The sequence below is a fragment of the Streptomyces sp. NPDC012769 genome, from assembly GCF_042901205.1.
Classification (GTDB): Bacteria; Actinomycetota; Actinomycetes; order Streptomycetales; family Streptomycetaceae; genus Streptomyces.
Map to the genome: position 1 here is coordinate 699928 of NZ_JBIBCP010000001.1, position 458758 is coordinate 1158685.

The 458758-nt window shown below is 73.3% G+C and carries 373 protein-coding genes, 2 tRNA genes, 5 pseudogenes and 1 riboswitch (2 of these 381 running past the window's edge); of the genes and pseudogenes, 171 read left to right on the top strand and 209 right to left on the bottom strand.

Translation table 11 applies throughout. The annotated features are described in order from the left end of the window. The 6 genes from ACFY7C_RS03275 to ACFY7C_RS03300 form a co-directional block, all read left to right on the top strand. Window positions 1-652, top strand: the 3' portion of a protein-coding gene (locus ACFY7C_RS03275) for an acyl-CoA dehydrogenase family protein (protein WP_389642932.1). It extends 506 nt beyond the left edge of the window; the window shows 652 of its 1158 coding nt (coding positions 507-1158); the start codon falls outside the window, past its left edge; its stop codon occupies window positions 650-652. Window positions 653-831: 179 nt separating this feature from the next. Continuing rightward, window positions 832-2796, top strand: a complete 1965-nt coding sequence (locus tag ACFY7C_RS03280; protein WP_389642935.1) for a thiamine pyrophosphate-dependent enzyme — start codon at window positions 832-834, stop codon at window positions 2794-2796. Then, window positions 2793-4007 (top strand): Glu/Leu/Phe/Val dehydrogenase dimerization domain-containing protein, encoded by a 1215-nt coding sequence (locus ACFY7C_RS03285; protein ID WP_389642938.1) that lies wholly within the window; start codon window positions 2793-2795, stop codon window positions 4005-4007. The genes ACFY7C_RS03280 and ACFY7C_RS03285 overlap by 4 nt, the downstream gene beginning before the upstream one ends. A 131-nt stretch (window positions 4008-4138) precedes the next feature. After that, the gene (locus tag ACFY7C_RS03290; protein ID WP_389645931.1) at window positions 4139-6598 is read left to right on the top strand and encodes an acetate--CoA ligase family protein; all 2460 of its coding nucleotides are present in this window, start codon (window positions 4139-4141) and stop codon (window positions 6596-6598) included. Further along, window positions 6595-7476, top strand: a complete 882-nt coding sequence (locus tag ACFY7C_RS03295; protein WP_389642941.1) for an SDR family oxidoreductase — start codon at window positions 6595-6597, stop codon at window positions 7474-7476. Before ACFY7C_RS03290 ends, ACFY7C_RS03295 begins: the two co-directional genes overlap by 4 nt. A gap of 151 nt (window positions 7477-7627) precedes the next feature. Further along, window positions 7628-8350: a hypothetical protein gene (locus ACFY7C_RS03300; RefSeq protein WP_389642944.1), complete on the top strand. Its 723-nt coding sequence runs from the start codon at window positions 7628-7630 to the stop codon at window positions 8348-8350. A gap of 88 nt (window positions 8351-8438) precedes the next feature. On the opposite strand, the gene ACFY7C_RS03305 is transcribed toward ACFY7C_RS03300, so the two are convergent. Further along, a complete protein-coding gene (locus ACFY7C_RS03305) occupies window positions 8439-10046 on the bottom strand; it encodes an APC family permease (RefSeq protein ID WP_389642947.1) in 1608 nt (535 codons plus the stop codon). Window positions 10047-10215: 169 nt separating this feature from the next. Between ACFY7C_RS03305 and ACFY7C_RS03310 the strand changes: the two genes are divergently transcribed. From ACFY7C_RS03310 to ACFY7C_RS03330, 5 genes are all read left to right on the top strand, one after another. After that, entirely contained in the window at window positions 10216-10836 is a 621-nt protein-coding gene (locus ACFY7C_RS03310; protein ID WP_389642949.1) for a TetR/AcrR family transcriptional regulator, read from the top strand. A 153-nt stretch (window positions 10837-10989) separates the two neighbouring features. Then, on the top strand, window positions 10990-12399 hold the full coding sequence (locus ACFY7C_RS03315) for a flavin monoamine oxidase family protein (protein ID WP_389642952.1): 1410 nt from the start codon (window positions 10990-10992) through the stop codon (window positions 12397-12399). Further along, window positions 12396-13388: a TetR family transcriptional regulator C-terminal domain-containing protein gene (locus tag ACFY7C_RS03320; protein ID WP_389642955.1), complete on the top strand. Its 993-nt coding sequence runs from the start codon at window positions 12396-12398 to the stop codon at window positions 13386-13388. The genes ACFY7C_RS03315 and ACFY7C_RS03320 overlap by 4 nt, the downstream gene beginning before the upstream one ends. A gap of 124 nt (window positions 13389-13512) precedes the next feature. Beyond that, the gene (locus tag ACFY7C_RS03325; protein ID WP_389642958.1) at window positions 13513-15498 is read left to right on the top strand and encodes an FAD-dependent oxidoreductase; all 1986 of its coding nucleotides are present in this window, start codon (window positions 13513-13515) and stop codon (window positions 15496-15498) included. Between the two features lie 70 nt (window positions 15499-15568). After that, window positions 15569-16180 carry a hypothetical protein gene (locus ACFY7C_RS03330; protein ID WP_389642961.1) on the top strand — a complete coding sequence of 204 codons (612 nt, stop codon included), beginning with the start codon at window positions 15569-15571 and terminating at the stop codon, window positions 16178-16180. Window positions 16181-16490: 310 nt separating this feature from the next. On the opposite strand, the gene ACFY7C_RS03335 is transcribed toward ACFY7C_RS03330, so the two are convergent. After that, on the bottom strand, window positions 16491-16754 hold the full coding sequence (locus tag ACFY7C_RS03335; protein ID WP_389642964.1) for a hypothetical protein: 264 nt from the start codon (window positions 16752-16754) through the stop codon (window positions 16491-16493). Window positions 16755-16874: 120 nt separating this feature from the next. On the opposite strand from ACFY7C_RS03335, the gene ACFY7C_RS03340 reads away from it, so the two are divergent. From ACFY7C_RS03340 to ACFY7C_RS03350, 3 genes are read left to right on the top strand one after another with little or no spacing between them, the layout of a single operon-like run. Continuing rightward, the gene (locus ACFY7C_RS03340; RefSeq protein ID WP_389642966.1) at window positions 16875-18155 is read left to right on the top strand and encodes a hypothetical protein; all 1281 of its coding nucleotides are present in this window, start codon (window positions 16875-16877) and stop codon (window positions 18153-18155) included. A 31-nt stretch (window positions 18156-18186) separates the two neighbouring features. Continuing rightward, window positions 18187-18819 (top strand): carbonic anhydrase, encoded by a 633-nt coding sequence (locus ACFY7C_RS03345; protein ID WP_389642969.1) that lies wholly within the window; start codon window positions 18187-18189, stop codon window positions 18817-18819. Continuing rightward, on the top strand, window positions 18816-19460 hold the full coding sequence (locus tag ACFY7C_RS03350; RefSeq protein WP_389642972.1) for an L-threonylcarbamoyladenylate synthase: 645 nt from the start codon (window positions 18816-18818) through the stop codon (window positions 19458-19460). Before ACFY7C_RS03345 ends, ACFY7C_RS03350 begins: the two co-directional genes overlap by 4 nt. A 73-nt stretch (window positions 19461-19533) precedes the next feature. On the opposite strand, the gene ACFY7C_RS03355 is transcribed toward ACFY7C_RS03350, so the two are convergent. Continuing rightward, window positions 19534-20046, bottom strand: a complete 513-nt coding sequence (locus tag ACFY7C_RS03355; protein ID WP_389642975.1) for a phosphatase PAP2 family protein — start codon at window positions 20044-20046, stop codon at window positions 19534-19536. 233 nt (window positions 20047-20279) lie between these two features. Between ACFY7C_RS03355 and ACFY7C_RS03360 the strand changes: the two genes are divergently transcribed. The 3 genes from ACFY7C_RS03360 (at window position 20280) to ACFY7C_RS03370 (ending at window position 24939) form a co-directional block, all read left to right on the top strand. After that, window positions 20280-20702: an excalibur calcium-binding protein gene (locus ACFY7C_RS03360; protein WP_389642977.1), complete on the top strand. Its 423-nt coding sequence runs from the start codon at window positions 20280-20282 to the stop codon at window positions 20700-20702. Between the two features lie 402 nt (window positions 20703-21104). Next, on the top strand, window positions 21105-22019 hold the full coding sequence (locus ACFY7C_RS03365; RefSeq protein WP_389642980.1) for a CPBP family intramembrane glutamic endopeptidase: 915 nt from the start codon (window positions 21105-21107) through the stop codon (window positions 22017-22019). Between the two features lie 343 nt (window positions 22020-22362). Beyond that, window positions 22363-24939, top strand: a complete 2577-nt coding sequence (locus tag ACFY7C_RS03370) for an FG-GAP-like repeat-containing protein (RefSeq protein ID WP_389642983.1) — start codon at window positions 22363-22365, stop codon at window positions 24937-24939. Between the two features lie 53 nt (window positions 24940-24992). On the opposite strand, the gene ACFY7C_RS03375 is transcribed toward ACFY7C_RS03370, so the two are convergent. Next, on the bottom strand, window positions 24993-26411 hold the full coding sequence (locus tag ACFY7C_RS03375) for an erythromycin esterase family protein (RefSeq protein WP_389642986.1): 1419 nt from the start codon (window positions 26409-26411) through the stop codon (window positions 24993-24995). A gap of 425 nt (window positions 26412-26836) precedes the next feature. Here ACFY7C_RS03375 and ACFY7C_RS03380 point away from each other — a divergent pair, with 425 nt between their 5' ends. Next, entirely contained in the window at window positions 26837-27853 is a 1017-nt protein-coding gene (locus tag ACFY7C_RS03380; protein ID WP_389642989.1) for a LacI family DNA-binding transcriptional regulator, read from the top strand. A 28-nt stretch (window positions 27854-27881) separates the two neighbouring features. Here the strand turns inward: ACFY7C_RS03380 and ACFY7C_RS03385 are convergent, their stop codons facing one another. From ACFY7C_RS03385 to ACFY7C_RS03395, 3 genes are all read right to left on the bottom strand, one after another. Beyond that, window positions 27882-28733 carry a carbohydrate ABC transporter permease gene (locus ACFY7C_RS03385; RefSeq protein ID WP_389642992.1) on the bottom strand — a complete coding sequence of 284 codons (852 nt, stop codon included), beginning with the start codon at window positions 28731-28733 and terminating at the stop codon, window positions 27882-27884. Next, complete coding sequence (locus ACFY7C_RS03390) at window positions 28730-29743, bottom strand: carbohydrate ABC transporter permease (RefSeq protein WP_389642995.1); 1014 nt, start codon at window positions 29741-29743, stop codon at window positions 28730-28732. Before ACFY7C_RS03390 ends, ACFY7C_RS03385 begins: the two co-directional genes overlap by 4 nt. Window positions 29744-29821: 78 nt before the next feature. Then, on the bottom strand, window positions 29822-31141 hold the full coding sequence (locus tag ACFY7C_RS03395) for an ABC transporter substrate-binding protein (RefSeq protein ID WP_389642998.1): 1320 nt from the start codon (window positions 31139-31141) through the stop codon (window positions 29822-29824). A 276-nt stretch (window positions 31142-31417) separates the two neighbouring features. Between ACFY7C_RS03395 and ACFY7C_RS03400 the strand changes: the two genes are divergently transcribed. Together ACFY7C_RS03400 and ACFY7C_RS03405 are read left to right on the top strand one after the other, a co-directional pair. Continuing rightward, complete coding sequence (locus ACFY7C_RS03400) at window positions 31418-33835, top strand: glycoside hydrolase family 2 protein (RefSeq protein WP_389643001.1); 2418 nt, start codon at window positions 31418-31420, stop codon at window positions 33833-33835. Further along, window positions 33832-34872 carry a LacI family DNA-binding transcriptional regulator gene (locus ACFY7C_RS03405; protein ID WP_389643004.1) on the top strand — a complete coding sequence of 347 codons (1041 nt, stop codon included), beginning with the start codon at window positions 33832-33834 and terminating at the stop codon, window positions 34870-34872. Before ACFY7C_RS03400 ends, ACFY7C_RS03405 begins: the two co-directional genes overlap by 4 nt. A 193-nt stretch (window positions 34873-35065) precedes the next feature. Here ACFY7C_RS03405 and ACFY7C_RS03410 read toward each other — a convergent pair whose 3' ends face one another. The 4 genes from ACFY7C_RS03410 to ACFY7C_RS03425 form a co-directional block, all read right to left on the bottom strand. Further along, window positions 35066-36046, bottom strand: coding sequence for an acetylxylan esterase (locus ACFY7C_RS03410; RefSeq protein ID WP_389643006.1), 981 nt, complete (start codon window positions 36044-36046; stop codon window positions 35066-35068). Window positions 36047-36159: 113 nt separating this feature from the next. Continuing rightward, window positions 36160-37785, bottom strand: coding sequence for a cellulase family glycosylhydrolase (locus ACFY7C_RS03415; protein ID WP_389643009.1), 1626 nt, complete (start codon window positions 37783-37785; stop codon window positions 36160-36162). Window positions 37786-38090: 305 nt separating this feature from the next. After that, entirely contained in the window at window positions 38091-39329 is a 1239-nt protein-coding gene (gene manA / locus ACFY7C_RS03420) for a mannose-6-phosphate isomerase, class I (RefSeq protein WP_389643011.1), read from the bottom strand. 20 nt (window positions 39330-39349) lie between these two features. Continuing rightward, entirely contained in the window at window positions 39350-40330 is a 981-nt protein-coding gene (locus ACFY7C_RS03425) for an ROK family protein (protein WP_389643014.1), read from the bottom strand. Window positions 40331-40551: 221 nt separating this feature from the next. Here ACFY7C_RS03425 and ACFY7C_RS03430 point away from each other — a divergent pair, with 221 nt between their 5' ends. Beyond that, window positions 40552-41937: a GH1 family beta-glucosidase gene (locus ACFY7C_RS03430; RefSeq protein ID WP_389643017.1), complete on the top strand. Its 1386-nt coding sequence runs from the start codon at window positions 40552-40554 to the stop codon at window positions 41935-41937. Between the two features lie 117 nt (window positions 41938-42054). Here the strand turns inward: ACFY7C_RS03430 and ACFY7C_RS03435 are convergent, their stop codons facing one another. Then, entirely contained in the window at window positions 42055-43020 is a 966-nt protein-coding gene (locus ACFY7C_RS03435) for a pirin family protein (RefSeq protein WP_389643020.1), read from the bottom strand. A gap of 130 nt (window positions 43021-43150) precedes the next feature. On the opposite strand from ACFY7C_RS03435, the gene ACFY7C_RS03440 reads away from it, so the two are divergent. The 3 genes from ACFY7C_RS03440 (at window position 43151) to ACFY7C_RS03450 (ending at window position 44792) form a co-directional block, all read left to right on the top strand. Further along, window positions 43151-43498, top strand: a complete 348-nt coding sequence (locus ACFY7C_RS03440) for a tetratricopeptide repeat protein (RefSeq protein WP_389643023.1) — start codon at window positions 43151-43153, stop codon at window positions 43496-43498. 55 nt (window positions 43499-43553) lie between these two features. After that, window positions 43554-44072, top strand: a complete 519-nt coding sequence (locus ACFY7C_RS03445) for a hypothetical protein (protein WP_389645933.1) — start codon at window positions 43554-43556, stop codon at window positions 44070-44072. Window positions 44073-44156: 84 nt separating this feature from the next. Beyond that, on the top strand, window positions 44157-44792 hold the full coding sequence (locus ACFY7C_RS03450; RefSeq protein ID WP_389643026.1) for a DUF305 domain-containing protein: 636 nt from the start codon (window positions 44157-44159) through the stop codon (window positions 44790-44792). Between the two features lie 148 nt (window positions 44793-44940). Here ACFY7C_RS03450 and ACFY7C_RS03455 read toward each other — a convergent pair whose 3' ends face one another. From ACFY7C_RS03455 to ACFY7C_RS03470, 4 genes are all read right to left on the bottom strand, one after another. Further along, a complete protein-coding gene (locus ACFY7C_RS03455) occupies window positions 44941-45345 on the bottom strand; it encodes a VOC family protein (RefSeq protein WP_389643029.1) in 405 nt (134 codons plus the stop codon). Continuing rightward, window positions 45342-45896 (bottom strand): cupin domain-containing protein, encoded by a 555-nt coding sequence (locus ACFY7C_RS03460; RefSeq protein WP_389643031.1) that lies wholly within the window; start codon window positions 45894-45896, stop codon window positions 45342-45344. The genes ACFY7C_RS03455 and ACFY7C_RS03460 overlap by 4 nt, the downstream gene beginning before the upstream one ends. Window positions 45897-46000: 104 nt before the next feature. Further along, the gene (locus ACFY7C_RS03465) at window positions 46001-47650 is read right to left on the bottom strand and encodes an amidohydrolase (RefSeq protein WP_389643033.1); all 1650 of its coding nucleotides are present in this window, start codon (window positions 47648-47650) and stop codon (window positions 46001-46003) included. Between the two features lie 156 nt (window positions 47651-47806). Beyond that, window positions 47807-49222, bottom strand: coding sequence for a purine-cytosine permease family protein (locus tag ACFY7C_RS03470; RefSeq protein WP_389643036.1), 1416 nt, complete (start codon window positions 49220-49222; stop codon window positions 47807-47809). Window positions 49223-49432: 210 nt separating this feature from the next. On the opposite strand from ACFY7C_RS03470, the gene ACFY7C_RS03475 reads away from it, so the two are divergent. Continuing rightward, window positions 49433-49990, top strand: a complete 558-nt coding sequence (locus ACFY7C_RS03475; RefSeq protein ID WP_389643039.1) for a TetR/AcrR family transcriptional regulator — start codon at window positions 49433-49435, stop codon at window positions 49988-49990. Between the two features lies 1 nt (window position 49991). Here the strand turns inward: ACFY7C_RS03475 and ACFY7C_RS03480 are convergent, their stop codons facing one another. Further along, on the bottom strand, window positions 49992-50933 hold the full coding sequence (locus tag ACFY7C_RS03480; RefSeq protein ID WP_389643042.1) for a hypothetical protein: 942 nt from the start codon (window positions 50931-50933) through the stop codon (window positions 49992-49994). Continuing rightward, window positions 50930-52417: a dihydrolipoyl dehydrogenase family protein gene (locus ACFY7C_RS03485; RefSeq protein ID WP_389643045.1), complete on the bottom strand. Its 1488-nt coding sequence runs from the start codon at window positions 52415-52417 to the stop codon at window positions 50930-50932. The genes ACFY7C_RS03480 and ACFY7C_RS03485 overlap by 4 nt, the downstream gene beginning before the upstream one ends. A gap of 134 nt (window positions 52418-52551) precedes the next feature. On the opposite strand from ACFY7C_RS03485, the gene trxA reads away from it, so the two are divergent. Further along, window positions 52552-52932 (top strand): thioredoxin, encoded by a 381-nt coding sequence (gene trxA / locus ACFY7C_RS03490; protein ID WP_389643048.1) that lies wholly within the window; start codon window positions 52552-52554, stop codon window positions 52930-52932. A 62-nt stretch (window positions 52933-52994) separates the two neighbouring features. On the opposite strand, the gene ACFY7C_RS03495 is transcribed toward trxA, so the two are convergent. The 3 genes from ACFY7C_RS03495 to ACFY7C_RS03505 all read right to left on the bottom strand — a co-directional run bounded on the left by ACFY7C_RS03495 (window position 52995) and on the right by ACFY7C_RS03505 (window position 55746). After that, the gene (locus ACFY7C_RS03495; protein WP_389643051.1) at window positions 52995-54182 is read right to left on the bottom strand and encodes a thiolase family protein; all 1188 of its coding nucleotides are present in this window, start codon (window positions 54180-54182) and stop codon (window positions 52995-52997) included. Window positions 54183-54319: 137 nt separating this feature from the next. Further along, window positions 54320-54601, bottom strand: a complete 282-nt coding sequence (locus tag ACFY7C_RS03500) for a hypothetical protein (RefSeq protein ID WP_389643054.1) — start codon at window positions 54599-54601, stop codon at window positions 54320-54322. Between the two features lie 122 nt (window positions 54602-54723). Continuing rightward, window positions 54724-55746, bottom strand: coding sequence for a LacI family DNA-binding transcriptional regulator (locus tag ACFY7C_RS03505; RefSeq protein WP_389643057.1), 1023 nt, complete (start codon window positions 55744-55746; stop codon window positions 54724-54726). Between the two features lie 193 nt (window positions 55747-55939). Here ACFY7C_RS03505 and ACFY7C_RS03510 point away from each other — a divergent pair, with 193 nt between their 5' ends. The 3 genes from ACFY7C_RS03510 to ACFY7C_RS03520 all read left to right on the top strand — a co-directional run bounded on the left by ACFY7C_RS03510 (window position 55940) and on the right by ACFY7C_RS03520 (window position 59117). Next, entirely contained in the window at window positions 55940-57250 is a 1311-nt protein-coding gene (locus ACFY7C_RS03510) for an MFS transporter (RefSeq protein ID WP_389643060.1), read from the top strand. A gap of 126 nt (window positions 57251-57376) precedes the next feature. Next, window positions 57377-57595 carry a hypothetical protein gene (locus ACFY7C_RS03515; protein ID WP_389643063.1) on the top strand — a complete coding sequence of 73 codons (219 nt, stop codon included), beginning with the start codon at window positions 57377-57379 and terminating at the stop codon, window positions 57593-57595. Between the two features lie 82 nt (window positions 57596-57677). Further along, window positions 57678-59117, top strand: coding sequence for a flotillin family protein (locus ACFY7C_RS03520; RefSeq protein ID WP_389643065.1), 1440 nt, complete (start codon window positions 57678-57680; stop codon window positions 59115-59117). Window positions 59118-59198: 81 nt separating this feature from the next. Here ACFY7C_RS03520 and ACFY7C_RS03525 read toward each other — a convergent pair whose 3' ends face one another. The 3 genes from ACFY7C_RS03525 to ACFY7C_RS03535 all read right to left on the bottom strand — a co-directional run bounded on the left by ACFY7C_RS03525 (window position 59199) and on the right by ACFY7C_RS03535 (window position 60762). Then, on the bottom strand, window positions 59199-59585 hold the full coding sequence (locus tag ACFY7C_RS03525) for a hypothetical protein (RefSeq protein WP_389643068.1): 387 nt from the start codon (window positions 59583-59585) through the stop codon (window positions 59199-59201). A 70-nt stretch (window positions 59586-59655) separates the two neighbouring features. After that, window positions 59656-59841, bottom strand: coding sequence for a hypothetical protein (locus tag ACFY7C_RS03530; RefSeq protein ID WP_389643070.1), 186 nt, complete (start codon window positions 59839-59841; stop codon window positions 59656-59658). Window positions 59842-59940: 99 nt separating this feature from the next. Beyond that, window positions 59941-60762, bottom strand: coding sequence for a TIGR02452 family protein (locus ACFY7C_RS03535; protein WP_389643072.1), 822 nt, complete (start codon window positions 60760-60762; stop codon window positions 59941-59943). 129 nt (window positions 60763-60891) lie between these two features. Between ACFY7C_RS03535 and egtA the strand changes: the two genes are divergently transcribed. The 4 genes from egtA to egtD are packed head-to-tail and all read left to right on the top strand — an operon-like array spanning window position 60892 to window position 65199. Then, complete coding sequence (gene egtA / locus ACFY7C_RS03540) at window positions 60892-62160, top strand: ergothioneine biosynthesis glutamate--cysteine ligase EgtA (protein ID WP_389643076.1); 1269 nt, start codon at window positions 60892-60894, stop codon at window positions 62158-62160. After that, entirely contained in the window at window positions 62157-63485 is a 1329-nt protein-coding gene (gene egtB / locus ACFY7C_RS03545) for an ergothioneine biosynthesis protein EgtB (RefSeq protein WP_389643079.1), read from the top strand. Before egtA ends, egtB begins: the two co-directional genes overlap by 4 nt. Next, window positions 63485-64237, top strand: a complete 753-nt coding sequence (gene egtC / locus ACFY7C_RS03550; RefSeq protein ID WP_389643082.1) for an ergothioneine biosynthesis protein EgtC — start codon at window positions 63485-63487, stop codon at window positions 64235-64237. The genes egtB and egtC overlap by 1 nt, the downstream gene beginning before the upstream one ends. Then, on the top strand, window positions 64234-65199 hold the full coding sequence (gene egtD / locus ACFY7C_RS03555) for an L-histidine N(alpha)-methyltransferase (protein ID WP_389643085.1): 966 nt from the start codon (window positions 64234-64236) through the stop codon (window positions 65197-65199). The genes egtC and egtD overlap by 4 nt, the downstream gene beginning before the upstream one ends. Here egtD and ACFY7C_RS03560 read toward each other — a convergent pair. The 3 genes from ACFY7C_RS03560 to ACFY7C_RS03570 all read right to left on the bottom strand — a co-directional run bounded on the left by ACFY7C_RS03560 (window position 65094) and on the right by ACFY7C_RS03570 (window position 68215). Beyond that, a complete protein-coding gene (locus ACFY7C_RS03560; RefSeq protein WP_389643088.1) occupies window positions 65094-65981 on the bottom strand; it encodes a lysophospholipid acyltransferase family protein in 888 nt (295 codons plus the stop codon). The genes egtD and ACFY7C_RS03560 overlap by 106 nt on opposite strands. Window positions 65982-65988: 7 nt before the next feature. After that, a complete protein-coding gene (locus ACFY7C_RS03565; protein ID WP_389643091.1) occupies window positions 65989-66816 on the bottom strand; it encodes a GNAT family N-acetyltransferase in 828 nt (275 codons plus the stop codon). 151 nt (window positions 66817-66967) lie between these two features. Next, on the bottom strand, window positions 66968-68215 hold the full coding sequence (locus ACFY7C_RS03570) for an extracellular solute-binding protein (RefSeq protein WP_389643094.1): 1248 nt from the start codon (window positions 68213-68215) through the stop codon (window positions 66968-66970). A gap of 218 nt (window positions 68216-68433) precedes the next feature. Between ACFY7C_RS03570 and ACFY7C_RS03575 the strand changes: the two genes are divergently transcribed. Further along, the gene (locus tag ACFY7C_RS03575; RefSeq protein WP_345484109.1) at window positions 68434-68649 is read left to right on the top strand and encodes a dodecin; all 216 of its coding nucleotides are present in this window, start codon (window positions 68434-68436) and stop codon (window positions 68647-68649) included. 129 nt (window positions 68650-68778) lie between these two features. Here ACFY7C_RS03575 and ACFY7C_RS03580 read toward each other — a convergent pair whose 3' ends face one another. Further along, a complete protein-coding gene (locus ACFY7C_RS03580) occupies window positions 68779-69267 on the bottom strand; it encodes a hypothetical protein (RefSeq protein WP_389643098.1) in 489 nt (162 codons plus the stop codon). A 73-nt stretch (window positions 69268-69340) separates the two neighbouring features. On the opposite strand from ACFY7C_RS03580, the gene ACFY7C_RS03585 reads away from it, so the two are divergent. Together ACFY7C_RS03585 and ACFY7C_RS03590 are read left to right on the top strand one after the other, a co-directional pair. Further along, complete coding sequence (locus tag ACFY7C_RS03585) at window positions 69341-70372, top strand: LLM class flavin-dependent oxidoreductase (protein WP_389645936.1); 1032 nt, start codon at window positions 69341-69343, stop codon at window positions 70370-70372. 88 nt (window positions 70373-70460) lie between these two features. Then, window positions 70461-72842, top strand: coding sequence for an ATP-binding cassette domain-containing protein (locus tag ACFY7C_RS03590; RefSeq protein ID WP_389643101.1), 2382 nt, complete (start codon window positions 70461-70463; stop codon window positions 72840-72842). 132 nt (window positions 72843-72974) lie between these two features. On the opposite strand, the gene ACFY7C_RS03595 is transcribed toward ACFY7C_RS03590, so the two are convergent. Next, window positions 72975-73547, bottom strand: coding sequence for a YceI family protein (locus ACFY7C_RS03595; RefSeq protein WP_389643104.1), 573 nt, complete (start codon window positions 73545-73547; stop codon window positions 72975-72977). 100 nt (window positions 73548-73647) lie between these two features. On the opposite strand from ACFY7C_RS03595, the gene ACFY7C_RS03600 reads away from it, so the two are divergent. Then, entirely contained in the window at window positions 73648-74502 is an 855-nt protein-coding gene (locus ACFY7C_RS03600) for a helix-turn-helix domain-containing protein (RefSeq protein WP_389643107.1), read from the top strand. A 16-nt stretch (window positions 74503-74518) separates the two neighbouring features. On the opposite strand, the gene ACFY7C_RS03605 is transcribed toward ACFY7C_RS03600, so the two are convergent. The 3 genes from ACFY7C_RS03605 to ACFY7C_RS03615 are packed head-to-tail and all read right to left on the bottom strand — an operon-like array spanning window position 74519 to window position 77936. Then, entirely contained in the window at window positions 74519-75268 is a 750-nt protein-coding gene (locus tag ACFY7C_RS03605) for a succinate dehydrogenase/fumarate reductase iron-sulfur subunit (protein ID WP_389643111.1), read from the bottom strand. After that, window positions 75265-77208: a fumarate reductase/succinate dehydrogenase flavoprotein subunit gene (locus tag ACFY7C_RS03610; RefSeq protein ID WP_389643114.1), complete on the bottom strand. Its 1944-nt coding sequence runs from the start codon at window positions 77206-77208 to the stop codon at window positions 75265-75267. Before ACFY7C_RS03610 ends, ACFY7C_RS03605 begins: the two co-directional genes overlap by 4 nt. Window positions 77209-77210: 2 nt before the next feature. Beyond that, a complete protein-coding gene (locus tag ACFY7C_RS03615) occupies window positions 77211-77936 on the bottom strand; it encodes a succinate dehydrogenase (protein ID WP_389643117.1) in 726 nt (241 codons plus the stop codon). A gap of 95 nt (window positions 77937-78031) precedes the next feature. Here ACFY7C_RS03615 and ACFY7C_RS03620 point away from each other — a divergent pair, with 95 nt between their 5' ends. Continuing rightward, the gene (locus ACFY7C_RS03620) at window positions 78032-78952 is read left to right on the top strand and encodes a LysR family transcriptional regulator (RefSeq protein WP_389643120.1); all 921 of its coding nucleotides are present in this window, start codon (window positions 78032-78034) and stop codon (window positions 78950-78952) included. Between the two features lie 18 nt (window positions 78953-78970). Here ACFY7C_RS03620 and ACFY7C_RS03625 read toward each other — a convergent pair whose 3' ends face one another. Beyond that, window positions 78971-81157, bottom strand: coding sequence for a putative bifunctional diguanylate cyclase/phosphodiesterase (locus ACFY7C_RS03625; protein WP_389643123.1), 2187 nt, complete (start codon window positions 81155-81157; stop codon window positions 78971-78973). Beyond that, on the bottom strand, window positions 81154-81966 hold the full coding sequence (locus tag ACFY7C_RS03630) for an SAM-dependent methyltransferase (RefSeq protein WP_389643126.1): 813 nt from the start codon (window positions 81964-81966) through the stop codon (window positions 81154-81156). The genes ACFY7C_RS03625 and ACFY7C_RS03630 overlap by 4 nt, the downstream gene beginning before the upstream one ends. 495 nt (window positions 81967-82461) lie before the next feature. Between ACFY7C_RS03630 and ACFY7C_RS03635 the strand changes: the two genes are divergently transcribed. From ACFY7C_RS03635 to ACFY7C_RS03645, 3 genes are all read left to right on the top strand, one after another. Next, a complete protein-coding gene (locus ACFY7C_RS03635; protein WP_389643129.1) occupies window positions 82462-83055 on the top strand; it encodes a hypothetical protein in 594 nt (197 codons plus the stop codon). Window positions 83056-83076: 21 nt separating this feature from the next. Further along, complete coding sequence (locus tag ACFY7C_RS03640; RefSeq protein ID WP_389643132.1) at window positions 83077-83841, top strand: hypothetical protein; 765 nt, start codon at window positions 83077-83079, stop codon at window positions 83839-83841. A gap of 169 nt (window positions 83842-84010) precedes the next feature. Further along, on the top strand, window positions 84011-84580 hold the full coding sequence (locus ACFY7C_RS03645; protein ID WP_389643135.1) for a hypothetical protein: 570 nt from the start codon (window positions 84011-84013) through the stop codon (window positions 84578-84580). A 131-nt stretch (window positions 84581-84711) separates the two neighbouring features. Here the strand turns inward: ACFY7C_RS03645 and ACFY7C_RS03650 are convergent, their stop codons facing one another. Further along, window positions 84712-85242 (bottom strand): hypothetical protein, encoded by a 531-nt coding sequence (locus tag ACFY7C_RS03650; protein ID WP_389643138.1) that lies wholly within the window; start codon window positions 85240-85242, stop codon window positions 84712-84714. 345 nt (window positions 85243-85587) lie between these two features. Here ACFY7C_RS03650 and ACFY7C_RS03655 point away from each other — a divergent pair, with 345 nt between their 5' ends. After that, complete coding sequence (locus ACFY7C_RS03655) at window positions 85588-86247, top strand: class F sortase (protein WP_389643140.1); 660 nt, start codon at window positions 85588-85590, stop codon at window positions 86245-86247. A 58-nt stretch (window positions 86248-86305) separates the two neighbouring features. Here ACFY7C_RS03655 and ACFY7C_RS03660 read toward each other — a convergent pair whose 3' ends face one another. Next, window positions 86306-87190: a polysaccharide deacetylase family protein gene (locus ACFY7C_RS03660; protein ID WP_389643143.1), complete on the bottom strand. Its 885-nt coding sequence runs from the start codon at window positions 87188-87190 to the stop codon at window positions 86306-86308. An 87-nt stretch (window positions 87191-87277) separates the two neighbouring features. Next, a complete protein-coding gene (locus ACFY7C_RS03665) occupies window positions 87278-88468 on the bottom strand; it encodes a CapA family protein (protein WP_389643146.1) in 1191 nt (396 codons plus the stop codon). A 241-nt stretch (window positions 88469-88709) separates the two neighbouring features. Here ACFY7C_RS03665 and ACFY7C_RS03670 point away from each other — a divergent pair, with 241 nt between their 5' ends. From ACFY7C_RS03670 to ACFY7C_RS03680, 3 genes are all read left to right on the top strand, one after another. Beyond that, window positions 88710-89294: a sigma-70 family RNA polymerase sigma factor gene (locus ACFY7C_RS03670; RefSeq protein ID WP_389643149.1), complete on the top strand. Its 585-nt coding sequence runs from the start codon at window positions 88710-88712 to the stop codon at window positions 89292-89294. 5 nt (window positions 89295-89299) lie between these two features. Continuing rightward, complete coding sequence (locus tag ACFY7C_RS03675) at window positions 89300-89713, top strand: PaaI family thioesterase (protein WP_389643152.1); 414 nt, start codon at window positions 89300-89302, stop codon at window positions 89711-89713. 208 nt (window positions 89714-89921) lie between these two features. Beyond that, window positions 89922-90362, top strand: coding sequence for a hypothetical protein (locus ACFY7C_RS03680; protein WP_389643154.1), 441 nt, complete (start codon window positions 89922-89924; stop codon window positions 90360-90362). Between the two features lie 62 nt (window positions 90363-90424). On the opposite strand, the gene ACFY7C_RS03685 is transcribed toward ACFY7C_RS03680, so the two are convergent. From ACFY7C_RS03685 to ACFY7C_RS03715, 7 genes are all read right to left on the bottom strand, one after another. Beyond that, entirely contained in the window at window positions 90425-91642 is a 1218-nt protein-coding gene (locus ACFY7C_RS03685) for a sensor histidine kinase (protein ID WP_389643157.1), read from the bottom strand. Next, entirely contained in the window at window positions 91639-93384 is a 1746-nt protein-coding gene (locus ACFY7C_RS03690; protein ID WP_389643159.1) for a cation acetate symporter, read from the bottom strand. Before ACFY7C_RS03690 ends, ACFY7C_RS03685 begins: the two co-directional genes overlap by 4 nt. Before the next feature lie 25 nt (window positions 93385-93409). After that, window positions 93410-93784 (bottom strand): hypothetical protein, encoded by a 375-nt coding sequence (locus ACFY7C_RS03695; protein ID WP_389643162.1) that lies wholly within the window; start codon window positions 93782-93784, stop codon window positions 93410-93412. A 77-nt stretch (window positions 93785-93861) separates the two neighbouring features. Next, window positions 93862-94626: a LytR/AlgR family response regulator transcription factor gene (locus ACFY7C_RS03700; protein WP_389643165.1), complete on the bottom strand. Its 765-nt coding sequence runs from the start codon at window positions 94624-94626 to the stop codon at window positions 93862-93864. Window positions 94627-94650: 24 nt separating this feature from the next. Then, a complete protein-coding gene (locus ACFY7C_RS03705; RefSeq protein ID WP_389643169.1) occupies window positions 94651-95511 on the bottom strand; it encodes an Fpg/Nei family DNA glycosylase in 861 nt (286 codons plus the stop codon). 466 nt (window positions 95512-95977) lie between these two features. Continuing rightward, complete coding sequence (locus ACFY7C_RS03710; RefSeq protein ID WP_389645939.1) at window positions 95978-97966, bottom strand: SpoIIE family protein phosphatase; 1989 nt, start codon at window positions 97964-97966, stop codon at window positions 95978-95980. Window positions 97967-98158: 192 nt separating this feature from the next. Continuing rightward, entirely contained in the window at window positions 98159-99316 is a 1158-nt protein-coding gene (locus tag ACFY7C_RS03715) for a DUF6777 domain-containing protein (RefSeq protein WP_389643171.1), read from the bottom strand. A gap of 204 nt (window positions 99317-99520) precedes the next feature. Here ACFY7C_RS03715 and ACFY7C_RS03720 point away from each other — a divergent pair, with 204 nt between their 5' ends. The 4 genes from ACFY7C_RS03720 to ACFY7C_RS03735 all read left to right on the top strand — a co-directional run bounded on the left by ACFY7C_RS03720 (window position 99521) and on the right by ACFY7C_RS03735 (window position 102694). After that, window positions 99521-100420 carry a YndJ family protein gene (locus ACFY7C_RS03720; protein WP_389643173.1) on the top strand — a complete coding sequence of 300 codons (900 nt, stop codon included), beginning with the start codon at window positions 99521-99523 and terminating at the stop codon, window positions 100418-100420. Beyond that, window positions 100417-100989, top strand: a complete 573-nt coding sequence (locus ACFY7C_RS03725) for a DUF1990 family protein (protein WP_389643175.1) — start codon at window positions 100417-100419, stop codon at window positions 100987-100989. The genes ACFY7C_RS03720 and ACFY7C_RS03725 overlap by 4 nt, the downstream gene beginning before the upstream one ends. Before the next feature lie 106 nt (window positions 100990-101095). Next, the gene (locus ACFY7C_RS03730) at window positions 101096-101260 is read left to right on the top strand and encodes a hypothetical protein (protein ID WP_352079320.1); all 165 of its coding nucleotides are present in this window, start codon (window positions 101096-101098) and stop codon (window positions 101258-101260) included. 24 nt (window positions 101261-101284) lie between these two features. Further along, window positions 101285-102694, top strand: a complete 1410-nt coding sequence (locus ACFY7C_RS03735) for a lipase maturation factor family protein (RefSeq protein ID WP_389643178.1) — start codon at window positions 101285-101287, stop codon at window positions 102692-102694. Between the two features lie 104 nt (window positions 102695-102798). On the opposite strand, the gene ACFY7C_RS03740 is transcribed toward ACFY7C_RS03735, so the two are convergent. The 3 genes from ACFY7C_RS03740 to ACFY7C_RS03750 form a co-directional block, all read right to left on the bottom strand. Beyond that, the gene (locus tag ACFY7C_RS03740) at window positions 102799-102969 is read right to left on the bottom strand and encodes a hypothetical protein (RefSeq protein WP_356693713.1); all 171 of its coding nucleotides are present in this window, start codon (window positions 102967-102969) and stop codon (window positions 102799-102801) included. 286 nt (window positions 102970-103255) lie between these two features. Then, window positions 103256-104740, bottom strand: coding sequence for an SDR family NAD(P)-dependent oxidoreductase (locus ACFY7C_RS03745; protein WP_389643180.1), 1485 nt, complete (start codon window positions 104738-104740; stop codon window positions 103256-103258). 54 nt (window positions 104741-104794) lie between these two features. After that, entirely contained in the window at window positions 104795-105508 is a 714-nt protein-coding gene (locus ACFY7C_RS03750) for an IucA/IucC family C-terminal-domain containing protein (protein ID WP_389643183.1), read from the bottom strand. Between the two features lie 294 nt (window positions 105509-105802). Here ACFY7C_RS03750 and ACFY7C_RS03755 point away from each other — a divergent pair, with 294 nt between their 5' ends. Continuing rightward, window positions 105803-106873 carry a DMT family transporter gene (locus ACFY7C_RS03755; protein WP_389643186.1) on the top strand — a complete coding sequence of 357 codons (1071 nt, stop codon included), beginning with the start codon at window positions 105803-105805 and terminating at the stop codon, window positions 106871-106873. Here the strand turns inward: ACFY7C_RS03755 and ACFY7C_RS03760 are convergent. From ACFY7C_RS03760 to ACFY7C_RS03775, 4 genes are all read right to left on the bottom strand, one after another. Next, window positions 106754-108133 carry a peptidoglycan DD-metalloendopeptidase family protein gene (locus ACFY7C_RS03760; protein ID WP_389643188.1) on the bottom strand — a complete coding sequence of 460 codons (1380 nt, stop codon included), beginning with the start codon at window positions 108131-108133 and terminating at the stop codon, window positions 106754-106756. The genes ACFY7C_RS03755 and ACFY7C_RS03760 overlap by 120 nt on opposite strands. 123 nt (window positions 108134-108256) lie before the next feature. Continuing rightward, the gene (locus tag ACFY7C_RS03765) at window positions 108257-108388 is read right to left on the bottom strand and encodes a hypothetical protein (protein WP_389643191.1); all 132 of its coding nucleotides are present in this window, start codon (window positions 108386-108388) and stop codon (window positions 108257-108259) included. 142 nt (window positions 108389-108530) lie between these two features. After that, window positions 108531-108956: an aspartate 1-decarboxylase gene (gene panD / locus ACFY7C_RS03770; protein WP_389643195.1), complete on the bottom strand. Its 426-nt coding sequence runs from the start codon at window positions 108954-108956 to the stop codon at window positions 108531-108533. 348 nt (window positions 108957-109304) lie between these two features. Beyond that, window positions 109305-110540, bottom strand: a complete 1236-nt coding sequence (locus ACFY7C_RS03775; protein WP_389643198.1) for a PucR family transcriptional regulator — start codon at window positions 110538-110540, stop codon at window positions 109305-109307. A gap of 326 nt (window positions 110541-110866) precedes the next feature. On the opposite strand from ACFY7C_RS03775, the gene ACFY7C_RS03780 reads away from it, so the two are divergent. After that, window positions 110867-111475 (top strand): helix-turn-helix domain-containing protein, encoded by a 609-nt coding sequence (locus ACFY7C_RS03780; RefSeq protein ID WP_389643200.1) that lies wholly within the window; start codon window positions 110867-110869, stop codon window positions 111473-111475. A gap of 133 nt (window positions 111476-111608) precedes the next feature. Here the strand turns inward: ACFY7C_RS03780 and ACFY7C_RS03785 are convergent, their stop codons facing one another. From ACFY7C_RS03785 to ACFY7C_RS03795, 3 genes are all read right to left on the bottom strand, one after another. Beyond that, on the bottom strand, window positions 111609-112973 hold the full coding sequence (locus ACFY7C_RS03785; RefSeq protein WP_389643202.1) for an NAD(P)/FAD-dependent oxidoreductase: 1365 nt from the start codon (window positions 112971-112973) through the stop codon (window positions 111609-111611). Between the two features lie 50 nt (window positions 112974-113023). Next, window positions 113024-114082: a dihydrodipicolinate reductase gene (locus ACFY7C_RS03790; RefSeq protein WP_389643205.1), complete on the bottom strand. Its 1059-nt coding sequence runs from the start codon at window positions 114080-114082 to the stop codon at window positions 113024-113026. A 201-nt stretch (window positions 114083-114283) separates the two neighbouring features. Then, on the bottom strand, window positions 114284-115732 hold the full coding sequence (locus ACFY7C_RS03795; RefSeq protein WP_389643208.1) for an APC family permease: 1449 nt from the start codon (window positions 115730-115732) through the stop codon (window positions 114284-114286). 612 nt (window positions 115733-116344) lie between these two features. On the opposite strand from ACFY7C_RS03795, the gene ACFY7C_RS03800 reads away from it, so the two are divergent. The 17 genes from ACFY7C_RS03800 (at window position 116345) to ACFY7C_RS03880 (ending at window position 137476) form a co-directional block, all read left to right on the top strand. Further along, on the top strand, window positions 116345-117880 hold the full coding sequence (locus ACFY7C_RS03800) for a flavin-containing monooxygenase (RefSeq protein ID WP_389643211.1): 1536 nt from the start codon (window positions 116345-116347) through the stop codon (window positions 117878-117880). After that, on the top strand, window positions 117873-118808 hold the full coding sequence (locus ACFY7C_RS03805) for an alpha/beta fold hydrolase (protein WP_389643214.1): 936 nt from the start codon (window positions 117873-117875) through the stop codon (window positions 118806-118808). Before ACFY7C_RS03800 ends, ACFY7C_RS03805 begins: the two co-directional genes overlap by 8 nt. After that, the gene (locus tag ACFY7C_RS03810) at window positions 118792-120186 is read left to right on the top strand and encodes a flavin monoamine oxidase family protein (RefSeq protein ID WP_389643217.1); all 1395 of its coding nucleotides are present in this window, start codon (window positions 118792-118794) and stop codon (window positions 120184-120186) included. The genes ACFY7C_RS03805 and ACFY7C_RS03810 overlap by 17 nt, the downstream gene beginning before the upstream one ends. Then, window positions 120183-120887: a transporter gene (locus tag ACFY7C_RS03815; RefSeq protein ID WP_389643220.1), complete on the top strand. Its 705-nt coding sequence runs from the start codon at window positions 120183-120185 to the stop codon at window positions 120885-120887. The genes ACFY7C_RS03810 and ACFY7C_RS03815 overlap by 4 nt, the downstream gene beginning before the upstream one ends. Before the next feature lie 26 nt (window positions 120888-120913). Continuing rightward, window positions 120914-122272, top strand: a complete 1359-nt coding sequence (locus ACFY7C_RS03820) for an NAD-dependent succinate-semialdehyde dehydrogenase (protein ID WP_389643223.1) — start codon at window positions 120914-120916, stop codon at window positions 122270-122272. Between the two features lie 29 nt (window positions 122273-122301). After that, complete coding sequence (locus ACFY7C_RS03825; RefSeq protein ID WP_338491736.1) at window positions 122302-123417, top strand: Zn-dependent alcohol dehydrogenase; 1116 nt, start codon at window positions 122302-122304, stop codon at window positions 123415-123417. A gap of 17 nt (window positions 123418-123434) precedes the next feature. Beyond that, entirely contained in the window at window positions 123435-124691 is a 1257-nt protein-coding gene (locus tag ACFY7C_RS03830) for an aspartate aminotransferase family protein (RefSeq protein ID WP_389643226.1), read from the top strand. Window positions 124692-124792: 101 nt separating this feature from the next. After that, window positions 124793-126349: a long-chain fatty acid--CoA ligase gene (locus tag ACFY7C_RS03835; RefSeq protein WP_389643229.1), complete on the top strand. Its 1557-nt coding sequence runs from the start codon at window positions 124793-124795 to the stop codon at window positions 126347-126349. Between the two features lie 41 nt (window positions 126350-126390). Then, window positions 126391-128070 carry a class I adenylate-forming enzyme family protein gene (locus ACFY7C_RS03840; RefSeq protein WP_389643232.1) on the top strand — a complete coding sequence of 560 codons (1680 nt, stop codon included), beginning with the start codon at window positions 126391-126393 and terminating at the stop codon, window positions 128068-128070. Between the two features lie 3 nt (window positions 128071-128073). Then, a complete protein-coding gene (locus ACFY7C_RS03845) occupies window positions 128074-128856 on the top strand; it encodes an SDR family oxidoreductase (RefSeq protein WP_389643235.1) in 783 nt (260 codons plus the stop codon). Window positions 128857-128884: 28 nt separating this feature from the next. Then, a complete protein-coding gene (locus ACFY7C_RS03850) occupies window positions 128885-130123 on the top strand; it encodes an acyl-CoA dehydrogenase family protein (RefSeq protein WP_389643238.1) in 1239 nt (412 codons plus the stop codon). Then, window positions 130123-131223, top strand: coding sequence for a phosphotransferase family protein (locus ACFY7C_RS03855; RefSeq protein WP_389643240.1), 1101 nt, complete (start codon window positions 130123-130125; stop codon window positions 131221-131223). Before ACFY7C_RS03850 ends, ACFY7C_RS03855 begins: the two co-directional genes overlap by 1 nt. Window positions 131224-131497: 274 nt before the next feature. Beyond that, a complete protein-coding gene (locus tag ACFY7C_RS03860) occupies window positions 131498-131773 on the top strand; it encodes a hypothetical protein (RefSeq protein WP_389643243.1) in 276 nt (91 codons plus the stop codon). Next, a complete protein-coding gene (locus ACFY7C_RS03865; protein WP_389643246.1) occupies window positions 131770-133422 on the top strand; it encodes a transporter in 1653 nt (550 codons plus the stop codon). Before ACFY7C_RS03860 ends, ACFY7C_RS03865 begins: the two co-directional genes overlap by 4 nt. A gap of 252 nt (window positions 133423-133674) precedes the next feature. Further along, window positions 133675-134541: a phytanoyl-CoA dioxygenase family protein gene (locus tag ACFY7C_RS03870; protein ID WP_389643249.1), complete on the top strand. Its 867-nt coding sequence runs from the start codon at window positions 133675-133677 to the stop codon at window positions 134539-134541. A 48-nt stretch (window positions 134542-134589) separates the two neighbouring features. Further along, window positions 134590-136779, top strand: coding sequence for a SpoIIE family protein phosphatase (locus ACFY7C_RS03875; protein WP_389643251.1), 2190 nt, complete (start codon window positions 134590-134592; stop codon window positions 136777-136779). Between the two features lie 52 nt (window positions 136780-136831). After that, on the top strand, window positions 136832-137476 hold the full coding sequence (locus ACFY7C_RS03880) for a TetR/AcrR family transcriptional regulator (protein ID WP_389643253.1): 645 nt from the start codon (window positions 136832-136834) through the stop codon (window positions 137474-137476). Window positions 137477-137712: 236 nt separating this feature from the next. Here the strand turns inward: ACFY7C_RS03880 and ACFY7C_RS03885 are convergent, their stop codons facing one another. Continuing rightward, on the bottom strand, window positions 137713-140928 hold the full coding sequence (locus ACFY7C_RS03885) for a bifunctional cytochrome P450/NADPH--P450 reductase (RefSeq protein WP_389643256.1): 3216 nt from the start codon (window positions 140926-140928) through the stop codon (window positions 137713-137715). A gap of 252 nt (window positions 140929-141180) precedes the next feature. On the opposite strand from ACFY7C_RS03885, the gene ACFY7C_RS03890 reads away from it, so the two are divergent. From ACFY7C_RS03890 to ACFY7C_RS03950, 13 genes are all read left to right on the top strand, one after another. Continuing rightward, entirely contained in the window at window positions 141181-142242 is a 1062-nt protein-coding gene (locus tag ACFY7C_RS03890) for a zinc-binding dehydrogenase (RefSeq protein WP_389643258.1), read from the top strand. A 448-nt stretch (window positions 142243-142690) separates the two neighbouring features. Then, window positions 142691-143956 (top strand): cytochrome P450, encoded by a 1266-nt coding sequence (locus tag ACFY7C_RS03895; RefSeq protein ID WP_389643261.1) that lies wholly within the window; start codon window positions 142691-142693, stop codon window positions 143954-143956. Between the two features lie 599 nt (window positions 143957-144555). Continuing rightward, window positions 144556-145458 (top strand): PP2C family protein-serine/threonine phosphatase, encoded by a 903-nt coding sequence (locus tag ACFY7C_RS03900; RefSeq protein WP_389643264.1) that lies wholly within the window; start codon window positions 144556-144558, stop codon window positions 145456-145458. 111 nt (window positions 145459-145569) lie between these two features. Continuing rightward, window positions 145570-146535: an MASE1 domain-containing protein gene (locus ACFY7C_RS03905; RefSeq protein WP_389643267.1), complete on the top strand. Its 966-nt coding sequence runs from the start codon at window positions 145570-145572 to the stop codon at window positions 146533-146535. A 128-nt stretch (window positions 146536-146663) separates the two neighbouring features. After that, window positions 146664-146756 (top strand): putative leader peptide, encoded by a 93-nt coding sequence (locus ACFY7C_RS03910; protein ID WP_389643270.1) that lies wholly within the window; start codon window positions 146664-146666, stop codon window positions 146754-146756. Between the two features lie 207 nt (window positions 146757-146963). Then, entirely contained in the window at window positions 146964-148013 is a 1050-nt protein-coding gene (locus ACFY7C_RS03915) for an ABC transporter substrate-binding protein (RefSeq protein ID WP_389643273.1), read from the top strand. A 5-nt stretch (window positions 148014-148018) separates the two neighbouring features. After that, window positions 148019-148843: an ABC transporter ATP-binding protein gene (locus ACFY7C_RS03920; RefSeq protein WP_389643276.1), complete on the top strand. Its 825-nt coding sequence runs from the start codon at window positions 148019-148021 to the stop codon at window positions 148841-148843. 14 nt (window positions 148844-148857) lie between these two features. Further along, window positions 148858-149790 (top strand): ABC transporter permease, encoded by a 933-nt coding sequence (locus ACFY7C_RS03925; RefSeq protein ID WP_389643279.1) that lies wholly within the window; start codon window positions 148858-148860, stop codon window positions 149788-149790. A gap of 96 nt (window positions 149791-149886) precedes the next feature. Next, window positions 149887-151224: an LLM class flavin-dependent oxidoreductase gene (locus tag ACFY7C_RS03930; RefSeq protein ID WP_389643282.1), complete on the top strand. Its 1338-nt coding sequence runs from the start codon at window positions 149887-149889 to the stop codon at window positions 151222-151224. Beyond that, entirely contained in the window at window positions 151221-152843 is a 1623-nt protein-coding gene (locus ACFY7C_RS03935) for an FAD-binding protein (protein ID WP_389643285.1), read from the top strand. The genes ACFY7C_RS03930 and ACFY7C_RS03935 overlap by 4 nt, the downstream gene beginning before the upstream one ends. Then, entirely contained in the window at window positions 152840-153208 is a 369-nt protein-coding gene (locus tag ACFY7C_RS03940) for a 4Fe-4S dicluster domain-containing protein (RefSeq protein ID WP_389643288.1), read from the top strand. The genes ACFY7C_RS03935 and ACFY7C_RS03940 overlap by 4 nt, the downstream gene beginning before the upstream one ends. A gap of 138 nt (window positions 153209-153346) precedes the next feature. Continuing rightward, window positions 153347-153805, top strand: coding sequence for an RrF2 family transcriptional regulator (locus ACFY7C_RS03945; protein WP_389643291.1), 459 nt, complete (start codon window positions 153347-153349; stop codon window positions 153803-153805). A gap of 440 nt (window positions 153806-154245) precedes the next feature. Further along, window positions 154246-155352, top strand: coding sequence for an ABC transporter substrate-binding protein (locus tag ACFY7C_RS03950; RefSeq protein WP_389643294.1), 1107 nt, complete (start codon window positions 154246-154248; stop codon window positions 155350-155352). Between the two features lie 136 nt (window positions 155353-155488). On the opposite strand, the gene ACFY7C_RS03955 is transcribed toward ACFY7C_RS03950, so the two are convergent. The 12 genes and pseudogenes from ACFY7C_RS03955 to ACFY7C_RS04010 all read right to left on the bottom strand — a co-directional run bounded on the left by ACFY7C_RS03955 (window position 155489) and on the right by ACFY7C_RS04010 (window position 167585). Next, complete coding sequence (locus ACFY7C_RS03955) at window positions 155489-156460, bottom strand: TauD/TfdA dioxygenase family protein (protein WP_389643296.1); 972 nt, start codon at window positions 156458-156460, stop codon at window positions 155489-155491. A 95-nt stretch (window positions 156461-156555) separates the two neighbouring features. Then, entirely contained in the window at window positions 156556-157704 is a 1149-nt protein-coding gene (locus tag ACFY7C_RS03960) for an LLM class flavin-dependent oxidoreductase (RefSeq protein ID WP_389643299.1), read from the bottom strand. Between the two features lie 52 nt (window positions 157705-157756). Then, window positions 157757-157888 (bottom strand): annotated as a pseudogene (locus tag ACFY7C_RS03965) (FMN reductase (NADPH)); the annotation flags it as partial. 63 nt (window positions 157889-157951) lie between these two features. After that, entirely contained in the window at window positions 157952-158935 is a 984-nt protein-coding gene (locus tag ACFY7C_RS03970) for an ABC transporter substrate-binding protein (protein WP_389643302.1), read from the bottom strand. A 47-nt stretch (window positions 158936-158982) separates the two neighbouring features. After that, a complete protein-coding gene (locus ACFY7C_RS03975) occupies window positions 158983-159750 on the bottom strand; it encodes an amino acid ABC transporter ATP-binding protein (RefSeq protein ID WP_389643305.1) in 768 nt (255 codons plus the stop codon). Next, complete coding sequence (locus ACFY7C_RS03980) at window positions 159747-160694, bottom strand: amino acid ABC transporter permease (RefSeq protein ID WP_389643308.1); 948 nt, start codon at window positions 160692-160694, stop codon at window positions 159747-159749. The genes ACFY7C_RS03975 and ACFY7C_RS03980 overlap by 4 nt, the downstream gene beginning before the upstream one ends. Window positions 160695-160697: 3 nt before the next feature. Then, complete coding sequence (locus ACFY7C_RS03985; protein ID WP_389643311.1) at window positions 160698-161300, bottom strand: GNAT family N-acetyltransferase; 603 nt, start codon at window positions 161298-161300, stop codon at window positions 160698-160700. Next, window positions 161297-162439 carry an LLM class flavin-dependent oxidoreductase gene (locus ACFY7C_RS03990; RefSeq protein WP_389643314.1) on the bottom strand — a complete coding sequence of 381 codons (1143 nt, stop codon included), beginning with the start codon at window positions 162437-162439 and terminating at the stop codon, window positions 161297-161299. The genes ACFY7C_RS03985 and ACFY7C_RS03990 overlap by 4 nt, the downstream gene beginning before the upstream one ends. 824 nt (window positions 162440-163263) lie before the next feature. Continuing rightward, on the bottom strand, window positions 163264-163506 hold the full coding sequence (locus tag ACFY7C_RS03995; protein ID WP_389643317.1) for a DUF5302 domain-containing protein: 243 nt from the start codon (window positions 163504-163506) through the stop codon (window positions 163264-163266). A gap of 92 nt (window positions 163507-163598) precedes the next feature. Next, on the bottom strand, window positions 163599-165002 hold the full coding sequence (locus ACFY7C_RS04000; RefSeq protein ID WP_389643320.1) for a DEAD/DEAH box helicase: 1404 nt from the start codon (window positions 165000-165002) through the stop codon (window positions 163599-163601). A 148-nt stretch (window positions 165003-165150) separates the two neighbouring features. Beyond that, window positions 165151-166701: a long-chain fatty acid--CoA ligase gene (locus ACFY7C_RS04005; RefSeq protein ID WP_389643323.1), complete on the bottom strand. Its 1551-nt coding sequence runs from the start codon at window positions 166699-166701 to the stop codon at window positions 165151-165153. A gap of 110 nt (window positions 166702-166811) precedes the next feature. Continuing rightward, window positions 166812-167585 carry a phosphodiesterase gene (locus ACFY7C_RS04010; RefSeq protein ID WP_389643326.1) on the bottom strand — a complete coding sequence of 258 codons (774 nt, stop codon included), beginning with the start codon at window positions 167583-167585 and terminating at the stop codon, window positions 166812-166814. Window positions 167586-167730: 145 nt separating this feature from the next. On the opposite strand from ACFY7C_RS04010, the gene ACFY7C_RS04015 reads away from it, so the two are divergent. Continuing rightward, entirely contained in the window at window positions 167731-168180 is a 450-nt protein-coding gene (locus ACFY7C_RS04015; RefSeq protein WP_389643328.1) for a DUF6098 family protein, read from the top strand. Window positions 168181-168286: 106 nt separating this feature from the next. Here the strand turns inward: ACFY7C_RS04015 and ACFY7C_RS04020 are convergent, their stop codons facing one another. The 8 genes from ACFY7C_RS04020 to ACFY7C_RS04055 all read right to left on the bottom strand — a co-directional run bounded on the left by ACFY7C_RS04020 (window position 168287) and on the right by ACFY7C_RS04055 (window position 177058). After that, window positions 168287-169306: a glycosyltransferase family 2 protein gene (locus tag ACFY7C_RS04020; RefSeq protein ID WP_389643331.1), complete on the bottom strand. Its 1020-nt coding sequence runs from the start codon at window positions 169304-169306 to the stop codon at window positions 168287-168289. Then, a complete protein-coding gene (locus tag ACFY7C_RS04025; RefSeq protein ID WP_389643333.1) occupies window positions 169306-170109 on the bottom strand; it encodes a polysaccharide deacetylase family protein in 804 nt (267 codons plus the stop codon). The genes ACFY7C_RS04020 and ACFY7C_RS04025 overlap by 1 nt, the downstream gene beginning before the upstream one ends. Then, complete coding sequence (locus ACFY7C_RS04030; protein WP_389643336.1) at window positions 170097-171188, bottom strand: glycoside hydrolase family 113; 1092 nt, start codon at window positions 171186-171188, stop codon at window positions 170097-170099. Before ACFY7C_RS04030 ends, ACFY7C_RS04025 begins: the two co-directional genes overlap by 13 nt. 15 nt (window positions 171189-171203) lie before the next feature. Beyond that, window positions 171204-172715: an O-antigen ligase family protein gene (locus ACFY7C_RS04035; RefSeq protein WP_389643339.1), complete on the bottom strand. Its 1512-nt coding sequence runs from the start codon at window positions 172713-172715 to the stop codon at window positions 171204-171206. Beyond that, entirely contained in the window at window positions 172712-174142 is a 1431-nt protein-coding gene (locus tag ACFY7C_RS04040) for an oligosaccharide flippase family protein (RefSeq protein WP_389643342.1), read from the bottom strand. Before ACFY7C_RS04040 ends, ACFY7C_RS04035 begins: the two co-directional genes overlap by 4 nt. 23 nt (window positions 174143-174165) lie before the next feature. Continuing rightward, window positions 174166-174942: a WecB/TagA/CpsF family glycosyltransferase gene (locus ACFY7C_RS04045; RefSeq protein ID WP_389643345.1), complete on the bottom strand. Its 777-nt coding sequence runs from the start codon at window positions 174940-174942 to the stop codon at window positions 174166-174168. A 176-nt stretch (window positions 174943-175118) separates the two neighbouring features. Next, window positions 175119-175982: a hypothetical protein gene (locus tag ACFY7C_RS04050; RefSeq protein ID WP_389643347.1), complete on the bottom strand. Its 864-nt coding sequence runs from the start codon at window positions 175980-175982 to the stop codon at window positions 175119-175121. Next, entirely contained in the window at window positions 175979-177058 is a 1080-nt protein-coding gene (locus ACFY7C_RS04055) for a glycosyltransferase (RefSeq protein ID WP_389643350.1), read from the bottom strand. Before ACFY7C_RS04055 ends, ACFY7C_RS04050 begins: the two co-directional genes overlap by 4 nt. 175 nt (window positions 177059-177233) lie before the next feature. Here ACFY7C_RS04055 and ACFY7C_RS04060 point away from each other — a divergent pair, with 175 nt between their 5' ends. From ACFY7C_RS04060 to ACFY7C_RS04070, 3 genes are all read left to right on the top strand, one after another. Next, the gene (locus tag ACFY7C_RS04060; protein ID WP_389643352.1) at window positions 177234-179849 is read left to right on the top strand and encodes an ATP-binding protein; all 2616 of its coding nucleotides are present in this window, start codon (window positions 177234-177236) and stop codon (window positions 179847-179849) included. Window positions 179850-180099: 250 nt separating this feature from the next. Continuing rightward, window positions 180100-181239 (top strand): non-hydrolyzing UDP-N-acetylglucosamine 2-epimerase, encoded by a 1140-nt coding sequence (gene wecB / locus ACFY7C_RS04065; protein WP_389643354.1) that lies wholly within the window; start codon window positions 180100-180102, stop codon window positions 181237-181239. A 20-nt stretch (window positions 181240-181259) separates the two neighbouring features. Next, window positions 181260-182465, top strand: a complete 1206-nt coding sequence (locus ACFY7C_RS04070; protein ID WP_389643357.1) for a hypothetical protein — start codon at window positions 181260-181262, stop codon at window positions 182463-182465. Window positions 182466-182493: 28 nt separating this feature from the next. Here ACFY7C_RS04070 and ACFY7C_RS04075 read toward each other — a convergent pair whose 3' ends face one another. From ACFY7C_RS04075 to ACFY7C_RS04085, 3 genes are all read right to left on the bottom strand, one after another. Next, a complete protein-coding gene (locus ACFY7C_RS04075) occupies window positions 182494-183186 on the bottom strand; it encodes a sugar transferase (RefSeq protein ID WP_389643360.1) in 693 nt (230 codons plus the stop codon). 127 nt (window positions 183187-183313) lie between these two features. After that, complete coding sequence (locus ACFY7C_RS04080) at window positions 183314-194467, bottom strand: amino acid adenylation domain-containing protein (protein WP_389643363.1); 11154 nt, start codon at window positions 194465-194467, stop codon at window positions 183314-183316. 116 nt (window positions 194468-194583) lie between these two features. Further along, complete coding sequence (locus ACFY7C_RS04085) at window positions 194584-196020, bottom strand: MFS transporter (protein ID WP_389643366.1); 1437 nt, start codon at window positions 196018-196020, stop codon at window positions 194584-194586. 295 nt (window positions 196021-196315) lie between these two features. On the opposite strand from ACFY7C_RS04085, the gene ACFY7C_RS04090 reads away from it, so the two are divergent. Next, window positions 196316-197632, top strand: a complete 1317-nt coding sequence (locus ACFY7C_RS04090) for an amino acid permease (RefSeq protein ID WP_389643369.1) — start codon at window positions 196316-196318, stop codon at window positions 197630-197632. A 123-nt stretch (window positions 197633-197755) separates the two neighbouring features. Here ACFY7C_RS04090 and ACFY7C_RS04095 read toward each other — a convergent pair whose 3' ends face one another. From ACFY7C_RS04095 to ACFY7C_RS04115, 5 genes are all read right to left on the bottom strand, one after another. Further along, window positions 197756-202636: a NaeI family type II restriction endonuclease gene (locus ACFY7C_RS04095; RefSeq protein WP_389643372.1), complete on the bottom strand. Its 4881-nt coding sequence runs from the start codon at window positions 202634-202636 to the stop codon at window positions 197756-197758. Next, on the bottom strand, window positions 202629-203573 hold the full coding sequence (locus ACFY7C_RS04100) for an AAA family ATPase (RefSeq protein ID WP_389643375.1): 945 nt from the start codon (window positions 203571-203573) through the stop codon (window positions 202629-202631). The genes ACFY7C_RS04095 and ACFY7C_RS04100 overlap by 8 nt, the downstream gene beginning before the upstream one ends. Continuing rightward, window positions 203570-205786, bottom strand: a complete 2217-nt coding sequence (locus tag ACFY7C_RS04105; RefSeq protein ID WP_389643378.1) for a hypothetical protein — start codon at window positions 205784-205786, stop codon at window positions 203570-203572. The genes ACFY7C_RS04100 and ACFY7C_RS04105 overlap by 4 nt, the downstream gene beginning before the upstream one ends. Then, window positions 205783-206742, bottom strand: coding sequence for an alpha/beta hydrolase (locus tag ACFY7C_RS04110; protein WP_389643381.1), 960 nt, complete (start codon window positions 206740-206742; stop codon window positions 205783-205785). The genes ACFY7C_RS04105 and ACFY7C_RS04110 overlap by 4 nt, the downstream gene beginning before the upstream one ends. 541 nt (window positions 206743-207283) lie before the next feature. Continuing rightward, the gene (locus ACFY7C_RS04115) at window positions 207284-207808 is read right to left on the bottom strand and encodes a hypothetical protein (RefSeq protein ID WP_389643384.1); all 525 of its coding nucleotides are present in this window, start codon (window positions 207806-207808) and stop codon (window positions 207284-207286) included. Between the two features lie 143 nt (window positions 207809-207951). Here ACFY7C_RS04115 and ACFY7C_RS04120 point away from each other — a divergent pair, with 143 nt between their 5' ends. Continuing rightward, window positions 207952-209097: a winged helix DNA-binding domain-containing protein gene (locus ACFY7C_RS04120; protein WP_389643386.1), complete on the top strand. Its 1146-nt coding sequence runs from the start codon at window positions 207952-207954 to the stop codon at window positions 209095-209097. A 358-nt stretch (window positions 209098-209455) separates the two neighbouring features. Here the strand turns inward: ACFY7C_RS04120 and ACFY7C_RS04125 are convergent, their stop codons facing one another. After that, window positions 209456-210658, bottom strand: a complete 1203-nt coding sequence (locus tag ACFY7C_RS04125; RefSeq protein WP_389643389.1) for a cytochrome P450 — start codon at window positions 210656-210658, stop codon at window positions 209456-209458. A gap of 271 nt (window positions 210659-210929) precedes the next feature. On the opposite strand from ACFY7C_RS04125, the gene ACFY7C_RS04130 reads away from it, so the two are divergent. Together ACFY7C_RS04130 and ACFY7C_RS04135 are read left to right on the top strand one after the other, a co-directional pair. Further along, window positions 210930-212141 carry a cytochrome P450 gene (locus ACFY7C_RS04130; RefSeq protein WP_389643392.1) on the top strand — a complete coding sequence of 404 codons (1212 nt, stop codon included), beginning with the start codon at window positions 210930-210932 and terminating at the stop codon, window positions 212139-212141. Then, window positions 212138-212920, top strand: a complete 783-nt coding sequence (locus ACFY7C_RS04135; RefSeq protein ID WP_389643395.1) for a class I SAM-dependent methyltransferase — start codon at window positions 212138-212140, stop codon at window positions 212918-212920. The genes ACFY7C_RS04130 and ACFY7C_RS04135 overlap by 4 nt, the downstream gene beginning before the upstream one ends. 53 nt (window positions 212921-212973) lie before the next feature. Here ACFY7C_RS04135 and ACFY7C_RS04140 read toward each other — a convergent pair whose 3' ends face one another. From ACFY7C_RS04140 to ACFY7C_RS04155, 4 genes and pseudogenes are all read right to left on the bottom strand, one after another. Next, entirely contained in the window at window positions 212974-214389 is a 1416-nt protein-coding gene (locus ACFY7C_RS04140) for a protein kinase (protein ID WP_389643398.1), read from the bottom strand. A 39-nt stretch (window positions 214390-214428) separates the two neighbouring features. After that, window positions 214429-215340 carry a glucose-6-phosphate dehydrogenase assembly protein OpcA gene (gene opcA, locus ACFY7C_RS04145; RefSeq protein WP_389643401.1) on the bottom strand — a complete coding sequence of 304 codons (912 nt, stop codon included), beginning with the start codon at window positions 215338-215340 and terminating at the stop codon, window positions 214429-214431. 118 nt (window positions 215341-215458) lie between these two features. Further along, entirely contained in the window at window positions 215459-216388 is a 930-nt protein-coding gene (locus tag ACFY7C_RS04150) for an NADP-dependent oxidoreductase (protein WP_389643404.1), read from the bottom strand. Between the two features lie 136 nt (window positions 216389-216524). Next, window positions 216525-217046 (bottom strand): annotated as a pseudogene (locus ACFY7C_RS04155) (DoxX family protein); the annotation flags it as partial. Window positions 217047-217250: 204 nt separating this feature from the next. Between ACFY7C_RS04155 and ACFY7C_RS04160 the strand changes: the two are divergent. From ACFY7C_RS04160 to ACFY7C_RS04170, 3 genes are all read left to right on the top strand, one after another. After that, window positions 217251-217892, top strand: a complete 642-nt coding sequence (locus ACFY7C_RS04160; protein ID WP_389643407.1) for an HdeD family acid-resistance protein — start codon at window positions 217251-217253, stop codon at window positions 217890-217892. Between the two features lie 211 nt (window positions 217893-218103). Further along, the gene (locus ACFY7C_RS04165; RefSeq protein ID WP_389643410.1) at window positions 218104-218526 is read left to right on the top strand and encodes a DUF350 domain-containing protein; all 423 of its coding nucleotides are present in this window, start codon (window positions 218104-218106) and stop codon (window positions 218524-218526) included. 168 nt (window positions 218527-218694) lie between these two features. Continuing rightward, window positions 218695-219555, top strand: a complete 861-nt coding sequence (locus tag ACFY7C_RS04170) for a class I SAM-dependent methyltransferase (RefSeq protein ID WP_389643413.1) — start codon at window positions 218695-218697, stop codon at window positions 219553-219555. A gap of 21 nt (window positions 219556-219576) precedes the next feature. On the opposite strand, the gene ACFY7C_RS04175 is transcribed toward ACFY7C_RS04170, so the two are convergent. The 6 genes from ACFY7C_RS04175 to ACFY7C_RS04200 all read right to left on the bottom strand — a co-directional run bounded on the left by ACFY7C_RS04175 (window position 219577) and on the right by ACFY7C_RS04200 (window position 226185). Then, complete coding sequence (locus tag ACFY7C_RS04175; protein ID WP_389643416.1) at window positions 219577-220047, bottom strand: hypothetical protein; 471 nt, start codon at window positions 220045-220047, stop codon at window positions 219577-219579. Then, the gene (locus ACFY7C_RS04180; RefSeq protein WP_389643419.1) at window positions 220044-221480 is read right to left on the bottom strand and encodes a WGR domain-containing protein; all 1437 of its coding nucleotides are present in this window, start codon (window positions 221478-221480) and stop codon (window positions 220044-220046) included. The genes ACFY7C_RS04175 and ACFY7C_RS04180 overlap by 4 nt, the downstream gene beginning before the upstream one ends. Before the next feature lie 77 nt (window positions 221481-221557). Next, complete coding sequence (locus ACFY7C_RS04185; RefSeq protein WP_389643422.1) at window positions 221558-222436, bottom strand: alpha/beta fold hydrolase; 879 nt, start codon at window positions 222434-222436, stop codon at window positions 221558-221560. 149 nt (window positions 222437-222585) lie between these two features. Beyond that, on the bottom strand, window positions 222586-223128 hold the full coding sequence (locus tag ACFY7C_RS04190; protein WP_389643425.1) for a hypothetical protein: 543 nt from the start codon (window positions 223126-223128) through the stop codon (window positions 222586-222588). Window positions 223129-223226: 98 nt separating this feature from the next. Further along, a complete protein-coding gene (locus ACFY7C_RS04195) occupies window positions 223227-224549 on the bottom strand; it encodes a hypothetical protein (protein WP_389643428.1) in 1323 nt (440 codons plus the stop codon). A 403-nt stretch (window positions 224550-224952) separates the two neighbouring features. Further along, window positions 224953-226185 (bottom strand): ROK family protein, encoded by a 1233-nt coding sequence (locus ACFY7C_RS04200; RefSeq protein WP_389643431.1) that lies wholly within the window; start codon window positions 226183-226185, stop codon window positions 224953-224955. Between the two features lie 89 nt (window positions 226186-226274). Here ACFY7C_RS04200 and ACFY7C_RS04205 point away from each other — a divergent pair, with 89 nt between their 5' ends. Continuing rightward, on the top strand, window positions 226275-226847 hold the full coding sequence (locus tag ACFY7C_RS04205) for a winged helix-turn-helix transcriptional regulator (RefSeq protein WP_389643434.1): 573 nt from the start codon (window positions 226275-226277) through the stop codon (window positions 226845-226847). Continuing rightward, the gene (locus ACFY7C_RS04210; protein ID WP_389643437.1) at window positions 226844-227782 is read left to right on the top strand and encodes a ketopantoate reductase family protein; all 939 of its coding nucleotides are present in this window, start codon (window positions 226844-226846) and stop codon (window positions 227780-227782) included. Before ACFY7C_RS04205 ends, ACFY7C_RS04210 begins: the two co-directional genes overlap by 4 nt. A gap of 37 nt (window positions 227783-227819) precedes the next feature. Here ACFY7C_RS04210 and ACFY7C_RS04215 read toward each other — a convergent pair whose 3' ends face one another. From ACFY7C_RS04215 to ACFY7C_RS04235, 5 genes are all read right to left on the bottom strand, one after another. Beyond that, on the bottom strand, window positions 227820-230870 hold the full coding sequence (locus tag ACFY7C_RS04215; protein ID WP_389643440.1) for an alpha-mannosidase: 3051 nt from the start codon (window positions 230868-230870) through the stop codon (window positions 227820-227822). A 37-nt stretch (window positions 230871-230907) separates the two neighbouring features. Then, window positions 230908-232188 (bottom strand): glycosyl hydrolase, encoded by a 1281-nt coding sequence (locus ACFY7C_RS04220; protein ID WP_389643443.1) that lies wholly within the window; start codon window positions 232186-232188, stop codon window positions 230908-230910. A gap of 46 nt (window positions 232189-232234) precedes the next feature. Continuing rightward, window positions 232235-233083, bottom strand: a complete 849-nt coding sequence (locus tag ACFY7C_RS04225; protein WP_389643446.1) for a carbohydrate ABC transporter permease — start codon at window positions 233081-233083, stop codon at window positions 232235-232237. Window positions 233084-233087: 4 nt separating this feature from the next. Continuing rightward, window positions 233088-233960 carry a carbohydrate ABC transporter permease gene (locus ACFY7C_RS04230; protein ID WP_389643449.1) on the bottom strand — a complete coding sequence of 291 codons (873 nt, stop codon included), beginning with the start codon at window positions 233958-233960 and terminating at the stop codon, window positions 233088-233090. Between the two features lie 61 nt (window positions 233961-234021). Further along, window positions 234022-235308, bottom strand: a complete 1287-nt coding sequence (locus ACFY7C_RS04235; RefSeq protein ID WP_389645942.1) for an ABC transporter substrate-binding protein — start codon at window positions 235306-235308, stop codon at window positions 234022-234024. Between the two features lie 153 nt (window positions 235309-235461). Here ACFY7C_RS04235 and ACFY7C_RS04240 point away from each other — a divergent pair, with 153 nt between their 5' ends. Next, window positions 235462-236508, top strand: coding sequence for a LacI family DNA-binding transcriptional regulator (locus ACFY7C_RS04240; protein WP_389643452.1), 1047 nt, complete (start codon window positions 235462-235464; stop codon window positions 236506-236508). A gap of 99 nt (window positions 236509-236607) precedes the next feature. After that, the gene (locus tag ACFY7C_RS04245) at window positions 236608-239067 is read left to right on the top strand and encodes a discoidin domain-containing protein (protein WP_389643455.1); all 2460 of its coding nucleotides are present in this window, start codon (window positions 236608-236610) and stop codon (window positions 239065-239067) included. A 50-nt stretch (window positions 239068-239117) separates the two neighbouring features. Here the strand turns inward: ACFY7C_RS04245 and ACFY7C_RS04250 are convergent, their stop codons facing one another. Next, entirely contained in the window at window positions 239118-239744 is a 627-nt protein-coding gene (locus tag ACFY7C_RS04250) for a LysE family translocator (protein ID WP_389643458.1), read from the bottom strand. 99 nt (window positions 239745-239843) lie between these two features. Here ACFY7C_RS04250 and ACFY7C_RS04255 point away from each other — a divergent pair, with 99 nt between their 5' ends. Beyond that, the gene (locus tag ACFY7C_RS04255) at window positions 239844-241205 is read left to right on the top strand and encodes a hypothetical protein (protein ID WP_389643461.1); all 1362 of its coding nucleotides are present in this window, start codon (window positions 239844-239846) and stop codon (window positions 241203-241205) included. 21 nt (window positions 241206-241226) lie between these two features. Here ACFY7C_RS04255 and ACFY7C_RS04260 read toward each other — a convergent pair whose 3' ends face one another. From ACFY7C_RS04260 to ACFY7C_RS04275, 4 genes are all read right to left on the bottom strand, one after another. Then, window positions 241227-242462 (bottom strand): HEAT repeat domain-containing protein, encoded by a 1236-nt coding sequence (locus ACFY7C_RS04260; RefSeq protein ID WP_389643464.1) that lies wholly within the window; start codon window positions 242460-242462, stop codon window positions 241227-241229. 90 nt (window positions 242463-242552) lie between these two features. Next, entirely contained in the window at window positions 242553-244391 is a 1839-nt protein-coding gene (locus tag ACFY7C_RS04265; RefSeq protein ID WP_389643467.1) for an ABC transporter ATP-binding protein, read from the bottom strand. A gap of 168 nt (window positions 244392-244559) precedes the next feature. Continuing rightward, a complete protein-coding gene (locus tag ACFY7C_RS04270) occupies window positions 244560-244958 on the bottom strand; it encodes a hypothetical protein (protein WP_389643470.1) in 399 nt (132 codons plus the stop codon). Between the two features lie 178 nt (window positions 244959-245136). Then, window positions 245137-246516 carry an NAD(P)-binding domain-containing protein gene (locus ACFY7C_RS04275; RefSeq protein WP_389643473.1) on the bottom strand — a complete coding sequence of 460 codons (1380 nt, stop codon included), beginning with the start codon at window positions 246514-246516 and terminating at the stop codon, window positions 245137-245139. Between the two features lie 140 nt (window positions 246517-246656). Between ACFY7C_RS04275 and ACFY7C_RS04280 the strand changes: the two genes are divergently transcribed. After that, window positions 246657-247022, top strand: coding sequence for an ArsR/SmtB family transcription factor (locus tag ACFY7C_RS04280; protein ID WP_389643476.1), 366 nt, complete (start codon window positions 246657-246659; stop codon window positions 247020-247022). A 3-nt stretch (window positions 247023-247025) separates the two neighbouring features. Here the strand turns inward: ACFY7C_RS04280 and ACFY7C_RS04285 are convergent, their stop codons facing one another. Both ACFY7C_RS04285 and ACFY7C_RS04290 read right to left on the bottom strand, forming a co-directional pair. After that, the gene (locus ACFY7C_RS04285; protein ID WP_389645945.1) at window positions 247026-247772 is read right to left on the bottom strand and encodes an aquaporin; all 747 of its coding nucleotides are present in this window, start codon (window positions 247770-247772) and stop codon (window positions 247026-247028) included. Continuing rightward, window positions 247763-248071, bottom strand: coding sequence for an ArsR/SmtB family transcription factor (locus ACFY7C_RS04290; protein WP_389643479.1), 309 nt, complete (start codon window positions 248069-248071; stop codon window positions 247763-247765). Before ACFY7C_RS04290 ends, ACFY7C_RS04285 begins: the two co-directional genes overlap by 10 nt. 86 nt (window positions 248072-248157) lie before the next feature. On the opposite strand from ACFY7C_RS04290, the gene ACFY7C_RS04295 reads away from it, so the two are divergent. Further along, window positions 248158-248574 carry an arsenate reductase ArsC gene (locus ACFY7C_RS04295; RefSeq protein ID WP_389643482.1) on the top strand — a complete coding sequence of 139 codons (417 nt, stop codon included), beginning with the start codon at window positions 248158-248160 and terminating at the stop codon, window positions 248572-248574. A gap of 15 nt (window positions 248575-248589) precedes the next feature. Here the strand turns inward: ACFY7C_RS04295 and corA are convergent, their stop codons facing one another. Further along, window positions 248590-249678, bottom strand: a complete 1089-nt coding sequence (gene corA / locus ACFY7C_RS04300) for a magnesium/cobalt transporter CorA (RefSeq protein ID WP_389645948.1) — start codon at window positions 249676-249678, stop codon at window positions 248590-248592. Window positions 249679-249775: 97 nt separating this feature from the next. Beyond that, window positions 249776-249937 (bottom strand): DUF5670 family protein, encoded by a 162-nt coding sequence (locus tag ACFY7C_RS04305; protein ID WP_345484196.1) that lies wholly within the window; start codon window positions 249935-249937, stop codon window positions 249776-249778. A gap of 151 nt (window positions 249938-250088) precedes the next feature. Between ACFY7C_RS04305 and ACFY7C_RS04310 the strand changes: the two genes are divergently transcribed. Beyond that, entirely contained in the window at window positions 250089-251171 is a 1083-nt protein-coding gene (locus ACFY7C_RS04310; protein ID WP_389643485.1) for a lactonase family protein, read from the top strand. Between the two features lie 44 nt (window positions 251172-251215). Here the strand turns inward: ACFY7C_RS04310 and ACFY7C_RS04315 are convergent, their stop codons facing one another. Continuing rightward, complete coding sequence (locus ACFY7C_RS04315) at window positions 251216-251860, bottom strand: DUF6328 family protein (protein ID WP_389643488.1); 645 nt, start codon at window positions 251858-251860, stop codon at window positions 251216-251218. Between the two features lie 154 nt (window positions 251861-252014). On the opposite strand from ACFY7C_RS04315, the gene ACFY7C_RS04320 reads away from it, so the two are divergent. After that, window positions 252015-252467 carry an SRPBCC family protein gene (locus ACFY7C_RS04320; protein ID WP_389643491.1) on the top strand — a complete coding sequence of 151 codons (453 nt, stop codon included), beginning with the start codon at window positions 252015-252017 and terminating at the stop codon, window positions 252465-252467. A 175-nt stretch (window positions 252468-252642) separates the two neighbouring features. Here ACFY7C_RS04320 and ACFY7C_RS04325 read toward each other — a convergent pair whose 3' ends face one another. Further along, window positions 252643-253518 carry a DUF1206 domain-containing protein gene (locus ACFY7C_RS04325; protein WP_389643494.1) on the bottom strand — a complete coding sequence of 292 codons (876 nt, stop codon included), beginning with the start codon at window positions 253516-253518 and terminating at the stop codon, window positions 252643-252645. 93 nt (window positions 253519-253611) lie between these two features. After that, on the bottom strand, window positions 253612-254889 hold the full coding sequence (locus tag ACFY7C_RS04330) for a geranylgeranyl reductase family protein (protein ID WP_389643497.1): 1278 nt from the start codon (window positions 254887-254889) through the stop codon (window positions 253612-253614). Window positions 254890-255259: 370 nt separating this feature from the next. Between ACFY7C_RS04330 and ACFY7C_RS04335 the strand changes: the two genes are divergently transcribed. From ACFY7C_RS04335 to ACFY7C_RS04350, 4 genes are all read left to right on the top strand, one after another. Further along, a complete protein-coding gene (locus ACFY7C_RS04335) occupies window positions 255260-255679 on the top strand; it encodes a phage holin family protein (protein WP_389643500.1) in 420 nt (139 codons plus the stop codon). Further along, window positions 255676-256068 (top strand): DUF3618 domain-containing protein, encoded by a 393-nt coding sequence (locus tag ACFY7C_RS04340; RefSeq protein ID WP_389643503.1) that lies wholly within the window; start codon window positions 255676-255678, stop codon window positions 256066-256068. Before ACFY7C_RS04335 ends, ACFY7C_RS04340 begins: the two co-directional genes overlap by 4 nt. Window positions 256069-256078: 10 nt before the next feature. Continuing rightward, entirely contained in the window at window positions 256079-256345 is a 267-nt protein-coding gene (locus ACFY7C_RS04345) for a DUF4235 domain-containing protein (protein WP_389643506.1), read from the top strand. 101 nt (window positions 256346-256446) lie between these two features. Further along, window positions 256447-257271 carry an SDR family oxidoreductase gene (locus tag ACFY7C_RS04350; RefSeq protein ID WP_389643509.1) on the top strand — a complete coding sequence of 275 codons (825 nt, stop codon included), beginning with the start codon at window positions 256447-256449 and terminating at the stop codon, window positions 257269-257271. A gap of 358 nt (window positions 257272-257629) precedes the next feature. Here ACFY7C_RS04350 and ACFY7C_RS04355 read toward each other — a convergent pair whose 3' ends face one another. Beyond that, the gene (locus tag ACFY7C_RS04355) at window positions 257630-258067 is read right to left on the bottom strand and encodes a MarR family transcriptional regulator (protein ID WP_389643512.1); all 438 of its coding nucleotides are present in this window, start codon (window positions 258065-258067) and stop codon (window positions 257630-257632) included. 197 nt (window positions 258068-258264) lie between these two features. On the opposite strand from ACFY7C_RS04355, the gene ACFY7C_RS04360 reads away from it, so the two are divergent. The 7 genes from ACFY7C_RS04360 to ACFY7C_RS04390 all read left to right on the top strand — a co-directional run bounded on the left by ACFY7C_RS04360 (window position 258265) and on the right by ACFY7C_RS04390 (window position 265435). After that, window positions 258265-259437, top strand: coding sequence for a PP2C family protein-serine/threonine phosphatase (locus tag ACFY7C_RS04360; protein ID WP_389643515.1), 1173 nt, complete (start codon window positions 258265-258267; stop codon window positions 259435-259437). A 133-nt stretch (window positions 259438-259570) separates the two neighbouring features. Next, complete coding sequence (locus tag ACFY7C_RS04365) at window positions 259571-260497, top strand: STAS domain-containing protein (protein WP_389643518.1); 927 nt, start codon at window positions 259571-259573, stop codon at window positions 260495-260497. Further along, window positions 260494-260913 carry an STAS domain-containing protein gene (locus ACFY7C_RS04370; protein ID WP_389643521.1) on the top strand — a complete coding sequence of 140 codons (420 nt, stop codon included), beginning with the start codon at window positions 260494-260496 and terminating at the stop codon, window positions 260911-260913. Before ACFY7C_RS04365 ends, ACFY7C_RS04370 begins: the two co-directional genes overlap by 4 nt. Further along, complete coding sequence (locus tag ACFY7C_RS04375; RefSeq protein WP_389643524.1) at window positions 260913-261353, top strand: anti-sigma regulatory factor; 441 nt, start codon at window positions 260913-260915, stop codon at window positions 261351-261353. The genes ACFY7C_RS04370 and ACFY7C_RS04375 overlap by 1 nt, the downstream gene beginning before the upstream one ends. After that, window positions 261350-262420: a SpoIIE family protein phosphatase gene (locus ACFY7C_RS04380; RefSeq protein WP_389643527.1), complete on the top strand. Its 1071-nt coding sequence runs from the start codon at window positions 261350-261352 to the stop codon at window positions 262418-262420. The genes ACFY7C_RS04375 and ACFY7C_RS04380 overlap by 4 nt, the downstream gene beginning before the upstream one ends. Next, a complete protein-coding gene (locus tag ACFY7C_RS04385; RefSeq protein WP_389643530.1) occupies window positions 262417-264270 on the top strand; it encodes a PP2C family protein-serine/threonine phosphatase in 1854 nt (617 codons plus the stop codon). The genes ACFY7C_RS04380 and ACFY7C_RS04385 overlap by 4 nt, the downstream gene beginning before the upstream one ends. Continuing rightward, window positions 264248-265435, top strand: coding sequence for a PP2C family protein-serine/threonine phosphatase (locus tag ACFY7C_RS04390; protein WP_389643533.1), 1188 nt, complete (start codon window positions 264248-264250; stop codon window positions 265433-265435). Before ACFY7C_RS04385 ends, ACFY7C_RS04390 begins: the two co-directional genes overlap by 23 nt. 98 nt (window positions 265436-265533) lie before the next feature. Here the strand turns inward: ACFY7C_RS04390 and ACFY7C_RS04395 are convergent, their stop codons facing one another. Together ACFY7C_RS04395 and ACFY7C_RS04400 are read right to left on the bottom strand one after the other, a co-directional pair. Then, window positions 265534-266046, bottom strand: coding sequence for a MarR family winged helix-turn-helix transcriptional regulator (locus ACFY7C_RS04395; protein ID WP_389643536.1), 513 nt, complete (start codon window positions 266044-266046; stop codon window positions 265534-265536). Window positions 266047-266275: 229 nt separating this feature from the next. Continuing rightward, window positions 266276-266632: an ArsR/SmtB family transcription factor gene (locus ACFY7C_RS04400; protein WP_389643539.1), complete on the bottom strand. Its 357-nt coding sequence runs from the start codon at window positions 266630-266632 to the stop codon at window positions 266276-266278. A 141-nt stretch (window positions 266633-266773) separates the two neighbouring features. Here ACFY7C_RS04400 and ACFY7C_RS04405 point away from each other — a divergent pair, with 141 nt between their 5' ends. From ACFY7C_RS04405 to ACFY7C_RS04420, 4 genes are all read left to right on the top strand, one after another. Then, entirely contained in the window at window positions 266774-268276 is a 1503-nt protein-coding gene (locus ACFY7C_RS04405; protein WP_389643542.1) for an MFS transporter, read from the top strand. Between the two features lie 149 nt (window positions 268277-268425). Further along, entirely contained in the window at window positions 268426-269475 is a 1050-nt protein-coding gene (locus tag ACFY7C_RS04410) for a permease (RefSeq protein ID WP_389643545.1), read from the top strand. Beyond that, entirely contained in the window at window positions 269472-270290 is an 819-nt protein-coding gene (locus ACFY7C_RS04415; RefSeq protein WP_389643548.1) for a TIGR03943 family putative permease subunit, read from the top strand. The genes ACFY7C_RS04410 and ACFY7C_RS04415 overlap by 4 nt, the downstream gene beginning before the upstream one ends. 159 nt (window positions 270291-270449) lie before the next feature. Next, a complete protein-coding gene (locus tag ACFY7C_RS04420) occupies window positions 270450-270857 on the top strand; it encodes an FKBP-type peptidyl-prolyl cis-trans isomerase (protein ID WP_389643551.1) in 408 nt (135 codons plus the stop codon). On the opposite strand, the gene ACFY7C_RS04425 is transcribed toward ACFY7C_RS04420, so the two are convergent. From ACFY7C_RS04425 to ACFY7C_RS04445, 5 genes and pseudogenes are all read right to left on the bottom strand, one after another. After that, window positions 270821-271705, bottom strand: coding sequence for a DUF72 domain-containing protein (locus ACFY7C_RS04425; RefSeq protein WP_389643554.1), 885 nt, complete (start codon window positions 271703-271705; stop codon window positions 270821-270823). The two genes, ACFY7C_RS04420 and ACFY7C_RS04425, sit on opposite strands and share 37 nt — an antisense overlap. A gap of 78 nt (window positions 271706-271783) precedes the next feature. Further along, window positions 271784-272620 (bottom strand): YihY/virulence factor BrkB family protein, encoded by an 837-nt coding sequence (locus ACFY7C_RS04430; protein WP_389643557.1) that lies wholly within the window; start codon window positions 272618-272620, stop codon window positions 271784-271786. A gap of 190 nt (window positions 272621-272810) precedes the next feature. Then, a complete protein-coding gene (locus tag ACFY7C_RS04435; RefSeq protein WP_389643560.1) occupies window positions 272811-274253 on the bottom strand; it encodes a serine/threonine-protein kinase in 1443 nt (480 codons plus the stop codon). A 381-nt stretch (window positions 274254-274634) separates the two neighbouring features. Next, on the bottom strand, window positions 274635-275933 hold the full coding sequence (nhaA, locus tag ACFY7C_RS04440; RefSeq protein ID WP_389643563.1) for a Na+/H+ antiporter NhaA: 1299 nt from the start codon (window positions 275931-275933) through the stop codon (window positions 274635-274637). A gap of 191 nt (window positions 275934-276124) precedes the next feature. Beyond that, window positions 276125-276351, bottom strand: a pseudogene (locus ACFY7C_RS04445) (D-alanine glycine permease); the annotation flags it as partial. 270 nt (window positions 276352-276621) lie between these two features. Between ACFY7C_RS04445 and ACFY7C_RS04450 the strand changes: the two are divergent. Continuing rightward, on the top strand, window positions 276622-277863 hold the full coding sequence (locus tag ACFY7C_RS04450) for an NAD(P)/FAD-dependent oxidoreductase (RefSeq protein WP_389643566.1): 1242 nt from the start codon (window positions 276622-276624) through the stop codon (window positions 277861-277863). 264 nt (window positions 277864-278127) lie between these two features. Further along, window positions 278128-279189 (top strand): PucR family transcriptional regulator, encoded by a 1062-nt coding sequence (locus ACFY7C_RS04455; protein ID WP_389643569.1) that lies wholly within the window; start codon window positions 278128-278130, stop codon window positions 279187-279189. Between the two features lie 15 nt (window positions 279190-279204). Here ACFY7C_RS04455 and ACFY7C_RS04460 read toward each other — a convergent pair whose 3' ends face one another. Both ACFY7C_RS04460 and ACFY7C_RS04465 read right to left on the bottom strand, forming a co-directional pair. After that, the gene (locus tag ACFY7C_RS04460) at window positions 279205-280314 is read right to left on the bottom strand and encodes an SPFH domain-containing protein (RefSeq protein WP_389645951.1); all 1110 of its coding nucleotides are present in this window, start codon (window positions 280312-280314) and stop codon (window positions 279205-279207) included. Window positions 280315-280343: 29 nt separating this feature from the next. After that, window positions 280344-280781, bottom strand: coding sequence for an NfeD family protein (locus ACFY7C_RS04465; protein ID WP_389643572.1), 438 nt, complete (start codon window positions 280779-280781; stop codon window positions 280344-280346). Window positions 280782-281062: 281 nt separating this feature from the next. On the opposite strand from ACFY7C_RS04465, the gene ACFY7C_RS04470 reads away from it, so the two are divergent. From ACFY7C_RS04470 to ACFY7C_RS04485, 4 genes are all read left to right on the top strand, one after another. Further along, window positions 281063-281572 carry a hypothetical protein gene (locus ACFY7C_RS04470; protein ID WP_389643575.1) on the top strand — a complete coding sequence of 170 codons (510 nt, stop codon included), beginning with the start codon at window positions 281063-281065 and terminating at the stop codon, window positions 281570-281572. A 54-nt stretch (window positions 281573-281626) separates the two neighbouring features. After that, window positions 281627-283051, top strand: coding sequence for a flotillin family protein (locus ACFY7C_RS04475; protein ID WP_389645954.1), 1425 nt, complete (start codon window positions 281627-281629; stop codon window positions 283049-283051). An 81-nt stretch (window positions 283052-283132) separates the two neighbouring features. After that, window positions 283133-283600: a hypothetical protein gene (locus ACFY7C_RS04480; RefSeq protein WP_389643578.1), complete on the top strand. Its 468-nt coding sequence runs from the start codon at window positions 283133-283135 to the stop codon at window positions 283598-283600. A 65-nt stretch (window positions 283601-283665) separates the two neighbouring features. Then, window positions 283666-285561, top strand: coding sequence for an NAD-binding protein (locus ACFY7C_RS04485; RefSeq protein WP_389643581.1), 1896 nt, complete (start codon window positions 283666-283668; stop codon window positions 285559-285561). A gap of 88 nt (window positions 285562-285649) precedes the next feature. Here ACFY7C_RS04485 and ACFY7C_RS04490 read toward each other — a convergent pair whose 3' ends face one another. The 4 genes from ACFY7C_RS04490 to ACFY7C_RS04505 all read right to left on the bottom strand — a co-directional run bounded on the left by ACFY7C_RS04490 (window position 285650) and on the right by ACFY7C_RS04505 (window position 290225). Beyond that, window positions 285650-286201 (bottom strand): hypothetical protein, encoded by a 552-nt coding sequence (locus ACFY7C_RS04490; RefSeq protein ID WP_389643584.1) that lies wholly within the window; start codon window positions 286199-286201, stop codon window positions 285650-285652. A 25-nt stretch (window positions 286202-286226) separates the two neighbouring features. Beyond that, window positions 286227-288995: a DNRLRE domain-containing protein gene (locus ACFY7C_RS04495; RefSeq protein WP_389643587.1), complete on the bottom strand. Its 2769-nt coding sequence runs from the start codon at window positions 288993-288995 to the stop codon at window positions 286227-286229. 272 nt (window positions 288996-289267) lie between these two features. After that, window positions 289268-289840: a DM13 domain-containing protein gene (locus ACFY7C_RS04500; protein WP_389643590.1), complete on the bottom strand. Its 573-nt coding sequence runs from the start codon at window positions 289838-289840 to the stop codon at window positions 289268-289270. 311 nt (window positions 289841-290151) lie between these two features. After that, a tRNA-Pro gene (locus ACFY7C_RS04505) sits at window positions 290152-290225 on the bottom strand. 117 nt (window positions 290226-290342) lie between these two features. On the opposite strand from ACFY7C_RS04505, the gene ACFY7C_RS04510 reads away from it, so the two are divergent. After that, entirely contained in the window at window positions 290343-290840 is a 498-nt protein-coding gene (locus ACFY7C_RS04510) for a DUF309 domain-containing protein (protein WP_389643593.1), read from the top strand. Here the strand turns inward: ACFY7C_RS04510 and ACFY7C_RS04515 are convergent. The 3 genes and pseudogenes from ACFY7C_RS04515 to ACFY7C_RS04525 all read right to left on the bottom strand — a co-directional run. Beyond that, a complete protein-coding gene (locus tag ACFY7C_RS04515; protein ID WP_389645956.1) occupies window positions 290830-292080 on the bottom strand; it encodes a cytochrome P450 in 1251 nt (416 codons plus the stop codon). The two genes, ACFY7C_RS04510 and ACFY7C_RS04515, sit on opposite strands and share 11 nt — an antisense overlap. Before the next feature lie 229 nt (window positions 292081-292309). Further along, a complete protein-coding gene (locus ACFY7C_RS04520) occupies window positions 292310-292687 on the bottom strand; it encodes a DUF488 domain-containing protein (RefSeq protein ID WP_389643596.1) in 378 nt (125 codons plus the stop codon). 218 nt (window positions 292688-292905) lie between these two features. Next, window positions 292906-293502: pseudogene (locus tag ACFY7C_RS04525) on the bottom strand (TetR/AcrR family transcriptional regulator C-terminal ligand-binding domain-containing protein); the annotation flags it as partial. Window positions 293503-293667: 165 nt separating this feature from the next. On the opposite strand from ACFY7C_RS04525, the gene ACFY7C_RS04530 reads away from it, so the two are divergent. After that, complete coding sequence (locus tag ACFY7C_RS04530) at window positions 293668-294486, top strand: phosphatase PAP2 family protein (protein ID WP_389643599.1); 819 nt, start codon at window positions 293668-293670, stop codon at window positions 294484-294486. Continuing rightward, window positions 294483-295532: a DMT family transporter gene (locus ACFY7C_RS04535; protein WP_389643602.1), complete on the top strand. Its 1050-nt coding sequence runs from the start codon at window positions 294483-294485 to the stop codon at window positions 295530-295532. Before ACFY7C_RS04530 ends, ACFY7C_RS04535 begins: the two co-directional genes overlap by 4 nt. 22 nt (window positions 295533-295554) lie before the next feature. Here ACFY7C_RS04535 and ACFY7C_RS04540 read toward each other — a convergent pair whose 3' ends face one another. After that, on the bottom strand, window positions 295555-296172 hold the full coding sequence (locus ACFY7C_RS04540) for a DUF4188 domain-containing protein (RefSeq protein ID WP_389643605.1): 618 nt from the start codon (window positions 296170-296172) through the stop codon (window positions 295555-295557). Window positions 296173-296309: 137 nt separating this feature from the next. Between ACFY7C_RS04540 and ACFY7C_RS04545 the strand changes: the two genes are divergently transcribed. The 6 genes from ACFY7C_RS04545 (at window position 296310) to ACFY7C_RS04570 (ending at window position 305868) form a co-directional block, all read left to right on the top strand. Beyond that, window positions 296310-296990, top strand: a complete 681-nt coding sequence (locus ACFY7C_RS04545) for a MerR family transcriptional regulator (RefSeq protein ID WP_389643608.1) — start codon at window positions 296310-296312, stop codon at window positions 296988-296990. 51 nt (window positions 296991-297041) lie between these two features. Beyond that, window positions 297042-298046 (top strand): SPFH domain-containing protein, encoded by a 1005-nt coding sequence (locus ACFY7C_RS04550; protein WP_389643611.1) that lies wholly within the window; start codon window positions 297042-297044, stop codon window positions 298044-298046. After that, the gene (locus ACFY7C_RS04555; RefSeq protein WP_389643614.1) at window positions 298043-298942 is read left to right on the top strand and encodes a hypothetical protein; all 900 of its coding nucleotides are present in this window, start codon (window positions 298043-298045) and stop codon (window positions 298940-298942) included. The genes ACFY7C_RS04550 and ACFY7C_RS04555 overlap by 4 nt, the downstream gene beginning before the upstream one ends. A 146-nt stretch (window positions 298943-299088) precedes the next feature. Further along, entirely contained in the window at window positions 299089-299937 is an 849-nt protein-coding gene (locus ACFY7C_RS04560) for a GNAT family N-acetyltransferase (protein ID WP_389643617.1), read from the top strand. Between the two features lie 489 nt (window positions 299938-300426). Beyond that, window positions 300427-302124: a S8 family serine peptidase gene (locus ACFY7C_RS04565; protein WP_389645959.1), complete on the top strand. Its 1698-nt coding sequence runs from the start codon at window positions 300427-300429 to the stop codon at window positions 302122-302124. 228 nt (window positions 302125-302352) lie between these two features. Further along, on the top strand, window positions 302353-305868 hold the full coding sequence (locus ACFY7C_RS04570; protein ID WP_389643620.1) for a LuxR C-terminal-related transcriptional regulator: 3516 nt from the start codon (window positions 302353-302355) through the stop codon (window positions 305866-305868). Between the two features lie 100 nt (window positions 305869-305968). Here ACFY7C_RS04570 and ACFY7C_RS04575 read toward each other — a convergent pair whose 3' ends face one another. Further along, window positions 305969-306778 carry a caspase family protein gene (locus tag ACFY7C_RS04575; protein WP_389643623.1) on the bottom strand — a complete coding sequence of 270 codons (810 nt, stop codon included), beginning with the start codon at window positions 306776-306778 and terminating at the stop codon, window positions 305969-305971. 113 nt (window positions 306779-306891) lie between these two features. Between ACFY7C_RS04575 and ACFY7C_RS04580 the strand changes: the two genes are divergently transcribed. The 3 genes from ACFY7C_RS04580 (at window position 306892) to ACFY7C_RS04590 (ending at window position 314542) form a co-directional block, all read left to right on the top strand. Continuing rightward, on the top strand, window positions 306892-307752 hold the full coding sequence (locus ACFY7C_RS04580) for a DNA/RNA non-specific endonuclease (protein ID WP_389643626.1): 861 nt from the start codon (window positions 306892-306894) through the stop codon (window positions 307750-307752). A gap of 130 nt (window positions 307753-307882) precedes the next feature. Further along, window positions 307883-313420, top strand: a complete 5538-nt coding sequence (locus ACFY7C_RS04585) for a trypsin-like peptidase domain-containing protein (protein ID WP_389643629.1) — start codon at window positions 307883-307885, stop codon at window positions 313418-313420. An 18-nt stretch (window positions 313421-313438) separates the two neighbouring features. Further along, window positions 313439-314542 (top strand): trypsin-like serine peptidase, encoded by a 1104-nt coding sequence (locus ACFY7C_RS04590; RefSeq protein ID WP_389643632.1) that lies wholly within the window; start codon window positions 313439-313441, stop codon window positions 314540-314542. Between the two features lie 10 nt (window positions 314543-314552). Here the strand turns inward: ACFY7C_RS04590 and ACFY7C_RS04595 are convergent, their stop codons facing one another. Further along, complete coding sequence (locus ACFY7C_RS04595) at window positions 314553-315308, bottom strand: HAD family hydrolase (RefSeq protein ID WP_389645962.1); 756 nt, start codon at window positions 315306-315308, stop codon at window positions 314553-314555. A 117-nt stretch (window positions 315309-315425) separates the two neighbouring features. Between ACFY7C_RS04595 and ACFY7C_RS04600 the strand changes: the two genes are divergently transcribed. Further along, entirely contained in the window at window positions 315426-315983 is a 558-nt protein-coding gene (locus tag ACFY7C_RS04600) for a carboxymuconolactone decarboxylase family protein (protein WP_389643635.1), read from the top strand. Between the two features lie 114 nt (window positions 315984-316097). On the opposite strand, the gene ACFY7C_RS04605 is transcribed toward ACFY7C_RS04600, so the two are convergent. Further along, on the bottom strand, window positions 316098-317372 hold the full coding sequence (locus ACFY7C_RS04605; protein ID WP_389643638.1) for a GH25 family lysozyme: 1275 nt from the start codon (window positions 317370-317372) through the stop codon (window positions 316098-316100). Window positions 317373-317549: 177 nt separating this feature from the next. On the opposite strand from ACFY7C_RS04605, the gene ACFY7C_RS04610 reads away from it, so the two are divergent. From ACFY7C_RS04610 to ACFY7C_RS04635, 6 genes are all read left to right on the top strand, one after another. Continuing rightward, on the top strand, window positions 317550-318479 hold the full coding sequence (locus tag ACFY7C_RS04610) for a DUF2690 domain-containing protein (RefSeq protein WP_389643641.1): 930 nt from the start codon (window positions 317550-317552) through the stop codon (window positions 318477-318479). A gap of 254 nt (window positions 318480-318733) precedes the next feature. Beyond that, window positions 318734-319771 (top strand): peptidoglycan-binding protein, encoded by a 1038-nt coding sequence (locus ACFY7C_RS04615; RefSeq protein WP_389643644.1) that lies wholly within the window; start codon window positions 318734-318736, stop codon window positions 319769-319771. Window positions 319772-319914: 143 nt separating this feature from the next. After that, a complete protein-coding gene (locus ACFY7C_RS04620) occupies window positions 319915-320376 on the top strand; it encodes a GreA/GreB family elongation factor (RefSeq protein ID WP_389643647.1) in 462 nt (153 codons plus the stop codon). A gap of 100 nt (window positions 320377-320476) precedes the next feature. Continuing rightward, the gene (locus tag ACFY7C_RS04625; RefSeq protein ID WP_389643649.1) at window positions 320477-321091 is read left to right on the top strand and encodes a DNA polymerase ligase N-terminal domain-containing protein; all 615 of its coding nucleotides are present in this window, start codon (window positions 320477-320479) and stop codon (window positions 321089-321091) included. Beyond that, on the top strand, window positions 321088-322011 hold the full coding sequence (ligD, locus tag ACFY7C_RS04630; protein WP_389643651.1) for a non-homologous end-joining DNA ligase: 924 nt from the start codon (window positions 321088-321090) through the stop codon (window positions 322009-322011). Before ACFY7C_RS04625 ends, ligD begins: the two co-directional genes overlap by 4 nt. Window positions 322012-322018: 7 nt before the next feature. Next, window positions 322019-322390, top strand: coding sequence for a hypothetical protein (locus tag ACFY7C_RS04635; protein ID WP_389643653.1), 372 nt, complete (start codon window positions 322019-322021; stop codon window positions 322388-322390). 98 nt (window positions 322391-322488) lie between these two features. Here ACFY7C_RS04635 and ACFY7C_RS04640 read toward each other — a convergent pair whose 3' ends face one another. The 9 genes from ACFY7C_RS04640 to ACFY7C_RS04680 all read right to left on the bottom strand — a co-directional run bounded on the left by ACFY7C_RS04640 (window position 322489) and on the right by ACFY7C_RS04680 (window position 333899). Next, window positions 322489-323373: a geranyl diphosphate 2-C-methyltransferase gene (locus ACFY7C_RS04640; protein ID WP_389643655.1), complete on the bottom strand. Its 885-nt coding sequence runs from the start codon at window positions 323371-323373 to the stop codon at window positions 322489-322491. Window positions 323374-323390: 17 nt separating this feature from the next. Beyond that, window positions 323391-324656 (bottom strand): family 2 encapsulin nanocompartment cargo protein terpene cyclase, encoded by a 1266-nt coding sequence (locus tag ACFY7C_RS04645; RefSeq protein WP_389643657.1) that lies wholly within the window; start codon window positions 324654-324656, stop codon window positions 323391-323393. Window positions 324657-324752: 96 nt separating this feature from the next. Beyond that, window positions 324753-326162, bottom strand: a complete 1410-nt coding sequence (locus ACFY7C_RS04650; protein ID WP_389643660.1) for a family 2B encapsulin nanocompartment shell protein — start codon at window positions 326160-326162, stop codon at window positions 324753-324755. Between the two features lie 385 nt (window positions 326163-326547). Further along, window positions 326548-328041: an MFS transporter gene (locus ACFY7C_RS04655; protein WP_389643663.1), complete on the bottom strand. Its 1494-nt coding sequence runs from the start codon at window positions 328039-328041 to the stop codon at window positions 326548-326550. Then, entirely contained in the window at window positions 328038-329261 is a 1224-nt protein-coding gene (locus ACFY7C_RS04660) for an aromatic acid exporter family protein (RefSeq protein WP_389643666.1), read from the bottom strand. Before ACFY7C_RS04660 ends, ACFY7C_RS04655 begins: the two co-directional genes overlap by 4 nt. A 227-nt stretch (window positions 329262-329488) precedes the next feature. Next, window positions 329489-330268, bottom strand: a complete 780-nt coding sequence (locus ACFY7C_RS04665) for a hypothetical protein (RefSeq protein ID WP_389643669.1) — start codon at window positions 330266-330268, stop codon at window positions 329489-329491. Next, entirely contained in the window at window positions 330268-330672 is a 405-nt protein-coding gene (locus ACFY7C_RS04670; RefSeq protein WP_389643671.1) for a hypothetical protein, read from the bottom strand. Before ACFY7C_RS04670 ends, ACFY7C_RS04665 begins: the two co-directional genes overlap by 1 nt. A 42-nt stretch (window positions 330673-330714) precedes the next feature. Further along, the gene (locus ACFY7C_RS04675; protein WP_389645965.1) at window positions 330715-332619 is read right to left on the bottom strand and encodes a CHAT domain-containing protein; all 1905 of its coding nucleotides are present in this window, start codon (window positions 332617-332619) and stop codon (window positions 330715-330717) included. After that, complete coding sequence (locus ACFY7C_RS04680) at window positions 332595-333899, bottom strand: hypothetical protein (protein WP_389643674.1); 1305 nt, start codon at window positions 333897-333899, stop codon at window positions 332595-332597. The genes ACFY7C_RS04675 and ACFY7C_RS04680 overlap by 25 nt, the downstream gene beginning before the upstream one ends. Window positions 333900-334103: 204 nt before the next feature. Here ACFY7C_RS04680 and ACFY7C_RS04685 point away from each other — a divergent pair, with 204 nt between their 5' ends. Continuing rightward, window positions 334104-334292 (top strand): hypothetical protein, encoded by a 189-nt coding sequence (locus ACFY7C_RS04685; protein ID WP_389643677.1) that lies wholly within the window; start codon window positions 334104-334106, stop codon window positions 334290-334292. A 96-nt stretch (window positions 334293-334388) separates the two neighbouring features. After that, window positions 334389-335105: a DUF2470 domain-containing protein gene (locus ACFY7C_RS04690; RefSeq protein ID WP_389643680.1), complete on the top strand. Its 717-nt coding sequence runs from the start codon at window positions 334389-334391 to the stop codon at window positions 335103-335105. Window positions 335106-335111: 6 nt separating this feature from the next. On the opposite strand, the gene ACFY7C_RS04695 is transcribed toward ACFY7C_RS04690, so the two are convergent. After that, entirely contained in the window at window positions 335112-336152 is a 1041-nt protein-coding gene (locus ACFY7C_RS04695; protein WP_389643682.1) for a hypothetical protein, read from the bottom strand. A gap of 284 nt (window positions 336153-336436) precedes the next feature. Here ACFY7C_RS04695 and ACFY7C_RS04700 point away from each other — a divergent pair, with 284 nt between their 5' ends. Continuing rightward, window positions 336437-339760, top strand: a complete 3324-nt coding sequence (locus ACFY7C_RS04700) for a BTAD domain-containing putative transcriptional regulator (RefSeq protein ID WP_389643685.1) — start codon at window positions 336437-336439, stop codon at window positions 339758-339760. 70 nt (window positions 339761-339830) lie between these two features. Here the strand turns inward: ACFY7C_RS04700 and ACFY7C_RS04705 are convergent, their stop codons facing one another. The 18 genes from ACFY7C_RS04705 to ACFY7C_RS04790 form a co-directional block, all read right to left on the bottom strand. Then, window positions 339831-340055, bottom strand: a complete 225-nt coding sequence (locus tag ACFY7C_RS04705) for a hypothetical protein (protein WP_389643687.1) — start codon at window positions 340053-340055, stop codon at window positions 339831-339833. Window positions 340056-340300: 245 nt separating this feature from the next. Continuing rightward, complete coding sequence (gene ddaH / locus ACFY7C_RS04710; protein WP_389643690.1) at window positions 340301-341113, bottom strand: dimethylargininase; 813 nt, start codon at window positions 341111-341113, stop codon at window positions 340301-340303. An 80-nt stretch (window positions 341114-341193) separates the two neighbouring features. Next, window positions 341194-342504 (bottom strand): MFS transporter, encoded by a 1311-nt coding sequence (locus ACFY7C_RS04715; protein WP_389643693.1) that lies wholly within the window; start codon window positions 342502-342504, stop codon window positions 341194-341196. A gap of 6 nt (window positions 342505-342510) precedes the next feature. After that, the gene (locus ACFY7C_RS04720; protein WP_389643696.1) at window positions 342511-356121 is read right to left on the bottom strand and encodes an amino acid adenylation domain-containing protein; all 13611 of its coding nucleotides are present in this window, start codon (window positions 356119-356121) and stop codon (window positions 342511-342513) included. A gap of 46 nt (window positions 356122-356167) precedes the next feature. Then, window positions 356168-357166, bottom strand: a complete 999-nt coding sequence (locus ACFY7C_RS04725) for a TauD/TfdA family dioxygenase (RefSeq protein ID WP_389643699.1) — start codon at window positions 357164-357166, stop codon at window positions 356168-356170. An 8-nt stretch (window positions 357167-357174) separates the two neighbouring features. Then, entirely contained in the window at window positions 357175-357387 is a 213-nt protein-coding gene (locus ACFY7C_RS04730) for an MbtH family protein (protein ID WP_128984835.1), read from the bottom strand. A gap of 119 nt (window positions 357388-357506) precedes the next feature. Further along, a complete protein-coding gene (locus ACFY7C_RS04735) occupies window positions 357507-358700 on the bottom strand; it encodes a cytochrome P450 (protein ID WP_389643703.1) in 1194 nt (397 codons plus the stop codon). Continuing rightward, window positions 358694-359596, bottom strand: coding sequence for a thioesterase II family protein (locus ACFY7C_RS04740; protein WP_389643706.1), 903 nt, complete (start codon window positions 359594-359596; stop codon window positions 358694-358696). The genes ACFY7C_RS04735 and ACFY7C_RS04740 overlap by 7 nt, the downstream gene beginning before the upstream one ends. Beyond that, window positions 359593-359721, bottom strand: coding sequence for a hypothetical protein (locus ACFY7C_RS04745; protein WP_389643709.1), 129 nt, complete (start codon window positions 359719-359721; stop codon window positions 359593-359595). The genes ACFY7C_RS04740 and ACFY7C_RS04745 overlap by 4 nt, the downstream gene beginning before the upstream one ends. After that, window positions 359718-361562 carry a non-ribosomal peptide synthetase gene (locus ACFY7C_RS04750; RefSeq protein ID WP_389643712.1) on the bottom strand — a complete coding sequence of 615 codons (1845 nt, stop codon included), beginning with the start codon at window positions 361560-361562 and terminating at the stop codon, window positions 359718-359720. The genes ACFY7C_RS04745 and ACFY7C_RS04750 overlap by 4 nt, the downstream gene beginning before the upstream one ends. A gap of 555 nt (window positions 361563-362117) precedes the next feature. Beyond that, a complete protein-coding gene (locus ACFY7C_RS04755; protein WP_389643715.1) occupies window positions 362118-366770 on the bottom strand; it encodes an amino acid adenylation domain-containing protein in 4653 nt (1550 codons plus the stop codon). Window positions 366771-366823: 53 nt separating this feature from the next. After that, on the bottom strand, window positions 366824-371650 hold the full coding sequence (locus ACFY7C_RS04760) for an amino acid adenylation domain-containing protein (RefSeq protein WP_389643718.1): 4827 nt from the start codon (window positions 371648-371650) through the stop codon (window positions 366824-366826). Window positions 371651-371893: 243 nt separating this feature from the next. Beyond that, window positions 371894-373222 carry a glutamate synthase-related protein gene (locus tag ACFY7C_RS04765; protein WP_389643721.1) on the bottom strand — a complete coding sequence of 443 codons (1329 nt, stop codon included), beginning with the start codon at window positions 373220-373222 and terminating at the stop codon, window positions 371894-371896. Further along, the gene (locus tag ACFY7C_RS04770; protein WP_389643723.1) at window positions 373219-374220 is read right to left on the bottom strand and encodes an asparagine synthetase A; all 1002 of its coding nucleotides are present in this window, start codon (window positions 374218-374220) and stop codon (window positions 373219-373221) included. The genes ACFY7C_RS04765 and ACFY7C_RS04770 overlap by 4 nt, the downstream gene beginning before the upstream one ends. Beyond that, entirely contained in the window at window positions 374217-375812 is a 1596-nt protein-coding gene (locus ACFY7C_RS04775; protein WP_389643725.1) for a methylaspartate mutase, read from the bottom strand. The genes ACFY7C_RS04770 and ACFY7C_RS04775 overlap by 4 nt, the downstream gene beginning before the upstream one ends. After that, complete coding sequence (locus ACFY7C_RS04780; RefSeq protein WP_389643728.1) at window positions 375809-376318, bottom strand: cobalamin B12-binding domain-containing protein; 510 nt, start codon at window positions 376316-376318, stop codon at window positions 375809-375811. The genes ACFY7C_RS04775 and ACFY7C_RS04780 overlap by 4 nt, the downstream gene beginning before the upstream one ends. A 259-nt stretch (window positions 376319-376577) precedes the next feature. Next, a complete protein-coding gene (locus tag ACFY7C_RS04785) occupies window positions 376578-377834 on the bottom strand; it encodes a helix-turn-helix domain-containing protein (protein ID WP_389643730.1) in 1257 nt (418 codons plus the stop codon). Between the two features lie 173 nt (window positions 377835-378007). After that, a complete protein-coding gene (locus tag ACFY7C_RS04790; protein WP_389643732.1) occupies window positions 378008-378142 on the bottom strand; it encodes a hypothetical protein in 135 nt (44 codons plus the stop codon). Between the two features lie 228 nt (window positions 378143-378370). Here ACFY7C_RS04790 and ACFY7C_RS04795 point away from each other — a divergent pair, with 228 nt between their 5' ends. After that, on the top strand, window positions 378371-379834 hold the full coding sequence (locus ACFY7C_RS04795; RefSeq protein ID WP_389643735.1) for a SulP family inorganic anion transporter: 1464 nt from the start codon (window positions 378371-378373) through the stop codon (window positions 379832-379834). A 320-nt stretch (window positions 379835-380154) separates the two neighbouring features. Here ACFY7C_RS04795 and ACFY7C_RS04800 read toward each other — a convergent pair whose 3' ends face one another. Then, window positions 380155-380838, bottom strand: a complete 684-nt coding sequence (locus ACFY7C_RS04800) for a DUF305 domain-containing protein (protein WP_389643738.1) — start codon at window positions 380836-380838, stop codon at window positions 380155-380157. 443 nt (window positions 380839-381281) lie between these two features. Further along, a complete protein-coding gene (locus ACFY7C_RS04805; protein WP_389643741.1) occupies window positions 381282-382028 on the bottom strand; it encodes an RNA-binding protein in 747 nt (248 codons plus the stop codon). A gap of 237 nt (window positions 382029-382265) precedes the next feature. On the opposite strand from ACFY7C_RS04805, the gene ACFY7C_RS04810 reads away from it, so the two are divergent. The 4 genes from ACFY7C_RS04810 (at window position 382266) to ACFY7C_RS04825 (ending at window position 385956) form a co-directional block, all read left to right on the top strand. Continuing rightward, window positions 382266-383195, top strand: a complete 930-nt coding sequence (locus ACFY7C_RS04810) for a hypothetical protein (protein WP_389643744.1) — start codon at window positions 382266-382268, stop codon at window positions 383193-383195. 230 nt (window positions 383196-383425) lie between these two features. After that, the gene (locus ACFY7C_RS04815; protein ID WP_389643747.1) at window positions 383426-383989 is read left to right on the top strand and encodes a hypothetical protein; all 564 of its coding nucleotides are present in this window, start codon (window positions 383426-383428) and stop codon (window positions 383987-383989) included. A 267-nt stretch (window positions 383990-384256) separates the two neighbouring features. Then, window positions 384257-384349, top strand: a complete 93-nt coding sequence (locus ACFY7C_RS04820) for a putative leader peptide (RefSeq protein ID WP_362661460.1) — start codon at window positions 384257-384259, stop codon at window positions 384347-384349. A 206-nt stretch (window positions 384350-384555) separates the two neighbouring features. Further along, complete coding sequence (locus tag ACFY7C_RS04825; protein ID WP_389643750.1) at window positions 384556-385956, top strand: sulfatase; 1401 nt, start codon at window positions 384556-384558, stop codon at window positions 385954-385956. Window positions 385957-386029: 73 nt separating this feature from the next. Here the strand turns inward: ACFY7C_RS04825 and ACFY7C_RS04830 are convergent. Further along, window positions 386030-386103: transfer RNA gene (locus tag ACFY7C_RS04830), tRNA-Pro, on the bottom strand. 125 nt (window positions 386104-386228) lie between these two features. Here ACFY7C_RS04830 and ACFY7C_RS04835 point away from each other — a divergent pair. After that, on the top strand, window positions 386229-386939 hold the full coding sequence (locus tag ACFY7C_RS04835) for a transketolase (RefSeq protein WP_389643753.1): 711 nt from the start codon (window positions 386229-386231) through the stop codon (window positions 386937-386939). A gap of 88 nt (window positions 386940-387027) precedes the next feature. Further along, window positions 387028-387921 (top strand): transketolase family protein, encoded by an 894-nt coding sequence (locus ACFY7C_RS04840; RefSeq protein ID WP_389643756.1) that lies wholly within the window; start codon window positions 387028-387030, stop codon window positions 387919-387921. A 48-nt stretch (window positions 387922-387969) separates the two neighbouring features. Here the strand turns inward: ACFY7C_RS04840 and ACFY7C_RS04845 are convergent, their stop codons facing one another. Beyond that, on the bottom strand, window positions 387970-388338 hold the full coding sequence (locus tag ACFY7C_RS04845; RefSeq protein ID WP_389643758.1) for an MmcQ/YjbR family DNA-binding protein: 369 nt from the start codon (window positions 388336-388338) through the stop codon (window positions 387970-387972). Window positions 388339-388888: 550 nt separating this feature from the next. On the opposite strand from ACFY7C_RS04845, the gene ACFY7C_RS04850 reads away from it, so the two are divergent. Continuing rightward, window positions 388889-390088: an acyl-CoA dehydrogenase family protein gene (locus ACFY7C_RS04850; RefSeq protein WP_389643761.1), complete on the top strand. Its 1200-nt coding sequence runs from the start codon at window positions 388889-388891 to the stop codon at window positions 390086-390088. Window positions 390089-390227: 139 nt separating this feature from the next. Here ACFY7C_RS04850 and ACFY7C_RS04855 read toward each other — a convergent pair whose 3' ends face one another. The 6 genes from ACFY7C_RS04855 to ACFY7C_RS04880 form a co-directional block, all read right to left on the bottom strand. Then, a complete protein-coding gene (locus tag ACFY7C_RS04855; RefSeq protein WP_389643764.1) occupies window positions 390228-390797 on the bottom strand; it encodes a GAF domain-containing protein in 570 nt (189 codons plus the stop codon). Beyond that, a complete protein-coding gene (locus tag ACFY7C_RS04860; RefSeq protein WP_389643767.1) occupies window positions 390794-391429 on the bottom strand; it encodes an ATP/GTP-binding protein in 636 nt (211 codons plus the stop codon). Before ACFY7C_RS04860 ends, ACFY7C_RS04855 begins: the two co-directional genes overlap by 4 nt. Then, on the bottom strand, window positions 391407-391778 hold the full coding sequence (locus ACFY7C_RS04865; protein WP_389643770.1) for a DUF742 domain-containing protein: 372 nt from the start codon (window positions 391776-391778) through the stop codon (window positions 391407-391409). Before ACFY7C_RS04865 ends, ACFY7C_RS04860 begins: the two co-directional genes overlap by 23 nt. Window positions 391779-391780: 2 nt before the next feature. Continuing rightward, window positions 391781-392215, bottom strand: a complete 435-nt coding sequence (locus ACFY7C_RS04870; protein WP_345484375.1) for a roadblock/LC7 domain-containing protein — start codon at window positions 392213-392215, stop codon at window positions 391781-391783. A gap of 7 nt (window positions 392216-392222) precedes the next feature. Continuing rightward, window positions 392223-394163, bottom strand: a complete 1941-nt coding sequence (locus ACFY7C_RS04875) for a sensor histidine kinase (RefSeq protein ID WP_389643773.1) — start codon at window positions 394161-394163, stop codon at window positions 392223-392225. Between the two features lie 478 nt (window positions 394164-394641). Further along, complete coding sequence (locus ACFY7C_RS04880) at window positions 394642-395841, bottom strand: MBL fold metallo-hydrolase (RefSeq protein ID WP_389643776.1); 1200 nt, start codon at window positions 395839-395841, stop codon at window positions 394642-394644. Between the two features lie 163 nt (window positions 395842-396004). Here ACFY7C_RS04880 and ACFY7C_RS04885 point away from each other — a divergent pair, with 163 nt between their 5' ends. Further along, window positions 396005-396649 carry a TetR/AcrR family transcriptional regulator gene (locus ACFY7C_RS04885; protein WP_389643779.1) on the top strand — a complete coding sequence of 215 codons (645 nt, stop codon included), beginning with the start codon at window positions 396005-396007 and terminating at the stop codon, window positions 396647-396649. Between the two features lie 328 nt (window positions 396650-396977). Here ACFY7C_RS04885 and ACFY7C_RS04890 read toward each other — a convergent pair whose 3' ends face one another. Next, window positions 396978-397853, bottom strand: a complete 876-nt coding sequence (locus tag ACFY7C_RS04890; RefSeq protein ID WP_389643781.1) for an SIMPL domain-containing protein — start codon at window positions 397851-397853, stop codon at window positions 396978-396980. A 221-nt stretch (window positions 397854-398074) separates the two neighbouring features. Here ACFY7C_RS04890 and ACFY7C_RS04895 point away from each other — a divergent pair, with 221 nt between their 5' ends. The 5 genes from ACFY7C_RS04895 to ACFY7C_RS04915 all read left to right on the top strand — a co-directional run bounded on the left by ACFY7C_RS04895 (window position 398075) and on the right by ACFY7C_RS04915 (window position 403423). Further along, complete coding sequence (locus ACFY7C_RS04895) at window positions 398075-399034, top strand: STM4015 family protein (RefSeq protein WP_389643784.1); 960 nt, start codon at window positions 398075-398077, stop codon at window positions 399032-399034. Beyond that, entirely contained in the window at window positions 399031-400224 is a 1194-nt protein-coding gene (locus tag ACFY7C_RS04900) for an STM4014 family protein (protein WP_389643787.1), read from the top strand. The genes ACFY7C_RS04895 and ACFY7C_RS04900 overlap by 4 nt, the downstream gene beginning before the upstream one ends. Window positions 400225-400322: 98 nt before the next feature. After that, entirely contained in the window at window positions 400323-401150 is an 828-nt protein-coding gene (locus ACFY7C_RS04905; protein WP_389645968.1) for an STM4013/SEN3800 family hydrolase, read from the top strand. Beyond that, the gene (locus ACFY7C_RS04910; RefSeq protein ID WP_389643790.1) at window positions 401147-402538 is read left to right on the top strand and encodes an STM4012 family radical SAM protein; all 1392 of its coding nucleotides are present in this window, start codon (window positions 401147-401149) and stop codon (window positions 402536-402538) included. The genes ACFY7C_RS04905 and ACFY7C_RS04910 overlap by 4 nt, the downstream gene beginning before the upstream one ends. Window positions 402539-402547: 9 nt before the next feature. Continuing rightward, the gene (locus ACFY7C_RS04915) at window positions 402548-403423 is read left to right on the top strand and encodes an STM4011 family radical SAM protein (protein ID WP_389643793.1); all 876 of its coding nucleotides are present in this window, start codon (window positions 402548-402550) and stop codon (window positions 403421-403423) included. Here the strand turns inward: ACFY7C_RS04915 and ACFY7C_RS04920 are convergent. Both ACFY7C_RS04920 and ACFY7C_RS04925 read right to left on the bottom strand, forming a co-directional pair. Then, window positions 403420-404214, bottom strand: a complete 795-nt coding sequence (locus ACFY7C_RS04920) for an SGNH/GDSL hydrolase family protein (RefSeq protein ID WP_389643796.1) — start codon at window positions 404212-404214, stop codon at window positions 403420-403422. The genes ACFY7C_RS04915 and ACFY7C_RS04920 overlap by 4 nt on opposite strands. Before the next feature lie 161 nt (window positions 404215-404375). Continuing rightward, window positions 404376-405356: a peptidoglycan DD-metalloendopeptidase family protein gene (locus ACFY7C_RS04925; RefSeq protein WP_389643799.1), complete on the bottom strand. Its 981-nt coding sequence runs from the start codon at window positions 405354-405356 to the stop codon at window positions 404376-404378. Between the two features lie 4 nt (window positions 405357-405360). Next, window positions 405361-405519, bottom strand: a riboswitch (cyclic di-AMP (ydaO/yuaA leader). 368 nt (window positions 405520-405887) lie between these two features. Here ACFY7C_RS04925 and ACFY7C_RS04930 point away from each other — a divergent pair. Continuing rightward, window positions 405888-406685 carry a tyrosine-protein phosphatase gene (locus ACFY7C_RS04930; RefSeq protein ID WP_389643802.1) on the top strand — a complete coding sequence of 266 codons (798 nt, stop codon included), beginning with the start codon at window positions 405888-405890 and terminating at the stop codon, window positions 406683-406685. Between the two features lie 27 nt (window positions 406686-406712). On the opposite strand, the gene ACFY7C_RS04935 is transcribed toward ACFY7C_RS04930, so the two are convergent. The 18 genes from ACFY7C_RS04935 to ACFY7C_RS05020 form a co-directional block, all read right to left on the bottom strand. Then, a complete protein-coding gene (locus ACFY7C_RS04935) occupies window positions 406713-406868 on the bottom strand; it encodes a DUF6126 family protein (protein ID WP_389643805.1) in 156 nt (51 codons plus the stop codon). Between the two features lie 19 nt (window positions 406869-406887). Next, a complete protein-coding gene (locus ACFY7C_RS04940) occupies window positions 406888-407526 on the bottom strand; it encodes a helix-turn-helix domain-containing protein (RefSeq protein ID WP_389643808.1) in 639 nt (212 codons plus the stop codon). Window positions 407527-407621: 95 nt separating this feature from the next. Then, a complete protein-coding gene (locus ACFY7C_RS04945; protein ID WP_389643811.1) occupies window positions 407622-409007 on the bottom strand; it encodes an aspartate aminotransferase family protein in 1386 nt (461 codons plus the stop codon). A 13-nt stretch (window positions 409008-409020) separates the two neighbouring features. After that, window positions 409021-410043, bottom strand: a complete 1023-nt coding sequence (gene hpnH, locus ACFY7C_RS04950; protein WP_389643814.1) for an adenosyl-hopene transferase HpnH — start codon at window positions 410041-410043, stop codon at window positions 409021-409023. Between the two features lie 7 nt (window positions 410044-410050). Next, entirely contained in the window at window positions 410051-410737 is a 687-nt protein-coding gene (locus ACFY7C_RS04955; RefSeq protein WP_389643817.1) for a 1-hydroxy-2-methyl-2-butenyl 4-diphosphate reductase, read from the bottom strand. Beyond that, window positions 410737-412797 (bottom strand): squalene--hopene cyclase, encoded by a 2061-nt coding sequence (gene shc / locus ACFY7C_RS04960; protein WP_389643820.1) that lies wholly within the window; start codon window positions 412795-412797, stop codon window positions 410737-410739. Before shc ends, ACFY7C_RS04955 begins: the two co-directional genes overlap by 1 nt. Window positions 412798-412915: 118 nt before the next feature. After that, window positions 412916-414016, bottom strand: a complete 1101-nt coding sequence (locus ACFY7C_RS04965; protein WP_389643823.1) for a polyprenyl synthetase family protein — start codon at window positions 414014-414016, stop codon at window positions 412916-412918. Further along, window positions 414013-415494 carry a hydroxysqualene dehydroxylase HpnE gene (gene hpnE, locus ACFY7C_RS04970; RefSeq protein ID WP_389643827.1) on the bottom strand — a complete coding sequence of 494 codons (1482 nt, stop codon included), beginning with the start codon at window positions 415492-415494 and terminating at the stop codon, window positions 414013-414015. Before hpnE ends, ACFY7C_RS04965 begins: the two co-directional genes overlap by 4 nt. A gap of 562 nt (window positions 415495-416056) precedes the next feature. Next, window positions 416057-417007 (bottom strand): presqualene diphosphate synthase HpnD, encoded by a 951-nt coding sequence (gene hpnD / locus ACFY7C_RS04975; RefSeq protein WP_389643835.1) that lies wholly within the window; start codon window positions 417005-417007, stop codon window positions 416057-416059. Continuing rightward, on the bottom strand, window positions 417004-417924 hold the full coding sequence (gene hpnC, locus ACFY7C_RS04980) for a squalene synthase HpnC (protein ID WP_389643838.1): 921 nt from the start codon (window positions 417922-417924) through the stop codon (window positions 417004-417006). The genes hpnD and hpnC overlap by 4 nt, the downstream gene beginning before the upstream one ends. A gap of 337 nt (window positions 417925-418261) precedes the next feature. Next, a complete protein-coding gene (locus ACFY7C_RS04985; protein WP_389643841.1) occupies window positions 418262-418930 on the bottom strand; it encodes a TetR/AcrR family transcriptional regulator in 669 nt (222 codons plus the stop codon). 140 nt (window positions 418931-419070) lie between these two features. Then, window positions 419071-419859, bottom strand: coding sequence for an ABC transporter ATP-binding protein (locus tag ACFY7C_RS04990; protein ID WP_389643844.1), 789 nt, complete (start codon window positions 419857-419859; stop codon window positions 419071-419073). Continuing rightward, a complete protein-coding gene (locus ACFY7C_RS04995; RefSeq protein ID WP_389643847.1) occupies window positions 419852-420781 on the bottom strand; it encodes an ABC transporter permease in 930 nt (309 codons plus the stop codon). Before ACFY7C_RS04995 ends, ACFY7C_RS04990 begins: the two co-directional genes overlap by 8 nt. A 50-nt stretch (window positions 420782-420831) precedes the next feature. Continuing rightward, complete coding sequence (locus tag ACFY7C_RS05000; protein ID WP_389643850.1) at window positions 420832-421716, bottom strand: glycosyltransferase family 2 protein; 885 nt, start codon at window positions 421714-421716, stop codon at window positions 420832-420834. 11 nt (window positions 421717-421727) lie between these two features. Continuing rightward, window positions 421728-422507 carry a CDP-alcohol phosphatidyltransferase family protein gene (locus ACFY7C_RS05005; protein ID WP_389643853.1) on the bottom strand — a complete coding sequence of 260 codons (780 nt, stop codon included), beginning with the start codon at window positions 422505-422507 and terminating at the stop codon, window positions 421728-421730. Beyond that, window positions 422485-423546 (bottom strand): iron-containing alcohol dehydrogenase family protein, encoded by a 1062-nt coding sequence (locus ACFY7C_RS05010; protein WP_389643856.1) that lies wholly within the window; start codon window positions 423544-423546, stop codon window positions 422485-422487. Before ACFY7C_RS05010 ends, ACFY7C_RS05005 begins: the two co-directional genes overlap by 23 nt. Then, the gene (locus ACFY7C_RS05015) at window positions 423534-424283 is read right to left on the bottom strand and encodes a sugar phosphate nucleotidyltransferase (RefSeq protein WP_389643859.1); all 750 of its coding nucleotides are present in this window, start codon (window positions 424281-424283) and stop codon (window positions 423534-423536) included. Before ACFY7C_RS05015 ends, ACFY7C_RS05010 begins: the two co-directional genes overlap by 13 nt. Further along, window positions 424280-426136 (bottom strand): DUF5941 domain-containing protein, encoded by a 1857-nt coding sequence (locus ACFY7C_RS05020; RefSeq protein WP_389645970.1) that lies wholly within the window; start codon window positions 426134-426136, stop codon window positions 424280-424282. The genes ACFY7C_RS05015 and ACFY7C_RS05020 overlap by 4 nt, the downstream gene beginning before the upstream one ends. Before the next feature lie 416 nt (window positions 426137-426552). Between ACFY7C_RS05020 and ACFY7C_RS05025 the strand changes: the two genes are divergently transcribed. The 3 genes from ACFY7C_RS05025 to idi all read left to right on the top strand — a co-directional run bounded on the left by ACFY7C_RS05025 (window position 426553) and on the right by idi (window position 429710). Then, window positions 426553-427494, top strand: a complete 942-nt coding sequence (locus ACFY7C_RS05025; RefSeq protein WP_389643862.1) for a cation diffusion facilitator family transporter — start codon at window positions 426553-426555, stop codon at window positions 427492-427494. Between the two features lie 201 nt (window positions 427495-427695). Beyond that, on the top strand, window positions 427696-428961 hold the full coding sequence (locus ACFY7C_RS05030; RefSeq protein WP_389643865.1) for a GNAT family N-acetyltransferase: 1266 nt from the start codon (window positions 427696-427698) through the stop codon (window positions 428959-428961). A gap of 140 nt (window positions 428962-429101) precedes the next feature. Continuing rightward, entirely contained in the window at window positions 429102-429710 is a 609-nt protein-coding gene (gene idi / locus ACFY7C_RS05035; protein WP_389643868.1) for an isopentenyl-diphosphate Delta-isomerase, read from the top strand. Between the two features lie 88 nt (window positions 429711-429798). Here the strand turns inward: idi and ACFY7C_RS05040 are convergent. Continuing rightward, window positions 429799-430245, bottom strand: a pseudogene (locus ACFY7C_RS05040) (ATP-binding protein); the annotation flags it as partial. Window positions 430246-430387: 142 nt separating this feature from the next. Further along, window positions 430388-431059, bottom strand: a complete 672-nt coding sequence (locus ACFY7C_RS05045; RefSeq protein ID WP_389643870.1) for an HdeD family acid-resistance protein — start codon at window positions 431057-431059, stop codon at window positions 430388-430390. A gap of 65 nt (window positions 431060-431124) precedes the next feature. On the opposite strand from ACFY7C_RS05045, the gene ACFY7C_RS05050 reads away from it, so the two are divergent. Further along, on the top strand, window positions 431125-431868 hold the full coding sequence (locus ACFY7C_RS05050; protein WP_389643873.1) for an enoyl-CoA hydratase/isomerase family protein: 744 nt from the start codon (window positions 431125-431127) through the stop codon (window positions 431866-431868). Window positions 431869-431877: 9 nt separating this feature from the next. On the opposite strand, the gene ACFY7C_RS05055 is transcribed toward ACFY7C_RS05050, so the two are convergent. Together ACFY7C_RS05055 and ACFY7C_RS05060 are read right to left on the bottom strand one after the other, a co-directional pair. Further along, window positions 431878-432522 (bottom strand): DJ-1/PfpI family protein, encoded by a 645-nt coding sequence (locus tag ACFY7C_RS05055; protein WP_389643875.1) that lies wholly within the window; start codon window positions 432520-432522, stop codon window positions 431878-431880. Between the two features lie 70 nt (window positions 432523-432592). Further along, a complete protein-coding gene (locus ACFY7C_RS05060; RefSeq protein WP_389643878.1) occupies window positions 432593-433573 on the bottom strand; it encodes a GlxA family transcriptional regulator in 981 nt (326 codons plus the stop codon). A gap of 135 nt (window positions 433574-433708) precedes the next feature. Between ACFY7C_RS05060 and ACFY7C_RS05065 the strand changes: the two genes are divergently transcribed. Next, window positions 433709-434572, top strand: a complete 864-nt coding sequence (locus ACFY7C_RS05065; RefSeq protein WP_389643881.1) for a hypothetical protein — start codon at window positions 433709-433711, stop codon at window positions 434570-434572. A 94-nt stretch (window positions 434573-434666) separates the two neighbouring features. After that, window positions 434667-437054 (top strand): Tex family protein, encoded by a 2388-nt coding sequence (locus ACFY7C_RS05070; protein WP_389643884.1) that lies wholly within the window; start codon window positions 434667-434669, stop codon window positions 437052-437054. Window positions 437055-437899: 845 nt separating this feature from the next. Here ACFY7C_RS05070 and ACFY7C_RS05075 read toward each other — a convergent pair. The 4 genes from ACFY7C_RS05075 to ACFY7C_RS05090 all read right to left on the bottom strand — a co-directional run bounded on the left by ACFY7C_RS05075 (window position 437900) and on the right by ACFY7C_RS05090 (window position 441337). Further along, window positions 437900-438427 carry an ester cyclase gene (locus ACFY7C_RS05075; protein ID WP_389643887.1) on the bottom strand — a complete coding sequence of 176 codons (528 nt, stop codon included), beginning with the start codon at window positions 438425-438427 and terminating at the stop codon, window positions 437900-437902. Between the two features lie 107 nt (window positions 438428-438534). Then, the gene (locus tag ACFY7C_RS05080) at window positions 438535-438939 is read right to left on the bottom strand and encodes a hypothetical protein (protein ID WP_389643890.1); all 405 of its coding nucleotides are present in this window, start codon (window positions 438937-438939) and stop codon (window positions 438535-438537) included. Further along, entirely contained in the window at window positions 438936-439700 is a 765-nt protein-coding gene (locus tag ACFY7C_RS05085; RefSeq protein WP_389643892.1) for a 2-phosphosulfolactate phosphatase, read from the bottom strand. The genes ACFY7C_RS05080 and ACFY7C_RS05085 overlap by 4 nt, the downstream gene beginning before the upstream one ends. Beyond that, the gene (locus tag ACFY7C_RS05090) at window positions 439700-441337 is read right to left on the bottom strand and encodes an ABC-F family ATP-binding cassette domain-containing protein (RefSeq protein WP_389643895.1); all 1638 of its coding nucleotides are present in this window, start codon (window positions 441335-441337) and stop codon (window positions 439700-439702) included. Before ACFY7C_RS05090 ends, ACFY7C_RS05085 begins: the two co-directional genes overlap by 1 nt. Window positions 441338-441397: 60 nt before the next feature. Between ACFY7C_RS05090 and ACFY7C_RS05095 the strand changes: the two genes are divergently transcribed. Next, window positions 441398-442387 carry an FAD-dependent oxidoreductase gene (locus ACFY7C_RS05095; RefSeq protein WP_389643897.1) on the top strand — a complete coding sequence of 330 codons (990 nt, stop codon included), beginning with the start codon at window positions 441398-441400 and terminating at the stop codon, window positions 442385-442387. Between the two features lie 345 nt (window positions 442388-442732). On the opposite strand, the gene ACFY7C_RS05100 is transcribed toward ACFY7C_RS05095, so the two are convergent. The 3 genes from ACFY7C_RS05100 to ACFY7C_RS05110 form a co-directional block, all read right to left on the bottom strand. Further along, window positions 442733-443041: a hypothetical protein gene (locus tag ACFY7C_RS05100; protein WP_389643899.1), complete on the bottom strand. Its 309-nt coding sequence runs from the start codon at window positions 443039-443041 to the stop codon at window positions 442733-442735. 117 nt (window positions 443042-443158) lie between these two features. Continuing rightward, entirely contained in the window at window positions 443159-444460 is a 1302-nt protein-coding gene (locus ACFY7C_RS05105; RefSeq protein ID WP_389643901.1) for a M14 family metallocarboxypeptidase, read from the bottom strand. After that, entirely contained in the window at window positions 444457-446520 is a 2064-nt protein-coding gene (locus tag ACFY7C_RS05110; RefSeq protein WP_389643904.1) for a Xaa-Pro dipeptidyl-peptidase, read from the bottom strand. The genes ACFY7C_RS05105 and ACFY7C_RS05110 overlap by 4 nt, the downstream gene beginning before the upstream one ends. A 200-nt stretch (window positions 446521-446720) precedes the next feature. On the opposite strand from ACFY7C_RS05110, the gene ACFY7C_RS05115 reads away from it, so the two are divergent. Beyond that, window positions 446721-448295, top strand: coding sequence for a M1 family metallopeptidase (locus tag ACFY7C_RS05115; RefSeq protein WP_389643907.1), 1575 nt, complete (start codon window positions 446721-446723; stop codon window positions 448293-448295). Between the two features lie 178 nt (window positions 448296-448473). Here ACFY7C_RS05115 and ACFY7C_RS05120 read toward each other — a convergent pair whose 3' ends face one another. Then, window positions 448474-449037 (bottom strand): GNAT family N-acetyltransferase, encoded by a 564-nt coding sequence (locus ACFY7C_RS05120; RefSeq protein ID WP_389643909.1) that lies wholly within the window; start codon window positions 449035-449037, stop codon window positions 448474-448476. A 47-nt stretch (window positions 449038-449084) separates the two neighbouring features. Between ACFY7C_RS05120 and ACFY7C_RS05125 the strand changes: the two genes are divergently transcribed. Both ACFY7C_RS05125 and ACFY7C_RS05130 read left to right on the top strand, forming a co-directional pair. After that, a complete protein-coding gene (locus ACFY7C_RS05125; RefSeq protein WP_389643912.1) occupies window positions 449085-449708 on the top strand; it encodes a TetR/AcrR family transcriptional regulator in 624 nt (207 codons plus the stop codon). A gap of 88 nt (window positions 449709-449796) precedes the next feature. Then, on the top strand, window positions 449797-451167 hold the full coding sequence (locus tag ACFY7C_RS05130) for a GH1 family beta-glucosidase (protein WP_389643915.1): 1371 nt from the start codon (window positions 449797-449799) through the stop codon (window positions 451165-451167). Here ACFY7C_RS05130 and ACFY7C_RS05135 read toward each other — a convergent pair. Both ACFY7C_RS05135 and ACFY7C_RS05140 read right to left on the bottom strand, forming a co-directional pair. After that, a complete protein-coding gene (locus tag ACFY7C_RS05135) occupies window positions 451136-452137 on the bottom strand; it encodes an oxygenase MpaB family protein (protein WP_389643918.1) in 1002 nt (333 codons plus the stop codon). The two genes, ACFY7C_RS05130 and ACFY7C_RS05135, sit on opposite strands and share 32 nt — an antisense overlap. A 141-nt stretch (window positions 452138-452278) precedes the next feature. Then, window positions 452279-452767 carry a hypothetical protein gene (locus ACFY7C_RS05140; protein ID WP_389643921.1) on the bottom strand — a complete coding sequence of 163 codons (489 nt, stop codon included), beginning with the start codon at window positions 452765-452767 and terminating at the stop codon, window positions 452279-452281. Between the two features lie 183 nt (window positions 452768-452950). On the opposite strand from ACFY7C_RS05140, the gene sph reads away from it, so the two are divergent. Next, window positions 452951-453958: a sphingomyelin phosphodiesterase gene (gene sph, locus ACFY7C_RS05145; RefSeq protein WP_389643924.1), complete on the top strand. Its 1008-nt coding sequence runs from the start codon at window positions 452951-452953 to the stop codon at window positions 453956-453958. A 52-nt stretch (window positions 453959-454010) separates the two neighbouring features. Here sph and ACFY7C_RS05150 read toward each other — a convergent pair whose 3' ends face one another. Together ACFY7C_RS05150 and ACFY7C_RS05155 are read right to left on the bottom strand one after the other, a co-directional pair. Further along, window positions 454011-454490, bottom strand: coding sequence for a hypothetical protein (locus ACFY7C_RS05150; RefSeq protein WP_389643927.1), 480 nt, complete (start codon window positions 454488-454490; stop codon window positions 454011-454013). A gap of 116 nt (window positions 454491-454606) precedes the next feature. Continuing rightward, window positions 454607-455089 carry a macro domain-containing protein gene (locus tag ACFY7C_RS05155; protein ID WP_389643930.1) on the bottom strand — a complete coding sequence of 161 codons (483 nt, stop codon included), beginning with the start codon at window positions 455087-455089 and terminating at the stop codon, window positions 454607-454609. 77 nt (window positions 455090-455166) lie between these two features. On the opposite strand from ACFY7C_RS05155, the gene ACFY7C_RS05160 reads away from it, so the two are divergent. Continuing rightward, window positions 455167-455946, top strand: a complete 780-nt coding sequence (locus ACFY7C_RS05160) for a MerR family transcriptional regulator (protein ID WP_389643933.1) — start codon at window positions 455167-455169, stop codon at window positions 455944-455946. Here the strand turns inward: ACFY7C_RS05160 and ACFY7C_RS05165 are convergent. Together ACFY7C_RS05165 and ACFY7C_RS05170 are read right to left on the bottom strand one after the other, a co-directional pair. Further along, window positions 455930-458107 (bottom strand): 3-hydroxyacyl-CoA dehydrogenase NAD-binding domain-containing protein, encoded by a 2178-nt coding sequence (locus ACFY7C_RS05165; RefSeq protein ID WP_389643936.1) that lies wholly within the window; start codon window positions 458105-458107, stop codon window positions 455930-455932. The genes ACFY7C_RS05160 and ACFY7C_RS05165 overlap by 17 nt on opposite strands. A 36-nt stretch (window positions 458108-458143) precedes the next feature. Next, window positions 458144-458758, bottom strand: the 3' portion of a protein-coding gene (locus ACFY7C_RS05170) for an acetyl-CoA C-acetyltransferase (RefSeq protein ID WP_389643939.1). Its footprint extends 600 nt past the window's final position; the window shows 615 of its 1215 coding nt (coding positions 601-1215); its start codon lies beyond the right edge, outside the window; it ends in the stop codon at window positions 458144-458146.

The window sequence follows — 458758 nt, forward strand, 5'->3', positions numbered from 1 at the left end:
TGAGGCCGAGCAGTACGTCGTCTTCGCCAAGACCGACCCCGCGCAGCGCTCCCGTGGCGTGACCGCGTTCCTGCTCCGCAAGGACACGCCCGGGGTGACCTTCGGCGGACCCATGCGGAAGATGGGGCAGCGGGCGATCGTCTGCCGCGAGATGTTCTTCTCCGACGCCTTCGTCCCCGAGGAGAACCGCCTCGGGGACGAGGGCCAGGGCTTCCGGGGCCTGATGCGCACCTTCGACGTCTCGCGCACCGTGCTGGGCGCGGCGGCGACCGGCGTGGCGCGGGCCGCGTACGAGTACGCCCGCGACTACGCGCGCACCCGGCAGCAGTTCGGCAAGCCGATCGTCGAGCACCAGGCCGTCGCCTTCCGGCTCGCCGACATGCGCACCCGCGTCGAGCAGGCCCGTCTGATGACCTGGCGCGCGGCGAAGCGCCTGGACGCGGGCCTCACCGCCACGACCGAGGCCGCCATGGCCAAGCTGACGGCGTCGGAGACGGCCGCGTACTGCACCTGGGCGGCGGTACAGACCCTCGGCGGCTGGGGCTACTCCCGCGAGTTCCCCGTGGAGCAGTGGATGCGGGACGCCAAGCTGGAGGAGATCGAGGAGGGCACCTCGGACATCATGCGGCTCGTGATCGCTCGGGGACTGTGATGGGCGACCGGACGGTGCCGGCGGGGTGGGACGGACCGGCGGAGGCGGACGGGCCGACGGGGTGGGACGGGCCGACGGGCAAGGGGGTCGGGCCGACGGGCAAGGGGGTCGGGCCGACGGGCAAGGGGGTCGGGCCGACGGGCGAGGGGGTCGGGCCCGGCGCGGGTGGACGGCCTGACGTGGAGGATCCGGGCGCGTTCGGCACCGACAGGGCGGCGCGCTCGCTCAGCGGTGGCGAGGCGGTCGTACGGGCGCTCGCCGCGCACGGGGTCACCGACGCGTTCGGGATCCCCGGGACCCACAACCTGGAGATCTACCGCCATCTGCGTCGGTACGGGATCCGCCATGTGACGGCCCGCCACGAGCAGGGCGCCGGCTACGCCGCCGACGCGTACGCCCGGGTGTCGGGGCGGCCCGGTGTGGCGATCACCACGACCGGGCCCGCGCTGCTGAACATCGCGGCGGCGGTGGGCCAGGCGTACTCCGACAGCGTGCCGCTGCTCGTCGTCTCGCCCGGCATGCCGCTCCGCCACCCCCGGCAGTCCACCGGCCTCCTGCACGAGATGCGCAGCCAGACCGAGGCCCTGCGCGGGGTCGCCGCCTTCAGCCATCGGGTGGCGTCCGTCGACGAGATCGGCGCGGCGGTGGCGCGGGCCTTCACCCTCTTCCGTACCGAACGGCCCCGGCCGGCGCACATCGAGGTGCCGCTGGACCTCCTGGAGGCCGTGGAACCGCTCGGCGCGCCCCGGCTCGCGCCGCCCGCGGGGCCCCCGGCGCCGAATCCTGCCGCGCTCGCGGCGGCGGTCACCGCCCTGCGCTGGGCCCGCCGCCCCGCGCTCGTCCTCGGCGGCGGCTCACGGGCGGCCGCCGCGGAGTGCCGAGCGCTCGCCGTCGCCCTGGGCGCCCCGGTGGTCACCACGGCCAACGGCAAGGGGGTCGTCGACGAGCGGCACCCGCTGTCGCTCGGCGTGTCGCTGCACAGTCCGGCCGTGCGGAGGTGGCTGGCGGACCGCGATGTCGTCCTGGCCGTCGGCACGGAGCTGGCCGAGTCCGACGTCTGGGGCCCGCTGCCGACCCTGACCGGCACGCTGATACGGGTGGACGTCGACCCGGCGCAGATGTACGCGGGGCTCCCGGCGGACGTACCACTGGTCGGCGACGCGGCGGCGGTGCTGGGCGCACTGCTCGCGGCGCCACTCGCCACGCACCGGGGCGGGGCCCGGGCCCCCGGGGTCGCCACGACGGAAGCCGAAGCAGCAGTGGCGGGCTCAGCGGGGGTCGGAGCAAGGGGGACCGACGCAGCGGGGGCCGACGCGGCCGGGGACCTCGCAGCACAGGCCCTCGCAGCACGGGCCCTCGCAGCACGGGCCGACGCAGCAAGGTCCGGCGCGACGGACACCGTCGCAGCGAGCGCCGTAGCAACATCCGGCGCGGAGGCCGACGCGACGAGGACCGACGCGACAAGGTCCGGCGCGACCGACAGCGTCGTAGCGGACGCCGTCGCAGCGCGGACCGTCGTCCCGCCCGCGGCCGAAGGCCAGGTCGGCGCCGAGCGCGGAGACCTCGTCGCCTCCCTCCGCGCCGCCCGCGACGACGAGACCCGGGCCCGCGACGCGCGCTGGCTGCCGTATCTGCGGGCGATGCACCGCGTCCTCGCCGAGGACGCCGTCATCACCTCCGACAGCGCCCAGTGCTGCTACTACGGCGCGCTGCCGCACCTGCCCATGGGGCCCGAGGGCCGCTATCTGCACCCCACCGGTTTCGGCACCCTCGGCTACGCCCTGCCGGCCGCGATCGGCGCGAAGACCGCCTGCCCCGAACGGCAGGTCGTCGCCCTGAGCGGCGACGGCGGACTGCAGTTCTCCGTGCAGGAACTCGCCACGGCCGCCCAGCTCGACGTCCCGATCCCCGTCGTGGTCTTCGACAACGGCGGATACGGCGAGATCCGCGAGGAGATGGCGGCCCGCGGGGACGCGCCCACGGCCGTCGACCTGCCGGCGGTCGACCTGCCCGCGCTGGCCCGCGCGTACGGCGGACGGGGCACGACCGTCCGCACACCCGAAGCGCTCGCCGCCGCCCTGGCCGAAGCGCTCACCACCCCCGGACCCACCATCGTCACCGTCCCCGAGGAGTCCCCCCGATGACGAACCCCGAGCACGCCCGGCCCTTCTCCCCCGCGTCCCCTCCCCTGGTCTCGGTCACCTGGACGGACCACGTCACCGGCCGCCAGGGGCACCTGGTGATCGACCGGCTCGTGCGCGGCGTGTCCAGCGGCGGACTGCGGATGCGGGCCGGCTGCACCCTCGACGAGGTCGCGGGCCTGGCCCGCGGCATGACGATGAAGGAGGCCCTCCACTACAACCCCGAGGGCCGGTACATCCCGCTCGGCGGCGCCAAGGGCGGCATCGACTGCGACCCGCGCGACCCCGAGGCGTACGGCGTGCTCGTCCGCTATCTGCGCGCGATGCGCCCGTACGTGGAACGCTTCTGGACCACCGGCGAGGACCTCGGTCTCACCCAGGACCTGGTCGACCGGGCGGCCGCGGAAGCCGGTCTGGTCTCCTCCATCCAGGCGGTCTACCCGCTGCTCGACGACGAGGCCGCGGCCCGCCGCCGGCTCGCGGACGCGTTCGCCGTCGAGGTGGACGGCATCGGGCTCGACGAACTCGCGGGCGGCTGCGGTGTCGCCGAGTCCGTCCTGACGGCCCTCGACCGGGCCGGCGTCCCGCACGCGGGGACGCGGGTGGCGGTGCAGGGCTTCGGGACGATGGGCGGGGCGACGGCCCGTTTCCTGGCCCGCGCCGGGCTCGTCGTGGTGGCGGTCGCCGACGTCAAGGGCACGATCGCCCGTCCGGAGGGCCTGGACGTCGAGGCGCTGCTGGCCGCACGCGACGCGTACGGGACGGTGGACCGTACGGCCCTGCGGGCGGAGGACCTCGAACTGCCGGGTGCCGCCTGGCTGGCGGTGGACGCGGAGGTGCTGGTACCGGCGGCCGTCTCGTACGCGATCGACACGGGCAACCAGGGCGGCATCTCGGCCCGTTGGATCGTCGAGGCGGCCAACATGCCGGTCCTGCCGGAGGCGGAGGAGCTGCTGACCGCGCGAGGCATCACCGTGCTGCCGGACGTCGTGGTCAACTCCGCCACCAACGCCTGGTGGTGGTGGACCCTGTTCGGGGACATCGGCGCCGACGCGGACGAGGCCTTCGCCCACATCCGGCGCGCCATGCGGACCCTGGTCGGGCAGGTCCTGGACCGGGCGGAACGGGACGGGACCACTCCGCGGGTCGCGGCGCACGGTGTCGTCGCCGACCGGCTGCCGGTGATCGCCGAGCGCTTCGGCTGGTACGCGTGAGCGCCGACCCGTCCGCCGCGGCCGGCAGCCCCGCCGCACGCGCCACGCCCCCCGCGACACCCACGCCTGAGGCGGCCGAACCGCCTGACATGCCCCAGGCGCTCGACACCCCCGTGGCCCTCGACACACCCATGGCCCTCGACACACCCATGGCCCTCGACGCGCTCTTCGACCCTCGTTCCGTCGCCGTCGTCGGGGCCTCCGCGAATCCCGCCAAGTGGGGCTACTGGCTGGCCGCCGGGGCGCTCGCCGGGCGGTCCCGGCGCATCGTGCACCTGGTCAACCAGCGGGGCGGCAGCCTCGACGGCGTACCCTTCCTGCCGGGCCTCGGCGCCCTGCCCACGGCCCCGGAGCACGTCGTGGTGGCGGTGCCGCCGCGGCAGGTGCGGTCCGTGGTCGTCGAGGGGCTCGCGGCGGGCGCCCGCTGCTTCAGCGTGATCACCTCGGGCGGGTCCGACCCGGCGGAGGAGCACGAGCTGGCCGCGCTCGTGACGGCACACGGCGGGCGGCTGCTCGGCCCCAACTGCATGGGCGTCGTCGACACCACCACCGAACTCCGTCTCAGTTGGGGCGAATTCCCGGCCGGGTCCGTCGGCCTGGTGTCGCAGAGCGGCAACCTCGCACTGGAGATCGGCCGACTGCTCGCCCGGGCCGGGCAGGGCTTCTCCCGGTTCGTGTCGCTCGGCAACCAGCGCGACATCGACGCGGCCGACGCGCTCGCCTCACTCGTCGCCCATGAGGCGACCCGGGTCGTCGCCGCGTACGTCGAGGACTTCCGCGACGGGCGCCGCCTGGCCGGCACCCTGGCCGCGGCACGCGCGGCGGGCAAGCCCGTCCTCCTCCTCACCCTCGGTCGCAGCGCCGCCTCCGGCCGCGCGGCGGCCTCCCACACCGGCGCGCTCGTCAGCGCCCGGTCGGTGGTCGCGGCGGTGTGCCGTGACACGGGGGCGCTGCTGCTGGACTCGGCGGGCGAACTCGTCGACGCGGCCGTGCTGTTGACGGCCGCGCGGGGGTCTCGGCCGGGCGGCGCCCGGGTCTGGGCGGTCCCGGTCGCCGAGGGCGACGCCCCGGGGGCCGGCCCGAGCCCCGCCCCGTCGGAGACCGGGCACCGGCCGACCGACGCGGAAGCGGGATCGCCGCGCGTGCCGGAGCCGCGGCCACGGTCCAGCGGCCCGGGAGACCCACGGCAGCCCGCCGACGGACACGCCTCCGCCGTGACACGGTCGGACCACGCAGTGGACGCCGGACCGCGGCCGCAGTCGCACGCGCACCCTCACCGGCACCCGCAGCCACAGCCACAGCCACAGCCACAGCCACAGCGGAACGGTCCCGATGCCGCGCCCGCCCCTCCCCCGCTCCCCGCTCGCCTCCGCGTCGCCGTCGTGGGCGACAGCGGTGGTCAAGGGGCCCTGGCGGCGGACGCGCTCGTCGTGCGGGGGCTTGACGTACCCCTCCTGAGCGAGGCAACGCGGGCCGCCGTCGAGGGGTATCTACCGGGCGGCGGCGGGTGCGGGAACCCCGTCGATCTGGCGGGTGCCGGGGAGGCGGATCTGCGCACCTACGCCCGGGTCACGCGGGCGCTGCTCGACGGCGGGGACACCGATGTCACCCTGCTCACGGGGTACTTCGGCGACTACGCCACCGCGAGCCCCGCCCAGGCGAACCAGGAGTGCGCGGTCGCACGGGAACTGGCCGAGGCGGCGCGGGACTCCGGGCGGCTGCTCGTCGTGCACACCATGGCGCGGGACACCCCGGCGCTCGCGGTCCTGCGCGAGTACGGCGTTCCCGTCTACGAGCGCATCGAACAGGCCGCGACGGCGCTGGCGCACACGGCCCGGATCGGACGCGCGAGGCCGCAGGCCCCGGCGTCCCTTCCCTCCGACACGGGAAGGGGCACGGGCACGGGCAGGGGCAGGACCACGGGCGGGGGCACCGGCACCGGCACCGGCATCTCGACCGTCCCCGACGGAGGGTACGAAAGCGTCCGCGCGCTCCTCGCCTCGTACGGACTCGCCTTTCCCGCCGCCGAGTTCGTCGGCGACGCCGAGGAGGCGGCCGGGGCCGCGCGCCGGAGCACCGGCTATCCGCTGGTCCTCAAGGCGATGGGCCTGGCCCACAAGACGGAGGCGGGCGGCGTCGCCCTGGGCATCGCCGACGAGGCCGCTCTTCGGGCCGCGTTCGCCCGGATGCGGGCCGCGACCGGCGCGTCCCGCTTCGCGGTCGAGGCGATGGCCGCGCATCCGCACGCGGTCGAGCTGATCGTCGGCGTCCGCCGTGACCCGGCGTTCGGCCCCGTCGCCATGGTCGGCCTCGGCGGGGTCACCGCCGAGCTGCTCGCCGACACCGCGCTCGCCCTGGCCCCGCTCACCCCGCGCCGCGCCCGCGAGCTGCTGCTCTCCCTGCGCCACGCGCCGCTGCTCACCGGCTGGCGGGGCGCGCCCGCGGTCGATCTGGACGCCGCCGCGGACGCGCTGTGCGCGGTGGCGCGGGCGGCGGTCGCCCATCCCGAGCTCGCCGAGCTCGAAGTCAATCCCCTGCTGGTCCACCCGGGCGGCGCGGTCGCCCTCGACGCCCATGGAGTGACGGCATGACCCGTTTCGACAGCGGTCGCGACAGCGGTTCCGACGGCGGTTTCGACGGCGGTTTCGACGGCCGTACGTACATCGTGACCGGCGGCGGCAGCGGCATCGGCCGGGCGATCGCGCTCGCCCTGACCCGGGCGGGCGCGCGGGTCGCCGTCGCGGGCCGCACCCGGGAGCGGCTCGACGAGACCGTCGCGCTGGCCGCCGCGGCGGGCCGGGGCGCGACGGGCGGCGGGAAGGCGCTCGAGGGCGAGGCGTTCGCCGTGCCGACGGACGTGCGGGACCCGGCGGCCGTGGACGCGCTGGTGGCGGCGACGGTCGAACGGTTCGGTCGTCTCGACGGCCTGGTGAACAACGCGGCAGGCAATTTCGTCGTCCCGGGCATCGACCTCTCGCCGGGCGGCTGGCGGGCGGTCGTCGACATCGTCCTCAACGGCTCCTACTACTGCACCCGCGCGGTCGCCCGCCGGCTGCGCGAGCAGGGCACGGGCGGCTCCATCCTCTCCGTGATCGCCACCTACGCCTGGCACGGTCACCCCGGCACCGTCCACTCGGCCGCTGCGAAGGCCGGCGTCCTGGCCATGACCCGGACGCTCGCGGTGGAGCTCGCGCCGCTGGGGATCCGCCTGAACTGCGTCGCCCCCGGCCCGACCGAGACGGCCGGGGCCGGCGCCGCCCTGTGGGCCACCCCCGAGGCCCGTGCCGAGGTCCTGGCCACGGTCCCGGCCGGCCGGTTCGCCACCCCGGCGGAGATCGCCGCCGCGTCGCTGTTCCTGCTGGGCGACGGCGCCTCGTACCTGACGGGCGAGTGCCTCACGGTGGACGGTGGCCAGTGGCTGGGCAAGCAGGTGTACGGGCGCGCGGCCGGCCAGGGGGTGCCGGCCTGACGGAGGGTCCCGGTCGGCGGGCCCGCGCGGTCCGGTTCACGGGACACCCTCTGGTCGTCCCCGCCCGGCTTCGGGCACGATGAGCCCCGTCGAGATCCCCCGGCCGCCATCCGGCCGGGGGCTCTTGTTCCGCGAACCGGGGGGAGTCGCCATGAGCAGGTTCAGGAGCGGTCGGCCGGCCGTCGTGTCGGACGCCCAACGGAGGGTGCGCCGCAGCCCGTTGCTCTTCACGGCACCGATCGTGCTGCTCGTCCTGCTGACGGCGGTTCTGGGCTGGGAGATCGTCCGGGCCAACATGACGGAGGCGGCACGGGCCGACTGGCCGTGGCGGCTCCAGCTGCTCGACATGGAGCCGCTCGGCAGCCTGCTCGCCGTCGCGGCCGGCGCGGTCCTCGCCCGGGCCCAGTACGCCCGTACGGTGCGGCCGGCACTCGGCTGGCGTGCCGACTGGAAGGCCGGACACCTCCGGGGCGGTGTGCCCGAGTGGCAGGTCGGGCTGCTCAACGGCGGCTCGCACACCGCGGTGGTCGAGGAGTACGCGTGCCGGGTCGTGCTGCGGGACGGGACGCCGTCCGGACCTCAGGGTGCCGCCGCGCCCTGGACGGACGTCCAGGGCGCGGCGGAGGTACTGACGCGGGCCGGGCTGACCGTCGGCGAGGACTTCCAGCTGGTCTCCATGGGCAACTTCCCGCTGGTGGGCGCCGGAAGCGGCGAGACCACGCTGCTCGGGGCCTTCTCCCAGCGATGCGTCGACGAGGTCGAGGCCCTGTACCTCAGGGTCCGGGTCGTCGACGTCGTCGGAGACAGCCACGAACGGATCCTCGACGCGCTCAAGGGCGCCCGGTCGACGGCGTATCGGCGTCCGGCACTCTGACGGTGTACGAGCCCGAGGGGGCGGCCCGGCCGGGCCGCCCCCTCCCTCCGTACGCGGTCCACGTCACCTTCCGTACGGCGGGTCCGTGTCAGCGCTTCGTACGGCGGGTCTTGGCTCCCATCGTGTAGAAGACGAGCCCGATGACCGCGATGAGCAGCAGCGGAACGACCTGGCTCAGGGTGTACGCGGTGCGCTGGCCGGCGAAGGCCGCGGGGAGCGAGTCGGCGGCCGAGCCTTCGGTGCCGAACCAGCCGACGCCGAAGCCCGGCCAGATGAGGACGACCACGGTGAAGGCGACGAGGCCGGTCGCGAGCACGGTGACCGTCCAGGCGCCGAGGCGTCCCCCGGGGACGGCGTAGGGGCGGGGCGTGTCGGGGTACCTGCGGCGCAGCACCAGCAGGCTGGGGAAGGTGATGACGTACGAGACGAAGGTGGTGCAGATCGTCAGTCCGAGGCCCGCGGCGAAGTACTTCTCGCCGTCCCCCTCGGTGAGGTTGAGCGCGACGACGAGCAGGACGGAGGCGAGCACCGCGGACAACAGGTTCACCCGCACCGGGGTCCCGTGCTTCTCGGAGATGGTGCCGAGCCAGGCCGGTCCCGCGCCGTCGGCGCAGGCAACGGCCTGGGCGCGGTGCGCGCCCATCGCCCACGTCACTCCGGAGGTGAGCAGACCGACGATGAGTCCGGCGGCGGCGATGCCGCCGAAGACCGCGCCCGCGCCGGTGAGGGTGACCGTGCCGTCGGCGGCGATGGAGCCCCCGTACACGGTGAACACGGCCTTGCAGGCGTCGATGAAGCCGCCGAGGCTGCCGATCCGGTCGCCGGGCAGAACGAAGAGGATGCCGAGGATGGGGCCGCCGTAGAGCAGCAGCGAGGCGAGACCGGAGCGGAGGATGGAGAGCGGGATGTCGCGGCGCGGGTTGCGCATCTCCTCGGCGGCGGAGCTGGGCAGTTCGAAGCCGACGTAGTTGAAGATCAGTACGGGGACGAGGGCGACGAAGCCGGCGTACGTCGGGGTGAACTCGTGCGCGGGCAGGGTGTGCACACCGTTCTCGACGGCGTAGAGGACGACCGAGACGAGGAAGAAGCCGAGGAGGACGATCCGGGCCACGGCGCCGGCGATCGGCACCCACTTGCCGATCCGGACGGACTGGACGACGGCGAGCGCGCCGCCCCAGATGAAGACGAGCCCGGCGGCGTACTTCCACAGGCCGGGCAGCGGGGTGAAGAACTCCTCCCAGGTGGTGAGGGCGATGATGCAGAGGCTGCCGCCCACCCACACCGGGTTGGAGATCCAGTAGAGGATCTGGTTGAGGCCCGCGGTGAGCCGGCCGAAGGCGAGCCGGGTCCACACGTACGGGCCGCCCTGGACGGGGAAGGCCGAGCCGAGTTCGGCGACCAGGAGTCCGTACGGAAGGAAGAACAGCACCGCGAGGATGGCCATCCAGGTCAGTCCCTGCGGGCCCTGTGCCGCGACCGAACCGATCGTGTCCAGTCCGACGAGGGTGCAGATGAGGAACAGCAGGACATCGAAGCGGCGCAGCTCCTTGCGGAGCCTGCCGCGCTGTTCGCCCCAGCCCTCGGAGAGGTCGGGAGTGGCGGGAGCTCCGGGAGTGCCGGAAGGGGCGGGAGTGGCGTGGCTGTCGGGGCTGTCGGGGGCTGCGGGGGTGTTGGCGCTGACGGGGATGTGGCTCACGGGCGGACTCCTACGGCGGCACGGGGGAATCACGGGGAAGCACGGGGTGGGGGTCGACGTGGGAGGGGGAGGGGGCAGGAGTGGGGGGCTTTTGACTGAACAGCCAGTCAGTAGCCTGCACTGTGAGCCCGGCCACACCGCACTGTCAAGAGCTGTGTAGGGTGAAGGCGTGGCCAGAGTCCGGTTGAGCGTGGAGGAACGACGCGCGGAGATCCTGCGCGTCGCCGTCGAGCAGATCGAGGCCCGCGGCATCGGCAACGTGCGCATCGCGGACGTCGCTTCGGCGCTCGGGGTCAGCGGCTCACTGGTGCTCTATCACTTCTCCACCAAGGAACTCCTCGTCGCCGAGGCCTTCGCCCACGCCGCCGCGGGCGACCTCGCCCAGCTGCGGGAGATCCTCAACCAGCCCCGCGCCAGCGCCGTTCGGCGACTGCGGTCCGCGGTGCGCTGGTACGCGCCGACCGGGCACGCCAAGGGCTGGCGGCTGTGGATCGAGGGCTGGGCCGCCGCACTGCGAGAACCCGCGCTGCGGAAGGTGACCCACGACCTCGACCAGCAGTGGAAGGCGGCGATCGCCGAGGTCGTCGCGGAGGGCGTGGTGGCCGGCGAGTTCGCCTGCGAGCACCCCGCCGAGGCGGCGTTCCGCCTCACGGCGCTGCTCGACGGCCTGGCCGTCCAGAGCACTTCGTACCAGGGCCCGATCGAGCGGGCGACGATGCTGCAGTGGGTCGACGACGCGCTGGTACGTGAACTGGGCATCGCGCCCGCCGACTTGGAGAGCGCCGACTGACCCAGGGCCGGCTTGACGAGCGGCGACTGAGGAGCGGCGGCTGAGGAGCACCGCCTGGCGGGGCCCCACCCCGCACCACCGGAACTCTCCCCCGCACATCCGCCTGTCGCAACCATTGACGCGTCCGTCAGTGTTGCCCCATCCTCTCGGGCCATGGAGAGACAGAGCACCTCGCGTCTGATCGAATCCGAGATCGTCGTCGTGGGCGGCGGCTACGCCGGCCTCGCCGCGGCCCTCCGACTCCACGACAACGCCGCCGACTTCCTCCTCGTCGAGGCCGCCGACCGGGTCGGCGGGCGGGTGCTGACCGAGACCCGTCCGGACGGCGTGCCCCTCGACCACGGCGGCCAGTGGGTCGGCCCCACCCAGACCCGTCTCCTGGAACTCGCCGCCCGCTTCGCCTGCCCCACCTTCCCGACCTGGGAGAAGGGCAGCCACATCGAGGTCCGGCACGACGGCACCCGGATCCCCTACACCGGTGCCGCGCCCGCACACGGGCCCGGCATCGCCGCGTACGTCCGGATCACCGAGCTCCTCGACCTGCTCGCCCGTACCGTGGACACCGCGCGGCCCTGGCGCACGCCCCGCTTCGCGGAGTGGGACGCCCGGACGGCGGGGGATTTCTTCCGCTCCGAGACAAACGAAACCGAGGCCCTGCGCCGGCTCGACCTCGCCGTCCAGGGGCTCTGGTGCGCCGAGGCCGACGAGATCTCCCTCTTCCACGTCCTCTTCTACGTCGCGGCGGCCGGCGGCTTCGAGCAGCTGATGGAGACCCACGGCTGCGCGCAGGACAGCCGGTTCACGGCGGGCGCGGCCGCTCCCGCGCGCGCCGTCGCGTCGCTGCTCGGGGACCGGCTGCGCCTCGGCGAGCGGGTGGGCTCGATCGCGTACGGCCCCGAGGGCGTGCGCGTCCGCACGGGGACGTCCGAGATCCTGGCCCGCCGCGCGATCGTGGCCCTGCCGCCGCACGCCGTGGCCGCCCTGGACTTCACGCCGGCGCTCCCGCCGGGCCGCACCGGCTGGCTGGCCCACGCCCGGATGGGCCGCGTCGCCAAGGTCCACGCCGTCTACGAGACCCCCTTCTGGCGGGTGGCGGGCCTGTCGGGCGTGGCGACGCTGTACGACGACGGCCCGGTCGGCGTCGTGTTCGACAACTCCCCGGACGCCGCCGACCCGTACGGCGTCCTCGTCGGCTTCGTGTACGGCGACCGGCTCGACCGCTTCGCCGCCCAGGAGGACACCGCCCGCCGGGCCGCCGTCCTCGACAGCCTCGCCTCCGTCGTCGGCCCCCGAGCCCGACGGCCGCGCGACTACACCGAGAAGATCTGGACCCGCGATCCGTTCGCCCGCGGCGGCTACGAGGCCTACCTGACGCCCGGCGGCTGGAGCGCCGCCGGGGAGCACGGCTGGCGGGCACCGACCGGCCCCGTGCACTGGGCGGGCACGGAGACCGCCTCCGAGTGGAACGGCTACATCGACGGCGCCGTGTCATCGGGATACCGAGCCGCCGACGAGGTGCTGACGGCGCTGGGCGCCGCGGACGCGGAAGGGGCGGGGCGATGACAGCCGAAGGAACGGGCAGCGTACGGGACGGGGGCGTGCGGGGCGGCGGCGTGCGGGGCGGGGGCGGGGAGGCCGGGCCGACGCAGGACGTCGTACGGGCTGCGGCCGGGGAGGACGTACCCATGGGGGCCGACGACGTACGAGCCGTGGCCGAGCGGGCGCGGCTGGTGGTGCGGGCGGCGGCGGGCAGCCAGCGCGCGTTCGCCGAACGCATCGGCATGGACCCCACCGCACTGTCCAAGTCCCTGCGCGGCAGCCGACGTCTCACGGACCGCGAGCTCGCCGCCGTCGCCCGGGAGGGCCAGGTGTCCGTACGGTATCTGCGGACGGGACAGGGCCGTCCGCCCGCCGGGGAGGACCGCCGGGAGGGAGCCGACGTACGGCGCCGAGCCGACGCGGTGGACCCGGAGGTGCGCAAGGAACAGATCCTGCGGGCCACCGCACGCCTCATCGCCCGGCGCGGCTTCCACCGGGTGAGGGTCGCCGACATCGCGCGGGCCTGCGGTACCAGCACCGGCACGATCCACTACCACTTCCCGACGAAGGAAGACGCGCTGCGCGCCTCCCTGCTGCACTGCGCGGACCGTCTCCACCGGCGTCTCGACGCCGAGTTCCGGGACGCGGACGGCGCGGCCGAGAAGCTGCGCCGGCTGATCGACGTCCAGCTGGTCACCCGCGACGAGGACCGCGACGAGTGGTCGGTATGGGTGCAGTCGTGGAACGAGGCGATCCTCGACCCGGCCCTCCGGGACGGCCAGCGCGCCGTCTACACGCGCTGGCGGCGCACGGTGCTCGACCTGGTCCGTGCCTGCCAGGCCGAGGGCCTCGGGGCCGACGCGGACGCGGAGGCACTGACCAGCCGCTTCACCGCGATGGTCGACGGTCTGGCGATCCAGGTCCTGGCGGGGACCGCGGAGATGTCGGCGCCCCGGATGCGCGAGCTCCTCCTCGACGCGTTCGAACCCCACATCACCCTGCGCCGACGCTGACCGTCCGGCCCCCGGGCCCCGGGCCAGGCACCGGCCCTGGCCCAGGCCCCCGGTCCCGGCGCCCGCCGGCGCCCGCATCCGCACCCGCACCGCACCCGCACATCGCCCGGCGAAAGGTCCTGTGATGACGACGGCGACACCGTTCCCTCGCCTGCTCAGTCCGCTGCGCATCGGCGGCGTGACACTGCCCAACCGGATCGTGTCCTCCGGCCACGACACGGTCCTGGCCGAGGACGGCGCCGTGACCGAGGACCTGATCGCCTATCACGAGGCGCGCGCGGCCGGCGGCGTCGGCCTGATCGTGCTCCAGGTCTCCGGCGTGCACGAGTCCGCGCGCTACACCACGCACGTCCTCATGGCCACCGACGACTCCTGCGTCCCTGGTTACGCCCGGCTCGCACGCGCGGTCCACCGGCACGGTACGAAGGTGTTCGGGCAGCTCTTCCACCCGGGGCGGGAGATCCTCGAGTCCGCCGACGGCACCGCGCCCGTGGCCTGGGCCCCTTCGGCCGTGCCGAGCGAGCGCTTCCACGTGATGCCGCGGGCGATGACCGAGCAGGAGATCCACGAGGTCGTCGACGGCTACGGCAGGGCCGCCCGTCGGCTGCGGGACGCGGGCCTCGACGGTGTGGAGGTGGTGGCCAGCCACGGCTATCTGCCGGCGCAGTTCCTCAGCCCGCACGTCAACGTCCGCACCGACGGCTGGGGCGGCGACCCGGAACGACGGCTGCGCTTTCTGCGCGAGGCCCTGCGCAGCGCCCGGGAGCAGGCCGGGCCCGGTTTCGCCGTGGGCCTGCGCGTCTCGGGGGACGAGCTCAGCCATGACGGTCTGGACACCACGCTCGTCCTGGAGACCGTGGCCCGGCTCGACGGCGAGGGACTGCTCGACTACGTCTCGGTGTGCGCGGGCAGCTCGTCCAGCCTGTCGGGTGCCCAGCACATCGCCCCGCCCATGGCGCGGCCCGCGGGCTACACCGCACCCCTCGCCGCACGGGTACGGGCGGTGGTCGGCGTCCCGGTGATGGTGGCGGGCCGCGTCAACCAGCCGCAGGAAGCGGAGCAGATCATCGCCGGCGGACAGGCCGACGCCTGCGCCATGACCAGGGCCCTGATCTGCGACCCGGAGCTGCCGGCCAAGACCGCCGACGGGCGCGCCGAGGAGATCCGGGCCTGCGTCGGCTGCAACCAGGCCTGCATCGGCCACTTCCAGCTCGGCCACCCCATCTCCTGCATCCAGCACCCGGAGACCGGTCGGGAGCGCCGCTTCGCGCTGCTGCCGCCGGTGACACGGCGTCGGAAGGTCCTGGTCGTCGGCGGGGGTCCGGCCGGCCTGAAGGCCGCGGCGGTCGCGGCCGGGCGCGGTCACGCCGTGGAACTGCACGAGGCCGGCCGGCGCGTCGGCGGTCAGGTGCTGCTGGCGGAACGGCTGCCGGGGCGGGCGGAGTTCGGCGGTGTGATCACCAACCTGGAGGGAGAGGCGCGTCGTGCGGGCGTCCGCGTCCTGACCGGTTCGCGGATCGATGCCGCGGCCCTCGCCGCGGCCTCCCCCGATGCCGTCGTCCTCGCGACGGGCGCGCTGCCCCGGCGGCCTCCCCTGGAGCTGGTGGACGAGCCGGTGGTCCTGGACGCGTGGGCGGTGATCCGCGGCGCCGAGGTGCCGCGCGGCCGGGTCGTGGTGGCGGACTGGCGGGGCGACTGGATCGGCCTGGGCGTCGCGCTGCTGCTCGCGGGCCGGGGGCGGAAGGTGACCCTGTGCGTGACGGGCTTCGCGGCCGGCGAGCACCTGCAGCAGTACGTACGGGCCGGGATGCTGGCCGACGCGGTACGCGCCCGGATCGAGGTGGTCCCCAACGTCCGGCTGTACGGCGCCGATCCGGACACCGTCTACCTCCAGCACACCCTGACCGAGGAAGCCGTGCTCCTGGAGGACGTCGCCGCCGTCGTCCTGGCCCAGGGCCACACCCCGGTCACCGACCTCACGCCCGCCGGCCTCGACCTGCCCGCCCTGGGCCTGTCGGCCGAGCGCGTCCTCACGGTCGGGGACTGCGTCAGCCCCCGTACGGTCGAGGAAGCGGTCCTGGAAGGCCTGACCGCGGCGGCGTCGCTCTAGACGCTCCCGGGTCTCTGAGATCGCGTCGCTACCTTTGTGCGGGAGGTACGGGGAGGTACGGGAGGTGCCCATGGACGGGGAGGACGGGGAGATCGAGGGTGCGGCCGAGGCGTTCGAGCGGGCGGTGCGACGGTTGCGGCGCGAGGTGCGGGCCGTCGCGGCCGCCGTGGCGCCCGGTGTCGAGCCGAGGGTCGAGGAGCGAACCGACGACCGGCGCACCGTGAGCGGCATGACGGGCAGGCGGTTCGGGATGACGCTGTACCTCCCGGGCATCCCGTACGGGCCCGCGGCCGCACTCGCCGACGACGCGTTCCGCGCCGCGGCCTGGCGTACGGAGACGCGGGAGGGTGTCGGTGGGCTGCCGCTCCTCAAGGCCTTGCGGGACGACGGTTTCGAGGCGGGCGTCGGACCGGCAGGCGGCGGCGCACTGCGGGTCTCGGGCTCGACGCCCGTCGTATGGCTCCGCTCCCGCTGGCAGCGCCCGCCGCGCGTGGTCACCGAGGTGACCCTGGCGGCCGGGGACGTGTTGTGTGTGATGTGCGAGGGCTGGGGGTCCTGCCGCGAGTGCGAGGGCCTGGGCTTCGTGGACGGCAGGTCCTGCCCGGAATGCGGTCTGGGCATGGACTGCCCCGACTGTCAGGGCACCGGCCGACAGCCCGCGCCGGGCGCGGGCGGACGCTGACCGGGCGGCGGCCCCCTGAGCCAGTGGACGCAGGGCAGGCGGACACCGCGGAGCCGGGCCCCTGAGCCGGCGGACGCCGAGCACTCGGACACCGCGGAGGCGGATGCCGACCGGGGCCGCTGACCGGGAGCGGGCGGTGCGCGGCAGGGGCCGCTGAGGGGGCCTGCTCTCCGATGCCGCGTGCGCCGGTGCCCCCCCTGCCGGGTGTCGCCGCTCCCTCTGCCGGTGTTCCGGTGGCCGCGCCGCCGCTCCGTCTCTGCCGACGTCGCCGGTCCCTCTCCGCCGGTCCCTCTCCGCCGGTGCCGCCGGTCTATCTCCCGGTGACGCGGATTCTCAGCTCGTAGGGCCTGCCGCTGCTGATGGCCTCCGCCTGGTCGGCGAGGTCGGCCGGGGTGAAGCCGAGGAGTGCCCGCTCCGCCGCCGCGCGCAGCAGCGGCACGATCATCGCCGCCGGGCGCCCCCGGTGGGAGACGGCGAGCTCGGCGAACGCCTGCTGGTACGGGACGTCGTACCCGCTCGCGGCGTCCGCGAGAAGGTGGTCGAGGTGCTGCCGGTCCACGCTGAGCTCACCCATGACGGCTCCCTTGCGCCGGTGGGCCGGGTACGTCCCGGCCCCGTGTCTCCGACGCTACGGGGAGGGTCTGACAGTGCCCGTCCCACCGGCCGCGGAGCCCCGCTCACTAGGCTGCGGTCCATGATCGATCCGGCTTCCCCGCCCCGGCACCCGACCCGGCCGGCCGCCGTGCCGTACCCGTCCCCCGACCCGTCCTCCGGCCCGTCCGCACCCACGCCGCTCACCCTCGACGCCGCGAAGGCCCTTCAGGGCCTGCTCGGCGCCGAGATCGGACCCGGGCTCGGCGAGCGGGAGCTCGACGGGGTCGAGGCCCGGTTCGGCTTCCGGTTCGCGGCCGACCACCGCACGTTCCTCGCCGCCGGGCTGCCGCTCGGCTCGCCGAGCTGGCCGGACTGGCGCGACGGCGACCCGGACGACCTCGCCCGGCGGCTGTCGCAGCCGGTGGAGGGAGTGCTCTTCGACGTGCGGCACAACCGCTTCTGGCACCCTCGCTGGAGTCCGAGGCCGACGGGAACGGCCGAGGCCCTGCGGGTCGCGCGGGCCGAGCTGGCGACCGTCCCGCAGTTGGTCCCCGTCTTCGGCCATCGCTGTCTGCCCGGCACGGCGAGCGAGTGGGGCCACCCCGTGCTGTCCGTCCACCAGACCGACATCATCCTCTACGGGAACGATCTCGCCGACTACGTCCGGCGCGAGTTCACCGGCCGTTCGAGCAGCCTCTTCGGACGGGCGACCGTGGGCTTCTGGTCGTACTTCGTCGGCGGCGGTCCGAGCATCGACGTCACCGCGCCCACGCCGTACCGGCCCTACGCCGTCACCGCGCGGGAGGCGGTCGAGGAGCTGCGGATGCTGGCGCTGGAGCGCCTGATCGGCCGATGGCACCGCCCGGAGCGGTTGATCGAGGCCGGCCTGACGGCCCTGGTGCTCGACGTCGAGTCGGATTCGCTGCCGCTGCTCGCCGGTCTGACCCGTACCGAACACGAGGAGGCCGAGGCACTGTTCGACCGGGTCCTGACGGAGCTGGGCCTGGCCCGGGACCTCCCCACCGCCGACCCCGGTGTCGACACAGAGGCCCGCTGGGAACTGGTCCGCTGGTGGCTCCGGCTGATCGTGAACGGCGCCCTCGCCCCCGTCGCCGGGGGCGACCTGATCGAGTACGAGGGCTGGGGGCCCCTGGGTCGGCCGCCGGCGCTCCGGCCGCTCGTCAACCTCGTCGCCGCGTACCACGACACGACGAACCACGACACGACGAACGACGACACGGAGGCCGTACGGGAGGGGAGGCGCGAGCGCTCGGCCGCGGCGATCGTCGCGGAGGCCGAGGCACTGCTCGCGGGCCCCTGGCCACCGCGCGGCAGTCGGGCCGCGGACGACGGCCGCGGCGGACGGCGGGCCGGGCGGTGAGGCGAGGACCTCCTGGGCATAGGGTGAGCCCATGCCTAGAACTTCTCCTTCCGTCGCCATGGAATCGCTTCTCTCCGGCAACCGGCGTTTCGTGTCGGGCTCACCGGAACACCCGAACCAGGACGCCGCGCGCCGCACGGAGTTGGCTCCGGGACAGGAACCGTTCGCGGTGATCCTGGGCTGCTCCGATTCCCGCCTCGCGGCCGAGATCATCTTCGACCAGGGGCTCGGGGACCTGTTCGTGGTCCGGACCGCCGGTCACGTCATCGGACCGGAGGTGCTCGGCAGCGTCGAGTACGCGACCAGCGTCCTCGGGGCGCGCCTGGTCGTCGTGCTCGGGCACGACTCCTGCGGCGCGGTCGCCGCGGCCCGCGCGGCCGTGGAGGACGGCTTCGCGGCGGGCGGCTTCGTGCGGGACGTGGTGGAGCGGGTGACGCCCAGCATCCTCGCGGCCCGCACGGCCGGTCTCACCGCCGACAGCGACATCATCGACGAGCACATCCGGCACACCGTCGACCTGCTGCTCGACCGTTCCCGGCTGCTGGCCGAGCAGGTCAAGGCCGGCGATATCGCCGTCGTCGGCCTCGGCTACGCCCTCGCCGAGGGCAACGCCCGCGTCGTGACCACCCGCGGTGACGTCCCGGAGGGAGTCCCGGCGTCGTGACGCTCCGCTTCGACTGCTCCGACCCGTCCGCCCGTACGCAGGGTCTGAAGGAGGCGGCCGCGGCCGTGCGGCAGGGCCGGCTCGTGGTCATGCCGACGGACACCGTCTACGGGGTGGGGGCCGACGCCTTCGATCCGGCGGCGGTGGCCGGGCTGCTCGCCGCGAAGGGCCGGGGGCGGCAGAAGCCGTCTCCGGTGCTCGTGAATTCCGCCGAGGCGCTGAGCGACCTGACGGAGGAACTTCCGGAGGCGGCCCGGGCGCTGATCGACGCCTTCTGGCCGGGCGGGCTCACTCTGGTGGTCAGGCACCGGGCCTCGCTGGCCTGGGATCTGGGCGAGACCGGTGGCACGGTCGCGATCCGCATGCCCGACCACCCGCTCACGCTCGACCTCCTCGCCGCGACGGGACCGCTGGCGGTCTCCAGCGCGAACCTGACCGACCACCCCTCGCCGCAGGACTGCGACGCCGCGCAGGCCATGCTGGGCGATTCGGTCGCCGTCTATCTCGACGGGGGCTCCACGGCCGGCCCGGTCTCCTCGTCGATCGTGGACCTCAGCGGCGAGGTGCCGGTCCTCGTCCGCGACGGCGTCCTGTCGGTGGACCGTCTGCGGACGGTCGTACCCGACCTGGTCGTGCGGTGAAGTAGTCCGCCGGGGAGGGCGGCGCGATGCGCCGCCCTCCCTCTCGGAACGCTCAGTGGTCAGTCGTCAGCGGTCAGCGCAGGTATACGTATCGCGCGATGCGCGGCGCCCGGCGGACGAGCCAGGCACAGAACAGCCCGAGGACCACCCCCACGGCCACGTCGCTGGGGTAATGCGCGCCGCTCTGGACGCGCTCGACCGCCACCAGTGCGGCGGGCACGGCGCACGCGGCTCCGGCGGCCGGCCATGTCGGTGTCACCGCGGCCGTGAAGGCCACCGCGGCGGCCGTGTGCCCGGAGGGGAAGGACGAGGTGTCCGGGCGATCGTCCACCTCGTCGTGCGGGAACCACTCCTTCGGCGGCCGGGGCCGCTCGGCCACCTGCTTCCCCAGGCCGTTCGACACCAGCTGCGCCACCACCAGCGCGCCCACCCCCGCCACCGCCGCCTTCCGGCCGCGCCACCCGCCCCACCACGCCATCGCGACCGCGGCACCGCCCCACAGCTTCGAACTCTCGGCGCTCTCCTCGACCACCGAGAGCACCCTGCCGACGCCGGGCGGAACCCGGGCCACCGTCCACCGAGTCACGATCCGGTCGGTCTCACGTACCCACGGCAACAAGCTCATGGCCTGCACGTGTCCCGAATCGCACCGCCTCATGCGGCCAGAAGCCCGAGGTTCTGCCGCATACCGCGCGGGCGACCGGCCGCGGTCATTACTCACCGTGAGGAATTGTCCCCGTTCGGGCTAACGCGGAGTGCTCGGCCCGAGGACAGCTCCTAGCTTGAAGCGACGGTCGTCCAGCGTTGAGGAAGATCTCGATGAACAGCCGTACCTCGATCGCCGGCATAGTTCTGGGCATGGTCTGCGCCGCCTCGCTCTCCGGCATCGCCCACGCCCAGGATCTCGACTGCCGGGACTTCCGCTTCCAGGAAGACGCCCAGGCCGAATTCCACCGGGACCCGAGCGACCCGCACGGGCTGGACGAGGACCAGGGCCCCGACGACGGCATCGCCTGCGAAGCACTGCCCCGACGCTCCGACACCGGAACCGTGCGGCCGACGCCCACGAGCACGGGCGGCACCGTGACGCAGCCCGTGAACCCCATGCCAACCCGCGGCACCCAGGGGGGAATCGGCGGAGCATCCGGCCCCACCGACCTCAGCACAGGAATCGGCCTCACCCTGGCGATCGGCGCGACCACAGCCGGCGGCTACGTCATCGCCCGCCGCCGCCGCGCCTGACCCACCCTCAAATGCGACGGAGGCGGCCACCCCAGCGCGCGGTGGCCGCCTCCGTATGCCCCGCACATCGCCGCCACTTCAACCGGCTGAACTCCGAGCGCGTCAGGGGAACTTATGGGCCCGCAGAGCCCGGAGTCCGAGCAACCCTCCGCTGCCAGGGCGGCAGCGAACCGGCTGAGGGAAGCCCACGCGTCCGTGCGCGGGGTGGCAGACTCCTCGGGTTACCCCTGTGTACGCGTGGCCCGAGAAAGCAGCCGATACATGTCCGACCCGATACCCGGTCCTCCCCACCACGCCCACGATCCGTGGGCGCCTCCGCCGCAGAGTGGGCCGACCTGGCCCGCTCCTCCACACTCCGGGTGGGGACCGCAGGCTCCCGTGCCGGCGCAGCGGCGGGGGCCGGTGGCCGCTCCGCCGGGGGCGGCCTATCACGAGCAGGGGCGCAACGGGCGGCAGCGCACTGCGGCGCGGGTCGGGGAGTTCTTCCTCGTCCTCGCGCTGATGGTCGCGGCGATGGTCGTCACGTTTGCCGGCTCCGCCGTCCTCGGCGCAGTCCTGGGGCTGGAGTCGGCCGCGGCCGACGGTGACGGGTTCTTCGCCGACCCGCTGCTCGACAACGCCGTCATGCTGGTGGCCCTGGCCCTGTGGACCCCGGCCGTGCTGATCGCCGTCCGCGTGTGCGGCGGACGCCCTGCCGGCACCGTCGCGTCCGTCGTCGGACGAATCCGATGGGGTTGGCTGGGGTGGTGCTTCGGGCTGGCCGCGGCCGTGTTCGTCGTGCAGAACCTCGTACTGATGGCCTGGAGCCTGCTCCAGGACGGCTCCGAGGCCGTGCCCGGGACGGTGCCGGGGTGGCCCGAACTCGCCCTCAGCCTGGTCGTGTTGTGGGCGCTCGTGCCGTTCCAGGCGGCCGCCGAGGAGTTCGTCTTCCGCGGCTGGCTGCCCCAGTTGTTCGGTGGGTTCCTCCGCTCCCCCTGGCCCGGGGTGGCCGTGGCCTCGCTGCTGTTCGCCCTCGCGCACGGCTTCGGGCAGTTGTCCGGGTTCCTGCTGCTGTGCTATTCGGCGGCCTGGTGGGGCTGGCTCACCATCCGTACGGGCGGCCTGGAGGCCGTCATCGCCGCCCATACGGTCAACAACCTCATCGCCTTCTCCCTCGCCGCGGTCTTCGGAGAGCTGGCCGACCAGAGCACCGCCGCCGACGCCCCCTGGGAGGCGTTGGCCGCCGAGTTCGTGTTCGCGCCGGTGTTCTGCCTGATCGCCGCGCGGCTCGCCGACCGGCGCGGTGTCACCGCTCGCACACCGAACCTCACGGCTTGACCGCTGGCCAACCTCGGCGTTGAAGACGGCCTGGCCCCGGTTCAGCGCACCCGCCCCGGGCCTTCAGCCGGTTCGCCGGGACCTCCGGGGCGGGGAGGCGGGCGCCGTCGTAGCCCTCCACCTCGCCGAAGCGGTCGGACGTCATCCAGTCCGGCCTCCGCAGTGTCCGATCAACGGCGGAGCTGCTCACCGGTGCGAAGTGCGTAGGCGCGTCCACCCGCTCGGCGATAATCGCGCTCCACGGCCTGGCACGTCGGACACCGGAATCTCGAGCCCTCGGCGTCATCGGCACGTGGCAGCGCAGCCCATGACAGTTCCCCGATACAGCCAGGAAAGACAGCACATGCTCTCTACGACACCCGCGTCCGCTGGAACGAGAACCGCAGCAGCGGCCCTCGTTCTCGCGCTGGTCGCCGCCGGATTCTCGGCGACGCATGCCATGGCCGAGGAGGCCGTTCCCGTCTCGCTCGCCGAGGCCTTCGACAACGCCGGTATCGCACCCGAGGCTTCGCCCGCTCTCGCGAACCTCGACGGAACGGGCGACAGTCTGTCCGCCGAAACGCTGAATGCCGCGGGCTGGAGCCGCGGAGCGCACATCACCGTCAGCGGCACGACCTACACCATGCCCGACGTGGCCCCCGGTCAGATGGACAACATCGTCGCAGCGGGCCAGCGGGTGTCCGTGTCCGGTTCCGGCAACGCCCTCGGCTTCCTGGTCACCGCCACCGGCGGTGCGGCGAGCGGCTCCGGCACCGTGCACTACAGCGACGGCACCACCTCCGCGTACACCCTCGAGAACGTCGGTGACTGGGAGGCCGGCAACACGGTCGCCGCGGCCGTCGTGCTCGGCCGTTCCGCGCGGGGCACGGCGCCGGTGAAACTGTTCGCGGTCACCGTCCCGATCAGCCCGGGCAAGACGGTCTCCTCCGTCACCCTGCCCTCCCTGCCCGCCGGCGGGCCCCGACTGCACGTCTTCTCCGCGGCGGTGCGCGGCACTCCTGCCGCGCCCGGTGGTGCCGCCTGGGTCGGAAGCTGGGCCACATCCTTCAGCTACGGGCGCAGCACCTCCATGGGAACCGACTATCCGGACTGGACGAACCAGACGTTCCGCATGGTGGTCAACCCCCACACCAGTGGATCCACGGTCCGGCTGCGCTTCGCCAACACCTTCTCCCCCGACCCCGTGCAGCTCGGCCACGTCACCGTCGCCGAGCAGGCCGACCAGGCCACCGCCGCGCAGGCGCCCGTCACCGTGACCTTCGGCATGAACCAGCGGACCACGCTGCCGGCAGGCGGAGAGGTCGTCAGCGACCCGATCTCCCTCCCCATCACCGCGGGACGGAACCTGCTGGTCAGCTACCACCTTCCGGGTACGGTGAAGGTGGCTCCCCACCACGCGTACGCCCTGACGACCTCGTACACCACCGCCCGTCTCGCCGGTGACCGTACGGCCGACGTCCAGAAGGACGCCTTCACCAAGCCCGTCTCCTTCTGGGGGCTGGTCAGCGGTGTCGACGTCGCGTCGACCGGCACCGCAGGGACCGTCGTCACCATCGGCGACTCCCAGACCGACGGCGGCCACAGCACCGCGAACACCAATCGACGTTATCCCGACTTCTACGCGTCCTTCCTCGGTGACGTCGCGTCCTCCCCCGGCGTCCTCAACGCCGGCATCAGCTCGAACCGGATAGCCAAGGACTACTCCACCGGTTCGGGCCCGAGCGCGGTCACCCGCCTCGATCGCGACGTCTTCGCCCAGCCCAACGTGCGTGAGGTCGTCCTCTACGAGGGCGTCAACGACATCGTCCACGACAACGCCTCGGCCACCACCGTCACGAACGCCATCCGCACGATCGCGGCCCAGGCCCGTGCCCGCGGGATCCGCATCACGGTGGCCACCGTCCCGGGCTTCTCCGGGTACACCGGCGGCACCGGCTCCTTCCGGCTCCACGAAGCCGTGCGGCAGTCCGTGAACGCGTACATCCGCACCACGAGCGACATCGACGGCTACATCGACTTCGACGTGGCCACCAAGGACCTCGACGATCCCTACGCCCTCCGGCCCGCGGTCGCGAGCGCGGACAAGCTGCACTTCAACGACGCCGGTACGGAACTCCTCGGCCGCACTCTGGCGGACCGGGTACCTCGGGCGTCGCTGCCCATGGGAGAGACCATCGCCGCCGACTTCAACGGCGACTCGGTCACCGACCTGATGGCCCGGCACGACCCCACGGGCACCCTGAAGGTGTGGTTCAACCGCGGCGACGGCACGTACGACAGGGCGAAGGACCTCACCCTCGGCTGGCAGAACTACTCCCAGACCACCGCCGCCGACTTCACCGGCGACGGCAAGGCCGACATCCTGGCCCGCTACGAAGGTCCCGCCAACGAGACCGTCCCCCAGAACACGCTCCGCATGTGGACCAACCGGGGCGACGGCACCTTCAACGCCCCCCGCAACGTGACCGGCGGCTGGAACTTCACCCAGACCGCGACCGCCGACTTCGACGGAGACGACAAGGCCGACCTCATCGCCCGCGATCCCGACGGCTACCTGAAGTTCTGGGGCGGCCGGGGCGACGGCACCTTCAAGGCGTCCGTCGTGCTCACCGCGGGCTGGAACTTCACGCAGACCGCCGCAGCCGACTTCAACGGTGACGGCCAAGCCGACATCCTCGCCCGCGATCCCGCGACGAACAGCCTGAAGATGTGGACGCACAACGCGGCCGGCTACTTCAACAAGCCGGTCCAGGTCACCGGTGGATGGAGCTTCTCCCAGACCGTCGCCGCCCAGGACTCCGACGCCGACGGCAAGGCGGACATCCTTGCACGGGACAACTCCACGGGCACCCTCAAGGTCTGGTCCGGCCATGGCAACGGCACCTTCGAAGCCGCCCGTGACGTGACGAAGGGCTGGTAGGACTCCCGAAGCGGCGTCCTACGCGACGGCGACGGTCACGGTGCCGGTGACGGTCACGGTGACGGGAGTTTGTCGGCTGCCCGAACCCGGTGGAGGTGGATCAGTACGTCATAGGCCCGGCCGATGGCCAGGACGGGCAGCGGGTCGGGGGTGAAGGTCGAGCCCGCGTCGTAGACCGGGCGGGCGCGGTCGAGCCAGGCGCGGGCCGCGGCGGGGGCGGCCCGCAGGTCGAGGTAGAAGTCCCGGTGGCCGACCCGGTCCAGCGTGTGCTCGTTCATCCCGGCGCGCGCGGCCGGGACGGTGACGGGGGTCCAGTCCCCGTCCAGGGAGGTGTCCTTGCTGAGGAAGGACCCGGCGGCGAAGCTGAACCCGATCGCGGCGTAGTCCCGGCCGAGGCGATCGCGCAGCACGGCGCCCTGGGTCCGCGGATACATGTCGGGGTGGGTGGAGAGGTATCCGATGTGGCCGTTGTGGGCCGACAGCAGCATGGTGTGGCCCGTGTGGCGATGCCACCACAGCACGTTGTCGGCCATGGCCTGGTCACGCAGGCGTTCGGCGGCGGCGACCGAGGCCGGATCGGCGAGGTCGACGGTGGCGAAGGCGAACGTCTGCGCGATGTTGAGGGCGTGCCGCATCGTCCACGCGTAGTCGCCGCCGTCACCCTCCTGGTGCTCGGCGACGAGGTCGAGCGCCTCCTGGGCACGCGCGGCGTTGGCCTCGCGTTGGGCGAGCGGCTCGCGCAGGTAGGCGAACATGTCGTCGAAGGGACGCAGTCCGGCGTACAGCTCGGTGAGCCGGGGCAGTGCCTCCGGCCGGATCTCGCGGACGGACGACAGCACGCGCTCGAAGATGTGGTCGCCGAGCTTCGGGGCCCCGAGGTCGTCCCCCATGAAGTGGACCCGGTGGCCGGGACGGCGACGGTTGTGCTCGCGCATCCAGCCGATCAGGCTGACGAACTCCTCGCGCTCCCACGGGGATCCGGCCAGCGTGGCCTCCGCGATCCGCCGCGGGTCGCCGGGTCCGCCCTGGAGGTACTCGTCGATGCGGAGCCCTGCCGACCAGCTCATCTCCAGGGCGAAGGTGGTGAAGCCGCGTTCCTCCACGAGGTAGCGGAAGACGCGTTCCTTCATGGCGAAGAACTCGTGCGAACCGTGCGTGGCCTCGCCCAGCCCCACCACCTTCGCACCCCCGACCATGCAGCTCAGCGCCCGGAGGTCCGCGGTCCGGCCGCCGGGTTCCGTGGTGCGCAACGGGTGTGCGACCCGTTCCAGGTGCCGTACGACGGCTTCTTCCGGGCCTCTTGCCGCGAGGCCGGCCGGGACGGCCGGTGCGGCACCTGGGGTGGGTTCCATCGACGCCCCTCGTACGGCCGGCGCGGGGGAAGCCATCGCGGTGGTCAGCGTCGTGGCTGCGGCCGCTCCCGCGAGTGCGAGGAACCCTCGCCGGCCGGTCGTCTTCCTGTACCCGTGCATGCCGATCTCTCCTTGCGCGCGGCGGCTTCCTGCGCCGATGAAGCGATCTTCGTGCGCCGGGATGCGGACCGCGCTGGGGTGGTCCGCCGACTTCCTCCAGAGGCCACCCCAGGTGCGGAAGGGGGGTTGCCCCCCTGGTCAGCGCACCCGCCCCGGACCTTGAGCTGCGTCGCCGGCCCCTCGGGCGCGTCCAGGCGGTCGCCGTCGTAACCCTTCAAGCCACGAGCGCGCGGCAGACGAAGAATCAGTCGTGGGCCGAGGATCGCTCGTTCACAGCCGGCTTCAGTCGCGTCACCGCTCGGCCGCGATCCATCAGGACCGGCGGTGGTCGGGCGTCCGGGACGGGAACCGTGTCCGGCGGGCCCCGGGACCCCTGCGGGTAGGGTCACTCTGCTGAGAGGTCCTGTGCAGAGTGGGAGTCACGTGTGAAGCGGCCGACGATTGCGGACATCGCGCTCCGCGCCGGAGTGTCCAAGGTGGCCGTCTCCTATGCCCTCAACGACCAGCCGGGGGTGTCCGACGCGACCCGTGCGTCGATCAAGGCGATCGCGAAGGAGCTCGGCTGGCGTCCCAACAGCGCCGCGCGGGCCCTGAGCGGTGCTCGCGCCCAGGCGGTCGGGCTCGTCGTGCGGCGGCCGGCGTCCACCCTCGGCACCGAGCCCTTCTTCATGGAGTTCATCAGCGGCATCGAGAGCGTCCTCTCCGATCGCGCGTACGCCCTGATGCTGCAGATGGTCGACAGCGAGGAGCGCGAGCTGGAGATCTACCGGCGCTGGTGGGGAGAGCGACGGGTGGACGGCGTGTTCCTGGTCGACCTGCGCACCGACGACCCGCGCGTGCCGGCGGTCGAGGCCCTCGGCCTGCCCGCCGTGGTCATCGGGCCGCCGCACACGGCGGGCTCCCTGCCCGCCGTGTGGTCGGACGACGGGGAGAGCGTGCGCGAGGCGGTGCGCTACCTGGTGACGATCGGCCACCGGCGCATCGCGCGGGTGGCCGGCCCCGAGGGCTTCGCGCACACCGCAGTGCGGGACGCCGCCCTCCGCGAGGCCTGCGCGGAGGCGGGTCTGCCCGAGCCCGAGATCGTCCACACCGACTACACCGGCGACGAGGGAGCCCGCGCCGCCCGCCGGTTGCTCATCGCCGCCGAGCGCCCCACGGCGATGATCTTCGACAACGACATCATGGCGGTGGCCGCGCTGTCCGTGGCCCAGGAGATCGGTCTCTCGATCCCCCGCGAGCTGTCCGTCGTGGCCTGGGACGAATCGCCGCTCACCCAGGTCGTCCGTCCCCCGCTGTCCGCCCTCTCCCGGGACATCCCGGCGTACGGGGCCGGCGCGGCACGGACCCTGCTCGCCCTCGTCGCGGACGAGGAGGTCGGGAACGTGGAGGAGGAGTACGCCCGGTTCGTACCACGGGGCAGCACCTCCGCCCCGTCGGCCTGAGCCGTCCTTCGGACGCCGCGAGCACTAACTACTTCGTGGCTCCTTGCGCGAAGCCGTTGTAGATCCACCGCTGGAGCAGAAGGAAGACGACGAGCGTCGGCAGGATGACGAGGATCGCGCCCGCCGAGATGGCCTCCCAGTGCGCACCGAAGGGGCCCTTGAAGCGGAACAGCGAGGTGGAGATGGTCCCGAGGTCCTCCGAGTGCATGTAGAGGAAGGGGATGTAGAAGTCGTTGTAGGTGGTGATCCCCTTGATGATGACGACGGTGGCGATCGCCGGCTTGAGGAGCGGAAGAATGATCTTCCGGTAGATCGTGAACGCGTTGGCGCCGTCCAGGCGGGCGGCCTCGTCCAGCGAGCGGGGGATGGAGCGGATGAACTGCAGGAAGACGTAGACAGAGACGATGTCCGTGCCCATGTAGAGGAGGATCGGGGCCCAGCGGGTGTCCACCAGGCCGAAGCTGTTGACGACCTGGAAGGTCGCGACCTGGGTGGTGACGCCCGGTACGAGGGTGGCGACGAGGAAGAGCGCCATGACGGGCTTCTTCGCCCGAAAGTCGAAGCGGTCGACCGCGTAGGCCGTCATCGAGCCGATGATCACGGTGCCGCCGACCGAGAAGACGAGGATGAAGGCGGTGTTGCCGAAGGCCGCGAGCATGTGGGCGTCGGTGAACGCCGTGGCGTAGTTCCGGAAGTTCAGCCAGTCCCCCGGCAAGGAGAGCGCGCCGCCGCCGGACACCTCCTCGGACGTCTTGAGCGAGGTGAGGAGGACCACGGCGAGGGGCAGCAGGACCACCACCGTCGCGGCGAGCAGGGACAGGTAGGTCAGCGCGGTCCCGACCGGCAAGCGGCGGCGGCGCGTCGTCGGGGCGGGGATCATACGAGGTCCACCTTGTCGTCGGGCACGAGCCGGCGCTGGATCCAGGTGATCAGCAGGATGATCGCGAGCAGCACCACGGCCGCTGCCGAGGCCAGGCCGGTCTTGTTGAACTGGAAGGCGAGCTTGACCGTCTGGATGACGAAGGTCGATGTGCCGGTCGCGCCGCCGGTCATGATGTAGGGGATCTCGAACACGGACAGGGAGCCGGAGACCGCCAGGATGACGCTGAGGCTGAGGACGGGCTTGATGCTCGGGGCGATGATGTGGCGGAACTGCTTCCACTTGCCCGCACCGTCCAGCTGGGCCGCCTCGTAGAGCTCGCCCGGAATGGACTGGATGGCGCCGAGGAAGAGGACGAAGTTCAGCCCTGTGAAGCGCCAGACCGACACGCCGGCCAGGGACACGTTGGCAGAGGTGGGATCGCCCAGCCAGGGGTGGTCGGTGGCCACGCCGAGCCAGGCCAGTACGGAGTCGAGGGTCCCTCCGTCCTGGAAGAAGTAGAGGAAGACGAAGCCGATCGCGACGCCGTTGATGAGGTAGGGGAAGAAGAGGATCCCTTTGAAGAAGTTGCGGAACCTGAGATCGAAGCTCAGGACCGTGGCGAAGTAGAGGGCGACTCCGATCTGGAGGACGGACGCGGCGAGGTAGTAGCCGCTGACGAAGAAGACCCGGAAGAGCTCGGGGCGGGTGAAGATCCGGACGTAGTTGTCCACCCCCGTGAACTCGCGGTCGGGGCTCACTCCGTCCCAGTCGGTGAAGCTGTAGGAGACCATGCTCGCCACGGGCACGTAGGTGAACGTGATCAGCAGCGCCAGCGGCACCGCCAGGAAGAACCACGGGGTGGCGCGCCGGAGCGGGGAGTCGCGCCAGGAGCGTCCCCGGGTGCTCGTGGCGCCCGGGGGTTTCCAAGCCGCGACGGCGGCCGGGCCCGCCGGGCGGTCGTCCCGCGTCGCCTGACGCGGCCTCCGCGCCGGCTCGGTCCGGGAGGGGGCAGGAGGTGTGTCGGTCATGTCGGCCTTTCGTGTCCGCGGCTGCGGGAGGTCGGGGCCCCGGCCGTTGTCGTACGACCGGGGCCCGCTCCGCCGGTGTCAGGAACCGGCGGTCTTCGCCGCCTCGTCCCACCTCTTGTTCAGGTCGGCGAAGAAGTCCTGGAGGCTTCCCTCCTGCGCTCCGCGGGCGGTGTCGATGAGCTTCTGCCGGTAGTCGGGCTTGTTCAGGCCGATTTCGGCCGTGTTGTCGATGTCGTTGACCAGGGCCGTCTGGGCCTCGGAGCGCTCCACGAAGGTGACATCGTTGTCAACAAAGTCCTTGAGGGTCGCCGGCATCGGAGCCGACTTCACCGCCGGCACCGCGCCCTCCCGCTCCGAGTAGCCGGACTTCTCCGTGAACCAGTCGATCCAGGCGCGCGCGGCCGGCTTGTTCTCGGAGTAGGCGCTGACGGCCTGCTGGTAGTCGGAGACCAGGGTGGCGCAGAACTTGCCGTCCTTCTGGGCGGGGAAGGGCATGAAGCCGATGTCCGCCGGCGAGCCGCCGGCCTCCTTCGCCGCACCCTGCATCTGCGTGATCGACCAGGAGCCGAGCATCATCGTGCCGACCTTGCCCTCGGCGAGCATCGCCTTGGAGCTCTCCCAGTTCGTGGTGGTCGGGTCCTTCTCCGCGAGCCCCTGCTTCACGATGTCGTGGACCAGCGTGTCGATGGCGTGGAGCTCTCCCCCGGCCCGCCACGGCGACACCGGGCCGGCCAGCTTGTCGGTCGCCTTCGCGTCGCAGGTCACGGATCCCACGTTGGCGGTCCACTGGACCAGCGGCCAGCCGTCCTTGAAGTTCGTGTAGTAGGGAACCGCCTCGGTCCTGTCGCCGATGGCCTTCAGATCCGCGAGGAACTCCTGCGGGGTCTTCGGCCACGCGGCGATCCCGGCCTTCCTCCACACGGTCTTGTTGTAGACGAAGCCGTTGGCGGTGCCGAACTGGGCGATGCCGTAGACCTTTCCGGCCACCTCGGTCTTGTCGCTGAAGCGGTACTTCCCCGCGAGTTCGGCGGTCGTCCCGAGGGGGGCGAAGAACTTCGGGTAGTCGTTCTTGGCGACCGCCGCGGGGATCATCAGCACGTCACCGTAGGCCTTGGCGTTCATACGGATCTTCACCTCCCCCTCGTAGTCCGTGATCCCCTCGAACTTCACCTTCACCTTGGGGTAGGTCTTGTTGAACTCCGCGGCGTACCGCTTCAGCGTGCCGTTCTGGACGAGGTCGGTCCGCTGGGTGAGGACCTTGATCTCACCGGAGACCCCGTTCGGATCGTCGGGAGCCGCCGCGGTCTCGCCCGACGCGGCACCTCCGCCACCGCATCCCGCCACGGTCAGCATCGCAACGGTGAGAAGCACGCCCGTGAGCGTCTTCGTCTTCCCCATGTGCCCAACTCCTTCAGGGTTACGGCTCAGGTCAAAGTGGGATGTCGGCACTATGACAGGACCATGTGAACCGGTAAAGCTCACGATTCCCGCGCGATGCCCAATCGTTATCGGAAGGCCACACCGATGGGGATTCCCGCCCCAGTTGGCACCTTTCTGCGCACGAAACGTCACTGAACTCAGCTTTACCGGTTCATGGACAGCCGGTTTGCGGGCGGCTAGGTTGTCCGGGTCGTATACGCATCCCGCCGCAGTCAGGCGATTGGAGCCGCACACATGAAGGACGTCACCCAGCTGAGCGAGGGCTGGAGCCTGTGCCACGAGGGCGCACTGCTCCCGGCCCGCGTCCCCGGCTGCGTCCACACCGACCTGCTCGCCGCGCAGGTCATACCCGACCCCTTCATCGGCCGGAACGAAACCGAGATCGCGTGGGTCGGCAGGCAAGGATGGTCCTATGTCACGGAGTTGACCCACGACAGCGCGCACGAGCGCACGGAGCTGGTCTTCGACGGACTGGACACGGCCGCGGAGATCGTCCTGGCCGGCAACACCCTCGGCACGACCCGCAACATGCACCGCGCCCACCGCTTCGACGTCACCGGCCGCACGGGACACCTGGAGGTGCGCTTCGGCTCGGCGTACGAAGAGGCGGACCGGGTCCGCGCACTCACCGGGGAACGGCCCAACGTCTACCCCGAGCCCTTCCAGTACGTCCGCAAGATGGCGTGCAGCTTCGGCTGGGACTGGGGCCCCACCGTCGTGACGGCGGGCATCTGGCGCCCGGCGCGCCTGGAGCACTGGTCGACCGCCCGGCTCGCCGAAGTCCGCCCGCTCGTCACGGTCGACGGCGCGACCGGTCACCTCGAGCTCCGGCTCCGGGCCGAGCGCACGGAACGCGGCACCGGCCGACCGCTGACCGTCCGGGCCACCGTCCGGGGGGAGGAGACGGAGGCCGAGGGCCGGGTCTCCTTCACCGGAGACCAGGCGGTGCTGCGTCTCGAGGTGCCCGCGCCGCGGCTGTGGTGGCCGCGCGGCTACGGCGACCAGCCCCTTTACGAGCTCGAAGTGACCCTGCTCGACGAGGAGGAAGGATCCCTCGATGCCTGGCGGCGCCGGATCGGCTTCCGTACCGTCGAGCTCGACCGGTCCTCCGACGCGCACGGAACCGGCTGCACCTTCGTCGTCAACGGCGTCCGGATCTTCGCACGCGGGGTCAACTGGATCCCGGACGACGTGCTGCCCTCCCGGATGACGCCGGAGCGCTACCGGGCCCGGCTCCGTCAGGCCGCAGAGGCCAACGTGGACCTGGTGCGCGTCTGGGGCGGGGGCATCTACGAGGACGACGCCTTCTACGACGTCTGCGACGAACTCGGGCTCATGGTGTGGCAGGACTTCCTGTTCGCCTGCGCCGCCTACCCCGAGGAACAGCCGCTGCGCGGCGAGGTCGAGACAGAAGCGCGTGACAACGTTGTCCGCCTGATGGCACACCCCAGCCTGGTCCTCTGGAACGGCAACAACGAGAACCTCTGGGGCTTCCGCGACTGGGACTGGGAGGGGCCGCTCGCGGGCGACTCCTGGGGTGAGGGGTACTACCTCGGCGTGCTCCCGCGCGTCGTCGCCGAGCTGGACCCGACGCGCCCGTACACGGCGGGCAGCCCGTGGTCCGGCTCCTGGGACCACCATCCCAACGACCCCCGCCACGGGACCCACCACTCCTGGGAGGTGTGGAACCGCCAGGACTACGCCGAGTACCGCGCGAGCGTCCCCCGCTTCGTCGCCGAGTTCGGCTGGCAGGCGCCCCCCGCCCTCGCGACGCTGCACCGCGCCCTGCCCGGCGAGCGGCTCGCCCCGGACTCGCCCGGCATGCTCCACCACCAGAAGGCCGAGGACGGCAACGGCAAACTGGACCGGGGCATCGCCCGGCACTTCCCGTTCCCCGAGGCCGACTTCGACCGCTGGCACTACCTGGCGCAGGTGGTGCAGGCGCGGGCCGTGGCGGCGGGCATCGAACACTGGAGGGCCCACTGGCCGGTGTGCGCCGGCACGGTGGTGTGGCAGCTCAACGACTGCTGGCCGGTGAGCTCGTGGGCGGCGATCGATGGCGACGGCCGGCTCAAGCCGCTGTACCACGAACTGCGCCGGGTGTACGCGGACCGGCTGCTGACGCTGCTGCCGACCGAGGACGGGCCGGTGCTCGCCGTCGACAACCAGTCGGGTGCTTCCTGGCATGCCCAGGTCGTCCTGCGGCGGTTCGACGTGGCCGGCACCGTCCTGGCGGAGTGCGCAATCGAGGTCGAGGCCGCGCCACGCTCGGTCGTCCGGCCGGCGCTCCCGGCGGAACTGCTGCCCGCCCCCGGCTCCCCCGAGGAGTTCCTCGTCGCCGACGCCGACGGGCTGCGTGCGGTGCACTTCCCGGTGCCCGACCGGGAGTTCGCCTACCCGCCCGCCCGTTACGACGTCCGGCTGGAGGCGGCCCCCGGTGAGGACACGGCCGTCGACGTGGTGGTGACGGCGCGGACGCTGGTGAGGGACCTCCTCCTCCAGGCCGACCGGCTCGGTCCGGCGGCGAGTGCCGACCGGGGCCTGCTCACGCTGCTCCCCGGCGAAGAAGCGAGGATCCGGGTGAGCGGCTTCCGGGACCTCGACGGCGTCGAGCGGGTCCGCGCGGCCCTGTTCAGCGTGGCCCCGGCGTGAGCACCGGCACGTCCCGGGTGACCATCAACGACGTCGCCAAGCGGGCCGGCGTGTCGAAGGGCGCCGTCTCCATGGCGTTCAACGACCGCCCGGGGGTGTCGCGGGCGACCCGGGAGCGGATCTTCGAGGTCGCCCGGGAGCTGGGCTGGACCCCGCACCAGACCGCGCGGAGCCTGTCCGGCCGACGCGCGGGCATCGTAGGTCTGGCGATCTGCCGCCCGGCCCGGCTGCTCGGCCTGGAGCCCTTCTACATGGAGTTCATCTCCGGCATCGAGAGCGTGCTGACGGAGCGTTCGTGTTCCCTGCTGCTCCGTCTGGTGCGGGACCTCGACGAGGAGGTGGCCCTGTACGAGGAGTGGTGGCGGAGCAAGACGATCGGCGGGGCGATCCTGGTCGACTTCCACCGGGAGGATCCCCGGATCCCGCCGCTGCGGGCGCTGGGGCTGCCCGCGGTCGCCGTCGGGCACCCGTCGCTCACCGGCGGGTTCCCCTCGGTGTGGACGGACGACGCCACGGCGGCCGCGGACGCGGTGCGGTACCTGGCGGCGCTCGGCCACCGGCGCATCGCCCGCGTGGGCGGGCCGGCGGGGCTCGGGCACAGCGCCATCCGCGCGCGGGCGTTCGAGACCACGATGGCCGAGCTCGGTCTCGACGGGCGCCGCCAGGTGTCGACCGGATTCGCCGGCGAGGAGGGCGCCCGGGCGACTCGCGGGCTGCTGCTGACGCGGGACCGCCCGACGGCGATCGTGTACGACAACGACATCATGGCCGTCGCGGGGGCCGCCGTGGCGGCCGAGATGGGTCTCGTGGTGCCGGACGACGTGTCGTTGCTGGCCTGGGACGACTCGCAGCTGTGCCGGCTCACGCATCCGCCGCTGTCGGCGATGAGCCATGACGTGCACCGCTTCGGCGAGGAGGTCGCGGGTGCCCTGTTCGAAGTGATCGAAGGCACCCGGAGCGAGGCGCTCCAGGTGTCGACGCCGTCGCTGACCCCCCGGGGTTCCACGGGCCCGCCCCGTACGCGCAAAGGCGCATGACGAGAGGCCGTACCTCCAGCGGGGAGGTACGGCCTCGCGTCCCGACGGCCCTGGGAACGCCCCCCCGGCCGCCGGCTCCGCGGAGTCGGCTCGTTCGCGAGCCGCCCGGGCTCCGGCAGCGGAACCTTCGGTGCGCCGCGCCCCTGGCACTTCCGGGCCGGCGGTTCACCGGAACGCCCAGCACGCGGCCGTCTCAGGAGGCTCGCAGGCGCGGGTGCGCCCGCAGCCAGCGCAGGTGCTCGACGGCGGTGGCGCCCCTGCCTCCGGCGTGGTCACCGAAGGACCATTCCCTGATGTCCTTCTCCCCCGCGTACGCGCCGAAGGCCGCGAGGACGGTGGAGGGCGGGCAGACGGGATCCATCAGACCGGCGCTGAACAGCGCGGGGGCCGTGGCCCGGCGGGCGAAGTGCACGCCGTCGAAGTGCCCGAGGGTGGTGAAGACCCGTTCCGTCGCGTAGGGGTCGTGGTGGCGGAGGTAGTCGACGAGTTCGGTGTACGGGCCCTCGGTGGCCGTCTCGGCGCCGCGCCGGATGTGGCAGAGGAACGGCACGTCGGGCAGGGCGCCCGCGATGCGGTCGCCGGTGAGACCGGCGACGGCCAGTGCGAGGCCGCCTCCCTGGCTGGCGCCCTGGACCACGATCCGCCGCGGGTCGACGTGGGGGATCGTGCGTGCGGCGTCGACCGCCCGGACGCAGTCGGTGACGAGGCGCCGGTAGTAGTGGGCGTGCGGCGACTCGACGCCCCGGGTCATGAACCCGTGCACCCAGTGGGTGCCTCCGTCCGGGTGCGGATCGGGGGTGTCGTGGCCCTGGCCCCGGCTGTCGACGACGAGGTGGGCGTATCCGGCGGACGCGTACAGGAGATGGTCGACGACCCGCCCCCGGCCTCCGCTGTAGCCGATGTACGTGATCACCGTCGGCAGGGGTTCCTCTGCCTCGGAAGGGACGAGGAGCCACGCCGCGACGGGCTGGCCGGCCCAGCCGGCGAACCTCACGTCGTAGGCGTCGAGCGTGGTGAGGGGCGAGTCGGACACCGGCCGGACGACCGGATCGCTCCCGGCCTCCCGAGCCGTCCGCAGGGTCTCGTCCCAGAAGGCGTCGAAGTCCGCCGGCTCCTCCGGGAGGCCGGCGGTCCGGGCGGCCGGGTGGTCCGGCGGAAGGTCGGTGTACGGCACGGGAGGCTCCTCACGGAGGGGACCGGCCGCGCTCTGCCCGTCGGGGCGGCGCGGCCGGTCGTGTCGGGTGGGGTGCGTGCCCCGTCACGGCGGACGGGGCCCGGGGGGGCGGGTCAGCTCTTGCCGCAGGTGGTGCCGTTGAGGGTGAAGGTGGCGGGGACGGCGTTGCCGCCGGTGGACGAGGCGCTCAGGCCGAAGCTCACGCTGCCGCCGGCCGGGATGGTCTCGGTCCAGGACTCGTGCGTGGCGTGCACCTGGTCGCCCTCCTGGGCGACCTTGGCGTTCCAGGCGGAGGTCACGGTCTGGCCGCCCGGGAAGGCGAAGTCGAGCCGCCAGCCCTTGACGGCCTGGGTGCCGGTGTTGCGGATGGTGACGTCGGCGTTGAAGCCGGTGCCCCAGTCCTGCAGCCGGTAGCCGACGGTGCAGCTTCCGGTGGACGGCCCCGCCGCGGTGGTGAGGCCGAGGGTGACGGAGCGCGGGGAGCGGTTGCCGGCGGCGTCGCGGGCGTACACGGCGAAGGTGTAGGTCGTGGAGGGCGTCAGACCGGTGAGCGTGGCGCTCGTGCCCGTCGTGGTGGTGACGGGGGTCTCCGCCGAGCCGTTGACGCGGACGACGTCGTAGCCGGTGACGCCGGTGTCGTCGGTGGCGGCGGCCCAGGTCAGCCGGGCCCCGGTGGCGGTCACCTCGGTCGCGGTGGGAACGCCGGGGGCGGTCGGCGGCCGGGTGTCGCCGCCGGTCCCGCCGTAGACGCTCGCCTCGCGCGAGGTCTGCCGGATGCCGTCGGCGCCGTTGAACAGGCGCTGCCCCCAGGGCGTGAGCCGGCTCGCGTCGAAGTCGGTGGCGAGGTCGAGGTATTCCACTCCCCCGCCGTTGCCGCTCCACGACCAGCCCAGGTAGCCGAGGTTCAGCTGCCGGGCAGTGGCCATGATGGCGTCCTCGTCCGGGTTGCCGTCCGAGTGGTCGTCGCCGAACTCGCCGACCACCAGCGGGAGTTTCCGGCTGACGAAGCTGTTCAGGTACGCCTGGACCTCGGCGGCGGTGTCGTAGACGCCGTACATGTGGAGGGAGAAGACGGTGTTGCGTTCCGGGTCGGCGGCGAATACGGCGGTTGCGTTGTCCCGCATGGTGTTCGACCAGTCCTGGCCCCAGTTGGGGGCGTCCGCCATGAGGGTGTGGTGGAAACCGGCGGCGCGCAGCCGGGTCACGGCGTTCTTGGTGTCCTCGGTCCAGGCGCTGTAGCCGGTGTTGCCGTGCGGCTCGTTGCCGAGGTTGAGGACGACGTACTTCTCCTGGCCCTTGACCGCGCCGGCGACCTCCAGCCAGTAGTCGACCGCCTTGGCGAGGGCCACGGCTCCGCTCTGTTCGCCGTAGCCGGTGGTGTCGTGGGCCTCGAGGACGCAGACCAGCTTGTTGGCCTTGCACTGGGTGACGACGTTCGCGACGTCGGCGGCGCCGTTCTTCGTCCACCGGTCGCCCGTGCTGAGCACGATCCGGGCCGAGTTGGCCCCGAGCGCCTTGAGGTCGGCGAGGGCCTGACCGGTCCTGCCGGGGTACCAGGCGTGGGCGTGGTTGACTCCGCGGAAGACGAAGTCCTGGCCGTTGGCGTCGAGGAGCCGGCCGTCGGTGACGTGAAAGCCGGTGGTGGCGGTGTCGGCCGCGTGGGCCGCGGCGGGCGCGGTGGTCGTCGCGGCGGCGAGGGCGAGCAGCGCTCCTGCCGCAGTGGTCAGTGTCCTGTTCATGTGGTGCTCCCAACTCGGTCGCGCGCATGCCGGGGTGCGGTGCCGTGGCGTGCGGGCTTGCCTGACATGGAGGGTGCGGTGCTGCCGGCCCTGCGGAGCTACGCGTCGAAGACGCGGAGGTGGGCCGGTGGATTACCGCTGCTCGGTGTTCCTGCGACTCTCACCGAGCAGGGGAGGAAGTGCGCCGACCGACGGGGTGATGGCCCCCGCCCGGCGGTGGCGTGGCGGATTCGCGATACGCCCGGCGACCGAGGATGAGGCTAGAGGCGAAGGAGTCCGGAAAACAATAGGCCGAACATAACCGGTTAAGTATTCTTTGCATCCTCGTGGGGAACGGGCGTCACGCCGGACGCGGCCTCGATTCCGACTGTGGCGCGGAAGACGACTCCCCCTCCCGCGAGGGAGACCGCCTCGGCCGCGGGGACGTAGAGGGAACGCCCCGGCCCGATCCGCAAGGTGTCCCCCGTCGCGGCCGAGGTCACCCGTGCCGCTCCCTCCACGCACAGGAGGATCTGCGGCGCCCCCGCGGGAAGCGGGCGCGGCCGCTCCGCGCCGCTGAGCCGGAACCGCGACAGCCGGAAGTCGTCGACGGGGATGGGATAGATCTCTTCGCCCGCCTGTGCCCTGGGCGTGAGGACGCGGCCGGGGAGGGCGGTGAAACGGACCACGCGCAGCAACTCGGCCGCGTCGACGTGTTTGGACGTCAGTCCGCAGCGCAGGACGTTGTCGGAGTTCGCCATGATCTCCACACCAAGGCCGGAGAGGTACGCGTGCGGGACGCCGGCGCCGAGGAACAGGGACTCCCCCGGACGCAGTTCGACGCGGCGGAGCATCAGGGCGGCCAGCAGCCCCGGGTCGCCCGGGTGTGCCCGGGCGACCTCCGCGTAGCAGAGGAAGTCCTTCTGGTGCGGTCCTGCGTGCGCGACGGCTGTCGTGACGGCTTCGGTGACGGCGCCGAGAAGCCCTTCGGGCGGGCTGAGGAAGGCGGTGAAGACCTCCGCGAGGGCGGTCTCCTCCGGCCGGGTCCGCAGTACCTCGACATGGGGACGAAGGGCGGGTACGGCAAGGGCGTCCAGGAGGTCGGCGCACTGCGGGGGGCTTCGGAAACCGCACAGTCCCCGGAAGGAAGTGAGGGCGACGATCGTCTCGGGCTTGTGGTGGGAATCCCGGTAGGTGCGGTGCGGAGCGTCCAGGGGCACTCCGAGGGCGTTCTCCAGCGCGAAGCCCGCTTCGGCCCCGGCGGAATCGGGGTGGACCTGCAAGGAGAGGGGGGCGTCGGCGGCGAGCAGCTTCAGCAGGAACGGAAGCCTGGGCCCGAACCGGCGCAGTGTGGGCGCACCGAGTTCCGTCGCCGGGTCCGAGCCGATCACCCGGTCCAGGGGCAGCGACCCGTGCCCGCGGTCGACGCGGGACGGCGCGGTGGGATGGGCCCCCATCCACAACTCCGCCTGGGGCTCGCCGGTGGGCGGCGTTCCCATGAGGCTCGGAATCGCGGTGCGGGAGCCCCAGGCGTAGGGCTGGACGGTGTTGGAGAGGAGGTCCACGAGCTCTCTTTCCGGATGGGTCAAGGACGAGGTGCACGGCTGCCGGCGGCACCGGCACCCGCGCGGGACGGTCCGGCCGAAGCGGCGGCGACCGCGGCCGCCCCGATCAGTCCGGCGTCGAGCGCGAGCGCCGCCGGCACCACCGGGACGTCGCGGGTGAAATCCAGGACCGCGTAGTCGGCGAGGTGGCGGCGGAGCGGACCGAAGAGCGTCTCGCCGGACTGCGCGACACCACCGCCCACGACCACGAGGTCGAGTTCGACCAGCGCCGTCGTGGCCGCGATGCCCGCGGCCAGGGCACGACCCGCCCGGTCGAAGGCGGCGCGGGCCCTCGGGTCGCCCGCCCGGGCCGCGTTCGCGACCTCGGCGGCCGTCGGGGCGACGCCGGGCGGTGGGGTCCACCCGGCCTCCAGGGCATGGGCGGCGATGGCGGTGCCGCTGGCGAAGCGCTCGACGCAGCCGCGTGCGCCGCAGGGGCAGAGGGGGCCGTCCTGCTCCACGGTGATGTGGCCGATGTGGCCCGCGTTTCCCGAGCGGCCCGCGTGGAGAGCGCCGTTGAGGATCAGCCCACCACCCACGCCGGTGGAGACGACCATGCAGAGCGCGTTGCCCACCCCCCTCGCGGCTCCCGCCCAGTGCTCGGCCGCGGCCATCGCCACGGCGTCGCCCACGAGGACGGGCCGGATTCCGGACGGCAACCGCGGGTGCCCCCGCACACGGTCCACGAGCGGAAAGGAGCGCCAGGCCGGGATGTTGACCGGGCTGACCGTGCCCGCGACGGTGTCGACGGGCCCCGCGCTGCCGATGCCCAGACAGGAGAGTGCTGCCCACTCGGGATGGGCGGACAGTTCCTCCATGACGGCGGACACCTCGGCCATGAGCTCTGACGCGGAGCCTTGGGCTGGGGTGGCCCGCTGGGACCGGACGACCAGCCGGCCCTCGCCGTCGACCAAAGCGCCGGCGATCTTCGTACCCCCGATGTCGAGTGCTCCGTACATCATCGCGTCGAGCCTTCCGTAAGCGCGGACAGGGAAAGGTGCACCACACTCTGGGTGCAGAATGACAACGTTGTCCAGTTAACTGGTTCAGTTAAGTCCCTGTTTAGTAAAACCGAGCCCATTTCACCTACGAGCCCTGGACGAAAACCGCTGAATCACCTCATGCTCGGCTCTGCTTTCCCGCAGCCGATTTCATGTCTCCCGATCGAAGGACGCCCTCTGTCATGACCGACTCCACGGCCTTTCCGTCCGACTTCGAGTTCGGCACGGCCACCTCCGCGTACCAGATCGAGGGCGCGACGGAGGAGGACGGCCGGGGACCGTCGATCTGGGACACCTTCACCCAGCGCGGCGGCGCCGTCCTGGACGGCGGCAGCGGCGACACCGCCTGCGACCACTACCGCCGACACCGGGAAGACGTCGCCCTGCTCGCCGGCCTCGGAGTGGACACGTACCGCTTCTCCGTCGCCTGGCCGCGGATCCAGCCGTCCGGCGAAGGCCCGGTGAACCCGCGAGGGCTCGGCTTCTACGAGCGCCTGGTCGACGACCTGCTGGACGCCGGTGTCACACCGGTCGTGACGCTCTACCACTGGGACCTCCCCCAGCCGCTGGAAGACCTCGGCGGATGGCGCTCGCGCGACACCGCCCAGCGGTTCGCGGAGTACACGGAACTGGTCGTGTCGCGGCTCAAGGACCGTGTCCCCCGCTGGATCACCCTCAACGAGCCGTGGTGCAGCGCCTTCCTGGGCTACGCCGACGGCGAGCACGCCCCCGGAGCGTGCGAGGGTACGCCGGCGCTGGCCGCGGCCCACCATCTGCTGGTCGGCCACGGCCTGGCGATGGAGGCGCTGCGCGCCGTCGGTGTCCAGGAGGCGGGCATCGCGCTCAACCTCGACCACATCTCCCCGGCCACCCATGCGGCCGGGGATTTCGCCGCCGCCCTGCGCGCCGAGACGCAGCGCAATCTGATGTGGACCGACCCCCTGCTCAAGGGGTGTTACGCCGCCGCCGAAGCGGACACCTGGGGCGAGCTGATCGAGCGCCAGGACTTCCGCCGCGAAGGCGACCTCGCCCTCATATCGGCCCCGATGGACTTCCTGGGCATCAACTACTACACGCCGTCCACGGTGCGGGCCGCCCCCTGGCGCGAGCCCGACCCCGCCCGCCGCACCGCGACGGACAACCGCTTCGAGGCCGTCCCCGTCCCCGGCGTCCGTCACACCGCCATGGGCTGGCCCGTCGTCCCCGGTGCCCTCCGGAAGCTCCTCGTCTCGCTCCGCGACCGCTACGGCACGGACCTTCCGCCGGTCCACATCACCGAGAACGGCTCCGCCGAACACGACTCCCCCGCCCCCGACGGCAGCGTGCACGACACCGACCGCGTCGCCTACCTGGACGGCCACCTCCACGCGGTCGCCGAGGCACTGGCGGAGGGCGTGGACGTGCGCGGGTACAGCGTCTGGTCCCTCCTGGACAACTTCGAGTGGGCGTACGGGTACAGCAGGCGCTTCGGGCTGGTCCACGTCGACTTCCCGACCGGGCGACGCACCCCCAAGGCGTCCTACCACTGGTACCGATCGCTGCTCGCCGGGAGGGGGAACAGACCATGAGGTGCCCGATCAGGTCGACTCCGCCCCGCTCCCGATCGCCCCCCCAACCCACCGCACTCGGGTCCACCGCTCCCGGTAACCGATCACACCAAGATCCGGACCATTCCCGGACCGGCGTCAGCGCACGCGGCCCCGGGCCTTCAGCTGCGTCGCCGGGACCTCCGGGGCGGGGAGGCGGGCGCCGTCGTAGCCCTTCACCTCGCCGAAGCGGTCGGACGTCATCCAGTCCTCGCGGGCCTGGCGGATCTCCTCGTCCGTGCGGCCCACGAAGTTCCACCACATGACGATCTCCTCCTCGAAGGGCTCGCCGCCCAGGAGCAGCAGGCCCGCGTCGGAGGCGGCCCGCAGGGGGAGTTCGGTGCGGCCGCAGCCGAGGTAGAGCATGGAGCCGGGGAGCACGGGGACGTCGTCGACGTGGGCCTCGCCGGACATGGCGAGGACCGCGTACTCGAAGTCGGGGTCCAGCGGGAGGCGGGTCTCGGTGCCGGCGGTCAGGGCGAGGTCGGCGCCGGTGAGGGGGGTGTAGGCGGTGCCAGGGGAGACCGCGCCGTCGAGTCCGCCGAGGATGACCGTGGCGGTCAGGCCGGGCGCCGTGACCTGCGGGAGTTCGGCGTGGTGCTGGAAGTGCGGTTCGACGTGGCGGTGGGCGTCGGGGAGTGCCACCCACAGCTGGGCCCCGTGGAGGTAGCGGGCGTGGGAGCGGGGGCTCTCCTCGGAGTGGGAGATGGCCCGGCCGGAGGTCATCAGGCCCAGTTCGCGCGGGCGGACGGTCTGCAGGCTGCCGGTCGAGTCGCGGTGCAGCACCTCGCCCTCGTGCAGCCAGCTGACGGTCTGGAGGCCCATGTGCGGGTGGGGCGGGACCTGCATGCCGGGTTCGTCGGCGATGTCGTCGGGTCCGTAGTGGTCGACGAAGGCCCAGGCCCCGACCATACGGCGGCCGAGGTTGGGGAGCAGACGGCGCACCTCGGTCGATTCGCCGAGCTGGACGTGGCGGGGGCTGAGGAGTTCTCGTACCGGTTCGGCGACGACGAAGCCCCGGCCACCGCAGACCTGGAGCGTGGCCTGGCGATCAAGATTGCTCATGCCGCTCAACCTATTCCTGTCCGGCCGTCGCGCGGGGCGGACCCGCGTCACAATATTGGTGGAATATTCAACGACCCCGTCCGGTTGACGGCTTCGGAACTTCGGACCGACGACCGAGAGAGAGCGAACGGTGAGCGAGGACACGTACTACGAGTTCGGCACGGCGGCCGACCGGTGGAGCCGCGCGCAGCTGTTCTTCGAGGCGAAGGAGTACCTGACGGCCGCCCGCATCCTGCGCGGCCTGGTGGCCGAGCACCCGGACCAGACGGCCCAGCGGCTGCTGCTCGCCCGCGCGTACTACCACTCCGCCCAGCTCGCCCGGGCCGAGGAGGAGCTCCGCACCGTCCTGGAGCGCGACCCCGTCGAGCACTACGCCCGGCTGATGCTCGGCCGCACCCTGGAGCGGCAGGGCCGGCCCGAGGAGGCGGCTCCGCACCTGCGGCTCGCCGCCGCGATGGTCGGCGACACGGTCGCGTAGGACCCACTCGGCGTGGGTACCGGCCGGGGGTATCCGATAGGGTCGGCCCGTGCCCATGGAACGAGAGCGACACGGACGTACACGAGCGGCGGGTGCCTTCGCGCACCTGCTGCTCGTCGTCGTGCTCGCCCTCGGCGTGTTCATGATGCACTCGACGGGGCACCCACAGGGCTCGGGCCCGTCGGGCGAGGACGCCGTCGTCAGTGACGCCTCCGCCCCGAACCATCACGTCGGCGCCTCGGACGGGTCGGCCTCACACCGGTCGGCCGCACACGAGGCGGCCTCGTACGGGGCGGCCGCCGAGGGACCGGCCTCGCACCAGTCCTCCCCGCACCAGTCCTCCCCGCATCGGTCGTCGTCCCACGGCTCCGATGGCACCGGGATGGACATGACCACGCTCTGCGTGGCCGTCCTCGGCGTCTGGCTCATCGCCGCGCTCGTCCGGGCCGCCGCCCTCGGCCGGCGTTCCGCGCGGGTCGACGAGCTCCTCGCGCGGCTGCTGCCCGCCCTCGGCCCGAACGCCCCGCCGCCCAGGCCGCCCGACCTCGCACAGCTGTCCGTCCTGCGGATCTAGGCCGTCCCGCCTCCGCGGGCACCTCGCGCTGCCCGCAGACGCATTCGACCGATTCCAGAACGACAGCACACGAGGTGTACACGCATGCGTGCCATCCACAACCCCGCCGCCCGCGGGTTCGCGCTGGTCGGCGCCGTCGCCGCCGCCGGACTCCTGCTCTCCGCCTGCGGCTCCGACGGCTCCACGAACGGCATGGACCACGGCGGCGCCACGCCCTCCGCGACCGCCAGCTCCAGCTCCAGCTCCAGCTCCAGCTCCAGCACCGGGGCATTCAACGACGCGGACGTGATGTTCGCGCAGATGATGATCCCCCACCACGAGCAGGCCCTGGAGATGGCGAAGCTCGCCGACGGCCGCGCCGAGGACCCGGAGATCAAGAAGCTCGTCGGTGAGATCGAGAGGGCCCAGGACCCCGAGATCCAGAAGATGAAGTCCTGGCTGAAGGCCTGGGGCAAGCCCGAGTCCGCCGGCCACGGCGGCCACGGCATGGCCGGGATGGTGTCCGACACCGACATGGCGGACCTCGCCGCCGCGAAGGGCCAGGAGTTCGACCGCAAGTTCGCCGAGCTGATGATCGCGCACCACGAGGGCGCGGTGGAGATGGCGAAGACGGAGCAGAAGGACGGCAGTGACGCCGCCGCGAAGAAGGCCGCCGACGATGTGGTCCGGACGCAGGCCGCCGAGATCGCGCAGCTGAAGAAGATCCTGAAGCGGCTCTGACCGCCCGCGGCCGGGGGCGGACCCGGCTCCGTCCCTGTTCCGCCCCTGTTCCGCCTCCGCTTCGACCCGCTCCGGCCGATTCGCCGGCCGGAGCGGGTGACGTCGGGCGAACCCCCGGACGGGAGTTCGCCCGGCGGGACGGGCCGGTCTACCCCCAGGAGCGGGAACAGAGGACCAGGCGATAGCCGTCCGGATCGGCGACGGTGACCCCGTACGTGTCCCAGTAGGGGTTGTGCGCGGGGACCCGGGTGCCGCCCGCGGCGAGCAGTCGGTCGACCAGGGCCTCGTCGACCGGTCGCCCGAGGTAGACGACGAACAGGTCGTCGACGGTCGGGGACGGCTCGATCGGCCGCTCGGCGGCCGGGTCCCGGGTCAGTTCGAAGTGCCAGCCGCCACCCGCCGGCCCCACCATGAGCAGCTCGTGCTTGCCGGGGGCGGGGTCCGTGGTGCGCCACAGGACGGCGAGGCCGAGGCCGTCGACGTAGAAGCGTTCGGCCGCGGCGAGGTCCCGCGAGGGCCGGGCCACCCGGATGTGGGTGGTGGCGTCGATCACGCGGAGGCCTCCAGGGCGGCGCGCCAGACCGGGCTGTCGACGTAGTGGTTGTCGTAGCGCTCGGCCGATTCGGCGATCTCCTTGACGTCCGCCTCGCCGCGCATGACGCGGCCGAGCAGCCGCAGATAGTCGAAGCGGCCCATGCCGGGGGTGAAGACGAAGAGGACGTCGGCCTCGCAGCCGGGAGCGGCGGCGAAGGCGTGCGGGGTGTGCGGCGGTACGGCGAGGAAGTCGCCCGCGTTCAGGACGGTGAGCTCCTCGCCGACCAGGACCTGGAGGGAGCCGCTGATGACGAAGAAGAGTTCGGTCGCCTTGGTGTGGAAGTGCGCGGGCGCACCCACGGCACCCTCGGCGAAGGTGGAGCGGTAGCTGGTGAAGCCGTCGGCGGTCTGATGCGAGTCCGCGAGGAGCCTCATGACGCTGCTCGGGTCCGCACAGGTCTCGGCCTCGGTGTGGCGGGTGAGGACGGGCGCGAAGGGGGCGGCGGGGGTGGCGGCGAGGGGCTGCGGGGCGGACCCGCCGGTGGCCTCGGCGCTCGTCTGTTCGGTCATGCGGCCGAGTTTACGATCTTGAAACCCGGGCCCACGACTCCTTTTCACGACCCGTCACGCGCCCCGCCCCACCCCCGCCCCGCCACGGGCCCCGCCCCGCCCCGTCACGCCGTGTGGACGACCTCGCCTCCCACGACCACGGTCTCGGCGACCGTGCCGGGAATGTCGTCGGGGTCCGCGCGCAGGATGTCGCGGGAGAGGACGACGAAGTCGGCGAGCTTGCCGACGGTGAGCGAACCCCGCTCCGCCTCCAGGAAGTTGGCGCGTGCGGAGCCCATGGTGTAGCCCTCGACGGCGGTGGTGACGTCGAGGGTCTCGCCGGGGGTCCAGGCCTCGCCGCCGCCGGGCGGGCGGCGGGTGACGGCGGCGTGGATGCCGATCATGGGGTCCATCTCGGCCACGTTCCAGTCGCTGGACAGGGCGAGCAGGGCGCCGGCGCGGTGCAGGCTGCGCAGCGGCCAGGCCTTGTGCCAGCGCTCGGGACCGATGTTCTCGGCCCAGTCCTGACCGGGGCCCGCGATGTCGGGGGCGGCGTGGCGGGGCTGCATGCAGGCGGTGACGCCGAGTTCGGCGAAGCGCGGGGTGTCGGCGGGGTCGAGGCATTCGACGTGCACGATCTGGTGGCGGGCGTCGCGCGGGCCGTTGGCGGCGCGGGCCGCCTCGACGGCGTCGAGGACGGTGCGGATGCCCCGGTCGCCGGTGGCGTGCACGAAGCACTGGAAGCCGCGCGCGTCGAGGCGGGTGAGGAGCGCGGCGAACTCCTCGGGCGGGTAGAACGTGTCGCCGCGGTGGTGGCCACAGCCCGTGTACGGTTCGAGCAGGGCGGCGGTGCGGGGCTCGACGACGTCGTCGATGTAGAGCTTGAGGGGCCCGACGCGCAGCCGGTCGTCGGCGAACTCCCGGGCCGCCGCGGCGAACGCGTCCAGTTCGGCGTCGGTGGTGCCGCGCGGGTGGAAGAGCGCGGCGACGATCCGGGAGCGGAGCCGGCCCTCGGCGCGGGCGCGCCGGAAGAGGGCGAGGTCGTCGAGGGAGTTCTGGGGTTCGACGACGGTGGTGATGCCGTAGCCGATGGCGGCGTCGAGGCTCTTGGCGAGGCGGCCGTACTGACGGTCGGTCGAGGCCCAGGGGACGCCGAGTTCGCGCAGCGCCCGGTGGCCTTCGCGGGAGAGGCCCTTGACGGCGAAGTCGCGGACGAATCCGGTGGGTTCGCCGGTGGCCGGGTCGGTGACGGCGGTACCGAAGGGCAGGTCGGTGCGGTCCGCGCGGACGTCGAGGCGTCGCAGGGCGGCAGTGTTGAGCCAGGCCGTGTGGACGTCGTAGCTGAGGACGAGGGCGGGGGTGTCGCCGGTGACGGGGTCGAGGTCGGCGGCGGTCGGCATCCGGCCGCCGGGTATGGCGGAGTAGTCGAAGGCCTCGGCCTCGATCCAGGGGGCGTCGGGGTGGGCGTCGCGCCAGGCGCGGACGCGGGCGTGGATCTCGTCGAGGTCGCGGGCGCCGGCGAGTTGGACGCAGGCGTCGTCGGAGCCGAGGCGGACGTGGTTGTGGGCGTCGACGAAACCGGGCAGGACGAGCCGCCCGCCCGCGTCGAGGACGCGGGTGCCGGGCCCGGCCCAGGCGTCGGCGTCGGCGGCGTCGCCGATCCAGACGATCCGGCCGTCGCGGACGGCGAGCGCCTCCGCCTCGGGCCGGGCGGGGTCGACGGTGTGCACGCGGGCGCGGGTGAGGAGGAGCTCGGCGGGGGCGGGGCGGTTCATACGGGTCTTTCTCCAGGTGCGGTACGGGGGTACGGGGCGGGGGCCCGGGTCCCAGAGCCCCGCGGGTGGCGGGGAGGGCAGGCTTCTGGGTCCCGGGCTCGGGGTTCCGGCTCTGGATTCCGGGCTCGTGGTGCCGGTCCCCGGTGGGGCGGGAGGTCAGGCGGGGAAGGGGCGCGCGGTGCGGCGGGCGAGGAGGACGTGGACGGCGGCGGAGACGACGGCGCCGAGGAGGGAGAGGTCGGCACCGCCGAGCGGGGCCACGAGTGGGCCGGTCCACAGGGCGGAGTCGCAGGTGAGCGCGGCGAACACCATGCCCGCGAGCAGGGCGGTGAGGCCGGCGGGGTGCCATCCGCCCCGGTACCAGTAGGCCCCGCGCTCGCCCGCGTGCAGGGCATCGGAGTCGTAGGAGCAGCGCCGCAGCACCATGTCGGCGAGGAAGACGCCGCCCCACGGGGCGAACACGATGATCAGGAGGGAGAGGAAGGAGAGCAGCGAGGTGGTGAAGTCGGTGAGGAAGAGGGCGCCGAGGGAGCCGGCTGCGGTGACGACCGCGCTGATGACGATGGCGCGGGCGCGGCTCCAGGGGATGCCGAGGACCTGGAGGTTCAGGCTGGAGGAGTAGAGGGTGATGATCGAGTTGGTGACCGAACCGCCGAGGACGAGGGCGAGGAAGAGGGGCTGGAACCAGCCGGGCAGCAGCTCCGAGGTGCCCGCGACGGCGTCGGTCATGTCGGTCTGGGTGGCGGCGGCGACGCCCGCGATCCCGAGGGCCACGGAGGAGATCAGGCCGCCGAGCCCGCCGCTCCAGGTGAGCGCCTTGAGTGAGGTGGTGCGGGGCAGATAGCGGGTGTAGTCGGCGGGCATCGGTACGTACGAGAAGGGACCGGCGAGCATGACGACGAAGGCCAGGCTCCAGCCGGAGGCGCCGGGCGCGGCGGCCGGGGCGGCGGTGTCGGCGCCGGGCAGGACGAAGACGAGCAGGGCGGCGAAGCCGAGGGCGAGGGCGTAGGCCAGCCATCGCTCGGCCCACTGGACGGTGGCGTGGCCCCACAGGGCGACGGCGAAGGTCAGGGTGAGGGTGGCGGCGAGCGCGAGGGCGCGCGGAAGCGGGCCGCCGCTCCAGCCGAGCTCGGCGAGAAGGGCTTCGAGGGCGAGCGTGCCGACCACGGTGTTGACGATGGTGTAGCCGATGCTCACGACCCAGTTGAGCAGGCCGGCGGGCCAGTTGCCGCAGACGCCGAAGGCCGCTCGGGAGATGACGAGGGTGGCGGTGCCGGTGCGGACGCCGCTGAGCCCGGCGGCGCTGATGGCGAAGAAGGAGAGTCCGCCGAGCACGACGACGGCGGTGGCCTGCCAGAAGGAGAGGCCGAAGGCGACCGCGAGGGCGCCGTTGATGACGTAGGTGAAGGTCAGGTTGGACCCGAACCACAGCCAGAAGAGGTCCTTGGCCCCGCCGTGCCGCTCCCCGTCGGGGATGGGGTCGATGCCGTGGCCCTCGACCTGGAAGACCTCGTCGCGGCCCGCCGCGCCGGCCGCGCCCGCCTTCGCGGGCGCCGTGTCGTTTCCGAGCACTCCGCACCTCCTTCGTGACTGCTCACATCTTGAATGGCGTTCTAACTCTTTGAATGGCATTCAAGATGAGGGCTGGATCCGGCCACGTCAAGACCCCGGCGGATTGCGGTTAGGGTCGACCCGTACGCGGGAGTCGGCACGGGGACGGGAACGGTGGCAGGGGCGGCACGGACGGGACGGCGGCGGGACGGGAGCATCACGCGGGAGCGGATGCTCGAGGAGGCCATGACCGCCATCGCCGAGGACGGCCTCGGCGCGCTCACCATGTCCGCGCTCGCCGAGCGCCTCGGGACCAGCGGCGGGCACATCCTCTACCACTTCGGCAGCAAGGACCTGCTGCTGCTCGCCGCCCTGCGGTGGAGCGAGGCGGCCCTCGCCGAGGAGCGGCGGCGGCTGCTCGCCCGTCGGGTCACCGCGCCGCGCCGGCTCGAGCTGTTCCTGCGGCTCTACCTGCCGCGCGGGCCGCGCGACCCGCGCTGGACGCTCTGGATCGAACTGTGGGCGCGCATCCCGGCCAACGCGGAACTGCGCGCCGCCCAGGCGGAGCTCGACCGGGGCTGGCAGGAGGACCTGGAGGCACTGCTCGCCAAGGGGGTCGCCCAGGGGCACTTCGCCCCGACCGACGTGACCGCGCGCGCCTCCGAACTCCTCGCGCTGCTCGACGGCTTGAGCACCCGGGTGGTGCTCGGCGAGGAGTCGGGACGGGACACCAGGAGCGCCCTGGACGCCGCCCGGGCGGCGGCGGAGCTGCTGGTCGCGCGGGCCTGAGTCAGCCCTCCGGCGGCGGCTCCCACGGCAGCGGTCCGGCGGGGATGAACGGCCAGGCGGGGGCGTCCGGGTGACGGCTCGTCTGCTCGGCGTACCAGAGGACCTGCTCGGTGTGCAGCGCCGGCCGCGACAGCCTGGCGAGCGCCGGGTGCCGGGCGGCGACGGCCCGGGCCAGGAGCAGCGCCGCCTCGGCGTCCGACCCCGGGTCGCCGGGCCGGTCGTGCGGCACGCCGTACCACTGCGCCACCGATCGCAGGGAGCGGCTGCCGGGGCGGTAGCGGTCGACGTGCCGGTCGAGGACGAGCGGGTCGCAGACGGGTGCCACACCGGCGGGGACGCGGGCCGTGAGCGGGTCGAGGCCGTGGCGGAGGAGTTCGGCGTGCAGGGTCGTCAGGACGTGCGGGGCGAACCAGACGACCAGCAGCTCCCCGGCGGCGAGGTGGTCGGCGACGAGGGTGGCGAGCTCGTCGAGGGCGCGGTGGGGCGGGAGGGGGTGCGGCGGGGGGTTGGATCCAACATCCGAGATAGTGGATCCGATGTCCCGGGGAGGAGGGTTGGATCCGATGTCCGGGATAGTGGATCCACCCGCCCCTTCGGCCTGGGATCCCATATTCGGATACGGGATATCGGATCCCGGATCCACGATCCAGTCGCGCACCGTCCCGTCGCTGCCCCGCAGCGCCGCGGATCGGATTCGATCGACGGCCGGCCGATGACCGGTGGATCCGATGTCCAACGACAACAGGCGCCGCCGGTGCCAGCCGGGGTGGTCACCCGGCGGGGGCGGGCCGGGTTCGGGAGCGTGCTCCGGGTGGTAGACCTCCCAGGCCCGGGCGCCGTGCCGCAGCAGTCCGGTACCCGCCGGGACCGGACCGCCGCAGCGGGCGCAGGAGGCGTCGTACTCGTTGGCACGCTCCCCCCGGGCACGCTCCCCGGGGCTCATGGCGTGCCCGCCCCGTCTCGATAGGCCTCCAGGAGCCGCAACCAGGCCTCGCTCAGGGTCGGATAGGCGGGAACGGCGTGCCAGAGGCGGGCGATCGGGACCTCGCCGGTGACGGCGATGGTGGCCGAGTGGAGGAGTTCGCCGATGCCGGGGCCGACGAAGGTGGCGCCGAGGACGGTCTCGCGGTCGAGGTCGACGATCATGCGGGCATGGCCGCGGTATCCCTGGGCGTACAGACCGGCGCCCGCGACCGCCGTCAGATCGAGGTCGACGGCCCGCACGCGGTGTCCCGCCGCCTCGGCGGCGGCCAGGGTGAGCCCGACGGAGGCCGCCTCGGGGTCGGTGAAGACGACCTGGGGGACGGCGGCGTGGTCGGCGGTGGCGGTGTGCGGGCCCCAGGGGCCGGAGTCGCCGGAGCCGTTCCCCGCGGCCCGGGCGGCGATGGCGGCGCCCGCGATCCGGGCCTGGTACTTGCCCTGATGGGTCAGCAGCGCGCGGCGGTTGACGTCCCCGACGGCGTACAGCCAGTCGTGCCCTTCGACGCGGAGGCTGTCGTCGACGGAGAGCCAGGAGCCCGGTTCCAGGCCGACCGTCTCCAGGCCGATGTCCTCGGTGCGCGGCTGCCGGCCGGTCGCGAAGAGCACCTCGTCGCCCTCGACGTGGTCGCCGCCCTCCAGGACGACGGTGACCGGGCCGGTGCCGCCGTCCCGTACGACCGCGGTGACGGTGGCGCCGGTGCGGATGTCGGCGCCGCGTTCGGTGAGGGCGGCGGCGACGTGTTCGCCGGCGAAGGGCTCCATCCGGGGCAGCAGTCCCTCGCCCCGGACGAGCACGGTCACCCGCGAGCCGAGTGCCTGCCAGGCGGTCGCCATCTCCGCGCCGACCACTCCCCCGCCGACGACGACCAGTCGCTCGGGCACCCGGCCGGAGCTCGTCGCCTCGCGGCTGGTCCAGGGCCGGGCGCCGGGCAGCCCCGGGAGGTCGGGCAGGACGGCGCGGCTGCCGGTGCAGACGGCGACGGCGTGCCGCGCGGCGAGGACGTGACGGTCGCCCTCGGGCCCCTGGACGGTGACGCGGCGGGGGCCGTGGAGCCTGCCGTGGCCGCGGTAGAGGTGGGCGCCGGTGGACTGCACCCACTCCACCTGACCGTCGTCCTTCCAGTCCCCGACCACGGAGTCGCGATGGGCCAGCACCTCCTGGGCGTCCAGCGGCCCGTAGGCGTGCCCGCGCAGTCCGGGGGTCCTGCGCGCCTCGGAACGGACGATGGCGGGGCGCAGCAGTGCCTTGCTGGGCATGCAGGCCCAGTACGAGCATTCACCGCCGACCAGTTCGCCCTCCACCACCGCCACGCTGAGCCCGGCCGCCCGGACCCGGTCCACCACGTTCTCGCCCACCGGTCCCGCGCCCAGGACCACCACGTCGTACTCCTGCGTGGGTTCGTGCTCGTGCCCGCTTGCCTGCTCGTGTTCCGCCGCTCGTGTCATGGCTTCCAGTCTGCGGGGAAGGGGCCGGAACGGCATGGAATAGCGCGGCTCGATACGCCGTTGTGCGGGACGAGTCCCCAGGGGACGGTGAGGGCGGCGCGCCAAGGACGCCAGACCCCGGAAAGGTAGGAAGCATGAGCACCGTTGAGCTCACCAAGGACAACTTCGACCAGATCGTGAGTGAGAACGACTTCGTTCTGATCGACTTCTGGGCTTCCTGGTGCGGTCCCTGCCGTCATTTCGGCCCCGTCTTCGAGGCGGCCTCCGAGCGCCATGAGGACCTGGTCTTCGCCAAGGTCGACACCGAGGCACAGCAGGAGCTCGCGGCGGCCTTCGAGATCCGCTCGATCCCGACCCTGATGATCGTCCGCGACAAGGTCGCGGTGTTCGCGCAGCCCGGCGCTCTGCCGGAGGCGGCCCTGGAGGACCTCATCGGCCAGGCCCGCAAGCTGGACATGGACGAGGTGCGCAAGTCCATCGCCGAGGCGCAGGGCGGCGCCCCCCAGCAGGGCTGACCGCGGGCGAAGGGGCGGCCCGGCAGGCGCCGGCCGCCCCTTCGGCGTACGGGCGGGGCGGGTCAGCGCTCCAGGACCAGGGCGAGGCCCTGTCCCACGCCGATGCAGAGCGCGGCGAGGCCGGTGCCGGAGCCGGCCGCCGCGAGCTGGTGGGCGACCGCGCCGGCGAGACGGGCGCCGGAGGCGCCCAGCGGGTGGCCGATCGCGATGGCGCCGCCACGCGGATTGACGACGGCGGGGTCGAGTTCCGGCCACTCGGCCAGGCAGCCGAGGGCCTGGGCGGCGAAGGCCTCGTTCAGCTCGAAGGTCGTCAGGTCGGAGAAGTCCCGGCCGGCCTTGTCCAGGGCCCGCCGCACGGCCTGGACCGGGCCGAGCCCGAAGAGCTGCGGCTCGATGCCGGTGACGGCGGAGGCGCGGATACGGGCCAGCGGCTCGCGGCCGGTCTCACGCAGTCCCTCCTCGTCGACCAGGAGCAGGGCCGCGGCCCCGTCGTTGAGCGGGGAGGCGTTGCCGGCCGTGACCGTGCCGCCGTCGGCGCGGAAGGAGGGCTTGAGCTTGGCCAGGGCCTGCGGGGAGGTGGTGTCGCGGATGCACTCGTCGCGTACGAGCTCGACGCCCTCGTAGGCGACGACCTCGTCGTCGTACAGCCCCTTGGCCCAGGCCTCGGCGGCCTTGCGGTGGCTCGCGAGGGCGAAGGCGTCCTGCTGCTCGCGGCCGATGGCGTGCTTGTCGGCGACGAGCTCCGCGCCCTCGCCGAGGGAGACGGTCCACTCGGCGGGCATCCGCGGGTTGGTCATGCGCCAGCCGAGCGTCGTCGAGTGCAGCTGCTGGTGTCCGGCCGGGAAGGCGCGCTCGGGCTTCTGCAGCACCCAGGGTGCCCGGGACATCGACTCGACGCCGCCGGCGATGGCGACCGAGGCGTCGCCGAGGGCGATCGCCCGGGCGGCCTGGATGACGGCCTCGAGCCCGGAGCCGCAGAGCCGGTTGACGGTGACACCGGGGACCGAGGTGGGCAGGCCGGCGAGGAGGACGGCCATGCGCGCCACGTCCCGGTTGTCCTCGCCCGCGCCGTTGGCGTCGCCGAAGTACACGTCGTCGACGCGGGCCGGGTCCAGGTCGGGGGTGCGGTCGACGAGGGCCCGCACGACGTGGGCCGCGAGGTCGTCGGGCCGGACGGAGGAGAGCGCGCCGCCGAACTTGCCGATCGGGGTGCGGACGGCGTCGACGATGTAGACGTCGCGGATGCTCATCGGTTCTCTCCCACGGGACCTTCGCGGACGGGCAACGGCGCGGGGAGTCCGAACCCACCCGCGACCCACCTGCTGTTCGCCTGGTGAACTAATCTTCGTCCTCGCGGGCCCGAGTCTCCGCCGGTCCGCGCCTCCTGTCAACGCCCCTTCAGGCCGGTGGCGGGCCCCCTGATCAGCGCCGTCAGGCCGTAGTCGAGCTCCCGCCCGTCCACGAGCAGCGCCTCCACCGTCCGCGTCTCCGGATCGATGTCGGCCATCAGCCCGTGCCCCTCGTAGATCGGGTAACCGGACTCGCCGGTGCGGCCGGTCGCCTCGACGACCGCCGAGCGGACGGCGCTGTCCTCTATGGACGCGCCGCCGCGGTCCTCCACGTGCTCGGGCACCAGGAGGATCTCGAAACGCTTCGGATGTGTGCTCATGAACCGACGCTAAGCCGACCGCGGGAAGCCGGCCTCCCGGCGCCCGCCCGGCCGGTGCGACCAGGCCACCCGGCTGGTGCGGCCGGACCTCCCGGCCCGTCCGGCCGGACCGTGCGACCGGTTCAGCTGGACTCGCGGTGCACGATCCTCGAGGCGAGCAGTTCCTGGCGCTCCGGTGTCGTCTCGGGGTCGCGGACCGCCCGGTCGACCAGTTCGGCGAGCTCCTGGCCGAGCACCATGTCGATGTGCACGGTGCTGAGCCGGGGCCGCAGCAGGCGCCCGAGCACGAGGTCGTCCGAACCGACCACCGCCGTCTCCTCCGGGATCGCGATCCCGGCGTCCTGGAGGGCCCGCATGAGCAGCATGGCGTACTCGTCGTTGTAGCCGAAGACCCCGTCGAGGCCCCGCGCGCGCCAGCCCGCGGCGAGCTCGTTCGCGGGCTCCTCCTCGTACCGCAGCGGCAGGGGTACGACGGTGGCGCCGGCCTTCTCCGCCGCCGCCCGCACGCCCTCCAGGCGCGGCACGGAGAACATCTCCAGGCCGGGCTCCTCGGGCATCACGACCCCGATGGCGCGGCAGCCGCGCTCGACCAGGTGGGTCCCGGCCACGCCGCCGACCCTCGTCTGGTCCATGACCAGCGCGTGGCTGCCGGCGACCTGTTCCGGGCCCACCGTGATGACCGCCCTGGCCCCGGCGCGCTTGAGCAGCCGCACCCCGGACGGGGTCAGTCCCACCTGGCCCAGCGAGACCACCGCGACCGGTCGCAGCTCGGCCCAGGCGCGGGCCGCCGCGTCCGCGTCCAGGCCGACGCTGCCGTACTGCACCACCGTGTAGTCCAGGCGGCGCAGGGCCCACTGGAGCTCGTTGAAGAAGCGGCTGTACAGCGGGCCTATCGGCACGTGGGCGGTGGGCAGCAGGACCATCCGGCTGTGCCCCGCGCGCAGGCTCCGGGCCGCGGCGTGCGGTACGTAGCCGAGCTCCTCGGCGGCCTCGCGCACCCTCCGGCGGGTGGGCTCGCTGATCCGTACGGCCGCGGTGTTGTTGAGGACGTAGCTCACGGTGGCACGGGAGACCCCCGCGAGCCGGGCCACATCGGCGCTGGTGGGGACGGAACGTCCGGCGGACTGCTCGGGTGACTGGCTCATCGATCCGGCATCTTTCCAGAACGATCCGGCACAGGGTCTGGCGGATGGCCGGAATCGAGTGCTACACAAGGTTTACACGCGTCAGTGACACGTGTCACCACCTCTGGCACCACCCCCTCGCCACCCCCCGCTTTCCCTTTCCTCCCCTTCCGCTCCCGCCCCCGCATCGGGCGATCACTCCCAGGAGGGCATCGTGGCCCTTTCCTCCTCCGGCGCGTCCGCGGACGCTTCCGCCGGCGACTCCCCTCGTGCCTCCGCCGGTGCCTCTCCCGGCACCGCGCCGGACCACGGCGACGCCGTGCCCGTCGGACCGCGCCCCCCGCGCGGGCTGCTCTCCCTGCTGCTCGCCGGCAACACGGCGATGTACGCGCTGTACGTCGGTGTCCCCGGCATGCTCCTCGCGCTGCAGATCGAGGACATCTCACCGGCGGACAAGGTGGCCAACTTCGGTCTCGTCTCGGGGGTCTCCGCGATCTTCGCGACCGTCTTCAACCCGGTGGCGGGCGCGCTCTCGGACCGTTCGGGGCGCCGCAACCCGTGGATCCTCGCGGGCGGTCTGCTCGCCCTGCCGGTCATGCTGCTGCTCGGCAGCGTGCACACGATCCTGCTGGTGATGATCGCCTGGTGTCTCGGGCAGGCCGTCATGAACGTCTACCAGGCCGCCCTCACCTCCGTGGTGCCCGACCGGATCCCGCTCGCCTCGCGCGGCAAGGCCTCGGCGGCCGTCGGACTCGGCCTGCCGGTGGGCTCCACCATCGGCGCGCTGGTCGGCGCGGCCTTCTCGGAGGACTACCGCACCGGTTATCTCGTCTTCGGCGCGATCGTCGCCGCCACCGCCGTCCTGTTCACCTCCTGCGCCCGCGAGGAGCGCATGCCGTCCAGGGCCCCGATGCCGGTCAGGGAACAACTGGCGGCGTTCGGCAGCGCCCTCAAGGCCCATGACTTCCGCTGGGCGTTCATCGGCCGCGCGCTGCTCGTCCTCGGCTACTTCGCCGTGGCCGGATTCCAGCTCTACATCCTCAAGGACCACACCGACCTTCCGGCCGGGCTCGGTGCCGAGGAGGCGGTGGCGATCCTGATGCCGCTCAACTCGGTGGCGATGGTGGTCTCCACGGTCCTCGGCGGCTGGCTCTCGGACCGCTACGACCGGCGCAAGCTCTTCGTCGGCGCGTCCGCCGCGCTCGCCGCCGTCGCGCTGCTCATCCCGGCCGTCTCGTCGAGCTGGACGGCGATGCTGGCCTTCTCCGTCGTCAACGGGCTCGGTTTCGGCTGCTACATGGCGGTGGACACGGCGCTGGTGACGATGGTGCTGCCGAAGGCGGAGGACGCGGCCCGTGACATGGGCGTGCTGAACATCGCCAACGCCGGTCCGCAGATCGTGGCGCCATTCGTCGCCTCGCTGATCGTCTCCCTGAGCGGCGGGTACACGGCGCTGTTCCTGGTCGCCGCCGTGCTTTCGGTGCTCGGCGCGATCGCCGTGCGCCCGATCCGTACGGTGCGCTGATCGCCGCCCGACGTCGGGCCTGTGGGGCGCTGATCGCCGCCCGACGTCCGGCCGTTCGGCATCGCCCTCGCGGCGCGGTGGGCTCGTGTCCTCCCGGCGCGGCGGGTCCTGACGTACCGTTCAGTCATGGACGACGCTTCGATGGTGGGACTGCTCGGGCGCGTGACCGGCACGGTCGGGCCCGGCCTCGTCGGTGAGGTGATCGTCCGGATCAGGGGCGGCGCCGAGCACTTCCTCGCCTATCCGTCCTCGCCGAAGGACCGGATCGAGACGGGCACGGTGGTGATGGTCGTGGAACATCTCCCTCCGCGCACCGTGTATGTCACAGCCGCGTACGACGCCTGACGGATCCATTGAGCGGCGGGCGCGCCGGGCGCACACTCCCTTCACCGGAACCGCACGGGTCCGGTGAAGGGGGAACCTGTCCATGGGCCTGGGGATCCTGGCGGGCGTCGTCGTCGGCGCCGTCGCCGTTCTGATCGCTCTGTTCAAACTGATGTGGCGCGTCGCCGAACCCAACGAGGCGCTGATCATCTCGGGTTCGAACCACAAGATGGAGGGCCTCGGCGAGGGCATGGGGTTCCGGATCGTCACCGGACGGGGCACGCTCGTGGTGCCCGGCGTCCAGGCGGTGCGGAAGCTGTCGCTCGACCTCAACGAGACCCAGCTGTCGGTGGAGTGCGTCACGCACCAGGGCATTCCGCTGAAGGTGCGGGGTGTCGTGATCTTCAAGGTGGGTGACGACTTCGTGTCGATCGCCAACGCCGCCCGCCGTTTCCTCGACCAGCAGAAGCTGATGTCGGAGCGGGTGCACATCGTGTTCGCCGGTCATCTGCGCGCCATCGTGGGCGGGTTGACGGTGGAGGACATGATCCGTGACCGGGAGAAGCTGACCGGGCAGGCGCGTTCGGCCTGTGGCACGGAGATGGAGAAGCTGGGGCTGATCGTGGACTCGCTGCAGATCCACGAGATCGAGGACCCCACGGGGTACATCAAGAACCTGGCCGCGCCGCACGCGGCGGCCGTCCAGCGGGACGCCCGCATCGCACAGGCGGAGGCCAACCGGCGGGCGACGGAGGCGGAGCAGCAGGCCGCGGCGCGGATGTCGGAGGCGACCAGGGACAGCGAGATCCTCCAGGCGGGCTATCAGGCCGAGCGGGACCAGGCGTCCGCGAAGGCGCGGCAGGCCGGTCCGCTGGCCGACGCGGCGGCGCGGCAGGAGGTCGTGGTCCAGGAGACCCGGGTCGCCGAACTGGAGGGCCACCGCAAGGAGCAGCAGCTCCAGGCGGAGGTCCGCAAGCCGGCCGACGCGCTCGCGTACGAGCGGCGGACGCTGGCGGAGGCCGAGCGGGACGCCCGTATCTCGGCGGCCGAGGCGGAGGCGAAGGAGACCGAGCTGGCGAGCGCGGCGGCGGCGACGGCCACCCGGGTGACGGGTGAGGCGGAGGCCGCGGCGGCGCACGCCAAGGGTCTGGCGATCGCGGAGGCGACGCGGGCGAAGGGTCTCGCGGAGGCGGAGTCGATCAAGGCGCGGGCGGCGGCGCTGGCGGAGAACCAGGAGGCCGTGGTCGCCCAGCAACTGGCGGAGAAGTGGCCCGAGATCGTCGGGGCGGGTGCGTCGGCGTTCGGCAACGTGGACCAGATGGTGCTGCTCAACGGTGCGGACGGCATGGCGGAGATGTTCGCCAAGGCGTTGACCATGGGCGGTACGGGGCTGGGGCTCGCCCGTCAGTTGCTGGCGAACATGAACCCGCACGGGGCCGCGGCGCCCTCGGGAGCGGCGCCCGTGCCGCCGTCCGTGGCATCGTCCGTGGCGCAGGGCTCCGAGCCGCGGAGGGAGGAGATCACGGTCGGGGACGACGTGTGAGGTGGACGTGGTGGGGCCCGGCGCCGCGACGGCGCCGGGCCCCGCCCGTATGCCCGCGCCCGCCGACGCGCGGTCTCCGGGTCAGCAGTTCTCGTTCTTCTTCACGGCCCCCAGGACGACGGTGCCGTTGATGGGGGCGCCGGGTGCGGGCTGCTGGGTGCAGATCTTCCAGTCGGAGGCGGCCGACGACTGGACGGGGACCATCCGGCCCTGGCCGGAGACGTCCTCGAACCGCATGCTGCCCGACAGCCGGCCGTAGGCGCCCGCGACGCTTCCGCCGATGAGGTCGGGCATGCCGCCGCCCTCCGCCGACTGCTCGGGCGGGGCGGTGGTGGCCGTGGGGACGGTGTCCACCGAGACGACGGCCGTCGGTTCGGCCTGCCGGGACGGCTCGCCGCCCGACGTGCAGGCGGTGAGCCCGGCGAGCAGGGCGACGGCGAGGACGGCGGTGAGACGCGTGGTGCGCATGTGACCCCCAGGGACGAGCGTGAAGGGGGTCCATCATCCAGGCACCGTCCCGACGGCGATCACGCGCCTCTCAGTTGTGCCCGAACCTGCGTTCCTTGCGGTGGGCGGGGACGTCGATGGCCGGACGCGGCGCCTCGGAGGAGGACGGGCGGGGGGTCTCCTTCGCCGAGACCGCCGCCCGGTGCTCGTGGCCTCCGGTGCGGGCGCCCTTGTTGACCCGGGTCTGTTTCTTGCCCACGATCGTGCCTCCCGTCATGGGAAATCTCGTTCCCAGGCTCGCACGGGGGTAAGGGAGCCGCATGTCAGGCGGGTGGGCGGACGAGCGGGCGGACGGACAGGCGGGCGGACGAGCGGGTCAGCGGAACACGTGCCGGAAGGCGCCGAGCGTGCTCTGGTCGCGGGTGCGGTCGAGGATCGCGAAGACGACCTCGTCGAAGTGCCCGGCGAACCGTCCTTCGCCGGTGAGCAGCGCCTTGAAGGCGCCGGCGACCCCGGCGGGGTCGTTCTGGAAGACGCCGCAGCCCCAGGCGCCGAGGACGAGCCTGCGGTAGCCGTTCGCCGCGGCGGTCTCCAGGACCCGCTCGGCGCGGGTCGCCAGGGCCGCGGGGACGCGGTCGGCGAGCTCGGGGGTCTGGCGGCGGATCACCCCGGCGTTGGGCGCGGGCGAGGTGAGGAAGCCGACCGTGAACGGCTCGGCGAGGAGGGCGCCGCGGTCGTCGCGGAAGACCGGCACCCCGGGCGAGTGGATCACCCGGTCGGTGTAGAAGGCGTCTCTTTCCGCCCGGTGGTGGTCGTAGTAGGCGGGGGCCCGCAGCAGGGTGGCGTACAGGGCGGAGGAACGGCAGAGGGCCTCTTCCTGGGCCTGGGCGCCGTTGAGGTAACCGCCGCCGGGGTTGCGGGCGGAGGCGAAGTTGAGCACCGCGACGGGGGCGCCGGCCTCGGCGCGGGTCATGCGGCGGGCGGCGGCGAGGCTGCTCTCCGCGGTGACCTGGAGGACGGTCGTGCGGTCGGTGTCGGGGGTGACGGGGACGGGCTCGGGGCCGTGGAGGCGGGTTCTGGTCAGTGCCGCGGCCAGCCGGTCCGCGAGGGTGACGGTGCGGCCGTCCGGGGCGGTGTAGCGGCCCGCCGCCACGATCTCCTCGGTCTCGCGGGCGAGGGCCCGCAGTCGTGCGCTCATGACCCGAAAGCATGATCGACTCCCGTTCGCGAGGGCAACGGGTTTTCCCGGCCATGCCCGGGGGGCGGTCTTGCACGCCCGTGCCGGGTGCCTTTAGGTGGAATCAACACTTTCCCAGGAGGTGGAACGATGACGGCACCGTCGTCGGGCGGCATACCCCGGGGTGGTCCTCCTCTGACCGAGGAGGAGGCCGAGGACCTGCTGCGCTGTATCTGTTTCAAGACGGGACCACCGCGGACGGTCGGGGTCGAGCTGGAGTGGCTCGTCCACGAGCTGCGTGATCCCCGTCTTCCCGTTCCGCCGCACCGGCTGGCCGCGGCGATCGACACCGTACGGACCCTGCCGCTGGTCGCGGCCCTCACCTTCGAACCAGGTGGGCAGCTGGAGCTCAGCTCGTTGCCCGCCGCCTCCCTCATGGAGTGCCTGGACTCGCTCGCCGCCGATCTACGGGCGGTGCGGGAGGCGCTCGCCCCCCTCGGACTCGGCCTCAGCGGCTACGGGGTCGACCCGTGGCACGCGCCCCGCGCGCGCGTGCTCCACGAGCCGCGGTACGACGCCATGGAGGCCGCCCTCGCCAGGCACGGCCCGGCCGGGCGGGCCATGATGTGCGAGTCGGCCTCCGTGCAGATCTGTCTCGACGCCGGTCTCGACGGGCCGGGACCGCTCGGCTACCGGCGGCGCTGGCGGCTCGCGCACCTGCTGGGCGCGGTCCTCGTGGCGGCCTTCGCCAACTCGGCCGTCCACGGCGGTCGCCGTACGGGCTGGCGCTCCACCCGGCAGGCGCTGTGGACCGACCTCGACCCGAGCCGGACCCTGGCCCCCGCGCCGGACGGCGAGCCGCGCGCCGAATGGGCGGCGCACGTGCTTGACACCCCGGTGCTGTGCGTACGGACCGCGCGCGGGCCGTGGGCGGTGCCGGAGGGGCTGACGTTCCGGGAGTGGTTGCGTACGGGCCGGCCGCGGCCTGCCGACGCTGACGACCTGCGCTATCACCTGACGACCCTCTTCCCGCCGGTGCGGCCGCGCGGGCACCTGGAGCTGCGGATGATCGACGCACAGCCGGGCCTGGACGGCTGGATGGTGCCGGTGGCGGTGACGACCGCCCTGTTCGAGGACCCTCGGGCCGCCGAGGCGGCCCATCGGGCGGTGGAGCCGCTGGAGGCGCTCGCCGGTCGGGGGCCCGCCCCCCGCAACCCGCTGTGGCGGGCCGCGGCCCGGGACGGCCTGGCGGATCCGCTGCTGCACACGGCGGCGCTCGCCGTGTTCGGGGCCGCCCTGGACGCGCTGCCCCGGATCGGGGCCTCGGCCGAGGTGGTGGGGGCCGTGGCCGCGTTCCACGAACGGCATGTGCTGAAGGGCGGCTGTCCCGCCGACGACCTGCAGGAGGTGGCGTCATGAGCGTGCCGGAGACCACGCCCGACGAGGAGGCGCTGCGGTCCCGGGCGGTGGCGGCGCTGACCACGGCACGGGAACGCACCGCACTGCTCACCTCCTGCGTGGACGAGGACGAACTGACCGCGCAGCACTCGCCGTTGATGTCCCCGCTGGTGTGGGACCTCGCGCACATCGGCAACCAGGAGGAGCAGTGGCTGTGGCGGGCGGTGGCCGGCCGTGAGGCGCTGCGGCCCGAGATCGACTCGCTGTACGACGCCTTCGAGCACCCGCGCGCGGCCCGGCCCTCGCTGCCGCTGCTGGCACCGGCCGAGGCGCGGGCGTACGCGGCGGACGTGCGCGACCGCGTTCTCGGCGTCCTCGACGGCACCCGCCTGGAGCGGGGTCCGCTGACGGAGTCCGCCTTCGCGTTCGGGATGATCGCGCAGCACGAACAGCAGCACGACGAGACCATGCTGATCACCCATCAGCTACGGAGGGGGCCCGTCGCACTCACGGCCCCTCCTCCGCCCGTCACGGCTTCGGGCATGCCGAGGAAGAGCGAAGTACTCGTCCCCGGGGGCCCGTTCACGATGGGAACCTCGGACGAGCCCTGGGCGCTCGACAACGAGCGTCCCGCGCACACCCGGATCGTCCCGGCCTTCCTCATCGACACCGCGCCCGTCACCAACGGCGCCTACCTGGCCTTCATCGCCGACGGCGGCTATCACGACGAGCGCTGGTGGCAGCCGGAGGGCTGGGCGCAGATCCGCGAACACGCCATCGAGGCGCCGCTGTTCTGGCGGCGCGAGGGCGGGCAGTGGCTGCGCCGCCGGTTCGGGGTGACCGAGCCGGTGGCCGAGGACGAGCCGGTGCTGCACGTCAGCTGGTACGAGGCCGACGCCTACGCCCGCTGGGCGGGGCGGCGGCTGCCCACCGAGGCCGAATGGGAGAAGGCCGCCCGCCACGACCCGGCGAGCGGCCGGTCGCGGCGCTACCCGTGGGGCGACGCCGACCCCGGGCCCGCGCACGCCAACCTGGGACAGCGGCACCTGGGGCCCGCGCCCGCGGGAAGCTACCCTGAGGGCGCCTCCCCGCTGGGCGTGCACCAGCTGATCGGCGACGTCTGGGAATGGACGGCGAGCGACTTCCTGCCGTACCCGGGGTTCCGTGCCTTCCCGTACAAGGAGTACTCGGAGGTGTTCTTCGGGCCGGCGCACAAGGTGCTGCGGGGCGGATCGTTCGCCGTGGACCCGGTGGCGTGCCGGGGCACCTTCCGCAACTGGGACCTTCCGGTGCGGCGGCAGATCTTCTCCGGCTTCCGCACCGCGCGTGACGCGGAGCCGGCCTGATGTGCCGGCACCTGGCCTACGTCGGCCCGCCGGTGGCCCTCGGGGAGCTGCTGCTGCGGCCCCCGCACTCCCTGGAGCGGCAGGCCTGGCAGCCGCGCACGCAGAGCAGCGGCGTGGTGAACGCCGACGGTTTCGGTGTCGGCTGGTACGCGGAGGGCGATCCGGTGCCCGCCCGCTACCGCAGGACCGGCCCGGTGTGGGGCGACCTCTCGTTCGCGGACCTGGCGCGCGTGGTGCGCTCGGGGGCGCTGCTCGGCGCCGTGCGGGGCGCCACGGTGCCGGGGGCGGACGGGGAGGCCGCGGCGGCGCCGTTCGCGGCCGACCGGTGGCTTTTCAGCCACAACGGGGCCGTCCCCGGGTGGCCGAGGTCGCTCACCGCGCTGGCGGCGACGCTCCCGGCCGCGGAGCTGCTCGCCCTGGAGGCCCGGACCGACTCGGCGTTCCTGTGGGCGCTGGTCCTGCACCGGCTGCGGGCCGGCGACGCGCCCGAGCGGGCGCTCGCCGACACCGTACGGGAGGTCGCCGAGGCCGCTCCGGACGCCCGGCTGAACCTGCTGCTCATGGACGGGGCGACGATCACGGCGACGGCGTGGGGGAACTCGCTCTGGTACCTGACCGGGCCCGGCCGGACGGTCGTGGCCTCCGAACCGTACGACGACGATCCGCGCTGGACGGAGGTGCCGGACCGTACGGTCCTCGCCGCCTCCCGCGCCGATGTCGTCCTCACCCCGCTCAAGGAGCCCTCCCCGTGAGCCCGTTCCAGCTGACCCGCACCCTCCCCGAGGACGCCACGGACGCCGCGCTGCGCGCCGACGTGCTCCACGGGCTGACCCACGATCCGAAGCAGCTGCCGCCGAAGTGGTTCTACGACGCGCGCGGCAGCGAACTCTTCGAGGAGATCACCCGGCTGCCCGAGTACTACCCGACGCGTGCCGAGCGGGAGATCCTGATGTCCCGGTCCGACGAGATCGCGGCGGCGACCGGCGCCCGGACGCTGGTGGAGCTGGGCTCCGGCTCCTCGGAGAAGACCCGCCATCTGATCGACGCGCTGCTGCCGGAGCTGGCCGCCTACGTGCCGGTGGACGTGAGCGAGTCGGCGCTGAAGGGGGCGGGCGAGGCGCTGCTCGCCGAGCGGCCCGGGCTGCGGGTGCACGCCCTGGTCGCCGACTTCACCCATGGGCTCGACCTGCCGGCCACCCCGGGGCCGCGTCTGGTGGCGTTCCTCGGCGGCACCGTCGGCAACCTGCTGCCCGAGGAGCGGCGGGAGTTCCTGCGCGGGGTCCGCGGGATGCTGGCGCCCGGTGACGCGCTGCTGCTCGGGACGGACCTGGTGAAGGACGAGGCGACGCTGGTGGCGGCGTACGACGACGCGGCGGGGGTGACGGCCGCCTTCAACAAGAACGTGCTCGCCGTCATCGCCCGGGAGCTCGGGGCGGACGCCCGCCCCGAGGACTTCGACCACGTGGCGCTGTGGAACCGGGAGCGTGAGTGGATCGAGATGCGGCTGCGGGCGCGGCACGCGCTGTCGGTGAAGATTCCGGAGCTCGATCTGGTGGTGTCGTTCGAGGCGGGTGAGGAACTGCGGACGGAGGTGTCGGCGAAGTTCCGTCAGGAGGGCGTGCGCACGGAGCTCGCGGAGGCGGGATTCTCGCTCACCCGCTGGTGGACGGACAGGGAGGGGAGGTTCGCGCTCTCCCTGGCGACGGTGGACTGAGCGGCGCGGGCGAGGGCGCGGCGGTCCGGATATCGGAGGCTGGATATCGGATCCAGTATCCGGATCTCGGCTTCCAGCCGCCGCGCCGTCGCGATCCGCCACAGTGACGCCCCGAGGGCGTCCTCGCCGACGAAGGCGGCGGGGCCGGCGGGCCGGTAGTCGATCCGTACGGGTTGGATATCGGATCCGGTGTCCAGGGCCGCCTGGAAGGTGGCGGGCCGGAAGGTGCCGCCTGCCCGCCCGCACCAGGTGGAGCCCTCGGGGAAGACGACGACCCGGCCGCCGGCGGCGAGGGCGCGGGCCGCCGCGTCGACCGTGCCGGGCAGGCTCATGAGCCGCTCGCGGTCGACGAAGAGGGTGCCGCCGAGCGCGGCGAGCGCGCCGAGCACGGGCCAGCCGCGCACCTCGCGCTTGGCGAGCATTCGCCCCGGGAGCACGGCGGCGACCAGCGGGACGTCCAGCCAGGAGACGTGGTTCGCGACCACGAGGAGCGGTACGTGCGGGGGTACCGGACGGCCGGTGACCCGGATCCGTACCCCGAAGGCGCGCAGCACGGCCCGGCACCAGCAGCGGACGAGCAGGAGGCGACCGGCGGCGGGCAGCGGGGCGGCGAGCGGGGCGAGCAGCACGCCGAGGAGTACGGCGGCGAGCCCCGCGACCAGCCGGAGGACGCCCCGGACGGTGCCGCCGCGCGGAGCGGCGGGACCGGGGTGGGCGGCGCACCGGCCGGGCGTGCAGGGCGCCGTGGGCAGCCATGGCGAGGGGGCCGCGGGCAGGCTCACCGGGTGCTCACCGGGCCGGGGCGAGCGAGAGGAAGTGCCGCAGGTAGCGGGGGTTGGTGCGGCTCAGCGAGAGCAGCACGTAGAGGTCGGCGACGCCGAAGTCGGGGTCGTGGGCGGGCGCGCCGCAGACCCAGGCGCCGAGCCGCAGGTAGCCGCGCAGGAGCGGGGGCAGTTCGACCCGGCCCTCGGCGGGCGCGGTGGCGGCGTCGGGGGTCCACAGCCGGTGCGGGGTGACCCAGTACTCCTCGGGGGCCAGGTGCTTGGTCCTGACCGTCTCCCAGGTGGCGGCGGCGAGGGTGCCGCCGTCGGCGAGCGGGACGGAGCAGCAGCCGGCGAGCCAGTCGTGGCCGGTGCGGGTCATGTAGCGGGCGAGACCGGCCCAGACGAGGGCGATGACGGCGCCGTTGCGGTGGGCGGGGTGGACGCAGGAGCGGCCGACCTCGACGAGGTCGTGCCGGATCGGGGCAAGCCGGGTGAGGTCGAACTCGCTCTCGGAGTAGAGCCGTCCCGCGACGGCGGCGCGCTCGGGCGGCAGCACCCGGTAGGTGCCGACGACCTCGCCGGTGTCCTCCCGCCGTACGAGGAGGTGGTCGCAGTACGCGTCGAAGGCGTCGCTGTCGAGGCCGGGCTCGGGCCCGTCGATGCGGGCGCCCATCTCGCCGGCGAAGACGAGGTGGCGCAGCCGCTGTGCGGCGCGGACGTCCTCCTGGTCGCGGGCGAGGCCCACGACGTAGCGGGGCTGGGGCTCTTCCCCGGACCGCTGCCGGGGCGCTGCGGGGCTGAGGCTCCGGCCCGCCGGTTCGGCGACGGGCTGGGCGAGGGGTACGGCGGCCATGTCGGGATCCTCCGGCGGTACGGAAAGGCGGCAGGGAGCCGGGCCGTGCGAGCGGTGGCCCGACTCCTCGTTTCTTCCGTGGGTGGCTGGATTCGACGTGACCGGCCGGGGGCCGGTTGGTGTGGAGGCGCTGAATGGTGTGGGGCGCGCCCTATTCGGCGAGGGTGTCCGTGATCCGCTCGGAGGCGTCCCGGGCGGCCTGCCTGGGGTCCTCGCCGGAGAGGACGGCGGTCATGTACGGCTTGATGGGGTTGTCGGCCTCGACGTCGGCCCACTGGGGCGAGTTGGGGGTGGCCCGGCCGCGGGCGGCGCCGAGGGCCATGGTGGCGGTGGCCTCCTGGTGGGCGACGAGGGAGGCGAGGGAGGTCTTGTTGGGAACGTAGTTCATGGCGCGGGCGAGTTCGCCCTGCCACTTCTCGCCGGCGAGGGCCTTGACCACGTCGAGCGCGGCGCCGCGCTCGGGCGCGTTCTCCGGGATGATGAGGTCGGAGCCGCCGGTGAACACGGCGCAGGGCTGCCCGGCCTTCAGGCCGGGGATGGGGAAGAAGCCGAGCTTGTCCTTGAGGCCGGGGTTGGCCTTGGTGATCACGGGGAGTGCGCTGGGCGTGGCGATGATCTGGGCGACGTCGCCCTTGGCGAAGATCTCGGCCTGCGGCGGGTTCTGCTCGTCGGCGTCCTTGCGGCCCTTGCCGAGGGCCTGGAGCTTCTTGTAGAAGTCCATGCCGCGCAGGGCGGCGGGGCTGTCGAGGGCGCCGGCCCACAGGCCGCCCCTGTCGACGGCGAGTTCGCCGCCCTCGTCCCAGATGAATCCGGAGAGGGTGTACCAGTCCTGGCCGGCGAGGTAGATGCCCTGGGTGCCGTCGCGGTTGAGCTTCTCGGTGTCGTCGAGCCACTGGGCACGGGTGGCGGGCGGCTTGACGCCGGCGTCGGCGAAGAGGTCCTTGTTGTAGATGACGATGCGGTTGGCGGCGTACCAGGGGATGCCGTACTGGGCGCCGTCGACGTTGCCGGGCTCGGCGAGGCCGGGGAGCCAGTCCTCGCTGCCGAGGTCGCGGACCGACTCCAGGGTGAGGTCGTAGAGCTTCTCGGTGTCGGCGTACTGGGCGACCTGGGTGTTGCCCACCTCGATGACGTCCGGCCCGCCGGGACCGTTGAGGGCGTCGGTGACCTTCTTCCCGATGCCGGTCCAGTCCTGGATGGTGACGTTGAGCTCGACGCCGTGGTGCTCGGCCTCGAAGGACTCCGTGAACCGCTGGAGGAAGTCGTCGCTCACGCTGTCGCGCATCAGCCAGATGTTGACCGTGCGGGTGGTGTTCCCGTCTCCCGGGAGGAGCCCGCATCCGGAGAGGAGGAGGGCACAGACGACTGCCGGCGGACAGACGAGACGGCGGTTCTTCACGTGAGGTCACCTTCTGCGGGGAGGGTTGCCGACCCGACGTGTGGGGGGACCTGACGGGAGGTTCGCGCGGGTATGTGGCCTGGATTCTGGTCTGGACCAAAGCGGAAGGTCAAGTCCTCGGCCGCATCCTCGCGGGGCGGGCGACGTGTCGCGGTCCTGCCCGGAGTGGGGCACGGTGGAGGGAACCCACCGAGGGCACCGAGAGGAGTCCGGCACCCATGTCGAACCACACCTATCGCGTCACCGAGATCGTCGGCACGTCCACCGAGGGCGTCGACCAGGCCATCCGCAACGGGATCCAGCGGGCCTCGCAGACCCTGCGGGGGCTCGACTGGTTCGAGGTCACGCAGGTGCGCGGGCACCTCGTGGACGGGGCGATCGAGCACTACCAGGTGGGGCTGAAGGTCGGCTTCCGCCTGGAGGACGGCGACTGACCCGGAGATCGGATCCAAACTCCCGGATACTGGATCCGACCTCCAGGATCACGGAGATCGGGTCCCCTGACGGGAGCGTTGGATCCAATATCGGATACGGGATATCGGATATCGGATCCCATCGACCGCTCAGGTCCGCCCCTCCCGCTCCTGGGCGTCCTTCAGCGTCTCCGACGGCACCGCCCAGCGGGCCCGCACCACGGTGAAGCCCGCCGCCTCGGCGGCGTCGCAGACCAGCTCGTCGTCGTCGACGAGCACGCGCACCTCACGGTCGCGCGCGAGCCGGCGCAGCAGCTCCAGTTTGGTCTGCCGGGCCGGGCGGAAGTCCCGGTCCCGCCGCATGTGCACCGGCCCCTCCGGGAGCCCGTGTGCCGCGAGCCAGTCGAGCGTGTCGCGGCGGCAGCGTTCGGGCCGCCCGGTGAGGTAGACGATGTCGCACTCCTCGGCCGTCTCCCGGCACATGCCGACGCCCTCCGGCAGCGGCGGGTCCTCGGGCGCGGCGGCGAAGAACCGGTCCCAGTCCCGTGGGCGCCGTTCCAGGAAGTGCTGCCGGTGGGCGGTGGACGCGAGGGTGTTGTCGAGGTCGAAGACGGCCACGGGCCTGCGGTGTCGGGTCACTCCCCCAGCGTAGGCAGCGCGGGCCGTCCGGGAATCCTCGGCGCCCCGCGGTGTTGAACCCTGCGTGAGCACCATGACCGCGACGACGCCACCCTCCGCGCCCTTCGACGGAATCCGCTTCTCCGTCCTCGACCGCTCCCGCACCAGGGAGGGCGAGGACGGGGCCCAGGCGCTGCGGGACACCGTGCGCCTGGCCCGGGAGGCGGAGGCGCTGGGCTACCACCGGTTCTGGGTGTCGGAGCACCACGGCGTGCCCGGCGTGGCCGGCTCGGCGCCGACCGTGCTCGCCGCGGCCGTGGCGGGCGCGACCACGCGCATCCGGGTCGGCACGGGCGGGGTGATGCTGCCCAACCACCAGCCGATGGTGGTGGCGGAGCAGTTCGGCGTCCTGGAGTCGCTGTTCCCCGGCCGGATCGATATGGGACTCGGCCGCTCGGTCGGCTTCACGGACGGCATCCGCCGGGCCCTCGGGCGGGACAAGGAGGACGCCGACCGGTTCGCCGGGCAACTGGACGAGCTGCTCGGCTGGTTCACCGGCGAGCAGACCGCCCATCCGCAGGTGCACGCCCGTCCCGCCGAGGGACTGCGGGTGCCGCCGTATGTGCTCGCCACCGGCGAGGGCGCGACGATCGCCGCGGCGGCGGGCCTGCCGCTGGTCATCGGGGACCTGCGCGGCCGGGCCAGACTCCTTGAGGCGATCGACGGCTACCGGTCCGCCTTCCGCCCCTCCGCCTGGTCGGCCGAGCCGTACGTCGTCGTGGCCGGCACCGTCGCGGTGGCCGGCACGGAGGAGGAGGCCCGCCGGTTGCTGATGCCGGAGGCCTGGTCGATGGCGTACTCCCGCACCCGGGGGGTCTTCCCTCCGCTGGCCCCGCCGGAGCGCGTGGAAGCCCTGGAGATGACCGAGAAGCAGCGCGGCTTCTACGCGTCGGGGCTGCGGGGGCATGTGTACGGCACCGAGGACCAGGTCGCCGCCGAGCTGGCACGGGTGGTGAAGGAGACCGGCGCCCAGGAGGTCCTGGTGACGACGAGCACGTACGACCGGGCCGCTCTGCTCGACTCGTACCGCGGACTCGCCCGCCTGGCGGGCCTCACCAGAGCCTGAGGGGTCTGAGCGGCCTGAAGGCCTCAGGGGCTGAAGGGCCTCAGGGGCCTGAGGAGCCGGAGCGGCCGGGGGCTCCTAGGATCGAGGGATGCCGGAGCACTCCCCCGACCACGATCCGTACGTCCGCGTCCGCGGCGCCCGCGAGCACAATCTGCGGGGCGTCGACGTCGACATCCCGCGTGACGCGATCACCGTCTTCACCGGGGTGTCCGGCTCCGGCAAGTCCTCGCTCGCCTTCGGGACGATCTACGCGGAGGCGCAGCGGCGCTACTTCGAGTCCGTGGCGCCGTACGCCCGGCGGCTGATCCACCAGGTGGGGGCACCGAAGGTCGGGGAGATCAGCGGCCTGCCGCCGGCGGTGTCGCTCGAACAGCGCAGGGCCGCGCCGAACGCGCGCTCCTCGGTGGGCACGGTGACGACGCTGTCCAACTCGCTACGGATGCTGTTCTCCCGCGCGGGGAACCATCCGCCGGGGGCGGAGCGGCTGGACTCCGACGCCTTCTCCCCCAACACCGCCGCCGGGGCGTGTCCGTCCTGCCACGGCCTGGGCCGGGTGCACGAGACCAGCGAGGAGCTCCTGGTGCCCGATCCGGGTCTTTCCATCCGGGAGGGCGCGATCGCGGCCTGGCCGGGGGCCTGGCAGGGCAAGAACCTGCGGGACGTCCTGGACGCGCTCGGCCACGACGTGGACCGGCCGTGGCGCGAGCTGGACGCCAAGGACCGCGACTGGATCCTGTTCACCGACGAGCAGCCGGTCGTGACGGTGCACCCGGTACGGGAGGCGGGCCGCATCCAACGCCCTTATCAGGGCACATACATGAGCGCTCGACGCTATGTGATGCACACCTTCTCGGACTCGAAGAGCGCGACGCTGCGGGCGAAGGCCGAGCGGTTCCTGACCAGCGCGCCGTGTCCGGTGTGCGGCGGCAGCCGGCTGCGGCCGGAGGCGCTGGCGGTGACCTTCGCGGGCCGGACGATCGCGGAGCTCGCGGCGCTGCCCCTGACCGAGCTGGCGAAGCTGGCGGCCGCGTCCGGCGGCGGTTCGGAGACCGCCCGGGTGCTCACCGGGGACCTGGCGGCGCGGATCGCGACGGTCACGGAGCTGGGTCTGGGCTATCTGAGCCTGGACCGGGCGACCCCGACGCTGTCCAGCGGGGAGCTGCAGCGGCTGCGGCTCGCCACCCAGCTGCGGGCCGGGCTGTTCGGGGTCGTGTACGTGCTGGACGAGCCGTCGGCGGGGCTGCACCCGGCGGACGCGGAGGCGCTGCTCGTGGTTCTGGACCGGCTGAAGGCGGCCGGGAACACGGTGTTCGTGGTCGAGCACCATCTGGACGTGGTGCGGCACGCCGACTGGCTGGTGGACGTCGGCCCCCGGGCCGGGGAGCACGGCGGCCGGGTGCTGTACAGCGGCCCGCCGGCGGGGCTGGCGGAGGTGGCCGGGTCGGCGACCCGTCGTTTCCTCTTCGACCGGGAGCCGGTGCCGGAGCGGGCGGTGCGCGAGCCGTCCGGTCTGCTGCGCACCGGTCCGGTCACCCGGCACAACCTGCGGGGTGTCGACGCCGCGTTCCCGCTGGGGGTGCTGACCGCCGTCACGGGCGTGTCGGGATCGGGGAAGTCGACGCTGGTGAACGCCCTCACCGAGCGGGCCGAGGCGGACGCGACCGAGGCGGAGGCGACCGGCGTCGTGAGCAGGGTGGTGACGGTCGACCAGAAGCCGATCGGACGCACCCCGCGCTCCAACCTGGCCACGTACACGGGCCTGTTCGACGTCGTACGCAAGCTGTTCACGGCGACGGAGGAGGCGCGGGCGCGCGGCTACAAGGCGGGCCGGTTCTCCTTCAACGTGCCGGGCGGCCGCTGCGAGACCTGCCAGGGCGAGGGGTTCGTCTCCGTGGAGCTGCTCTTCCTGCCGAGCACGTACGCGCCCTGCCCGGACTGTCACGGCGCCCGCTACAACCCGGAGACCCTGGAGGTGCGGCTGCGCGGCCGGACGATCGCGGAGGTGCTCGACCTGACCGTGGAGGCGGCCGCGGAGTTCTTCGCGGACACCCCGGCGGCGGCCCGCAGTCTGCGGACGCTGCTCGAGGTAGGCCTCGGCCATCTGCGGCTCGGGCAGCCGGCGACGGAGCTGTCCGGTGGCGAGGCGCAGCGGATCAAGCTGGCCTCCGAGCTCCAGCGGCCGCGCCGCGCGCACACGCTGTACGTGCTGGACGAGCCGACGACGGGGCTGCACCCGGCGGACGTCGAGGTGCTGATGCGGCAGCTGCACGGGCTGGTCGACGCGGGTCACACGGTGGTGGTGGTCGAGCACGACATGGACGTCGTGGCGACCGCGGACTGGGTGGTCGACCTCGGTCCGGGCGGCGGGGACGAGGGCGGCCGGATCGTGGCCGAGGGGTCGCCCTCGGAGGTGTCCCGCGCGGCGGGGAGCCGGACCGCGCCCTATCTGGCGGCCCGGCTCACCCCGTAGGAGACCGGCGGGAAACCCCGTAGGCAACCCGTACGCCCCCCAGACGACCCATGGAACCTCGTGGACGGCCTCGTGGACCGACCCCGTGGACAACCCCCCGGGGACAACCCCGTGGACGACCGTCGGCGCCCGCTACCTCGGCTCGACGAACTGGAGCTCCAGGCCGACCTTGATCACGTCGCCGAGGAAGCCGGGGGCGAAGTCGAGGCCGAAGTCGCTGCGCCGGAACTCCCCGGTGGCGTCGAAGCCCGCGTGCCGGCTGCCGTCCACGGGCACGTCCACGACGCCGCCGAACTCGACGTCGAAGGCGATGGGCCGGGTCACGTCGCCGATGGTGAGGTCGCCCTCCAGGGTCCAGTCCTCGCCCGCACCGGCGATCCGGGTCGAACGGAAGGTCATCGTGGGCCGCTTCGCCACATCGAGGAGATCGGCGGCGCGCACATGGGCGTCACGGTCGGGGTTGCCGGTGTCGATCGAGGCGAGCTGAACGGTCGCGGTGATCGAGGAGTCCTCCGGCGTCTCGCCGACGACGAGCTCGGTCTCGAACTCGTTGAAACGGCCCCGCACCTTGGAGATCCCGAGGTGGCGGATGGTGAAGCCGACGGAGGAGTGCAGCGGGTCGAAGGCCCAGCGGCCCGGGATCAGCGGGAGAGCGGTGGTGGACCCGGCAGTGGTGGTGGCGGTGTCGTGCGTTTCAGCGGTCATGGCTCCACGTTCGCCGCTCGCCGCGGCCCGAGGAAGGCCGGGCGGAGGCTGGTAGTGACAGGGCCACCCTCCGCAGGCCGGCCGCTCATAGGATCGTGGGGTGAGCGAGAACGAACTGGGGGCGTTCCTGCGGGCGCGCCGCGAGGCCCTGACTCCCGCGGAGGCCGGTCTGCCGACCGGGCCGCGCCGACGCACGCCGGGCCTGCGCCGAGCCGAGCTGGCGATGCTCGCGGGCATCAGCGTGGAGTACCTGGCCCGGCTCGAACAGGGCCGTGACCGCAATCCCTCCCCGCAGGTGCTCGGTGCGCTGAGCGACGCGCTGCGGCTGCCGGTGGACGCCCGGGTGCATCTGCGACGGCTGCTCAAGCTCCAGGACCACGGGCACATGTGCGGGATGGCGCCCACCCCGGCCCGCCAGGTGCGGCCCACGGTCCGGGCGCTGCTCGACCGGCTCGGCTCGACCCCGGCAGCGGTGGTGAACATGCTGGGCGAGGTCGTCGCGTACAGCGAGGGCTACGAGCGGCTCGCGGGGCCGCTCGGGATCCTGGACGGCGATCCGCCGAGCCTGCTGCGCTACGTCTTCACCGATCCGCGGGCCCGGGAGGTGTACCCGGACTGGGACGTGGTGGCCGACCAGCTGGTGGCGGCGATGTCGTACGGCATGTCCTCGGGCGATCCGCACACGGCGGAGCTCGCCCGTGAGCTGACCATCACCGCGGGAGCGCCGTTCTCGGACCGGCTGGCCGCGGGCGGTCTGCTGCGGTCCCGCTCGGGCACGGAGCGCGTGGTGCACCCGGAGGTCGGCGAACTGCGGCTCGCGTACGAGGTGCTGGAGCTGTCGGAGACCGACGGTCAGCACGTCCTGGTGCACCTGCCGGCCGACGACGCCGCGGCGGCGGCCCTGGACCGGCTGGTCGGCCGCCGACCGGGCACCCTGCGCGCGGTCGGCGGCTGACCGGATCTCCCACGACCTACGCGCGCCCGGCCTTCCTCCTCGCCCGCAGCCATTCCTTGTTCATGGCCGCGATGGAGGGCAGCGGGATGCCCTTGGGGCAGGCGGTGGCGCATTCTCCCGTGAGGGTGCAGCCGCCGAAGCCCTCGGCGTCCATCTGGGCCACCATGTCCAGGACGCGGGTCTCGCGTTCGGGGGCGCCCTGGGGCAGGACGCCGAGGTGGTTGACCTTGGCCGAGGTGAAGAGCATCGCCGAGCCGTTGGGGCAGGCGGCGACGCAGGCGCCGCAGCCGATGCACTCGGCGTGTTCGAAGGCGAAGTCGGCGTCGGCCTTGGGGACCGGGGTGGCGTGGGCCTCGGGGGCGGAGCCGGTGGGGACGCTGATGTAGCCGCCGGCCTGGATGACGCGGTCGAAGGCGGAGCGGTCGACGACCAGGTCCTTGACGACGGGGAAGGCGGCGGCGCGCCAGGGTTCGATGTCGATGGTGTCGCCGTCGCGGAAGGACCGCATGTGGAGCTGGCAGGTGGTGGTGCGTTCCGGGCCGTGGGCGTCGCCGTTGATGACCAGGCTGCAGGCGCCGCAGATGCCCTCGCGGCAGTCGTGGTCGAAGGCGACGGGGTCCTCGCCGCGCAGGATGAGGTCCTCGTTGAGGGTGTCCAGCATCTCCAGGAAGGACATGTCGGAGGAGATGCCGTCCACCTCGTAGACGGCCATGGCGCCTTCGGCGTCGGCGTTCTTCTGGCGCCAGACGCGCAGGGTGAGCCTCATGCGTAGCTCCGCTGGGTGGGGTGGACGTACTCGAAGGTCAGGTCTTCCTTGTGGAGCACCGGGCTGCCGTCGGAGGCGAACTCCCAGGCGGCGGCGTACGAGAACTCCTCGTCGCGCCGTGCGGCCTCGCCGTCCGGCGTCTGGGACTCCTCGCGGAAGTGGCCGCCGCAGGACTCCTCGCGGTGGAGGGCGTCGAGGCACATGAGCTCGGCGAGCTCCAGGTAGTCGACGATCCGGTTGGCCTTCTCGAGCGACTGGTTGAACTCCTCGCCGGTGCCGGGGACCTTGATGCGCCGCCAGAACTTCTCGCGGATCTCGGGGATGCGGCGCAGTGCCTTGCGCAGGCCGGCCTCGGTGCGGGCCATGCCGCAGAACTCCCACATGAGTTCGCCGAGTTCGCGGTGGAAGGAGTCGGGGGTGCGGTCGCCGTCGACGGCGAGGAGGAGGTGGAGGCGGTCCTCGGTCTCGGCGAGGACCTCGCGGACGGCGGGGTGTTCGTCGGTGACGGCCTCGGCGTGCGGGTGGCGGGCGAGGTAGTCGTTGATGGTGGCGGGCAGGACGAAGTAGCCGTCGGCGAGGCCCTGCATGAGGGCGGAGGCGCCGAGGCGGTTGGCGCCGTGGTCGGAGAAGTTGGCCTCGCCGATGGCGAAGAGGCCGGGGACGGTGGTCTGGAGGTCGTAGTCGACCCAGAGTCCGCCCATCGTGTAGTGCACGGCGGGATAGATCCGCATCGGCACCTCGTACGGGTTCTCGGCGGTGATCCGCTCGTACATGTCGAAGAGGTTGCCGTACTTCTCCTCGACCTTGGCGCGGCCCATGCGGCGGATGGCGTCGGCGAAGTCGAGGTAGACCCCCTGCCCGCCGGGTCCGACTCCCCTGCCCTCGTCGCAGACGTTCTTGGCGGCGCGGGAGGCGATGTCGCGGGGGACGAGGTTGCCGAAGGAGGGGTAGATGCGCTCCAGGTAGTAGTCGCGCTCGTCCTCGGGGATCTCGTGGGGCGGCCGGGTGTCGCCCTTGGCTTTGGGGACCCAGATGCGGCCGTCGTTGCGCAGCGACTCGCTCATCAGGGTGAGCTTGGACTGGTGGTCGCCGGTGCGCGGGATGCAGGTGGGGTGGATCTGGGTGAAGCAGGGGTTGGCGAAGTAGGCGCCGCGCCGGTGGGCCCGCCACACGGCGGTGGCGTTGGAGTTCATGGCGTTGGTGGACAGGTAGAAGACGTTGCCGTAGCCGCCGGTGGCGAGGACGACGGCGTCGGCGTAGTGGGTGGAGATCCGGCCGGTGACGAGGTCGCGGGCGACGATGCCGCGGGCGCGGCCGTCGACGACGATCAGGTCGAGCATCTCGGTGCGGGGGTGCAGCTCGACGTTGCCGGCGGCGATCTGCCGGGACAGGGCCTGGTAGGCGCCGAGGAGGAGCTGCTGGCCGGTCTGGCCGCGGGCGTAGAAGGTGCGGGAGACCTGGACGCCGCCGAAGGAGCGGGTGTCGAGGAGTCCGCCGTACTCGCGGGCGAAGGGGACGCCCTGGGCGACGCACTGGTCGATGATCTCGACGGAGATCTGGGCGAGCCGGTGGACGTTGGACTCGCGTGCGCGGAAGTCGCCGCCCTTGACGGTGTCGTAGAACAGGCGGTGCACGGAGTCGCCGTCGTTGCGGTAGTTCTTGGCGGCGTTGATGCCGCCCTGGGCGGCGATGGAGTGGGCGCGGCGCGGGGAGTCCTGGTAGCAGAACTGGACGACCTGGTAGCCCTGTTCGGCGAGGGTGGCGCCGGCGGAGCCGCCGGCGAGGCCAGTGCCGACGACGATGATCCGGTGGCCTCGGCGGTTGGCGGGGTTGACCAGCTTCGCCTGGAAGCGGCGGGTGTCCCAGCGTTCGGCGATGGGGCCGGCGGGGGCCTTGGTGTCGGCGATGGGAGCGCCGAGGCGATAGTCGGGGTAGCTCATGGTCAGCTCACCACTCCGGTCATGACGGCGACGGGTACGGAGACGAAGCCCGCGGTCAGCACGAGCGCGAGGCCGCCCGCGAGGATCTTCAGGAGGCGTTCGCGGCGGGCGTTGCCGACGCCGAGGGTCTGGGCGGCGCTCCAGAAGCCGTGCCGGACGTGGAGTCCGACGGCGAGCATGGCGACGATGTAGATGACGTTGCCGTACCAGGTGGAGAAGGTGTCGACGACGTTCTGGTACGGCTTGCCCTCCTCGAAGCCGCCGGGGTGGACGGTGCCGGTGGTGAGGTCGAGGACGTGCCAGACGATGAAGAGGGCGAGGATGACACCGCCCCAGCGCATGGTGCGGGTGGCGTAGGAGGAGCCCTTGCGTCGGTGGACGTAACGGGTGGGCCGGGCCTTGATGTCCCGCCTGCTGAGCTGGTACGCGGAGACGGCGTGGGCCACGACGGAGGCGAGCAGCACGATCCGGGCGATCCACAGGCCCCAGTGGTGGTGCAGGACGGGGGCGCCCATGACGCGCAGCCAGTGGCCGTAGGCGTTGAACTCCTCGGGGCCGAAGAAGACCTTGAGGTTGCCGGCCACATGGGCGACGAGGTACGCGAGCATGATCAGGCCGCTCACGGCCATGACCGTCTTCTTGCCGATCGTCGACGCCCAGAAGCCGCGGGTGGGCGCGGGGGTGGGCGGCCGGCCGGTCCGCCGGTCGGTCTTGGTTGCCAGAGCCATGCCAGCGACGGTAGGGCCGAAGGGCCTGAGAGGTCCAAGACATGGTTCGGCTCATCTCGATAGGCGAGGTCTATGAAGCTGGGTAGGCTGGTGCCATGCAGTTCCAGCAGCTCCTCTATTTCGTCGCCGTCGCCGAGACGCGTCACTTCACCCGGGCCGCGGAGCGCGTCCACGTGTCGCAGCCCTCGCTCTCGCAGCAGATCAAGGCGCTGGAGCAGGAGCTGGGCGCGGAGCTGTTCAGCCGGGCCCGGGGGAACATCGCCCTGACCGACGCGGGCGAGGCCCTGCTGCCGCTGGCCCGCCGGATCCTCGCCGACACCGACACCGCCCGGCACGAAGTGCAGGAGCTGGTGCAGCTCCGGCGCGGCCGGGTGCGGCTCGGGGCGACGCCCAGTCTGTGCACGGGGCTGCTGCCGGACGTGCTGCGCACCTTCCACGACCTGCATCCGGGGATCCGGCTGCTCATCGAGGAGGGCGGCTCGCACGACCTCGTACGGGAGCTGGCGCGCGGCGCGCTCGATCTGGCGCTGGTGGTGCTGCCGCTGCCGACGCCGTCACCCGCGCTGACGACGGTGGAGCTGCTCACCGAAGACCTGGTGGTGGTGTCCTCGGCGTCCGCGCCCGCGCCGCGGCGGCCGGTGCGGATCGCGGATCTGCGCGACCAGCCGCTGGTGATGTTCCGGCACGGCTACGACCTGCGGGAGCTGACCGTGGCGGCCTGCCGGGCGGAGGGCTTCGAGCCCTCGTTCACGGTGGAGGGCGGCGAGATGGACGCGGTCCTCGGTTTCGTACGGGCCGGGCTCGGCCTCGCCGTCGTCCCGGCGATGGTGGCCGCCCGGGCGGGCCGCGACCTGCGGGTCACGGCCCTCGCGCGGCCGGGCCTGCGCCGGACCATCGCGCTGGCCCACCGCAGCGACGTGGCGCCCCCGCGGGCGGCGCGTGAGCTGCAGAAGCTGCTCATGGCCTCCCGGCGGGGCACCCGCACCGGCACCGGCACCCCCACCGGCACCGGTTAGTCGCCGGTTGGTCGCCGGTCACACCGCGTCCGCCAGGACCAGGGAGTGGATGCGGTCCGGGGCGCCGGGGCGGGCGTAGTACCAGCCCTGGGCCGTGTCGCAGCCGAGTTCGCGCAGCTGCTGCGCCTGGGCGCCGGTCTCGACGCCCTCGACGGTGACGGCGAGCTCCAGGCTGTGGGCCAGCTGCACGATCCCCTCGACGATCTTGAGGTCGACGGGGTTCGCCGGGTGCTGCTGCATGCCCTGGGTGAAGGAGCGGTCCAGTTTGAGGACGCTCACCGGGAGCCGGCGGAGGTTGGCCAGGTTGGAGTAGCCCGTGCCGAAGTCGTCGAGCGCGATGTCCACGCCCATCTCGGCGAGCTGTCGCAGCGGCTTCAGGAGGTCGTCGTCGGCGCCGATGAGTGCCGACTCGGTCACCTCCAGGCAGAGCGCGCCCGGTTCGAGTCCGGAGCGTTCCAGGACGTCGACCGTCTCGGCGACCAGGCCGGGGTGGTGCAGCTGGGTCGGCGACAGGTTGACGTTGATCCGCAGCGGCCCGTTCGCCTTGCGGCCGCCCGGCGCGCCGTCCTGCCAGAACCGGGCCTGGCGCACCGCCTCCTGGAGGACCCAGCGGCCCAGCGGCACGATCAGGCCGGTGTTCTCGGCAAGCGGGATGAAGCGGTCCGGGCCGAGGACGCCGTGCTGGGGATGGCACCACCGTACGAGCGCCTCGGCGCCGTGCACGCTGCCGTCGTCGAGGTGGACGAGCGGCTGGTACTCGATGAAGAACTCGCCGCGTTCCAGGGCGGCGGGCAGCGCGGTGGTCAGCCCGTGCCGGGTGATGGCCCGTGCGTCGGCCTCGGCGTCGGCGTACTCGAAGCGGTTCCCGCCGGCCGACTTGGCCCGGTACATGGTGATGTCGGCGCTGCGCAGCACCTCGGCCGCGGTCCGCTCGCCCGCCGCTCCCTCGACCACGCCGACGCTGCCGCGCACGGTGAGCTCGCGGCCGTCGATGCTGATCGGGGTGGCGAGGGCGGCGAGCATCCGGTCGGCGAGCTCGGCGACCTTCCGTTCGGTGCCGGTCCCGGTGGTCAGGGCGACGAACTCGTCGCCGCCGAGCCGGGCGACCATCTCGCCGGGAGCGGTGACACAGCTCTGCAGCCGGTCGGCGACCTCCACGAGCAGCCGGTCGCCGGTGGAGTGGCCGAGGCTGTCGTTGATGACCTTGAAGCCGTCGAGGTCGAGGTAGCACAGGCCGAAGCGGCTGCCCTCCCCCGGCGCGAGGGTCTTCTCCAGGCGCTCGAAGAAGAGCGTCCGGTTGGGCAGCCCGGTCAGGGCGTCGTGGGTCGCCTCGTAGCGCAGCCGCAGGTTGAGCAGCCGCCGTTCGGTGGTGTCCTCGAGGAGCGCCAGCTGGTACTGGGGGGCGCCGGCCGCGTCCCGCAGCAGGGAGACGGTGAGGTTGGTCCACAGGACGGTGCCGTCGCTGCGGTAGTACGGCTTCTCGACCCGGTAGTGCTCGCGCTCGCCGCGCACCAGCTCGTCGTAGAGCCGCCAGACGTGCGGGCCGTCCTCGGGGTGGGCCCACTCGGCGATGTTGCGGCTGAGGACGGTCTGCTCCAGGCCGCCGAACATCCGGGTGAGGGTCTCGTTGACCTCCAGGACGTTGCCGTCGAGGTCGGCGATGCCGATGCCGATGGCGGCGCCGTCGAAGACGGCGCGGAATCGGCTCTCGGTGGCGTGCAGGGCGAGTTCGGCGGCGCTGCGGGCGGAGAGTGCCGAGTGGGCGATGGACTCCTGCTCGGCGAGGGTCCGTTCGCGCAGGGCCTGGGCGAAGCCGGCGGCCATGGCGTGCTGGAGCCGGGAGCAGCGGGCCCGCAGCTCCTCGGCGGACGGGGCGGCGTCCTGCTGCCCGGGGTCCCCGGCGCAGTACAGCACCAGGTAGGCGTCGACCACGCCGAGGCTGCGGGCGAGCGCGTCGGGGTCGGTGCAGTGGGCGGCCACCAGGGCCTGGCCGACCCGGTGGGCGGGGGTGGTGTCGAACGGCCGGGCGTGCAGGGCCTCGTACAGTTCCCGGGCCGGCGGCAGCAGGTGCTGTTCGAATTCCTGGCGGGTCATCGAGGTGGCCGTGACCGGGAAGACGGCCCGGCTCCAGATGGTCACGAACCGTCTGAGTCTGTCCTCCGGTCCGTCGGCGACGGAACCGGCCGGCTGGGACGGCAGCTTCACGCCTTGCGCCCCACCCCTGCGAAGCCGGAGAAGGCGAAGGGGTCCTCCTCCTCGTCCGGGTGGTCGGGCCGCCAGTGGGGCATCGGCACGAGTCCGGGCGCGACGAGCTCGGTGCCGTCGAAGAAGCGGGTGATCTCCTCGCGGGAGCGCATCACGAGCGGGTTGCGGATGTCGCGGTAGACGCCCACGGCGCCGCCGGCGCGCTCCTGGGACACCGGGATGCCCTCGTAGGAGGCGTGGGTGAGGACGAGGAGGCTGCCGGGGGCAAGCGCGTCGAGGAGCTCGGCGACCGCCTCGTACGGCTCGTCCTCGTCCTCCAGGAAGTGCAGGACGGCGACGAGCAGCAGGGCCACCGGCCGGTCGAGGTCGAGGAGTTCGCCGACCTCGCGGCTGTGCAGGATGTCGCGCGGCTTGCGCAGGTCGGCGGCGACCACGGCCGAGCGGTCGTCGCCGGCGAGCACGGCCCGGCTGTGGGCGACGGCGACCGGGTCGTGGTCGACGTAGACGACGCGGGCGCTCTCGCTCGCGGCCTGGGCGACCTCGTGGACGTTGCCGAAGGTCGGTATGCCGGAGCCGATGTCGAGGAACTGGGTGACGTCGCTGTCGACGGCGTGGCGTACGGCTCGCCGCATGAAGGCACGGTTCGCCTGCATGATCTTGGGGAGTCCCGGGAGGAACTCCATGGCCTTGCGGGCCGCTTCCCGGTCCACTTCGAAGTTGTGCGAGCCGCCCAGATAGAAGTCGTACATACGGGACACGCTCGGCACCGAGATATCGATGCCCGGCGGAGCCCAGGCGGGACGCTCCATCAAAGTCTCCAACAAGTCGCCACGGGATGCGGCCAGGTGTTCGCCGCCGACGTTCGAGCTGAGGCTACTGATCGCCCGCCGGGAGAGCGAGTAGAAACGGAAATTCGCGATCCGTTCTTGGTCACACGCCATTGGCACGTGCGCCGGGCAGGGAAGAGTTCACGCCTTCGGGTCGTGCAGCTTCACGTGCATCCGGTCGTGCGCGGTTCCGACGGGCCTTTCCGCGCAGTCCGGAGGGTCCGGACGGCGGGCCGCCGGGGTCAAGGGGTGGCGACAACCGGCCATTTCTGCGTGTGAGGAGCGTCGACGGGTTCCTCCCGTCGCGCATTCTTGCCGAACCGGCCGCAACGCGGGGGCGGTTGGCGACGTTGGTTACGCGTGAGACGACAGAACGCACGGAAACGTCAAACGCTCGCACCGCGAGATCCCCTCCATCCGGGGAATGCGGGACTGTTCCGGCCCTCCGGGCCCCTCGATGTGATCAGGCTGCGAGGCGTGTCCCTGTCGCCTCGGTACGGATCGCTCCTGGCCCGGCCCCTCGCGGCCGGCACGCTGGTGTGGCTGCTCGTGGCCCCCGTGCCGGCGGCCGCCGACGCGTGCGCGTACGCCTCGACCGGTCCCGACGGTTCCAGCGTCTCGATCGTGTCGGCGGGGCCGGGGCCCTGCTTCCCGAGCCATCCGCCGCACCCGACGCACCCGCCCCACCCCACGCACCCGCCCCATCCCGACAAGCCGCCGAAACCGACGCCGAAGCCGACCCCGAGGCCGACGCCGAAGCCGCGTCCGCCCGCGCCCGAGCCGCCGCCCACGACGCGGCCCGCTCCCCCGCCGGAGCCGGTGCCCGTACCGCCCCGGCCCGCCGCGCCGCGTCCCGCGCCACCCGTACCCGAGACGCCGCCGCCGGCGCCCCCTTCACCGGCCCCCGCACCCTCCCTGCGCCCCCGGCCACCGGCCCCGGTCGCCCTGCCGCACTACCGGCGCGCGGCCCGGGTGAAGCCCAAAGGCACCGCCAACGTGCTCACCACGACCCTGCTCATCATCGCCCCCGCAGTGCTCGCGACCGCGATCCTGCGCTCCCGTTCCCGCTGATCTCCTCCGGAGAGTGCACACGTGTCCGAATGGCTTGTTCTGACCATCGCGATGGCCGCCGCGTGCGCCGTCGTGCTCACCATCGTCGTCATCAACCACCGGCGGATCCCCGAGGACGACGACCCCAGCGAGACCCCCGACGTCATCGAGTACATGACGATGATGATCGGCGTGGTGTACGCCATCGTCCTCGGCCTCGCCATCGCCGGCGTCTGGGAGGCCCGCAGCGCGGCCCAGGACACCGTGCGCCAGGAGGCGCAGGCGCTGCACGAGATCTCCGCGCGGGCCGAGGTGTATCCCCAGGCCGTACGGGACCGGATCCGGGCCGACGTCGACGCCTATGTGGCGTACGTCGTCCAGGACGAGTTCCCGTACATGGCGGAGCACGGCGAGCTGAACGACCGGGGCACCGAGCTCATGGAGAAGGTCCGCCGCAGCGTGACGGACTACCAGCCGGCCAACGACTTCGAGGGCCAGGCCTACCAGCCGCTCGTGGACCAGGTGGCGGTGGCCGACGACGCCCGTGGGGCGCGCGGGCAGAACGCCGGCGAGACGATGCCGGGGGTGGTGTGGTTCGGCCTCATCATCGGCGCCCTGGTGACGGTGGGCCTGATCTTCACGCTCCAGATCCGGCGCACCGGAAGGGAACTGCTGCTCGCCGGACTGTTCAGCGCGCTCATCGCCTTCCTGCTGTTCCTGATCTGGGACTTCGACGCCCCGTTCGGGCGGGGCATCTCGGCGACCGCCGCGCCGTTCACCGATCTGTTCCCGCAGCTCACGGAGTGATGGGAGGGCCGATTGTGGGCCGTGTGGGGGACCTGGGTGCCCCATTCGCCCGTCTGGGATCGCGGCTGTGGTAGAGCGCTCCTAGCGTTTCGGTCATCGAGGTGCATTCCCTCCCCTTCGCGGATATCCCTTCCGCGGCTGCCCCTCGGGACCCGGAGGACTCACACACATGCGCGCGATACGTGCCGCTTCCACCGCTCTGCTGGGGGCGGCCTCCCTCGCCCTGGCCGCTCCCCTCGCCGTCGCCGTCGACGGCGCCCCGGCGCCGCATCCCCAGGCGGCCCGGGCGAAGGCCCCGGGCGATTTCGTCGTCTCTCCCGCCGTCGTCGCACCGGGGGGCCGGGTCACCCTGAGCGCCCCCGGATGCGCGAGCACGGCGACGGCCTCGGCCGGCATCTTCGACACCGTGACGATCGCCCCGGGCTCCGCCGCCACCGCCACGGTGGACTTCGACGCCAAGCCGGGTGCCGTCTACACGGTCTCCTTCAACTGCACGGGCGGCGTGCAGGGGACCGTCGACCTCACCATCAGGGGTCTGCCGACCCCGACCCCGACCCCCACCCCCACGGCGAGTTCGACGCTGCTCCCGCCCCCGCGCGGGGTGCAGGGCGGCCTCGGCGGCTCGATCGGTTCCCCGGGCGCCTGGACGATCGCGGCCGGCGGCACCATGGTGCTCGCGGCTGCGGGCGGCGCCGTTTTCGTCATCCGCCGCAGGTCGGCCGCCGGCCGGCGGCACTGACGGCGACGACGGTGCCCCGAACCGCACCGCCGCCCGCCACGACAGACCGGCAGCACACGCCCGTCGCCCCCGAATCCTGAGGAGGACTCGGGGGCGACGGGCGTTGCGGGCCGACCGGGAGGTTCGGCCGGTCAGACCCCCGCGCCGGACATGCGGCGCCGGCGGGCGATGAACAGGCCACCGCCCAGCGCCGTGGCGGCGACGAGGCTGCCGCCCACCGCCATCTCGGTGGCGCTCGGGGCGAGCGAGCCGCCCAGACCGCCGGTCGTGCCCTGGCCGGCCAGCACACGGAACCGCTGGTTGACCACCCGGCTGGGGCTCGTGCAGTTGACGGTCAGGACGTGCTCGCCGGGCGTGGCGTGGTTGTGGATGCGGGCGACGGCGCTGGAGACCCCGCCGAAGGGCGCGGAAAGGGTGACCGTCGGGAAGGCGGCGGACGAGACGGTGCCCGCGGCGCAGCCCTTGACGGTGATCGTGAGAGTCGACCCCTGGTGGACCGCGGACGGGATGACGTTGACGTGGATGCCGTCACCTCCCCGCTGCACCGCGGAGGAACCGACGGTGACACTGCTGGGCCCGTGGGTGGCGGTGGCGAGGGGGGCCGCGAGCCCGAGCGCCGCGAACGCGGTCGCCGTCACCGCCAGAGTGCGTGCAGCACGCATGGTTGAACCTCCAGTGGAAGACGCCCCAAAGCGGTGCTCCGGGAGATTCGACGAGTACGCCTTCCATGACGAACCATCACAAGTGCGGACTCCTTGCGCATTTCGGCGCTGGGCCAGCCCGGTGAGGCCCGATGTCGGCCGAACGGGGTGGGAATCTGAGGGAGCTGCAGGTCACACAGCGTCAGGACGATGATCTGACGAATACTCGGATGGCTCATCGCCGATTCACCCGGTCCGCGACCCCGCGCAGCCGTTCCGCGGGCGGCGCCACCCGTTCGCCCCGCTCCGATCGCCGGTTCGCGCCACCGCCCTTACCGTTCCACGTGACGCCAGCAAGGGAGAACCATGAGCCCCAAGGACTTCAGCCTCTTCGAAGCCGCCAGGAGACGCCAACCCTGGGGCGCCCTGGCCCTCGTCATGCTCTCCGGCCTGGCCATAATGCGCAACGGGGTCGGCTTCGAGGCCGGTCCGCCCCAGCCCGCGGCGGCGGCCCGTCCGGTCGCCCGCCCGGTCGGCCCGGCTCCGACCGCCGCCGGCCTGCAGGACCTCCCCTTCGCCCCGGCCTCGCGGATCCGGATCCCGGCGATCCGGGTGGCCGCGCCGATCATGGACGTGGGCCTGGACCACAACGGCTGGATCGCCGCCCCGCCGCCCCAGGACGCCAATCTCGCCGGCTGGTACCAGAACGGCATCGCACCGGGCCAGCGCGGCACCGCGGTCGTGGTGGGCCACGTCGACAACACGGCGGGCCCGGCGGTCTTCTACGGTCTCGGCTCCCTGCAGAAGGGTCAGCACATCGAGGTGGACCGCTACGACGGCCGGGTGGCCGTCTTCGAGATCTACGGGGTCGAGGTCTACGCGAAGGACGACTTCCCGGGCGTACAGGTCTACGGCGACACCGGCCAGCCCGAACTCCGGGTGATCACCTGCGGCGGCGGCTACTCACGCGCCCACGGCTACGACGGCAACGTGGTCGTCTACGCCCGGATGGTCGGCTCCCGCTAGAGCACAGCCGCAAGAAAGGAGGAAGGGCCCCGGCGTCGGGGCCCTTCCCCATCGGTGCTCAGCGGCGCGGGACGGTGATGCTGTAGCCCGCGTCGAGGAGTTCGGGCAGATAGCGCCGGAGGGCGGCGACGGTGTGGGAGCGGTTGCCGCCGGCGTCGTGGTTGAGGACCACCACGCCGGGTCCCGCTCCGTCGAGGACACGGCGGACGATGCTGCTCGCGGGCGGCTCCTGCCAGTCGAGGGTGTCGACGGTCCAGGCCAGCGGCTCCATGCCGAGTTCGGCGCCGATCTCGAACGAGTGCCGGTTCCACGCCCCGTAGGGCGCCCGGTACCACAGCGGCGGGGTGCCGAGGGCCTGTTCGATGACGTCGCTGGTGGAGCCGAGCTCCTGGCGGATGCGGGAGGGCCGCAGCTTGGGGACGAGGGGGTGGGACCAGGAGTGGTTGCCGACCACGTGCCCGTCCTCGGCCATCTGCTTGAGCAGGTCCTGCCGGCCGACCGCCATCTCCCCGCAGACGAAGAACATCGCCCGGCAGCCGTGACGGCGCAGGGTGGCCAGGATGTCCGGGGTGTAGCGGGGGTCGGGGCCGTCGTCGAAGGTGAGCACCATCGAGCGTCCGACGCCGGTCAGATGGAGGAACGGCCGGGTGCGGACCGGGGGGATCGCCTTGCGGAAGGCGGGCGGCGCGTAGCCGGTCATCGGCTGGAGCCGGTACGCGGAGGGCCTCAGCCTGGCGGCCTGTGCCTGGGGTCCCGCCGCCGCGCCGGGTGGGGTCCCGGCGGCTGGACCGGCCGGGGGCGTGGCGCCGGGACCGGCGGCGGGCGTGCCGTCGGGGCCGGTCATGCGGTCGGTGGCGAAGACCCCGACGGCGGTGGTGGCGCCGAGGGCGGCGGCGAGGCGCAGCAGCGACCGTCGCCCTGTCGTCGTCTCATCCTTTTTCATGACCAATGGTGCGAACGGAGGACGGTGCGGCCCGCGCAGCGACACCGGCCGTCCGCCGGAATGCACCTGATGAGCCGATAGGGCGCGCTACTCCCCCATGACGAGACCGTCAGCGGCGGCGCCCCGGCCCTCGACGACCTCGCGGATGGTGTCGCGGATCTCGGTGTAGTGGCTCTCGCCCTGCTTGATGGCGGTGTTGAGGTTCACCACGCGTCCGCGTCCGGTGTCGAAGTACTGGGGGACGAACTCCGCCTTGGCCACCTCCCACCGGCCGCCGGGTGCGGTGGGCGGGGCGAAGGTGAAGCGGGCCAGGGTGCCCTGGTTGCCGCGGCGGTCGTAGGAACCCGCGTAGTTGATCATGTCGCCGGCGATCTGGTCGCCCATGCCGTAGACGACCCAGGTGCCGTTGACCTTCTCGTACGCCTGCGGGACGTGGGCGTGGGTGCCGAGGACGAGGTCGATGTCGGGGCGGCCGCCGGTGTGCGAGGCGGTGAGGGCCCGGCCGAGGGTGAGCTGGCGCTCGTCGGGGGCGGTCTGCCACTCGGTGCCCCAGTGGACGGAGACGACCACCACGTCGGCGCCGGCCTTGCGGGCGGCCCGCGCGTCGGCGACGATCCTCTGCTCGTCGATGAGGTTGACGGCCCACGGCTGCCCCTCGGGCAGCGGATAGCCGTTGGTGCCGTAGGTGTAGGCCAGCTGGGCCACGGTCGCGCCGCCCGCCTTGAGCAGGGTGGGCCGGGCCGCCTCCTCGGCGGTGCGGGCGGAGCCGGCATGCCGGACGCCGGCCTGGTCGAGGGCGTCGAGGGTGCGGCCCAGTCCCGCGGCGCCGTCGTCCAGGGTGTGGTTGGAGGCGGTGGAGCAGGAGTCGTAGCCGGTCTCCTTGAGCGCCCGGGCGATCTCGGGCGGCGACTTGAAGGCGGGGTAACCGGTGTAGGGGCCGCCGGGCTTGCCATAGACGGTCTCCATGTGGCAGATCGCCAGGTCGGCGCCGGAGACGACCGGCCGGACCCCGGAGAGCATGGGCCGGAAGTCGTAGCCCGTGCCGCCGCCGTCGGCGGCGGCCTGGCGGATGATCGAGGCGTGCGGGAGGACGTCTCCGGAGGCGATGAGGGTGAAGGGGGCCGGCGCGGACGCTCCCCCGGGCGCGGCGGGGCGGTGCGGCGCCTTGCTCGGGGCCGCCGGGGCCGGGGCCGTACGGTCCGCGGCGGCGCAGCCGGTGGCCGCGGCGAGCAGGACGGCGGCGAGGGCCGCCGCGCCGGATCTGGTGCGTGGGGTCATCTGCCGAACTCCGCTGATTCATGGGATGAACATCTGTTCCCCCGAATTCACAGCGGACGAAGGCCGCAGTCAAGGGTCAATGCCGCAGACATCCACAAACCCCGCTGAATCGGACGCAAGGATTCCGGCCACCGGCGCCCTGACCGCTCGCCGTACCGTTCACCGCTCGATGCGACCGTTCGTCGCAGAGATCCGCCCGTTCCCTGTCCACCGGCGCCCGAATGCGTTCGTATACGGCGTCATGACAACGGCAGCGACGGCACCGAGGCCGACGGAGACCACCGACGAGCGGACCCTGAAGGCACTCCAGCGCGAGCACGGCAAGGCCCTGCTCGCCTTCCTCCTCGGCCTCACCCACGGCGACCGGCAGCGCGCCGAGGACCTGGCGCAGGAGACCCTGGTCAGGGCCTGGCTGCACCCGGAGGCCTTCGACTCCTCGTACGAGTCGATGCGGCCCTGGCTGTTCACCGTGGCCCGGCGGCTCGCCATCGACGCCCGCCGCGCCCGGCTCTCCCGGCCCACCGAGATCGGCGACGGGATGCTCGCGGTCACCGCCGCCCCGGCCGACACCACCGAGTCACGCGACGCGGCGCTCGACGTCCGGGCCGCGGTCCGGGGCCTCAGCCCGGAGCACCGCGCGGTCCTGGTCCGGCTCTACTTCCACGGCCTGACCGTCAACGAGGCCGCCGCCGACCTCGGCATCCCGGCCGGCACCGTCAAGTCCCGCTCCCACTACGCGCTGCGCCAGCTCGGCCACCGGCTCCCCGGCTACCGGCCACCGCGCCGCACGGCCGTTGCCCGGCACACCGCCGCCACCCCACAATGACCGTCGTGACGCTGACTCTCGCCGCCGCCGAAAAGGTCCTCTCCGACAACTTCGCCCCCTGGGTGCTCGACCTGGGGCTCTCCGTGGACTCCGTCGACGGCCAGGAGGCCGTCCTCAGGCTCCCCTGGTCCGACCGACTCGCACGGGAGGGCGGCGGGCTCTCCGGTCAGGCGCTGATGGCCGCGGCCGACACGGCGACGGTGATCGCGGTGGCCGCCGCCCGCGGCGGCTTCGTCCCGATGACCACGGTCCAGCAGTCGATCAGCTTCCAGCGCGCGGTGGTCGGCGCCGACGTCCTGGTGCGGGCGCGGCTCACCAAGGCGGGGAAGCGGATGGCCTTCGCGGACATCACGATGACGGCCGAGGGCTCGGAGGAGACCGCCGCCCACGCCACGGCGGTGTACGCGCTCCTGGGCTGACCCGGCCACGCGCCACCCGGGCCGGAACCGCCCCGCGCGCCCCTGGGCTTCACCGTCGTCACACGGCTCCCACCTGCATCGATGCACGGGCAGCCCGTGTCCGAATCCACCCGGGCGAGTTGAGCGAATGCGCCCCGCGCACGCCCTTCTCGGAGGAGGCTCGTCACCGGGGTCTCGTCCAGGACACGTCCGGGAGAAGGTGGAAGCGGTGCTGCCCGAAAGCACGAACGGCGCCGGCGGAGGCGGGCTCGCCGTCCCCATGGACTGGCTGTGCGCCGAGTACGTCGCCGACGATGTGATGCGGACGAGCGGGCTCGCCGGGCCCGGTTCGCTGGAGTTCCGGGCCGGGACGCAGACCCTGGCCCTCACGATCCTGCTCTCCGGCGCCGGGACCGGCGCCTGGCTGCGGCGGACCGCCCACGACCACCCCTGGTCCGCCTGGGTGACCACCCGGCTCGACGAGGCGGCGGACGGACCCGATCTCGCCCTGGCCCGGAACACCTGGCTGCGGCTGCGGGCGACCGAGCTGCGGGCCGCGGACCTGGCCGGGCTCACCGGGCTCGGCGGCGTCGACGAGGAGCGGCAGGTGTGGCTGCCCGCCTGGCAGGTCGGTGTGGCCCTGAGCCATCTCGCGCTGCACCTGTGCTGACGGGCCGACGGCGGGCTGACGAGCCGGCGGTGAGCTGACGGGCCGGCGGTGGGCCGCCTCGCTCAGCCGGTCGGGTGCACGCCGGGGCGGTACTTGGGGATCCGTACCGTCACCTTCATGCCCGCGCCGATCCCGGTCTCGATGACGAGGCCGTGCTCCGGCCCGTACACCTGACGCAGCCGTTCGTCGACGTTGGACAGTCCGAGGCCGGAGGACGGGGGCCGTTCGCCGCGCAGGATCGCGCGGAGCGCCTCGGGATCCATGCCCACCCCGTCGTCCTCGATGGTGACGACGGCCTCGGCGCCCGCGTCACGGGCCGCGATCACCACCCGGCAGCCGCCGGCGGAATCCTCCAGGCCGTGCTTGACCGCGTTCTCCACCAGCGGCTGGAGACAGAGGAACGGCAGGGTCACCGGCAGCACCTCGGGGGCGATCCGCAGGGTCACCGTGAGCCGGTCGCCGAACCGGGCCCCGGCCAGCGCGAGATACTGCTCGATGGCCCGCAGTTCGTCGGCGAGCTGGGCGAAGTCACCGTGGCGGCGGAACGAGTAGCGGGTGAAGTCGGCGAACTCCAGGAGCAGTTCGCGGGCCCGCTCGGGGTCGGTGCGGACGAACGAGGCGATCGCGGCGAGCGAGTTGAAGATGAAGTGCGGGGAGATCTGGGCGCGCAGGGCACGGATCTCGGCCTCGACGATCCGGGTGCGGGAGCGGTCCAGCTCCGCGAGCTCCAGCTGGACCGAGACCCAGCGGGCCACCTCCGTCGCCGCCCGCACCAGCACGGCCGACTCCCGTGCCCCGTACGCGACGAGGGCGCCGAGCACCCCGTCCTCGCCGGTCAGCGGGGCGACCACCGCCCAGCGCAGCGGGCACTCGGCGTCGGCGCGGTCTCCGTCGCACCCGGTGTGGGCGGACCGGCTGCGCCCCGAGGCGAGGGTCTCGGCGACGAGCTCCATGACCCGGTCGCGGTGGTGCGCCTCGCCGGGTCCGTCCCAGGCGAGGACCGTGCTCCGGTCGGTGAGGCACAGTGCCTCGGTGCCGAGCAGGGACCGCAGCCGGCCCGCGGCCTTCCGCGCGGTGTCCTCGGTGAGCCCGGCGCGCAGCGGGGGTGCGGCGAGCGAGGCGGTGTGCAGGGTGTGGAAGGTGGCCCTCTCGACAGGGGTGCCGAGGTCGAGGTCGGCGGAGCGGCGGCCCCGGCGGGCGGCGAGGCGGCCGAGGACGAACCCGGCGGCGAGCAGCACCGCCCCGACGGCGCCGGCGGCGGCCAGCTCGATGCCGGTCATCGTTCACCGCCCGTGGGGAGGGCCTTGCCGCTGATCTCCTCGGGCAGGTGCAGCCGGGCCAGGATCGCCGGCGTTCCGGCCGGGATGCTGCGGGGGGTGGCGAGGGACACGAGGATCATGGTGAGGAAGCCGAGCGGCACCGACCAGACGGCCGGCCAGGCCATCAGGGTGTGCGGCCAGCCCTGCGGCGGCAGCCCGGCCCGGGTCGCCATGACGGCGGCCAGTGCCGAGCCGCCGCCCAGCAGGAGTCCGGCGACGGCGCCGGGCGGGGTGAGCCGCCGCCACCAGATGCCGAGGACGAGCAGCGGGCAGAACGAGGACGCGGACACGGCGAAGGCCAGGCCGACGGCGTCGGCGACCGGCACCTTCGACGCGACGATCCCGGCGCTCAGCGGGACGGCGGTGGCGAGCAGGCTCGCGAGCCGGAAGTCGAGCCGGAAGTGCCGGGCGCCCCGGGAGGGCAGCACGTCCTGGGCGAGGACGCCGGCGACGGACATGGTCAGGCCCGAGGCTGTCGACAGGAAGGCCGCGAAGGCGCCGCCCGCGAGGAGCGCCCCCAGCAGGTCGCCGGGGAGACCGCCGAGCATCCGCTCCGGCAGGACGAGCACGGCGGCGTCGGCGGCCCCGGTCAGGGCGAGTTCGGGGGCGTAGATCCGGCCGAGCGCGCCGTAGAGCGGAGGCAGCAGGTAGAACACGCCGACCAGGCCGAGCACCACGAGCGTGGTGCGGCGGGCCGCCCGGCCGTGCGGGCTGGTGTAGAAGCGGACGGCGACGTGCGGCAGGCCCATGGTGCCGAGGAAGGTGGCGAGGATCAGCCCGTAGGTCGCGTACAGCTGGTGGCCGTCGCGGCCGCCGGCGAGCGGCTGGGACCAGCCGAGCGGGTCGGAGCCGGTGGCGGACCTCTCGGGGACGGGCGCGCCGGCGGGGAAGGCGAGTTCGGTGCCGCCCTCGACGCGGTGGGTGCCCGGGGCGAGGGTGACATCGGCGTGCTCGTACGCCCGGCCGTCGACGCGTCCGGTGAGGTTGAGCGTCAGCGGTGCGTCGACCTCGATCCGTACCGTCTCGGCGACCCGGACGGCGGTGTGGTCCCGGAAGGCGGCGGGGGCGTCGAAGCGGGCGCGCGGGGCGCCGTCCCCGTACCAGGCGGCGACGAGGAAGAGGGCCGGGACGAGGAGGGCGGTGAGCTTGAGCCAGTACTGGAAGGCCTGGACGAAGGTGATGCTGCGCATGCCGCCGGCGGCGACGATGCCGGTGACGACGAGGGCGACGAGGAGTCCGCCGACCCAGTCGGGGGCGCCGGTGAGGATCTCCAGGGTGAGCCCGGCGCCCTGGAGCTGGGGCAGCAGGTAGAGCCAGCCGATGCCGACGACGAAGAGGCTGGCGACGCGGCGGGCGGGCGGGGACGCGAGCCGGGCCTCGGCGAAGTCGGAGAGCGTGTACGCGCCGGAGCGGCGCAGCGGGGCGGCGACGAGGAGCAGCAGGACGAGGTAGCCGGCGGTGTAGCCGACCGGGTACCAGAGCATGTCGGGGCCCTGGACGAGGACGAGCCCGGCGATGCCGAGGAAGGACGCGGCGGAGAGGTACTCGCCGCTGATGGCGGCCGCGTTGAGGCGGGGGCCGACGGTGCGGGAGGCCACGTAGAAGTCGGAGGTGGTGCGGGAGATCCGCAGGCCGAGTCCGCCGATGAGGACGGTGGCGAGGACGACGGCGGTGACGGCCGCGACGGCGTGGGTCTGGTTCATCGGGCCGTGCCCCTGGTGCGGCCGGTCACCGTTCGACGAGGCCGGTGAAGTCGCGTTCGTTCCGTTCGGCGCGGCGCACGTACCAGTGGGCGACGGCCCAGACGACCGGGTGCACGCCGACGCCGAGCACGCCCCAGACGACGGCCTCGGGGGCGGGCAGGGCGAGCAGCAGCGGCAGGGAGCCGACGAGCAGGGCGAGGGCGCCGAGGCCGGTGAGGGCGGCCCGCAGCTGGCTGCGCATCAGGGAGCGGACGTAGGTGTGGCCGAGGGTGGTCTGCTCGCTGATCTCGGAGCGGGCGGGCGCGTGATGGGGCCGCGGCCGGGGCAGGGGGCCGCCGCCCAGGGCCGTCGCGTACGTGACGGTCTCGCGCCGCGGTCGGCGCTGGGGGTCCTCGGACATGGGCGTCCGCTCTCTCACGGTCCGGTGGGCCCGTGGAGTGTACGTGGAAGGGGCGCGGGCCCGGTAGGGGCCGCCGGTCACCCGCCGGCGCGGCGGAGCAGCAGGTCGCGCAGCTGGCGGGCGTGGCGCCGGGACACGGCGAGTTCGGCGTGTCCGACCCGGACGGTGGTCGCGCCGCCGTCGAGGCGGAGTTCGTCGATGCGGGCCAGGGCGACGAGGTGGCTGCGGTGGATGCGGACGAAGCCGCGGGCGGCCCAGCGTTCCTCGAGGGTGGAGAGCGGGATGCGGACGAGGTGGCTGCCGTGGTCGGTGTGCAGGCGGGCGTAGTCGCCGTGCGCCTCCACGTACGCGATGTCGTCGACGGACACGAAGCGGGTGACGCCGCCGAGCTCGACCGGGATCTGCTCGGCGGGCGCGGGCGCGGGGTGGACGGTGGCGGCGTGGGCCTGCGCGTGGACCAGGTCGTGGGCGCGGCGCACGGCCTCGGCGAGGCGTTCGCGGCGGACGGGCTTGAGCACGTAGTCGACGGCCTCCAGGTCGAAGGCCTGGACGGCGAAGCCCTCGTGGGCGGTGACGAACACGATCAGCGGCGGCCGGGCGAAGCCTCCGAGCAGGCGGGCCAGGTCGAGGCCGCCGAGTCCGGGCATGTGGATGTCCAGGAAGACGACGTCGACGCCCTCGTCGCCGTCGGGGCCGGCCTCCAGGGCGCGGCCGATCCGGCGCAGCGCCTCGGTGGCGTCCCCGGCGCCCTCGGCGCTGCGCACCCGTGGGTCGGCCCGCAGCAGGTAGAGCAGTTCCCCGAGGGCCGGCGCCTCGTCGTCGACGGCCAGTACGCGCAGCATGCGCGGGAGTCTATGCGCGGGGGTCTATTTCAGCAGCTTGGAAAGACGGCGGTCGGCGAGCGGCTTGCCGCCGGTCTGGCAGGTGGGGCAGTACTGGAGGGAGGAGTCGCTGAAGGAGACCTCGCGGATGGTGTCGCCGCACACCGGGCAGGGTTCGCCGGTGCGGCCGTGGACCCTGAGGCCGCTCTTCTTCTCGGCCTTGAGCCGGCCGGCGGCGAGGCCGTGGGAGCGTTCGACGGCGTCGGTGAGGGTGGTGCGCAGCGCCGTGTAGAGGGCGGCGGTCTCCTCCTCGGTGAGGTTCTGCGTCGGTTTGAACGGGGACATCTTCGCGGCGTGCAGGATCTCGTCGCTGTAGGCGTTGCCGATGCCGGCGATGAGGCTCTGGTCGCGCAGGGCGCCCTTGATCTGGCGCCGTTCGCCGGCGAGCAGGGCGGTGAAGGCGGCGAGGTCGAAGTCCTCGGCGAGCGGGTCGGGACCGAGCCGGGCCACGCCGGGCACCTCGGCGGGGTCCCGGACGAGGTGGACGGCGAGGCGTTTGGTGGTGCCGGCCTCGGTGAGGTCGAAGCCGTCGCCGCCGGTGAGCGCGACCCGCAGCGCCAGCGGGCCCTTGCCGGGCCGCGGCGGCCCGGAGGGCAGCACGTCCTTCCAGTGCAGCCACCCGGCCCGGGCGAGGTGCACCAGCAGACGCAGTCCGCCCGCCTCGATGTCGAGGAACTTCCCGTGCCGGGCGACCCCGTCGACCCGCGTCCCGTCGAGGGCGCTCAGCGGAGGGTCGTACGTCTTGAGCACGCTGATCGCGACGGGCAGCACGTGGGCGATCTCCTTGCCCACGAGGTGCTCGTCCAGAAACGCGCGGAGTGCTTCGACCTCGGGCAGCTCGGGCATGCCAACAGCCTGCCGCACGGACGGGGCGTGCGCGCGGCGGAGGACGGACCGGCGCGCCGGGCCGGCGGGCGCGCCGCGGAGGGTGGGGCAGGGGGGGAGCCGGGCCGGCGGGCGCGCAGCGCCGGAAGCGCGGGTGCGCGGCGGCTGCCGGACGGCGACGCTCCAGGCCGGCCGGGCCGGCCGCTGGGCGGGCAGCCCTCGATGCCCGGCGGGCCACCCGAAGACGACGACCGGACGGCGGCCCCCGGGCCCGGGAGGCCACGGCGAGCGTGGCTGCCCCGACAGCCGGGCAGGACCGGCGCCGGGGCGGCGTTCGAACGGCGCCGGATCCACCGGCTTCCCCCACCGGCGGGTCCAGCCGCCGGGCGGAAGCATGCCGGGCGGCCGTTACGGGCTGGGCAGGTCCAGCGGTTCACCGGCTGGGGTCCGCGCCACCGGCGGGGTCCCGCCCGGCAGGGCTCGGCGTTCAGGATCCCGGGGGCTCCGTCGTGAACTCGCACCAGACGCATTTGCCGCTGCCGCGGGGCTCCACGCCCCATACGTCGGAGATGCGGTCCACGAGCAGCAGGCCGCGGCCCGAGACGCCCGACTCGCCGGCTTCGCGGCGGCGGGGGAGGGCGCTGGAGCGGTCCTCGACCTCGACGCGGAGGCGGCGGTCGGGGCCGCCGAGCATGCGGAGGGTCACGATGGCGCCGCCGTCGGTGTGCATCAGGGCGTTGGTGGTCAGTTCGTCGGCGACCAGCTCGATCTCGTCGGAGCGGCTGCCCGCGCCCCACGCCCGGACGGCGGCCCGGATCATGTGGCGGGCGGAGCGGAGCGCCTCGGGGTCGTTCTGGCCCACGTGCTGCTGGAGGCGGCCGCCGGACTGCGGCGGGTGGGCGCCCTCGCGGCGCAGCAGCAGGACGGCCACGTCGTCCTCGCCGCCGCGTTCGTCGACGACCTCACAGAGGTGGTCGGCGAGCTGGGCGAGGTCCCGCGGGCCGCGTTTGACCAGCGAGGACAGCCACTGGAGGCCCTCGTCGAGGTCGGCGCCCGGCTTCTCGACCAGTCCGTCGGTGTACAGGATGAGCGTGTGCCCGGGGTCGAGCTCGACGGTGGTGACCGGGTAGTCGAGACGGCCGAACTCGGCGGAGAGGCCGAGCGGGAGGCCGCCCTCCACGGGGATCCGGTGCGCGGTGCCGTCGGGGTCCTGGACGAGCGGGTCGACGTGGCCGGCGCGGACGATCTGGACGAGTCCGGTGGCGGGGTCGGCCTCCGCGTAGGTGCAGGTCGCGAAGCGCTCGGTGTCGAGCTCGTGGAGGAAGACGGAGGCGCGGGCCATGACCGTGGCGGGAGTGTGGCCCTCGGCCGCGTAGGCGCGCAGCACGATCCGCAGCTGGCCCATGACGGCGGAGGCGTGGGTGTCGTGGCCCTGGACGTCCCCGATGACGGCGCCGACGCGGCCCCCGGGGAGCGGGATGATGTCGTACCAGTCGCCGCCGATGTCGCGGCCGAGCCGGGCGGAGCGGTAGCGGACCGCTATCTGGGTGCCGGGCACGTCGGGGATGCGGCGGGGCAGCATCGCCTGCTGCAGGCCCTCGGCGAGGTCGTGCTCCTGCTCGTACAGCATGGCGCGCTGGAGGCTCTGGGCGATGGAGCTGCCGAGGGCGACGAGCAGGTTGCGTTCGTCGGCGCTGAAGCCGGTCCGGTCGCTGTAGAGCAGGCCGAGGGCGCCTATGGGGCGCGCCTGGGCGATCAGTGGGAGGTAGACGGCGGAGGTGATGCCGAGTCCGCTGATGTGGGGCCACAGGATCGGGTAGGAGGCGGCGAAGTCCTCCGGGGACTCGATGAAGCGGGGGCGCAGGGTGCGGATGACCTCGCTCATCGGGTACGGCTCGTCCACCCGGGTGAAGCGGGTGCCGGGGACGAACGCGCCGTCGGGGCCTTCGGCGACGAGGTGGATGCGCCCGGCCTCCAGGAGGCCCATGACGAGGCTGGCGGCGCCGAAGTGCTCCAGCCCCTGGGAGTCGTTGAGCAGGTCGATGATGTCCTGGACGGTGCGGGCGTGGGCGAGGGCGGCGGTCATGCCCTCGACGACGCTGGTGCGCTGCCGGCGGCCCTCGTCGAGGCCGAGGCGTGCGGCGGACTCGGTGAGCTCCTCGGAGGCGTCGCGGACGACACCGACGATGCGGACGGGACGGCCCTCCTCGTCGCGCCGTACGAGGCCCTGGGTGTGCGTCCAGCGCTGGACGCCGGCGCGGGTGCGGATGCGGAAGTAGGCGCCGTAGCGTTCGCTGCCGTCCTTGAGCGCCTGGGCTACCAGGGCGTCGAGGCGGCGGCCCTCGTCGGACAGGACGCGCGAGCCGAGGGTCGCGGGGTCGCCGTCGTACTCGCCGGGTGCCATGTCGAAGACGTTCAGGGCGCCCTCGTCCATGATCATCCGGCCGGTGACCAGGTCCCAGTCGAAGCTGCCCATCCGGAATTCCCGGCCGAACTCATGGAGGAAGCAGCAGGCCGGTTCGTCCGTCCCCGCCGCGCAACGGCACCGCTCGGCCGCCTCCCCGCCCCCTCTGCCCGCGTTCATGGGGGCCACGCTAGGCGCAGCCCCGCCGCCACGCACGGCGAAGATCGGCAACAGCTTGGCAACAACGCGTCCACGGCGCCTCCTTCAGCCCTCGAAGGTCTCGGGCTGCTGCGGCGCGGTCTCGTCCGGGAACAGCTCCTCGAAGGAGGGCGGCGGCTCCTGCGGCGGCTGGTCCTGGGGCCCGTCGGGCGGCACGGGCGCGTCGGGGACGTCCGGCATCACCGGTTCGTCGGGGACCGGTGCGGTGCCGCCGTCCTCCGGTGCGTCGGGGAGGGGCAGGCCGGGGGACTCGGGCACCGAGGGCTCCGTGGGGTCGGAGGGGGCCGTCGGGTCCGTGGGCGTGGTGGGGGTGGTCGGCGTGGTGGGGGGCTGTGGGGCGGGGGCGTCCGGCAGCGGCGCGGGCGGGGCGGCGACGAGGTCGCAGGAGGCGGGGGCGCAGGGCGGCAGGACGTCCGGCCGGCGGTCCTGGTCGCCGTCGGTGCCGGTCTTCCGCTCGATCCAGGTGTTGTCGGGGTTGTTCGCGATCACCAGGCGGGTGACGACGGTGGTGGTCGGGGTGATGGCGACGACCCGGTCGGGGCGGTAGCCCCGCCAGGGTTTCCCGGCGTGCGCGGCGCCCTGGGCGGGGGCCGGGGAGCGCAGCGGGTTGCCGCAGGCGCAGCGGACCCGGGGAGTCCCGTACGGGTCGACGAGGACGGCCGTACCGGCCTGGAGGACGGACTGGAAGGCGGTCGGTCCGCCGTCGCGGAAGCCGTGGTTGGTGACCCTGGTGTCGGCGCGCAGCAGGACCGGGGTGAGGCCGCGCAGCCAGCCGGCGATGTTGCTCTCGGGGATGCCGGCGGCCTCGGCGAAGGCGCGGGCCCGGCCCTGGTCGGCGGTGAGGAAGGCGATCTGCTGCTCGACGTCGCAGCTGGCGACGGAGCGGGTGCCGCCGTAGAGGCCGGGAGTGGCGCCGGTGAGCGCGCGGCCGGCGGGTGCCGGGTCGCCGACGCCGGTGGCGGGCGGCGCGCCCGGGTTCGCGGGGGCGCCCTCCCGTGTGGTGGAGGGGGTGAAGGGGGCGGGGCCCTGCGACGCGGCCGGCTGGAGCAGCACCTCGCGGACGGCGGCCGCGGCGGCGGTCTGCTGCGCGCCCGGTTCCCCGGGCTGGCCGGAGGAGCAGCCGGCGAGCAGCAGGGCCGAGGCCAGCGCGGTGATCGCGCCGGCAGCGGACCGCGAGGGCCATCGTCGGAATGCGTCGCGCACCTGGGTCTCCCGCCTGTTTCGCCCCGAGTCGTTCCTTCATGTCTGCCGCAGGGCGGTGGGGCTCGCAATCGGGGCGCGTCCATCCGGTTCGGCCCGTCGTCGCCCGGACAGCGACCCCACCCTTGAACGCGTTCAAGGAAGGCTCTAGGCTCACCCCCGAAAGGGTTGAACGTGTTCAACAGAGGTTCGACAGGGGGGCGTGTCATGTCCGTGCTCGTCGGAACGATCGTCATGCTGGGGATGCTGGTCGTGGTCCCCGCCGGGCTCCGGCTCGTCGACGGCCCCCAGCCGGCCGGCCTGCGGCTCCTCGGCCGCGCCTGGCCGCTGCTCGCCCTCCCCGGCGCGGTCTCCCTCTGGCTCCCCCGCTCCCCGCTCGCCGCCGTCCTGGCCGGGTGCTACGCCCTCGCCACCCTGGCCCTCGCACTGCACGCCCCCGCCCGCCTCGCGCTCACCAGATCCCTGGCTCCGGCGGAGGTGGCGGTGCTCACCGCCCTCGCCACACCGGCCGTCGCGGGCGTCGCCCTGGTCGCCGAACGCGCCGGGCACGAGCTGTTCGGCTTCGCGCTCGACATCCTCGCCCTGACCGTGCCCCACTTCCACTTCGCGGGCTTCGCCGCCGCCCTGGTCGCGGGCCTCGTCTGCCGTACGGCCGAAGGCCCCGCGACCCGGTTCGCGGCGCTCAGCGTCCCGCTCGGCACCCTGCTCGTCCTGCTCGGCTACTTCGTCGACGACTGGGCCGAACTGGCCGGGGCCCTCGTCCTCACCGCCGGCATGTGGGCCGTCGGCCTCACCACCTGGCGCGAACTTCGTCCCGCCGCGCCCGACCCGGTCACCCGCGCCCTGCTCGGGGTCTCGGCGGCCGTCCTGGTCGCCACCATGCTCCTCGCCCTCAGCTGGGCCGTCGGCGAGGCCACCGGGCTTCCGCACCCGAGCCTCGCGTGGATGGCCGCCACCCACGGCCTGGGCAACGCGATCGGCTTCGCGCTCTGCTCGCTGCTCGCCTGGCACCGCCTGCGGGCCCGGCCCCGGCCCCGTACCGCCGTCGCGTCCGCCACTCCCGTCACGACTCCCGACACCGCCCACCGAACGGAGCTCCCGGCATGACCCGTCTCGTCCGCAGCCTCTCGGACACCCTCGGCACCCGCCCGGCCGCCGGGCCGAACTACCCCGAGGTCGGCGCCACCCGCACTGGCCCGCTGCCCGCCGGATACCACCACCTCCACCACACCGTCCGGGTCGGCCACGGCCGGGAGGCCTACGCGGCCGCCGGCGCCGCCGTCACCACCTGGGCGATGCACCGCGCGACCGGCGCCCGGGTGGACAGCACGGCCGGGCGCGCCGAACCGGGCGTCACCCTGGAGGTCTCGATGGGCCTCGGCCGGCTCCGGTTCACCGCCCCCTGCCAGGTGATATGGACGGCGTACACGGACAGCGTCACCGGCTTCGCCTACGGAACCCGGGCCGGCCACCCCGAACGCGGCGAGGAGTCCTTCGTCGTCGACCTGCACGAGGACGGCACGGTCTGGTTCACGGTCACCGCGTTCAGCCGCGCCGCCGCCTGGTACACCCGGCTCGGCGGACCGGTCGTCCGCGCCCTCCAGCACGCCTACGCCCGCCGCCTGGGCCGCTCCCTGGCCGCCCTCGTCGCGGAGCACGGGACGCGGGGCCGATGAGACTCGGGCCACGCGACTCGGGCGAGGGGACTCGGGCCGACGCGGCTCGCGCCGATGAGAGTTACGCTCCTTCTGTACTCCCGCGTACTCCTTGAAGGAGGCGGCCATGAGCCAGTACGACGAGTACACCAGCCCCTCGCAGGCCGAGGGCGAGCGCCTCGACGAGGACATGGACGCGCAGCAGAAGGCGCACATCCATCCCATGGTGACCCGCACGACCCCGTCCCAGGCGGAGGGTGAGCGCACGGCGACGGACGACGAGAAGCGCTGACGCCCCGCGCCGGACGCGGACGCCATGGAGTGGTTCACCGCCCCTGACCACTGGCTGAGCCGGATCGTCTTCCAGCGGGGACTCGCCGGACTGTACCTGGTCGCGTTCGTCTCGGCCGCGCTCCAGTTCCGGGCCCTGATCGGCGAGCGCGGCATGCTGCCGGTGCCGGACTTCGTGCGTGCCGTCCCGGCGCGGCGCGCCCCCAGCCTGTTCCAGTGGCGGTATTCCGACCGGCTCTTCGCGACGGTCGCGTGGAGCGGCGCCGCCCTCGCCCTGGCGCTGGTGGCGGGCGCGGGCGACGCGGTGCCGCTGCCCGTGTCGATGCTGCTGTGGCTGCTGATCTGGGCGATGTACCTGTCGATCGTGAACGTGGGGCAGACCTGGTACTCCTTCGGCTGGGAGTCGCTGCTCCTGGAGACCGGTTTCCTCGCCGTCCTGCTCGGCAACGACGACACCGGCCCGCCCGTCCTCGTCCTGTTCCTGCTGCGCTGGCTGCTGTTCCGGGTGGAGTTCGGCGCCGGGCTCATCAAGATCCGCGGCGACCGCTGCTGGCGGGACCTGACCTGCCTCCACCACCATCACGAGACCCAGCCGATGCCCGGCCCGCTGAGCTGGTTCTTCCACCGTCTGCCCGGCCCGCTGCACAAGGCCGAGTGCGCCGCCAACCACGTCGTCCAGCTCGGCGTGCCCGTGCTGCTCTTCGCCCCGCAGCCGGTGGCCACGGCCGCGGCGGGCCTGATGATCGTGACCCAGCTCTGGCTGGTCGTCTCCGGCAACTTCGCCTGGCTGAACTGGCTGACCATCGTGCTCGCGCTCTCGGCCGTCGACGGCTCGCTCCTCGTGGGCGACCATCCGCAGCCCGAGGCGCCGCTCTGGTACGTGGTCGTGGTGTGCGCCGCCACCGCCCTGATCCTCTTCCGCAGCTGGCAGCCGGCCCGCAACCTGCTCTCCCGGCGGCAGGCGATGAACCGCTCGTACGACCCGCTGCACCTGGTCAACACCTACGGCGCCTTCGGCACGGTCGGCCGGGTGCGGGACGAGATCGTGATCGAGGGCACGGACGACCCGGATCCGCGCCCGGGCACCGAGTGGAAGGAGTACGGCTTCAAGGGCAAGCCGGGCGACCCGCGACGGCTGCCGCGCCAGTTCGCCCCGTACCATCTGCGGCTCGACTGGCTGATGTGGTTCGCGGCGCTCTCCCCCGCCTACGCCCGCGACTGGTTCGGCCCGTTCGTCGAGCGGCTGCTCGCCGGGGACCGCGACACCCTGCGGCTGCTGCGGCACAACCCGTTCCCGGACGCGCCGCCGACCCACGTACGGGCACGGCTCTACCGCTACCGGTTCACCACCTGGCGTGAGCTGCGGGCGACCGGGGCGTGGTGGCACCGCACGCTGCTGAGGGAGTACATGCCACCGGTCCGGCTGCGCGACTGACCGACGACCCGCCCCAGGGGTGTCCTGGCGGGATGCCGTCCCGCACACACCCGTGCCCCCGGCCGAGGAATCGGCCGGGGGCACGGGAGGGGCGGCAGCGAGACTCAGTCGATGCCGGGCAGGATGTGGGGCTCGGCGAGGTCGTCCTCGTAGCCGGCGAGCCGGATCGGGGCCGAACGGGCCCACACTTCGAGGCTGCCGAGTTCTCCGGACCGGCGCGGACGCTCGGTCGGTTCGGCCGGAGGCTGCTCCTGCTTGGTCAGTTCTGGGGTCACCGCGCACTCCTTTGTGTCGCGTACCAATGGGGGACGAAAGGCCGTTCGGTCGCGGTGGCGCCGTTCTGCGGGCGGGACCGCGGCCTTGGTCGGAAGGCCTGTCCCCTGGCCGGCCGTGAGGGTTCGGTGAAACCCCGGTGGCCGACCGTGGACATCAGACTAACCAGATGAGCGCGTCAGCGCTCTATGGGGCGCAAAAGTGTGACGCGATCGGGTGACGTTGGCCCGTTTGCCGAGCTCAGACGCCCGATCATCGATCATTTCGGGCGCCTTGTCAGCGGTCGGATCACCAGTTCCCGGGGGCGTAGTCCTTGAGGAACACGCCGTACAGGTCCTCGCCCTGCTCGCCGCGGACGATCGGGTCGTAGACCCGGGCCGCGCCGTCGACCAGGTCGAGCGGGGCGTGGAAGCCCTCCTCGGCGAGGCGCAGCTTGTCGAAGTGGGGGCGCTCGTCGGTGATCCAGCCCGTGTCGACGGAGGTCATGAGGATGCCGTCGGTCTGGAACATCTCCTGGGCGCTGGTCCGCGTCACCATGTTGATCGCGGCCTTGGCCGCGTTGGTGTTCGGGTGGCCGGCGCCCTTGTAGCCGCGGCCGAAGACGCCCTCCATCGCGGAGACGTTGACGACGTACGCGCGGCGGCTGGCCGCCTTCGCCGCGGCCTCGGCCATCGCCGGCCGCAGCTTGCTGATGAGGATGAACGGCGCCGTGTAGTTGCACAGCTGCGTCTCGAGCAGCTCCACCGGGGAGATCTGCTCGATGGTCTGCACCCAGGTGTTGGTCTCGACGACGTCCGGCACCAGGCCGCCCGCGTCGATGGCGGTGCCGTCGAGGTGCCGGGCGACACTGGCGTTGCCCGCGACCAGGGCCAGGTCGGCGACCGCCTGCGCGTCGAGGCCGCTGACGCCGGCCGGCAGTCCGGCCGGTCCGACGAGCTCGCCGACGGCGCCGGAGTTGAAGGCGCCGATGACGTGGTGGGAGGGCAGCTCGCCGGCGGGCAGCGGGGCGTTCTCGCCCTCGACCAGGGCGGCGTACGCGGTGGGCAGCCGGCGCACGGTCTGCGTCGCGTTGTTCACCAGGATGTCGAGCGGCCCGGCCTCGGCGACCTGGTCGGCGAGGGCCACGGCCTGGGCGGGGTCGCGCAGGTCGATGCCGACGACCTCCAGGCGGTGCATCCAGTCCGCGGAGTCCTCCATCGCCTTGAAACGGCGGATGGCGTCCTTGGGGAAGCGGGTGGTGATGGTGGTGTGCGCGCCGTCGCGGAGCAGCCGCAGCGCGATGTACATGCCGATCTTGGCGCGGCCGCCAGTGAGCAGGGCGCGCTTGCCGCTGAGGTCGGCGCGGGCGTCGCGCCGCATCCGGTTCTCGGCGGCGCACCCCTGGCAGAGCTGGTGGTAGAAGTAGTCGACCTCGACGTACCGCGTCTTGCAGACGTAGCAGGAGCGGGGGCGCTGGAGTATGCCGGCGATCCGGCCCTCCTCGGTGACGGACGAGGGCAGGAGGCCCTCGGTCTCGTCGTCGATGCGCTGGGCGGAGCCGGTCGCCGTGGCTTCGGTGACCGCCTTGTCGTGGGCGGTCTTCGCGGCCCGGCGCTCCTGGCGGCGGCGCTGCTTCACCGTCCGGTAGATGCCGGCGGTGGCGCGGCGGACGGCGATCGCGTCCGGGTGGTCGACCTCCAGCTTGTCGAGCTCGTCGAGCACGCTCAGGCAGACGGCCAGGCGCTCGGGGTCGATGCCCGGCCCGTGATCCTGGGTCTCTTCAGTCACCGTCATGGCCTTCGTCGTTCCTCGATCGCTCGCGCCTGCAGTACTTCTGAAAGCGCAACTTTACGGAGCGGGAGGCCGCCGCTCCAAACCCGTTCGGGGCGGGTGGTCGAACACACAGTCGCCGCACAGCCCTCCGGAGGGGCAGCGGTAGTAGAGACAGCAGCTGGCGCGGCGCAGCGCGGGGCCGCGGACGGTACGGGCCAGGTCGGGGTGGTCGAGGAGTCCCCGGACGAGCACGGTGGCCCGTTCGGCGGCCTCGGGGCGGTCGTGGGCCCGGGCCCAGCGGACGAGTTCGCGCAACGCGCCGGCGAGCGCGGAGCCGGCGTTGCCCCAGAGCAGGCGCGGGGAGATCCGGCCGTCGCGGGCGAAGGCCGCGTGCAGGGGCACGAGGTGGGCCTCCTGGACGGCGGCGCGCAGCTCCGCGACGGTGGCGGGGCGGGTCCCGGTGCCGGACCACCACAGGTCGTCGGGCGAGGTCAGGGCGCCGTCCCAGTGCAGGGTGCCGGGCGTCAGGTCGGGGAAGCGGCCGTGCAGGGCGGCGGGGCCGAGGGCGGTGGACCAGAGCCGGGCGGCCAGTCCGAGCTGGGCGACGGAGGCGCCGACCCGTCGCTCGGGGGCACCGAGGCGGGCGGCGACCCGGTCGACGCGCGCGGTCAGCGGGGCGTCACCACCGGCGTACAGCCGGGCGAGGGGTTGGTGGGCACCGCCGGTTTCGGGGGCCGTGGTGCGCAGGGCGAAGAAGCCGCCGATCGACGCGCTGTCGTCGAGATCCACCCCTGTGCCCCCTCCTTCTCTCATGGCCGGCGCTTCCCGGTCATGACGCGACCCAACCTACCGGCGGGCGTCTCTCGGGCCTTCGGCGTGCCGCTCCGCCGGGGCTTTTCCGTACTCTTCGTCGTCGGCGCCCCACTTCAGCCGTAACACCGGAAAAGCGGCATTCCACCCGTCCTGACCTGCGGGAGTGTACTTCCCAGGGCGTACGGGCCGCCGACGTACTGCGTCCGCGGTACGCGTGATCGCGTTCCCAGGTACGACGACGTGAACGCCCGGAAGAGAGATCGTGGAGGTATGAGCCCCCTCCTGCTGTCCGTCCTGCTCTCGCTGGTCTCCGCGGTCGCCTACGCGGCCGCGGCGATCGTGCAGGAACGGGTCGCGGCCTCGGCCGCCGGTCCGCGCTACGCACCGCTGCGCCGCCCGGCGTGGTGGGGCGCCGTCCTCCTCAACGGGCTCGGCGCGGCCCTGCACGTGGCGGCGCTCGCGTACGGGCCGCTCAGCCTGGTGCAGCCGCTGGGCGCCCTCACGATCGTGTTCGCCCTGCCGATGGCGGCGCTGCTGGTGGGCCGCCGGGCCGGCCGCACGGCCTGGCGGGGCGCGGTCATGACGACCGTCGGTCTGGCCGGACTGCTCAGTCTGACGGGCGGCGACGGGGTGCGGTCCCTGTCCGACGGCGAGCGGCACCTGGTGGCGCTGGCCACCGTCGGCGCGGTGGCGCTGCTGTTCGTGTTCGCCCATCTGGTGCGGCGTGCGGTGCTGCGCAGCGTGGTCCTCGCCGCGGCGGCCGGGGTGTCCTTCGGCATCGCCTCGGTCTTCACGAAGACGGTGGCGGAGGAGTGGACGGCGAGCGCCCCGCTGGCCGAGTGGACCGGTGTGCTGGTCCTGTCGGCGTTCGCGATCACGGGGCTGCTGCTGTCCCAGGCCTCGTACCGCGGCGCGGGTCTCGCCGCGCCGCTGGCCACCGTCACCGTCGTGAACCCGGTGATCGCGGCGGTGGTGGGCCTGACCCTGTTCGGCGAGTCGTTCCGCTACGGGGCGGCCGGCACGGTGGCCGCGCTGATCTGCGGCACGGTGGCGGCGGGCGGCCTGGTGCGGCTCACCGTCGACCGGCTCACGGGCGACGGGCGCATGGGCGACGGGCTCACAGCGGACCCGGCGGCGGCCGACCGGCCGGCTGTCGACCGACCGGCTGCCGACCGGCGGACACCCCCCGGGAGCACGCCGTCGGGTGATGCGCCGTCGGGGTCAGATCGACACGCCACGGGCCCGGAGGTAGGCGATCGGGTCGATGTCGGACCCGTACCCGGCACCCGTGCGCACCTCGAAGTGGAGATGCGGCCCCGAACTGTTGCCGGTCGATCCTGACCGGCCGATCCGCTGCCCGGCGTTGACCCGCTGCCCCTCGCGGACGGCCAGGGCGGAGAGGTGCGCGTACTGGCTGTAGCGCCCGTCCTGATGGCGGATGACGACCTGGTACCCGTAGGCACCGCCCCATCCGGCGGAGACGATCCGTCCGTTGGCCACGGCCCGTACGGAGGTGCCGGTGGGGACGGGGAAGTCGACGCCCGTGTGGTAGCCGCTGGACCAGGAGGAGCCCTGGACGCGGTAGTGGGTGCCGATGTCGGCGTCGGCGACGGGCGAGGCGAAGCGGGGGGCGGGAGGCTTCGGCGCGGGCCTGGTGACGGGCTTGGCAGCCGGCTTGGTGACGGGCTTCGCGGCCGGTCGGGCCGCGGGCTTGGCGGAGGGCTTGGTGACCGGCCTCGGCGCGGGGCGGGGGACCGGCTGCGCGGCCGGGCGGGTGGGCGTCGGCCGGGCGGTCGGGGTGCCGGGCGCCGGCTTCGCCGCCGGGGGCTTCGGGGTCGCCGTGGTGGGCGGCTTCGCCGTCGTCTTCGGCTTGGCGGGCTGCTTCGGCTGGGTCTTCGGCTTCTGCTGCGGCTGTGACTGCGGCTTCGGGGGCGTCGCGACGGGGGCGGCCATCCGCAGGGTGAGGCGCTGGCCGGGGTGGATCAGGTCGGGGTCGTCGCCGACCACCGTGCGGTTCGCCTCGTACAACCGGTTCCAGCCGCCCCGTACGTGCTGCTCGCGGGCGATCTTCGACAGCGAGTCGCCGGGGGTGACCGTGTACATCTCGCGGACGGTCGGCACGGTGGTGGGGCTCGCGGACGCGGTCCGCTGGGCGGGTAACGCGACGTTCGTCAGCGGACGCGTGCGCTCCGTCTGCGGGGCGATGTCCGGGGCTTCGCCACCGCGCTCGAGGCCGGCGCGTGGGGCGCAGCCCGGCCAGGCACCGGGCCCCTGGCCCTTGAGGACGCGCTCGGCGACGGCGATCTGCTGGTCCTTGGAGGCGAGATCGGCGCGCGGCGCGAAGTGCGTGCCGCCGTACCGCTCCCAGGTGCTCTGGCTGAACTGCAGACCGCCGAAGTAGCCGTTGCCGGTGTTGATCTGCCAGTTGGAGGAGGACTCGCAGGACGCGAGCTTCTCCCAGACGTCGAGTGAGGCGGCCTGCGCCGTGCCCGCGCCGACGAGCGGCAGGGCGATGCCGGCGCCGCCGACGGTGAGCGAAGCACGGTTGATCCGGCTCGGCTGGTACCGGCGGTGCTTCCCGCGTGTCCCGCGTACGGCCATGGGCCCCCCTTGAACGCATCGGCAGTCGCCCACGGTAAGGGCGGGCAACCGTGCGTGACAAGGGTTTCGGGCCGATCCCCGGCGTCTTTCGTCACGTCCCCTGGGGCGGCGCCGGGTGCCGTCTCAGAATCCGGCGGGTCCCGGCTGCGGCTGGGGTTCCGGCTCCGGGACGGGCACGGGGTTCGGCGGCGGTACGGGCGGGGGCACCGGCGGCTCGGGCGGCGGCAGCGGATCGGGAACGGGCGGCTGGGACATGGCGCACTCCGGCACTCGGGAACGGTTCGGCACCAGCTTCTCCCGGTCCGTGTGCCCCCGCGCGCGGGACCCATTCGTTCGGGTGGCGCCCCGGGCCACCCGGGGCGCCACCCGTCCCGGCGCCGTGCGGCGCCGGTGCGGCTCAGACCTGTGCGGGGACCGCGTGCGGCGGGCGGACGGTGTCGCTGCCCGGCACCGGGGCGGAGGTGTCGCCGCCGAGCTCCACGATGCGGTTGTCGGCGTCGACGTGGACGACGCGCGGCACCAGGGCGCGCGCCTCGGCGTCCGTCACCTGCGCGTAGCTGATGAGGATCACCAGATCGCCGGGGTGCACCAGATGGGCCGCCGCCCCGTTGATCCCGATGACGCCGGAGCCGCGTTCGCCCTCGATGACGTACGTCTCCAGCCGGGCCCCGTTGTCGATGTCGACGATGTGCACCAGCTCGCCGGGCAGCAGGTCGGCGGCCTCCATCAGTTCGGCGTCGATCGTGACGGAGCCGACGTAGTGGAGGTCGGCCTGGGTGACGGTGGCTCGGTGGATCTTGGACTTGAACATGGTGCGCAGCACTATGGACTCCTCGAAGACGGCTCCCTGCCTGCTTCGTGCAGGTCAAGGGCGGTCTCGACTGTACACCGGCACACGCCGGACGATGCTTGTGAGGAACATCGCTCCGCCCAGGCAATACGGCCCTCACCTGGTCTTTCGCGCCGTCACCGGCGGCTGTTCGGGCAATTCTCCGGGAGCGCGCTGCGGCTCACGCTGATCGAATGCCGACTTGCCTGATGAACCAGAAACCGAGCGAGCGCCTGACCGCGTCCACCTACCGCAGAGCTGTCAAACGTCCAGGGTCGAAACCCACGCAGGGGTACTGACGCTGCGCGGCAGACGCCGACCGCGACCCCGTGCCTCGTGAGTTCAGCTCGGAGCGATCGTCACGAGGTCAGGCGCGATGTCCAGCACCAGGAGCGCCGCCGCCACGTGGGTCGGGTTGTCCTCCACCTTGACGGTGGAGAGCTCGTTGGCGCGTGAGACGCGCCGTTCGACGGTGTTGCGGTGCGCGTAGAGGTCGGCGGCCGCCCGGGTGGTGCTGAAACCGCACTGTACGTAGGTGAGCAGTGCCTGTCGCAGGGCCGTGTCGGCTTCGGCCAACGGCCCGAGGGTGTTGACGACGAACCGACGCGCGCCGGGCCGGTCCTTCGTGAGCGCGTCGATCAGCTCGACGTCGGCGTAGGCGGTGAACCGCCGGTCGGAACCCAGCCGGATCACCAGTGCCTGCGCCGCGAGGGCGTCCTGGTGGCTGGAGCGGAATCCCCCGAGACCGCGTCCCGGCCTTCCCACCGCCGCGCGGACCGCGTCGGTCGCCGCGAGGTCCTTCTCCACGTGGTGAAGGTCCGGGACGGCTTCCCCCGAGAGCCAGATCCACCGCGACGTGGCGCTGGCGCGCGCCACCAGGGCGCTCCGGCCTCCGGCGGAACAGCGCACGGCGGCGATCGCCTCGTCCAGGGCGTCGGCCTCCTGGGGATCGTCGACCCAGAGGACGAGGCCCACGTGCCACCGCGCCATCCGGTAGCGCAGGCGTCCTTCGGCGAGGTCCTCCGCCATCGGCGCCCCACTGGCGATCAGCTGGATCAGTGCGATCCCCTCGGCATCCGTGTTCCCCATCGCCGCGGCGAGGCCGGCTTGCCGCAGGGCCGCGACGGAGTCGAGGGCGTACTGCACCAGCGACTGCGCCGTCACGTCCAGGACCCCCACGAGAAGACCGGGGTCCGCGCAGTCCGCCACGCATTCCTCCAGCCATCGCCGCCAGCCGATCCCCAGGGCCACGCGCCAGGCACCGGCGAAGTCGGGCGCGATGCCCCGGGAGACGAGGTCGTTGATGTACGCCGTGGTCCTCGGACTGACGTAGGGCTCTACCCTCCGCCCCGGTTGCTGGACGTTTGCGGTCAACCACTGGACCACCTCAGAGCGGTTGAGCGCGCGATCCTCCTCGACCAGCGATGCGTCCGCGAGGAGAGCGGGATCGTTCTGGGCGACGAGAGAGGGCCTTGCGAAGGCGTCGATCAGGGCGTCCGTTTCCGTCAGCAGGCGCTGACACAGGGACCTGATCGCATCGGCGACCTCACGCGAGGGCGGGGGCCACAGCTCTTCCATGTTCTCAGTGTCCCTCTGCTCTCGGGGAGCCGAGGCTCCCGACATGCCGCGTCATAGACGGATGAAGGGCCCGTCGACGGCCTGGGCGACGGCGAAGGCGCTGGCCCTCGGCCACTGTTTAGTACCACTAAACGGCGGCAGATTTACCATGCCCTCGCCGGCGCCACAAGGGGTTCGACACCATCGCCCCCTCCCCCTCCGCAGGGGCGCACCGACCGCCCCTGGCGCGCATGCCTTAGCCTCGTGCCACGGAGAGGACTCGTCCGGGTCGGCCCGTCACCTGACAGGCACACGACCCCGGCCTCGGGACGGGCGGTGAGCACACCATGTCCATCGGTGACGGCGGAACAGCAGACGGAGCGGAACGGGGCGCCGCCGCCCTCGAAGCGTCCACGGGCGCGCGGCTGCGGAAGATCAGGCTCGACCGCGGCTTGTCGTTGACGGAGGTCGCGCACCGGGCAGAGGTCACCAAGGGCTTTCTGAGCCAGTTGGAGCGTGGGCTCACCAGCGTGTCCGTCCCGACGTTGCTGCGCGTCTGCGAAGTGCTGCGGATCGGGGTCGGGGAGCTGTTCGCGTACCCCGACGAGCAGGTCGTGGACGGCGGAAGCCCGATCGACATGGGCGGTGAGGGCGTGGCCGAGTACCTGCTCACGCCCGCCGGCACCACGGCGTTCCAGGTCTTCCGCTCCGTGATCGAGCCGGGCGGGGGCACCGGAGGCCCGTATCGGCTCGACACCGCCACGATCTTCGCGATGGGGCTGAGCGGCTCGACCCGTCTGATCGTCGGGGGCGAGACCCGGATGCTGTCGGCAGGGGCGTCCACTTCGTTCTCCGGGCAGACGCTTCACCAGTTCGACAACCCGGGTACGACGGTGAGCGAGGTCCTCTGGGTCCTGTCGCCTCCCCTGCCGCGCGCCGCGCGAGGGTCCGCCTAGATCCTGTCGTCGCATGCCGGGCCCGCGTCAGGAGTGATGCGAGGGCGACGGCTGTTTCGCAGGACCCGGCGGTCTTGTCGCAGCGGGTGGCGCTCTCACCCCGCGCCGTCACGGAGCAGGCGTCGCCCGACCCTCAGCGACCCCCGCGCCTGGCACGACGGAGCGCCCGCCGGGCCCGCGTCCTGCTGCCGTTGAAGAAGTCGTTGAACCGGTCCAGCCCCCAGATGGCCCGGAGGACGAACGGCTGCATCAGCAGCGACATCGACGGCGAGTACGTCGAGGCGTCCGACCAGATGCCGGCGAGGTCCTCCGGCATCTCGCCGTCGACGATGTAGTCGGCGAGTTGATGGGTCACGTACGGCACCTGGCAGAGACCGTGGCCGTTGCAGGCCATCGCGTAGAAGACGTTGTCACCCACCTGCCCGGCGACCGACAGCCAGTCCGGGCTGATGCCGATCCAACCGCCCCAGGCCCGCTCGATGGCCACGTCGGACAGCGACGGGAACCGGTGGGCCAGATCCTTCCCCATGTCCCGCACGACACCGGGGTCCGGGACCCGGTCCGGGAGCGGGTAGGTCTGGCCTCGCTGCGCTTTGCGGACCCCGCAGACGATGGTGTTGCGCTCGGTGAGCCGGTAGTGGGTCATCAACTGGTGCTGGGTGATGATGCCGGACCGGCTGGTCCAGTCCAGCGCGGCGAGCCGCTCCGGCGCGATGGGTTCCGACTCGATCTCGATGACGTACAGCGGTGTCGCGAGGTTCTTGGGCGTGATGTCCCACTCGCCGCCGTAGACGCTGGTCGCGAGCAGCACCTTGTCGGCCCGCACGGTGCCGTGCGGTGTCGTGATCTCGACGATGCCGCCTGTGCGCCGGACATCGCTCACCCGCGTCCGCTCGAAGACCTTGGCCGAGGAGGCGAGCAGCGCGCGACGCACGCCACGGGCGAGCTTGCCCGGGTTCAGCATCCCGCCGATGGATTCCCGCATCCCGCCCACGAAGCCGGCGGGGAGGCCGAGCTCCTCCCTGCTGCCGACGGTCCCGCCCCCACCGAAGGCGCGCAGGATCGCCGCCTGGGTACGCACCCTGAGCATCATGAGGGGTGAGACCGCACCCCACACCAGGCCGTTCGCCACGTAGTCGCAGTCGATGTCGTGCCTCTTGATGAGGTCTTCCACATAGCGGCCCGCGTGCTCCGCCAGTTTGGCCATGACCGGCATCTTCTTCGGGGACTGGAGGCTGAGCATCCGCAGGTCGCCGCCCGGCGCCCCGGCGATCTGACCGCCGTTGCGCGAGGCCGAGCCGTAGCCGCAGAACTCGGCCTCCAGCAGGACCACGTCCTGGTCGCGCTCCGCGAGGCGCAGGGCGGCCGCCATGCCACCCATCCCGCCGCCGATGACGGCGATGTCGCAGGTGAGATCACCGTCCAGCGCGGGCCGCACGTCGTCCGGCGGGTCGATCCAGCCGGTGAAGCTGGTGTACTTCGTGCTGTCGGTCCTCATGCTGTCCCGATCTCCTTCCAGGTGGGGCGTCCGCCCCACTTCGTGCTCTCTCAGTCCTGAGAAGTCGTGGCCCCGAGTGAGGCCCGGTCCGCTCGCCGCTCTCCCTTGGCCGCGACCGAACGGGCGGGCAGGTCCCCCATCGACAGGAGACCGGGACGCGCCTCGACGACCGCGGTGGAGGCGTTGACCGCTGCCGCGACGGTGCTGAGGAAGGAATCGAAGCCCACGGAGGAACGGAGGTCGACGATCTGCTCCTCTCCGACGATCCGGTAGTCGTCGCCCGCGGCCACCTCGTCGGCCGGCTCGAAGAACCCGAACGTGATCTCCAGATCGATCACCACCTCGCCCTTGAGCACGCCCCGGGCGGCGTGAGTGACCGCCGTGATCTGCCCCGGTTCGATACGCAGGTGGTCCCCGACGCGCGGCGAAGTCGTCACGACAGCGGGTTCGACCTCTCCCACGTCCACCGAGTCGAGATCCCATCCGAGCCCTGCCGCGAGCGCCCCGATGGCCTGCTCGAAGCCGTGGTGCCCGACGACCTCGCCCCGGCTGCGAGCCGTCGCGAACTCGCGCATGGTCAGACCGAGGCCGAACTTCGACAGGATCGCGCCGTAGCGTGACATGTTCGTCCGCCGGCGGATCCGCACGCTCTCCACACGCTGGGTCAGTGAGGTCAGGAGAAGGGGAAGGGTGTCCATCAGGACGCCCGGGTTCGCCCCGCTGCCCAGGACGGTCACGCCGTGCGCCTTCGCCGTGTCGTCGAGCCGCCGGGCGAGATCGGGGTGGCTCCGCCATGGATGGGCCAGTTCTTCGCAGATGCTCAGGACGTTGTACGAACGTTCCAGCAGCGGCAGCAGGACGTCGGCCGCCCTGTGCAGATCCGAGACGGTCGCCACGATCGCGAGGTCGGCGGCGGGCAGCTCGGCCGGGTCGCTCACGACGACGACACCGTTCGCGAGGCCGCCGAGGAGCACTCCGAGGTCCTGACCGACCACGCGGGGGTCCCGGTCCGCCGCTCCCACGATCTCCACGTCCGCGCGTCGCAGCAAGGAAGAGGCGATGGCCCGGCCAGTGGCACCGAGCCCCACCACGACAGTCCGATTCTTCAACGTCACTCCCTTGGGCGCCTGGCCCGCCCACGACACGGTGCTCGGCGAAACCGGACTTCGCCGGTGGCGGTTGCCTGGTTCCCCACTGTCACAGGGCACGGCCGTGGTGAGAACGACACCGGGCACCGGCTTCCTCCGGGGGCGGTGCACGGTGCACAGACCGGCCGCGCCCTTGCGCTCATGAGCTGACCGGCACGTCACTCAGAGGCGCTCGTAGACAGCCGGTCGGCGCGCGCGCAGGACGAGGGCCTGCACCGCGCCGGCCACGGCCGAGAGGGCGACGAGTCCGCCGATCACCCAGGCACCCGTGGTGGTGCCGACGAGGAGCGGGAAGTTGGCGACCATCATGCAGACCACGCAGGCCAGGCCGAGGAAGGCGACGGCCGGGGCCACGACCGTCCGCCACACCGACGGCCGCCCGTCGGCGCGCCGGAAGAAGCCGATGACGGCGAGGCTGGTGGCCGCCATCAGCAGGACGATGCCGAGCGTGGCGGCGCCGGAGAACCAGGCGTAGAGGTCCCCGATCGGGTCGAGGCCGAGCGAGGCGACGACGAGCGTGGTGACGAACGCGACCGCCGAGGCGACGGCCGAGGACGCCGACGGCGCGCGGTGCCGGGGGTGGACGACGCCCAGCGACGCCGGAAGCGCGCCGGCCCGCGACAGCGCGAACTGGTAGCGCGTCACGACGTTGTGGAAGGCCAGTACGCAAGCGAACTGGCTTGTGATCAGCAGGAGTTGCATGGCGTCGGCCCAGACGGACCCCACGTAGCTCCGCGTCAGCGTGAGGACCAGACCTTCGGGGTCGGCCTGCGCGGCTCCGACCACGGCGCCGACGCCGGAACCCACCACGATCGCCCACACGGTGAACGAGTAGAAGGCTCCGATCACCAGGATCGCGACGTATGTCGCCCGCGGGACGGTGACGTCGGGGTCCTTCGCCTCGTTGCGGAACACGGCCGTCGCCTCGAAGCCGATGAACCCGAAGAGGGCGAACATGACGCCGAGGCCCAGGGAGCCGGTGCCCACGATCGAGGGCGCCACCGGCTCGGCCGTCAGGCCGTGGGCGCCGCCGTGGCCCACGATGCCGAGGTCCATGACCAGGAGCAGCAGGAATTCCAGAACCAGCACGGCACCGAGCACCTTGGCGCTCAGTTCGATGTCGCGATAGCCGAGGAAGGCGATGACGCCCAGCGAGACGAGCGCCCAGGCCCACCACGGGGAGCCGACGTCGGCGTACCGCTCGATGACGTTGCTCGTCGCGACCCCGACATAGGCGTTCACCCCGACGAGAAGCAGCGTGTAGGAGAAGAGCGCGAGGGTCGCTGCCGAGAGACCGGGGATCCGGCCCAGCCCCGCCTGGACGTAGGCGTAGAAGGCCCCCGCGTCGCGTACCCGTCCGGCCATCAGCGTGAAGCCGACCGCGAAGATCAGCAGCAGCACGGTGGACAGCGCGAAGTACAGCGGCATCCCCGGGCTGCCGCTCACGGCGAAGGCGAGCGGCACCCCGCCGGCCACAAGGCCGAGCGGTGCCGCCGCGGCGACGACCATGAACACGATCTGCGAAACGCCGAGCCCACGGTGGAGCGGGTTGCCCGATCCCGCTTCACCGCCGGCTGCTTCGGCGTGCCCTGTCTTGGAGAGGTCGGTCATCGCGATCACCTTTCGGCTCACGGGCCGGTACCGGCTCGTCATGGATGGGTGAAGGAGTGCGTGGAGCGGTACGCCTGCGCGAACGAACGGGTGCGGCTCCCTCGCGGTGGCTGAGCCGGAGCGGCAGGAGGCGGCTCCGGCCGCCCGAGGAGACGTGGCCCCGTGCGGGTTCCGGGTCGTCGGCCGCTTCCGCCCGGCCACGATCGCGGGAGTGACGGCGGCGGTCCCTCCGCGGCTCGATACGCGTGTGGGCCCCGCTACGCGGCGAGGCCGTGACGACAGCGGGTTCGACCTCTGCACACGACCTCGGCCCCGCTGTTTAGTACCACTAAACAGCGGGTGCAAACCTCCACCACCCCGGTCTTGCTCCCGCAACGGTGCGCCAGCAAGACGCCGCTGGACGGTCATGTCCGACCGCCCTCCCGGAAGGGCCGGGCCCCGGGCTCGACCGGGGCCTCCGCCCGAACGTCGGACACCGTATGGGCGCAGCGGCCCGGTCCGCCTGTGCATCGTGCACCGAGCCCTGGCGAAGGAGGTGCCCGCTGTCGTTCTCGCAGGCGGTCCTGGCTGGCGACAGTGAGGCAACCGCCACAGGAACAGCGAGGAAACGCCATGACAGCTGAGGTGTTGGACGCCGTCGAGGAATTCGACGTGGTGATCATCGGAGCCGGGATCTCCGGGATCGGCGCGGCCACCTATTTCAGCCGGGAGCTGCCCGACAAGTCGCTCGCCGTACTGGAAGCGCGCGACGACATCGGAGGCACGTGGGACCTGTTCCGCTATCCCGGCATCCGCTCGGACTCCGACCTCCACACGTTCGGATACGCGTTCAAGCCCTGGCGCCACGAAGCCGCGATCGCCGACGCTCCCCTCATCAAGGAGTACCTCCACGAGACCGTCGAGGAGAACGGCCTGGAGCGCGTCCTCAGGCTCGGCCACCGGGTCGTCCGCGCGGAGTGGTCCACGGCGGACTCACGGTGGACCCTCACCGTCCAGACGTCGGACTCCGCCACCGGAGCGACCCGGACCAGGACGATCCACGCGGGATGGGTCTTCGCCGCCACCGGCTACTACCGGTACGACGAGGGGTTCTCCCCGGAGTTCCAGGGACGGGACGAGTTCGAGGGCCGGATCGTCCATCCGCAGCACTGGCCCGAGGGACTCGACTACAGCGACAAGAAGGTCGTCGTCATCGGCAGCGGCGCGACCGCGATCACTCTGGTGCCGGCCATGACCACCGGAGCGGGCGCCGCCCGGCACGTGACGATGCTGCAGCGCACCCCCACCTACGTCATGGCGCTCCCCCGCGTCGACAGGGTCGCCCTGGCGCTCACGAAGCTGCTCGGGGAAGAGCGCGGGTACGCCGTGACGCGGTTCAAGAACATCTGGACCGAACACGCCGTCGTGAAGGGCCTGCGGACCTTCCCCAAGGCAGGACGGGCCTTCATCCGGCGCGAGAACGTCAAGCGCCTTCCCAAGGGATTCGACGTCGACAAGCACTTCAACCCGCCGTACGACCCATGGGACCAGCGGGTGTGCGTGGCGCCGAACGGCGACTTCTTCGACGCGATCAAGGAAGGAAGGGCCTCCGTCGTCACCGACGCGGTGGCGAGGTTCAGTAAGCGCGGCATCGTCCTGGCGTCGGGCGAGGAGCTGGAAGCCGACATCATCGTCACCGCGACGGGGCTGAACCTGCGGCTCTTCGACGGCATGCCCATCGTGGTCGACGGGCGCCAGGTCGACATCGCGGACGCGCTCTGTTACCGCGGCATGCTGCTGAGCGGGATGCCCAACTGGGCGATGGCGATCGGCTACACCACCTCGTCCTGGACGCTCAAAGTGAGCCTGATGTGTCGTTACTTCATCGACCTGGTCAGGCACATGGACGCCCGCGGGTACGACACGGTGGTTCCGGTCGCACCGCCGGGAACGAACCGCAGGCCCGTCATGGACCTTCAGGCCGGGTACGCCAGGCGCGGCGAGAGGTTCCTGCCCAAGCAGGGACCCGAGAAGCCCTGGCGGATGGCGATGTCCTACCCCGAGGACGCCAGGGCGCTGCGCGGCCCGGTGGCCGACGAGAACCTCCGGTTCGGCGCCCGCCGGGCGGCCGCGCCGGCGCCCGGCGGGAGGCGAGGCACCCGTGTCTGAGACGAGCGCCGCCGGGAGCGCCGACCAGTACGCGACCCTGCCGTCCGGGATGACGATCTGCTTCCGGGACCACGGCGACAAGGACGACCCCGTGATGCTGCTCATCGCGGGACTGGGCGAAGACCTCACCTTCTGGTCCGACTCGTTCGTCGGCTCCCTCGTCGCCCACGGTTTCCGGGTCGTCGCGATCGACAACCGTGACGTCGGCCAGTCGACGTTCGTCGCCTCTCCCCCTCCCGGGCTCTGGCGTCAGATCGCCGCGCGCCCGCGCGGCGACGCGTACACGCTGGCCGACATGGCCCAGGACGCCGTCGGCGTACTCGACCATCTCGGGATCGCGCGGGTGCACCTGGTCGGGCGGTCGATGGGCGGAATGATCGCGCAGACGATCGCGGCCACGGCGCCGGAGCGGGTCCTGTCGCTGGCCTCCCTCTATTCCACGACCGGGGCGCGCAAGGTCGGTCAGCCGGCCCTGTCGACGATCCGGCTCCTCGCCGCCCCGCCGGCGAGGAACAGAACCGCGGCGGTCCGTGCCCACCTGAGGCTCACCCGGCACGTCGCCGGAGTGGGCCATCCCATCGACGACGCGGCCGAGGCGGCCATCGCGGCGCGCGGCTGGGACCGCAGCGGCGGCGACCCGGCGGCCGGCACGGCGCGCCAGATCCAGGCCATCCAGCGCTCCGGGGACCGGACGGCCCAGCTGAGCCGGATCACCGCCCCGACGCTGGTCATCCACGGCGACCGGGACCAGCTGGTGCACCCGAGCGGCGGCGCCGCGACGGTCAAGGCGATCCGCTCGGCACAGCACGTGGTCATTCCCGGCATGGGCCATCACCTCCCCGAGTCCCTCGTCGGCCCCATCACGACCTACATCGCGCAGCACGCGAACCGCGTGGGTGAAGGAGGCAGCCATGTCCGGATCTCGTGAGCCGCGCTCCGGGAGCACCACGGTCGACGTCGTGGTCGTCGGTGCCGGTTTCGCCGGTCTGAGCGCGGCGGAGCGACTGGTGAGCACGGGGCGGTCCGTCCTGGTCGTGGAAGGCCGCGACCGGGTCGGAGGCCGCTCGCTCTCCGGCGAGGTGGCCGGCGTGAAGGTCGACCTCGGAGCGACCTGGGTGGCCCGGCGCCACACCGCCGTCCGGGACCTCGCGAGCCGGGTGGGGTGTACCACCACCGACCAGTTCGCCCAGGGCCGCAACGTGCTGTGGATGGCGGGCCGGCGCCGCACCTACAGCGGCACCATTCCCAAGGTCTCCCCCGCGGCCCTGGTGGACATGGCGCGCATGCAGGCGGCGGTGAACAAGCTGGTCGCGACCATCGACGTGGACGCGGCGTGGGAGACGCCCGGGGCCGGCCGGCTCGACGCCCTCTCGTTCGGCGAGTGGCTCGACCGGAAGAACGCGCTGCCCGGCACCCGTGCGCTGATGACCGTCATCAGCAAGGTGCAGTGGGGCTGCACCCCGGGAGACGTCTCCCTGCTGCACGCACTGCGCTACATCCGTTCGGCGGGCGGGCTCGACCACATGCTGGACGTCGAGGGCGGCCAGCAGCAGGACCGGATCGTCGAGACCACCCAGGAGATCGCCAAGCGGGTGGCGGAGCGGCTCGGCGACCGCGTGCGCCTGGAGACACCGGTGCGCCGCATCGCGCAGGACGACGACGGCGTCACCGTCCACACCGGCTCCGGCGAGATCCGCGCCCGGTACGCGATCGTCACGGCCTCGCCGGCGCACCGCGCCGCCATCGCCTTCGAGCCCGCTCTGTCCGAGCAGGGCGAAGGGCTCACGCGGACCTGGCGCATGGGCGTGCTGAGCAAGGCGTTCGTGGCGTACGAGAGGCCGTTCTGGCGAACCGAAGGATGTTCCGGCGAGGCGGTGACCGACACCGGAACCGTGTTCATCACCTTCGACGTGTCCCCCGCTCCCGGCGGACCGGGCGTCCTGATGGCCTTCTGCGATCCGCGCGTCTTCGACGGCTTCAGCCCCGGGACCCGACGCGACCGGGTGGTCCGGCAGCTCGCCGATCTCTACGGCCCGCAGGCGCTCGCCCCGATCGACTACGTGGACCACTGCTGGGGAGCGGAGCCCTTCGCCCCGGGCGGCCCCAACCCCGCCGTCGCTCCTTACGCGACCACGAGCTTCGGCAAGGCGCTGGCCGAGCCCCACGGGCGCGTCCACTGGGCGGGCTCCGAAACCGCCGGCGAATGGGCCGGAACCATGAACGGCGCGGTTCTGACGGGCCAGCGCACCGCGGAGAGCGTGCTCACCCTGCTGTCCCGCGATGTCCGAGAGGGGGCCTCCCGATGAGAGAGATGCTGTTCCTGCTGGCCGACCTGTGGATGATCTTCGCCGGTTACTTCTACGGCTGGAAATTCATCCGCCGCTACGGCAACTACCTCCTGGGTCTCGAGTGGATGGTCGTCGCGACGTCGGGCACCAACTTCCTGCTCTGGTCGCTGCTCGGGGCCAAGAGCGACAGCGTCCTGTACGACCTTGCGTACTTCTTCGACGCGTTCTCCCGGTCGGTCGGCATCACCCTCATCCTGGTCCTGGGCCTGATGAAGGTCACCCATCGCTACAAGCCGAGCCGCGGCGTCGACGTCGCCGTGTTCGGGGTCGCGATCGTGGCCGCCCTGTTCCTCCGCCCCTTCCACGGCGCGGATCTCCACACCGACCGTGGGGCGTTCTGGGTCTCCGTGTTCTACGTCGTCGTCAACCTCCTCACGGCCGTGTTCCTCTGCTACTTCGTCAAACGGCTCTGGAGCGCGGGCGCGAGGTGGCCGGCGGTCTGGACCGGACTGGTCACGGCCGCCGGGACCACCATCGCGATCACGTACGACTTCTTCCCCCTGCCGTTCGACGACGCGAACCGCACGATCTTCTACACCGCCGCGCTGGCGACCTGGGGCACCCAGGGATTCGTCTACTTCCGCGCCTACCGCGCGCTGCACGACCGCAACGCGGCTCTGGACCCGTACCCGGCCCGGACGGCCGGGTCCCCCGCATGAACCCGAATCACGACGAAGGAGTCAGCATGGCGAAGCGGCACGTGTACGCGGTGGTGGACCCGGCCACCGGCAAGCTGGTCAAGGAGTACCCCACCGCGACGGACGAGACCGTCGACGCGGCGCTCGACGCGGCGGCGGAGGCCTACGCGCACTGGTCGAGGCAGACCTCCGTGGAACAGCGCGCCCAGCTGTTGCACACCGTCGCCACCCTGCACGACGAGCGCAGCCGGCAGCTCGCCGAGATCATCCACCGGGAGATGGGCAAGCCGGTGGACGAGGCCGTCGGGGAGGTCGAGTTCAGTGCCTCGATCTACCGGTACTACGCCGAGAACGCGGAGAAGTTCCTCACCGACGAACCGATCGACCTCCTGGAGGGAGAGGGCACCGCCTTCGTCCGCCGTCAGCCGGTCGGCGTGCTCCTTGGAATCATGCCCTGGAACTACCCGTACTACCAGGTGGCCCGGTTCGCCGCGCCCAACCTCGCGCTGGGCAACACCATCGTGCTCAAGCACGCGTCGCAGTGTCCGGAGTCGTCCGCGGCTCTCCAGCAGCTGTTCACGGACGCGGGTTTCCCCCGGGGCGCTTACGTCAACGTCCACGCCACCGGGGAGCAGATCGGTCGCGCCATCGCGGACCCCCGCGTGCAGGGCGTCTCCTTCACCGGTTCGGAGCGGGCCGGCGCGGAGGTCGCCGAGAAGGCCGGGCGCAGCCTCAAGAAGGTGGTGCTCGAACTGGGCGGCTCGGACCCGTTCATCGTGCTGTCGACCGACGACCTCGACGCCACGGTCCAGGCGGCGGTCGAGGCGCGGTTCGAGAACGCCGGGCAGGCGTGCAACGCCGGGAAGCGCTTCATCGTCGCCGATGACGTCTACGACGCCTTCCTCGCCACGTTCACCGAGAAGGTGCTCGCGCTGACCGACGGTCTGGCGCCGCTGTCCTCGGTCGCCGCTGCCGAGTACGTCGAGGAGCAGGTCGGGCGAGCCGTCGACGAGGGGGCGACCTTCGTCTCCGCGCGGCAGCGCGAGGGGGCGTTCTTCCCGCCCGGCGTGCTGACGGGCCTCTCCCCGGCGTCGCCGTCGGCCGCCGAGGAGCTCTTCGGTCCCGTCGCGACCGTCTACCGGGTCGGTTCCGAGGACGAGGCCGTCGAGCTGGCGAACGACACCCCGTACGGGCTGGGCTCCTACGTGTTCACGACGGACGCCGAGCAGGCGCTGCGGGTCGCCGACAGGATCGAGGCCGGCATGGTCTTCATCAACGGTGTCGGCCTCGATGGCGCGGAACTGCCCTTCGGCGGCGTCAAGTTGTCCGGTTTCGGCCGCGAGCTGGGACGGGCGGGCATCGACGAGTTCGCCAACAAGAAGCTCATCCGCACCGCTCGGACGTGACCGCCCCCCACCACGGAAGGAAGACTTTCATGACGATCGAGTTCGACGCCGCCGTCTTCAGGACGCCGAACGAACCGCTGACCATCGAGCGAGTGACGATCCCCTCGACGCCTCCGCCCGGCGAGGTGCTCGTGCGGCTCCGGGCGAGCGGGGTGTGCCACAGCGACCTCCACGTCCTCCTGGGCGAATGGGAGGTTCCTACGCCGATGATCCTCGGCCATGAGGGAGCCGGGATCGTCGAGAGCGTCGGCGAGGGCGTCACGACGCTCAAGAAGGGCGACCACGTCGTGCTGTCCTGGACGCCCTCGTGTCGCCGCTGCCGCTACTGCATCAGCGGCAGGCCCGTCCTCTGCGACATGGTCAGCCAGCACTCGGCGAACCACCTGTCGTTCGACGGCCGGTCCCGGATCACGTCCGCCGGCGGGGACGACGTCCTCAGCTTCGCGGGCCTCGGAACGTTCGGCGAGTACGCCCTCGTGCCCGAGTCGGGCGCGATCGCCGTCCGGGACGACGCCCCGTTCCCGCAGGCGGCTCTGGTCGGATGCGCCGTCACGACCGGTGTCGGCGCGGCCGTCAACACCGCCAACGTGCGGCCGAGCGACACCGTACTGGTCCTCGGCTGCGGCGGCGTCGGCCTGAACGCGATCCAGGGTGCCCGACTCGCCGGCGCGCGGAAGATCATCGCCGCCGACATCTCCGACGAGAAGCTGGAGCAGGCACGCGTCTTCGGCGCGACCGACCTGATCAACAACGGCCGCGAGGACTTCGCGGACCGGGTGCGGCAACTCACCGACGGGCGCGGTGTGGAGATCGCCATCGAGGCCATCGGGCTGCCCCGCACCATCGAGGCGGCCTACGAGGTCCTGGCCCGGGGCGGCACGGCGGTGGTCGCCGGGCAGGTGGCGGACGGCCTGAAGGTCTCCATCGACCCCTTCGTCATGTCCGATCAGGAGCTCTCGCTCATCGGTTCGAACTACGGCTCCAGCAAGCCCGCTTCCGACTTCCCGCTGCTGATCGACCACTACATGAACGACCGCATCGATCTCGACTCCCTGGTGACGAGCGTGATCGGTCTGCAGGACGTCAACGAGGCGTTCGACCAGATGAAGCGCGGCATCGGCATCCGCTCGGTGATCACGTACTGAAAGGCAGGGGCGATCTCATGGCCCTGGAATCATCCCGTTCGGCCTTCGAGCGAGCCCGCCGCAGCGTCGGCGGGGGCGTGGGGTCGGGCCTGCGCGCCGCGATGCCACCCCATCCGCTCTTCGTGCGCGAGGCGCGGGGCGCACACGTCTGGGACCTGGACGGCGACCGGTACGTCGACTACGTGATGGCCTGGGGGCCGCTCGTCCTCGGTCACGGTGACCCGCGCGTGCTGTCGGCGGTGTCCGAGGTCGCGACGAAGATGCAGGTCGTCGGCACCGGCCACCCGCTGGAGTACCTCGCGGCGGAAGCGGTCCTCGAGGCCGTGCCGCACGGCGAGCGGCTGCTGTGGAGCAACACGGGCACGGAGGCGGTGCAGGTGGCGCTGCGCCTCGCGCGCGCCGCCACCGGGCGGCGCCGTGTCGTCAAGTTCGCGAAGAGCTACCACGGCTGGCACGACACCGTGTACGCCGGGATGTCCGAGGACGACTGCGACCGCCCCGCCACCCCCGGTGGGGCGGGACAGTCGGCCAGCGTCCTCGACGACCTGGTCGTGGCGCGCTTCAACGACGTGCGGCTGGCCGAGCGCTTGTTGAGCGAGGCCGTCGAGCGCGACATCGCGGCCGTGCTCGTCGACCCGGTGATGAGCAACGCGGGCGTCGAAGCACCCTCACCGCTGTTCCTGTCGACGCTGCGGACCCTCTGCGACCGGCACGGCGTCGTCCTCGTCTTCGACGAGGTGATCGCCGGGTTCCGGATCGCCCGGGGCGGGGCGGCCGAGAAGTACGGCGTCCTTCCCGACCTGTCCGTCTTCGGGAAGGCGATGGCCGGCGGCTTCACCCAGAGCGCCGTCGTAGGCCGGTCCGATCTGATAGATCAGGTGACGTCCGGGGTCGTTCACGCCGGAACCTTCAACGCCAACCCGATCGCACTGGCGGCCGTCGCGGCGACGATGCGCGTCCTGGCCGATCCGTCGGTCTACGAGCAACTCGAAGAGATCTCGTCCGAGTTCGAAGCCCTCGTCGGCGCCGCTCTCGGTTCATCGCCCGACTTCGGAGGCTTCAACCGGGTCGGCTCGCTCCTCCAGTACGTCCCCGCCGGTGGCGCCACGGAGCTTCATGGAACAAGGGGGCTCTGGGCGGTGATCCTCGAGGGGATGCTGCGGCAGGGCTTCCTGTTCATGCCGTCCGGCAAGGTCTTCCTCAGCACGGCGCACACCACCGCCGACGTCGAGGCGACGGCCGAGGCCCTCGACCGGCTCCTGCGGCAGTTGTGACGTCCGCGTCAAGCCGCGTGTAACCCCACCCGCCCCGAGCCAGGCCGCGTGTTCCGATCCTCCGCGGCCTGGCCCGGTCCACCTTTTTCGGAAATGGCACCATGCTGAACCTCTCGGTCCTGCTCGAGGACTCCGCCCGCACGCACCCGAACCGGGACGCGGTCGTCCTCGGCACGACGCGTCTCACCTACGCCCAGATCGACGCCGCCGCCAATCAGGTCGCCAACCTCCTGGTCGACCGCGGCATCTGGCCCGGCGACAAGGTCGCGCTCAGTTGTCCGAACGTGCCCTGGTTCCCGATCGTCTACTACGGGATCCTCAAGGCCGGCGCCGTCGTCGTCCCCCTCAACGTCCTGCTCAAGGGCCGGGAGGTCGCCTACCACCTCGCCGACTCGGAGGCGAAGGCGTACTTCTGCTTCGAGGGCGGCGAGGGCCTGCCGATGGGAGCGGAGGGGTACGCCGGGTTCAGCGAGACCCCTGCCTGCGAGCACTTCTTCCTCATCACCGCCGACCCCTCGGCGGACAGCCCGATCGAGGGCGTCGAGACCATGGGCGCCGCGCTGCGGGGCACCGCGGCGACGTTCGACAGCATCGGGACGTCGGGGGACGACCCGGCCGTGCTGCTCTACACCAGCGGTACGACAGGGCAGGCGAAGGGCGCCGAACTCAGCCACGCCAACCTGGTGCTCAACGCCCTGGCGGTCAACCAGCTGTTGGAGAACCGGCCGGCCCTGGACACCCATCTGGTCGTGCTGCCGCTGTTCCACTCCTTCGGCGCGACCGTCCAGATGAACGCCGGCTTCTCGACGGCGAGCACGCTGGTGCTGCTGCCGCGGTTCGACGCCCGGCAGGCGGTGTCCCTGATGCAGCGGGAGGACATCACCGTCTTCGCAGGCGTCCCCACCATGTGGTGGGGCCTGTTGCAGGCGCTCACCGACGACGTCGACGTCGAGAGGATCGCGAGGAACCTGCGCGTCGGCGTCTCCGGCGGCGCCGCGCTCCCCGCGGAACTCATCAAGCAGGTCAGGGAGCGACTGGGCGTCCAGGTCCTGGAGGGCTACGGCCTCTCCGAGACCTCGCCGGTGGTGACCTTCAGCGATCCGGCGCGGGAGCCCCGCCCCGGGTCGATCGGCGTGCCGATCTGGGGCGTCGAGGTCAAGCTCGTCAACGCGGACTGGTCGGAGGTCGAGGACGACGGCACGGGCAGCGCCATCGGCGAGATCGCGGTCAAGGGCCACAACGTGATGAAGGGCTACCACGGCCGCCCGGAGGCCACCGCCGAAGCCGTCAGGGACGGCTGGTTCCGCACCGGCGACCTGGCCCGCAGGGACAAGGACGGCTTCTACTACATCGTCGACCGGGCGAAGGACCTGATCATCCGCGGTGGCTTCAACGTGTACCCGCGCGAGATCGAGGAGGTCCTGATGACGCACCCGGCGATCAGCCTGGCCGCGGTCGTCGGCGTGCCGCACGAGAGTCACGGCGAGGAGATCAAGGCGTTCGTCATCCTCGAGCGCGGCGCCGAGGCCCACCCCGACGAGCTGGTCGCCTGGGGCAGGGAGCAGATGGCCGCCTACAAGTACCCGCGCATCGTGGAGGTCGTGCGGACCCTGCCGATGACGTCCACCGGAAAGATCCTCAAGCGCGAGCTCACGTGACCGGCGCGCCGAGGCACGGACATGGGTGGGAAGGACGGCAGATGACAGTGGATGAGGGCCGCCGGCGGGACTCGTTTCCCGACGGGTCCGGTACGGGGGCGGACGCATGCCCCGGCTCGCTCGTGGCCGCCTGGAAGGCACGGGTGGCGAAGAACCCGGAGGGCACCGCGCTCCGCTTCTTCGACGGTGCCCTGTCGGCGCGGGAGGTGGACGCGGCGTCGGACGCCCTGGCCGCCGCGTTCGAGGCCCGCGGAACCGGCCGGGGCGACCGCGTCGGGGTGTACCTGCAGAACGTCCCGCAGTACGCGCTGGTGCTGCTGGCCCTGTGGAAGCTGGGGGCCACGGCGCTGGGACTCAACCCGATGTACCGGGGCAGGGAACTCCGCCGGATCGTCGAGGACTCCGGGGCGGTCGGCGTCGTCTGCGCGGACGAGGACGTCCACGAGACGCTCGGCACGCTCGCGGGAAGTTCGGTGCGGTGGCTGATCAGCACGTCGGCGCTGGACTACCAGTCGAGGAACGACCCACGAGTCTTCACGACGACTGGGCGCCACGCCCCGGCTTCGGACGGCGATCTGGTGGCCCTGATCGGCGAGTACCGCGGGCGCCGTCCCGCTCCGGTGGAGCTCACCCACGACGACGTCGCGTTCCTGACGTACACCTCGGGGACGACGGGCCCGCCGAAGGGCGCCATGAACACCCACGGCAACGTGCTGAGCGTGGTGGCGACCTGCGCATCGTGGATGGGCGTGGGCGACGGGGACGTCGTCTTCGCCATGGCCCCGCTGTTCCACATCACCGGCGCCGTGGTCAACGCGACGATCTCCCTGCTCACCGACACCACGCTCGTCCTGGCGGGCCGGTTCCACCCCGAGGTCGCCCTGGAGACCTTCGCCGAGTACGGCGTGACCTACACGATCGGCTCCATCACCGCGTACAACGCGATCTTCCAGCTGCCGCAGGCCGGACCGGAGCACTTCGCGTCGGTGAAGGCCCTGTACTCGGGCGGCGCGCCGATCCCGCCGGCGACCGTCGAGCGGTTCCGGGAGCGGTTCGGCGTCTACCTCCACAACGGCTACGGGATGACCGAGACGACGTCCGCCGTCATCGCCGTGCCGCCGGGTGAGCGGGCGCCGGTGCACCTGCCGAGCGGGACCCTGTCCGTCGGCAAGCCGCTGCCCCATCTCACCGCGCGCGTCGTCGACCTGCACGGCCGTCCGGTGCCCTGTGGTGAGCAGGGTGAGCTGGAGCTGAGCGGGCCGCAGGTGGTGCCCGGGTACTGGGGCAAGCCCGAGGCCACTCGTCGGACGATGCCGGAGGGCCGGCTGCGTACCGGCGACGTCGCGGTGATCGACGAGGAGGGCTGGGTCTACCTGGTGGACCGGCTCAAGGACCAGATCAACGTGTCCGGGTACAAGGTCTGGCCGCGCGAGGTCGAAGACGCCCTGTACGAGCACCCCTCGGTCCTTGAGGCGGCCGTCGTCGGACAGCCGGACGCCTACCGCGGCGAGACCGTCGTCGCCTACGTCTCGCTCAAGGCGGGTCTGAACGCCACGGCCGAAGAGCTGATCGCCTTCTCCCGCGACCGGCTGGCCGCCTACAAGTGCCCCCGCACGATCCATTTCCTCGCCGACCTGCCCAAGACCCAGAGCGGCAAGATCCGGCGGGCCGAGCTCCGCGGCCTCGACGGCCCGGGGCCGGATTCCCCCTCGAAGGACTGATCCATGAGCGAGAACCACACCGTACGAGGCCGCTTCTCGGGCCGCACCGCCGTCGTGACGGGAGCGAGCCGGGGCATCGGTCTCGCCGTCGCCGAGCGGCTCGTCGCCGAAGGGGCGCGCGTGTGCCTGACCGCGCGCAAGGCCGGTCCCCTCGAAGAGGCGGCGGCCTCCCTCCCCCCGGGCAGCGTCGTCACCGTCGCCGGCAGGGCGGACGATCCCGACCACCGCCGCGAGGTCCTGGACACCGTCGCGCGCGAGTTCGGCGGGCTCGACGTCCTCGTGAACAACGCGGGCATCAACCCTGCCTACGGTCCCGTCATCGGCCTGGACCTCGATGTCGCCCGCAAGGTGCTGGAGGTCAACGTCCTGGCCACCCTCGCCTGGGTGCAGGACGCCGTGGCCCACCCGAAGCTCGGTTTCACCGAACGCCGCGGCACCGTCGTGAACCTCTCCTCCGTCACCGGTGACACCCCGTCACCCGGCATCGGCCTCTACGGAGTGAGCAAGGCGGCGGTGTCCCACCTGACCAGGACCCTCGCCGTCGAACTCGGCCCGGAGATCCGCGTCAACGCGGTGGCCCCAGCCGTGGTGAAGACCCGGTTCGCCGAAGCCCTGTACGAGGGCAAGGAGGCCGAGGTCGCCGCCGACTACCCGCTGCGCCGCCTGGGCGAGCCGTCGGACGTCGCCTCCGCCGTGGCCTTCCTGGCCTCGCAGGACGCCTCCTGGGTCACCGGGCGCGTTCTCACCGTCGACGGCGGCCTCGCGGTCGCCGGCGGCACCGCGTAACGACCGCGCCACCCCCGAAAGGACTGCCATGACGTTCACCCCTCTGCCGCCCGAGGTGGCGGAACTCGCGGAGCGCACGCGCCGGTTCATCCGCGAGACCGTCATCGACGCCGAACCCGCCCCCGGCGGACGTCTCGACCGGGCCACCCGTGACCGGCTGCAGGCCGCCGCGAAGGAGGCCGGTGTCTTCGCGCCGCTCGTACCGAAGGAGTACGGCGGGCAGGGACTGCCCATCGAGCACTGGTCGCCGGTCCTCCAGGAGGCCGGGTACTCGCCGATCGGCCCCAGCGTGCTCAACTGCATGGCCCCCGACGAGGGCAACATGCACATGCTCAACCTCATCGCCACCGAGGAGCAGAAGAAGCACTACCTCGCGCCTCTGGCGGCCGGCGACGTCCGGTCGTGCTTCGGCATGACCGAGCCCCATCCCGGAGCGGGATCCGACCCGGCGGCGCTGCGGACCACCGCCGTACGCACCGACGGCGGCTGGATCATCGACGGCCACAAGCGGTTCACCAGCGGCGCCGTCGGTGCCGCGTTCTGCATCGTCATGGCGCGCACTCCGGCCGGCGACGCCTCCCCCGAGGGGGCCACCATGTTCCTCGTCGACCTGACCAACCCCGGGATCCGGGTCGGCGAGGCGATCCACACCGTCGACCGCGCCATCGACGGCGGCCACCCGCACCTGCACATCGAGAACTGCTTCGTCCCCGACGACGCGGTCCTCGGCGAGGTCGGACTCGGCTTCCGGTACGCACAGGTACGGCTCGGCCCCGCGCGGCTCACCCACTGCATGCGCTGGCTGGGACTGGCCCGCCGAGCGCACGACATCGCGCTGGACCGGGCCGCGAAGAGGGAGCTGTTCGGCGGTCCGATCGACTCGCTCGGCCTGGCCCAGCACCTGATCGCCGAGTCCGTGATCGACATCGAGACCTCCGACGCGATCATCACCAAGACCGCGGCCCTGCTGCACAGCGCCCCGAAGGCGGGCTCGGCGATGTCCTCGGTCGCGAAGGTCCACTGCTCGGAGGCGATCTACCGGGTGATCGACCGTGCCGTCCAGATCTGCGGCGGCGACGGCGTCTCCGACGGACTCCCCCTCGCCCAGTACCTGAACGAGGTCCGCCCGTTCCGCATCTACGACGGCTCGAACGAGACCCACCGGTGGGCCATCGCACGCCGCGCCTCGGCCGGTCGGCGGGCCACCGTCCAGGCCGGTGAGCGATACCTGGGCGACGCCGTCGTCGGCCGGGACGGGGGCGCCTGATGCACACCGTCCCCGACGGCGTGGAGGTCGTCGCGAGCCGCGAGCGGGCCCGTCACCTCGACAGCCCTCCCCTCCTGGTCCTCGACGCGGTCACCGGCTTCCTCGACGCACACGGCATCGGCAGAGGGCCGATCGCGTGGCAACGCATCGGCGACGGCCACTCCAACGTCACCTACCTGATCGAACGCGGCGGCGAGTCCGTCGTCCTGCGCCGCGGCCCGCGCCCGCCGCTGCCGAAGTCGACGCACGACATGGTGCGCGAGGCCCGCATCCAGAAGATCCTCCACGGACACGGAGTACCGGTGCCCGAGATCCTCGCCGTCTGCGAGGACGAGGACGTTCTGGGCGTGCCGTTCTACCTCATGGACCGGCTCGACGGCACGGTCATCACCGACACGATCCCGCCCCACCTCTCCCCCGCCGACCAGCGCAGGCAGACCAGCGAGGCGGTCGTCGACACCCTCGTCGCCCTGCACGACATCGACGTGTCCGGAGGGGAACTCGCCTCCCTGGGCCGACCCGAGGGGTATCTGCGGCGCCAGGTCGAACGGTTCCGCGGCCTCTGGGAGGTCAACACCACCCGCAGCCTGCCCGCGGTGGAGCGCATCGCGGACTGGCTCGCCCAGAACCTGCCGACGAGCCGGTCGGCGTCGGTGGTGCACGGCGACTACCGCATGGGCAACCTCATGTTCGCCCCGCGGGCCCCGGCCGAGGTCCTCGCGATCCTCGACTGGGAGATGGCCACGCTCGGCGACCCGCTCGCGGACCTGGGGTACCTCACCGCCACCTGGTCCGAGGCCGGCAGCCCTGCCACCCCGCTCGAACTCACCAAGGTGACCCGTTCACCCGGCTACCTCACCCAGCGCCAACTGACCGAGCGCTACCAGCGCCGCACGGGCCTCGATCTCACCCCGCTCCCCTGGTACCAGACCCTCGCCCTCTGGAAGGCGGCGATCTTCTGCGAGGCCATCCACACCCGGTGGCAGCGGGGCGAGCGTCCCCATGACACGGTCTTCGGACCGTCGCTCGAAACGGGTGTCCCCCGGCTGCTGGAGCGGGCCGGGCAATACGCCGGCCTGACGGCGACCAGCCGCCGCTGACACCCAACGAGCCGCGGTACGAGGCTCTTCATCAGCCTCACCGCGGCAAGGCCGTCCTGCTCTGACGTCGCGTCGCGGCCGCGTTCGCCGGTTCGAGCCGGCGCGACCTGCTCCGGGGCTGCCGCGCCACCGTCGCGCCCCGTCGGTCACAAGCGTGGCTTCCGACCGGTACGGAGCACGGCTGCCCGGTTCCCTCACCCGTCCTCAACGGCTGCGACCGTCCCGCGCCCCTCGCGCCGAGTCCGTCTTCCTTGTTCTTCCCGAGAGAGGTCCCGTGCCCTCCGATTCCTCCCGGCATTCCCCCCGTGACACCAGGGTGCTGGTCACTGTCAACGCGCTGCCGCTCGCCGTCGGTGTCCTGCTCTCCTGCTCCACACCCCTCGGAGAGATCTCCGTGTACGGCCGTCTCACCCTCGCCATCACGTGGGCATTCACCCAGCTGGTCGTCCTCGTCGGCGGGACCTGGTGGTACGAGAACCGGGCCGCGTCCCCCTTCGAACCGGCCTCGGCGACGACTGCCGCCTCCCGTTCGGCCGGGGGCGCGTGGTGACGACGCACCTCCTGAGCGTCGGCTCGCCCGATCTCATCGGCACCGCCGCGAGGGGCGCGGTCATCAGCGCCTTCCTCGTCTTCATCGGCCTCTGCCTGCTGTGGGTCTTCACGCTCGCCACGCAGGACGACGACCCGGAACGCCTCTACGTCGCCGGCCGGTCCCTCCCGCCCGTCTTCAACGGCGTCGCGATGGCGGGAGAACAGATCACGGTCATCATCCTGGTCTCGCTGCCGGGAGCGATCGCCCTCTTCGGCTACGACGGAGTCTCGACCGCCGTCGACAGCGCCCTCGCACTCGGCGTCTTCCTGCTCCTCGCCTCCAGGATTCGCGCGACCCGCCGCTACACCCTGGGCGAGCTGTTCTCCCTGCGCGCCGAGGGGCCGGGAGTACGGATCGCGGGTGCCGTGGTGACACTGTGCATCGCCGTGCCCCTGCTCATGGTGCAACTGCGGGCCGGCGGCATCACCACCGCCCTTCTGATCGGCATGCCGAGCGAGCGGGCCCAGGTGGTGTGCACGGTGCTGATGGGATTCCTGGTCACGTGCTTCGCCGGGGTGGCCGATCTGCGCGGCACCAGTTTCGTGCAGGTCGCCAAAGTGCCCGTGGCCCTGGTGACGCTCGCCGCGGTGACGCTGCTGGCGCTCCGCTTCTTCGACTGGAGTCCCGGATCCCTGCTGTCGGCCGCCATGGACAAGAGCGTGTCACCGGGCGGATACCTCAGCCCCGGACTGTGGAAGCACTCCGCCGGAGGCGGACCGCTCGGCACGCTCAGTGACCACATCGTCGTCATCCTCGGAACCGCGATGATGCCCCACCTGCTCCTGCGCGTCAGCGCCAGCCGGGACGTGCCCGCCGCCCGGCGCTCACTGAGCGTCGCCGTCGGGTTGACCGGCCTCTTCTACCTGCTGCTGATCACGACCGGCTTCGCCGCGGCCGCGGTGGTGGGCAGCGGACGGATCGGAGCGGTCGACGTGAAGGGGCAGGGAGCCCCGATCCTCCTGGCGTCGGAGGTGCTCCCCCACCACTCCACCGGCCGGGTCGTGCTCATCACCCTCGTGGCCTGTGTCGCCTTCCTCGCGGTGCTCACGGCCGTGGCGAGCGTAACCTTCGCCGCCGCCGTCTCCGTGACCCGCGACCTGCTCGGGCGGGAGGGCCGCACCCGGATCGGGATCGGAGAGCCGGCGGTCCTGCGGCTGTCCGTCGTCGTGCTCTGCGTCGTGAGTCTTCTGCTCACCACCGCCGTACACCGCTACCCCATCGAGTTCCTCCTCGCCTTCTCGCTGAGCCTCGCGGCCACGTGCGTGTTCCCCGCGGTCGTCTACTCGTTCCTCTGGACCGGCTTCAACCGCCACGGACTGCTGTGGCTCGTCTACGGAGGGCTGTCCCTGTGCACCCTCCTGACCCTCGCCTCCCCCGCTGTGTCCGGGACGAAATACGCGCTGCTGCCGGAGCAGGACTTCAACCTGTTCCCGCTCCACACCCCCGGCCTGATCTCCGTACCGGCGGCCTTCCTCCTCGGATGGCTCGGCAGCACGCGTCCCTGGGAGCGGACCACACACCGCCGGCACACGGCGTCGGGACCCGCTCCTGCCCGTAGCGCCCCCGCAGCTCGCATCGACTCCGGCAAGGACGCCGCGAGCGGATAGCGCCACCGTGCCCGCGACCGGACGGTGCATCGTGCACCGGGCCCGGGCGAAGCAGGTGCCCGCTGTCGTTCTCGCCAGCTGTACCGGCTGGCGACAGTGAGACGACCACCACAGGAACAACGCGGAAACGCCTGACCACCGGACCCATCTGATCGTCGCGAGGACGCCGCGCGGGAGTCCCCGGACGACGGAACGTCCGCAGCTGATCGAACAGCCGATCAACCGCGCTTCGGATCGAGGAAGAGGACACGCATGACGACACAGAAGAAGACCCAGGCGCTGACGTCCGTGGCGAACGACACGCCGGCGGAGGAGATCCTCGAGATCGTGACGCGTGACGGCGGCGTCATCATCAAGGGCTTCCTGACGCAGGAGCAGATCGTCCGTTTCAACGCCGAGATCGAGCAGCCGCTGCGGGCGCTCGCCCCGGGGTCCCTCCACGAGGACGAAATCGTGGCCGCGTTCCACGGCAGCAACACCAAGCGCCTCACGAACCTGGTGACGCACAGCGCCACGTTCCGCAGCGAGGTCATCGACCATCCCCTGGTCCACGAGATCAGCGACCTGGTCTTCCTCCAGGAGTCGGGCACGTACTGGATGACCACCGCCCAGGTGATCGAGATCGGCCCCGGCAACAAGGCGCAGATGCTCCACCGTGACCTGGAGAACTGGTTCCCGTTCATCGGCATGGGGCCCAGCGGGCCGGAAGTCACCATCAACTTCCTGGTCGCCCTGACCGACTTCACGGAGGAGAACGGCGCCACCCGCGTCATCCCCGGAAGCAACCACTGGAGCGACTTCGAGGACCGCGGGACCCCCGAGCAGACGATCCCCGCCGTCATGAACGCCGGGGACGTCCTTCTCTTCAGCGGCAAGACCGCGCACGGCGGCGGGGCGAACCGGACCGACCACGAGTACCGGCGTGGCCTCGCCTTCGCGTTCAACGCGGGCTTCCTCACCGGTGAGGAGGCGTACCCCTTCCTGGTCGACAGGGAGCTCGCCAAGACGCTCTCGCCGCGCGTCCAGCGCATGCTCGGCTTCCGCTCCCAGTACCCCACGGGCTCTCCCGGCCTGTGGCAGGTCGACTACGCCGACCTGGGCGACCACCTCGGCCTCTGAGAGCCGGGTCGATCAGAGGCCGCCACAGCCGTCCGAGGAGCGCACACCATGGCTTTCCCGTACATTCGCACTATGGGAACCGAGGTCGATGCGTTCCTTGGTCAGCTGGCCCGCCACCTCGGACCCGAGGTGAAGAAGCTGGCCGGCCTGCTGCTCCAGCGCCTGAACGGCGAGTTCCCCGAGCTGTGGGAGAACACGGACATCGAGGTCCTGACCCTGGAGGAGACGGCCCAGCACGTCACCGCCCTGCTGGATCTCCTGGAGGCCCGCCCCGGCGCGAGCGCGCCGGAAGCTCCTCCCGCCGCCTTGGACATCGCCCGCCTCTACGCCCGGCGGGGGATCCCGGTGAGCCGGCTCCTCCGTGCCTACCGCCTCGGCCATCTCAGCCTGCTCGAACAGCTCCAGGCCGAAGCTCCCCGCCTCACCGACGACTGGCACATGATCAACCTCGCCACGGTGAGGCTGGTCGCGATCGGTTTCGACTACGTGGACCGTTCCTCGGAACAGGTCGTCGCCGCCTACCAGGAGGAACGCGACCGTCTGCTGCAGCGTCGGCTCGCCCTCACCGACCGGGCGAGCAAGCGGATCGGGACCACGCTCGACCTCTTCCGCACCGCGGAGGAGCTGACGGAGGTCTGCACCGAGGACTTCGCCGACCTCGTCACCGTCGACCTCTTCGACTCCGCACTCGACGAAACCGGCACCGGTCCGCCGGAGGCCTTGACGCAGCGCCGCGTCGCCCAGCGCTCCGTCATCGACGACTGTCCGGAGTCCCCGCTCCGCGTCGGTGGGACCCACACCTACCCCGACGACTCCGAACCGGTTCGCGCACTGACCACCGGACGCTCCGTCCTGCACCACATCACGGGGACCGAGATGCCCACGTGGGTGGCGCCGTCGGAGTCCCACGGGCGAGTACTGCGCGACCTCGGTCTTCACTCCGTACTCCTCGTGCCTCTGCACGCCCGCGGGGAGATCCTCGGCCTGGTGCAGTTCGTACGCCATCGCACCTCGGCCCCCTTCGACGACGACGATCTCCTGCTGGCGCAGGAGATCGTCTCCAGGGCGGCGGTGTCCATCGACAACGCCCGCCGGTACACCCATGAGCGTTCCACCGCGCTCGCCCTCCAGCGGACCCTGCTGCCGCGGAACACGGTGGAACACGCGGCCGTCGAAACCGCCTCGCGTTACCTGCCCGCCGGATCCCGCGCCGGCGTGGGCGGCGACTGGTACGACGTCATTCCCCTATCCGGGGCCCGCGTCGCGCTGGTCGTCGGCGACGTGGTCGGTCACGGCCTGCACGCCGCCGCCACCATGGACCGACTCCGCACGGCCGTCCGCGCCTTCGCCGACATCGACCTCATGCCCGACGAACTCCTCACCCATCTGGACGACGTGGTCATCCGGATGCAGCGCGAGGAGTCGCCGGACGAGGGCGAGACCAGCGCCACCTGCCTGTACGCGGTCTACGACCCCGTCTCGCGCAGGTGCTCGCTGGCCAGTGCCGGCCATGTCCCGCCGACCGTGGTGACCCCCTCGAAGATCAGCGAGGCCTTGCCGGAGGTACCGATCGGACCGCCTCTCGGCCTGGGTGGACTCCCCTTCGAAACCGCGGAGTTCGAGCTGCCGGAGGACAGCCTGCTGGTCCTGCACACCGACGGGCTGATCGCCGGCCGCACGCGTGACGTGGACCAAGGACTCGCCACACTGCACGACGTCCTCACCTCGGCGCCGGACTCGCTGGAGGAGGTCTGCGACCGACTCCTGGCCGCACTGCTGCCCGGCCGCCCCGCCGACGACGTCGCCCTGCTCGTCGCCCGGACCCATGCCCTCGACCCGGACCACGTCGCCACGATGGACCTCCCGTCCGACCCGGCAGCCGTGTCCGGGGCCCGCCGCTTCGCCTCCGACGTCCTGACGGCCTGGGGGGTGGAGGAACTTTCCTTCACCACGGAGCTGGTCGTCAGCGAACTGGTCACGAACGCGATCCGCTACGGCAAGAGTCCCGTCCAGCTGCGACTGATCCTCCAGTCGACGCTCACCTGCGAGGTCTCCGACGCCAGCAGCACCGCCCCGCATCTGCGCCGCGCCCGGATCTACGACGAAGGCGGCCGCGGCCTGCTCCTCGTGGCCCAGTGCGCGGAGCGCTGGGGGACGCGACACGGTCGCGAGGGAAAGGTCATCTGGGCCGAGCAGGCCCTTCCCGCGGACAGGGCGTCGAGTGCAGAGGTGACGTAACGCCTGATCCGGGCCGACTTGATCGATCGACTAAGTCGATATAGTGGGTCCTATGGCTCATGTTTCCGCGGCGGAGCGCCGCCCTCAGCTGATCAAGGCGGCCATCGACCTCATGACCCGGGAGGGCGTCGCCGCGGGGAGTACCCGCGCCATCGCCGCGGAGCTCGGTGTCGCGCAGGCCACCGTCCACTACACCTTCGGAACGAAGGAGGACCTGTACAGAGCCGTCATGGACCAGATCACCGACGAGCTCGTGACGCAGGTGCGGCGGGCGGCGCCGGAGGACGCGGGCTTCGAGGAGACCTTCAGCGCCCTGGCGGGGGCCCTGTGGGGCACCGTGCGCGAGCCGTCGTCGCACCACCAGCTGCTCAGCGAGCTGACCATGTTCGCCCTGCGCATGCCCGGCCTCAACGAGGCCCGGCAGAGCCACTACCGGCGGGTCATAGAGGTGACCGCGCAGGTGATCGCGGAGACGGCCGAGAGGGCGGGGCAGGAACTGGCCGAGTCTCCGGAGACGGTGGCCCGGTTCTTCCTCTCCGGCTTCGACGGACTCACCATGCAGGTCCTCCAGTGCCTGCCGGACGAGGCCACCGAGCGGACGGGGCTCAGGGCACTCGTGGGCGCGACCGTGGCGCTGGCCAAGGGGGACCTCGACCTGCCTGACGTACCGATGGCCCCTGACGTACCGATGGCCTGACGCGACGCGAAACGGTGGTGGGGGGGCCCCGGCGGGGGGGCCCCCCCCCCGCGGGGGGGGGGGGGGCCCGAGGGCGGGCCCGGGGCCGAGGTGCATGGGTCGGGGCGTGGGGCCCCCAGGGGCGCCCCCCCCGGGCGCCCGCCCCCCCCCCCCCCCGGGCCCCCCCCCCGCCGGCCGGCGGGGGGGGGGGGGGCCCCCCCCCCCCCCCCCCCCCCACCACCGTTTCTGCGTGAGGGTCAGCCGGCCCAGACGTCCTCGACGTAGCGTCCGGACCCGACGAGCGCGGCGAGCCAGGCCACGGCCCGCTCGTCACTCTCACCGGTCCGTTCGCGGTAGATCGCCATGAACGCCTCCCGCACGGCGGGGGCCATGCGACGGCCGTCGCCGCAGACGTAGACGCGCCCACCGGCTTCCAGGACCGACCACACCTCCTCGCTCTCGCGGGCGATGCGCTCCTGGACGAAACGGGCTCCGTTCTCGGGCGCGTGCATGAAGGTGGGACGCATGCTGACGGCTCCGTCCGCCTCGGCCGCCTCGAACTCCTCCCGGTGCAGGAAGTCCACGTCGGGGTGGTCGCAGCCGAAGTAGCAGAGCAGGGTGCCGGTCGAGCCCGTGTGGTGGCGGTCCAGGACGGCTCCGCGGAAGGGCGCGAGGCCGGTGCCCGCGCTGACCAGGATCACCGGCACGGAGGTGTCCTCGGGGAGGCGGAAGGACTCGCTGCACGGCAGGACCCGGGCCTGGATCACGTCGCCCGCGTTCACGGTCTGCAGGAAGTGCGAGGCGATGCCCCGGAAGGTGCCCTCGCCCGCCCTGTGGGGTGCTGCGAGCAGCGACACCATCAGGTCGGCCTCGCCGGGCCGGGCCGCGGCGGACGACGAGATCGAGTAGTGCCGGGGACGCAGTACCGGCAGCAGCTCCAGGAAGCGCTCGAAGGGCAGCTCGCACGCGCGGTAGCGCTCCAGGAGGTCCAGGACACTGAGCCCCGCGCCGGTCACCTGCTCCCGGAAGGTCTCGGGATCGGCGGTGGCGAGCGCGGTGAGCGGCTGCTTCTCGGGCGGGCAGTCGGTGTGCTCGGCGAGCACGGCGACCTGCTCCTGGGTGGCCGCGTCCTGGAGCTCGACGAAGTCGGTGAGCAGGCGGCGCAGGGTCAGCGGCCGGTCCACGGGCAGGGCGCCCCGGCTCCGGCGGCGGGCGCGCAGCCGGACGGTGCGGTCCAGGTCGAGGCCGAAACGATCGGCGACGCGCCGGACGAGGGCCTCGGGATTGCTGGGCAGGACGGCCAGGTGGTCGGCGGTGCGGTAGGTGACGCCCTCGGGCAGCCGCAGTCGCAGGAACCGCTTGGAGCGGCCCAGCTCGTGGTCGGTGTCGACGAGTTCGTACGCTTCGAGGACCTCCATCGGCTGGACGCCGTGGCGCTCGGCGAGACCACCGAGGACCGACTCCGAGGTGTCCTCCAGCTCGTACAGTCCCTCCCCGTCCGCCACGGGTGCGGGGGCGACCGCTTCACCGGCGACCGCCTCGCCGTACTCCTCCAGGAGCGCCTTCCACAGGTCTTCCGTCCACTGGTCGACCGCTCCGCCGAAGTCGCCGGAGGCGTCGGCGCTGCCGCGCTCCAGGAGCGGGACGGCGCCGGCGGCGGTCAGGCGCTCGTCGATCAGGGTGGGGATCCGCTGGTAGGTGGCGGCCCAGTTGCGGTCGCCGACACCGAGGACGGCGTAGCGCAGCCCGGTGAGCGAGCCGGGGGCGAGGTTCTCCAGGGAGGCGACGAACTCGGCGGCGTCGTCGGTCGGGCGGCCGTTGTAGGAGGCGGCGACGATGACGACGGGGCCCTTGGAGCCGGCCAACCTCTCCGTGTACTGGTCGAGGGAGGTGACGGTCGGGGCGAAGCCGTGCTCCTCGCCGTCCGTGCCGAGGTCGCGGGCGATGCCGGCGCAGGTGCCGAGGTTGGAGCCGTGGAGCAGCGTCAGCGCGGTCCCGCTCGCCCGGCGCGTCACGGCCGCGGCCCGGCCCGCGGCGGCGTCCACCGCCGCGGCGACGGGCAGGCGCCGTTCGTCGCTGGTGCGGCGGGCGAGCCTCAGGCTGAACCCGTCGGGCTTGATGGTCAGCGTCGACTTGATCTTCATCTGGTAGTCGGTGTGGTCGATCAGCCGATAGCGGTGCACCAGCAGGCCGAGCAGCAGGGTGGCCTCGTGCAGCGCGAACTGGCGCCCGATGCAGGCCCGCTCGCCGTTGCCGAACGGCTTGAAGGCGTGGACCGAGCGAGCCGCCTCCCGCTCGGGAGTGAAGCGCTCGGGGTCGAACAGCTCGACGTTCTCCCCCCAGGCCGCGTCGCGGTGCAGGGCCGAGGCGATCACCATCAGCGACTCGCCCTTGCGTACGGGGTACTTGCCGCCGATGACGGTGTCCTCGATCGGCTCGACGGCGTACGCGGGCGCCGTCGGCCACAGTCGAAGGCTCTCGTTGAGCACCTGGCGGATGTAGGTGAGCTTGCCGATGTCGCCGTACTGGGGATCCGGGGACTCGGTGTCGCCCCACAGGGCGTCCACCTCGGCCTGGGCCCGCGCGAGGACCTCCGGATGCTTGGTCAGGTAGTACAGGGCGAAGGAGAGCGCGCTGCTGGTGGTCTCGTGGCCGGCGATCAGGAAGGTGATCACCTGGTGCCGGATGTTGACGTCGTCCAGCGGCTCGCCGGTGACGGGGTCCTTCGTGTGCAGCATCAGCCCCATCAGGTCGTCCGTGCTGGTGTCGCCGGAGGCGCGGCGCTCCCTGATCACGTCGTCGACGAGGTCCGTCATCAGATCGATGTCCGCGCGGAACTGCTCGACCTTCTTCCTCTTGAACAGCTCGGAGCCCGGGATGGACTCGCCCTTCTCCTGGGCGAAGACGAGGGCCCGGGCCATCGCCTCGACGAACGGGTGCAGGTCGTCGCGGCGGAAGGACTCGAAGTCGTAGCCGAAGCCGCACAGGCCGATCGTGTCGAAGGTCAGCCGGGTCATCTCGTCGGGGACGTCCACCGACTGCACCCCGGCCAGCCGGTCCCACTTGCCGATCAGCGACCGGGCGACCTGAAGCATGGGGGCGTGGTAGCTGCGCATCGAGCCGAGTGAGAACGCGGGCATCAGGATGTCGTGGGCCTTGCGCCAGTTCGGCTCGTGGTTGTAGGCGGTGAACAGACCGTCGCCGGCCAGGGCCCGCACCTCGACCAGGTCGGCGTGCACGTGCTTGCGGAAGCGGGTCTCGTCCGACAGCTCGGTCACGAGGTCCAGACCGCCGACCATGACGGTGTCCCTCCCGAAAAGCCGCAGCCGGTACACGGGCCCGAACTCCTTGAACTCCTTCAGCAGGTAGGCCAGGAAGTCCGCGCCCGCCGGAACGTTGAACGCGTGGCCTACGAGGGGCAGCGGGGGGCGCTCGGGGATCGCCCGCGCCGCGCCTACGGACACCTGAGTCATGAGCGTGCCTTTCGTTGTACTCCAGCAGTCACCAGCCAACCTACACGCGACTTTGTCGGGTGAACATGTCGAGTGACTGTACTGAACGACACAGTCATGGGGTGGAACTCGGAAGGCCCCGCGAACGTCCGGCGAGAACGGCTTGACAGACGACCTCGTCAGTAGACACGGTTAACCGACATGGTCAGTCGACCATGTCGAGCGCCGGAGCTATGCACGCGCTTCTTCCATCGAGCACATCGAGGTCTCCGCATGAACACCATGCTGGCCGGGCGGCTGCGCCTGGACACCCGTACCTTCGCCGTCGAAGAGGTCCCGATCCCGGTCCCCGGCCCGGGCGAGGTCCTCGTGGAGGTGCGGGCCGCCGGCGTCTGCCTGTCCGACATCCATCTGATCGACGGCAGCCTGAGCCCCTTCTTCCCCACCGACGCCGTCACGAAGGCGGGCGCCGTCACCCTCGGCCACGAGGTCGCCGGAGTCGTCCACACCCTCGGCCCGGACGTGAAGGGCGACTGGACGCCCGGACAGCGCGTGGTCCTCCAGGCCGGCGAGGCCTGCGGCGACTGCCCCGGCTGCCTGCGACGGATGATGTGCCACCGGCCGATCACCCGCGGCCTCGACTACGACGGCGGCTGGGCGCAGTACGCGATCGCCCGCGAGCACACGTTGCTGCCCATCCCGGACGGTCTGCCCTTCGACCAGGCCGCGATCATCCCCGACGCGGTCTCCACCCCGTACGCCGCGATCGTGGGCACCGGCGCGATCCGCCCCGCCCAGTCCGTCGGCATCTGGGGCGCGGGCGGCCTCGGCGCCCACGCCGTCCGGCTGGCCCGGATGGTCGGCGCGGCCCCGATCCTCGCGATCGACCCGCTGCCCTCGGCCCGCGAGCGGGCCCTCCTCTTCGGCGCGGACGTCGCCCTCGACCCGCTCGCGCCCGACTTCGCGGAGGCGGTGCGGGAGGCGACGGCCGGGCGCGGCCTCGACGTCGCCTTCGACTTCGCCGGCGTGGGCGCCGCACGCGCCCAGGCCGCGTCGGTCCTCGGCCCGTTCGGTTCGCTCGTCCTCGCCGGACTCACCCCGGAGCCGGTCGCAATCGCCGACAGCATCGGCTTCTGCTTCAACGTCAACCAGGTCCGCGGACACTACGGCTCCGAGCCGGAGCACGTGGAACAGCTGGTCGGCCTGGCCGCCGCCGGACGGATCGACCTCGGTCCCTCCGTCAGCGCCCACGTCCCGCTGGCGGAAGCCGCGGACGCCGTCGCCCGGCTGGAGAAGAAGATCGGGGACCCGATCCGCCTCGTACTCACTCCCTGAGCGGCGGGGGCGGTGGCGGGTTCGCTCCGCACCCGCGGACGAACCGGTCACCGCCCCACCATCACCCGAGGACCGCCGGCACCCGTCAGGCGCCCCGCCCGCTGTCCAGTGCCGCGACCATGCCGGCCACGATCACCGTGTTGAAGACGAACGCGATGGGCGTCGACTCCTTCGGACGCTCCCTCGGACAGGGGCGGCACGGCGGCAAACAGGCAGGAAGGGGCTCATTGCCGCTTCCCACTCACGTACGACCGCAAGACCGCAGGGTCACGAACATCCATGACAGGGCGGGATCCACCGCGATCATCTCGTCGGCGGTCACTCGCTGGAGACGTCCGGGAAGATCACCCGCAGAGAAGCGGACCATTCCGCCGAGCCTGGCGTCCGCCCGCCGTGACGCCGCGCACACCCTGCGAACGCCGAATCACGTGCGTGTTAGCGTCCGGCCGTGACTCCCCAGGACCTCGACCTGCCCTCGCCTGCCGCGATATCCCGGCTCGACCTGCTCGGAGATGAGTTCGTCCGCGACCCCTACCCCTGGCTGGACGCGTTGCGGGCCGATGCCCCCGTGCGTCAGGACCCCGGCACCGGCCTGTGGCTGGTCAGCCGGTACGACGACATCCGGCGCGTCCTGCTGGACCCGGCGGTGTTCCGCCCTGACAACGCGCAGGACGCCGTCACCCCGCTGCCCATCGGCGTGCTGCGGATACTGGCCCGGGCCGGCTTCAGGCTTCCGCCCGCGCTCGCCAATAACGGAACGGACAGCCACCACGGTCTACGGCGCGTGGTCACCCGGTTCTTCAACGCCCAGCGCGTCGCCGCAGCCGTCCCCGTCATCGAGCGCGTCGCCGACGAGCTCCTCGACGCCGCACAGCGGCGCCTCGACGCGGCCGGCTCCTGCGACCTGTTCGAGAGCTACGCCCAGATCCTGCCCTGCCAGGTACTGATGGAGCTCCTCGGTATCGACGGTGTCGACCCCGCCACCCTGATCCGCTGGAGCGACGCCTCGCTGGAGCTGTTCTGGGGCAGGCCCACACTCGAGCGCCAGCTGGAACTGGCACCCCTCGTGGGCGAGTTCCACCAGTGGCTCACCGTGGCTGTGAGCACCGCCCCGCCGCGGCCCGGCAGCTTCGTCGAGGCACTGAGGCGCCACCACCTGCCGGACGGTCGGCCTGTGGACGTCGGGACGGCGGTCGGTGCATGCTTCTTCGTCTTCATCGCCGGCCAGTCCACCACTGGGCAACTCATCTCCACCACGCTGCACCGGGCCCTGTCCGAGCCGGACCTGTGGTCGCACGTCGCCGACGAGCAGGGCCTGGCCGAGGCATGGGTGGAGGAGGTGCTGCGCCGCGAACCGCCGGTGACCACTTGGCGCCGGATGGCTGCCGAGGCTGTGACGCTCGGCGGCGTGGACGTCCCTGCCGGGGCGCAGCTACTGCTGATGCTCATGGGCAGCGGCTCGGACCCGGAGGTGTTCGACGCCCCGGACCAGATGTGCCCGCACCGCGCCAACGCCCGCCACCATCTGTCCTTCGGCGTGGGCCGACACCGCTGCCCGGGCGCCTCATTGGCCCGGACCGAAGCCGCCGTCGCCCTTCGCGTCGCGGCCCGCCGCCTCCCCTACGCCCGCATCTCCCCGACGGACGAGCGACCGCCGATCCTCGGTCTCCTCTCCTTCCGCGCCCCTCTACGAGTCCGGGTGACCGCCCACTGAGGTGGAACTCGTCTGTCATGGCCCTCTGGTGAGCCCTGGCGCTCGCGCTCGTCCGCCGTGGCCCCCTTGTCGTACGCGTCCCGCAGGATGGTCTTGAGAACCCGGAATATGTTCACCGGGACGCGTCGGGGACGCATGCTGACCGTTTGCTGACCTGAGGGGGGCACATGATGCCCCTGACCTGCGGCGACGCCACATAGTCAGATCTTGGACTTGAGCATGGTGCGCAGCACCATGGACTCCTCGAAGACGGCTCCCTGCCTGCTTCGTGCAGGTCAAGGGCGGCGCCGGACGATGCTTGTGAGGGACATCGCTCCGATCAGGCGATACGGTCCCACCTGGCCTTTCACGCTGCCGCCGACGCCTGTCAAGGCGAGGCGATCCTCCAAAACGTCCGGCACTGGAGCACTGCGCGTGCCGGACCGTCTCCAGCTCCGCCGGTGACAGCGTCGCCGCGATCTGCGCCGATGAGATGCGGACGCCGCCCCCTCCGGGCAGAGTGGGGAAGGACCTGTTCGTACCGAGGTGGTCCCCTGCGGTCCCGCGTGCTGGAGACGGGACGGACTGATGCGAGGATTGTCGTGACGTCGGAGTGATCGATGTTCCGCAGACGGCCGGCCGACAACAGCGAGGACCTTCTGGTCCGGCTCGGGGCGCTGACCGCCAGGGCGCGGGAGTTGGCCGAGACGCAGCGTTCCCGTGTCGAGCTCGCCGTGGCACTGCAGCGCGGCATGCTGCCCTCGGACCTGCCCAGTCTGCCGGGCGCCCGGCTGGCCGTCCGCTATGAGCCCGCCACCCACGGGCTCAACGTCGGCGGTGACTGGTACGACGCCTTCTCCCTGCCCGGCGGGCAGATCGGCATGTCCATCGGTGACGTGCAGGGGCACAACATCGAGGCCGCCGCCTTCATGGGACAGGTCCGCGTGGCACTGCGCGCGCTGGCCTCCGTCACCGGAGACCCGGGAGAGCTGCTCGGTCGCACCAACGACCTGCTGATCTCTCTGGGCGCCGACCTCTTCGCCACCTGCACCTTCCTGCGGCTCGACCCCGCCGCCGGCACCCTGGAGTGCGCCCGGGCCGGTCACCTCCCCCACATCTGGGCCACGACCGACGGCCGCTCCGGCATCGACGACAGCGAGGGCGGGCCTCCTCTCGGTGTGCTCCGCGGCGTCGACTACCCGGCCACGCGCCACCGGCTCACCGTCGACGGTGTCTTCGTCCTCCTGACCGACGGGGTGGTGGAGGGGCCCTCGCTCCACGTCGACGAGGGTCTGGAGCGGGTGACGAGGCTCGCCGGGATCACCGCCGTCGCCGGGCTGGACGTCGAGGCGCTCGCCACCGCCGTCATGAAGCTGGCCGCCACGGTGGGACACGAGGACGACGCGGCCGTCCTGGTCGTCGGCCATGACGGCGGTCCGGCCCGGTCGGCGGCCGAGGAGCGGGCAGAGGGGTCCCGCCTCGGGCCGGGGCGGGCCTCGGACCGGCCCGGGCCCGAGCCGTGAGGCGGCGCCCGACACGCAGGCGTCCTTGCGCGGTCGTGGCGGCCCGGCCGGTGTCTGATGGCTGACGTGGTGGATACTCGGCAGTTCCGGCCCTCAACCTCGGCGGCTCTGATGTCGCTGGCCGTGGCGGTCAGCTACTACGCGGCCGGACGACTCGGCCTGATGGGCCGCCTCGTCGTCGAAGGCGTGGTGGTCACCCCCATCTGGCCGCCCACCGGCGTCGCCGTCGCCGCCCTGCTGCTGCTCGGCGCGCGGGTCTGGCCCGGGATCGCCCTCGGCTCCTTCCTCGTCATCGCCTCCCTCACCGCTCCGGGGCCCACCACAGTGGTCACCGTGGCGAGCAACACCGTCGCGCCGCTCTGTGCCTTCCTGCTGCTGAGACGGGCGGGCTTCCGGCGCGACATGGCGCGGCTGCGGGACGGACTCTCCCTGGTCTTCCTCGGCGGGTTCGGCGCCATGCTGATCAGTGCGACCGCGGGGGTCGGACTGCAGGTGGCGAAGGGCTCCCTGGACGAGAGCCAGTTCTGGCCCGTCTGGCTGGCCTGGTGGGTGGGCGACACGATGGGGGTGCTGCTCGTCGCCCCGCTCCTGCTCGTCCTCGCGGGGCCGGCCGGACGGTTCCGGGTACGGCGCTGGAAGGAGGGGGCCTTTCTGGGGCTGACGACCCTGGTCCTCATGCCCATGGCCGTGCTCAGCCCGATGAGCATGCTCTTCCTCGTCTTCCCCCTGCTGATCTGGGCAGCGCTCCGCTTCCAGCTCGCCGGAAGCATGCTGTGCGCGCTCTTCGCCTCCGTGCTCACCACCTTCGAGGCGACCTCCCGGCGGGGCGCGTTCCTCCACCTGACGGACGTCGAGATCATGGTCAAGCTCCAGGCGTTCAACGGTTCCGCCGCCCTGACCGCGCTGCTTCTCGCTTCCGTCATCACCGAGCAGCGTGCGACCCGCCGGTCGGTGCGCCGCGCCTGCCAGGAACTGGCGGAGGTCCTGGAGCACCTCGCGGCCGGCGAACCCTCACCTGGCCCGCCCGGCACCTCCGAGCGCCGGGCAGTCCCACCCGGCGGGCACCGGGATCCGTGACGCCCGCGGCAGGGGTTCGGCGCTCTTTGTGAACGACTCGCTTCCGGCGTATTGCAGTGCACCCAGCATGTGAGACAGGCCCGTTTCCCGCGTTGACGTGGCTGATCGCCACTGCCAGCCTCGTCGGTGTGAGCCAGCCAGCGAACTTCACCGCGCGGTTGCACGTCGATCTTCGGCGGCACGCCAGCGCCCTCTGTGTGACCTGCTCCTGCGGCTGCTAGGCGATCCCTCGGCGGCCTCACCGGCCGCCTGACTTTCCCCGCTTCGCTCTCTGCGCGAAGGGATCCGCGCGTTCGCGGACCTCGCCGTTTCCACGTGGGCTGCTGCCGGCTCCCGTCCCGTGCGAGCAGGCCCGTACGTCCTCACCGTCATGCGCGGAAACCACCTCACCTCGCCACCCTTACGTCCCCTCTGAACAGGACATCCTCATGAGCACCTCGCCGCTGGCGAACCGACGCCAGTTCCTCGCCCTGATCGGCCTCTCGGCGGTCGCGGTCGGCTGCGGCACCGCCGTGGGCGGCGGCTCTGCCGGCAAGGGCGGTACGAAGACGCTGCGGTATCAGGGCTGGGCCGGCCAGGTGATTCCCGCGGAACTCGCAGCGGACCTGGGCTTTCTGGACGACGTGAAGCTGGAGTGGGTCGGCAACACCATCAGCGGCCCGCAGGACATCCAGTCGGCGGCCACCGGCCAGACCGACTTCGGTGGTGCGTTCAACGGCGCCGTGGTCAAGCTCGCCGCGAGCGGCGCCCCGATCAAGGCCGTCATCAGCTACTACGGCTCCGACCAGCACGCGTACAGCGGCTACTACGTCCTCGCCGACAGTCCGATCCGCTCCGCCCGCGACCTCGTCGGCAAGAAGGTCGGCATGAACACCCTCGGCGCGCACTCCGAGGCCATGCTCGACATCTACCTCCAGCGCGGCGGACTGCCGGCGGCGGACGCGGACAAGGTCGAGCCCCTCGTCGTACCTCCGGTCAACACCGAGCAGTCCCTGCGCCAGAAACAGATCGACGTCGCCGTGCTGGGCGGGGTCCTCCGGGACAAGGCGCTGGCGAAGGGCGGGATCCGGCCGCTCTTCACCGATCACCAGCTTCTCGGGTCCTTCAGCGCGGGGACGTACGTCATGACGGAACGATTCACCCGCCAGAACCCGGACATGGTACGCACGTTCGTCACCGGCGTCGCGCGCGCCCTCGACTGGACGCGCACCACCCCGCGTGAGGAGGTGGTCGCCCGCATGACGGACATCGTGAGGAAGCGGAAGCGGAACGAGGACGTCGACACGCTGCGCTACTGGAAGTCGTACGGCGTGAGCGAGCCCGGCGGACGCATCACGGGCGACGAACTCAAGCTCTGGCTGGACTGGTTGACCGAGCGTGGCGACATCCCGAGCGGCAAGGTCCGGCTCGAATCCCTCTACACCAACGAGTTCAATGCCGCCGTGGCGTCCACCGCCCCGACGCCGAGCGGGAGGTGAATCGCGTGGGTCACACCGCGAAGATCGTGTTCGACGGCGTACGCAAGGAGTTCGCTCTCCCGAAGAGAGCGGGCGGAAGATCCGTGGTCACCGCGCTCGACGGGATCGACCTGTCCGTCGGCGCCGGAGAGTTCCTCGTCGTCGTGGGTCCCAGTGGCTGCGGCAAGTCGACCCTCCTCGACCTGCTCGGCGGCCTGACACGGCCCACTGCCGGTCGGATCCTCCTCGACGGTGCGCCGGTCACCGGCCCGGGTGTCGACCGGAGCATCGTCTTCCAGCAGTACGCGCTGCTCCCGTGGCGCACCGCGCTGGGCAATGTGGAGTTCGGCCTGGAGGCCGTCGGCACCCCTCGGCGCCAACGGGCCGAGCGGGCCAGGGAGTTCCTCGACCTCGTCGGCCTGGGCGGGTTCGAGGGACACCATCCGCACGAGCTGTCCGGCGGAATGCGCCAGCGGGTCGCCATCGCACGCAGTCTGGCCTACGACCCGGACGTGCTGCTGATGGACGAGCCGTTCGCGGCACTGGACGCTCAGACGAGGGAGTCCCTCCAGGACGAGCTGCTGCGCATCTGGCGGCGGACGGGCAAGACGGTCGTCTTCATCACGCACGGCATCGACGAGGCCGTGCGCCTCGGGCAGCGCGTGGCCGTGATGACGTCACGGCCCGGCCGGATCAAGGAGGTCGTGCCGATCGATCTGCCGGAGCCGACGGGCGAGGACGATCCGCGCTCCAGCCCGGAGTTCGCGCGGTTCCGGCACCGGATCTGGTCCCTGCTGCGCGACGAGGTGTCCAGGGCCCAGCAGGAGGAGAGGGAAGGAGTCGCCCCGTGAGTTATGTGAGTTCCGTGAGTTCCGTGACATCCACGAGTACGGTCTCGGAGGCCGATGACGGTCTCCTGGTGAGCGGTCGGGCCGCCGCCCCCGACGCGCACCCGGGAGCCCACCCCCGGGGATCCGTCGCCACGTCGACCGCGCCGCGCCGTCGGCGCCTCGCGTGGTCGGCCCGCGCCTTCGCGTACGGATTCCTCAGGGCCGGCACCAAGTCGGTCGCGGTCCTCGCGCTGCTTCTGCTCTGGGAGCTGGCACCCCGACTGGCGCTGGTCGACCGGACGTTCCTGCCGCCGTTCAGCGAGGTGGCCCAGGCGTGGTGGCAGCTCGCCGCCGACGGTCAGCTCGCCGACAACGCCCGGGCGAGCCTCACCCGTTCCCTCAGCGGCTTCGGGATCGCGGTGGCGCTCGCCGTACCCCTCGGCCTGCTGATCGGCTGGTACCGGCCGGTGGCGGATCTCCTGGGCCCGCTGCTCGAGGTCTTCCGGAACACCGCCGCCCTCGCGCTGCTGCCGGTGTTCGTCCTGCTGCTCGGCATCGGCGAGACGTCCAAGATCTCGATCATCGTGTACGCCTGCACCTGGCCGGTTCTGCTCAGCACGATCAGCGCCGTGCGGTCCGTGGATCCGACGCTCCTGCGCCTGGCCCGCTCCTTGGACCTGCCCCCGGTACGCCTGTTCCAGAAGGTGATCCTGCCGGCGTCCGTGCCCGCCGTGTTCACCGGCGTCCGGCTCGCGGGGGCCGTGTCCATCCTGGTCCTGGTCGCCGCCGAGATGATCGGCGCCAAGGCGGGCCTCGGCTATCTGATCAACGCCTCTCAGTACAACTTCGCCATCCCGCAGATGTACGCCGGGATCATCACGATCTCCGCGGTCGGCGTGGCCTTCAACCAGCTCCTCGTGGCGCTGGAGCGGCGCCTCAGCTCCTGGCGGCCCTCCACCGACCGCTGACCCGCCCGGGCCGTTCCACACCCGCGCGTCACCTCGCCGGCCGTCCCGTCCACCGGCCGCCCTTCACCTACGTAACCTCACCCTCAAGGACTCGCCATGCCCGCCGCGCCTCCCCGCCACCTGCACCTGAACGCGTTCCTCATGAACGCCGGCCACCACGACGCCGCCTGGCGGCACCCGCTGACCAGCCCCGAACGTGTCACCGACCTCACGTACTTCCAGGAACTGGCCCGCACGGCCGAGCGCGGGCTGCTCGACTCGGTGTTCCTCGCCGACGGTCTCGCCCTGTGGGGCAACGCCCGGTACAACGCGCTCGGCGGCTTCGAACCGCTCACCCTCCTGTCGGCGCTGGCCGGCGCGACCGAGCACATCGGGCTCATCGCCACCGTCTCCACCACGTTCCACGAGCCGTTCACCGTGGCCCGCGCGTTCGCGTCCCTCGACCATCTCAGCGGCGGACGGGCCGGCTGGAACATCGTGACGTCCGGGACCGTCGACGAGGCCCGGAACTTCGGCCGGGACGAGCACCTGGAGCACGGCCTGCGCTACGAGCGGGCGCGGGAGTTCGTCGACGTGGCCGTGAAGCTGTGGGACAGCTGGCAGGACGACGCGATCGTGCTCGACCGCGCGGCCGGCGTCTACGCGGACACCGACAAGGTCCTGCCCGTGGACCACGAGGGAACGCACTTCAGGGTGCGCGGCCCGCTGAACGTGCCCCGCTCGCCGCAGGGCCGTCCGCTGCTGGTGCAGGCCGGATCGTCCGAGGACGGCAAGGAGTTCGCGGCCCGGTACGCGGAGGCCGTGTTCACCGCGCAGCAGACCCTGTCCGACGCGCAGGCCTTCGCCAAGGACCTCAGGGCGCGCGTGGTCCGCCACGGGCGGGCGGCGGCGGACGTGAAGATCCTTCCCGGCATCTGCCCCGTCATCGGCTCGACGGAGGCGGAGGCCCGCGCCCTTGAGCAGGAGCTCACCGACCTCCAGGTTCCCGAGTACGGTCTTGCCCAGCTCTCCGGCATGCTCGGCACCGACCTCACCGGCCTGCCGCTGGACGGGCCGCTGCCCGAACTGCCGGACGAGCGGGACATCAACGGCAACAAGAGCCGCTTCACGCTCGTCGCCGAGCTGGCTCGGCGCGACGGGCTCACCCTGCGCCGGCTGATCGCGCGGCTCGGCGGCGGGCGCGGTCACCGTGTGGTGGCCGGTACGCCGGAGCAGATCGCCGCCGAGATCGAGGAGTGGTTCACCGAGGGCGCGGCGGACGGCTTCAACATCATGCCGCCCTATCTGCCGGGCGGACTCGACCACTTCGTCGACCAGGTCGTCCCGATCCTCCAGGCCCGCCGCCTGTTCCGCACCGAGTACACCGGCCGGACGCTGCGTGAGCACTACGGGCTGCCGAGGCCGGCCGCCGTGCCCGTGGGAGCGCCGGCATGACCGGACGCGGAGGCGGTTCTCTCCGCCATGACGTCATCGACCTGACCACCGATGTCCTTGTCGTGGGCGGCGGCCCGGCCGCCACGTGGGCGGCGCTGCGGGCCGCGCAGGCCGGAGCCGAGGTCGTCCTCGCCGACAAGGGGTACTGCGGCACCAGCGGCGCGACCGCGGCCGGCGGCACCGGGGTCTGGTACGTCCCGCCCGAGCCCGCCGCCCGTGAGGCGGCGATGGCCAGCCGGGAGGCGCTGGGAGGGCATCTGGCCGAGCGGCGCTGGAAGGAGCGCGTCCTCGACGAGACGTACGCGGCCATGAACGAACTGGCCGACGAAGGCCGTTATCCCTTCCCCACCGCGCCCGACGGCACGCCGCTGCGCAACGGGCTGCAAGGTCCGGAGTACATGCGTCGCATGCGGATCCGGATCCGGAAGGCCGGGGTGCGCATCCTGGACCACAGCCCGGTGACAGAGCTGCTCACCGACGCCTCCGGCGCCGTCGCCGGTGCCCAGGGGCTGTGCCGCCAGGAGGGCGGCGCGCCGTACCGGGTACGGGCCGGGGCGGTGGTTCTGGCCACGGGCGGTTGCGCCTTCCTCAGCGGGGCGCTCGGCTGCAACGTCAACACCGGGGACGGGGCCCTGCTCGCCGCGGAGACGGGCGCCGAGCTGTCGGGGATGGAGTTCTCCAACGCGTACGGCATCGCCCCCGAGGGCACGTCCGTCACCAAGAACGCCTTCTACGCCTTCGCGACCTTCTACGACGCGGACCGGCGGGTCCTGGAGGGCGCTTCGGTCACGTCCCGTTCGGTGATCGCCCGTGCGCTCCTCGACGGGAGGGTGTACGCACGCCTCGACCGGGCCGACTCCGGCGCGCGGCGCTCCATGCGGCTCGCGCAGCCGAACTTCTTCCTCCCGTTCGACCGGCTCGGCATCGACCCGTTCACCGAACTGTTCGCCGTCACCCTGCTCGCGGAGGGCACGGTGCGCGGCACCGGCGGCATCCGGCTCACGAGCGACGACTGCGCCACGAGCGTGCCCGGCCTGTGGGCGGCCGGGGACGCGGCCACCCGCGAGCCGATCTGCGGCGGCTTCACCGGCGGCGGGAGCCACAACGCGGCCTGGGCTATCTCGTCCGGCATCTGGGCGGGCACGGGCGCCGCCCGGCACGCCCTGTCCCTCGGTGGCCGGGGCGGCACGCGCGAGACACGGCCGGCCGGCGGGGCGGGGCTGCGGCCGACCTCCGCGCGAGGCCCGGCGGAGGGGTTCCGGGACGTCATCTCCGCCGTACAGAGCGAAGTGCTGCCGTACGGGAAGAACTACTTCCGCACCGGTGACGGGCTCACCGGCTCACTGGCGGCGCTCGACACCGTGTGGACCGAGGTCCGGGCCACCCTGTACGGGAGCGGGCGCGACCTGCTCAAGGCCCGCGAGGCGGCGGCGATGACCGCGCACGCGCGCTGGATGTACGCCTCGGCCCTGGCCCGCACCGAGACCCGCGGGATGGCGAAGCGGCTCGACCATCCCGCGCTGGACCCGGCGCAGCGCCACCGCGTGGTGACGGGCGGCGTGGACCGCGTGTGGACCCGTCACGACCCCGTACCCCCGTTCCAGGAGGTGACCCGGTGATCGAACTGGTCTCCGCCGACCGCTGCATCACCTGCGACAAGTGCATCGCCGTCTGTCCGACGGACGTGTTCGACCGGGGCGCCGACGGCGTCCCGGTGATCGCCCGGCAGTCCGACTGCCAGACCTGCTTCCAGTGCGAGGCCAACTGCCCCGCGGATGCCCTGTACGTGGCCCCGCAGGCCCTGCCGGTGCCGGACGACGCCGGGGTCCGCGACGAGCACCGCCTCGTACGTGCCGGACTGCTCGGCAGCTACCGCCGGGACATCGGCTGGGGCCACGGCCGCACGCCCGGCGCCCGCCTCGCGGTCGGCCCGCCCCTCGCCGCCCCGGGCAACGAAGGCGCTGCCCTGCCCATCACCTCCTGAAGCCCCCGTACCTTCCCCACGCGCGAGGCCCTCTCACGCCCGTCGACCTCGATGGTCCGGCGCATCTCGTCGACGTCCTGCAAGTGCGGGGAAGGCGGGGCGCGGCGGCGGCTCAGCCGCGTACGGGATAATGCGCGCATGCGGATCTCAGCCCGAGCGGACTACGCGGTACGCGCAGCCCTCCTCCTCGCCGGCGCCCCGAAGACCACTCCCCTGAAGGCGGAGTTCCTCGCCGAGACGCAGGAGATCCCGCACAAGTTCCTGGAGAGCATCCTGAACGACATGCGGCGTGACGGTCTGGTGGTCAGCCAGCGCGGCGCCAGCGGCGGGTACCGGCTGGCGAGGGCACCGGAGGACATCTCGGTCGCCGACGTGGTGCGCGCGGTCGAGGGACCGCTCGTCTCGGTGCGGGGCGTACGCCCGCCGGACCTGACGTACCAAGGTCCCGCCGAGGCGCTCCTCCCGTTGTGGGTCGCCCTGCGGGCGAACGTTCGCCAGATCCTCGAAGGGGTCTCGCTCGCGGACATCGCCTCGGGCCGGCTGCCCGATTTCATCCACACCCTGGCGGAAGACCCCGCCGCCTGGTCCAACCCCTAGGTCGTCGGTCGGTTCAGCGCGCTGCGGGTCCTGCATCGTGAGGCGGGACCGGCCTGGACATCCCAAGAAGCGAGATGCGGTCGTCCACCATCCGAACGCCCTCTTGGGGCGGCAGCCCGTTTCTGCCACCATCCCTATCAACCGACTGGGAAAGCTAGGGATTGCGAGGGAGTCATGCGAACGGCGCATCACGCCACCCTCATCCCTCTCACGTCGCGGCGCCACATCGACCTCGGTCACACGTCCAGCGCCATCTGTCAGCGCGCCTGAGACCGTCCCACGAAACCGGCACCCGGCCCATGCCCGTGCCCGTGCCTCACGCCCTCAGACGGGCATGGGGCGACACGGGCGTGCGCGACTCCGGCGCCTTCGCCGTTCCCGTCGGCTTCACCCCCCGCTTCCCGTACCTGCCGATCGCCTCATCCTCGAGAGGACACCCCGTGTCTGCCGCAAGACCGCTCTCCACCCTGCGCACCCTCGCCGCCCTGTCCGCCCTCCCTCTGCTTCTCACCGCCTGCGGCTACGGATCCGCGTCCACCGACAACGACAAGAAGGCCGAGGTCGCGGCGGACGGCAAGAAGCTCTCCGCCGACAAGGTGCGCATCGGCTACTTCCCCAACCTCACGCACGCCACCGCCCTGATCGGCGACCAGCAGGGCATCTTCCAGAAGGAGCTCGGCGGCACCGAGCTGAAGGTCTCCACCTTCAACGCCGGCCCGTCCGAGATCGAGGCGCTCAACGCCGACTCGATCGACATCGGCTTCATCGGCCCCTCCCCCGCGATCAACGGCTACACCAAGTCCAAGGGCAAGAACCTGCGCATCATCGGCGGTTCGGCGTCCGGCGGCGTGAAGCTGGTCGTGAACCCCGACAAGATCAAGACCCTGGACGACGTCAAGGGCAAGAAGATCGCCACTCCGCAGCTCGGCAACACCCAGGACGTCGCCTTCCTCAACTGGATCTCCGAGAAGGGCTGGAAGGTCGACGCCCAGAGCGGCAAGGGCGACGTCTCCGTGGTCCGCACGGACAACAAGGTGACCCCGAACGCCTACAAGTCCGGTTCCATCGACGGTGCCTGGGTGCCGGAGCCGACCGCGTCCAAGCTGGTCAGCGAGGGCGCGAAGGTCCTCCTCGACGAGTCCGACCTGTGGCCGGACAAGAAGTTCGTCATCACCAACATCATCGTGTCGCAGAAGTTCCTCGCCGAGCACCCCGACGTCGTCGAGGCGGTCCTGCGCGGCTCGGTGAAGACGAACGCGTGGATCAACGCCAACCCGGACAAGGCGAAGACCGCGGCCAACGCCAAGCTGAAGGAACTCACCGGCAAGCCGCTCGGCGAGGCGGTGATCAACGGCGCCTGGCCGTCCATCACGTTCCTCGACGACCCGCTGGCCGCCACCCTCGACGCGCAGGCACAGCACGCGGTGAAGGCCGGCCTGCTCAAGCAGCCGGAGCTGAAGGGGATCTACGATCTCAGCACCCTCAACAAGGTCCTCAAGGCCGAGGGCAAGCCCGCGATCGACGACGCCGGCCTCGGCGTGAAGTAACCGGCGACGAAGCCGAATTCCTCCGGCGACCTGGCGACCGTACGGACAGGAGCGCGCCGCGCCGGCCCGCTTCCCCGCACGCGACCGCCCGGCGCGGCCCTCGGAACGGGTACGCGCCGGGCGGTCGCGGCATGAATCAGACCTCCGCGAGCGCGCCGTCGGTGGACGCGCCGGAGGCGATGCCGTACGCCGGCTCGGGCACCGTCTCCGGGGACAGCAGAACCGAGGGTCGGCCGTCCACGCCGACCGGGACGTCTCCGTCGACGGTGACCCGGCGCAGGGTCCGCTCGTGGTCGTCGGAGTCGTCCACGCCGTAGTGCTGCGTGGCGCGGTTGTCCCAGACGGCGACGTCGCCCGCGCGCCACTGCCAGCGCACCGTGTTCTCCGGACGCTCCACATGGGACTGGAGCACACCGATCAACGCACGGGAGTCGTGGCCGTTGAAACCGGTGAGCCTCTGCAGGAAGTTGCCGAGGACCAGAGCGCGTTCACCGGTTTCGGGGTGGACGCGCACGACGGGGTGCTCGGTGCGGAACGCGGTCGACGTGAACACCTGGCGGTGCTGTGCCAGCGCCTCGGACGGGGCGTCGGGGCGTACCGCCGCGTAGTCGTAGTCGTTGGTGTGGACGCCGCGCAGGCTGTCCGCCAGCACCCGCAGGGCCTCGGGCAGTTCGGCGTACGCGGTGGCGGTGTTGGCCCACAGGGTGTTGCCCCCGTAGGGCGGCACGACCTCGGCACGCAGGATCGAGAAGGCGGGATAGGCGGGGACGAAGGTGACGTCCGTGTGCCACTGGTTGGCCCTGCCGCCGTGGTCGTTGTCGATGCCGAGCGCGTAGCGGCCGTCCACGGACGGCACGGTCGGATGCGCGACCGGGGTCCCGAGGAGGCGGGCGAACGCCTCGTGGCTCTCCGTGTCCAGGTGGTTCTGGTCACGGAAGAAGACCACCTTGTGGTCGAGGATCGCGCCGCGGATCGCGGCCACCGTCACCTCGTCGAGGTGGCCGCCGAGGCGGACTCCGGAGATGACGGCGCCGATACGGCCGCCGGTCTTCTCGACGGTGATTCCGGCGCTCAGCGGGACGGAGGGAGCGGGGGCGGTGGAGGTCATGGAACGGTCCTGCCTTTCGATCGGGGTCTGAGGAGGGTGAGGAAGAACGCGGGCCGATCGGCGGGGGTGAGCCGTGCTCCGCGCGGGAGCCCAGGTCAGCGGCCCGCCTGCGCGAAGGGCACCCGGACGGCCGCCGCGTCGGGGCGGGTCGGCGGCCGCCACGAGCCCTGGGCTCGCAGCAGGGGCAGCACGCCCTCGCCGAACCAGTACGCCTCCTCCAGGTGCGGGTAGCCGGAGAGCACGAACTCGTCGATGCCGAGCCGGTGGTACTCGGTGATCCGCTCGGCCACCTCGGCGTGACTGCCCACCAGGGCCGTGCCCGCGCCGCCACGTACCAGGCCGATCCCGGCCCACAGGTTGGGGTGGATCTCGAGGCCGTCCCGGCCGCCGCCGTGCAGGGCGAGCATGCGCCGCTGCCCTTCGGACTCGCTGCGCTCAAGGCCGCTCTGAACGGCGCGAACGGTCTCGTCGTCGAAGCCGTCGAGCAGCCGGCGGGCCTCGGCCCACGCCTGCTCGGAGGTGTCGCGGGTGATGACGTGCAAGCGGATGCCGAAGCGGATGCTCCGGCCCTCCTTCTCGCCCAGGGCACGGATCCAGGCGATCTTCTCGGCGACGGCGGCGGGTGGTTCTCCCCAGGTGAGGTAGAGGTCGGCATGGCGGGCGGCGACCCGGCCGGCGGCGGGTGAGGAGCCGCCGAAGTAGACGGCCGGGCGCGGATCGGGTACGCGGGCCAGCCGAGCGTCCTCGACGCGAAGGTGCTCGCCCGTCAGGCTCACGGTACGGCCGTCCCACAAGCCCCGCAGGATGTGCAGGAACTCGTCCGTGCGGGCGTACCGGGCGTCCTTGTCCAGGAAGTCGCCGTAGGCGCGCTGTTCACGGCTCTCGCCGCCGGTGACGACGTTGATGAGCAGCCGTCCGCCGGTCTGCCGCTGGAAGGTGGCGGCCATCTGCGCGGCCAGGGTCGGGGAGACGAAGCCGGGGCGGAAGGCGACGAGGAACTTCAGCCGCTCGGTGTGCCGGCTGACCATCGCGGTCGTCAGCCAGGCGTCCTCGCACCAGGCGCCGGTCGGTGTGAGAACGCCGGTGAAGCCCAGGTCCTCGGCCGCGCGGGCGATCTGGGTGAGGTAGCCGACGGTCGGCGGCCGGTCGCCGCCGGACGCCGTGGCCGGGGTGCCGTGGCCACCGCCGACGACGTGCCGGCTGTCGCCGTTGGTGGGCAGGAACCAGTGGAAGGTGAGGCTCACGGGCGCGACGCTTTCACTCGGGACGGGCTGGGACGGGGCGAGGCCGACGTGCTCAGCCGACGGCGGCCAGCAGGGCCGTACGGCCGCCGAGGGCGGCGGAGAACCGGTCCGTGACCTGGGCGAGCCCCTCGGCCGGGCCCGGCGCGACGGTCAGGGTGCCGTCGTCCCCGACAGTGAGGTCCTTGGGAGTTTCGGACGGGGAGCGGTCTCCTGGGCGGATCGGCGCAGTCGGTCGGTCCGGCGATGCCTACTTGTTGGTCCTGGGCAGGCCGGGCGGGTTGATCCGGGACGAGGTCACGGCCTCGGTGGAGAGGCCCCACCGCTCGAGGACCTTGGCGTACGTGCCGTTCTCGATGACCTGGTTGAGGGCGTCGGCGAGCGGCTCGGCCAGGCCGTTGCCCTTCTTCGTGGTGGCGGCGATGAGGCCCTGGAGGGTGGCGCCGGCCCCCGAGTAGGTGCCGACGACCTCCGTCCTGCCGGTGGTGGCGGCGTGGTAGGCGGCGGTCGGGTGGGGCCCGAGGTAGAGGTCGATGCGGCCGGACTGGAGGGCGAGGTAGGTGTCGCTGTCGTTCTGGTAGTACTTGATGTCCACCGGCTCGCGGCCGGCCTTCTCGTTCTCCTCGCTCCACTCGACGAGGAGCTTCTCCTGGTTGGTGCCGCTGCTCACGGCGACGGTCCTGCCCGCCACGTCCGCCGGTCCGGCGATCTTCAGACCGCTGCCCTTCTTCGCCTCGAAGCCCAGGTTGTCCTCGCGGTAGGTGGCGAAGTCGTACTTCTCCTTGCGTTCCTCGGTGACGGTGATGTTGCTGAAGCCGACGTCGTACCTGCCGCTGTCGAGGCCGACGAAGATGTTCTCCCAGGAGACGGTGTTGATGTGCGGCTCGAGGCCGAGGACGTCGGCGACGAGGTGGGCGATGTCGGTCTCGGCACCGATCACGGTCTTGTTGTCGGTGGCGCGGAAGGTGAGTGGTGCGGCGGAGCCGGACGAGTTGACGATCTCCAGGGTGCCGCGCTTGCGGATCTCCGCCGGCACCCGCGCGGCGATGGAGTCGACCTTGGCGGTGGTCACGCGGTTCTGGTCCGGGCTGAGGTTGATCTTCGTGGTGCCGCCCTTCGCGGCCGCGACCTCGGTCGTACCGCCGTCGGAGGGGTTGGCGCAGGCGGCGAGGGCGAAGGCGGAGGCGAGTCCGAGCACGGCGGCGACGGCGCGGCGGGCGAGGGTGGTGGACACGGTGGTTCTCCTTGCGTTGCGTGTAGGTGGGCGGCCGTGCGGGCTGGTCAGAGGACCTTGGAGAGGAAGGCGCGGGTACGTGCGTGCCGCGGGTCGTCCAGGACGGCCGCGGGCGCGCCCTGTTCCACGACGATTCCGCCGTCCATGAAGACGACCGTGTCGGCGACCTCGCGGGCGAAGCCGATCTCGTGGGTGACGACGATCATGGTGGTGCCGGTGCGGGCCAGGTCCTTGATGACGTCGAGGACCTCTCCGACGAGTTCCGGGTCGAGTGCCGAGGTCGGTTCGTCGAAGAGCAGCACTTTCGGTTCCAGGGCGAGCGCCCGGGCGATGGCCACGCGCTGCTGCTGGCCGCCGGAGAGCTGCCGCGGGTAGGCGTCGGCCTTGTCGGCCAGGCCGACCCGCGCGAGGAGCCGGCGGGCGGTCTCCTCGGCTTCCTTGCGGGGGCGGCGCAGTGCGGAGACGGGGGCCTCGATCAGGTTGTCCAGCACGGTCAGGTGCGGGAAGAGGTTGAAGTTCTGGAAGACGAACCCGATGTGGGTGCGCTGTTTGAGGACGTCCTTCTCCTTCAGCTCGAACAGCCTGTCGCCGTGGCGGCGGTAGCCGACGAGTTCGCCGTCGACGCTGATCCAGCCCCGGTCGACCTTCTCCAGGTGGTTGATGGTGCGCAGCAGGGTGGACTTGCCGGAGCCGGACGGGCCGAGGATCACGGTGACCTCGCCGGCGCGCACCTGGAGGTCGACGCCGCGCAGCACCTCCAGCGGTCCAAAGCTCTTGTGGACGGCGCGGACGTCCACCATCACGTCGGTGCTCATCGGCTCCCTCCCAGGGACAGGCTGTGGATGACACGCCGGGCGCGCTGGAGCGGTGTGGGCGGCGGGGTCCGGTCGGCGCCCCGGGCGTAGCGGCGCTCCACGTAGTACTGGGCGACCGAGAGCAGGGTGGTCAGGACGACGTACCAGGCGGTGGCGACCAGCAGCAGCGGGATCACCCGGCCGTTGCGGCCGTAGACGACCTGCACCTGGTAGAACAGCTCGCCGATGGACATGACGTAGACCACCGAGGTGCCTTTGAGCAGGCCGATGATCTCGTTGCCGGCGGTGGGCAGGATGGCGCGCATGGCCTGCGGCAGCACGATGCGGCGGATCTGCCGCAGCCGGGGGATCCCGAGTGCCGCGGCCGCTTCGAGCTGGCCGTGGTCGACCGCGAGGACGCCGCCGCGGACGATCTCGGCCGCGTAGGCCGCCTGATGCAGCGTCAGGCCGATGATCGCGGCACCGATGGTGCCGATGAGGGCGTTGCTGTCGACGGACCAGAACACCGGCCCGAAGGGGATGCCGATGCCCAACTCCTCGTACAGGGCGCTGAGGTTGAACCAGAACACCAGCTGGACGATCATCGGGATGGAACGGAAGATCCAGACGTATCCCCAGGCGACGGTCCTGAGCACCGGGCTGTGCGACAGCCGCATGAAGGCCAGGACGGTGCCCAGGAGGAATCCCAGGACGGTGGCGTAGGCGGTGAGCTGGAGGGTCACCCAGACGGCCTGGACGATGGTCTCGGACAGGACGTAGTCGCGGAAGACGTGCCATTCCCAGACGGGATTGGTGGCCAGGCCGTGCGCGAACTGCGCGAGCAGCACGATCACGGCGGCGGCCGCGACCCAGCGGGCGTAGTGGCGGGCGGGCACGACCGTGAGGGTGGTGGCCGGGTCTTCGGCGGCTCTCGCGGCCGGTGGGGCGATGGTGTCGCTGCTCATGGGTCACCTGTGCTCGGGCGGGTTGATCGTCGACGCGTCGATCGCGGAGGCGGTGGTTTCCCGCTTCCTCGGGGTCCGGGCGGAGGTGCCGTCCTTGATCAGCTGGTCGACCGGGGTGGGGAGGTGCTTCTCGAACGGGAGCGGTCCGATGGACTCCGGGTCGGCATCGGTGGCGAACAGCGGTGTGTAGCCGGTGGCCAGGTACAGGTTGCGGGCCTCCGGCTGGCGTGGGCCGGTGGTGAGGTAGATCCGCCGGTAGCCGCGTCGGGTCGCCTCCCGCTCCAGCTCGGCCACGACCTGGCGGGCGTGGCCGCGGCGGCGGTGGGCGGAGTGCGTCCAGATCCTCTTCAGCTCGGCCGTCGTCGCGTCGTACCGGCGGAAGGCGCCGCCCGCGACGGCCTGGCCGCGCTCCAGGAGGAGGAGCAGGACGCCCCCGTACGGAGCGGTGAACTCCTCGTCGGGGTAACGGGCGAGTTCGGCGTGGGCGTCCTTGCCGTAGCGGGTGGAGTACTCGTCGCCGAGTTCCCGCAGCAGGGGCTCCACGCGGGGGTCGGATACCGGGACGTGGACGACCGTCAGCTCGGGGAGCGGTCCCGCGGAGCTCACTCGCCCACCGCCGCGAGGGTCCGGGGGCCGCGTGCCGCCCGCTCGGCGTCGCGCTTGGCGACCTCCTCGCGGACGAGGGGGATCACGTACCGCCCGAAGTCGATCGCGTCGTCCAGCAGGTCGTAGCCGCGGGCGGAGAGGATGTCGACGCCGAGGTCGTAGTAGTCCAGGAGCGCCTGGGCGACCGTCTCGGGGGTGCCGACCAGGGCGTTGGAGTTGCCGGCTCCGCCGGTCGCGGCGGCGGTCGGGGTCCACAGGGCGCGGTCGTAGCGCTCGCCCGCCTCGGCGATGGCGATCAACCGCTGCGATCCGACGTTCTGAGGGGACGCGGCCTCCGGGGCGCCGCCGCGGTGGTGCCGGACGAGCCCCGTGCCGCGCCGCTCCCGGATGGCTCCGACCGTGCGACGGGCCTTCTCCCACGCCAGTTCCTCGGTCGGGGCGATGATCGGGCGGAAGGCCACCTGGATACGGGGCACGTCCGTCCGGCCGGCCGCCCGGGCCGCGGCCTTCACGGCCTCGATCTGCTCGGCGGTCTTCGCCAACGGCTCCCCCCACAGGCAGTAGATGTCGGCCTCCGCGCCTCCGGCGGCGTACGCGGCGGGTGAGGATCCGCCGAACGAGACGCCGGGGCGGGGCTGCTGGACGGGGAAGACGTCGCTGACGAAGTCGTGGAAGCGGTAGTGCTCGCCCTCGTGGTCGAAAGGCTCGTGAGTGGTCCAGATCTTCTTGACGAGCTGGATGTACTCGCGGGTGCGGGCGTACCGCTCGTCCTTGGTGAGGGTGTCGCCCTCACGCCCCTGCTCGTGGTCGTTGCCGCCGGTGATGAAGTGAACGGTGAGCCGGCCTTCGCTGATCCGGTCGAGGGTGGCGAAGGTCTTGGCGGCGTAGGTCGGGTAGGAGACGTTGGGCCGGTGGGCGAGCAGGATCTGCAGCCGCTCGGTCCGGCTCGCGACGTACGCGGCGGCCGGAGCGGGGTCCGGGGAACCGGAGCCGTAGGCGAACAGCACCCGGTCCCAGCCGTGGTCCTCGTGCGCCCGGGCGAGCCGGACCGTGTACTCCTTGTCGAAGGCCGCGCCGGAGCGCGGGGTCGTTTCGGATCCATCGTTGGTGGCGGCGATGCCGAGGAACTCCACGGGCATGACAGAGGGGCCTTTCGGAAGCGTTGCCGGACGCGAGCAGGGCGAAGCGGCCTGACGCCAGGCATGAGTGATGTGCCGTCAGAAAGACGGAGACGATGGTGAGGAGCGGGCGTGACGACGTGGGGCGTCGGGATCAGCGGAGCTGCGGCAGCGCGCGTGAGGGAAGAACTCGGCCCGCGACGGGGTCACCGAGGGAGGGAAGGGCCGGTCGTACGGCCCGCTGCCGAGTCAGGCGCGACAGGAGGCGGACCACACCCGACCGAAGTCGATGTGGTCGCGCGAGACCAAGCACTGCTGGGCGTCCATGCGATTACTTGAGCAGTACATCGCGTGTCTCGTCAACCAACGAAGGGACGTAGGAAGGGAGTTCACAGGCCCGTCATATGTGGTTGACAGACCGCGAGCCGTCCACGCATACGATCGAGGAGGGACGGGCTCCGCTGTGCGCGTGGCCCTGTCCGGTCGCGTCGGGGGACGCGGCGAGCGTGACGTCACCGGGCGCGGGGGGTGGTGGGACGGACCTGGTCGCCACCGCGGTCACCGACCCTGCGGACCGCCTGCGCTTCGAGGCCCCCGCCTCCGGGCCGCCCGGCTTCCGGCTGCGCCGGCCTCGTCGACACCGACGAGACCACGGGCACGTTCTCCGCGACGAGCCCCACGGTGCCCGGCGACACGGTCCGCACCACGGCACTGATCGAGGATCCGCCGTTGCGGCATCTGCGCGGCGTGGGCGCGTCCGCGGAGGAGGCGGTCAGGGTGCCCGGGTCAGGTGGCGTCCGGTGGGCCGGGACTCGCGCCGCCTCCTGGACCCGGGGCCGGTCGGATCAGCCGCCGCTCTTGCGGCGGAACGACCGCTGGCTCGCGGCCGGGCCGTGGGCCGCACGCACCTTCGACGCGTTCGGGTTGGCGGCGGCGTCGGCCGCGTCCGCCTGCGCGCCGTGCTTGCGCGCCAGGGCCTCGCGGAACTTGCGCTTCAGGTCGTAGTTGCCGTCGTCGTCCGGCGCCACAGAGGGCGTCTCGGGGTCAGCCGGCTCCGAACCTTCCGACGTTACGGGCTCTGCGGTCATGGTGACCTCCTGGGTTCGGGGGTGGGCGGGCAGGCACAGCTTGTCATGCTTTTCGGCCGGGCCGGGCCGGGGCCGCAACGGCCCAGCGACCCTCAGCCGTTGCGGCGCACGAGGGCGGCCTTGCGGGCCTCGGCCAGCTTGCGGGCCTCGCCGGCCTTCCGCGAGGGCCTGCCGCCGCCGCGGGAGGGGTCCTTGCTGGTGCCGAGACCGCGGAAGGGAGCGTTGCCGTTCTTGGGCCGGGGGACGGCGGGCCCGCCGTCGAGCGGCGTGCCGGAGGGAGCCTTGGCGCCGGTGATCCGGCTCAGCTCCGCCTCGCCCGAGCGCACTTTGGTGACGGTCGGCTCGATGCCGGCGTCGGCCAGCACGCGGCTCGTCTCACGGCGCTGGCCCGACAGCACGAGCGTGACCACTCTGCCGGACTCACCGGCGCGGGCGGTGCGGCCGGCCCGGTGCACATAGTCCTTGGGGTCGGTGGGCGGGTCGACGTTGACCACGAGATCGAGGTCGTCGACGTGCAGACCGCGGGCCGCCACGTTCGTCGCCACCAGGACGGTGATCTCGCCGTTCTTGAACTGCGCCAGGGTCCGGCTGCGCTGCGGCTGGGACTTGCCGCTGTGCAGGGCCCCGGCCCGCACCCCGCTCGCCCGCAGATGCCGGGTGAGCTGGTCGACGCCGTGCTTGGTGTCGAGGAACAGCAGGACGCGGCCGTCGCGGGCGGCGATCTCCGTGGTGACGGCGTAGCGGTCGGGGCCGTGGACGACCAGGACGTGGTGCTCCATCGTCGCGACCGTGGCCGCGGACGGGTCGATCGAGTGGACGACGGGGTCGTGGAGGTAGCGGTGCACCAGCTGGTCGACGTCGCGGTCGAGAGTGGCCGAGAACAGCATCCGCTGCCCGTCGGGGTGCACCCGGTCGAGCACGTCCACGACCTGCGGCAGGAATCCCAGGTCGCACATCTGGTCGGCCTCGTCGAGGACGGTGATCCGCACCCGTCCCAGTCGGCAGGCGTTGCGCTCGATCAGGTCGTGCAGGCGTCCGGGGGTGGCGACCACGACCTCGGCTCCCTCGCGCAGCGCGGCGATCTGCCGGCCGATCGACAGACCGCCGACGACGGCGGCCATCCGCAGTCGCAGTGCCTCGGCGTACGGCGTCAGCGCCTCGGTGACCTGTTGGGCCAGCTCCCGGGTGGGCACGAGGATCAGGGCGAGCGGCTGCTTCGGTTCGGCGCGCCGTCCGGCCGTGCGCGTCAGCAGCGGCAGGCCGAAGGCGAGCGTCTTGCCCGATCCGGTGCGCCCGCAGCCGAGGACGTCCCGCCCCCGCAGGGCGTCGGGCAGTGTGGCGGCCTGGATCGGGAAGGGTTCGCGCACCCCGAGTCCGCTCAGGGTCCGCAGCACCTCCACCGGCAGGCCGGCGAAGGCACCGGTCGCGGCCGCCGCCGGGGTCGTGGCCCCGGAGTCGGTCGTGGACCCGGTCGTGGAGTCGTCGGGGTGCTTCATGAACAGCCTTCCGCAGGGGAACGTACCGAGGAAGGCCCGGCAGGCTCGAACAGTCCGCACACCGGCGGAACCGCACGGGCGGAATCGCCCACCGCGACGACCACGCAAACGCAAGACACTAACACACGGCGGCTTCGCGGAGGGCCGGTCAGCGGCCCAGTTCGCGCTTGAGGATCTTGCCGGTGGCGGTCATCGGGAGGGAGTCGACGAGCTCGACGATGCGCGGGTACTTGTGGCCGGCCATCTGCTCCCGGCCCCAGGCGACCAGCTCGTCGGGGGTGATCTTCGCGTCGGCCTTCGGGATGACGAACGCCTTGACCTCCTCGCCGTGGCTCGGGTGTGGCACGCCGACGACGGCGGCCAGGCTGACCGCGGGGTGCGTCATCAGGACGTCCTCGATCTCCCGGGGGTACACGTTGAAGCCGCCGCGGATGATCATGTCCTTGGAGCGGTCGACGATGTAGTAGAAGCCGTCCTCGTCCTTGCGGGCCAGGTCGCCGGTGCGGAACCAGCCGTCCCTGATCACCTCGGCGGTGGCCTCGGGACGCCCGTAGTAGCCCTTCATCACGTTGTGGCCCTTGACGGCGATCTCGCCGATCTCGCCGGTGCCCGTCACCTCGGACCAGTCGTCGTGGACGAGCTTGACCCGCACGCCCCACAGGGGTACGCCGATGGATCCGGCCCTGGGCTCGCGGTCCGGGTCGCTGAAGGTGACCACCGGGCTGGTCTCGGAGAGGCCGTAACCCTCCAGGATCTGCACGCCCAGCCGGTCCCGGACCTGGCTGATGATCTCGACCGGCAGGCTGGCCCCGCCCGAGACGCCGATGCGCAGGTTCCGGGCGATCCGGTCCACGTCGATGTCCTCGGTGAGCGCCGACAGCAGCCCCCACCACATCGTGGGGACACCGGCGAAGAAGGTGATCTCCTCGGTGTTCATCAGCCGTACGACCTGTTCGGCGTCGAAGCGCGGCACCAGGTGGAGCGTGGCGGCCATCGAGAAGCCGGCGTGCATCTGCACGGTCGCGCCGAAGGTGTGGAACAGCGGCAGGCAGAGCACATGGCTGTCGGTCGCCGGCGCGCTGCCGAAGACCCGGTTGCAGGCCATGACGTTCATCATCGTGTTGGCGTGGGAGAGCTCGGCGCCCTTGGCCCGGCCGGTGGTGCCCGAGGTGTAGAGGATGATCGCGGTGTCGGTGGCCTCGGTGACGACCGGATCGAAGACGGGGCTTTGGCCGGCCAGCGCGGCGCCCAGGGTCTCGGCGCCCTCGACGGGGCTCGGCGCGGCCGGGTCGGCGGTGATCAGGAAGAAGTGCCGGGCCGCCGCGACCTCGTTGAAGGCGGCGAAGCCCTGGGCGCCCATGGGCAGTTCCGGGGTGCCTTCGAAGCAGAAGTACGCCGTCACGTCGGCGTCTTCGAGGTGGTAGGCGATCTCGCGGCTCTTGAGCAGGACGTTGAGCGGCACGACGACCGCGCCGGCCTTGAGGATGCCGTAGTAGACGATCGGGAAGTACGGCAGGTTGGGGCAGCTGAGGGCCACCTTGTCGCCGGGTGCGACACCGCGCTCGACGAGCAGGTTCGCGACCTGGTTCGCGGCGGCGTCGACCTGGGCGTACGTCAGCCGGGTCGGGCCGAGGACGAGCGCGTCACGGTCCGGGTACTTGCGGGCGGAGTCCTCGAGCAGGACCGACAGGTTCAGCATGGTCTTCCTGACATAGTGAACGGAACCTCGATGACGGAACGTCAATATCGGGAAGATAGCGGTTGACGCCGACCGTGCCGCGGCGGGCCCGGCCCCCCGGTCAGGTCCGGTCAGCCGAGCCGTGTGTCGGGCGCCCGTCGTCCCGCCCGGGAGGCGGCGTAGGCGACCTCCCGCAGACGGCTCAGGCGAGCGGTCGGGCGCAGATCCGGCAGCTGGTGCAGGTACGGGTCGTAGGCGTCGTACGCGCCGGATTCCTGGACCTCCGTGGCGTCCGGCGGCCCGGTGAGGAGCGTGCCGAGCGCTCGCCACGGCCGGCCGGGCTCGGCCGCGCAGAGCGTGAAGGCGAGCGGGCCCGCCGTGAGGGCCCGGCGCAGGCTGTCGAGGTCACCGGGCAGGGAGGGGCGCGAGGAGCCCGTCCCCTCGGGCCGCAGGGCCAGAAGCGCCGTCCGTCCGCCGACGCGGTACGAGAGGAGGGCGGAGTACGGCCCGGCGAGCGCGTCGAGGCGCGGCAGGGGTACGTGGCGGGTCCGGGCTCCGTTCCCGCTGGTGGTGAAGAGGAGGTCGAGCCGACGGCCCGCCCCGTCGGCGTCATCGACGCGCAGGGCGATGCCGAGCCCGTCGGGCAGCCTTCCCGGGAGCCCCAGGGCGCGCGACCACCGCATCCGGACCTCGTACGCGGCGGGCCGGTCGAGCCAGGGCACGTCCCACGGTCGTCCGGCGGGACGCATCCGCAGTGTGGCGGCGCAGCCGACGCCCCGGGGATGCAGGGCCGGGGCCGAGCGGCGCGCCGCGACCCGTTCCACCAGACGGCTCACGGTACGGAGGGCGGTCCCGGGCCGGCGGACGGTCCCGGGCCGGCGGCCGGGGACCCGCGTGGTCTCCATGGTGCGACTCCTCGTGTCCGGCGGGCAGGGGTGCGTCCCCGCCGCTACCCCCGTGCCGGTCGCTCACGCCTCCCCCGCGTCCGACCCGGCCTCGTGCGTGCCGCCGACCTGGGGTAGAGACCGGGCGACGGGGTAGCCGCCGTGCATGCACCCGCGGGACACCACCACGATGGCGACCATCGGATCGTTGGAGGAACTGACCGAGCTGATGGCCGCGCGGCGCGGCCTGTACGTGCGCTGGTCGCTGGGGCCGGATGTGGACCTCGCGGGGACGAGGAGCCGTGACGGCCTGACCGGGGTGGAGCTGCCAGGTCTGTCGGCGAATGCCCTGGACGTCGAGGAGTGGTGGGGCGATCGGTCGTTGCGGACCTGGGCGGCCCGTCGCCTGTACGACTACTCGCACCTCCCCCGGGTCAGGGACGGCCGGGTCCGGCCCTGGCTGCTGCGCGGGAGGGAGGCGGGCCGGGGACCGGACAACGAGCCGCTCGTGCGTGACGTACGGCCGCTGGGCTGGGTGGCCGAGGAGGTCATCGCCCAGGCGGAGCGGGAGATCGCACGGCAGACGGGTGCCTGGGGGCCGCTCGACCGCCGGTGAGCGGCGGCGAGCGGTGGAAGAGGCCGCGCGCGACCCCTCGGGCGGCGCGAACGGTGGAAGAGGCCGCGCTCGACCCCGGGCGGCGCGGGGCGTTGTTCGGTGTCGGCTACGCGGCAGAGGGCGTGCTCGCGTCGTCGCGGTGCGAGGGCGCCGGGGCGGCGGACGTCGCCTCCGCCAGGGCGCGGGTGTATTCGAGGTCCCAGACCAGGCTGAAGGCCGCGAGCGCGGGCCGGTCGGCGTGCAGGGCGTGGAGCAGGCATCCGGCGCCGATCGCGCCGGCCACGGCGCACCGGCGGGCCACGGGCGGGTGGCAGAGCCGACGGGCGAGGCGCAGCAGCCAGTGCCGCCGGCGCAGGCCCTCCCGCACCGACGTCAGGCGGTGCGCGTCGGGCACGAGCTGGTCGATGAGCACGTCGAAGCGGGCGCTGAGTCCTGCGATGCGGGTCCACGACCGCAGGGTGCGGTCGCTGTCGTGCCAGACGAGTGCGGCGGGGTCGAAGGCGAAACGGCAGCCCAGCCGGGAGAGCCGGAAGCCGAGTTCGATGTCCTCCTGTCGGGCCAGCCGCTCGTCGAAGCCGCCGACGGCCCGGAAGTCCGCGCGCCGGACCGCGAGGTTGCCGGTGTAGCAGTGGGTCCAGGTGGGCGTGCTGTCGCCGCGGGCCAGGCGGTCGTACTCCCGTCCCAGGCGGTCGGCGTCCCAGTGGGTCCAGGGCGGCAAGCGCCGCCGGGGCGGGGCGAGGATCGGGCCGAGGGACACCACGGCTCCGGCGGCGCGGTCCAGCGCGGCGTGGTGGCGGGCGACCAGCTCGGGCGGGGAGACGCAGTCGTCGTCGATGAACAGGACGTACGGGGCGTCCGACAGGGCCACGCCCTGGTTGCGGCTCGCGCCGGGGCCTCGTGATGCCGCGTTGCGGATGACCCGGATCGGGCGGTCGGGGTGGGTGGGGCCGACGCGGGGGGCCACCGGGTCACGGCCGCCGTCGTCGACCAGGATCACCCCGAAGCGCGGGAAGGTCTGCCGCCGGAGCGCGTCCAGGCAGGCCGCGAGTTTGTGGGCCGGGCGGTCGCGGGTCGCGATGACGACGTCCAGCTCGGTGTCGTGTCCTGGTCCCTGTCCGTCCGTCATCACGTCCGCCTTCCGGGGGGTGTGTAGTGGGAGAACCAGACCGTGCGGTGCGGCTCTCCGGTGGTGAGCAGGTGCGACACGGTGGTGCTGTGCAGTCCGCGCCGCTCCAGTCCGGCGAGGAGGAGTTCCGCCGTCCGGTGCGGCCGGACGGCCCGGGACCCGCCGGACTCACCGGACTCGTCGATGCCCGCGCGCCCGTCGTGCGCGAGGACGATGGTCCCCGCGGCGGCCCGGGCCAGGACGCGGTCGGCGACCTCCCGCTCGTCCTCGCCGCACCAGTCGAGGCTGTCGATGTCCCAGACGACACATTCCAGGCCGGCGCCCCGCACGCCGAGGTAGCTCCGCAGTGTCTGCGCTCCGAACGGGGGCCGGAACAGGGTCACGGGGGCGCCGGCGATCGACGCGAGTTCCGCCGCCGCCGATTCGAGGCGCGCCCGTACCTCCCGGCGTGACAGATGGACCAGGCTCCGGTGGTCGGCTCCGTGGAGGGCGACCTCGTGCCCCTCGGCGACCACGCGGCGCACGAGGTCGGGGTGCCGGCGGGCGTTGTACAGCAGCATGAAGAACGTGGCGTGGCAGGCCCGGTCGGCGAGGACGTCGAGCAGCGGCGGCGTCCGGGTGCGGTCGGGTCCGTCGTCGAACGTCACCGCGACGTACGGGAGGGTCGTGGCCACCCGCCGGACCGATCCGAGCCGTCGGCCGGCGACCGCGTCGACGGCGTGCCGCACCGCTCGGCGGCCCCGCGGTCCCATGGCGCGCCGTAGCGCCTCGGCCATGCCCGGGGCGCCCCTCAGCTCCACCATCGGCGCACCACCTCCTCGGCGGCCTTGCCGCGCGGCGTGTAGTCGAGCGGGTCGTCCTGGCTGCCGTGGGGCGTCACGTCCCAGACCCACCAGAAGACGCCGGCCCACCAGGACTCGTCGCCGAAGCTCCGGAGCAGCGCCTCGTAGCCGGCGGCCTGTTCCGCCTGGTCCGGTGTCGTGCTGATCGTCCAGGAGTACGGGGCGGTGGTGGCTCCTCGCTGGCTGACGTATCCGGCTTCGGTGAACAGGATCCGGCGCCCCCGTTCGGCGGCGAACGCGGCCAGGTCGTCCCGGACGGGTTTCCACGCGCGTTCCAGCGCCCGCACGTCGTGGGTGGGCCGCGTGCCGAGGGGCCAGTAGGCGTCGACGCCGATCAGGTCGACGGCGTCCCAGAAGGCGACGTGGGGGTACTCCTCGTAGTTGGCGGCGTAGACCAACGGCCCCGGATAGCGGTCCCGTACGGCGCGGATGACGGCCAGCCAGGCGTCGCGCTCCCCCGAGACGCCCTGGAGTTCGGTCCCCACGGCGAACTGCTCCGTCCCGGTCCGGGCGGCCAGCTCCGCGTAGTGGGTGATGAAGGCGGTGTAGGAGGCGAACCACCGTGCGCGGTCGCGGGGTCGGATGAGGCCACGGCTCTCGGCGTCGGGCAGATCGATGTGCGGTTTGAGCAGGACCTTCAGGCCGTGCCCGTGGGCGAGGTCGATCACCTTCCTCACCCCGGCGTCGTCGGGTGTCTGCCACACGGCGCCGGCGGGCGCCCGGGTGATCTCGTGGGCGTCGGGGCCGCTCTGGAACCAGGTGGGAGTGATCTGGATCCATTCCGCGCCGACGTCGGCGATCTGGCGGAGCCGGTCCTCGACCACCCGGGTGTCGCCGTAGCCGTCGCGGGTGTACGTGGGCAGGGCGAATCCGTACTGCCGCTGCTGCGCCGGGCCGGGAGCGGGGTCGCCGGAGCCCGCGGACGTCGCCGTGGCGACGAGCACGACGCTCAGGGCGGCGCCTGCCAGGAGGCGTGCGCGGCGCCTCGACGCGCCCCGGGTGGTGGGGCGGTCGCCGTGGGAGGAGGGGGTGGTCGGCACGGGCGCGTCGCCTCCTCACCGGGGCCCCGGCCGGGGCCGTACCGGCGGCGGGGCTGGCTCGGGGCGGGCGTCGCGCGGTGGCGAGGGTGGTCGTGCCCGGACGCCGGCGGGCCCACCGCTCCAGCACACGGCGATCAGCAGGCCCATCACCGCGGTGACGCCGAGGGCGTCGAACGCCGGGAAGGTGATGTTGGTGAGGAGCAGGGCGAGGAGGGCCGCCCGGCTGCCGATCCGGAGGGTGTGCATCCGCCACTCCTCCTCCGGCGGGCCCCGCCGCACGACCGCCGCCACGATCACGAGCACGAGGAACGCGGCCGCCGGTACGCCGATCTTCCACGCCAGCCAGAGGTAGCCGTTGTGGGCGAACGGGGTCGTCATGGTCGCGAAGGTGTCGTCCTTGCCCCAGGTGATGGTGGCGCCGAAGCCCGATCCGGTCAGGGGTCGGCCGCTGATCTCGTCCAGGACGAGCCGCGACTCGATCACCCGGTACTCGTAGGACTTGTCGATCTCCAGTCGATTGACCGAGAGCAGGCGTTCCACGGCCGTACGGACCTCGCCGGGCGCGAGCGCGGCGAGGCCCACGAGCAGCGCCACCGCCCCGATCGGGGCCCACCGGAGCGCGATCCGGCGGGCGTGGACCCCCGACATCACCACCACGACGGTGCAGGCCACCGCCGTGGCCACCCAGAAGGTCCGCTCGTAGGTCAGCCAGAGGCAGACCGCGTTCAGGCACAGGATCACGGCGAGCAGCCGGCGGACCGGGACCGATCGCACCCGGCCGGACACCAGGACGGCCCAGGTCAGGGTGACCGCGAGCGGATACGCGTACAGGCCGCCCTGCAAGGAGCCGCGGCCGGACGAGGTGAGGTCCACGCCGCGGCGGATGCCGACGTCGGCCGCGCTGGTGTAGTCGATGGAGAACCCCCACTGGATCAGCCCCCACATCCCGAGGGCCAGGCCGAGGGCCACCAGCGCGGCCTCGAGCCACCGCCGGGCCGGCGGATCGTGGACGACCGGCCACGCGAGCACGAACGCGCCAAGGCCGAGCAGCACGCGGCGGGTCTCGTGGCCGGCCTCGCTCACGGCGGCTCCGTGGGTGATCCCCCAGGCCATGGCCCCGGCGAGCACCAGGGCGACGGCCGCGGCGGCGAGGAGCGGCCCGTCGAGCGCCAGCCGGCGCGTCAGGAGCAGCCAGGCGACCCGGCACAGTCCGAGCAGGAGCAGGACGTCGACGAGCAGCAGGCCGGGGCGGCCGGATCCGCCGAGGGCGGAGAACCGGTCCTGCACCTCGAAGGGCACCAGCACGGTGACGGCGAGCAGCAGGGACAGGGCGGCCACCGGCGCCCCGAACGCCAGCGGGACCACCACGAGGGCGGCGACGGCCGTCAGCGGGGACACGGGCAGCAGGACCCCGAAGACGAGCGCCGAAAGGACGGCGACGCACGCGACGCGCAGGGCACGTGGGTCCGGTCGGGAGGCGGGCGTCGGGGTCGCCGCCGCGTTCCGCGTGAGCGCTGCCCGGGTCACCGTGACCGCCTCCTGACGAAGGGCCGCAGCAGCAGGAATCCCGATGCCGCGAGTCCGGCGGCGCTCGCGGCGCAGACGGCGACGTCACCGGACGTGCCCGAGGCCCGCAGCGAGACGAGCAGGGCGAGGGTCAGGGCCAGTTGGCAGGCCACCGCGGCCACGACGGGGCGCAGTGCGTGCCAGAGCCTGCCGGGTGTGGTCCCGGCGAGCCGTGCGCCGACGGTGGCGTACACCGCCGCGTACGGCAGGAACACGGCGAGGTGCGCCAGCGCGGCCCCGCGGATCCCGTCGACCGACACGAGGATCCACAGGGCGGACGCGGTGGCGACGCAGCGGGCGACCATGACCTTGGCGCGGAAGTCGATGTGTCCCGTCCCCGAGAGCGCCTCGCCGATGCAGTTGTCGATGGCGTAGCCGATGCCGGCCACCCACAGCACCTGGAACGCGGGCACCATGCCCGCCCATTCGGAGCCGAGGACGGCGGGGAGCAGCACCGGTGCGAGCAGGATGCCGACGGGGAGCAGCGGCAGCAGGAGCGTCGACATCAGGCGCACGGACTGCACGGTCCGCTCCCCGGTGGTCTCCGGGCTGGAGGCGGCGGCGGCGAAGAGCACCTTCCCGACCTGTTCCGAGAACTGCGTGGAGGGCGCCATGGCGATGGTGAAGGCCAGGGCGTAGAGGCCGACGAGACTCGCGTCGCTGGAGAGGCCGACCACCAGGTAGTCGAGGTTCGCGGCCAGCATCGTGGTGACGCCGAAGAGGAAGAACCACCGGTCGCCGGTGCGCAGGCGCTCCCCGGTGCCGGTGGCGTGCGGCACGGCCGGTCCTCGGCGGAGGCCGGGCAGGCAGAGCGCGCTGGTGATCACCGCGAGCAGGCCGAACAGCACCACCTGGCGGGCCACCAGGGACCAGACGCCCGCGCCGGCCAGGACCGCGGCCACGGCCACCGCGGCGGACACGACGTTGGCGACCGCCGTCGCCCCGGCGAGCCGCCGGAACCGCATGGACTTGTGGAGCAGGGCCGTGGGGACGATGGCGATCGCGTGCAGGGGCAGGCAGACCGCGAGGAGCGCGACGGCGGGGGCGTCCCCGCCTCCGGCGAAGGTGTCCACCAGGGGCGCGGCGGACGCCGCCATCGCCCCGCCGAGCGCGGCCGCGACGAGGAAGCAGCGCGAGAAGGCGCGTACGAGATAGGCGCGGGTGAGGTGCGGGTGCACCATGATGCCGCCGTAGGTGCCGCGGTCCACCACCAGGGTCGCGATGTAGACGACGGCCGTTCCCACGGCGACGGTCCCGAAGCTGGCGGGGGGCAGGCGTCGTGCGAGGAAGATGAGCGAGCCGTAGGCGAAGGCCTGGGCGACCAGATGGCTTCCGGTCATCCAGGAGGCGGAGGCGATCAGGCCGCGCCCGGTCAGCTCGCGCCGCATGGGGGCCACCTCGGCGCCGGTGTTCACGGCAGCGCCGGGCCGCGGGGTGGCGCCGCCGGTGACCCGCCGCGGCGCCGGCGGTGGCGCAGGGCGTCCACGGCGAGACGGGCGGTGGTGGGGAGCCCCTGGACCAGGTAGCGGCGCCAGAGCCAGGGCTGGCTCGTCAGCCGCCAGGCCCATTCGAGGCAGAGCCGCCGCACGATGAGCGGGGGCCGGGTGCGGTCGCCGTTGACGAAGTCGAAGCTCGAGCCCACGCCGACGAACCAGGTGCCGGGCAGGACGGGGCGCAGTGCGGTCATCAGCGCCGTCTGGCCCGCGAAGGGCAGACCGATGAACACGATGTCGGGGGCCGAGGCGGTCACCGTGCGCGCGAGGGCGGCCAGCTGTTCGGCCATGGCCTCGGGCCGGACGTAGCACGCGTGGCTCTCGGCGCGCAGGCCCGGGTGCAGCCGCGTGAGGCGGTCGGCGGCCCGCCGTGCCTCGCCGGGGCGGCCGCCCGCGAGCAGGATCGAGCGGCCCCGTACGGCGGCTTCGGCGGCCAGTGCGTGGAGCATGTCCGTGCCCGTGATCTGCCGGGGTACCGGGGTCCTCTGGATGCGCAGGGCGACGACCAGCGGCATTCCGTCGGTGACGACGAGCTCGGTGTGTTCGAACAGGCGCTGGAGCTCGGGCGAGCGCCGGTACTGCCGCAGGATGTCGACGTTCGGTGTCAGCACCGTCCCGCCCCGGCCGTCCGCCAGACCGTGGAACACCCGGCCGACCGCCTCGTCCAGCGTCACGGCGTGGATCGGCAGGCCCATGAGGCGGGTGACGCGTCGGGGCGGAGCGGATCCCGGAGCGGATCCGGCAGCGGGGCGCGGTAGGCGGCTCGACTCCTCGGGGAGCGGCATCGGACGCGCCTGCTCAGGAGGCGACACGGGGCTCGACCGCTCGGGGGGCGATGTCGGACGCGACTCCTCGGGGGGCGGCATGGGACTCAACTCCTCAGGGTCGGCGAGGACATCGGGAGCTCGCTTTCGCCGACCGCTGCCTCGTCGTCCCGCGGGCGGCGCCTGAAGCGCTCTATCCCGTAGGCCGCGACGACGCCGACGAACAGCCCGCCGACGGCCGCCATCCCGATGACCACGACCTCGGACATCTCCTCGACGCGCACCGGCGGGCTGGTCGAGTCGATGCTCAGGGTGGGGTCCACGCCGTTCTCGCGGACGAAGGTGAGGAGTTGCAGCCTGCGGGACTCCTCGCCGGCGTTCGGGTCGACATCGGTGTTCCGGGTCGCGAAGGCGATGCGGCGGTCCAGTTCGGCGGAGATGGTCTGCCACCGCTCCTTCAGGGCGGTCTCGGCGAAGGTCTGCGCAAGCCGGACCGCCTGGGCCGGCTCGGGCGCCCGGGCGGTGATCTCGATCATGTTCGTCTCGCCGACCGGCGTGACGTCGACGGCGCCGCGGACGGACTCGGGGGTCCAGCCGCCGCCGAGGGAGCGGGCGGTCTCGACCGCGACCTGGTGCGAGTCGAGCAGTCGCGCGACCGTCGAGGAGGTGCGGTCGGCGTCGCCCGCGTCGCGGACGAGGCTGGTTCCGAGGAAGGTCTCGTCGGACTGCGAGAGCGGGGTGACGGGCATTTTCGTGGTCGCGCTGTACGAGGGGGTCCGCGGCCCCCAGACCATCACCAGGCTCGCGGCGACGGCGGCGAGCGTGGTGAGCAGCATCAGGGGCCACCAGCGCAGGACATGGCCGGCCGCGACGCCGCCGGCGGCGGTCCCGCCCGCGTGCGGTGCCGTGGGCCGGGTGCCGTTCGCCGAGGTGGCGTCCCCGGGGGTGTGCCGGTGCAGGTTCGTGGTCATGCGGGCCGCCCGTATGCGTGGAGGTGCACGGTGACCGCCTGGTTCTCGTCGAGGGACGGGTCGGGTGCCACGCCGGAGGTCAGCTGTGCGTCGATGGCACGGTTGAGATCGTGCGGATCGCCCGCCCGGAAGGTCTGCGAGGCGAGTTCCCGCAGTCCTCCCACGTTCGCCGCGGCGGTCGGGGTGCCCAGCTGACGGGCGACCGCGAGCACCCCGCTCTGGCTCGCCTTGTCGTAGGGCAGGACGACGAGGTCGGCCGCCTCGATCGCCGCCGTGAACTCCGGGAGTTCGAGGAACTCCACGCGGGCGGCGACATCGACGCCGTAGGTCCTGGCGAGTTCCGCGCAGCGGACCCATCCGCCGCGGTCCTCGCCGACGACGGCCAGCCGCCGGTTCGCGGGCCAGTGCCGGGCGCTCTCGATGAGCACGTCGAGGCGCTTCTCGGGGCGGATGCATCCCGCGAAGAGGACGACGTACGTGTCGGGGCCGGCCCGCCACGCGGCACGCCACGCGAGCCGCTCGTCGGCGGAGGCGCGGGGCACGAGCTGGACGAGCGGGGAGCGGCGTGCTTCGAGACCCCGGCGGTGAAGGACCTCGACGTCCGCCTGGGAGTAGACGATGATCGCGTGGGGGACGCGCAGGGCGAGCCGCAGCAGCGCGCCGTCCACCCGGCCCCGTCGCGAGAACGTGTCGTGCGGCGAGTAGACCACCGTGCGGTCCCTGAGCCGGGCGACGCGCAGCGCCAGCAGGGTCAGCGCACCGGCCGCCGCGATGCCCTCCACGTGCAGGACCGCGCCGGGTGGCACCGCGGAGTGCAGGTGCGGCAGGGTCCGTCCGACGAACCTGGCGGCGATGGCGCCGGAGCGGCGGGCACCGCCGTCGCCGTGACGCGGCCACCACGAGCACGGACACAGTTCGACGCCCTCGACGCGCACCTCCTCGTGCTCGTGCCCGGTGTGGAGCACCACCCGCCGGCCGGACCGGCCGAGGAGCTCGGCGAGGCGGCAGCTGTGCTGGAAGACACCGGCGTAGCCCGAGGGTTCGAACAGGTGGATCTGGTCGGATGCGGGGCGCATGCCAGCAGTCTGTGGTGGCGCCGAGGCGGCTTCATCGGCAACCCGGCCCAATTTTTCACGGTGGGGTGCCCAGAAGGTGCCCAGATACACCGCGCGACGGGGAAGGCGGCCGGACCCGAAGATCCTTAGACTGAGGGGTGGACGGACACACGACGCATCCACGCTGGGGACAGCCGTGACCGATCTCCTCGAACGCGGCGCGGTACTGCAGGATCTCGCGGGCTGCCTGGAACGGGCCGAGCGGGGCGACGGACAGCTGATGCTGCTGCGTGGTGAGGCGGGCATCGGGAAGACCTCGGTCGTACGGCGCTTCGCGGAGGAGACCGGAGGCAGCGGCCGGGCCCGGGTCCTGCTCGGGGCCTGCGACCCGCTCTCCGCGCCCCGCCCGCTGGCCCCCCTGATGGACATCGCCACGCTGCTCGGCCCGCCGGTGACCCAGGCGCTGGAGGCGGGTCTGCGCCGGCGCTCCGACCCGGGCGGGATCTTCACCAACGTGCTCACCGCCCTCGGCGGCCGGTCGGGAGGGCAGCCGACGCTGCTGGTGATCGAGGACATGAACTGGGCCGACCAGGCCACGCTGGACCTGCTGCGCTTCCTGGCCCGGCGGATCGACCGGATCCCGCTGCTGCTCCTGGTGACCTATCGCGACGACGAGATCGGACCCACCCATCCCCTGGCGGTGGTCCTGGGCGACCTGGCCTCGTCCCGTGCGGTGCGCCGCTGCACGCTGGGGCCGCTGAGCCGCAAGGCGGTCGCCGACCTGACGGCGGCGGCCGGGCATCCGGTGGACGCCCACGAGCTGTTCTGCAACACCCACGGGAACCCGTTCTACGTCACGGAGGTCCTGGCGGCCCGCAGCCACGGCGTCCCCACCACGGTGCGGGAAGCGGTCCTCGGCCGGATAGCCCGGCTGCCGGACCGGGCCAGGGAGGCGGCGGAGACGGTGGCCGTCATCGGCCCCCGCGCCACGGAACCGCTGATCAGCGCCGTGTCACCGGCCGCCGCGACCGGTCTCGCGGACTGCCTGGCCGCGGGCGTGCTGTGCACCGACGGCCCGGTGCTGTGCTTCCGCAACGAGCTGGCCCGCCGGGCGGTCTGGGAGTCGCTCCCGGTGTACCGGCGCGCCGGACTGCACCGCCGCGTGCTGGCGGCCCTGCGCTCGGGCCCGGTCGACCCGGGCGATCTCGCGCGGCTCGCCTTCCACGCCGAGCAGGCGGGCGACGAGGCGGCCCTCGCCGAGTACGCCCCGCGCGCCGCCTCCTACGCCGCGGCGCTCGGCTCGCACCGGGAGGCCGCCGAGCTGTACGGACGGGCCGTGCGCAGCCCGGCCGCCGCGCCGCCCGCGCGGCGCGTCGAGCTGCTGGAGGCGCAGGCCCACGAGAGCTATGTGACCGGAGGCCTCCCCGAGGCGATCGACGCCTGGCGGGAAGCGGTCGGGCTGCGCCGCGAGCAGGGCGACCGGCGGCGCGAGGCCGAGGACCTGCGCCGGCTCTCCCACATGCACTGGCTGGCGCTCCGCGCCGGCGACGCCTGGCGGGCGGGCCTGGACGCCGTCCGTGTGCTGGACGGCGACGGCTCGTCCCGGGAGCTCGCCTGGGCCTACGCCAACCTCGCCCAGCTCGCCTGCGTCGGCTACGACCCGGCGACGACGGCCGACTACGCGGGAAGGGCCGCCGAGCTGGGGCGGGACCTGGGGGAACCGGCGCTGCGGGCCCATGCCCGGCTCCACGAGACACTGGTGCGCGTGGTCTGCCACGGTCAGGGCTGGCAGGACTTCGAGGACGCCTGGCACGCGGCCATGGCCGAGGACGGCATGGCGCACGACGCCTGCAGGATCGGCGCGATGGCCTGCTGGACGGCGGCGCTCCACCACGATCTGCCGCGCCTCGACCGGCTGACCGTCCGCACCTGCGCCTACTGCCGCGAACACGAGCTGCCGATGTTCCTCGTGCCGGCCCTCGGCGCGGCCGGCCTCGGCATGCTGCACCGGGGCCGCTGGGCCCAGGCGGCGCGGAAGGCCGGCGAGGTGCTCGACCGCAACCGCCAGCCGCTGCACCGGCTGCTGCCGCTGGTGACCGCCGCCCTGGTCAGCGCCCGCCGCGGCGAGGAGGGCGGGTGGCCGCTGCTCGACGAGGCACTCGCGTACGGCGAGGAGGCCGATCTCTTCCTGGCGGGGCCGGTCTGGGCCGCCCGCGCCGAGGCCGCCTGGCTCGAAGGGGACGACGGCCTCGCCGTGGCGGAGGCCGAGCACGGGCTGAAGGCGGTCACCGGCGACAGCGACCCCTGGCTCGTCGGCGGGATGCTGCGCTGGGCCCGGCTGGCGGGCGGCGAACTCCCCCGGACGCGGGTGGCGGAGCCGTACGCCCTGGAACAGGCCGGCCGGTGGCGCGAGGCGGTGGCGGTGTGGGAGGGGCTCGGCTGCCCGTACGACGCGGCGCTGGCCGGCCTCGGCGGTGATGTGCCCGCCATGCGCCGGGCCCTGGAGACCTTCCGCTCCCTGGGGGCCGGGGCCGCCGCGGACCGCGCCTGGGAACGCCTGCGGGCGGCCGGGGTGCGGCGCACCCCGCACGGCAGGCGCGCCTCGACCTGGGCCAACCCGTACGGCCTGACGAGGCGGGAGCGGGAGGTCCAGCGCCTGCTGTGCGAGGGACTCACCAACCGGGAGATCGCCGCCCGGCTCTACATCACGCCGAAGACGGCCGCGCACCACGTCGCCGCCGTCCTCGCGAAGCTCGGCGTCCACCGGCGGGAGGCGGCCGCCATCCCGCTGGACGACGAGACCTCGCGGTGAGTTCGCGGCGGGGCGGGTACGGCGGAACCCTGACGGGCTGACGGGGACCACCCGAGGTGGCGCCGCGGCCACCCGCGGTTTCTGGGTATCCCCCCGCGGAAAAATCGGCTCCTGTTGCCGATGAACCCGGCCCGGCGCCGCCGGGAGACTGGCACCGCGAGCCCTCGGGCGTGAAAGCACGGAGGCGCGCAGAACGAAGCCGGACACATCCGCGGCACCCCTTGGCGGCGCCGGACGTCGGAGGTGGGACATGGCACGGCGCATCCGCGTGGCCGCGTTCCTCGGCACACGGCCCGAGGTCATCAAGATGTACTCGCCCATCCGGGCGCTGAAGGAGATGGACGCGGCCTTCGAGACGATCGTGTGCTCCAGCGGCCAGCACTCGGAGCTGTTGTCCGACGCGCTCACGACGTTCGGGATGGACGTCGACTACCACCTGGCGGTGATGCGCAGGAACCAGCGCCCCGCCGAGGTGGCGTGGAAGGTGGCCCGGTGGGCGTCCGACATCTGCGAGGAGCGGCACCCGGACGTCGTCCTGGTGCAGGGCGACACCACGACCACGATGGCCGCCGGTGTCGCGGGCTTCCACTCCGCCACGCGCGTGGCCCATGTGGAAGCCGGCCTGCGGACCTACGACAACAGTGCCCCGTGGCCCGAGGAGGGGCACCGGCGGATCCTCGGCGCGATCGCGGACCTGCACTTCGCGCCCAGCGAGCTGGCCGCGGCCAACCTCGTACGCGAAGGGGTGGCGGCGGACCAGGTGTTCCTCACCGGCAACACCGGTATCGACGCGCTCTATTGGGCGCTGTCCCAGCCGCGCCAGACGGCCCCGCCTCCCGAGGGGCAGCGCCGCATCGTGATCACCACGCACCGGCGGGAGAGCATCCCCGACGGGATCAGGTCCGTCTTCGGCGCCGTGCGGCAACTGGCGGACCTCTACCCCGACGTGCGGTTCCAGCTGGTGCGCCACCCCTCTCCGCCGGTCGCGCGGATGCTCAGGGAGACCCTGGACGGGGACCGCCCGCGGAACATCGACGTACTGGCGCCATGCAGCTACATCCCGTTCATGCGCATGCTCGCCGACTCGTATGTGATCGTGACGGATTCGGGCGGTATCCAGGAGGAGGCCCCGGCCCTCGGCAAACCGCTGCTCGTGGTCAACCGCCGCACGGCACGCGAGGAACCCCTGCGGGCCGGGACCTCCCACCTGGTCGGCACCGACCAGAACGACATCGTCGCGGCGGTGGCCGCCCTCCTCGAGGACCCCGCCCACTACGCCCGCATGGCCACGCGCCACGACCCCTACGGGGACGGCCTCGCCGGCGAGCGGATCGTGAAGATCCTCGGTGAGGTGATCGCGCCGTCGACAGGGACGGAGTTCCGGCCATGACGGGGGCGAGGGCAGTGCCGATGACGGGACCGATGTCCGGGACGATCTCGGGCTCGGCCACGATCCCGGGTGCCGGGCCGACCGCCGGGACAGCGGAGGCGGCCGAGGCGGCCCGGCTGATCGAGCGGTGGCTGCTGCGGAGCGGGGCCCAGATCGGGGAGGGCACCGAGCGCGGGGCGGTCGCCGGATGGCTGGACCGGGAGGGACGACCGGAGTTCGTCTACCTGGAGATCACCGGCTACTACCTGACCGCGATGGCCTGGCTGGCCTCGGGCGCGGCGAGCTCCCCGGAGCGCGCCGCGGAAGCGCGCGAGCACGGCCGGCGGGCGGAGGGCTGGATCGCCCGCACCCTGTCGGAGCGGGGGGTCCCGCCCACCCGGCTGTATCTGTCGTCCGGTCGCGACGACTGGCGGAACGCGGGGGTGTTCACCTTCGACCTGGCGATGGCGGCGCGGGGAGTCGCGTCCTTCGGGGCCGGCGACCGGCGGGCCGGGCCGCGCGGCGCCTGGGAGGAGCTGGCCGCCGACCTCTGCGCGCCCGTCGAGAGGATCTGCGTGGGAGCCGCCGTGCTGCGGTCCCATGACACCGTCGCCGGCGCTCCCCTGCCCGACCGCTGGTCGACACGACCGGGCCCGCACCATCTCAAAGCGGCCTCGGCCCTGGGCCGGTTGCCCGACGGCGTGCTCGGGGAACCCCTCGAAGAGGTCTGCCGGCGGACCCGCGCCCACTGGGAGGCGAGGCTGACGGAGGCCTGGCCCTGCCGGGAGCTGCACCCGATCCTGTACGGGATCGAGGGCCTGCTTCTCGCGCCCCCGAGGCCCCCGACGCCGCCGACGCCCCCCGCGTCGGACCGGGCGCTGGAGGTCGTCGAGAGGGTCTACACCCGTCTCATGGGGCTGCAGGCCGTCGACGGAACCCTCACGGAGACCACGGGAGGGGGAATCGTCCGCTCCGACGTTCTCGCCCAGGCGCTGCGCATCGGCCTCCTGCTGCGCTGCCGTGGCCGCCTGACGGGGGATCACTGGGCCGGACGTCTCGACGGGCTGGCGCGGGCGCTGCTCCGTTTCGTACGGCCGGACGGCGGAGTCCTCTTCTCGGGCGACCAGGACGTCGCCAACGTCTGGTGCGCGATGTTCGCCCACCAGGCGCTGCTCCTGCACTCCCGGGTGCGCTCCGGCGCGACGGATCCCCGCCTGGCATCGGCCCTTTCGGAGCTGCTGGTGTGACCTCGGGGCCCCCAGTGGGCGGCGGACCTCAGTAGGCGCCGCGGCGCCCGAGCACGGCCGGTACGGTCCTGGCCAGGAGCTTGAGGTCGGTCAGCAGGCTCCAGTGGGTGATGTAGTCCAGATCCATCCGCACCTGTTCGGCGAACGGGACGTCGGAGCGGCCGCTGACCTGCCAGACGCAGGTGATGCCGGGCTTCACGAGCAACCGCAGGCGCTCGTACGGGCCGTAGTGCTCGCACTCCTCGGGCAGAGGGGGGCGCGGGCCCACGAGACTCATCTCGCCGTGGAGGACGTTGAGCAGCTGGGGCAGCTCGTCGATGCTCCAGCTGCGCAGGACGCGTCCGACCGGGGTGACCCTCGGGTCGTGCCGGATCTTGAAGAGGGGCCCGGAGCTCTCGTTCAGGTGGAGATAGGCCGACCGCCGGCTCTCCGCGTCCAGCGACATGGAACGCAGCTTCCACATCCTGAACGGCTCGCCGTCACGGCCGACTCGCTCCTGGGCGTAGAAGACCGGCCCCCGGGACGAGAGTTTGACGGCGCAGGCGGCCCCCAGCAGGACCGGCGACAGCAGGACGAGTGCCGGCACGGCGACGCCGATGTCGAGGGCACGCTTCGCGAGCAGTTGGCGGCGGCTTGCCGCGAGAAGGCCGCCTTCGAGACGGGGCGGGGAATCGACACCTCCGCTCGACTCGGCCCGGTATCGGCGGGTTTCGGGAGACATGTCTGCAGTGTGCGAGCGTGCCAAGGCGGGTTCATCGGCAACCGGACCCCATTTTGCGCGGCCGCGTGCCCAGATACGCCGCGTGCCGGCGCCCCTGTGGGGAGCGCCGGTCGCCGGGGGCGGGTGCTCATGCCGACCGGCCCTGAGTCGACCGGTCCTGGGACGGGGGCTGTCCGGTCTGTCCGGTCAGCACCGGCAGCGGGGTTTCCGGGCGGGCCGTGGCGGTCGCGAGGACCTGGGCGAACTCCTCCGTCCAGCGGGTGATCGTGGCGGCGTCGAAGAGGTCGGTGGAGTACTCGAAGGTGACCGAGATGCTGCCCGGGCGGGGCACGAGCACCACGTAGAGCTCGTTGCGGGCGGCGCCCCCGACCGGGAGGGAGGTGACGGTGGCGGACACCCCGCCCAGGCGCAGGGTCGGTGCCGGGGTGGTGACGACGGTGAACAGCACCCTGGGGAAGAGTCCGTCCGCCACCTCGGGCGCGACCAGGCGCACGACCTCGTCCAGCGGCAGTGCCTGGTGGTCGAGTGCGCCGAAGAGGGTGCCGCCGAGGCCGGTGACGAGGTCGGCGAAGGTCTCGGCCGCGGAGAGGCGGGCGCGCAGGAGGACGGCGTCTCCGAGGAGGCCGACGACCTCCTCGTGGGCGCGCCGGCCGGCCCGGTTGGCGCTGGAGGCGGCCAGCACCACGTCGGGGGCGGCGCGGTCGCCGTGCCGGGCGGCCCAGGTGGCGAAGGCGGCGGCGAGCACCGTATAGGGCGTGGCGCCCAGTCGGGCCGCGACCTCGGCGACCCGGTCCGGTACGGGTCCTTCGACGACGTGCCGGTGCAGGGCTCCCCTTCCGGAGAGCGTCGCGGGGCGGGGCCGGTCGTACGGCAGCCCCAGGTGCAGGGAGGCGCCGGCGAGTTCGTCGCGCCAGAAGGCCTCCAGCCGGGCGCGGCCGGGGCCGCCCAGCTGTTCCGCCTCCCAGCGGGCGAAGTCGGTGAACCGGGCGGCGGGCGGGGTGAGCGTGGCGGGGGTGAGCGTGGCGGGGGTTCCGCTGCCGTCCGCGTACAGGCGCCCGAGGTCGTTCCACAGGATGCCCATCGACCAGCCGTCGCAGACGGCGTGGTGCAGCACGACCATCAGCACCCACCGGTCCTCGGCCGTCCTGCCGAGCCGGAAGCGGAACAGCGGCGGCCGGTCCATCCGGAAGGGCCGCTCCGCCTCTTCCTGGCACCAGCGGTCGACAGCCGGCGGGTCGAACGACCTCAGGTCGTCGAGGGGCACCTCGACGGGGAGCTCGGTCAGGGTCTCGACGAAGAGCTCGCCGTCCCGTGTCACGCCCCGGCCGCGCAGGGCGTCGTGGCGGCGTACGAGGGCGTCGAGCGCCCGGGTGAGCGCCGCCGGGTCCAGCGCGCCGTGGAGGTCGACGCGGTGGACGACGTTGTAGACGGCGGGGTCGGTGCGCTCGTGGTGGCGGCGCCAGAGCCGGCGCAGGGTGGCCGGCATGGGGACGAGTCCGGCCGCCGGTGCGGAGCCCGCAGGGAGCTCGGGGGCCTCGGAGCCCTCAGGGCACTCAAGGACCTCGGGGTCGAGGCGGCGGGCGACGGCGCGAAGGGTGGGGGCTCGGAAGAAGTCCGCCATGGACAGGGCGATGCCGTGTTCGGTGGTCATCCGGTTGACGAGCCGTACGGCGCTGAGCGAGTGACCGCCGAGTTCGAAGAACGAGCGCGTCACCGGCACGGCACCGACGCCGAGTTCGTCGCACCACAGCTCGTGCAGGGCCTTCTCGGTGCCGGTGGCCGGCCCGTCGTCACCGGCGTGCGGAGCGGGGTCCGCGGCCGGCCGGGGGACGGTGGTGGCGAGGGCGGCGTCCTCGGGGGCGGGCAGCCGGCGGCGGTCCAGCTTCCCGGACGTGCCGATGGGCAGCCGGTCGAGCCACACCCAGCGCCGGGGCACGAGGTGGTCGGGCAGTTCGGCGGCCAGGTCGGCGCGGAGCGCTTCGGCGGCGTCGTGCGGAGCGTCCGGCGTCCGTCGCCCGGTGGGCGTGAGGTAGGCGACGAGTTCCGTGTCGCCGTGCCGGTCCCTGCGGGGCACGACCACCGCGTCACGGACGTCGGGCCGTCGCCTCAACACCTCCTGGACCTCGGCCGGTTCGACCCGGTGCCCACGGATCTTCACCTGGTCGTCGACGCGGCCGAGGAATTCGAGTGTGCCGTCGTTCCTCCAGCGGGCCAGGTCTCCCGTGCGGTAGACCGTCTCGCCGGCCGGGGTGGTGCGGAAGGCCGCGGCCGTCTCCTCGGGGCGCCGGTGGTAGCCGTACGACACGGCCACGCCGCCCACGTGGATCTCGCCGGTCGCGCCCCGGGGCACCTCGACGCCGTTCGGGTCGCGCAGGGTGAGGCGTACGCCGGGCAGCGGCGCGCCGATGGGCGGCCGGGTGCCCCGGGCGGGGTCCACCCGGTGGGTGGTGACGATGACCGACGTCTCCGTCGGCCCGTACTGGTTGTGGAGGACGCAGTCCGGGTGCCGTTCGAGGAAGTCGAGGAACGCGGGGGTGAGGTGCAGGGCCTCCCCCGCCGAGAACAGCTCGCGCAGGGCGGGCAGACGCGGCCCGGTCTCCATCAGATACGTGAGCGGCGTGCAGGGCAGGAACATCCGCTGCACGCCGTGGCGGCGGGCGGTCTCGACGAGGGCCACGGGGTCCTGCCGCAACCCGTCGTCGACGAGCACGAGGGCCGCGCCGGCGGCCAGGGTGGTGAAGATCTCCTGGACGCTGACGTCGAAGGAGGGCGAGGTCCACTGCAGGGTCCGGAGCGCCGCCGGATGCTCCTCCATGTGCCGCAGCACCATGTTGACGGGCCCGCGGTGGGGTACGACCACGCCCTTCGGCCGACCGGTGGAGCCGGAGGTGTAGATGCAGTACGCCGGGTCGTCGGCGTGGACGACGGGGGCGGGGGCAGCGGGGGTCGGGGCCGCGGGGCCGGGCTCCTCGTGGGGAGCGACCCCCTCGGCCTTCTCCTGTTCGGCCTCCTCCCCCGCGACGGCCTCGGCGGACCGGTCGACGGTGAGGACCTGCCAGGGTCCCCGTACCAGGGACGGATGGCGGGCCGTGGTGGCCTCGTCGGTCAGCACCAGTACGGGACGGCCGTCGGCGAGGAGCCCCTCGACGCGCGGTCCGGGCAGGGAGACGTCGACCGGCAGGTAGGCGGCGCCGCTCTTCAGCACCGCGAGCAGCGCCGTGATCAGCTCGGGGCCGCGCGGGAGCACCACCGCGACCCGTTCGCCGCGGCCCGCGCCCCCCGACCGCAGCCGCCGTGCCAGGCGGTCGGCGGCGCGGTCGAGCTCCGCGTAGGTCGTCCGCCCGCCGTCGGCGGCGGACAGCAGCGCGACGGCGTCCGGTGAGCGGCGCGCCTGCGCCTCGAAGAGTCCGTGGAGGGTCTCGGTGACGACCGGCACGGGCTCGTCGGTCCGACCGAGCCGCGCCAGCTCCGCCCGGTCGGCGTCCGTGAGCGCGGTGAGCGCGGAGAGCGGCGCCCCGGGGTCGGCGAGGACCCGTCGCAGCAGCTGCTCCACGTAGTCCACGAAGCGTCGCACGTCGCTCTCGGCGAACAGATCGGTGTCGTACTCGGCCATGAACCGCACGCCGCCGCTGTGATGGGTCAGATAGACGCTGAGGTCGAAGGGCGCGCGGGCGGACGGCATGTCGAGGAGCGTCGCGGCGAGGCCGGGCGGGTCGAAGTCCACCCGGCCCTCGTTCTCGTACTCCACCATCACCTGGAACAGCGGGTTGCGGCCGGGGTCGCGGCGCGGGTTGAGCGCGGACACGAGCTCGTCGAAGGGCACGTCCCGGTGTTCGTACGCGGCGGTGCTGCGCTCCTTCACCCGACGCAGCAGCTCCGCGAAGTCCGGGTCGCCGGACAGCTCCACCCGGAGCGCCACCGTGTCGAGGAACAGGCCGATCTCGTTCTCGGCGCCCTCCGGCCTGGCCGCCACGGCCGTGCCGAGGACCAGGTCGTCGTGGCCGCCGAACCGGCCGAGGACGGCCCCGATCGCGGCGGTCAGCACCATGAACAGCGTGGAGCGCCGGCCGGCCGCGAACGCCTTCAGCTCGGAGGTGAGCCGAGCGTCGAGGGCATGGGTGAGGCTCGCGCCCCGCCCGGACCGCACGGCCGGGCGCACCCGGTCCGAGGGCAGGGTCGCGTCCCGCGCGCCCGCGAGCTCGCGCCGCCAGAAGTCCAGCACCTCCGCCCGGAGTCGCGGGGTGACCACGGCGCCGGGCCGGGCGGACCCCGGCGCCGTCGGCGGGCGGAGCGCCGGGGTGGGGCGCTGCCCGGAGCGGTAGTGGGCGGCGAGCTCGCGCGTGAAGACCACGGTCGAGGAGGAGTCGAAGACGATGTGGTGGGCCAGGAGGAAGAGGAGGTGCCGGTCGTCGGCGAGACGCAGCAGCCGGCACGAGAACAGCGGTCCCGCCGCCAGGACGAAGGTCGTCTCCGCCGCCCCGGCCAGGGCGGCGGACAGCGCCTGCGCCTCGGTGGCACCGGTGTGGTCCTCCACCGGACAGTCGACGTCGACACGGTCGTGGATCCGCCGGACCGGGTCGCCGTCGACGGTGTCGAAGACGGTGCGCAGCGCGGGCTGGCCGGCCACCGTGCGCCGCAGGGCCCACCGCAGCCGCTCCACGTCCAGCGGGCCGTCCAGCCGGATCGCCTTCGGCTCGTGGTACATGCCGGTGCCGGGGTACATCTGCTCCACGAGCCAGATCCGCCGCTCGGGCGGCGACAGTTCGCCACCGTCGACGATCGCGGGAGCCGGGGCCGGGGCCTGGGCCTGGGCCTGGGCCTGGGCCGCGGACAGTGCCGGTGCCGGGGCCGGTGACGGCGCGGGTGCCGGTGCCGGTGCCGGTTCGGTGCGGGCGAGGGGCTGCGTGCGGAGGACGTCGATGGCGGGCAGTCCGGCGAGCACCTTGTCCGCGGGCAGGCCGAAGTCCACGAAGCAGGCGATCTCGTCCACGCCCGCCTCGGTCAGCCGCCGCACGGTCTCCGCGACGGACCCGGGGTCGCCGATGAGCGCACGCGAGGCGCAGTAGCTCTCGTACGCGCGGCCGAGCAGGAAGTCCACGTCCTCCTCGGGGGTGTTGGCCAGGTCGACGTCGAAGCCGAGGCTGTTGGTGACCTGGTCGAAGAGGGCGAGCGACGAGCGGAGGTACGAGACGAAGGGCCGGTACGCCTCCGTCCGCGCCGTCTCGGCGTCCTCCGCGAGGTAGGTGTGCACCAGGACCACGACCCGGCCGGCGGCGGGGTCGTGACCGTGCGCGGCCCGGGCGCGCCGGTAGAGCGCGATGTTCTCGGCCAGTTGCTCGACCGACTGCGCCATGAGGTTGGTGACGACGCCGAGTCCCTCGGCACCGGCCCGGCGGTAGCTGTCGGGGTTGCCCACGACGGCGACATAGAGCGGGGGCCGGTCCTGGACCGGCTTGGGGTGCAGCCTGATCTCGACGGGATCGCCGTCCCCCGCGGTCATGGTGACCGACCGCCCGGACCAGAGCGCACGGACGGTCTCCAGACGCTCGTACATCACCTCACGGTGCGGGCCGAAGTTCTCCGGGGCGAGGGCGAAGTCCCTGGCGTGCCAGCCGCTCGCGAAGCAGAGCCCGGCCCGGCCGCCGGAGAGGTTGTCGACGACCGACCACTCCTCGGCGACCCGGACCGGATGGTGGAGCGGCAGGACGACGGAGCCGGCGTGCAGCCGGACCCGGCTGGTGCGGGTCGCGAGGGCGGCGGCGAGGACCGAGGGGTTGGGGAAGGGCGCGCCGAACGAGTCGAAGTGCCGCTCCGGGAACCAGACCGCGTGGAAGCCGTGCCGGTCGGCGAACTCGGCGGCCTCCAGGATGAGGCCGTAGGCGTCGGCCGTGCCGGTCTCGGGATAGTCGCCGAAGAAGTAGAGACTGAAGTCGCAGGCCGACGCGCCGGCTCGAGGAGCTGGAGCAGGCTGCGGCGCGGGCGCGGGCGACGGTACGGGCCGGGACGCGGGGGCGGGCGCCTGCGCCGGTTTCGACATCGGGGTGGGCGGTGCGGCCGGGGTGTTCGTCCCGGCCAGAACATCGAGTTGTCGTTGCATCAGGCCGGCCATCCGGTCCACCAGATGCTCGGCGAATCGGAGTTGCTGTGCCACGACCTCCCGAAGGTCACCACCGGTCGCCTCCGGCAGGGGCTCCGGCTCGGGCTCCATCACGCGCTCGGGCCCGGGTGCGGGATCGGGCTCGGACTCGGACGCGGACTCAGGCTCGGGCTCGGGCTCCGCGAGGACGGCGTCACCCCGGAGCCGTACGACGAGTTCGGCGAGGGCCCGCGGGGTGTCGGCGTCGGAGAACAGCTCCCGGACGGGCACGCGTACCCCGTGACGGCGCTCCAGCTCGGCGGTCAGGCCCATCAGGGCCAGGGAATCGGCCCCGAGGGCGAAGAACGAGCGGTCGGGTGCCACGTCGGCCGGGTCGACGCCGAGCTTGTCGGCGGCCAGTTCACGTACCGAGTCGGTGATGTCCTCCAGGGCGGGGCCGGCCGTCCGCACCACCGGCTCGGGTGCCGAAGCGGGTGCCGGGGCCTGGGCCGGGGCGGCCGGTGCTGCCGTCGGCAGGGGGAAGCGACGGCGGCGGAGCGGGTGGCCGGGCAGCGGGACGCGCCCTCCCTCGGGGTTCACCCGGGACCAGTCGATCTCCGCGCCGCGCCGGTACTGCTCGCCGAGCGAGTCGAGGAAGCCCCGCCACTGCTCGCCGGCGGCCGCGCCCTGCCCGGGCCGCCAGCGGCTGTCCGGCAGACAGTGCCGCCCCACCCGGGCCAGCACCTCGCCGGTGCCCATCTCCAGGAAGTCCGCGCAGCCGTGGCGCGCCGCCGAGGCGACGGCCAGGTCGAAGCGGACCGGTTCGCGCGCCTGGCGGACCAGGTGGTCGGCGTCGACCGTCCAGCCGGGCGGGCGTACGGCGCCGTCCAGGGTGCTGACCAGCGGAAGGCGCAGCGGGCGGCGCTCCAGGCCGTCGGCCAGGGCCTTCAGCTCGGGGAGCACGGCGTCGAGGTGACGCGAGTGGAAGGCCCGGTCGACGGGGATCTCCCGCCAGGGCGTGCCCTCGGCGTCCAGGAGGCGGACGGCTTCCGCCAGTGCGTCCGGCGTGCCCGAGAGGACGTGGGAGCGGGGCCCGTTGACCGCGGCCAGTTCGGTTCCGGAGGCGTCGGCGACGCGCCGTGCGGTCGTCAGGTCGGCGCGGATCGTCAGCATGCCGCCGGGCGGGCAGTGCCGTTCCATCAGCCGACCGCGCCAGGCCGTGATCCTCAGCCCGTCCTCGACGGACAAGGCGCCGGCCGCGCACAGCGCGGCGTACTCGCCGACGCTGTGCCCGAGGACGAGGCCGGGACGCACGCCGGCCGCTCGCCACAGCTCGGTGAGCGCCATCTGGTGGGCGAACAGGGCGGGTTGGGCCACCGAGGTCGGCCACACCGGTCGGGCCGGGTCGCCGGCCGCGCCCTCGTCGAGCAGCAGCGGCAGCAGCGTGCCGCCGAACTCCTCGGCGTGGACCCGCTCGCACAGCTCCAGGATCCGGCGGGCCTCGGGGTGGGCGGCGTGGATCTCCCGTGCCATGCCCGGGCGGGCGCTTCCCTGGCCGGGGTACGCGAACGCCTGCGGGGCGGGAGGGGCGGGAGGGGTGCCGTCGAGTGCCGCTCGTTCCAGGGCGGCGGCGAGCTCCCCCGCCGTGTGTCCCACGACGGCGGTGCGGTGCGGGTGGTGGGGCCGGCCGAGCGCGAGGGTGGCCGCCACGTCGGGGGCGGACGCTTCGGGGTGGTCGAGGAGATGGCGCCGGAGCGCGCCGGAGAGGGCGGTGAGCGCTTCGGGGTCCCGCGCGGAGACGGGTACGAGCACCGGGTGCGGGGAGGCGGCGGGGGTCCGGCGGGGCGGTGCTTCCTCCAGGACGACATGGGCGTTGGTCCCGCCGATGCCGAGGGCGCTGACACCGGCCCGCAGTGGCGTCCCGGGCGGCGCGGTCCAGGGCCGCAGCCGGGTGCCGAGGACGAAGGGACTGCCGTCGAGCGCGAGTGCGGGGTTGGGGCGGTTCAGGTGGAGCGTCGGCACGAGGGTGCGGTGCCGGAGCATCAGCACCGTCTTGATCAGCCCCGCCATGCCGGCGCAGCTGTCCAGGTGGCCGATGGCCGGCTTCACCGAGCCCAGGGTGCAGAATCCGGTGTGCCCGGTGTCCGCTCCGTAAGCGCGGGACAGGGCCTCGAACTCCACCGGGTCGCCGAGCCGGGTGCCGGTGCCGTGCGCCTCCACGTAGGTGACGGTGTCCGGCGGGACCGCGGCCCTGCGCAGCGCCTGCCGGACGACGTCGACCTGCCCGGCGAGCCCCGGAGCGCTGAAACCGGCCTTGCCGGCACCGTCGTTGTTGACCGCCGACCCGAGGATGACGGCGTGCACGGTGTCGCCGTCGGCGAGCGCGCGGTCGAGCCGCTTGAGGACGACGGCGGCGACGCCGTTGCCGCCCACGGTGCCGTCGGCGTCCGCGTCGAAGGCGCGGCAGCGTCCGGTCGGGGACAGGATGGAGCCGGGGTGGCTGTGGTAGCCGGAGTCCTGGGGGGTGTGGACGGCCGCGGCACCGGCCACGGCCAGGTCGCAGTCGCCGCTGATCAGGGACTGGGCGGCGAGGTGGACGGCGACGAGGGAGGTCGAGCAGGCCGTCTGGACGCCGATGGCCGGGCCGGTGAGGCCGAGTCGGTACGCGACGCGCGTGGCCAGGAAGTCGGGTTGCCGCCCGATGGCCGTCAGCAGACCGGTGGCCGGGTCCAGGTCGGGGGCCGCGCCCGGGCCGGTCACGTTCTGGTGGTCGTACAGGTTCATGCCGCTGCCGGCGAACACGCCGATGCGGGTGCCGGGCGTGGAGGAGCGGTGACCGGCCTGTTCCAGTGCCTCGTGGCAGCATTCGAGGAAGATCCGGTGGGCGGGGTCGGTGAGTCCGGCCTCCTTCGGGTTCATGCCGAAGAACTCCGCGTCGAAGCCCTCGATGTCGTCGAGGACGCCGCCCACGGGCACGTGGGACGGCGCGTCGTCGCTCCGCCGGAAGACGCTCACGGCGTCCCTTCCGTGGCGGAGGTTGTCCCAGAAGGCGTCGACCGAGGACGCTCCGGGGAGACGGGCGGACAGCCCGATGATCGCGATGCGGTGGTCCGCGGCCTCCCCGGGCACCGGCGAGGGCACGGGCGCCGGCACCGGGTCCGGCCCGGCGTGGGTGCGGGGCAGTTCGGCCGCCAGGTGGGCGGCGAGGGCGGCGATCGTCGGGTGTTCGAAGGGGGCGGTGACCGGGACGGCCCGGCCCAGGCGCTCTTCCAGCCGGCCCCGGAGCCGGCCGAGGGCGAGGGAGGTCATGCCCAGCTCGTAGAAGGGCGTGGTCGTGTCCACGCGCCGCCCCGTCAGGGCGGCCACCGCCTCCCGTACCTCTTCCAGCACGGCGCCCGCGTCTGCGTCGGTGCCGGCGCGGAGGGCGGGTTCGGAATCGGCGTCGGACCCGGGGTCGAACGCTCCGGCGAGCAGGCGGTCGCGCAGCTCCGCGCGCCGGATCTTCCCCGCCGGGGTGCGCGGGAAGTCGGCCTCCGGGACGGGGACGGCCCGGGCGACGGTGAGCCGGAGGCCCGCGAAAACGGCTGCCTTGATCCCGGCGGCGATGTCCCGGTCGGTCTCCGGGCCGGTGTCGGGGCTGCCGGAGCCGACGAAGAACACGACGAGCGACTCGCTGCCGGTGGCCGGGTCCGGCACGCCGCAGGCGGCCACCGCGCCCGCGCGGGTGCCGGGGGCGGTCGCCGCGATGTCCTCGACCTCGTGGCAGAGGACGTTGTGCCCGTTGACGATGATCAGGTCCTTGCTCCGGCCGGTGATGGTCACCTGCCCGTCGGCGAGGAAGGCCAGGTCGCCGGTGGCGAGCCAGTCCCGGCCGGCCGGGAAGGCGGCGCGGTCGGCCTCGGCGTCGCGCACGTATCCGGGTGTGACCCGTGCCGCGCACCGCACCTGGAGCGCGCCGACGCGCCGCTCCGGGAGCGGCTCGCCCCGCCCGTCGACGACGCGGACCTCCGTGCGGTGCGCGGGTTCCCCGACGGAGACGAAGGTCAGCAGGTCACGCTCCGGTGTGCCGGCGTCGACGGTCACGAGGGCGCCGCCGAGGCTGTCCTTGCGGACGCGGTGCACGGAGCCGGGGCGGTCGAGCCGCCCGTACGTGATGGCGGTGACCGTCTCCGCCATGCCCCAGGCGGGGACGATGTGTTCCTCGCGGACGCCGTACGGCTCCAGGGCGCCGAGGAACGCGCGCATCACCGGCAGGGGTATCTGCTCGCCCCCGCACAGCAGGGTCCGTATCCCGCTCAGGTCCCAGGCGCGGTCGGGGCTCTCCGCGACCGCCTCGGCGACCATCCGGTACGCGAAGGCTGGGGCCCAGCTGTGGTTCGCCCGGTGCTCGTGGAGGAGGTCCAGCCACCGCAGGGGCGCGGCGAGGATGTGCTCGGTGCGGGCGTGCACATTGGTGCAGCCGGCGAACACCGCGAGCAGGTGGGACAGCAGGAAGGCCCCGCTGTGGTCCAGCGGGAGCCAGTTCATGGTCGTGTCGCCCGGCCGTACGCCGAGGATCCGGCGGGTGCTCGCGGCGAACTCGGCGAGTCCGGCGTGGGTGAGCCGGACCGCCTTCGGAGCGCCGGTGCTGCCGGAGGAGAGCATGAGCAGGGCGACGGCGGAGCCCTCGGGCTCCACGACGCCGTCGTCGCGGTCGTCGCGTTCGGCGCGGTCGTCGCGTTCGGCGGCGAGGCAGTCCTCGGCGACCACGGTCCGCAGGTCCGGGGCGGTCGTGGCCAGCGACGCGGCGCCCGCGCGGTCGGTGAGCACGAGCGGTCCGTCCAGCAACGCGCAGGTGTGGCGCAGGCGTTCCAGGGTGGGTGAACCCGGCTCGGCGCGTTCGGCGACGAGCGCGGGCCGGGCGCCGCCGAGCAGGCAGGCCCAGACGGCGGGGAAGAAGGTGCTCAGCGGCAGGCCGCACAGGACGACGTCCGAGCCGGGGCGCAGCCCCTGTCGGCGCAGCCCGGCGAGCATGCGGCGGGCCTGGGCCAGCAGCTCGGGATAGCGCAGGGTCCGGGCGGTGCCGTCGTCCTCGGCGATGACGACCCCGGCCTCGGGGTGGCGTTCCGCCGCGCGGAAGAGAGCGGCGACGGCGTGCGGCGCGTCGTCGTCGGTGAACTCCAGGTCCGGCCCTCGGTACAGGGCATGGCCGGGCGCTCGCTCCATGGGTCGGCTCTCCTCGTGGGTCAGCGTCGGGTCGGGCGGCGGGTCGTGCTGCGAGTCGCGCGCGGGCGACGGGCCGTGCGAGACAGGTCGTGCCTCGGCTCGAGTCGCGCCTGCGCTCAGGTCGGGCGTCTGGCTCGGTCGTGTGGGCGGCCGGCCGGGCGGTGGGCGGTGCGGGCGGCGATCAGCAGGATCAGCGCTCCGCAGCAGGCCAGGCCGTGGAAGAGGCCCACGACCGCGAGGGGCGACCACACCTCCAGGGCGGCCGCGGCGGCGACCGTGCCGAGGGTGAATCCGCAGGTCTCCGCCGTCGCGGACAAGCCGAAGAGGCGGCTGCGCTCCCGGTCCGGCGCCGCCTGGAGCCGCGAGGTGCAGAGGATCTCCGTGACCCCGTCGGCGACGCCCGCGAGCCCGGCGACCACGGTCAGCAGGAGGGGCGCGGGGCCGGTGAAGGCCAGGACGAAGCACACGGACATGGCGCAGGTCCCGACGGCGAAGGCCAGGGTGCCGCCGTGTCCTTCGGCGACGGCGGCCTGGCGGCGTTTCAGGATCTGGTGGGCGATGAGGGTGCCGGCCGCCCAGGACGCCCAGAACTGGGTCATGAAGAGGGCGGGGTTGCCGGGCGTGCGGAGTTCGGCGACGAGGGGCAGGGCGACGTTGTGCGAGGAGGAGGCCAGGGCGTCGATGCCACGGAGCACGACCATGCCGAGCAGCAGGGCCGGCACCGCGGTCATCACCCGCAGCAGGGTCGCGGGCTCCGGCTCCCCGGCCGTCCCCGCCGCCGCGGCCCGCCTCTCGCCGCTCCCCGTCCGGCCGCCACCGGCTCCGCTTTCCGCCCCGCCGTCGCCTCCCGCCGCCTTGCCCGATGCGGCCGCCTCGGCCGCCTCGTCCCCGGGTTCCCGCGCGCCCTCCCCCGCCCCCGTTTCCCTCGCGTCGCCCGTCTCCTCGGTCCGTAGGCGGAGGCGGAGCATCACCGCGGCCGACACCAGGAAGCTGGCCCCGTTCAGGGCGAAGGCGGCACCGTGGCCGGCGAAGCCGACGACGGGTGCGGCGGAGGCGAAGCCGGCCACGGTGGCGAGGGAACGCGCCGTCACGAGACGGCCGTTGGCCCGCACCCGGGCCTCGGCGCCCACGATCACCGGGATCGCGCTGCGCAGGGCCACGTTGAAGAAGGTGGTGCCGGCGCCGAGGACGCTCACCACGCCGGCGAGCAGCCACAGGGGGACCGAGCGGCCGAGGACGACGAGGGTGGCCATGGCGGCGGCCTGGCACAGGTCCGCCGTGATCATCATGCGTCTGCGGCCGATCCGGGCGGCCAGCGCACCCGCGCCGAGTCCGGCCAGCAGACCGGCGAACAGCCGCAGGGCCATCAGCAGCCCGAGGCCGAGGCCGCTGCCGGTGACCGCGTAGACGAAAAGGCTCAGGGCGATGAGGTTGAGGCAGTTGCCGTAGGAGGAGATCGCGTAGGCCGCCACCACCGCCCGCAGGCGCCCTTCCGAAGAGGGGGCGGGAGCCTTGCTCGGGGGTCGCCCGGTGGCCGTGGCGGCCCGGCGCATCACCTGACGCACCATCACAGGGGCCCGCCGCGGCCGGCCCGGGGACGACGACGCGCGTGAAGCACGCACGGAGGCTACCAAGCGATCACCGGGAGCGGGAGGGCGACCGGAGCGACGGGGACAGGGCGTCTCACCGACCAACCGCCCTATAGGGGGAGGTATTTCGGAGGCGGGCGGGAGGGGCGGCGGGGCGGGGTGCGATGACCGGGGACGTCCCAGTGGCCGGAAGCGGCTTGTTCGTGGGGCGGTTGTCGGCCATGATCCTTCGCTGTTCGTCGGATTTTCGGGGGGAATCATGACAGGGCGGGTTCTGGCTGCCGGTCTGCGGCAGCGGCATCTGGCCATGATCGCGCTGGGTGGCGCCATCGGTGCGGGGCTCTTCGTCGGCTCCGGGGTCGGCATCGCCGCCGCGGGGCCCGGGATACTCGTGTCGTACGCGCTCGCGGGGATCCTCACCTGGCTGGTGATGCGGATGCTCGGCGAGATGTCGGCGGCCCGTCCGGTGACGGGGTCCTTCGCGGAGCACGCGCGGCGGGCGTTCGGTCCGTGGGCGGGGCTGCTCGCCGGCTGGATGTACTGGGCGCTGCTGGTGGTGAGCGTGGCGGCGGAGGCGATCGCGGCGGCGCGGATCATGACCGGCTGGGTGCCGGGGCTGCCCGCGTGGGCGTGGGTGGCGCTGTTCATGGCGGTGTTCACCGCGAGCAATCTCGTCGGGGTGCGGCACTTCGGCGAGCTGGAGTTCTGGTTCGCGGGCCTCAAGATCGCCGCGATCTGCGGGTTCCTGGCGCTCGGCGCGGCCGTCGTCGCCGGGCTGGTGCCGGGTGCCCCCTCGCCCGGAGCGGCGTACCTGACGGGCGAGGGCGGCTTCCTGCCGCACGGCTGGCACGGGGTGGCCGTCGGGGTGGTGGCGGCGGTGTTCGCGTTCGGTGGTCTGGAGACGGTGACCATCGCGGCGGCCGAGTGCGGCGACCCGGTCCGCGCGGTGCGGGCCGGTGTCCGGGCGGTGCTCTGGCGGGTCTCGGTCTTCTACCTGGGCTCCGTCGCGGTGATCGTCACCCTGGTGCCGTGGCACGCCCCGGGCGTGGTCGAGGGCCCGTACGCCGCCGTCATGGAGCGGATCGGAGTGGCGGGCGCGGCCGATCTGATGCGGGCGGTGGTGCTGGTGGCGCTGCTCTCGGCGATGAACGCCAACATCTACGGCTCCTCGCGCATGCTGTACGCGCTCGTCGGGCGGGGGGACGCGCCCCGCGTCCTGGGCAGGCTGCGCCGTACCGGTGTCCCCTACGCGGCCGTCCTGGCGTCGGCCGCCTTCGGGTTCGTCTCGGTGGTGCTCAGTCTGGTGTGGCCGCACCACGTCTTCCCGTTCCTGCTCAACTCCATCGGCGCGGCGATCCTGCTCGTCTGGGCGCTGATCGCCGCCTCGCACCTGCGGCTGCACGGCCCGTCTCCGCGTGCTGTCGCCGCGCTGGCCTCGATCGGCGGGGTCCTCGTCTTCATGCTGGGCGACTCCGCCAGCCGTATCCAGATCCTCACGACGGGGGCGTGGGCGGCGGTGCTGCTGTGCTGGGCCTGGCTGCGGTCCGGCCGCCGGCCGGAACCCGCCGCCGGCTGACCCGGACACAGCGCGCCCGGCTGAGGCACCCACGCCGGACGGCCCGGGTTCCGGGCCGGGCTCGAACCCGTACCGCTCGCACCGCTCCTACCGGTCGTACGGCCTCTGTCCGGCGCCGGGCCGTCAGCGGGTGCGCACGCCCGGGAAGCCGCCCGGCAGCGGCGCGCGTTCGTCCTCCTCACGGGCCACGACCCAGGCGGCGCCGTCCACGGCGACCGACGGCCGGTCGCCGTGCTCGGGCAGTCGCCGGACGAGCGGCACGCACACGTACTCCCCGGGCCGCGGAACGGGCTGCCGCAGCGCCTCAGCCATGGCCCGGCCCCGCGCGTTGCCCGCCAGGAGCAGCAGCCCGTCCTCGCGGAGCTCCGCGCCGGCGAGGCGCACCACCCACTCCTTCTCCCACGCGCTCTCGCGTACCAGGGGGCGCAGCGCGGCGGCGGAGACGGCGCGGAACGGGATCCGGCGGAACAGTTCGGCGACGCGCTGCACGTCGTCGGACCGGGCGAGCACGGCCTCGCGGTCCTCGGCGTCGAGGCGAAGGAGGACGTTCTCGGGCAGCAGCGCGTCCCGGTGCAGCCAGAGCACCGAACCGGGCGTCAGGGGGCCTTCCTTGACCCGCACGAGACCGGCCGACCACCGCCCCCGCCAGTCCTCCGGGAAGACGGCCAGGCACGCGGACCCTTCCGCCTCGGCCTCGAACGGCGTCCTTCCCAGGCGGTCGAGGGAGAGCCGCACCCGGAACGGCACCGCTCCCTGCGGGCGCTCCCACAGCAGGCTGCCCGTACGGCCGGCCGGTGCGGGTCCGAAGGGGAAGACCTCGCACAGCGCCTTCGCGAACTCGGCTTCCAGGAGCGCCCGCTGGTCTGCGCCGAGCTCCTGTACGTCGAACAGCCCGGTGTGCCACGTGCCGAGGGCGACATCGAGGCAGCGTCGCAGGATCCCCCCGAGGGTCCGCCCGTCGGAGTCCAGTTCGTTGAACGCCCTGGCCAGGGCGATGAGTTCGGCGTCATACGCGGAGAGGTCGACGCGCGGGACGAGGATGACGCACACCACCTCGCCCGAGCGGCTGCGCACCTCACGCGGGTCGAAGCGACCGGTGAGGGCCCCGTCGTCGTCCTCGCCCGCCATCGCCTCGTACGCCTCCGGGGAGACACACAGCACGGCGTCGTCCGGGTAGTTGTCCGCCACGCGGACGAAGTCCGCCGAGCGCAGCATCGTCCGGGTGTACTCCACGGCGACGTCGGCGTCCGGGTCGAGCCCCACCGGGCCCCGGTGCACGGCAAGCCGTGGCACGCCCCGCAGACGGGTGGGGTATTGCCACCCCGGCAGCGCCTCGGTCAGGTCGCGCAGGAGCGGACCGATCGGCACGTCGCCGTCGACGAGCAGCAGGAGGCAGTCTCCGAACGACCGGGTCCGGAAGCGGCCGGGTCCGACGAGCGGATTCCTCCTGAGCAGGTCGTCCATCACCCGCGGCCGCCTGTCGCCGGGGGCGCCGACCGCGATGACGGTCGTCGCCTCTCCCCGCGCGGTACGGAGCAGCCGGCCGGCGTCCTCCCTGGCGATCGGGTCTCCGTCGCCGAGCCGGTCGAGGTGGTCCAGGAGGTCGAGCGCCCGCCGCGCCGTGCCCTCGGCCTCGGCGGGGCGGTCGAGTCGCAGCAGGGCGGCGGCGGTGCGGACGAGCGCCCGGGCCTCGCCCGCCCGCAGGCCACGGGCCCGGCAGTGGCCGGCCAACCGGCCGAGCACCGGGAGCACTTCCTCGTGCTCGCCGAGGGCGGTGAGGGCCTCCGCGAGGAGGTGCAGGAGGTCCCCGGTCTCCGGCGCCGTTTCGCCCCAGGGGTACGCCAGGGCCTCCTCGGCCCGGGAGGCGGCCGCCCGTGGCCCCTCCGGCATGACGGCCCACTCGATCCTCGCGAGCAGCAGGGCGGCCAGGCCGTACGTGGCGGGATCGCTCTGGAGTCGGGTGGGACCCACGTCCCGGAGGGCCTCCCAGGCGACGGCGGGCCGCCCGGACACGTACTCCGCCAGCGCCCTGACGAGCGCCGCCCGCACCTCGGCGTGACCTTCGTCCGACGGGTCCGGGGCGGTCGACTCGCCGAAGGTCGTGCCCGCCCCTACGAACCGCTCCGGGTGGAGCTCCGCCGCCCCGGCCTCATGGAGCAGCAGCAGTGTCTCCGCGTCCACACCGTCGAACGCTAGCGCGTTCGGAACCCACACCTCGGGCCTGGGTGCCCGTACGGCCCTGATCCGGAGGCGCTGGGACAGCAGGCCGTCCGGCTGCCGGTCGAGGTACAGGGCCGCCGCGGCCCGCCGGTAGAAGGGGCCGATCCGGGCGCGGGCCACCTCACGCCGCGCCTCGTAGCCCTCGAGCCGGGCCAGCTCGGCCTCGACGACCGCGGGGAAGGCGTACCGCCCGGGGCCCGGGTGCTCCAACAGGCCTTCCGCCACCAGGCTTTCGAGCTCGGCGGCGACCCGGTCGGGCTCCGCCCGCAGCACGGTCGCGGCCTCGTCTCGGGTGAACTCCCCGGCGGCCGCGACCGACAGGCCGACGAGGGTGGTGGCACGCCCTCGGGCCAGGTCGGTGAGCCAGAGCCGTACCGCGCTCGCCGGGCTCTCCGCCCGGCCCGTGTCCCGCCACTCGGCGGCGTACCGGCCGGCCTTGGGCACCACCATGGGGTCGCGCGAGCCGAAGGCGCCGCCGAGGATGCGCAGGGTGAGCGGCCACCAGGCGCCGTGTTCGGCGGGCTCGCCGGTGCCTTCGCCGGAGACGGCGAGCAGAAGCGCGGCGTCCCGGCCGGTGAGCGGGCGCAGTGCCACCCCGATGTGGCCCCGTGGCGTGTCACGGTTCTTCCGGGTGGTGAGGAGGACGGCACAGCCGCCGGGCATGCCGTCGGCGAGCTCCTCGGTGAGCTCGACGGAGAGCGTCTCCTCGCCCACGTCGTCCAGGACGAGCAGGACCCGCCGGCCTGCCAGCGCCTGGATGACGGCGTGGACGGCGACCCGCTCCCGGAGGTCCCCCCGGACGGGGCGGTCCTGCTGCGGGGCCGCCCCGTCCTCCGGCGCCCCGAGGTCGCCGAGCAGCCGCTGCAGCGCGGCCTCCGGCGCCACGGGATGGCGTCCGGAGCTCCGTAGCGGAACGAAGAACACCCCGTCGGGGAAGTGTTCGCGCACCCGATGGGCCACGTGCAGGGCGAGGGCGGTCCGCCCGGCGCCGGGCACGCCCGCCTCGGCGGTGATCCACGCGGCCGGCACCGTCCCCCCGCTCAGCTGCCGGACGAGTGCGTCGGCCTCGGCGGCATGGCCGACGTACGGCTCCGGTGCCGGGGGCAGGGCCGTCCCCGTCGTCGTGTCCCCCTCCCCCGGCGCGGCGTCCGGCTCGTCCTCCGGCCGGGGCTCCGCGAGTCCGAGGAGCTCCAGCGTGCGGCGGGAGGCGCGGGCGAAGGCCTCCTTCTCGGCCGCCAGGTCGCGCGGCCCCTCGCCGTCGTGGGCGACCGAGGGCAGACGGGTGCGGCCGGTGCCGCGGGAGGCGATGTGGTGGTCGAGTGCCTGGTGGAGGGCCCACACCTCGTGGGCGGGGAGGTGTTCGCGCAGGACTTCCTGGGCGTCGGGCGGCAGGACCAGTTCGACGGCTCCGGCCCCCGGCCCGGACCCCGGGTCGTCCCGCTCCACCACCTCGAAGACGCCGCTGGTGACGACCTCGGCCACGTCCGCCACCACCGCCTCCGGCACCAGCTTCTCGCGGACGAGGTTCAGCAGTCGCAGGCTCAGGCGGTCGAAGGGGGCGCAGAGCACGGCGAGCCGGGCCGCGCGGGGCGAGGCGGTGCGCAGGAAGCGGCGGGCGAGTTCGGCCGGCGGGAGGGGGGTGGCGCGCGGCCGGGCGGGGCCGGTGGCGGTGCGGCCGGTGGGCGGGACGAGGACGGCGGTGCAGCCCTCGGGGTCGCCCCGCATCAGGGTGTGCGACCAGCGGCCGAGGGAGTGCGGGGTGAGGGAGAGCACGGGGATCGGCAGCCAGGTGCCGTCGCCCCCGGCCCCTGCCCCGCTTCCTGCCCCGGCTCCCCCGCTGCCCTCTGTCGGCGGGCCCGGCAGCGCCGGTGGTACGACGGGGACGCGGCTGCGGTGGGTGCCCGGGGCGGCCGGGGTGAAGCGGGTGGTGGGCAGGTTGAGGCCGCCGCGGCGCCACAGTTTGGTGGGCAGCGGGTTGAGCACGGCGGTGGGGTGGGCGCCGGCCCAGTCCCTGAGGAGGTGCCAGATCTCGGGGCGGCGCCAGGCGTCGGCCATGCAGTCGGAGACCACGACGACGAGCCGGCGTCCGTCGGCCGAGCGGAGCGGTCCGGGGGCGCGGGGCGCGCCGCTCGGGTCGAAGGTGAGGTCGGTGACCTGGAGGGTGCGGAAGGCGCCGAGGCGGTCGAGGACGGCGGTGAATTCGGCGACGGTCTCGCCCCAGACCCGCATCCCGGGTGAGCGGTCGACGACGAGGACCAGGTCGAACCAGCGCTCGGGCGCGGCCTTCAGCACCGGGATCAGTTCGCCGCTGCGGGCGTAGCCGTCGACGGTGGCGTCGATGTCGAGGGCGCTGCGGCGGCCTTCCGGCCAGCGCCGTTTCCAGGGGCGCAGGGAGCGGGTGAGTTCGAGGGGGCGGGGCAGTCCGGCGGCGTGGGGCGCGGCGACGGCGTGGCCGCGGATCGGGACGGCGCTGCCGGGCAGCCGCTCGTGCAGGGGCCGGGACGCGGGGGCGGTGGTCTCGGGTGTGCCCGGCCGGGACACGGGTGCGGGGGCCGGTGGGGCCTTCGCGGTTTCCTCGGCGGCGTCGGCGGGCGGTCCGGGGAGCGCCCGGGTGGGCCGGTCCGGCTCCGTCGCCGGCGGGTGGGGTACGGGGCCGGGCCCGGCGCCCGTCCCCCGGCCGGCCATGTGGGCGGCCAGCCACAGCGCCTCCGCGAGCGCGGTGCCGTCCAGTTCGGGGGCGGCGGAGCGCAGCGCGGAGAGCAGCCGGGGCAGGGCATCAGGCATGCGAGAGCTCGCGCAGGATGAGGTCCTCGACGGCCTGGCGGCGTGCCTCGTCGGGGGCGTCGGTGCCGGACAGGAGGTGGACGGCGTTGAGGAGCTGGTCGACGGCGAGGCTCTCGCCGGCGCTGAGGCGTTCCAGGAAGGTGGTGACGAGCCGGCCGGCCTCGGGGGTGCCGGCCGTGCCGGCGCCCATGTGGGCCTCGACGATGCGGAGCAGGGTCTCGGGGCTGGGCAGGGGCATGGTGAAGCGGACGCAGCGGCGCAGGAAGGCGGCGGGGAAGTCGCGTTCGCCGTTGCTGGTCATGACGATGAACGGGAACTCGGTGCACTGCACGCGGCCGCGGTGCACCTCGTGGTGCCGGTCGCCCTGCCATTCCCGTACGGCGACGGTGTCCGTGCCGTAGCGGGCGAGTTCGGGGATCTCGAACTCGCCGCGCTCGAGGACGTCGAGGAGGTCGCTGGGCAGGTCGAGGTCGCTCTTGTCGATCTCGTCGACGAGCAGGGCGCGGGGTCGGTCGGCGGGCAGCAGGGCGGTGCCGAGGGGGCCCATGCGCAGGAAGGGGGCGATGTCGTCGCCCCCGGTGGGGCCCTGGAGGCGCTGGGCGTGGATGCGGCCGAGGGCGTCGTAACGGTAGAGGGCGTCGGCGAGGTTGCTGCGGGAGGTGATGTGCCAGCGCAGCACGGTGCCGAGGTCGAGTTCGGCGGCGACCTGTTCGATCACCGTGGACTTGCCGGAGCCGGCGGGTCCGGTGACCAGCAGCGGGCGGCGCAGCGCGAGTGCGGCGTTGACGGCCTCGACGAGGCCGGTCGGGGGCACGAACTGGCGGTGCAGGGAGCGGCGCGGGAACTCCCGCCACGGCGGGGCCGGGGGGAGTGCGACGCGGTCGGCGGGCTCGGCGGGCGGGGTGCCGTGGCCGGCGTAGAAGGGCTGCCAGGTCATGCGGGTTCCTCCCCGTGCGTCGGGAACGGCTCCGGGCGGAACCCTTCCCCGTCGATGTGCTCCTGATCCGTGTGTTCTCGATCGAACCAGGCGCAGAATTCCAGCCACTCGGGTCCGTCCCAGACGGTACGGAGCCGGGCGAGGTGGTGCAGGCCGCCGCCGTCGGGGGCGAGGGGCCGGTCGTCGGGGGCGGAGCAGGCGCTCCACTTCTCCCGGTAGGCGCGGCAGAACCCGACGGGCAGCAGGTGCCAGTGGGTATCCACGGTGCGCCGTACGGGTGGGGGCACGGCTGTGGCGTCGGGACGGGCCGGGTCGTCGTCGGGCCACAGGACGATGGGCGAGGAGGCGAGCAGGGTCTCCATCAGGTCTCCGAGCCGCTCGGGCCGGTGGGCCAGGGCGAGGGCGCGGGTGCGGGGCGTGCCGGCCAGCCGGGCGCGCAGCTCGGGGACGCGGCGGGTGTCGGCCTCGCCGAGCCAGTCGACGCGGCTGCCGTCGGCGCCGGGTCCCTGGTCGATGGCCTTGAGGATGTCGCGGGCCTGGTCGTTGATCCACCACAGGTGGTCGGGTGGCTGGATCCGGTCGCTCCAGCGCAGCACCACGTCGTAGCGGGTGCCGAGACGGATGCCGAAGTCGGTCTCCTCGGGGCGCCAGGTGGCGAGCAGGGGGGCGGGCGCGGCGATCTCCACCCGGCGCAGGGGCGTCTCGAGGGACCGAGCGCGTGCGGAGGCCCAGCGGAGCACTCCGCCGAGGGTGCGTTCGGTGCCGGCGCGGTCCTGGGTGGGGCAGGGGAACTCCTCGCGGTGGCGGACGGTGCCGCCGTCGAGGAGCCAGGCCGCGAGCGATTCGGGCCATTCGTCGCCGACGGCGGCGTGGAGGCTGACGACGAGCCGGAGCCGCCTCTCCTCGGTGCGTTCGGCGAGCCGGTCGAAGGCGTCGTTGAGGTCGATGACGGCGCCGGTCGCCTTCGCCCAGGCGCGCAGGGCGGGGTCCTGCGGGTCGACCGAGGTCTCGCGGGCCAGCAGGGCGATGAACTCGGCGAGCGGTTCGGTGCGGCTGCGGCCGGCGCGCGGGGCGCGCAGCAGGAGGTGTTCGACGGCGTCGCGGAGCAGGTCCGTGCCGGTGGAGTCGGGGAGCGGGGCGGGCGGGGCGGCCTCGACGCCGGCGAGGCCGCGGCGCAGCAGTGGGGTGGTGAGGGCGACGCCGGGCCAGGCGTCGAGCAGGTCGACGGTCCGGGCGGCGTTCCGCAGGGCGTCCAGGACACCTTGGGCCCATTGGCGTTCGGGGGCCGGCAGGGTGTCGACGCGTTCGCGCAGGGCCTCCAGGTCGTGGGGGCGGAGCTCGCCGGAGGCGGCGGCCGCGGTGATCTCGCCGTCAGCGGCACCGCCTGTGCTGTTCACGCCGTCGGCCTCGCCCGCGTCGGCGTGCAGGGGGCGCAGGGCCCGGGCGAGCTCGGCCCGGCCGACCGGGCCGAGCGGGGAGCCGGTGCGGCGGACGGCGTGCCGGGCGTTGCGGGCGAGCCAGAGCGGGCCGGCGGCGAACTGGGCGCCGTCGTAGTCGACGTGCTGGACGGCCTGGCCGAGGGCGCCGCCGTCCTCCCGTACGGCCCGGGCGACGACGGCTCCGGTCAGGGTCTCGCCCGCGTCGGGGATTCCTTCGTGGAGCACCTTGACGAGGGTGGTGCTGAAGCGGAGGGCGTAGGCCTCCTCGTCGGCGGCGGCGCCCATGAGCAGCGAGAGGCGGGTGTCGCCGCGCCGGATGCCGCCGGCGAGGGACTTCAGGTCGGGCAGGGCGTTGCCGGCGTGGCAGGTGTCGACGAGGGCGACGAGTCCGTCGAGGCCCGCGCTGTCGAGGAGCCCGCCGAGCAGCGAGCCGACGTCGACGGCGCTGAGCGGGTCCTCGGCACGGGAGTCGCCGGCCATGAAGTACAGCTGGGTGCCGGCGGCCATGCCGTGGCCGAGGAAGGCGAGGACGAGGACGGCGCCCGCCTCGGCGGCGGTGCGGCCGGCCCGGCGCACGGCGGTCTCGATCCGCTGCTGGGTGAGGCCGGGGCCGTAGAGGAGGGTGGGGCCGTGGGCCGGGTCCTTCTCGCAGGCGCCGGCCCATGGCGTGGTGAGGGTGTCGTGCAGGGAGCGGGCGGCTCGTTCGAGGTCGTCGAGCAGGCCGAGTTCGGGGCACTGGGCCCCGATCACCAGCACGTGCCGCGGTGCGCTCATCGCTCCGCGACGGTGGTGAGCGCTTCGACGAGGGGACCGGCGACGGCGGGCTGGGCCAGGTATTTGGCGGCCGGGTGGACCCAGGGGCCGTCGGAGTCGACGCGGTGGCTGGCGGGCACGACGGCGTCGGCGTTGGGCCGTACGAAGGTCTCCAGGAGCGGGCGGGCGGCCACGAGGTCGTCCCGGTCCCAGAAGTTGAGCCAGCGCCGGACGGAACCGGGCGTGCCGAGGGGGTGCGGGCGGACCCGGGGCTGGACGGCGGTGCGGATGCCGAGCGGTGAGCCGAGGGTGACGAAGAGGGGGACGTCGGCGGCCTGTTCGTGCAGGGTCTCCAGGGCGACGACGGTGCCGAGCGAGTGGGCGACGACGATGTTGGGGCCTTCGGGGTCCAGGCAGTCGGCGACCCGGGCGCGGATCCGCTGGTCGAGGCCGGTGGTGCCGTCGGTCTCGCCGCGATTGAGGTAGCGGGCGACCTGGCCGAGCATGCCGACGGTGGCGCGGGCGCTGAGCCAGCCGCCGACGGAGCGCATGCCGGGCACGGCGAGCAGGCTGGTCACGGCGTTGACCGCGCGCCGGGCGGGCGCGCCGGCGCCCTGGGCGCCGGCGGGCGGTGCGAGCCGGGTGCGGGCGGCGTGCAGGGCGCGGACCTCCGCCGGGTCGAGGGAGGCGTCGGCGAGGCGTTCCTCGACGGCTTCGAGGAGCAGCGCCGCGAGCAGCTCGTCGTCCTGCTCATCGGCGGTGCCGGCGGCCCCGCCCTGGGCTCCGGCGGTACGGAACAGGTCGCCGTAGTAGGCGAAGCGGGCGTCGGCGCCCCAGCCGCCGGTCAGGGCCGAGATCCGGGCGGAGTGCCCCGCGGCGCGGGCGCCCGCGGCGACGGCCCGCAGCCATTCGTCCAGGTCGGCCGCGGGGTCCCGGGGACCGCCGATGCCGTGGACGAAGACCAGGCGAGGCTTCATGGATCCCCCGTTCGACGCGTTGTTCAGCGGCCGATCCTCGCGGGTGCGGCGCCGCTGGAGCAAGCCGCCGGGGCGGCACCGGCGGGTCTCGGCCAACTCCCTGGTCAGCTTGGCGAGATGTACACCTTCCCTCCCGGCCGGGGAGCCGGGGCGCCCGCCCGGATGTGACGCCCCCGCTCCGGTCAGCGCGGGTCGGCCCCCGCACGAGGGCGTCGACGCAGGCGAGGGCGTCATGGGCCGCGCATTCCTTGGCGAGTTCGGCGGCGCGCTCGTGGAGGGAGGAGGTGTCGAGGACGGTGCCCACGGCCGCGCGCAGGGCCTCGTCGGCGGGGTCGGCGGTACGGAGGTTGAGGCCGGTGCCGCTGGGGTGCGGGTGTTGGGGGCGCGCGTGCGCGTGGTGACGCGTGGCGGCAAGCCTACGAGCTGCGGCGGCGTCCGCACGCGGCACGGGACCGCGACGGCGCGTCGAGGCGCCCGCCCCTCGTGGCGACGCCACCTCGTCCCCTTCCGTCCCCGCCCCTCCCGCATCGCCTCCTTACGGTCAGAACCGCCGGTGGCGACGCTTGGTCCTGGCCACCGCCCGCTCCCGGAACAGCCGTTGGTAGTCGGCGTACCGCTCTCCGCCGAGGCCGAAGCCCGCGCAGATCTCGGCCACGTTCTCGGCCTCCTCGGCGTCGCCGGCGAGCCCGATGTGCGCGAGCACCCAGAAACCCCGGTCGGCGGCGGCCCGGCACTCCTCCGCGATCGTCCCGGAGGCGCCGGAGGGGGCGTCGCATCCGGACATGTACCAGAGCGTCTGCAGCAGCACTCCGCGTGCCAGCGGCGACGGTCCTGAGGCGAGCGCGGCCAGGATCACGGCGACGGCCGGCGGCGAGCAGGGGAAGAGGGAACCGTTGCATTCGACATGGTCCTCGAGGGTGTAACCGATCATGTCCCGGGGCGTCCCGGCCTCCAGGATCGTCTCGAACATCAGCGGCAGATGCTCCGCGTCGTCCCCGCAACCGCAGCGCAGCGACGCCCAGTCGTGCCGCGCGAGTTCCGCCCGCACGAGCTCCCCGACCGCCATGCCGTTCCCCTCCCGCGTCCGTCCCCACACGTCCCTGGACGTCCCTGCCCGCGCTGCCCGCCCTGCCCGCGCTGTCGTCCCCGGGCCGCCGGGCTGGTCCACCCTCTCACCGGGCCGGACCGGGTGGCGGCAGAATCGTCCACGTGAAGATCACCGCGCGCGAGCTCAACCGGGCCACTCTCGGCCGCCAACTGCTCCTGGAGCGCCGGCCACTGGCCGTCACCGAGGGCGTCCGACGGATCGTGGCCCTTCAGGCGCAGCACCCCGGCTCTCCGTACGTGGCACTGTGGAACCGCCTCGCCGACTTCGAACCGGACGCGTTGGACGGCGCTTTGCTCCGCCGCGAGGTGGTGAAGGCGACGTTGATGCGGATCACGCTGCACGCGGTGCACGCCGAGGACTGCCCGGCGTTCCGGAAGGCGATGCAGCCGACGCTGTACGCCTCACGGCTCGGGTCCCGGTTCGCGGACGGCGGCCTCACGCCCGCCGACGCGCACGCCCTGCTGCCCGACCTGCTGTCCTTCGCCCAAGTGCCGCGCACCGCTGCGGAGATGAGGGCGTGGCTGGAACGGCGGGTCGGCCCGGACGCCCGAGAGGCGGCCTGGTGGGGGCTGCGCGGATACGCTCCGCTGCACCACCACCCCACGGGCGGACCCTGGTCCTTCGGCGACCGGCCCTCCTACGTGGCGGCCGGGACGGAGCCGGTGCCCGACGGTCGGGAGGACGTGCCCGCCGCGCTGCGGCACCTGCTGCTGCGCTACCTCGCGGGCTTCGGGCCGGCGTCGGTGGCGGACATGGCGCAGTTCGCCATGGTGCGGCGGACGCCGATCCGGCAGGTGCTGCGCGAGCTGGACGACACGCTGGAACGGCTCGAAGGCCCCGACGGCACAGTGCTCTTCGACCTGCCGGGGGCGCTCCGGCCGGCCGCGGAGACGCCGGCTCCGGCGCGGCTGATGGCGATGTGGGACAGCATCCTGCTGGCGTACGCGGACCGGAGTCGGGTGATACCGCCCGAGTACCGCCGGGTCGTGACCCGCGTCAACGGTGACGTGCTGCCGACGCTCCTGGTCGACGGGCGGGTGGCGGGCGTGTGGCGGCCGGTCGACGGCGGCATCGAGGCGACGGCGTTCCACGACCTGCCGGCCCGGGTGTGGGAGGAGCTCGCCGAGGAGTCCCGGTCGCTGCACGCCCTGCTCACGGCCCGCGACCCGGCGCTCTACCGGCGGTACGCCCACTGGTGGGCCAAGCTCCCGTCGGGGCGGACGCGGTTGCTCCCGGGCGCGGGCTGACCGTCTTCCGGAGCGGGCCGCGGGACGGGGCCCGCTCCGACAGGACCGGGCCGCACGGACAGGGCGGGCAGGACGGGCAGGATCGGACTCCCGGCCGTGGGTCCCAGGCTGTGGGTCGCGGGTCGCGGGTCGCGGGTCGCGGGTCGCGGGTCGCGTCGAGATATGTCGCCCGGCGCACGTCGGCCGGCGTGGCCGTGGCCCCCGCGCGGTCGCGCGCGAGGGCCACGGCTCATGGCGTGGCGCTGCCCTCCCTCGGGGCGGGCGGCGCGGTGGTCAGGTTCAGTGCCAGTACTTCATGTCCGTACCTCCTCCTCGGCGAAGGGCGGGCATCACACGCTCGGTGCTCAGTGCCAGTACTTCATGTCCTGACCTCCTCCCCCGTCGCGGGGCGCAGCGTCACCTCGAAGCGGTCGAGTCCGCGCAGGGTGAGGTTGCGCCGGTGGTGTGGTTCCGCGACCGCCCGCGCCGCGGGGTGGTCCGTGGCGAGGGTCCCGAGGACCGATCCGGCGAGCCGGATCGCCATGGACGCGCCCAGGCAGGCGTGGGCCCCGCGGCCGAACCCGAGGTGGGGGTTCGGGGCGCGGTCGAGTCGCAGCTCGGAGGGGCGGGCGAAGCGCAGCGGGTCATGGTTGGCCGCGCCCAGGAGCAGGGTCACCGGTTCGCCCGCCTTGACGGTGACGCCCGCGATGTCGGTGTCGGTGACGCAGACCCGGGCGTCGGCCTGGACCGGGGCGTCGTGGCGGACGAGTTCGTCGACGGCGGTGGCCGGTCCGGCGGCGCGGAAGGCGGCGAGGGCGCCGGGGGTGGTGAGCAGGGCCGCGGCGGCGTTGCCGAGGAGCCGGGAGGCGGACTCGTAGCCTGCGTGGAGGACGGCGCGCAGGCTGTTGCGCAGGACGGCCGGCTCGACGCCGCTCGCGTCGGCGTGGGCGGCGACGTACGCGATGAGGCCGCGCTCGGGCGGGTCCGCGAGCCAGCCGCCGGCGTACGCGGCGAGTTCGGCGCGGGCGGTGACGGCGGGTTCGTGCTTCTCCGGCCAGAGCCCGGCGTCCATGCCGTCGACGACGGTGCGGGACATGGGGACGAAGCGGTCGAGGTCGGGGGCGGGCACGCCGAGGAAGTCGGTGACGAAGCGCAGCGCGATCGGTTCGGCGAGCTCTCCGACGAGGTCGAAGGAGGGCCGGCGGGCCAGGTCGGCGAGGAGCTCCCTGACCTGGTGGCCGAGGCGCTCGTGCAGGGCGTGCCGGTCCTGGGCGCGGAAGCCGTCGAGGAGCAGGTGCCGGACGGCGGTGTGCTCGGGCGGGTCGAGGGTCTGGACGCTCAGCAGCGGCTCCGGGATGTCCTCGCCGGCCCGGCGCCAGTCGGAGGCGAAACGGGCGCTGTCGGTGAGGACGGCGAGGCAGTCGGCGTGCCGGGTGAGGACCCAGGAGCCGAGGGTCTCGTGCCAGAAGGCAGGGGTGTTTTCGCGCAACTCGGCATATGCCGGGTAGGGGTTCCGGAGGACGTCGGGACGGGCGAGTCGCAGGAGCGGATCGGCCTCCGCCGTCTGGTCGAGCAGTGCCACGAAACGTCTCCCCCTGCGCAGTAGGGCCTGGTGAGGCCGTAAATGCTTGCGGTTGAGCAGTGCGGAACAAACGTTTCGCCGGTGGGCGACGCCGTTCCGCGGGCAATCCTCCGTGCCGATGGCCGATGACGCTACCACGCAACTTCCGTGGCTGGTATGACTACCTGCCACAGATCTTTCCCACGCTCACGGGGAGTAGCGGATGCCGGATCAAGGTCAGGATCAAGGTCAGGATCAAGGTCAGGATCAAGGTCGGACGATCGTCCATGACGTGCCCCTGAACGTCGCTCAACAGCCCGATCCGTACCCGCTGTTCGAGCGGATCAGGGCACACGGAGTGGTGCAGCGGGTTCGGCTGAATCCCACCCTTGAAGTCTGGATGGTCACCGGTTACGACGAGGCGGTGTCCGCGCTGACCGATCCCCGGCTGAGCAGCAGCCCCGCCGGGGTCAACGGCCTCGCGGAGGAGATGGCGCACCAGGAGCGGACCAACGTCCTGATGGCCAGCATGCTGGTGGCCGACGGGCCGGACCACACGCGGCTGCGCAACCTGGTCTCCAAGGCCTTCACCGCCCGCCGGATCGAGGCGCTCGCCCCGCGCGTACAGGCGCACACGGACGCCTTCCTCGACGCCTTCGCCGCGCGCGGAACGGCCGATCTGGTGGCCGAGTTCGCCCTGCCGCTGCCGATGGCCGTGCTCGGCGAGCTCATCGGCATCCCGGTCGAGGGCCGGCCGGACTTCGCCCGGCTCGCGGTGGGCCTGATCATGCCGCCGAACACTCCGGAGCGGCTCGCCAAGGGAGCCAGGGCGAGGGCCGAACTCACCGAGTTCTACGAGCCGTTGATCGCCCTGCGGAAGAAGGAGCCGCGCGACGATCTGCTCAGCGCGCTCTGCGCGGCACAGGCGGAGGAGAGGATCAGCGACCGCGAACTGACCGCGATGGCCATCCTGTTGACGCTGGCCGGGCACGAGACCACCGCGAGCCTGATCGCCAACGGCGTGCACGCCCTGCTGCGCCACCCCGACCAGTTCGCCGCGCTGCGCGACGATCCGTCGCTGCTCCCCGGGGCGATCGAGGAGCTGCTGCGCTACGAGGGTCCGGTGAGCCGCGGCGTCGCGCGCTTCACCACCGACACGTACGAGATCGGCGGCGTCACCATCCCGGCCGGAGAGATGATCATCATCGGCCTCGCGGCGGCCAACCGCGACCCGGGCCGCTTCGACCGGCCCGACATCCTCGACGTGGCCCGCCGCGAGATGCCGCAACAGCTGGCTTTCGGCCATGGCGTGCACTTCTGTCTGGGTGCGCCGCTGGCCCGAGCGGAGGCCCGCATCGCGCTCGGCACCCTGCTGCGCCGCTTCCCCGATCTGCGGCTGACCGACCCGGACGAGGACCTGACCCGGCGCGAGGGCATCCTGCGCGGGATGGCGACGCTGCCGGTCAGTTTCACTCCGGTGGCGCCGAGCGGCGCCGCCGCGTGAACGGCGGAGGGCCGGCCGGGGGCCGCACCGCCGCGTTCGACGCCATCGCGCCCACTTACGACGCCTCCCGGGGCGGGACCGCCCGGGCCGCCGTCTTCGCCGGGCAGCTCGCCCCGCTGCTCGACCCGGCCGAGCCGGTGCTCGACATCGGCGTCGGCACCGGCATCGTGGCGGCCGAACTGACCGCGCGCGGCCACCGGGTGTGCGGTGTGGACCTGTCCCCCGGGATGCTGGCCCACGCCCGCGAACGGCTCGGCGACCGCGTCGCGGTCGGCGACGCGGGCCGCCTTCCGGTGCGTACGGCCTCGGTCGCGCAGGCCGTGTCCACCTGGCTGCTGCACGCCGGGCCCGACCCGCGCGCGGTGTTCGGCGAGGTGGCGCGGGTGCTGCGGCCCGGCGGCCGCTATCTGGTGATCCCGGCCCGCGGCATGCGCCCCACCGACGACATCGGCCGGATCGTGGGCGACCTCGAGGACCGCCTCGACCCGACCGGCAGCCGGCAGGACGGGCCCGCCCTCCTCGCCCCGCTCGCTGCCGCCCACGGCCTGACCTACGAGGGCGCGAAGAGCGAACGCCCCACCGTCTTCCGGGTGTCCCCGGCGGACATGGCCCGCTCGATCGAGCACGGCCGCCTCTTCACCGGCGCCTGGCAGGTCCCGGAGGCGGACCTGGGCCTCGTCGCCCTGGCCTGCGAGCGGCTCCGCGCGCTCCCGGACCCCGAGCGGCCCCGGGTCCGGGAGATGGCCGACTTCGTGATGGTGTTCCGCCGCGGGACGTGAGGGGGCGGCGGCGGGCGGTACGGGTACGGCTCGGGGGCGGCTGCCGGTGGGCGCTACCGGCCCATGTCGACCACGAAGTACAGCCGGCCGCCCGCCGCGCGGAACACGGCCTGCCGCAGGGTGGGTCTGTCGTACGAGGACACGTTCGTGACCGGGATGACGCATCCCTGCTCCGTCGTGAGGCACTTGTCCAGGGCGGTCTCGATGGCCCCGCCCGCCGCCACGCCCTGGATCCGTATCATCCAGTCCCTGACCTGATCGAGCTCGGCGGTGCACAGATCGTCACATGCGTCGTCCTTCGCGTACGTCACCCGCTCCGAGTCCTGCGGGGTGCGGGACGCCGATTCCCGGGTGAAGCCCGTGGGGGCGGTCAGTGCATCGGCCGCGGCCCGGTTGGCCTCGTAGTCCTGGCCGGCGCCCGACCGATAGAGGGCGTAGCCGGTCACCGACGCCGCCGTGACCGCCAGCACCGCCAGACCGGACAGCACGGCCCGGCGACGCGGGGTGCTCCGGCGGGGCGCGGCGGCGGGCTCTTGGGCGGACGCCGGTCCGGCGGTCGGCCGCGCGTCCGGGTCGGGGGCGGCCGGGCTCCAGGAGGGGGCCGTGGGCGTCGGCAGGGAGGCGGGCGGCGCGACGGGGAGGGTCGAGGGCGACGAGGCGGCCCGGCTCAGCCGCGTCCGCAGCTGCTCCATGGTCAGGCGCGCGCCCGGGTCCTTGCGCAGCAGTCCGTCGAGCACCGGGCCGAGCAGCCCGGCCCGTACGGCCGGGGCCGGTTCCTCCGTGGCGACCGCGACCAGGACGGCGCTGGGAGCCGTGCCCTCGAACGGAGCACGCCCCTCCACGGCGGCGTAGAGCGTCGCGCCGAGGGACCACAGGTCCGACTCGGCGGTCGCGGGCAGCCCGCGGACCTGCTCGGGAGCCATGTACGCCGGTGTCCCCATGATCATGCCGGTGGCGGTGAGGGTGGCGTCTCCTTCGAGGGCGGCGATCCCGAAGTCCGTGAGGACGACGCGGTCGCCCTCCAGAAGGATGTTGGCGGGCTTGATGTCCCGGTGTGTGATCCCCATCCGGTGCGCGGCGTCGAGCGCGGCGGCCACCTGCCCTCCGATGTCGGCGACCTGCCGCGGCGGAAGCGCGCCGCGCGCGTCGACGAGATCGGCCAGGGAACCGCCGTCCACCAACTCCATGACGATCCACGGCCGTCCGTCAGGGCCGGCTATCCGGTCGTGGACGGTGATGATCCCGGGATGCTTCAGCCGGGCGGCGGCCCTTGCCTCACGATCCAGCCTGGCGATCCAGTTCTCCCGCTCGGCCTGCCCCAGATGCTCCGGCAGCCGCAACTCCTTGACGGCGACGTCCCGCCCCAGCTGCTCGTCGTGCGCCCGCCAGACGGCACCCATTCCGCCCTGCCCGAGGAGGTGGGTCAACCGGTAGCGGCCCGCGAGGAGTTGCCCGTTGTCGTCATTCACGAACGGACTATAGTCGGGGTTTTCGCCTGGCGTCGCGCGCTAGCGGCCGTGACGCAGGGCCGACTCGTAGGCCTCGTCGGGGTCCAGGCGGCGCAGCTCCTCCGCGATGAGTTCGGCGGTGGTGCGCACCTTGAGGGCCATGACGCGGCTCGGCTGGCCCGGGATGGCCAGGTGGGCGACCGGGCCCTCGGGGCGGTCGATGCGGATCTCGCCGTCGGGGGTGCCCATGCGGACGGCGGTGACGACGGGGCCGTCGGTGACGACCCGGTCGACCGGGACGGAGAGGCGCTGCTCGAACCAGCGGGCGAGGAGCTCCGCGCTGGGGTTCTCCGCCTCGCTCTCGACGGCCGCCGAGGTCACGGTCGTACGGGCCTGGTCGAGGGCCGCGGCGAGCAGGGAGCGCCAAGGGGTGAGCCGGGTCCAGGCGAGGTCCGTGTCCCCGGGCGCGTAGGAGGCGGCGCGGGTCGCGAGGGCGGCGAGCGGGTCCTCGACGGCGTAGGCGTCGGTGATGCGGCGCTGGGCGAGGGAGCCCAGCGGGTCACGGGAGGGGACGTCGGGGGCGTCGACCGGCCACCAGACGACGACGGGCGCGTCGGGCAGCAGCAGCGGCAGGACGACGGAGTCGGCACGGCGGGCGACCTCGCCGTGCAGGCGCAGCAGCACGGTCTCGCCGGCGCCCGCGTCGGTGCCGACGCGGACCTCGGCGTCGAGGCGGGGCTCGTTGCGGGCGCGGGGGGAGCGGGCGTGGCGCTTGATGACGACCAGGGTGCGGGAAGGGTGTTCGCGGGAGGCCTCGTTGGCGGCTTTCACGGAGTCGTAGGCGTGCTCCTCGTCGGTGACGATGACGAGGGTGAGGACCATGCCGACGGCGGGGGTGCCGACGGCACGGCGGGCCTGCAGGATCGACTTGTTGATCTTGCTGGAGTTGGTGTCCGTGAGATCGATCTTCATGACCGGCACCGGTTCCTTCCGTCGCGTGCGCGCATGTCGCGGCTCTCCCCCGCTCTCCCCGTAGCACCGGATCGGCTCCGGATCTTCCCCCAGGGTATGCGGGTGCGGTCTGCGACGTTCAGTGCTCGCCGAGGGAGAGGACGAGCTTGCCCCGCGTGTGCCCTTCGCTGTTCAGCCGCCAGGCCTCGGCGGCCTCCCGCAACGGCAGGACCTTCTCGACGAAGACGGTGAGCCGGCCCTCGTCGGCGAGCGCGGCCAGGGTCGCCAGGCCCATGCCGTCGGGCCGTACCCACACGTAGTGGCCGCCGAGGGCGGCGGCCCGGTGGTCGGCGACGGAGACCAACCGCTCCGGGGAGCGCAGCAGTTCCACGGAGACGTCCAGCGACTCGCCGCCGACGAAGTCGAGGGCGACGTCGACGCCGTCGGGGGCGAGCTCCCGGACACGGTCGGCGAGACCGGGTCCGTACGCGACGGGTTCGGCGCCGAGGCCGCGCAGGAAGTCGTGGTTGGCGGGGCTCGCGGTGCCGATCACACGGGCGTCGCGGGCGAGGAGGATCTGGGTGGCGAGCGAGCCCACTCCCCCGGCGGCGGCGTGCACGAGCACGGTGTCGCCCGCGCCGGCGCCGACCCGGTCGGCGGCCTGCAGGGCGGTGAGCCCGGCCAGCGGCAGGCCCGCCGCCTGCGCCCAGCTCAGGGCACGGGGCTTGCGGGCGAGCATGCGCACGGAGGCGGCGACCTGTTCCGCGTAGCCGCCGTGTTCGGCGCTGTCCTTGCGGATGTAGCCGAACACCTCGTCGCCCGGCGCGAACTCGGGCGAGTCGAGCCCGTTGCCGGTCACCACCCCGGCGATGTCCCAGCCGGGGATCATCGGGAAGTGGGCGACCATGATGGCGTCGAGTCCACCGGCGGCGAGCTTCCAGTCGACCGGGTTGACCCCGGCGGCCTCGACCCGCACCAGGACCTCGCCGGGCGCGACCTTGGGTTCGGGCAGCTCCGTGAGGACGAGCCGCTCGGGGCCGCCGTACGCGGGCATGGTCATCGCCTTCACGGCGTCACCCCTCCGTCTCGCGGGCGGTCCCGTGCTCGGGCTCGGGCTCGTCGGACGCGGGGCCGTCGGACGCGGGCGGGGCATGCTCCGCGCTCCGTACGGGTCCCGGCGCGGCGTCCGGTGCGGCATCCGGAGCGGTGTCCTCCTCGGGGGCGGCGATGGACTGGGCCCGGCGGCCCACGACGGCCGCGGCGGCGAGCGCCGTGCCGATGAAGGCGGTGGCGACCACCCAGGGGCGGTCGAGCACGTGGCCGGTGGCGTGGTCGAGGGAGTAACGGCCCGCTCCGGTGACGCCGATGGCGGCCGCGGTGAAGCCGAGGAAGGCCGGGTACTCGTAGCCCCCGCTCATGGCGAAGAAGCCCGAGGGGGCGTGCACGGAGACGGCGCCGGCCATGGCGCCCGCCGCGGCGGCGCCGGCCGCCGGGGTGGCGAGGCCCAGGGCGAGCAGGGCACCGCCGCCGGCCTCGCCGAGCCCCGCGGCGACGGCGCTCTGACGGCCGGGCGAGAAGCCCATCGCCTCCATGGCCTGGGTGGTGCCCTCGATGCCGCCACCGCCGAACCAGCCGAAGAGCTTCTGGGCCCCGTGCGCGGCGAGCACGGCGCCGGTGCCGACCCGTAGGACGAGCAGACCGAGGTCACGGCGGTTGAGAGCGGTCATGAGGGATCTCCCGGTAGGGACGCGGGCGCGGCGGTGGTGCGCGCCCTCCACAGTCGTCCTCCACTCTGCGCCGTGCGGACGCGCGAGCCGATGTGTTGTTCGTCCATATAGGTCACGTTTTGCGCCGTTCGCCCGGTACTGCTTGAGTGAGAGCGCTGGTATCGGCCCGACGACAGCGGGGCCGGAGAGGACGGGAGTACCGCCATGGCACAGACGCATGAACGCCCGCCGCACGCGGGGCCGCAGTCTCCTGATCCGTCTCCCGGTGCGCGGGAGGACCTGCCGCCCGGGCCGCTCGGCATGCTGGCCGGCAGCGCCTGGCAGGCGCTGCTGCTCGCCGGAGTCGCCGCGCTCGTCCTGGGCGTGCTCGTGCTGGTGTGGCCGGGTGCCTCCCTGGTCGCCGCCGGTGTGCTCTTCGGCCTGTACCTGCTGTTCAGCGGTGTGCTGCAACTGGTCGCGGCCTTCGGCACGCACGCCCGGACCTCGCTGCGGGTGATGGCGTTCATCAGCGGCGCCCTGTCGATCCTGCTCGGTCTGTTCTGCTTCCGGGGCGCGATGCAGTCGATCCTGCTGCTCGCGCTGTGGATCGGGATCGGCTGGCTGTTCCGCGGGATCACGCAGACGGTGGCGGCCGCCTCCGGCCCGGAGATGCCGGCCCGCGGCTGGCAGGTCTTCCTGGGGATCGTCAGCGCGCTCGCCGGTGTGGTGCTGATCGTCTCGCCGCTCGAGTCGGCGGCGGTGCTGACCCTGCTGGGCGGGATCTGGCTGCTGGCGGTCGGCGCGGCGGAGATCGTGACGGCGTTCCAGGTGCGCTCGCGCGCCCGGCACATTCCGCCGGGGGTCTGAGCGGGTCGCGTTCGGTCCTGTGAGCGGGTCGAGTTCGGCCCTCGCCGCGCTCGCCGCTCCGGCCGCACCCCGGTCGTCGGCCCGTCGTGCCGCCGGTGGTGCCGCCCGTGGTGCGAGGCCCGCCCGGCCGGAGCCGGCGGGCCTTGCGCTACATTTTGCCGGTCCTTGACCGCGATCATTCACGATCACTTCTCTCCGGAGCCGGCATTCCATGAGCGACATCGTCAACGGCCTGGGCCGGACGGCGGCCTACGGCGCCCTCGGCGTCGTCCTGCTGATCCTCGGCATCGTCCTGGTCGACCTCCTGACGCCGGGCAAGCTCGGCCGCCAGATCTGGGAGGACCGCAACCGCAACGCGGCGGTCCTGCTGAGCTCCGCGCTCCTCGGCATCGGCGGCATCGTCTTCACCTCGATCTGGACGACGTACGAGGACTTCGGCAAGGGCCTGGTGTCCACGGCCGCGTTCGGTCTGCTCGGGCTCGCGATGATGGCGGTGGCGTTCTGGGTGGTGGACCTGGTCACCCCCGGCAAGCTGGGCAAGACGCTGGTCGACCCCGAGCCGCACCCGGCGGTGTGGGTGACGGCCTCCTGCAACCTCGCGGTGGCGGCGGTCATGTCCGCCTCCATCGCCTGAGACCGGCACCCGACGGCGGCCCGCCCCGGCGGAGGGACGAACTCCCGACCGGACCGCAACAGAGCGGACCGCAAGAGACCGGACCGCAAGATCGGAGAAGCGCCGCGTCCGTCGGTCTTCCTAGCGTGGGACGAGTGAACGATCCCGCCCCGCGAAGGAGAGACCTCCATGGACGCGCGTGACAGCCACCGGCCCGACGGCACGGCCCTGCGAACCGCCCTGTGGCGGGCCCTGCACCTGACGGCCGACGCGCCGCCGTACGTCTTCGAGGACGAGCTCGGTCTGCGGCTCGCGGCCCCGGACGGGGACTGGCGGCGCCGCGCGGACATGGACCCGGCGGCCACCCGCCGCATGCGGGCGTCCATCGTGGCCCGCGCCCGCTTCGTCGAGGACCTGGTCGAGGAGCGGGTCCGCGAGGGAGTCGGCCAGTACGTGGTCCTCGGCGCCGGACTGGACAGCTTCGCCCAGCGCCGCCCGGAGCTGCTCGCCGGCGGGCTCCGCGTGTTCGAGGTGGACCGGCCGGGCACCCAGGCGTGGAAGCGGCGGCGGCTGGGCGAGCTGGGTCTCGGTGTCCCCGACGGGCTGCGACTGGTGCCGGTCGACTTCGAGTCGGGCGACTCCTGGTGGGAGCTGCTGGTGGCGGCCGGTCTCGATCCCGACCGGCCGGCCGTGGTCGCCGCCGCGGGCGTGACGATGTATCTGACGCGGGAGGCCACCGCGGCCACCCTGAAGCGGCTCGCCGGCCTCGCTCCCGGCTCCGTCGTCGCCCTGACCTTCATGCTGCCGCTGCCTCTGGTCTCCCCCGACGAGCGCCCCGCGCTGCGCGCGACCCACCTCGCCGCCGAGGCGGCCGGCGCTCCGTTCGTCGGCCTCTCCTCGCCCGAGGACGTGCTGTCGCTGGCCCGGGAGTCCGGCTTCCCCGAGCCGCGGCACGTCTCGTCCGCCGACCTCGCCCGGCGCTACTTCGCCGACCGCCCGGACGGCCTGCGCCCCTCCAGCGCCGAGGAGTTGCTGGTGGCCACCGTCTGAGTCCCGGCCTCGGGGCCGGGCTCAGTCGGGCGGGCCGGCCGGCTCCACCTCCAGGAAGCGGTGCCTGCGGGGGCCTCGGTAGAGCAGGGCGTCCCAGCCCAGGCGGGTGAGGGCGGAGGCGCAGGCGGTGAGGGCGGCTTCCTCCTGGTGGGCGGCGCCGGAGGCGGGCGGGCCCAGCCATTCGACGCGCGCGGTGCCGGGGCGTTCGCCCGGCGTGACGCGGTAGCCGGTGGCGACGCGGGCGCCGGAGGCGTCGACCGCCGAGGGGGGCTGCTTCGCGGCCTCCAGGGCCAGGGCCACCGCCCGTACCGGCTGTCGGCGTTCCCATTCGGCGGGCCGGGCGGCAGGGTCGCCGCCGCCCGGGCGGTTGGTCACGCGGCGGATCTGCAGCAGTCCTTCGAAGGCGGCCCGCACCTCGCGTGAGCGCTGTTCCGCCCCGTCCTCGGGCGGCGGCGGTCCGTCGCCGGTGGCCGCGTCGAAGCCGCCGCTCACAGCAGCCGCCTGATGTCGCCGCGGACCCGGTAGAAGCCACCGGAGGCCGGGTGCAGCGAGTCGACCACGTAGCGCGCGCCGGGCTCCCGGATGGCGCGCGGGAACTGCACGTTCCACTCCGGCTCGTAGCCTTCGGTCACCACGTGGACGCGGGTCCTGCCGCCCTCCTGGACGCACTCGACGACGACCGAGCCGGCCGGGACGGTCCGTACCGCGTCGACGGCGGCGACCGTGGTGGCCGGGGCGTAGGTGGGCAGCGCGGCGGCGAGCTTGATGTCCTGGGCGACCGGGACGGTGCCCTGCTGGGCGGCGGCGATGGCGGCCTCGCTCGCGTCCACGCACAGCAGCGAGCCGTCCGTGGTCACGAGGTAGAGGCGCTCGTCGCGGTACTGCATGGAGAGTGCCGAGCCACCGCCGGTGCCCAGCTTCCACAGGCGGGTGCCGTCCTCGGCGAAGCAGTACACGGACGAGGCGTTGTCGCCGGCGAAGACGAACCGGCCGCCGGGCGAGGTCGCACAGGAGTAGACGGGGCTGTCGCAGCGGTAGACCGCCTCGGTCCGGCCGTCCTTCTTGGAGAGGCGGTGCACCTTGCGACGTGAGGTGCCCGCGTAGACCGAGGCGTCCTCCTGCCAGCCGAAGAGCACCCCGCCCTCGGTGGGGGTGTGCCAGAGCTCGCCTCCGCCGTCGGGTGCGTACGCGGTGACGCCTCGGCTGTCCCCGTAGTGGACGGCGTGGGAGTCCGCCCGGACCATCCAGGCGTGCTCGCCGGGCCCGGAGCGCGCCCACTGGTGCTCGTCCTCGTGGTCGATGACGGTGAGCCGGCCGGAGCGGTCGGCGACGTTCAGCACGCCCTCGTGGATGTCGAGCCAGAAGATGTCGACGTCGGCGGCGATGTCGTACGCGGCGAAGGGGAGCTTGGACGACAGGTCGTAGACCCGGCCGTCGTCGCAGCCCGCGTAGATCCAGAAGTCGTCGGCCACCAGGCACTTGACGCCGTCGGGCAGGCTGAAGCGGGCCTGGACCTCGCCGGTGTGGCCGAGGGTGAAGACCTCGCCCGCCTGGTTGCCGACCCAGCAGCGCTCGTCGTCGACGTGGATGCCGAAGGCGGCGGAGCCGGTGCGGAAGCGCCACAGGACGGGGGCGACCGCACGGGCGGTGGACGGGGCGGAGCTGACCTCGCGGCGGGACACGGCGCGCGGGGCGCGCTGTCCCTGGACCGCCGGCGCGTACCCCTTGCGGACCTTCTCCCCTATCTTCTTCGCCGCCGCGGCCCTGGCCTTCTCGGCCGTCGGGAAGGTCGAGGTCTGCGACTGGCCGGCCGCGCCGATGCGTCCGTAACGGACCGACACCACCGTGCCGTCGACGGTCACTTCGTAGAACTTGTGGGCGCCGCCGCCGTCCTGGGACAGCTCGAGATAGGTCTTCGTCGTCATGTCGAGAACGGTAGGGGGAGCCACTGACAACGCCCCTTCACGCGACACCCGGCCGTGTCTGCCCGACCGACCGGGCGTCAGCCCGTCACGCGCTCGATCCAGGCGGTCAGGTCGGCGACGACCTCGTCCCGGTTGGTCTCGTTGAGCACCTCGTGGCGGGCGCCCTCGTACGTGCGGTACGTGACGTCGGTGAGGCCAGCCTCGCGGTAGCGGGAGACCAGCAGGTCGGAGAGGGCGAGCCGGCCGTTGAGCGGGTCGTGGTCGCCGACCATGACGTAGAGCGGGAGCCCGGCCGGGATGCCCGTGGGGGCGGCCAGCCGCCCGGCCGCGGCGCCCATGTCGGCCATGCCCTGATCGTCGGCGGCGAAGCCGCACAGCGGGTCGGCGAGGTAGCGGTCGACCTGCTCCTCGTCGCGGCTGAGCCAGTCGGCGTCGGTGCGGGCGGGCGCGAAGGCGGCGTTGAAGGCGTCGAAGGCGCCCCCGTTCCCGGTCCCGGCCTGCTGTGCGGCCCGCTCCGCGGCCGCCTCCAGGAGCGCGACGACGAGCCGGTCGACGGCGGTGGTGCCGGACAGGGCGACGCCGTGGACGAGTTCGGCGTGGTCGAGCAGGTACTGCTGGGCGGCGAAGGAGCCCATGCTGTGGCCGAGCAGGATCACGGGGAGGCCGGGGTGACGCTCGCGGGCGATCCGGGTGAGGGCGGCGATGTCGGCGACGAGGAGGTTCCAGCCGTCGGCGCCGAGGTGACCGGGGCCGGCGTGCATGGACAGGCCGTGACCGCGGTGGTCCCCCGCGTAGACGGCGTAGCCGAGCCCGGCGAGGTGCTCGGCGAGCGGCGCGTAACGGCCGGCGTGCTCGCCCATGCCGTGGGCGATCTGCACGATGCCGCGGAGCGGTCCGGCCGGCTGCCACGCGTGGACGTGGATCTCGACGCCGTCCTGCGAGGTGAAGGTGAACACGAGTGACTCCTGGTGCGCGTGCCGGGCCCGCGGTCCCGTCCCGGGGGCGACGCCGCCACCGTAGTGGTGTTCGGCATTGCCGAACACCACCGTCCGGCGGTGATCCCGGTCACGAGCGCCGTCGCGGCGCGCCTCGGCGCGGGACGGCTCTACCGACCGGCGGGGGCGCCGTCGGCGGGTGCCTCGTCGGCGGGTGCGTCGTTGACCGCGAACATGCGGGGCCCGGCGCACGGATGCTCGGCGAACCGGGAGGACGTCCCCCCGCCCAGGCTCACCCTGTCGCCCTCTCTCGCGAACGGCTTTCCGCGTGCGTCGTGGACGACGGCCTTGCCGTCCTGGATCCGGACCGTCCATCCGTGCCCCCAGGTGAGGGCGACGGTTCCTCCGTCGGCGTCGGACGTCACGGCCACGCAGTTCTTGTCCGTGATGACGAGCGTGCCCGCGAGAAGCCCCAGCAGGCCGGCCGTCGGGTCGCCCTTTCCGCGCAGGATCATCCGGGGCGGCGTCTCGGGGTTCCTGGCCGTGCCGGTCGTCCTCTCCTCGGCCGGGGCCGCGTGCGGTGTCCGGTCCGCCGGGGGCGGGTCGCCGAGCGATCCGCAGCCGGTGCCCCCCGCCAGTATCAGGATTCCCGTCGCGGCCGCCACGCCACGGCGCACGGTCCTTCTCGGCCGCATGTCGAGCTGGTCTGTCATCGCATCCCGTCCGTTCGCCAGACGCACGACTGGTGTGCGCTCCGGGGTGGGACGGCCGTGCCGCCGCACGGGTTCCGTACGGCGGCACGGCCGCTGCGTCAGCCGACTTCCAGCGAGACGCCCCAGGTGTTCAGCACGGTGCTGATCGGCACGTAGTTGACCCACCGTGAGCACAGGATGCCCGCGGCGTCGGGGGCGACGGAACCGCACGAGTAGGTCATGGAGCCCGCCGTGGTGTCCGCGCTGATGAGGATTCCCCGGGCCTGGACGCCGCCCGTCACCGTCTTGAAGATCGGGCCGCCGCTGTCGCCCTGGCCGCCCATGATCTGACCGGCCGGGGCCGCGACCTGGATGACGCCGACCCGGACCCCGTTCTCGTCCACGTAGACGTCGGAGTCGTCATAGACGGTGCCGCAGTGCTCGCCCGTGCTGGCGCCCGAAGAGCACACCGGGTCGCCCGGCCAGTTGGAGTACCAGCCCTTCACCAGGGACGTGGAGGTGGAGGAGTGGCCGCCACGGAAGACGCGCGGCGTGGTGGCGGGCGAGTCGGACGGGTCGATCAGCATCGAGTCGATGCTGTCGATCGTCGCGACGGACGCCCCGCCGGGAGCGATGGTCTGCCCGCCCCCGTCCCGCACGGCCAGGTTGCCGGAGCGGTCGCAGTGGCTCGCGCTGAGGAGTTTGCCCGTGGACCCGGCAAGGACGGCGAAACCGGTGGAACACAGGCTGCCGCCGTGGACGGTGCGGATGCCGCCCTTCCACGGCGGGGCGTCGTTGCTCCGGGAGAGCAGGGCGTCGCCGGCGACCCTCGCGACGCCGAGTCTCAGCGCGACGTCGGGGATGCGGGCCGCGTCGCGCAGCTCGGGCACGGGGTCGACGGCGGCCCGGGTGCGGGCGGCGACGCCCACCGTGACGCCGCTGCCGTCGGCGTTCAGCTCGCTCCAGGTGATGCCGAGGCGGGTGGCGGCGGGGTGGTTGAGCAGTCGGGTGCGGGCGGCTTCGGCCTCGGCGCGGGAGTACTTCGCCCCGGTGCGGATCGTGACGGTGACGCCGTAGGGGCGGCTGCCGGCGTACGCGGTGACGTCGGCCGGGGGCGTGCCCTTCCACAGGACGGTGATCGCCCTGCCCGGGTAGTCGGTCTCCTGCCGGGCGAATCCGCGGGCCGCCCCCAACTCGTGGAGTCGTTCCGCGACGACCGGGATGACGTCGTCGGCCGGGGCGGTGGCATCGAGCCCGGCGGGAGGCGGACCGGGTTTCACGGTCCAGGCGGAGCGGTCGAGGGGCGCGTAGGGGGCGGCGGTCTGCCCGGGCGGCGCGGGCGTGGGGCCGTCGGGCCGAGGTGCGGCTGCGCCGGGGGTGATCCCCAGGGCGAGCGTCAGCGCGGCCGCGCCGAGCGTTACGGGTATGAGTCTGCGTTTCACGTGTCCTCCGGGGCAGCACGGGCCGAGGAGAACAGCGCCCCCCGACGTGATCTCCGGCACCCTACGTCGAACATGCGTTCACGTCTGCTCCCTTTCGGGCCAACACGACGACCTCGCGGACCGGGGCGAGGAGGGCCTGGCGGAGGTCGCGGTTCTCCCGTGGATCCGCGGGCGACGAAACTCCTGCAGGTGGGCCAAGGGGCCGAGTCCACAACGGAGTTGACTCGCCGGTCCGGAACGATGCCCGGCGCGCCTCGGCGGGCGGCCGACGGTTTCACGCCAACCTCCGGAACGCGGCGGCCGAGGCACGCCAGGCCCCCGCATGAGTGCGACTCCTGCCGACGGAGGGTCAGCCGCCCGTCCGACGCGGGGTCATCGGCCCGCGCACCCCGGTCGGTGGCACTCAGGCCGGGGAGCTGCCGCCGTACGCCAGCGGGTCGGCCAGGATGTCGCGGAGGACCAGGGCGGCGGCGCCGCGGGCGGCGTCGGCGGTGCCGGTGGCGGCGCGGAGGCGGCCCCTGGTCGGGGTCCAGAGGCCGGAGACGGCCCGCAGGGCCAGCTCCGCCTCGGCGGCCGGGGCGAGCCAGCGCATCAGGCGCGGGTAGATGCCGCCGAGCACCACGGCTTGCGGGTCGAGCAGGTTGACCGCGCCGGAGACGGCGACGCCGAGCATGCGGCCGGCCCGGTCGAGCGCGGCGAGGGTCCGGGCCTCGCCCTCCTCCGCGCGGCGCACGAGGCCGTCGACCCCGCGGACCCCGGCGGCGCGCAGCAACGCGGACTGGCCCGCGTACCGTTCGAGGCAGCCGTTCGATCCGCAGCGGCAGCGCGGGCCGTCGGGGACGACGGTGAGGTGGCCGATCTCGCCGGCGAAGCCGTGGGCTCCGCGGAGGAGTTCGCCGTCGAGGACGAGGGCGCCGCCGACGCCGATCTCGCCGGTGACGTGCAGGAAGGTACGGATGTCGCCGAGCTCGCCGAACCACAGCTCGGCGAGGGCGGCGACATTGGCCTCGTTGTCGGAGGCGACGGGCAGGGCGGGGGCACCGGGCGGCCGGGCCGCGACAAGCGCGCGGGCGAACAGTTCGTCCGCGGGGACCCGGTTCCAGCCGAGGTTGGGGGCCTGGTGGACGGTGCCGCCGGCGACCAGGCCGGGCAGCGCGAGCCGTACGCCGGTGGGGCGCAGGTCTCGCGCGGCGGCCTCCGCGAGGACCTCGGCGGCGAGGCCGGCGGCCCGTCGCAGCACCTCGACGGGGGCGAGGACGCGGTTGTCGAGCGGCACGGTGCGACGGACCCGGTCGGCTCCGGTGAGGTCGGCGACGCAGACGCTCACGTAGTCGACGTTGAGCTCGACGCCGAGGCCGGCGGGCCCGGTGGTGGCCGGTTGGAGGACGGTGCCGGGGCGGCCCGCCTGGCCGCTGAAGGTCTTGCCCGACTCGACGAGCAGCCCGAGCTCCAGGAGCTGTTCGACCAGGGAGGAGACGGCGGCGCGGGTGAGGCCGACGCGGGCGGCGACCGCGGCGCGGGTCGTCTCGCCGCTCTCGTGCACGGTGCGCAGCACCAGGCTCAGGTTGTGCCGGCGCACACCCGCCTTGTCGGCCTTGGGTGCCGACGGCCGCTCGGGTCCCTGGGGGCTGGTCATCGTGCCCAGAGCCTAACCGGAGAGCGGCGGCACGGCCCGTACCCCATCGGATAGTTCGGTGACCGAACTCTTTGCGCTAGGGTCGGTCCATGACACTTCCGCGCGACTACGGCGGGCAGAGCTGCGCGCTGTCCCGCTCGATGGAGATCGTCGGCGAGCGATGGACGCTGCTGATCGTGCGGGACGCCTTCCACGGGGTCCGCCGCTTCGGTGAGTTCGCCGCGCACCTCTCCGTCCCGCGCGCCGTCCTCACCGACCGGCTCGCCACGCTCACCGGGGCCGGGGTCCTGGAGCGCCGGCCCGACACCGGCCGCCGCGAGGTGTACGGACTCACCGCCAAGGGCGTCGCCCTGTGGCCGGCCGTCCGCGCGCTCACCGACTGGGGCGACCGCTTCTACCCGGCGGAGGGCGGTCCGCGCCGCGTCTACCGGCATGCCGCCGACGACGCCCCGGTCCCGGCCGACGGCGTCTGTACGGGCTGCGGAACCGTCGTCCCCGTCGGCGACCTCGTCGTCACTCCGGGCGGCGGGGCCGCCCCCGCCGGTCCGGACGCCGATCCGGTGACGGTGGCCCTGGCCCGGCCGCACCGGCTGCTCACCCCGCTCCTCCCCCATCCCGCCCGTCCCGCCCGTCCCGCCCACAGAGAGGTCGTAGAACGATGAGGATCCTGGTCGTCGGCGCCGGTGCCACCGGTGGCTACTTCGGGGCCATGCTCGCCCGAGCCGGACAGGACGTCACCTTCCTCGTCCGGCCGGCACGGGCCGCGGCGCTGCGCCGGCGCGGCCTGCGGGTCGTGGGCAGGGACGAGGTGTGGCGGCTCGACCCCGTGCTCGTCACCGCGGACGAGCTCGCCGCCGCGCCCTCCCCGTACGATCTGGTGCTGCTCTCGGTGAAGGCCACCGCCCTGGAGGCCGCCATGGAGGACCTGGCCCCGGCCGTCGGGCCGGACACGGCGATCGTGCCGCAGCTCAACGGCCTCGCCCACCTCGACGCGCTCACGGCGCGCTTCGGCGCCGAGCGGGTGCTCGGCGGGGTCTCCAAGGTGGTCACGACCCTCGACGACGACGGCGACATCCTGCGGCTCGCCCCGCTCGCGCAGCTGACGCTGGGCGAGCGGGACGGCACCGTGTCGCCGCGCGTGGAGGCGATACGCAAGGTGCTCGCCGACGCGGGCGTCGACGCGCGCGTGCCGGCCGACGTCCTCACCGCCATGTGGCACAAGTGGGTCTTCATCACCACGATCGGCGCCCTCACCGCCCTCGTGCGGGGGACGGTCGGCGAGGTCAACGCGGCGCCGGGCGGTACGGAGCTGGCGACCGCCCTGCTCGACGAGGCCGCCGCCGTGGCGGCCGCGGCGGGCCACCCCGTACCGGAGGCGGAGCGCCGGGCCACCCTGGACGTGGTGACGGCCGCCGGGTCGCCCATGGTGCCCTCGCTCTACCGGGACCTGGCGGCCGGCCGGCCCACCGAGGTCGAGCACCTCTTCGGCGACCTGACGGCCCGCGCCCGCGCGCTGGGCGTACCGACGCCCCTGATGGACCTGGCGACCCTCCATCTGAGGGTCCACCAGGCCCGGGTCACCGCCCGAGAGCGGTGACCCGCCGGCCGCCGGTCAGCCGCGAATCAGCCGCGCATCAGCCGCGGGTCAGCCGCAGGGTGAGCAGCTGGAACGGGCGCAGGTCGACGGCCACGCCGTCGGCCCGCACCGCGAGCGCGCCCCCACGGGGCCGTTCCAGCAGGTCGCAGCCGCGCACGGCGGCGAGCGGGAAGCCGGCGGCGAGGCGGGGGCGGGCACGGCCGCCGCGCGACTCGTAGAGGCGGACCACGACGTCGCCGCTGCCGTCGTCGGCCAGTTTGACGGCGCTGAGGACGACGGCGTCGTCGTCCACGGTCACCAGGGGCGCCACGTCGGCGCCGCCGGGCACGCGCCGCTCGGGCAGGTTGATCCGGTAGCCCTCGCGGACCGCGTCGCCGATGTCCGCGCCCGGGACGAGGGCGTGCCGGAAGCGGTGGAGGCCCTGGTCGGTGTGCGGGTCGGGGAAGCGGGGGGCGCGCAGCAGGGAGGCCCGGACCGTGGTCGTGGTGCCCTGGTCCCCGGGTCGCACGGTCCGGGTGACGTCGTGCCCGTAGGTCGAGGCGGTGACCAGGGCGACGCCCCAGCCGGGCTCCTCGAAGTGCACGAACCGGTGGTTGCAGGCCTCGAACTTGGCGGCCTCCCAGCTGGTGTTGGTGTGGGTGGGGCGGTGCAGGTGGCCGAACTGGGTCTCGGCGGCGTAGCGGTCGGTGTGCAGGTCGAGCGGGAAGGCGGCCTTGAGGAACTTCTCGGTCTCGTGCCAGTCGACCTCGGTGTCGAGGTCGAGCCGCTTGGCGCCGGCGGTGAGGGTGAGGGTCTGGACGGCCGTGGAGGAGCCGAAGGAGCGGGTGACGCGGACGGCGGCGGTCTGCGGGGTGTCGGCGATGACGGTCAGCTCGTCGTGGTCGGTGAGGTCGGTGACGGTGTTGCGGTAGAAGCGGTCGACGTCCCAGGCGTCCCACATGTTGGGGAAGTCGGGGTGGAGCTGGAGGAGGTTGGCGGCGGCGCCGGGGGCGATCGTCTCGCGTCCGGTGTCGAGGTCGACGACGGAGACGACGAGTCCGCGGGCGTCCACGGTGACCCGGAGCAGCCCGTTGTCGAGGATGTGGCCGCCGCCGTCACCGCGCTCCACGGTGCAGCGGCCGTCGGCGGCGGACGGGGTGCCGGCCCGCCGGGCGCCGCCCGCGGGGACACCCGCGCGGGCGTGCGGGGCGCCGTTGAAGACCACTTCGGAGTCTTCGGAGTCTTCGGAGTCCCCCTGACCCGCGAGGGCGCGCTGGGCCCGGTCGACGATCGCGGTGAGCTCCTCGGCGACGGCGGCGTAGGTGCGCTCGGCCTCGCGGTGCACCCAGGCGATGGACGAGCCGGGCAGGATGTCGTGGAACTGGTGCAGCAGCACCGTCTTCCAGATGCGGTCCAACTCCTCGTACGGGTAGGGCAGTCCGGTTCGTACGGCGGCGGTGGCGGCCCAGAGTTCGGCCTCGCGCAGCAGGTTCTCGCTCGCCCGGTTGCCCTGCTTGGTGCGGGCCTGGCTGGTGAGGGTCGCCCGGTGCAGCTCCAGGTACAGCTCCCCCACCCATACCGGCGGATCGGGGTACTCGGCCTGCGCCTTGGCGAAGAACTCGGCGGGCCGCTCCCAGCGCACCCGGGCGGAGCCCTCCAGGTCGCGCAGCCGGGCCGCCTTGGCGATCATCTCGCGGGTGGTGCCGCCGCCCCCGTCGCCCCAGCCGGTGGGGGCGATGGAGTGCGAGGCACGGCCCTTGTCCTTGAAGTTCCGTACGGCGTGGGCGATCTCCTTGCCCTGCATGGAGCAGTTGTACGTGTCGATCGGCGGGAAGTGGGTGAAGATCCGGGTGCCGTCGACGCCCTCCCACCAGAAGGTGTGGTGCGGGAAGGAGTTGACCTGGCTCCAGGAGATCTTCTGGGTGAGGAGCCACTTCGAGCCGGCCTCCTTGATGATCTGCGGGAGCCCGCCGGCGAAGCCGAAGGTGTCGGGCAGCCACGCCTCCTGGTTCTCGACGCCGAACTCCTCCAGGAAGAACCGCTTGCCGTGCACGAACTGACGGGCCATCGCCTCGGACGAGGGCATGTTGGTGTCGGACTCGACCCACATGCCGCCGGCCGGGACGAAGCGGCCCTCGGCGACCGCCTTCTTCACCCGGGCGTACACCTCGGGCCGGTGCTCCTTGATCCAGGCGTACTGCTGCGCCTGCGACATCGTGTAGACGAAGTCGGGCTCGTCCTCCAGGAGGGCGGTCATGTTGGCGGTGGTGCGCGCCACCTTGCGTACGGTCTCGCGCAGCGGCCAGAGCCAGGCCGAGTCGATGTGGGCGTGGCCGACGGCGCTGATGCGGTGGGCAGAGGGCTCGGCGGGCGAGGAGAGGACGCCGGCCAGTTCGGCGCGGGCCCGGTCGGCGGTGCCGCTCACGTCCTGGAGGTCGATCGCGTCGAGGGCCCGTTCGACGGCGCGCAGGATCTCCCAGCGGCGGGCGCCCTCGACGGGCAGTTCGGCCATGAGCTCGCCGAGGACCTCCAGGTCGGCGACGAGCTCCCAGACGGTCTCGTCGAAGACGGCGAGGTCCATGCGGGCGAGGCGGTACTGCGGCCGGTCGCCGGCGGTGTCCTTGTCGCCGAGCCCGGTGGGCAGGAAGGGGTGGTAGTCGAGGATGACCGGGTTGGACGCGGCTTCGACGTGCAGCAGCACCTCCTCGCCGCCGACGGCGGGGGACGCGATCCGCACCCACTGGTTGCGCGGGTTGAGGCCCTTCACCGGGCTGCCGTCGGGGCGGTAGACCAGGCCCTCGCACTGGAAGCCGGGCATGTTGGCGTCGAAGCCGAGGTCGATTAGCGCCTCGACGGTGCGGCCCGCCCACTCCTCGGGCACGGTGCCGGAGACCGTGAGCCAGCTGGTGCCCCAGGGGGCGCCCCACTCGTCCCCCACCGCGATCGGGGTACGGGGCGCGGCGAGGCCCTCGGCGACGGGCACGGGTTCGTCCGGCGCGGTCCAGATGCCCACCTGGAGGGGCACGGACGCGGGGTACACGGCGGGGCGGATCCGTTCGTCGAGGACCCGCCTGAGCCGGGACTCGACGAGACTGCGGTCGTCATGCATGCGGAACTCTCCGGAGGGCGCGGGGACGGGGAGGAGGTCAGGGACGACGGCCGGCGCCGAGGTCGCCGGGGGTGAGGAGCTCGGTGATGCCGCGGGCGGCGAGATGGGCCGGGTCGGCGGCGCGGTCCGCGAGGACCACGGCCGGGCGGGCCCCGTCCGCGGCGAGCCGCATGAACGCCTCGAAGTAGGGGCCGCCGGGGCCGCACGCGGCGCGCTTGGGCGCGTCCTCGGGGAGGTCGACGACGAGGGCGGTGCTCCGGGGGGCCGGCCGGTCCGCTGCCGCGCGGGCCTCGGCGACGGCGTCGGCGAGTGCCCGGCCGGCCGGCTTGACCTGCCGGTCGTTGGTCAACAGGCCGAGGCTGTACTCGAGTTCGGGGAAGTCGGCGAGAGAGGGGTCGACGTCGTGGGAGCACCACCATGTGATACCCCACAGATCGGGGCAGTCGAGCGCGGCGGCGACGGTCGTCCGGGTGAACGCGGCCGCGCGGTCGGCGGGGACGTGCGGGGCGGGGGCGCCGACCTCCTGGAGCCAGACCGGCCGGCGGGGGTCCTCCGCCCAGGCCTTGGACAGCTCGATCAGATACGCGGCGTGCTGCCCGACGGCGGCGGAGTCGGGGCCGTAGCGCTGCGCGGTCCCGTTGAAGACCCAGGAGTGGACGGCGGTGACGGCGCCCAGGCGGGCGGCGTGGGCGGGGGTGAAGGGGTGGTCGTCCAGATACCAGGCGGCGTCGTAGGCGGCGTGCAGATGGAGCCGGCCGGGGGCGCCCTCCTCGCAGGCGGCGAGCACGCGGCGCAGCCAGGACTCGGCCTGGTCGGGGGTGACGCGGTCGGGGTCGGGATGGGGCTCGCCGGAGAACTGGTCGATCTCGTTGCCGACGGTCATCCCGAGGAAGTTCGGCCGGTCGGCGAGGGCGGCGGCGAGGGCGCGCAGATAGGTGCGCTGGCCGTCGATGACGTCGGGGTCGGTGAAGAGGTTGCGCCGGTGCCAGGTGCGGGTCCAGGCGGGCAGGAAGTCGAAGCTGGAGAGGTGGCCCTGGAGGCCGTCCACGGCGACGTCGAGGCCGCGTTCGCCGGCCGCGTCGACGAGCCGGCCGAGCTGGTCGAGGGCCCGGGGGCGGATCAGGGTGCGGTTGGGCTGGAACAGCGGCCAGAGCGGGAAGACGCGGACGTGGTCGAGTCCGAGGGCCGCGACGGAGTCCAGGTCGGCGCGGACGGCGTCGAGGTCGAAGTCGAGCCAGTGGTGGAACCAGCCCTGGCTGGGCGTGTAGTTGACGCCGAAGCGCGGACCGGGACGGTCCAGGGGGTTCGTCGTGTGCATGCGGTCCCTTCGCGGTGGAGGGGTGCGGCGGACGGTCGTCGTGGGGTCAGCCCTTGATCGCGCCCTCCTCGACCCCTTTGAAGAAGAAGCGCTGGAGCACCGCGAACACGGCCACCACCGGCAGGAAGGCGATCATGGTGCCGGCGGCGATCAGCCGGGGGTTGGCGGAGAAGGTGCCGTCGAGGTACTGAAGTCCGACCGTGAGCGTGTAGCTCGCGGGGTCGTTGAGCACGATCAGCGGCCAGAGGAAGTCGTCCCAGGCCCCGATGAAGGTGAAGATGACGACGACGCTCAGCATGCCGCGGACGGCCGGCAGGCCCACGTGCACCAGCCGCTGCCAGGCGTTGGCCCCGTCCACCAGCGCGGCGGCGTCGAGTTCGGGTGGGACGGCCCGGAAGGCGGTGTACATCAGGAGCACGTTGAGCATGGCGATGGCGCCGGGCAGGGCGACGCCGAGGAGGGTGTCGGTGAGGCCGAGGCTGCGGACCGTGACGTACTGGGAGACGATCGTGACCTCGCCGGGCAGCACCAGCGTGGCGACGAAGAGGCCGAGGACGAGCCGGGCGCCCCGGAAGCGCAGCCGGGCCAGGGCGAAACCGGCGAGGGTGGCGCCGACGACGTTCCCCACGACGGCGATCGCGGCCACGATCAGCGAGTTGGCGGCGTAGGTCCACACCGGGACGGTGTCGGCGACCTGGACGTAGTTGGCGAGGGTGGGGTCCTTCGGCAGGAAGTCGGGGGTGCGGGACCAGACGTCCTCGCCGGGGCCCTTGAGCGAGGTGGACAGCTGCCACAGGAAGGGACCGACGGTGAGGAGCAGGACCAGGACGAGGAGGAGGTAGCGGACCGCCTTCTCGGCGGTGGAGGGGGTACGGCCGCTGCTGCCGGTGCTCATGCCGTCACGCCGCCTTCCGGTTGAGCCGGGCCAGGACGAGCATCGGTCCGACGGTGAGGACGAACAGCAGCACGCTGAGGGCCGAGGCGTAGCCGAGGTGCCCGGTGAAGCCGCGGCTGTACATCTGGATGAGCATGACCACCGACATGTCGCGCCCGCCGGGTCCGCCGGTGCCGTTGGACAGCACGTACAGCTCGGAGAAGATCCGCAGCGCGGAGACGGAGATGAGAACGGAGATCAGGAGCATCGCCGGGCGCACTCCGGGCAGGGTGACGTGCCAGAACCTGCGGACGGCGGAGGCGCCGTCGACGGCGGCGGCCTCGTGCAGCTCGCGGCCGACGTTCCCGAGCGCGGACAGGTAGATGACCATGTAGTAGCCGAGTCCCTTCCACACCGTGAGGGCGATGGCGCTGAACAGCAGCAGCCAGCGGTCGGTGAGGAAGGAGACCGGACGGTCGGTGACGCCGAGCTGGTGCAGCATGCCGTTGAGCAGGCCCCGGTCGTCGAGCACCCAGCCCCAGATGACGCCGACGACGACGGCCGAGGCGACGACCGGGGTGTAGAAGGCGGTGCGGAAGAAGGTGATGCCGGGCAGCTTCCTCTCCACGAGGAGGGCGAGCAGCAGCGGCAGCAGGGTGAGCAGGGGGAGACAGACGAGGAGGTAGAGGACGCTGTTGACGAGGGCGTCGGTCAGCTGGTCGTCGTCGAGGGCCCGCCGGTAGTTGGCGAGGCCGGTGAAGTGTCCTCCGCCGAGCGGTCTGGCGTTGGTGAAGGACAGGATCACGGTGTTGACGGCGGGCCACAGGTTGAAGACGGCCAGCCAGACCAGGGCGGGACCGGCGAGCAGCCAGGGCGTGAACCAGCGCCGGTGTGTCATGGGATGCCTTCCGATGGAGCCGGTCGGTCCGGCGGAGGAGGTCGGTCCTCGGGGGAGCCGGTCAGTCCTTCAGGAGCTGGTTGGCGCGGGTGACCGCGGTGTCCAGGGCCTCCTTGGAGCCGGTCTGGCCGCTGATGGCGAGGGCGATCTGCTGGTTGACCAGCGTCTTGATCGCGTCGTTGGCCTGGACGGGTTCGAGGACGCGGGCCGTGGCCAGCGAGCGGAAGGCGGTGACCTTGGCGTCGCCGGCGTTGCTGCCGTCGCTCCTGCTGAAGAACGGGTCGGCGGCGGAGGCCGTGGTGGACGGGAAGATGCTGGTCTCGCGGGCGAAGGCGGCCTGGTTCGCGGCGTTGGTCACCCAGCGGGCGAGGGCGAGGGCGGCGGCCGGGTTCTTGGTGTTCCTCGGGACGGACAGGCCCTGGACGTACAGCGGCGGGGTGCCCATCGCCGGGGAGGAGACCACCTTGGGGGCGAGGGTCGGGTTGTCCGTGGCGAGGCTGGTGATGTAGTTGGCGCCGGCGGTGGTCCAGGCCGCGGTGCCGGAGCTGAAGAGCTTGGTGTTGCCCGCGTAGGTCTCGGTGAGGACGTCCTTGGGCAGCAGGCCCTCCTTGAAGGCCGCGCGGTAGGTGTCGAGGACGGCGACGGCCTCGGGGGTGTTGAAGGTGAAGGTCTTCCCGTCCCCCGACATGATCGGCACACCGGCGTTGGCCAGGTCCATGAGATTGGGCTTGCGGCTCATCAGATACGTCTGGCCGCCGGACTTCGCCTTGACCGTACGGGCCGCGGCGACGAGCTCGTCGAGCGAGGCCGGGGGCTTCTTCGGGTCGAGGCCGTACCGCGTGAAGAGCTCGCCGTTCCAGTAGTTGACGTCGGTGTTGAGGTACCAGGGGTAGCCGTAGGTGCCCTCGTGGCCGGGGAAGCGGTACGCGTCGAGGCCGCCCTTGACGTAGTCGGCGGCGACCGCCGGGTCGGCCTTGCCGACGTCGAGCAGCAGGTTCTGCTTCACCAGCGGCAGTGCGAAGTCCGGCGGCAGGTTGACGACGTCGGGCAGGGTGCCGCCGGCGGACTGGCTGAGGACCTTGTCCGCGTAGCCCTCGCCCGGCTGGTCGAGCCACTCGACCTCGACGCCCGGGTACTTCTTCTCGAAGCCGGCGATCACGCCCTCCACATAGGCGGTGAACTTCGGCTTGAGGGCCCAGGTCTGGAGCGAGACCTTGCCCTTGACCTCGCCGCCGGTGCCGGCCGGGGCGGGAGAACCGGAGTCCTCGGCGCCGCCGAGACCGCAGCCGGCGAGGGTCACTGCCGCGACGGCGACGGCCGTCCACCGCGCCCACCGGCTCCTTCGCATGTGTCGCACGAGGTTGTCTCCCTTGCTCTGGTGTTGCTCGGGATGTGCGGGACCTTGCTTGACTAAACCGGTCTAGCGATGCGGGACTATGCTCCCGGCTAAACTCCGGTGTCAAGAGAGCGTGCGGAAACGCGCGAGACGAGGGGGCGTCCGATGGCGAGACCCACCATCGCCGACATCGCCAGGGAGGCGGGCGTCTCCAAGGGAGCCGTCTCCTTCGCGCTCAACGGCCGCCCGGGCGTCAGCGAGGCGACCCGGGACCGGATCCTGCGGGTCGCCGAGCGGATGAACTGGCGTCCGCACAGCGCCGCCCGCGCCCTGGGCGGGGCCCGGGCCGGAGCCGTCGGGCTGGTGCTGGCCAGGCCCGCCCGCACGATCGGACTCGAACCGTTCTTCGGCCAGCTGCTCTCCGGGCTCCAGGCCGCGCTCTCCACCCGGGGGACGGCCCTCCAGCTGCTCGTCGTCGAGGACACCGCGGCCGAGATCGAGGTCTACCGGCGGTGGACCTCCGAGCACCGGGTGGACGGCTTCGTGCTGGTCGACCTGCAGGTGCGCGATCCACGCGTCCCCGTCCTGGAGGAACTCGGCACCCCGACCGTCGTCCTCGGCGGTCCCGGCCGGCACGGCCGGCTGCCCGCCGTCTGGGCCGACGACCGCGAGGCGATGACCTCGATCGTCGAATACCTGGCGGCCCTCGGCCACCGTCGGATCGCCCACCTGGCCGGCCTGCCCTCCTTCCAGCACACCCGGCGCCGGATCCGGGCCGTACGGGACGCGGCGCGGCGGCTCGGCCTGGCCGACGCCGTCTCCGTGCCCACCGACTTCAGCGACGCGGAGGGCGCGGCGGCCACCCGGGCCCTCCTCGCCCGGCCGGGGCCGCAGCGGCCGACGGCGATCGTGTACGACAGCGACGTGATGGCGGTGGCGGGCCTCGGGGTCGCGGCGGAGATGGGCGTGCCGGTCCCCGGCGAGCTGTCGGTCGTCTCCTTCGACGACTCCGCCCTCGCCCGGATCGTGCACCCCTCGCTCACCGCGCTCTCGCGGGACACCTTCGCCCTCGGCGAGCAGGTCGCGACCGCGCTGCTCACCCTGGTGGACGACCCTTCCTCGGCCCGGGACGTCAAGAACCCGACCCCGCGTCTGACGGTCCGCGAGAGCACCGCGGCGCCGGCGGGCGACCGGGTGCGTTCCACACCTTGACGCGCTTACTAAAGCCCTTTAGCCTCCGGCTCCGGACCATCGCACATCGCGCCACCGGCACCACCAGCCCCTTCCCCCTCCCGCTGGACCGGAGCTCCGATGAGAAGACCCCTGCATCTCCTGCTGGCCGCCGCCCTCTCCGCCGCGGCGCTCGCCCTCGTCACCCCACCGAGTGCCTCGGCGACGAGCCCCCTGCCCTCCGACAACGTTGTCGGCGCCGTCGCCGCCTCGGGCAACCAGCCGTACGCCTCGTACTGGTACCCGAACACGATCCTGAACTGGGACCCCGCCACCGATCCCGACGCCCGGTTCAACCGCTCCCGCGTGCCGCTGGCGGCCCGGGTGTCCGACCCGGCGCTGAAGGCGAACGCCAACGCCCGCGCCGGCGAGGGCGAGGTCGCCTCGCTGGTGTCCTTCGCGCCGACGTCCAACAACCCCTCCCAGGGTTCCCTCGACCCCCGCTATTACGCCTTCGGACACTGGCAGTACGTCGACAAGCTGGTGTTCTGGGGCGGTTCGGCCGGTGAGGGTCTGATCCTCGCGCCCAACCCCACCGTGATCGACGCCGCCCACCGCAACGGCGTCAAGGTGTACGGCACGGTCTTCTTCCCGCCCACCGCCTACGGCGGCCAGATCCAGTGGGTCCGCGACTTCGTCCAGAAGTCCGGCACCCGCTACCCCGTCGCCGACAAGCTCGCCCAGGTCGCCAGGCACTACGGCTTCGACGGCTGGTTCGTGAACCAGGAGACGGCCGGCGGTGACGCCGCCCTCGCCACCGAGATGCGCAACACCATGCGCTACGCCCGCTCCCTCGGCCCGGTCGAGTTCATGTGGTACGACGCGATGACCGAGTCCGGCTCGGTGACCTGGCAGGACGCGCTCACCACCGCCAACGACTCCTTCCTCCAGGAGGGTGCGCAGCGCACCAGCGACTCGATGTTCCTCGACTTCGGCTGGGACGCCACCGACCTGAACTCCTCCCGGACCCTGGCCCGGAACCTCGGCCGTAGCGAGTACGAACTGTTCGCGGGCATCGACACGGAGGCGAACGGCTACAACACCGGCGTCCCCTGGAGCGCGGTCTTCCCCGCCGGACAGCCGCACACCACCTCACTGGGGATCTACCGCCCCGAGTGGACCCACAACTCCTCGACCGACCGGGCCGACTCCCATGCCCGCGAGGCCCGTTACTGGGACGGCGCCAACGGGGACCCGTCGAACACGACGACGACCTCCGCCTGGAAGGGCCTCGCGCACTACGTCGCCGAGTCCTCCCCCGTCACCGCCAAACCGTTCGTCACCTCCTTCGACGCCGGCCAGGGCGACTTCTACCACTCCGCCGGCGTCCGCGTGTCCTCCGCCGGCTGGAACAACCTGTCCCTCCAGGACGTGCCGCCCACCTACCGCTGGCTGGTGCAGTCCACCGGGACGAAGCTCAAGCCGTCGATCGACTTCACCGACGCCTACGAGGGCGGCTCGGCGCTGCGCCTCACGGGCCCGCTGGACGCCGTCAACACCGTGCGGCTCTACCAGACCCGGCTGCCCGTGTCCGCCGACACCAGGCTGTCCGTGGTGGTGAAGACCCCGTCCGCCGGGCCGACCCGCCTCAAGGCGGCGGTCTCCTTCACCGACGCGCCGACCGTCTTCACCACCCTGGACCTCGGCTCCACCACGACGGCCGGCTGGGAGCGCAGGACCCTCGACCTGTCCGCGTACGCCGGGCGCACGGTGGCCCAGATCGGACTCCAGACCACGGGCACCGCCTCGTCGTACGACATCAAGGTCGGTCAGATCGCCCTGTACGACGGCACGGTGGACGCCCCGGCGGCGCCGACCGCGCCGACCGTCCTCGGCACGACGGACACCGGCGCCGGCGTGAAGTCGCTGCGGATGGCCTGGACGGCCTCCGCCCAGGGGCCGGGCTCCGGCGCGGTGCACCACTACGAGGTGTACCGCCGCAACCCGGACGGCACCCGCACCTTCCTGGGCGCCACTCCCCAGGACAGCTACTTCGTGCCGAAGCTGGAGCGGGTCGGCACCGAGACGTCGACGACGCTCGACGTGGAGGCGGTCTCCACCGAGTTCGGCCGCTCCTCAGCCGCGAGCACCACCGTGACCTGGTCGGCGACGGCCGACGCCAACCTCGCGCTGAACCGGCCGGCGACGGCCTCCGGGCAGTGCAACGCCTCGGAGACGCCGGCCAAGGCGGTCAACGGCGGCGTCTCGGGCGGCAACGCCGACAAGTGGTGCACGACGACCTCCGCCAAGTGGCTGGAGGTGGACCTCGGTGCCGCCCGGACCCTGAACCGTTTCGTGGTGAAGCACGCGGCGGCGGGCGGCGAGAGCGCGAGCTGGAACACGAAGGACTTCCGCCTGGAGGTCCGTGACAGCGCGAGCGCCCCGTGGACCACGGTCGCGACCGTCACCGGCAACACGGCGGCGACGACCACCCATCCGGTCGCGGTGACGGCCCGTCATGTCCGGCTGGTGATCACCGCGCCCACCCAGACCTCGGATCCGGCGGCCCGGATCTACGAGTTCGAGGCCTGGGGGTCGTAAGACCGGGAGACGGCCGCCGCGGGGTGTCGGGCGTCTCGGGGAAGCGGGCGTCAGGCCTGGGCCGTGGCGACCTTCACCCCGAAGCCGATCAGGACGACCCTGGTGATCCGCTCCATGGTCCGGCGTACGGTGGCCCGCGCGAAGAACGCGCGGGCCCTCGCCAGCAGCAGCACATAGCCGCCGAGCCAGACCACCGTGAGCGCCGCGTGGACGAGGACCAGGAGCGACATCCCCGTGTGCGGGGAGAGGCCGTGGGGCGCGAGCGTCGGCAGCAGACCGGTGTAGAAGACGGCGATCTTCGGGTTGAGGACGTTGCTCACGAGGCCGGTGCGCCAGGGATGCCCGGACGGCGGCGGTGTCTCCACCGCCGCCGGCTTCCCGTCGTGGCGGCCCCGACGGGCGGCGAGCAGGGACTGCACCCCGAGGAGGACGAGATAGACGGCGCCGGCCAGTTTGACCACGGTGTACGCGGTGGCGGACGCGGCCAGCACGGCGGCGAGCCCCGCCACGGACAGCACGCCCCAGACGAGCAGCCCGGTGCTGATCCCGGCGACGGTCCGCAGGCCGTCGCGCCACCCGGCGGCGACCGCGCGGCGCGTGACGACCGCCATGTCCGGTCCCGGCACCATGGTGAGCAGGGCCAGCACACCGGCCGCGGCAAGGAATTCGTACACCATGCCGACGAGTCTGCCACCCGCCACCGACAGTTCCCGACCCGGCCGCCCGCGGTGCCGGAGCCTGTTCCGCGGGCGGGCGGTCGTGGTCGACTGGAGTGCATGACACAGCTGAGCCGCACCTATGTGGACGAGTGCCTGAACGGGAACGAGGGACTGCGGGACGCGGTCGCGCGCGCGGAGCTGCCGCCGGCCTTCGACGAGGCCTGGCGCCGCCATCTGCTGCCCCGGCCGTGGTTCGTGCGGGCGGACGAGATGGCGCGGTTCGCACGGGACCTGGAGGAACTGTTCGAGCTCCTCGTCTCGCTGCCGGACCGGCTCTTCGACGGCGACCGGGCGCGGTTCGCGGCGGAGCTCGGTCTCGCGCCCCGGCACGCGGAGCTGCTGCTGCGGGCCGCCGAGGGGCGCCCGGCGAAGCTGGGGCGCGCCGACGCGTATCACGACGGGACCGGTTACCGGCTGCTGGAGTTCAATCTCGGCAGCGAGGTCGGCGGCATGGACATGGCCGTGTGCAACGAGGCGCTGCTCGGGGTCGGGGAGTTCAAGGCCTTCGCCGCCGAACACGGGCTGCATCATGTGGACACGGCGGCGCGGCTCGCGGCGGATCTGCGCGCCCGGGCCCGGCCCGCGCTCGCGGGCGGCGGGGCGGAGCCGGTGGTCGGGCTCGTCGAGGGCAACGGCGCGGTGGCCTCGTACGGGAGGCTGATGCGGGCCTTCCAGGAGGCGATGGCGGCGCAGGACCTGGAGCTGCGGATCGGCGAGGTCGGCGAGCTGCGGGCCCGGCCGGACGGCAAGCTGACCCTGGGCGGCGCCCCGCTCGATCTGGTGCTGCGGAACTTCGGCGCGCGTCAGCTGCTCGACGACGCTGCGGGGCCGGAGGTCGCGGAGCAGCTGTTCCGGGCCCACGAGGCGGGCCGCACGGTGCTGTTCACGTCTCTGGAGAGCGGTCTGTACGCGCACAAGAACGCGCTCGGGCTGCTGTCGGACCCGCGCTGGGCCGGGGCCTTCGACGGAGGGGAGCGTGCCCTGGTGGACCGGGTGCTGCCGTGGAGCCGGACGCTGCGGACCGGCGCCCCCGCGGCGCTGTTCGACGAGTGCCGGGAGCGGCGGGAGCGGCTGATCCTCAAGCCCGGTGCGGGGTACGGCGGTCTGGACACCTATGTCGGCTGGGAGTGCACGGACGCCGAGTGGAGCGAGGCGCTGACGGTCGCCGCCGGCCGCGGCTATCTGGCGCAGGAGCGGGTGGTGCCCCGTCCGGAGCCGGTCCAGGATCCAGCGGAGGGCACGGCCGACGGCTCGGCCGGGGGCACGGCGGAGGACTGGATCGCGGCGGTGGGCGTCTTCCTCGCCTCCGGTGGTTACGCCGGGGCGCACGCCCGCGCGAACCGGGCCGACGGCGGCGCGATCGTCGGCATGAGCAGCAACCCCGGCACCCGCATGGCCTGCGTGTTCTCCCACCCCTGAGGGCGCGGTACCGGGCCTGCCTCAGCCCCGCCCGTCGCGGCGCATCTCGTAGCGCCAGACCTCGTCGCGGTCGTACTCGTGCGGCGTGCCGGGCGGGGCCGGCGGGAGGCGCCGGTCGCCTTCGACGCAGCGTTCGTCGTCGTGGCGGGCGAGGCCGTACACGGCGGCGACGCGGACCCGGCGTTCCGGGTCGTCCAGGAGCGCGGCCATGGCGTCGGCGAGGTCGGGGGCACGGTCCTTGCCGGAGGCGACCGTGTAGCAGGCGCGGTACCGCACGTCCGCGTCCGGGTCGGTCATCAGGGCGAGCAGCGTGTCGCGGACGGCCGGGGCGAAGGCCGGGGCGTGGCTGTCGAGGCCGCCGGCCACCGCGTGCCGGACGCGGGGGTCCTGGTGGTCCGCGTGGGGCAGGAGGGCCGTGTCCACCTGCGGGGAGGGGTGCTCGGACAGACCGAGCAGCACCTCGGCGAGCACGGCGGGGTCCTCCTCGGCGGCCGCCCAGTCCGTGAAGAGCCTCAGGGCGGGGGTCTTGAAGGGGTCCTCCTCCCGGTCGTCGAAGAGATAGGTCAGCCGCAGCACCTCGGCGCCGAAGAGCCGGTGCGCCGGGTCGGGGTGCGCGCGCAGGGCTTCCGCGGCCCGCCAGGTGTGCGGGTCGCGGCGGTGCGCGAGGAGCATGGTGGACGCCGACCAGGTGGGGTGCTCCTGGTCGGGGCGGCTCAGCGCGCGTCGCCTCAGCTCCTCGAAGGAGAGGGCGGTGCCGAGCCTCGCGTCCAGGTCCGTGAGGACCGCCCCGTGCCCGTCCCGTACCGTCGCCCCGTCGAGCGCCAGCTCGTCCACGACGTGGAACTCGCCGTCCGGGACGCGGGTGCGGGCCACGGGACCGCGGGCGCCCGTACGGCGCCGCAGTTCCGCCTCGGCGCCCGTCTCGTACCACCGTCGCGCGAGGTCGTGTGCCTCCCGCAGCTCGTCCTCGTCGGGCGTCCACCGCCCCGGCTCGCTCAGCACGGCCTCGGCGAGTGCCGGTGAGCCGGAGTCGACCGCCTTGCGCAGCGGCCGTACGCCGTCCGGTCCGTGCTGTTCGCGGTCGGCGCCGTGCTCGACGAGGAGCCGGGCGGTGGACGGGGCACGGCACTCGATCGCCAGGCACAGGGCCGGGGTTCCGCGTTCGTCGCGCGCGTCGGGGTCGGCGCCCGCCAGGAGCAGACGTTCCACGGCGTCGGTGTCCCCCGCCCGTACCGCCGCTATGAGAAAGGCTTCCACGTACGTCCTGTTCCTCGTCGCCCGTTCTTCCGGTCCAGGGTGCCGTGTCGGTCCCGCCGGGTCCGCACCGGCCTCACGGCCGGTGCGGGTTCAGTGCACCTCGACCCCCTCCGGGGTGGACGGGCTGTCGTCGAGGAAGCCGCCCGACTGGTGCTGCCACAGCTTGGCGTACGGCCCGTCCGCGAGGAGCAGTTCCTGGTGGGTGCCCTGTTCGACGACGTGGCCGCGGTCGAGGACGACCAGTCGGTCCATGCCGGCGACGGTGCTGAGGCGGTGCGCCACGACGAGGGCCGTGCGTCCCTCCATGAGCCGCCACAGGGCGTCCTGGACGAGGATCTCGCTCTCGGAGTCGAGGGCGCTGGTGGCCTCGTCGAGCAGCAGGATCGGCGCGTCGCGGAGGATCGCCCGGGCGAGGGCGACGCGCTGGCGCTGTCCGCCGGAGAGCTTCACGCCGCGCTCGCCGACCATCGTGTCGAAGCCGTCCGGCAGCGTGTCGGCGAACTCGGTGACGTGGGCCGCCTCGGCCGCGCGGCGGATCTCGGCCTCGGTGGCGTCGGGCCGGGCGAAGGCGATGTTCTCCCGCAGGGTGCGGTGGAACATGGCCGGTTCCTGCGGGACGTAGGCGATGAGGCCGCGCAGGTCGGCCTGGGACATCCGGCTGATGTCCTGGCCGCCGATCAGGATGCGGCCGGCGTCGACGTCGGTCATCCGCAGCAGCAGCCGGGTGAGCGTGGTCTTGCCGCCGCCGGACCGGCCGACGAGGCCGATCTTGGTGCCGGCGGGCACCTCCAGGTCGAGGTCCTCGAAGAGCGGCTTCCCGCCGCCGTGGGCGAAGGTCACCCGCTCGAAGCGCACGTCGGCGGCGCGGGGCGAGCGCAGCGGCTCGGGCGACTCGGGGTCGACGACGGTCGGCGGGGTGAGGAGGAGTTCGGTGAACTGGGCGGCCTCCGTCATGGAGCTCTCCAGCCGGCGGTAGATCTGGTTGAACTCGAACATGATCCGGGTCGCGTTGGAGTAGTACGTGAAGGCGACGATGACGGCCTCCACGCCGTGCTGCCCGGCACCGAGGGCGAGGGCGACGACCAGGCCGAGGACGTTGGTCAGCACGGACAGCGGCGCGACCAGGGTGTCGATGCGCAGGTTGCCGTAGTCCCAGGAGCGCAGGGTGAGCCGCCGGGACTCGGCGACGCGGGAGCGGTGCTCGGCGGCCTCGCGCTCCTCCGCGGCGAAGGCCCGGACGGTGTCCATGTTCATCAGGCTGTCGGCGACGTGCCCGGACACCCGGGCGATGGCCTCCTCCCGTTCGCCGACGAGCACTTGGCGGCGGCGGATCAGCGGGGTCACGCACACGGCCGTGAGCACGATCATCACGAGGAGGCCGACCACGAGGAGCGGCTCGTAGGTCCACAGGACCACCGACGCGAAGGCGAGCGGCACGAGTCTGCCCATGACGTTGAAGGTGAGGGCGTCGACGAACTCCTCGAAGCGGGAGGCGAAGCTGAGGACGCGTTTGGTCAGCGATCCGGCGAAGTTGTCGTGGAAGAACGCGGCGTCCTTGGCAAACAGTTCGTCCATGCCGACGACGTAGAGGCGCTCGATGCCGAGGGCGTCGAGACGGTTCAGGCAGTGCAGTCCGACGCGCCACAGCGCCTCGGACAGCAGCAGGACTCCGGCGAAGCCGAGCACGTACGGCAGCATCGCCCCGAGCCCGGTCGCGGCGCCGGTGCCGTCGTCCCCGGCGATGCGTCCGACGAGTTTCGCGACGAGGAGCGGCGCGATGTAGGCGATGCCGATGTTGCCCAGCGCCGGGAGCAGCAGCGCGGGCGCGGTCAGGAGGCGGAGACGGGCCAGTTCCCGTCCGTAATAGCGAAGGGCGAGGGTGACCGGGCCTTTGCCCGGTGAACTTCCGCGTGATTCGGGCGTTCCCATTCCAACCCTGTCTTGTCGGGCCTTCAGGTGAGAATGGGAAGTCTCCCGCACGACCGCTCGCGCGGTCCAAGCGTTTTTCGGCGGCTTTGACCGTGAGGACCTGCGGCCCTGAGGTGTCGGGGAATGCCTCGGGTGCCTGAGGTGTCCGGGGCGCCTGAGGCCCCGGTCCTAGCCCGCGGCCGGGACGCGGAGGCTGAGGCAGGCCCGCAGGGCGCTGTCGACGTGGGCGCCGAGGCCGGGCTCGGGGGCGAGCACGGCGAGGCGGTGCATGGTGAGCGCCGCCTCCCAGGCGGAGGTCTTGGCCAGGGAGTTGCCCCAGGAGGCGGCTTCGAGGCGCGCCCAGAGGTGGGCTCCGAAGCCGAGGTGAATCGTTCCTGCCCGGGACTCCTCCTCGTCCAGGGCGTGGCGCACCGCGGTCAGGAACGTGACGGCGTCCCCCGGACCCAGCGCGTCGATGACGATGCGGAGGTACGGGGCGATCAGGCCGGTCACCTCCGGCCAGTCCGCCTCGTCGCCGAAGCGCTCGCACAGTCGTACGTTGAGCGGGTGTCCCATGTCGTTGGTCATGCATGCACAGATACGTTTCCTCGCGTTCTGTACAAGGCCGCGACACGCGGTACGGCACCCTGCGCCGCCCGTATGGAGGGCCGGGATTGCATCGGGCGGACCCGTCGCGGCGAGGAGGACGGCCTCCCCCGCCGACGCCCCGGGCCGGCCGGTGACAAGCCGGCCGGCCGATGCTCCGTCAGCCGCAGGAGGGCGCGGGGCCGGTGGTGCCGAGCTGGATGAGGGCGGGGGCGGGGGCGCAGCAGCCGCCGCCTTCGCTCTGAGCTGCGTCGGCGTCGGTGTCGGGCTGCTCGAAGAGGCCGGCACCGCCGCAGACCCCGGTCTCGGGCAGGACGAGATCGACGCGCTCGGCGGACTCCCGGTCGCCGGCGATCGCGGCGACCACGGAGCGGACCTGCTCGTACCCGGTGAGGGCGAGGAAGGTCGGGGCGCGTCCGTACGACTTCATGCCCACGAGGTACACGCCCGGCTCGGGGTGGGAGAGCTCGTTCACGCCGTGCGGGTAGACGGTGCCGCAGGAGTGCTGGTTCGGGTCGATCAGCGGGGCGAGGGCTACGGGGGCCTGGAGGCGCTCGTCGAGGCCGAGGCGGAGCTCGGAGAGGAAGGACAGGTCGGGGCGGAAGCCGGTCAGGACGATGAGCTCGTCGACCGGGTCGAGCCGGCGGCCGTCCTCGGCCACGAGGACCAGCCGGTCGCCGCCCCGCTCGATCGCCTGCGTACGGAAGCCGGTGACGGCGTCGGCGTGGCCCTCGTCGACGGCGGCCTTGGCGGCGAGGCCGAGCGCGCCGCGGGCGGGCAGCTGGTCGGCGGTGCCGCCGCCGAAGGTGGCACCGGAGATGCCGCGGCGCAGGATCCAGGTGGCGTGCGTGCCGGCACCGTCCTCGGACTTCGCGAGCGCGGCGAGGGTCGCGAGGGCGGTGAAGGCGGAGGCGCCGGAGCCGATGACGGCGGTGCGCTTCCCGACGTAGCGGGCACGGACGGCGCTGTCGTCGAGGTCGGGGACGCGGTAGGAGATCCGGTCGGCGGCCGCGCGCTCCCCGAGGGCGGGCAGGCCGTCGCCGCCGGCGGGGCTCGGGAGCGACCACGTACCGGAGGCGTCGATCACCGCGCGGGCGAGGACGCGCTCCTCGCGGCCGTCGGCGTGGGTGACATGGACCGTGAAGGGCTGGGTCTCGCGGTCGGCGTCGACGATCCGGTCACGGCCCGCGCGCGAGACGCCGGTGACCGTGGCGCCGAAGCGGATCACGTCACCGAGGACGTCGGCGAGCGGCTGGAGGTAGTCGGCCGCCCAGTCGCCGCCGGTCGGGTACGTCTTCGCGTCGGGCTTCACCCAGCCGGTCGGCGCCAGGAGCTTCTCCGCCGCCGGGTCGGTCACCTCGCCCCAGGTGGAGAAGAGCCGCACGTGCGCCCACTCGCGCACCGCCGCGCCCGCCCGGGTGCCCGCCTCCAGGACCAGCGGCTCCAGGCCCCGGCCGACGAGGTGGGCGGCGGCGGCCAGACCGGCGGGGCCGGCCCCGATGACCACGACGGGGAGCTGCTCGGTGGCGGTGGTGGTCATGACGTTCCCCTAGCTGTATCGATGCCTGTCGATCTCTTCTGTCCACAGCATCGCAGCTGCTTCGACGAACGTCAACATAGACATTCATCAATTCAGGAGCTCCATGGGCGCCCTGATTCGATATGTGTCAACATAGATGCATGTCGAACATCAAGACCCTGCCGCTGCTCGGATCCGACTCCGTCGAGCCCTGCTGCCCGCCGCTCGACGAGCGCCCGCTGACGGCCGAGGAGGCGGAGCGGACCGCCGTCATGTTCAAGGCACTGGGCGATCCGGTCCGACTGCGGCTCTTCTCGGCCATCGCCTCCCACGAGGGCGGAGAGGCGTGCGTCTGCGACATCTCCGACGTCGGCGTCTCCCAGCCGACCGTCTCCCATCACCTGAAGAAGCTGAAGGAGGCCGGACTGCTCTCCTCCGAGCGGCGCGGCACCTGGGTCTACTACCGCGTCGAACCGGCCGTGCTGGCCGCGATGGGCCGCCTCCTCACCAAGGCCGCCGCGGCCTGACCGTCACGCCCGGGGCCGGGCGAAGACGACGGCGACCAGGGCGAGACCGACGACCGCGCCGACCAGCTGCACGCCGACGAAGCCGGGGACGGATGCGGGGGCGATGCCCGCGAAGGTGTCGGTGAAGGCGCGGCCGACCGTCACCGCCGGGTTCGCGAAGGAGGTCGAGGACGTGAACCAGTAGGCGGAGCCGATGTACGAGGCCACGGCGACGGGCGCGAAGCGGAGGCGGTCCGTACGGGCCAGGCCGAAGATCAGCAGGATCAGACCGGCGGTCGCCACCACCTCACCGAGCAGCAGGTTCCCGGCCGAGCGGTCGTGCGTGGACCACTTCACCAGAGGCTCGCCGAACATCGCGTCCGCGAGCACCGCGCCCGCTATCGCCCCCACGGCCTGCGCGGGGACATACGCGGCGAGCTCGCGCCCCGTCACCCCGCCGCCGCCCTCGCGCCGCCCGGTCCACCACTCCGCCAGGCTGACCACCGGATTGAAGTGCGCGCCGGAGACCGGCCCGAGGAGGGCGATCAGGACGCCGAGGCCGAAGACGGTGGCCGTGGAGTTGGCGAGCAGTTGCAGTGCCACGTCGTCGGTGAGCCGGGTGGCCTGGATGCCGGAGCCCACCACGATCGCCACCAGGGCGGCGGTGCCGACGAGCTCGGCGGCGGCGCGGGCGGTGAGCGGCGCCCGGAGCGGGGCGACGGCAGGGATCTCGGGCGCGGCGGGGACGGCGGGGGCGGTGGTCACGGGCAGGCTCTCTTGGTGTCGGCAGAGGCGCGGGCGGTGGCGGCCAGGTCGGCGAACTGTCCGGCCAGGGCTTCGATGACGTCCGGCTTGAGCCGGTAGTAGGTGAACCGCCCACAGGGCTCGGTCTCCACGACGCCGGCCTCGCGCAGCACTCTCAGATGGTTGGAGAGATTGGTCTGCCGGGCGCCGGTCTCCTCCACGAGGTGGGTGGTGCACAGCGTCTCGCGGGCGAGCAGGCTGACGATCCGGAGCCTCAGGGGGTCGGCGAGGACCCGGATCAGATCAGTGTCGACTGACGTCATCATGGACTGATACTTTCACATCGGCGAAGGCTGACACCAGCCCGCGCCGCCCCCTGGTGCCGTACCTGCCCTGCCGTGAGGAAGAACCGATGACCGCCACGACTCCGCCGCTCGCGTCCGTGCTCTTCGTCTGCGTCCACAACGCCGGCCGCTCCCAGATGGCCGCCGGATTCCTGCGACACCTGGCCGGCGACCGCGTCGAGGTCCGTTCCGCCGGTTCGGTCCCGGGCGACCAGGTCAACCCCTCCGCCGTCGAGGCCATGGCCGAGATCGGCATCGACATCGCCGACCAGAGGCCGAAGGTGCTCACCACGGAGGCCGTCCAGGCATCCGACTACGTCATCACCATGGGCTGCGGCGACGCCTGCCCGGTCTTCCCCGGCAAGAAGTACCTCGACTGGGCCCTCGAGGACCCGGCCGGCAAGGGCGTCGAGGCGGTCCGCCCCATCCGCGACCGGATCCGCACGCGCATCGAGGCCCTCATCGCCGAGATCGACGCCCGCTGACCCGCCCGCCGGAGCTCAGAGCCAGCCGTTTCGGCGGAAGCCGCGGTGGATCATGAAACAGGCGGCGACCATGACGCCCATCACCAAGGGGTAGCCGTAGGTCCAGCGCAGCTCGGGCATGTGCTCGAAGTTCATGCCGTAGACGCCGCAGACCATGGTGGGGACGGCGACGATCGCGGCCCATGCGGTGATCTTGCGCATGTCCTCGTTCTGCGCCACGGTCACCTGCGCGAGATGGGCCTGGAGGATCGAGTCCAGCAGGGCGTCGAAGGACGCGACCTGCTCGGTGACCCGGGCCAGGTGGTCGACCACGTCGCGGAAGTAGGCGCGGAACTCGGGGGCGACAATGGGCAGGGGCTCGGCGGCGAGCCGCTGCAACGGCCGGCCCAGTGGCGTCACGGCCCGCTTGAGTTCGAGGAGTTCGCGCTTGAGCTGGTAGATGCGGCCGGCGTCGCCGCGGTCCGCCTGCTCGGAGAAGACGGCGGTCTCGATGGCCTCGATGTCGTCCTGTACGGCGTCGGCCACGGCCAGATAGTCGTCCACGACGTGGTCCGCTATCGCGTGCAGCACGGCCGAAGGCCCCTTGGCAAGCTGCTCGGGCGTTGCCTCCAGGGCCTCGCGGAGCGGGCCGAGCGAGCCGTGGCCGCCGTGCCGGATGGTGATGACGAAGTCCGGCCCGGTGAAGGCCATCAGCTCACCGGTGTCCACCACCTCACTGGTGGCGGTGAGTTCGTCGTGCTCGACGTACCGGACCGTCTTGAAGACGGAGAACAGCACCTCGTCGTACTGCTCCATCTTCGGCCGCTGGTGGGCGTGGACGGCGTCCTCCACCGCCAGCGGGTGCAGTCCGAAGAGTTCGGCGAGGCCCGCGAACTCCTTCTCGTCCGGCTCGTGCAGCCCGATCCACACGAAGCCGTCGCCGCGGTCCCTGCGGCGCACGCGCCGCAGGGACTCCTCGGCCGAGCGGCAGTCGTCCTGCCGCACTCCGTCCACGTACACCACGCAGTTGACGACCGCACTGCCGAGCGGCGAGCGCGCCGGGTGACTGAGGTCCACGGCACGCCGGTACGTCCGGCGGACGGCGCTGCGCAGGCGGTGGATCATCGACACGGGGTCACTCCTTCGGGCGGATCGACGTCAGTCTGCCAGCGCCTCCATCCGTACGACAGACAACCCGGCGCCGACGCCCGTGTGCTGCGTCTCACCAGCGGTACCACCGCGCGCTGCCGCCCCGCGGCCGGGCCACGAACCCGACCAGCCACAGCACCAGCACGATGGCGGCGATCCACCACAGTGCCTTCAGCGCGAAACCCGCGCCGAAGAGTATGAGCGCCAGCAGAAGAACCAGAATCAGGGGAACCATGTGTATCAACCTCCGATGCGCCGCCTTCCCCGAGGTCCCGCTCCTATGCACCTCCGGTCGGCCCAACGGCCGGTGACCCCGCGGTGCGTGCCTCGTTGGGGGACCCATGAGCGGAGCTGAGCGGACAGAGCAGGCAGGGCGGACAGAGCCCGTGGAGCAGGCGGATCGGGCAGCGCGGGCGGGTGACGGCCGGTGGGCGTACATCGGCTCGTTCACGTCGGGCGGCGGTCGGGGCATCACGGTCGCGGCGGTGGACCCGGCCGACGGGGCGCTCACCCCGGTCACGACGGTGAACTCACTCCCCGATCCCTCGTGTCTGGCGCTCGTACGCGACACCGGTGTGCTCTACGCCGTCAGCGACGCCGACCCGGGGCGGGCGGCGGCCTTCCGGACCGGGGACGGGCGGCTGGCCCCGCTGGGGGCGCCCGTCGACGTCGGCGGTGCCGGCCCCGCGTACCTCAGCGTGGCAGGCGGCCGGCTCCTCACCGCCAACTACGGGGCCGGCAGCGTCAGCAGCCTGCCCCTCGGCTCCGACGGCGGGCCGGCGGGTCCGCCGGCCGTCCTTCGGCACGGGGGATCGGGGCCCGACCCGGAGCGGCAGACCGGCCCGCACGCCCACCAGGTGCTGCCCGACCCCGGCGGCCGCTGGCTGCTCTGCGTGGACCTCGGCACCGACTCCGTACGGGTGTGCGCGCTCGACCCGGACTCCGGCGCGCCGCGCCTGCACGAGGAGACGGCGCTGCGCGCCGGTTCCGGTCCGCGGCACCTGGCCTTCCACCCGGACACCGGCCCGGACGGCGGCGTGGTGTACGTCCTGCACGAGCTGATGCCGCAGCTGACGGTGTGCCACTGGGACGCGCGTGCCGGGCGGCTCCGCCCGGTGTCCGAGATCGCCGTCGTCGGCGACGACGTGCCCGAGGGCGTGCGGGCCTACCCGTCCGTCGTGCTGGTCGCGTCGGACGGGCGCTTCGCGTGGGCCGCGGTGCGTGGCACGAACAGGATCGTCACGCTGTCCCTGGAGGACGGCGCCGAGCGGCCACGGGTGACGGGCGAGGTGTCGTGCGGCGGCGAATGGCCGCGCGATCTCGTGGCGGACGACTCGGGGCGCCGGCTGTACGTCGTCAACGAGTGGTCCGGTGACATCACCTGGTTCGCGGTGGATCCGGACGACGGGCGGCTGCGCCCGGCGGGTGCGGTGGAGGTGCCGGCGGCGGCGTGCCTGGTGTTCTCCTGACGCCGAGGGCCGTGCGGGGCGCCGGGTGCTCCCGGGGCGCCCGGTCAGTCCTGGACGCCGCCGTCCCGGTCGTCCCGACCGCCGTCCCCGCCGCGGTCGTCGTCTCTGTCCCCGCCGCGGTCGTCGCCCCCGTCCTCGCCGTTGGTGTGCCGGACGCGGGCCCAGACGGGCAGGGCGAACCAGCAGATCAGGTACCAGGCGAGGACACCGGAGACGAGCCAGGGCACATAGCCGTCGTGGGTGGCCACCCGCAGGATGAGCAGGAGCGCCGAGGTCAGGGTCGCGAGCAGCAGGACGAGACCGACGAAGGTGAGCCGGGCGGCCCAGGCGACCGCCTGCGGCTTGATCCGCCGTCCCGACACGATCCGGTGGAACGCCACGGGCCCTATGAGGGCTCCGGTCGCCAGGGAGCCGAGCACGACCGTGACGATGTAGATCGTCTTGTCCGTCTGTCCCAGCTCCCGGAAGGTCGGGGTGAAGACCACGGTGAGCAGGAAGCCCAGCAGGATCTGCACCCCGGTCTGGGCGACCCGTATCTCCTGGATGAGCTCCTGCCACCGCCGGTCCGCGCGCTCTTCCCGGGTCTCGCGGCGCCCCGGCCGCCCCGACTCCGCCGGCCGCCTCGACTCTTCCGGCCGCCCCGTTCCCGACTCTTCCGGCTCGTGGCCGGCTCTCGCATCCGTTGCCATGCGGGGCGTCTTCCCGCGAAGGCGTTCCTCATCCGCGGCCGGAGAGCCGAGCACTCGGGGCAGGTGTGATCCGCGCGTGACGGGTTACGCGAGGACGGGTGAACCGCCGTTCCCCGTCGGGGGACGGTCCCGTCGAACGGAAGGGGTTTTTCCCATGTCGAAGGTCGAGGAGTCCGTCGAGGTCGACGTGCCGGTCCGCGCCGCGTACGACCAGTGGACCCAGTTCGAGACGTTCCCGCGCTTCATGGACGGGGTGGAGCGGATCGAACAGCGCACGGACACGCTGACGCACTGGGTGACGGAGATCGGCGGTGTGCGGCGGGAGTTCGACGCCGTGGTGACCGAGCAGATCCCGGACGAGCGGGTGGCCTGGACGACGGTCGAGGGCGAGGCCCGGCAGGCGGGCGTGGTCACCTTCCACCGTCTGGGCGACGCGCGCACCAAGGTGATGCTGCAGATGGACTTCGACCCGGAGGGGCTGACCGAGAACGTCGGCGACAAGCTCGGCTTCGTCAAGCGACGGGTGACGGGCGATTTGAAGCGGTTCAAGTCCTTCATCGAGGAGCGGGGCGGCGAGGCGACGGGCGCCTGGCGCGGGGCGGTCTGAGGTCTTCCCGGCGGCTGACGTCCGGCCGAAGCCCATGCAGGGCTGACGACGTCGGGGCAGGGCTGATGTCCTGCCCCGACGGACGCCGGAAGGGGCCTGGGAGACCGGAAGCGGGAGCCGCACGCCGGAAGCGGGGCCCGGGACCCCGGAAGCGGCGCCGGGCCGGGCCCGCGGGTCACATCTTGCGCCACTTGGCCTGGCCCAGGGAGAACAGCCCGAACAGCACGAGTCCCACGGCGACCGCGACCAGGAGCCACGGCCCGGCCGGCGTCTGCGCGAAGGAGCGGAGGGCGTCGTCGACGCCCTTCGCCTGCTGAGGGTCGAACGTGATCGCCGCCTTGAGGCCGAAGAAGCCGACCGCGGCGAAGACCAGTCCGCGCCCGACCCCTCCCGCGACGCCGGTGACGTTCATGAAGCGGCGCTGGAGCCGCGTCATCCCTCCCCATGTCAGACGCTCGCGGAACTTCCGCAGCACGGCCGCGCCCGCGATGCACACTCCGGCGACGATCAGCCCGACGGCGACCGCGCCGACCCACCATTGTCCTCCCGGCAGTGCGAGCAGCCGGCCGGTGATGTCCTCGCTCTGCCGGTCGGTCGAGCCCGCGCCGCTGCCCCGCTCCCCCACCGCGAAGGTCAGCACGAGGAAGGCCACGACCGCGTAGAAGACGCAGCGGGCGGCCGACGCGGCGCGCCGGGTCGCCCGGTCGCCCTTCGGGCCGGCGGCGCCGAAGAGTGCCTCGGTGAGCCGCCACAGGGCCATGCCGGCGAGCCCGAGGCCGAGGGCCCACAGCATGACCGCTCCGAAGGGGGTCGAGGCGACCTCGGCCAGGGCCCCGCCCCGGTCGGCCTGCTCCTTCGTCCCCGACAGTCCGATCCGCACGGCCAGCGCGCCGACCAGCAGATAGAGCACGCCGCGCGCGACGAAACCCATGCGGGCGGCCGCCCGTACGGCGGTCCCGCGGGCGTCCGCTCCGTCGACCGGGACGAACGAGCCCGTCGGACCCGTCGGACCCGTCGAGCCGGTCGGGCCGGTCGAGCCAGTGGATGTCATGTCCGCTCTCCCCTCGTAGGCACCCATCCGGGTGCCCCGTCTCTCCGCGCCGAACCACCCGTGGCGAAGGGAAGAGGACCGGCCTCCTAAGGCTCAGGCCGCGGGGACCGCCCGCTGGAGGGCGGTGATGACGCGGTCCAGCGCGTCCGGGCTTTGCGGGTCCGTGAGGTTGGACCAGAGTTTGAACATGAAGCGCCGCAGAACGGGCCGCTGGAGGCTCCGGGTGGCGACGAGCTTCATCACCCGGGGGTGGTTCAGGGCCTGCACGACGAGCCGCCCGACCGTGAAGTAGCGCCCGTACGCCTCACGGATGGCCTCCGGGTAGCGGAGCAGTACCTCCTCGCGGGCGTGAGCGGTGGGGCGCGCGACGGCGCGGGTGACCGTCTCGGCGGTCAGGCGGCCCGACTCCATCGCGTAGTCGATGCCCTCGCCGCTGAGCGGGTTGATCATTCCCCCGGCGTCACCGGTCAGGATCAGACCGCGGGTGTACTGCGGGCGCCGGGTGAGCCCGGCTGGGAGCGGCGCACCGCGCAGCGGGGTGGTGGCGTGGTCCTCGTCGAAGTGCCAGGCCGAGGGAAGGCGGGCGGTCCATTCCCGGAAGAGCTCGCGGTGGTTCACGTCGGGCGCCCGTCCGATGTGGAACGTGCCGAGGCCCACGTTGAAGGCGCCGTCACCGACGGGGAAGATCCATCCGTAGCCGAACGGCATGTACGTCCTGCCGCGGCTGTCGCGGGTCTCCAGGTCGAGCCATGCCTCCAGGTAGTCCCGGTTGCGGTGCGGCGCCGCGTAGTAGCGGCGCACGGCCACGCCCATGGGCCGGTCCCTGCGCTGGTGGAGGCCGAGGGCCACGGCGAGCCGGCTGGAGGCGCCGTCGGCGGCGACCACCAGCGGGGCCCGGTAGGTGTACGAGGCGTCACCGCGCCGTGCCGTCACGCCGGTGACACGGCCGGTGGCCGCGTCCACGACCGGTTCGGTGACCTGGGTTCCTTCGAGCAGGCGCGCGCCGGCGGCCACGGCCGTGCGGGCGAGCAGATGGTCGAAGTCCGTCCGGGCCCGTACCAGCCCGTAGTCGGGGTACGACGCCACGGCGGGCCAGGGCATCTCCACCGTCGTGCCGGAGCCGTGGGCGCGCAGGCCCCGGGTTCTGACCCAGTCGTCCCCCGAGACGTCGACGCCCATGCCGACGAGTTCCCTCACCGCGCGCGGGGTGAGTCCGTCTCCGCAGATCTTGTCCCGGGGAAGGGTGGCCTTCTCCAGGAGCAGGACGTCGTGGCCCTCCCGCGCCAGGTGGTACGCGGCGCTGCAGCCGGCGGGGCCTGCGCCGACGACGATGACGTCCGCCGAGTCGTGGTGGGGAGACAGGTCGTCCATGGGATGTGTTCCTCTGCTGGGGCCGGAGGGGGTGGGCGGAAGGGCGGCGTCCCATCCGTACCCACGGCCCCGTGGTTTCGATCACCTCTCCCCGAGGTTCTCCCCCGACCGCCGTCGCGCCACCGGTTTCGCGGCGAAACCCTTCCCGTACGTGCCGGGGGCCGTGAGCGGGCCGGTTCGGGGTAGTCGAGGGCTGTGAGGGCGGCCGGGACCTGCTCCTGGCGGCACGGATCGAGAGGCGCGGGAGGTGAGCGCCATGGCGAGCACACGGACGGATGTCACCGCGGTCGCCCGGGATCACGGTGATCACGGTCAAGGTCACGGTCCCGGTCACGGTCGGATCGCCGGCCGGGCCGCGGGCAGGCGGCCGATGAAGGAACCCCTGACTCAACCGGTCAGGGAACCCGCGAGGGAACCGGTGGGCGAGCTGGTCCAGCGGGCGTCGCAGCAGCTGAGCGAGCTGGTGCGCGGGGAAGTCCGGCTGGCGCAGGCCGAGATGAAGGAGAAGAGCAAACGCTACGGCAAGGGCGGCGGCCTCTTCGGCGGCGCCGGGGTCGTGGGGTTCCTGATGCTCCAGGCGCTGGTGGCCACCGCGATCGCCGCCCTGGCGATACCGCTGCCGGTGTGGGCGGCCGCCCTGATCGTCAGTGCCGTGCTCGGTCTGATCGCCGCCGTCATGGCGCTGACCGGCAAGAAGGAGATCGACCGGGCGGCGCCCCTCGCGCCCGAGCAGACCATCGAGAACGTCAAGGCCGACATGGCCCGGATCAAGGAGAGTGCGCACCGATGAACCGTCCTTCGCAGGACAAGCGGACCGACACCGGTCCCGAGGAGCTGCGCGAACAGGTCGAGCGGACCCGTGCCGAGCTCGGGCGGACCGTGGCGGCGCTCGTGGCCCAGGCCGATGTCAAGGCCCGGGTGAAGGAGAAGGCCGCCGAGGTGAAGGAGGAGGCGTCGGTCCGGGCCGACGAGGTCAGGGCCAAGGCCGCCGGTCTGGCACACCGGGCGCAGGAGAAGCTGCCGCCGGTCAGGGACACCGCGAACCACGCCGCCGTGGAGGCCCGGGCCCAGGCCGCCCGGGGCACCAGGGCGGCGCGCGACCACCGGAAGCTGGTGTTCGCGGCGGCCGTCGCCGGTGCCGTCGTGCTGTGGCGGGTCCTCCGCCGCGGGAAGGGGTGAGGTGAGCCGGATGAAGGCAGGAAAGGTCGCCTACAAGCCGGTCGGCCTGGCGCTGGGCGCGGTCAGCGGTCTGGTCGCCGGAACGCTGTTCAAGCAGGCGTGGAAGGTGTTCGACGACAGCGGTGACGCCCCGGACGCCACCGACGAGGACCGGACCTGGAAGGAAGTGCTGATCGCGGCCGCGCTGCAGGGCGCGATCTTCGCCGCGGTGAAGGCAGCCGTCGACCGCGCCGGCGCCACCGCCACCCGCCGGGTGACCGGCACCTGGCCCGGCTGACCTTCGTCGTCCACGACCCCGGGCCGGACCGGTACCAGCCCCGGCCCGGGGGCGGTGGAACGCACCCGTTCGCCCGAGGGGCATCCGCTACCGTCGGGGGCATGACGGTGCTGATCATCGGAGCGAGCGGGTTCCTGGGAACCGAGCTGGTGCGTCAGGGGAGTTGCGCGGGTCGTGTGACGGCCGCGACGTACCGCTCCCGGCCCGGCGAAGCGCCCGGCACCTCGTGGCACCGGCTGGACCTCCGCGATCCTCATCGCCTCGACACGGTCATCGAGACGGTGGCCCCCCGCACGGTGATCAACGCGTCCAGCGGCGGCGCCGACTGGGCGGCCACCGCCGACGGCTCCGTGCGGCTGGCCGAGGCGACGGCGAGGAGGGGCATCCGTCTGGTGCACGTCTCGAGCGACGCCGTCTTCTCCGGGACCCACGTCCGATACGACGAGACGGCGCTTCCCGATCCGGTGACTCCGTACGGGGCCGCGAAGGCGACCGCCGAGACGGCCGTACGTCTCCTCCACCCGGCCGCGGTCGTCGCCCGCACCTCGCTCATCATCGGCGACGGCACGTCAGCCCACGAACGCCTCGTGCACCGACTCGCCTCCGGCGAGCGGGACGGCGCCCTCTTCACGGACGACATCCGCTGCCCCGTCCATGTCACCGACCTCGCCGCCGCCCTCTGGGAACTGGCGGTGTCCGACGCGACCGGCGTCTTCCATCTCGCCGGCCCCGACGCCCTCAGCCGCTACGCCCTCGGCGTCCTCATCGCCCGCCGCGACGGCATCGCCCCCTCCCTCCTCCCCACCGCCCGCCGCGCGGACTCCCACCTGCCGGGCGCCCTCGACGTACGTCTCGACTGCCACACCACGCAACGACGGCTGCGCACCCGACTCCGCGGGGCCAGGGAGTTCCTGGAGACCGTCTGAGTTCAGCGCACCGGAGTGGCGGCCCAGTGGAAATGCCGGGCCCCGCGCCGCCCGCCGGGCCCGGCGTCCCCCCGCCTGGCCCGGCGTCCCGCGTGCCGCCGGCGCGCCTGTTCACCCCTTCGGAGAGACACCCCGCACAACCAGGGAAGATCGCGCGACTTACGGGGTACGTGCCTTCAGGCAAGGGGCGACGCCCAAGAACTGTTGTCGTTTGACAACAATAGCCGGGAGGCAACAAAGTAGCCATGTCGGAAGTGAGCGGGGAAGGACCACGAATGCTCCGGTGGACGGAGACCGCTCGGTGTACTGGCGGCCGGCACCGAAGGGTGACAGCGGCTACCGGTGCCGCGACGGCGGGTCAGGCGGTCCGGCTGCCGGAACCCACGGCGTCGTCGTCGTGTATCTGCGTCGCCGCGGTGACGCAGAACGCCTCCAGGCCCTCCAGCAGCGCGACGCGCTTGACGGCCGGCATGTCCGCCAGCACCTTCCGCAGCTCCTGCTCCCTGCGGGCGCGCAGGTCGGCGAGGAAGACGCGGCCCCGGCCGCTCAGGTGCAGGCGCACCTCGCGCCTGTCTTCCGTGCCCATCACCCGCTCGACGAACCCGGCCGCCTGCAGCCGGTCGCACAGCCGGCTGGTCGACGGCGGGCTGGAGGCGAGGGACTCCGCGAGGGTGCGCAGGTTGATGCCGTCGTGGTGCTCGAGGATGTGCAGCACGCGCAGCTGGGACGCCGAGGTGGGAGCGGTCGACGCCCGGCCCCACACGACCTCCAGCAACTCGACGGCCGTGGTGGTCACACGTGCGACCTCATCGGGCTCGGGGCGGCGGAAGGCAGTCACGGTCACACTCTCACAGGCACTGGGGTGCCTGTCAGCGTACTAGGTGTGCGCGCAGGTTACAGATGGATCGGGCGACCGACGCGGCGCGCCCGGGGGCTGGGGCTCCCGGGCGGGTCACGCGCGTCGTCCGACGGAAGATCGGTGGTATTCCCCTCATGAAGAGATTCATCGCCGCTGAGCGCGCTCTGCGCACAGCGGCTCCCCACGAGTTGCTCGACGCCATCCGAGCCGTACTGATCGAGCAGTACGGCGCGGAGGACGTCGAGCTGTTCATGGCCGATTACGGCCTGACCGTGCTTCAGCCGGTGTCGGTGCTGCCGCACACCCTGGAACCGGTCTCGGTGCACAACAGCCCGGTCGGCCGCGCCTTCGGCTCGCAGGAGCCGTACTGCGAGGAGAGACGCGACGGCCGCGCGTGTCTGTATCTGCCGGTGACCGTCCGCGGTGACCGGCTCGGGGTGCTGGCCGTCACCCTTCCCGAGTGTGCCACCGCACGCCGGTGGCAGCCCGAGCTGGCCGAGATCGCCGAAGTGCTGGGGCACGAGGTGATCGTCGCCGAGCGCGACACCGATCTGTACCTCCAGGCGCGGCGCAAGGACCGGCTCACGCTGGCCGCCGAGATGCAGTGGCAGCTGCTGCCCGGCCGCTCCTGCTCCCGCCCCGAGTACGAGCTCGGAGCCCAGCTGGAGCCGGCCTACGCGATCTTCGGCGACAACTTCGACTGGTCCGCCACCGCCGACCACCTGATGCTCTACGTCACCAACGGCATGGGCGAGGGCATAGAGGCGTCCCTGCTGACCAACCTGGCGATCAACGCGCTGCGCAACGCCCGGCGGGCCGGCATCTCCATCGCCGACCAGGCGGCCCTGGCCGACCAGGCCGTGTACGCCCACTATCAGGGGCGCTGCTATCTGTCGGTCCTCATGTTCGACTTCGATCTGGCGACCGGCCGCGCCAGGGTCGTCGACGCGGGATCCCCTCAACTGCTGCGGCTGCGCGACGGCGTGGTGGAGCGGGTGAACTTCGACGCACAGCTCCCCCTGGGCATGTTCGAGGAGACCGACTACGCGGCCCAGGACTTCCACGTCGAGCCCGGCGACCGGCTCGTCTTCGTCAGCGACGGCGTCCACGCCGTGGCCTCCCCGAAGGGCGAGGCGTACGGGGACGCGGCCCTCGCCCGGGCCATCCAGGCCACCCGCCTGCTGCCCGCCGCCGAGGTGCCGCGCGCCATTCTGCGGGAACTGACGGGCCACCGCGGCGGACCCGTACCGGACGACGACGCCCTGGTCGTGTGCCTGGACTGGCACGGCAGACCGGCCGGTGAATGACCGGCGGGGCGGCCCGATTGTGTCGATCGCGTGTTGTTCGGCCCGTACCGCCCACGCTAACGTTTGTCATGTAGCAATAATTGCCTGCTGGCTCGCCGTCCGGCCGGCCGCAGACGCTCGTAGCAGGGAGACGATGCAGGTGGCGGAGTACGACACGGCCCCCGAGGTGACGGAGAAACTGGCCGGCTTTCTGACCGCGCGCCGCGAGCAGATCGCCCAGAGGTGGGCGGACGCCACCTTGTTCCGTACGGTCTTCACCGTCTCACGGGACGAGGCGGTCGAGGCCTGCAAGGCCGTCGTGGACGCCCTGGCCGACGTGGCGCGCACCGGACGCCTCGAGGACCTCGACGCTCCCGGCTTCGCCACCGTACGGGACCAGCTCGGCCGGATGTCCGCGTCCAGGTCCCAGGCCGGGTACAGCCCGTCGCAGATCGCCGACGAGGTGGCGGGCCTGCGCGCGCCGGCCGCCGCGCTGCTGCGAGCCGACTTCGGGACCCCGGCCGACACCGCGGGCACCGCGGGCGGGACCGGCACGACCGGCGCGACCGACTGTGTGCTCGCGCTGACGGTCCTGATGGGCACCCTGCGCCTGGTGGTCATGCAGACGACGGTCAGCGCCGGTGAGGAACTCATCGCGCGGCAGCGGGAGCAACTGCTCGAGGTGGCCACCCCGGTCATCAAGCTGTGGGAGGGCGTCGTCGCCGTCCCGCTGATCGGCACCCTGGACAGCGCCCGCAGCCAGGTCGTGATGGAGAACCTGCTGGAAGCGATCGTCGACCAGCGGGCCCGGTACGCCATCCTCGACATCACCGGCGTGCCGACCGTCGACTCGCTCGTGGCCCAGCACCTGATGAAGACCGTCGCGGCGGCCCGGCTGATGGGTGCGGAGTGCGTCGTCTCCGGCATCCGTCCGGCGATCGCGCAGACCATCGTCCAACTCGGCATCGACCTCGGGTCGATCCTCACCCGGGCCAGCCTGGCCGACGCCCTGGCGTACGCGCTCACCGAGCAGGGCATCGTGGTCTCCGCCCGCCCGGCCGCCGGAGCGAACGCGCGGTGACCGGCTTCTCCGCCTCCCGCCCCGGGACCGTGCCGGTCCTGGCGCTCGGAGACGTCCTGCTGGTCACCCTGCAGGGAGAGTTGCACGACTCGGTGGCCGCACGGCTCCAGGAGGACATCGCCCAGGCCATCGCGACCAGCCCGGCGCCGGTGCGCGGTGTGGTGATCGACATCTCCGGAGTGGAGATCGTCGACTCGTTCCTCGGCCGGATCCTGGCCGAGATCGGCTCGAGCGCGCGCCTGTTGGCCACCCGGACGGTGCTGGCCGGCATGCGCCCCGCCGTGGCGATCACCCTGGTCGAGCTGGGTCTCACGCTGCCCGGCCTGGTCACGGCACTGGACGTCGACAGGGCGCTGTCCCTGTTGGGACGCGCCCCTGCGGGGGCCCCACCCGCTCAGCAGGAGGAGGGTGCGTGATGCATGCCTCACTCGTCTCGACGACGCTGCCGATCGGCTCGGACGCGGATCTCGCCTGGGTACGTCAGCAGGTGCGGCAGGCCGCTGCCGGTCTCGGCTTCAGCCTGGTCCAGCAGACCAAGGTGGTCACCGCGGCCAGTGAACTGGCCCGGAACACCCTCGTGCACGGCGGCGGGGGGCATGTGCAGATGACGGTGCTCGAGGAGGCGAGCCGTCGCGGGCTGCGGCTGTCCTTCGTGGACACCGGTCCGGGCATCCGGGACATCGAGCTGGCCATGACCGACGGCTACACCTCCGGCGGCGGGCTCGGCCTGGGCCTGAGCGGGGCCAAGCGGCTCGTCCAGGAGTTCGCCCTCGACAGCCGCCCCGGGCACGGCACCACCGTCACCGTCACCGACTGGTCCTCCGCCGTCCCCTCACCCCGCACGGGTGCGCCGTGAGCAGGGTCTGGGACATCCCGGTCCAGGACAGCACCCGGGTCCGGGACGTCCGCGTGGCCGCGGAAGCCGCCTGCGCCACCCTGGGGCTCGACGCGCACGCCACCGCCGTCGCGGCGCTGGTGGCCACCGAGTTGGCGACCAACCTCGTCAAGCACGCCAAGGGCGGCCGCATCGTCATCAATCTGGTGGGTGCCTCCGACACCCGGGTGCGGGACGCCCTCGGCGTACAGATCACCTCGCTCGATCACGGGCCGGGCATCGCCGACGTCGCGGTGGCGCTGCGGGACGGCTACACGAGCGTGTCGTCCTCCCTCGGCGCGGGGCTCGGCACCTGCCTGCGCATATCCAGCGACTTCGATCTGTACAGCCGGCCGGGCCGGGGCACGGTCGCCGTGGCGCGTATCGGCCCGTCCCGGCCGGCGGCCGCCCCGTACCAGCGGCCGGCCTCCGCCACCGGCGTCCGGGCGGGAGGGATCAACGCCTCCCTCGCCCACGCCGAGCATTCCGGCGACGCCTTCGGCTGGGTGCGCTCCGGACCACGGGTCACGCTGATGCTCGCCGACGGCCTCGGCCACGGCGCGAAGGCGGCCGCGGCGTCCACCGCCGCCGTCGAGGAGCTGCGCCGGAAGGCGGATCTGGAGCCGGTGGACCTCCTGCGACAGCTGCATGCCGCCTTGCGGTCCACGCGCGGCGCGGCCGTCGCCGTCGCGCAGTTCGACGAGAGCACACGGCGGCTGTCGTTCGCCGGCGTCGGCAACATCGGGGCCCGGCTGCGCACCGACGACGGGTGGCAGCACCTCATATCCCACCCGGGCATCGTCGGAGCCCACTTCCCCGCCACCGTGCCCGTGCACCGGTCGCCCTGGCGGTCGGACAGTCTTCTCGTCCTGCACAGCGACGGGCTCCCCAGCCGCTGGGAGCCTCCGCGGGACCCCCTGTCCCTCACGCGCGACCCGGCCGTGGTGGCCGCGGTCATCCTGCGGGACGCGGGCAGCGCCGCGAGCCCGCTCCGCGACGACACCAGCGTGGCCGTACTGGCCCCCGACTTCCCGGACGGACGTCCATGACCGAGTCCCTCGGCGTCTGGAGGATCGCGTCGACCGCCGACGCGGCCCAGGCCCGTGCCGCCGTCGACCGCGTCGCCACGGACGGAGCGGCGCCGGCCCTGGAACGAGCCCGCCTGCTCGCCTCGCTGACGGCGCGACTGCGCCGCTGTCTCGGCCGGGGCGCCGCGTGGGAACTCCACCTGGAGTTCCGGCGGACCCCGGCGGAGCACGGCGGCCGGCTCGACGTCTCGCTGCGGCCGGCCGACCCGTCCACACCGGGGCCGACGGCCGAGGCGCCCCTCGGCTGTGACCTGCCCCGCCGGCCCGCGCGGCCGAGCCGATCCGCCGGCCTCCCGCTGCCCGAGGCCCTCCTGCGCGCCGACGAGAACACCGCGACCGTCCTCGGCCTCCTGGACGAACAGCAGAAGCTGGTCGAGATGCACCGGGAGGAGCTGCACCAGACCAACCAGGGCGTGCTGGCGCTGCATGCCGACCTGGAGGCCGCCGCCCTCGCCCAGCGCGAACTGCTCCGGGCCGAGCGGAGCGCGCGCGCCGAGGCCGAGCGGGCGCGGCGCCTGCTGACCTTCCTCGGCGACGCCAGCGCCGCCATCACGTCCTCCCTCAGCCACACGGACATCGTGCGCCGTCTCACCGATCTGCTGATGCCCGACTTCGCGCAGCGGCTCGACGTGTGGCTCTTCGACGAGGAGAACGACGACGAGCACACCGGCACCGTACGGGAGCACACGGCGGCCGCGGTCGTCGCCGCCCGCACGGGCCGCCCCCAGTACGCCTCCGCCCACCCCGGCAACCTGCCGGGCATCGGGGACCTGCCGCCCTCCGCGCTGTCCCCGACGCGCCCCGTCCTGGCGATCCCCCTCCGGGCCCGCCGCCTCGTAGGTGTCCTCACCCTGACCGCCCCCGACTCCGCTCCCGGCTTCGACGCGGACACCTCCGTCATGCTGGTCGAACTCGCCCGCCGGGTGAGCGTCGCGCTGGAGAACGCCCGCCGTTACGAGCAGTACCGCGACACCGCCGAGACCCTCCAGCGCGCCCAGCTCACCGATCTGCCGAAGCCGCCGGGCATGCGGCTGGCGGCGCGCTATCTTCCCGCCAGTCAGGGCATGAACATCGGCGGCGACTGGTACGACGCCTTCCACCAGCCCGACGGCAGTCTGCTCGCCGTCATAGGGGACGTCACCGGCCACGGCCTGCACGCCGCCGTCGTCATGGGCCAGTTGCGTACGGCCTTGCGCGCCTACGCCGTCGAGGACAACAGCCCCGCCGACATCCTCACGAAACTGCACCACATGCTCCGGCATCTGCAGCCCGAGTTGTACGCCACCGCGATCGTCGCCCGTTTCCGCCCCGGCGAGCGACAGGTGGTGTGGGCGTCGGCCGGCCATCCCCCCGCCGTCGTGCGCGGCGCCGACGGCACCGTACGGACCCTGGACGCCAAACCGGGCGTGATGCTGGGCATCCCGATCCCGTGTACGTACACGGATCACGTCGACGACCTGACGCCCGGCTCCTCGCTCGTGCTGTACACCGACGGTCTCGTGGAGCGGCGGAGGCAGGGCATCGACCCGGGTATCGAGCGGCTGGTCCAGGCCCTGGGCACGCTGAGCACGCCCGAACTGGAGCAGGATCCGGACGCCGCCGCCGACGCCCTGCTCAAGCCTCTTCTGCACGACTCCGAACACGACGACGACGTCTGTCTGCTGCTCTGCCACGTCATGACGCCCACGGAGCGGGAACCGGACGGGGAGCCGAACCGGTCGGGCCCCCGTTCCGCACCTGCGGAAACCGGCCCCTCTCGGGGTAGCGTGGAGTCCACGAGGCGAGAGGGTGGATGCCGTGAAAGCCCCTGAACCACTCACGTCCGCGGAGGCGCAGCTGCGCGCGGCCCCGCCGCACGCCCTGGTCGCCACCGCCCGGCGGCTCCTCGCCGAGCGCGTCGGTGCCCTGGAGGTGACGCTCCTCCTCGCGGACTACGGCCTGACCGTCCTGCAGCCGGTTTCCCATCTGCCGTACACCGGCACCCCGGTTCCCGCCCACGACGGGCCCGCGGGCACCGCCTTCATCAACCAGAGCCCGGTCATCGAGGTGCTGCGCGAGCCGGCCGGCCACCGCGTGCACCTCCCGCTCACGGTGCGCGGCGACCGCCTCGGCATCCTGTCCGTACGGCTGCCCGCGGGGGCCGCGGACCCGGAGACCGTGCTCCGGCTCGGGGACTTCGCCACCGCTCTCGGCCACGAGGTCTCCACCGCCGACCGTGACACCGACCTCTACCTCCAGGCCCGCCGCACCCGTCGCCTCACCCTGGCCGCCGAGATGCAGTGGCAGCTGCTGCCCGGTCGCGGCTGCGCCCGCGAGGAGTACGTCATCGGCGCCCATCTGGAGCCGGCCTATGCCATCGGCGGGGACAACTTCGACTGGTCCACGAGCGCCGACCACCTGATCCTCACCGTCACCGACGGCATGGGGCAGGGCATCGACGCGTCCCTGCTCACCGGTCTCACCGTCGGCGCGCTGCGCAACGCCCGGCGGGCCGGCATCAGCCTGACCGACCAGGCGTGCCTCGCCGACCAGGCCGTCTTCGCCCAGTACGGCGGGAAGGTGTACGCCTCCACGCTGCTGCTGGACTTCGACCTCACCGACGGCACGGTGCAGGCGGTCGACGCCGGCTCCCCGCAGCTGTTCCGCCAGCGAGCCGGCCACACGGAACGGATCGAGCTGGAGGCGCAACTGCCGCTCGGCATGTTCGAGGAGACGCTCTACACGCAGCAGACCTTCCGGGTGGAACCCGGCGACCGGCTCATCGTGGTCAGCACCGGGGTGCACGGCACCCGCTCGGCGGCGGGAGACCTCTTCGGCGAACAGGCCCTGCGCCAGGTCCTCAGTGCCACACGGCCCGCGCCCCCGCACGAGACGGCGCGCTCGGTCGTCGCCGGGCTGATCGAGCACTACGGCAGCAGGCAGCTCATGTCCGACGCCGCGGTGGTCTGCCTGGACTGGAGGGGCCGCCGAACCTGACCTGACCGTCGGGCGGACAGGGCTCCGGACTCGGGGTTTTGGACTCGGGGTTTTGGACTCGGGGCTCGACCCAGCGTTCCGGACTCGGGGCTCCGGCCTCAGGGTTCGGGTTTCCGGGCCCCCGGTTCCCCGGGTCCGCGGGCCTGTGCCGCCAGAAAGCCCCGCATGCCGTGGAGCAGTGCCTCCCGCTCCGCCGCCCCCATGGCGGCGAGTACGGCGCTCAGGGCGTCGGACCGGCGGGACGCCACCTCGTCCAGAACCAGCCGTCCCTGTCCCGTGAGGTTCAACCGCACTTCCCGCCGCTTGTGGGGGTGCAGTCCCCGCTCCAGCAGACCGGCCGCCTCCAGCCGGTCGCACAGCCGGCTGGCGGTGGGAAGCCCTATCTCCATGCCTTCGGCGAGAGCGGTCAGATTGAGCCCCGGCTCCGACTCGAGGAGTCGCAGGGCCCGCAGTTGGTGCGGCGACAGCCGCAGATTCGCTCCCTGAGCCGCCACCGTCCAGAGGTCCGCGAGGCTGTCCACGGCATCGGCGATCGCCAGCGCGAGGGACTGGGGATCGACGCCCGTCCCACCTGCCTGGTCGTCGTCCCCGGAGCCGCTGAGCCGAGTCACGAACACATCGCTTTCAGTAATGGCCTGCTCATACCGATACCACCCTTATTCAAGCGCGGTACCCGAACAGATGCCGGGCAAGCACCGCCGGCCGGGCCATCGTAGGACTCAGTGAGGGGGAGGACACCCTGGTCCGCGCGGCGCCGGCCGAAGCGACCGGACAGGCTCCGCCTACCCGGACTTCCGCTGTCGTACCCGCCCGCCCGGCACCGGTATGTATAGGGGCGGTTCAGCTGCCGGAGCCCGAAGGGGCACCGGTCGATCCCGCGGCTTCGTCACTCAGGGCGCCGGCCAGAATGGCGTCGAGCAGCCCTGGATAGCGGGCGTCGAGGTCCTCGCGGCGCAGGGAGAGGAGGTTCTCCCTGCCGGAGGGGTGCTGCCAGATGACGCCGCTGTCCCTCAGCACCCGCCAATGGTGCGTCATGGTCGACTTGGCCGTCACGCCCAGGACATTCAGGACGCTGCCGCAGTTGTGCTCTCCGCCGGCGTCGAGCACGCGGACGACACCGAGCCGTACCGGACTGCCGAGCGCGGACAGGACGCTCTCGATCCGGATCTGATCGCGGTCTGGGTGACGCAGGCTCATTGTTCCACTGTACTGCGACAGTCCGACGGGCGACCCGCACACTCCAATTGTACTAACGTTGCCGAACAATCGAACCGTACGTAAGAATACGAACAGTCGTGACCCACCCCCGCACCCGAACCCACGAAGGGGCGCTTCAACATGTCCACCTCATCCGCGTCGCGCCGAGAGACCTCGGGCGGCGCCACGCGCCAATCGGTCTGGATCCTGGCGCTGCTGGCCCTGGCGCAGCTGGTCTACGCGCTCGACCTCAACATCGTGTTCGTCGCACTCCCCGAGATCGGCTCGGACTTAGGCTTCCCCGGCCAGACCCAGCAGCTGGTGGTCAGCGCGTACGTCGTCTTCGCGGGCGGCTTCCTGCTGTTCGGCGGTCGCGCGGCCGACCTCCTGGGCCGCCGCCGGATGTTCGTCCTCGCCCTCGCGCTGTACGCGGCATCCTCGCTGGCGGGCGGACTGGCCGGAAGCCCCGCCGTCATCATCGTCGCCCGCGCGATCCAGGGAATCGGCGGCGCGCTGCTCCTGCCTTCCACCCTTTCCCTGATCAGCACCCTTTTCGAGGAGGGCCCCAGGCGGAACCGGGCGCTCGCGGTCTGGGGCGGCGCCGGAGCCAGCGGCCTGACCCTCGGCGCTCTGCTCGGCGGTGTCCTCACGGAGAGCTTCGGCTGGCCCGCGGTCTTCTACGTCAACGTCCCCATCGCCGGACTCATCGCCCTGGCCGCCCTGTTCGTCATCCCGCGCGACCCGGCCCGCGGTGAGCGCCGCGCGTTCGACCTCCCGGGATCGCTCAGCGTCACCGCCGGAGCCACCCTCCTGGTCTTCGCCCTCGTCGAGGGCCCCGAACTCGGCTGGGGCAGCCCGCTGGTGATCGGCGCCCTCGTCGTCGCCGTCCTCGTGCTGATGGTCTTCGCGGTCGTCGAGGCGCGCAGCGCCGACCCGTTGATGCCGTTCCGGCTGTTCCGCAACCGCAGCCTCACCGTCGGCATGGCCGTCACCTTCCTCTACATGGCGACCTTCGGCGTCCTGCCGTACTTCCTCACCGTCCTGATGCACAGCGTCCACGGCTACAGTGCCTTGGAGACCGGCCTCGCCTTCCTGATCCCCTCCGTCGCCATCGCCATCGGCACACAGCTCGGCGAACGATTCGCCGGCCGCTTCGGCACCCGTACGACATTGATCACCGGTTTCGCCATCGGCGCGATCGGCACGGCCGGCCTCGCCCTCGGCTTCGACGCGGACGCGGGCTACGGCCTGCTGGCGCCCGGGCTCGTCGTGTCCGGCGTCGGCCAGGGCATCGTCTGGACCGCGATGTGGATCGCGGCCGCCACCGGCACCGCGCCCGAGGAGCAGGGTGTCGCCAACGGCATCGCCTCCACCGCCCTCAACATCGGCAACGCCATCGGTCTCGCGGTGTTCACCGTCCTCGCCGACATCGGCACCGAGGGCAAGACCGGCGCGGCGCTGCGGACCGCCACCGCCGAGGGCGAGTTCCTCGTCGTCCTGCTCACCGCCGCCGGCATGGCCGTCGGCCTGCTCGTGACGCTCGCCCTGCGCCGGAGCGATCCCACCACGATCGCGTCGACGTCGACGTCGGAGGCGACGGCGACGCCGGCATCGGGGAGCGACGACGCCCTGCTGACCCGCTGACCCGCTGACCCGCTGACCCGCTGACCACCGAAGGCTAGATGAACATGATTATCGTCCGCTAGTGTGTGCCCGCTCGTGCCGGGTGATCCCCGGTGCGGGCCACGGGCGTTCCGCCGGATCACGGTGGACCAGGAGCAAGGGGGCGCGGAGTGGTCGAGGGTTCCGGAGGTACGGCGACGGCATCACCGCCACGTCCCCCTGACGGGCGCGGCGGTGGGGCCGACGGCGGGCGGAAGCGCGGGGCGCGGACCGGTGCGGCCGGTTCGGTGCTGGTCGCGGCCGTGCTGGTCGCGGTGCTCGCGGGGCCGTGGGTGGAGGCCGCGTTCGGGCTCGCGGCGTTCGGGGCATGGCGGACGCTGCTCGTGGCCATCGTCGTCCAGGGCGTGCCGTTCCTCCTGCTCGGCACCGTCGTCTCGGCGGCGATCGGCGCCTTCGTCCCCGCCCGGGTCTTCTCCAGGGCCCTGCCCCGCAATCCGGTGCTCGCGGTTCCGGTGGCCGGCGCCGCCGGAGCGGTGCTCCCGGGGTGCGAATGCGCCTCGGTGCCGGTCGCGGGCAGCCTGATGCGCCGCGGTGTGGCACCGGCGGCGGCACTGACCTTCCTGCTCGCCGCGCCGGCCATCAACCCGGTGGTCCTGGTCTCGACGGCGATCGCGTTCCCCGGCAGCCCGGAGATGGTGGCGGCGCGGTTCGGCGCCTCGCTCGTCACCTCGGTCGTCATGGGCTGGCTGTGGATCAGGTGGGGGCGAGAGGAGTGGCTGCGCCTGCCGAAGGGGCACCCGGAACACGGGCCCGGAGCGAGCCGGCTCGCGGCCTTCCGGCGCGGACTGCAGCACGACTTCCTGCACGCGGGCGGCTTCCTCGTGGTCGGCGCCATGGCGGCGGCGACCTTCAACGTCCTCGTGCCGCCGTCCGTCCTCGAGGTGTTCTCGGAATCGCCGTGGCTCGGCGTGCTGGTGGCGGCGGTGCTCGCCGTGCTGCTGTCGGTGTGCTCGGAGGCGGACGCGTTCGTCGCCGCGTCGTTCACCGGCTTCTCCCCCACCGCGCGGCTCGCCTTCATGGTGGTGGGGCCGATGGTCGACATGAAGCTGATCGCTCTGCAGTCGGGGGCCTTCGGACGGGCGTTCGCGGTGCGGTTCAGCGCCGCCACGTTCGTCGTGGCCGTCCTGTGCTGCGTACTCGTCGGAGGCGTACTGCTGTGACCGGACGACCGACCCGCGCGGACGATCCGCGCCGCCCGCTGAGCGAACTCGGCCTGCCTCTCCTGCTGGTGCTGACCGGGGCCGGTCTGCTGCGGGCCACCGTCCGCAGCGACGTGTACCTCCGGTACGTGAAGGAAGGCCTCTGGCCGTTCCTCGTCGCCTCCGGAGCCCTCCTCGTGGTCCTCGGCCTCGCCGGAATCGGCGCCGAGGTGGCACGGCGCCTGCGGCAGCCGGTGCTGCGGCGCGACGCGTCCGGCCGCGTGCACTGGCACCACCCCTCCGAGGACCACACGGGAGCCCACCACGATCATGGTCCCGCGACACGCGTCGCCTGGCTCCTCGCCGTACCGGCCCTCACCCTGCTGTTCGTCGCCCCGCCCGCCCTCGGCTCGTACACCGCCTCACGCGACGGCGCGGCGGCCCGCGTCGACCGCACGGCCTACGAGGAACTGGCCGGCGCCCGGACGACGCCCATGGCGCTGGAGGAGTTCATCGGACGCTCCCTGTACGACTCGATGAGTCTGCGCGGCCGCAAGATCCGGCTGACGGGCTTCGTCACCGCGGGCAGGAGCCCGGACACGTGGTACCTCAACCGTCTCGTGCTCAGCTGCTGCGCGGGGGACGCGCGCTCGCTGAAGGTGGAGATGCACGGGGCGAAGGCCCCCCGCACCGACACCTGGGTCGAGGTCACCGGGGTGTGGCGGGTCGACGACGTCAGCGACGAGAACCCCGTCCCGGCCTTGGACGTCGGCGCCGTGAAGGCCGTCGACCAGCCCCGCAACCCCTACCAGGACGCCCCGCCCACCGACGACTGAACGACCACCGGCTCCGAGGACGGCACCGTCTCCCGCCGGCTGAAGCACAGGGCACCGGGAGCCGGCCTGCCGGACGCCGGCACCGCATAGGCTGCATCGGAGAGTCCGTGCGTCCCGGCCGACCCGTGCGGGGCGCCGGCGGAGAGTGATGAGGCTGTGATGGGTGAGCAGACGAAGCCCGAGGTCGACGTTCCGAAGGGTGCCGCTCCCACCGAGCTGACCGTCCGCGATCTGATCGTCGGGGACGGGGCCGAGGTGAAGCCGGGCATGGTGGTCCGGGTGCACTACGTGGGGGTGACCTTCGCGTCCGGAACGCAGTTCGACGCTTCCTGGGACCGCGGCGAGCCGTTCAAGTTCGCCCTGGGCGGCGGCCGGGTCATCAAGGGCATGGACCGGGGCGTGCGCGGGATGAGGGTCGGCGGTCGACGCGAGATCGTCGTTCCTCCGCGTCTCGGCTACGGCAAGGAGTCGCCCTCACCCCTGATCCCGGCGCACTCGACCCTCGTCTTCGTGGTGGACCTGCTCGACTCCTACTCCCCGACCGCCGGGTGGAGCAGCACGTCCTGAGCCGGGCCGGCCAGATCGCGGAGCGTCTCGGCGGCGCGTACCGCGGCGTCACCGCAGCAGTTGTTGAACAGGACGTGCAACTGCTCGGTCCGGTCCGCCAGACAGCGCAGGCGCGGAAGCCAGGCGGCCAGTTCCTCCCGGGTGTAGGCGTGGCGGAAGCGGTCCTCCTTGCTTCCGGTCCCCCAGGCGGTGCTGCGGCCGTGAAAGCGGACCACCGCGAGGCTCGAGGACGTGACGGGTGTGACGGCGGGCATCGAGGCGGGCAGTCCCTGGACCGTGTCGACGGCCACCGCGGTGACGTCCAGGTCCCTCAACAGGGCGGCGGTGCGCTCCCGCCGGTCCTCGCGCCACCAGTCGGGATGGCGGAACTCCACGGCCATCGGCCACTCGTACGCCCGTTTCCTGGTGGCGTGGAGCACCGCCTCCGCCCGCGCCCCGGGACCGAACCACGGCGGGAACTGGAACAGCACGGCGCCCAGCCGGCCGGACTCGCGCAGGGGCCGCAGGGCCGCGCCGAAACGGTGCCAGACCTCGTCGAGCAGCTCCGGGTCGCCGAGGGCGTGGCCGCGCAGGTCGGCGGGCAGGGCGGTCGTGCGGGTCGGGTGGCCGGTGAGGAGGGAGAACGCCTTGACGTCGAACCGGAAGCCCGGCGGAGTGCGTTCGTTCCAGAGGAGGCTGTTGCGCACGCTGGGGAGAGCGTAGTAGCCGGCGTCGACCTCCACGACGGAGAAGCGTTCGGCGTAGTGCCGCAGCCTCCCCTCCGGGTCACGCCGCCCGGGTGGGTACCACCCGCTGGCCACCAGTGCCTTGTCCGTCCATGAACACGTCCCGATCAGAAACTCACCCATGCCGGCCGTCCCTTCTTCGCGGCCCCTCTACCCGGGAAAGCCCTCGGCACGGCCCCGGGCGCACGAAAGGCCGCCCCCTCACGGCGGTGAGCACGGCCCGCGTCCTGCGTTGCCCCCGTCCCGCACCAGTTCGGCGTTGAACTGGGCGCCCGCGAGCAGCACGACGTGGGAGACCCACAGCCAGACCAGGAAGGCCACCACGCCCGCCAGGGAGCCGTAGAGACGGTCGTACGTCGCGATGTGCGACGCGTAGAAGGCGAAGCCCGCCGACGCCAGCAGCCAGAGCAGCACCGCCAGTGTGCCGCCCGGCAGGGTCTGCCGTACGCGGCGGGTCTCCGGCGGCCCGGACCGGAAGAGGAGCAGGACCAGGGCGACGACCACCGTGAACAACAGCGGCCACTTCAAGCCCGCCCAGACGAGGGCGGCCTGGTGGTCCGTTCCCGTGCCCCGGCCGATGGCCCGGGCGACCCGCTCGGCGGCCGTGAGCGTCAGCACCCCGCTGACCAGCAGTGCGAGCACGGTCAACGCCCTGAGCACGATGGCGGGGAAGGTCCGCCACGCCGGGCGGCAGTCGGAGACTCCGTACATCGCGTGCAGCGCGCGCCGGAAGACGGCCAGATAGCTGGAGGCGGACCACAGCGCGGCGCCGGCGGTGACCAGGAGCAGCAGCCAGCGGACCGACGCGCCCTGCTGAGGATCGGTCAGGGCCTGGGCGAGGACCGGACGCGCCGCCTTCGGCACGAAGCCGGCCAGTTGCACGACGACCTCGTCTTGGGGGGTGTCGGCGCCGAGCAGGGTGATGGAGAAGACCATCACCAGCAGCGCCGGGAAGACGGCCAGCACCGCGTAGTACGTCAGCGCCGCCGCCCAGTCGGTGAGGTCGTCCTCCCAGACGGCGACCGGGGTACGGGCCATGGCCCTGGCGTACGCCCCGGGCTCGCGCCGACCGGGCGGGGTGTCCCCCGGGGGTGCACCGGCCGTCATGACACCACCGCCGCTTTCAGGGCCTGCCGCCACCCGGCCGCCACCGCCCCGGGCCGGTGGCCGGCGCGTGGGCTGTCCGGTGCTCCGTCAGGTGACGTGAATGCCGGGAGCCGCGGTGGTGTCACCGCGCGTGCCTGCCCTTGGCCTGCTTCGAATTGCCCTGCCGCGCCTCGCCCTTGTCGGGGGACGGCTCGGCCGTGGCCCCGCCGCTCGCCCGGCCGCGCTGCCGTTCCGAGACGCCGGGAGCCGACGGCGTACCGCTGCCTGCCGCCGCGCCCTCGGAGCCGGTGGGCCGCCGGTCCCCGGTGTACGAGGGGGAACGCGGCGCGGACGCGGACACGGCGGCGGCTCCGGCCGGCGGAGCGGGCGAGGCGGTCGGGGAGGCGGGCTCGGTCGCGGCGGGGCGAGACGGAACGGACTCGGCGTTCTCCGCCTCGGCGGACGGCCCGCCGACCGAACCGGCCAGTCCGACGCCGAGGGCGGTCAGTGCCGCACCGGCGGTCACCAGGAGCCGACCGGCCCGCCTGACGCCGGGCCGGTCGGAAGAGGGGCGTGCGGGCACCGGGCCGCCGGGGGCGGATGCGCCGGCCCCGACGCCGGCACCCTCGACCGCCGCGCCCGCCCCGTGCGACCTCAGCGTGTCCGGATTCCGCTCGCCGTCGCCGTCCTCGCCGCTCATGGGCTGCGCCGCGAGCACGGAGGATCCCGCGGGCGCGTCGGCCGTTCCCGCGAGCTCCTCCGATGCCAGGGCGGCCAGGGCGCGCCCACACGTCCGGGCGTCCGGCCGGCGGCTCTCGTCCGCGTCGGTCATGGCTTCCAGCAGTTCCACGACCGCCGCCGGTATGTCCGGAGGAATGGCCGGGGAACGGTGCAGGCGGGCGATCGCAGCCTCCAGCGGCGCCCCGTCGTACTCCAGTTCACCCTTGATCGACTCGATGAGCACCAGACCCAGGCTGTAGATGTCCGCTGCCGGCCCGGCGCCCCGGCCCAGCACCTGCTCCGGGGCCATGTACGCGGCGGTGCCCACCAGGGCTCCCGTCACGGTCTGGGCCGTGGTGCCGAGCAGCCGGGAGATGCCGAAGTCCGTCAGGCGGGGGGCGCCCGCCTCGTCCAGCAGGATGTTGGCGGGCTTGACGTCGCGGTGGACGACTCCGGCCCGGTGCACATGGGCCAGCGCCGAGGCCAGGGCGGCTCCGATCCGGCACGCCTCGGCGGGCGCCAGGGCGGCCGTCGCGATCCGCCGGCGCAGCGTCGTGCCCCTGACCAGCTCCATCACCAGGTAGGGCGTTCCGTCGTCCCGGCCGCAGTCGTACACGGTGATCAGGCCGGGGTGCTGCAGCTGGGCCAGCAGTCGGCACTCGCCGTCGAACCGTTCCTCCGTGTCGGCGGCTCCGTCCGGACGGAAGACCTTCACGGCGACCGGCCGCCGCAGGCGCAGGTCCATGCCCTCGTACACATCGGCGGCACCACCGCGACCCAGCAGGTCGTCGAGCCGGTAGCGGCCGGCCACCGTGTGGGCGGTGAGCCTGAGGTCCGGTCGGATCGGCCACGAGCGGACTTTCATCACTGCGCTCCCTGCGTCCTGTCGTCACCTGCCGTCGTCCGCCCGCCCACGTGTGCGCTGCCGATGGCGTACCCGGCCGCGTGGGTGCGAGCACCTGTGCACCGTGTGCCCGCTCAGCCGCCGGACATCCCCCGTCCCGCGCACGGCCTCGCGGAAGGGGAGGTCAGGCGTCGTTTCGGCGGGACGCCGTGGTGAACGAGGTACCAGGGGGAGGAGCCATTCTCACGATCACCGTGCACCGGCGGTCCATCGAGGACGACCGCTCGAACCCGCTGGAACGCAGCGGCACGACGTCCCTGATCGGACCGCCAGGGCGGCGATGCCCAGGAGCGCCGGCACTACGGCCGCGCCGAGGAGGGCGGAGTCCGCGGACCCGGTCGGTCACCGGCCGCTGCCCGTGGCGTCGGTCTGGTAGATGTCGGGGATGCCGTCGGCGTCGTCGTCGCGTTCCTCTTCCTCCCACAGCCGCTTGTAGACGCGGTTGCGGCGGCGCAGGAGTACGGCGGCGAAGGCTGCGGCGATGAGGGAGCCGACGAGGACGGCGGCCTTGATGTGCTCTCCCCCGGCGCCACCCGGGAAGGCGAGTTCGCCGATCAGGAGGGCGACGGTGAAGCCGATGCCGGCCAGCGTGGCGAGGCCGAGGACGTCGGCCCAGGCGAGGTCGGGGTTGAGTTCGGCGCGGGTGAAGCGGGCGGCGAGGTAGGTGCCGAGGAAGATGCCGAGGATCTTGCCCGCGACGAGTCCGATGACCACGCCCAGGGGCTCGGGGTCGGTGAACACGCTGGTCAGGGCATCGCCGGAGACGGTGACGCCCGCGGCGAAGAGGGCGAAGAGCGGGACGGCGACGCCGGCGGAGACCGGGTGCAGCCGGTGGGAGACCCGGGCGGCCGGCGTGGTCTTCTCGCCCTTGTCGCGGATGGTGCGCAGGATGAGGCCCATGGCGACGCCGGCGACGGTGGCGTGGACTCCGGAGTTGTACATCAGCGCCCAGATCGCGATGCCGAGCGGTGCGTACCACCACCAGCCTCGCACCCGGCAGCGCTGGAGGACGTAGAAGACGACGAGTCCGGCGAACGCGCCGCCCAGCGCCCAGAAGTTCAGGTCCGAGGTGAAGAAGACCGCGATGACGAAGATGGCGCCGAGGTCGTCGACGACGGCGAGGGTGAGCAGGAACGCCCGGAGCGCGGACGGTAGGTGGGTGCTGATGACGGCGAGGACCGCGAGGGCGAAGGCGATGTCCGTGGCCATCGGTACGGCCCAGCCGTCGAGGCTCCCGCCGCCCGCCGTGGCGGTGAGGACGTAGAGGGCGGCCGGTACGGCCATGCCGCAGACGGCGGCGATGACGGGCAGGGCGGCGGTGGCGGGGGTCCGCAACTCGCCGACCACCAGCTCGCGTTTCAGCTCGATGCCGGCGATCAGGAAGAAGACGGCGAGCAGGCCGTCGGCCGTCCAGTGGCCGACCGAGAGGTCGAGGCCCAGGGCGGGTATGCCGAAGTGGAAGTCGCGTAGGGCCGCGTAGGCCTCGCTCCAGGGGCTGTTGGCCCAGGCGAGCGCGACGACGGCGGCGGCAAGCAGAACCAGTCCGCCGACCGTCTCCGTGCGCAGGGCCTCCGCGACCGTCTGGCGCTCCGTCCAGGGCAGCAGACCGAAGAGGGGCTTGCGTAGGCGCGGCTGCGTCATGGGGCGGGCCTCCGGGGCATGTCGACGGGTGGGCCCACGGGCCCCTCTCGCCGACCAGACTTCCCGGCACACCGGCGTCACCTTGACGCGTTGTTTACACCCTATCGAGCCCCTTCCGATCCCACCAGGCCGGTTCTCACCTGCTGAAACGCTCAAGCACTGAGACGCAGACGAGGGGGGTCCGTACCCGACTTGCCGCGTACGACGTCGACCGCGAGGCGGAGCTTGCGCAGCTGGAGGAAGCCGAACCAGCCGGTGAAGACGACTCCGACGACGACGAGCAAGGCCACGATCAGCAGCAGCCGCGTACCGCCGACGGGGATGGCGTGGAAGACACATCGCCGAGCCACTTGGCTATGGGCTCGCAGAAGCCGCTGACGGCTTCGTCCACGGAGTGGGTGAAGGAACCGAGTGACACGGTGGGGACCACAGTGCGCAGGACCGGCGCGCGGGAACGGCGAGGGGTGGTGCCACCTGCGGAGTTGCGCCTTCCTGCCACGCCGACCGCCCCACACGACATGGCGGGCATCACATCACGCACGGTGATCTACGGAAAGGCGTCCGCGCCTCGGCGGGAACGGTGCGCGAGTCTGGTCTAGCGTGGAAGTGACGTACCGCAACCACGGCAGACTCCCGTCCGACTCGGACGGTTCCGTCGAGCGGTGTGCTCGATCGGCAGGTGAGGTCCATGACCAGCACGGCCGGCGCGTCCGGTGCCGCAACCCATGACCACGACGTGATCGTCGTCGGCGCACGGTGTGCGGGCGCCCCGACCGCCATGCTTCTGGCACGCCTCGGTCACCGGGTTCTCCTCGTCGACCGGGCGACGTTCCCGAGCGACACGATCTCCACCCATCTGATCCATCCGCCCGGCCTGGCCGCCCTCGAGCGCTGGGGACTGCTGGACAGGGTGGTCAGAACGGGCTGCCCCGCCATCGACCTCTACGCGTTCGACCTGGGACCGTTCGTCATCGCGGGGTCCCCTGCCGGGGAGGGCTTCGACGTCTCCTACGCCCCGCGCCGCACGATCCTGGACAAGATCCTCGTCGACGCCGCCGTCGAGTCGGGCGCCGAAGTCCGAGAGGGATTCACCGTCGAGGAGATCCTTTTCGACGGCGGCACGGTCACCGGCATCAAGGGGCATGGCAGGGACGGCAGGACCTCGGCCAACCACGCACGGATCGTCGTCGGCGCCGACGGGCTCCACTCGACCGTCGCGAAGGCGACGGCCGCCACAGCCTACGCGGAGAAGCCGAAGATCAACGCCTACTACTACACCTACTGGGCCGACCTGCCGATGTACGGGCAATTCGAGGCATTCGACCGCGAGGACCGCGCCTTCGCCGCATGGCCCACCAACGACGACCTGACGATGGTCATCGCCGCTTGGCCGATGCGCGACTTCGAGGCCAACCGCGGCGACATCGAAGGCAACTACCACGCCACACTGGCCCGCGCGCCGGCCTTCGCCGAACGCATCTCCAAGGCCACTCAGGCCGAGCGGTTCGTCGGCATGGCCATCCCCAACTACTTCCGCAAGCCGTACGGACCCGGCTGGATCCTCGTCGGGGACGCCGGGTACCTGAAGGACCCCATCACCGCCCAGGGCATCCAAGACGCCTTCCGCGACGCGGAGCGGTGCACCGGAGCACTCGACGACGTGCTCGCCGGCCGCCGGCCATTCGAAGAAGCCATGCGTGACTGCCAGGAGGCAAGGGACTCCGACGTCATGAGCATGTACGAGTTCACGGCCGGATTCGCGACGCTGGAACCACCACCCCCCGAGATGCAGCAACTGCTCCTCGCCGCCTCCCGGAGCCGCTCGGCACAGGACGAGTTCGCCCGAGTGACCGCCGGCGTGACGCAGCCGGAGGAATTCTTCGGACACATGCAGCGACGCATGGAGCAGCACACACCTCACGCCGCCTAGCCGGAAGTCGCGCGGGTGATCGCCGTCTGGACGGCCGGGATGCGCTCGGCGAGGAGGCAGCGTCGCCGTGTCACCGGCCCGCTGGGTGCCGATCGCCTGCGGCCCCACGATCGTGGCCGGGGAGCCCGTCCACGGCATTTCCGTGACCCGGCAGTGTCTGACGCCTTCTTGCTGCCCGTTGCGACTCCTCTCCGAGGCTGTGACAGCCTTGCCTCTCGCGTCAGGATCTCGTCAGAGACGCGTCAGTATTTCCGGGGAGGGGCCGTGGGGGAACGGGAGACAGCCGAGGAGTATCTGGAGGGGTACGCCGGCGTTCTGACGGCTGTCTGCTCGACCGGCCGCAGGCTCACCCGCGAGGAGCTGGAAGCGTTCCGGTATCAGGGCGAGCGGGCCGCGGAGGCCGGGATCGGCTTGCGGGCCCTCGTCCGCGCCCACCTCGCCGCCGCGCGGGAGACACATGCCGGGCTGCCACGGCCGAGCCACGACCACCTCCTCGCGGCCGTCGAGCAGGCCGTCGACGCCTTCGCCGAAGGCCACGAACGGGCACAGCGCCTGGCGGTGCGTCAGGAAGAGGCGTTCCGGCGGGAGTTCATCGACGACCTGCTCTACGGGCGCAGCGACCTCGGCCGGCTCGCCGAGCGCGCCGAGCGCTTCGGGCTGCTCCTGTCCCATGCCCACGCGGTGGCCGTCGCACAGGGCGCGGAGCCGTACGGCGACGGGTTCGCGGTCACCCGCACGATCGAGGCCTCGCTGGTCGCCCGGTTCGGCGACCGCCGCATCCTGCTCACCACCAAGGACGGTCGGCTGATCTGCGTCGCGCCGGCCGACGAGCCCGAGGTGCTGGCCCACTTCGCGAAGCAGGCGTACGCCGCCACCGACGGCGGGCAGGTCGCCATCGGCCGATCCCATCCGGGCGCCGGCGGCGTCGTCCACTCCTACGAGGAAGCCCTCAACGCCCTCGACCTCGCCGCCCGCATGGACCTGAACGACCCGGTCCTGCACGCCGCCGACCTCCTCGTCTACCCCGTCCTGACCCGCGACCGGCAGGCCATGGCCGACCTCGTACGCAGCGTCCTGGGTCCGCTCCACCAGGCCCGCGGCGGCGCCCAGCCGCTCCTGGACACCCTGGCCGCGTACTTCGACACCGGCTGTGTCACCGCCCAGGCGGCCCGCCGTCTGAACCTGAGCGTGCGGGCCATGACGTACCGCCTCGACCGCATCCATCGCCTGACGGGTTCGGATCCCGGCGATCCCGTCCAGCGCTACACCCTCCAGACCGCCGTCGTCGGTGCCCGACTCCTCGACTGGCCCAGCGAGCGGCTCTGACGACGTGGGGGGCGCTCAATCGCCGGAGGCCTGCTCCCGGCCCCGTACCTGGGAGGTCCTCGCGGCCTCGGCCTCGGCCTTCGCGTCGCTCACGACGGCGTCGGCCTGCTTCGCGACCTCGTCGGCAGCCGTGGCGGCGTCGAGCGAGAACGTCGAGCCCGCCGCGAGCTCCGGCGCGCGGCCTCCCTCCGATAGGCCGTCGGCATCGGTGGCCGCCGCTTCCTCCGACTGCTCGGATCCCGGAAGACCCATCGTCGACCGATCCCCGAACGCGCTGGTGACGGCGCGCACCGCCTCGGTCAGCTCTCCCGGGATCACCCAGAACGTGTTGTTGTCGCTCTTCGCCAGATGCGGAAGCGTCTCCAGGTATTTGTAGGCCAGGACCTTCGGATCGGCGTTGTTCCGGTGGACGGCCTGGAAGACGCGCTCCACCGCCTTCGCCTCGCCGTCCGCCCGCAAGATCATGGCTTGTTGCGTGCCCTGCGCCTCCAGGATGTCCTTCTGTTTCGTGCCCTCCGCGGTGAGGATCTTGGCCTGCCGCTCCCCTTCGGCGTGCAGGATCGCCGCGCGCTTGTCGCGCTCGGCCCGCATCTGCTTCTCCATCGCCTCTTTGATCGTGTGCGGTGGATCGATGGCCTTGATCTCGACGCGGTTGACGCGGATGCCCCACTTGCCGGTGGCGTCGTCGAGGACGGTGCGGAGCCGGGTGTTGATCTCTTCACGCGAGGTGAGCGTCTGCTCCAGGTCCATGGAGCCGATGACGTTCCGCAGCGTGGTCACGGTGAGCTGATCGATCGCCTGCAGGTAGTCGGCCACCTCGTAGGCCGCCGCGCGCGGATCCGTGATCTGGTAGTAGAGCACGGTGTCGATGTTCACGACGAGGTTGTCCTCGGTGATCACCGGTTTGGGCTGGGACGAGTACACCTGCTCTCGGACGTCGAGTTTGGTGTTGATGCGGTCGGCCACCGGCAGGACGAAGTTGAGGCCGGGTTGCAGCGTCCGGCGATATCGGCCGAACCGCTCGATGTTGTAGCGGCGCGCCTGCGGCACGATCCGCACCGTCGCCGCCACGAGGAAGACGACGACGATCGCCGCCACGAGAATCGGGATGAGGACCGGATCCACCATTCCTCCGTCGGGACGTGTTCAGCCGTTCACGGAAGCGGTTCGCGGGGGTAGACGATCGCCGTGGCGCCTTCGATCTCCATGACGTCCACCAGCGATCCGACCGGGATCACATGGCTCTCGTCGAGGGCGCGTGCGGACCAGTCCTCACCCGAGACCCTGATCAGGCCGTGCGTCGCGGTGACCTCCCGCATGACCTCGGCCCGTTTGCCGATCAGCGCGTCGCTTCCCTCACGCGTCACGGGCCCCTGTACCACCTGCCGCAGCGCGACGGGGCGGACGATGACCAGGCCCGCTGCCGCTGCCACCGCGAACGCGACGAGCTGTCCGAGAAGGCCGACGCCCACACCCGCGACAACGGCGGTGACCAGGGCGGCGCCGGCCAGGAGCCCGAAGACCAGCGTCAGGGTGAAGAACTCCGCCAGACCGAGACCCGCGGCGGCGAGCAACCATGCGAACCACGGCATGGGATCAGCCTCCCTCAGGGGACTTACCCACCCATTTACCCAGCAAAATCAGGACGCAACCGACTTCTCGGACGGCGCGCCGCCGGCCCCGCGAGGGCCTCGGCGGCGGAGACAGGGAGGACACGGCCGGTCGGCGGGACGGCGCCGGCTGAGTTCACGCGTGCGCGCGGACGGCATTAAGAACGCATAAATACTGCCGGAATCCGGCAGTGAACACCCGTGCTACTCCGTGGCACCATCCCTGGCACCGGCAGCGGATGGCACGAGGCGGGGTGGCGCACATGGGCTGGTTTCTCGGTCTCGGCATCGCGGGTCTCGTGCTGCTCGTCCTGTCCCTGCTCTTCGACGGGGTACTGGAGGGGGTCCTCGACGGTCTCGGCGGGGGCTTGGACGGGTTGCTGTCGTTGCCGGTGGTCGCGGGGTTCGTGTCGACACTGGGTTTCACGGGGGCGATCGTGCTCGGGACCGCCGGTACGGGGGCGGGGGTCGCCACCGGTGCGGGTGTGGCCGCGGGGGCCGTCGTCGGGTGGGTGGTCTGGCGGTTCAGCCGGATGCTCCTGCGCGGCGACGGGACCGTGCCCGCACCGCGGGGCGAGGACCTCACGGGCACCAGCGGCACCGTGGTGACGCCGATCCCGGCGGACGGCTACGGCGAGGTGCTGCTGTATCTCGCCGACCAGCCGGTGAAGTACGCGGCGAAGGCGGCGACTCCCCTCACGCGCGGCACCGAAGTGTGGGTGGAGTCCGTCCTCTCACCGACATCCGTCGCCGTTCGCCCAGTCGAACGCTGACCGGCCCGCACACCCTGTTCTTCTCATTCTGTACCGATCGAAGGGGGTTTCATGATGAGCCCTGTCCTCACCGCCGTGGTGGGCGTCGTCGTCCTTCTCGTGCTGCTCGGCCTCGTGGTCATCACGCGCTACAAGGTCGCCGGGCCCAGCGAGGCGTTCATCATCACCGGCCGGCGCGGCAAGAAGACCACCGACCCCGCCACCGGGCGGGAGTTCACCGACAACAGCGGGCAGAAGGTCGTGGTCGGCGGCGGTGTCTTCGTCGTCCCCTTCGTCCAGCAGAAGTTCACGCTCGACCTGTCCAGCCGGCACATCCCCGTCGCCGTACGCGGCGCCGTCACCCTGCGCGGGGTCAAGGCGAACCTGGAGGGTGTCGCGATCGTCAAGGTCGGCGGCACCGAGGACTCCATCCGGGCCGCCGCCCAGCGGTTCCTGATGCAGCAGGACGGCATCGTCGGCTTCACGCAGGAAGTGCTGTCCGGCGCGCTGCGCTCGATCGTCGGCCGCATGTCGGTCGAGGACATCATCCGGGACCGCGCCGCCTTCGCCGGCCAGGTCGCCGAGGAGGCCGAGGCCAGCCTCTCGGGCCAGGGCCTGGTCCTGGACGCCTTCCAGATCCAGGACATCACCACCGAGGGCTCGTACCTGGAGGACCTCGGCCGTCCGGAGGCCGCCCGCGCCAAGCAGGAGGCGGACATCGCCGAGGCCGTCGCCCGCCGCGCCGCCGAACAGGCCCGCCTGAAGGCGGAGGAGGAGATCGCCATCGCGCAGCGGACCCTCTACCTGAAGCAGGCCGAGATCAAGGCCCAGACCGACGAGGCCGCCGCCCAGGCCAACGCCGCCGGCCCGCTCGCAGAGGCGGCCCGCCAGCAGGACATCCTCAGCGAGCAGGAAAAGGTCGCGGAGCGGCAGGCCGCCCTGACCGACCGCCAGCTCGACACCCAGGTCCGCAAGCCCGCCGACGCCGCCCGCTACCAGGCGGAACAGGAGGCCGAGGCCCGCCGCATCGCCCTGGTCAAGCAGGCCGAGGCCGACGCCCAGCGCTCCCGCCTCACGGGTGAGGGCGAGAAGGCCCACCGCGCCGCCCTCGCCGACGCCGTACGCATCGAGGGCGAGGCCGAGGCCGCCGCCATCGCCGCCAAGGGCGCCGCCGAGGCCGAGGCCATGCGGAAGAAGGCAGACGCCTTCGCCCGGTACGGCGACGCCGCCGTCCTCCAGATGCTCGTCGAGGTCCTGCCCCAGGTCGTCGCCAAGGCCGCCGAACCGCTCGCCGCCGTCGACAAGATGACCGTCATCTCCACCGACGGAGCGAGCCGGCTGACCCGTACGGTCACCGACAACGTCACCCAGGGCATGGAACTGCTCAGCTCCGCCACGGGAGTCGACCTCGCCGCCCTCCTCCAGGGAATCACCACACCGAAGGCGACACACGAGCCGGCGCCGCCCGCCGCGAGCACGCCGGTCGAGATCACCGACTGAGCCACGATTCCGAAGGGGGGCGGTGTGAGAAGGAGCTACAAGGTACACGCCGGCCTTCAACTGGGCCTAGGAGCAGTGGCGTTGTGCGCTGCCCTCTTCGTCACCGTCCCCGGGCGACCGCCCATCGCCTCCTTCGGCGTCCTGCTCGGGGTCGGCTCCGCCCTGATCTTCCCGCTCCACGCGGCGACGATCATCCGCGGCATGCGCGCGGCGGCCGACAAGACGGAGCAGTGGCGCGCCCTCCTGACCCTTCCCCGCTCGCTGCTCGCGCTACTCGCGGGCCTGGGCCTCGGCGTGGTCGCGCTGCTCACGCTTCCGGGCGACGACGGCTCCGGCCTGCAGGCAGGCGACTCCGTCCATGACCGCTACTACGCCGTGGACACCACCGACCCTCGCCGTTCGAGGGTCGAGGTCACGAGGAGCGAGTACGAGGCCCTGAGCAAGCACGACCAGCGGCACATGCTCACGGTCTACGGCGCACTCGCGGCAGGCGGTGGCGCCCTGACACTCGTCTTCGGGGCCCTGGACTTCCGGATCGGCCGGCCATGACGCGGCAGGCTGATACCGGTCGTGTTCATGAACGAGCGGGCATCCATGACGTCATCAGGGGGAACATGGTGGCACTGCCGCGCCAGGGCGAAGGGGAGGCGACCGTCCGCGGGCACATGGTGGTCTGCGGGGACGACGGCCTGGCCCACCGGCTGGCGGACGAGCTGCGCGACGTCTACAGGCAACGCGTCGTCCTCGTCGTACCCGACGAGGTCGAGGTGCGGCTGGCCACCGACACAGGCCCGACCACGGAGGACACCACCCGCGGCGGAACCTTTGTGCCCGTACAGGTGATCATGTCACCGGCACCGACGAAGGAAGCACTGCTGCGGGCCGGGGCCGACCGCGCTACCGCGCTGGCGCTGCTGTACGAGGACGACGAGACGAACCTGCGGGCCGCGCTCGCCGCCCGCAGACTGAGCCCCGGCCTACGGCTCGTGGTCCGCACGTACAACCGCAAGCTCGGCCGGCATCTGGAAGAGCTCCTCGACCAGTCCGCGATCGTCCACTCCCCCGGCCTGGACCGTGCGGTGCTCGACGCCTCCACGACCGTCCTGTCGGACGCGGACACCGCCGCGCCCGCTCTCGCCGCGACCGCTGTCGCGGGCACCAGCAAGATCGTCCAAGCCGACGGGGTCCTCCTGCGGGCAGTCGAGCGCACACCGCCCGGCCGTGGCGAGACGGCCGACCCCGGCCTGTGCACCCTGGCCCTCCTCTCGTCCACCGCCGCCGATCCGGCCGGCGCCGAGGGCTCGGAGGGGAGCGGTTCCCCAGGTCCCCTCCTCCTGCCCGACGACCGGACCGTGGCGGGCAGCGCCGGGCGGGGCAGTGTCGTCCTGGAGACGGTCCGGTACGCCGGCCCCGCCCTGCCCGCACACCGCCTGGCCCGGCGGGGCGCGCCACTGGGCGAGCTCTTCTCCAGCCGTCTGCGGTGGGCACTCGGGGGTGTGGTCGCCTCGGTCCTGGCACTGACGGTCACCACGACCGTGCTCACCGACGCCGACCCGGTGCACGCGGCCTACATCACGCTGCTCGACCTGTTCTCCATCAACGACCCCGCGATCGACGCGTCGGTCACCAACCAGGTCCTCCAGCTCCTGTCCGGCCTCGTCGGCCTCGCCCTGCTGCCCCTGCTCGTCGCCGGCGCGCTGGAAGCACTGGGAACGTTTCGGGCCGCCGGCGCCTTGCCGCGCCCCCCTCGTGGGCTCTCCGGGCACGTGGTCCTGCTGGGACTGGGCAAGATCGGCACCCGGGTGCTGGCCCGGCTGCGTGAACTGGACATTCCCGTGGTGTGCGTCGAAGAGGATCCTGAGGCCCGCGGTATCCCCTTCGCCCGCGGCCTCGGCGTCCCCGTCGTCCTCGGTGACGTGACCGAGGAAGGCATCCTGGAAGCGGCCAAGATCCACCGGGCACACGCGCTGCTCGCGCTCACGAGCTCGGACACGACCAACCTGGAAGCCGCGCTCTACGCCCGCATCCTTAGGCCGGATCTGCGGGTTGCCCTTCGTCTGTACGACGACGACTTCGCCACCGCCGTCCACCGCACCCTGCGCGCCGCCCACCCCGACGCCCTCACCCGCAGCCGCAGCGTCTCCCACCTGGCCGCACCCGCTTTCGCCGGCGCCATGATGGGCCGCCAGATCCTCGGCGCCATTCCGGTCGAGCGCAAGGTCCTCCTCTTCGCGGCCCTTCTGGTGGCAGGCCACCCCCCGTTCGAGGGCCGCACCGTCGCCGAAGCCTTCCGCCCCGGCGCTTGGCGAGTCCTCGCTCTCGACACCGCGACCCCGTCGGCCCGGCGCCCGGACCTCGCCTCCGCCCACCACGACGGCGACGACCCCCAGCTGTTGTGGGACCTGCACCCCGGGTACGTGCTTCGCCCTGAGGACCGCGTCGTCATCGCCGCGACACGCCGCGGTCTGGCCGAACTCCTCGGCCGGCACAGGACCGAGGCCCAGCGGTGACTCACACGGCCACCAGCCCGCCGCACAGACGCGGCAGTGCCCCGGAACGCGAAGAGCGTTCCGGGGCACCGGTCGTTCAGAGGTGCGTTCAGCCGCGCTTGACGGTGAAGGAGCACCACGCCGTCCAGGCGGAGGCGGTGTCGCCGTCCTTCACGCGGACGCGCCAGCGGTAGGCACCGTCGCTCAGGGTGCCCTCGGGCAGCTGGAGGGCGGCGTCGTGGCTGGTGTCGCTGGTGAGCTGCCGGTGGAGCACGGGCTTTCCGGTCGCGGTGTCGACCTCGAAGGTCACCTTGCGGCGGGGGCCGGGCTGGGCCGGCTCGACGGTGCCGGGCGGGGCGACCGATTCCAGGGTGGCGGCGAGGGTCGGGGTGCCGGTCGTGACGACCGGGTCGCCGGTCGGGTCGCCGCAGAACTGGAAGCCCGCGTACGAGTCGTTCGAGATCCTCGGCGCCTCGGGCGTCGGCAGCAGCCGGTCGTCCCCGGCGACCGCCGCCGGGGCGGGGCCGACGGAGGCGGCGGCGAGGGCGATCGGGGTCGCGACGGCGCCGGCGGCGCAGGTCGCGACCAGGGCGATGATCGCCCTCCGCACCCCCTTCCGGGGCTGCTGGGGCCGCTGGGGTTGCTGGGTGCGCACACGCATGTCCTTGTCTCTCCTCATCGGCCGGCTACTTCACGTACAGCGTGTGGTCGGGGTTGGGCGCCTGGACCTGTGTGCACTGGTAGGAGGTCCAGCGGTGTTCGGCGACGAGTCGTTTGCCGACCTCCTGGCAGCCGGCGAGGTTGTGCAGCGTCTCGTACGCGGTCCAGTTCGCGGCCGTGTTCGGCTTGAGCCTGTTCGTCACCCCGTACGCGGCGGCGTTGCCGCCGGCGGTCACGCCGTCGGTTCCGTCCCAGCGGTAGTGGACGCCGAGCCAGACCCGGCCGACGGCGTTCTCGGTCGCCGCGGCGGAGACGGAGGTGAAGGTGCGGGTCACGCCGAGGGCGTTGGGGTCCTCGGTGGTGGCGGTCCAGGTGATCTGGTCGGTGCCGAACCACGCCTGTGTCGCTTTCGACCAGGCCCCGGCGAAGGTGGCGTGGCCGGAGACGTAGGCGGGGAACGGCGGGGAGAAGTGCTGTCCGTTGCGGTCCTGGGACAGCGGCTGCCAGTTGGCGTCGGCGGTGGTGGCCGCGTTCCCGTCGCCGTCGAGCCGGATCGCGCTCTCGGGCCGCCACAGGTCGATGTTCGTCTGGTACTTCTGGTCCCAGGCCACGATCCCCGCGTCCGCCATGGCGAAGGCGGTCAGCGCGAACAGCTTGGCGTTGCCGGAGACGGTCGTGCCGTACTGACGGGACAGGATCTGGGTGTGATCGAAGAGCTGGCCCGGCGGCTTGTAGGTGCCGTCGAGGTCGTTGGCCCAGAAGATCGCCGCCTTCGTCTGGTCGGCGGTGCGGGCCGTGGACTCCGCCCCGCCCAGGCGCTTCACGTCGTTGACCTGGTCGGCGTACGCCTGGCTCGGCAGCAGCGTGCTCATCTGCGTGTGGCCGGCCGGTCCCGCGGAGCGGAACTGGGCGCTGCTCGCCATGCCGAAGGGCTTGACCAGGCCCCACTGCGGCGTGGCGCCGTCACCGGTGCCGGTGGGCCGCCAGTATCCGGGCTGGGTGGATCCGGTGTACGGGGCGATGGGCGCCGAGCCGTCGTCCTTGCGGGCGGCGATCATCGCGGCCGCGGCCTTCTGGCCGACCTCGGTGCCGGCGGCGCGCTGCGCGGTCGTGACGGCGGCGGGGATGGTGGAGCGGGCGGCGGCGATCTCGTCGTCGAAGTTCAGCGTCGGGTAGACCGAGCGCAGCACGTCGAAGGCCGCGTGGTCGATGGCACTGTTGACGTCCGGCAGCGCCCCGTTGGTGGCGGCCGCCTTGACGAGGTAGGGATCACCGAGACACTTCAGCGCACCCTCGGCGCAGCGGGCCGAGTTGGCGGCGTCGTAGATCGCGCCGTGCATCATGGCACCGGCCCGGGCGAGCGGACCGGGGGCTCCGCCGACCTGCCGGTAGGTCTCCAGCAGGACGTCGTTCCAGTAGACGACGTGGTCCTTGACCGGGTCGGCGGGCGTCTCGTACGTCACGAGGATCGACGGTGCGGTGCTGGTCTGGGCGGATGCGAAGATCTTGAACGCCGTGACGTCGTTCTCGTCGGTGGCGCGCAGGCCGATGGCATCGACGGTGTTCGTCGTCTTCGACCACTGCTTGACCAGGGACGTGATGTCCTCGGATATCCAGCGCGGACCGCAGTTGGTGTGGCCGTGCGTCTGGGTCGAGGTGGTCACCTTGGCACGCCAGGCGGGCTGGGTGCCCCAGCGCGTGGCGGAGGAGGCGACACCGGTGTCCCAGATCTCCCAGGAGCGCGGCTCGCAGACGTCGGACCAGGTGGCGAAGAGGTTCAACTCGGCGTTGAGGATGTCCTGCCCGGTGACCGCGGGGTGCCGGGGGAAGTTGAGGAAAGCGCGGGCCTCGCCCTTCTGCCACTCGCGTCCCACGCGCAGGTCGACTCCGGCGGAGGCGTCGGCCGTGTCGCCGTTGCGGACGTAGGTGTCGAAGTCGGTGCCGAAGTAGACCGCCGGGTCGATGGTCACCGGGTAGCGCGTGGCCTCGTCGGCGAGGAAGGCGCGGTCGGCCTTGACCGTGAGGTCGAAGCCCCCGCTCCGGGCGGCGATATCGAGGTCGACACGGGCCGTACGGGCGCCCGGCGCGTTCTCGCCCCGGGCTCCGGCGTCCCACATGTAGGGGGTGGAGCCGTGCCCGACGGTGGCACCGGTGCGGGCGTCGGTGAGGGTCAGGGTGTCGTCGGCGCCCTGACGCGCCTTCAGGCCCTTGGCCCGTACGGGCAGGGTGAGGCTCGCGGCCCGTTCGGCGGCCTGCCGGTCGGCGACCACGAGGTACTGCTCGAAGCCGGTACGGGTCGCCTCGACGATCAGGTCCGTGCCGGGCCGGACGTTCTCGTACGTGGCCTTCGAACCGCGGAGGCGCGGCTCGGGCAGAGCCCCCTTCCAGCCGAGGGCGAGCTCCTGCTCGCCCCGCCCCAGGGTCACGAGGTCACCGTCGGGGGCTCCGGTCCGGCCGGCCAGACGCAGATCCTGCGGGTGAGCCTTGGGCCGCACGCTGCCGTCCGCGTTCTTCACGAGCGTCAGGTCGATGCCGACCCAGCGGCCGTTCTCCTTGAAGCGCACGGGTCCGGCGAACGACTCGACGGACATCGTGCCGTCCGGGTTCGCCCACAGGGTGGTGCTCTCGGTGCGAGCTCCGACCACCTCGATCCGCCGCCCCTGTGCCTGGGCGGTGAGCCGCGCGTTCGCCTCCTCCCGGGAGGTCGCGGAGGGCGTGGCGGTGGTGGTCTGGGTGACCTCCGCCGCCGGGGTGGCCGCCGCCGGCGACAGGGGACCGGCTGCCAGGACTCCCACGGGGGCGAGCAGAGCCAGAGCGAGAGGAAGGGCCAGGGACCGGGGTCTGCCGTGCCGTGCCGGTCCGCGGGACCGGCCGGTGGTTCTGCGCACGCTGTACTCCTTCTGATCATGAGGAAACAGACGCGCGGCAGCCTGTCAGCAGTGATCTTGCTGTGTCCACGCCGTGTCTCACCGTGACGGTGTGAGCATTTCGTCGACGGAACCCGGAACTCCTCTACCGTTTCGGCACGTTGCCGAAGGACATCTCCGAACACGCACCTCGTACGGTGTCAGGTGCGGACGATCTCGGCAGCACCGAACGAGACGTCGAAGCGGTCACACCAGATGCTCACGCTCGTGTAGGCCGACAGATCGAGGTCCGTCGGCAGGGGATAGTTCTGGTCGCCCTTGTTCCCCTTGAGCTTGGCGAGGTTGATGTACCTTCCGTCGTCGAAGACGCCCCAGCCGGCCTTCCCTTCCTTGACCGGCGCATCGCTCAACCACACCCGCAGGTCGGGGCCGTTGCTCGTGTCAAGGCCTTCGAGCCGAAGCGTGTGGGTGCCGTCGGCGAGCCGGATGATCTTCGCTGTGCCGGTCGTCGTGTGTTCATGGCTGATGAACGAGCCTTTGGCCACGGTGGTCGGGCCCGCGGGCACCGAGGACGGCGTGGCCGCCGCGGAGGAGGACGGGCTCGTGGGCACCGCGCGCGTCCCGGTCGGCGTGGCCGCGGAGGGCAGCGCCTCGTCGACGGTCTCGTCCACCCACAACGCCCAGGGTTTGAACCACACCAGCCCGGCCACCACGATCACCGCCGTGACCGCCGCCGCCCCGACCCACCACTGCTTCTTCGCACCGCGCCCCATGGCGCACCTCCTCGGACCCCACGACTTCTCCGGGCCATCCAACGCGACCTGGGCCGCCGGCGAAAGGCTTGCGTCGTGCCTTCGGGGTCACGTCGAAGGCGATGCCGTCGGTGCCGCAAAAGCCGGACGCACCTGGTTCGCCGACGCCGGCGTCCCCCTTCACGTCCCGCTCAAGATCGCCGGGCACGGCTCACTGACCACCACGCAGCGCCACCCGCACCCCGACGTCCGCCGGATCACTGCCCCCGAAAAACGTCGAGGGGCCGTTCCAGATTGCTCTGAAACGGCCCCTGACCTGCGACTCTTACGAGTCGGGACGACAGGATTTGAACCTGCGACCCCTTGACCCCCAGTCAAGTGCGCTACCAAGCTGCGCCACGTCCCGATGCCCGTCCGTCCCGGGGGGTGTCCCCCGTGGCGGCGTGCAAGAGAACATTACCTCACTTCACGGGGTGGATCAGCACACGGGGTGTCACCGCGGCGGGCGGCGGACAATGGGTGGATGGACAGGGAACCGGGCAGGGACCGTGATCAGGAGGGGCGGGCGCGCAGTGCGCGGCCGCGGGACGGGCTGGGGCGGCCGTTGCCCTACGGGGCGGAGGGGGTGGCCCGGCAGCCGGAGGGGGTGGTGCGGGGGCCGGACGGGACGGTGCGGGAGGCGCAGCGGCTGCTGGACGGCGGGATGCCGTTCCATGCGCACGAGGTGTTCGAGGACGCGTGGAAGTCGGGGCCGGCGGGTGAACGGGACCTGTGGCAGGGGCTGGCGCAGCTGGCCGTGGGGCTGACGCACGCGGCGCGCGGGAACGCGACGGGCGGGGCGCGGCTGCTGCGGCGCGGGGCCGGGCGGGTCGAGGAGTACGCGCGGGGCGGGGCGCGGACGTACGGGATCGATGTCGCCGGGGTCGTGGCGTGGGCACGGGAGCTGGCCACCCGGGTGGAGGCGGGCGGCGGGGTGCCGGACGCCGGGGCGGAGGCGCCGCGGCTGCGGGTCAGCGGGTGAGGAGCAGTTCCTCGGGCGAGCGGTGGATGAGGGTGGGGCGCATCGGTACGGGACGGTCGTCGACCGGCCGCAGGTCGGGGAGCAGCCGGGTGAGGGCGCTCAGGGTCGCGTGGAGTTGGACGCGGGCCAGCCGGGAGCCGGGGCAGCCGTGCGGGCCGTGGCCGAAGGCGAGGTGGCGGGTTCGCGGCGGGGGCCGGGTGATGTCGAAGGCGTCCGGGTCCCGGTGGCGGGCCGGGTCGCGGTTGGCGGAGCCGTACGCGACGAAGAGGGTGGCGCCCGCGGGCAGTTCGGTGCCGGCGAGGGTGACCGGGCGGGTGGTGGTGCGCCGGAAGCCCTGGACGGCGGAGTCGTAGCGGGCGGCCTCCTCGACGGCGGTCGGTATGAGCTCGGGCCGCGCGCACAGCAGTTCCCACTGGTCGCGGTGGCGCAGCAGGTGGAGCAGCGTCGTGCCGATGAGCGCGGTGGTGGTGAGGTGGCCGGCGATGAGCAGGTTCTGGAGGTTGGCGACCAGTTCGCAGCGCTGGTCCTCGGTCAGGCCGCGCGGGCCGGGGCCGAGTCCGGAGTCGGGTGCCAGGGCGGTGACGAGGGCGGTGATCAGGTCGTCACGGGGCCGGGCGCGGCGGTCCCGGGCGTAGCGGTCGAGCAGGTGCTGGAGGGCGAGGACGTCCTGGGCCGCGGTGACCTGTTCGGCTTCGGGCACCGGGCGGAAGAGGAGGCGTTCGGCGCTGTACGAGCCGTGGACGGCGGCCGGTACGTCCGCCGGGTCGAGGCCGAGGAGCCGGCCGATCACGGCGCCGGGCAGGACGCGGGCGTAGTGGGTCATCAGGTCGGCCCGGCCGTGCTCGGCGAGGGCGTCGGCGAAGGCCTCGGCGAGGGCGTCGGCCTGCTGGGTGACGTACGGGGCGAGGGCGGCGACCCGGGCGGCGGACAGGCCGCTGTTGAGCGGGGCGCGGTGGCGGCGGTGGGCGGGGCCGTCGGTGGAGACGACGGTGGGCCGGGGTGCGAAGCCGCCGCCGAGGACGGCGAGGGCGGCGGGTGAGGGCCGGACGTCGGGGCGCAGCGCCTGCGCGGAGGAGAAGTCCTGGGGTCTCAGCAGCACTTCGCGGATGTCGGCGTCCCGGGAGACCAGCCAGGCGTCGAGGGCGGGCACGTAGGTGAGGCCCGGGGTCCGGCGGGCCCGTGCGTAGAGGGGGTACGGGTCGCGCTGGAGCTCGTCGAGCACGGCGTGACGTTTCCGCAGGGCCTCCCGCACCTGCGCCGCTGCCTGGGCCGCGGCCGGCGCCGCGCCTTGCTCTTCGACCTGTGCTGCCTGCTGGGCCGGGTCCACGCGGTCCCTCCTCGCGGTTGCGGTCGGATGCGGCCATGGTGAAGGGGTCGCGCGCGGGTGGCCAGGGCCATGCCGGGAGGTGGCGGGAAGGGGACGGAAAGGGGGCGGGAAGGGAGCGGAAAGCGGGGCGGGAAGGGACGGCCTACGACGACGCCAGGGCCTTTGTCAGGACGGCGGTGTGGCTGACCGAGGGGTCCTTGGCGGCGGTGAGAAGGGTGACGGGCCCCTCGGAGGCGCGGGCGCGCAGGTCCGCGAGGGCCTCGGCGGCGGCCGGTTCGGTGAGTTCGCGCTCGTACCGGCGGCGGAACTCCTCGTACTCCCCCTCCGGTCCGTGGTACCAGCGGCGGAGCTCGGTCGAGGGGGTGAGGTCCTTGGGCCACAGGTCGACGTGGGCGTCGGCCTTGGAGAGGCCGCGCGGCCAGAGCCGGTCGACGAGGACCCTCAGGCCGTCGTCGGGCTCGGGCGGCTCGTAGATCCGCCGCGCGCGGACCCGGACGGGGGTCGGTGAGGAGTGGGGCATGGCTTCAGGGTGCCGGACGGGCCCCGGCTTCACACCTCGGCGTCGCCGGCCGCCTCCGCGCGCGGCGGCTCGGCACCGCCGGTCGGCTCGGTGCTCCGCGGCCTCGAAGCACCGCCCGTTTCCGCGCGCGGCAGCTCCGTACCGCCCGCCGCCTCCGCCCTCGGCAGTCCCGAGTCGTCGACCGGCTTGGCCCTCGGCAGCCCCGTACCCCCGGCCGGCTCCGCCCGCAGGGCCGGCAGCAGCACCGCGTCCACGAAGGTCCGCAGGGTCGCCGGGTCCGTGAAGCGGTCCTCGAAGAGGCGCTCGATGCGGAGCATGCCGAGGAAGCAGGGGGCGACGAAGCCGATGGCCGGGTTGTCGGCGTCGATCTCGCCGCGTTCGACCGCGCGCGCCAGCATCCGGTCGAGCGCGGCGACCTCCGGTTCGATGACGGTTTCGCGCAGGGCGGCGCGGAGGTCGGGGTGCTGGATGTACGCCTGGCTGACCGCCTCCATGAGTTCGGCGTCGCGCTCGCGGCGGGAAGCGGCGACGCGGGCGGCCTCGCGCAGGTCGCCGACGAGGGAGCCGGTGTCGATGCCGGTGAAGACGGCGCAGCGGCGCTTGTCGAGCGCGGCGGTGACGAGGCGGGGCTTGGTGCCCCACTGGCGGTAGAGGGTCGCCTTGCCGCACTTGGTGCGGGCGGCGACGCCCTCCATGGTGACGGAGTCGTAGCCGCCCTCGCGCAGCAGGCAGATGACCGCCTCGTACAGCTCGGCCTCCCGTTCGGGGGTGAGCTTGCTGCGACGGGCGGCCGCGGTCGCGGCCTGCGTGGACATCGATTTCCTCCCGGACACCCCGTACCCAGCGGCCCTGTCTCTGCTCATCGAGAGTAGGGCGTCCACAATCGAGACGCAAACGTATCGAGACGCTTGCGTCTCGAAGAATTCGGATCTAGAGTTCGTCCGTTTGTTGTCGGATTTGACGGAAAAAGGGGCCACGCCATGGCTGCCGGGATACGCGGGATACGAAGATCACGTCCTGCAGGACCGGGGGCGACGGCTACCCCCAGACCGCCGCTCGTGCGCGAGCTGCTGCTGGTCACGGCGCTCTTCCTCGCCTACAAGTTCGGCCGGCTCTTCGCCAACGGCCACGAGGCCCGCGCCTTCCGCAACGCCGACCGCCTGTGGGACGCCGAGCGCGCCCTCCACCTGCCGGGCGAGGGCACGGTGCAGCAGCTGCTCCTGCACGGCGAGGGCCTGATCCGCGCCGCCAACACGTACTACGCGGCCGTGCACTTCCCGGCCACCCTCCTCTTCCTCGCCTGGCTCTACTGGCGCCGCCCCGCCCATTACGTCTGGTCCCGCCGGGCCCTCGCCCTGCTCACCGCCGCCGCGCTCGCGCTGCACCTGCTGATGCCGCTCGCGCCGCCGCGCATGCTCGCCGAGAGCGGTCTGATCGACACCGCCCGGGTCTACGGCCCTTCCGTGTACGGCGCGACGCCGGAGACGGACTCGATGGCGAACCAGTTCGCGGCGATGCCCTCGCTCCACTTCGGCTGGGCCCTGATGCTCGCGATCGGGCTGATCGCCGCCACCCGCTCCCGGTGGCGCCCGCTGTGGCTGCTGCACCCGGTCCTCACGCTGCTCGTCGTGGTCGGCACGGCCAACCACTACTGGCTCGACGCGCTGGCCGCCGCCGTCCTGCTCGCCCTCGCGCTGCTGCTCGTACCGTCGCCGCGCCGCCACCGGCCCGACGACGCACGGCCGCTCCCACCGCTCACCCCGGCCACGGCCGCCGCGTCCGCCGGGGCGCTGCGATGAGCGGGGCCGGCGGGACCGTCGTCGCGGTCGTCCTCTCGCTCGTCTCGGCCGCCGGCTACGCCCTGGCCGCCGTCGCCCAGTCCCGGCTCGCCTCCGCCTCGGCCGGCGGGCGCGGGGCGCTGCGGCGGCTGCTCGCCCGCCCGCAGTGGTGGTGGGCGGTGGGCCTGAACGCCGCCGGCGCGCTCGCCCATGTCGCCGCGCTGCACTACGGGCCGCTCACGCTCGTGCAGCCGCTGGGCGCGCTGACGCTCGTGGCGGCGCTGCCGATCGGCGCGTACGGGGCGCGCCGCCGGGTCACCCGGGTCGAGTGGCGCGGCGCGCTGTGGACCCTGGTGGGGCTGGTCGGGCTCGTGGCGGTGACCGGCCCGACGGCACCCGACGAGGCGCTGAACCTGCGCGAGGCCCTGGTCGTCACGGCGGCGACGCTGCTGCTCATCGGCCTGCTCTCCGCGCGCTCGCGCGGGGGCGGGGGCCAAGACGGGGGCACGCCTGCCCGTGGCCGGGGCCTCGGGCACGCGACGGCGTCCGGGGTGGCCTCCGGGGTCGGCTCGGCCCTCACCCAGACCCTCACCGCCGCGCTCGCCCGCGACCTGCCCGGCGGGCCGACGGGCTGGTGGCAGACGACGCTGCTCGCGGTCCTGATCGCCGCGTTCGCGGTGGGCGGCCTGCTGCTCTCGCAGGCCGCGTACCGGGGCGGGCTCGCCGCGCCGCTGGCCGTGGTCAACCTGTCCAACCCGGCCGCCGCCGCCGTCATCGGGGTGGCCCTGCTCGGCGAGACCTTCCGTGCCGGGGCCTGGGGCTGGGCGGTCGCCGCCGCCGCGTCCCTGGTCGCGGCGCGCGGCGTGGTGCTGCTGACGACGGGGCTCGGGCCGGAGGCCACGGTCGCACAGACGCCCGCGCCTCCGGCCGCACCCGAACCCCCGGTGCCCGCCCTCCCCGCCCTGCCCGGGCCCCTCGGCGCGCCCGAGTCCCGGACCGCACCCCTCGCCGGCCCGCGCCCCGCTCCCCTGCCCGATCCCCTCCCCGTACCGGAGCCCGCCCGCTAGCGGCCCCGGCGCGCCCGTGGCGTCAGGGCGTGGCGGCGGGGCCGTCGGCGTCTCCCAGCTGGGCGGCGTAGACGGGGTCGGTGGAGGCCTCGTAGCCGCCCTTCTCGCGCGGCACGGCCGGTTCGAGGCCGTGGACCGCGCCGATGCCCGTGGGCGGCATGTCCCCGTACAGGGCCTGATAGGCGCCGGGGCGTACGGAGTAGATCTCGTGCCAGATGCCGACCGCGCCGTTGCTGGAGAAGTAGCGCCGCCAGAAGGCGCTCTGGGCCGGGTGGTGGCGGCGCCCGGCGTCGCCGGCGTACGCGCGGATGTCGCCGGCCCGGCGCCAGTACTGGACGATCGTCACCTCGCCGAACCGGGGGCCGAGCAGCATCCGGTAGCCGAGGAAGCCGCTGCGCGGGTCGTCGCCGAGCTCCTTGATCATGCCGGGCATCGCCGTCACGACGGGCAGCCAGCCGCGCACCGACCGCCAGCGGTTGATCCGGGCGCCGATCAGGAACACGGCGACGGGTTCGCTGTTGACGGCCATGAAGCGGCCGCGGCGCAGCCGGCGCCGCTCGGCGCGGTCCTCCGGCGCCCCGCGGTGCCATTCGGGCGCCTTCAACAGGCGCAGCCCGTCGGTCAAGCCGAGTCGTGCCATGGTCCGTTCCCCATCCGTCACTACGGAAGTCACATGGATAGTTCGACTATCTTTGGAGGGCAGAGTAGAACTCCTCGGTAGTCGTGTCGAGACCGCGGAACGAGCACGGCGGAACGAACAGGAACGGTGGATCTCTCGTGCGCCTCTCCGAGCTGAGCGCCCGCAGCGGGGTGTCGGTCGCGACGGTGAAGTACTACCTGCGGGAGGGGCTGCTCGCGCCCGGCACCCCCGTCACCGCGCGGCAGTCCGACTACGGCGAGGAGCACGTGCGCCGGCTGCGCCTGGTGAGGGCGCTGCTCACGGTGGGCGGGATGACGGTCCAGCAGGCGAGGGACGTGCTCGCGGTGGCGGAGGACCCGGCCTTCGGGCGGCACGAACGCCTGGGCGTCGCCCAGTACATGCTCGGTCCGCACGTGGAGCCGCCGGAGGAGACCGACCCCGAGCGGGAGCTGTGGGACCAGGTGGCCGCCGAGATGCGCGGGCTGCTCGACGAGCTCGGGTGGCGGGTCAACGACGAGGCGCCCGCGCTCGCCTCGCTGGTCCGGGCCGTCGTCAGCATCCGGTCGCTCGGCTACCGCAGCGGGAAGGAGGACATCAGGCGTTACGCCGAGGCGCTGCGCCCGATCGCCGAGGAGGAGTACGCGGTGCTGGAGGGGCACCCGAACCTCGAGGAGGCGATCGAGGCGGCCGTGGCGTACACGGTGCTCTACGAGCCGCTCCTGCTGGCGCTGCGACGGCTCGCGCACGAGGACGTCTCGGCGCGGTGGTACGGGACGGCGCCCGGCCGGACGCACGGTACCCCTATTTCGTCACCTTGACGACAAGCGCGAGAGCCCCCTATCGTCACAGTGACGACAAGGGGAGGAACCATGGCCGACATCACCCGGCGGGCCGGCTGGCGCCATCTGCGCTCCGCGCCCACCGCCCACATCCGCCACCAGCGGGGCGGACGGCTCGTGCACGACGGCACGGGGCTGAGCTTCTGGTTCCGCCCCCTCTCCGCCGCGCTCTCGGAGGTGCCGGTCGACGACCGCGAGCTGGCGATGGCCTTCCACGCCCGCACCGCGGACTTCCAGGACATCAGCGTCCAGTCGACCGTGACGTACCGGATCGGCGATCCCGCCGCGGCGGCGACCCGGCTGGACTTCTCCGTCGACCCGGACACCGGCGCCTGGCGCGGCACCCCGCTGGAGCAGATCGCCACCCTCCTCACCGAGACCGCCCAGCAGCACGCCCTCGCCGTGCTCGCCCGGATCCCGCTGGCCGAGGCCCTCGTCGACGGGGTCGGGGCGGTGCGGGAGCGGATCGCGGCCGGGCTCGCGGCGGAACCGCGGCTGCCCGACACGGGCATCGAGGTCGTGGCGGTGCGGGTGGTGGCCCTGCGCCCCGAGCCCGAGGTCGAGCGGGCGTTGCGCACCCCGGCCCGCGAGCAGATCCAGCAGGAGGCCGACCGGGCCACGTACGAGCGCCGGGCCGTCGCCGTGGAACGCGAACGGGCCATCGCGGAGAACGAGTTGGCCAGCAAGATCGAGCTGGCCCGGCAGGAGGAGCGGCTGGTCGACCAGCGCGGCACCAACGCGCGGCGGGAGGCGGAGGAGTCCGCGGCGGCCGACGCGGTACGGGCGGAGGCGGAGGCGTCGCGTACGGTCCGGCTCGCCCGCGCCGAGGCCGAGGCGGCCCGCGAGGTCGGGGCCGCGCGCGCCGAGGCGCAGGGCGCGTGGCTGCGGGCGCACGCCGAGGTCGCGCCGGCGACGCTGCACGCGCTCGCCGCGACCAGGGCGGCCGAGCAGCTGCCGAGGATCGAGCATCTGACGCTGTCGCCGGACGTGCTGACCGGGCTGCTCGCGAAGCTGGGCGGGGGCACCGGCTCGTGAGCCTGGCGCCGCGGGCGGTGCTCGTCCACCGGACCACGGAGTACGAGGAGTTGCTGGCCCGGTACGGCACGCACGGGCAGGCCGCCTTCCACCTGGCCGCGCGGGGCCGCTCGGTCGACGAGGTGCGGGAGCGGCACGAGCGGACCAAGCGCGCGCTGGCGGAGGTGGCCGGCGCGGTGCCGTTGCGGTGGCGGCGCGCCCGGGTGGAGCGGGCGGACCTGGACCGCTTCCCGTTCGGGCCGGAGGACGTGGTCGTGGTTGTGGGACAGGACGGCCTGGTGGCCAATGTGGCGAAGTATCTGACGGGACAGCCGGTCGTCGGCGTCGACACCGACCCCGGGCGCAATCCGGGCGTCCTGGTGCGCCACCGGCCGGGGGACGCGCGCCGGCTGCTGCCGTCGGTCACGGCGTCGGCGGTACGGACGGGGGTGGACCCGCTCACCATGGCGGAGGCGGTCACGGACGACGGACAGCGGCTGCTCGCCCTCAACGAGATCTACCTCGGGCCGCCCGGCCACCAGACCGCCCGCTACACCCTGCACGCCCCGGCCTGCGCGCCCGAGGCGCAGGCCTCCTCGGGCGTCCTCGTCGGCACCGGAACGGGCGCCACGGGCTGGCTCCGCTCCCTGTGGCGGCAGCGCTCCAGCCCTCTCCCGCTGCCCGCCCCGACCGACGCCCGCCTCGCCTGGACGGTCCGGGAGGCCTGGCCCTCCCCGGCCACCGGCACCAGCCGCGTCGAGGGCCTCCTCGGCACCGGCGACGCCCTGAGCCTGGTGGTCGAGTCGGACCGTCTGGTCGCCTTCGGCGACGGCATGGAGTCGGACGCGCTGGAACTGACGTGGGGCCAGTCGGTGCGGGTGGGGGTGGCGGGGGCGGCGCTGCGACTGGTGGGCTGACCACCCGGGCCCGTGGGGGCAACCGGGCGGCGAGCGCGGTCCCACCCGGGGCGGCCGGAAAGTGACGGCGGCGTTACGGTGCGGCACCGGGGCGGGGCTATGCTCGCTGCCTCTCGCTCGCCGCGCCGTCGCCCGAAGGGACACTCATGGGTCTCCGTGTCTCCCCCGCCTCCCTCCAGGACTGGGCGCTGGTGCGCGCGTGGTCGGCGGCGGAAGGGTGGAATCCGGGAGCGGCCGACGCCGGGGCGTTCTTCGCGCAGGATCCCGAGGGGTTCTTCCTGGGGCGGATCGACGGGGAACCCGTTTCCGCGATCTCGGTGGTCAACTACGGCGACGACTACGCGTTTCTGGGGTTCTATCTCGTACGACCCGATCTGCGCGGTCTCGGTCACGGCCTCGCGACCTGGCGGGCCGCGCTCGCGCACGCCGGCGGGCGGACGGTGGGGCTCGACGGGGTGCCGGCCCAGCAGGACAACTACCGGCGTTCGGGCTTCGCGCCCGCGTACCGAACCGCCCGATACGTGGGCGAAATGCCGCTTCCCGACCGGCCGGTGACCGGTGTGGTCGCCGCGGAACGGGTGGATCCGGCCGAAATCGCCGCGTACGACAGCGCCTGTCACCCCGCCGACCGCCCCCGCTTCCTGCGGTCCTGGCTGACCACGCCGGGCCACCGGGCCCTGGTCCGGATCACCGACGGGCGTCCGACCGGTTACGGTGTCGTCCGGCCCGCCGAACAGGAGGCCCGTATCGGGCCGCTGTTCGCGGACACCCCCGCCGACGCCGCCGCCCTGCTCGACGCCCTGGCCGCCGAGGCCCGCGCCTTCGGGGCGCCCCGTATCGCGATCGACATGCCGGAGGCCAACCCGGCCGCGGCGCGGCTCGCCGAGTCGCGCGGACTGGAGCCGACCTTCGAGACGGCTCGCATGTACACCGGTCCGATCCGCCCGATCGCGCGGGAACGCGTCTTCGGCGTGACCACCCTCGAACTGGGCTGACGCGCCGGGCCGGCGGCCCGGCCCGCAGGGGCCTTCGAGGGCCCCCGGAAGCGTGCCCCCTCCCCTCCCCCTCCCACCCCCTCGGGGTGACAAGGGTTTTCCCCGTATCGAGTTCACCTCGGCGTTCCCTACTGTCTGCCGCACCGGCGGATCCATCCCCCTCCCCACCTGTCAGGTGCATGAGAAGGGGTGGGTAGTGTCGCCGGGGACGGCCTTGACCCGGGCCGTCGCGCCGGTGGCGGCGCACGGGCCCCCACGCCCAGGGAACAGCGGTACGCGACCCCACTTCGCCCCGTGGTTCCCGCGCCGCCGCCACTGCTCCACTTACGTCGTACTCGAAAGGGCCACACCTTGAACGGTTCCAGGCGGAGAGTCATATCCGTGGTGGTCGCGAGCGCCGCGATCCTCGGTGCCGCAGCCACCACCTCCGGGGCGTTCGCCGCCGTCCCGGCCGCTGCCACTCCGAAGCCCGCACCGGCTTCGCAGGCGATGACCGCGCTTCCCAGCGCCCCGGTCGAGAAGGTCATCGTCACCTACAAGTCCTCGTCCGCCGAGGCCGGCTCCAACGCCGCCGCCAAGACCGACGCCGCCGACAAGGCCGCCGAGACCGGCGAGAAGCTCTCCTTCGAGCGTCGCCTGGCCGGCGGTGCCGCGCTGGTGAACCTGGGTGGTTCCGCGACCAAGCAGGACGTGACCGAGGTCATGGCGGCCTTCAAGGCCGACCCGCAGGTCGCCTCCGTCGAGCCTGACATCCGCGCCTACGCGATGGCCGTGGCCCCGAACGACACCGACTACGCCAAGCAGTGGGACCTCTTCGAGGCCACCGGTGGCATGAACGTTCCTGCCGCCTGGGACAAGACGACCGGCGCGGGTGTCACCGTCGCCGTCATCGACACCGGCTACGCCGCCCACTCCGACCTGGCGGCCAACACGGTCGCCGGTTACGACTTCATCTCCACGTCCGCCGACGCCCGCGACGGCAACGGCCGTGACGCGGACGCCAAGGACGAGGGCGACTGGAACGCCACGGACGGCGAGTGCGGCACCGGTTCCCGCGCCTCCAACTCCTCCTGGCACGGCACCCACGTGGCCGGCACCATCGGTGCGGTCACCAACAACACCAAGGGCATCGCCGGCATCGCGTACGGCGCGAAGGTCCAGCACGTGCGCGTCCTCGGCAAGTGCGGCGGCTCGTCCTCCGACATCGCCGACGCGATCACCTGGGCCTCCGGCGGCACGGTCGCGGGCGTCCCGGCCAACGCGACCCCGGCCAAGGTCATCAACCTGAGCCTGGGCGGCGCCAGCTCCACCTGCCCGAGCGTCTACCAGACCGCGATCAACGGCGCCGTCTCGCGCGGCACCACGGTCGTCGTCGCCGCGGGCAACAGCAACGCCAACACCTCCGGCTTCACGCCCGCGAACTGCTCGAACGTCATCACCGTGGCGTCGACCAGCCGCGAGGGCAACCGGTCGTACTACTCCAACTACGGCACCATCGTGGACGTCGCGGCCCCCGGCGGCGAGACCCGCCGCGCCACGGACACGCCCGGCACCGTCACCACCCCCGAGAACGGCATCTACTCCACGCTGAACTCGGGCGCGACGACCCAGTCGACCGAGAACTACAAGCCGTACCAGGGCACCTCGATGGCCGCCCCGCACATCGCCGGCCTCGCCGCCCTGCTGGAGTCGGCCAAGCCGACCCTGACCCCGGCCGACATCGAGTCCGCGATCAAGACCAACGCCCGTCCGCTGCCCGGCACCTGCACCGGCGGCTGCGGCACCGGCATCGCCGACGCCGCCAAGACGGTCGAGGCGGTCACCGGCACCACCACGCCTCCGACCGGCGTCTTCACCAACGCGAACAACGTGACGATTTCGGACAACACCACCGTGTCGTCCTCGATCGCCGTCAGCGGCCGCACCGGCAACGCCCCCGCCACCCTCAAGGTCGGCGTGGACATCAAGCACACCTGGCGCGGTGACCTGGTCATCGACCTGGTCGCCCCCGACGGCACCGTGCGCAACCTGAAGGCCTCTTCCTCCTCCGACAGCGCCGACAACGTCCTGACCACCTACACCGTGGACGCGTCGAGCGAGGTCGCCAACGGCACCTGGAAGCTCCAGGTCCGCGATGTGGCCTCGGGTGACACCGGCTACATCGACTCGTGGAGCCTGACCTTCTGATCCACCCGGCTCCTTCTCGGAACCACCCCCCACACCAGCATTTCTGCTGGTCAGCGAAGCGCCCGTGGTCTACACCACGGGCGCTTCCGTGTGTGGGCCACGCTCGGTTGACCGGGGACCGCTGTCCGTATGCCGGACATAGGGCCTGGACGGGGGCGTTCTGCTCCGTATTCTCTGCGCAACGGGGCTCATGGGCCGGGGGCCCGAGCGCCGGAGGGTGGTGGACCTATGACGACAGTGCCGCTCCGGCCTGCGCCGGTGGGCCGGGAGGAACTCCTCTCGCGACTCGAACGCGTCCTGCACACACGAGGCCGAGCGCTGCTCACCGGACCCGCCGGGGTCGGCAAGACCGAGGTGGCCCTGGCCGCGGCCGCCCGCGCGGAGGCGCGCGGCGAGACGGTCCTGTGGCTGGCCACGCTCCCCGCCGACCGCGACATACCCGGCGCGGCCGCGGCCGCTCTCGTCGCCTCCGTCGCCGCGACCGTGACCTGGCCCGACCCGGCCGCCGCTGCGCCCGTGACCGAGGCCGCCGGCCTCGCGGACCGGCAGCCGGCGGACGGCGCTTCGGCTTCGGCTTCGGCTTCGGCTTCGGCGGGCACGGAAGGGCCGGCCGGCGGCCCCGGCCACCCGGACACGGGACGTCCGAGCGGCCCTGCGGGCACCGCCGCCGGCGGTCGCGGTGCCACGGGCTCCGCCGCGCACGGCCGGCTCTCCGGCCCGGCCGCCCCGAGCGCTCCCGGTTCCGTCTCCGCGACCGGTGCCGTCGGCTCCGCGGCGCACGGTCGCCCCTCCGGGCCGGCCGGCGCCCCGGCCACCGCGAACTCACCTGCCGGTCCCGGTGACGGGCCCGCGCACCGAGCCGGTGCGGCGGGCTCCGCCGCGGAGGGACGGCTGCCGGGACAGGCCACACCGTCCCGGTCCGGATCCGGTGTCCTTCCTGGCACCGGGAGCGTCCCGCCGTCCGGGCACGGGCCCGCGGGGGCCGGCCTGCCCGGGCCGCGCGCCGGTGAGGCCGCCGCCGGAGTGGCCGGTGCCGGGGTGGCCGGTGCCGGTCACGGTCCCGGGTACGACGCCGGACACGGAGCCGGCCACGGGCTCGGGCACCCGGAACACGGCGGGCATGGCGGCGGCCAGGCCTCCGCGCACGAGGCCGGATGCCCCCACTTCTCCGCCTCCTACGCCCCCACCGGCCTCGGCGTCACCGCGTCCCGGGTCTGTGAGGGGCTGCCCGGGCCGCAGCGGGCCGCCGTCGCCATGCTGTGCCGTGAGGCGCCGCCGGAGGAGGGAGGGTGGGACCCGATCGCCCTGCGGCTGGGGCTCGCCGGGATCCTGCGGGCGCTGACCGCACGAGGTCCCGCCGTGCTCGTCGTCGACGGGGTGCAGCACATCGACCCCGAGAGCGCCGACCTGCTCCGCTTCGCGCTCCACCTGGCGCCGCCGACGCTGCGGGTGATCGGCGTCGAGACGCCCGAGGCCTACGCGGCGTACGCCGGGAAGGACCCGCACGACACCCGGCTGTGGGTGCCGTCGGAGGCGGACGTGCTGCTCGTGCCGCCGCTGCACGCCGACGAGATCGCCGAGCTGCTCATCCACCACCGGCTGCCGTCCCGGATGGCCGGCCGCATCCACAAGGCGAGCGGCGGCAATCCACGGCTCGCGCTGGCCGTGGGCCGTTCCCTGGCCGACGCCCGGACGCCCGTGCACCACGCGGAGGCGCTGACGCTCTCCGGGCGGGCCCGGGACCTGGCCCGGCAGTTGCTCGGGGCCGCGCCGCCCGAGGTCCGCGAGACGCTGCTCCTCGCGGCGCTCGCGCTGCGGCCCACCGCGGCCCTGGTGCGCCGGGCCGGACGCCCGAACGCGGAGGCGGATCTCGCGGCCGCGGAGCGGGCCGGCCTTGTGTCGCTCGCGGAGGACGGCACGGTCGCTTTCACGGCCGGGCTGCTGCCCTCGACCCTGGTGCACGACGCGTGCTGGGCCGAACGCAGCGCGGGGCACGCGGCGTTGGCGCGGGTCGTGGACGATCCGGTGGAGGCGGTCCGGCACCGGGCGCTGGCCACCGACGCGCCGCAGGAGGAGCTGGCGGCCGAGGTGGCCGAGGCGGCGGACCTGGCCCGGCGGCGCGGCAACAGCGCGCTCGCGGCCGAACTGGCTTTGCTGGCCGCCGAGTCGACGCCCGGGTCGCACGCGCAGCGGCGGATCGCCCGGCTGGCGGACGCGGCCGAGGAGGCGGCGCGGGCGGCGCGGGCCGATCTGGCGATGCGGGCCGCGACCGACCTGCTGGCCCGGGACGCTGCGCCCGCCGACCGGGTGCGGGCCCGGCTCGCCGTCCTTGACACGGCGGGCCAGGGGCTGACCGGGCTCGACGAGATGTACGTCCACGCCATGGAGGACTCCGAGGGGGACACGGCCCTGCGGGCCGCGGTGCAGCTGCGCCTCGCCGTCAAGTACGTGCTCGCGGACGGCGATCCGCTGCGTTCGCGGGCGGCGGCGATGGAGTCGGCCGCGCTGGCCGCGTCGATGGGCGATCCCCGGACGGCGGCCCAGGCCCTGACCGTACAGGCGCGGATGGAGCGGGCGCTCGGTTCGCCGGACGCGGAGGCGGTGCTCGCCCAGGCCAGGGCGCTGGAGACGGCGGAGCGGCCGGCCGGCATCCGGAACGCGGCGCAGATCTTGACCATCCGTCATGCCCTGTTCGACGGGCGGCTCGTGGACGCGCGGACGCAGCTGAACGCGCTGCTGCCGCTGGTGCAGCGGCGTGGTTCGGTGGAGGACGCGATCGAGCTGCTGAGCACGCTCGCCGAGATCGAGTCGCGGATCGGCCCGTGCCCGGCGGCCCTGGGGCACGCCGGGCGGTCGCTCGCGCTGACGCTGGAGGCGGGGCTGTCCCCCGGGCCCGCCTGGTACGCCCTCGCGCTCGCGGAGACGGCCGGCGGCAGCTTCGCCCGGGCGGCGAGTTACGCGCGGCGCAGCGTGCAGGCCTCGGAGGAGGAGGGGGACCGGGTCTTCCTCTCGCGCAGTCTGTACGCGCTGGGCCGGGTGCAGCTGGTCAACGGGGACGTCGCCGCCGCGCTGGAGACGCTGCGGCGGGTCGAGGCCAACGAGCGGGCCCAGTCGACGGTGGACCCGTCGATGCTGCGCTGGCACGAGGAGCTCGCCGAGGCGCTGCTCGCGCACGACGAGGTCGAGGAGGCGCTGGCGGTGCTCGCGGAGGTGCGGCCGGTGGGTGAGCGGCTCGGCCGGACGACCGTGCTGCTGGGCTGCGACCGGGCGTACGCGTTGTGCCAGGCGGCGGAGGGCCGGACGGACGAGGCGGCGGAGCTGCTCGCCGGCACGGCGGCCCGGTTCGCGGAGGCGGAGCTTCCGCTGGAGCAGGGGCGGGCGCTGATGGCGCTGGCCCGGGTGGAGCGGCGCCGGCGTCGGCGTTCGGCGGCGCAGGCGGCCCTGCAGTCGGCGGCCGCGGTGTTCGAGCGGGTCGGGGCGGCGCCGTGGCTGGCGCTGGCGACCGAGGCACCGGCCGGTCATGCGGGCGAGGGCCCGGTGGGCGAGGAGGCGCTGCCGGCGCTGTCGTCGCTGACGGAGGCGGAGCTGCGGCTTGCCCGCCTGGTGGGGCAGGGTGCCAGCAACCAGGAGGCGGCGGCGAAGCTGTATCTGAGCGTCAAGACGGTCGAGGCGCGGCTGACGCGGATCTACCAGAAGCTGGACGTGCGCTCGCGGGCCCAGTTGGCGACCGCGCTCAGACCGTGACCCGGACTGGCTCAGACCTGGCTCGGACCTGGCTGGGACCGTGACCCGGACCTGACTCGGACCTGGCTCGGACCGTGACCCGGACTGGCTCAGACCAGGCTCAGACCGTGAACGGGCGTTGGGCCAGGAAGGCCGCCGAGGGTGCTCCGGTGGTGTGGAGGTTGGGGCTCTGGGTGGGCGGCAGCCGGTGCTGGACCGCCCGGTGGAAGGTGCGGTAGTCGCCCCGGAAGGCCCCGTCGTCCCAGACGCCGAGCAGGGCCTCGGTGAAGGCGCCGTTGACGTCTCCGTCCGCGGCGACCTGGTTGTCCTGACAGGCGGAGACGAGGATCACCGGGGGGCCCTGTCCGTCGGCGTAGACGGTGGCGGCCTTGGCGAGCGAGCGCTGGAGGTCGTCGTAGAAGTCCCGGTCGCGGTCGTAGAGCGCGGCCTGCTTCGGCTCGGGCAGATAGCGGCCGGTGACGTCGGTGATCCCGGGGAGCTCGATGCTGCTGCCGCTGTGGCAGCAGTCGAAGAACGTGACGATCCGGACGCCGTGGTCGAAGCGCAGGAACTCCTGGTGGACCTCGTCGTCGAGGAACTGGCGGTCGTAGAGGACGAGGGTCTCGTCGAGCCGGTCGGGTTCGTCGTCGGGCCCGGTGACGTCGGGGACCTGGCCGCCGTGGCCCGAGTAGGTGAAGAGCAGGATGTCGCCCGCGCCGAGCCGTTCGGCGGCATCACGCAGGGCGGCGGTGACCCGTGCGACGGTGCACTCGGGGGTGAGCAGGACGGTGTCCGCGAACCCGTTGGCACGGGCGGTCCTCGCCAGGTCGCGGGCGTCGTTCTCGCAGGCCACGAGGGTGCCGTCCCAGCCGTCATAGCGGTCGGGGTCGACGCGGTTGAGTCCGACGTGCAGTGAGATTCCCGTGGGCATGGGGCCTCCTTGGCCGGAGTGGAGGGGCACCGGGGGGTAGCCGGGGGGTCTGTTCGAGTGGCCTGGGTGCCCGGTGCCGTGGGGCGACCTCCCCCACGCGGTACGTATATCGTATGAATTCCAGCGATTCCCGGCACGATCTGCTCGCCGACCGCACCGGTTACGACGAGGACTTCCTCGGCCCGACGGTGCCCCTCGCGCTGCCGGCCCGCACCTCGGTGGAGACGGTCGTCCTGCCGTACACCCACTTCAGCGTCGTCTTCCGGCCCGACCGGCGGCTCGCCGCGTCGACCGCCGTGTGCATCGAGGGACGGGAACTGCTCGACGACGTCCCCAGGGACGACCAGTGGCTGTACGACCCGCGACTCCCCCGGGAGCAGCAGGCGGGCGACGACGTCTACAAGAACAACAGTCTCGACCGGGGACATCTGGTGCGCCGCCTCGATCCGGTGTGGGGCGCCGCGGCGGTGGCGGGCCGGGCGAACACCGACACCTTCTACTTCACCAACGCGGCCCCGCAGGCGGACGTGTTCAACCAGGGCAAGCAGGTGTGGCAGGGCCTGGAGAACCACCTCCTCGACCACGCGGCCGCCTTCGACCGCAAACTGGTGGTGCTCACCGGGCCGGTGCTCCAGGACTCCGACCCTCCCTACCGGGGCATCCAGGTGCCGCTGCGCTTCTGGAAGGTGGCCGCGTTCATGCAGGACGGGGCGCTGGCGGCGACGGCGTACGTGCTCGACCAGAGCCCGGACCTGAGCCGGGACGCGGACCGCGCCTTCGCCGGGACGCCGTCGGGCGCGCCGCCGCCGCTCGGGCCGTTCCGCACGTACCAGGTGCCGGTCTCGGACGTCGCGGAGATCGCCGAGCTGGAGCTGGGACCGCTGCCCGATGTGGACCTGATGCCGCTGATGCGCGCGCCGGAGGACCGCTGGCGGCTGCTGGAGTCGTACGAGGACATCGCGATGACGGACTGAACCCGCGGGCGCGGGGCCGGCGGCGGGGGCACCGGCGGGGGCCGCGATTGCGGGCCGTGGCGGCCGGCGGGACGATGACAGGGCGCAGTCAGGCGTCCCCATCGGCGCAGGACGACCGGGCAGGTGCGGCATGCCTCTCACCGAGACGGAGTGGGGCCTCGTCACCCGCTGGGTGCGGGACCACCTTCTCGACGACCCCGATCCCCGGACCCGGCTGCTCACCACCACCCTGACCACGGACTTCGTGGCGGATCTCCCGCTCACCCCGGACCGGGACGCGAACGCCCGTCTGATCGTGGGGGCCGCCCGCAGGGACGTCGCCGACCAGCGGCGGCTGCTGGACGCGTTGTCCCGCCTGGACGCGCTCGACCGGCTCGACGCCGTCGACGCCGTGGGCCGCGGCATGGAGGTACGGGCGCTGCTGGCGCGGCTGCGCGAGGACGAACAGGCGCGGCACGCGGCGCGGGACCCGTTCGAGGCGGTCGTGCTGCGGCACGGCACGGAGGTGTTCGTCGGCCGGGCGGAGCTGCGCGCGACACTGCGCCGCTTCGTGGCCGACCCCGAGCTGTCGGTACTGGCGGTGGACGGCGAACCGGACAGCGGGCGCTCGTACACCTACCGGCTGATCCGGCATCTGGGCCAGCACTGCGGGTTCCGTCCGGTACGGGTGACGCTCACGCGGACGTCGACGGCGGCGCGGCTGGTGGGGCGGCTCGCCGAGTTCGTGTCGGGTCCGGAGGCCGACGGATTCCCGTTGAACCCGACACGGTTGAACGATCCACTGCCGTCGATCGACGACGCCGTGCACCGGATCGTCCGCCGGGCGACCGCCGCCGAGGACCGCTTCTGGCTGGTCCTGGACGAGTGCGACGCGCTCGACCCCACCTCCGACGTGTGGGACTGCATCGGCAAGCTGGCCCTGGCCGTCTACGAGCACACTCCGGTACGGAGGGAGTCCGTGCCCCGGCTGGTGCTCCTCGGCTACTCCACCACCGCGCACCCGCTCCCGTACGACACGAGGAAGAGCGTGTGCCGGGACACGGCGCGGCCGGCCGGACCGGACGAACTGCGTGCGTTCTTCCGCCGCTTCTTCGCCGAGACGAGTGCGGGCGAGTCCGACGGCTCCCCCGGTCCGCCCCGGGAGGCCCGCGGGGAGCCGGGCGAGGCGCTCGTGGAGACGGCGGTCACGGAGGTGCTGCGCGCGGTGGACGCGGCGGATCCTGCCGAGAGCCCCATGCGCCGGGTGTGCACGGCCGTCGAGGACGTCGTACGGCTCTCGCTCGGACTCGCCCCCGGCGAGGACCTCACCGGACCGCTGCGAGGCACCCTGCGCTCACCGCCGGGACCCGGTGCGGTGCCCAGCCTGCCCGCACTGCGCCGGGCCTACCGTGAGGCGGCCTGCCTGCTCGACGCCTTCGACCCGGCGGTGCTGCGGCTGCCCGGCGAGCGGGAGCCCAGCGGCAAGGCACTGTTGGAGCTCGTCGACGACTGCACGGCGCTCGCGGGACCCCAGCGCTCGGTGCGCTGGGTGCTGCGACCGGAGGTGCGCACGGCCACCCTGAAGGGCCTCGCGGGCCCCGAGGCCGCGCTCGCCGCCCTCGCGGCCAACGCCGGCTCCCTCCCCGAGGGTCCGGGCGTCGAACGCGCGGCGCTGGCCCTGCTCGCGGGCCTGGTCCCGACCCGCTCGGCGGTCGACCCCGCGCCGGGCGGAAGCCGTATCCACGGAGACGCGGGCGGGGACGGCGGCGGGGGCGCGGCGCTCGGGGTGTACGGCGGGAACGCGGTGGGTTTCGTAGGCTCCGCGGACTCCGTGAACCCGGTGGACGCCGTGAACTCCGTGAACGCCGTGGACGCCGTGGACGCCGTGGACGCCGTGAACGCGGTGGACGCGGCCGACGTCGACGAGCTCACCGATCTCCTCCAGGCCGTGCTGTGGCTGGAGCAGGTGCCCGGCACCGCCGGTCTCCTGCCGTCCGTGGCCGACGTGCAGCGCCGCCTGGAGCGCGCCCGGCTGCTGCAGCCGCTGCGGCTGCTGGTGCGGGACACCTTCCACGGCCGCTCGCGCGAACTCGACGCACTGCGGGCCTACATCGCGCTGCCGACCGAGCCCGCGGAGCCGCCGGTGCTGCTGCACGGCATCGGCGGCATCGGCAAGAGCACCCTGCTCGCCCGTTTCCTCCTGGACAGTCTGCGCGAGGCGGCGCCGGACGGATTCCCCTTCGTCACCATCGACTTCGCACGACCGACGCTCTCGCTGCACGAACCGGCCACGGTGATCGCCGAGGCGGCCCGGCAGCTCGGCGTCCAGTACCCCGCCCACCGGGCCGCGTTCGACGCCCTCGTCGGCCGGTGCGGGGAGACGGCCGCCGTCCAGCGCGGCGAACGCGACCGGATCGACGAGCTGTCCCGGCTCTCCGCCACCCGCGCCACCCTGGGCCGCGACTACTCGGCCGGCTTCCACGCCCGGGCCAGCGCCGACGAACAGGACCTGGCCCGCGAGCTCGCCGGCCTGGTCGCGAAGGCGGTCGCCGGGCCGCCCGGCACGATGGAGCCGCCCCTGGTGGTCACGCTCGACTCCTTCGAGGAGGCCCAGTACCGCGGCTCTCCCGTCATCTCCCGCATGTGGGCGGTGTGGACGGCGCTGCGCGCCGCCTACCCCCGGCTGCGGTTCGTGGTCGCCGGGCGGGCCCCGATCGACCACCCGGCCCGGGTCCTCGCGCCGCGCACCATGGAGCTGACCGAGCTCGACGAACAGGCCTCCGTGGACCTCCTGATGTCCTGCGGCATCGACGACGAGCCGGTGGCGCGCAGTCTGTACGGCCATGTCGGCGGCCATCCGCTGAGTCTGAAGCTCGCCGCGCGCACGGCGCTGTCGCTCGGCGAGGGGGCCGACTCGCTCGGCGAGCTGCTGCGGAGCCTGACCTCGCGGCGGCGGCTGCGGGGCAGCGTCGACCAGATGCTGATCCAGGGCACCCTCTACGACCGGATCCTCAAGCACGTCGCCGACCCCGATGTGCGCGCCCTCGTCCAGGCCGGCCTGGCGCTGCGGGTCATCACTCCCGAGCTGCTGCGCGAGGTGCTCGCCGGGCCCGCCGGAGTGGCGGTGCCGCAGGCCGCGGACGCGGGACGCCTTTTCGGCCTGATGGTGTCGCGGCTCGACCTGATGGAACCCGCGGGACCGCAGGCGATCCGGCACCGGCCCGACCTGCGGTCGATCATGCTGCGGCTGTCCGACGGCGCGCGGACCGATCTGATGCGGGCCGTGGACACCCGGGCGGTGGCCTACTACGCGGCCCGTGAATCGGCCGCGGACCGGGCCGAGGAGATCTACCACCGCCTGCGCCTCGGCGAGAACCCCCGTACGGTCGAGGCGCGTTGGCGGCCCGGCGTGGAGCACCACCTGGCGGGCGCGGACCGGGACATGCCGCCCCGCTCGGCGGCGTTCCTGCTCGGCCGGATCGGCGGGCACGTACCGGACCGGATCATGACGGAGGCCGACCAGGAGGACTGGGAGCGGATCGCCGCCCGCGAGGTCGAGGACCTGCTCACCCAGGGCTATCCGGAGGTGGCGGCGCGGCGGCTGGCCGAGCGGCAGCCGTGGACGCCGTGCAGCAGGCTGCACGGTCTGCTCGTGGAGACACTGGCCCGTACCGGGCGGGCAGCGGACGCCCGGGAGACCGCCGAGCGGGCCGTGGACCGGGCGGAGGAGGCCGGGTGCGCGGAGACCCGTCTGGAGCTGTTGCAGCTGTCCGCGCGGCTCGCCCAGGACGCGGGTGACTTCACCGACGCCGACCGCGCGCTCCAGGAGGCCGAGGACGTGGCGGCGGGCCTCGGCCTGCCGTACGAGTCGATCGGCGTCCTGGTGGCCCGCTCCCGGCTGGCCGCCGCCGCGCACACGGACTCCGCGGAGACGGACGCCCGGCTCGCCCGCGGGCTGCGCGGCCTCCCGGACGAGGCGCTCGCGCAGCAGCCCGCCCTGGCGCGCGCGGCCGCCGTCTCGGCCTGCCGGTCCGATCCGCAGGCCCTGGCGCGCACGCTGCGGCTCGTGGGGCTGCCCGGTGACGACGAGGCCGTGGTGACGGCGCTCGCCCGCTGGATCGAGACGGCGATGGCGGACGAACCGCGGCTGCGCGAGCCGTTGGCGCGCATCCTGGAGTCGGCCGCGGCGGGCGCCCGGTCGGCGGGCCCGGCCACGACGCCCTTCCCCGGCCCGTACGGGGGTCCCCTGCCGCACACCCGGGTCGAGGAGGCGCTGTGGGAGGCACGGCGTCACGGCACCCTGGACGCCCTGGCGTGGCGGGCGCTGATGCTGAGCGACCGCAGCGGTGATCTGTTGCTCGGCGTGGCGGAGGCGGTCGACGCCGGTCGGCCCGGCTCCGGGTACGGGTACGGGGCTGGGGCCGAGTACGGAGCCGGGGCGGGGTACGGGTCCGGGCGGCCCTGGTACGGGCCGGTGCCCGGCGGGGCGGATCTGGTGGGTGTCACCCCACCGCCCGACCAGGCCGAGGCCGCCTGGCGCGACGAGCCGTATCTGACCGCCGAGGAGCTGCGGGCGGTGGAGAACGCGGCCGTGGAGGCCGGGCTCGCCGACCGGGAGCTGCGGGGCCGGCTCTTCGCGGGCGTCAAGGACCACTTCCGGGCGGCGCTGCCGCCGCGGCCGACGCCGTTCACGCAGGTCCAGTCCGACCTGCGGACCATGAACCGGGTCGAGCGGCTGATGGAGGGCGAGGTGCCTCTGGAGCTGTGGCTGCGCAACGCCATCGCCCTGGCCGCCGAGCCGGGCCCGGTCGCCGTGTTCCAGCGGGCGCTCGACCATGTGGTGCGGGACGCGGCGGGCGAGCCGGAGCTCCCGGCGGAGTATCTGTCCGCGGAGTTCAAGGAGGACATCGTCGTCCGCGACGACATGGTCCCCTTCGAGTTCCTGCACGAGGGCTTCCTCGCCGGCGGGGCCGTCGTCCGTCTCACCGTGCCGCCGTACGAGTCGGGTCAGCAGCTGTGGCCCGCGTACCCGCACGTGGGCACCGGCTGGCTGATCGCCCCCGGGCTCCTCGTCACCAACCACCATGTGGTGAACGCCCGCAACGGCATCGGCGGCGGCCGGAAGCGGGTCGCGGAGGAGGACCTCCAGCTCCAGGTGCGCAACTCGCGCTCGCGCTTCGACTACGGCGCCGACCGGGCCGAGACCGAGGAGGTCACGGCCACCGGCCTCGTCGCCTGGGACGAGGAACTCGACTACGCCGTCCTGCGACTGACGAGCGCTCAGCCCGAGCGGCAGGTGCTGCGGGTGGCGACCGAGCCGTTCGGGATCCCGGGGGCCGAGACCCCGGCCGTGAACATCATCCAGCATCCCAAGGGCATGCCGAAGCGGGTCGCGCTGCGCAACAACCTGGTCTATCAGGCGGACGAGAAGAACCTCGCCTACTTCACCGACACCCAGGGCGGCTCCTCCGGCTCCCCCGTCTTCACCGACCGGTGGACGGTGGTCGCGCTGCACCGCGGCGCCCGCCGGATCACCGGCGTGGAGTACCGGGGCCGGACGAGCGCGGTGGTCAACGTCGGCACGCAGGTGAGCCGGATCCTGGCCCACCTGCGGGAGAACCGGCCCGAGTCGTACGAGGAGATCATGACGGCACAGGCAGCGCTGCCGCGGGAACCGGACGAACTCTGAGAGGTGAGGTGACGGAGGATGCGGTACGGATCACGGAGCGGCTCGCACAGCGGGTCACCGGTCGCGACCGGACCCGAGCGGGTCTTCGGCGATCTGGGCGAGGTCGCCGCCCGGGTGCGGGCCCGGCTCGAACGGGAGCTGGAGGTCCAGGAGTCGGCTCAGGAGCTGCCGCCCGGCGCCGCCCCGGCCGCCGAGATCGGGCGCTTCGCACAGGAGGAGCGGGCCCGGGTCCTGGAGGCGGGCGTCTCCGGCATGGAGAAGCTGGCGCGCGGCCGGCCGGAGGATATCGACGAGGACGAGTACTTCGGCGTGGAGGCGATCGTCCTCCTGGAGGGCCGGCCCGCGATCCTGGTGCAGGGGCAGGACTTCGCCCCGCAGGAGGGCGACTGGTCGGTGCTCGACGCGGGCCGGGACGCGATCCGCGAGTCGATCGCCCGGGTGGGCCGGGTCGAGGTCACCGGCCACCCGAACCTCGACTGGATCGGCACCGCCTTCCTGGTGGGTCCGGACACGGTGATGACCAACCGGCACGTGGCCGTCGAGTTCAGCCGGGCCGCGGACGCCGGCTGGTCCTTCCAGCAGGGCATGACGGCCCGCGTCGACCCCGGTGAGGAGCTGGCCCCCCACTCCTCCCCCGGCCCGGTGCCGGCCGCCGGCCCCCTGCCGTACGAGATCACCGAGGTGATCGGCATCCACCCGGACGTCGACCTGGCCCTGCTGCGGATCGCCCCGCCCGACGGGGAACCGCTGCCCACCCCGCTCGCCGTCGCGGCCGACGCCCCGGCGGAGCTGTCCGGCCGGCCGGTGTACGTCGTCGGCTATCCGGCCTGGGACGGGCGCCGCAACGAGCCGGAGTCCATGCGGCGGATCTTCATGGACGTCTACAACGTGAAGCGCCTGCAGCCGGGCATGGCCACCGAGTTCGCGCCCGGCGGCCTGGTGATGCGGCACGACTGCTCCACCCTCGGCGGCAACAGCGGCTCCCCGGTCTTCGACCTCACCGACCACCGGGTCCTCGGCCTCCACTTCGGCGGGCGGTACCGCACCGGGAACGTGGCCGTGGCGCTGTGGGAACTGCTGGAGGACCCGCTGCTCGCGAAGGCGCAGGTCAACTGGGTGTGAGCGGGCGGGGTCAGGCGTCGCCGAGGAGTCCGTCTTCGGGGAGTCCGTTCCTGGGCCGCCCGTCGCCGAGGAGCCCGTCGCCGAGGAGCCCGAAGACGGGGAGCAGACCGTTCGGGCGCCGGTCGACGGGGAGCGGGTCGACGAAGTGGACCCGCGCGCCGAGGGCCTGCGCGCCGCCGTCGGCCCTGCGGTCGTCGCCGACCATCAGGGTCTCCGTCGGGTCGAGGCCGAGACCCTCGCAGGCGAAGCGGAAGATGTCCGGGTCCGGTTTCTGGACGCCCAGTTCGCAGGAGAGCGCGTAGACGTCGACCCACTCGTCGAGTCCGTGGGCGCGGAACACCGGCCGCAGGTCCCAGCCGACGTTGCTGACGACCGCGACCACGACACCGCCGCGGCTCAGTTCACCGAGGGTGCGGACGGCGTCGGGGTAGGGATGCCAGGCCTCGGGGGTCATGTGGCGCTCGTAGAGGGCCGTGGACAGCGCGGGGTCCGTCACGCCGGCCTCGCGCATGAGGGCCGTGTACACGGTGCGGTGCCGTTCGGCGTCGAGGTCCCGGTCGGCCCAGAGCTCCTTCAGGCGCCCGGGCAGCCGCTGGGGGTGGGAGCCGCCGGGCATCGCGCCGTGGAAGGCGAGGCGTTCCACGGCGCGGGCGAACTCCTCGCCGGCGAGCCGGATGCCGGTCTCGGCGAGTGCCGCGTCGAGCCAGTGGGCCACGGACTCGATGCGCAGCAGGGTCCCGGAGAAGTCGAACATGACGCCTTTGATCACCCTCCGATCGTACGAACGGCCGCCCGGGAACTCCAGGACCCTCGCCCGCGTTATACCCCCCACGGGTATAACGAAGGAGGCATGGTGCCAGAAGGCAAGGTGCGAGGAGGCAAGGTGCGACGGCTGACCGCGCTCGAACCGGAGCAGGCCGGCGGCAGGGCGCGCGAACTGCTCGCCGACATCGTGGAGCGGCACGGCTCGGCGGGCGAGATGGTGTCGACGATGGCCCACTCGGGCGCGCTCCTGGAGGGCTATCTCGGCCTGTCCCGTGCGATGAAGCGGGTGAGGATCCCGCGCGCCCTGAGCGAGAAGATCTCGCTGGCCGTGCAGGAGTGGATCGGCTGCGGCACCTGCCGCGAGGCCCACGTCGCCGCGGCCCGCGCCGCCGGCCTGTCCGCGTACGACATCGAGCTCGCCCGCCAGGGCACGTCGACGGACGCCCGCGAGGCGGCCCTCATCACGGTCGCCCTGCGCGTGCTCGCCGAACCGAGCGCGCTGGGCGACCAGGACGTTGCGGAGCTGCGCGCGCACGGCTGGAGCGACCGGATCATCGCCGAGGTGGTGGGCGTGGTGACGCTCAATCTGCTGACGGGCGCCTTCAACCTGCTGGCCGGGATCCAGCCGGAGGAGGAGAAGGAGGAGAAGAAGCAGGAGGCACCGGCGGAGGCATGAGCACGGCCGTCCGGGGGCGGGGAGGGGTGCCGGCGGCCTCCGGCGGTGGCCCGCCGGAGGCCTGGCCCCGCCCCCGTGCGCCGGCGCCGGGGGCGCGGTGGCGGACCGGGTCGGTCAGCGGCCGGAGCCGCCGCCCACCAGCGCGGACCAGGTCGCGGGGCCGGCGACGCCGTCCGCGGCCAGGCCCCTGGCCCGCTGGAAGTCGCGGAGCCTCGTCTCCGTACCGGCGCCGAACTCGCCGTCGGCGGCGACCGGCAGGCCGTTGTCCGTCAGCTGGCGCTGGAGGGCGGTGACGGCCCGCCCCTTCGCCCCGGGCCGGAGGGTGACCACGAGCCGGGTCCACGTGGCGGGTCCGACGACTCCGTCGGCGCTCACTCCCCGGGCCCGCTGGAAGGCCTCGACCTGGCGCCGCGTGTCCGTGCCGAACACTCCGTCCGCGGCCGTGGCGTATCCGTGGGCGCCCAGCAGCAGTTGGGCCGTGGTCACGTCGGCGCCACGCTGTCCCGACTTCAGCGTCGGCCAGGAGGCTTCGGGGCGCGGCGTCGGCGTGCCGCCGTCCGGACGGGCGAGGGCGCGCAGCCGGTCGAGTCCGCCCCGGTAGACGTTGCGGTCGGCGATGCCGGCGGTGCCGTCGCGCCCCGGCATGCCGGGCACCCGCTCGCTCTCGGTGTACTGCCAGAACGTCCACGCCCCGGCGCCCGGCACGTTCTGCGGCTCTTTCGCGCCACTTCCGTACCGGGCGAGCCACAGCGGGTACCCGCGGAAGACCTCGCCCTTGCCGCCCATGCAGTCGGTCACGAACGAGGCCCGGGTGTAGACGATCGGGGGCACCTCGAACTCCGCCCTCACCCGCTGGAGGAACGCCCTCAGCTGATCGGCGCGCAGGGCCTTCGGGCAGACCTCCTTCCCGTTCTTCCAGACGCTCTCCACGTCGAGGACCGGCGGCAGCTCGCCGGGCTTGGTCCCGGAGTAACCGGCGGCGCGGGCGGTGCGGACGAAGTGGTCGGCCTGCGCGGCACCGTCGCCGGTGTTCTTCGGGTCGAAGAAGTGGTACGGCGCCCTCATCAGGGTCGTGGCGGAGGCGGCCCGGTAGTCGCGGGCGAACCACGGGTCCCGGTACGAGGAGCCCTGGGTGGCCTTGAGGAACGCGAAGGCGTTGCCCTGCGCGACCCGCTTCCAGTCGATGGCCTCGCCGGTCGCGTCGTGGTTGTGGTGGCTGGTGTCGACGCCCTTCACGGGATACGAGCTCGGGGGCGCGGCGGCACTCGGCTGCGCGCCGGTCAGCGAGGCGCCGGCCAGGAGGGACGCGGTGGCGAGCACGGCGAGGGCCGCGGGGAGGCGTCGTCGCGGGGCGCGGGGGGTGCGGCGGGTGCGGGCGGAAACGGACACGGATATCTCCTTCGAAGAGGCGGTCGAACGACCGGGAGGAGGGGGTGGCTCAACAATGCGCCCACACGTCGAGCGGCTCCTAGACTTTCCGGCCGTCAGCTGATTCATGCACAGATCACCTCTGATGCACCGGTATTGACCTGGTGTCATGCGGAGGAAGTCAGGGAGAGCGCATCAATGGGCGTGGACGGCCACGAGCCCGCGACGGAGCCGAAGCAGCGACTCGCCCTGCTCCTGAGGAGCTGGTGGGAGCAGGACCCCGGCAGGGTCACCCAGGAGGCACTGGCCCGGCGGATCACGGACCGAGGCGTGCGGACGAGTCAGGAGATGCTGTCGCGCTACCTCCACCGGACCCGGCCCACCCTGGCCCGGCCCGATGTGGTCCGCGCGCTGCACGCCGTCCTCGGGCGGGCGCCGGAGGAACTGGAGACGGCGCTCGCCCTGCACGGCGAGGCGCTGGCGGCGTCGCGGACGCCGGCGGCGGCTCCGGAGACGCCGGTCACGCCCCTCGTCCTCGAGACGCCCGATCCGCCCGATCCGCCCGCCGGGCCTGAGGCGCCCGTTGCCGCAGAGGCACCCGCCGCGTCTGAGGCGCCCGCCGTACGGCGGGCGCGGCGGACCCGGATCGGGGTGGCCGCGGCCGTCGTCGTCGGCGTGTCCGTGCTCGCCGCCGTCGTCGTCCTCGACCGCGACGACCGCGGCGAGCAGGCGCGGCCGCCCGCCGGGCCCGAGGCGCCCGCGGGGTCCCTGTCCGCCACGCCGACCTCCACGGCGGAGTGCCGTGGCGCGTCCTGCTTCGGCATCGACCCGAAGTACTCCGTCTGCCGGGAGGACGCCGTCACCTCGTACACGGGCAGCGGACACGGCATCCGGGTGGAGCTGCGCTTCAGTCCGACGTGCCAGGCCGCCTGGGCCCGGATGAGCGGCACCTCGCAGGGCGACGTCGCCCGGGTCACCAACAACGCGGGCCGTTCGCGGCACTACACCCAGCAGTGGGGCCACGACGCCCACAGCACGATGGTCGAGGCGCTCAACCCGGACGACGCGAGGGCCTGCGCCCGTACGCCGCGCGGCGAGGTGTGCGCGACCGTGCCCGTGTCCTCCTGATCGCCGATGCCCGCCGAGGCCAGGACCCGTACATAAGCGCTGGTCAGAGGCGTGCATAGGGGCCGTGCATGGGATGCATCGGGGAGGCCGGGCGCTGTGCTGGCCGGGGCCGTGCAGAGTCGTGCAGAGTGAGGACACGGCCGCCGGAGCGGAACGCATCCCTTCTTCTCACGCCCTGTCAGGGCGTGGTTCCGCCTGCGTACGGCGCGCCGGTCCCACCCCTTTCGCGTCCTTTTCCGGACAAGGAGTCACGCATGTCCAGGTCCCTCACTCGTACGAGCCCCGCACGTCTGATCGCCTCCGTCGTCGCCCTTGCCGCCCTCACCGGCACGGGTCTCACTTCCGGCACGGCGGCCGGTGCCACCACCCCGGCCGCCGCCGTCTCCCCCGTCTCCGCCGTCTCCGCCGTGCGGGCGGCGGCCGTGTCCTGGCCGACGCTCAAGGCGGGCGCGCGGGGCGCGGAGGTCACCGCGCTCCAGCATCTGCTGGTCGCCCGGGGCCACTCGGTCGCCGTCGACGGGGCGTTCGGCCCGGCCACCGGCCGGGCCGTCACCGCCTTCCAGCGGGCCCAGCGGCTGGCCGCCGACGGCGTCGTCGGCACCGCCACCTGGAGCCGGCTGGTCCCGACCCTGCGGGAGGGCGCCCGCGGCCCGGCGGTGAAGGCCCTGCAGACGCTGCTGACGGCGCGCGGGCAGAAGGTGACGGTCGACGGCACCCTGTCGGCGGCCGTCGTAGCGAAGGTCAAGGCCTTCCAGAAGGGGCGGGGACTCGCCGCCGACGGGGTCGTCGGACCGCGCACCTGGTCGGCGCTCCTCCACGCCCGGCCGACCGCCCCGGCCGGTGACCGCGCCGCCCTCGCCCGGCGGATCCTGGGCACCGCCGGCATCTCCCTGGCCACCGTCCACCCGGGCGGGCGGCACGCCGGTTCGACGGCGAAGCAGAACGTCGTCGACACGTCCCAGGGCAAGGGGGCGCTCACCAGCCCGTGGAGCGACAAGCCGCACCGACGGGTGCCCCTCGACCCCCGGATGCTGAACGGGCTCCTCAAGCTGAGCACGCAGTACGGCTACCGGGTCTCGGTGTCCGAGCTCGTCGGCGGCGACCACAGCGCGAACTCCAAGCACTACGCAGGTCTGGCCGTCGACATCAGTCACATCGACGGCCGCCACGTCGGCGACGGAGCCCCGCACCGGGGCCTCATGGCGGCGTGCCGGAAGCTGGGCGCGTCGGAGGTGCTCGGCCCGGGCGACAAGGGCCACGGCCGTCACGTCCACTGCGCCTGGCCGCGCTGACGGGAAGCACGACGCGCGGGGCCCGGGGAGGCGCGTCCCCCCGGGCCCCGCGCCCGGGCCACGGTGATTTGCCGGGTCCTGCGGGCGATGCGCTAATGAAAGCCTCTGGTACTCCACGTGCCACCAGCGACAGGGGAGCAGGCATGACCGACGGTCCCGAGCCCATCAACGCCGACGCTCTCCGGGCGCTCCGGGAGGAGCTCGCCGAGCTGCGCGCCGAACGTGACGAGGCGGCCGCGACCCTGCGGGACGGGGAGCCGGTCGGCGACGAGGCCGACGCGGCCGACGAGTTGCAGCGGGTCTCGCAGGTCGCCCGGCTCGACCGGCGCATCGCCGAGATCGAGGAGCGCGTCCGCGCGGCGGGCACGGCGGGGGCGCCGCCCTCGGACGTGGTGGGGGTGGGCAGCACCGTCACGGTGCGGTTCGAGGACGGCGGTGAGTCGACCGTGCACGTCGGCGAGCTCGCCGACGCGGACGACCCGGCGCTGGTGACCTCCGACAGCCCGCTCGGCACGGCCCTGATGGGACGGCGCGCCGGGGACACGGTGACCTACCGGACGCCCGGCGGGCCGATGTCCGCGACCGTCGTCTCCCTCGGCTCCTGAGCCGGATTCCGTCCCGGGGCGTGGGGTAGACGCGGGAACGGACGGAACACAGCCGGCGCGGGCACGCGGCCACGCGCGCACGAGGCACGAGGAGGAGGCCGTGACTCCCAAGGGCGGACTGAGCGAGTACCACCGGCGCCGGGACTTCTCCCGGACCGCCGAACCGAGAGGCGAACGGCCGTCCGCCGCCCCGGGGGCGGCGCCGTCGTTCGTGGTGCAGATCCACGACGCGACCGCGATGCACTTCGACTTCCGGCTGGAGGTGGACGGGGTGCTGAAGTCCTGGGCCGTCCCCAAGGGGCCGTCCGCCGATCCGCAGGACAAGCGCCTCGCGATGCCGACCGAGGACCATCCGCTGGAGTACCGGGACTTCGAAGGGGTGATCGCGCCCGGCGAGTACGGCGCGGGCACGGTCATCGTCTGGGACGAGGGCACCTACCGGAACCTCTCCGAGGACCGCTCCGGCCGCGAGATCCCGTTCGCCGAGGCCCTCGACCGGGGGCACGCCTCCTTCTGGCTGGACGGGCGGAAGCTGCACGGCGGCTACGCGCTGACCCGCATCCGCGACGGCTCCGACGGGGACCGGGAGGCCTGGCTGCTGGTCAAGCGGGCGGACCGACGCGCCCACGAGGGCGACGGCGGCACCGATCCGCGCCGGGCCCGGTCGGCCCGCACCGGCCGCACCCTCGCCCAGGTGGCGGGGAGCGCCTCGTGACGGCGACGAAGGGCGGTGCGAGGGAGATCCGGGTCGGCCGGCGCACCGTGGAGGTGACCCGGCCGGACAAGGTGCTGTTCCCCGAGGACGGCCTGACCAAGGCCGGTCTCGCCGACTACTACCACCGGGTCGCCGACCGCATGGTGCCCCATCTGCGGGGCCGCCCGCTGATGCTGGAGCAGCATCCCGACGGCATCGACGACCCCGGGTTCATGCGGAAGGACGTCCCGGACCACTTCCCCGACTGGCTCGCCACGGCCGAGCTGCCCAAGGCGGACGGCACGGTCACCTACGCCCTGTGCGAGGACGCCGCCTCGCTGGTGTACCTGGCCGGCCAGGCGTGCGTCACGCCGCACCGCTGGCTCTCCCGCGCCGACCGGCCCGACCGTCCCGACCGGCTGGTCCTCGACCTCGATCCTCCGGGCGACGACTTCGACGCGGTGCGCCGGGCGGCGGGGCGGCTGCGCGCGCTGCTCGACGAGCTGGAACTGCCCTCGCTGCCGATGACGACGGGCTCGCGCGGCCTGCACGTGGTGGTGCCGCTGCTGCGCCGGGACACCTTCGACGACGTACGGGCCTTCGCCCGGGAGCTGGCGGAGGTGCTGGCCTGCCGGTATCCGGAGGAGCTGACGACGGCGGCGCGCAAACGCGACCGCGGCGGGCGGCTCTACCTGGACGTCCAGCGCAACGGTTACGGGCAGACCGCCGTCGCCCCCTACGCCGTCCGGGCCCGGCCCGGCGCGCCCGTCGCGGCGCCGCTGGCCTGGGACGAGCTGGACGACCCGAAGCTGACCGCACGGCGCTGGAGCGTGGCGGACGCCGGCGAGCTCGTGGACCGCGACCCGTGGCGGGACGCACCGCGCGGGCATTCCACGGCTGCGGCGCGGCGCCGGCTCGCCGCGCTGCGGGAGGGCGGGTGAGCACGGCATGGCACGTGTGACGGTGGACGGGGACCGGGTCGTCGTCCGGCTGGACCTGCGCGAGGTCTGGGCGGCGCGGCGCCGTACGATCCGGGTGCCCGTGGCGGCGCTGCGCGAGGTCGGTGTGGAGAGCAGCTGGTGGCGGCCGCTGCGCGGCGAGGCGGGCCGGGGACGGTGGATGCCCGGCCGGTGTGTGGGGACGCGGTACGGCCCGGCGGGCGAGGACTTCGTCGCGGTGCGGGCCGACGGCCGCCCGGTGCTGGTCCTGGACCTCGGCCGGGGCGCGCCCTTCGACCGGATCGCCGTCTCCGTACCGGACCCGGAGCGCACGGCTCGCGAACTGCGCGCCCTCCTGCCGGAGACGCCGCCGGAGAGCTGACCCGGGCGCGGGCCGCGGGGACTTCGGGTTTCGTGACGCACCGGGGCCGGGCCCGTCGGACGACGGACCCGGCCCCGCGGTTCACCGGTCCCGGCGGGTCAGACCCGGTCGGCCGCGATCAGGACGTACTGGAAGGAGCCGTCCTTGTACGACTCGATGAACGCCTCCTCGATGCCGGTGACCAGCGAGGACGTGGCCCGCAGCTCCCAGTACGGCAGGGTCTCCGGGGTCAGGTCGATCACCGCCTGCGGGACGAGGCGGTTGTCGGCCATGGCGCGCAGGTACTCGCGGCGGGAGTGGATGTTGCACTCGAAGTGGGCGTTGATCTGGGAGACCCACTTCGAGGGCTGGCCGTACTTCGGGTTCCAGCAGCCGGTGATGGTGACGTAACGGCCGCCGACGGCGAGGACCCGGGAGTGCTCGGCGAAGAGGTCGTGCAGGTCGACGTACATGCTGGACTCGTTGTTCCAGGAGCCGGCCATCTGCCCGGTCTCGAACGGGGTGTCGAGCATGTTGCACACGCGGGCGTGCACGTGGTCCTCGATGCCGATCTCCTGGGCCCGCCGGTTGGCGAAGTCGGCCTGCTTGGCGGACAGGGTGACGCCCTCCACCTTGCAGCCGAAGCGCTGGTGGGCCATGACCATCGAGCCGCCGCGGCCGCAGCCCGCGTCCATGAGCGTGTCGTCGCGCCCGATGGGGCCGAGGTGGTCGAGCAGGATCTCGGCCTGCGCCGACTCCAGGCGGTGGAGTTCGGCGATCAGCTTCTTCTCGTACTCGCTGTCCTCGGGGCTTCCCAGCGCGGCGTGGTCGATGTCGCCGACGCCGTAGTGGTGGTGGTAGAGCCCGTCGACATCGCCGAGGCGCAGGTTCACGGGCCTGGCCTCGTCGTTCCAGTAGCGGGCGATGTCCCCCTGGTAGGGCGTCGCGGGCGAGGGGACGAACGCGGAGGCGTTACCGGCGGTGGTGAACTCAGTGCTAGTCACAGATAAAAGTCCGTTTCTTACCAGAAGTCGGGCAGGCTGTATCGGTAGGTATTGGTCTGGTGCCAGTAGTGGTTGCCGTCGACCCACACGGCCACGCCCTTCAGGAAGCGCAGCACGGTCGGTACGGGGCAGGCGGCGGCCAGCTGGGCGGCCTCGGCCTCGAAGGCGCGCATGAGGTCGTTGTGGACCTCGACGGCCTTGAGATAGCCCTCCTTGTCGGAGAGGCCCTCCCGTTCGGCGATCACCACGGGCAGGTTGAGGTGCTTGCCGGGGCTCGCCAGCTCCTTGGTGTAGGAGTACAGGTCGTTGACGATGGTGGTCGCGTTCCCGGCGAGTGCGATGACCCGCTGCATGGCGGGCTGGGCGTGCAGGTCCGCCGGCAGTTCGTAGCCGCCGACGGTGTCGGTGATGGTCGGGCAGGGGCGGAAGTTGTTGAACTGGCGCATCGCCAGGTACTCCCACACCTCGGGTACGTGGTCAGACTCGGCCCAGGCGGCCTCGGCGAGGTAGCCCATGTGCAGCCGGGCCATGTCGTGCCGGTAGCGGTCGGCCTGGGAGGCGGTGGCCTGCTGGACGAAGTACGCCATGGCGGAGCGGTAGGCGCGGCGCGGGGCGTCCGAGCCGAGCGACTCCGTCCAGCCCGGCGCGTACTCCTGTGTCGTGTGCAGGGGGTCGAGGGCCGTGTGGGCGAGCAGGAGCCGGCTGCCGAGCCCGATCGGCGAGCCGCCGTGGTCCTCGCAGTAGCAGTCGTCGACGGCGTTCTCGGCCACCATCAGCCGGGTGGCGATCATCAGGTGGTCGACCGTCGGGGCGTCCGGGTGGCAGGCCACCATGTAGCGCCCGACGGAGAAGCCGTCGAACTGGCCCTCCCACTCGTCCGGGAACAGGTCGACCTCGTCGACCGCCCAGTCCTTGATGCGGCGGCTGACCTCCGCCACCCGTGCCGGATCGGGCTCCGGGACGGGGTGGTGGTAGAGGCCCGGGATCGGGATGCCCTCCGTGGGGGCGGCGGGCTCGGGCGGGGCCGGTGACTCCGGCCGCCGGGCCAGGGAGAGCGCCGCCGTCCCGAGCCCGCTGGGTCCGCGCAGGATCCGTTCGAGCTCGGGGTGGGGCGGTGCGGGTGCGCCGACGGGCGCGGCCGGCTCGGAGGGTGCGGCCGTCTCGACGGGCGGGAAGGGGAGGGAGGGAGGGCCGGGCAGCGGTGGCAGCGCGGGCGGGGCGGTCGGGAGGGACGAGGACGAGGGCGGGCTCGACTGCACAGGGGAAGGCCCGGGATCGGGCATCCGTGGCTCCTTGCTGGGATGGGTGGGCCGTCCCGGCCCGGGGAAGCCCGGCGCGGCCCTCGGACGGTTCCTCGACGGACGGGGTGAGACTGGCTGTTAGTCGCGCCTGCGGGCGATCTGGACGTTCTCCAGCACGCCGAGCGCGTCCGGGACCAGCACGGCGGCGGAGTAGTAGGTGGTGACGAGGTACGAGATGATCGCCTGCTCGCTGATGCCCATGAAGCGCACCGACAGGCCCGGCTCGTACTCCTCCGGCAGTCCGGTCTGGTGCAGTCCGATGACGCCCTGGTTGTCCTCGCCGGTACGCATGGCGATGATCGAGCTGGTCTGCTCCTTGCTGATGGGGATCTTGTTGCAGGGCAGGATCGGCACGCCGCGCCAGGCCGGCACCAGCTGGCCGCCGAGGTCGACGTGGTCGGGGTAGAGCCCGCGGGCGTTGAACTCGCGTCCGATGGCCGCGATCGTCTTGGGGTGGGCGAAGAAGAACTTGGTGCCGCGGCGGCGGCAGAGCAGTTCGTCGAGGTCGTCCGGGGTCGGCGGGCCCGAGTGGGTCTGGATCCGCTGCTTGAAGTCAGCGTTGTGGAGCAGGCCGAACTCGCGGTTGTTGACGAGCTCGTGCTCCTGGCGCTCGCGCAGCGCCTCGATGGTGAGCCGGAGCTGCTCCTCGGTCTGGTTGTGCGGACCGTTGTAGAGGTCGGCGACCCGGGTGTGGACCTTGAGGACGGTCTGGGCGACGGAGAGCTCGTACTCGCGCGGCTTGAGCTCGTAGTCGACGAAGGCGCCGGGGAGTTCGACCTCGCCGACGTGGCCGGCGGACATGGCGATCTCGGCCTCGCCGTGACGGTTCTGCCGCTGCTGGGGCAGGGAGCTGAACTCCCGGATGTGCTCCTCCAGGCTCGGCGCCTGGGACATCACGGAGGCGAAGTCGGAGCGGGAGAGGGTGAGCAGGGTGCCGGGGGTCTCGGCGGTGGCGGTGTAGTCCCACCTGGCGTCGGCGTCCAGGAGGGCGTTCTCGCCGAAGCGGTCGCCGTCGGCGAGGACGGCGACGGAGACCTCGTCGCCGTACTTGCCGACGGAGGTCTGGTTGACCCGGCCGTGGGCGATGAGGTGGATCTGCTCGGCGGGCGCGCCGCGCTCGACGATGACCTCGCCGGCGCGGAAGTCGCGCTGGGCGCAGCGGCCGGCCAGGGCGGTCAGCACCTCCTCGTCGTCGAAGCCGCGCAGCAGGGCGAGTTCGCCGAGCTCGCGGGGGATCACGCGGACGGAGGCGCCGTCCTGGACGAACTCGATGACCCCGTCGCCGACGGTGTAGGTGAGCCGGCGGTTCACCCGGTAGGCGCCGCCCTTGGTCTCCACCCAGGGGAGGGTGCGCAGCAGCCACCGTGAGGTGATCTCCTGCATCTGCGGGGCGGACTTGGTGGTGGTGGCGAGGTTGCGGGCGGCCGCGGTGCTCAGGCTCTGCCGCGGCGGCTCCAGCTGAGTCTCCGGACCCGTCTCAACGGTCATGGAGGAGCGCTCCTTAAAAAGAGGGAAAGGGGATAACCCGACGCAATCACCGGGAACCGGGAATCCGGGCCAGATCGGCCAGATCCTGGGGAACAGTAACGCTCCGTGCGCACCGATCGCCTCATGGGACCGGGAGCATTACCTCGATGCGGTGATCTCGTTCGACGCGGGGTTTAACCGGGCGACCGATGACATTCGAGCCAGTCGGCGCAGGGCTTCCGGACCCCTCTCCCCCACCCTTCCCGGGCGCCCAAGTCGCCCTGTTCGTCCCCTTGGTGAGCCTTCGGCGGTGCGTCGCCCCAGGAGGCGGGGCGACGCACCGCGACGGTGCCGCGGCGGCGGAAACGCCGATGCCGTCCTGCCGCAGTGACGTTTCAGGCCACCGTCACGACCGGACGCCCTCGGTGGACGGCTTCGCCGTCGAGAGGGGCTCGGCGATGTCCTCCAGCGAGCGGCGTTCGGCGTTCACCGCCAGGAACACCGCCACGAGACCGGCGGCGCACATGAGTGTCGCGCCGATCTGGAAGGCGAGCACCGTGTCGGCGACCACGCCCGACTCGGTGAGGCCGGCGAAGATCAGCGGGCCGCTGATACCGCCGGCCGCGGTGCCCAGGGCGTAGAAGAAGGCGATGGCCATCGCCCTGGTCTCCATCGGGAAGACCTCGGAGACCGTCAGATAGGCGCTGGAGGCGCCCGTCGACGCGAAGAAGAGCACCACGCACCAGCAGGCGGTCAGCGTCGACGCCGTCAGCGAGCCACGGCCGAAGAGCCAGGCCGTCGCGAACAGCAGCAGGCCGGAGAGCAGATAGGTGGAGGAGATCATGACGCGTCGGCCGACGGTGTCGAAGAGCCTGCCGAGCAGCAGCGGGCCGACGAAGTTGCCGGCGGCGATGACGGCGAAGTAGTAGCCCGTGTGGCCGGTCGGCACGTCGTAGAAGGTGGTGAGGATGGCGCCGAAGCCGAAGGTGATCGCGTTGTACAGGAAGGCCTGGCCGATGAAGAGCGACAGGCCGAGGACCGCACGGCGCGGGTAGCGGGCGAAGACGGTCCGCGCGATCTCGCCGAAGCCGACGCTCCGGCGCTGGTGGATCGTGATCTCACGGTCCGGCGGCGGGAGCGGTGCGCCCTTCTCCCGCTCGATCTCCTGCTCGACGGACGCGACCAGGTCCTCGGCCTCCTCGCCGCGGCCGTGGATGAACTGCCAGCGTGGGCTCTCCGGCACGTGCCGGCGGACGAGCAGGATGACCAGGCCGAGGACGACGCCGAGGGCGAAGCTGAGCCGCCAGCCCATGTCCGCGGGGAAGATGTCGGTGTCCAGCATGACGATGGACAGCAGGGCGCCGCCGATGGCGCCCAGCCAGTAGCTGCCGTTGATGATCAGGTCGACCCGGCCCCGGTAGAGGGACGGGATCAGCTCGTCGATCGCGGAGTTGATGGCCGCGTACTCACCGCCGATGCCGAAGCCGGTGAGGAAGCGGAAGAGGAAGAACCACCAGGCCTCGGTGGACAGCGCGGTCAGCGCGGTCGCGGCCAGATAGACGGCCAGGGTCACCATGAAGAGCCGTCTGCGGCCGTAGCGGTCGGTCAGCCAGCCGAAGAACAGCGCCCCGGAGCAGGCCCCGGCCACGTACAGGGCGGCGGCGACGCCGGTGATCTGGGCGGAGGTGATGGCGAGTCCGCTGCCGTCCTCGGCGATGCGGCCGGCGACGTTGCCGACGATGGTGACTTCGAGGCCGTCGAGGATCCAGACGGTGCCGAGACCGATGACGATCATCCAGTGCCAGCGGGACCAGGGCAGCCGGTCCAGGCGCGCCGGTACGGCGGTGGTGACCGTGCCCGTCCCGGCGGGCACGGAGTCGGGTGACGAGTGGGCCGTCATGTCTTCCTCTCCCCTTCCGTGTGGGTTCTCCTCGTCAGCCGCCGCCGCGCGCGCCGTTCCCGGCGTTCGCGCCCCTGCCGGTCCAGCTCCTCCATGAGGCGCCGCCCCCGGTGCTCGGGGTCGAGTTCGTCGAGGACGCGGTCGACCTCGGCGAGCATCGCTCCGTAGAGCTGCCAGCGGGCGGGCTCCTTCAGGGCGAGGGCGAGCAACAGGTCGGCCGTGCGGTCGCGGCAGACCCGGGCCGCCCGCAGCTCGCCGGCGAGCCGTGTCTCGGCCGCCTCGGCCGCCTCGCTGCCGGACACGGTGACGAGGACGGCGAAGCTGACGAAGGCGTCGGCGGTGTGCTGCGCGGTCTCCTGGAGGGCGAGGGCGGTGGGACGGGGCAGCAGGTCCCGGCCGGCGCGCTCCTTCGCCAGGTCGGTGATGGTGCGGGTCAGGACGCGCAGCACGACGGCGCAGATCTCCAGGGTGTCGAGGCCGGTGCGCAGCACGATGCGGTGCAGCAGACCCTCCTTGACCCGCGGGTTGAACCGGAGGCTGTCCTCGGCCGTGCGCAGGGCGCCGTCGACGTCGGCGACGTCGTTGTCGAGGCGGCGCGCCTCGTGCAGCCGCGCCGCGGCCCGTTCGTACGGGGGCGCGCCGGTGAACTCCTCGGCCACGTCGAGCAGCAGTCTGCGCATCCGCCGGGCGAGGTCCTCGATGGACTCCCCGGCCGTGTCCACCCACACGGGCGGCGCGAGGACCAGGTTGAAGAGCATCCCGACGACGGCGCCGATGAGGGTCTCCAGGACCCGGTCCCAGGCGGTGTGGGCCACCTGGGTGACGCCGAGGACGAGCATCGCGCTGATCGCGACCTCGGGGATGAACTCCTCCACCTTCACCAGTCGGCCCACGAGGAGCGAGGCGAGGATGATGAGGGCGAGGCTCCACCAGGAGAGGCCGACGAGCACGCTGAACGCGATGGCGATGAGCACGCCCACGACGACGGAGTTGACCCGGCGCAGGCTCGTGGTGAGCGTCGAGTAGAGGGTGACCTGGACGACGAGCAGTGCGGTGAGCGGGGCGGTCAGCGGTGCCGGCTCGCTGCTGAGCCAGAGCGCGACGACGTACGACAGGGTCGCCGCGGCCGTGGACCGTACCGTCTGCACGACGAACGGATCGCGCCGCAGCCGTCTCACGAGCTCGGTGTCCCGGGCGCTCCGCCCGGTGCCCTGCGTCACGTGCTCCCTCCCTTCGCCGAACGGTGTCCCGCTCCGCCCGAGCGTGCCATCCCGTCCCCGTCGACGCTCCTCCGGCGCACCCGGCCGGCGGCCGTGTGCCCTCCGAACGGGGAGGGCACGTGACGCGCCTGCCCCGCCCGGCGGAAACCACGCCCGGAGGCGGGGGTGCGGGCAGGGTGCGGGGAGGCCCTTCGGCGTTCGCGGGAGGGGCGGAGGAGCCGGCGGCCTCAGCGGCCCTTGTGGAGGAGCTCGTTGATGAGCGCACCGTCCGCGGGCAGGACCCGGCCGTGCCGCAGCGGCACGCCGAGCGCCTCGGCCAGGCCGTTCAGGCCGGTGTCCACGGTCGACTCCACGGCCACGGCGAAGCCGGTGACGGCGGCGCGGCCCTCGCGTACGCCCGTCAGGGCGAGGCCGGCCGCGACGAGGAGGGCCGGCCACCACAGGGAGACGGCCGCGAGCAGGGCGTAGGGCACGGCCCACGCGGTGCGCAGGGCCGCCGCCGCGTAGCGGTCCCAGGCGGCGTTCACGTCCTGCCGTGCGCCCTCCGGCGCCAGCTGCCACACGCGGGGCCACACCAGGGACATGTGGACGCCGTGCTGGACGCGGATCCGCTCCTCGACCGCGCCGAGCCGGCCGCCGATCCGGGTGGCCCGGGCCGGCACGTCGGTGCCGCGGCCGCGCAGCCGGGCGGCGAGGCGGCGCAGCCGGAGCGATCGCCCGGCCCACAGGCGGCCGATCCCGGACGCCAGCCAGTCCGCGCACAGCGCCGAGCCGGCCACCGCGAGGAACACGGTCACCAGGGCGGCCGCCTTGCCCGAGGGCGAGGCGTACCGCCCGGTGCGCAGGCGTTCCAGCCACTCGATCGTCGCCGTGACGTCCACGGGCCCCGAGCGGCCGGGGGTCAGGGCCACGCAGCAGACCACGACGAACAGCAGGCCGGGCAGCACGATCCGGGTGAGCCAGCGTTCGGTGACCTTCTTGCCGACCTCCGAGAGGAATCCGTCCATCAGGCCGGGCTCCCGTCGGCGGGCGTCGCGGCCGGCTTCAGCGGCACGCCGTCCGGGTCCCCGGGGTCCAGGTAGCACAGCGGCCAGCCGCCGGACGCGTCGCGGGAGCGGCGCGCGGTGCAGCGGCCGGTGCTGCGGGGGCACCGGAAGACGCTGCTGACCTCGGTCTCCTCGCTCCACAGTCCGGCCGTGCCCACGCCGTCCTTGCGCCGTTCGCCGAGCACCAGGGCCGGGTCGTGGCCGAGCCGCCGCAGCGCCTCCAGGGCGCTGCCGCCCTCCCGTACCTCGTCCAGGACGTCGTCGAAGTCGTCGAGGGCACCGTCCTCCTCGAAGTCGGCGCGGACCTCGGTGTAGTGGTCGCACAGCCAGGTGCGGGCACGTTTCTCCAGGGCGCGGTCGGTCATCTTCTCCTCTTCTGCGGTGGTGGCTTTCCCAGGTGGTCGCCGTCAGGCGCCGATGTGGATGTAGGGCATCCAGATCTTCGGCTGGTGGGGGTGGGCGGCGCGCAGTCCGGCGAGGGCGGCGTGCAGCGCGCGGGGCGCCCGGGAGGCGTCCAGCTCGCCGTCGTCCCGCAGGAGGCGCCGGTAGACGGCGTCGGTCACCGCCGGCGCACTGGCGTCCTGTACGGGGTAGAGGCTGGCCAGCACGTGCCGGAAGCCGCCGAAGTGCAGCACCGCGGCGGGGTGGGTGGCCTCGTCCAGGACGTCGGGGTCGGGTACGGCGGTGTCGCAGGCCGACAGGAAGGCGAACTCCGCCTCCCCGGCGGGGATCCGGGAGAGCTGGAGCGGGGTGAGGATCTCGCCGCCGGCGAGCCGCAGTCCCTCGCGGGCGATGCCGTGGCAGACGGCGTGCAGGCGGGTGTGGCCGGGCAGCAGGCGGGTGACGGCGTCGACGGTGGCGTGGGCGTCGTGCAGCCGGAGCAGCGCCGGCATGTGGCGGGCGACGACCTCGGCCTCGGCGGCGACCTCCGGCAGGTCCGGTTCCGGGACGGTCACCAGGAGCAGTCCGCCGGGGCGGCGGGGGCCGGCCACGGGCCTGCGGGCATGGAGCAGCGAGGTGAGCGTGGGGGCGTACGAGGGCACGACGCGGCCGGGGACCGAGTCCCGCGCGCTCCCGCGCCGGGCGGCGGCCGCGTGCAGCGGCAGATAGGTGGCCAGGCCGGTGGGGCACCACCAGAGCCGAGGCAACTCGCCTTCGGTCACGTCGAGTTCGGGGAGGGCGTCGAGGACGGGGCGGGCGACGTGGTCCCACAGCCAGTCGAGCATCCGGGTGGACACCTGGGTCCGGCGCATCTCGGCACGGATGACGAGCGCCTCGGCCGCCTCGACGGCGTCCGGGTCGGGGTCGGGGTCGGGACGGGTGTCCGAGGCGGGGACGGAGGCGGAGGCGGAGGCGGAGGCGGAGGCGGAGGCGGAGGCGGAGGCGGAGGCGGAGGCGAGGGCGAGGGCAGGATCGGGGGCGAGGTCACTGTCGGACCGGGTGCGGCGCCGGGCCTCCCGCAGCGCCGCGTGGGCCCTGACGAGCCGCTCGTCGGCCGCGGCCGTGCGGTCCAGGGCCTCCTGGACGTCGGCGTGGGTGAGGGGGGCCAGCGGCACGACGGCCGGGGGTCCTTCCGCGCGGACGACCAGGGCATGACAGCCCAGTGTGCTGATGTTCACGATCACGACGGGGCCTTCGGCGCCGGCCGCGCGCAGCGTCGGGTAGTCCGGGATCCGCAGCAGTCCTGCCTGCCGGGTCCGCCTGTCCCATTCGCGGGCGAGGGCGGTGCGCCGTTCGGCGATCTCCGCGATCTCCTCGCCGCCGGCCGGGAGCGGGGTGTCCAACTCCGCGCGGATCGCGTCGAGTCGCGCGGCCGTCTCCGGGTCGACGGCCCGCAGCCGGTTCAGTTCGGCGGTCCGCAGGTCGAGCATCTGCGACCACATCACGGTCCTGCCGCGTTCGAGGAGTTCGACGGCCTGCTCGGGCCGGCCCGCGCCGACGGCGGCGGCCGCGGCGTCCACGGCGAGCCCGTTCAGGTCGGCGAGGAAGGTGCGTTGATCGCGGGGGTCGACGCCGCGCCACACGACCAGCGGCAGCAGTTCGACGGCGAGCGCGAACCCGTCCGCGCCGGAGGCCCACAACCGGTCCTCCGCGTCGCCCGGGTCCTCCGCCGCGATCGCGCCGCCGGCGAGCTCGGCGGCGGTGCCGGCCGCCAGAACGCCCCACAGGTAGGCCGCGTGGAGCCGCAGCTGGGCGGGCATCGCCGCGTTCTCGGCCGCCGTGCGGAAGGCCTGGACGCAACTCTCCCACAGGGCCGGCACCGGCGCGGGGTCCTCCGCGACCTGCTTCAGCAGGGCCATGCCCAGGAGCATGCGGCATTCGCCGTCGGCCCCGCCGCCCGGCAGCGCGGCCTCGGCCAGGTCCCGGGCCAGGTCCACCGCCTCGGCCACCGCCGCGGTCCGCACCTCCGGCCCGAGCTCCTCGGGCACTTCGAGGAGTGCGGCGGAGAGCTGGTAGCGACAGGTGCGCCCACCGGTCGGGGCCTCCAGCGCGATTCCCTCGCGCAGGGCCGCCACGGCGGCCTCCCATGCCGCCGGGCCGCCGACCCCCTCCCTACGCCACGGATGTGCTGCATCCCGACGATCCGCAGCGCCTCCACGCTCGGCTTCCTGCCCAACGGGCGCGCTCGCGCGGCGCGTTCGGCGAGCGCGACGGCCTCGCGGAGGTCCTGCTCGTCTCCGGTCAGGTCGAACCGCGCGCCCAACGCCTCGCTGAGCTGGAGGAGATACGGGCGTATGTCCACGCCCTTCGTCCAGCGCGGGGCGGCGAGGACCTCGCGGCGGATGCGGATGGCCTCGTGGAGCGCGGCGGAGCTGAGCGTGTCCAGGTGCCGCTGCCACAGCGCGTCGCCGAGGGTGTCCCGCAGCATCAGGAGGAACTGTCGCGAACTGCGCCCCGGCAGCGCCTGGATGCCGACCACGGCCTGCCGGGCCGACGCGAGGAGGGCGTCCAGCGCCTCCGGCTCCTCTGTGGCCTCCAGGCGGTTGAGCAGGGCCAGGCTGTCGAGGGAGGCGACGACGGCCTCGTTGTACGCGGTGACGCTGGGCAGCCGTCGGGGCCCGCGCAGCGGGGCGGTGACCAGCCGGAGGGTCTCCATGTCGCCCGAGCGGATGGCCTTGCCCGCCGCCAGGCCGAGATAGGCGCGCAGCAGCAGCTGCGGTCCCTCGTAGTGGACGATGGGCGACCAGACGAGGACGGGCGCGGCCATCGCGAGCATCAGCAGCCAGAGTTCGCGCACCGGGTACGAGGTCCCCGTCCACCAGTTCCGCGGGCTGTCGACGAGGTCGAAGCCGGGGCCGAACACGCTCTCGCGCACCGCCAGGGCCGTGAAGGCGAGGAACGCGAACAGGGCGGCGTGACCGAGCGGGAGCAGCACGCGCAGCAGCCGCGGGGTGCAGCGCCACGCCTCGCCGATCAGCGGCTCGTGCGCGGCGCGCAGGAGCACCCCGGCCACCAGCGGCCCGAAGAGGGTCATCGACGCCACCTGGAACGGCGTCATGTCGGCGGGCGGGCCCTCCAGATAGACGTCCAGGGCCCGTGCGCCCGGCAGCACGGCGTAGACCGCCGCCAGGATCCATAAACCGATGCGCATGCGCGCCAGTGTCCCAGGACGCCCCTTCCCGTGATCATGCACCCCCGGCCGACGGCGAAGCCCTTCGAGCGTTCGCGAGACGGGTCGGCCGCTCGGCGACCGTCGGTCCACGTGTCATGGTGGCCACCGCGTGGGTGGATCGACGGGAGTCACAGCAGCAGCTCTACGCGACCGCCCGTGCCGAGCGGTTCCAGGTCGTCGCCGATGCGGTGGCGCACGTCTGCGCCGGGCTCCGCCGGCCGGTGGCGGGCGCGGCGCACCCACGGCTCCGGCGGTGACAACGGCCTCGGCGCGCGGGAGCACGCGGAGTTGCCGGGCGCGGCGGGCTTCGAGGCGGTGGGCACGGTCTGGCAGTACGGCCACAGCGTGGTGATGGCGGCCGTACGGGCGTGACGAGGGGCGCGGACGGACGGGGCTGGTCCGTCGAGTCGAGTTAGGTTAGCCTTACCTCACTTTGATCCCGGTCCCACCGTCCCGCGAGGAGTCACCTTGAGCGCCGCCCACGACACCGCCCCGGCCGAGCAGACCCCGGCGGAGCACGTCCGCTCCGTGCTGGCCCGGGCGATCTCCCTGTCGCTCACCCTGGACGGCCAGGAGCTCGACCTCATCGGCGCGCACTCCGTGGACACCGAAGGGCGCGTCACCCTCCACCCCTGGACGGACGGTCCCCTGGCCGCCCTCGCCACCGCGCCGCGCGACGGCCTCGCCGCCCGACTGGAGTTCACCGACATCGCACCGACCGCGCTGCGCGACCGCGTACGGTCCCGGGTGACGCTCTCCGGCCGGCTCGTGCCCACCCCGAGCGAGGGCGGCGGCGCGCTGCGGCTCGACCCGGCGCGGGTGACCCTGCGCACGGCGACCGGGGTCCACGAGGTCGACCCCGAGGCGTTCGCCCTCGCCGGACCCGACCCGCTCGCCGTCGAGGAGGCGGCGATGCTCACCCATCTGGCCGACGCCCACGAGGACATGGTGGCGGACCTGGTCGTCCTCGCCGGGTCCCGCCTGCCGCACGGCGTGGTGCGCGCCATGCCGTTCGCCGTGGACCGGCACGGCATCACCCTGCGCTGCGAGTACCTCGAAGGCCACTGCGATCTGCGCCTGTTGTTCCCCGCCACGGCCCGCGACGCCGCCGAGGCCGGAGAGCAGGTCCGGCGGCTCCTCACCACACCCCGCTGCGCGCACCACCACCACTCCGCCCGCCCCTGAGCAACGTCAGCAGAGGGCGTCCCAGCGACGGAGAGCCCGCAGGGCGGCGCTGCGCGACGGGGATCCGGCGGGGGCCGGGGTGAGCAGGTAGTCGGCGACGGGGGTGAGGAGGAGGGGCGTTTCCGGGGTCGGGGTGAGGAGGCGGGCCTCGTTCCAGCTGTGCCGGATGACGGTGCGGCGGAGCAGGGTGCCGTGGCGGGTGGGGCGGCGTGCGGCGCCGGCCGCCGCCGCGGTCTCCGCGCGACGGCGGCGCTCGGGGGCGAGCTCGCGGGTGAGCGCGGCGCGCACGGCGGCGAGCGGGCCGAGCGGAAGGTGGTCGGCCGCGCGGTCGAGGAGCGTCGCGGCCTCGGGAGCCAGGCGGTAGGCGGCGAGGACGGCGGCGGTCTCGGCGGGCTCGAAGGGCCGGCCGGTGAGTCCGGCGACGTCGAGCAGGGTGACGGGCCCCGGGGGGAGGCCGGGCCGGTGCAGCCGGGACTCGGCGAGCGTGATGAGGCACTCGACGGGTTCGTCGGCGACCAGGTACGGCCGCACGGGAACGGTCGAGCCGTCGCCGGGCAGGGCGGCCGTGGTGACGTGCACGCGGTACCAGGGGTCGGCCAGCGGGTCCTCGGCGGGCCAGTGGACCGTGACGGCGGTGTGGTGGGGGCGCTCGCCGAGCAGCGAGACGTCGATGTGCTCCACCGGGTGGTCGGTGACCACCCGGATGACGGCCTGCCAGAGGGCTGCCTCGTCCGGGGCGACGAGTTCGAGGGCGTCCAGCGGCCGGAGCAGCCCGGCCGGGTAGTAACCGGCGAGCGGGAGGCCGCGGATGGCGCGGACCCCGGTGGCCCGGTTCAGGCCGGACGCCAGCCGGGCGTAGTGTGCGGCGCGGTCGCGGGCGCGGCGGAGTTCGGCCCGCGCGGGCTCGCCCATCCGGACGCCCTCGCGGGCCAGCGCGGAGAGCACCAGGTGGGGCAGGTGGCGACAGGACCGGGCACGGTGGAGCAGTTCTGCGGGCCCCTCGGCCGGGTCGGTGTCGAGCAGCCGGTACAGCAGTGAGGTGTTCACGGACGTCCGCCTCCGAAGGTAGGTCAGGGCCCGGCTCCACCGGCGGGCGAGAGGGGCGGGCGGCGGTGCCGGACCGTCTCCGGCGGGCCCGCGGCACCACGATTCTGTCCAACGGGGTTCAACGCCTGGTCACCACAGACTCAACACACTCTCGACACCGAGTGCGACGCTGTGGTTAAAAAGGTCACACAAATCTGACATGCGTGCCGACGGGGGTGGGCACGGTGTTCCGGGGTGGCTGGGGGCAGGACTTGGGAGATCTCCGTTTCTCCTTACTCGGTCTGATGCGGGCTCACCGGGGCGCGACCGCGCTCAAGGTGGGAAGCCCGCAGCAGCAGGCGATGCTGGCGGTGCTCCTGCTGCGGCCGGGGTACGCGGCGAGCGCCACCGATCTGATCGCCGCGCTGTGGGGCGAGGAGCCGCCGAGCGCGGCGATGACCACCGTACGGACCTACGCATGGCGTTGGCGCAAGGCGCTGGACGCCGGGGACAGGGGGGAAGAGGGCGCCGGGGCAGGGGCCGCGGCCGAGCGGCCCGCGTCGGTGCTGGTGTCGATGGGGGACGGCTACCGGCTGGTCCTGCCGAAGCTCGCCGTGGACGCGGCACAGGCCGAGGCACTGGCCGGCGAGGCCGAGCGCACCGCGCCCACCGATCCGCCGCGCGCCCGCGACCTGCTCAACCAGGCGCTGGAGCTGTGGCAGGGCGAGCCGCTGGCCGGCATCCCCGGCCCGTTCGCCGAGCGGCACCGGCAGCGGTTCGAAGAGCTGCGGCTCACGCTCCTGGAGGAGCGGATCGGGCTCGACCTGGCGCTCGGCCGCCACTCGCGCTGCATCCCGGAGCTGACCTCGCTGACCACCGAACACCCGCTGCACGAGCGGGCGTACGGACTGCTGATGCGGGCGCTGTACCAGGCCGGGCGGCAGGCGGACGCGCTGGCCGTGTACCGCGGGGTGCGGCAGTTGTTCCTCTCGGAGCTGGGCGTCCCCCCGGGGACGGACCTCGAGCAGTTGCACCGGAGGATCCTGGAGGGCGATCCGGCGCTGGCCGCCCCGGATCCGCGTCCCGCGACGACGAAGGCGGCGGGAGCGGCGGCTGGGCCGAAGGCCTCCGAGGCGGCCGAACGGGACGGAGCACCGGGACGGACCGGCCCGGACGCCGGCTCCGGGGGCCGGGCCGCCCTCGGGTCCGGGTCGGGGCCCGGGGCGACAGCCGACGCCGACTCCGGCTCCGGGTCGGGGTCCGAGGCCCGGGCGGGCGAGCCGGGTCACCGTAAGGGGCGGGAGGAGCGGGCGCGGAAGGACGAGCGGGACACGGCCGCGAGACCCTCCGCCGCGCCACCCAGACCGGCCCAGCTCCCACCGGACGCGGCGGACTTCACCGGGCGTACGGCTCCGGTCCGGATGCTCGACGAGGCGCTCGGCAGGCCCTCGGCGCAGGCGCTGGTGATCGCCACCGTGGTCGGCATGGGCGGGGTCGGCAAGACGGCGCTGGCGCTGCACGTGGCCCACCGCGTCCGGGAGACCTATCCGGACGGCCAGCTGTACGTGGACCTGCGCGGCTCCGACCCCGTACCGGCCGATCCGGAGGCGGTGCTCAGCGGCTTCCTGGTGGCGCTCGGGGTGGCCGGCGACGCGGTGCCGGACGGTCTCGACGCGCGCTCGGCGCTGTTCCGGTCCGTGGTGGACGGGCGGCGGCTGCTGCTCGTGCTCGACAACGCCAAGGACACGGCGCAGATCCGGCCGCTGCTCCCCGGGTCGGTCGGCTGCGCGGTCCTCACCACCGGGCGGACGCGGCCGGCCGGGCTGCCGGCCACCGTGCAGGTCGACCTGGACGTGTTCCAGCCCGCCGAGGCGCTGGATCTGCTCGGCCGCACCATCGGGGCGGAACGCCTCGACGCGGAACCGGAGGCGGCCCGGGAGCTGGTGGTGGCCTGTGGCTACCTGCCGCTGGCGGTGCGGATCGTGGCCGCGCGGCTCGCGGCCCGGCCGGGCTGGACGGTGGAGACGCTCAGCCGCCGGCTCCAGGTCGAGCGGCGGCGGATCGACGAGCTGCGGATCGGCGACCTCGCGGTGGCGGCGGCCTTCGAACTGAGCTACCGGCAGCTGCCCGCCGACCAGGCCCGGGCCTTCCGGCTGGTCGCCTCCGTGGACGGGCCCGACATCGGGCTGCCGGCCGCCGCGGCGCTGCTCGACCTCGACGAGTACGACGCCGAGGATCTGCTGGAGGCGCTGGTGGACGTGGCCATGGTGGAGTCGCCGTTCCCGGGGCGCTACCGCTATCACGATCTGCTGCGGGCGTTCGCCCGGCGGCGTCCGGCGGAGGAGGGCGAGTCCTCGGTGACGGGCGGCGGGGCGGAGGGCGGGGAGGCGAGGGCGGCCCGGGACCGGCTGCTCGACCACCTGCTGGCCACCGCCTGCACCGCCTTCCAGCACGCGGTGCCGGGCGACCCCGCGGCGGGCGCGCTGGGTCCGGCCCGCTCCCCCGGTGTGGCGCTGGCCGGCCGGGACGCGGCCCGGGAGTGGGCGGCGGCGGAGCGGGCGGGTGCGGCGGCGCTGGCGGCCCAGGTCGCGGCGGACGCGAGCGCCGGCGCGGGGCCGACGCCCGGGGCAGCGGTACCCGTGGGACCGGGAGCGATCGGGCCCGGCACCGTCGGGCCCGGCGCGGTGGGGCCCGGCGCGGTGGGGCCGGGGGGCATGCCGGGGACGGCACTGCGGGCCGCGATCGATCTGCTGATCGCGCTCACTCCCTTCGTCCTCAGTCCGCCGAGCCGGCAACTGGCGACGACCGCCGACGCCTTGGCCGAGGCGGCGGTCCGGCACGGTGACGTACGGGCGGCCGGACGGGCCCATTTCCTGCGCGGGAACGTGGCTCTGGCGGCGACCCGGCTGGACGCGGCCGAGGCCGCCGCCCGCCAGGCGGTGGACGCGGCACGGACCGCCGGCGACACGGTGATCCTCCGCCAGGCGCTCAACGACCTCGGTCTGATCTGCCAGTTCCTCAGTCGCTACGACGAGGCGGTGGACCACTACGACGAGGCCCTGGTGCTGGCGAACGAGCTGGGGCACCGTTCCGGCGCCCTGGTGACGACCGTGAACGCCGCGCTGGCACGGGTACGCAGCGGGCGGGCCGCCGAGGCGGTGGAGATCTGTCACGAGGTGCTCGCCGAGCTGCGGACCCGGCAGGACGACCCGGGGCGGGCGTACACCCTGTATGTCCTGGGCCTGGCGCTGCACGGACTCGGGCAGCACGAGGAGGCGGTGACCTGGTTCGGGGAGTGCCTTGCGGTGGCGGCGGGTGCCGGTCTGCGGGACCGGGCCGCGCACGCGCGCTACCGGCTGGCGGACAGTCTGCGTTCGCTCGGCCGGGCCGACGAGGCGCTCGACCACGCCGGGCAGGCACTGGCGCTCTGCGAGGAGCTGGGGGCGGAGCGGGACCAGGCGCAGGCGCTCGTGGTGCTGGGCCGCTCGCTGATGGACCTCGGGCGCGGGGGCGAGGCCGGGGCGCGACTGCGGCAGGCGTACGAGATCTTCTGCCGGCTGGGGCTTCCGGAGGCCGCGGAGGTGGCGGGGCTGCTGGAGGAGCCGGCGTTCGCGCTGGTCGATCCCTGAGGGCCGGCGGCTCTTCGCGACTTCGGCGAAACGGTTCTGCCCGCGGTGTCGCTCAGGGGACGGGACGGGCTCAGGAACCGGTGCTGTTCCAGTCCTTGTCGTCGGTCGGGGTGGGGGTGGGGGTCGGCGCGGTCACCTGCGTGGCGGTGCCGACGGCCCCGCCCTGGTCGGTGCCGACCACGCCGTCGGCCATCGCCGTGCCGGCCGCGCCGAGGGCGATCAGCGCGCCGAGTCCGAGACCCGCGAGGGCCAGCCGGATCCGAGTGGCACCGAGGGTGTTCGAACGCTTCGCCATGACTGCTCCCTAGGATGTCTTCCCTGGTGGGACAGGGTTTTCCGGGACTGTCCGGAGGTGTTCCGGGCTGATGGGATCAGCATGGCAAGGCGCGTTCAACGGCCGATCGACGCACGAGCACCGTGCGTCGATCGCCGTCGTTGATCGGGGCGTTGAACGGGGCGTTGAACGGGCGTCACGGCTCGGGCGGCCGCTCAGGCAGTACGGCTATGGGGGCTCAGGCGGTACGGCTCGGGGCGGCCCGCTCAGGCGGCCTCGCGGATCTCCAGGGTGCAGCACTTCACGCTGCCGCCACCCTTGAGCAGCTCGGAGAGGTCCATCCCGATCGGCCGGAAGCCGCGCTCCCGCAGCCGGGCCGCCACCGCGGTCGCCGCCTCCGGCAGCACCACGTTCAGGCCGTCGCTCATCAGGTTGAGCCCGAACACCTCCGCGTCGGTCTCCTCCACCAGCACCGCGTCCGGGAAGAGCCGTCGCAGCACCGCCCGGCTGCCCGCCGAGAACGCGTCGGGGTAGTACACGACCTGGTCGGTGTCGAGCACGCCGAGCGCGGTGTCGAGGTGGTAGAAGCGCGGGTCGACGAGATCGAGGCCGATCACCGGGCGGCCGAAGAACTCCTGGGCCTCCGCGTGACCGTCCGAGTCACTCCGGAATCCGCGCCCGGCGAGAAGGTGACGTCCCGTCAACAGCAGGTCGCCCTCGCCCTCGTTGAGGTGGACCGGGTCATGGGTGGTGAAGCCCTGGGACCGGAACCACTCCAGGTAGGCGGGCCCCTCGGCGGCGCGCTCGGCGTTGCGGAAGCGGGCGCCGAGCACCTTGCCGTCGACGACGGTGGCCCCGTTCGCCGCGTAGACCATGTCGGGCAGCCCGGGCAGCGGGTCTATCAGGTCGACCCGGTGGCCGAGTTCGAGGTAGAGCTCGTACAGCCGCTCCCACTGGACGACGGCGAGCTCGGTGTCGACCGGCTTCGCCGGGTCCATCCAGGGGTTGATGGCGTAGCTGACCTCGAAGTGGGTCGGACGGCACATCAGGAAGCGGCGCGGGCGGGCGGTGCGGGGCATGGAGGACTCCGGGAGGGGACAGTAGGGGTGAGGGCGGGAGAGGACAGGAGGGGACGCGAGAGGGGCAGTGGGGCGAGGGATCAGGAGGAGGCGGGCCGGTCGGGGAAGCTCCGCAGGCCGCGCAACGGGCTGGCCAGCAGGACCGCACCGGCCGAGAGCAGCACGCTCGCCATGATCCAGAGGGTGGTGCGGGCGCCGAGCACCTCGCCCAGCCAGCCGCCGAGCAGGGCCCCCACCGGGATGGCGCTGAAGTTGACGGTGGAGGCGCTGGCCCGGATCCTGCCGATCATGGCGGGCGGACAGTAGGCCTGGTAGAAGCTTCCGGCGATCACGTTCCCCGCGATCACACCGCAGACCGCGATCGCCCACGCCACCGCGCTCACCGCCAGCGGCAGCCGCTCCCCCGCCAGCGGCAGGAGGAGGATGAACGGCGCCCCGACCAGCTCGCAGAGCAGCAGACCGCGTGCCGTACCGAAACGGCGGGCGATCCGTCCGGCGAGCGCCGCACCGGCCAGGCCGCCGATCGACACCACGGCGAACACCATCCCGACGCCGCCGGGCGACACGCCGACGCTGCGGACCAGGAAGATCATCTGTACCGCCTGGATGCCGTTGAGGCCGAGGTTGCCGACGGCCGCGAAGCTCGCCAGCGTACGCAGGTACGGATCGCGCACCAGGAACCGCACGCCCTCGCCGATCTCCCGCAGGATTCCGCGCCGTTCGGAGACCGGCGGCGGCTTCTCCTCGGCCCGGACGGAGCCGAGGAAGAGCGCCGAGACCAGGTACGTGACCGCGTCGGCGAGCAGTCCGCTGGCCGCGCCGAACGCCTGGGCGAGCAGACCGGCGAGGCCGGGGCCGGCGATCTCCGCCGCCGCGTCCCCGGAGCGCAGCTTGACGTTGGCCTCCAGCAGGTCCCGTTTGGCGACCAGCGAGGGCAGGACGGCACCGTACGCGGTGGAGAGGAACACCTTCACGGCGCCGGCCAGCAGGGCCACGACCACGAGCTGGGCCATGGTCAGCAGGCCGAACCAGCCGGCCACCGGCACGCTGCCGAACAGCACGAGCAGGAGCAGGTCGCAGACCAGCATCACCTTCAGCCGGGGCCAGCGGTCCACCCAGGCGCCGGCCAGCAGGCCGAGGAAGAGCCACGGCACCCAGGCGGACGCGGTCAACAGGCCGACCATGAACGGTGAGGCGTCCAGGGTGACGACGGCCACCAGGGCGAGCGCGACGTTGCCGACGGCGGTGCCGAGGCCGCTGGTCGTCTCACCGATCCAGAGCTTGCGGAAGTTCGGCTGTGCCCAGAGGCCCCAGCGGCTTCTCCTCGGCGCGTCGGCCGCCGGTGAGGACGGGGGCACCGGGGGCGGCGGCTCGACGGGGGCGGTGGTCATCGCGGGTCACTCTCCAAGCTTCTCGGCGAGCACGGCGGCGATCCGTGCGACGGGCTCCGGTCGCGTCATGGCGCCGTGGGTGCAGGGGACGCGGTGGTCCTCGACGCGGCCGTCGACATACGGGTGCCAGGCCGCCGCGTAGGGCCAGTCGGCCGGCTTGTCGAGGGTGGCGCCGAAGAAGACGGCGTCGCCGCGGTAGCGGTCGGGCATGTGCTCGGCCATCAGTTTGCGGTGCTGCTCGAAGACGTCGGGCAGGACGTCGGCGGCGTCGCCGAGGAGTGCGGTGAGCTCGTCCTGACCGCGCCGGTCGGCGGGGTCGTGGCCGAGCGAGACCAGCAGCTCGGCGAGTGTGTCGACCGGGTCGTCGGCGACGGAGGGGAGGGAGGGGGAGGACGGTGTGCCGGCGGCGGTGTACCGGGCGGGGTCGGCCGGCAGGCCGTCGAGGAGGGCGAGCAGGGCCACCTCCTGGCCCGCCGACTGGAGGGCGACGGCCATCGCCTGCGCCACCACCGCGCCGAACGACCAGCCGAGCAGGTGGTACGGCCCCTCCGGCTGGACGGCGCGGATCTCCCGTACGTAGTCCTCGGCGATCTCGGTGACGGAGGACGGGGAGCCGCCGCGCAGTCCGCGCGCCTGGAGGCCGTGGACCGGACGGTCGGGGTCGAGATGGCGCAGCAGCCCGGAGTAGACCCAGCTGATGCCGGCGGCGGGGTGGACGCAGAACAGCGGTGGCTTGGTGCCTCGGGCGCGCAGCGGGAGCAGCACGTCGAGAGCGCTGGGGGCGCTGGGGGCGTCTCGGGTGTCGCCGGCCGTCGTGGTCGAGGGATCGAGGCGGCGGGCGAGGGCGGCCACGGTGGGTGCTTCGAACAGCACCCGGATGCCGAGGTCGGCGCCGAGTGCGGTGCGGATCCGTCCGAGCAGCTTCATCGCCAGGAGCGAGTGGCCGCCGAGGTCGAAGAAGCCGTCGTCGATCGAGACCGGGGCCGGAAGGCCCAGGACCTCGGCGAAGAGTCCGCAGAGCAGCTCCTCGTGGGGTGTCCGGGGTGCCCGGCCGGTGGGCGAGGAGGAGAAGTCGGGGGCGGGGAGGGCGCGCCGGTCGACCTTGCCGCTGGCGGTCAGCGGCAGGGCGTCGAGCGGGACGACGGCGGCCGGGAGCATGTGGCCGGGCAGCGACTCGGCGGCGAAGGAGCGCAGTTCGGCCGGATCGAGCGGGCCGTCCGCCACGACATGGGCGACGAGCCGGGGACCGGCGGTGCCGTCGGGGTCGTCGTGGACCGTCACGGTGGCGGCGAGCACCCGGGGATGGCGGGTGAGGACGTGCTCGATCTCGCCGGGCTCGATCCGGAAGCCCCGGATCTTGACCTGGTGATCGGTGCGGCCCAGGTAGTCGAGGCCGCCGTCGCGGGCGCGGCGGACCAGGTCGCCGGTGCGGTACATCCTCTCCCCCGGCACGTACGGGTCGGCGACGAACCGCTCGGCGGTCAGCGCGGGCCGGCGGAGGTAGCCGCGGGCGAGACCGGCCCCGGCCAGGTACAGCTCACCGGGGACGCCGGGCGGGACGGGGTTCAGGTGCTCGTCCAGGACGTAGGCGCGGGTGCCGAGGACGGTGCGGCCCAGGGTCGGGCGCCCTGTGGCGGCGAACGGCTGGGTGAGCGCGTCGACGGTGGACTCGGTGGGGCCGTAGAGGTTGTGCGCGGTCGTCGCGGGCGCCGCGCGCAGCCGGGTCCACAGCGCCTGCCCGACCGCCTCGCCGCCGAGCAGCACCACGCGGGGCGCGGGTGCCTCCAGAAGGCCCTCCTCGACGAGCTGTTCGGCGTAGGAGGGGGTGACCTCCAGGACGTCGAGGGACTCCGTCCGGACGTGCCGGACGAGCGCGGCGGCGTCGCGGCGGATCTCGTCGCCGATGAGGTGCAGCTCGTGGCCGGCGATCAGCCAGAGCAGGCCGTCCCAGGAGGCGTCGAAGCCGAGCGAGGCGGTGAGCGCGACGCGCCGCGGGCCGCCGCCGTGCCGGTGCTCGGTGGCGCCGATCGGTCCGGTCGGGGAGCGGTGCGAGGCGAGCAGTGCGGCGATCGAGCCGTGGCTCACGATGACGCCCTTGGGGCGGCCGGTGGAGCCGGAGGTGTAGATGACGTAGGCCGCGTCGGAGGCACTGGCGCGGGCCGGCGGGTTGTCGGCGGCGGGGACGGGCCCGTCCGGCTCGGCGGCGGGGACGGGCCCGTCCGGCTCGGTGAGGGGGTCCGGCTGGGCGGCGCGGTCCGGTTCCACGGTGAGGACGGGCAGGCCGGTGAGCAGTTCGGGCCGTGGCCAACCGTCGCCGGCGACGACGAGCGTGGGCGCGGCGTCGGCCAGCATGGCGGCGGTACGGTCGGACGGGTGCTCGGCGTCGAGCGGGAGCGAGGCGGCGCCCGCCTTGAGCACGGCGAGCAGGGCGATCACGCTCTCCGCGGAGCGCGGCAGGGCGAGGGCGACCAGCGACTCGGGTCCGGCACCGGCCGCCGTGAGGCGGTGGGCGAGTCGGTTGGCGCGGGCGTTGAGCTCGCTCCAGCTGAGCCGGGCGTCCCCCGCGACCAGGGCGGTCGCGTCCGGGGTACGGGCCGCCTGGGCCTCGAAGGCGGCGGGCAGCAGCGGGACGTCCGTCGGCAACGCCGCGCCCGGGTGGTGGAGTTCGGTGCGCTCGGCGGCGGAGAGCAGGTCGATCCGGCCGATCGGTCCATCTGGCCGGGCGGCCGCCGCCGTCAGCAGGCGGCCCAGCCGGACCGCCATGGAGGCGACGGTCTCCCGGTCGAAGAGGTCGGTGGCGAAGTCGATCGCGCACTCCAGTCCGGCGGGCGCGCCGTCGGCGTCGAAGGACTCGCCCATGGCGATGGAGAGGTCGAACTTGGCGACGTATCCGCCGACCGGTTCGACGGTGGCCGTCAGGCCGGCCAGGTCGAGCGCCCCGTCCCCGGCCCCGCCGTCACCCCCGTCCCCGGCCCCGCCCCGCCCTCCTCCCTGGAGCAGCAGCATCACCTGGAACAGCGGGTGGCGGGCCAGTGAGCGGGCCGGGTTGAGTTCCTCGACCAGCCGCTCGAAGGGCACGTCCTGGTGGGCGTGGGCGTCGAGCTGGGTCTCCCGCACCCGTCCCAGGAGCTCGGTGAAGGTCGGGTCGCCGGAGGTGTCGGTCCGCAGCACCAGCGTGTTGACGAAGAAGCCGACCAGGTCGTCGAGCGCCTCGTCCGTGCGGCCGGCGACCACCGAGCCGATCGGCACGTCGGTGCCGGCGCCGAGCCGGGTGAGCAGCGCGGCGAGCCCGGCCTGCAGGGTCATGAACAGGGTGACCCGGTGCTCGCGGGACAGGTCGACCAGCGAGCGGTGGAGTTCGGCACCGAGCGGGACGACGACACGGTCGCCGCGGTGGCCGCTGTCCGCCCGCCGCGGGCGGTCCAGCGGGAGCGAGAGTTCCTCGGGAAGGTCGGCCAGGGCGTCCCGCCAGTAGGCGAGCTGGCGGGAGACCAGGCTGTCCTCGTCGTCCTCGTCGCCGAGCAGCTCGCGCTGCCAGAGCGCGTAGTCGGCGTACTGCACCGGCAGCGGCTGCCACTCGGGCTCCGCGCCGTCGCGACGGGCAGCGTACGCGGCGGCGAGGTCGCGCAGCAGCGGGTCCATGGACCAGCCGTCGCCGGCGATGTGGTGCAGCACGAGGACGAGCAGGTGCTCGTCGGCGCCCAGCGGCAACAGGTGTGTCCGGATGGGGAGTTCACCGGCCAGATCGAAGGGGATGGCGGTGCACTCGGCGAGGGTGGCCGCCGGGTCGGCGGGCCGGGTGGTGCGGCGGTCGAAGGTGACCCGGGCCTCGGCGGGCGGGACGATCCGCTGCCGGGGTTCCCCGTCCTGCTCGCCGACCAGGGTGCGCAGGATCTCGTGCCGTACGACCAGGTCGCCGAGGGCGAGTTCGAGTGCGTCCGGGTCGAGCGGACCCGTGACGCGCAGGGCGAGGGGGAGGTTGTAGAGGGCGCTGGGGCCTTCCATGCGGTCGATCAGCCACAGTCGCCGCTGGGCGAAGGAGAGCGGGAGCAGGTCGGGTCGCTCGCCGGCCGTCAGGGCGAGCCGCGCCCCGGCGCCGTCGAGCCGCTGGGCCAGACCGGCCACCGTCGGCGCCTCGAAGACGTCCCGGACGCCGATCTCGGCGGCGAACACCGTACGGACCCGGCTGACCAGCTTCATGGCGAGCAGCGAGTGCCCGCCGAGGGCGAAGAAGTCGTCATCGATCGAGAGGGGTCCGGTGCCGCCGAGCACCTCGCCGAACAGGTCGCCGAGCAGCTGCTCGCGCGCCGTGCGGGGGGCCCGGCCGCCGGTGAAGAGCTGGAAGTCGGGGGCGGGCAGGGCTCGCCGGTCGACCTTTCCGCTGCCGGTGAGCGGCAGCGCGTCGAGGGTGACGACCGCCGCGGGCACCATGAAGGAGGGCAGTGCCTCCGCCGCGAACCGCTTCAGTTCCAGGGCGAGTTCGGGGACGGGCGTGGTGACCGCGCAGTGGGCGACCAGACGGCGGTCGCCGTCCGCGCTCTCGTGCGGGGTGACCACGGCCTGGCGGACGGCCGGGTGCCGGGTCAGCACCTGCTCGATCTCGCCGGGCTCGATCCGGAAGCCGCGGATCTTGACCTGGTGGTCGGTGCGGCCCAGATAGTCGATCCGGCCGTCGCGGGCACGGCGGACCAGGTCGCCGGTGCGGTACATCCTCTCCCCGGCGGCGAACGGGTCGGCGACGAAGCGCTCCGCGGTCAGCGCCGGCCGGCCGAGGTAACCGCGGGCCAGGCCGGCGCCGGACAGGTACAGCTCGCCGGGCACTCCGGCGGGCACCGGGTTCAGGTGCTCGTCCAGGACGTAGGCGCGGGTGCCGAGGACGCTGTGGCCGAGGGTGGGGCGTTCGGCGTCGGCGTACGCCTGGAGCAGGGTGTCGACGGTGCACTCGGTGGGCCCGTAGAGGTTGTGGCCGGTGGTCGCCGGGGCCTCGCGCAGCCGGGTCCACAGCGCCTGCCCGACCGCCTCGCCGCCGAGCAGCACCACGCGGGGCGCGGGCGCCTCCAAAAGGCCGTGCTCGATGAGCTGTTCGGCGTACGTGGGGGTGAACTGGACGGCGTCGACGCCGGTCTCACGGATGTGCCGGACCAGGGCGGCGGGGTCGCGGCGCAGGTCCGCGCCGATCAGGTGCAGCTCGTGGCCGGCGACCATCCACAGCAGGCCGTTCCAGGAGGCGTCGAAGCAGAGCGAGGCGGTCAGCGCGGCGCGGAGCCGGCCGTGCGCCCGCTCGGGCTCGCCGAAGGTCTCCGACCGGTGAGCGGCCAGCAGGGCGGCGAGCGAGCCGTGGCTCACCACGACGCCCTTGGGGCGGCCGGTGGAGCCGGAGGTGTAGATCACGTACGCGGCGCCGTCGGGCTCGATCCGTACGGGCGGGGCCTCGGCGGGCCGCTCGGCCCAGTACCGCTCGTCGACGTCCAGGACGACAGGACCGTCCGGCCCTTCCAGGGCTTCCGGCAGCGGCCAGCCGGCGCCGGTGAGCACGGCCGCCGGCCGGGCGTCGGCCAGCATGTGGGCGGTGCGCTCCCGCGGGTACTCGGCGTCCAGCGGAAGGACCGCCGCGCCTGCCTTGAGCACGGCGAGCACCGCGACCACCGTGTCCGCGGAGCGCGGCAGGGCCAGCGCGACGACGTCCTCGGGGCCGACCCCGGAGGCGATCAGACCGTGCGCGAGCCGGTTCGCCCGCGCGTCCAGCTCCGCGTAGCCCAGCCGGGTGTCCTCGTACACCAGGGCCGTGAGGTCCGGTGTGGCCGCTGCCTGGGCGGCGAACGCGGCCGGGACGAGCGGCGGTACGGCGGGCAGCGGCCGGTGGCCGCCGAGGAGTGCGGTGCGCTCGTCCGGGGCCAGCAGGTCGGCGCGGCCGATCCGCTGGTCGGGCCGGGCCGTCACCGCGGTGAGCAGCCGGCCGAAGCGGGCGGCGAGGGACTCGACGGTCTCCCGGTCGAACAGGTCGGTGGCGAAGTCGATCGCGCAGTCCAGGCCGGCGGGGGCGCCGTCGGGGCCGAAGAACTCCTCCAGCGTCACGTTGAGGTCGAACTTGGCGACCCCGGTGTCCGCCGCCAGCGCCTCGGCGTCGAGCCCGGTCAGCGCGGGCTCGGCCCCGGCGATCGACTGGAGGACCATCGCCACCTGGAAGAGCGGGTGGCGGGCCAGCGACCGGGCCGGGTTGAGTTCCTCGACCAGCCGCTCGAAGGGAACGTCCTGGTGTGCGTAGGCACCGAGGCCGGTCTCCCTTACCCGGCCGAGGAGTTCAACGAAGGTCGGGTCGCCGGAGGTGTCGGTCCGCAGCACCAGCGTGTTGACGAAGAAGCCGACCAGGTCGTCCAGTGCCTCGTCCGAGCGGCCGGCGACCACCGAGCCGATCGGCACGTCGGTGCCGGCGCCGAGCCGGGTGAGCAGCGCGGCGAGGGCCGCCTGGAAGGTCATGAACAGGGTGACCCGGTGCTCGCGGGACAACGCGAGGAGCGAGCGGTGGAGTTCGGCGTCGATGGGGAGGGCGACGCGGTCGCCGCGGTGGTCGGCGCGCGCTCCGCGCGGCCGGTCGACGGGGAGCGTCAGCTCCTCGGGGAGGTCGCTCAGGGTCTCGCGCCAGTAGTCCAGTTGGCGGGAGACCAGGCTCTCCGGGTCGTCCTCGTCGCCGAGCAGCTCGCGCTGCCAGAGCGCGTAGTCGGCGTACTGCACCGGCAGCGGCTGCCACTCCGGCTCCGCGCCGTCGCGGCGGGCCGTGTAGGCGGCGGCCAGGTCGCGCAACAGCGGGCCCATGGACCAGCCGTCGCCGACGATGTGGTGGAGGGCGACGACCAGGACGTGGTCCTCCGGGGCGACCCGGAGCAGGGTGACCCGGACGGGCGGCTCGGCGGCCAGGTCGAAGGGCCGGCGGGCGGCGCGGTCGACCTCGGCGTCCACGGCGTCGGGGGCGCAGTCGCGCCGTTCGACGGGCGGCACGGCGTCGGCGGGGGCGAGGACCAGCTGATGGGGCTCGCCGTCCCGCTCGGCGATGACGGTGCGGAGGATCTCGTGCCGTACGGCCAGGTCGCCGAGGGCGAGTTCGAGTGCGGCCGGGTCGAGCGGGCCGGTGAGGCGCAGCGCGAGCGGCATGTTGTAGAGCGCGCTCGGCCCCTCCATGCGGTCGATCAGCCAGAGCCGCCGCTGGGCGGAGGAGAGCGGCAGCAGGTCCGGCCGCTCGCCGGGCGTCAGCGCGAGCCGGGATCCGGCGCCGTCGAGCCGCTGGGCCAGACCGGCCACCGTCGGCGCCTCGAAGACGTCCCGGATGCCGAGTTCGGCGCCGAGCGCCGCGCGGATCCTGCTGAGGAGCCGGGTGGCGAGGAGCGAGTGCCCGCCGAGGGCGAAGAAGTCGTCGTCGGCCGAGACCGGACCGGTCACGCCGAGCACCTCGCCGAACAGGCCGCAGAGGATCTCCTCCCGGGCCGTTCGGGCGGCGCGGCCGCCGCCGGTGGCCGCCGCGAAGTCGGGGGCGGGCAGCGCGGACCGGTCGAGCTTGCCGTTGACGGTGAGCGGCAGCGCGTCGAGGGTCACGAAGGCCGCGGGGACCATGTGGTCCGGCAGGGCGGCGGCCGCGTGGGCGCGCAGCGCGGCCGGGTCGAGCGGGGTGCGCGTCACGACGTACGCGGCGAGGCGGGTGCCGGCGGCCGTGCCTGCGGTGCCCTCGTCGGTCGCCAGGACGGCGGCCCGGAGCACGTCGGGGTGGGCGGTGAGGACGGTCTCGATCTCGCCGAGCTCGATCCGGAAGCCGCGCACCTTGACCTGGTGGTCGGTGCGGCCCAGGTATTCGACCTGGCCGTCCGGGCGGCGCCGGGCGAGGTCGCCGGTGCGGTACATCCTCTCCCCGGCGGCGAACGGGTCGGCGACGAACCGCTCGGCCGTCAGCGCGGGGCGGCCCAGATAGCCGCGGGCCAGGCCGGCGCCGCTCAGATACAGCTCGCCGGGGACGCCGGGCGGGACGGGCCGCAGTCCGGCGTCCAGGACGTGGGCGCGGAGGTGGGGCAGCGGGCGGCCGATGAGCGGGCGGGGGTCGCCGGAGAGCCGGTGGTGCAGCGCGTCGACGGTGCACTCGGTGGGGCCGTACATGTTGAGCACGACGGTGTCGGGTGCGGCGGTGAGCGCGGCCCAGAGGCTCTGGCCGATGGCCTCGCCGCCGACCATCAGGAGGGCGGGCGGGCAGCGGTCGAGCAGGCCCTCCTCGACCAGCCGCTCGGCCTGTCCGGGGGTGACGTCGAGGACGTCGGCGCCGGTGTCCTCGGCGTGGCGGACGAGGGCGGCGGCGTCGCGGCGCGTGTCGTCGTCGAGCAGGTGGAGTTCGTGCCCTGCGACCATCCACAGCAGTGATTCGAGGGCCGTGTCGAAGGAGAACGAGGCGGTCTGGGCGAACCTGAACCTGCGCCCCGGGTGGGCCTGCCGGGCGGCGGCGACGGTCTCGCCGCGGTGGAAGGCCAGGAGGTGGGCGAGTCCGCCGTGGCGCACCACCACGCCCTTGGGGCGGCCGGTGGAGCCGGAGGTGTAGATCACGTACGCGGCGCCGTCGGGCTCGATCCGTACGGGCGGGGCCTCGGCGGGCCGCTCGGCCCAGAGGCGTTCGTCGACGTCCAGGACGACGGGGCCGGCAAGCTCCTCCAGAACCTCCGGCAGCGGCCAGTCGGCGCCGGTGAGCACGGCCGCGGGGCGGGCGTCGGTGAGCATGTGGGCGATGCGGTCACGGGGGTACGCGGCGTCGAGCGGAAGGAAGGCCGCGCCTGCCTTGAGCACGGCGAGCAGGGCGGCCACCGTGTCCGCGGAGCGCGGCAGGGCCAGCGCGACGACGTCCTCGGGGCCGACCCCGGAGGCGATCAGACCGTGCGCGAGCCGATTCGCCCGCGCGTCCAGCTCCGCGTAGGTCCATCGGGCCTTGTCGAAGACCAGGGCGGTGTCGTCGGGGGTGGCGGTCACCTGGGCGGTGAAGGCGGCGGGGACGAGAACGGCCGGGCCGGGGCGGGCGGTGTCGTGCCATTCGGCCAGCGCGGCGCGGCCGGCCTCGCCCAGGACGTCGAACTCGGCGACCGGGCGGTGCGGGTCGGCGGCGGCCTGGGCGAGGAGCAGGAGCAGGACGTCGGCGAGCCGCTCTGCGGTGCTGCGGTCGAACAGGTCGGTGGCGAACTCGAGCCCGCCCTCGAGGCCGGCCGGGGTGCCGTCCGGGTGGTGGCGCTCGGAGAGGTTGAGGGTGAGGTCGAAGGCGGTGGTGGGCAGGCCGAGCGGCTCGTAGGCGGTGTGTGTGCCGGGGAACTGGGGGCCGCCGCCCGCGGTGTTGTCGAAGGCGATCATCACCTGGAAGAGCGGGTGCCGGGCCAGCGAGCGGGCCGGGTTGAGCTCTTCGACGAGCCGCTCGAACGGCACGTCCTGGTGCGCGTAGGCGGCCAGGTCGGTCTCCCGGACCCGGGTGAGGAGTTCGGCGAAGGTGGGCCGGCCGGTGAGGTCGGTGCGCAGCACCAGGGTGCTGGCGAAGAAGCCGACCAGGTCGTCGAGGGCCGGGTCGAGGCGGCCGGCCAGCGGCGTGCCGATCGGCAGGTCGTCGCCGGCGCCGAAGCGGTGCAGCAGGGTGGCGTAGGCGGCCTGGAGCACCATGAAGAGGGTGGCGCCGTGCGCGGCGGCCAGCTCGGCGAGCCGTGCGTGCAGGTCCGCGTCCAGCTCCAGCGGGACGACGTCGCCGCGGTGGCTCGCGGCCGCCGGGCGGGGGCGGTCGAGCGGGAGCGGCAGATCGTCGGGGAGGCCGGCCAGGGCCTCACGCCAGTGGGCGAGTTGGCGGGTCGCCTCCGATTCCGGGTCGGTGTCCGCGCCGAGCAGCCTGTGCTGCCAGAGGGTGTAGTCGGCGTACTGGACCGGCAGCGGCTCCCACACCGGCCGTTCGCCGCCGAGCCGGGCGGTGTAGGCCTCGGCGAGGTCGCGGAAGAGCGGCCGCAGGGACCAGCCGTCGCTGGCGATGTGGTGCATCACCAGGAGCAGTACGTGCTCCTCGGGCGCGTCGGGGGAGGCCGACGGCTCGGGGCGCAGATAGGCGTGCAGCGGGATGTCGGCGGCGAGGTCGAAGGTGTGGCCGACGAGCGCCTCCACCGGGTGGTCGGTGACGGTGAGCAGCGGGGCCGGCGGCGCGGGGAGGATCCGCTGGTAAGGGACGCCGTCGTGCTCGCCGAAGACGGTGCGGAGCGACTCGTGGCGGGCGACGACGTCGCCGAGCGCGCGTTCCAGGGCGTGGGCGTCCAGCGGGCCGGTCAGCCGGAGGGCGAGGGTGACGTTGTAGGTGGCGGCGGGGCCCTCGGCCCGGGCGAGGAACCACAGCCGGCGCTGGGCGAAGGAGACCGGCAGTCGCTCGGGCCGGGGTTCGGGGCGGAGCGCGGGCCGGGCCGGGTCGGTGGCGAGCCGGGCGGCGAGCGCGGCGACGGTCGGGGCCCGGAAGAGGTCGCCGATGGCGAGCTCGGCGCCGAGTTCGGTGCGCGCCCGGCCGACCAGGCGGGTGGCGAGGAGGGAGTGGCCGCCGAGTTCGAAGAAGTCGTCGTCGATGGTGATGTCGTCGATGCCGAGGATCTCGCCGAAGAGGGCGCACAGGGCGCGCTCGCGCTCGTCGCGCGGGGCGCGGCCGGAGGTGTCGGCGGCCCGTTCGGGGGCGGGCAGCGCGCGCCGGTCGACCTTGCCGTTGGCGTTGAGCGGCAGCGCGGGCAGCACGACCACGGCGGAGGGGACCATGTAGCCGGGCAGGGTGTCGGCGGCGAACCGCCGTATCTCGGAGCCGAGTTCGGGGTTCTCCTCGTGTACGGAGCCGAGCACCGCGCAGTAGCCGACCAGCCGGATGTCGCCGGGGCGGTCCTCGCGGGGGACCACGATGACCTGGCGGACGGCGGGGTGGCGGGAGAGCACGGCCTCGATCTCGCCCGGCTCGATGCGGAAGCCGCGCAGCTTGACCTGGCCGTCGATCCGGCCGAGGAACTCGATGGCGCCGTCGGCCCGGCGGCGGACCAGGTCGCCGGTGCGGTACATCCGCTCCCCCGCCGCGGACGGGTCGGCGACGAAGCGTTCGGCGGTCAGCGCGGGCCGGCGCCAGTAGCCGCGGGCCAGGCCGGCCCCCGCCACGTACAGCTCGCCGGGGACGCCGGGCGGGACGGGCCGCAGCCGGGCGTCGAGGACGTGGGCGCGCATGTTGTCGAGCGGGCCGCCGATCGGCGGCCTGGGGCCGGTCAGGTCGGCGGGGGCGAGGGGGTGGTGGGTGGCGAAGGTGGTGGCCTCGGTCGGCCCGTAGACATGGGCGAGCAGCAGGTCGGGGCAGTGGTCGAGGACGCGTCGCATCAGGCTGCCGGAGGCGGCCTCGCCGCCGGTGCAGACGGTCCGCAGGGCGCGGAAGGTCTCCGGGTTCTGCTCGGCGACCAGGTCGAAGAGCGCCTTGGTGAGGAAGACGGCGGTGACCTCGTGCCGGGTGACGACGGCGTGCAGGGCGGCGGCGTCCAGGGTGCCGGGCGGGGCGACGACGACGGTGCCGCCGGACAGCAGCGGCGTCCACAGCTCGTAGGTGGCGGCGTCGAAGGCGTGCGGCGAGTGCAGCAGGATCCGCCGGTGCCGTCCGTCCTGCCAGCGCCGGTCGGCGGCGAGGTCGACGACGTCGCGGTGGCGGACGGCGACGCCCTTGGGGGTGCCGGTGGAGCCGGACGTGAACATCACGTAGGCGAGCCGGTCGGGGTGGACGGGAAGTCCGGGGTCGTGCGCGGGGGCGGCCTTCTCGTCGCCGGGGCGGACCACGACGGCGGTGTGCGGGAAGCCGGGGTCGGCGCGGTCGGTGAGCAGGACGGGGGCGGCCGTGTCGGCGAGCAGCGCGGCCATCCGCTCCGGCGGCAGGCTGGCGTGCAGGGGCACGTAGCAGCCGCCGGCCTTGAGTACGGCGAGGGTGGCGACGACCAGGTCGACCGAGCGTTCCATCAGCAGCGCGACCGGCGACTCCGGCCCGACGCCGGAGGCGATCAGGTGGTGGGCGAGGCGGTTGGCGCGGGCGTCGAGCTCGGCGTAGGTGACGGTGCCGCCGTCGTGGGCGAGGGCGACCGCGTCCGGGGTGCGGACGGCCTGGGCCGCGAACAGCTCCGGCAGCGAGCCGGGCGGTACGGGCGTGACGGTGGCGTTCCACTCGTCGCGCAGCCGGGCGTGCTCCTCGGGGGCGAGGATGTCGAGGGCGCCGATCGGTGCCTCGGGGTCGGCGGCCGCGGCGGCGAGGAGGCGGCCGAGGCGCTCGAAGAGGGTGGTGACGGTGGCCCGGTCGTAGAGGTCGGCCGCGTACTCGACCGATCCCGTGAGTCCGGCGGGGGTGCCGTCGGGGTCGTGCCGCTCGGTGATGCCGATGTTGAGGTCGAACTTGGCGACCCGCAGGCCGAGCGGTTCGGGCGCGGACTCCAGTCCCGGCAGGCCGAGTTCGCCCTCCTCGTGGTTCTGCAGGACGAGCAGGGTCTGGAACAGCGGGTGGCGGCCGAGGACGCGGGCCGGGCTGACCTCCTCGACGAGCCGTTCGAAGGGCACGTCCTGGTGGGCGAAGGCGTCGAGCTGGGCTTCCCTGACCCGGCCGAGGAGTTCGGTGAAGGACGGGTCGCCGGAGGTGTCGGTGCGCAGCACCAGGGTGTTGACGAAGAAGCCGACCAGGTCGTTCAGTGCCTCGTCGGAGCGGCCGGCGACGCCGGTGCCGAGCGGGATGTCGGTGCCGGCGCCGAGCCGGGTGAAGAGCGCGGCGAGGCCCGTCTGCAGGACGGAGAAGAGGGTGGTGCGGTGCCGGCGGGCGAGGTCGGCGAGCGCGGTGTGCAGCTCGGAGCCGTAGGCGAACGGCACGGCGTCGGCGGCCCCGGTCGGCGTGGGCGGCCGGGGGCGGTCCACCGGCAGTTCCAGCTCCTCCGGCAGACCGGACAGCGCCCCGCGCCAGTAGTCGAGCTGACGACTCATCAGGCTGTCGGGATCGGTCTCCTCGCCGAGCAGTTCGCGCTGCCAGAGCGTGTAGTCGGCGTACTGCACCGGCAGCGGCTCCCAGTCGGGAGCGCGGCCGTCGAGGCGGGCGGCGTAGGCGGCGGCGAGGTCCCGCAGCAGCGGGCCGAGCGACCAGCCGTCGCCGGCGATGTGGTGGAGCACGACGAGCAGCACGTGCTCGCCGTGGGCGGTGGGCTGTTCGGGGGCCGTGTCGGCGGTGGTGCCGCCGGGGGTGAGCGAGAAGACCGTGACCCGGAGGGGCAGTTCGGCACTCAGGTCGAAGGTGTGGGCGGCGGCCCGGTCCCGCAGGGCGGGGTAGTCGTCCGGCGCGCAGTCCACCGTCTCGAACGCGAGGGCGGTCTCCGCCTCCGCGGACGGCAGGATCCGCTGCACCGGCACGCCCCCGTCCACCGGGAACACCGTGCGCAGGGCCTCGTGCCGGGCGACCACGTCCGCCGTCGCGGCCCGCAGGGCCGCCGTGTCGAGCGTGCCGCGCAGGCGGACCGCGAACGGCAGGTTGTAGAGCGCGGTCGGCCCTTCGATCTGGTCGATCAGCCAGAGACGCTGTTGTGCGTACGAAACCGGGATCACGGTGCTTCCTCTGCTCACGTCACGACGTGGATGGGTTCGGGTTGCCTCAGGCGGGGACTGCGGCGGTGGGCTGCACCGTGGGCCGGCAGTCCCGCAGGTCGACGGGGCGGCCCATCGCGACGGCGATCTTCCGGTCGCCGCGGAAGGGGTCACGGCCGTGCGCGCAGAGCACGTTGTCGACCAGCATCACGTCGCCCACCTGCCAGGTCTCGCGGACGGTGGCGGCCTCGTAGGCCGCGTTGAGGGCGTCCACGTCCTCCCGGGACAGCGGCTCGCCGTCGCCGAAGCCGGTGTTGAACGGCAGGCCGTCCGGCCCGAACTCGTCGACCATGGCCTCCCGGATGTCCGGGTCGAGCGACCACTCGTTCCAGAAGGCGAGGTGGTTGAACCAGACCTCCTCCCCGGTGTGCGGGTGGTGGACCGTGGCCGAACGCAGCTGGCTGGTGCGCAGGTTGCCGTCCGCCAGCCACTCCCAGGCGATGCCGTTCTCCCGGCAGTACGCCTCGACGTCGGCGCGGTCCTCGGTGCCGAAGGCGGTGCGCCAGCCGAGCGAGACGTAGTCGGAATACGTCCGGGTGAGGGTCCAGCCGGAGGACCGGCCCCGCTCCGCGAGGTGGTCGGGGAGCGCGGCGAGGACCTTGCGGACGTCGGCGGTCGGGGTGGCGCCGCCCGCCTCGGGGGCGGTCAGACAGGCGAAGAGCAGCCGCCCCGGGAAGGTCAGGGTGTAGCTGTTCTCGTTGTGCATCCGGATCGACTGGGCGGGCGGCAGGTCGGTGGACGAGAAGACGCCGTCGCCGAAGTCGCTGCGGGGGGTGGCCTTCTCCCGGTACGGGGTGGGCTCGGGGATCAGGACGTCGCGGACGGCGGCGACGTCCGCGCTCGTCGTCACCGGCAGCCCGCGCAGGAAGAGCGTGCCGTGCTCGTGGAGGGCGGCGGTCAGCGCCGTCCCGTTCTCGCTGAGCCACGCACAGGCCTCGGCGAGGTCGGCGCCGGCCGGCGCGTGGGCGAGGGCCGGGCGGCCGGGGTTCAGCTCCCAGGTCGGCATGGCGGCGCTCACCGCTGGTCGAGGGTGGCGAGCAGGCTCGCCGGGCGGATGTCGGTCCAGTTGGCCTCGATCCAGTCGAGGCACTCCTGGCGCGGGGCCTCGCCGTGGACGGTGGTCCAGCCGGCCGGCACGTCGATCCAGACCGGCCAGAGCGAGTGCTGGTTCTCGTCGTTGACCAGGACCAGGTAGCCGGCGTTGTCGTCCTCGAACGGGTTGCTCATGGTGATCTCCGTAGGTGAGAGGTCCCTTGGGGGTGTGATTCGAAGGTAGGGGCGCCGGGCGGACGTGAGCGGCACAAGGGACGGCAGGAGAGCGGCAGTTACGGCGCTGCCGCGCGGGCTCACCTGGGGGTCAGGCGGACCGGGAAGTGGTCCAGGCCGAAGTTGATGATCGAGCGGTTGTGGCGGACCGGGCCGGTCGGCTCGATGACGGCCGCCTTCTCCAGCGCGGCCGTGTACAGGGCGCTCAGTTCGGCCTTGGCCAGCGGGGCGCCGATGCAGTAATGGGCGCCGAGACCGAGGGCGAGGTGCTTGTTGGGCGAGCGGTCGAGCCTGATCTCCTCGGGCGCCTCGAAGGCCTCGGGGTCCCGGTTGGCGGACCACACCCACACGGCGACGCGGTCACCGCGGCGGATCTGCCGGCCGCCCAGTTCGATGTCCCGGCTTGCGGTGCGCAGGGTGTGCAGGCCCACCGAGGTCCAGCGCAGCAGCTCGTCCACGGCGGAGTCCATGGAGACCTCGCCGCGCTGCAACTTGCGCCACAGGTCGGGGCGTTGCACCAGGGTGTGCAGTCCCATGGCAGCGGTGTGGCGGACGGTCTGGACGCCGCCGACCACGATGTTGTCGAGGTTGAGCACCACGTCCTCGACCGGCAGCAGCCGCCCGCCGACCTTGTACGTGGCCATCATGGAGATCAGGTCGTCGCGCGGGTCGGAGCGGCGCAGCATCACCTGGTGCAGCAGGTAGGGGATCAACTGCTGGTGCCCGGCCCGGCGCTCCTCCGGGGTGCGGCCGAGGAAGGCCACGTCACAGACCCGTACGACCATGTCCCGGTCCTTCTCGGGAACGTCCAGCAGGTCGCACATGACGGCGAGCGGGAGCGCGGAGACGACGTCGACGAGGTCCACCTCGCCCTGCTCGACGGCCCGGTCGAAGAGCTCGCCGGCCCGCTCGGTGATCGAGCGGGCGGCGCCGCGCACACCGCCCTTGGAGAAGAACGGGTTGGCGGGGGCGCGCAGTTCGCGGTGGCGGGGCGGGTCGGTGAGGGCCATCATCCGGCCCGAGCCGACGGGCACATTGCCCTGCCCCGCGCCCAGCAGCGACCCGGACTCCGAGCTGAACGCGGCCGCGTTGCGCAGCACCTCCGCCGACTCCCGGTAGGTGAGCACCGACCAGACCGGGCCGTCGTCGACGGTGTCGGTGAGGTGGACGGGCGCCTCCCTGCGCAGCTCGTCGACCAGGGCCGGGGTGTCGGTCCTGGCCCACAGGTCCGGGTCGGTGAGGTCGACGGCGGTGGTGGTGGTCGTGGTCAGCATGACGGCTCCTGGAGGCTGCTGCGGTCGGTACGGGACGGGTCGGGGGCCTGGCGGTCCGCCGTGGGTGTGATGAGGGGCGTGACGAGGGAGGTGAGGAGGTCGACGGGTCCGGGCCGGTCGACGGTGGCGAGGAGGTGTCCGCCGGGCACGACGCGGTGGCCGAAGGCACCGCGGGTGTGGGCGGCCCAGCCGGTGAGGCCGGCCGCCGCGCCGGTGGTGGCGAGCATCGGGTCGTCGGCTCCGGCGAGGGCGTAGAGCGCGGAGCCGATCGGCGCGTGCGGGCGATGGCGGTAGGTGGCGCTGACGGCGAGGTCGGTGCGGATGGCCCCGAGGGCGAGCTCGACCAGGTCCGGATCGGCCCGGACCAGCTCCTCCAGGCCGGTCATCCGGAGGAGCGCGGACGCGTCCAGGTCCCTGGTCTCGCGCTCGGCCCATTCGGCCGGGGACGGCGCACCGGCCGTGATCACCAGGTCGGGGCGGCGGTCCGCGGGCAGGGCGCGCGCGACCTCGTAGGCGAGCAGGGCACCGAAGCTCTGCCCGTAGAAGGCGAACCGGCCGCCCTCACCGCCGGTCAGATGGGGGCCCAGGGCCTCGGTGACGGCGGCCACCAGGGCGTCGAAGTCTGGCGGCATCGGGTGCCGGCTGCGGCCGCCCCGGGCCGGCGGGCGCAGCGCCCACACCTCGGCCACGGGCGCGAGGGCGCGGGCCAGCGGGGTGTAGGCGGTGGCGTCGCCGCCGGCGTGCGGGAAGCAGAACAGCCGGAGGGGGCGGTGCGGCTGGGGCGCGGGCACGAGGAGCCAGTCGCCCTCGACGCGGGGACGGACGGCCCGCGCGGCGGGCGCGGCGCTCGGGGCGGTGGGCGCGGCGCCCGGGGCGGTGGGGAGGGTGGTGGTCATCGGACGGCCTCCCGGCGGGCGGTGAGGGCGGGGCGGGCGGTCCGCGCGGCGGGCGCGGGGCGGGCGGTCCGCGCGGACGGCACGGCGGCGCCGCGAACGGTGGCGGTGGGGAAGGCCGTGGTCATCGGACGGCCTCCCGGCGGGCGGTGAGGGCCGGACGGGCGGCGGCCGGACCGGCCGCGGTGGCGCGGCGGACGGCGGCGGTGAATTCGGCCAGGTCGGCGGCGTCGAGGAGGTGACGCAGCTGGAGCTCGACGTTCAGCTTGCGGCGCAGCAGGTGGACGACGCGGAGGGCGGCGAGCGAGTGGCCGCCGAGGGCCAGGAAGTCGTCGGTCGGCCGGACGCCGGGCACCCCGAGCACGGTGCGCCACACCTCGGCGACCTGCTCGTCCACTCCCCCGGCCCCGTCCGGCTCGCCGGAGGTCTCCGCCGAGCCGGCGGCGGCCGCCGGGGCGGGCAGGGCACGGTGGTCGACCTTGCCGTTCGGGGTGAGCGGCAGGACCTCCAGTACGGTCACGGTGGCCGGCACCAGGTGGGCGGGCAGGGTGCGGCGCAGCGCGGCGAGCAGGTCGTCGGGGCGGACGGCCGCGCCGGTGACGTAACCGGCCAGCCGCTGGTCGCCGGGCGCGGGCTCGTACACGGTGACGGCCGCGGCCGTGACCCCGTCGAGGGCGCCGAGCGCGTGCTCGACCTCGCCGAGCTCGATCCGGAAGCCGCGCAGTTTGACCTGGCGGTCCACCCGGCCGACGTATTCGAGGAGGCCGTCGGCGGAGCGGCGGGCCTGGTCGCCGGTGCGGTACATCCGGGCGCCCGGCTCCGGTGCGAACGGGTCGGCGACGAACCGGCCCGCGGTGAGGCCCGCGTGCCCCGGGTAGCCGTGTGCCAGGCCGGGTCCGGCCAGGTACAGCTCCCCGACCGCGCCGACGGCCGTCACCGGGGCGAGGCGGTCGTCGAGCAGGTGGGCGCGGACGCCGGGCAGTGGCTCGCCCAGGTGCGGGCCGGGGCCGGTGATCCGGGCGGTGACCGCGTCGACGGTGCACTCGGTGGGCCCGTACAGGTTGAGCGCCTCGATGCCGCCGTCGGCCAGTTCGCGCCAGGTCCGGGCGGGCACGGGCTCACCGCCCATGAACAGCCGCGGCACCCGGGCGCCGGCCAGCGGCTCGCGCAGCAGCTGCCAGTGGGAGGGGGTCAGGTCGAGGTCGGTGACGCCGTGTTCGGCGAGCAGCCGGGCGAGGCGGGCGGGTTCGGCGCGTCGCTCGTCGTCGATCACCACCAGGGTGTCGCCGCGGCAGATCCGGATCCACTGCTGGACGGAGGCGTCGAAGGACACGCTGGCGTTCCAGGCGACGACGCCGGGCTCGGGGCGGTAGGCGCCGCTGCGCTCCAGGGCGTCGGCGAGGGCGGCGACGGCGCCGTGCGGGACCTCGACGCCCTTGGGGCGGCCGGTGGAGCCGGAGGTGTAGATGACGTAGGCGGAGTCGAGCGGGTGCGGGACGAACGCGTCCGCCGGGCCGTCGGCGGCGGCGTCCGGGCGCAGCACCGGAACGCCCGCCGGGACGGGCGGCGCGGTGTCGGTGCTGATGACGGCGGCGAGGCGTGCGTCGGCGGCCATGAAGGCGATCCGCTCGGCCGGATAGGCCGGATCGAGCGGCACGTACGCGGCACCGGCCCGCCACGCCGCCAGCAGCGCGACCGGCAGGTCGACCGTCCGCGCCAGATGCACCCCGACCCGGTCCCCGCGCCGTACCCCGCTCGCCCGCAACGCACGGGCCAGAGCGTCGGTCCGCCGGTCCAGAGCGGCGAAGTCCAGGCTTCCGTCGACGGCGTGCACGGCGGCCCGCCCGGGGTGGGCGGCGACAGCGCCCCGGAGGCGGCCCAGCAGGCCGGCGACGGGAGCGGGAGCGGGGGTGGTGGGAGCGGGAGTGGGAGTGGAGGTGGAGGCGGACGGCTCGGCGAAGGTGGTCATGCGAGGGCACTCCTCGGTGGTCGATGGGGTGGATGGATGGATGGATGAGTAGGTGGGTGGCTGGGTGGGACGGGGGTGGATCACGAGGGAGCGGTGGGCGTCGGGGGCGAAGGGAACGGGGCCGTCACGGCCGACCTGCTGCCCGCGTCGGCCGGAAACGCCCCGTCGAGTGGGCCCACGTCCGGCGGCACGGCACGGGCATCCCGGGGCCGGGAGGCCCGCCAGCCGCAGCGGACGGTGCCGGCACCGCCGTGCGCGCACTCCCTGGTCCGGGCCTACGGGCCCGCGTGCGCCGCTGGTGACCGGGCCTTGACGGATCCACCGCGCGCGGTGGGACCGTCGCGCGGAACCCGCGGCGCACGGGCTCGCGCGGAGCCGTACCGGACCGGGGCACCGGGCAGCTGCCACGCGGCCCGGCGAGCGGAGACGGCGTACCGGACGCGCTGCGCCCGGCCGGCGTACACCGCCACCGGACGAGGCGCGCCACGACCCCGCGGCGGCCTACGGCGCCCCGCACCGCCCGCGGCGCGAGCCGCCACTCAGGCCCGTCGGCCATCAGGCCCCGCCCGCTCCGCCCGCCGAGCGCGCCAGGCGCGCCAGCGCTTCCGTGTAGGCGTCGATGAAGGTCTCGGCCGTCGCGTCGTCCACCACCGCGCGCTGGTGGTCCACGGCGAGGAGGACGCGGTGGGAGACGGGGTCCTGGATGAGGGAGGCGCCGAAGGCGAAGCTGTTGGGTTCGTGGCGGTGGGTGGGTTCGGAGCCGATGCGGCCGTCTTCGATGCGGGCCGCGCTCAGGCGGCCGAGGGCATGGAAGCGCAGGTAGCCGAACTGGCTGTCGAGCGCGGTGTCGGCCATCATCCGGGCCAGCCGGGCGAAGGGCACACGGCGGTGCGGCATCATGTCCAGCTCCTCGCGGTGGACGTGCCGTACCAATGCCGTCAGGTCGTCCTCGTCGGGTTCGGCGACCAGGGGGACGGTGTTGAGGAACAGGCCGTAGACCTCGGTGCCGCCGAGCCGTTCGAGGCGGCCGTTCATGGCGAGGCCGGTGGTGACGCGACGGCGGCCGGTGATCCGGGCGAGGGCGTGGAGGTGGGCGGCGAGGGCGACCGACTTGACGGGGACGGCGAGCGCGTCGGCGACCGCGCGCAGCTGCGCGGGGGCGTCGGGCAGCACCCGCTCGACCGTGCGCGGCAGTTCGTGGACGTCCTCGCTGCCCGGCCAGAGCTGGCCGGTGGCCCCGTCGAGACGCCGCTGCCAGTACGCGAGGGAGTCCTGGTCGCCGGCGGCCGCGCGTTCCACGGCGACGAAGTCGCGGAAGGCGGTGCGCGGCGGCGGGGTCGGCGCGGAGGACGGGTCGGCGGCGAGCGCGGTGTGCCGTTCGAGGATCTCGGTGAGCAGGGAGGTGAAGCTCCAGCCGTCGAGGATGGCGTGGTGTTCGGAGACGGTGAGCTGGAAGGCGTCGTCGGCCAGTCGCTGGACGGTGATCCGGAAGAGCGGCGGTGCGGCGAGGTCGAAGGGCCGGTCCCGGTGGTGCGTGAAGACGGCGAGGATCCGTTCGTCCTGCTCCGTCTCGCCCGCCCCGCGCAGGTCGGTGAACTCGACCGGCACGGGCAGGGTGCCGTGCACCAGTTGGAGCGGTTCGCCGTAGCCGGAGAGGTCGAGGCCGGTGCGCAGCACCGCGTGCCGGGTCATCGCCTCGCCGACCGAGCGGCGGAAGGCGGTCTCGTCGAGGTCGCCGCTGATCCGGTAGGAGTTGACGTTGTGGTAGCTGTCGGTGCCGCCGGCGACCTCCATGTGGAAGACCATGGAGAGCTGCATGGAGACCATGGGGTAGGCGTCGACGATGCCGGGCGGCAGTTCGTCCCGGTCGTCGTCGGCGATCAGCGCGAACGGCCGGTCGGCGGCGGGGTCGGCGGCCACCGGGCGTGCCAGGGGCAGCAGTTCGGCGACGGTGGGGGCGTTGAAGACGTCCCGCAGGGTGATCTGCCAGCCCCGGTCGTGGAGCGCGCCGGCGAGCTGGACGGCGCGGATGGAGTCGCCGCCGAGGTGGAAGAAGTCGTCGTGGACGCCGATCCCGGGGACGCCGAGGACCTCCGTCCAGACACCGGCGAACAGCTCCTCCTCGGGGGTGCGCGGCTCGACGTGCCGGCCGGCCCGGCCGGCGCCGGGAGCGGTGGCCGCCGCGGCCCGGTCGGGGGCGGGCAGCGCGGCGCGGTCGACCTTGCCGTTGACGGTGAGCGGCAGCGCGTCGAGGACGGTGACGCTCGCCGGGATCATGTAGTCCGGGAGCGTTCGGCCGAGGAAGGCCCGCAGGTCGGCGGGCCCGGCCGGTGAGCTCCCGGTGACGTACGCGGCGAGGCGGTCCTCGTGCACGGTGACGGCGCAGGCGTGCACGTCGGGGTGGGCGGCGACGGCGTTCTCGATCTCGCCGAGCTCGATCCGGAAGCCGCGCAGCTTCACCTGGAAGTCGGCGCGGCCGACGTATTCGAGGCCGCCGCCGTCCGGGAGTCGTCGGGCGACGTCGCCTGTGCGGTAGAGCCGGGCGCCGGGCGGGCCGTACGGGTCGGCGACGAAGCGGCCGGCGGTGAGGCCGGGGCGGTCCCAGTAGCCGTGCGCGAGGCTGCCGCCGCCGATGTACAGCTCGCCGGGGACGCCGGGCGGGCAGGGGCGCAGCCAGTCGTCCAGGACGAGGGCGGTGAGGTGCGGCATGGCGTCGCCGACCAGGCTGCGCGCGAAGCCGGCGCCGCCGTCGGCGACGTCGTGGATCGTGACGTGGACGGTGGTCTCGGTGATGCCGTAGAGGTTGCACAGCCGGGCGGGCGGCAGCGGGTCGAGGTCGTGCCAGCGCTGGACCACGGCCGGGTCGAGCGCCTCGCCGCCGAGCATGATCCACCGCAGTGCGGGCAGGGCGCGCGGACGGCGGCGCAGCGCCGGTTCGAGCTGGCGCAGCGCGGAGGGGGTGAGGCAGAGGTGGGTGATCCGTTCCTCGTCGAGCAGGGCGGCGAACTCGTCGGGTGAGCGGCTGGTCAGGTACGGGACGACGACCAGGCGGCCGCCGTGCAGCAGGGCGCCCCAGAGTTCCCAGACGGTCCAGTCGAAGGCGTAGCTGTGGAACAGCGTCCAGGCGGTGTCCGGCCCGAAGCCGAAGTGGTCACGGCCGGAGTCGAGGAGACGGCTGACGTGTTCGTGGGCGACGGCGACGCCCTTGGGGCGGCCGGTGGAGCCGGAGGTGAAGATGAGGTACGCGAGATCGCCGGGCCGGCCGGCGGCGGGCGGCCGTTCGGCGGGGTGGGCGGCGATCTCCTCGGCCCGGGCGGTGAGGTCGAGGGTCTGCCAGGGGCCGTCCGGGACGCGGTCGGGCCGGTCGGTGAGGACCAGCGTGACGGCGGTGTCGCCGAACACCAGGGCGGCCCGGTCGGCCGGGGCGGCGAGGTCGACCGGCACGTAGGCGGCGCCGGTCTTGAGCACGGCCAGGATCGCGGCGGGTACGGCGGTGGTGCGCTCCAGGAGCAGCCCGACCCGGTCGCCCGGGCGCACTCCGCGGGCGAGCAGGGCGTGGGCCAGCCGGTTGGCCCGGCGGTCGAGTTCGGCGTAGGTGAGCGTGCCGTCGCGGTCGCTCACGGCGGGCCGGTCGCCGTGCGCGTCGACGGCGCGCTCGAAGAGCCGGTGGAGGCAGTGGCCCGGGTCGAGCCGGGCGGGGCGGTGCGGACGCTCGGCGGAGGTGAGCCGGAGGACGGTGGCGTCCGGTTCGGCGAGGGCCGCGTCCAGGAGGGCGGCGTAGTCGGCGGCGAGCCGGCGGACGGTGCCGGCGTCGAAGAGGTCGGTGCTGTACTCGACCTCGCCGCGCAGCTCACCGCCGTCGGCGCCCTCGCCGCCCCCGCTCCCTCCGCTGCCCTCACTGCCCTCAGTGCCCTCACTGCCCTCGAAGACGGACCACGTGAGGTCGAACTTGCTGGTGCCGTTGGAGCGGACGGCGCGTTCGGCGACGGCCGTGCCGAGCGCGAGCGGTCTGCGGTCCTCGGCATGGGCGCCGAACACCACCTGGACCAGGGGCGGGTGCTGCGGGGTGCGGGTGGTGCCCAGCAGGTCGACCAGCTGGTCGAAGGGGACGTCGAGGTAGCCGAACGCGTCGAAGGCACCGTCCTGGAGGTCGGTGAGCAGGCCGCGGAAGGTGGCGTCGGGGGCGAGCCGGACGCGCAGCGGCAGCAGGTTGACGAAGTAGCCGAGCAGATCGGCGAGTTCGGGCCGGTTGCGGGTGGTGACCGGGGTCCCGACCAGCAGGTCGGCGGCCCCGGTCCAGCGGCCCATCAGCAAGGCGAAGGCCGCGAGTTGGACGGTGTACGGGGTGACGCCCTCCCGCTCGGCGAGCGCCCGGACCCGGGCGGCGGTGCCGGGGGCGAGGGCGAACGCCTCGGTGGCCCCGCGCCGGCTGCGCTCGGCGGGCCGCGGCCGGTCGCCGGGCAGCTCCAGGAGGGTGGGGGCGCCGTCGAGGGTCCGCTTCCAGTGGGCCAGGTGCTCCTCGTACGAGGTGTGCTGCTCCTCCTCCGCCCAGTCGGCGTACTGCGTGGTGAGCGCCGGCAGCTCGGGGGTCCGCCGCTCGGCCGACGCGCCGTAAAGTTCCGCCAGTTCGCGCTCGAAGACCTCCGCCGACCAGCCGTCCCACACGATGTGGTGGACGACGAACAGGAGTGTGGTGCGGTCGTCGGCGAGCCGGAACGCCTCGGCGCGCAACAGCGGCCCCGTGGTCAGGTCGAAGGGCTCGGCGACCCGCTCGGCGATCAACCGCTCGGCCCGGTCGGCGCGTTCCGCTTCGGGCAGCCCGCGCAGATCGGTGACGGCGAGCGGCAGGGCGAGGGTGTGGTGGACCTGCTGGCGCGGCCCGCCGGGGTGCAGGGCGAAGGTGGTGCGCAGCACCTCGTGCCGGGCGGCGACGCCGTCGAGGGCCCGCTGGAGGAGTGCGAGGTCGAGCGGGCCGGTGACGTTGTACGTCCAGGGCGTGGTGTACGTGGCGGCCCGCGGGTCCCACCGGTCGAGGAACCAGAGCCCGCGCTGGAGCCCCGAGACGGGCGCGGTACGGACCGGGCCGGCGGCTCCCGGGCCCTGGGGCGGCGGCGCGGCGGACGGGCAGGGCGGGTCGGCCGGCGAGGCGGCGGGCGAATCGGCCGAGGCGGCGTGCGGCGCGGCGGACGGGTCGGCGGACGGGCTCACGGCCTCGTTCCCTTCGGTCGGGCGGGTGGGCGTGCGGTGCTGGTGCCGCGACATCACGGGGCCAGCCGCTCGGCGATGGCGCCGACCGTGCGGCCGCGGAAGACCGCCTGCGGCGGGACCCGGGTGCCGGTCTCCTGGGAGAGCCGCATGGCGACCCGCACGGCGGCCAGGGAGTTCCCGCCGATCCGGAAGAAGTCGGCGTCGGGCCCGAGGTCCTCGGCCCGGCCCAGGACGGCCCGTACGGCGTCGGCGACCAGGCGCTCGGCGGCGGTCAGCGGGTCGGCCGGGGCGGCCCCGGGGCGCTCGGCCGGGGCGGGCAGGGCCCGGCGGTCGACCTTGCCGTTGGGGTTGAGCGGCAGCGCGTCGAGGATGTCGAGGGTGGCGGGGACCATGTGCTCGGGCAGCAGTCCGGCCAGGTGGTCGAGCAGGGCGTCCGGGTCGGGCACCGAGGTCCCGGCCGCGGTGACGTAGGCGGCGAGCCGGCGGTCGCCGGGGGCGGGCTCGTGGACGGTGACGGCGGCCTCCCGGACGGCCGGGTGGCGGGTGAGCGCGTCCTCGATCTCGCCGGGTTCGACCCGGAAGCCGCGGATCTTCACCTGGTCGTCGATCCGGCCGGTGATCTCGAGGACGCCGTCCGCCGTCCGGTGGCCGAGGTCGCCGGTGCGGTAGAGCCGGTCGCCGGGCGCGCCGAACGGGGAGGCGACGAACCGCTCGGCGGTCAGGCCGGGGCGGCCGACGTAGCCGAGGGCGAGTCCGCCGCCGGCCGCGTACAGCTCGCCGGTGGCGCCGTCCGGGACGGGGCACAGCCGCTCGTCGAGGACGTGGACGGCCTTGCCGTGCAGCGGGTGGCCGATCGGGACGGAGGCGCCGGTGGTGTCCGGCCGGGTGGCGCGGTGGCAGGTGGTGAGGCCGAGGCTCTCGACCGGGCCGTAGCCGTTGGCGACGGCCAGCCGCGGATACTGTTCGAGCGCCTTGCCGACATGGGTGACGGAGGCCCGCTCGCCGGCCGTGAAGGCCACCGCGAGATCGTCGTACGTCTCCGGGAACTCCTCCAGGAGGAAGTTGAACAGGCTGGCGGAGAGCTGGAGTTGGGTGACTCCGTGGCTGCGGGTGAGTGCGGCGATCGTCTGCGGGTCGGGCCGCTGTCCGGGCTGGAGCACGCACACTCCGCCGAAGGCCAGCGCGCCGTACAGCTCCAGGGCGAAGGCGTCCCAGGAGACCGGGGAGCACTGCAGCCAGACCTCGTCGGGCCCGAAGCGTGCGTAGTCCTGGCCGAGGTAGGTGGTGGTGAGGGCGCGGTGCGGGACGGCGACGCCCTTGGGGCGGCCGGTGGAGCCGGAGGTGAACATCACGCAGGCGAGGTCGGTGCCGGTGACCGGCAGGCCCGGGTCGTGGCCGGGGCGGGCCGCGACGGCGGCGGCCGCGGCGTCCAGGTCGAGGTGGCGGGCGACCTCGAACGGCGGGCTCGCGTCGCGGTGGGTGACCAGCAGGGCCGCGCCGCTGTCGGTGACCGCGCCGGCCAGCCGATCGGCCGGGAAGTCCGGGTCGAGCAGGGTGTAGGCGGCGCCGGCCTTCAGCGCGGCGAGGAGCGCGACCACCAGGTCGGGTCCGCGCTCGACGAGGACGGCGACGGTGTCGCCGCGGCCGATGCCGAGCCCGCCGAGGTGGTGGGCGAGGCGGTTGGCCCGCTCGTTCAGGGTGCCGTAGTCCATCCGGTCCTCGCCGGACACCAGCGCGAGGGCCCGCGGATCCCGGGCGGCCCGGTCCTCGAAGAGGGTGTGCACGGGCGCCTCGACGGCGGCGGCGAGGGTGCCGAGCCAGGCCTCGCACAACTCGGCCATGGTGGCCGGGTCGAACAGGTCGGAGTCGTACTCGAAGCGGCCGGTGAAGTCGGTGCCCCGGTCGTCGACGGAGATCGACAGGTCGAAGCGGGAGACCGGGTTGGAATGCAGTTCGCGGGTGACCTCGGTCCCGCCGACGGTCAGCGGGCGGGTGTCCAGCGGGTGCAGTTCGAGCAGCACCTGGCAGAGCGGGTTGCGGTCCTCGGCGCGGTCGTCGGGTCGCTCCGCCATGACGGCGCCCGCGATGGCGTCGAACGGCGCCTCCTGGTGGCGGTAGCCGGCGATCGCCACCTCACGGACGTGCCGGACGAGGTCGCGGAAGTCCATCCCCTCCTCGACCCGGACGCGCAGCGGCAGCAGGTTGACGAAGTAGCCGATGAGGGCGTCCAGTTCGGAGCGGCCGCGCACGCTGACCGGGGAGCCGAGCACCAGATCGCGCCGGCCGGTGCGCCGGTGCAGGGTGAGGGCGAGTCCGGCGAGGAGCACCATGAAGGGCGTCGCGTCCTCGCCGCGGGCCAGCTCCCGGACGGCCTCGGCGACCGGCCGGGGCATGGCGAAGCGGTGGAACGCGCCGCGGAACGCCTGCAGTTCCGGCCGGGGGCGGTCGGTGGGGAGCGGCGGCTCGGTGGGCGCGTCGCGGAGGTGTTCGCGCCAGTGGTCCAGTTGCCGTTCCGCGGCGCCGTCCTGCTCCTGCCAGAGGCTGTAGTCGGCGTACTGGACGGGGAGTTCGGGCAGCTCGGCCGGGCGGCCGGTGGCCAGGGAGTCGTACAGCGCGGCCAGTTCGGTCTCCAGGACGGGGAGCGAGCCCTCGTCCCAGACGATGTGGTGGCAGAGCAGCAGCAGGGTGGACGTCTCGCCGGTGCGGTAGAGGTGGGCGCGGACCAGCGGTCCGGTCTCCAGGTCGAACGGCACCAGCGCGGCCTCGGCGAGCAGGTCGTCCAGGGCGGCGGCGGTGGTGTGCCGGACGGTGAACGGCAGTTCCACGGAGGGGTGGACCACCTGGCGCGGGCCGTCCTCGCGCAGCTCGAAGGTGGTGCGCAGCGCCTCGTGCCGGTCGACGACGCCGGCCAGCGCCCGGCGGAGCAGCTCCGGTTCGACCGGCCCCGCGAAGCGGAACACCCACGGCACGTTGTACGTGGGCGCGCCCGGGTTCCACTGGTCCAGGAACCAGAGCCCGCGCTGGAGGTTCGCGAGCGGCGCCTCGGAGGCACCGGTGCGCTCCAGCGCCGGGCGCTCGACATCGTCCGAGGCCGCGGTGACCGCGGCGGCGAACTCGGCGAGGGTCGGCGCGTCGAAGATGGTGTACGGGGAGATCATGCCGAACACGTCGAAGACCCGGCCGACCACGCGCACGGCGGTGAGCGAATCGCCGCCCAGGTGGAAGAAGTTGTCGTCGGCGCCGACCTCCGGCACGCCGAGCACGTCCGCCCAGACGGCGGCGATCAGCTGCTCGGCGGGGGTGCGGGGCGGGCGGCGGCCCGCGGTCGGTGCGGCGGGCGCGGCGGCCTGGGGTTCGGGCAGCGCCGCCCGGTCCACCTTGCCGCCGGCGGTCAGCGGGAAGGCGGCCAGCGGGGTGACGGTCGCGGGGACCATGTGCTCGGGGAGCCGCTCGGCCAGGTACGAGCGCAGCCGGGCCGGGTCGAGGGCGGTGGGGGAGGCCAGGCCATCGGGGGCGTCGGGTGCTTCGGAGGCGGCGGCCCCGGACCCGGCACCCGGACCCGCGCCGGTACCCGCCCCGGACGCCGCCCCCGTCCCCGCGCCCGTCACATAGGCGGCGAGCCGGCCGTCGTGCGCCACCACGACCGCTCCGGCGACGTCCGGGTGGCCGGCGAGGACCTGCTCGATCTCGCCGGGCTCGACCCGGAAGCCGCGGATCTTCACCTGGTGGTCGGCGCGGCCGACGAACTCCAGCGGGGCATCACCGCCGGAGCGCCGGACCACGTCACCGGTGCGGTACATCCGTGCGCCCGGCTCCGGCGCGAACGGGTCCGCGAGGAACCGGCCGGCCGTCAGGCCGGGCCGGCCGTGGTAGCCGGAGGCGAGCAGCGGTCCGCCGAGGTAGAGCTCGCCGGCCGCGCCGGGTGCCACCGGCCGCAGCCGGTCGTCGAGCACGTAGGCCCGGCGGTCGCCGAGCGGACGGCCGATCGGGACCGTGTCCCCCTGCTCCTGCGCCCCCGCCGGTCCGGCCGGCTCGTGGACGGTGGCGGTGACGACGGTCTCGGTCGGGCCGTAGGCGTTGAGCAGCGGCACACCGGTGGCCGTCCACCACCCGGCGGCGGTGTCGGGGTAGAGCCGGTCGCTGCCGGAGATCATCAGACGGAGGGAGCGCGGCGCGCGTCCGCCCGCGCGGAGCGCGGCCACCACCTCCTGGAAGTAGCCGGCGGCGAGGTTGGCCACCGTGACCGCCTCGGCGTCGAGCAGGTCGAGGAGGGCGGCGGGCGCCAGGAGTTGCTCTTCCGGTACGAGGACGCAGGCGCCGGCCGAGAGGGCGGTGAGCACTTGTTCCACGGCCACGTCCACCGTCGGGCGCGCGAGGTGCAGCACCACGTCGTCCTCGGTGAGGCCGAAGCGCTCGACGGCCGCGTCCAGGTGGCCGGCCAGTGCGGTGAGCGGGACGTGCACGCCCTTGGGGCGGCCGGTGGTCCCGGAGGTGTAGATGAGGTAGCCCGCGCCGCCGCCGGGTCCGTCGGTCCCGCCCGCCTCGACCGGTTCGGCCGGTTCGACGAGTACGCCGTCGGTGTAGGCGAGGGTGGCGCCGGCGTCCTCGCGGATCCAGCGGTTGCGCTCCTCGGGCGCCTCCCGGTCCAGCGGCAGGTAGGTGGCGCCGGCGCGGAGGGCCGCGAGCAGGCCGACCACGTGATCGAGCCGGTCCCGGCCGGTGACGGCCACCGTACGCCCGGGGGCGATCCGGGCGGCGAGGGCTCCGCTCAGCTCGTCCAGCTCCCGGTAGGCGACGGTCCGGGCGCCGAGCCTCAGGGCCGGGCGGTCCGGGAACCGGCGTGCGACGGATATGAAGGGGAAACCGCGAGATTCCATCATCCAACCCCGATGAATTAACGACGCTGCGGGCAGTGAGAATGACGATAGGTCCGCGTTTCCCGGCCGATCGGCAGAATGCACGGAAGTCCATCGGCAGTTTCACCTGCCGCCCGACCTGCCGATTTCAAAGAAGCAGGCGCAGCCCGTCGAGGCGCACAAAGGCGCTTCGGCGGGCTGCGGAAATTGCGTTCCTACGGGGAATGCGTTCCTGCGGAGATGCGTTCCCGCGGGAATGCGTTTCGATTATCCGGTGACGGGAGTTCCGGGGAAGTCGGGGGACCACACGTCGTCGCGGTCCAGGGCGGCCGGCGCGTATTTCCCCAGCGCGCTGATCAGCAGGCGGAGTTCGAGGGCGAGGCATTCCGCGAATCGGACGAGACCGGCCCGCGGGTCCTCGGCGGTGGCGAGGAGGGCCGCCCGGCCGAGACCCACCGCGCGGGCGCCGAGCGCCAGGCTCTTCACCGCCCGGCCGCCCTCCCAGATCCGTCCGGAGACCAGCAGGCAGGGCGGCGGCCCCGCGGCGGCCAGCCGGCGCAGGCACTCCGCCAGCGGCAGGCCGACCTGCGCCGGGAACCCGCCCGGCGCCCAGCCGGTGCCGCCCTCGGCGCCGTCCACCGCGACGGCGTCCGCGCCCGCCTCGGCGGCCACGCGGGCGGCCTCGGCCACGTCCCGGCCGGGGTGCAGCTTCACCCAGATCCGGGCGCGGGGGAAGTTGTTGCGCATCAGCCGGACCTGCTGGCGCAGGATCTCCGCCGTGAAGGTGCCGGGCGTGCTGGAACGCAGGACACGGCCGTCGCCGAAGACGTCGTCGATCCCGTAACGGTCGCCGAGCCGGGCGGCCGCCTCGGCGTCGAGGACGGTCATCCCGCCGAGTCCCGGCTTGGCTCCCTGTCCGAGCTTCAACTCGAAGGCCAGGCGTCCGGATTCGAGCAGCGGAAGGGCCGCAGGGTCGCTGTAGACGAGGTTCCACACCTCGGCGTCCGCGTCCTCGGTGGACTGCTGGACGGCGACGCCGCCCCGCCCGTCCGGCAGTTCCTCGACGTAGGCGCGGAGGCGGCCGAGGAGCGCCCGGTCCGCCGCCTCGCCGAGCCGGCCGTAACCGTTGACGGGGACGACGTTCTCGCCGATCACCATGGGGAGGCCGAGGGCACCCGCCTGCCGGCTGAGCGCGAGGCCGAGGTCGCCGCCGGCCGCCCGCGTGGAGCCGAGAGCCGACACGTACACGGGCAGTGGGGACGTGAACCCGCCGATGGGGGTGGTCAGTTCGACGTCCCCATAGTCCGGCTCCCGCCCCAGCTCGATGAGCCGGGCGAGCCGCTGCGGCATGAAGACCGGCGGGGTGATCCGCAGCGCGTCGAGCGGGTCCCGCTCGCCGCCCGGGCGCCACGCGCCTTCGGTCCCGAACCCGGCCCCCCACCCGGCCCCGGATCCGCCCCCGGGCCCCGATCCGGCGCCCGCGCCGTACAGGACCGTGCCGTACTCGCCGGGCGGCGGAAAGGCCGCCGCCGCCCCGGCCCGGGCGCGGTGCCGGACCGCCTCCTCCGGGAAGCCGGGCGCCGCGAGGTCGCTCACGGCGACACCACCCCCGCCAGCTTCGGGAAGGCGCTGGCCTGCCAGACCGCGTCCAGACCGGCGACGTAGCGGGTCAGCCGCTCGACCCCGATGCCGAAGCCCGCGCTGCCGGGCACGCCCTCGCGGACCAGGTCCAGGTACCAGCGGTACTTCTGCGGGTTCTCGCCGGTCTCCCGCATGCGGGTGACGATCTCCGCGTAGTCGTTGGTGCGCTGGCTGCCGCTGCACAGCTCGCCGTAGCCCTCGGCCGCGATCAGGTCGAAGTTGCGGAGGATCCCCGGGTTCTCGGGGTCCTCGCGGTCGTAGAAGCCGCGCGAGCCCTTCGGATAGTCGGTGACGAAGAACGGCCGGTCCCGCTGGGCGGACAGCAACGCCTCACCGGCCCAGTCGAGTTCGGCGTCCTGGCTCTGCGGGTGGCCGAGGTCCCGGAGCTCGGAGACGGCCTCGGCGTGCCGCATCCGGCCGAAGGAGCCCTTCAGCAGCTCGCCGAAGGCGTCGACGTCCCGGCCGAGTTCGGCGAAGTCCTTGGGCAGCTCGCGGATCGCGCTGTCGACCATGTGCACCACCAGCTCCTCGACCAGCCGCACGGCGTCGTCCCGGCTCGCACCCGCCATCTCCACGTCGAGCTGGTGGAACTCGGCCAGATGGCGGCTGGTGCCGGCGGTCTCCAGCGGTTCGAGACGGACGTTGGGAGCGATGCAGAAGATCTTGTCGAAGGCGAGCAGCGAGGCCTGCTTGTAGAGGATGGCGCTCGTCATCAGCTTGTAGCGGTGCCCGTAGAAATCGACGTCCACCTGCTTGGAACCGCGCGAGCCGGGATCGGTGACCGGTCCGATGATGGGCGGCAGCAGCTCGGTGAAGCCCCGATCCCGCAGGAACGAGCGAGCGGCGGTGAGAAGTTGGTGCTGGATGCGCAGCGCGCTGCGGGTGGCCGGGGCGGTGAGGTGGCGGCCGGGGTCCGGGATCGGTGCGGTGGCCGTGTGCCCGTCGGTGGTCATGGTGTGGTGAGTCCCAACTCTCGTCGTGGCGTGGACGTCGTACGGGGCGGCGCGGCGGGCGCGCGGGGCGTCTCGGGGAAGGGGGCCTCGGGGGCGGCGGTCGCGGGAAAGGCAGTCGCGGGAAAGGCAGTCGCGAGGGCGTGGTCCCCGACGGCCGACCGTGTGGCGGCTCGGGCGTCGTAGGTCCGCTGGACGTGGGAGAGCGCCGAGATCAGCCCGGCCGAGCCGAGGATCGGCGGACGCGGTCCGCCGTCGGCCAGACCGGCGATCGGCATCGACCCGACGCTCGACCAGTGCAACCGGCCGTCGGGGGCGAGGGAGCTGCGGGCCCGGCCGGCGTTGTCGGGATGGAGGCAGTAGGGCACGTCCAGATAGCCGGCGGCGAAGGCCCGCACCAGCGCGCGGCCGATGTCGGCGTCCAGTTCCAGGACGGCACCGATCAGTGCCCGCGCCTCCGCCTCGATGCCGGTGTCCTGGAGGCCGGAGGTCTGGAGGCCGGAGGTCTGGAGGCCGGAGGTCTGGAGGCCGGAGGTCTGGAGGCCGGAGGCCTGGGCGTACGTCACGGGGGTGGCGGGCGGCGCGGGGCGGCGGGCGCGCTCGTCGGCGGCGGCCGCGGCGGCCGTCTCCAGCGCGCGGACGTTCTCGGCGACGGTCGGGATCCGGTGCGCCTCGGCGGTGGTCTTGACGATCAGCCGGGCCGCGCCGGCCCGTACCGCCAGCCGGGCCGCGTCCTCCAGGAGCAGCCGGGCACCACCGGGCGAGCGCGGGAAGACACCCATGTACGCGTAGAGGACGATGTGGTGGTCGACATCCGGCAGCAGTTCGCGGGCCAGCCGCCCGAGCACGGTGAGCGCCTCCTCGTCCTGGCGCGGATCGGCCTGCTGGGCGTAGCTGAGCGAGATGCCGCGCAGTCCGTGCTGCCGGAAGAACAGCGCCTCCAGCACGCTGACCGCGATCAGCAGGCTCGGCGGACAGAGCTGACCCATCAGACAGCCGCCGAACGTCTCCAGATGCGGCTCGGCGCCGAACTCCCGCGCCGATGCGAGAAGCTCACAACTCCGCTGCCAGGCGGCGACCGCCTCCCGCAGCGGCGTCCGGCTGTACGGCAGGCAGTACGAGACCGGCCCGCCCTCGGTGGCGTCCAGCCCGACCGCGAGCAGTGCGCGGACGATGTGCTCCGGCATCGCCGAACCGTGCCGGACCTGCACCGGGAAGCGCGCGTCCGCCACGCCCCGCAGCACCGCGCGGGTGGTGTCCGCGGAGTGGGTGGCGATCGGGTAGCCGTTCAGTCCGACCCCTTCGGCGAGCGCGTGCCGGGCGGCCGCGAGGTCGCCGGTACGGGTGTAGCTGTCGAGCGTGAGGGTGCCCACGGTGACGGCGTCCGCGGCCCGGGTGGCGAGCAGGCCGTCGCGCATCCGCAGTGGATCGGCCATGCCCATCCGGGGCTGGACCACCAGCTCACCGGCCGCCCGGGCCCGGGCGACGAAGGAGCCGAAGCCGCCCGCCGCGGGGAGGCCGGCGGGGACGCCGGCGGGGACGTACGGGCGCGAGGCCGGCTCGTCGCTCGCGCCGCCGCCCCGGAAGCCGTTCACAGGAGCACCCCCGAGCCTGCCACCGGCGCAACGGCCCCGGCGGGCACCGCCCCGGCAGCCCCCGCCCCGGCCCCGGCGGCCAGTGAGCCGACGAAGGACGGGAACTCCCGGACCGGTCGGCCCTCTTCGAAGACTCCGTCGAACCCGGCCGCCATCAGCGCCCGCTGCCGGGCGGGAGCACCGGAGCCCGAGATTCCCAGCTTGCCGCCGATCACCGTCGTCGTACGGGTCAGCTCGGGACAGGCGCGCAGCGCGTCGATCACCCGCAGTCCGTCGTGGAAACCGTGCCCGTTGACGCTGCTCAGCACGATCAGGTCGGGCTCGATCCGGCGGCACTCGGCGACCAGCAGGCCGTCCGGCACGCACGCGCCCAGGTTGGTGACCCGGTGCCCGAGCTCCTCCAGGAGCAGTTGCAGGAAGACCAGGTTCCAGGTGTGGGAGTCCGAGGCCATGGTCGACACGACGACCTCCAGACCGGCCGGCTCGGCCTTTCCGTGCTGATCCACGGCATGCTGATCCACGGCGCAAACCCTCTGTGTCGATGGTGGTGGGAAATCCCGGGACATCGGACCGTCCGGGCCTCCCGGTCTCCGGGTGTCCCGGTCTCCGGGTGTCTCGGCCTCCGGGTCTCCGGCTCGCCCGGCCGTGGACAGAACGTTAGGGACGATCCGGGCGCCGGACCGGCAGCTCCCCCGGCAGGATGCGGGCAGTATCGGCCCGGACCACCGGGCCACCGGGCCAACACACCGGCCCGCCGGACCAGGCTCAACTCGCCGTCGCCAGCTCCGCGTACGCCCGGCCCCCGCACAGACTCCGGCAGAGATTCAGGACGGTGAAGCGGACCCCGTCGCGGGCCTGGACGCTGCGGATCAGCCCGCTCGCCAGCAGCTCGTGCACCGCCGCCAGGCACTCCTGCGGCGGCCGGCCGCTCAGTTGGACCGCGTCCTCGCCCGACCAGTCCCCCGGTTCGGCCGCGAGGCGCTCCAGCAGGTCCCGCTGGCCGAGCGTGAGGCGGTCCAGGGCGGCCCCCAGCGCCGCCCGTATGTCCGCCCTGCCTCCGTACCCCGCGGGCGGCGGCGCCAGGTGGAACGGCCCGTCCGCGAGCCGCGCCACCAGCTGGCGCGGGGACAGCACCGTCGACCAGCCGGCGACGAGCTCCAACGCGCCGGGCAGCCCGTCGAGTTGGCGGCACAGTGCGGCGACGGCGGGGGCCTCGTCGGGCTCGAGGCGGTAGCCGGGGCGCAGCCGGCGCAGGTGGGCGAGCAGCAGCCGTACGGCTCCCACCTCGGCGAGTGCCATCGGATCGTGGTCGAGTTCCGGACCGGGGGTGGGCAGCGGGGCGAGCGGGATCACCTGGCCGCCGGGGAGCGGTTGCGGGACGCGGGCGGTGATCAGTACGCGAAGGCCGGGGCAGCGTTGGAACAGTTCGTCCAGCAGGGCGGTGTCCACGCCGGCGTCGGCGCCGTCCAGGACCAGCAGGGTGGGCCGCTCGCCGATCGCGCGGGCGAGGTCCGTACGGCGTTCGAGTCCGGCGACCGGCAGCCGGCCGCAGTCGATCCAGCGCACCGACCACCGGGACGCGAGGTGCAGCCGTCTCGCGACCTCCAGGGCCAGCCGGGTCTTGCCGACCCCGCCGAGTCCGGCCACCGTGACCAGCCGGTCCCCGTGCTCGGCGAAGGCGTCGGCCAGCACCTCGACCTCCAGTTCCCGCCCGACGATCGCGCCCCGGGCGACCGGCGGCGCGGTCGGCTCGTCGCAGGGCTCCTCGGCGAACGTCTGCCGGCGTGCGGTCGCCTCGAAGACCGACCGGTTGCGGCCCTCCAGTCGCAGGGCGTCGGCCAGCAGCCGGACCGTCTCCTGCCGGGGACGCTGCACCCGCCCGCTCTCCATGTCCCGGATGGCCCGGACGCTCAGGGTCGCGTGGTCGGCGAGCACCTGCTGGGTCAGGCCGACCCGCTCGCGCCAGATCCTGAGCAGCTCTCCGAAGCCCGCCGTCGACTGCGGCGACTGAACACCGTCCATGCCTCGTCCACCTTCCGTGGGATGGCCAACTACCGGGGACCAGGGACCCGGGCGCCCCGTACGGCACGCCGAGGGCGGCGTCGACCGGTGGTGACCGTCGAGCCGTGTTTCCCCCTGGCTCGAATGGTCCACGGCACGGCTCTACGGCCGATCAACGGGCGATCACCACTCGCTCACGCCTTCTCCACACGTCCCACCGGTTCGGCGCGCGACAGCCGGCCCCGGAGCGTCTCGGCCTGTTCGACGACAGTAGAATCGTCGGCGGCGAGGGCGGTCATGCCGTGCCGCTGCCCCCGGCGCTGCCGCATCGGGGCCGATGGCGCCCCGGAGCCGCCTGCGGAGTGTCGAGCCGGCCCTTCCGCGTCCTCCCGCCCGCCCCGGCCCACCGAACGGGGCCCGCCCGAGCACGACAGGTCGCTTCCCCCTTGCCTTCCTCCTCATCCTCCCCGTCCTCCTCGTCCTCCTTGTCTTCCTTGTCTTCCTCCTCGTCCTCCCCGCCTTCCTCCTCTCCCCGCTTCTCTCCGCGGCTGCGGAGCATGAGGCCCGACTGGCTGTCCGATCCGAAGGTGTGGCGCACCGAGGTCCTGGCCGGCCTGGTCGTCGCCCTGGCGCTGATACCCGAGGCGATCTCCTTCTCGATCATCGCCGGGGTCGACCCGGCGCTCGGTCTGTTCGCCTCGTTCACGATGGCCGTCACGATCGCGGTCGTCGGGGGGCGCAGGGCGATGATCTCCGCGGCGACCGGCGCCGTCGCGCTCGTCATCGCCCCGCTCAACCGTGAGCACGGTCTCGGTCATCTGATCGCGGCCGTGATCCTGGCGGGCTTCCTCCAGGTGGTCCTGGGCACGCTGGGCGTGGCGAAGCTGATGCGTTTCATCCCGCGCTCGGTGATGGTCGGCTTCGTCAACTCCCTCGCGATCCTGGTCTTCATGACCCAGATCCCCGAGATGACCGGTGTCCCGTGGGCGGTCTATCCGCTGATCGCCGGCGGTCTGGCGCTGATGGTGTTCTTCCCGAGGATCACCACCGCGATCCCGGCGCCGCTCGTCTCCATCGTCATCCTGACGGCGATCACCGTCGCGGCGGGGATCGCGGTGCCGACCGTGGGCGACAAGGGCGCCCTGCCGTCCGCGCTGCCCGTCCCCGGCCTGCCGGACGTGCCGTTCACGCTCGACACCCTGGTCACCATCGCGCCGTACGCCTTCGCGATGGCGCTGGTCGGTCTGATGGAGTCGCTGATGACGGCCAAGCTCGTCGACGACATCACGGACACCCACTCCGACAAGACCCGCGAGTCCATCGGTCAGGGCATCGCGAACATCGTCACCGGCTTCTTCGGCGGCATCGGCGGCTGCGCCATGATCGGCCAGACGATGATCAACGTGAAGGTCTCCGGCGCCCGCACCCGCCTGTCCACGTTCCTCGCGGGCGCGTTCCTGATGGTGCTGTGCATCGTCTTCGGCCCCGTCGTCTCGGACATCCCCATGGGCGCCCTCGTCGCGATCATGCTCATGGTGTCGTTCGCGACCTTCGACTGGCACTCCGTCGCCCCGAAGACGCTCCGGCGGATGCCCGCGGGCGAGATCGTCGTCATGCTCGTCACCGTCGGCTGTGTGGTCGCCACCCACAACCTCGCCGTGGGCGTCGTCGTCGGTTCGATCACCGCCATGGTCGTCTTCGCCCGGCGCGTCGCCCACCTCGCCGAGGTCACCGCCGTCACCACCCCGGACGGGACCACCGTCGTCTACCGGGTCACCGGAGAGCTGTTCTTCGCCTCCTCAAACGACCTCGTCGGCCGGTTCGACTACGCCGGCGACCCCGACCGGGTCGTCATCGACCTGAGTGCGGCGCACATCTGGGACGCCTCCTCCGTGGCCACCCTCGACGCCGTCGAGAACAAGTACGCCCAGCGGGGCAAGACGGTCGAGATCACCGGCCTCAACAGCCCCAGCGCCGACCTCCACCGCAGGCTCAGCGGCGAACTCGCGGTCGGCCACTGACCCCGCCGGGCGCCCCGGGGATAGCCGCCCCCGCCGAGTGAGGGGGCCCACTGCAACAGCACGCCCGCGCTGGTCGTCCACCGCGACGACCACGTCGCGGGCGTCTTCCTGATCGAGATCGCCGACCGCGGGATCACCGGCTTCTACGCGATCCGCAACCCGGACAAGCTCGTCGCGGTGTCCGTTCCGCGTCGCATCAGCCGATAGAGCCCCGGCCGCGAGCACGACCATCACCGTGGTCGCGACCACGACCACGACCGTGAGCCCGCAACGGCGGAGGGGGGAAGTCCCGTCGGCGCGGGCTCCTCCCCCCGCACGGGCTACTTCCTGCCGCCGGCGAGCCGGGCGCGGAAGTCCTCGATCTCGCTCTGCTGGGCGGTGATGCCGGCCGAGGCGGCCTGGCGGAGCCGGTGGTGGTCGGCACGGGACTGGACTTCGAGGTACTGGACGATCCCCGCGGAGTGGTGGGGAATGATGCGCCGCACGAAGGCGACGTCGAAGTCCTTGCCGCCGGGCGTCCCGCGCAGTTCGCCGATGCGCCGGCGCGTCTCCTGGTCCATCGCGGCCATTTCCTCGCGCGCCTCGGCGGGCGCCTGTTCCCTCGCCTGCTGCGGAGTGAGGCCGTACCACTCCCGCAGCCAACGGGTGAACCGGTCGATCTGGTCCTGCTGGCCGCTGACGATGTTCTCGGCGCGGGCCCGGACGTCGGCGTCGGCACCGCGTTCCCGCTCCAGCTTCGCCATCTCGACGGCATCCTCATGGTGCCGGATGATCGCGGCCAGGAAGGTCACTTCGAGTTCCTTGCCCGCCAGCCCGGCGAGCTCCTCTCCCAGCTCGTACGCCGCCGGGGACGTCGGCAGCGGCTGCGGGTCCTGGGACGTCGTGCTCACGGGCCGCTCGGGGACCGGACCGCCGTCGGCGAACGAAGCCGGCGCGAGGGCCAGGGACAGCACGGTGGCGACCGCCGCGACGGCGGCGCGGCGCCGCATGGGGTTCTTCGTCAAGGCTTCCTCCAAGGAAACGGCTGCGGGGCGTCAGTTACGTGTGGCCCCGCACCGCACACCGAAAACCCCACCGGCCCGCCACCACTCGATCACAGCAACACCTCCCCCGTCCGGCGGCCTCCACAGGGGTGGCCGTGCGGCTGCTGGGTGGATGCTGGTCCCGGCCGGACTCACCCCGGCGTGCCTCACCGGTGCGGAATCGTTCATCCTCACGGCTCGCCTGAACGAACACGTCGACCGCGAACTCGCCCACGATCCCCAGGCGTTCCGTGCGTTCGCCACCGAGATCACGAGCGGCGGCGGCGGTTCGGGGCCGGATCCTCAGGGGCTCGCGAGCTGTTCATCTCCTACCTGGAGGGTTCCGTGCCCGACCACGGCCATACCTGATCACCCTGATCGACGGAAGCCGTACGCCGCTCCGCCCGTGCCCGGCGCGAACCGGGTCACCACCGTGCTCGTAGCACGCCGTCGCCGTCGGGCAACGCTGCGCGGAGCAGCGGGTGCCGTGCGTCGATGTCCAGGGGCAGGGCGCAGGCCGCCCGCGCGTCGGCCACCAGGGCGGCGAGCCGGGCGTACTCGGTGTCGTCGACGATCGCGTGCGCGATCGTCCCGTCCTGCGCCTCCCAGACGAACTCCACGGATCCCTCCTCGGGCAGCGCGTCGAGGACCGCGCCCACGTCAGGGGCCAGGTCCGGCCAGACCGTCAGCAGGGCGCGCGGACCGAGACCCGCGCGGACCGCGTCGAGATTCTCCGGCGTGAGGCGGTGCCAGCGTGTGACGTTGCGGACGTAGACCTCCTCGAGGAGGGCCTTCTGCCGCGAGGCCAACTCCGTGCGCACCCGCGCCCAGAACTCCTCGTCGGCGGCCTCCGTCACTTCCGGCTCCTCGAGCTCTGCCGCGTAGGGCGAGACCGTCATCGGCTCCGGGAAGAGCCCGAGTTCCCGTGTGGCGACCACGGCTTCCGCGCAGAGCCGGTCGCTACCCACGTAGACGACACCGGTGGCCGCGGGCTCGCGGATCTCCAGCCGGTCGATGCCCGAGGCCTCCGTGAAGGCGGCGATGGCGGCCAGGTACGCCGCTTCGACCGGCCCGTGGTCGCTGACCGTGTCCTCGGCACCGATGTACGAGCCGCGCGCGTCGCGGTCGGCGGGGTCGTACTTGGTGATCCGATGCACGAACGTCGGCGGCACGTCGCTGCTCCCTGGTCGGTCAGAAGGGGTGTCAGGGTACGTGGCCGGGCCGGCCACCAGCTGCCGCCGAGACGTCGACGGCCGGAGGCCCCAGGTCAGAACTAGGTCAGAGTCAGAGGTCAGAGGTCAGAGGTCAGAGGTCAGAGGTCAGAGGCAACGCTGGCGCCCGATCCGACGTCTGGCAAGCGGAGAACGAAGTGGGCGGACCGAACCCCCACCGTGTGAAGGGACCTGCTTGTGCTCATAGGACTGCTGACCGCCGTCGCCGCCTCGGTGTGTTACGGCACCGGATCCGTCCTCCAGGCCGTCGGCTCCCGCAAGTCCGCCCGGCGCGAGGCGGCCGCGGCGGGGCAGGTCACCCAGCACGGCGGGCCGAGCCTGTCGTCGACCGCGAAGGCCGCGATGACCTGGGAGTTCATCGTCGGCACGATCCTGGACTTCGTCGGCTTCGGCCTCGGCGCGCTCGCCGCCCGCATGCTCCCGCTGTTCCTCTCGCAGACCGTGATCAGCGCCAACCTGGTCATCACGGCCGTCCTCAGCGTGCGGCTGCTCGGCATCCGGCTGACCCGCGCGGAGTGGACCTCGATCGGTGTGGTCTGCTCGGCCCTGGTGCTGCTGGCGAGCGCGGCGGGCCCGGAGGGCAGTGGACACACCCCCATCGCCACGCACTGGTGGCTGCTCGCGATCTCGCTGCTGCTGATGGTCGGCGGCACGGTCCTCGTACGGGTGCTCGGCGCCCGGGCGGCGATCCTCGCGGGCCTCCTGTCGGGTCTCGGCTTCGGCGCGCTCGGGGTCGGAGTGCGGATCCTGAACGGCATCGACCCCTTCGACCTGGGCGCGCTCCTGACGGACCCGGCGCTGTACGCGATCCTCGTGGCCGGCGTCGGCGGCATGTACCTGCACACGGTCGCGCTGCAGATCGGCTCGGTGAACGGAGCGACGGCGGCGCTCGTGGTCGGCGAGACCGTGCTGCCGGGGATGATCGGTGTGTGGTGGCTGGGTGACGCCTCGCGCCCCGGCTTCGCCTGGCTGGCCGTCCTCGGCTTCGTGCTGGCGGTCGCGGGCGCGGTGGCGGTGGCGTGGTTCGGCGCCCCGGAGAGCCATGGGGTGGAGTCCGAAAGCCGGCCGCAGCCCGAACGCGGTCGGGAACCCGCCCGCGTCGAGTAGTCCGCCCGGAGGCGAAGGAGGGCGGGGGCCGGGCCGGTCGGGCGTGTTCCCGACCGGCCCCCGGCGTCAAATGCACGGGGTCGCTCGCCCCGTCGAAACCGAGGCCGCGGCCGGACCTGCCGTCCTCCGGTACGGCAGCGGCCGAAGCCCGCCGTTCGCCGTCATGCCGTCGATGCCGTCGATGCCGTCGAAGACCTGATGCCGCCTGCGCGAGAAAGGCCCGCACCCCCATGCCGTCCGTCGAGCAGCCGTCCTGGGACGCCGCAGTACACCACCTCTACCAGAACGCGTACGCGTACGTCGCCACCGGCCCGCGCCGCCACGAGGACTGGACGCTCGACGTCCTCGCACTGACCGCCCGGGCCGTGCCGGACCCCCGCGGCTGGGCCCGCGTCGACGACGCGGAGAAGGACCCGCAGCGGGCGGGGAGCCCCACGTGGCCCTTCGCCGCCCACCCCGCCGCGTACGTGGCGCCGCGCCTCAAGGAGATCGACCGGGACAGCGCCGAGGACCTGCTCCTGGCCCTCACCGAGGCCGGCTGCACCCTGGACAACCTCCGGCACTTCGCCGAATCCCCCGAAGAGCTGCGGGAGATGGCCCGCACGATCCTGGCGCGGTACGGGGACGACTCCACCTACCACACCAACATCGGCAAGCCGGGGAGCGCGCCGGGGACGCTGGACTTTTCACGACCGGGCCTGGAGTACAGCCCGCTGGGGGTCTTCATGGAGGACTGCGGTCTCGTCGTGGTCTCGGCCACCGAGGTCGGCCTGTTCTGGACCTTCTCGGACTGAGGACTCGTCCGCCGGGTGACGAGGCTGACCCGGCGAAACGCTGGGCGGGCCGACCAAGGCGCGTCGTCCCCCCAGTGGACCCCGGAAACGATCGAGGGGCCGTTTCAGATCGCTCTGAAACGGCCCCTCGACTACGACTTTCACAAGTCGGGACGACAGGATGCGAACCAGCCTGCCCGACGGTGCGTGTCGATCATGCGAACTACGCGCGTCAACGGCCCCTGCACCGTTGACGCGCCTCATCCGTCCCGGCGAGACTCCTGGCCCATGCAGCCCCCGCGTGACCGCTCGGTCACCCTCGTCCAGCGCCGGCACGTGGACCTCGTCCGTGTCGCGAGCGCGGCCTGTCGCTGCCTCTGACCAACAGGCCGATCGTCGCCCCTGACCAGCCGGCCTGTCGCTGCCTCTGACCAACAGGCCGATCGCCGCCCCTGAGCAGCCGGTCTTCCGCTCCCCGGCCACAACCGCACCCCCCTCCGCCCCCGCCCCGGTCGCCGCGCCGTCCCCGCCTGCCGGGCGGGCCGGAGGCATGCCCATCACCCCCGCACGCCCTCATGGAGACTCGTATGTCCACGCCCCTGTCCCGCCGCGCCCTCGGCGGGGCCGCCGCCGGTGTCGCCGCCGCGGCCGTCCTCGGTGCCAACGCGCCCTCGGCGCAGGCGACGCCGGCCGAACCGCGGGAGCGCCCCTTCCGCGCCGCGCACCCGCGCCGCCACTCGCGGCGGCCCAACATCCTCTTCGTCCTGGGCGACGACCTGGGCTGGGCGGACCTCTCCTCCTACGGCTCCCCCCACATCCGTACCCCCCACCTGGACCGCCTCGCCCGCGGCGGCGTCCGCTTCACCGACGCCTACTCCGGCTCCGCGACCTGCTCACCCACCCGCTTCAGCCTCTACACCGGCCGCTACCCGGGCCGTACGAAGGGAGGGCTCGCCGAGCCGATCGCCGACAAGTCGGTCGGCCTCGAGCCCACCCACCCCACGCTCGCCTCGCTCCTGCGTGACTCCGGCTACGCCACCGCCCTCGTCGGCAAGTGGCACTGCGGCTACCTTCCCGACTACTCCCCCACCCGCTCCGGCTGGGACGAGTTCTTCGGCAACTTCGGCGGAGCCCTGGAGTACTACTCCAAGCTCGGCCTGGGCGGTGAATACGACCTCTACGAGGGCGACGCGGAGTACAAGGACCTGCGCTACTACACCCGGATCCTCACCGAGCGGGCGAGCGAGTACGTCAGCCGCGACCACGACAGGCCCTGGCTCCTCAACCTCAACTTCACCACTCCCCACTGGCCGTGGATCGCCGACGGCGACGAGGACGCGAGCGCCGAGATCGTCCGCCGGATCAAGGCCGGCGACCGTTCCGCCCTCTGGCACCAGGACGGTGGCTCGATCGAGAAGTACGGGGAGATGGTCGAAGACCTCGACCGCTCGATCGGGCAGGTCCTCGACGCGCTGAAGCGCTCCGGCCAGGAGCGGGACACCCTCGTCTTCTTCGCCAGCGACAACGGCGGGGAGCGCTTCTCCTACAACTGGCCGCTCGCCGGGAACAAGGGCTCGCTCCAGGAGGGCGGCATCCGGGTTCCGTCGATCCTGCGCTGGCCGGCGCGGATCGACGGCGGCCAGGTCAGCAACCTGCCGGTGTTCACGCCCGACTGGACGGCGACCCTCCTCGACCTGGCCGGCGCCCGTCCCCACCCCGCGTACCCCCTCGACGGCACCAGCCTCGCCGGACACCTGCTCCATGGCACCGAGGTACCCGAGCGAGACCTCTTCTGGCGAGTGCGGGGCGAGCGCGCACTGCGCCGCGGCGACTGGAAGTACTACCGCGGCAAGTCCGGCCGGGACCAGCTCTTCCACCTGTCCGAGGACGCCCGCGAGCAAGCCGACCGAGCACCCTTCGAACAGGCTCGGCTCGCCGAGCTGCGGGCCGCCTGGGAGCGCATCGACGCGGGGCTCCTCCGCTACTGAACGGTCCCAGAAAACGATCGAGGGGCCGTTTCAGATCGCTCTGAAACGGCCCCTCGACTGCGACTTTCACAAGTCGGGACGACAGGATTTGAACCTGCGACCCCTTGACCCCCAGTCAAGTGCGCTACCAAGCTGCGCCACGTCCCGGTGCCCGTCTGACCTGGGGTTTCCCCGGCCGAACGCGCATGAGAACAATACCGCACTTCCGCGCGTGGTCACGAACCGGTTTGCGGGTTGACCTCAAGCGCGCTTGAGGTAGCACCGTGTGGGTCATGACGAACACGACGTACACGATCGGCACGGCGCGGGCCGAGATCGAGCGGCTGCACCGGCTCATGGCGCTGATGACCGGGGACGAGAAGCACTCGCCCGCTGCCACCTCGACGCTCGACGCGTTGTGGGTGCTGTACGACCGGGTCCTGCGGGTGTCGCCGGAGAGCGTGCGCGACCCGGGGCGGGACCGGTTCCTGTTGTCGAAGGGGCACGGGCCCATGGCGTACTACGCGGTCCTCGCGGCGAAGGGGTTCATCGGGGAGGACGTCCTGAGCGGGTTCGGCGGGTACGACTCGCCGCTCGGGCACCATCCGGACCGCACGCTCGTGCCGGGCGTGGAGATCGGGAGCGGGTCGCTCGGGCACGGGCTGCCGCTGGCCGTGGGGAGCGTGCTCGGGCTGCGGGCGCAGGGGCTCGCCGGGCCACGGGTGTGGGTGCTGATCGGGGACGCCGAGCTGGACGAGGGCAGCAACCACGAGGCGCTCGCCTACGCCGGGCCCGCCGGGCTCGAACAGCTGCACACGCTGGTGATCGACAACGGCTCCGCCACCTACGGCTGGCCCGGCGGGATCGCCTCGCGGTTCGAGGCCGCCGGATGGTCCGCCGAGACCGTGGACGGGCGGGACCACCGTGCGCTGTACGCCGCCTACACCGCCCCGCACCCCGGACGACCCCACGCGGTCGTCGCCCGCGTCGAGCCCAAGAGCTGAAACCCGAGAGCTGAACCCAAGAGCTGGATCCAAGAGCTCAGCCCCCGGCCCGTATCAGCACCGGCCCGTACCTCCGCAGGAGAACCCCATGGACACCATGCGCGACCGCTTCATCGCCACCACCGCCCGCCTCCTCGACGACGACCCCCGGCTCGCGCTCGTGCTCGCCGAGATCAGCAGGGACGGCTTCCAGCAGGCGCTTCGGCGCCACCCCGAGCGGGTGATCAACGTCGGGATCCGCGAGCAGCTGCTCATCGGCGTCGGTGGCGGGATGGCGCTCACCGGCATGCGGCCGATCATGCACACCTTCGCCAGTTTCCTGGTGGAGCGCCCCTTCGAGCAGGTGAAGCTGGACTTCGGACACCAGGGCGTCCACGGTGTGCTGGTGAGCGCGGGCGGCTCGTACGACTGGCCGGCCGGCGGCTTCACCCATATGTCGCCCGGTGACGTGGCGCTGATGGACACCCTCGACGGGTGGACCGTGCATGTGCCGGGGCACCCGGACGAGGCCGAGACCCTGCTGCGGCAGGCCGCCGCCGCGGACGGGTCGGTCTACGTACGGCTGTCGGTGCACGCCAACGCCGCGGCGCGTCCGGTCACCGGTGCGGGTTTCACCCCGCTGCGCGAGGGCTCTCGGGGGGTCGTCGTCGCGGTGGGGCCGATGCTCGACAACGTGCTGGCGGCGACCGAGGGCCTGGACGTGACGGTGCTGTACGCGACGACCGTACGGCCCTTCGACGGGGACGCCCTGCGGCGGGCCGTCGCCGGGGCGCGCGCGGACGTGGTCCTGGTGGAGCCCTACCTCGCCGGGACCTCGACGGCCGCCGCGAACGACGCGCTCACCGAGGTGCCGCACCGGGTCCTCGGGCTCGGCATCGGGCGGCGTGAGCTGCGCCGGTACGGCTCCGTCGACGAGCACCTGTCCGGTCAGGCGCTCGACCCCGCGGCGCTCCGGGAGCGGATCACGGCCTTCCTGACCTGACCCGTCCGCCCTCCGCCGTCCGCCGGGCCCCGCGCACCCCGGCCGCCCTCAGCCCTCCGCCGCCGACTCGCCGACCTCCGGATGCCGGTCGCGCAGTCTGGCCGGTGCCGCCTGGCGCCAGGAGTCGGCCAGGATGGCCCGGAGTTCCTCCTCGTCATCGAGGGCGGCGAGGCGGACCCGGATCCACGCGTAGCCGTCGTCGTGGCCCTCGCGGAGGAAGAACTTCGCGGGTTCGGCCGCGATCAGCTCGGCGCGCTCCTCCTTCGGGCACGTGACGCCCATGACCTGGTCGTCGTCCAGCGAGGCGAACATCCGCCCGCCCTGGCCGGCCCGGAAGGTGGGCGTGCCCCAGGCGGGCTTCTCGAACGCCTCGGGCAGCGACAGGGCGATCCTGCGCACGTCGTCGGAAGTGGCCATGTACCGACCGTACGGCCTCCCGGCGGGTGGCGGGTGCTCGGCGGCGCACGTACCCGCGCACGTGCCCGCGCACGCTCCGTGACGGACGCGGGTCACTCTGTGCGACACGCCCGTGCGCCGGGTGATGCCCCCGCACGCCCCCGCGGCTCCCCCTGGGAGGGGTTCACCGGCCCGCAGACCCCGTGCTTCCGGGCCTCCTCCGCACCGTGGGCGGTTCCGGAATGCCGCCTCTTCGGTGACGAAGTGACGTATGGGGCGGCCCGACCCCTCTCGGCGCCATATGCCCACCCTCCCTTTGCCGTTGGCATGTGGCAGAAAGATGCCCTCGGGGAATGCCCTTCGGATCGGACTGAGCAGGCCAAGACCACGCGAAACACAGTCAGAAACAAACGTCAACCGTTCCGGTTTCAGACAAACTTGGTGGCGATATTGCTCCACCCCAGAAAGATCAACACCATGAAGTGGTCGGCCTGTTCGGGACGGGACCACTGCCGATGCACCACCTGCTCGGACCACTCGACGAGCAGGCGTTTCGCAGGGGAGGACTCGAATGGACGGCTACTTCAGCAGTCGACTGCATCACCGACTCCGGGGGGAGGTCCGCGACTTCGCGGAGCGTGAGGTTCGGCCACGCATACCGGAGATGGAGGCGTCGCGTACGGTCCATCACGAACTGTCCCGGCTGATCGCCCGACAGGGCTGGCTGGGCGCGACTATCGGCCATGAGTACGGCGGCATGGGCGCCGGCCATCTGGCCAAGACGATCATCATCGAGGAGCTCTCGCGGGTGAGCGGCGCGATGGGCGCCATGGTCCAGGCCTCGCAGCTGGGCACCGCCAAGATCGTCCACTTCGGCAGCGACGAGCAGCGCAAGACCTGGCTTCCGGCCATCGCCGCCGGTGAGTGCCTGCCGACCATCGCCGTCACCGAGCCCGAGTCCGGCGGCCATGTCCTCGGCATGTCCGCGAGTGCGGTCCGTGACGGCGACGACTACATCCTCAACGGCAGCAAGGTGTTCGTCGGCAACAGCCATGTCGGCGATCTCCACGGTGTCGTGGTCCGAACCGGTCCCGGATCGAAGGGGCTCACCGCCTTCCTGGTCGAATCCGATCGCCCGGGGTTCAGGACCGGTCCGCAGCAGCCCGCCATGGGTCTGCACGGCTTCAGCTTCGGCGAGCTCATCTTCGAGAACTGCCGGGTGCCGGCCTCCAACCGGCTCGGCGACGAGGGCGACGGCCTCGCCGTCGCGTACTCCTCCAGCGTGCTCTACGGCCGCGCCAACCTCACCGCCGTGTCGCTCGGCATCCACCAGGCGATCCTGGAGGAGACCACCCGCTTCGCCAGCGAGCGCATCCGCTACGGCAAGCCGCTCGCCGAACTCCCCACCGTCAAGCTGAAGCTGGGGCAGATGCAGTCGCGTCTGATGACGGCCCGGCTCGCCGCGTACCACGCCGTCCACCTGCTCGACCAGGGCATGTCCTGCGACACCGAGCTGATGAACGCCAAGCTGGTCAACGTCGAGTCCGCCATCGACTCCGGGCGCAACGCCATGGAGATCCACGCCGCGGCCGGGCTCTTCACCGACCGCCCCATCGAGCGGTACCTCCGCGACGCGCACCACATCTTCGCCCCCGCCGGCACCTCCGACATCCAGCTCCTCCGCCTCGCCGAGGTGGCGCTCGGCCAGGACAAGGGCAGTTGGTCGGAGCGGCTGTCCGAACTGGTCCGCATGGAACCCGCGCACGTCTGAGGCCCCGCGCATGTCCGAGGTCCCCGCGCACGCCTGAGGACCCTCAGGGCGGTGACGTGAGAAGCACTGTGCCCCGGAGTCCGGCAAAGGAGCCGAACACCGGGGCACCCGTACGCGTACGGAGGACGACGGGCCGTCGTCAGATCATGCGGTCCTCGCGGCGGTGGATCTGCTCCACCAGCTCCGCCGCCATCGCCTTGATGGTCTCCAGACCCGCGCGCCCCCAGGGCCGCACGTCCGTGTCGACCACGCAGATCGTGCCCAGCGCCACGCCCGTACGGTCGATCAGCGGCGCACCCATGTACGAACGGATGCCGATCTCGTCCACGACGGGGTTGCCCGCGAACCGCGGGTAGTCGCAGACGTCCTCCAGGACCAGGGCCTTGCGGCGCACCACCACGTGCGGGCAGTAGCCGTGGTCCCGGGCCATGAAGCGGCCGACACCGCCACCCGCGGCGGCCGCCCCCAGGTCGCTGCCGGAGTGGGTGCCGGCCGGGGTGTGCAGGCCGGCGAAGAACTGCCGGTTCTCGTCGATGAAGTTGACCATCGAGAACGGCGCGCCGGTCACCTCCGCGAGCCGCTGGGCGAATTCGTCGAAGGCCGGGTCGGGCTGCTCGCCGAGCCCCAGTTCGCGCAGTCGGCGGACCCGGGCGGGCGCCTCCTGGTCGACGGGGGTCAGCAGCAGGTGACCGGTCGGGTCGTAGGTCATGTCGGGGCTCCGTAGCTCGGCACGGCGGCCGGGATGGTGGTGAGCAGATGCTGGACGAGGGTCAGCAGGGTGCGGATGCCGGAGCTGGAGATCCTGGCGTCGCAGAGCACGACCGGCACCGTCGGCTTGAGGTCGAGGGCCGCCCTCACCTCGTCCGGTTCGTAGCGGTAGGCGCCGTCGAACTCGTTGACCGCCACCACGAATTCGATGCCCCGTCGCTCGAAGAAGTCGACGGCGGAGAAGCACTCCTGGAGGCGGCGCGTGTCGGCGAGGACGACCGCTCCGAGGGCGCCCTCGGAGAGCTCGTCCCACATGAACCAGAAGCGCTCCTGGCCCGGCGTGCCGAACAGGTACAGCACGTTGCGGTCGTCGAGGGTGATGCGTCCGAAGTCCATCGCGACCGTGGTCGTGGTCTTGGACTCCACGCCCTCCAGGCTGTCGGTGGCCGCGCTGACCGAGGTCAGCAGCTCTTCGGTGCTCAGCGGTTCGATCTCGCTGACCGCGCCGACGAACGTGGTCTTGCCCACCCCGAACCCGCCCGCCACCAGGATCTTCAGCGCGGTGGGAAACGGGTCCGTCGCGAGGTCTTCGTGACCACGTGCGTGGCGCTCAGAGCCGTTGTCGTAGGCCATCGAGCACTGCCTCCAGCAAGGAACGGTCGGTTGGATTGGCGTGGAAGCGGGGCGCCCGGGCGGTGAGCGCCCCGCAGTCCACGAGGTCGGAGAGCAGGACCTTGGTGACGACGGCCGGGAGCCGTAAGTGCGCCGCGATCTCCGCCACCGAGGTGGGTCCGTCGCACAGCCCGAGGGCCAGGCTGTGCTCGGGACCCATGTGGCCCTGCGGTGCCGTGCCGGTCGCCATCACCATCGAGAGCAGGTCGAGCGCCGCCGTGGGCTTGGTCCGCCCGCCACTCACGGTGTACGGGCGGATCAGCCGGCCGGCCGCGTCGTCCAGCCAGGGTCCTTCCTGGTGGGACCCCATCGTCACTGCCCCGCACTGCCCGCCGCGCCGGCGGCCTGTCTGGCCGGGGTGACCAGATACGGCCGCACGCTCTTGACGAGCATCGCCATCTCGTACCCGAGGACGGCGGCGTCGGCCTCCCGGCCCGCGAGGACCGCGAGACAGGTGCCGGACCCGGCGGTGGAGACGAACAGCAGCGTGGAGTCCAGTTCGACCACGACCTGCCGGACCTCGCCGCCGTCGCCGAAGCGGGCACCGGCGCTGCGGCCGAGCGAGTACAGGCCGGAGGCCAGGGCGGCCATGTGGTCGGCCGCGTCGGGGTCGAGGCCGTGGACGGACTTCACGAGGCCGTCGGAGGAGAGCAGTACGGCATTGCGGGTGTAGGGGACCCGCTGGACCAGGCCGCTGAGCAGCCAGTCGAGATCCGAGGAATGGCCGTTCGGCGCATTGCTCGCCATGGTGCATCTACTCCTTGTGCGCGTCACCGGGACGCAGCGGTTCACGGGGGGCGGGCTGGGATTCTGCGAGGCCGATGCCGCGCTGGAAGGCGGCCATGAGGCCCGGGTCGTGCAGGGCGTGCTCCTCGGGCCTGCGGGCCGCGGGCTCGTCGCGCAGCTGCGGGACGAGGTGCTCCTGGGCGCGCCTCTTGGGCAGGACGGGCTTGCCCGGTGCTCCGGAGGCCGGGGCCGGGGGGACCTCGTTCGCCGGTGCGTGGTGGGGGGTGCCGGACCCGTGGGTCCCGGCGTAGGCGGGCTGCGACGGGACCCCGTGGGTTCCGGGGGTCGCCGGGACGCCGGTCGTGCCGGGCACGCCGGGGGCTCCCGGTGCGCCGGGGCCGCCGGTCGTCGTGCCGAGGGGTGCCGCGGGACGCTGTACGGAGGAGGTGACGGGAGCGGCCGGGGCGGCGGGTGCCTGCGGGGCCGGCAGGTGCGCCTGCGCGTGCGCCGGTACGGGGACGGGCGCGGCGGGGGCGTGCGGCATCGGGGCCGTGAGCGGGGTGGTCGGGTCCGGGGCCGGCGGGGCCTGCGGCGCCGCCCGGTGGCCGGTCTGACCGCTCGACTGCGGTATCGGGGCCCGGCCGTCGAGCTGGGCCTGGGCGGCCTTGGCGGCGACCTGCGCCTGGGCCTGGGCGGCCTGGCCCTCGCCCCGCGCGAGGCCCTCGGGGTCGGCGCCGAGCAGGCCCTGGGGCAGGACGAGCACGGCCTGCACACCGCCGTAGATGTTCGACTGGAGCCGTACGGCGATGCCGTGGCGCCGGGCGAGGGCCGAGACGACGAAGAGTCCGATGCGGCCGTCCTGGAGCAGGTGCGCGACGTTGACCTGGTCGGGGTCGGAGAGCAGGGCGTTCATCTTGTTCTGCTCGGCGACGGGCATGCCGAGACCGCGGTCCTCGACCTCGATGGCCAGGCCGGCCGTGACGTACTGGGCGCGCAGCAGCACGGTGGTGTGCGGTGCGGAGAACAGCGTCGCGTTCTCGACCAGTTCGGCGAGGAGGTGGATGACGTCGGCCACGGCATGGCCCCGGAGCGTACCGTCGATCGGCGGGACCAGCTTCACCCGCGGGTACTGCTCGACCTCGGCGATGGAGGAGCGCAGCACCTCGGTCATGGTGACCGGGTTCGACCACTGCCGGCGGGAGATGGCGCCGCCGAGGACGGCGAGGTTCTCCGCGTGCCGGCGGATGCGGGTGGCGAGGTGGTCGACGTGGAACAGGCCCTTGAGCAGCTCGGGGTCCTCCACCTCGTTCTCCAGCTCGTCGAGGAGCTGGATCTCGCGGTGGACGAGGGACTGGAGCCGGCGGGCGAGGTTGACGAAGACCTCGACCTTCTGTTCGTTTCCGACGCTGCTGGACAGCTGGGAGGCCTGCACCACGGCGGTGACGGCGGCCTCGTGAGAGCGGGTCAGCTCCTGGGCCAGCAGGTCGAATTCGTCGCCGGACGGAGCGGCGGGCACGGCGGGCCGGGGCGCGGGGCTCTCACCCCTGCGCAACTGTTCGAGGACGGTCCGCAGTTCGCTCTGGCTCCGCGCGCTGGAGCGGCGCAGGGCGTTGGCGCGGTCCAGGACGGCCTTGGCGGCCCGGTCGGCGCCGAGCGCGGCGGCGGTCACGGAGGCGACCGTGATCGCCGCGGCGCCGGTGAGCGCGGCCCACAGGCCGGGCGTCGGACCGGCGCCGGTGGAGCGGATCGTGAACAGCACGGCGGCGGCGCCGCCGAGTGCCACGGCGACGGCGGGGAGGACGGAGGTACGCAGGAGTTGGGGGCGTATGCGGGCCTCGGTCGGAAGCGGCGCGGGGGACTGGGGGGAGCCGGCGCCGGTCGCGCCGGCGGCGGTGCGAGCGCCTGACCGGCCGTGCCGCCCGCCCTCGCGGCGTTCGGACCGCGCGGCGGGTGCGCGAAGTTGAGACATGAGTGTCCTTGGTACGTGCCCAGGATTCGGCGTACTACGGGGGTGCACTACGGGGGAGGTGTCCTACGTGGGTGTGATGAGCCTACCGATGATCACCAAGCAGCCACTGTAGTCGTCAACCGTTCATGTGCGGTGCGCAGTTGGCAAACTTACCCGTAGAGCGCCCGGCTCTGGTATCGCCCTTCGTACGACAGGCCGAGAAGGGTTGGCCGAAAGTCGTCTTACGGAGCGGGGTGGGCACGGAACGGAAGTGGACGTACGGGGGCGCGAGCCGCCCCTCCCCGCACGCGTCGCCCTTGACCGGAATCCCGTTGCAAGGGCGCGCACCGGGGGGCGCGTATCGGCCGCGGCGCACGCCGCTCGCCGCCTTCGCGCCGCCCCCCGGTCCGGACTCGTCACGTCCGGATTCGCGTTCGCGTCTTCGCGCCGGACGCGCGCCAGGGGCGGTTACGGAGGGTGAGGGCCCCGGGGGGCGTCGTCACCGGCCGCCCGCGGGGGCCGGTTCGCCGCTGCGGTCCTCGGGCGCGGTCCGCGGCGGCAGGGGGCGCCGCCAGTGGCGGGCGACCGGGTGGGAGACGCCGGACCACCACGGCTGCGTCGGAAGGACCCCGCCGGGCTCGAAGGGCTCGCCGGGTCGCGGCAGGGCGACGGCCTGGCCGGCCTCGTCCGCGGCGTCCTTGGTCCAGGCACCGGGCTCGGCCCACGGGTGCGGGGCCAGGTTGAAGGTGCCCCAGTGGATGGGCAGCAGCACGCCGTGCGGGCGACCGCCCTGGAGGTCGAGGTGGGCGCGCAGCCCCTCGGCGGGGGTCATGTGGATGTCCGGCCAGTACTCGGAGTAGGCACCGATCTGGATCATGGTGGCGTCGAAGGGGCCGTGGGCGGCGCCGATCTCCTGGAAGCCGGAGAAGTAGCCGGTGTCGCCGCTGTGGTAGATCCGGTGTTCGGGGCCCTCGACGACCCAGGAGGCCCACAGGGTGTGCTGCTGGTTGCGCAGTCCACGGCCGCAGAAGTGGCGGGCGGGGGTCGCGGTCAGCCGGAGGTCGCCGATCTCGGCGGACTCGTTCCAGTCGAGCTCGCGCAGGCGGGAGGCGGGCACGCCCCAGTGCTCCAGGTGGGCGCCGACGCCGAGCGGGACCGCGAAGAGGGTGCCGGTGCCGGCCAGGGCCTTGATCGTCGGCAGGTCGAGGTGGTCGTAGTGGTCGTGCGAGATCACCACGACGTCGACCGGACCGAGGGCGGCGAGCGGCACGGGGACGGGGTGGAACCGCTTGGGCCCCACGAAGGCGAAGGGCGAGCAGCGGTCGCCCCAGACCGGGTCGAAGAGCACCCGGTGGCCGTCGATCTCGGTGAGGACGCTGGAGTGCCCCATCCACGTCACGCGCAGGCCGGTGGCCGGCGGCCGGGCCAGGTCGGCGAGGGTGGTCGGGTGGACCGGGATCGTTCCGGTGGGAGCCCGCCGCGCCCGCGCCTCCTTCTCGAAGTAGACCTTGGCGAGCTCGACGGTCGAACCGGAAGGCCGGTGCCGGGAGGGCTCGGGGTTCCGGAAGGCGCCGTCGGCGAAGTTCGGCGAGCGGCGGATGCGCTCCAGGCGCTCCCCCGTCGGATCGGCGCCGAAGGCCGCGCGGCGCAGCGCGCGCAGCCGTGCCCGCGGCGTGTGGTCGGAGCCAGTGCCGGTCACAGGACCTCCTGAGGTCAAGGGTCCCTTCATTATGTGCGGCCCGGCGCGCCGTCGGCGGGCCGGGCGCCCCTCGCGGGCGCGGGCACGGGCGTGCGTCGGGCGGCGTGGGCTCGGGCGGCGTGGGCTGATCATGCCCTTGTCATGTGCTGTGTAGGGTCGGAGCGTGGCGAGAGAGCGGTTGAGCGTGGCGGAGCGGCGAGAGGCGCTGCTGCGGGCTGCCGTCGTCCAGATCGAGGCCCGGGGCGCCACGGCGGTGCGGATCGCGGACGTGGCCGCCGAGCTCGGGGTGAGCAACGCGCTGGTCCTGTATCACTTCGCGACCAAGGAGCATCTGGTCGCGGCGGCCTTCGCGCACGCGGCCGAGGAGGACCTGGCCCGGCTGCGCACCCTGCTCGGCCGGCGGACCACCGCGGTGCGACGGCTGCGCGCGGCGGTCCGCTGGTACGCCCCGACCGGTCAGGCCAAGGGCTGGCGGCTGTGGATCGAGAGCTGGGCGGCGGCGCTGCGCGAACCGGCGCTGCGCGAGGTGGCGGGCTCGCTGGACCGGGCCTGGAAGGCGGAACTGGCGTCGGTGATCGCCGAGGGCGCGGCGGCCGGCGAGTTCGCGTGCGCCGACCCGTCCGCCGCGGCCTGGCGGCTCACCGCCTTCCTGGACGGGCTGGCCGTCCAGATGACCTCCTACCCCGGCTCGCTCGCCCGCGCCACGATGCTGGAGTGGGCGGACGCGGCGCTCGCCCGGGAACTCGGGCTGCCGTCGGTGGCCCGTACGGAGCGGGCGCGGGCACCGGAGGGCCGGAACAGCCCGTAGACGGCGGCCGGCGGGGCAGGGACCGGAAGGGCGACGGCGACCGGCTGGGCAGGGCCCGCCGCGCTGGGCCGTCTCGCCGGTCAGAGCAGCCCGTGGACACGCGGCCAGCCGAGCGGGACCCGCCGTACTGCGCGAGCTCGCGGTCAGGCAGCCTGTAGACAGCGGCCAGCCGAGCGGGACCCGCCGCGCCGAGCGAGCTCGCCGGTCAGGCAGCCCGTAGACACGCCGCCAGCCGAGCGGGACCCGCCGTACTGCGCGAGCTCGCGGCCAGGCAGCCTGTAGACAGCGGCCAGCCGAGCAGGACCCGCCGTACTGCGCGAGCTCGCGGTCAGAGCAGTTCGTAGACGGCGGTGACGGTGACGTGCTCCTCGATCTCGCCCGGGGCGAGCGGCACGCCCTCGCCGCCGTCGGCGGCAGCGCTCGGGACGGCTCCAGGCCCGGGGCGCACGCTCTCGCCCTCCGTGAGAGAGACCAGCCGCCCGAGCCGGTGCCCGCTGAGCCGGGCGTGCTGGGCGGCCTTGTCGTGGGCGTCGCGGTAGGCCGCCTCACGGGCCCTGGCGCGCAGCGCCGTGGGGTCGGCCACGTCGAACACGACGCCGTTGACCCGGCCGGCGTCCCCGGTGGCCTCGCTGACCGCACCGACGATCTGCCCGGTGTTGTCGATGTCGCGGACCTTCACGGAGAAGCCCTGCCCGGCCTGGTAGCCGGTCACCTTGCTCTCGCCGCCCCCGGTCTGGGCGTAGACCGGCGACAGGGACAGGCTCTCGGTGCGGATGTCGCGGTCGGCGACGCCCTGCTCCCGCAGCGCGGCGAGGAGGGCCTTGGCCGCCGCGCTCTGGGCGGCCATCGCCTCCTTGGCGGTCTTACGGGTCGCCTCGACGCCCACCGACACCACGGCCACGTCGGGTGCGGTGGCGGCCCGGCCGCTGCCGCTGACCGTCACGGTGGCCGGGGTGGCCGGCCGCACGGCGGCGGGCCCCGTGTGCGTGCCGGGCGTGACGGCGAGGGCGGGGGCGGCGGCCCCGAGGAACAGTCCGCCGAGGGCGGCGCCGACGGCGAGCACGCGCGCGGAGCGCACGGCGATCGATCCGCCGACGCGGTCGGCGCGAGCTCCCCACGGGGCTGAGAAGCCCTCGGGGAGGACTTCGGGGCGGGCCTCGGGGCGGGCCTCGGAGGGGGCTTCGGCAGGGTGTCGAGACGTCATGCGCGGTCCTTTCGGCGGTGGTTGCCGTGGCGGTGGCCGTTGCCCGGCGCGCACATCCCACCAGTCGCCGCCCGCCGCGCCCCCGCGCCACTCCTGGGCGGGCCGATCCTTCACCTCTCCGTACCAGGGACCGGCAACGGGCCTGTCAGTGCGGCTTGGTACAACTTCCGACATCAGCCGATCAACGCCGTCCGGCCTCACGTCCGGTGTCTGGAGCATTCATGACCATTGGGAATCACCTGCGGGAGTTCCACGGCCTGCCCGTGTTCGAGTTCCCGGCGCCCGGCGCACCGGCCGAACTGCCCGACGCCGCTTCGGTGGCCTGGCGTCTGTCCGTACCGACGTACTGCGACCCGGAGGACGAGCAGTGGGAGCCGCTCCTCGAGCGCTTCCTGGCCACCGTGGACGCACGGCGGGTGCGGGCGGTGGTCGTCGGCGGCTGGAACGAGGCGTACGACACCTCGTCGGCCGCCATCGTCACGGCGCTGATCGGGGCGAACGACCGGCTGACCGCCCTGGAGGCGGTGTTCCTGGGCGACATGACCTTCGAGGACTGCGAGATCAGCTGGATCGTCCAGTCCGACGTGACGCCGCTGCTCGCCTCCTACCCCGCGCTCCGCTCCTTCGGTGTCCGGGGCGGCACGGGCCTCGCGTTCCCGGCGGTCCGGCACACCGGGCTGCGGACCCTGGTGGTGGAGACCGGCGGCCTGCGCGGCGCCGTGGTGCGGGACATCGCCGCCGCCGAACTGCCCGCCCTGGAGGACCTGGAGCTCTGGCTGGGCACCGACGAGTACGGCGGTGACACCACGGTCGCCGACCTGGCGCCGCTCCTCACCGGGGACCGGCTGCCCGCCCTGCGGCGCCTCGCCCTGCGCAACAGCGACATCCAGGACGAGGTCGCCGCCGCCGTCGCGGACGCGCCCGTCGTCGCCCGGCTCCAGGAGCTCGACCTGTCCATGGGCACGCTCACCGACGAGGGCGCGGAGGCGCTGCTCGGCGGGCAGCCGCTGACGCATCTGCGCCGTCTGAATCTCGCCCACCACTACCTGTCGAAGGAGACGGTGGAGCGGATCGCCGACGCGCTCGCGCCGCACGGGGTGCTGGTCGACCTGGACGACGCGCAGACGCCGGAGGACGACGGCGACGGCGAGCTCTACCGGTACGTCGCGGTCGCCGAATGACCACCGCCCCGCCCCCGCGCCTCGCGGTCGTCGGCAACCCGGAGGGCCGCCGGGTGCGGCTCTTCCTGACCGCGGCACAGGCGGCCGGGCTGCCGCGACCGCGGGTCGTGCCGTGGCTCGACGTGCTGCGGGGCGGGGCCGGCTTCCGGCCGGGCGAGTGCGTCCGGCTGGAATCGCCCGGCGAGCAGCCGGAGGTCGACTGCCTGCTGCGCGGGGTGCCGGAGCCCACCCGGGTGGAGGGGACGGCTCGGTGGTACGCGGCGTTCACGGCCGCCGTGCGCCGGCTGGCCGGCGAGGTCCGCGCCGCGGGGGCGGAGCTGCTCGACGACCCGGAGGAGCTCGCGGTCCTGTTCGACAAGCGGCTGTGCCACGCGCGGCTGGCCGCCGCGGGGATTCCGGTGCCGCCCTCGCCGACCTCCGGAGCGGCGGCCGCGGCCGTACGGGGCTGGGAGGACGTGCGGGCGATCACGGCGGCCCCGGGGATGCGCCGGGTGTTCGTGAAGCCCGCCCACGGCTCCTCCGCCTCCGGTGTGCTGGCCCTGGAGACGACCGGGACCGGCCGGGTGCAGGTGACCACCTCGGTGGAGCGCCACGCGGACGGCGGGCTGCACAACTCGCTGCGGGTGCGCCGCCACACCTCGGAGCGGGAGGTGGCGGCTCTCGTGGACGCGCTCGCCCCGGACGGGCTGCACGTGGAGCGCTGGCTGCCCAAGGCGTCGCTGCACGGGCGCGGCGCCGATCTGCGGGTGGTGGTGATCGACGGCCGGGCCACCCATGCCGTCGCCCGCACCAGCCGCTCCCCCATGACCAACCTCCACCTCGGCGGCACCCGGGGCGATCTGGAGGCCGTGAGGGAGGCGATCGCCGGTGCGGGCGGCCGGTTCGCCGACGCGCTCGCCGTCTGCGAGCGGGCGGCCGCGGCCTTCCCCGGCACCCGCTGCGTGGGCGTCGACCTGCTGCCCACGGCCGGCTGGCGCCGTTTCGCGGTCGGCGAGGTCAACGCCTTCGGTGATCTGCTGCCCGGTCTCACCGGACTGCCCGGCAGCGGAGCCGAGGGCCAGGACACCTACGCGGCCCAGATCGCCGACCTCGTCCGTACCCGCACCACCCACAGCACCCGCACCACCCGTACCAATGGCACCACCCGCACGACTGGCACCACCCGCACCACAGGAACGAGCACACCGTGACCCCACCCACCGCGCCCGCGCCGGAGCCCGAGGCCCCGCCGTCCGGCACCACCGCGTCCGCGTCCGTGCCCGCCCCCGGTCCCGCGCCCGTGCTCGACATGAACGCGATCGTCGGCAGCCATGACCTCCTCCTGGTCACCCTCGACACCCTGCGGTACGACGTGGCGGCCCAGCTCGCGGCCGAGGGCCGCATCCCCAACCTGGCCGCCCGGCTGCCGGGGGGCCGCTGGGAGCGGCGGCACGCGCCCGGCAGCTTCACCTACGCCTCGCACCAGGCGATCTTCGCGGGCTTCCTGCCGACCCCGGCGGCGCCCGGCCCGCACCCCCGGCTGTTCGCGGCCCGGTTCGCCGGCAGCGAGACCACGGCGGACGGCACGTATGTGTTCCACGACGCGCCCGACCTGGTGTCGGCGCTCGCGCACGAGGGCTACCGGACGGTGTGCGTCGGCGGGGTGGGCTTCTTCAACAAGCAGCCGCCGCTGGGCACGGTGCTGCCCGGCTTCTTCCAGGAGAGCCACTGGGAGCCCTCGTTCGGCGTGGCCTCGCCGACCTCCTTCGCATCCCAGGTGGCGCGCGCCGAGGAGGTCGTCGCCGCGCTCCCCCGCGACCGCCGGCTCTTCCTGTTCGTGAACGTCTCGGCCCTGCACCAGCCCAACTGGTTCCATCTGCCGGGGGCGACCAGGGAGGCGGGCGACTCGCGGGCCACGCACGCGGCGGCCCTCGAGTACGTGGACCGGCACATCGGGCGGCTCTTCTCGGCCATGAGCAGCCGCCGGGACTGCTTCGCGATCGTCTGCTCCGACCACGGCACGGCGTACGGGGACGACGGCTACACGGGACACCGGCTCGGCCACGAGGCGGTGTGGACGGTGCCGTACGCCCAGTTCACCCTGCCCGGCCCTGAGCGTGCGGAGGCCGCCGCATGAGCACCACCGTCCCGTCGCGACCCACCACCCCGACGGTCCCCACCACCCCGACGGTCCCCGCCACCCCGCGCCCGTACGGGAGTTACGTCTACGCGTATCCGCACAAGACCGCGTACCGTCCGCTGCCCGATCGTCCCCCGCTGGCCGCGCTCTGGGCCGACGAGCCGAAGGACGCGCTGTCGCTCTACGCCCACATACCGTTCTGCGAGGTCCGCTGCGGCTTCTGCAACCTCTTCACCCGGATCGGCGCCCCGGACGAGCTGACCACCCGTTATCTCGACGCGCTCGACCGGCAGGCCGTGGCCGTGCGCGAGGCGCTCGGTGACGCGGCGCCGGTCCGGTTCGCCACGGCGGCGTTCGGCGGCGGCACGCCCACCTTCCTCACGGCCGCCGAGCTGGAGCGCCTCTGCGACATCGCCGAGCGGCGCATGGGCGTCGACCTGCGGGCGGTGCCGCTGTCGGTGGAGACCTCCCCGTCCACGGCGACCGCCGACCGGCTCGCGCTGCTGGCCGAGCGGGGCGCGACCCGGCTGAGCATCGGGGTGCAGAGCTTCGTCGAGGCCGAGGCCCGGGCCGCCGTGCGCCCGCAGCGCCGGGCGGAGGTGGAGGCGGCTCTCGGCCGCATCCGGGACACCGGCGTCCCGGTGCTCAACATCGACCTGATCTACGGCATCGACGGCCAGACCGAGGAGACCTGGCGCAGCTCCCTGGACGCCGCCCTCGCCTGGCGGCCGGAGGAGCTGTATCTCTACCCGCTGTACGTCCGGCCGCTCACCGGTCTGGGCCGGCTCCAGGACCCGGCGGCGGCCGACCGGGCGTGGGACGAGCAGCGGCTGCGGCTGTACCGCCACGGCCGTGACCACCTCCTCGCCCGTGGCTACACGCAGGTGTCGATGCGCATGTTCCGGCGGGTGGACGCGCCGCCGCAGGGCCCGGACGACCACGCCTGCCAGACGGACGGCATGATCGGCCTGGGCTGTGGCGCCCGCTCGTACACCTCGACGCTGCACTACTCCTTCGACTACGCGGTCGCGATGCCGGAGATCCGCGGCATCATCGACGACTACACACGGGCGGAGGACTTCTCCCGGGCCGAGGTCGGCCGCCGGGTCGACGCCGGCGAGGCGCGCCGCCGTCATCTGCTGCAGTCGCTGCTCCAGGCGGAGGGCATGGAGCTGGACGGCTACGCGGCCCGCTTCGGGAGCTCGCCGTTCACGGACTTCGCGGCCGAGCTGGCCCGTTTCGAGGCGCGGGGCTGGCTGGACACGGGGGCACCGGCCGGGCTGCTGCGGCTGTCGCCGGAGGGTCTGGCGCACTCGGACGGCCTCGGGCCGGAGCTGTTCTCGCCGGCGGTGCGGGCCGCGATGGCCGCGTACGAGGCGAAGTAGGGGCGCGGCATGGATCTGACCCTGCTCTACCGCGGGCCGCTCGCCTCCTGCGACTTCGACTGTCCCTACTGCCCGTTCGCCAAGCGCCGTGACAGCCCGGAGCGGCTGCGCGCCGACCGGGCGGCCCTGGAGCGCTTCGCGGGGTGGGCGGCCGGGCAGACCGGGGACCGGCTGAGGATCCTGTTCACGCCGTGGGGCGAGGGGCTGGTGCGTTCCTGGTACCGGCGGACGATGGTCGAACTCTCGCTGCTGCCGCATGTCGAGCGGGTGGCGATCCAGACGAATCTGAGCTGCCGTACGGAGTGGCTGGAGGCGGCCGACCCGGAGACGCTGGCGCTGTGGTGCACGTACCACCCGGGGCAGACGCCGTACGAGCGGTTCCTCGGCAAGTGCCGTGACCTCGCCCGGCGGGGTGTGCGCTTCAGCGTCGGCGTCGTGGGGCTGCCCGAGCACCGGGAGCACGCCCGGCGGCTGCGTGCCGAGCTGCCGGAGCACGTCTATCTGTGGGTGAACGCGGCCGAGGGCCATGTCTACACCGACGAGGAGGCCGAGGAGTGGACGGCCCTCGACCCCCTCTTCTCGTACAGCCGGCATCCGCACCCCTCGGCGGGGCTGCCCTGCCGCACCGGCGAGTCGGTCGTCTCGGTGGACGGCGACGGGACGGTGCGGCGCTGCCACTTCGTCAAGGCCGAGCTCGGCAACCTCTACGACGGCTCGTACCGTGCCGCGCTGCGCCCCCGGGCCTGCCCGCTCGCCGTCTGCGACTGCCACATCGGCTATGTCCACCTGGAGACGCTGCCGCTGTACGACGTGTTCGCCGGCGGTGTCCTGGAGCGGATACCGGCGGACCCTGCGGGGCGGAGCGGGCCCCCGGGCCTGCTCTAGAGCGGCAGGAGGTCGGGCCGCTTGGCGACCACGTAGTCGCCGGAGCTCTCGCCGCGCAGGCGCCGTCCGATCCAGGGGACCAGGTACTCCTTGGCCCACTGGATGTCGTCCTTGCGGACCTCCAGGGTGCCGCGCGGCGGAAGCGGCGGCCAGGGCTGCTCCGGGTCGGCCGGCACGGGCAGGCCGAGGACCTGGGCGGCGCGCATCGCGACCCGGGTGTGGCCCTCGGGCGACAGGTGGAGCCGGTCCTCGTCCCAGGCGCGGCGGTCCTGCACCGACCGGAGCGACCACAGGTCGAGGACGGGGCAGCCGTAGCGGTCGGCGATGGCGCGGACGTGACCGTTGTACGTGGCGATCTTGCCGCGCAGGTGCTTGAGGAGGATCACGTCGCGGGTGTCGAAGCCGGTCGTCACCATGACGGTGCCGACGGCGGACGTCAGGTCGGCGACGGCGCGCTCGAAGCGTTCGGCGACGTCGTCGGGGTCGGTGCCGGGGCGGATGATGTCGTTGCCCCCGGCGCAGAAGGTCACGAGGTCGGGGGCGAGTTCCTTCGCCCGCGGGACCTGCTCCACGACGATCTGGTCCAGAAGGCGCCCCCGTACGGCCAGGTTGGCGTAGCGGAAGGCGTCGTGCTCCGGCAGCTGGTCGGCGAGCAGGACCGCGAACCGGTCCGCCCAGCCGACGAAGGTCCCGTCGGGCCCGGGGTCTCCGACGCCCTCGGTGAAGCTGTCACCGATCGCCGCGTACGACCCGAATGCGTTCTTGTCTCTTGATGTCGAATCGTCTGCCACGGGAGCACATCTTTCCTCTCCCGATGTGACCTACGCGACCGTAAGAGGGGTTGACGCCGGGTGACATACGCCACCGATAAAGATTGTCCCAAGCCGGAATACGCCGGGGGCCCGGCACGCGATGTGCCGGGCCCGGGGCGGACGTGGTGTCGGACGGGGCGTCAGATGCCCACGCCGTGCTGGCGAAGGTAGGCCAGCGGGTCGACGTCGGAGCCGTAGCTCGGTCCCGTGCGGATCTCGAAGTGCAGGTGCGGGCCGGTGGAGTTGCCGGTCGAGCCGGAGAGGCCGATCTGCTGGCCGCCGCTCACGGACTGGCCGGCGGAGACGGACAGCGAGGAGAGGTGGGCGTACTGCGAGTAGGTGCCGTCGGCGTGCCGGATGACGACCTCGTTGCCGTAGGCGCCGCTCCAGCCGGCGGAGTGGACGGTGCCCGGGCCCACGGCGCGGATGGTGGTGCCGGAGGAGGCGATGAAGTCGACGCCGGTGTGGTAGCCGGAGGACCACATGGAGCCGGAGGCGCGGTACGGGGTGGAGATGCCGCCGGCGACCGGGGCGACCCAGCCGGAGGAGGTCGCGGAGGACGAGGACGAGGACGACGAGGAAGCCGTGGACGCCGAGGCGGCGGAGCCCGTGTCCGAGGAGCGCTCGGCGGCACGCGAGGCGCGCTGCTGGTCGCCGGAGGACTTCGCGGCGGCCTTGGGCTTGGGCGCGGCCTTGGCGGGGGCCTTCGGCTTGGCGGCCGGGGCCTTGGCGGTGGACTTGGCGCCGAGCGTGAGCTCCATGCCGGGAAGGATCAGCGAGGGGTTGTCGCCGACCACCTGACGGTTGTCGCGGTAGAGCTTCTGCCAGCCGCCGGCGAGGTCGTGCTCGTCGGCGATCTTGGACAGGTAGTCGCCGCGGACGACGGTGTACGTCTTCGGGGCGGCCTTCTTGCCGGCGGTCGCCGCGGCCGGGGCCTTGGCGGGGGTCGCGGCGGCGACGGCCTGCTGCGGGGTGGTGGTCGGGGCGGCCTTCTCGGCGGCGTGCGCGCCGGTGGCGCCGATGAGCGGGAGGGCGACGACGGCGCCTCCGGTACCGGCGGCCACGAACCCGCGGGTGATCGGGTTGACCTTGGGACGGCGGTGCTTACCCTTCGCGGGCATGGCGAATTCCTCTCCGTCGCCTGCGAGGTGAGCTGTCGGGTTCGGACTGGAGATGTCCGGCCGCGCGGTCGCGCGGCTTCACCCCGAGCCATCCTTCTTCGAGGGATCGGCGTACTACCTGGGTCCCCCGCTCCTGCCTCGTACGGGTCGGTGCGGATTCCGGGCGGCGGCAGGATTAGGCGGTCCGTCCGGATTGAGCGCGACGCTAGACGAGGGGGGTCGACGGGAACAAGCCACTGTTTTCGCCAGGCTCGCGATTCCGGGATATCCGTCCGGAATTCCGGTCACCCTCCGTGGATGACGGCCCCTCGATTTCCCTTTCCAGAAGGGAATTTGGAAAAGACGATCAGCAACGGTCCGTCACCTCTATGACGCTGCTCACGCCGGGATCCCCATCTCCCCTGCAATCAGGGCGCGTTATATCTAAACCCTCAATTCGGACAGAACACCCATTCCTGCCCGAGGGGGTGCGCAGGGGGTCTCCCACCTGGATGATTGCCCCGGGAACCGATCTCGAGACCAGGAGCAACCGTGACGCAAGCGACGACCGAGCCCGAGCTCACCGGCGTACGCAACTTCCGCGATCTGGGCGGGCTGCCGACCGTGGACGGCCGGACCGTGCGCCCGGGACGACTCTTCCGCAGCGGCCACCTGGCGCACGCCACCGCCGAGGACGCGGCCTTCCTCGCCGGCCTGGGTCTGCACACGGTCTTCGACTTCCGCAACGAGGCCGACCGGCGCGTGGAGGGGCCGGACGTGGAGCTGCCGGGCGTGCGGAACGTGAACATACCGCTGAGCGACCCGGCCGACGGCAAGGAGTTCTGGGCGCTCGTCCGCTCGGGCGACCTGGCCCAGCTGCGCGAGCTGCTCGGCGACGGCAAGGCCGCTGCCCGTATGTCCGATTCCTACCGGAAGATGATGGTCCAGCGGACCTCCGAGCACAGCCGCATCCTCCACGCGATGGCCGAGGACAGCGTGCCGGCGCTGATGCACTGCGCCGCGGGCAAGGACCGGGCCGGCCTGTCGATCGCGGTCTCGTTGCTGGCCGTCGGCGTCGAGCGCGAGGCGATCGAGGAGGACTACCTGAAGTCGAACGCGCCGCACCGCCGCTACAAGGTGCAGCGCAGCTCCACCGCCCCGGACGGCATGTCGCCGGAGGTGATGGAGCTGCTGAGCCCGTTGTTCGACGCGCGGGCGGAGTATCTGCGGGCCGCCTTCGAGACGATCGAGGCGACCTGGGGCTCGGTGGACGCCTACCTCGCCCAGGGGCTGCGGCTCTCCCCGGAGACCCGGGAGCTGCTGCGCGAGCGGCTGCTCGACGGGGCGTGAGCCCGGCAGGTTCCCTGAAGTCGCCCCCTAGTGGTTCTGGCCGCCCAGCATGAAGAGCAGGTAGAGGAAGCCGGCGAAGAGGTGCCCCGCCACCAGGTAGGCGAAGAGGCGGAGCACCAGCCCCTTGGGGAACTTGCCGGCGCCGCGCTCCTCGCCGGTGACCGGTGCGGACTTCTCGGACATGGCATGACCTTTCGGGATGTCAGCGGCGGTGCGGAGTGCCGTCGCCGAGACACAGCTCGGCGGCGGGGCTCTGCATCAGGGTGTGGACGAACAGCAGCTCGGCCCCGGCGCGGGTGGCGGCGCCGATCCGGTGCGGGGTGAGCGAGTCGAAGTGCGCGCTGTCCCCGGGATCGAGGACATGGACCGCCTCGCCGAGCGCGAGCCGCACCCGGCCCTCCAGGACGTGGATCCACTCCTCGCCTGGATGGACCCGCACGAGGTCCGCGCGGGTGGCGTGGGGCACGTGCACGCGCAGGCACTGCATCGCGCGCCCGGCGCCACCCGCCTGCCGGTAGATCCAGCCGTCGGCCTCGACCGGCTCGGAGCGCCCGCCGCGGACGACGGGATCGCGCTCGGGCGGCACCTCGCCCAGGAGCTCGGACACCGTCGTACCGTAGATACGGGCCAGGGCGAGCAGCATCGGCAGCGAGGGCTGCCGGTTCCCCGTCTCGAGCCGGGACAGATGGGCCGGGGAGAGACCGGCCCGCTGCGCGGCGGCCTCCAAGGTCAGCCCGCGGCGCCGGCGCAGGCCCCGCAGCTGCGGGGCGACGTCGGGCAGCGCGTCGGGGGCGGGACGGGCGACGGGGTCCGGGGCACTGTCCCCGGGGACACGGTCCATGCGTCCATTGCGCCAGGATCATGCCCCTGAGGCAAATTTCTTGCCCCAGAGGCAAAACCTGAACCTTCCCCGCCCGTCTACCGCCTCCCACCCGTCTACCGCTGCGCGACCGCCTGCTTGACCAGCGTCTTCCCGAAGTCCCACATCAGACCGCCGCCTCCGTGGGCGTCGTCCATGACCGCCGTGAAGGCGGTCACGAAGCGGTCCACGTCCGCCTCGTCGATGATCAGCGGCGGGATCAGCTTGATGACCTCCAGATGGTCCCCCGACACCTGGGTCAGGATCCGGTGGCGCTGGAGCAGCGGCACCACGACCATCTGCGCGAAGAGTCCCTTGCGGGCCGCCTGGAGCATCGTCCAGCGGCTGCGCAGGCCCAGCGAGGACGGGCGGCCGAACTCGATGCCGATCATCAGTCCCCGGCCGCGGATCTCGTGCAGCAGTTCATAGCGCGGTACGAGCTCCCGCAGCCGGTCGGCCAGCAGGTCGCCGATCCGGCGGACGTGCGCCACCGTCCCCTCGGACTCCATCACCGACAGGACGGCGAGTCCGGCCGCCATGGCCTGCGCGTTCGAGCCGAAGCTGGCCGAGTGGACCAGCACCCGGTCCATCGACGAGTAGACCTTCTTGAAGATCCAGTCCTTGCCGAGGGTGGCGCCGACCGGCACATAGCCGCCGGAGAGCGCCTTGGCGACGCAGACCAGGTCCGGCTCGACGCCGTCCTCGTGCTGGTACGCGTAGAAGTCGCCGGTCCGGCCGAGGCCGGTCTGCACCTCGTCGGCGATCAGCAGCGCGCCGTGCCGGTGGAGGAGCTCCTGGGCGGCGCGCAGGAAGCCGGGCGGGGCCTCGTGGACGCCCTTGCCCTGGATGGGCTCGACGACGAAGGCCGCCACGTCGCCCCTGGCCAGCTCGCGCTCCAGGGCGTCGAGGTCGCCGAGCTCGATCGCCGTGTCGGGCAGCAGCGGGGCGAAGCCGTCCCGGAAGCCCTTCTCCCCGTTGACGGACAGCGAGCCCGTGGTCAGGCCGTGGAAGGCGTGCGAGCAGTAGACGACCCTGGTCCGGCCGGTGGCGTACCGGGCGAACTTGAGGGCGGTCTCCACGGCCTCGGTGCCGCTGTTGCCGAAGAACACCCGGTCGAGGTGGGGGCTGTGCGCGAGCAGCTTCTCGGCGAGCAGGCCGGGCAGCGGCTGGCAGTCGAAGCGGGTGAGGTCGGCGAGCCGGGCGTCGAGGACGTCGTGCAGCGCCTTGCGGACCACGGGGTGGTGCCGGCCGAGGCCCATGACGCCGAAGCCGGCGAGCATGTCGAGGTAGTCGGCGCCGTCGGCGTCCCAGAAGTGCGCGCCCTCGGCCCGCTCGTAGACCTTGTCGAAGCCGAGGGTGTGCAGCATGCGCGGGAGCTGGTGGTTGAGGTGCCGGGCGTGCAGCTCGTAGCGCTCGCCGCCGCGCTCGGCGAGCAGCGCCCTGAGGTCGAACTCGCCGCTCATCGTCCGTCCGCCCTCACGCCTTGTCCCCGGAGACGGTCTCGCGGACCGCCCGCAGCGACTCCTTGAGCGAGCCCATGGTGGCGAGGACGGCGGTGGGTTCGTAGCCGCAGTGCGCCATGCAGTTGGCGCAGCGCGGGTCCTTGCCGCGGCCGTACTTGTCCCAGTCCGTCTCCTCGATGAGCTCGCGGTACGTGGGGACGTAGCCGTCGCTCATCAGATAGCAGGGGCGCTGCCACCCGAAGAGGGAGTAGTTGGGGATCGCCCACGCGGTGCAGGGGAAATCGGCCTTTCCTTCGAGGAAGTCGAGGAAGAGCGGCGAGTGGTTGAGCCGCCAGCGACGCCGGTTTCCGCCTGCGAAGGCCTTCTTGAAGAGTTCCCTGGTCTGCTCGACGCCGAGGAAGTGCTCCTGGTCGGGAGCCTTCTCGTAGGCGTAGGCGGGCGAGATCATCATTTCGTCGACCTTGAGGTCGTCGTTGAGGAAGTTGAGCACCTCGATGATCGTCTGCGGGGTGTCGGTGTTGAAGAAGGTCGAATTGGTGGTGACCCGGAAGCCGCGCCGCTTGGCCTCCTTGATCGCGGCCACCGCCTCGTCGAACACGCCCTCCTTGGCGACGGATTCGTCGTGGCGTTCGCGCAGTCCGTCGATGTGGACGGCGAAGGCGAAGTACGGGGAAGGGGTGAAGTCGTCGAGCTTCTTGCGCAGCAGCATCGCGTTGGTGCACAGGAAGACGTACTTCCGTTTGGCGACCAACTGGCGCACGATCTCGTCGATCTGAGGGTGCATCAACGGTTCTCCACCGGCGATGGACACCATCGGCGCCCCGGACTCCAGGACGGCACCGACCGCCTGGGCGACCGGCATGCGCTGCTTGAGGACGCCCGCCGGGTGCTGGATCTTGCCGCAGCCCTCGCACTTGAGGTTGCAGGCGAACAGCGGCTCCAGCTCGACGATCAGCGGGAACTTGTCCCGCTTGCGGAGCTTCTGTTCGAAGAGGTAGGTCCCGACCCGGATGGACTGACGGAGCGGCATGGCCATAACTCGCTCACCTCCTGGGGAGCAGCAAAGAACGGTGCCATTCGAAGAATGCGGGAAGGACGGCACGAAGGACGCGGAAGGCCGATATTCCCCCGCGTACCGTGCCGATCCGGACCAGTTCGTGTTCCGGGGCGTCCACGACCACCCGTACGGCCGCAACCGGGCGGGCGCCCGCCTCCGTCGCCGTACGCAGGGTGGCGGCCGACTCCATGTCGACGGCGATGGCCCCGCCGGCCCGCAGCGCGGCCCGCTCGGGGCCGCGCACCACGTGGTCGGAGCCGGTCAGCGGCCCGGTGTGGACGGTGCGCCCGGGCACGGCCCGGGTGAGCGCCTTCACCAGGAGCTCGGTGCCCACGCAGGGCGTCGCCCCGTCGGGGCCGCGGGTCTCCTCGGCGACGATCAGGTCGCCCGGGTGCATGCCGGGTGCCAGGCCCGCGCAGAAGCCGGAGGCGATGACGGCCGCGTCGCGCCACGCCTCGCGTTCCAGGGTGCGGGAGACGGCCCGGCGCGCCTGCGCCGGGCCCATGCCGGTGCGCACCACGGTGACGGGTGCGGGCGCGCCGCCGCGGTCGCCACTGCGCAGGGCCAGCTTCTCGATGCCGAGCGCACAGGCGATGAGCAGCGGCGGTACGGCGGCCGGGGCGGGGGGCCCGGCCGGCTCCGCCCCGGGGCCACCGGCCCGCTCCTCGGCCATCAGCCGCCCTCCAGGCCGTGCAGCACCGGCTCCCCGTTGACATAGCGACCGAGCGCGGTGAGCGGGAAGACCTGGCGGTAGAGGTGGTAGTTGATGGAGAAGTCCCAGGGGAAGCCGGTGCCGGTGAAGTACGGCTCGTCCCAGGAGCCGTCCTCGCGTTGGGTCTCCACCAGCCAGGCGACGCCCCGCCGGACCGCGTCGGACTCCCGCTCGCCGGCGGCGAGCAGGGCGATCAGCGCCCACGCGGTCTGGGAGGCGGTCGAGGTGCCGTGGCCGATCCATTTCCGCTCGCGGTAGGAGCGCAGGTCCTCGCCCCAGCCGCCGTCCTCGTTCTGCACGGACTCCAGCCAGGCGACGGCCCGCCGGATCGCCGGGTGGGCGGTGGGCAGGCCGGCGGCGGTCAGGGCGGGGACCACCGAGCCCGTGCCGTAGACGTAGTTGACGCCCCAGCGGCCGAACCAGGCGCCGCAGGGCTCCTGTTCGGCCAGCAGCCAGTCGAGGCCCCGGCGGGTGCGGGGGTCCTGGGCCCTGCCCTCGTAGGCGAGCATCTCGACCACATGGGCGGTGACGTCGGCCGAGGGCGGGTCGATGACCTCGCCGAAGTCGCAGAACGGCAGCCGGTTGGGGAGGGCGCTGGTGTTGTCGGCGTCGAAGGCGCCCCAGGCGCCGTTCCTCGACTGCATGCCGAGGGTCCAGCGGGTGCCGCGGGCGACGGCCGCGTTCAGCCGCGCCGGGTCGGGGTGCCTGACCCGGCGCAGCGCGAGGACGACCTCGGCGGTGTCGTCGATGTCGGGGTAGTTGTCGTTGTGGAACTCGAAGGCCCAGCCGCCCGGCGGGAGTCCGGGCCGGCGCACCGCCCAGTCGCCCTTGCGGACGATCTCCTCGCCGAGCATCCAGTCGGCGGCCCTGACCAGCGCGGGGTGGTCGGGGCGGACGCCCGCGTCGGCGAGGGCGATGGTGGCGAGGCAGGTGTCCCAGACCGGGGACTGGCAGGCCTCGATCATGCGGGCGCCGTCCTCGCGCCACACCGCGAACCGGTCGAGGGACTCGAGTCCCGCCCGCATCACGGGGTGTTCGAGGTCGTAGCCGAGGAGGTGGAGGGCGATCACCGAGTAGACGGCGGGCGGCTGGATGCCGCCCCAGCAGCCGTCGTTCTCCTGCCGCTCGACGATCCAGCGGGCCGCGACGTTCATGGCGATCTTCCGCAGCCGGCGCGGGGCGATCTTGCGGTAGAGGTGCAGTCCTTTGTCGACGCGCTGGAAGAAGCCGTCCCAGCTGGCGGCGGAGGCGAGGGGCTTGCGGGGGTTGGGGCGGGCCGGGTCGGTGTGCAGCTCGTCGAGCGGGAAGGGGGCGGGCCGCACCGGCCGCTTGGCGGAGACGACGGTGAGGGGGACGATCGTCTGGCGCGCCCAGCAGCCGAAGTCGTAGATGTTGAGCGGGAACCAGCTCGGCAGGAAGACCAGCTCGGGCGGCAGCTCGGGCAGGTCGTCCCAGCGCCACCAGCCGAAGAGGGCCAGCCAGATCCGGGTGAAGACGCGGGCCTCGGCGATGCCGCCGCGCGCGCGGATCCAGGCCGAGGCGCGGGCCATGTGCGGGGCGTCCGGCGGGTCTCCGGCGAGCCGCAGGGCGACATAGGCCTCGATGGTGGCGGAGAGTTCGCCGGGGCCTCCGTAGAAGGTGGCCCAGGTGCCGTCCTCGCGCTGTTCGCCGCGGATGTGCAGGGCGGCGGCGCGGGTGGTGTCGGGGTCGAGGATCCCGAGGAACTGACGCAGCAGCAGGTCCTCGGCGTCCATGGTGACGTTGGTCTCCAGGTCGCCCTTCCACCAGCCTTCGGCGTCCTGCCGGCCGAGGAGGTGGGCGACGGAGCGTTCCGCGGCCTTGGCGGCGGCCTCGTCGAGGTCACCCGCCTGAGGGGCTCCGCCGAGGGCACCCGCCTCCTGGGTCCCGTGGAGGGCGGTCGCGGCCGAGGCGGTGTCGGTGGTCGTGTCGGTGGTCGTTTCGCTGGCCGCGGCTGCCGGGGGTCCCATGGGCCCGGCGCTTCCGTCGGTCGTCGCTGTCATGGCTTCCCCTTCGTGCAGTCGGTGTACTTCCGCGTACGTCTGCTTCTTCGGGTCTGCCGTCGGCCGGCGCCGGGTGGCGCCGGCCGGCGACTGCGAACTCATATCAGAGCGATGGTGATCATCTCTTCCGTACGACGACGAAATCGGCCAGCGCGGTGAGCTGGTCCCGGACGTGGGCCGGCAGGTCCACGTCGTACAGGGCCCGGATGGCGATGGCGTGCTGACGGCGGGCCTCCTGGGAGGTCCACTCCCGGCCGCCGGCCTCCTCGATGAGGGCGGCGCGGGTGGCGAACTCCTCCTCCGAGAAGGATTCGAGGTCGCTGCTCTTGGCGTCGGCGGCGAGCAGTTCGCCGAGCCGCTCGGAGGCGGGGCCGCCGGCGGCGAGGGCGGCGACGACCGGCAGCGACTTCTTGCGCTGACGCAGGTCGGACCAGGTCTGCTTGCCGGTGGCCACCGGGTCGCCCCAAATGCCGAGCAGATCGTCGACCGCCTGGAAGGCGAGGCCCAGGTGGTAGCCGTACTCCTCCAGCTTGTCGGCGGTGCGGTCGTCCGCGCCGCCGAGGACGGCGCCGATGGAGACGGCGCAGGCGAGGAGGGCGCCGGTCTTGTTGCCCTCCATCTCCAGGCACTCCTCGACGGTGACCCGCTCGCGGTGCTCGTAGGAGATGTCCTGCGCCTGCCCGTCGATGAGCTTGCGGGTGGCGGTGGTCAGCCGGCGGGTGGCCCGGCCGGCCTCGACGGTGCCGAGTTCCAGCAGCAGCTCGTTGGCGAGGGCGAAGAGGGCGTCGCCGACCAGGATCGCCTGGGCGGGGCCGTGCACCTTCCACACCGTGTCGCGGTGGCGGCGCTGCTCGTCGCCGTCCATCAGGTCGTCGTGCAGCAGCGAGAAGTTGTGGACCAGCTCCACGGCGACGGCACCGGGGATGCCGACCTCGGGGGCGGCGCCCGCCGCCTCGGCGGAGATCAGGGCGAGCGCGGGGCGGACGGCCTTTCCGCCGTCGCCGTCGGCGGCGTTGCCGTGGGCGTCGATCCAGCCGAAGTGGTAGGCGGCCACGGTGTCCATGGGCGGCGCGAGGCGGTCGACGGCCGCCCGCAGGACGGGTGTGGACAGGGCGCGGCCCCGTTCCAGCAGTGCGGCGACGTCCGCGGTGTCGACGGCCGGATTCCCCGGGCTCACAGTCGGCACGGTCTCTCCTCTAGTTCCGGTACTCACACTCATGCCGCCTCCTGCAGCGGATGGTCGTAGCGGCGGCCGAGGGCGGAGAGCGCGGCGCCCGCGGCGCTGAAACCGCTGCGGACGGCACCCTCCATGGTCGCGGGCCAGCCGGTGGCGGTCCACGCGCCGGCCAGGTGGAGGCCGGGTGCGTGGGTGCGGGCGCCGGGGCGGAGCCGGCCGACGCCTGGGGTCGGGGCGAACGTGGCGGTCCGCTCCCGGGTGACGAAGAAGTCCCGGATCCCGGCGCCGCGGGCGGCCGGCAGCAGCCGCTCCAGCTCGGGGAGGTAGCGCTCGCGCAGGACGGCGACGGGCTCGTCGATGTCGTCCTGCGCGGCGGACTGGGAGACCGCCAGATACTGGCCGCCGCCGGTCAGGCCGGAGGACTCGGTGCGGTCGAAGACCCACTGGACCGGGGAGCCGAGCGCGGTGAAGAACGGCTGCCGCAGCACCTTGCGGTCGTAGACGACGTGCAGGTTGAGGATGGGGGCGGAGCCGATGTCGAGGAGCCGGTCGGGGTCGTCGAGGGCGCCGTCGGGCAGCAGTTCGCGGGTCTCGCGCTGCGGCACGGCGAGCACGACCGTGTCGGCCTCCAGGGTCTCCCCCGGCACCTGGACGGCCCAGCGTCCGTCGTGGGTGCGGGTGATCCGCTCGGCCTTGGTGCGCAGCTCGACGCGTACGCCGAGGGAGTCCAGCGCCTTGCCCGCGAGGGTGTCGTGGAGCTCGCCGAGCGGGACGTGCGCCCAGCCGATGTCGGCGGCGCCGGGCTCGGAGAGCAGGCCGGTCTTGAAGACCATCGCGGCCAGGCCCATGGAGGCGTGCGGCGCGGTGGCGTTGAGGGTGGCGACGCCGACCAGGTCCCACAGGGCCTCGACGGCGCGGGGGGACTGGCCGTGGCGGCCGAGCCAGGTGGCGAAGTCGATGCCGTCGAGGGCCGGGTCGGCGGGGTCGAGCTTCTTCAGCGCGAGCGCGGCGCGGGCGACGGAGGCGCGCTCGGCGAGCGAGAGGTGCGGATAGCCGGCGAGGCTCTGCGCCAGGTGCAGCGGCACGGGCAGCGCGGTGCGCCGCAGCCGCCCGAGCCGCGGTCCGCGCGGGTGCCCGACGTCGAGCACGGGCACGTCGAGCCGCGGCTGTACGGGGGCGAGGTGGGCGCCGCCGATCCGCTCGAGGAACCAGCGGTACGCGGTGCAGCAGCGCAGGTAGACGTGCTGACCGTTGTCCACGGTCAGGTCCCCGCGCTTGAACGAGAAGGCGAGCCCGCCGAGCCGCGGCCGCCCTTCGAGCAGCGTGACCCGGACACCGGCCTCGGCGAGCTGCAACGCGGTGGTCACTCCGGCGAGCCCACCGCCGACGACGACGGCACGGGGCCGCGACCCACCGTGCCCGACCGTCCCGCCCGTGCGCGGCCGTCCGCCCGCGACCTCGTCCACCGGCCCACCTGCCTGCGGCCGGTGTCCCGCGTCGATTCCCTCGTCGGCGGTCATGCGGCCTCCCTTCGGAGCGTCATGGTCAGGGACGCGCGGCGCCCGGCGCGGGTTGTCCCGCCGCCTCCGGAACGCGCCGCGGCGGCGCGCCCCTCTCCCCCGGCCAGGGGCCGGCAGGGCGCCGTCGGCGCGGCAGCGGGGTCATGTGCGCGGACGACGGAGTCAGCCTGATGAGCGGACCCGGCCACGGAAAGCGGCCGCGCCGCACGGGAACCAGGGGCCGCCGCGCCCCGGGCGACCGGGCCGGCAGACCCGGCCACGGACAGCGGCCGCACCGCACCGGAGTCGCCGACGAGGGTCGTCGCGCCCCGGACGACCGGGGCGGCGGAGCCGGCCACCGGCAGCGGCCCCTCCGCACGGGAACCAGGGGCCGCCGCGCGCCGGACGACCGGGGCCGCCTGGCCTACGGGTCCGGCCACAGCCACGGACAGCGGCTGCCCACCGCGCCCACGCCGGGGCCGGGGCGTGGGTGAGACGCCGCCTGCGGCGGAACGGCCGGCCGGCGCCACCGCGGCGGCGTCGGGGGCGGAGGGGGGCGCGCTCAGGGCAGTCCGGGCGTGGGTCACGCGGGCCTCCTGGGCGTGCGGCGGGAGATGTGGCGGGTGTCGAGGCCGGAGAGGCCGCGGACGGCCACGTAGGCCTTCTCGTGGCCGGGGAGCGAGACGCGGCCGCGCAGGACGGCTTCGGGGTCGCGTTCGATCCGGTCGAGCAGGCGGCGGTAGATGCCGGCCATGGCGGCCACGCAGGCGCCGCTGCGCCGGTCCAGCATCGGCAGGAGCCGGTAGCCCTCGGCGAAGAGGGCGCGGGCGCGGCGGACCTCGAAGTGCACCAGGCCGGCGAAGTCGGCACCCGCGGGCGGGGTGGCGCCGCCGAAGCCGTCGGAGCAGCCGAACTTGGCCAGATCGTCGGCCGGCAGATAGACGCGGCCGTTGCCGGCGTCCTCCCGGACGTCGCGGAGGATGTTGGTGAGCTGGAGCGCGAGGCCCAGCGTGTCGGCGTACTCGGGGGCGCGGTCGGCGCCCGGCGCGCCGGGCTGGGTGCCGAAGACACCGAGGGAGAGCCGTCCGATGGCACCGGCCACGCAGCGGCAGTAGACCTTGAGGTCGTCCCAGGTCTCGTAGACCTCGCCGCGCACGTCCATGAGGACGCCGTCGATGAGCTCGTCGAGCCCGTCGAGCGGGATCGGGAAGCGGCGGGCGGAGTCGGCGAGGGCGACGGCGACCGGGTCGGTGTCGTCCTCCTCGATCTCCCCGGCCCGGATCCGGCCGAGGAGCGTGCGGGTGGCCTCCAGCCGGTCCTTCTTCTCGGCGGGCGGGAGCGGCCCGTCGCCGATGTCGTCGACCCGGCGCGAGAACGCGTAGAGCGCCGACATGGCCTGCCGCTTGTCGGTCGGCAGGAGCCGGATCCCGTAGGCGAAGTTGCGGGCCTGCCCGCCGGTCACGGCCTCGCAGTAGCTGTACGCGGCCTGGACCGGCGCGGACGGCTGCGGCTGTTCCTCCACGGTGCGGCTCACCCCTCTCTCCGCGCCGCGAGCAGGACGCCGCCCGCCCGGCGCATAAGCCTCGGTTTGTCGGCCTTGGGCGGCCCGGGCAGGACGTCGAAGCCGGCGGCGGCGATCGCGTCGAGTGCCGCGTAACCCCCGGCGGTGAAGCCGGCGAGCAGCAGACGGAGCCGGCCGTGGACGCTGCCGACGAGCGGGGCGCCGGCGTCGAGCAGGGCGCGCGCCCGGTCCGCCTCGAAGGCGATCAGCGCGCGCACCGAGGCTCCGGCGGTGGGGCGGGCGAGGTCGTCCTCGGTGACGTGGAACCGCTTCAGGTCCTCGGCGGGCAGGTAGATCCGGTCGCGGCCCAGGTCCTCGGCGACGTCCTGGAGGTGCTCGACGATCTGCAGCGCCGTGCAGATCTCGTCGGAGCGGCGGATCCGCTCGGGGGTGGCGGTGCCGGTGATGCCGAGGACGAGCCGGCCGACGGGGTTGGCGGAGAGCTCGCAGTAGGCCACGAGGTCGTCGTAGGTCTCGTAGCGGCGGACCAGCTGGTCCTGGCGATTGGCGGCGACGAGTCCGAGGAACGGCTCCGGGGTGAGCCCGCACCGCTCGACGGTGGGGCCGAGGGCGCGCAGCAGCGGATGGCGGGGGGCGCCGTCGGCCGGGTCGAAGACGCGCATGAGGTCGGTCTCGAAGGCGTCCAGGAGGGCGAGGCGGTCCTGGGCGCGCTCGGGGGCGACGCCGAGGTGCCGGGCGTCGGCGCCGCCGGGGGCGAGATCGCCGTCGCCGATGTCGTCGACCAGGCGGGCGAAGCCGTACACCGCCATCAGGTCGTCCCGCCAGGCGCGCGGCAGGAAGAAGGGGGCCACGGGGAAGTTCTCGTCCGCGGCCTTGCCGAGTGTGGCGTGCGAGGAGGCGTCGGGGCGCGCCTGCCGGGTTCCCGTCACCGGCCGCTGCCCGACGCGGGGACGGCGACACCCTCGTGGAGCTGGAGATTCTGCGTCATGGCCGTCATATCTCCCGTTCTACACTGCGGATCCAATCCATCCTATTTCGGACACGCCGCCGACCCCTGCCCGTGGCTCAGCGCCCGGTGGCCGGGCGCCGAGGGGTATCGCCCCACTTGCCGCGAAACAGACCGGTACAGCTTACGTCGCACGAGGCTTCGTGCCGCGCCGGGGCCCCGCCGGAGCGTCGGGCGCCCGGCGTCGACGCCGAGAGATCCGCCAACCTTCCCACCAGGTACGGAAGTTCACCTGATGGACACCTTCGGCACGGCCGTGTTCAGGGGACGCGGGTGCCGGACACGACCATGGCGAGGGTGCACTCGACGACGTCGTCCCTGCGCTGGGCGGGCAGGCGGCGCAGCGGGCCTTCGAGCAGGAGGAGGGACAGTCCGTGCACGGCCGACCACGCCGCCGCCTCGACGGCGGGGCGGGCGGCGCGCGGCGGGCGGGCGGTGGCGGCGAGGGCGGTGAGCGCGTCGGTGAGCAGCGTGAACGCGCGCACCTCGCCGGCGCAGGTCCCGGGGTCGGGGTCGGTCTCGGTGCCGGCGTGGGCGTCGGGTTCGTCGCCGGCGGTACGCAGGACGGCGAAGGCGGAGCGGTAGAGGCCGGGCTGGGCGACGGCGAAGTCGATGTAGCCGCGGCAGAGGGCCGCGAGCCGGGCCTCGGCGGCGAGGACGGGGTCGTCGGCGCCGGGGGCGCGGGAGGCGGTCCGCTCCATGGCGTCGGCGAGTGCTCGCCTGGCGTGGTCGCGGACGGCCGCGAGGAGCTCCCCACGGCCTTCGAAGTGCCGGTAGGCGGCGGTGGGCGAGACGCCGACGCGACGGGCCGCCTCACGGAGTACGACCCGTTCCGGGCCTCCTTCGGTGGCGAGGTCGACGGCCGCGCAGAGGAGGGCGTTGCGCAGATCGCCGTGGTGGTAGGTCTTTCCTCCCGAGATCGCTGCCATGCGCTCATCCTGCCCGATGTTGACCGCATGAACATTCCGGGTGGGTTCCCGACGCGCGAAAACCGGACGGTTCCGGACACGAAACCGCCCCCGCCGATCGGGTCGGCGGGGGCGGTCGGGAGGCCGGAGGGCGACCGGGGCTACTTGCCGGTCTCGCGCTCGTAGGCGGAGATGACCTCGTCGGTCGGGCCGTCCATGAGCAGTTCGCCCTTCTCCAGCCACAGCACGCGGTCGCAGGTGTCGCGGATCGACTTGTTGCTGTGGCTGACCAGGAAGACCGTGCCGGCCTCCTTGCGCAGCTCGCGGATGCGCTCCTCGGAGCGGATCTGGAACTTGCGGTCACCGGTCGCGAGCGCCTCGTCGATCATGAGGACGTCGTGCTGCTTGGCGGCCGCGATGGCGAAGCGGAGCCGGGCGCCCATGCCGGAGGAGTAGGTCCGCATCGGCAGCGAGATGAAGTCGCCCTTCTCGTTGATGCCGGAGAAGTCGACGATGTCCTGATAGCGGCTCTTGATCTCGTCCCGGGTCATGCCCATGGCGAGGCCGCCGAGGATCACGTTGCGCTCACCGGTCAGGTCGCTCATCAGCGCCGCGTTGACGCCGAGCAGGGAGGGCTGGCCGTCGGTGTAGACCTTGCCGCTCTCGGTGGGCAGCAGGCCGGCGATGGCGCGCAGCAGCGTCGACTTGCCGGAGCCGTTGGTGCCGATCAGGCCGATGGCCTCGCCGCGGTACGCGGTGAAGGAGACCCCGCGCACGGCGTGCACCTTGCGCACGCCGCGCTCGGTCTCGCCCTTGCGGCGGCGGATGATGCGGCTCAGGGCGGCGGTGGCGCTGCCCTTGCCGCCGGCGGCGCCGTTGACCCGGTAGACGATGTGGACGTTGTCCGCGATGACGGTGGGCACGCGGTCCTGGGTGTCGTGGTCAGCCACGGCCGTACCTCTCCTCGGCCTTCCAGAAGTAGACGAAGCCGCCGACGCCGATCACCAGGGACCAGGCCGCGGTGATGGCCCAGACGTGCGGCGGCAGGTTCGAGGCCCCGTAGCCGTCGATCAGCGCGAAGCGGATCAGGTCCATGTGCAGGGCGGCCGGGTTGTACTGGAGGAGGTCGGCGATCCAGGCCGGCTGGTCCTTCAGCATCACCGGGATGGAGAACATCACGCCGGACGCGTACATCCAGGTGCGCATGATGAAGGGCATCAGCTGGGCGAGGTCCGGCGTCTTGGCGCCCATCCGCGCCACGATCATGGCGAGACCGGCGTTGAAGACGAACTGCAGCACCAGGGCGGGCAGCATCAGCAGCCAGCTCAGGGCCGGGTAGCTGCCGAAGACCACGGCGATGACGATCAGCACGACCATCGAGAACAGCAGCTGCTGGAGCTGCTGGAGCGCGAACGAGATCGGCAGCGAGGCCCGCGGGAAGTGCAGCGCCCGCACCAGGCCGAGGTTGCCGGAGATCGCCCGCACACCGGCCATCACCGAGCTCTGGGTGAAGGTGAACACGAACACACCCGTCACGAGGAACGGGATGTACACCGACCGTGACATGCCCCGGTCCGCGTCGAGGATCAGCCCGAAGATCAGGAAGTAGACCAGCGCGTTCAGCAGGGGGGTGACCACCTGCCAGAGCTGTCCGAGCTTGGCCTGGCTGTACTGGGCGGTGAGCTTCGCCTGGGAGAAGGCCAGGATGAAGTGGCGCCGGCCCCACAGCTGGCGGATGTACTCCACGAGCCCCGGCCGGGCTCCGCTGACGGCGAGACCGTACTTCGCGGCCAGCTCGGCCGGACTCAGGCCGTCGTCGACGGACGGTCGGGTGCTCGTCACGACCCCACCGTCCCGGGATGTGTCACTCACAAGTCGAAACTTTCGTGTTCAAGATGCGCGGCAAGTCGGGTACCACGATGTCAGACGACGGGCGGGCGTCCCAGTCGGGTCAGCCGCCACACCGTACGCCACCGCATCGGGTGCCGAGGTCCGCAGGGGGCCGTCCAGCCCTCCCGGAAACCGCCGAACCAGGCCCTGAGAGCGGGTACGGAGGGTCGTCGTGCCAGGGTGAGCAGCAGCCACACGCCGAGATAGACCGGCACCAGGGGTGCGGGAAGATTGCGGCGAGCCAGCCAGACCCGGTTGCGGGCCACGTTGAAGTGGTACGTCGCGTGCCGGGACGGCGGGGTGGTGGGGTGCAGCAGCACCATGTCGGAACGGTAGTCGATCATCCAGTCGGCGTCGAGGGCCCGCCAGGCGAGATCGGTCTCCTCGTGCGCGTAGAAGAACGCGTCGGGCAGGCCGCCGACCTCGGCGAACACCTTGGTCCGTACGGCGTTGGCGCCGCCGAGGAAGGTGGTCACCCGCGAGGAGCGCATGGGGTCCGAGGCGCGCAGCCGCGGCACGTGCCGGCGCTGGGTGAGCCCGGTCTCCGGGTCGGCGATCCGGAAGCTGATGATGCCCAGGCGCGGATCGGCGGTGAAGGCCTGGCGGATCAGCTCCGCGGTGTCGGTGTTGGCCAGCAGTCCGTCGTCGTCGAGGAAGAGCAGCGCGTCGACGTCGGTGCCGCCGGGTCCGAACGCCTCGATGCCGACGTTGCGGCCGCCGGGGATGCCGACGTTCTCGGGCAGGGTCACCGAGCGGACGCCGTCGGGCAGGTCGGTGATCTCGACGCCCTGGCCGACGACGACGACCTCGATCGGGTCGCCCTCCTGCTTGGCGACGGAGTCGAGCAGGGCGCGCAGGTCGTCGGGCCGGTTGCCCATGGTGATGACGACGGCGCCCAGCTTCATCGGTGCGGTCATGACGGGCGCCCTCACTTCAGCCTGCTGGAGGCGAGGATCGACACCAGGTGCAGCACGGTCTGCAGCAGCGCGATGCCGGCCAGGACGGCGACGCCGAGCCGGGAGAGGAACAGGTCGCCCCGGATCTGGTCGCCGACGGCGAGGGCCAGGATCAGCAGGGAGGCCTCGATCCCCAGGATCAGGCGGTGGAACTTGAGCGCGGCGGCGGCCCGGCGGGCCAGCGCCATGCCGGAGGAGCGCGGCTCGGACGCGGCCTCCTTGACCGGCGGCAGACCGCCCTGGTGGCGGGCGACGCCGACGAGGTCGGTCTCGGCCTTGATCAGGATGGCGCCGAGCGCGGCGAGGGTGCCGAGGAAGGCCCACAGCCAGTCGATCCGGCCCGATCCCCACAGGTCGGCGGCGCGCAGGCCGAAGCCGACGAGCACGGCCGCGTCGCAGAGGTACGCGCCGACCCGGTCCAGGTAGACGCCGCCGAGCGAGAACTGCTGCTTCCAGCGGGCCACCTCGCCGTCGACGCAGTCGAGCAGCAGGTAGAGCTGGACCATGAGCACGCCGAGCAGCGCCCCGGGGATCCCGGGGATCAGCAGCGCGGGGGCGGCGAGGACACCGGCGAGGGTCATCACGTACGTGAGCTGGTTCGGCGTGACCTTGGTGTTCACCAGGTGACGGGTGATCCGCAGTGAGACCTCCCGCATGTACAGGCGGCCGCCCCAGTGTTCGCCGCTCCGCCGGTCCTTCACACCCGGCGGGTGGACGACCGGGCGGAGCTCAGCTACCGATGGCTTTTGCATAGTCGGCGTATGCGTCCCTGATCTCGTCGGCGGACAGGTCGAGGTGCTCGAGGATGGTGAAGCGGCCGGGCCGGGTCTGCGGGGCGAACTCCACCGCCCGCACGAACTCGTCGACGGTGAAGCCCATCTCCTCCGGCAGCACGGGCAGGCCGTGCCGGCGCAGGGTCTCCACGATCTGCGCGGACTCCTCGCGGGCCCCGCGCAGGTGCATGGCGAAGGCGGCGCCGAGGCCGCACTGCTCGCCGTGGCTGGCCGCCCGGGTGGGGTAGAGCAGGTCGAAGGCGTGGCTGATCTCGTGGCAGGCGCCCGAGGAGGGGCGGCTGTCGCCGCTGATCGACATGGCGATGCCGGACATCACCAGACCCTCGGAGAGGGTGACGAGGAAGTCGTCGTCGCCGACGCCGCCGGGGTGGCGGAGCACCGCCTCGCCCGCGCTGCGGGCCATGGCGGCGGCCAGGCCGTCGACCTTCTCGCCGGTCTCGCGGTGGGAGAGCTCCCAGTCGGCGATCGCGGAGAGGTTGGAGACGGCGTCGCCGATGCCGGAGCGGACGAAGCGGATCGGCGCGTCCCGGATCACGTCGAGGTCGATGACCAGCGCGATCGGGGTCGGCACACCGTAGGACCCGCGGCCGTTGTCGTTGTCCAGGGTGGAGATCGGCGAGCAGATCCCGTCGTGCGACAGGTTGGTGGCGATGGCGACGAGCGGCAGGCCGACTCGGGCCGCCGCGTACTTGGTCACGTCGATGATCTTGCCGCCGCCGAGCGCGACGACCGCGTCGTAGCGCTTGCCGCGCATGGCGTCGGCGAGCTTGACGGCCTCGTCGATGGTGCCGCCGGCGACCGGATACCAGTCGGCGTCCGGGAGCTCGGCCGCGAAGCGGTCACGCAACTTCAGGCCGGAGCCGCCGCTGATGGCGACGGCGATCCGCCCGTTGCTGGAGATCCGCTGGTCCGCGAGGAGCGCGGACAGGTCGTCCAGCGCTCCTCCGCGGATGTCGACGACGACCGGCGACGGAATGAGCCGGGTCAGTACTGGCACGCGATGTCACGGCCCTTCGCCAGGTCGTCGTGGTTGTCGATCTCCACCCACTTCACGTCGCCGATGGGCGCGACGTCGACGGTGAAGCCGCGGTTGACGAGCTCCTGGTAGCCGTCCTCGTAGTAGAGGTCGGGGTCGCGCTCGAAGGTGGTCTTCAGGGCGTCGGCGAGCTCCTCGGCGGCCTCGGCCTCGATGAGGGTGACGCCGATGTACTCACCGGTCGCGTCGGCCGGGTCCATCAGCTTGGTGATCTTCTGGACGCCCTTGCCCTCGGCGGTGACGACCTTCATCTCCTCGTCGGCGAGGTTCTTCACCGTGTCGAGGGCGAGGATGATCTTCTGGCCGTTGCCGCGGGCGGCGAGCAGGGTCTTCTCGACGGAGACCGGGTGGACGGTGTCGCCGTTGGCGAGGATCACACCGCGCTTGAGGACCTCACGCGCGCACCACAGGGAGTAGGCGTTGTTCCACTCCTCGGCCTTGTCGTTGTCGATGAGCGTCAGGGAGATCCCGTACTTCGCCTCCAGGGCCTCCTTCCGCGCGTACACGGCCTCCTTGCGGTAGCCGACGACGATCGCGGCCTCGGTGAGACCGACCTCGGCGAAGTTCTTCAGCGTGAGGTCGAGCACGGTGAGAGAACCGTCACCCGCCGGGTCCACGGGCACGAGGGCCTTCGGGAGCGTGTCGGTGTAGGGGCGCAGACGCCGTCCGGCACCGGCTGCCAGTACGAGGCCAATCATGCTGTCTCTCCTTCGTCATGTACGGCGGGTGCTCCGGAGGAGACCCAGAAGCGGACGGACTCCACGAGCACCACGAGGCCCACGGCGGCCGCGAGAGCGGCGAGCGCCGAGGTGAAGTCATTGCCGCGGTTCGCCGTCAGAGCGGCGAGTACGGCCACCACGAGCGTGCGTCCCTCGTGGCCGCCGATGGTGCGCACCAGCCAGGCCGGCGGCGCGCCGGCGTTGCCGCGGATGCGGTACACCGTGTCGTAGTGATGGTAGGCGACCGCCGCGACCAGCCCGAATGCGGCGGGCAGTGCCTGCGCGGAGTCGGCCTTGGCCGCGAGGATGAGGATCGTGGCGTACTCGGCGGCGCGGAAGACGGGCGGGACGAGCCAGTCGAGGGCGCCCTTGAGGGGCGCGGCGACGGCGAGGCCGGAGAGCAGGGCGTAGGCGACGGCGGCGCCCACGACGGCCCAGCCGGGGCCGGTGAGTGCGGCGGTGACCAGCAGGGCCGCCGCGCCGAGCGCGGCGAGCAGCGGAGCGAGGATTCCCGCGCGGGGACGGGGGCGGGCGGTGAGGCGGGCGACGGCCTCGGCGAGCGGGCCCGTGTCCGCGAGGTCCGCCAGCGCCCGCGCCGCGCCGTCCGTACGGGGCGCCTTGCGCGAGAGCGAGCGGAGCAGGCGGCCGGCGGTGGTGTAGCAGGCGCCGAAGGCACAGCCGACGATGAGCGCCCAGAAGACGATCCGGGGACTGGTGACGGCGGTGAGGACGGCGATCATCGCCCAGCGTTCGCCGATCGGAAGGATGATCATGCGGCGTGCCCAGACGGTCCAGCCGACGTTGTCGAGCCGGTTGGACAGGGCGAGGCTGGTCTTGGCGGTGGTGCCCGCGCTCTGGGCGTTCGCCTCGTTGAAGGAGAAGTCCACGACATGCCGGCAGGTCATGAGGATCATCGCGCCCAGCGCGAGGAACCAGACGTCGTCGCCGTCGCGGGCGGCGCCGAGGGCGAGCCCGGCGTAGAAGGAGTACTCCTTGGCCCGGTCGAAGGTGGCGTCGAGCCAGGCGCCCATCGTGGAGTACTGCAGGGAGTAGCGGGCGAGCTGCCCGTCGGTGCAGTCGAGGACGAAGGAGACCAGGAGCAGCACGCCGGCCGCGACATAGCCGCCGCGGTCGCCGGTGGCGGCGCAGCCGGCCGCGATCAGCGCGGTGAGCAGCGAGGCGGTGGTGACCTGGTTGGGGGTGAGTCCGCGGCGCGCGCACCAGCGGGCGATGTAGCGCGAGTACGGGCTGATGAAGAAGGTGGTGAAGAAGCCGTCGTGGGCCTTGACGGCGGAGCGCAGCCGTACGGCCTCCTCGTCGACGGCCTCGACGGCGGCGCGCGCCCGGTGGCGGCCTTCGGGGTCGTCGGGGACGGCGGCGACGAGGGTGCCGAGCTGCGGCCGGTGGACGGCGACGCCGTCGGCGTCGAGCGCGGCGGCGAGGGAGTCGGGGAGGGGCTCCGCGAGCGGGCCGGGGTGCTCGGCCACGCCGTGGTCGGCGGCCGCCGCGTGGTTTCCGGCCACGGGCGCGGCGGTGGCGGCCGTGTCGAGCGCGCGGGCCAGGGCCGGTCGGGCCTCGGGCTGCGCGGTGAGCACGCCGGGCGCGGCGGCGGCCGGGAAGCGGGGGTCGGTGAGGGCGAGCCGCAGGGCGTGGAGGTGGCCGACGAAGCGGGGGTCCACGAGGGCGACGCGCTGTCCGGAGGGCACGCCCGCGAGCAGGGCGCCGGTCTCGCGGGGGCCGGAGGCGACCTCGACGTGGAAGCCGAGGGACCGCAGATCGGCGTCGAGCGACGATCCGGGTACCGGCGGACCGGTGAGGATGGCGGTCGACAGGGCGAACTCACTCCTTGGAGCTGGCGGACGGGCCGGCGGGGCCCACGGCACGGCCCCGGGCGCGGCGATGCGGCCCGGCACCGGGCGGCGGCACGTCGGCTGAGGCTATCGGATGACGGAAGCGCGAGTTCACCGAGGTTTCGCGGCACGGCCTCCCCCGGGCCGCCTCGCGTCCGCACGGGTGCGCCAGGTCTCGTGGAGATCATCATGGGCGATCGGCGGCCCGGCCTCCAAACCGTACCGGGAGCCCTCCGGGCGCAGGGTTTCGGCCACACCCTGACCGAAGGGCATCATCGCAGGTCAGAGCATATGACAACGGTGTTCAGTGCCGTGTTGCGGATACCCCCTACCCGTAGTTCACTTGCGCATCGCAGACACCACCGAGCACGTCGTCGACACCATCGGGAGGCCTTGTCATGGGGGCTGGACACGACCACGGGCACAGCCACGGCGGACCTCCGCCGAGCGGCACCGCGGCGCTGGCGTACCGGAACCGACTCCGGATCGCACTCGGCATCACGCTCTCCGTGATGGTGATCGAGATCGTCGGCGGCATCCTCGCCGACTCGCTCGCCCTGATCGCCGACGCGGCCCACATGGCGACCGACGCCGTCGGCCTCGCGATGGCACTGCTCGCCATCCACTTCGCCAACCGGCCGCCGGCCGGCAACCGCACCTTCGGCTACGCGCGCGCCGAGATACTCGCGGCGCTCGCGAACTGTCTGCTGCTGCTCGGCGTCGGCGGCTATGTGCTGTTCGAGGCGATCCAGCGGTTCATCGAGCCGGCCGAGACCCGCGGCGGGCTCGCCATCGCCTTCGCCGTGGTCGGTCTGGTCGCCAACATCGTCTCCCTCTCGCTGCTCATGCGCGGCCAGAAGGAGAGCCTGAACGTGCGCGGCGCCTATCTGGAGGTCCTCGCCGACGCGCTGGGCTCGGTGACGGTGATCGTCGCCGCGGGCGTCATCCTGCTCACCGGCTGGCAGTACGCGGACCCGATCGCCTCGATCGTGATCGGCCTGATGATCGTGCCGCGCACGGTGAAGCTGCTGCGGGAGACGCTGGACGTGCTCCTGGAGTCCGCCCCCAAGGGCGTCGACATGGCCGAGGTGCGGTCGCACATCCTGGCCCTGCCGGGCGTCGAGGACGTGCACGACCTGCACGCCTGGACGATCACCTCGGGGATGCCGGTGCTGTCCGCGCACGTGGTGGTGACCCAGGACGCGCTGGACGCGGCGGGTCACGAGAAGATGCTGCACGACCTCCAGGGCTGCCTGGGCTCGCACTTCGACGTGGAGCACTGCACCTTCCAGCTGGAGCCGGCCGGCCACGCGGAGCACGAGGCCAAGCTCTGCCTGTGACGGGGGGCCGTCACTGTTAGCCTGGTGCGGTTCGTCACGGCACGGAGACGTGAGCACGGAGTGGAGAGGAGCTGAGGTCGATGACCGTCGCGATGGAGGCCGCCCGCAGCGGCGGCGCCCGGTCGTCCCTCAGCTTCCGGGTCTCCGGCTGACCTGACTCTTCCGTCGGCCGGGACCCCTCACACCCAAGGGTTTCCCACGTTGTCCGACAACGACCTCACCACCCAGGCGCTTCACGACGCCTTCTTCGCCCTGCACCACGGCCTTCCGCGGCAGGGCCCCGGCTCCGACACCACCACCCGCCGGCTGCTCGCCCTGGCCGGGCCGCTGCCCGCGCGTCCGCGCGTGCTCGACCTCGGCTGCGGTCCCGGCCGCTCCGCCCTGCTGCTCGCCGCCGAGGCGGGCGCGGAGGTGACCGCGGTCGACCTGCACGAGCCGTTCCTGGCCGAACTGCGGGAGGCCGCCGCCGCCCGTGGCCTCGACAGGCGGATCCGCACCCTGCGCGCCGACATGGGCGCGCTGGAGGACCTGCCCGACGGCTCCTTCGACCTGGTCTGGGCCGAGAGCTCGGCCTACGCGATCGGCTTCGACCGGGCGCTGGCCGAGTGGCGCCGGCTGCTCGCCCCGCACGGCACGCTGGTGGTCACCGAGTGCGAGTGGACCACCGACGAGCCCGGGCCGGTGGCCCGCGCCTTCTGGGAGCGGCACTACCCGCTCCGTACCACCGCCGGGAACACGGCCGCGGCGGTCGCCGCCGGCTATCACGTCCACGGCGTCGTCCCGCAGCCCGAGAGCGACTGGGACGAGTACTACGGTCCGCTCTCCCAGCGGGCCGCGGCCGCCGATCCGACGGCACCCGGCATGGCCGGGGCGCTGGCCGCGACCCGGGAGGAGCTGGAGCTGCGCCGCGAGCACGGCGGCGACTACGGCTACACCGGCTATGTGCTGCGCCCCGCCGACCCGCGCTGGCGGACCCGGGCGGAGACGGCGGCCGACGTCCCCCGCGTACGGGAGATCAACACGTCGGCCTTCCCGACCCCGGCGGAGGCGGGTCTGGTCGACGCCCTGCGCGAGGACCCGGATGCCTGGCTGCCGGGGCTCTCGTACGTGGCGGAGGCCCCGGACGGCACGGTGGCGGCGTACGCGCTGATCACCCGCTGCCATGTGGACGGCGTCCCCGCGGCGGCGCTCGCGCCCGTCGCGGTGGCTCCGGCGTACCAGCGCACGGGCGCCGGGCAGGCCGTCGTGCGGGCGGTGCTCGACGCGGCGCGGCTGCGCGGGGAGCGGCTCGTGCTCGTGCTGGGCCACCCGGAGTACTACCCACGGTTCGGGTTCGTACGTGCGTCCGCGTATGGGATCAAGCCAGCCTTCGAGGTTCCGGACGAGGCGATGATGGCGCTCGATCTCGGCGGTTCCGGGGCCGTCGCCCGGGGCACCCTCTCGTATCCGGCGGCTTTCGGGGTCTGACGCTCCGGTGCTCCCGCCGCGCCGGATGTACTCCGGTGCGGTGGGAGCGGCCATGTCCGGCCGCCGAAGTACGGACAAGCCGGTTTTGTACGGCAGACTGAGGTGGCCCCTCAGGGCGAGGACCGAAGCGAAGGATGGGTATGCCGACCACACCAGCCACCGTGGCCCACAGCTCCTCGAACGGCAGCCTGCCGGTCGCGGCCGAGGCGCCGATCTTGCTCGAACTGGTCGACGAGGACGGCGTCACGATCGGTACGGCGGAGAAGCTCGCCGCCCATCAGGCGCCGGGGCAGCTGCACCGGGCCTTCTCGGTCTTCCTCTTCGACGAGGCGGGGCGGCTGCTGCTCCAGCGGCGCGCCCTGGGCAAGTACCACTCCCCCGGCGTCTGGTCGAACACCTGCTGCGGCCACCCCTACCCGGGCGAGGCGCCGTTCGCGGCGGCCGCCCGGCGCACCTTCGAGGAGCTGGGCGTCTCGCCGTCGCTGCTCGCGGAGGCGGGGACGGTCCGCTACAACCACCCGGACCCGGCCTCGGGCCTGGTGGAGCAGGAGTTCAACCACCTCTTCGTCGGCCTGGTGCAGTCGGGAGTGCGGCCCGACCCGGAGGAGGTCGAGGAGACCGCCTTCGTGACCGCGGCCGAGCTCGCCGAGCGCCACGCGACCGCGCCGTTCTCCGCCTGGTTCATGACGGTGCTCGACGCGGCGCGCCCGGCGATCAAGGAGCTGACGGGTCAGTCCGGGGGCTGGTGAACTCGGGGAGTCCCGGTGCGGTGCCGGGCAGTGGTCCTGGCACCACGCTCGGCAGCACCGGTCCGGTCGGCGCCCCGCCCGGTACGAACGGGTTCAGGGGCAGCGCCGCCCAGATGATCTTGCCGCCGCTCGCGGTGTGCTCGACGTCGCAGGCGCCGCCGGACTCCAGCGCGATCTCCCGGACGAGCAGCAGTCCGCGCCCGCCGGTCTGGCCCCAGTCCGCTTCCAGGGCCTTGGGGCGGTAGGGGTGGTTGTCCTCGACGGACACCCGGACCCATTCCGCCCCGATCGCCACCTCCACCGCTATCTCCGGGGAGAGCAGCGCGGCGTGCTTGACCGCGTTGGTGACCAGCTCGGAGACGATGAGGAGCAGTCCCTGGACGGTGTCGTCGTGGACCGGGACGCTCTGCCTGATGAGAAGGTCGCGGACGGCGTGCCGGGCCTGCGGCACGGAGACGTCGACCGCGGGAGCGGTGAACCGCCAGACCCCTTCGTAGGACGGTGGCCGGGCGGGGACGCTCCCGCGGCTCTCCATAGTCCGGCTCCCGCCCTCGTGCTCGATTGTCGCCACAGGTCGAGTCTTGGGAATCCGCGGGTCCGGCTCGGGAAACTGACCAGAAATCGACACCTATCGATCGACTTCTGATCGGGTGAGTATGCCAACGTCAGTTGTTCGACTACTCCTGATCTCCTGCTGACGACTTCGGAGGACGGGCGTCCGGTGTGACCATACTGACGATACGGCGACCCCCGATTCCCATCGCGATCAGACCGAGACCGTCGAAGAGCAGCGCGAGCGAGAAGAACGTCCCGAGGACGTACCGGCTGCTGTCCGGCCAGTCGAAGAGCACCAGCAGGCCCAGCAGCAGCCCGAAGGCGCCCTGCAGCAGCGTCCAGCCGAACTGCGGGCCGCGCACCACCACGCTGCCGACCAGACGGAACACCCCGCCGGTCAGGAAGAGCAGGGCCGCGAACATGGTCAGCGCCTCGGCGGAGCCCTCCGGGTGCCGGATGACGACCAGGCCGGCCGCGATGTTCAGCGCGGCGACCACCACCGCGAGCCAGAAGTAGTTGCTGCCGCGCGACTCGATGGCGTGCAGCAGGCCGACGACCCCGCCGATCAGCAGCAGCCAGCCGAAGAGCAGCATCGAGGTCAGGGTGGCGACACCGGTGTAGATCAGTCCGACCACGCCGGCGAGCACGAGCAGGACGCCGAGGGCGGCCAGCCAGCCGAAGCTGCGGCTGAGCTTCCTCCCCTCACGGGCCAGCTCGTCCCTGAGCTCGCCGTCCCGCGGGCCGTCCGGGGGGCCGTCCGTCCTGTCCTGCGGGGGCGTGTCCTTGCGGGCCATGGGCGTCTCCTCCTCGCACCCCCTTCTTGATCGTACGTAGCGGGGGCCCGGATAGCATCCGGCGCATGGAGCCGCAGCTGACCGTCAGCGTCGTCGACGAGGTCGCCACCGTCGTCATCGCCAACCCCGCCAAGCACAACGCCATGACCGCGGGCATGTGGCGGTCCCTGCCCGGACTGCTCGCCCCGCTCGCCGCCGACCCTGCGGTGCGCGCCCTCGTGCTCACCGGCGCGGGCGAGACCTTCTGCGCCGGGGCCGACATCTCGACGCTGCGCGAGCCGGGCGACGAGCAGCAGGCCCTCGCGGTCCGCGCCGAGGAGGCGCTCGCCGCCTTCCCCAAGCCGACCCTCGCCGCGATCCGCGGCTACTGCGTCGGCGGAGGCAGCCAGCTCGCCGCCGCGTGCGACCTGCGCTTCGCCGAGGAGGGCGCCCGCTTCGGGGTGACCCCGGCGAAGCTCGGCATCGTCTATCCCGCCTCCTCCACCCGGCGCCTCGCCGCCCTGGTCGGCCCGTCGGCCGCCAAGTACCTGCTCTTCTCCGGCGAGTTCATCGACACCGCACGCGCGCTGCGGACCGGACTCGTGGACGAGGTGCACCCGGTGGGCGAACTCGACAAGCGGGTCGCCGAGTTCACCCGTACCCTCGTCTCCCGCTCCCTGCTCACCCAGGCCGCGGCCAAGGAGTTCGCCGACGGGCGCACCGACCGGGACGCGCACTGGGCCGAGCAGGCGCGCGGCAGCGGCGACACCGCGGAGGGTGTCGCCGCCTTCCTCGAACGCCGCGCGGCACGCTTCACCTACGGGCGCTGACGGGACCGGCTACGGCTCCTGGACGAGGACCTTCTCCGCCTTGCCGCGCCAGTGGGCGACGATCGCGGCCGGGGCCTTCTCGGGCGAGCCGGCGTCGTAGGGCGGCTGCGGGTCGTACTCGGTGAGCAGCTGGATGGTCTGCGCGGTCTCGTCGCCGGCGATGCGGCCGATCAGGTGCAGGGCCATGTCGATGCCGGAGGAGACCCCGGCGGCCGTGACGTACTTGCCGTCGAGGACGACGCGCTCGCCGGTCGGTTCGGCGCCCAGCGGGACGAGGTCGTCCAGCGCCAGCCAGTGGCTGGTGGCGCGGCGGCCCTTCAGCAGCCCCGCCCCGCCGAGGACGAGGGAGCCGGTGCACACCGAGGTGGTCCAGGTGCTGGCGGCGTCGGCGGCGCGCAGCCAGGCGAGGATCTCCGGGTCGTGCATGGCGTCGCGCGAGCCCGGCCCGCCGGGGACCAGGACGATGTCGGGCCGCGGCACGTCCCCGAGCGCCTTCTCGGCGACGAGGGCGAGGTTGCCCTGGTCGCCCATGACGGGGCCGGGCTCCTTGGCGACGAAGACGACCTCGGCGCCGGGCAGGCGCCCGAGGAGCTCGTAGGGCCCGATGGCGTCGAGCGTGGTGAGGCGGTCGTAGAGCAGGACGGCGATCTGCACGTCGGTGGTCCTTCCTGGTCGGATGACGGGGATTCGGGTGCCCGGGGCGGCGATGGTGGCGGGGCCCGGGTCACGGGGCCGGGGTGACGGGGGCGTGGAAGCGGCGGCGGTAGTCCGCCGGTGCGGTGCCGAACGCCTTGACGAAGGCGCGGCGCATCGCCTCCGGGGTGCCGTATCCGGAGGCACGGGCGACCTCCTGGACGCCCTGGACGGACTCCTCCAGGAGCCTGCGGGCGTGTTCGAGGCGTACGCGGTCGACGAAGCGGCCCGGCGTCGTACCGGTCTCGGCGTGGAAGGCACGCGCGAAGTGGCGGGGCGAGAGCCGGGCCCGGGCGGCGAGGGCCTCGACCGACAGGTCCGCCTCGGGGTGCTCGGCGATCCAGTGCTGGAGGTCCCGCAGCGGCTCCCTACGGGCGGTCTGCGCGGCCAGCTGGGCGCTGAACTGGGCCTGGTTTCCGGGCCTGCGCAGGAAGACGACCAGGTGGCGGGCGACGGTGAGGGCGGCGTCGCGGCCCAGGTCCTCCTCGACCAGGGCGAGCGCGAGGTCGATGCCCGCGGTCACCCCGGCGGAGGTGGACAGCCGGCCGTCCCGTACGAAGATCGGGTCGGGGTCGACGTCGACCTCCGGGTAGCAGCGGGCGAGGTGGTCGCAGGCGATCCAGTGCGTGGTGGCGCGGTGGCCGTCGAGCAGCCCGGCCTCCGCGAGCAGCAGCGCCCCGGTGCACACCGACACCAGCCGCTCCGCCGCCGGGGCGTGCGTGCGCAGCCAGTCGACGAGTGCGGGGGCGGGCGCGCGGGTCCCCTCGCCGCCGGGGACGAGCAGGGTGTGCGGGGGCCCGTCGGCCACGGCGTCCGCGAGCGTGGTGTCGGGCAGCAGCCGCAGCCCGCTGGACGAGCGGACCGGCCCGCCGTCGAGGGAGGCGGTCCGGATCGGGTAGCCGGCCCGTCGCCCGGCGAGGCGGGCGGCACCGGCGAAGACCTCCACGGGGCCGGTGACATCGAGGCTCTGCACGTCGTCGAAGAGCACGACGAGGACGGGTCGCTGCGTCATGCCCTCATCCTTCGCGGCGGCGCGCATGGCCGCAATGACGAGGCCCCCACCTTTCCTGCCATCGCCGAGCGGGCCGGTGGTCCGGCGCGGCCCCGGCATTCCCGCCGTACCGACCAGTAGGTAAGGTGCGGCTCCATGACGAACCTGCCGCCCCGCGCGGGCCGCCGCTGCGCCCACCCGGTGAACCTGCTGCACGCGACGCTGTTCTTCTCGCCCGACCTGGACACCGAGTTCCAGCGGCTCGGCGTCACGGACCGGAGCGCCGCGCGCCTGGCCGCCCGCAGCGCCCCGCTCGGGGCCGTAGGCGCCGGAACGGTCGCCGCGACCTTCTACAACTACAACCACGCCTTCCTCGCCCGGCACCTGCCGGCCGTCTGGGAGGCCGCCTCCCCCGCAGCCGTCCTCGACGCCCGGCTGCGGGCCGCGGACGCCACGCTGCGCCGGCTGCTCGGCGAGGAGGCCCTCGCCTCCCCCGAGATGGCGGAGGCGGCCGGACTCGCCCTGCGCGCCGCCGAGGCCTGCACCCGGCACGCCCGCCCGCTGTACGCCGGCAACGCCGACCTGCCGGTCCCGGACGCCCCGCACCTGCGGCTGTGGCACGCCACGACCCTGCTGCGCGAACACCGCGGGGACGGTCATCTGGTGGCCCTGCTGAGCGCGGGACTCGACCCGGTGGAGGCGCTGGCCAGCCACACCGCCACCGGCCGCGGCATGGCCCCGCGCTGGGTCCTGGGCACCCGCGGCTGGCGGCGCGCCGACTGGGACGCGGCCGTGGAGCGGCTGCGCGGGCGCGGGCTGCTCGACGCGGAGGGCGCGCTCACCGAGGCGGGCACGGCGCTGCGCGAGTCCCTGGAGGACGAGACGGACCGACTGGACGCCGCCCCGTACGAGCACCTGGGCGCGGACGGCACGGCCCGGCTCACCGAGCTGGCGAAGGGCTTCCTGGTGACGGCGGTCGGCGCGGGAGCGTTCCCCGCGGACCTGACCGGCAGGGCGTAGCGGACGTGGGGGCGGGTCGGTTGCCGCGTACGGGTGACCGACCCGGCAGAATGCTTCCGCAAGCTTGAGGCACGAGAAGGCGGGTCGGGACATCGTGACGACGTCCATCGAGGCAAGGATCGCCGAGGAGCTCGGCGTACGCGAGCGACAGGTGAAGGCGGCCGTCGAACTGCTCGACGGCGGTTCGACCGTGCCGTTCATCGCGCGCTACCGCAAGGAAGCGACCGAGATGCTCGACGATGCGCAGCTGCGCACGTTGGAGGAGCGGCTGCGGTATCTGCGCGAGCTGGAGGACCGGCGGACCGCCGTCCTCGACTCCGTACGCGAACAGGGCAAGCTGACGCCCGAGCTGGAGGCGCGGATCCGGGCCGCCGACACCAAGGCGCGTCTCGAGGACATCTATCTGCCGTTCAAGCCGAAGCGGCGGACCAAGGCGCAGATCGCCCGCGAGGCCGGTCTGGAGCCGCTGGCCGACGGGCTGCTCGCCGACCCGTCGGTGGAACCGCTCGCCGCGGCGGCCGCGTTCGTCGACGCCGACAAGGGCGTCGCGGACCCGGCGGCGGCCCTGGAGGGCGCGCGGGCCATCCTCACCGAGCGGTTCTCCGAGGACGCCGACCTCATCGGCGAGCTGCGCGAACGCATGTGGGGCCGGGGCCGGCTGGTGGCGAAGGTCCGGGAGGGCAAGGAGGAGGCGGGCGCGAAGTTCGCCGACTACTTCGACTTCGCCGAGCCGTTCACCGCGCTGCCCTCGCACCGGATCCTCGCCATGCTGCGCGGCGAGAAGGAGGACGTCCTCGCCCTGGAGCTGGAGCCCGAGGAGCCCACCGAGGGCCCTTCCTCGTACGAGCCGTTCATCGCCCGCCGCTTCGGCGTGGCCGACCGCGGCCGCCCCGGCGACAAGTGGCTCCAGGACACGGTCCGCTGGGCCTGGCGGACCCGGATCCTGGTCCACCTCGGGATCGACCTGCGGCTGCGGCTGCGGACGGCCGCCGAGGACGAGGCCGTGCGGGTCTTCGCCGCGAACCTGCGCGACCTGCTGCTCGCCGCTCCCGCCGGGACCCGGGCCACGCTGGGCCTCGACCCCGGTTTCCGTACGGGTGTGAAGGTGGCCGTGGTGGACGCGACCGGCAAGGTCGTGGCCACCGACACGATCTATCCGCACGTCCCGGCCAACAAGTGGGACGAGTCGCTCGCGAAGCTGGCCCGGCTCGCGAAGGAGCACGCGGTCGAGCTGGTCGCCATCGGCAACGGCACCGCGTCCCGCGAGACCGACAAGCTCGCCGGTGAACTCATCGCGAAGCACCCCGAGTTGAAGCTGACCAAGGTCATGGTGTCCGAGGCGGGCGCCTCGGTCTACTCGGCCTCGGCCTTCGCCTCGCAGGAACTCCCGGACCTGGACGTGTCGTTGCGCGGCGCGGTGTCCATCGCCCGCCGGCTCCAGGACCCGCTCGCCGAGCTGGTGAAGATCGACCCGAAGTCGATCGGCGTCGGCCAGTACCAGCACGACCTGTCCGAGGTGAAGCTCTCGCGCTCCCTCGACGCGGTCGTCGAGGACTGTGTGAACGGTGTCGGCGTCGACGTCAACACCGCCTCCGCGCCGCTGCTTTCGCGTGTCTCCGGCATCGGCGCCGGCCTCGCCGAGAACATCGTGGCCCACCGCGACGCCAACGGCCCCTTCCGCTCCCGCCGCGCCCTGAAGGACGTGGCCCGCCTCGGCCCCAAGGCGTACGAGCAGTGCGCGGGCTTCCTGCGGATCCGCGGCGGGGACGACCCGCTGGACGCGTCGGCGGTGCACCCGGAGGCGTACCCGGTGGTGCGCCGCATGGTGAAGTCGACGGGGGGCGAGGTCGCCGCGCTGATCGGCAACACGGGGGTGCTGCGCTCGCTGCGCGCGGACGACTTCGTCGACGAGACCTTCGGTCTGCCGACGGTCACCGACATCCTGCGCGAGCTGGAGAAGCCGGGCCGCGACCCGCGACCCGCGTTCAGGACGGCCACCTTCAAGGAGGGCGTGGAGAAGATCGCGGACCTGTCCTCCGGGATGGTCCTGGAGGGTGTCGTCACCAACGTGGCCGCGTTCGGCGCGTTCGTCGACATCGGCGTCCACCAGGACGGTCTCGTGCACGTCTCGGCGATGTCGAAGACCTTCGTCAAGGACCCGCGGGACGTGGTGAAGCCGGGTGACGTGGTGCGGGTGAAGGTCCTCGACGTCGACATCCCGCGCAAGCGGATCTCGCTGACGCTGCGGCTCGACGACGAGGCGACGGCGGAGTCCCCGTCCCCCAGGCGCGAACGCGGTGGCCGCCCGCCCCAGCAGCGCCGCGCCAGCGGTGGCGGCGGCGACCGCACCCGTGACCGCGGCCGCGACCGCGACCGTGCCCAGCCCGCCCCGCCTCCGGCGAACAGCGCGATGGCCGACGCCCTGCGCAAGGCCGGCCTTCTGAACGAGGGCGGAGGCGGCGGCAAGCGCCGCGGCCGCTGAGCCGCAGCAGACGCGAGGCGGGCCCGGGGCCACGGGCGGTGGGCGCACCCCGGGCCCGGGCCGTCCGGCCGGGCCGGGGCCGGTGGCCGAGGGTTCGCGGCCGGGCGCGAGCCCTGGCCCGGGCCCGGGCCCGGAGGGGCGGGTGCCCAAACCCTCGGCCGGTCCGCACTCGGGTTTCCGGGCCGGAGCTGCCGGGCCCGGATCGCAACGCGGGCCTGGGCCCGGAGGGGCAGGTGCCGAAGCCCGAGCCGCACGGGCGGTCCGCGCTCGGGTTTCCGGGCCGGGACCGCAACGGGCGGGCGCGGTGACCGACCGTACGGCGCGCGGCCGCCGGAAGGACGGGGGCCCGATCCCCCGCTCGGGCAGCCGCTCAGCGGTCGGTGCCGCTTGTACCGCCGGCCACATCGGGACCTGGGGCCGAGCCCCGAGGCCGACGCCCGGACCGCAACGCGGGTCCGGCCCCGGAGAGGCGGGTGCCACAGCCCGAGCCGTACGGCCGGTCCGCGCTCGGGATTCCGGGCCGGAGCCCCCGAGCCCGGATCGCAACCGGCGGGCGCGGCGGGCGGCCGTACGGCGCGCGGCCGCCGGAAGGACGGGGGCCCGATGCCCCGCTCGGGCGGCTGCTCAGCGGTCGGTGCCGCTCGGGGCTTGGGCGGAGCCCCGGGCCGACGCCCGGACCGCAACGCGGGCCCGGCCCCGGAGGGGCAGGTGCCACAGCCCGAGCCGTACGGCCGGTCCGCACTCGGGATTCCGGGCCGGAGCCCCCACACCCTTCCGGCGGCCGTGCGGCGCGCGGCCGCCGGAAGGGTGTGGGGCCCGGTGGACCGCTCGGCGGGGCGTCGAGGTCAGTCTCGGCCGCATTCCGTCCGGCGGGGACCGGGCGGTCCGGCGAGGACGTCCCCGGCGGCGCCCCGCGCGGCCTGGGAGGCCCGCTTCGTCGCCGCGGCGGCGCGGATCCGGGCGAGGTCGATGCCGGACTGCTCGCAGAGCGTGGCGAGGTCGAAGTACAGGGTCTCGCCGGCCATCCGGCCGTCCCGGAAGGGGGCGACGTTCGTGAACGGGACGGCGAAGCCCCGGCCGCTCGGCGGTACGCCGAGCCAGTCGCCGCCGCTGGTGCCCCGCAGCACTCCCCAGACGACGATGACGTCGTCACCGAACGCCTGGCCCTGGTCGTCGGGGCGGAGATCCGGGAACGCGGTGAAATAGCCCTGGTACGCGGCGCGGGCGGCGTCGCGGCCCTCGCTGCGCAGGCCCAGCGGCACGGTGTCCAGGTAGCAGTCCGCCACGAAGGTGGCGAGGATGGCGTCGTAGTCCCGGGCGGCCTCGGCGGCCCGGTGGGTCTCGAACACCCGGATCATCTCGTCGCGGTCCATGACGTGCCGTCCTGTCCGTCCGGTGACGTCCCCACCCCGATTCTACGAACGGGCCGGGCCCCCGGCGCGGCACGCGACGGGGACCCGTGACCGGCCCCCCGCGACGGCTACGGCACGAACCGCAGGGCCCAGTCCGCCCGGTTCGCCACCGACAGGTCGTCGTCCTCCGTCAGGGGCCGGAGCAGCCGCTCGGCGGTCTTCGGGTCGGCCTGGACCAGGTCGACGATCTCGGCGGCCAGGCCGTCCTGGTCGTCGCCGAGGTCGACGGCGGAGGCGCGGACGAGGACCGGGAGCCTGTCGGTGCCGCCGAGGGCGGCGATGACGCCGCCGAGCAGCTCGCGGGCGTAGGAGTTGCGGTCGGCGACCGCCCGGTCGAGTTCCGCCTCCAGGCGCGGGAGCGCCCCCTGGTCGCCGGACGCGGCGATCTCGTCGGCGACCTCGATCGTCTCGTCGAGGTCGGCGTCGAAGTCGTCCAGCATCTCGATGAGCCGGGTCACGCGGTCGTCGGTCATGGTGCCTCCTGGAATGCGCCGTCCACGAGGACGGGTACCACGGTCGACGCGTCGATCTCGGCGGCCACCTCCACGTCCTGCGGATAGCCGTACTCGTACAGTTCACGGCCCGAGTCGCAGCCGTGCAAGGCGGCGACCGGGTCCTCCGTGGCCGCCCACAGCGTCGCCGCCGCGGTCGCCTCGGGGGTGAAGGGGTGCGGGGCGAGGTCCCGCAGCGCGGCCAGCACCGCTCCGGCCCCGAGCAGGTCCTCCAGGGCGGGGCGCAGGGAGCCGTCCGGCCACCGCTCGCCGGAGGCGACGACGGCGAGGGGCCGGTCGGCGGAGCCGTATCCGTGGGCGGCGAGCCAGTGGGCGACGGCGGTCCGGTTGCGCAGGGAGGCGGCGACGACGGTCGCCCGGCCGGCCGCGGCCTCGACGGAGATGCTGGAGCCGTTCGGGGAGGGCAGCACCAGGCGGCCCGGCGCGCCGCCCGTCACGCGAGCCGGCGCGGGCACGGGCGCGGAGCGCAGGGCGGCCGGGGACAGCGACCACGGGTGCGTCTCGGTGGCCTCGCTCCGGCCCACGGCGAGCACGGCGCCCTGCTCCTTCGCGTACGCCAGGGCGCTCGCGTCCCGCCAGCGGTACGGGTACACCGCGGCGCCGCCCTCGACGGCCACGCCGACGGACGTCGTGAAGGAGAGGACGTCGACGACGACCACGCAGCCGGTCGCGGCGGCGAGCGCCCGTGCCTCGACCGGCCCCCACCCGAAGGAGACGGTCATCAGAGCTCGGTCACCTTGCCGTCGGCGACCTCGACGCGCCGGGTGGTGCGGACCGCGTCGAGCATCCGGCGGTCGTGGGTGACGAGCAGGAGGGTGCCGTCGTACGAGTCGAGGGCGGACTCCAGCTGTTCGATGGCCGGCAGGTCGAGGTGGTTGGTCGGCTCGTCGAGGACGAGCAGGTTCACTCCGCGGCCCTGGAGGAGGGCGAGCGCGGCGCGGGTGCGTTCACCGGGCGAGAGGGTCGTGGCGGGACGCATCACGTGGTCGGCCTTGAGGCCGAACTTGGCGAGCAGGGTGCGGACGTCGGCCGGCTCGGTCTCGGGGACGGCGGCGCAGAACGCGTCGAGGAGGGTCTCCGTACCGTGGAAGAGCCCCCGTGCCTGGTCGACCTCGCCGACGACGACGCCGGGTCCGAGGGCCGCGTCGCCCGCGTCCAGCGGGAGCCGGCCGAGGAGCGCGGCGAGCAGGGTGGACTTGCCGGCTCCGTTGGCGCCGGTGATCGCGACCCGGTCGGCCCAGTCGATCTGGAGCGTGACGGGTCCGAAGGCGAAGTCGCCGCGGCGCACCTCGGCCTCGCGCATGGTGGCGACGACCGCGCCGGATCGGGGCGCGGCGGCGATCTCCATGCGCAGCTCCCACTCCTTGCGGGGCTCGTCGACGACGTCGAGGCGTTCGATCATGCGCTGGGTCTGGCGGGCCTTGGCGGCCTGCTTCTCGCTGGCCTCGCCGCGCAGCTTGCGGCCGATCTTGTCGTTGTCGGTCGCCTTGCGGCGGGCGTTGCGGACGCCCTTGTCCATCCAGTTGCGCTGCATGAGGGCGCGCGATTCGAGGGAGGCCTTCTTGTCGGCGTACTCCTCGAATTCCTCGCGGGCGTGCCGCCGGGCGGTGGCCCGCTCCTCGAGGTAGGCCTCGTAGCCGCCGCCGTAGAGGGTGATCTGCTGCTGGGCGAGGTCGAGTTCGAGGACCTTGGTGACCGTGCGGGTGAGGAACTCGCGGTCGTGGCTGATGACGACCGTTCCGGCCCGCAGGCTCCGGACGAAGGTCTCGAGCCGCTCCAGGCCGTCGAGGTCGAGGTCGTTGGTGGGCTCGTCGAGGAGGAAGACGTCGTAGCGGGAGAGGAGGAGGGAGGCGAGTCCGGCGCGGGCGGCCTGGCCGCCGGAGAGGGAGGTCATCGGCTGGTCGAGGCCGACGGTGAGGCCGAGGGAGTCGGCGACCTCCTCGGCGCGCTCGTCGAGGTCGGCGCCGCCGAGGTCGAGCCAGCGCTCCAGGCTGACGGCGTACGCGTCGTCGGCGCCGGGCGTGCCGTCCACGAGGCCCTGGGTGGCCTCGTCCATGGCCGCCTGGGCGGCGGCGACGCCGGTGCGCCGGGCGAGGAACGCACCGACGGTCTCGCCTTCGCGCCGCTCGGGCTCCTGCGGGAGGTGGCCGACGGTCGCGGTGGGCGGGGAGAGCCGCAGTTCTCCGTCCTCGGGGGTGTCGAGGCCCGCGAGCAGCCGGAGCAGGGTCGACTTCCCGGCTCCGTTGACGCCGACGAGGCCGATGACGTCCCCGGGGGCGACGACGAGGTCGAGCCCGGAGAAGAGGGAACGGTCGCCGTGGCCGGCGGCGAGGTTCTTGGCGACGAGGGTGGCAGTCATCAGGGGATGAATCCTAGGTCAGGGCCCGGGCGGGGGCGGCATCCCGGTACGGTCCCGGGCATGGGCAGCGATGGGGTCGTGGACGTGGTCGTGGTGGGTGGCGGGGTCGTCGGTCTGACGACCGCGATCCGACTGGCGGAGCGGGGGCTGCGGGTCCGGGTCCGGTCGCGGGACGCGGTGACGGGCACGACCTCGGCGGTGGCGGGGGCGCTGTGGTGGCCGTACCGGATCGAGCCTGCGGCGGAGGTGGGCGCCTGGTCGCTGGCCTCGCTGCGGGTGTACGAGGAGCTGGCGGCCGACCCGGCCGCGACGGGGGTCCGGCTGGTGGCCGGCGTGCACGCGGACACGCTGCTGGCGGGTCTTGGCACCTGGGCCGGGGAGATCGCCGGGCTGCGGCAGCTGGCGCCGGAGGAGGTGCCGGGGCCGTACGCGGTGGGGCTCGCGGCCCGGCTTCCGCTGATCGACATGCCGGTCCACCTGGGGTGGCTGCGCGCGCGGTTCGAGGCGGCGGGCGGGGTCGTCGAGCAGGGGGCGGTGCGCGGGCTCACCGAGGCGGGCGCGGGGGCGGCGGCGGGGGTGACGGCTCCGGTGGTGGTGAACTGCACGGGGCTCGCCGCGCGCGAGCTGGTGCCGGACCCGGGGATGCGGGCGGTGCGGGGGCAGCTGGTGCTGGTGGAGAACCCGGGCGTGGACACCTGGTTCACCGCGGCCGACGGGGCGTCCAGCGAGACGACGTACTTCTTTCCGCAGCCGGGGCGGCTGATCCTGGGCGGCACGGCGCAGGAGGGCGACGAGCGGGCCGAGCCGGACGCGGCGACGGCGGCGGCGATCGTGGCGCGCTGCGCCCGGATCAGGCCGGAGATCGCCCGGGCCCGGGTCCTGGGCCACCGGGTGGGTTTGCGGCCGGCGCGCGAGGGCGGGGTCCGCATCGAGGCGGAGACGCTGCCGGGCGGCGGGCTGCTGGTGCACAACTACGGGCACGGCGGGGCGGGCGTCACGGTGGCGTGGGGATGCGCGGACCGGACGGCCGAGCTGGTCCTCGGGAGCTGACGGGGCAGCGGTGCGGGAGCCGTACCGGAGCCCGCGTCGGCGCCCGCACGATCCTTGCGCGGCGCGACCCCGGAGCGGCGCCAGCCCGGAGCGGCGCGACCCCGGAGCAGCGCGACCCCGGAGGGGCGCGACCCCGGAGCGGCGCCAGCCCGGAGCAGCGCCAGCCCGGTGCGGTGCGATCGCGGAGCCCGTACACCCCCGGCCCGTACGACCGAATGCCCCGCCCGGCGGCACGCCCGTACCACCCGAGCCGTACACCCCGACCCCATACGACGGAACGCCCGCCCGGCGGGCCGGGGGCCTGCCGGGCGGGCGGGGTCGTGCTGCGCGGCTCCCGCGAGGGTTCTAGCGCGGGAAGGGCTTCGAGGCCTCGTTGTCGCCGTCGATGCAGTTCCGGATCCGGCGGTCGAGGGCGTCGGCCTGGGCGTTGACCCTGCGGGCCTCCGCCGTGGCGCCGAGGCGCTTCAGCTTGGCGGCCTTGTCGCGCAGGTCGCGGGACTGCTTGCGCATGTCCTCCACGTGGCAGGTGCCGACCTTGCCGGCGGCCTGGGCCGTCGGGGCGGTCACGGCCTGCCCGAGCAGCAGGCCCCCGGCCAGCAGCGTCGTGGCGGCCAGAGCCGTCAGGGTGCGGCGCAGCGGCGTCGCGTTCGTCATGGTGTCACTCCAAGTTCCGGGCCGTTTCGGCCCGTTCAGGTATAGTCAATACCGATGGGTAACCTTACCCGGAATGATCATGACCCCGGACCGTCGCTGACGTCGGTCACCAGGTCCTCAACACCTCTCCACAGGCTCTCCCCGAGTGATCCCGTACTCCGCCCGGGGGTCGAGCAGCAGCGCCACCAGCGCCCTTCGGGACTGCCGTAGCGGCACCAGCACCCCCTCACCCTCCTGGCGCACCACGACTCCGTGCAGATCCAGTTCGTCGCCGACCTCCGCGTACTGAGCGCCCGTCAGGCGGTAGGCGCACGGAGGGTCCTTGAGGATCTCGCCGGGTTCGGCCGGGTCGTTGTCGGCGCCGCCGAGCAGGACGGGTCCGCGGTCGGCGAAGCCGGTGTGCCGGGCCCGGGCGGTGGCGGCCGCGAGCGGGCCCTGGCGCTCGTCGAGATAGGCGAAGGCGCCTTTGAGCGCGGCCCGTTGGGTGGCGACCCTGCGTCGGTGGCTCAGGGCCGGGTCGTCCTGCTCGCCCGGGTCGAGGGCGTCCTCGCGGGTCTCGACGAGCAGCCCGACGGCGTGCTTGACGCCGGCGGTGTTGCGCAGGATGCGCTCCTGGCCGTCTCCCGCGACCTGCTTGACGGGCTTGCCGGTGAGGGGGTCGGTCCAGATGCCGTAGATGCCGCTGTCGTAGCCGGCGCGGCCGGCGGCGGGCCGCACATACGCCTCGGACAGGGTGTGGGACTCGTCGTGGACGCGCGGGTCGGTGTTGAGGTTGCGCGGCCAGAGGGCGAGCAGGTCCTTGTCGTAGTAGTGCGGGGTGGCGCCGTACTCGTGGAGGTCGTAGATCAGTTCGGGGCGCCGGTCCCGGACGATCGCGGCCAGGGCCCGGCCCTCGGCGGTGCGCAGCGCGAGGTGGTCGCGGTTGATGTCGACGCCGTCGCTGTTGCCCCGGGTGTTCGCCTCCCGGCCGTCGGGGTTGGCGGTGGGGACGACGAGGAAGGTGGTGCGGGCCAGGAGGCTTCGGGTGGCGTGGTCCCGGGGGTGGGCGAGGTCGCGCAGGGTGGTGAGACAGGCTTCCCGGCCCGAGGGTTCGTCCCCGTGCTGGGTGCAGATCAGCAGCACGGTGGTGGGGCCGGTGCCGACGGTGGCCAGGCGCAGCGGGCGGCCTTGCGCGGTGGTGGCGACCGTGCGGACGGTGAGCCGTGCGCTGCCCCGGTCGAGGGCGGCGAGGAAGGCGGTCTCCTCGGCCTCGGTGGTCCACCGTGCCCCGTCGCTCGTCTCGAATCCGGTGCGCGGTGCGGGAGGCGGGGGCGCGCTGCCGACGGCCTCGGTGGGGGCGGCGAGGAGCGGCAGGCCGAGGGCCGCGGCGCCCGCCGCGGTCAGGAGAGCACGTCGACGGCTTCGGAGGGTGCGGGTCATCGGACCTCACCGGGGATCGGGGCGCCGGTGCGCCGAGGCGTGGCGGCGCCGGTCGGAGCGACACGCTGCTGAACGTCCGCGCCGGCCGGAAGGTCACCCGTCGTTCCGGGGCCGGTGGTGGCGCGGTGGAAGGCCAGGGGCCCGCCGAGCAGGGGTACGGCGGCCCGGGTGCGGGCCAGGTCGAGCGTGAGGGAGGGCCTGGTCGACGGAGGGTCGAGCAGGTCCCGGTCGGTGCCGGCGACGATGAGCGCGAGCCGGTGGCCGGCGGGCACGACATGGTCGGTGGCGGCGAGGTCGAGGGTGATCGTGTACGCCCGTCCGGGGGTGAGCGGCCGGCCGCGGCGGGGGTCCGCCCAGGTGCCGAGGTCGGCCCAGCCGCGGCTGACGACCGTGTACGCGACGTCCGCGGTGCGCGCCGTCGTCTCCTTGTAACAGGCGCTGTCGCCCGCGGTGCTCGCGCCCCAGCAGGTGCGCTCGGCGAGGGTGGTGATGCCTTCGCCCGGCGCGTCGTAGGCGCGGATGGTGTCGGGCCCGAGGTCGACGAGGACGGCGGTCAGGTGCGCGGTCGGGGTGCTCGGGGTGGCGGTGACGGTCACCCTGGAGGCGCCGGAGATCCGCAGGTCGCGGGCGAGGGGGCGGGTGGTGAAGGAGGCCTTGGCGGGGGTGGAGCGGTCGGCGTCGGCGGCCCAGTCGAGTTCGCCGAGGGCCGGGTCGTCGGTGAAGGTCTCGGTGCTGCCGGGGGCCGCGGAATCACGGCCGAGGATGCCGACACCGGGGGCGGTGCCGGGCGCGGGGCGGAGCACGGTGGGCGCGGTGCCGCGCGGGGGCCAGCTGCGGTCGGTGGTCCAGCGGTCGGGGGCGCGCTCGATGTCGGCCATCGGTTCCCGGTCGATGCCGTTGTCGTGGCCGAGGAGATAGTGGTCGAACCAGCGGTGGAGGGTGCGGACCCACTCGGCGCGGCGGAAGTCGAAGGGGTCGACGTGCCCGGTCTGCGAGAGCCAGATCTTGCGCTCGACGCCGTGGGCGGCGAGGGCGTCCCACCAGCGGCCGAAGTGGCCGGCCCGGACGTTCAGGTCCTGCTGTCCGTGGACGACGAAGACGCTGGCCCGCACCTTGCCGGCGTCGGCGACGTGGTCGCGCTCGGTCCAGGCCGGGGTCCAGTCGCCGCTGTACGGCGTGGCGGCGGCGATACGTTCCTGCACGGCGCCGCAACGCGCCCTGGCCTCGGGGCTGTCGACGTAGTCGGAGAGCCAGGTCGGGTTGGCGTCGTAGAGCGGGGCGCCCTGGGAGTGGAAGTAGTCGTACCAGGAGGAGATCGCGCCGATCGGGACGATGGTGCGCAGCCCCTCGACGCCGGTGGCGGCGACCCCGTTGGCGACGGTGCCGTCCCAGCTCTTGCCGATCATGCCGACGGCGCCGGTGGACCAGGCGGTGGCGCGGGCGGGCCGGTCTCCGGTGCGGGTGGTGTAGCCCGGGGCGCGGCCGTTCAGCCAGTCGACGACGGCTCTGGCGGACTGGACGTCGGAGCGTCCGCCGACGTCGTTGCAGCCGTCGGAGCGGCTGGTGCCGGCGAGGTCGACGGCGACGAAGGCGTAGCCGCGCGGGACGAAGTAGTTGTCGTAGAAGAGCGGGAAGCCGACCGGGTCGCCGTCGGCGTCGTAGGTCTTCTTCTGTCCCTCGTTGCCGCGTCCGCAACAGGCGTAGTACGGGCTGGCGTCCATGATGACCGGGACTTTCCGGCCGGCCGCGGCGGGTTCCCGGGGGCGGACGATGTCGACGGCGACCCGGTCGGTGCGGCCGTCGGCGTCGGCGTCGAGTCCGGTGTCGACCCAGACGGACTCGCGGACGGCGTCGGCGTAGGAGTGCACCGGCCGCGACTCGGGGACGGACGGCGCGACGGGTGACGGAAAGGACGACGGGACGGGCGGCGGGGCGGCCTGGGCCCCGCCGGGGGCGATCAGGACCGCGGTGAGGGCGGTGGTGAGGGCGGCCGTGGCGAAGGCGGCCAGGGGTGTGCGCGACGAACGGGCTCCGCGGGTTCTCCGCACGCGTATCGGCATGGGCGGAAGGTACTCCGGTCGACTCCCGCGCAAAAGAGTGCCGCCCCGGACAAGCGGTACGTGTGATTCATGTCGGCCGAATGGCGATCATGTGACAGGTGGTGCTCTGGACGTGACGGGCCGTCGGAGCGCTGAATAGTGTCGCCAAGGACCGACGACCACCCGTGCGTCTTGTGATTCTTACGACTTGGGGAGCACCTGTGCACCGCAGACTCATCGTCCCGAGCGCCCTCGCGGCCTCCCTGCTGCTGGCGATCCCGGCATCGGCGGCCGACTTCGTCCCGGGCGCGCCGGGCATCGGCGACTCCTACTACCCGGCCAGCGGCAACGGCGGCTACGACGTCTCGCACTACGACCTGCGGCTGAAGTACCAGCCGGCGACGGACCTGTTGGAGGGCACGGCGACGATCCTCGCCACCACCACGCAGAACCTGTCGCGCTTCAACCTGGACCTGGGCCTCAAGGTCGGCGAGGTGCGGGTGAACGGCCGGATCGCGAAGTTCACCGCCTCCGGCGACCACGAGCTGGAGGTCACCCCGGCCGTCCCGCTGGCGAAGGGCAAGTCCGTCTCGGTCGTGGTCCGTTACGCGGGCAAGCCCTCCGAACTGAAGATAGGCGGCTGGACCGCCTGGCACCGCACCCCGGACGGCGGCGTCGCGGCCCAGGAGCCGGACTCGGCGGTCTGGTGGTTCCCGTCGAACGACCACCCGCTGGACAAGGCCACCTTCGACGTCTCGGTCCTGGTGCCGGACGGCACCCAGGCGATCAGCAACGGCGTGCTCCAGTCGCAGTCCTCCCGGCTCGGCTGGACCCGCTACAACTGGCGCTCCAACAAGCCGCAGGCGACGTACCTCGCCACGCTGGCGGTCGGCAAGTTCGACATCACCACCGACAAGACCGCGAACGGCCTGCCGGTCCTCAACGCGTACAGCAAGGACCTCGGCGACAACGCGGGCGCGGCGCGCGCGTCGATCGAGCGGACCGCCGAGGTCGCCGAGTGGCTTGAGTCGGTCTTCGGGCCGTACCCCTTCAACTCCCTCGGCGGCTACGTGCCCAACGTGACCAGCGGCTACGCCCTGGAGACGCAGACCCGGCCGTTCTACAGCCCGCGACAGTTCGCGAACGGCGCGAACGTCTCCGTGGTCGTCCACGAGCTGGCCCACCAGTGGTACGGCGACAGCGTGTCGGTCGCCGACTGGAAGGACATCTGGGTCAACGAGGGCTTCGCCCGCTACAGCCAGTGGCTGTGGTCGGAGAAGGAGGGCGAGGGCACGGCCCAGGAGCTCGCCGACTACGTGTACGGGACGCGGGCGGCGGAGGACCCGTTCTGGACCGTGAAGCCGGGCGACCCGGGCGCGGACGACCAGTTCCACATCGCCGTGTACGACCGGGGCGCGCTGGCGCTGCAGGCGCTGCGCAACGAGATCGGTGACGAGGACTTCTTCGCGATCCTCAAGGGCTGGCCGCAGGAGCACGCGTACGGCAACGCCTCGGTGGCCGACTTCGTGACGTACGCGGAGCGGGTGTCGGGCAAGCCGCTCGCGGCGCTGTTCGACACCTGGCTCTACCAGCCGGTGAAGCCCGCCGCCCCGGCGGCGGCGGAGGCGGGCGTCGCGGCGGCCCCGACGGCCCGGACGGCGGGCTCGGCGGCGGCCGGGAAGCCGGCGAAGCCGGTGCAGCCGAAGTCGTGGAAGAAGATCGCGGAGACGAACACCATCCACGACCACGACGGCGAGCACGCGGCCGGGCACGAGCGCGAGCACGACGGGCACTGAGGCAGGGCGGGCGCCGAGGCAGGGCGGGCGCCGAGGCAGGTCGGGCGCTGACGTACGGCCGGTACCGACGCAGGTCGGGCACGGACCTACGGCCGTTACTGACGTCCGCCTGCGCGCCTCGGCACGCGGGGCGGCGCCCTCGTCCCTCCCCTCGGGGCGGGTCGGGGGCGCCGCCGCGTCAGCGGCGGGCGTCCGCGCGGCGGTCCCGCCATGCGGGGGCGAGGACGGCCCAGATCTGCTGGTCGTGGCGGACGCCGTCGTAGGGCCATGCCTCACGCCGTACGCCTTCGAGAGTCATGCCGAGCCGCTCGGCCACCGCGGCGCTGCGGCCGTTGTCGGCCCGGCAGAGCCATTCGGCGCGGTGCAGCCCGCGCTCGACGAGGGCCCAGTCGAGGAGGACCGCGCAGGCGTCGGTGACCAGTCCGTGTCCCTCGCCGGCGGGTTCGGTCCAGCAGCCCAGCTCGCAACTGCCCGAGGCGGCGTCGAAGCCGGTGAACATCACGCCGCCGATCAGGGTCCCCTCCCGCCAGATGCCGTAGAGGCGGCCGCCGTCGGCGGCCCTGCGCTCGCCGTAGCGGACGAGGGTGCCCCGGGCCCCCTCGAGGTCCGTGGTGACGAACCCCTGCCCGACCCACGGCCGGATGTGCTCACGGGCCCGGTCCATGTGGGCGGCGAACTCCTCGGCGTGCCAGGTCTCGAGCGGGCGGAGCTCTGCGTCGTCCCGCAGCGGGAGGGAGAACATGGGGACCCCATTCGCACAACAAGCGTTATGACTATTACCGTAGCAGCATGCCACGCACCAAGGGCGACCACGAGGCCCGGCGCCGCGATGTGTCCGAGGCGGTCTGGCGGGTCCTCGCCGCGCACGGCTTCGGCGGTCTGACGCTGCGCGCCGTGGCCACCGAACTCGGCGCCACTACGGGCCTGTTGACCCACTACTTTCCGGCCAAACGCGACCTGGTCGCCCACGCCCTCGACCTCCTCGACGAGCGCACCGCCGCCCGCCCGCGCCGCTGTGCCGGTCAGGGCCTCGCCGCCGTGCGGGCCGCCCTGCTCGACATCCTGCCGCTCACCGCCGAGGCCACGGCGAGCAACCGCATCTGGGTCTCCTCCTGGGACCCCGCTCTGGCGGACCCCGCCCTGAGCGCGGGCCACGCCGAGAAGTACGCGCGCAGCCGGGTCCGGCTCGCCGAACTCGTCGCGACGGCCCAGGAGCTCGGCGAACTGCCTCCCGGCGACCCGGCCCGGCTCGCGGCCGGTGCCCAGTCCTTCGCCCTCGGCCTGGTGGTCCAGGCCCTCTTCGCCCCGGACGCCTTCCCGCCCGAGCACCAGGTGCGGCTCCTCGACGACTATCTGACCTCCCTGGCCGGCGGGTCACCCCGGCCGCCGTCGTCGGCGGGAGGGGCCGCGTGAGGGCGGAGTCCTGACACCGACCGGCAGGTCCTCGTCGTGGCCTCCGTGCTCTTCGTGCCCTCCGCACGGTGGCGGGCGTTTTCCTCACATGAACGCTCTCTTCCCCGCCGGCTTCCGCTGGGGCTCCGCCACCGCCGCGTACCAGATCGAGGGCGCGGCCGCCGAGGACGGCCGCACGCCGTCGATCTGGGACACCTTCAGCCGTACGCCGGGCCGGGTGCGCAACGGCGACACCGGCGACATCGCCACCGACCACTACCACCGCGTGCGCGAGGACATCGCGCTGATGAAGGAGCTCGGGCTCACCGACTACCGCTTCTCGCTCTCCTGGTCCCGCGTCCTGCCGGGCGGCCGGGGGCCCGCGTCGCAGAAGGGCCTCGACTTCTACCGGGGGCTCGTCGACGAGTTGCGCGACGCGGGCATCCGGCCGGTCGCCACCCTCTACCACTGGGACCTGCCGCAGGAGTTCGAGGAGCGGGGCGGGTGGCCGGAGCGGGCGACGGCCGAGCGGTTCGCCGAGTACGCGGCGGTCGCCGCCGGGGCGCTCGGCGACCGAGTGGCCACCTGGACCACGCTCAACGAACCGTGGTGCGCCGCCTTCCTGGGGTACGGCGCCGGTGTGCACGCCCCGGGGCGCACCGACGACCGGGCGGCGCTGCGGGCCGCGCACCACCTCAACCTGGCGCACGGTCTCGCCGTGCAGGCGCTGCGGGCGGCCCTGCCCGCGCCCGCCGAACTGTCCCTTACCCTCAATCTCCACGCGCTGCGGCCGTACGCGGACACGCCCCAGGACCGGGAAGCGGTCCGCAGGATCGACGCCGTCGGGAACCGGATCTTCCTGGACCCGGTGTTCCACGGGCGGCTGCCGGACGACCTGGTGGCGGACACGGCCGGGATCACGGACTGGTCCTTCGTCCACGACGGCGATCTGGAGACCGTCTCGGCCCCGATCGACGTCCTGGGGGTCAACTACTACTGCCCCGCCGTGGTCGGCGCCGGAACGTCCGAGACGCCCTCGCCGTGGCCGGGCGCCGCCGGGCACGTGGGCTTCCCGCACGTGCCCGGCCCGCGCACCGCGATGGACTGGCCGGTGGACGCGGACGGGCTCCACGAGCTGCTCGTGCGCCTGCGGGACGAGCTGCCGCACGTACCGCTCATGATCACGGAGAACGGCGCCGCGTACGACGACTACGCCGACCCGGAGGGCGACGTCCACGACCCCGAGCGCATCGCCTACCTCCACGCCCACCTGGCGGCGGCGCACCGGGCGCTCGACGCCGGGGTGGACCTGCGGGGCTACTTCCTCTGGTCGCTGCTCGACAACTTCGAGTGGGCGTACGGCTACGGCAAGCGCTTCGGGATCGTCCACGTGGACTTCCCCACGGGCCGCCGCACGCCGAAGGACAGTGCCCGCTGGTACGCGGACCTCATCGCCCGTAACGGGCTGCCGCCCCGCTGACCCGAGCCGCCCGGCGGGCCCGGCGGGCGAGCGGGAGGTAGCGCAGTCGCTCGGGGAGTACGGGCACCACGACCCGTACGACCCGGGCGAAGCGGCGCAGCCGCCGCTCCTGGCCCTCGGTCCACTCCAGACCGATGGCGGCACGGGCGTCCGGCGGCATGAGCCCGACGGTGAGGAAGGACCGGGCCCGCAGGAAGGGGCCCCGCAGCACCGGCCACAGCGCCTTGAGGGCGAGCCGCACGGGCAGCGGACCGCGGTCGGGGGCCGGTACCGGCAGGTCGGTGGCGACCAGATCGCGGACGACGACGGTGGCCTCCAGCTCCTCGTCGAGGACGCGGCGGTAGTACGGCCAGAACTCCTCGATCGTCTGCGGCATGTCCCGGTCGTGGATGCCGAGCACCCGGCCGACCTGGAGCCACTCGGCGTAGAGCTGCCGTTCCTGGGCCTCGGTGAGGGGGCGGGCGAGGTAGCGCAGTCCGTGCCGGTAGATCGGGTAGCCGGTGGCGTGGACCCAGGCGTAGTAGGCGGGGGTGAGGGCGTGGTAGCGGCGGCCGTGCGCGTCGGTGCCCTGGATCTCCTTGTGGAGCGCGCGGAGCCTGCGGCCCTCCTCGGCGGCCGCCTCGCCGCCGTAGATCCACAGCTGGAGCGAGCGCAGGGAGCGCTCGCCGCGACCCCAGGGGTCGGTGCGGAAGACCGAGTGGTCGTCGACTCCGGCTCCGACGGCGGGGTGCGCCACCTGGAGGGTGAGGGCGGCGGGCAGCATCAGCAGCGCCCGGACGTCTCCGGCGACGGTCCACAGCACGCCGCCGGCGGGCGGCGGCACGGGCTCCCCTCGCCGCGTCGCCCGCCGGGCCCCGGGCTCGGCCCCGCGCCACGCCGGCTCGGTCGGCGGAGCCCCGGGCGACGAGGTGTCGCTCGTCGGGGTGTCGCTCGGCGGAGTGGCGGGGTCCGGGGACTGCGGTTGGGGCATCGGGCCGTTCTTCCTCACGCGGTCGTCTCCTCTCAGGCTGCCGGTGCCGTACGCGACGGGCAAGGCGCGGATACGACGCGGGGCCGCGGCCCGGGCGTGACGGCCCGGGGCGCGGCCCCGTACGGGTGGGTGCGCGGTGCGTCAGGAGCGCTCGGCGCCGACCGGCTCGCCGACGATGCGGCCGGCCAGGGCACGGGCCCAGGCGTCGACGTCACCGGCGAGCTCGCGCTCGGCGGCCTCGCGCTCGACGGCGATCTGCTCGTGGCCGGAGGCGAGGATGGCCTCGCGCTCGCGCACGCCCTCGGCGCGGGCGGCGGCGATGGCCGCGGAGCCCTCCTCGGTGGCCTGCGCGCGGATGCGGGCGGCGTCGTGGCGGGCCTCGGCGAGCTCGGCCTCGTACTGCGCGCGGATGGCGGCGGCCTCGGAGCGCAGGTCGTCGGCACGCTCGGTGCCGCCGTCGATGGCGTCCTCACGCTCGGCGAGCGTGCGGTTGATCTTCGGCAGGATCCCCTTGGCCAGGATCAGGAAGGTCAGGCCGAAGAGGACGGCACCCAGGATGAGCTCGGCCAAGACGGGGTTGAGCGGGCCCAGGTCCATGGGGAAGATCTGCGAGTTCTGCGCGAGGGTCATGGCCGCATCCTACCTGGTCGCAATCGTCGCAATTCAGGCAGATGCCTGGCCGTCGCCGGAGAGTTGGCGCGTTTGTGCGAGCTACGCAAGATTGACGGCATCCAATGGCTACCGGAAGGTAACCACGGCTGATTTGATGTGCGGCGCCCGGTCCAACCCCCCACTCTTCCATGGGAGTTCACAGTGCCGTTCGCCGCGCTCCGCCGTATCCCCGGCGCAGCCCTCTCCGTCGCGCTCGCCGCCGCCACCCTGACCGCGACCGCGCCCGCCGCCTCGGCCGCCGAAACAGCGACCTCCGCGACCACCGCGACCCCGCGGCTGAAGGTGCTGACCTACAACGTGTTCCTGTTCTCCAAGTCGCTGTACCCGAACTGGGGCCAGGACCACCGGGCCGCCGCGATCCCGCAGACGCCCTTCTTCCAGGGCAACGACGTCGTCGTGCTCCAGGAGGCCTTCGACAACTCCACCTCCGACTCCCTGAAGGCGAAGGCGGCCGCCCAGTACCCGCACCAGACGCCGGTCGTCGGCCGCTCGACCTCGGGCTGGGACGCCACGGGCGGCGCCTACTCGGCCACCACGCCGGAGGACGGCGGCGTGACGCTGCTGAGCAAGTGGCCGATCGTCCGCAAGGAGCAGTACGTCTACAAGGACGCCTGCGGCGCGGACTGGTACTCGAACAAGGGCTTCGTCTACGCCGTCCTCGACGTCAACGGCACCAAGGCGCACGTCGTCGGCACGCACGCCCAGTCCACCGACCCGGGCTGCTCGGCGGGCGAGGCGGCGCAGATGCGCAGCCGCCAGTTCAAGAACATCGACGCCTTCCTGGACGCCAAGAACATCCCGGCGGGCGAGCAGGTGATCGTCACGGGCGACCTCAACGTGGACTCGCGCACGCCCGAGTACGCGACCATGCTCGCCGACGCGGGCCTGGTCGGCGCGGACGCCCGCACCGGTCACCCCTACTCCTTCGACACGGAGCAGAACTCCATCGCCCGCGACCGCTACCCGGACGACCCGCGCGAGGACCTCGACTACGTCCTGTTCCGCGCCGGCCACGCCCGCCCGGCGGGCTGGACCAACCACGTGGTCCTGGAGCAGAGCGCGCCCTGGACCGTCTCCAGCTGGGGCACCCGCTATACGTACACGAACCTTTCGGATCACTACCCCGTCGTGGGTCACGCGGCGGGCTGACCGCCACGCCGCCGGGCGGTGCGGGGCTCGCGCGAAGCGAGCCCCGCACCACCTAGTACGCGCCGCCGAAGGCGCTGTACGCCCAGAGGGCGACGACGCCGGCGACGCACAGCAGCACCACCCACGAGCCGATGCCCGTGTGGCGCCCCTTGCGCGGGCGGGCCGCCCTCGCCGGACGGCCGGAGCGGGCGGGACGGGCCGAGCGGGCGGGTCTGGCGGCGCCCGCCGCGGACGGCGCCGCGTCGGCGGCGGTCTCGGCGAGCAGGCGCCGGCAGACCGCGGCCAGCTCGGTGGTGCCCGACGTGAGGTCCACCACGGCCTCCAGGCGGGCGGGCGCGGTCGTCCCGCCGTCCAGGATCCGGCCGGCGCGGACCAGCGCCTGGTCCTTGCCGCCGGTCGGCGCCAGGCTGATCCAGCGCCGCACATGCTCGCCCCGGATCACCACCCCGCCGCCGCGCTCGCGGTAGACGGTGTGCTCCCGCCACAGGAGCACGGCCAACTCCGTGGCCGTCTCCCTGAGTTGCGCCTGCATAACCCTCCCCTGTCATGCCCTGAATTCGAACAGGCGCATGACTCTAGCGTCCGTCGCTCCCCGCCCTCGACGGAGGTACCCCCGTCCGGGCGCCCGCCCGGACCCCACCGGGTCCGCTACGCCCCGAAGTCGTACACCGTGACCGCAATCCCCCGCGCCGACAGGCGCTCGGCTATCAGCGGCTCGACCCGCGACCACTTCCCGCCCGCGAGCCCGCAGCCGATCCGGGGCATGTGCACGGACGCCCCCAGCTCCACCGCCCGGTCGGCGAGCAGCCCGAGGGCCGCGTCGATCGCCTCGTACCGCACCGGCACTCCGGTGCTCCGCCCCGTCCTCATCCCGCGCTGCCCCACCAGGTTGGCCACCCACACATACGGCTCCACCTGGACGAACTGGGCCGCGCCGAGCCCGAAGTCGTTCCTCGCCCGCTCGCGGTGCCAGCGGCGGTAGGCCGCCTCGGGCTCCGGCCAGCGGCGGGAGACGGCGAGGACGAAGCCCTTGCCCCAGCCGCCGAGGTCGTTGCAGACATGCGCCACGATCTTGACGCCCTTGCCGCGCGGCGCGGTGGCGTCCCCCCGTACGTACTCGATCACGGTCATGGCACCACCGTACGAGCCGCCACCGACAACGGCCCCACCCTTTTACACGCCTGGTGAGACAGCAATACTGTTCCACCATGGAGCAGGCGAGCGACGAGCACCAGGGCCAGGAGCGCGGCGAGGAGCGGGTGGCCTCGACGCCCACCTATACGGTCGACGAGCTGGCCGCCCGGGCCGGGGTGACCGTGCGGACGGTGCGGTTCTACGGCACACGGGGGCTGCTGCCGCCGCCCGTGATCGGCCCGCGGCGGGTCGGGCGCTACGGACCCGGGCACCTGTCCCGGCTCGCCCTCATCGAGGAGCTGCAGCGGCAGGGCATGACGCTCGCCGCGATCGAACGCTACCTGGAGCAGCTGCCGCCCGACCTCAGCGCCCGCGACCTGGCCGTGCACCGGGCCCTGGTGGCCTCCTGGGCGCCCGAGTCCGCCGAGGAGATCACCCGGCAGGAGCTGGAGCGGCGTGTCGGGCGGGCGCTGGCCGACCGGGACGTGGAGCGGCTGGCCGCGATGGGCGTGCTCGACAAGGGGCCCGACCCGGACGTGTTCCGGCTGGACGGCGCGCTGCTGCGGCTGGGCGTGGAGCTGCTCGACGTGCCCATCGGGCACGAGACGATCCTGGCCTCGCGGACCGTGCTGCTCGAACACGCCCGGACGGCCGCGCAGGAGCTGGCCCGGCTCTTCCAGGAGCAGGTGTGGAACCCGTACCGGGAGAGCGGTGAGGACCCGGACCACCTGGCGGCGATGAAGTCGCTCTCGGCGCACATGCAGCCGATGGTGATCCAGGCCCTCGTCACGGCCTTCCAGCGGTCCTTGAGCGAGGAGCTGAGGACCGCGTTCCGGACTACTCCGCGTCCGTGAAGACCTCGCCGCGCTCGGCCTTCTCCAGCAGGAGGGCGGGCGGGTTGAAGCGCTCGCCGTACGTGGCGGCCAGCTCGCGCGCCCGCTCGACGAAGCCGGCCGGGCCCCCTTCGTAACCGTTGATGTACTGCAGCACACCACCGGTCCAGGCCGGGAAGCCGATGCCCAGGATGGAGCCGATGTTGGCGTCGGCGACCGAGGTCAGCACCCCCTCCTCCAGGAGCCGGACGGTGTCCAGGGCCTCCGCGAAGAGCATCCGCTCCTGCATGTCGCGGAACGGCACCTCCACCTCCGGCTTGGTGAAGTGCTCGCGCAGTCCCGGCCAGAGCTTCCCGCGCCGGCCGTCCTCGCCGTACTCGTAGAACCCGGCACCGCCGCTGCGGCCGGGGCGGTCGAACTCGTCGACCATGCGGTCGATGACGATCTCGCCCGGGTGGGTGACCCAGGTGCCGCCGGCCGCCTCGACCGCCTTCCTGGTCTCGTTGCGGATCTTGCGGGGCAGGGTGAGGGTCAGCTCGTCCATGAGGGAGAGGACCTTCGCCGGGTAGCCGGCCTGGGCGGCGGCCTGCTCGACGGACGCGGGCTCGACGCCCTCGCCGACCATGGCCACGCCCTCGTTGATGAAGTGGCCGATCACCCGGGAGGTGAAGAAGCCCCGGGAGTCGTTGACGACGATCGGCGTCTTGTTGATCCGGCGGACCAGGTCGAAGGCGCGGGCCAGGGCCTCGTCGCCGGTGCGCTCGCCCTTGATGATCTCCACGAGCGGCATCTTGTCGACGGGCGAGAAGAAGTGCAGGCCGATGAAGTCGGTCTGCCGCTCGACGCCCTCGGCGAGGACGGTGATGGGGAGGGTGGAGGTGTTGGAGCACAGCAGGGCGTCGGGCTCGACGATGTGCTGGATCTCCTGGAACACCCGGTGCTTCAGCGCGGTGTCCTCGAAGACCGCCTCGATGACGGCGTCGCAGCCGGCGAGGTCGGCCGGGTCGGCGGTCGGCGTGATGAGGGCGAGGAGCGCGTCGGCCTTCTCCTGGGTGGTGCGGCCCTTGGCGACGGCCTTGGCGCAGAGCTTCTCGGAGTACGCCTTGCCCTTGGCGGCCGCTTCGGCGCTGACGTCCTTGAGGACGACCTCGATGCCGGCGCGGGCGCAGGAGTACGCGATGCCGGCGCCCATCATGCCGGCGCCGAGGACGGCGACCTTGCGGACCGTGCGGGGCTCGATGCCCTGCGGGCGGTTGGCGCCGGAGTTGACGGCCTGGAGGTCGAAGAAGAAGGCCTGGATCATGTTCTTCGCGGTCCGGCCGGTGACCAGCTCGGTGAAGTAGCGGCTCTCGATGGTGAGGGCCGTCTGGAAGTCGACCTGGGAGCCCTCGACGGCCGCCGCCATGATGTTGCGCGGAGCGGGGTACGGCGCGCCGTTCAGCTGCTTGCGCAGGTTGGCGGGGAAGGCCGGGAGGTTGGCGGCGAAGCGGGGGTTCGACGGGGTGCCGCCGGGGATCTTGTAGCCGGGGACGTCCCACGGCTGCCGCGACTCGGGGTGGGTGTCGATGAAGGCGCGGGCCTTGGCGAGCATCTCCTCCGGGGTGGCGGCGAGCTCGTGGACGAGCCCGTTCTCCAGGGCGCGCTTCGGGTTGTACTGGGTGCCCTGGAGGAGCACCTTGAGCAGGGCGTCGGTGATGCCCATGAGGCGTACGGTGCGGGTGACGCCACCGCCGCCGGGAAGCAGGCCGAGGGTGACCTCGGGCAGGCCGATCTTGGAGCCGGGGGCGTCGAGGGCGATGCGGTGGTGGGAGGCGAGGGCGATCTCGTAGCCGCCGCCGAGCGCGGCGCCGTTGATGGCGGCGACGACCGGCTTGCCGAGGGTCTCGATGCGGCGCAGCGCGTTCTTCATCTCCATGGCGCCCTCGAAGATCGCCCCGGCGTCCTCGGGGCCGGCCTTGATCATGTCCTTGAGGTCGCCGCCGGCGAAGAAGGTCTTCTTCGCGGAGGTGTAGATGATGCCGCGGATGGAGTCCTTCTCGGCCTCCGCGCGCTCGGCGATCGCGGTGATGGAGGCCCGGAAGGCCTGGTTCATGGTGTTGGCGGACTGGTTCGGGTCGTCGAGGACGAGGGTGACGACGCCGGTCTCGTCCTGCTCCCAGCGGATGGTGGTGCTCTCGCTCATGACTGATGCTTCTCCGTAAGGGGTTCGGACGGACGGTCAGACGCGCTCGACGATGGTGGCGATGCCCATGCCGCCGCCGACGCACAGGGTGGCGAGGCCGTAGCGCTTGTCCTGGCGCTCCAGCTCGTCGACGAGCGTGCCGAGGATCATCGCGCCGGTGGCGCCGAGCGGGTGGCCGAGGGCGATGGCGCCGCCGTTGACGTTGACCTTGTCGAGGGAGACGCCCATGTCCTTGACGAAGCGCAGGACGACGGCGGCGAAGGCCTCGTTGATCTCGATGAGGTCGATGTCGTCGATGGTGAGGCCGGCCTTGGCGAGCGCCTTGCGGGCGGCGGGGGCGGGTCCGGTGAGCATGATGGTCGGCTCGGAGCCGGACACGGCGGCGGCCACGATCCGGGCGCGCGGGGTGAGCCCGTAGCGCTCGCCGACGGCCTTCGAGCCGATGGCGACGAGGGAGGCGCCGTCGACGATGCCGGAGGAGTTGCCGGCGTGGTGGACGTGGTCGATCTCCTCGATCCAGTGGTACTTCTGCAGCGCCACGGCGTCGAAGCCGCCGAGCTCGCCGATGTCGGCGAAGGAGGGCTTCAGCTTGGCGAGGGAGTCGGCGGTGGTGCCGGGGCGCAGGTGCTCGTCGTGGTCGAGGACGGTGAG

Coding starts and splice junctions, on each gene's coding strand:
- ACFY7C_RS03285 (WP_389642938.1), top strand. CDS start 2,793: ATGACGAACCCCGAGCACGCCCGGCCCTTCTCCCCCGCGTCCCCTCCC.
- ACFY7C_RS03290 (WP_389645931.1), top strand. CDS start 4,139: ATGGCCCTCGACACACCCATGGCCCTCGACGCGCTCTTCGACCCTCGT.
- ACFY7C_RS03295 (WP_389642941.1), top strand. CDS start 6,595: ATGACCCGTTTCGACAGCGGTCGCGACAGCGGTTCCGACGGCGGTTTC.
- ACFY7C_RS03300 (WP_389642944.1), top strand. CDS start 7,628: ATGAGCAGGTTCAGGAGCGGTCGGCCGGCCGTCGTGTCGGACGCCCAA.
- ACFY7C_RS03315 (WP_389642952.1), top strand. CDS start 10,990: ATGGAGAGACAGAGCACCTCGCGTCTGATCGAATCCGAGATCGTCGTC.
- ACFY7C_RS03320 (WP_389642955.1), top strand. CDS start 12,396: ATGACAGCCGAAGGAACGGGCAGCGTACGGGACGGGGGCGTGCGGGGC.
- ACFY7C_RS03325 (WP_389642958.1), top strand. CDS start 13,513: ATGACGACGGCGACACCGTTCCCTCGCCTGCTCAGTCCGCTGCGCATC.
- ACFY7C_RS03330 (WP_389642961.1), top strand. CDS start 15,569: ATGGACGGGGAGGACGGGGAGATCGAGGGTGCGGCCGAGGCGTTCGAG.
- ACFY7C_RS03335 (WP_389642964.1), bottom strand. CDS start 16,754: ATGGGTGAGCTCAGCGTGGACCGGCAGCACCTCGACCACCTTCTCGCG.
- ACFY7C_RS03340 (WP_389642966.1), top strand. CDS start 16,875: ATGATCGATCCGGCTTCCCCGCCCCGGCACCCGACCCGGCCGGCCGCC.
- ACFY7C_RS03345 (WP_389642969.1), top strand. CDS start 18,187: ATGCCTAGAACTTCTCCTTCCGTCGCCATGGAATCGCTTCTCTCCGGC.
- ACFY7C_RS03360 (WP_389642977.1), top strand. CDS start 20,280: ATGAACAGCCGTACCTCGATCGCCGGCATAGTTCTGGGCATGGTCTGC.
- ACFY7C_RS03370 (WP_389642983.1), top strand. CDS start 22,363: ATGCTCTCTACGACACCCGCGTCCGCTGGAACGAGAACCGCAGCAGCG.
- ACFY7C_RS03375 (WP_389642986.1), bottom strand. CDS start 26,411: ATGCACGGGTACAGGAAGACGACCGGCCGGCGAGGGTTCCTCGCACTC.
- ACFY7C_RS03385 (WP_389642992.1), bottom strand. CDS start 28,733: ATGATCCCCGCCCCGACGACGCGCCGCCGCCGCTTGCCGGTCGGGACC.
- ACFY7C_RS03390 (WP_389642995.1), bottom strand. CDS start 29,743: ATGACCGACACACCTCCTGCCCCCTCCCGGACCGAGCCGGCGCGGAGG.
- ACFY7C_RS03395 (WP_389642998.1), bottom strand. CDS start 31,141: ATGGGGAAGACGAAGACGCTCACGGGCGTGCTTCTCACCGTTGCGATG.
- ACFY7C_RS03400 (WP_389643001.1), top strand. CDS start 31,418: ATGAAGGACGTCACCCAGCTGAGCGAGGGCTGGAGCCTGTGCCACGAG.
- ACFY7C_RS03415 (WP_389643009.1), bottom strand. CDS start 37,785: ATGAACAGGACACTGACCACTGCGGCAGGAGCGCTGCTCGCCCTCGCC.
- ACFY7C_RS03425 (WP_389643014.1), bottom strand. CDS start 40,330: ATGATGTACGGAGCACTCGACATCGGGGGTACGAAGATCGCCGGCGCT.
- ACFY7C_RS03430 (WP_389643017.1), top strand. CDS start 40,552: ATGACCGACTCCACGGCCTTTCCGTCCGACTTCGAGTTCGGCACGGCC.
- ACFY7C_RS03435 (WP_389643020.1), bottom strand. CDS start 43,020: ATGAGCAATCTTGATCGCCAGGCCACGCTCCAGGTCTGCGGTGGCCGG.
- ACFY7C_RS03445 (WP_389645933.1), top strand. CDS start 43,554: ATGGAACGAGAGCGACACGGACGTACACGAGCGGCGGGTGCCTTCGCG.
- ACFY7C_RS03450 (WP_389643026.1), top strand. CDS start 44,157: ATGCGTGCCATCCACAACCCCGCCGCCCGCGGGTTCGCGCTGGTCGGC.
- ACFY7C_RS03460 (WP_389643031.1), bottom strand. CDS start 45,896: ATGACCGAACAGACGAGCGCCGAGGCCACCGGCGGGTCCGCCCCGCAG.
- ACFY7C_RS03465 (WP_389643033.1), bottom strand. CDS start 47,650: ATGAACCGCCCCGCCCCCGCCGAGCTCCTCCTCACCCGCGCCCGCGTG.
- ACFY7C_RS03475 (WP_389643039.1), top strand. CDS start 49,433: ATGCTCGAGGAGGCCATGACCGCCATCGCCGAGGACGGCCTCGGCGCG.
- ACFY7C_RS03480 (WP_389643042.1), bottom strand. CDS start 50,933: ATGAGCCCCGGGGAGCGTGCCCGGGGGGAGCGTGCCAACGAGTACGAC.
- ACFY7C_RS03485 (WP_389643045.1), bottom strand. CDS start 52,417: ATGACACGAGCGGCGGAACACGAGCAGGCAAGCGGGCACGAGCACGAA.
- trxA (WP_389643048.1), top strand. CDS start 52,552: ATGAGCACCGTTGAGCTCACCAAGGACAACTTCGACCAGATCGTGAGT.
- ACFY7C_RS03495 (WP_389643051.1), bottom strand. CDS start 54,182: ATGAGCATCCGCGACGTCTACATCGTCGACGCCGTCCGCACCCCGATC.
- ACFY7C_RS03500 (WP_389643054.1), bottom strand. CDS start 54,601: ATGAGCACACATCCGAAGCGTTTCGAGATCCTCCTGGTGCCCGAGCAC.
- ACFY7C_RS03505 (WP_389643057.1), bottom strand. CDS start 55,746: ATGAGCCAGTCACCCGAGCAGTCCGCCGGACGTTCCGTCCCCACCAGC.
- ACFY7C_RS03515 (WP_389643063.1), top strand. CDS start 57,377: ATGGACGACGCTTCGATGGTGGGACTGCTCGGGCGCGTGACCGGCACG.
- ACFY7C_RS03520 (WP_389643065.1), top strand. CDS start 57,678: ATGGGCCTGGGGATCCTGGCGGGCGTCGTCGTCGGCGCCGTCGCCGTT.
- ACFY7C_RS03525 (WP_389643068.1), bottom strand. CDS start 59,585: ATGCGCACCACGCGTCTCACCGCCGTCCTCGCCGTCGCCCTGCTCGCC.
- ACFY7C_RS03530 (WP_389643070.1), bottom strand. CDS start 59,841: ATGACGGGAGGCACGATCGTGGGCAAGAAACAGACCCGGGTCAACAAG.
- ACFY7C_RS03535 (WP_389643072.1), bottom strand. CDS start 60,762: ATGAGCGCACGACTGCGGGCCCTCGCCCGCGAGACCGAGGAGATCGTG.
- egtA (WP_389643076.1), top strand. CDS start 60,892: ATGACGGCACCGTCGTCGGGCGGCATACCCCGGGGTGGTCCTCCTCTG.
- egtB (WP_389643079.1), top strand. CDS start 62,157: ATGAGCGTGCCGGAGACCACGCCCGACGAGGAGGCGCTGCGGTCCCGG.
- egtC (WP_389643082.1), top strand. CDS start 63,485: ATGTGCCGGCACCTGGCCTACGTCGGCCCGCCGGTGGCCCTCGGGGAG.
- ACFY7C_RS03565 (WP_389643091.1), bottom strand. CDS start 66,816: ATGGCCGCCGTACCCCTCGCCCAGCCCGTCGCCGAACCGGCGGGCCGG.
- ACFY7C_RS03575 (WP_345484109.1), top strand. CDS start 68,434: ATGTCGAACCACACCTATCGCGTCACCGAGATCGTCGGCACGTCCACC.
- ACFY7C_RS03585 (WP_389645936.1), top strand. CDS start 69,341: ATGACCGCGACGACGCCACCCTCCGCGCCCTTCGACGGAATCCGCTTC.
- ACFY7C_RS03590 (WP_389643101.1), top strand. CDS start 70,461: ATGCCGGAGCACTCCCCCGACCACGATCCGTACGTCCGCGTCCGCGGC.
- ACFY7C_RS03595 (WP_389643104.1), bottom strand. CDS start 73,547: ATGACCGCTGAAACGCACGACACCGCCACCACCACTGCCGGGTCCACC.
- ACFY7C_RS03605 (WP_389643111.1), bottom strand. CDS start 75,268: ATGAGGCTCACCCTGCGCGTCTGGCGCCAGAAGAACGCCGACGCCGAA.
- ACFY7C_RS03610 (WP_389643114.1), bottom strand. CDS start 77,208: ATGAGCTACCCCGACTATCGCCTCGGCGCTCCCATCGCCGACACCAAG.
- ACFY7C_RS03615 (WP_389643117.1), bottom strand. CDS start 77,936: ATGGCTCTGGCAACCAAGACCGACCGGCGGACCGGCCGGCCGCCCACC.
- ACFY7C_RS03620 (WP_389643120.1), top strand. CDS start 78,032: ATGCAGTTCCAGCAGCTCCTCTATTTCGTCGCCGTCGCCGAGACGCGT.
- ACFY7C_RS03630 (WP_389643126.1), bottom strand. CDS start 81,966: ATGGAGCGTCCCGCCTGGGCTCCGCCGGGCATCGATATCTCGGTGCCG.
- ACFY7C_RS03645 (WP_389643135.1), top strand. CDS start 84,011: ATGCGCGCGATACGTGCCGCTTCCACCGCTCTGCTGGGGGCGGCCTCC.
- ACFY7C_RS03650 (WP_389643138.1), bottom strand. CDS start 85,242: ATGCGTGCTGCACGCACTCTGGCGGTGACGGCGACCGCGTTCGCGGCG.
- ACFY7C_RS03655 (WP_389643140.1), top strand. CDS start 85,588: ATGAGCCCCAAGGACTTCAGCCTCTTCGAAGCCGCCAGGAGACGCCAA.
- ACFY7C_RS03660 (WP_389643143.1), bottom strand. CDS start 87,190: ATGAAAAAGGATGAGACGACGACAGGGCGACGGTCGCTGCTGCGCCTC.
- ACFY7C_RS03665 (WP_389643146.1), bottom strand. CDS start 88,468: ATGACCCCACGCACCAGATCCGGCGCGGCGGCCCTCGCCGCCGTCCTG.
- ACFY7C_RS03670 (WP_389643149.1), top strand. CDS start 88,710: ATGACAACGGCAGCGACGGCACCGAGGCCGACGGAGACCACCGACGAG.
- ACFY7C_RS03685 (WP_389643157.1), bottom strand. CDS start 91,642: ATGACCGGCATCGAGCTGGCCGCCGCCGGCGCCGTCGGGGCGGTGCTG.
- ACFY7C_RS03690 (WP_389643159.1), bottom strand. CDS start 93,384: ATGAACCAGACCCACGCCGTCGCGGCCGTCACCGCCGTCGTCCTCGCC.
- ACFY7C_RS03695 (WP_389643162.1), bottom strand. CDS start 93,784: ATGTCCGAGGACCCCCAGCGCCGACCGCGGCGCGAGACCGTCACGTAC.
- ACFY7C_RS03700 (WP_389643165.1), bottom strand. CDS start 94,626: ATGCTGCGCGTACTGGCCGTCGACGACGAGGCGCCGGCCCTCGGGGAA.
- ACFY7C_RS03705 (WP_389643169.1), bottom strand. CDS start 95,511: ATGCCCGAGCTGCCCGAGGTCGAAGCACTCCGCGCGTTTCTGGACGAG.
- ACFY7C_RS03710 (WP_389645939.1), bottom strand. CDS start 97,966: ATGGGCAGCTTCGACTGGGACCTGGTCACCGGCCGGATGATCATGGAC.
- ACFY7C_RS03720 (WP_389643173.1), top strand. CDS start 99,521: ATGTCCGTGCTCGTCGGAACGATCGTCATGCTGGGGATGCTGGTCGTG.
- ACFY7C_RS03725 (WP_389643175.1), top strand. CDS start 100,417: ATGACCCGTCTCGTCCGCAGCCTCTCGGACACCCTCGGCACCCGCCCG.
- ACFY7C_RS03730 (WP_352079320.1), top strand. CDS start 101,096: ATGAGCCAGTACGACGAGTACACCAGCCCCTCGCAGGCCGAGGGCGAG.
- ACFY7C_RS03735 (WP_389643178.1), top strand. CDS start 101,285: ATGGAGTGGTTCACCGCCCCTGACCACTGGCTGAGCCGGATCGTCTTC.
- ACFY7C_RS03745 (WP_389643180.1), bottom strand. CDS start 104,740: ATGACGGTGACTGAAGAGACCCAGGATCACGGGCCGGGCATCGACCCC.
- ACFY7C_RS03755 (WP_389643186.1), top strand. CDS start 105,803: ATGAGCCCCCTCCTGCTGTCCGTCCTGCTCTCGCTGGTCTCCGCGGTC.
- ACFY7C_RS03760 (WP_389643188.1), bottom strand. CDS start 108,133: ATGGCCGTACGCGGGACACGCGGGAAGCACCGCCGGTACCAGCCGAGC.
- ACFY7C_RS03765 (WP_389643191.1), bottom strand. CDS start 108,388: ATGTCCCAGCCGCCCGTTCCCGATCCGCTGCCGCCGCCCGAGCCGCCG.
- ACFY7C_RS03775 (WP_389643198.1), bottom strand. CDS start 110,540: ATGGAAGAGCTGTGGCCCCCGCCCTCGCGTGAGGTCGCCGATGCGATC.
- ACFY7C_RS03780 (WP_389643200.1), top strand. CDS start 110,867: ATGTCCATCGGTGACGGCGGAACAGCAGACGGAGCGGAACGGGGCGCC.
- ACFY7C_RS03785 (WP_389643202.1), bottom strand. CDS start 112,973: ATGAGGACCGACAGCACGAAGTACACCAGCTTCACCGGCTGGATCGAC.
- ACFY7C_RS03795 (WP_389643208.1), bottom strand. CDS start 115,732: ATGACCGACCTCTCCAAGACAGGGCACGCCGAAGCAGCCGGCGGTGAA.
- ACFY7C_RS03800 (WP_389643211.1), top strand. CDS start 116,345: ATGACAGCTGAGGTGTTGGACGCCGTCGAGGAATTCGACGTGGTGATC.
- ACFY7C_RS03810 (WP_389643217.1), top strand. CDS start 118,792: ATGTCCGGATCTCGTGAGCCGCGCTCCGGGAGCACCACGGTCGACGTC.
- ACFY7C_RS03815 (WP_389643220.1), top strand. CDS start 120,183: ATGAGAGAGATGCTGTTCCTGCTGGCCGACCTGTGGATGATCTTCGCC.
- ACFY7C_RS03820 (WP_389643223.1), top strand. CDS start 120,914: ATGGCGAAGCGGCACGTGTACGCGGTGGTGGACCCGGCCACCGGCAAG.
- ACFY7C_RS03825 (WP_338491736.1), top strand. CDS start 122,302: ATGACGATCGAGTTCGACGCCGCCGTCTTCAGGACGCCGAACGAACCG.
- ACFY7C_RS03830 (WP_389643226.1), top strand. CDS start 123,435: ATGGCCCTGGAATCATCCCGTTCGGCCTTCGAGCGAGCCCGCCGCAGC.
- ACFY7C_RS03835 (WP_389643229.1), top strand. CDS start 124,793: ATGCTGAACCTCTCGGTCCTGCTCGAGGACTCCGCCCGCACGCACCCG.
- ACFY7C_RS03840 (WP_389643232.1), top strand. CDS start 126,391: ATGACAGTGGATGAGGGCCGCCGGCGGGACTCGTTTCCCGACGGGTCC.
- ACFY7C_RS03845 (WP_389643235.1), top strand. CDS start 128,074: ATGAGCGAGAACCACACCGTACGAGGCCGCTTCTCGGGCCGCACCGCC.
- ACFY7C_RS03850 (WP_389643238.1), top strand. CDS start 128,885: ATGACGTTCACCCCTCTGCCGCCCGAGGTGGCGGAACTCGCGGAGCGC.
- ACFY7C_RS03855 (WP_389643240.1), top strand. CDS start 130,123: ATGCACACCGTCCCCGACGGCGTGGAGGTCGTCGCGAGCCGCGAGCGG.
- ACFY7C_RS03870 (WP_389643249.1), top strand. CDS start 133,675: ATGACGACACAGAAGAAGACCCAGGCGCTGACGTCCGTGGCGAACGAC.
- ACFY7C_RS03875 (WP_389643251.1), top strand. CDS start 134,590: ATGGCTTTCCCGTACATTCGCACTATGGGAACCGAGGTCGATGCGTTC.
- ACFY7C_RS03880 (WP_389643253.1), top strand. CDS start 136,832: ATGGCTCATGTTTCCGCGGCGGAGCGCCGCCCTCAGCTGATCAAGGCG.
- ACFY7C_RS03885 (WP_389643256.1), bottom strand. CDS start 140,928: ATGACTCAGGTGTCCGTAGGCGCGGCGCGGGCGATCCCCGAGCGCCCC.
- ACFY7C_RS03890 (WP_389643258.1), top strand. CDS start 141,181: ATGAACACCATGCTGGCCGGGCGGCTGCGCCTGGACACCCGTACCTTC.
- ACFY7C_RS03900 (WP_389643264.1), top strand. CDS start 144,556: ATGTTCCGCAGACGGCCGGCCGACAACAGCGAGGACCTTCTGGTCCGG.
- ACFY7C_RS03905 (WP_389643267.1), top strand. CDS start 145,570: ATGTCGCTGGCCGTGGCGGTCAGCTACTACGCGGCCGGACGACTCGGC.
- ACFY7C_RS03915 (WP_389643273.1), top strand. CDS start 146,964: ATGAGCACCTCGCCGCTGGCGAACCGACGCCAGTTCCTCGCCCTGATC.
- ACFY7C_RS03930 (WP_389643282.1), top strand. CDS start 149,887: ATGCCCGCCGCGCCTCCCCGCCACCTGCACCTGAACGCGTTCCTCATG.
- ACFY7C_RS03935 (WP_389643285.1), top strand. CDS start 151,221: ATGACCGGACGCGGAGGCGGTTCTCTCCGCCATGACGTCATCGACCTG.
- ACFY7C_RS03945 (WP_389643291.1), top strand. CDS start 153,347: ATGCGGATCTCAGCCCGAGCGGACTACGCGGTACGCGCAGCCCTCCTC.
- ACFY7C_RS03955 (WP_389643296.1), bottom strand. CDS start 156,460: ATGACCTCCACCGCCCCCGCTCCCTCCGTCCCGCTGAGCGCCGGAATC.
- ACFY7C_RS03975 (WP_389643305.1), bottom strand. CDS start 159,750: ATGAGCACCGACGTGATGGTGGACGTCCGCGCCGTCCACAAGAGCTTT.
- ACFY7C_RS03980 (WP_389643308.1), bottom strand. CDS start 160,694: ATGAGCAGCGACACCATCGCCCCACCGGCCGCGAGAGCCGCCGAAGAC.
- ACFY7C_RS03990 (WP_389643314.1), bottom strand. CDS start 162,439: ATGCCCGTGGAGTTCCTCGGCATCGCCGCCACCAACGATGGATCCGAA.
- ACFY7C_RS03995 (WP_389643317.1), bottom strand. CDS start 163,506: ATGACCGCAGAGCCCGTAACGTCGGAAGGTTCGGAGCCGGCTGACCCC.
- ACFY7C_RS04000 (WP_389643320.1), bottom strand. CDS start 165,002: ATGAAGCACCCCGACGACTCCACGACCGGGTCCACGACCGACTCCGGG.
- ACFY7C_RS04005 (WP_389643323.1), bottom strand. CDS start 166,701: ATGCTGAACCTGTCGGTCCTGCTCGAGGACTCCGCCCGCAAGTACCCG.
- ACFY7C_RS04010 (WP_389643326.1), bottom strand. CDS start 167,585: ATGGAGACCACGCGGGTCCCCGGCCGCCGGCCCGGGACCGTCCGCCGG.
- ACFY7C_RS04015 (WP_389643328.1), top strand. CDS start 167,731: ATGCACCCGCGGGACACCACCACGATGGCGACCATCGGATCGTTGGAG.
- ACFY7C_RS04020 (WP_389643331.1), bottom strand. CDS start 169,306: ATGACGGACGGACAGGGACCAGGACACGACACCGAGCTGGACGTCGTC.
- ACFY7C_RS04025 (WP_389643333.1), bottom strand. CDS start 170,109: ATGGTGGAGCTGAGGGGCGCCCCGGGCATGGCCGAGGCGCTACGGCGC.
- ACFY7C_RS04040 (WP_389643342.1), bottom strand. CDS start 174,142: ATGCGGCGCGAGCTGACCGGGCGCGGCCTGATCGCCTCCGCCTCCTGG.
- ACFY7C_RS04045 (WP_389643345.1), bottom strand. CDS start 174,942: ATGGGCCTGCCGATCCACGCCGTGACGCTGGACGAGGCGGTCGGCCGG.
- ACFY7C_RS04050 (WP_389643347.1), bottom strand. CDS start 175,982: ATGACCACGAACCTGCACCGGCACACCCCCGGGGACGCCACCTCGGCG.
- ACFY7C_RS04055 (WP_389643350.1), bottom strand. CDS start 177,058: ATGCGCCCCGCATCCGACCAGATCCACCTGTTCGAACCCTCGGGCTAC.
- wecB (WP_389643354.1), top strand. CDS start 180,100: ATGGCACGGCGCATCCGCGTGGCCGCGTTCCTCGGCACACGGCCCGAG.
- ACFY7C_RS04070 (WP_389643357.1), top strand. CDS start 181,260: ATGACGGGACCGATGTCCGGGACGATCTCGGGCTCGGCCACGATCCCG.
- ACFY7C_RS04075 (WP_389643360.1), bottom strand. CDS start 183,186: ATGTCTCCCGAAACCCGCCGATACCGGGCCGAGTCGAGCGGAGGTGTC.
- ACFY7C_RS04080 (WP_389643363.1), bottom strand. CDS start 194,467: ATGGAGCGAGCGCCCGGCCATGCCCTGTACCGAGGGCCGGACCTGGAG.
- ACFY7C_RS04085 (WP_389643366.1), bottom strand. CDS start 196,020: ATGCGCCGGGCCGCCACGGCCACCGGGCGACCCCCGAGCAAGGCTCCC.
- ACFY7C_RS04090 (WP_389643369.1), top strand. CDS start 196,316: ATGACAGGGCGGGTTCTGGCTGCCGGTCTGCGGCAGCGGCATCTGGCC.
- ACFY7C_RS04095 (WP_389643372.1), bottom strand. CDS start 202,636: ATGCCTGATGCCCTGCCCCGGCTGCTCTCCGCGCTGCGCTCCGCCGCC.
- ACFY7C_RS04100 (WP_389643375.1), bottom strand. CDS start 203,573: ATGACCTGGCAGCCCTTCTACGCCGGCCACGGCACCCCGCCCGCCGAG.
- ACFY7C_RS04105 (WP_389643378.1), bottom strand. CDS start 205,786: ATGAGCGCACCGCGGCACGTGCTGGTGATCGGGGCCCAGTGCCCCGAA.
- ACFY7C_RS04110 (WP_389643381.1), bottom strand. CDS start 206,742: ATGAAGCCTCGCCTGGTCTTCGTCCACGGCATCGGCGGTCCCCGGGAC.
- ACFY7C_RS04115 (WP_389643384.1), bottom strand. CDS start 207,808: ATGGCGGTCGGGGAGCTCGTGCGGGCGGAACTCGCGCGGCACGACTGG.
- opcA (WP_389643401.1), bottom strand. CDS start 215,340: ATGAAGATCGATCTCACGGACACCAACTCCAGCAAGATCAACAAGTCG.
- ACFY7C_RS04160 (WP_389643407.1), top strand. CDS start 217,251: ATGGCACAGACGCATGAACGCCCGCCGCACGCGGGGCCGCAGTCTCCT.
- ACFY7C_RS04165 (WP_389643410.1), top strand. CDS start 218,104: ATGAGCGACATCGTCAACGGCCTGGGCCGGACGGCGGCCTACGGCGCC.
- ACFY7C_RS04170 (WP_389643413.1), top strand. CDS start 218,695: ATGGACGCGCGTGACAGCCACCGGCCCGACGGCACGGCCCTGCGAACC.
- ACFY7C_RS04180 (WP_389643419.1), bottom strand. CDS start 221,480: ATGACGACGAAGACCTATCTCGAGCTGTCCCAGGACGGCGGCGGCGCC.
- ACFY7C_RS04190 (WP_389643425.1), bottom strand. CDS start 223,128: ATGACAGACCAGCTCGACATGCGGCCGAGAAGGACCGTGCGCCGTGGC.
- ACFY7C_RS04200 (WP_389643431.1), bottom strand. CDS start 226,185: ATGACCAGCCCCCAGGGACCCGAGCGGCCGTCGGCACCCAAGGCCGAC.
- ACFY7C_RS04205 (WP_389643434.1), top strand. CDS start 226,275: ATGACACTTCCGCGCGACTACGGCGGGCAGAGCTGCGCGCTGTCCCGC.
- ACFY7C_RS04210 (WP_389643437.1), top strand. CDS start 226,844: ATGAGGATCCTGGTCGTCGGCGCCGGTGCCACCGGTGGCTACTTCGGG.
- ACFY7C_RS04215 (WP_389643440.1), bottom strand. CDS start 230,870: ATGCATGACGACCGCAGTCTCGTCGAGTCCCGGCTCAGGCGGGTCCTC.
- ACFY7C_RS04220 (WP_389643443.1), bottom strand. CDS start 232,188: ATGCACACGACGAACCCCCTGGACCGTCCCGGTCCGCGCTTCGGCGTC.
- ACFY7C_RS04225 (WP_389643446.1), bottom strand. CDS start 233,083: ATGAGCACCGGCAGCAGCGGCCGTACCCCCTCCACCGCCGAGAAGGCG.
- ACFY7C_RS04230 (WP_389643449.1), bottom strand. CDS start 233,960: ATGACACACCGGCGCTGGTTCACGCCCTGGCTGCTCGCCGGTCCCGCC.
- ACFY7C_RS04235 (WP_389645942.1), bottom strand. CDS start 235,308: ATGCGAAGGAGCCGGTGGGCGCGGTGGACGGCCGTCGCCGTCGCGGCA.
- ACFY7C_RS04240 (WP_389643452.1), top strand. CDS start 235,462: ATGGCGAGACCCACCATCGCCGACATCGCCAGGGAGGCGGGCGTCTCC.
- ACFY7C_RS04245 (WP_389643455.1), top strand. CDS start 236,608: ATGAGAAGACCCCTGCATCTCCTGCTGGCCGCCGCCCTCTCCGCCGCG.
- ACFY7C_RS04250 (WP_389643458.1), bottom strand. CDS start 239,744: ATGGTGTACGAATTCCTTGCCGCGGCCGGTGTGCTGGCCCTGCTCACC.
- ACFY7C_RS04255 (WP_389643461.1), top strand. CDS start 239,844: ATGACACAGCTGAGCCGCACCTATGTGGACGAGTGCCTGAACGGGAAC.
- ACFY7C_RS04265 (WP_389643467.1), bottom strand. CDS start 244,391: ATGGGAACGCCCGAATCACGCGGAAGTTCACCGGGCAAAGGCCCGGTC.
- ACFY7C_RS04270 (WP_389643470.1), bottom strand. CDS start 244,958: ATGACCAACGACATGGGACACCCGCTCAACGTACGACTGTGCGAGCGC.
- ACFY7C_RS04275 (WP_389643473.1), bottom strand. CDS start 246,516: ATGACCACCACCGCCACCGAGCAGCTCCCCGTCGTGGTCATCGGGGCC.
- ACFY7C_RS04280 (WP_389643476.1), top strand. CDS start 246,657: ATGTCGAACATCAAGACCCTGCCGCTGCTCGGATCCGACTCCGTCGAG.
- ACFY7C_RS04290 (WP_389643479.1), bottom strand. CDS start 248,071: ATGATGACGTCAGTCGACACTGATCTGATCCGGGTCCTCGCCGACCCC.
- ACFY7C_RS04295 (WP_389643482.1), top strand. CDS start 248,158: ATGACCGCCACGACTCCGCCGCTCGCGTCCGTGCTCTTCGTCTGCGTC.
- corA (WP_389645948.1), bottom strand. CDS start 249,678: ATGATCCACCGCCTGCGCAGCGCCGTCCGCCGGACGTACCGGCGTGCC.
- ACFY7C_RS04305 (WP_345484196.1), bottom strand. CDS start 249,937: ATGGTTCCCCTGATTCTGGTTCTTCTGCTGGCGCTCATACTCTTCGGC.
- ACFY7C_RS04315 (WP_389643488.1), bottom strand. CDS start 251,860: ATGGCAACGGATGCGAGAGCCGGCCACGAGCCGGAAGAGTCGGGAACG.
- ACFY7C_RS04320 (WP_389643491.1), top strand. CDS start 252,015: ATGTCGAAGGTCGAGGAGTCCGTCGAGGTCGACGTGCCGGTCCGCGCC.
- ACFY7C_RS04325 (WP_389643494.1), bottom strand. CDS start 253,518: ATGACATCCACTGGCTCGACCGGCCCGACCGGCTCGACGGGTCCGACG.
- ACFY7C_RS04330 (WP_389643497.1), bottom strand. CDS start 254,889: ATGGACGACCTGTCTCCCCACCACGACTCGGCGGACGTCATCGTCGTC.
- ACFY7C_RS04335 (WP_389643500.1), top strand. CDS start 255,260: ATGAAGGAACCCCTGACTCAACCGGTCAGGGAACCCGCGAGGGAACCG.
- ACFY7C_RS04340 (WP_389643503.1), top strand. CDS start 255,676: ATGAACCGTCCTTCGCAGGACAAGCGGACCGACACCGGTCCCGAGGAG.
- ACFY7C_RS04345 (WP_389643506.1), top strand. CDS start 256,079: ATGAAGGCAGGAAAGGTCGCCTACAAGCCGGTCGGCCTGGCGCTGGGC.
- ACFY7C_RS04350 (WP_389643509.1), top strand. CDS start 256,447: ATGACGGTGCTGATCATCGGAGCGAGCGGGTTCCTGGGAACCGAGCTG.
- ACFY7C_RS04360 (WP_389643515.1), top strand. CDS start 258,265: ATGAAGAGATTCATCGCCGCTGAGCGCGCTCTGCGCACAGCGGCTCCC.
- ACFY7C_RS04365 (WP_389643518.1), top strand. CDS start 259,571: ATGCAGGTGGCGGAGTACGACACGGCCCCCGAGGTGACGGAGAAACTG.
- ACFY7C_RS04375 (WP_389643524.1), top strand. CDS start 260,913: ATGCATGCCTCACTCGTCTCGACGACGCTGCCGATCGGCTCGGACGCG.
- ACFY7C_RS04385 (WP_389643530.1), top strand. CDS start 262,417: ATGACCGAGTCCCTCGGCGTCTGGAGGATCGCGTCGACCGCCGACGCG.
- ACFY7C_RS04400 (WP_389643539.1), bottom strand. CDS start 266,632: ATGAGCCTGCGTCACCCAGACCGCGATCAGATCCGGATCGAGAGCGTC.
- ACFY7C_RS04405 (WP_389643542.1), top strand. CDS start 266,774: ATGTCCACCTCATCCGCGTCGCGCCGAGAGACCTCGGGCGGCGCCACG.
- ACFY7C_RS04420 (WP_389643551.1), top strand. CDS start 270,450: ATGGGTGAGCAGACGAAGCCCGAGGTCGACGTTCCGAAGGGTGCCGCT.
- ACFY7C_RS04425 (WP_389643554.1), bottom strand. CDS start 271,705: ATGGGTGAGTTTCTGATCGGGACGTGTTCATGGACGGACAAGGCACTG.
- ACFY7C_RS04430 (WP_389643557.1), bottom strand. CDS start 272,620: ATGGCCCGTACCCCGGTCGCCGTCTGGGAGGACGACCTCACCGACTGG.
- ACFY7C_RS04435 (WP_389643560.1), bottom strand. CDS start 274,253: ATGAAAGTCCGCTCGTGGCCGATCCGACCGGACCTCAGGCTCACCGCC.
- nhaA (WP_389643563.1), bottom strand. CDS start 275,933: ATGACGCAGCCGCGCCTACGCAAGCCCCTCTTCGGTCTGCTGCCCTGG.
- ACFY7C_RS04450 (WP_389643566.1), top strand. CDS start 276,622: ATGACCAGCACGGCCGGCGCGTCCGGTGCCGCAACCCATGACCACGAC.
- ACFY7C_RS04465 (WP_389643572.1), bottom strand. CDS start 280,781: ATGCCGTGGTTCGCATGGTTGCTCGCCGCCGCGGGTCTCGGTCTGGCG.
- ACFY7C_RS04470 (WP_389643575.1), top strand. CDS start 281,063: ATGGGCTGGTTTCTCGGTCTCGGCATCGCGGGTCTCGTGCTGCTCGTC.
- ACFY7C_RS04475 (WP_389645954.1), top strand. CDS start 281,627: ATGAGCCCTGTCCTCACCGCCGTGGTGGGCGTCGTCGTCCTTCTCGTG.
- ACFY7C_RS04485 (WP_389643581.1), top strand. CDS start 283,666: ATGGTGGCACTGCCGCGCCAGGGCGAAGGGGAGGCGACCGTCCGCGGG.
- ACFY7C_RS04490 (WP_389643584.1), bottom strand. CDS start 286,201: ATGCGTGTGCGCACCCAGCAACCCCAGCGGCCCCAGCAGCCCCGGAAG.
- ACFY7C_RS04500 (WP_389643590.1), bottom strand. CDS start 289,840: ATGGGGCGCGGTGCGAAGAAGCAGTGGTGGGTCGGGGCGGCGGCGGTC.
- ACFY7C_RS04510 (WP_389643593.1), top strand. CDS start 290,343: ATGGACAGGGAACCGGGCAGGGACCGTGATCAGGAGGGGCGGGCGCGC.
- ACFY7C_RS04520 (WP_389643596.1), bottom strand. CDS start 292,687: ATGCCCCACTCCTCACCGACCCCCGTCCGGGTCCGCGCGCGGCGGATC.
- ACFY7C_RS04530 (WP_389643599.1), top strand. CDS start 293,668: ATGGCTGCCGGGATACGCGGGATACGAAGATCACGTCCTGCAGGACCG.
- ACFY7C_RS04535 (WP_389643602.1), top strand. CDS start 294,483: ATGAGCGGGGCCGGCGGGACCGTCGTCGCGGTCGTCCTCTCGCTCGTC.
- ACFY7C_RS04540 (WP_389643605.1), bottom strand. CDS start 296,172: ATGGCACGACTCGGCTTGACCGACGGGCTGCGCCTGTTGAAGGCGCCC.
- ACFY7C_RS04550 (WP_389643611.1), top strand. CDS start 297,042: ATGGCCGACATCACCCGGCGGGCCGGCTGGCGCCATCTGCGCTCCGCG.
- ACFY7C_RS04560 (WP_389643617.1), top strand. CDS start 299,089: ATGGGTCTCCGTGTCTCCCCCGCCTCCCTCCAGGACTGGGCGCTGGTG.
- ACFY7C_RS04565 (WP_389645959.1), top strand. CDS start 300,427: ATGACCGCGCTTCCCAGCGCCCCGGTCGAGAAGGTCATCGTCACCTAC.
- ACFY7C_RS04570 (WP_389643620.1), top strand. CDS start 302,353: ATGACGACAGTGCCGCTCCGGCCTGCGCCGGTGGGCCGGGAGGAACTC.
- ACFY7C_RS04575 (WP_389643623.1), bottom strand. CDS start 306,778: ATGCCCACGGGAATCTCACTGCACGTCGGACTCAACCGCGTCGACCCC.
- ACFY7C_RS04580 (WP_389643626.1), top strand. CDS start 306,892: ATGAATTCCAGCGATTCCCGGCACGATCTGCTCGCCGACCGCACCGGT.
- ACFY7C_RS04585 (WP_389643629.1), top strand. CDS start 307,883: ATGCCTCTCACCGAGACGGAGTGGGGCCTCGTCACCCGCTGGGTGCGG.
- ACFY7C_RS04590 (WP_389643632.1), top strand. CDS start 313,439: ATGCGGTACGGATCACGGAGCGGCTCGCACAGCGGGTCACCGGTCGCG.
- ACFY7C_RS04610 (WP_389643641.1), top strand. CDS start 317,550: ATGGGCGTGGACGGCCACGAGCCCGCGACGGAGCCGAAGCAGCGACTC.
- ACFY7C_RS04615 (WP_389643644.1), top strand. CDS start 318,734: ATGTCCAGGTCCCTCACTCGTACGAGCCCCGCACGTCTGATCGCCTCC.
- ACFY7C_RS04620 (WP_389643647.1), top strand. CDS start 319,915: ATGACCGACGGTCCCGAGCCCATCAACGCCGACGCTCTCCGGGCGCTC.
- ACFY7C_RS04635 (WP_389643653.1), top strand. CDS start 322,019: ATGGCACGTGTGACGGTGGACGGGGACCGGGTCGTCGTCCGGCTGGAC.
- ACFY7C_RS04645 (WP_389643657.1), bottom strand. CDS start 324,656: ATGCCCGATCCCGGGCCTTCCCCTGTGCAGTCGAGCCCGCCCTCGTCC.
- ACFY7C_RS04650 (WP_389643660.1), bottom strand. CDS start 326,162: ATGACCGTTGAGACGGGTCCGGAGACTCAGCTGGAGCCGCCGCGGCAG.
- ACFY7C_RS04655 (WP_389643663.1), bottom strand. CDS start 328,041: ATGACGGCCCACTCGTCACCCGACTCCGTGCCCGCCGGGACGGGCACG.
- ACFY7C_RS04665 (WP_389643669.1), bottom strand. CDS start 330,268: ATGGACGGATTCCTCTCGGAGGTCGGCAAGAAGGTCACCGAACGCTGG.
- ACFY7C_RS04670 (WP_389643671.1), bottom strand. CDS start 330,672: ATGACCGACCGCGCCCTGGAGAAACGTGCCCGCACCTGGCTGTGCGAC.
- ACFY7C_RS04675 (WP_389645965.1), bottom strand. CDS start 332,619: ATGCTCCTGGGCATGGCCCTGCTGAAGCAGGTCGCGGAGGACCCCGCG.
- ACFY7C_RS04680 (WP_389643674.1), bottom strand. CDS start 333,899: ATGCGCATCGGTTTATGGATCCTGGCGGCGGTCTACGCCGTGCTGCCG.
- ACFY7C_RS04685 (WP_389643677.1), top strand. CDS start 334,104: ATGCGGTGGCGCACGTCTGCGCCGGGCTCCGCCGGCCGGTGGCGGGCG.
- ACFY7C_RS04700 (WP_389643685.1), top strand. CDS start 336,437: ATGCGGGCTCACCGGGGCGCGACCGCGCTCAAGGTGGGAAGCCCGCAG.
- ACFY7C_RS04705 (WP_389643687.1), bottom strand. CDS start 340,055: ATGGCGAAGCGTTCGAACACCCTCGGTGCCACTCGGATCCGGCTGGCC.
- ddaH (WP_389643690.1), bottom strand. CDS start 341,113: ATGCCCCGCACCGCCCGCCCGCGCCGCTTCCTGATGTGCCGTCCGACC.
- ACFY7C_RS04715 (WP_389643693.1), bottom strand. CDS start 342,504: ATGACCACCGCCCCCGTCGAGCCGCCGCCCCCGGTGCCCCCGTCCTCA.
- ACFY7C_RS04725 (WP_389643699.1), bottom strand. CDS start 357,166: ATGCCGACCTGGGAGCTGAACCCCGGCCGCCCGGCCCTCGCCCACGCG.
- ACFY7C_RS04730 (WP_128984835.1), bottom strand. CDS start 357,387: ATGAGCAACCCGTTCGAGGACGACAACGCCGGCTACCTGGTCCTGGTC.
- ACFY7C_RS04735 (WP_389643703.1), bottom strand. CDS start 358,700: ATGCTGACCACGACCACCACCACCGCCGTCGACCTCACCGACCCGGAC.
- ACFY7C_RS04740 (WP_389643706.1), bottom strand. CDS start 359,596: ATGACCACCACCCTCCCCACCGCCCCGGGCGCCGCGCCCACCGCCCCG.
- ACFY7C_RS04745 (WP_389643709.1), bottom strand. CDS start 359,721: ATGACCACGGCCTTCCCCACCGCCACCGTTCGCGGCGCCGCCGTGCCG.
- ACFY7C_RS04750 (WP_389643712.1), bottom strand. CDS start 361,562: ATGACCACCTTCGCCGAGCCGTCCGCCTCCACCTCCACTCCCACTCCC.
- ACFY7C_RS04760 (WP_389643718.1), bottom strand. CDS start 371,650: ATGATGGAATCTCGCGGTTTCCCCTTCATATCCGTCGCACGCCGGTTC.
- ACFY7C_RS04770 (WP_389643723.1), bottom strand. CDS start 374,220: ATGACCACCGACGGGCACACGGCCACCGCACCGATCCCGGACCCCGGC.
- ACFY7C_RS04785 (WP_389643730.1), bottom strand. CDS start 377,834: ATGGACGGTGTTCAGTCGCCGCAGTCGACGGCGGGCTTCGGAGAGCTG.
- ACFY7C_RS04790 (WP_389643732.1), bottom strand. CDS start 378,142: ATGCGGCAGCGCCGGGGGCAGCGGCACGGCATGACCGCCCTCGCCGCC.
- ACFY7C_RS04795 (WP_389643735.1), top strand. CDS start 378,371: ATGAGGCCCGACTGGCTGTCCGATCCGAAGGTGTGGCGCACCGAGGTC.
- ACFY7C_RS04815 (WP_389643747.1), top strand. CDS start 383,426: ATGCCGTCCGTCGAGCAGCCGTCCTGGGACGCCGCAGTACACCACCTC.
- ACFY7C_RS04820 (WP_362661460.1), top strand. CDS start 384,257: ATGCAGCCCCCGCGTGACCGCTCGGTCACCCTCGTCCAGCGCCGGCAC.
- ACFY7C_RS04825 (WP_389643750.1), top strand. CDS start 384,556: ATGTCCACGCCCCTGTCCCGCCGCGCCCTCGGCGGGGCCGCCGCCGGT.
- ACFY7C_RS04835 (WP_389643753.1), top strand. CDS start 386,229: ATGACGAACACGACGTACACGATCGGCACGGCGCGGGCCGAGATCGAG.
- ACFY7C_RS04840 (WP_389643756.1), top strand. CDS start 387,028: ATGGACACCATGCGCGACCGCTTCATCGCCACCACCGCCCGCCTCCTC.
- ACFY7C_RS04845 (WP_389643758.1), bottom strand. CDS start 388,338: ATGGCCACTTCCGACGACGTGCGCAGGATCGCCCTGTCGCTGCCCGAG.
- ACFY7C_RS04850 (WP_389643761.1), top strand. CDS start 388,889: ATGGACGGCTACTTCAGCAGTCGACTGCATCACCGACTCCGGGGGGAG.
- ACFY7C_RS04855 (WP_389643764.1), bottom strand. CDS start 390,797: ATGACCTACGACCCGACCGGTCACCTGCTGCTGACCCCCGTCGACCAG.
- ACFY7C_RS04860 (WP_389643767.1), bottom strand. CDS start 391,429: ATGGCCTACGACAACGGCTCTGAGCGCCACGCACGTGGTCACGAAGAC.
- ACFY7C_RS04865 (WP_389643770.1), bottom strand. CDS start 391,778: ATGGGGTCCCACCAGGAAGGACCCTGGCTGGACGACGCGGCCGGCCGG.
- ACFY7C_RS04870 (WP_345484375.1), bottom strand. CDS start 392,215: ATGGCGAGCAATGCGCCGAACGGCCATTCCTCGGATCTCGACTGGCTG.
- ACFY7C_RS04875 (WP_389643773.1), bottom strand. CDS start 394,163: ATGTCTCAACTTCGCGCACCCGCCGCGCGGTCCGAACGCCGCGAGGGC.
- ACFY7C_RS04890 (WP_389643781.1), bottom strand. CDS start 397,853: ATGACGTCTCGACACCCTGCCGAAGCCCCCTCCGAGGCCCGCCCCGAG.
- ACFY7C_RS04895 (WP_389643784.1), top strand. CDS start 398,075: ATGACCATTGGGAATCACCTGCGGGAGTTCCACGGCCTGCCCGTGTTC.
- ACFY7C_RS04900 (WP_389643787.1), top strand. CDS start 399,031: ATGACCACCGCCCCGCCCCCGCGCCTCGCGGTCGTCGGCAACCCGGAG.
- ACFY7C_RS04905 (WP_389645968.1), top strand. CDS start 400,323: ATGAACGCGATCGTCGGCAGCCATGACCTCCTCCTGGTCACCCTCGAC.
- ACFY7C_RS04910 (WP_389643790.1), top strand. CDS start 401,147: ATGAGCACCACCGTCCCGTCGCGACCCACCACCCCGACGGTCCCCACC.
- ACFY7C_RS04915 (WP_389643793.1), top strand. CDS start 402,548: ATGGATCTGACCCTGCTCTACCGCGGGCCGCTCGCCTCCTGCGACTTC.
- ACFY7C_RS04925 (WP_389643799.1), bottom strand. CDS start 405,356: ATGCCCGCGAAGGGTAAGCACCGCCGTCCCAAGGTCAACCCGATCACC.
- ACFY7C_RS04935 (WP_389643805.1), bottom strand. CDS start 406,868: ATGTCCGAGAAGTCCGCACCGGTCACCGGCGAGGAGCGCGGCGCCGGC.
- ACFY7C_RS04940 (WP_389643808.1), bottom strand. CDS start 407,526: ATGGACCGTGTCCCCGGGGACAGTGCCCCGGACCCCGTCGCCCGTCCC.
- ACFY7C_RS04945 (WP_389643811.1), bottom strand. CDS start 409,007: ATGAGCGGCGAGTTCGACCTCAGGGCGCTGCTCGCCGAGCGCGGCGGC.
- hpnH (WP_389643814.1), bottom strand. CDS start 410,043: ATGGCCATGCCGCTCCGTCAGTCCATCCGGGTCGGGACCTACCTCTTC.
- ACFY7C_RS04955 (WP_389643817.1), bottom strand. CDS start 410,737: ATGGCCGAGGAGCGGGCCGGTGGCCCCGGGGCGGAGCCGGCCGGGCCC.
- shc (WP_389643820.1), bottom strand. CDS start 412,797: ATGACAGCGACGACCGACGGAAGCGCCGGGCCCATGGGACCCCCGGCA.
- ACFY7C_RS04965 (WP_389643823.1), bottom strand. CDS start 414,016: ATGAGTGTGAGTACCGGAACTAGAGGAGAGACCGTGCCGACTGTGAGC.
- hpnE (WP_389643827.1), bottom strand. CDS start 415,494: ATGACCGCCGACGAGGGAATCGACGCGGGACACCGGCCGCAGGCAGGT.
- ACFY7C_RS04985 (WP_389643841.1), bottom strand. CDS start 418,930: ATGGCAGCGATCTCGGGAGGAAAGACCTACCACCACGGCGATCTGCGC.
- ACFY7C_RS05000 (WP_389643850.1), bottom strand. CDS start 421,716: ATGACCGCACCGATGAAGCTGGGCGCCGTCGTCATCACCATGGGCAAC.
- ACFY7C_RS05005 (WP_389643853.1), bottom strand. CDS start 422,507: ATGCAAAAGCCATCGGTAGCTGAGCTCCGCCCGGTCGTCCACCCGCCG.
- ACFY7C_RS05015 (WP_389643859.1), bottom strand. CDS start 424,283: ATGATTGGCCTCGTACTGGCAGCCGGTGCCGGACGGCGTCTGCGCCCC.
- ACFY7C_RS05025 (WP_389643862.1), top strand. CDS start 426,553: ATGGGGGCTGGACACGACCACGGGCACAGCCACGGCGGACCTCCGCCG.
- idi (WP_389643868.1), top strand. CDS start 429,102: ATGCCGACCACACCAGCCACCGTGGCCCACAGCTCCTCGAACGGCAGC.
- ACFY7C_RS05045 (WP_389643870.1), bottom strand. CDS start 431,059: ATGGCCCGCAAGGACACGCCCCCGCAGGACAGGACGGACGGCCCCCCG.
- ACFY7C_RS05050 (WP_389643873.1), top strand. CDS start 431,125: ATGGAGCCGCAGCTGACCGTCAGCGTCGTCGACGAGGTCGCCACCGTC.
- ACFY7C_RS05060 (WP_389643878.1), bottom strand. CDS start 433,573: ATGACGCAGCGACCCGTCCTCGTCGTGCTCTTCGACGACGTGCAGAGC.
- ACFY7C_RS05065 (WP_389643881.1), top strand. CDS start 433,709: ATGACGAACCTGCCGCCCCGCGCGGGCCGCCGCTGCGCCCACCCGGTG.
- ACFY7C_RS05075 (WP_389643887.1), bottom strand. CDS start 438,427: ATGGACCGCGACGAGATGATCCGGGTGTTCGAGACCCACCGGGCCGCC.
- ACFY7C_RS05080 (WP_389643890.1), bottom strand. CDS start 438,939: ATGACCGACGACCGCGTGACCCGGCTCATCGAGATGCTGGACGACTTC.
- ACFY7C_RS05085 (WP_389643892.1), bottom strand. CDS start 439,700: ATGACCGTCTCCTTCGGGTGGGGGCCGGTCGAGGCACGGGCGCTCGCC.
- ACFY7C_RS05090 (WP_389643895.1), bottom strand. CDS start 441,337: ATGACTGCCACCCTCGTCGCCAAGAACCTCGCCGCCGGCCACGGCGAC.
- ACFY7C_RS05095 (WP_389643897.1), top strand. CDS start 441,398: ATGGGCAGCGATGGGGTCGTGGACGTGGTCGTGGTGGGTGGCGGGGTC.
- ACFY7C_RS05100 (WP_389643899.1), bottom strand. CDS start 443,041: ATGACGAACGCGACGCCGCTGCGCCGCACCCTGACGGCTCTGGCCGCC.
- ACFY7C_RS05105 (WP_389643901.1), bottom strand. CDS start 444,460: ATGACCCGCACCCTCCGAAGCCGTCGACGTGCTCTCCTGACCGCGGCG.
- ACFY7C_RS05110 (WP_389643904.1), bottom strand. CDS start 446,520: ATGCCGATACGCGTGCGGAGAACCCGCGGAGCCCGTTCGTCGCGCACA.
- ACFY7C_RS05120 (WP_389643909.1), bottom strand. CDS start 449,037: ATGTTCTCCCTCCCGCTGCGGGACGACGCAGAGCTCCGCCCGCTCGAG.
- ACFY7C_RS05125 (WP_389643912.1), top strand. CDS start 449,085: ATGCCACGCACCAAGGGCGACCACGAGGCCCGGCGCCGCGATGTGTCC.
- ACFY7C_RS05130 (WP_389643915.1), top strand. CDS start 449,797: ATGAACGCTCTCTTCCCCGCCGGCTTCCGCTGGGGCTCCGCCACCGCC.
- ACFY7C_RS05135 (WP_389643918.1), bottom strand. CDS start 452,137: ATGCCCCAACCGCAGTCCCCGGACCCCGCCACTCCGCCGAGCGACACC.
- ACFY7C_RS05140 (WP_389643921.1), bottom strand. CDS start 452,767: ATGACCCTCGCGCAGAACTCGCAGATCTTCCCCATGGACCTGGGCCCG.
- ACFY7C_RS05150 (WP_389643927.1), bottom strand. CDS start 454,490: ATGCAGGCGCAACTCAGGGAGACGGCCACGGAGTTGGCCGTGCTCCTG.
- ACFY7C_RS05155 (WP_389643930.1), bottom strand. CDS start 455,089: ATGACCGTGATCGAGTACGTACGGGGGGACGCCACCGCGCCGCGCGGC.
- ACFY7C_RS05160 (WP_389643933.1), top strand. CDS start 455,167: ATGGAGCAGGCGAGCGACGAGCACCAGGGCCAGGAGCGCGGCGAGGAG.
- ACFY7C_RS05165 (WP_389643936.1), bottom strand. CDS start 458,107: ATGAGCGAGAGCACCACCATCCGCTGGGAGCAGGACGAGACCGGCGTC.